Origin of the sequence: Microbacterium sp. A84 (assembly GCF_051842815.1) — a bacterium.
Lineage (GTDB): Bacteria > Actinomycetota > Actinomycetes > Actinomycetales > Microbacteriaceae > Microbacterium.
Genome location: NZ_JBPXMS010000001.1, coordinates 1,756,890 through 2,117,773, shown reverse-complemented (window position 1 = coordinate 2,117,773; position 360,884 = coordinate 1,756,890). Strand labels below are relative to the sequence as shown.

345 protein-coding genes, 3 pseudogenes and 1 riboswitch (1 of these 349 only partly in view) are annotated in these 360,884 nt (G+C 64.8%); of the genes and pseudogenes, 203 read left to right on the top strand and 145 right to left on the bottom strand.

Annotation, left to right across the window (positions count from 1 at the left end; translation table 11 throughout):
- Positions 1-93: 93 nt before the first annotated feature.
- Positions 94-948 (bottom strand): hypothetical protein, encoded by an 855-nt coding sequence (locus ACSU04_RS10180; RefSeq protein WP_439289336.1) that lies wholly within the window; start codon positions 946-948, stop codon positions 94-96.
- A 369-nt stretch (positions 949-1,317) separates the two neighbouring features.
- On the opposite strand from ACSU04_RS10180, the gene ACSU04_RS10175 reads away from it, so the two are divergent.
- The 8 genes from ACSU04_RS10175 to ACSU04_RS10140 all read left to right on the top strand — a co-directional run bounded on the left by ACSU04_RS10175 (position 1,318) and on the right by ACSU04_RS10140 (position 10,810).
- Complete coding sequence (locus ACSU04_RS10175; RefSeq protein WP_439289335.1) at positions 1,318-1,923, top strand: TetR/AcrR family transcriptional regulator; 606 nt, start codon at positions 1,318-1,320, stop codon at positions 1,921-1,923.
- A gap of 85 nt (positions 1,924-2,008) precedes the next feature.
- On the top strand, positions 2,009-3,520 hold the full coding sequence (locus tag ACSU04_RS10170) for an MFS transporter (RefSeq protein ID WP_439289334.1): 1,512 nt from the start codon (positions 2,009-2,011) through the stop codon (positions 3,518-3,520).
- A gap of 102 nt (positions 3,521-3,622) precedes the next feature.
- Complete coding sequence (locus tag ACSU04_RS10165) at positions 3,623-4,432, top strand: SDR family NAD(P)-dependent oxidoreductase (RefSeq protein ID WP_439289333.1); 810 nt, start codon at positions 3,623-3,625, stop codon at positions 4,430-4,432.
- A 12-nt stretch (positions 4,433-4,444) separates the two neighbouring features.
- On the top strand, positions 4,445-5,647 hold the full coding sequence (locus tag ACSU04_RS10160) for a serine hydrolase domain-containing protein (protein ID WP_439289332.1): 1,203 nt from the start codon (positions 4,445-4,447) through the stop codon (positions 5,645-5,647).
- 38 nt (positions 5,648-5,685) lie between these two features.
- Positions 5,686-7,935: a cytochrome P450 gene (locus ACSU04_RS10155; protein ID WP_439289331.1), complete on the top strand. Its 2,250-nt coding sequence runs from the start codon at positions 5,686-5,688 to the stop codon at positions 7,933-7,935.
- Positions 7,936-7,943: 8 nt separating this feature from the next.
- On the top strand, positions 7,944-8,366 hold the full coding sequence (locus ACSU04_RS10150) for an HtaA domain-containing protein (RefSeq protein WP_439289330.1): 423 nt from the start codon (positions 7,944-7,946) through the stop codon (positions 8,364-8,366).
- Positions 8,367-8,405: 39 nt separating this feature from the next.
- Positions 8,406-9,398: a PfkB family carbohydrate kinase gene (locus ACSU04_RS10145; protein WP_439289329.1), complete on the top strand. Its 993-nt coding sequence runs from the start codon at positions 8,406-8,408 to the stop codon at positions 9,396-9,398.
- A 206-nt stretch (positions 9,399-9,604) separates the two neighbouring features.
- Positions 9,605-10,810, top strand: coding sequence for an MFS transporter (locus ACSU04_RS10140; RefSeq protein ID WP_439289328.1), 1,206 nt, complete (start codon positions 9,605-9,607; stop codon positions 10,808-10,810).
- A gap of 79 nt (positions 10,811-10,889) precedes the next feature.
- Here the strand turns inward: ACSU04_RS10140 and ACSU04_RS10135 are convergent, their stop codons facing one another.
- Both ACSU04_RS10135 and ACSU04_RS10130 read right to left on the bottom strand, forming a co-directional pair.
- Positions 10,890-12,119 (bottom strand): IS30 family transposase, encoded by a 1,230-nt coding sequence (locus ACSU04_RS10135; protein WP_439289327.1) that lies wholly within the window; start codon positions 12,117-12,119, stop codon positions 10,890-10,892.
- 199 nt (positions 12,120-12,318) lie between these two features.
- A complete protein-coding gene (locus tag ACSU04_RS10130; RefSeq protein ID WP_439289448.1) occupies positions 12,319-12,483 on the bottom strand; it encodes a hypothetical protein in 165 nt (54 codons plus the stop codon).
- On the opposite strand from ACSU04_RS10130, the gene ACSU04_RS10125 reads away from it, so the two are divergent.
- The 3 genes from ACSU04_RS10125 to ACSU04_RS10115 all read left to right on the top strand — a co-directional run bounded on the left by ACSU04_RS10125 (position 12,412) and on the right by ACSU04_RS10115 (position 15,014).
- Positions 12,412-12,627 carry an HNH endonuclease gene (locus ACSU04_RS10125; protein WP_439289444.1) on the top strand — a complete coding sequence of 72 codons (216 nt, stop codon included), beginning with the start codon at positions 12,412-12,414 and terminating at the stop codon, positions 12,625-12,627. The two genes, ACSU04_RS10130 and ACSU04_RS10125, sit on opposite strands and share 72 nt — an antisense overlap.
- A 74-nt stretch (positions 12,628-12,701) precedes the next feature.
- The gene (locus tag ACSU04_RS10120) at positions 12,702-13,286 is read left to right on the top strand and encodes a PadR family transcriptional regulator (protein ID WP_439289326.1); all 585 of its coding nucleotides are present in this window, start codon (positions 12,702-12,704) and stop codon (positions 13,284-13,286) included.
- Positions 13,287-13,325: 39 nt separating this feature from the next.
- Positions 13,326-15,014, top strand: coding sequence for an ABC1 kinase family protein (locus tag ACSU04_RS10115; RefSeq protein ID WP_439289325.1), 1,689 nt, complete (start codon positions 13,326-13,328; stop codon positions 15,012-15,014).
- A 30-nt stretch (positions 15,015-15,044) separates the two neighbouring features.
- Here ACSU04_RS10115 and ACSU04_RS10110 read toward each other — a convergent pair whose 3' ends face one another.
- The gene (locus ACSU04_RS10110) at positions 15,045-15,530 is read right to left on the bottom strand and encodes a single-stranded DNA-binding protein (RefSeq protein ID WP_439289324.1); all 486 of its coding nucleotides are present in this window, start codon (positions 15,528-15,530) and stop codon (positions 15,045-15,047) included.
- A 191-nt stretch (positions 15,531-15,721) separates the two neighbouring features.
- On the opposite strand from ACSU04_RS10110, the gene ACSU04_RS10105 reads away from it, so the two are divergent.
- The 3 genes from ACSU04_RS10105 to ACSU04_RS10095 all read left to right on the top strand — a co-directional run bounded on the left by ACSU04_RS10105 (position 15,722) and on the right by ACSU04_RS10095 (position 17,820).
- A complete protein-coding gene (locus ACSU04_RS10105) occupies positions 15,722-16,375 on the top strand; it encodes a TetR family transcriptional regulator (protein WP_439280029.1) in 654 nt (217 codons plus the stop codon).
- Between the two features lie 67 nt (positions 16,376-16,442).
- Positions 16,443-16,838: an ArsR/SmtB family transcription factor gene (locus ACSU04_RS10100; RefSeq protein WP_439289323.1), complete on the top strand. Its 396-nt coding sequence runs from the start codon at positions 16,443-16,445 to the stop codon at positions 16,836-16,838.
- Position 16,839: 1 nt separating this feature from the next.
- Positions 16,840-17,820 (top strand): SRPBCC family protein, encoded by a 981-nt coding sequence (locus ACSU04_RS10095; RefSeq protein ID WP_439289322.1) that lies wholly within the window; start codon positions 16,840-16,842, stop codon positions 17,818-17,820.
- 18 nt (positions 17,821-17,838) lie between these two features.
- Here ACSU04_RS10095 and ACSU04_RS10090 read toward each other — a convergent pair whose 3' ends face one another.
- Positions 17,839-19,620 carry a bifunctional sugar phosphate isomerase/epimerase/4-hydroxyphenylpyruvate dioxygenase family protein gene (locus ACSU04_RS10090; RefSeq protein ID WP_439280032.1) on the bottom strand — a complete coding sequence of 594 codons (1,782 nt, stop codon included), beginning with the start codon at positions 19,618-19,620 and terminating at the stop codon, positions 17,839-17,841.
- A gap of 109 nt (positions 19,621-19,729) precedes the next feature.
- Between ACSU04_RS10090 and ACSU04_RS10085 the strand changes: the two genes are divergently transcribed.
- Genes ACSU04_RS10085 through ACSU04_RS10055 form a run of 7 tightly spaced genes read left to right on the top strand, consistent with a single transcriptional unit; the run spans position 19,730 to position 25,862 of the window.
- Positions 19,730-20,278 carry a TRAP transporter small permease gene (locus ACSU04_RS10085; protein ID WP_439280033.1) on the top strand — a complete coding sequence of 183 codons (549 nt, stop codon included), beginning with the start codon at positions 19,730-19,732 and terminating at the stop codon, positions 20,276-20,278.
- Positions 20,275-21,549 (top strand): TRAP transporter large permease, encoded by a 1,275-nt coding sequence (locus ACSU04_RS10080; RefSeq protein WP_439280034.1) that lies wholly within the window; start codon positions 20,275-20,277, stop codon positions 21,547-21,549. The genes ACSU04_RS10085 and ACSU04_RS10080 overlap by 4 nt, the downstream gene beginning before the upstream one ends.
- Positions 21,546-22,538, top strand: coding sequence for a shikimate dehydrogenase (locus tag ACSU04_RS10075; RefSeq protein WP_439289321.1), 993 nt, complete (start codon positions 21,546-21,548; stop codon positions 22,536-22,538). The genes ACSU04_RS10080 and ACSU04_RS10075 overlap by 4 nt, the downstream gene beginning before the upstream one ends.
- 2 nt (positions 22,539-22,540) lie before the next feature.
- The gene (locus tag ACSU04_RS10070; protein WP_439289320.1) at positions 22,541-23,587 is read left to right on the top strand and encodes a DctP family TRAP transporter solute-binding subunit; all 1,047 of its coding nucleotides are present in this window, start codon (positions 22,541-22,543) and stop codon (positions 23,585-23,587) included.
- Between the two features lie 10 nt (positions 23,588-23,597).
- Positions 23,598-24,572 carry a phosphotriesterase family protein gene (locus tag ACSU04_RS10065; protein ID WP_439289319.1) on the top strand — a complete coding sequence of 325 codons (975 nt, stop codon included), beginning with the start codon at positions 23,598-23,600 and terminating at the stop codon, positions 24,570-24,572.
- Between the two features lie 46 nt (positions 24,573-24,618).
- On the top strand, positions 24,619-25,269 hold the full coding sequence (locus ACSU04_RS10060) for a TetR/AcrR family transcriptional regulator (protein ID WP_439289318.1): 651 nt from the start codon (positions 24,619-24,621) through the stop codon (positions 25,267-25,269).
- Positions 25,270-25,292: 23 nt separating this feature from the next.
- Positions 25,293-25,862, top strand: coding sequence for a sugar O-acetyltransferase (locus ACSU04_RS10055; RefSeq protein WP_439289317.1), 570 nt, complete (start codon positions 25,293-25,295; stop codon positions 25,860-25,862).
- A 24-nt stretch (positions 25,863-25,886) separates the two neighbouring features.
- Here the strand turns inward: ACSU04_RS10055 and ACSU04_RS10050 are convergent, their stop codons facing one another.
- From ACSU04_RS10050 to ACSU04_RS10040, 3 genes are read right to left on the bottom strand one after another with little or no spacing between them, the layout of a single operon-like run.
- Complete coding sequence (locus ACSU04_RS10050; protein ID WP_439289316.1) at positions 25,887-26,606, bottom strand: ribonuclease H family protein; 720 nt, start codon at positions 26,604-26,606, stop codon at positions 25,887-25,889.
- A 45-nt stretch (positions 26,607-26,651) separates the two neighbouring features.
- Entirely contained in the window at positions 26,652-26,840 is a 189-nt protein-coding gene (locus ACSU04_RS10045) for a hypothetical protein (RefSeq protein ID WP_439289314.1), read from the bottom strand.
- A gap of 7 nt (positions 26,841-26,847) precedes the next feature.
- Entirely contained in the window at positions 26,848-27,750 is a 903-nt protein-coding gene (locus ACSU04_RS10040; protein ID WP_439289313.1) for a VOC family protein, read from the bottom strand.
- A 111-nt stretch (positions 27,751-27,861) separates the two neighbouring features.
- Between ACSU04_RS10040 and ACSU04_RS10035 the strand changes: the two genes are divergently transcribed.
- On the top strand, positions 27,862-28,923 hold the full coding sequence (locus ACSU04_RS10035; protein WP_439289312.1) for a mechanosensitive ion channel family protein: 1,062 nt from the start codon (positions 27,862-27,864) through the stop codon (positions 28,921-28,923).
- Here the strand turns inward: ACSU04_RS10035 and ACSU04_RS10030 are convergent.
- Together ACSU04_RS10030 and ACSU04_RS10025 are read right to left on the bottom strand one after the other, a co-directional pair.
- Positions 28,892-29,236 (bottom strand): protealysin inhibitor emfourin, encoded by a 345-nt coding sequence (locus ACSU04_RS10030; protein WP_439289311.1) that lies wholly within the window; start codon positions 29,234-29,236, stop codon positions 28,892-28,894. The two genes, ACSU04_RS10035 and ACSU04_RS10030, sit on opposite strands and share 32 nt — an antisense overlap.
- Positions 29,211-30,263 carry a M4 family metallopeptidase gene (locus tag ACSU04_RS10025; RefSeq protein ID WP_439289310.1) on the bottom strand — a complete coding sequence of 351 codons (1,053 nt, stop codon included), beginning with the start codon at positions 30,261-30,263 and terminating at the stop codon, positions 29,211-29,213. The genes ACSU04_RS10030 and ACSU04_RS10025 overlap by 26 nt, the downstream gene beginning before the upstream one ends.
- A gap of 155 nt (positions 30,264-30,418) precedes the next feature.
- Between ACSU04_RS10025 and ACSU04_RS10020 the strand changes: the two genes are divergently transcribed.
- The 10 genes from ACSU04_RS10020 (at position 30,419) to ACSU04_RS09975 (ending at position 36,048) form a co-directional block, all read left to right on the top strand.
- Complete coding sequence (locus tag ACSU04_RS10020; RefSeq protein WP_439280046.1) at positions 30,419-30,865, top strand: Asp23/Gls24 family envelope stress response protein; 447 nt, start codon at positions 30,419-30,421, stop codon at positions 30,863-30,865.
- On the top strand, positions 30,862-31,053 hold the full coding sequence (locus tag ACSU04_RS10015) for a hypothetical protein (protein ID WP_439280047.1): 192 nt from the start codon (positions 30,862-30,864) through the stop codon (positions 31,051-31,053). The genes ACSU04_RS10020 and ACSU04_RS10015 overlap by 4 nt, the downstream gene beginning before the upstream one ends.
- Positions 31,050-31,394, top strand: coding sequence for a hypothetical protein (locus ACSU04_RS10010; RefSeq protein WP_439289309.1), 345 nt, complete (start codon positions 31,050-31,052; stop codon positions 31,392-31,394). Before ACSU04_RS10015 ends, ACSU04_RS10010 begins: the two co-directional genes overlap by 4 nt.
- Positions 31,391-31,957, top strand: a complete 567-nt coding sequence (locus ACSU04_RS10005; protein ID WP_439289308.1) for a hypothetical protein — start codon at positions 31,391-31,393, stop codon at positions 31,955-31,957. The genes ACSU04_RS10010 and ACSU04_RS10005 overlap by 4 nt, the downstream gene beginning before the upstream one ends.
- Positions 31,954-32,568, top strand: coding sequence for a hypothetical protein (locus ACSU04_RS10000; protein ID WP_439289307.1), 615 nt, complete (start codon positions 31,954-31,956; stop codon positions 32,566-32,568). The genes ACSU04_RS10005 and ACSU04_RS10000 overlap by 4 nt, the downstream gene beginning before the upstream one ends.
- A 64-nt stretch (positions 32,569-32,632) precedes the next feature.
- A complete protein-coding gene (locus ACSU04_RS09995; RefSeq protein WP_439280051.1) occupies positions 32,633-32,899 on the top strand; it encodes a GlsB/YeaQ/YmgE family stress response membrane protein in 267 nt (88 codons plus the stop codon).
- Between the two features lie 79 nt (positions 32,900-32,978).
- Complete coding sequence (locus ACSU04_RS09990) at positions 32,979-33,548, top strand: RNA polymerase sigma factor (protein ID WP_439280052.1); 570 nt, start codon at positions 32,979-32,981, stop codon at positions 33,546-33,548.
- The gene (locus tag ACSU04_RS09985; RefSeq protein ID WP_439280053.1) at positions 33,545-34,147 is read left to right on the top strand and encodes a hypothetical protein; all 603 of its coding nucleotides are present in this window, start codon (positions 33,545-33,547) and stop codon (positions 34,145-34,147) included. The genes ACSU04_RS09990 and ACSU04_RS09985 overlap by 4 nt, the downstream gene beginning before the upstream one ends.
- On the top strand, positions 34,144-34,479 hold the full coding sequence (locus ACSU04_RS09980) for a hypothetical protein (RefSeq protein ID WP_439289306.1): 336 nt from the start codon (positions 34,144-34,146) through the stop codon (positions 34,477-34,479). The genes ACSU04_RS09985 and ACSU04_RS09980 overlap by 4 nt, the downstream gene beginning before the upstream one ends.
- Positions 34,480-34,530: 51 nt before the next feature.
- Positions 34,531-36,048, top strand: coding sequence for an SDR family NAD(P)-dependent oxidoreductase (locus tag ACSU04_RS09975; protein ID WP_439280055.1), 1,518 nt, complete (start codon positions 34,531-34,533; stop codon positions 36,046-36,048).
- A 154-nt stretch (positions 36,049-36,202) separates the two neighbouring features.
- On the opposite strand, the gene ACSU04_RS09970 is transcribed toward ACSU04_RS09975, so the two are convergent.
- Complete coding sequence (locus ACSU04_RS09970; RefSeq protein ID WP_439280056.1) at positions 36,203-37,369, bottom strand: epoxide hydrolase family protein; 1,167 nt, start codon at positions 37,367-37,369, stop codon at positions 36,203-36,205.
- A gap of 61 nt (positions 37,370-37,430) precedes the next feature.
- Between ACSU04_RS09970 and ACSU04_RS09965 the strand changes: the two genes are divergently transcribed.
- Complete coding sequence (locus tag ACSU04_RS09965) at positions 37,431-38,393, top strand: helix-turn-helix transcriptional regulator (protein WP_439280057.1); 963 nt, start codon at positions 37,431-37,433, stop codon at positions 38,391-38,393.
- Here ACSU04_RS09965 and ACSU04_RS09960 read toward each other — a convergent pair.
- Both ACSU04_RS09960 and ACSU04_RS09955 read right to left on the bottom strand, forming a co-directional pair.
- Positions 38,385-39,461: a sensor histidine kinase gene (locus ACSU04_RS09960; RefSeq protein WP_439289305.1), complete on the bottom strand. Its 1,077-nt coding sequence runs from the start codon at positions 39,459-39,461 to the stop codon at positions 38,385-38,387. The two genes, ACSU04_RS09965 and ACSU04_RS09960, sit on opposite strands and share 9 nt — an antisense overlap.
- 10 nt (positions 39,462-39,471) lie before the next feature.
- The gene (locus tag ACSU04_RS09955; RefSeq protein WP_439289304.1) at positions 39,472-40,146 is read right to left on the bottom strand and encodes a response regulator transcription factor; all 675 of its coding nucleotides are present in this window, start codon (positions 40,144-40,146) and stop codon (positions 39,472-39,474) included.
- 86 nt (positions 40,147-40,232) lie between these two features.
- Between ACSU04_RS09955 and ACSU04_RS09950 the strand changes: the two genes are divergently transcribed.
- Positions 40,233-40,859, top strand: coding sequence for a M15 family metallopeptidase (locus ACSU04_RS09950; RefSeq protein WP_439289303.1), 627 nt, complete (start codon positions 40,233-40,235; stop codon positions 40,857-40,859).
- A 320-nt stretch (positions 40,860-41,179) separates the two neighbouring features.
- Here ACSU04_RS09950 and ACSU04_RS09945 read toward each other — a convergent pair whose 3' ends face one another.
- Both ACSU04_RS09945 and ACSU04_RS09940 read right to left on the bottom strand, forming a co-directional pair.
- Complete coding sequence (locus ACSU04_RS09945) at positions 41,180-41,890, bottom strand: GntR family transcriptional regulator (protein ID WP_439280061.1); 711 nt, start codon at positions 41,888-41,890, stop codon at positions 41,180-41,182.
- 13 nt (positions 41,891-41,903) lie between these two features.
- A complete protein-coding gene (locus tag ACSU04_RS09940) occupies positions 41,904-42,827 on the bottom strand; it encodes a BadF/BadG/BcrA/BcrD ATPase family protein (RefSeq protein WP_439289302.1) in 924 nt (307 codons plus the stop codon).
- A 107-nt stretch (positions 42,828-42,934) separates the two neighbouring features.
- Between ACSU04_RS09940 and ACSU04_RS09935 the strand changes: the two genes are divergently transcribed.
- From ACSU04_RS09935 to ACSU04_RS09905, 7 genes are all read left to right on the top strand, one after another.
- Entirely contained in the window at positions 42,935-44,260 is a 1,326-nt protein-coding gene (locus ACSU04_RS09935) for an ABC transporter substrate-binding protein (RefSeq protein WP_439289301.1), read from the top strand.
- A gap of 4 nt (positions 44,261-44,264) precedes the next feature.
- Entirely contained in the window at positions 44,265-45,200 is a 936-nt protein-coding gene (locus tag ACSU04_RS09930) for a carbohydrate ABC transporter permease (RefSeq protein WP_439289300.1), read from the top strand.
- Positions 45,197-46,018 carry a carbohydrate ABC transporter permease gene (locus tag ACSU04_RS09925; protein ID WP_439280065.1) on the top strand — a complete coding sequence of 274 codons (822 nt, stop codon included), beginning with the start codon at positions 45,197-45,199 and terminating at the stop codon, positions 46,016-46,018. The genes ACSU04_RS09930 and ACSU04_RS09925 overlap by 4 nt, the downstream gene beginning before the upstream one ends.
- 8 nt (positions 46,019-46,026) lie before the next feature.
- Positions 46,027-48,177 (top strand): alpha-N-acetylglucosaminidase, encoded by a 2,151-nt coding sequence (locus tag ACSU04_RS09920; protein ID WP_439289299.1) that lies wholly within the window; start codon positions 46,027-46,029, stop codon positions 48,175-48,177.
- Positions 48,178-48,204: 27 nt separating this feature from the next.
- Complete coding sequence (locus tag ACSU04_RS09915; protein ID WP_439289298.1) at positions 48,205-49,152, top strand: N-acetylglucosamine kinase; 948 nt, start codon at positions 48,205-48,207, stop codon at positions 49,150-49,152.
- A complete protein-coding gene (locus ACSU04_RS09910) occupies positions 49,149-49,823 on the top strand; it encodes an N-acetylmannosamine-6-phosphate 2-epimerase (RefSeq protein ID WP_439280068.1) in 675 nt (224 codons plus the stop codon). The genes ACSU04_RS09915 and ACSU04_RS09910 overlap by 4 nt, the downstream gene beginning before the upstream one ends.
- Positions 49,824-50,107: 284 nt before the next feature.
- On the top strand, positions 50,108-50,977 hold the full coding sequence (locus ACSU04_RS09905; RefSeq protein ID WP_439289297.1) for a metallophosphoesterase: 870 nt from the start codon (positions 50,108-50,110) through the stop codon (positions 50,975-50,977).
- A 59-nt stretch (positions 50,978-51,036) separates the two neighbouring features.
- On the opposite strand, the gene ACSU04_RS09900 is transcribed toward ACSU04_RS09905, so the two are convergent.
- Positions 51,037-51,831 carry a GntR family transcriptional regulator gene (locus ACSU04_RS09900; protein ID WP_439280449.1) on the bottom strand — a complete coding sequence of 265 codons (795 nt, stop codon included), beginning with the start codon at positions 51,829-51,831 and terminating at the stop codon, positions 51,037-51,039.
- A gap of 110 nt (positions 51,832-51,941) precedes the next feature.
- Between ACSU04_RS09900 and ACSU04_RS09895 the strand changes: the two genes are divergently transcribed.
- Genes ACSU04_RS09895 through ACSU04_RS09870 form a run of 6 tightly spaced genes read left to right on the top strand, consistent with a single transcriptional unit; the run spans position 51,942 to position 57,694 of the window.
- Positions 51,942-53,450 carry an ABC transporter substrate-binding protein gene (locus ACSU04_RS09895; RefSeq protein ID WP_439289296.1) on the top strand — a complete coding sequence of 503 codons (1,509 nt, stop codon included), beginning with the start codon at positions 51,942-51,944 and terminating at the stop codon, positions 53,448-53,450.
- 1 nt (position 53,451) lies between these two features.
- Positions 53,452-54,468 (top strand): ABC transporter permease, encoded by a 1,017-nt coding sequence (locus ACSU04_RS09890; RefSeq protein ID WP_439289295.1) that lies wholly within the window; start codon positions 53,452-53,454, stop codon positions 54,466-54,468.
- Positions 54,465-55,370 carry an ABC transporter permease gene (locus ACSU04_RS09885; protein WP_439289294.1) on the top strand — a complete coding sequence of 302 codons (906 nt, stop codon included), beginning with the start codon at positions 54,465-54,467 and terminating at the stop codon, positions 55,368-55,370. Before ACSU04_RS09890 ends, ACSU04_RS09885 begins: the two co-directional genes overlap by 4 nt.
- Positions 55,367-56,176: an ABC transporter ATP-binding protein gene (locus tag ACSU04_RS09880; protein ID WP_438252703.1), complete on the top strand. Its 810-nt coding sequence runs from the start codon at positions 55,367-55,369 to the stop codon at positions 56,174-56,176. The genes ACSU04_RS09885 and ACSU04_RS09880 overlap by 4 nt, the downstream gene beginning before the upstream one ends.
- Positions 56,173-56,979 carry an ABC transporter ATP-binding protein gene (locus ACSU04_RS09875; protein ID WP_439289293.1) on the top strand — a complete coding sequence of 269 codons (807 nt, stop codon included), beginning with the start codon at positions 56,173-56,175 and terminating at the stop codon, positions 56,977-56,979. The genes ACSU04_RS09880 and ACSU04_RS09875 overlap by 4 nt, the downstream gene beginning before the upstream one ends.
- On the top strand, positions 56,963-57,694 hold the full coding sequence (locus tag ACSU04_RS09870) for a tyrosine-protein phosphatase (protein WP_439280074.1): 732 nt from the start codon (positions 56,963-56,965) through the stop codon (positions 57,692-57,694). The genes ACSU04_RS09875 and ACSU04_RS09870 overlap by 17 nt, the downstream gene beginning before the upstream one ends.
- Positions 57,695-57,827: 133 nt before the next feature.
- Here the strand turns inward: ACSU04_RS09870 and ACSU04_RS09865 are convergent, their stop codons facing one another.
- The 8 genes and pseudogenes from ACSU04_RS09865 to ACSU04_RS09830 form a co-directional block, all read right to left on the bottom strand.
- Complete coding sequence (locus tag ACSU04_RS09865) at positions 57,828-60,356, bottom strand: DEAD/DEAH box helicase (protein WP_439289292.1); 2,529 nt, start codon at positions 60,354-60,356, stop codon at positions 57,828-57,830.
- 38 nt (positions 60,357-60,394) lie between these two features.
- Positions 60,395-61,111: a purine-nucleoside phosphorylase gene (gene deoD, locus ACSU04_RS09860; protein ID WP_439289291.1), complete on the bottom strand. Its 717-nt coding sequence runs from the start codon at positions 61,109-61,111 to the stop codon at positions 60,395-60,397.
- Between the two features lie 3 nt (positions 61,112-61,114).
- Entirely contained in the window at positions 61,115-61,474 is a 360-nt protein-coding gene (locus tag ACSU04_RS09855; RefSeq protein WP_439280077.1) for a zinc ribbon domain-containing protein YjdM, read from the bottom strand.
- A 33-nt stretch (positions 61,475-61,507) separates the two neighbouring features.
- Positions 61,508-61,844 (bottom strand): annotated as a pseudogene (locus tag ACSU04_RS09850) (DNA alkylation repair protein); the annotation flags it as partial.
- Between the two features lie 9 nt (positions 61,845-61,853).
- Complete coding sequence (locus tag ACSU04_RS09845; protein WP_439289290.1) at positions 61,854-62,228, bottom strand: type II toxin-antitoxin system VapC family toxin; 375 nt, start codon at positions 62,226-62,228, stop codon at positions 61,854-61,856.
- A gap of 8 nt (positions 62,229-62,236) precedes the next feature.
- Positions 62,237-62,467, bottom strand: coding sequence for a FitA-like ribbon-helix-helix domain-containing protein (locus tag ACSU04_RS09840; RefSeq protein ID WP_439289289.1), 231 nt, complete (start codon positions 62,465-62,467; stop codon positions 62,237-62,239).
- A gap of 41 nt (positions 62,468-62,508) precedes the next feature.
- Entirely contained in the window at positions 62,509-63,705 is a 1,197-nt protein-coding gene (locus ACSU04_RS09835) for a hypothetical protein (protein WP_439289288.1), read from the bottom strand.
- Positions 63,706-63,809: 104 nt separating this feature from the next.
- Entirely contained in the window at positions 63,810-64,841 is a 1,032-nt protein-coding gene (locus ACSU04_RS09830; protein WP_439289287.1) for an FUSC family protein, read from the bottom strand.
- A gap of 123 nt (positions 64,842-64,964) precedes the next feature.
- Between ACSU04_RS09830 and ACSU04_RS09825 the strand changes: the two genes are divergently transcribed.
- The 6 genes from ACSU04_RS09825 to ACSU04_RS09800 all read left to right on the top strand — a co-directional run bounded on the left by ACSU04_RS09825 (position 64,965) and on the right by ACSU04_RS09800 (position 71,092).
- Complete coding sequence (locus ACSU04_RS09825) at positions 64,965-66,068, top strand: iron-siderophore ABC transporter substrate-binding protein (protein WP_439280082.1); 1,104 nt, start codon at positions 64,965-64,967, stop codon at positions 66,066-66,068.
- Positions 66,065-67,111 carry a FecCD family ABC transporter permease gene (locus tag ACSU04_RS09820; protein WP_439289286.1) on the top strand — a complete coding sequence of 349 codons (1,047 nt, stop codon included), beginning with the start codon at positions 66,065-66,067 and terminating at the stop codon, positions 67,109-67,111. The genes ACSU04_RS09825 and ACSU04_RS09820 overlap by 4 nt, the downstream gene beginning before the upstream one ends.
- The gene (locus ACSU04_RS09815; protein ID WP_439289285.1) at positions 67,108-68,151 is read left to right on the top strand and encodes a FecCD family ABC transporter permease; all 1,044 of its coding nucleotides are present in this window, start codon (positions 67,108-67,110) and stop codon (positions 68,149-68,151) included. Before ACSU04_RS09820 ends, ACSU04_RS09815 begins: the two co-directional genes overlap by 4 nt.
- Entirely contained in the window at positions 68,148-68,948 is an 801-nt protein-coding gene (locus ACSU04_RS09810; protein ID WP_439289284.1) for an ABC transporter ATP-binding protein, read from the top strand. Before ACSU04_RS09815 ends, ACSU04_RS09810 begins: the two co-directional genes overlap by 4 nt.
- Positions 68,938-69,897, top strand: coding sequence for a siderophore-interacting protein (locus ACSU04_RS09805; RefSeq protein WP_439289283.1), 960 nt, complete (start codon positions 68,938-68,940; stop codon positions 69,895-69,897). Before ACSU04_RS09810 ends, ACSU04_RS09805 begins: the two co-directional genes overlap by 11 nt.
- Before the next feature lie 139 nt (positions 69,898-70,036).
- Positions 70,037-71,092 (top strand): DUF998 domain-containing protein, encoded by a 1,056-nt coding sequence (locus tag ACSU04_RS09800; RefSeq protein ID WP_439289282.1) that lies wholly within the window; start codon positions 70,037-70,039, stop codon positions 71,090-71,092.
- 150 nt (positions 71,093-71,242) lie between these two features.
- Here ACSU04_RS09800 and ACSU04_RS09795 read toward each other — a convergent pair whose 3' ends face one another.
- Positions 71,243-72,250: a LacI family DNA-binding transcriptional regulator gene (locus tag ACSU04_RS09795; RefSeq protein ID WP_439289281.1), complete on the bottom strand. Its 1,008-nt coding sequence runs from the start codon at positions 72,248-72,250 to the stop codon at positions 71,243-71,245.
- A 214-nt stretch (positions 72,251-72,464) separates the two neighbouring features.
- Between ACSU04_RS09795 and ACSU04_RS09790 the strand changes: the two genes are divergently transcribed.
- The 6 genes from ACSU04_RS09790 (at position 72,465) to putP (ending at position 82,789) form a co-directional block, all read left to right on the top strand.
- Entirely contained in the window at positions 72,465-74,483 is a 2,019-nt protein-coding gene (locus ACSU04_RS09790) for a beta-galactosidase (protein ID WP_439289280.1), read from the top strand.
- Positions 74,484-74,588: 105 nt separating this feature from the next.
- Complete coding sequence (locus ACSU04_RS09785; protein WP_439280090.1) at positions 74,589-75,815, top strand: sugar ABC transporter substrate-binding protein; 1,227 nt, start codon at positions 74,589-74,591, stop codon at positions 75,813-75,815.
- A gap of 53 nt (positions 75,816-75,868) precedes the next feature.
- Entirely contained in the window at positions 75,869-77,488 is a 1,620-nt protein-coding gene (locus ACSU04_RS09780; RefSeq protein WP_439289279.1) for an ABC transporter permease subunit, read from the top strand.
- Positions 77,488-78,402, top strand: coding sequence for a sugar ABC transporter permease (locus ACSU04_RS09775; protein WP_439289278.1), 915 nt, complete (start codon positions 77,488-77,490; stop codon positions 78,400-78,402). The genes ACSU04_RS09780 and ACSU04_RS09775 overlap by 1 nt, the downstream gene beginning before the upstream one ends.
- Before the next feature lie 42 nt (positions 78,403-78,444).
- Positions 78,445-81,189 (top strand): glycosyl hydrolase 53 family protein, encoded by a 2,745-nt coding sequence (locus tag ACSU04_RS09770; protein ID WP_439289277.1) that lies wholly within the window; start codon positions 78,445-78,447, stop codon positions 81,187-81,189.
- Between the two features lie 67 nt (positions 81,190-81,256).
- Positions 81,257-82,789, top strand: a complete 1,533-nt coding sequence (gene putP / locus ACSU04_RS09765; protein WP_439280094.1) for a sodium/proline symporter PutP — start codon at positions 81,257-81,259, stop codon at positions 82,787-82,789.
- Positions 82,790-82,902: 113 nt separating this feature from the next.
- Here putP and ACSU04_RS09760 read toward each other — a convergent pair whose 3' ends face one another.
- Positions 82,903-83,745, bottom strand: coding sequence for an alpha/beta fold hydrolase (locus tag ACSU04_RS09760; protein ID WP_439289276.1), 843 nt, complete (start codon positions 83,743-83,745; stop codon positions 82,903-82,905).
- 95 nt (positions 83,746-83,840) lie between these two features.
- On the opposite strand from ACSU04_RS09760, the gene ACSU04_RS09755 reads away from it, so the two are divergent.
- From ACSU04_RS09755 to ACSU04_RS09740, 4 genes are all read left to right on the top strand, one after another.
- Positions 83,841-84,407 (top strand): TetR/AcrR family transcriptional regulator, encoded by a 567-nt coding sequence (locus ACSU04_RS09755; RefSeq protein WP_439280096.1) that lies wholly within the window; start codon positions 83,841-83,843, stop codon positions 84,405-84,407.
- A gap of 109 nt (positions 84,408-84,516) precedes the next feature.
- A complete protein-coding gene (locus tag ACSU04_RS09750; RefSeq protein WP_439280097.1) occupies positions 84,517-85,047 on the top strand; it encodes a response regulator transcription factor in 531 nt (176 codons plus the stop codon).
- Positions 85,048-85,120: 73 nt separating this feature from the next.
- Positions 85,121-85,927, top strand: coding sequence for a hypothetical protein (locus ACSU04_RS09745; RefSeq protein ID WP_439289275.1), 807 nt, complete (start codon positions 85,121-85,123; stop codon positions 85,925-85,927).
- A 66-nt stretch (positions 85,928-85,993) separates the two neighbouring features.
- A complete protein-coding gene (locus tag ACSU04_RS09740) occupies positions 85,994-86,689 on the top strand; it encodes a GTP pyrophosphokinase (protein ID WP_439289274.1) in 696 nt (231 codons plus the stop codon).
- A gap of 121 nt (positions 86,690-86,810) precedes the next feature.
- On the opposite strand, the gene ACSU04_RS09735 is transcribed toward ACSU04_RS09740, so the two are convergent.
- The 3 genes from ACSU04_RS09735 to ACSU04_RS09725 form a co-directional block, all read right to left on the bottom strand.
- Positions 86,811-87,323, bottom strand: coding sequence for a PaaI family thioesterase (locus ACSU04_RS09735; RefSeq protein WP_439280100.1), 513 nt, complete (start codon positions 87,321-87,323; stop codon positions 86,811-86,813).
- 71 nt (positions 87,324-87,394) lie between these two features.
- Positions 87,395-88,609, bottom strand: coding sequence for an amidohydrolase (locus ACSU04_RS09730; protein WP_439280101.1), 1,215 nt, complete (start codon positions 88,607-88,609; stop codon positions 87,395-87,397).
- A 42-nt stretch (positions 88,610-88,651) separates the two neighbouring features.
- Positions 88,652-89,305: a TetR/AcrR family transcriptional regulator gene (locus ACSU04_RS09725; RefSeq protein WP_439280102.1), complete on the bottom strand. Its 654-nt coding sequence runs from the start codon at positions 89,303-89,305 to the stop codon at positions 88,652-88,654.
- Between the two features lie 138 nt (positions 89,306-89,443).
- Here ACSU04_RS09725 and ACSU04_RS09720 point away from each other — a divergent pair, with 138 nt between their 5' ends.
- The 7 genes from ACSU04_RS09720 to ACSU04_RS09690 all read left to right on the top strand — a co-directional run bounded on the left by ACSU04_RS09720 (position 89,444) and on the right by ACSU04_RS09690 (position 98,728).
- Positions 89,444-91,114 (top strand): ABC transporter substrate-binding protein, encoded by a 1,671-nt coding sequence (locus ACSU04_RS09720; protein WP_439289273.1) that lies wholly within the window; start codon positions 89,444-89,446, stop codon positions 91,112-91,114.
- Between the two features lie 95 nt (positions 91,115-91,209).
- Positions 91,210-92,034, top strand: coding sequence for an ABC transporter ATP-binding protein (locus ACSU04_RS09715; RefSeq protein WP_439289271.1), 825 nt, complete (start codon positions 91,210-91,212; stop codon positions 92,032-92,034).
- Positions 92,031-92,831, top strand: coding sequence for an ABC transporter ATP-binding protein (locus tag ACSU04_RS09710; protein WP_439280105.1), 801 nt, complete (start codon positions 92,031-92,033; stop codon positions 92,829-92,831). Before ACSU04_RS09715 ends, ACSU04_RS09710 begins: the two co-directional genes overlap by 4 nt.
- Positions 92,828-93,919 carry an ABC transporter permease gene (locus tag ACSU04_RS09705; protein ID WP_439289270.1) on the top strand — a complete coding sequence of 364 codons (1,092 nt, stop codon included), beginning with the start codon at positions 92,828-92,830 and terminating at the stop codon, positions 93,917-93,919. The genes ACSU04_RS09710 and ACSU04_RS09705 overlap by 4 nt, the downstream gene beginning before the upstream one ends.
- 3 nt (positions 93,920-93,922) lie before the next feature.
- Positions 93,923-94,894 (top strand): ABC transporter permease, encoded by a 972-nt coding sequence (locus ACSU04_RS09700; RefSeq protein ID WP_439280107.1) that lies wholly within the window; start codon positions 93,923-93,925, stop codon positions 94,892-94,894.
- Entirely contained in the window at positions 94,894-97,164 is a 2,271-nt protein-coding gene (locus tag ACSU04_RS09695; protein ID WP_439289269.1) for a glycoside hydrolase family 3 N-terminal domain-containing protein, read from the top strand. Before ACSU04_RS09700 ends, ACSU04_RS09695 begins: the two co-directional genes overlap by 1 nt.
- 64 nt (positions 97,165-97,228) lie before the next feature.
- Entirely contained in the window at positions 97,229-98,728 is a 1,500-nt protein-coding gene (locus ACSU04_RS09690) for a SulP family inorganic anion transporter (RefSeq protein ID WP_439289268.1), read from the top strand.
- Positions 98,729-98,781: 53 nt separating this feature from the next.
- Here ACSU04_RS09690 and ACSU04_RS09685 read toward each other — a convergent pair whose 3' ends face one another.
- From ACSU04_RS09685 to ACSU04_RS09675, 3 genes are all read right to left on the bottom strand, one after another.
- A complete protein-coding gene (locus tag ACSU04_RS09685) occupies positions 98,782-99,789 on the bottom strand; it encodes a LacI family DNA-binding transcriptional regulator (RefSeq protein WP_439289267.1) in 1,008 nt (335 codons plus the stop codon).
- A gap of 9 nt (positions 99,790-99,798) precedes the next feature.
- On the bottom strand, positions 99,799-101,457 hold the full coding sequence (locus tag ACSU04_RS09680; protein WP_439289266.1) for a glycoside hydrolase family 13 protein: 1,659 nt from the start codon (positions 101,455-101,457) through the stop codon (positions 99,799-99,801).
- Between the two features lie 61 nt (positions 101,458-101,518).
- Positions 101,519-102,445, bottom strand: coding sequence for a 2-hydroxyacid dehydrogenase (locus ACSU04_RS09675; RefSeq protein ID WP_439289265.1), 927 nt, complete (start codon positions 102,443-102,445; stop codon positions 101,519-101,521).
- Positions 102,446-102,551: 106 nt separating this feature from the next.
- On the opposite strand from ACSU04_RS09675, the gene ACSU04_RS09670 reads away from it, so the two are divergent.
- Positions 102,552-102,980: a DUF1761 domain-containing protein gene (locus ACSU04_RS09670; protein WP_439289264.1), complete on the top strand. Its 429-nt coding sequence runs from the start codon at positions 102,552-102,554 to the stop codon at positions 102,978-102,980.
- A 26-nt stretch (positions 102,981-103,006) separates the two neighbouring features.
- On the opposite strand, the gene purQ is transcribed toward ACSU04_RS09670, so the two are convergent.
- The 3 genes from purQ to ACSU04_RS09655 form a co-directional block, all read right to left on the bottom strand.
- Positions 103,007-103,714, bottom strand: a complete 708-nt coding sequence (gene purQ, locus ACSU04_RS09665; RefSeq protein ID WP_439280114.1) for a phosphoribosylformylglycinamidine synthase subunit PurQ — start codon at positions 103,712-103,714, stop codon at positions 103,007-103,009.
- The gene (gene purS / locus ACSU04_RS09660; protein ID WP_439280115.1) at positions 103,711-103,959 is read right to left on the bottom strand and encodes a phosphoribosylformylglycinamidine synthase subunit PurS; all 249 of its coding nucleotides are present in this window, start codon (positions 103,957-103,959) and stop codon (positions 103,711-103,713) included. Before purS ends, purQ begins: the two co-directional genes overlap by 4 nt.
- Before the next feature lie 62 nt (positions 103,960-104,021).
- A complete protein-coding gene (locus tag ACSU04_RS09655) occupies positions 104,022-105,197 on the bottom strand; it encodes a benzoate/H(+) symporter BenE family transporter (RefSeq protein ID WP_439289263.1) in 1,176 nt (391 codons plus the stop codon).
- A 132-nt stretch (positions 105,198-105,329) separates the two neighbouring features.
- Here ACSU04_RS09655 and ACSU04_RS09650 point away from each other — a divergent pair, with 132 nt between their 5' ends.
- Complete coding sequence (locus tag ACSU04_RS09650; protein ID WP_439280117.1) at positions 105,330-105,902, top strand: NADPH-dependent FMN reductase; 573 nt, start codon at positions 105,330-105,332, stop codon at positions 105,900-105,902.
- A gap of 165 nt (positions 105,903-106,067) precedes the next feature.
- Here ACSU04_RS09650 and ACSU04_RS09645 read toward each other — a convergent pair whose 3' ends face one another.
- Positions 106,068-106,745, bottom strand: a complete 678-nt coding sequence (locus ACSU04_RS09645; RefSeq protein WP_439289262.1) for a response regulator — start codon at positions 106,743-106,745, stop codon at positions 106,068-106,070.
- A complete protein-coding gene (locus tag ACSU04_RS09640) occupies positions 106,742-108,001 on the bottom strand; it encodes a sensor histidine kinase (RefSeq protein ID WP_439289261.1) in 1,260 nt (419 codons plus the stop codon). The genes ACSU04_RS09645 and ACSU04_RS09640 overlap by 4 nt, the downstream gene beginning before the upstream one ends.
- Positions 108,002-108,134: 133 nt before the next feature.
- Here ACSU04_RS09640 and ACSU04_RS09635 point away from each other — a divergent pair, with 133 nt between their 5' ends.
- Positions 108,135-108,578 (top strand): VOC family protein, encoded by a 444-nt coding sequence (locus tag ACSU04_RS09635; protein ID WP_439289260.1) that lies wholly within the window; start codon positions 108,135-108,137, stop codon positions 108,576-108,578.
- A gap of 56 nt (positions 108,579-108,634) precedes the next feature.
- On the opposite strand, the gene ACSU04_RS09630 is transcribed toward ACSU04_RS09635, so the two are convergent.
- Genes ACSU04_RS09630 through ACSU04_RS09620 form a run of 3 tightly spaced genes read right to left on the bottom strand, consistent with a single transcriptional unit; the run spans position 108,635 to position 110,869 of the window.
- The gene (locus ACSU04_RS09630) at positions 108,635-109,462 is read right to left on the bottom strand and encodes a Cof-type HAD-IIB family hydrolase (RefSeq protein WP_439289259.1); all 828 of its coding nucleotides are present in this window, start codon (positions 109,460-109,462) and stop codon (positions 108,635-108,637) included.
- Positions 109,459-110,304, bottom strand: coding sequence for an exodeoxyribonuclease III (locus tag ACSU04_RS09625; RefSeq protein ID WP_439289258.1), 846 nt, complete (start codon positions 110,302-110,304; stop codon positions 109,459-109,461). Before ACSU04_RS09625 ends, ACSU04_RS09630 begins: the two co-directional genes overlap by 4 nt.
- 28 nt (positions 110,305-110,332) lie before the next feature.
- Entirely contained in the window at positions 110,333-110,869 is a 537-nt protein-coding gene (locus ACSU04_RS09620; RefSeq protein WP_439289257.1) for a YbhB/YbcL family Raf kinase inhibitor-like protein, read from the bottom strand.
- Between the two features lie 84 nt (positions 110,870-110,953).
- Here ACSU04_RS09620 and pyrE point away from each other — a divergent pair, with 84 nt between their 5' ends.
- The 3 genes from pyrE to ACSU04_RS09605 all read left to right on the top strand — a co-directional run bounded on the left by pyrE (position 110,954) and on the right by ACSU04_RS09605 (position 113,670).
- Positions 110,954-111,511: an orotate phosphoribosyltransferase gene (gene pyrE / locus ACSU04_RS09615; RefSeq protein WP_439289256.1), complete on the top strand. Its 558-nt coding sequence runs from the start codon at positions 110,954-110,956 to the stop codon at positions 111,509-111,511.
- Complete coding sequence (locus ACSU04_RS09610; protein WP_439289254.1) at positions 111,508-112,410, top strand: ROK family protein; 903 nt, start codon at positions 111,508-111,510, stop codon at positions 112,408-112,410. The genes pyrE and ACSU04_RS09610 overlap by 4 nt, the downstream gene beginning before the upstream one ends.
- Before the next feature lie 96 nt (positions 112,411-112,506).
- A complete protein-coding gene (locus ACSU04_RS09605) occupies positions 112,507-113,670 on the top strand; it encodes an anhydro-N-acetylmuramic acid kinase (RefSeq protein WP_439289253.1) in 1,164 nt (387 codons plus the stop codon).
- Between the two features lie 63 nt (positions 113,671-113,733).
- On the opposite strand, the gene ACSU04_RS09600 is transcribed toward ACSU04_RS09605, so the two are convergent.
- The 11 genes from ACSU04_RS09600 to ACSU04_RS09550 all read right to left on the bottom strand — a co-directional run bounded on the left by ACSU04_RS09600 (position 113,734) and on the right by ACSU04_RS09550 (position 124,677).
- The gene (locus ACSU04_RS09600; RefSeq protein ID WP_439289252.1) at positions 113,734-113,877 is read right to left on the bottom strand and encodes a hypothetical protein; all 144 of its coding nucleotides are present in this window, start codon (positions 113,875-113,877) and stop codon (positions 113,734-113,736) included.
- Entirely contained in the window at positions 113,874-113,969 is a 96-nt protein-coding gene (locus ACSU04_RS09595; RefSeq protein ID WP_439280131.1) for a YdeI/OmpD-associated family protein, read from the bottom strand. The genes ACSU04_RS09600 and ACSU04_RS09595 overlap by 4 nt, the downstream gene beginning before the upstream one ends.
- A 1-nt stretch (position 113,970) precedes the next feature.
- Complete coding sequence (locus ACSU04_RS09590; protein WP_439280132.1) at positions 113,971-114,759, bottom strand: HAD-IIA family hydrolase; 789 nt, start codon at positions 114,757-114,759, stop codon at positions 113,971-113,973.
- A gap of 31 nt (positions 114,760-114,790) precedes the next feature.
- Complete coding sequence (locus ACSU04_RS09585; RefSeq protein WP_439289251.1) at positions 114,791-115,507, bottom strand: M48 family metallopeptidase; 717 nt, start codon at positions 115,505-115,507, stop codon at positions 114,791-114,793.
- Entirely contained in the window at positions 115,504-118,782 is a 3,279-nt protein-coding gene (locus ACSU04_RS09580) for a type I restriction endonuclease subunit R (protein ID WP_439289249.1), read from the bottom strand. Before ACSU04_RS09580 ends, ACSU04_RS09585 begins: the two co-directional genes overlap by 4 nt.
- Before the next feature lie 126 nt (positions 118,783-118,908).
- Positions 118,909-119,670, bottom strand: coding sequence for a DUF3800 domain-containing protein (locus tag ACSU04_RS09575; RefSeq protein ID WP_439289248.1), 762 nt, complete (start codon positions 119,668-119,670; stop codon positions 118,909-118,911).
- Complete coding sequence (locus tag ACSU04_RS09570) at positions 119,667-120,854, bottom strand: restriction endonuclease subunit S (protein WP_439289247.1); 1,188 nt, start codon at positions 120,852-120,854, stop codon at positions 119,667-119,669. Before ACSU04_RS09570 ends, ACSU04_RS09575 begins: the two co-directional genes overlap by 4 nt.
- The gene (locus tag ACSU04_RS09565; protein ID WP_439289246.1) at positions 120,851-121,879 is read right to left on the bottom strand and encodes a virulence RhuM family protein; all 1,029 of its coding nucleotides are present in this window, start codon (positions 121,877-121,879) and stop codon (positions 120,851-120,853) included. Before ACSU04_RS09565 ends, ACSU04_RS09570 begins: the two co-directional genes overlap by 4 nt.
- Positions 121,872-123,389 carry a type I restriction-modification system subunit M gene (locus ACSU04_RS09560; protein WP_439289245.1) on the bottom strand — a complete coding sequence of 506 codons (1,518 nt, stop codon included), beginning with the start codon at positions 123,387-123,389 and terminating at the stop codon, positions 121,872-121,874. Before ACSU04_RS09560 ends, ACSU04_RS09565 begins: the two co-directional genes overlap by 8 nt.
- A complete protein-coding gene (locus ACSU04_RS09555) occupies positions 123,382-123,978 on the bottom strand; it encodes a hypothetical protein (RefSeq protein ID WP_439289244.1) in 597 nt (198 codons plus the stop codon). The genes ACSU04_RS09560 and ACSU04_RS09555 overlap by 8 nt, the downstream gene beginning before the upstream one ends.
- 57 nt (positions 123,979-124,035) lie before the next feature.
- Complete coding sequence (locus tag ACSU04_RS09550; RefSeq protein WP_439289243.1) at positions 124,036-124,677, bottom strand: metal-dependent transcriptional regulator; 642 nt, start codon at positions 124,675-124,677, stop codon at positions 124,036-124,038.
- A gap of 22 nt (positions 124,678-124,699) precedes the next feature.
- Here ACSU04_RS09550 and ACSU04_RS09545 point away from each other — a divergent pair, with 22 nt between their 5' ends.
- Positions 124,700-125,317, top strand: a complete 618-nt coding sequence (locus ACSU04_RS09545) for a TrmH family RNA methyltransferase (protein ID WP_439280135.1) — start codon at positions 124,700-124,702, stop codon at positions 125,315-125,317.
- A gap of 2 nt (positions 125,318-125,319) precedes the next feature.
- On the opposite strand, the gene ACSU04_RS09540 is transcribed toward ACSU04_RS09545, so the two are convergent.
- From ACSU04_RS09540 to ACSU04_RS09525, 4 genes are all read right to left on the bottom strand, one after another.
- Entirely contained in the window at positions 125,320-126,210 is an 891-nt protein-coding gene (locus tag ACSU04_RS09540) for a hypothetical protein (protein WP_439289242.1), read from the bottom strand.
- 30 nt (positions 126,211-126,240) lie between these two features.
- A complete protein-coding gene (locus ACSU04_RS09535; protein WP_439289241.1) occupies positions 126,241-126,432 on the bottom strand; it encodes a hypothetical protein in 192 nt (63 codons plus the stop codon).
- Between the two features lie 113 nt (positions 126,433-126,545).
- Positions 126,546-127,871 carry an MATE family efflux transporter gene (locus ACSU04_RS09530; protein WP_439280138.1) on the bottom strand — a complete coding sequence of 442 codons (1,326 nt, stop codon included), beginning with the start codon at positions 127,869-127,871 and terminating at the stop codon, positions 126,546-126,548.
- A gap of 37 nt (positions 127,872-127,908) precedes the next feature.
- Complete coding sequence (locus ACSU04_RS09525) at positions 127,909-128,895, bottom strand: diaminopimelate dehydrogenase (RefSeq protein ID WP_439289240.1); 987 nt, start codon at positions 128,893-128,895, stop codon at positions 127,909-127,911.
- Positions 128,896-129,081: 186 nt separating this feature from the next.
- Here ACSU04_RS09525 and ACSU04_RS09520 point away from each other — a divergent pair, with 186 nt between their 5' ends.
- Together ACSU04_RS09520 and ACSU04_RS09515 are read left to right on the top strand one after the other, a co-directional pair.
- Complete coding sequence (locus ACSU04_RS09520; protein WP_439289239.1) at positions 129,082-131,046, top strand: M13 family metallopeptidase; 1,965 nt, start codon at positions 129,082-129,084, stop codon at positions 131,044-131,046.
- Positions 131,047-131,161: 115 nt separating this feature from the next.
- Positions 131,162-132,070 carry a serine hydrolase gene (locus ACSU04_RS09515; RefSeq protein WP_439289237.1) on the top strand — a complete coding sequence of 303 codons (909 nt, stop codon included), beginning with the start codon at positions 131,162-131,164 and terminating at the stop codon, positions 132,068-132,070.
- Between the two features lie 147 nt (positions 132,071-132,217).
- Here ACSU04_RS09515 and ACSU04_RS09510 read toward each other — a convergent pair whose 3' ends face one another.
- Positions 132,218-132,349: a hypothetical protein gene (locus ACSU04_RS09510; protein WP_439289235.1), complete on the bottom strand. Its 132-nt coding sequence runs from the start codon at positions 132,347-132,349 to the stop codon at positions 132,218-132,220.
- 59 nt (positions 132,350-132,408) lie between these two features.
- Entirely contained in the window at positions 132,409-132,894 is a 486-nt protein-coding gene (locus ACSU04_RS09505; protein ID WP_439289234.1) for a MarR family winged helix-turn-helix transcriptional regulator, read from the bottom strand.
- Positions 132,895-132,991: 97 nt separating this feature from the next.
- Between ACSU04_RS09505 and ACSU04_RS09500 the strand changes: the two genes are divergently transcribed.
- Positions 132,992-133,615 (top strand): NADPH-dependent F420 reductase, encoded by a 624-nt coding sequence (locus tag ACSU04_RS09500; RefSeq protein WP_439280143.1) that lies wholly within the window; start codon positions 132,992-132,994, stop codon positions 133,613-133,615.
- Between the two features lie 124 nt (positions 133,616-133,739).
- A complete protein-coding gene (locus tag ACSU04_RS09495; RefSeq protein WP_439289232.1) occupies positions 133,740-134,129 on the top strand; it encodes a hypothetical protein in 390 nt (129 codons plus the stop codon).
- Between the two features lie 100 nt (positions 134,130-134,229).
- Here ACSU04_RS09495 and ACSU04_RS09490 read toward each other — a convergent pair whose 3' ends face one another.
- Together ACSU04_RS09490 and ACSU04_RS09485 are read right to left on the bottom strand one after the other, a co-directional pair.
- Positions 134,230-135,669 (bottom strand): MFS transporter, encoded by a 1,440-nt coding sequence (locus ACSU04_RS09490; RefSeq protein WP_439289231.1) that lies wholly within the window; start codon positions 135,667-135,669, stop codon positions 134,230-134,232.
- 74 nt (positions 135,670-135,743) lie between these two features.
- Positions 135,744-136,781, bottom strand: a complete 1,038-nt coding sequence (locus tag ACSU04_RS09485; protein ID WP_439289230.1) for a LacI family DNA-binding transcriptional regulator — start codon at positions 136,779-136,781, stop codon at positions 135,744-135,746.
- Between the two features lie 217 nt (positions 136,782-136,998).
- Here ACSU04_RS09485 and ACSU04_RS09480 point away from each other — a divergent pair, with 217 nt between their 5' ends.
- The 3 genes from ACSU04_RS09480 to ACSU04_RS09470 all read left to right on the top strand — a co-directional run bounded on the left by ACSU04_RS09480 (position 136,999) and on the right by ACSU04_RS09470 (position 139,608).
- Complete coding sequence (locus tag ACSU04_RS09480) at positions 136,999-138,804, top strand: glycoside hydrolase family 35 protein (RefSeq protein ID WP_439289229.1); 1,806 nt, start codon at positions 136,999-137,001, stop codon at positions 138,802-138,804.
- 175 nt (positions 138,805-138,979) lie between these two features.
- Positions 138,980-139,162, top strand: coding sequence for a hypothetical protein (locus ACSU04_RS09475; protein ID WP_439289228.1), 183 nt, complete (start codon positions 138,980-138,982; stop codon positions 139,160-139,162).
- Entirely contained in the window at positions 139,129-139,608 is a 480-nt protein-coding gene (locus ACSU04_RS09470; protein WP_439289227.1) for an FAD-binding protein, read from the top strand. Before ACSU04_RS09475 ends, ACSU04_RS09470 begins: the two co-directional genes overlap by 34 nt.
- A 56-nt stretch (positions 139,609-139,664) precedes the next feature.
- Here ACSU04_RS09470 and ACSU04_RS09465 read toward each other — a convergent pair whose 3' ends face one another.
- The 3 genes from ACSU04_RS09465 to ACSU04_RS09455 form a co-directional block, all read right to left on the bottom strand.
- On the bottom strand, positions 139,665-140,588 hold the full coding sequence (locus ACSU04_RS09465) for a carbohydrate ABC transporter permease (RefSeq protein WP_439289226.1): 924 nt from the start codon (positions 140,586-140,588) through the stop codon (positions 139,665-139,667).
- Between the two features lies 1 nt (position 140,589).
- Positions 140,590-141,534: a carbohydrate ABC transporter permease gene (locus ACSU04_RS09460; protein WP_439280150.1), complete on the bottom strand. Its 945-nt coding sequence runs from the start codon at positions 141,532-141,534 to the stop codon at positions 140,590-140,592.
- A 95-nt stretch (positions 141,535-141,629) separates the two neighbouring features.
- Positions 141,630-142,943 carry an ABC transporter substrate-binding protein gene (locus ACSU04_RS09455; RefSeq protein ID WP_439280151.1) on the bottom strand — a complete coding sequence of 438 codons (1,314 nt, stop codon included), beginning with the start codon at positions 142,941-142,943 and terminating at the stop codon, positions 141,630-141,632.
- Positions 142,944-143,172: 229 nt separating this feature from the next.
- On the opposite strand from ACSU04_RS09455, the gene ACSU04_RS09450 reads away from it, so the two are divergent.
- From ACSU04_RS09450 to ACSU04_RS09420, 7 genes are all read left to right on the top strand, one after another.
- On the top strand, positions 143,173-143,862 hold the full coding sequence (locus ACSU04_RS09450) for a GNAT family N-acetyltransferase (RefSeq protein ID WP_439280450.1): 690 nt from the start codon (positions 143,173-143,175) through the stop codon (positions 143,860-143,862).
- Positions 143,863-143,939: 77 nt separating this feature from the next.
- On the top strand, positions 143,940-144,197 hold the full coding sequence (locus ACSU04_RS09445) for a hypothetical protein (protein WP_439289224.1): 258 nt from the start codon (positions 143,940-143,942) through the stop codon (positions 144,195-144,197).
- 2 nt (positions 144,198-144,199) lie between these two features.
- Positions 144,200-144,610 carry a type II toxin-antitoxin system VapC family toxin gene (locus ACSU04_RS09440; RefSeq protein ID WP_439280153.1) on the top strand — a complete coding sequence of 137 codons (411 nt, stop codon included), beginning with the start codon at positions 144,200-144,202 and terminating at the stop codon, positions 144,608-144,610.
- A gap of 153 nt (positions 144,611-144,763) precedes the next feature.
- Complete coding sequence (locus tag ACSU04_RS09435) at positions 144,764-145,429, top strand: YdeI/OmpD-associated family protein (RefSeq protein WP_439289223.1); 666 nt, start codon at positions 144,764-144,766, stop codon at positions 145,427-145,429.
- Positions 145,430-145,518: 89 nt separating this feature from the next.
- A complete protein-coding gene (locus ACSU04_RS09430; RefSeq protein WP_439289222.1) occupies positions 145,519-146,904 on the top strand; it encodes a glycine--tRNA ligase in 1,386 nt (461 codons plus the stop codon).
- 152 nt (positions 146,905-147,056) lie between these two features.
- The gene (locus ACSU04_RS09425; RefSeq protein WP_439289221.1) at positions 147,057-147,884 is read left to right on the top strand and encodes a serine hydrolase domain-containing protein; all 828 of its coding nucleotides are present in this window, start codon (positions 147,057-147,059) and stop codon (positions 147,882-147,884) included.
- Positions 147,881-148,510, top strand: a complete 630-nt coding sequence (locus ACSU04_RS09420; RefSeq protein ID WP_439289220.1) for a hypothetical protein — start codon at positions 147,881-147,883, stop codon at positions 148,508-148,510. The genes ACSU04_RS09425 and ACSU04_RS09420 overlap by 4 nt, the downstream gene beginning before the upstream one ends.
- Position 148,511: 1 nt before the next feature.
- On the opposite strand, the gene ACSU04_RS09415 is transcribed toward ACSU04_RS09420, so the two are convergent.
- The 4 genes and pseudogenes from ACSU04_RS09415 to ACSU04_RS09400 form a co-directional block, all read right to left on the bottom strand.
- On the bottom strand, positions 148,512-148,934 hold the full coding sequence (locus ACSU04_RS09415) for a DUF1801 domain-containing protein (RefSeq protein WP_439289219.1): 423 nt from the start codon (positions 148,932-148,934) through the stop codon (positions 148,512-148,514).
- Positions 148,931-149,503, bottom strand: coding sequence for an HhH-GPD-type base excision DNA repair protein (locus tag ACSU04_RS09410; RefSeq protein ID WP_439289217.1), 573 nt, complete (start codon positions 149,501-149,503; stop codon positions 148,931-148,933). Before ACSU04_RS09410 ends, ACSU04_RS09415 begins: the two co-directional genes overlap by 4 nt.
- A 5-nt stretch (positions 149,504-149,508) precedes the next feature.
- Positions 149,509-150,273: a methyltransferase domain-containing protein gene (locus tag ACSU04_RS09405; protein ID WP_439289215.1), complete on the bottom strand. Its 765-nt coding sequence runs from the start codon at positions 150,271-150,273 to the stop codon at positions 149,509-149,511.
- 90 nt (positions 150,274-150,363) lie between these two features.
- Positions 150,364-150,459 (bottom strand): annotated as a pseudogene (locus ACSU04_RS09400) (HhH-GPD-type base excision DNA repair protein); the annotation flags it as partial.
- Between the two features lie 123 nt (positions 150,460-150,582).
- Here ACSU04_RS09400 and ACSU04_RS09395 point away from each other — a divergent pair.
- Together ACSU04_RS09395 and ACSU04_RS09390 are read left to right on the top strand one after the other, a co-directional pair.
- Positions 150,583-151,026: a helix-turn-helix domain-containing protein gene (locus ACSU04_RS09395; RefSeq protein WP_439289214.1), complete on the top strand. Its 444-nt coding sequence runs from the start codon at positions 150,583-150,585 to the stop codon at positions 151,024-151,026.
- Complete coding sequence (locus ACSU04_RS09390) at positions 151,023-151,373, top strand: HepT-like ribonuclease domain-containing protein (RefSeq protein ID WP_439289213.1); 351 nt, start codon at positions 151,023-151,025, stop codon at positions 151,371-151,373. Before ACSU04_RS09395 ends, ACSU04_RS09390 begins: the two co-directional genes overlap by 4 nt.
- A gap of 29 nt (positions 151,374-151,402) precedes the next feature.
- On the opposite strand, the gene ACSU04_RS09385 is transcribed toward ACSU04_RS09390, so the two are convergent.
- Both ACSU04_RS09385 and ACSU04_RS09380 read right to left on the bottom strand, forming a co-directional pair.
- The gene (locus ACSU04_RS09385) at positions 151,403-152,086 is read right to left on the bottom strand and encodes an LppP/LprE family lipoprotein (RefSeq protein WP_439289212.1); all 684 of its coding nucleotides are present in this window, start codon (positions 152,084-152,086) and stop codon (positions 151,403-151,405) included.
- A gap of 315 nt (positions 152,087-152,401) precedes the next feature.
- A complete protein-coding gene (locus ACSU04_RS09380) occupies positions 152,402-153,697 on the bottom strand; it encodes a glutamyl-tRNA reductase (RefSeq protein ID WP_439280165.1) in 1,296 nt (431 codons plus the stop codon).
- Positions 153,698-153,771: 74 nt separating this feature from the next.
- Between ACSU04_RS09380 and hemE the strand changes: the two genes are divergently transcribed.
- From hemE to ACSU04_RS09325, 11 genes are all read left to right on the top strand, one after another.
- On the top strand, positions 153,772-154,812 hold the full coding sequence (gene hemE / locus ACSU04_RS09375) for a uroporphyrinogen decarboxylase (RefSeq protein WP_439289211.1): 1,041 nt from the start codon (positions 153,772-153,774) through the stop codon (positions 154,810-154,812).
- Positions 154,809-156,320: a protoporphyrinogen/coproporphyrinogen oxidase gene (locus ACSU04_RS09370; protein WP_439280167.1), complete on the top strand. Its 1,512-nt coding sequence runs from the start codon at positions 154,809-154,811 to the stop codon at positions 156,318-156,320. Before hemE ends, ACSU04_RS09370 begins: the two co-directional genes overlap by 4 nt.
- Positions 156,321-156,444: 124 nt before the next feature.
- A complete protein-coding gene (locus ACSU04_RS09365; RefSeq protein WP_439280168.1) occupies positions 156,445-156,858 on the top strand; it encodes a hypothetical protein in 414 nt (137 codons plus the stop codon).
- 1 nt (position 156,859) lies between these two features.
- Complete coding sequence (locus ACSU04_RS09360; protein WP_439280169.1) at positions 156,860-157,267, top strand: phage holin family protein; 408 nt, start codon at positions 156,860-156,862, stop codon at positions 157,265-157,267.
- Positions 157,254-157,529, top strand: coding sequence for a hypothetical protein (locus tag ACSU04_RS09355; RefSeq protein WP_439280170.1), 276 nt, complete (start codon positions 157,254-157,256; stop codon positions 157,527-157,529). Before ACSU04_RS09360 ends, ACSU04_RS09355 begins: the two co-directional genes overlap by 14 nt.
- 56 nt (positions 157,530-157,585) lie before the next feature.
- Complete coding sequence (gene hemQ / locus ACSU04_RS09350) at positions 157,586-158,263, top strand: hydrogen peroxide-dependent heme synthase (protein ID WP_439289210.1); 678 nt, start codon at positions 157,586-157,588, stop codon at positions 158,261-158,263.
- Between the two features lie 5 nt (positions 158,264-158,268).
- Positions 158,269-159,276, top strand: coding sequence for a hydroxymethylbilane synthase (hemC, locus tag ACSU04_RS09345; RefSeq protein WP_439289208.1), 1,008 nt, complete (start codon positions 158,269-158,271; stop codon positions 159,274-159,276).
- The gene (locus ACSU04_RS09340; RefSeq protein ID WP_439280173.1) at positions 159,276-160,076 is read left to right on the top strand and encodes a uroporphyrinogen-III synthase; all 801 of its coding nucleotides are present in this window, start codon (positions 159,276-159,278) and stop codon (positions 160,074-160,076) included. Before hemC ends, ACSU04_RS09340 begins: the two co-directional genes overlap by 1 nt.
- Positions 160,073-161,050: a porphobilinogen synthase gene (hemB, locus tag ACSU04_RS09335; RefSeq protein WP_439289207.1), complete on the top strand. Its 978-nt coding sequence runs from the start codon at positions 160,073-160,075 to the stop codon at positions 161,048-161,050. The genes ACSU04_RS09340 and hemB overlap by 4 nt, the downstream gene beginning before the upstream one ends.
- A 62-nt stretch (positions 161,051-161,112) precedes the next feature.
- Positions 161,113-162,435 (top strand): glutamate-1-semialdehyde 2,1-aminomutase, encoded by a 1,323-nt coding sequence (locus ACSU04_RS09330; RefSeq protein ID WP_439289206.1) that lies wholly within the window; start codon positions 161,113-161,115, stop codon positions 162,433-162,435.
- 87 nt (positions 162,436-162,522) lie between these two features.
- Positions 162,523-162,972, top strand: coding sequence for a hypothetical protein (locus ACSU04_RS09325; protein WP_439280176.1), 450 nt, complete (start codon positions 162,523-162,525; stop codon positions 162,970-162,972).
- Positions 162,973-162,974: 2 nt separating this feature from the next.
- Here ACSU04_RS09325 and ACSU04_RS09320 read toward each other — a convergent pair whose 3' ends face one another.
- Positions 162,975-164,237: an ATP-binding cassette domain-containing protein gene (locus tag ACSU04_RS09320; RefSeq protein WP_439289205.1), complete on the bottom strand. Its 1,263-nt coding sequence runs from the start codon at positions 164,235-164,237 to the stop codon at positions 162,975-162,977.
- A gap of 108 nt (positions 164,238-164,345) precedes the next feature.
- On the opposite strand from ACSU04_RS09320, the gene ACSU04_RS09315 reads away from it, so the two are divergent.
- From ACSU04_RS09315 to ACSU04_RS09305, 3 genes are all read left to right on the top strand, one after another.
- On the top strand, positions 164,346-165,407 hold the full coding sequence (locus ACSU04_RS09315; protein ID WP_439289204.1) for an enoyl-CoA hydratase/isomerase family protein: 1,062 nt from the start codon (positions 164,346-164,348) through the stop codon (positions 165,405-165,407).
- A 159-nt stretch (positions 165,408-165,566) separates the two neighbouring features.
- Positions 165,567-167,294 carry an ABC transporter ATP-binding protein gene (locus ACSU04_RS09310; protein ID WP_439280179.1) on the top strand — a complete coding sequence of 576 codons (1,728 nt, stop codon included), beginning with the start codon at positions 165,567-165,569 and terminating at the stop codon, positions 167,292-167,294.
- Positions 167,291-169,384 (top strand): ABC transporter ATP-binding protein, encoded by a 2,094-nt coding sequence (locus ACSU04_RS09305; RefSeq protein WP_439289203.1) that lies wholly within the window; start codon positions 167,291-167,293, stop codon positions 169,382-169,384. Before ACSU04_RS09310 ends, ACSU04_RS09305 begins: the two co-directional genes overlap by 4 nt.
- A gap of 68 nt (positions 169,385-169,452) precedes the next feature.
- Here ACSU04_RS09305 and ACSU04_RS09300 read toward each other — a convergent pair whose 3' ends face one another.
- A complete protein-coding gene (locus ACSU04_RS09300) occupies positions 169,453-171,117 on the bottom strand; it encodes a D-alanyl-D-alanine carboxypeptidase (RefSeq protein WP_439289202.1) in 1,665 nt (554 codons plus the stop codon).
- A gap of 72 nt (positions 171,118-171,189) precedes the next feature.
- A riboswitch (TPP riboswitch) is annotated at positions 171,190-171,301 on the top strand.
- On the opposite strand from ACSU04_RS09300, the gene ACSU04_RS09295 reads away from it, so the two are divergent.
- From ACSU04_RS09295 to ACSU04_RS09285, 3 genes are all read left to right on the top strand, one after another.
- Complete coding sequence (locus ACSU04_RS09295) at positions 171,292-171,930, top strand: ECF transporter S component (RefSeq protein WP_439280182.1); 639 nt, start codon at positions 171,292-171,294, stop codon at positions 171,928-171,930. (Overlaps the previous riboswitch by 10 nt.)
- A 1-nt stretch (position 171,931) precedes the next feature.
- Entirely contained in the window at positions 171,932-173,389 is a 1,458-nt protein-coding gene (locus ACSU04_RS09290; protein ID WP_439289201.1) for an ABC transporter ATP-binding protein, read from the top strand.
- On the top strand, positions 173,386-174,177 hold the full coding sequence (locus tag ACSU04_RS09285) for an energy-coupling factor transporter transmembrane component T family protein (protein ID WP_439289200.1): 792 nt from the start codon (positions 173,386-173,388) through the stop codon (positions 174,175-174,177). Before ACSU04_RS09290 ends, ACSU04_RS09285 begins: the two co-directional genes overlap by 4 nt.
- A 77-nt stretch (positions 174,178-174,254) precedes the next feature.
- On the opposite strand, the gene ACSU04_RS09280 is transcribed toward ACSU04_RS09285, so the two are convergent.
- From ACSU04_RS09280 to ACSU04_RS09250, 7 genes are all read right to left on the bottom strand, one after another.
- Positions 174,255-175,109: a M23 family metallopeptidase gene (locus tag ACSU04_RS09280; protein ID WP_439289199.1), complete on the bottom strand. Its 855-nt coding sequence runs from the start codon at positions 175,107-175,109 to the stop codon at positions 174,255-174,257.
- The gene (locus tag ACSU04_RS09275) at positions 175,106-175,627 is read right to left on the bottom strand and encodes an ArsR/SmtB family transcription factor (protein ID WP_439280186.1); all 522 of its coding nucleotides are present in this window, start codon (positions 175,625-175,627) and stop codon (positions 175,106-175,108) included. The genes ACSU04_RS09280 and ACSU04_RS09275 overlap by 4 nt, the downstream gene beginning before the upstream one ends.
- Positions 175,628-175,676: 49 nt before the next feature.
- Entirely contained in the window at positions 175,677-176,069 is a 393-nt protein-coding gene (locus ACSU04_RS09270) for an MmcQ/YjbR family DNA-binding protein (protein ID WP_439289198.1), read from the bottom strand.
- 13 nt (positions 176,070-176,082) lie between these two features.
- Positions 176,083-177,156: a hypothetical protein gene (locus ACSU04_RS09265; RefSeq protein ID WP_439289197.1), complete on the bottom strand. Its 1,074-nt coding sequence runs from the start codon at positions 177,154-177,156 to the stop codon at positions 176,083-176,085.
- A 135-nt stretch (positions 177,157-177,291) separates the two neighbouring features.
- Positions 177,292-178,788 carry a cardiolipin synthase gene (gene cls, locus ACSU04_RS09260; RefSeq protein WP_439289196.1) on the bottom strand — a complete coding sequence of 499 codons (1,497 nt, stop codon included), beginning with the start codon at positions 178,786-178,788 and terminating at the stop codon, positions 177,292-177,294.
- A gap of 64 nt (positions 178,789-178,852) precedes the next feature.
- On the bottom strand, positions 178,853-179,578 hold the full coding sequence (locus ACSU04_RS09255) for a phosphotransferase (protein WP_439280190.1): 726 nt from the start codon (positions 179,576-179,578) through the stop codon (positions 178,853-178,855).
- A 29-nt stretch (positions 179,579-179,607) separates the two neighbouring features.
- On the bottom strand, positions 179,608-180,003 hold the full coding sequence (locus ACSU04_RS09250) for a DUF488 domain-containing protein (protein ID WP_439289195.1): 396 nt from the start codon (positions 180,001-180,003) through the stop codon (positions 179,608-179,610).
- 60 nt (positions 180,004-180,063) lie between these two features.
- Here ACSU04_RS09250 and ACSU04_RS09245 point away from each other — a divergent pair, with 60 nt between their 5' ends.
- Both ACSU04_RS09245 and ACSU04_RS09240 read left to right on the top strand, forming a co-directional pair.
- Positions 180,064-180,825 (top strand): SDR family NAD(P)-dependent oxidoreductase, encoded by a 762-nt coding sequence (locus tag ACSU04_RS09245; protein ID WP_439280192.1) that lies wholly within the window; start codon positions 180,064-180,066, stop codon positions 180,823-180,825.
- 23 nt (positions 180,826-180,848) lie between these two features.
- Complete coding sequence (locus ACSU04_RS09240; protein ID WP_439289194.1) at positions 180,849-181,682, top strand: SDR family oxidoreductase; 834 nt, start codon at positions 180,849-180,851, stop codon at positions 181,680-181,682.
- A 129-nt stretch (positions 181,683-181,811) separates the two neighbouring features.
- Here ACSU04_RS09240 and ACSU04_RS09235 read toward each other — a convergent pair whose 3' ends face one another.
- Both ACSU04_RS09235 and ACSU04_RS09230 read right to left on the bottom strand, forming a co-directional pair.
- Positions 181,812-182,576, bottom strand: coding sequence for a sulfite exporter TauE/SafE family protein (locus ACSU04_RS09235; RefSeq protein WP_439289193.1), 765 nt, complete (start codon positions 182,574-182,576; stop codon positions 181,812-181,814).
- A 10-nt stretch (positions 182,577-182,586) separates the two neighbouring features.
- Positions 182,587-183,225, bottom strand: a complete 639-nt coding sequence (locus ACSU04_RS09230; RefSeq protein ID WP_439289192.1) for a bifunctional 4-hydroxy-2-oxoglutarate aldolase/2-dehydro-3-deoxy-phosphogluconate aldolase — start codon at positions 183,223-183,225, stop codon at positions 182,587-182,589.
- A 160-nt stretch (positions 183,226-183,385) separates the two neighbouring features.
- Here ACSU04_RS09230 and rlmN point away from each other — a divergent pair, with 160 nt between their 5' ends.
- The 3 genes from rlmN (at position 183,386) to ACSU04_RS09215 (ending at position 186,245) form a co-directional block, all read left to right on the top strand.
- A complete protein-coding gene (gene rlmN, locus ACSU04_RS09225; RefSeq protein WP_439280196.1) occupies positions 183,386-184,627 on the top strand; it encodes a 23S rRNA (adenine(2503)-C(2))-methyltransferase RlmN in 1,242 nt (413 codons plus the stop codon).
- A 66-nt stretch (positions 184,628-184,693) separates the two neighbouring features.
- On the top strand, positions 184,694-185,188 hold the full coding sequence (locus ACSU04_RS09220) for a hypothetical protein (protein ID WP_439289191.1): 495 nt from the start codon (positions 184,694-184,696) through the stop codon (positions 185,186-185,188).
- A 43-nt stretch (positions 185,189-185,231) separates the two neighbouring features.
- Positions 185,232-186,245 (top strand): aldo/keto reductase family protein, encoded by a 1,014-nt coding sequence (locus tag ACSU04_RS09215; protein ID WP_439289190.1) that lies wholly within the window; start codon positions 185,232-185,234, stop codon positions 186,243-186,245.
- Between the two features lie 12 nt (positions 186,246-186,257).
- Here the strand turns inward: ACSU04_RS09215 and ACSU04_RS09210 are convergent, their stop codons facing one another.
- From ACSU04_RS09210 to ACSU04_RS09185, 6 genes are read right to left on the bottom strand one after another with little or no spacing between them, the layout of a single operon-like run.
- Positions 186,258-186,764: a glycine cleavage system protein R gene (locus ACSU04_RS09210; RefSeq protein ID WP_439289189.1), complete on the bottom strand. Its 507-nt coding sequence runs from the start codon at positions 186,762-186,764 to the stop codon at positions 186,258-186,260.
- A gap of 23 nt (positions 186,765-186,787) precedes the next feature.
- Positions 186,788-187,849 carry a PLP-dependent cysteine synthase family protein gene (locus tag ACSU04_RS09205; RefSeq protein ID WP_439289188.1) on the bottom strand — a complete coding sequence of 354 codons (1,062 nt, stop codon included), beginning with the start codon at positions 187,847-187,849 and terminating at the stop codon, positions 186,788-186,790.
- 22 nt (positions 187,850-187,871) lie between these two features.
- On the bottom strand, positions 187,872-188,198 hold the full coding sequence (locus ACSU04_RS09200) for a hypothetical protein (RefSeq protein WP_439289187.1): 327 nt from the start codon (positions 188,196-188,198) through the stop codon (positions 187,872-187,874).
- Between the two features lie 46 nt (positions 188,199-188,244).
- Positions 188,245-189,069, bottom strand: a complete 825-nt coding sequence (locus tag ACSU04_RS09195; RefSeq protein ID WP_439280202.1) for a GntR family transcriptional regulator — start codon at positions 189,067-189,069, stop codon at positions 188,245-188,247.
- Positions 189,070-189,468, bottom strand: coding sequence for a D-ribose pyranase (gene rbsD / locus ACSU04_RS09190; RefSeq protein WP_439289186.1), 399 nt, complete (start codon positions 189,466-189,468; stop codon positions 189,070-189,072). It abuts the gene before it with no gap.
- 12 nt (positions 189,469-189,480) lie between these two features.
- Positions 189,481-190,455: a ribokinase gene (locus tag ACSU04_RS09185; RefSeq protein ID WP_439289185.1), complete on the bottom strand. Its 975-nt coding sequence runs from the start codon at positions 190,453-190,455 to the stop codon at positions 189,481-189,483.
- Between the two features lie 95 nt (positions 190,456-190,550).
- Between ACSU04_RS09185 and ACSU04_RS09180 the strand changes: the two genes are divergently transcribed.
- Positions 190,551-191,222, top strand: a complete 672-nt coding sequence (locus ACSU04_RS09180; RefSeq protein WP_439280205.1) for a transaldolase family protein — start codon at positions 190,551-190,553, stop codon at positions 191,220-191,222.
- Positions 191,223-191,244: 22 nt separating this feature from the next.
- Here the strand turns inward: ACSU04_RS09180 and ACSU04_RS09175 are convergent, their stop codons facing one another.
- Positions 191,245-191,925 (bottom strand): FadR/GntR family transcriptional regulator, encoded by a 681-nt coding sequence (locus ACSU04_RS09175; RefSeq protein ID WP_439289184.1) that lies wholly within the window; start codon positions 191,923-191,925, stop codon positions 191,245-191,247.
- A gap of 46 nt (positions 191,926-191,971) precedes the next feature.
- On the opposite strand from ACSU04_RS09175, the gene ACSU04_RS09170 reads away from it, so the two are divergent.
- Positions 191,972-192,850: an amidohydrolase family protein gene (locus ACSU04_RS09170; RefSeq protein WP_439289183.1), complete on the top strand. Its 879-nt coding sequence runs from the start codon at positions 191,972-191,974 to the stop codon at positions 192,848-192,850.
- A gap of 56 nt (positions 192,851-192,906) precedes the next feature.
- On the opposite strand, the gene ACSU04_RS09165 is transcribed toward ACSU04_RS09170, so the two are convergent.
- Together ACSU04_RS09165 and ACSU04_RS09160 are read right to left on the bottom strand one after the other, a co-directional pair.
- The gene (locus ACSU04_RS09165; protein ID WP_439289182.1) at positions 192,907-193,677 is read right to left on the bottom strand and encodes an SDR family NAD(P)-dependent oxidoreductase; all 771 of its coding nucleotides are present in this window, start codon (positions 193,675-193,677) and stop codon (positions 192,907-192,909) included.
- Positions 193,674-194,534: a fumarylacetoacetate hydrolase family protein gene (locus ACSU04_RS09160; RefSeq protein ID WP_439289181.1), complete on the bottom strand. Its 861-nt coding sequence runs from the start codon at positions 194,532-194,534 to the stop codon at positions 193,674-193,676. Before ACSU04_RS09160 ends, ACSU04_RS09165 begins: the two co-directional genes overlap by 4 nt.
- Positions 194,535-194,659: 125 nt before the next feature.
- On the opposite strand from ACSU04_RS09160, the gene ACSU04_RS09155 reads away from it, so the two are divergent.
- The 3 genes from ACSU04_RS09155 to ACSU04_RS09145 are packed head-to-tail and all read left to right on the top strand — an operon-like array spanning position 194,660 to position 197,349.
- The gene (locus ACSU04_RS09155; RefSeq protein WP_439289180.1) at positions 194,660-195,955 is read left to right on the top strand and encodes an L-fuconate dehydratase; all 1,296 of its coding nucleotides are present in this window, start codon (positions 194,660-194,662) and stop codon (positions 195,953-195,955) included.
- Positions 195,942-196,904, top strand: coding sequence for an aldo/keto reductase (locus ACSU04_RS09150; RefSeq protein WP_439289179.1), 963 nt, complete (start codon positions 195,942-195,944; stop codon positions 196,902-196,904). Before ACSU04_RS09155 ends, ACSU04_RS09150 begins: the two co-directional genes overlap by 14 nt.
- Positions 196,905-196,929: 25 nt before the next feature.
- A complete protein-coding gene (locus ACSU04_RS09145) occupies positions 196,930-197,349 on the top strand; it encodes an RbsD/FucU family protein (protein ID WP_439280212.1) in 420 nt (139 codons plus the stop codon).
- Positions 197,350-197,379: 30 nt separating this feature from the next.
- Here the strand turns inward: ACSU04_RS09145 and ACSU04_RS09140 are convergent, their stop codons facing one another.
- Positions 197,380-198,258 carry a sugar phosphate isomerase/epimerase family protein gene (locus ACSU04_RS09140; RefSeq protein WP_439280213.1) on the bottom strand — a complete coding sequence of 293 codons (879 nt, stop codon included), beginning with the start codon at positions 198,256-198,258 and terminating at the stop codon, positions 197,380-197,382.
- 199 nt (positions 198,259-198,457) lie between these two features.
- Between ACSU04_RS09140 and ACSU04_RS09135 the strand changes: the two genes are divergently transcribed.
- From ACSU04_RS09135 to ACSU04_RS09125, 3 genes are all read left to right on the top strand, one after another.
- Positions 198,458-199,960, top strand: coding sequence for a sugar ABC transporter ATP-binding protein (locus tag ACSU04_RS09135; protein ID WP_439280214.1), 1,503 nt, complete (start codon positions 198,458-198,460; stop codon positions 199,958-199,960).
- Entirely contained in the window at positions 199,960-200,991 is a 1,032-nt protein-coding gene (locus tag ACSU04_RS09130; RefSeq protein ID WP_439280215.1) for an ABC transporter permease, read from the top strand. The genes ACSU04_RS09135 and ACSU04_RS09130 overlap by 1 nt, the downstream gene beginning before the upstream one ends.
- A 145-nt stretch (positions 200,992-201,136) precedes the next feature.
- Positions 201,137-202,138 carry an ABC transporter substrate-binding protein gene (locus ACSU04_RS09125; protein WP_439280216.1) on the top strand — a complete coding sequence of 334 codons (1,002 nt, stop codon included), beginning with the start codon at positions 201,137-201,139 and terminating at the stop codon, positions 202,136-202,138.
- Between the two features lie 50 nt (positions 202,139-202,188).
- Here ACSU04_RS09125 and ACSU04_RS09120 read toward each other — a convergent pair whose 3' ends face one another.
- Positions 202,189-202,719 carry an adenine phosphoribosyltransferase gene (locus ACSU04_RS09120; RefSeq protein ID WP_439280217.1) on the bottom strand — a complete coding sequence of 177 codons (531 nt, stop codon included), beginning with the start codon at positions 202,717-202,719 and terminating at the stop codon, positions 202,189-202,191.
- Positions 202,720-202,867: 148 nt separating this feature from the next.
- On the opposite strand from ACSU04_RS09120, the gene ACSU04_RS09115 reads away from it, so the two are divergent.
- The 5 genes from ACSU04_RS09115 (at position 202,868) to ACSU04_RS09095 (ending at position 208,662) form a co-directional block, all read left to right on the top strand.
- Positions 202,868-204,181, top strand: coding sequence for an ABC transporter substrate-binding protein (locus tag ACSU04_RS09115; protein WP_439280218.1), 1,314 nt, complete (start codon positions 202,868-202,870; stop codon positions 204,179-204,181).
- Between the two features lie 96 nt (positions 204,182-204,277).
- Positions 204,278-205,321, top strand: a complete 1,044-nt coding sequence (locus ACSU04_RS09110) for a carbohydrate ABC transporter permease (RefSeq protein ID WP_439289178.1) — start codon at positions 204,278-204,280, stop codon at positions 205,319-205,321.
- The gene (locus ACSU04_RS09105) at positions 205,318-206,208 is read left to right on the top strand and encodes a carbohydrate ABC transporter permease (RefSeq protein ID WP_439280220.1); all 891 of its coding nucleotides are present in this window, start codon (positions 205,318-205,320) and stop codon (positions 206,206-206,208) included. Before ACSU04_RS09110 ends, ACSU04_RS09105 begins: the two co-directional genes overlap by 4 nt.
- A gap of 5 nt (positions 206,209-206,213) precedes the next feature.
- Entirely contained in the window at positions 206,214-207,644 is a 1,431-nt protein-coding gene (locus tag ACSU04_RS09100) for a GH1 family beta-glucosidase (RefSeq protein WP_439289177.1), read from the top strand.
- 22 nt (positions 207,645-207,666) lie between these two features.
- Entirely contained in the window at positions 207,667-208,662 is a 996-nt protein-coding gene (locus ACSU04_RS09095) for a LacI family DNA-binding transcriptional regulator (protein ID WP_439280222.1), read from the top strand.
- A 20-nt stretch (positions 208,663-208,682) separates the two neighbouring features.
- Here the strand turns inward: ACSU04_RS09095 and ACSU04_RS09090 are convergent, their stop codons facing one another.
- Together ACSU04_RS09090 and ACSU04_RS09085 are read right to left on the bottom strand one after the other, a co-directional pair.
- On the bottom strand, positions 208,683-209,534 hold the full coding sequence (locus ACSU04_RS09090; RefSeq protein ID WP_439280223.1) for a VOC family protein: 852 nt from the start codon (positions 209,532-209,534) through the stop codon (positions 208,683-208,685).
- Positions 209,535-209,572: 38 nt separating this feature from the next.
- Complete coding sequence (locus tag ACSU04_RS09085) at positions 209,573-210,211, bottom strand: GntR family transcriptional regulator (RefSeq protein WP_439280224.1); 639 nt, start codon at positions 210,209-210,211, stop codon at positions 209,573-209,575.
- A gap of 128 nt (positions 210,212-210,339) precedes the next feature.
- Here ACSU04_RS09085 and ACSU04_RS09080 point away from each other — a divergent pair, with 128 nt between their 5' ends.
- Genes ACSU04_RS09080 through ACSU04_RS09065 form a run of 4 tightly spaced genes read left to right on the top strand, consistent with a single transcriptional unit; the run spans position 210,340 to position 215,672 of the window.
- Positions 210,340-211,599 carry an NRAMP family divalent metal transporter gene (locus tag ACSU04_RS09080; protein WP_439280225.1) on the top strand — a complete coding sequence of 420 codons (1,260 nt, stop codon included), beginning with the start codon at positions 210,340-210,342 and terminating at the stop codon, positions 211,597-211,599.
- 4 nt (positions 211,600-211,603) lie between these two features.
- Entirely contained in the window at positions 211,604-212,362 is a 759-nt protein-coding gene (locus ACSU04_RS09075) for a LamB/YcsF family protein (protein WP_439289176.1), read from the top strand.
- Positions 212,362-213,963: a carboxyltransferase domain-containing protein gene (locus ACSU04_RS09070; RefSeq protein WP_439289175.1), complete on the top strand. Its 1,602-nt coding sequence runs from the start codon at positions 212,362-212,364 to the stop codon at positions 213,961-213,963. Before ACSU04_RS09075 ends, ACSU04_RS09070 begins: the two co-directional genes overlap by 1 nt.
- A complete protein-coding gene (locus ACSU04_RS09065; protein ID WP_439289174.1) occupies positions 213,960-215,672 on the top strand; it encodes an acetyl/propionyl/methylcrotonyl-CoA carboxylase subunit alpha in 1,713 nt (570 codons plus the stop codon). The genes ACSU04_RS09070 and ACSU04_RS09065 overlap by 4 nt, the downstream gene beginning before the upstream one ends.
- 82 nt (positions 215,673-215,754) lie before the next feature.
- On the opposite strand, the gene ACSU04_RS09060 is transcribed toward ACSU04_RS09065, so the two are convergent.
- On the bottom strand, positions 215,755-217,095 hold the full coding sequence (locus tag ACSU04_RS09060) for a uracil-xanthine permease family protein (RefSeq protein ID WP_439289173.1): 1,341 nt from the start codon (positions 217,093-217,095) through the stop codon (positions 215,755-215,757).
- Between the two features lie 163 nt (positions 217,096-217,258).
- On the opposite strand from ACSU04_RS09060, the gene ACSU04_RS09055 reads away from it, so the two are divergent.
- Together ACSU04_RS09055 and ACSU04_RS09050 are read left to right on the top strand one after the other, a co-directional pair.
- The gene (locus ACSU04_RS09055; protein WP_439280230.1) at positions 217,259-217,522 is read left to right on the top strand and encodes a type II toxin-antitoxin system VapB family antitoxin; all 264 of its coding nucleotides are present in this window, start codon (positions 217,259-217,261) and stop codon (positions 217,520-217,522) included.
- Positions 217,519-217,908, top strand: coding sequence for a type II toxin-antitoxin system VapC family toxin (locus tag ACSU04_RS09050; RefSeq protein ID WP_439280231.1), 390 nt, complete (start codon positions 217,519-217,521; stop codon positions 217,906-217,908). Before ACSU04_RS09055 ends, ACSU04_RS09050 begins: the two co-directional genes overlap by 4 nt.
- Here the strand turns inward: ACSU04_RS09050 and ACSU04_RS09045 are convergent, their stop codons facing one another.
- Positions 217,909-218,769, bottom strand: a complete 861-nt coding sequence (locus tag ACSU04_RS09045) for a phosphoribosylaminoimidazolesuccinocarboxamide synthase (protein ID WP_439289172.1) — start codon at positions 218,767-218,769, stop codon at positions 217,909-217,911.
- Between the two features lie 79 nt (positions 218,770-218,848).
- Here ACSU04_RS09045 and ACSU04_RS09040 point away from each other — a divergent pair, with 79 nt between their 5' ends.
- Both ACSU04_RS09040 and ACSU04_RS09035 read left to right on the top strand, forming a co-directional pair.
- A complete protein-coding gene (locus ACSU04_RS09040) occupies positions 218,849-220,357 on the top strand; it encodes an MFS transporter (RefSeq protein ID WP_439289443.1) in 1,509 nt (502 codons plus the stop codon).
- 56 nt (positions 220,358-220,413) lie between these two features.
- Positions 220,414-220,944 carry a GNAT family N-acetyltransferase gene (locus ACSU04_RS09035; RefSeq protein ID WP_439289171.1) on the top strand — a complete coding sequence of 177 codons (531 nt, stop codon included), beginning with the start codon at positions 220,414-220,416 and terminating at the stop codon, positions 220,942-220,944.
- 71 nt (positions 220,945-221,015) lie between these two features.
- Here the strand turns inward: ACSU04_RS09035 and purD are convergent, their stop codons facing one another.
- Complete coding sequence (gene purD, locus ACSU04_RS09030; protein ID WP_439289170.1) at positions 221,016-222,293, bottom strand: phosphoribosylamine--glycine ligase; 1,278 nt, start codon at positions 222,291-222,293, stop codon at positions 221,016-221,018.
- Between the two features lie 31 nt (positions 222,294-222,324).
- Complete coding sequence (locus ACSU04_RS09025; RefSeq protein WP_439289169.1) at positions 222,325-223,008, bottom strand: NUDIX hydrolase; 684 nt, start codon at positions 223,006-223,008, stop codon at positions 222,325-222,327.
- Between the two features lie 50 nt (positions 223,009-223,058).
- Between ACSU04_RS09025 and ACSU04_RS09020 the strand changes: the two genes are divergently transcribed.
- Complete coding sequence (locus tag ACSU04_RS09020) at positions 223,059-223,427, top strand: sterol carrier family protein (protein WP_439280236.1); 369 nt, start codon at positions 223,059-223,061, stop codon at positions 223,425-223,427.
- A gap of 65 nt (positions 223,428-223,492) precedes the next feature.
- Entirely contained in the window at positions 223,493-223,807 is a 315-nt protein-coding gene (locus tag ACSU04_RS09015; protein WP_439280237.1) for a potassium transporter Trk, read from the top strand.
- A gap of 96 nt (positions 223,808-223,903) precedes the next feature.
- On the opposite strand, the gene ACSU04_RS09010 is transcribed toward ACSU04_RS09015, so the two are convergent.
- The gene (locus tag ACSU04_RS09010; protein ID WP_439280238.1) at positions 223,904-224,509 is read right to left on the bottom strand and encodes a zinc-binding alcohol dehydrogenase; all 606 of its coding nucleotides are present in this window, start codon (positions 224,507-224,509) and stop codon (positions 223,904-223,906) included.
- A 158-nt stretch (positions 224,510-224,667) separates the two neighbouring features.
- On the opposite strand from ACSU04_RS09010, the gene ACSU04_RS09005 reads away from it, so the two are divergent.
- From ACSU04_RS09005 to ACSU04_RS08995, 3 genes are all read left to right on the top strand, one after another.
- A complete protein-coding gene (locus tag ACSU04_RS09005) occupies positions 224,668-225,669 on the top strand; it encodes a ThuA domain-containing protein (protein ID WP_439280239.1) in 1,002 nt (333 codons plus the stop codon).
- A gap of 162 nt (positions 225,670-225,831) precedes the next feature.
- On the top strand, positions 225,832-226,533 hold the full coding sequence (locus ACSU04_RS09000) for an IclR family transcriptional regulator (protein ID WP_439280240.1): 702 nt from the start codon (positions 225,832-225,834) through the stop codon (positions 226,531-226,533).
- A gap of 5 nt (positions 226,534-226,538) precedes the next feature.
- Positions 226,539-227,219 carry an IclR family transcriptional regulator gene (locus ACSU04_RS08995; RefSeq protein ID WP_439280241.1) on the top strand — a complete coding sequence of 227 codons (681 nt, stop codon included), beginning with the start codon at positions 226,539-226,541 and terminating at the stop codon, positions 227,217-227,219.
- A 104-nt stretch (positions 227,220-227,323) separates the two neighbouring features.
- Here ACSU04_RS08995 and dctP read toward each other — a convergent pair whose 3' ends face one another.
- From dctP to ACSU04_RS08970, 5 genes are all read right to left on the bottom strand, one after another.
- A complete protein-coding gene (gene dctP, locus ACSU04_RS08990; protein WP_439280242.1) occupies positions 227,324-228,370 on the bottom strand; it encodes a TRAP transporter substrate-binding protein DctP in 1,047 nt (348 codons plus the stop codon).
- Between the two features lie 105 nt (positions 228,371-228,475).
- Positions 228,476-228,913 carry a type II 3-dehydroquinate dehydratase gene (locus tag ACSU04_RS08985; protein ID WP_439289168.1) on the bottom strand — a complete coding sequence of 146 codons (438 nt, stop codon included), beginning with the start codon at positions 228,911-228,913 and terminating at the stop codon, positions 228,476-228,478.
- Positions 228,914-228,938: 25 nt separating this feature from the next.
- On the bottom strand, positions 228,939-230,216 hold the full coding sequence (locus tag ACSU04_RS08980) for a TRAP transporter large permease (protein ID WP_439280244.1): 1,278 nt from the start codon (positions 230,214-230,216) through the stop codon (positions 228,939-228,941).
- 3 nt (positions 230,217-230,219) lie between these two features.
- Positions 230,220-230,807: a TRAP transporter small permease gene (locus tag ACSU04_RS08975; RefSeq protein ID WP_439289167.1), complete on the bottom strand. Its 588-nt coding sequence runs from the start codon at positions 230,805-230,807 to the stop codon at positions 230,220-230,222.
- 160 nt (positions 230,808-230,967) lie between these two features.
- Positions 230,968-233,643, bottom strand: coding sequence for an outer membrane protein assembly factor BamB family protein (locus ACSU04_RS08970; RefSeq protein ID WP_439289166.1), 2,676 nt, complete (start codon positions 233,641-233,643; stop codon positions 230,968-230,970).
- A gap of 134 nt (positions 233,644-233,777) precedes the next feature.
- On the opposite strand from ACSU04_RS08970, the gene purM reads away from it, so the two are divergent.
- From purM to ACSU04_RS08955, 3 genes are read left to right on the top strand one after another with little or no spacing between them, the layout of a single operon-like run.
- Positions 233,778-234,896: a phosphoribosylformylglycinamidine cyclo-ligase gene (gene purM, locus ACSU04_RS08965; protein ID WP_439280247.1), complete on the top strand. Its 1,119-nt coding sequence runs from the start codon at positions 233,778-233,780 to the stop codon at positions 234,894-234,896.
- Between the two features lie 6 nt (positions 234,897-234,902).
- Complete coding sequence (gene purF / locus ACSU04_RS08960) at positions 234,903-236,360, top strand: amidophosphoribosyltransferase (RefSeq protein WP_439280248.1); 1,458 nt, start codon at positions 234,903-234,905, stop codon at positions 236,358-236,360.
- A gap of 16 nt (positions 236,361-236,376) precedes the next feature.
- Positions 236,377-237,681 carry an MFS transporter gene (locus ACSU04_RS08955; RefSeq protein WP_439280249.1) on the top strand — a complete coding sequence of 435 codons (1,305 nt, stop codon included), beginning with the start codon at positions 236,377-236,379 and terminating at the stop codon, positions 237,679-237,681.
- Between the two features lie 55 nt (positions 237,682-237,736).
- Here ACSU04_RS08955 and ACSU04_RS08950 read toward each other — a convergent pair whose 3' ends face one another.
- Complete coding sequence (locus ACSU04_RS08950) at positions 237,737-237,925, bottom strand: DUF3073 domain-containing protein (RefSeq protein ID WP_439280250.1); 189 nt, start codon at positions 237,923-237,925, stop codon at positions 237,737-237,739.
- A gap of 149 nt (positions 237,926-238,074) precedes the next feature.
- Here ACSU04_RS08950 and ACSU04_RS08945 point away from each other — a divergent pair, with 149 nt between their 5' ends.
- Entirely contained in the window at positions 238,075-238,617 is a 543-nt protein-coding gene (locus ACSU04_RS08945; RefSeq protein WP_439289165.1) for a universal stress protein, read from the top strand.
- A 3-nt stretch (positions 238,618-238,620) separates the two neighbouring features.
- Here ACSU04_RS08945 and ACSU04_RS08940 read toward each other — a convergent pair whose 3' ends face one another.
- Positions 238,621-239,253: a PadR family transcriptional regulator gene (locus ACSU04_RS08940; RefSeq protein WP_439280252.1), complete on the bottom strand. Its 633-nt coding sequence runs from the start codon at positions 239,251-239,253 to the stop codon at positions 238,621-238,623.
- Entirely contained in the window at positions 239,250-240,089 is an 840-nt protein-coding gene (locus ACSU04_RS08935) for a DUF4097 family beta strand repeat-containing protein (RefSeq protein ID WP_439289164.1), read from the bottom strand. Before ACSU04_RS08935 ends, ACSU04_RS08940 begins: the two co-directional genes overlap by 4 nt.
- Positions 240,090-240,249: 160 nt before the next feature.
- Between ACSU04_RS08935 and ACSU04_RS08930 the strand changes: the two are divergent.
- The 6 genes and pseudogenes from ACSU04_RS08930 to ACSU04_RS08905 all read left to right on the top strand — a co-directional run bounded on the left by ACSU04_RS08930 (position 240,250) and on the right by ACSU04_RS08905 (position 247,965).
- Positions 240,250-241,027: pseudogene (locus ACSU04_RS08930) on the top strand (MerR family transcriptional regulator).
- Between the two features lie 36 nt (positions 241,028-241,063).
- Entirely contained in the window at positions 241,064-241,429 is a 366-nt protein-coding gene (locus ACSU04_RS08925) for a fluoride efflux transporter FluC (RefSeq protein ID WP_439289163.1), read from the top strand.
- Entirely contained in the window at positions 241,426-241,785 is a 360-nt protein-coding gene (locus ACSU04_RS08920) for a fluoride efflux transporter FluC (protein WP_439280256.1), read from the top strand. The genes ACSU04_RS08925 and ACSU04_RS08920 overlap by 4 nt, the downstream gene beginning before the upstream one ends.
- Before the next feature lie 135 nt (positions 241,786-241,920).
- Entirely contained in the window at positions 241,921-242,547 is a 627-nt protein-coding gene (locus ACSU04_RS08915; RefSeq protein WP_439289162.1) for a TetR/AcrR family transcriptional regulator, read from the top strand.
- Complete coding sequence (locus tag ACSU04_RS08910) at positions 242,540-245,719, top strand: efflux RND transporter permease subunit (RefSeq protein WP_439289161.1); 3,180 nt, start codon at positions 242,540-242,542, stop codon at positions 245,717-245,719. The genes ACSU04_RS08915 and ACSU04_RS08910 overlap by 8 nt, the downstream gene beginning before the upstream one ends.
- Positions 245,720-245,826: 107 nt before the next feature.
- Positions 245,827-247,965, top strand: coding sequence for a HelD family protein (locus ACSU04_RS08905; RefSeq protein WP_439289160.1), 2,139 nt, complete (start codon positions 245,827-245,829; stop codon positions 247,963-247,965).
- On the opposite strand, the gene ACSU04_RS08900 is transcribed toward ACSU04_RS08905, so the two are convergent.
- Positions 247,958-248,854, bottom strand: a complete 897-nt coding sequence (locus tag ACSU04_RS08900; protein ID WP_439289159.1) for an aldose 1-epimerase family protein — start codon at positions 248,852-248,854, stop codon at positions 247,958-247,960. The genes ACSU04_RS08905 and ACSU04_RS08900 overlap by 8 nt on opposite strands.
- A 228-nt stretch (positions 248,855-249,082) precedes the next feature.
- Between ACSU04_RS08900 and ACSU04_RS08895 the strand changes: the two genes are divergently transcribed.
- Positions 249,083-251,539, top strand: coding sequence for a DEAD/DEAH box helicase (locus tag ACSU04_RS08895; protein ID WP_439289158.1), 2,457 nt, complete (start codon positions 249,083-249,085; stop codon positions 251,537-251,539).
- 92 nt (positions 251,540-251,631) lie between these two features.
- Here ACSU04_RS08895 and ACSU04_RS08890 read toward each other — a convergent pair whose 3' ends face one another.
- On the bottom strand, positions 251,632-252,180 hold the full coding sequence (locus ACSU04_RS08890) for a YaeQ family protein (protein ID WP_439280262.1): 549 nt from the start codon (positions 252,178-252,180) through the stop codon (positions 251,632-251,634).
- Positions 252,181-252,226: 46 nt separating this feature from the next.
- On the bottom strand, positions 252,227-253,273 hold the full coding sequence (locus ACSU04_RS08885; RefSeq protein ID WP_439289157.1) for an Rv2578c family radical SAM protein: 1,047 nt from the start codon (positions 253,271-253,273) through the stop codon (positions 252,227-252,229).
- Between the two features lie 85 nt (positions 253,274-253,358).
- On the opposite strand from ACSU04_RS08885, the gene ACSU04_RS08880 reads away from it, so the two are divergent.
- Both ACSU04_RS08880 and ACSU04_RS08875 read left to right on the top strand, forming a co-directional pair.
- A complete protein-coding gene (locus ACSU04_RS08880) occupies positions 253,359-254,285 on the top strand; it encodes a M15 family metallopeptidase (RefSeq protein ID WP_439289156.1) in 927 nt (308 codons plus the stop codon).
- A 141-nt stretch (positions 254,286-254,426) separates the two neighbouring features.
- Positions 254,427-255,590, top strand: coding sequence for an acyl-CoA dehydrogenase family protein (locus ACSU04_RS08875; protein WP_439280265.1), 1,164 nt, complete (start codon positions 254,427-254,429; stop codon positions 255,588-255,590).
- A gap of 94 nt (positions 255,591-255,684) precedes the next feature.
- Here ACSU04_RS08875 and ACSU04_RS08870 read toward each other — a convergent pair whose 3' ends face one another.
- The 3 genes from ACSU04_RS08870 to ACSU04_RS08860 form a co-directional block, all read right to left on the bottom strand.
- Positions 255,685-256,500, bottom strand: coding sequence for an energy-coupling factor transporter transmembrane component T (locus ACSU04_RS08870; protein ID WP_439289155.1), 816 nt, complete (start codon positions 256,498-256,500; stop codon positions 255,685-255,687).
- A complete protein-coding gene (locus tag ACSU04_RS08865; RefSeq protein WP_439289154.1) occupies positions 256,497-258,257 on the bottom strand; it encodes an ABC transporter ATP-binding protein in 1,761 nt (586 codons plus the stop codon). Before ACSU04_RS08865 ends, ACSU04_RS08870 begins: the two co-directional genes overlap by 4 nt.
- Before the next feature lie 74 nt (positions 258,258-258,331).
- Positions 258,332-258,874 (bottom strand): ECF transporter S component, encoded by a 543-nt coding sequence (locus tag ACSU04_RS08860; protein ID WP_439289153.1) that lies wholly within the window; start codon positions 258,872-258,874, stop codon positions 258,332-258,334.
- Positions 258,875-259,054: 180 nt separating this feature from the next.
- Between ACSU04_RS08860 and ACSU04_RS08855 the strand changes: the two genes are divergently transcribed.
- Entirely contained in the window at positions 259,055-262,093 is a 3,039-nt protein-coding gene (locus tag ACSU04_RS08855) for a S8 family peptidase (protein ID WP_439289152.1), read from the top strand.
- A 146-nt stretch (positions 262,094-262,239) separates the two neighbouring features.
- Here the strand turns inward: ACSU04_RS08855 and ACSU04_RS08850 are convergent, their stop codons facing one another.
- The gene (locus tag ACSU04_RS08850) at positions 262,240-263,169 is read right to left on the bottom strand and encodes a pirin family protein (protein WP_439289151.1); all 930 of its coding nucleotides are present in this window, start codon (positions 263,167-263,169) and stop codon (positions 262,240-262,242) included.
- Entirely contained in the window at positions 263,166-263,495 is a 330-nt protein-coding gene (locus tag ACSU04_RS08845; RefSeq protein ID WP_439289150.1) for a GNAT family N-acetyltransferase, read from the bottom strand. The genes ACSU04_RS08850 and ACSU04_RS08845 overlap by 4 nt, the downstream gene beginning before the upstream one ends.
- Before the next feature lie 67 nt (positions 263,496-263,562).
- Between ACSU04_RS08845 and recQ the strand changes: the two genes are divergently transcribed.
- The 6 genes from recQ to ACSU04_RS08815 all read left to right on the top strand — a co-directional run bounded on the left by recQ (position 263,563) and on the right by ACSU04_RS08815 (position 274,784).
- Positions 263,563-265,590: a DNA helicase RecQ gene (gene recQ, locus ACSU04_RS08840; RefSeq protein ID WP_439289149.1), complete on the top strand. Its 2,028-nt coding sequence runs from the start codon at positions 263,563-263,565 to the stop codon at positions 265,588-265,590.
- Between the two features lie 209 nt (positions 265,591-265,799).
- Positions 265,800-270,938 (top strand): choice-of-anchor G family protein, encoded by a 5,139-nt coding sequence (locus ACSU04_RS08835; protein ID WP_439289148.1) that lies wholly within the window; start codon positions 265,800-265,802, stop codon positions 270,936-270,938.
- A gap of 76 nt (positions 270,939-271,014) precedes the next feature.
- Entirely contained in the window at positions 271,015-271,839 is an 825-nt protein-coding gene (locus ACSU04_RS08830) for a DUF5819 family protein (protein WP_439289147.1), read from the top strand.
- Positions 271,836-272,978, top strand: a complete 1,143-nt coding sequence (locus ACSU04_RS08825; protein WP_439289146.1) for an HTTM domain-containing protein — start codon at positions 271,836-271,838, stop codon at positions 272,976-272,978. The genes ACSU04_RS08830 and ACSU04_RS08825 overlap by 4 nt, the downstream gene beginning before the upstream one ends.
- A gap of 59 nt (positions 272,979-273,037) precedes the next feature.
- Complete coding sequence (locus ACSU04_RS08820; protein WP_439280276.1) at positions 273,038-273,805, top strand: DUF5819 family protein; 768 nt, start codon at positions 273,038-273,040, stop codon at positions 273,803-273,805.
- Positions 273,792-274,784, top strand: a complete 993-nt coding sequence (locus ACSU04_RS08815; protein WP_439289145.1) for an HTTM domain-containing protein — start codon at positions 273,792-273,794, stop codon at positions 274,782-274,784. The genes ACSU04_RS08820 and ACSU04_RS08815 overlap by 14 nt, the downstream gene beginning before the upstream one ends.
- Here ACSU04_RS08815 and ACSU04_RS08810 read toward each other — a convergent pair.
- Positions 274,777-275,193 carry an OsmC family protein gene (locus tag ACSU04_RS08810; protein WP_439289144.1) on the bottom strand — a complete coding sequence of 139 codons (417 nt, stop codon included), beginning with the start codon at positions 275,191-275,193 and terminating at the stop codon, positions 274,777-274,779. The two genes, ACSU04_RS08815 and ACSU04_RS08810, sit on opposite strands and share 8 nt — an antisense overlap.
- A 75-nt stretch (positions 275,194-275,268) precedes the next feature.
- Between ACSU04_RS08810 and ACSU04_RS08805 the strand changes: the two genes are divergently transcribed.
- The 22 genes from ACSU04_RS08805 to ACSU04_RS08700 all read left to right on the top strand — a co-directional run bounded on the left by ACSU04_RS08805 (position 275,269) and on the right by ACSU04_RS08700 (position 307,444).
- Positions 275,269-276,042 carry a methionine ABC transporter ATP-binding protein gene (locus ACSU04_RS08805; RefSeq protein WP_439289143.1) on the top strand — a complete coding sequence of 258 codons (774 nt, stop codon included), beginning with the start codon at positions 275,269-275,271 and terminating at the stop codon, positions 276,040-276,042.
- Positions 276,042-276,713 carry a methionine ABC transporter permease gene (locus tag ACSU04_RS08800; RefSeq protein WP_439289142.1) on the top strand — a complete coding sequence of 224 codons (672 nt, stop codon included), beginning with the start codon at positions 276,042-276,044 and terminating at the stop codon, positions 276,711-276,713. The genes ACSU04_RS08805 and ACSU04_RS08800 overlap by 1 nt, the downstream gene beginning before the upstream one ends.
- A gap of 38 nt (positions 276,714-276,751) precedes the next feature.
- Positions 276,752-277,579: a MetQ/NlpA family ABC transporter substrate-binding protein gene (locus ACSU04_RS08795; RefSeq protein WP_439289141.1), complete on the top strand. Its 828-nt coding sequence runs from the start codon at positions 276,752-276,754 to the stop codon at positions 277,577-277,579.
- 162 nt (positions 277,580-277,741) lie between these two features.
- Positions 277,742-279,799, top strand: a complete 2,058-nt coding sequence (locus tag ACSU04_RS08790) for an acyl-CoA dehydrogenase family protein (RefSeq protein ID WP_439289140.1) — start codon at positions 277,742-277,744, stop codon at positions 279,797-279,799.
- Between the two features lie 57 nt (positions 279,800-279,856).
- Entirely contained in the window at positions 279,857-280,426 is a 570-nt protein-coding gene (locus ACSU04_RS08785; RefSeq protein WP_439289139.1) for a DNA-3-methyladenine glycosylase I, read from the top strand.
- 145 nt (positions 280,427-280,571) lie between these two features.
- Positions 280,572-286,691 carry an Ig-like domain-containing protein gene (locus tag ACSU04_RS08780; RefSeq protein ID WP_439289138.1) on the top strand — a complete coding sequence of 2,040 codons (6,120 nt, stop codon included), beginning with the start codon at positions 280,572-280,574 and terminating at the stop codon, positions 286,689-286,691.
- A gap of 40 nt (positions 286,692-286,731) precedes the next feature.
- Positions 286,732-287,703: an AAA family ATPase gene (locus tag ACSU04_RS08775; protein WP_439289137.1), complete on the top strand. Its 972-nt coding sequence runs from the start codon at positions 286,732-286,734 to the stop codon at positions 287,701-287,703.
- Positions 287,703-288,974 (top strand): DUF58 domain-containing protein, encoded by a 1,272-nt coding sequence (locus ACSU04_RS08770; RefSeq protein WP_439289136.1) that lies wholly within the window; start codon positions 287,703-287,705, stop codon positions 288,972-288,974. Before ACSU04_RS08775 ends, ACSU04_RS08770 begins: the two co-directional genes overlap by 1 nt.
- A complete protein-coding gene (locus ACSU04_RS08765; protein WP_439289135.1) occupies positions 288,971-291,361 on the top strand; it encodes a transglutaminase-like domain-containing protein in 2,391 nt (796 codons plus the stop codon). Before ACSU04_RS08770 ends, ACSU04_RS08765 begins: the two co-directional genes overlap by 4 nt.
- Positions 291,358-292,557, top strand: a complete 1,200-nt coding sequence (locus ACSU04_RS08760; RefSeq protein ID WP_439289134.1) for an RDD family protein — start codon at positions 291,358-291,360, stop codon at positions 292,555-292,557. Before ACSU04_RS08765 ends, ACSU04_RS08760 begins: the two co-directional genes overlap by 4 nt.
- On the top strand, positions 292,554-293,369 hold the full coding sequence (locus ACSU04_RS08755) for a PP2C family protein-serine/threonine phosphatase (RefSeq protein WP_439289133.1): 816 nt from the start codon (positions 292,554-292,556) through the stop codon (positions 293,367-293,369). The genes ACSU04_RS08760 and ACSU04_RS08755 overlap by 4 nt, the downstream gene beginning before the upstream one ends.
- On the top strand, positions 293,366-294,523 hold the full coding sequence (locus ACSU04_RS08750) for an FHA domain-containing protein (protein WP_439289132.1): 1,158 nt from the start codon (positions 293,366-293,368) through the stop codon (positions 294,521-294,523). The genes ACSU04_RS08755 and ACSU04_RS08750 overlap by 4 nt, the downstream gene beginning before the upstream one ends.
- Entirely contained in the window at positions 294,520-296,121 is a 1,602-nt protein-coding gene (locus ACSU04_RS08745; RefSeq protein ID WP_439289131.1) for a serine/threonine-protein kinase, read from the top strand. The genes ACSU04_RS08750 and ACSU04_RS08745 overlap by 4 nt, the downstream gene beginning before the upstream one ends.
- Position 296,122: 1 nt before the next feature.
- A complete protein-coding gene (locus ACSU04_RS08740; RefSeq protein WP_439289130.1) occupies positions 296,123-297,436 on the top strand; it encodes an RDD family protein in 1,314 nt (437 codons plus the stop codon).
- 58 nt (positions 297,437-297,494) lie between these two features.
- Positions 297,495-302,009 carry an FtsK/SpoIIIE domain-containing protein gene (locus tag ACSU04_RS08735; RefSeq protein ID WP_439289129.1) on the top strand — a complete coding sequence of 1,505 codons (4,515 nt, stop codon included), beginning with the start codon at positions 297,495-297,497 and terminating at the stop codon, positions 302,007-302,009.
- Positions 302,010-302,112: 103 nt separating this feature from the next.
- Entirely contained in the window at positions 302,113-302,406 is a 294-nt protein-coding gene (locus tag ACSU04_RS08730; RefSeq protein ID WP_439280296.1) for a WXG100 family type VII secretion target, read from the top strand.
- A 98-nt stretch (positions 302,407-302,504) separates the two neighbouring features.
- The gene (locus ACSU04_RS08725; RefSeq protein ID WP_439280297.1) at positions 302,505-302,726 is read left to right on the top strand and encodes a hypothetical protein; all 222 of its coding nucleotides are present in this window, start codon (positions 302,505-302,507) and stop codon (positions 302,724-302,726) included.
- A gap of 10 nt (positions 302,727-302,736) precedes the next feature.
- Positions 302,737-304,437, top strand: coding sequence for an ABC transporter substrate-binding protein (locus ACSU04_RS08720; protein ID WP_439289128.1), 1,701 nt, complete (start codon positions 302,737-302,739; stop codon positions 304,435-304,437).
- Between the two features lie 82 nt (positions 304,438-304,519).
- Complete coding sequence (locus ACSU04_RS08715; protein ID WP_439289127.1) at positions 304,520-305,218, top strand: hypothetical protein; 699 nt, start codon at positions 304,520-304,522, stop codon at positions 305,216-305,218.
- A 2-nt stretch (positions 305,219-305,220) separates the two neighbouring features.
- The gene (locus ACSU04_RS08710; RefSeq protein WP_439289126.1) at positions 305,221-305,907 is read left to right on the top strand and encodes a hypothetical protein; all 687 of its coding nucleotides are present in this window, start codon (positions 305,221-305,223) and stop codon (positions 305,905-305,907) included.
- Positions 305,907-306,587: a hypothetical protein gene (locus ACSU04_RS08705; RefSeq protein WP_439289125.1), complete on the top strand. Its 681-nt coding sequence runs from the start codon at positions 305,907-305,909 to the stop codon at positions 306,585-306,587. Before ACSU04_RS08710 ends, ACSU04_RS08705 begins: the two co-directional genes overlap by 1 nt.
- A 29-nt stretch (positions 306,588-306,616) precedes the next feature.
- Positions 306,617-307,444: a hypothetical protein gene (locus ACSU04_RS08700; protein ID WP_439289442.1), complete on the top strand. Its 828-nt coding sequence runs from the start codon at positions 306,617-306,619 to the stop codon at positions 307,442-307,444.
- A 9-nt stretch (positions 307,445-307,453) separates the two neighbouring features.
- Here the strand turns inward: ACSU04_RS08700 and ACSU04_RS08695 are convergent, their stop codons facing one another.
- Complete coding sequence (locus ACSU04_RS08695) at positions 307,454-308,794, bottom strand: DUF222 domain-containing protein (protein ID WP_439289124.1); 1,341 nt, start codon at positions 308,792-308,794, stop codon at positions 307,454-307,456.
- A gap of 222 nt (positions 308,795-309,016) precedes the next feature.
- Between ACSU04_RS08695 and ACSU04_RS08690 the strand changes: the two genes are divergently transcribed.
- The 6 genes from ACSU04_RS08690 (at position 309,017) to ACSU04_RS08665 (ending at position 313,153) form a co-directional block, all read left to right on the top strand.
- Positions 309,017-309,718: a hypothetical protein gene (locus ACSU04_RS08690; RefSeq protein ID WP_439289441.1), complete on the top strand. Its 702-nt coding sequence runs from the start codon at positions 309,017-309,019 to the stop codon at positions 309,716-309,718.
- Positions 309,719-309,721: 3 nt separating this feature from the next.
- Positions 309,722-310,360, top strand: coding sequence for a hypothetical protein (locus tag ACSU04_RS08685; protein WP_439289123.1), 639 nt, complete (start codon positions 309,722-309,724; stop codon positions 310,358-310,360).
- Positions 310,361-310,452: 92 nt separating this feature from the next.
- Positions 310,453-311,154 carry a hypothetical protein gene (locus ACSU04_RS08680; protein WP_439280454.1) on the top strand — a complete coding sequence of 234 codons (702 nt, stop codon included), beginning with the start codon at positions 310,453-310,455 and terminating at the stop codon, positions 311,152-311,154.
- Positions 311,154-311,807 carry a hypothetical protein gene (locus ACSU04_RS08675; protein WP_439289122.1) on the top strand — a complete coding sequence of 218 codons (654 nt, stop codon included), beginning with the start codon at positions 311,154-311,156 and terminating at the stop codon, positions 311,805-311,807. Before ACSU04_RS08680 ends, ACSU04_RS08675 begins: the two co-directional genes overlap by 1 nt.
- The gene (locus ACSU04_RS08670; protein WP_439280305.1) at positions 311,804-312,271 is read left to right on the top strand and encodes a hypothetical protein; all 468 of its coding nucleotides are present in this window, start codon (positions 311,804-311,806) and stop codon (positions 312,269-312,271) included. The genes ACSU04_RS08675 and ACSU04_RS08670 overlap by 4 nt, the downstream gene beginning before the upstream one ends.
- A 144-nt stretch (positions 312,272-312,415) precedes the next feature.
- Positions 312,416-313,153, top strand: coding sequence for a hypothetical protein (locus ACSU04_RS08665; RefSeq protein WP_439289440.1), 738 nt, complete (start codon positions 312,416-312,418; stop codon positions 313,151-313,153).
- Positions 313,154-313,162: 9 nt separating this feature from the next.
- Here the strand turns inward: ACSU04_RS08665 and ACSU04_RS08660 are convergent, their stop codons facing one another.
- Both ACSU04_RS08660 and ACSU04_RS08655 read right to left on the bottom strand, forming a co-directional pair.
- Positions 313,163-313,630 (bottom strand): recombinase family protein, encoded by a 468-nt coding sequence (locus tag ACSU04_RS08660; RefSeq protein ID WP_439280306.1) that lies wholly within the window; start codon positions 313,628-313,630, stop codon positions 313,163-313,165.
- 73 nt (positions 313,631-313,703) lie between these two features.
- On the bottom strand, positions 313,704-314,693 hold the full coding sequence (locus ACSU04_RS08655; protein WP_439289121.1) for a malate dehydrogenase: 990 nt from the start codon (positions 314,691-314,693) through the stop codon (positions 313,704-313,706).
- A 57-nt stretch (positions 314,694-314,750) separates the two neighbouring features.
- Between ACSU04_RS08655 and ypfJ the strand changes: the two genes are divergently transcribed.
- Positions 314,751-315,623 carry a KPN_02809 family neutral zinc metallopeptidase gene (gene ypfJ, locus ACSU04_RS08650; protein ID WP_439289120.1) on the top strand — a complete coding sequence of 291 codons (873 nt, stop codon included), beginning with the start codon at positions 314,751-314,753 and terminating at the stop codon, positions 315,621-315,623.
- Positions 315,624-315,709: 86 nt separating this feature from the next.
- Positions 315,710-316,675 carry a prolyl aminopeptidase gene (gene pip, locus ACSU04_RS08645; protein WP_439280310.1) on the top strand — a complete coding sequence of 322 codons (966 nt, stop codon included), beginning with the start codon at positions 315,710-315,712 and terminating at the stop codon, positions 316,673-316,675.
- 3 nt (positions 316,676-316,678) lie between these two features.
- On the opposite strand, the gene ACSU04_RS08640 is transcribed toward pip, so the two are convergent.
- The 9 genes from ACSU04_RS08640 to ACSU04_RS08600 all read right to left on the bottom strand — a co-directional run bounded on the left by ACSU04_RS08640 (position 316,679) and on the right by ACSU04_RS08600 (position 325,855).
- Positions 316,679-318,418, bottom strand: coding sequence for an aldehyde dehydrogenase family protein (locus ACSU04_RS08640; RefSeq protein WP_439289119.1), 1,740 nt, complete (start codon positions 318,416-318,418; stop codon positions 316,679-316,681).
- Between the two features lie 30 nt (positions 318,419-318,448).
- A complete protein-coding gene (locus ACSU04_RS08635; RefSeq protein WP_439289117.1) occupies positions 318,449-319,855 on the bottom strand; it encodes an MFS transporter in 1,407 nt (468 codons plus the stop codon).
- A 26-nt stretch (positions 319,856-319,881) separates the two neighbouring features.
- Positions 319,882-320,145 (bottom strand): glutaredoxin family protein, encoded by a 264-nt coding sequence (locus ACSU04_RS08630; RefSeq protein WP_439280313.1) that lies wholly within the window; start codon positions 320,143-320,145, stop codon positions 319,882-319,884.
- 19 nt (positions 320,146-320,164) lie between these two features.
- Entirely contained in the window at positions 320,165-321,067 is a 903-nt protein-coding gene (locus ACSU04_RS08625; protein ID WP_439289116.1) for an ATP-binding cassette domain-containing protein, read from the bottom strand.
- Positions 321,064-321,840 (bottom strand): ABC transporter ATP-binding protein, encoded by a 777-nt coding sequence (locus ACSU04_RS08620; RefSeq protein WP_439289115.1) that lies wholly within the window; start codon positions 321,838-321,840, stop codon positions 321,064-321,066. The genes ACSU04_RS08625 and ACSU04_RS08620 overlap by 4 nt, the downstream gene beginning before the upstream one ends.
- Positions 321,837-322,688: an ABC transporter permease gene (locus ACSU04_RS08615; RefSeq protein WP_439289114.1), complete on the bottom strand. Its 852-nt coding sequence runs from the start codon at positions 322,686-322,688 to the stop codon at positions 321,837-321,839. The genes ACSU04_RS08620 and ACSU04_RS08615 overlap by 4 nt, the downstream gene beginning before the upstream one ends.
- On the bottom strand, positions 322,685-323,647 hold the full coding sequence (locus ACSU04_RS08610) for an ABC transporter permease (protein WP_439289113.1): 963 nt from the start codon (positions 323,645-323,647) through the stop codon (positions 322,685-322,687). The genes ACSU04_RS08615 and ACSU04_RS08610 overlap by 4 nt, the downstream gene beginning before the upstream one ends.
- An 89-nt stretch (positions 323,648-323,736) precedes the next feature.
- Positions 323,737-325,287: an ABC transporter substrate-binding protein gene (locus ACSU04_RS08605; protein WP_439289112.1), complete on the bottom strand. Its 1,551-nt coding sequence runs from the start codon at positions 325,285-325,287 to the stop codon at positions 323,737-323,739.
- Between the two features lie 115 nt (positions 325,288-325,402).
- Positions 325,403-325,855, bottom strand: a complete 453-nt coding sequence (locus ACSU04_RS08600) for an adenylyltransferase/cytidyltransferase family protein (protein ID WP_439280319.1) — start codon at positions 325,853-325,855, stop codon at positions 325,403-325,405.
- A gap of 127 nt (positions 325,856-325,982) precedes the next feature.
- On the opposite strand from ACSU04_RS08600, the gene ACSU04_RS08595 reads away from it, so the two are divergent.
- From ACSU04_RS08595 to ACSU04_RS08585, 3 genes are all read left to right on the top strand, one after another.
- Positions 325,983-327,221 (top strand): glycosyltransferase, encoded by a 1,239-nt coding sequence (locus tag ACSU04_RS08595; RefSeq protein ID WP_439289111.1) that lies wholly within the window; start codon positions 325,983-325,985, stop codon positions 327,219-327,221.
- A gap of 59 nt (positions 327,222-327,280) precedes the next feature.
- A complete protein-coding gene (locus ACSU04_RS08590) occupies positions 327,281-328,600 on the top strand; it encodes a phenylacetate--CoA ligase family protein (RefSeq protein WP_439289110.1) in 1,320 nt (439 codons plus the stop codon).
- Positions 328,601-328,710: 110 nt separating this feature from the next.
- A complete protein-coding gene (locus tag ACSU04_RS08585) occupies positions 328,711-329,628 on the top strand; it encodes a YveK family protein (RefSeq protein WP_439280322.1) in 918 nt (305 codons plus the stop codon).
- Positions 329,629-329,668: 40 nt separating this feature from the next.
- On the opposite strand, the gene ACSU04_RS08580 is transcribed toward ACSU04_RS08585, so the two are convergent.
- The 3 genes from ACSU04_RS08580 to ACSU04_RS08570 form a co-directional block, all read right to left on the bottom strand.
- On the bottom strand, positions 329,669-331,300 hold the full coding sequence (locus tag ACSU04_RS08580; RefSeq protein ID WP_439289109.1) for a glycoside hydrolase family 16 protein: 1,632 nt from the start codon (positions 331,298-331,300) through the stop codon (positions 329,669-329,671).
- A gap of 110 nt (positions 331,301-331,410) precedes the next feature.
- Positions 331,411-332,316: a hypothetical protein gene (locus tag ACSU04_RS08575; protein ID WP_439289108.1), complete on the bottom strand. Its 906-nt coding sequence runs from the start codon at positions 332,314-332,316 to the stop codon at positions 331,411-331,413.
- Positions 332,313-333,434 carry a Gfo/Idh/MocA family protein gene (locus tag ACSU04_RS08570; RefSeq protein ID WP_439289107.1) on the bottom strand — a complete coding sequence of 374 codons (1,122 nt, stop codon included), beginning with the start codon at positions 333,432-333,434 and terminating at the stop codon, positions 332,313-332,315. Before ACSU04_RS08570 ends, ACSU04_RS08575 begins: the two co-directional genes overlap by 4 nt.
- A gap of 212 nt (positions 333,435-333,646) precedes the next feature.
- Between ACSU04_RS08570 and ACSU04_RS08565 the strand changes: the two genes are divergently transcribed.
- From ACSU04_RS08565 to ACSU04_RS08555, 3 genes are read left to right on the top strand one after another with little or no spacing between them, the layout of a single operon-like run.
- Positions 333,647-334,534: a glycosyltransferase family 2 protein gene (locus ACSU04_RS08565; RefSeq protein ID WP_439289106.1), complete on the top strand. Its 888-nt coding sequence runs from the start codon at positions 333,647-333,649 to the stop codon at positions 334,532-334,534.
- Positions 334,535-334,536: 2 nt separating this feature from the next.
- Complete coding sequence (locus ACSU04_RS08560) at positions 334,537-334,986, top strand: UDP-N-acetylglucosamine--LPS N-acetylglucosamine transferase (RefSeq protein ID WP_439280327.1); 450 nt, start codon at positions 334,537-334,539, stop codon at positions 334,984-334,986.
- Entirely contained in the window at positions 334,983-335,555 is a 573-nt protein-coding gene (locus ACSU04_RS08555; RefSeq protein WP_439280328.1) for a glycosyltransferase, read from the top strand. The genes ACSU04_RS08560 and ACSU04_RS08555 overlap by 4 nt, the downstream gene beginning before the upstream one ends.
- Positions 335,556-335,570: 15 nt before the next feature.
- Here ACSU04_RS08555 and ACSU04_RS08550 read toward each other — a convergent pair whose 3' ends face one another.
- The 6 genes from ACSU04_RS08550 to ACSU04_RS08525 are packed head-to-tail and all read right to left on the bottom strand — an operon-like array spanning position 335,571 to position 345,867.
- Positions 335,571-337,082, bottom strand: coding sequence for an oligosaccharide flippase family protein (locus tag ACSU04_RS08550; protein ID WP_439289105.1), 1,512 nt, complete (start codon positions 337,080-337,082; stop codon positions 335,571-335,573).
- Positions 337,072-338,415, bottom strand: coding sequence for an O-antigen ligase family protein (locus tag ACSU04_RS08545; protein ID WP_439280330.1), 1,344 nt, complete (start codon positions 338,413-338,415; stop codon positions 337,072-337,074). The genes ACSU04_RS08550 and ACSU04_RS08545 overlap by 11 nt, the downstream gene beginning before the upstream one ends.
- Positions 338,416-338,422: 7 nt before the next feature.
- Entirely contained in the window at positions 338,423-339,127 is a 705-nt protein-coding gene (locus tag ACSU04_RS08540) for a CDP-alcohol phosphatidyltransferase family protein (RefSeq protein ID WP_439289104.1), read from the bottom strand.
- Positions 339,124-343,623 (bottom strand): fibrinogen-like YCDxxxxGGGW domain-containing protein, encoded by a 4,500-nt coding sequence (locus tag ACSU04_RS08535; protein WP_439289103.1) that lies wholly within the window; start codon positions 343,621-343,623, stop codon positions 339,124-339,126. Before ACSU04_RS08535 ends, ACSU04_RS08540 begins: the two co-directional genes overlap by 4 nt.
- Before the next feature lie 31 nt (positions 343,624-343,654).
- On the bottom strand, positions 343,655-344,332 hold the full coding sequence (locus ACSU04_RS08530) for a hypothetical protein (protein WP_439289101.1): 678 nt from the start codon (positions 344,330-344,332) through the stop codon (positions 343,655-343,657).
- On the bottom strand, positions 344,332-345,867 hold the full coding sequence (locus ACSU04_RS08525) for a sugar transferase (protein ID WP_439289100.1): 1,536 nt from the start codon (positions 345,865-345,867) through the stop codon (positions 344,332-344,334). The genes ACSU04_RS08530 and ACSU04_RS08525 overlap by 1 nt, the downstream gene beginning before the upstream one ends.
- Before the next feature lie 492 nt (positions 345,868-346,359).
- Here ACSU04_RS08525 and ACSU04_RS08520 point away from each other — a divergent pair, with 492 nt between their 5' ends.
- Both ACSU04_RS08520 and ACSU04_RS08515 read left to right on the top strand, forming a co-directional pair.
- A complete protein-coding gene (locus ACSU04_RS08520) occupies positions 346,360-346,626 on the top strand; it encodes a hypothetical protein (RefSeq protein ID WP_439280335.1) in 267 nt (88 codons plus the stop codon).
- 82 nt (positions 346,627-346,708) lie between these two features.
- A complete protein-coding gene (locus tag ACSU04_RS08515) occupies positions 346,709-347,872 on the top strand; it encodes a fatty acid desaturase family protein (protein WP_439280336.1) in 1,164 nt (387 codons plus the stop codon).
- Positions 347,873-347,963: 91 nt separating this feature from the next.
- Here ACSU04_RS08515 and ACSU04_RS08510 read toward each other — a convergent pair whose 3' ends face one another.
- The 4 genes from ACSU04_RS08510 to ACSU04_RS08495 are packed head-to-tail and all read right to left on the bottom strand — an operon-like array spanning position 347,964 to position 351,542.
- Positions 347,964-348,587, bottom strand: coding sequence for a response regulator (locus ACSU04_RS08510; RefSeq protein WP_439289099.1), 624 nt, complete (start codon positions 348,585-348,587; stop codon positions 347,964-347,966).
- Complete coding sequence (locus ACSU04_RS08505; RefSeq protein WP_439289098.1) at positions 348,584-349,780, bottom strand: sensor histidine kinase; 1,197 nt, start codon at positions 349,778-349,780, stop codon at positions 348,584-348,586. Before ACSU04_RS08505 ends, ACSU04_RS08510 begins: the two co-directional genes overlap by 4 nt.
- Before the next feature lie 41 nt (positions 349,781-349,821).
- Positions 349,822-350,664, bottom strand: coding sequence for an ABC transporter permease (locus ACSU04_RS08500; RefSeq protein WP_439280339.1), 843 nt, complete (start codon positions 350,662-350,664; stop codon positions 349,822-349,824).
- Positions 350,661-351,542: an ABC transporter ATP-binding protein gene (locus ACSU04_RS08495; protein ID WP_439289097.1), complete on the bottom strand. Its 882-nt coding sequence runs from the start codon at positions 351,540-351,542 to the stop codon at positions 350,661-350,663. The genes ACSU04_RS08500 and ACSU04_RS08495 overlap by 4 nt, the downstream gene beginning before the upstream one ends.
- 116 nt (positions 351,543-351,658) lie before the next feature.
- Between ACSU04_RS08495 and ACSU04_RS08490 the strand changes: the two genes are divergently transcribed.
- The 3 genes from ACSU04_RS08490 to ACSU04_RS08480 all read left to right on the top strand — a co-directional run bounded on the left by ACSU04_RS08490 (position 351,659) and on the right by ACSU04_RS08480 (position 354,572).
- The gene (locus tag ACSU04_RS08490; protein WP_439280341.1) at positions 351,659-351,895 is read left to right on the top strand and encodes a hypothetical protein; all 237 of its coding nucleotides are present in this window, start codon (positions 351,659-351,661) and stop codon (positions 351,893-351,895) included.
- 48 nt (positions 351,896-351,943) lie between these two features.
- A complete protein-coding gene (locus ACSU04_RS08485; protein WP_439289096.1) occupies positions 351,944-353,353 on the top strand; it encodes an amidase in 1,410 nt (469 codons plus the stop codon).
- A gap of 88 nt (positions 353,354-353,441) precedes the next feature.
- Entirely contained in the window at positions 353,442-354,572 is a 1,131-nt protein-coding gene (locus tag ACSU04_RS08480) for an AI-2E family transporter (RefSeq protein ID WP_439289094.1), read from the top strand.
- A 23-nt stretch (positions 354,573-354,595) separates the two neighbouring features.
- On the opposite strand, the gene ACSU04_RS08475 is transcribed toward ACSU04_RS08480, so the two are convergent.
- On the bottom strand, positions 354,596-355,033 hold the full coding sequence (locus ACSU04_RS08475) for a DUF6630 family protein (RefSeq protein WP_439289093.1): 438 nt from the start codon (positions 355,031-355,033) through the stop codon (positions 354,596-354,598).
- Positions 355,030-356,967 (bottom strand): BCCT family transporter, encoded by a 1,938-nt coding sequence (locus tag ACSU04_RS08470; RefSeq protein WP_439289092.1) that lies wholly within the window; start codon positions 356,965-356,967, stop codon positions 355,030-355,032. Before ACSU04_RS08470 ends, ACSU04_RS08475 begins: the two co-directional genes overlap by 4 nt.
- Before the next feature lie 67 nt (positions 356,968-357,034).
- Here ACSU04_RS08470 and ACSU04_RS08465 point away from each other — a divergent pair, with 67 nt between their 5' ends.
- Positions 357,035-357,742: a spermidine synthase gene (locus tag ACSU04_RS08465; protein WP_439289091.1), complete on the top strand. Its 708-nt coding sequence runs from the start codon at positions 357,035-357,037 to the stop codon at positions 357,740-357,742.
- Positions 357,743-357,775: 33 nt separating this feature from the next.
- On the opposite strand, the gene ACSU04_RS08460 is transcribed toward ACSU04_RS08465, so the two are convergent.
- From ACSU04_RS08460 to ACSU04_RS08445, 4 genes are all read right to left on the bottom strand, one after another.
- Positions 357,776-359,176 carry a threonine/serine ThrE exporter family protein gene (locus tag ACSU04_RS08460; RefSeq protein ID WP_439289090.1) on the bottom strand — a complete coding sequence of 467 codons (1,401 nt, stop codon included), beginning with the start codon at positions 359,174-359,176 and terminating at the stop codon, positions 357,776-357,778.
- Between the two features lie 28 nt (positions 359,177-359,204).
- Positions 359,205-359,510 carry a hypothetical protein gene (locus ACSU04_RS08455; protein WP_439289089.1) on the bottom strand — a complete coding sequence of 102 codons (306 nt, stop codon included), beginning with the start codon at positions 359,508-359,510 and terminating at the stop codon, positions 359,205-359,207.
- A 378-nt stretch (positions 359,511-359,888) separates the two neighbouring features.
- Entirely contained in the window at positions 359,889-360,599 is a 711-nt protein-coding gene (locus tag ACSU04_RS08450; RefSeq protein ID WP_439289088.1) for a DUF3800 domain-containing protein, read from the bottom strand.
- Between the two features lie 122 nt (positions 360,600-360,721).
- Positions 360,722-360,884: the final stretch of a hypothetical protein gene (locus ACSU04_RS08445; protein ID WP_439289087.1), read on the bottom strand. Its footprint extends 557 nt past the window's final position; the window shows 163 of its 720 coding nt (coding positions 558-720); its start codon lies beyond the right edge, outside the window; it ends in the stop codon at positions 360,722-360,724.

Here is a 360,884-nt window from a genome sequence, read left to right as displayed (position 1 = left end):
AAGAAGTGTGGTGTGGTTAAAGGAGGGGCTCCTTGAACAAAAGGAAAGTTGGGGGGGGGCCCCCCCCCCTGCCCCCCCGCCACTCCCCATCCCTTACGGCTTCACAAACACCTCGTCAGCGAGCATCCCCGGGCGAACCCGGATTAGCGCCGTCTCGCCGTCCGGCACGAGGAACGCCTCGGAACCAGTGGCGGATGCGCCGTTATAGAGTTCGTCCATCCCGATGCTGTCGGCCAGCATGACCATCGCGTCGTAGCTGTTCACGACATTGCCAGCACTGGTGACGAAGGCAATGCCGACCTCGGCTGCGAGGCCTGACTCGTCACCGGTGTACGTGACCGTATAGTTCACGATCTCGTAGTGCGACCCCGCAGGCGCCGGGTCGTTGAACATGTTGCCCTCGGCCACCGCAGCCGCACCGTCGGCAGTGTGGCTGTTCACGACGACAGCCCAGTCGTCGGCGCTGATCTGCGAGGCGAGCGGGTACGGGTTGTCGCGCGTGCCCTGCTCGGCAGCATCCGCCGGCTCTTCCTTAGCTGCCACCGCGGCGTCTTCCTCCGCAGGCTGCGTGACGGTGGTGTCGCCGTCGCCGAAGGCCTCGTTAAACGCGTCGTCGGCTGCAGTCGCGACGACTGCGAGGAAGACAACGACGCCGATGATCGTGCCGACAATCGAGAGGATGAGTCCGACGACGCCCATCCACTTGCGATCGCCCTTGATGAAGAACGACACGATGCTGAGAATGAAAGCGATCGGCAGGAGGATCCAGCCGACGATCAATGCGCCGGGAATGCACGCGAAGATGAAGCCCACGGCCGCAACGATGAGCGCGATCAGCGCGACGACATTCGTCTTCTTCGGTGTGGGCGTAGGCGCCTGCGGGTCAGCCGGCGGGGCGGGAGGCATCTGCTGCGGCGACGGAGCCGCAGGAGGGTTGGGTACGGACATGTAATTCTCCTTCAGGAGTGTGCGTGGAGCACCGGCCTGCCTCACGACGGATGCCGTAGGGCGACGGTTCGCACGCACGCCGAATATCGCCCCAAAAGCAGGGCGCGAAATGGGGAACTCGGGTGGAGTTCCAGGGTCCGTGCGGACCTATCGAGGCTCAGTGTATTCGGGGGTATGGACATTGGCCCCGATCCCTTGTGCCGACTGGGATGTCGGGCGATCGCGGTCATGACCCGCATGGTTCCCGCACGTCCTCGTGCTCCCAGCGCAAGGTCCGAAATGCTTGGCCAGCCGTGTCGACGGCTTCGGACCCTGGCATGATGAATACGCCTCGGTCCAGATTCGCCGGGCAGAGCGGAGCGCAAGACCTTGAGCGGTGCACCTGAGCGCGTCTCGCGCGCAGAGCAGAAGCGGCGCACGCGAGACGCCCTGATCTTCGCGGCCCGCGGCCTGTTCGTCGCACAGGGTTATTCCGCGACGACGGCAGACGCGATCGCGAGAGCGGCGAACGTCTCGCGCGCAACCTTCTATCTCCATTTCCGCTCGAAGGCCGAGATCATCATCGAGCAGATGCGCTCGGTTGAGCCCGAGATCCTCGCCGACTTCCGCAAGCTCGCCGAACTCCCTGCTGAGCAGGAGGCTCTGGAAGTCTGGCTCCGCCAGCACGCGGCGACCTGGCGCCGCCACCAGATGGAGTTCAGTGCGATCGTGCAGGCCATGGCTGCCGAGCCCGCGGTCGCCGACGAGTGGTTCGAGGAGTACGGGCGCATCGTCGCCGAACTGCCCGAGCTCGTCAGCCGCCTCGTTGACTCGGGCCTCGACGACAACCGCGCCCAGGCACGGTTGATCGCCGTCGCGATGACGATCGACCGCGCATTTTATTTCGGAATCATCGGTGACCGGCCGGACTTTCTCGACACGATCATCTCCGAAATCGCCTCCACCCTGGCCTTCGGGCTGACGATCCGTGCATGAATTTAGGTAGACACATGTCTACTGAGTGAGTTACTCTCTCGAAGATGCACGGCGCCGACGCCGTGCCAGACAGAGAGTTGAGACGATGACGTCCTCCGACATCGCTCCACCGGTCACGTCCGGCGGAAAGATCCGAGCAACCACCCCCACCGCATACCTCCCCTGGCGTCGTGCCGGCCTGGCGATGGCCCTCACGTTCTCGTTGCTGCAGCTGCTCAACGAGGTCGGCGCCATGATGGCGATCCCGCTCTACGGATCGATGAGCAGCGAACTCGCCCTGAGCCCAGGTCAGGCCACCTGGGCGCTGATGAGCACGACCATCTTCGGCGCGGCGACTATCGCACTGCTGTCGAAGGCGGGCGACCTCTACGGTCACCGCCGACTGATGGTGATCTCGGTGCTCGGTATCGCCCTGGGCTTCGTGATCTCAGCCCTCGCGCCCAATTTCATCGTGCTCGTCATCGGACGCGCCCTCACCGGCACGATGGCCGGGCAGGCGCTGTGCGTCGGCATCCTCAACGCTCGACTGTCGGTCGGTGACCGCACGCGTGCCGTCGCGATAATCGCGGGCGGCCAGGCCATCGGTATCTTCGTCGCATTCGCCTTCGGTGGCATGATCGTCGAGTTCGGCGGAACCTGGCGCGGCGCCTTCTGGATCGGTGGCGTGTTAACCGCCCTGAGCCTCGTCGCCTTCCTCATCTGGGGTAAGGATTCGGATGCACGCAAGGAATCGGATGCACGGCTCCGCAGCGCCGGCACGCGCAAGCGCATCGAGCCCGGAGGCGTGCTGCTGCTGGGCGTCGGACTCACCATGCTCTGCATCGGCATCGCCCAGTCCACGACCTGGGGCCTCACCTCGCCCGCCACACTCCTCACAGTGCTCGGCGGCGCGGCATTGCTCGCGGCATCGTTCTTCGTCGAGTCGAAGGCGAAGAACCCGCTCCTCGACGTACGCTCGCTGCTCGGGCGCAACCTGACCCCCGCCTACCTCGTCTTCCTGACGCTCGGCGTGTGCGGGATGCTGCTCTACAACCTCACGCTCACGCTCCTGCAGGTGCCCGGCGACCCGGTGAGCGTCGGGTTCGGCCTCAGTCCGCTGCAGGCCGCGTTCGTCTTCCTGCCGATGACGCTCGCAGGCCTCCTCGCGGCGAAGACTATCCCGATCCTCGTGCGCCGCACTTCCGCAGGGGCCACCCTCGTGATCGGTGGGCTGCTGCTCATGGCCGCGTTCATCGCGCTACGGTTCGGTCATGCCTCACTGGTGGTGATCGTCGTGGCGATTCTCGTCTTTGGATTCGGCTACACGGCGCTGCTGACGACGGCTCTGTCTGTCATCACGGCAGAGGCTCCGAAGGCGACAGCAGCCGGAACCGCATCGCTGTACGTCTCGATGGCGCTCGCGGCATCCTCGCTGGGTGGAGCGATCTTCGCCGCATTGCAGGCAGCGAACTCCGTGCCGGTCGAGGGCGGCGCGCTACCCACTGTGGGGCTGTTCGACACCGGCTACCTCGTCGCGGCAGGTGCGACGCTCGTCGCGATCGTCTGCGGCCTCGTCATCCGCCCGACCAAGCTCACGGGCAGCAACATCGCACACTGAGAAAAGAACCTGTCTGCCACATTCACTAGACACATGTCTAGCGAATGTGGCAGACTCATGTCACGGTCACGCAGACCGTCACTTTCGCTCAAGGAGGAGCACATGACATTCGAGGGCACCGTCGCACTTGTTACCGGGGCTGGCTCCGGGATGGGACTCGCCACTGTTCGCGCGCTGCACGCAGCGGGCGCCACCGTCTACGGATTGGACATCTCCCCGAGCGTCGCCGACGTTCTCGCCGACCTGGACCGTGCCACCGGTCTTGCCGTCGACATCTCGGACAGCGCCGCAGTTGACGCTGCCTTCGCACGCGTGGAGGTCGAGCAGGGTCGCCTTGACGTCCTCGTCAACGCCGCGGGAGTCAACGCCCCGAACCGTGCAGCACTCGAAGCGCTCAACGACGAGAACCGCAAAATCTTCGATGCGATGAAGGCTGGTCGCAAGCATGACTCCGAACTCTTCGAGTTCATCAGCGACGAAGACTTCGATCGCGTCATGCGCATCAACCTGTACGGCACCTTCTACACGATGCGTGCCGCAGTGCCGCTCATGAAGCGCAACGGCGCAGGCTCCATCATCAACTTCTCGTCGGCTGCCGCACTCATGGGCGTCACGATGCCCGCCTACTACCCGGCATCCAAGGCCGCAGTCCTCGGCCTCACTCGCGAGGGTGCTGCGGAGCTTGCCCCCTTCGGTATCCGCGTCAATGCGCTGGCGCCTGGCGCAATCGACACACCGTTGTTCCGCCAGAGCGACGACGAATTCGCTGAGTTCCTCATCGGGATGCAGCCGATCCGCCGTGCCGCGCAGCCCGAGGAGATCGCCGAGATGGTGCTCTTCCTCGCCGGCCCGTCGGCCTCGTACCTGACCGGTCAGACGATCTCGCCCTCGGGCGGGCTCGTGATGGTCTGAGTGGAGCATCCGATGACAATCCCCGTTTCACAGACCAGCGCCGCCGATGTCATCTCGCGTGACGACGTCGACCCTCGCGCGCTCGAGCGCTTCACCGCCGAGATCACCGCCGATATCGAGCGCGGTGCCTACGATGGCGCGCACGTGATTCTCGCCCGTGGTGGCGAGAAGGTGCTCGACACCACGATCGGCTGGTCCGAGCGTGCGTCCGGACGCGAGATGCGCCCGGATGACGTGTTCCGGGTGCTCTCGCTCACCAAGGCATTCACGAACCTCATGGCGCTGCGCGCCATCGGCGAGGGCAAGCTTGCGCTCTCCACCCGGGTCGTCGACCTGATCCCCGAGTTCCTCGGCACCGATCCCTTCCGGATGCTGCGCAAAGACCGCATCAACCTCATTCACCTGCTCACGCACCGCTCCGGTCTCACTCCCACGCCGAACCCGGGCCTGGGCCCTGACGGCTTCGGCGTGCTCGCCGATGTCATCGGGGCGCTCGGCGGCGTGGACGTGCTGTTCGAGCCGGGGGAGAACCTCAACTACGCACCGGCCATCAACCACGCGCTGATGGGCGAGATGCTCCGCCGCGCCTACGGCGCCGACTCGTTCGGAGAGCTTGCGCAGGAGATGATCTTCCGCCCGCTCGGTATGACCGAGACGTCCTTCGGGCTACCGAATGCGCTGGCCGATCGTGCTGTGCCGTTGAAGGCATACCTCCCGGAGGGCGGGTTCCTGCAGCCCAGCGACATCGAGGTACTCAACGACGTGATTACTGCGGATGCCGAGATGCCCTGGGTAGGCTCGGTCTCGACCGCTGATGATGTGCATGTGTTCGCCGAGTGGCTGCGTCGTCGCGGGGAGCAGGGCGGCGAACAGCTCGTCGCACCCGCAGTCCTCGATCAGGCCACCACGTTGCAGACCGGTGACATGCCCAACGACCTCTACGCCGAGATGGCGAAGGCGCGCGGGTGGGAAATTCCGAAGGGCAACTTCGGCCTCGGCTTCTCGCTGTCGGGCACCGATACGGCGCCGAACTTCTTCGGACCGTTCACCTCGCCGCGCACGCACGGCAACTACGGCGCCGGCTCATCGCTGTTCTGGATCGACCCAGAGCGCGACTTCACCTTCACCTTCCTTTCTGCCGGAGTCATGGAGGAGAGCGAGAACGTCGCCCGCTTCCAGAAGCTGTCGACGATGGCGATCGCCACCGCCCTCTGACCGGCACCCGCAACCACACGAGAACAACGGAGTTCGACATGACCGACATCCTCACGGCACCCGCGGCCCCGCGCCTCGTGGCCGCCACGTTCGACGCCATGAGCGACGACTACTACCGCGACCCGGCCGCGCACTTCGCCGCTGTGCGCGACGAGAATCCGGTGTTCTGGTACAGCTGGTTGAACGCCTGGATCGTCACGCGCCGCGAAGACGTGCTCACCGTGCTCGGCGACTGGACGGAGTTCTCCTCCGCCGGAAACACCGCGACCATCGACGTTCCGGAGCGCTTCCAGCACATCGTGCCGCCAGGGCTGATGGCCCAGCTCATCGTCGGAATGGATCCCGACGAGCACACGCTGCATCGCAACATCGCCCTGCGCGGTTTCACGAAGGCGCGCATGGAAGAGCTGCGTCCGCAGATCGAGGAGCGCGCGCACCGCATCCTCGACAAGATCCAGCAGCAGGGCTCGGCCAACATCATGGCTGAGTACTGCCTCGAGCTGACAACCCAGACGCTACTCGCTCACCTCGGCCTCGGCTGGGAGTATGACGACCTCATGCGACGGTTGCGTGGCGACATGGGGCGGGTGCTCTCCTCTGCGCAGGAAGAAATGCCAGCCGACGTCATCGACGAGGTGTGGGAGGGCTTCTCCGGCGCCTTCGCCGAGATATCCACGGTGGTCGCCGAGCGTCGTAAGGCTCCCGGCACCGACTTCATCAGTGAGATGGCCGTGCAACGCGGCGCCGACGGCGACTACGCGCTGAGTGTGCCGCAGATCGCGATCAAGATCTGCGAGTTCGCGATGGCAGGCACCGACAGCACCGCGCAGGCAATGACCAACGCCATCCTCTTCCTCAGCCAGAAGCCCGAGTACATCGACGAGGCCATCGCTGAGCCTTCGCTGTGGGCTAACGTCTTCGAAGAGACGGTTCGTCGCCGTCCGTCGGCGCCGTTCGCCTCCCGTCAGGCCATGCGCGATCTTGAGCTCTCGGGCGTGCAGATCGCCAAGGGTGACATGATCTGGGTCGCCTTGGCGAGCGCGAACACCGAGGCCGCGCACCACGCCGCGCCCTTCGACTTCGATATCCACCGCGATAACCCCACCGACCACCTCGCCTTCACGATGGGCCGTCACACCTGCCTCGGTCAGGAGCTCGCCCGCGTGCAGGGCGCGACCGGACTGAAGGTGCTCTTCGAGCGTCTTCCGTCGCTGCGGCCGGTGCCGGACTTCCCGCTGGAGTTCATCAAGATGGCGCTCCTCCCGGTGCGCACGAGTCTGCCGGTCGTGTGGGATGTCGCCGATATCGAGAAGGCCAAGAAGAACGTCAAGCGCGACATGAGCCTCACGATCGCGAGCAAGGCGGATGCCGCCGACGGTGTCGCAGCCCTCACGCTGCGGCATCCTGACGGCGACGTGCTTCCAGACTGGCTGCCCGGTGCGCATGTCGATGTGGCGGTTCCCGTCGTGGGTGGCGGCGTGGTTGTGCGCCAGTACTCGCTGTCGTCGTCTCCGAACGCGCGCAGCGAGTGGCGCCTCGGCATCCTGCGCGAGGCGAACGGCCGCGGAGGATCGCTGGCTGTGCACGACGCGCTGCGTTCGGGCGACATCATCCGGGTCGGATGGCCGCGCAACAACTTCCACTTTCTGCCCTCGAAGCGCTACGTGTTCGTCGCCGGCGGCATCGGTATCACTCCCATGCTGCCGATGATCGCCGCGGCACAGGCGGCCGGGGCCGAGTGGGTGCTGCACTACGGCGGACGTTCGCGCCGATCGATGGCCTTCGTCGATGAGCTCACCGCGTACGGTGAGCGGGCGAACCTGGTTCCGCAGGACGAGTTCGGTCACCTCGACCTGGCCGGGATCTTTACCGAGGTCGCCGCAGACACTCTCGTTTACGCGTGCGGGCCGGAGCCGCTGCTCAAGGCGCTCGACGCGGCCCTCGCGCACTGGCCGGAAGACACCCTGCACACCGAGCGCTTCGCGCCCAAGAAGATCGAGCGGCCGAGCCCCGACACCGAGTTCGAGGTCGAGTTCGCGACGTCGGGTCGCATCGTGACCGTTCCGGTCGGGGTCTCGATTCTGGATGCTGCTGAGAAGGCCGGTCTCACCACGATCTCGTCGTGCCGTGAGGGCACCTGCGGCACCTGCGAGACCCCGATTCTCAGTGGAGCGGCCGATCACCGTGACTCCATCCTCACGCCGAAGGAGCAGCAGCGTGGCGAGTCGATGATGATCTGCGTCTCGCGAGCCATGGGCAATTGTCCGCGGCTCGTGCTCGACGCGTGAGTCACTCTATGTACCTCGAGTGGAGCATCAAGCTCAGCCTTCTTCTGTATGTCACGTCATCGCCGGGTGGTGCGGTGCGCGCCGATGGCGTGACGTCGGAGAAGGGGCAATTCCGGTTCCCTCTGGTCGTCTCCTCTGACGGCGAGCATGTGACGACCGGATCGGTCGCGCTGTTCGCCCACTACGGAATGCCGATCACCTCACTGGAATCGCCGCGCGCATATCGCTCTGCAGACGGCTCTTGGCTGCTCGCCATCTCACCCGGCGGGCAAGCTGTAGATGCTTTCGCACTCAGTACGCCCCGCGAAGAGGGCGACAGCGTCGTGTTCGATCAGGTGACTCTCACCTCTGCCGGGGCGGAGCTGTTCGGCGGTTCGTACCCGGTTGGCGAGGCGTTCGATCCGATTGTGTTGCACTGCTCGGTTTCCTGACGGCACACGCGTTCTGACCCTGGTGGATAGGCTGTCCGCATGCGCAGCCGTGCCGAGATCGATGACGAGCAGAACAGGCAGCACCCACCACGAGTGATCCACACCGGGCAAGCGCTGGTCGACCTGGTCATCGAAGTGCCCGACCTTCCCGCGCGCGGACAGAACGTGATGGCCGACTCCGTCGCACAGTACGCGGGCGGCGCGGTCACAGTGCTGCTCGCGGCAGCACGGCTGGGCGCACAGTGCGTGCACGCCGGATCGCTCGGCACCGGTCCGCACGGCGATCTGATCCGCGAGGCACTGGATGCCGACGGCATCACAGCATCCGCCCCGCAGGTCGCCACGCAAGACACAGGCGTGTGCGTCGTGCTGGTCGAACCGACGGCAGAGCGCACCTTCGTCACGACGCTCGGCGCCGAGCGCGACATCACCGTCGACTCCCTCGCGAGTGCCGCCGTCCAGCCTGGCGACCTCGTCTGCGTCACTGGATACTCACTCGCCGTCGCGCAGACCCGCGATCCGCTGCTGGCCTGGCTGGCGACCCTTCCCGAGGCTGCGGTCGTCGTCCTTGACCCTGGGGCGGCGTTCGCCGCGCTGCCCGACGACGCGCGCGACAGGATGCTCGCCCGCACCGACGTGTGGACCAGCAACGCAGAGGAGGCGACCGACCTGCTGGCCGCGCTGTCTGTTCCGATCGAAGCATCCGAACGCGAGATCGTGGAGCAAGCCCGCGCGCTGGCTCCGCTAGTGCGCGCCGGAGCTGTCGCCATTGTGCGCGACGGCGGCGAAGGATGCGCGGTGCACGCACACGGCGAGACCACCTACGTGCCGGGCTTTCCGCAGACCCCCGTCGATACCAATGGCGCCGGTGACACCCACACCGGCGCGCTGCTGGCCGGCATCGCCGACAGCTCGACGTGGGTGGATGCTTGCCGACATGCCAACGCGGCAGCCGCGATCAAAGTCACCCGTCGTGGACCGACGACGGCTCCGACCGCAGCTGAGGTCGAGGAGTTTCTCCGCGACCGGTGAATCCACCTCAAGGTGAATACGGCGAGGTGAACGTCGGGGATCGGCGGGGTCGCGGCCGCCCCGTCGGGTTGGCGCCACCGCAGGCGATGGGGGGATGAAAACCTGGCTGAAACGCGCGATTTAGCCGGGAAATCCTTCCCGCGACAGGTGTGGATCGCGCGGTCAGCGGCGCCATCCGGCATCCGTCCACACCTACGCTGGTCCATATGTCTTCTTTGACCGCCGTCAGCCCGGCCGTGCGCCGCGCCCGCATCGGCGTCGCGCTGCTGTTCCTCACCAACGGCGCGCTGTTCGCGAACATTCTGCCGCGCTACCCCGAGATCAAGGCCTCGCTCGGACTCGACGCCGCCACCTACGGACTCGCGATCGCGGCGTTCCCGGCCGGCGCGATCGTCGCGGGGCTGGGTGCCGCGGTGCTCATTCGCCGATTCGGCTCGGCGAAGGTCGCCGTGGCCGGCACCATTCTCACCAGCCTGGGCCTGCTCGGTGCGGGCCTCGCACCGTCCGTCATTTTCCTCGTACTCGGCCTCTTGATTGGAGGGGCAGCGGATGCCATCACTGACGTCGCCCAGAACGCACACAGTCTGCGCGTGCAGCGTGGCTACGGGCGTTCGATCATCAACTCCTTCCACGCGATCTGGTCGATCGGCGCGGTGCTCGGCGGATCGATGTCGGCGGCTGCGATCGCGCTGGCGCTGCCTCTAGGCATCCATCTGACGATCTCGGCCATCGTGTTCTGCGCTGTCTCGCTCGTCGCCCTGCGGATGTGTCTGCCCGGCCGTGATGATGTCGTCGAAGAGGAGGCGATCGCCGGCGGCTCGGAGATCGGCGGCGCGCTGCGTCTCGGCATCTCCGGAAAGACGGTCGCCGTCATGGGTGCGCTCGTGCTGATCGCGATCGCTGGCGCCGTGGTCGAGGATGCCGGAATGTCATGGGCGACCCTCTACCTCGGTGCCGATCTCGGCGCCCCCGCGGCGATCGCCACCACCGGATATATTGCCCTCGTCGGCGCCCAGTTCATCGGCCGGATAATCGGCGACGGCATGGTCGACCGATTCGGCCAGCGCGCTGTCGCTCGTTTGGGCGGGATTCTCGTCGCCGTCGGCATGGGGTTGGCCTTGGCGTTCCCGAGCGTTCCCGGCACGATCGCAGGCTTCGCGGTGGCGGGCTTCGGCAGCGCGACCCTGATCCCGGCGGCCATGCAGGTCGCCGACTCGCTGCCGGGCCTGCGGCACGGCGCCGGCCTCACGATCGTGTCGTGGTTGCTGCGTCTCGGATTCTTGCTCTCACCGCCGCTCGTCGGCTTCATTGCCGACAACGCCGGGCTGCGTGCCGGGCTGCTCATCGTGCCGATCGCCGGCGTCGTCGCGATCGTGTTCGCGGGGGTGCTGGAGGCGCGCCGCAGGCCGTGACGCGGGTGGCGCGGGTGGCCTGTGCCGCGCCGCGGGCGATATCGCGGGAAGAAAAACCCGGCTTGTGTGCGAGGCGAATTCAAGCGGCTATTGCAACACCGGTGATGTTTTTGAATAGTACCTCGCGTGGTTTGGCCCATTCGAGGGTTTTGCGGGGGCGGCGGTTGAGGAGTCGTTCCATCTCCGCGAGGTCGTGGTCGGTGACCTTGTTGAAGTTCGTGCCTTTGGGATGAAAGTCCCGGATGAGACCGTTGGTGTTCTCGTTCGTGGGGCGTTCCCAGGGTGAGTGCGGGTTGCAGAAAAACACGGGGCATCCCGTCGCGATGGTGAACTTCTTGTGTTGTGCCATCTCCGCGCCCTGGTCCCAGGTGATCGTGGTGAACAGCGTCTCCGGAAGACGCTCGATCATCTGCTGCAGGATCCCGGTCACGGTCTCGCTATCTCGCATTCCAGGGAGCCTGCCGATGAGCGTGAACCGGGAGCGACGCTCGACGAGCGTGATGAGGCCGGATTTCTCCGGCCCGACGACGAGATCACCTTCCCAATGCCCGGGGACAGCCCTGTCCGCGGCTTCCGCTGGCCGGTCCGTGATCATCGCACCTTCCAACCATGGCCGGCTCCCACGGCCGGGGAGCTTGGATTGGGGTTTGCGTGTTGTGCGCCCGGAGCGGAGAGCCTTCTCAACCGTCAACTCGTGCCGTAATGCGCCGCGTCCTTGCACATAGAGGGCCTGATATATCGTCTCGTGAGACACGTGCATCTCCGGCTTGTCGGGGAATTTTGTTCGCAGTTCGGCTGCGACTTGCTCTGGTGAGAGCTTGTCATTCAAGCGTGACACGACCGCCCCACGCAGGACCGGCTCCTCCAGCTTCCCCGGCCGTGACCGCGATCTCTGCTGTCTGGCAACGAGATGCACCGCTTCGGCGTGATACCGGGGCTGCTGGTTATGCCTGACCTGATGAGCGGTGAGCTCTCGAGAGACCGTCGAGGGGGCTACCCCGAGCTCAGCGGCGATCTTCCGCATCGACAGCGGCGTCTCCAGAGCCCTCGCAGCCTGGATGAACGACCGATCAGCGAGCGTGAGCCGACGATACCCGCGGCCTGGATCCGGCGTTGAGATATCCAATGACACAGGAGCAACACCACCATGACGACCCCGCGCAAGCTTCATACCCGAGAGCCTGCCCCACCTTGACACCGTCACTGATCCCAGGCCCAGCGATTCGCTCAGCTCTACAGCCGATACACCGCGCGCCAGCCCAGACAAGGCCTCAGCACGCACTTCCCACGACACAACCCGATCCGCCATAACAACTCCTCAAATAGAGGTGTTGCGCTAGCTCCCTGAATTCGCCCGAGTTTGAGCCGTATTTTCCTTCCCGCCACGGGCGTGGATCGCGATGGCTCGCACAGCAGCGCATCCACTTTCTTGCCTCTAAAGGCTCGACCTTTTTCCCTGGGTACTCGGTGGCGACAGTGAGATCCTCGACTGGGGTCGGGAGAAGCGCCTATTCACTCGAGCACAGCGACTTGCGCTCGTCGAACGTGACGGTGGGTGCGCCATGTGTGCGCTCCCACCCGAAATGGTCAAAGTGCATCACATTCGCTGGTGGAAACGACACCACGGACGAACCGACCTGTCGAACGGCATCCTTCTCTGCGAAACCTGCCATCACCGCATTCATGACAATGGCTGGGGGATACGCGTCGACGGGGCGGGCACTGCTGCGCACGTCTGGTTCATCCCGCCGTCGTATGTCGACCCCGCACAGACGCCACGGCTCGGTGGTCGAGCGCGATTCGACATCGCGGCATGAGTGCCGGGGCTTCCCTAACGATACTGAACGATATATCGTTAACGTCCATCGTTCCCACGATCGAGGAGGTCAACATGAACGGTTCGTTCCCGACAGGCGGATTCAGCGGCGCGGCAGGTTTTGGCGGTCCGGGTGGTTCCGGTGGCCCGGCATCTATGATTTTCGAGGCCATGGACCAGCTCCGCAAATCATTCGAACAGCGCCCCGGTGGTTCTTCGCGCATGGCGCGCGGCGACGTGCGTGTGGCGGTCATCACGCTTCTGACCGAAGAGCCCATGCACGGCTACCAAATCATCAACGAGATCGCCGAGCGCTCCGGCGGTGCCTGGAAGCCGAGTGCCGGTTCCGTTTATCCGACCCTGCAGTTGCTTTCGGACGAGGGCCTCATCACCGCCGAGGAGCAGAACGGTCGCAAGACGTACTCGCTCACCGGAGCCGGACGTGAAGAAGCAGAGATCGCCGCGGAAAAGCCGGCCCCGTGGGAGGCGTTCTCCTCTCGTGACGGCGCACACATCACGGCATTGCCGAAGGCCGGGATGGACCTCGCCGGTGCTGCCGCTCAGGTGGCCCGCACCGGTTCGCCCGAACAGGTGCAGGAAGCGGTGACCGTGCTCGAGGAGGCCCGACGTAGGCTGTACGCGATCCTTGCTCAGGACTGACACCACGCCTGAAACCAGGAGCCGCGAAAGGATGACTCGATGACGGATGCCGCGGGTCAGGGTGCCCATCGCGCCCGTTATCGTCGGATCCTTGGGTTCGCTGCTCGGCAACTCACGCAGCTCTGGTGGTTCGAGCTCTTCCTTCCGCGGATCGGGCTCTCGCGGATCGCGGAGCGCACCCGCGCTGACCGGATGCGACGCCTCGCGCAGCGCTTCCACATCCTCGCCGTCGACCTCGGCGGGCTGATGATCAAGGTCGGCCAGTTCCTCTCTTCCCGCATGGATGTGCTGCCTCCCGAGATCACGGAAGAACTCGCTGGCCTGCAGGACGAAGTCCCCGCGGTGCCCTTCGTCGAGATCCGAACACTCGCCGAGGCGGAGCTGGGTGTGCCACTGGAGCGTGCGTTCGCATGGGTTGACGAGCAGCCGCTGGCCGCGGCATCCCTCGGCCAGGTACATCGCGCGCACCTCTCCGAACTTGACGCAGCCGACGCCGGGCTTCAGAACGTCGTCGTGAAGGTGCAGCGCCCCGGTATCGAAGAGATCGTCGCGACCGATCTCGCGGCCCTCCGCCGTGTCGCGGGCTGGCTGCGTCGCATCCGCCTCGTTTCCGACCGTGTCGATGCGCCCGCCCTCGTTGAGGAGTTCGCGCAGACGAGCCTCGAGGAGATCGACTATCTGCACGAGGCCGCCAACGCCGAACGGTTCGCCGAGAACTTCGCAGACGACCCGCGAATCGATACTCCGGAGATCATTTGGGAGCGCGTGACGCGCCGAGTGCTCACGCTCTCCGATGTCACCGCGATCAAGATCAACGACACGGCCGCACTCCGCGCAGCAGGCATCGACCCGAGCGAGGTCGCGAGCGTCTTCGCCGAGGTCATGTTCGACCAGGTCTTCACGCATCGCTTCGTGCACGCCGACCCGCACCCCGGCAACATCTTCGTCACGCCGATTCCAAAGCGAGCGGATGCCGCCGGCCCCACCTGGCGGCTGACGTTCATCGACTTCGGGATGATGGCCGCGGTGCCCGACAACCTGCGCGACGGACTGCGCACGCTGCTCATTGCCGTCGCGGGCCGCGATAGCAAGGGGCTGGTGGCTGCCGCCCAGGCGATTGGCGTGCTGCTTCCGTCTGCCGATACTGCCGAGCTCGAACGCGCACTGACCGCGCTGTTCGCCCGCTTCGGAGGGATGGGCTTCGCTGAGCTGAGCAAGGTCGATCCGCGCGAGTTCCGCGACTTCGCTAACGAGTTCGGCGACATGGTGCGCTCGCTGCCGGTGCAGCTGCCGGAGAACATGCTGCTGCTCTTCCGTTCGGTCGCGCTGACCTCGGGAATGTGCAGCGGACTGGACCCTGCCTTCAACGTCTGGGATGCCGCGGAACCCTACGCCGCGCGCCTGCTCCGCGACGAGGCAGGCAACATCGTGCAGGAGTTCGCCCGCCGCGCGCTCACGACAGCCGACGTCACGTGGCGGCTGCCGCAACGCATCGACAACGTCATCACCCGCATCGACGACGGAACCGTGACGTTCGACACCTCCCGCCTGGAACGACGCCTCGACTCGCTCATGCGGATCGGTCGCCGTGCAGTCGCTGCCGTGCTGTTCGCGGGACTGCTCGTCGGAGGAGCACTGCTGCTCGCGCCGTTGCCGGCGCTCGGAACCGCGCTCATGGTCGTGTCGGCGGTGCCGCTGCTGTACGCGGCGTTCGCCGGGCGGCGCTGAGTCGGACGGCCCCGAGCCGGACGGTACCGATCAGAACGGCGTCTCGTCCGATACCGACCATTCCGCATTAGGAGTCGACCACGAATCGGTCGCGGCTGCAGCCGGAGCCGTCGACGTTGGTGCCGCTGACACCGGTGCCGCACCGCCGCCAGACCGATCGCCGCGGGCGACCTGTGCGGTCGCGTACTTGAGCGACGGGCCGATCTCGTCGATCTGCAACTCCATGCTCACGCGGCTGTTGCCCTCGCGGTCTTGATAGCTGCGCTGCTGCAGTCGTCCCGATGCGATCACTCGGCTGCCCTTGGTCAGCGATGCGGTGATGTTGGTCGCGAGATCGCGCCACGCGGAGCAGCGCATAAACAGCGCTTCGCCGTCTTTCCACTCGTTCGCCTGACGGTCGAACGAGCGCGGCGTGCTGGCAATTGTGAAGCTCGCGACCGCGACCCCGGACTGCGTCTGGCGCAGCTCGGGCTCGGCGGTGAGGTTTCCCACGATGGTGAGGGCTGTCTCATTCATGTTGTTCACTCCGGTTCCGTATGTTCTTCATCTCGTGTCGAGACCGTCTCATCGGTGAGACGTGATCACTGTAGAGCGAGCATCCGACATTCGCGCCTCGAATCGAGCGCCACCCGCGCACGTGTCGCCGAGTCGCACGGGGCCGACAGGTGCGATGATCGTTGGGAGTTGAGGGTTAGGTCGGGGTGAGAATGAGTGCATCGGATACGCGGCACGCGATTGCTGAGGCAGCGGCGCAGGAGATTCTCGCGCGCGGGTACGCAGGGGCATCTCTGTCGGCGATCGCCGCGAGGCTGAACCTGACCAAGGGTGCGCTGGTGCACCATTTCCCCGCCAAGTCCACTTTCGCGAGTCACCTCGTGGGAGTCGTGCGCGCGGCCACCCAACAGGCGATCGATTTCTCCACGAGCGCGTACCCGGACTCCGGGTCCCGCCGCCTGATCCTCTACTTCATGCTCATGAGTCGATGGCGGGCGCACGAAGCGCAGTACGCCGCGGGGATGAGTCTCTTCTCCGACAAGGCATCGCCAGCATTCGAATCCGGTGACGTCATCGACAGTTGGCTGGCGCTCAGCATCGATGCGCTTGAGGCCTCACGGAAGTGCGGTGAGATCGTCACGGACATCTCCACGCAGGAGGCCGCAGAGCTCTTCCTCGTCACGAACCTGGGCGCGCAGATCTTCAGCCGGTACGTACGTGCGGATCTTCCCGGGGCGGCGCCGTTGCGGTTCGTGCTGTTGTCGCTGCGCGTCGTCGGGGATGCTGACGTGGACGTGCACGCCGAGGAAGTGCTCGCCCGTTTCGAGGGCAAGCTGCCCGATCTCGCAGCCGGCATTCTCGCGTAGCGCACGGGGGTTTCCGGATCGAGGATCCTCTTGACACGACATCCGCCTCGTCGTAATGTACAACCAAATGGTTGCACAACATGAATTGAGCGAAGCGGAGGTCGACCGTGTGTTCCACGCACTGGCGGCATCCACCCGGCGTGACATCCTGCGCCGAACGATCGAGCGGGAGCACTCTGTCTCCACGCTGGCTTCCGAGTACGAGATGTCGTTCGCGGCAGTGCAGAAGCATGTCGCCGTGCTCGAAGCCGCGCACCTCATCATCAAACGTGCTGAGGGACGCGAGCGGCTCGTCCGCGCGAACCCTGAAATGATCGCGCGCGCTCGGGCGCTCCTCGCCCGCTACGAAGAGCTGTGGCGCACCCGCATCTCCCGCCTCGACGACCTGTTGGCGTCCGAAGCGCCGAACTCCTCGAACACCTCTGATCCATCCGACCCAGATTCACCGAAGAGAAAGAAATGAAATGCCTGTCACCGACATCAGCACAGACGCTGAGAACCGCACTATGACTCTCATCGCTGACTTTGCGGCCCCGCTCGAACGCCTCTGGAAGGCCTTCACCGATCCGAGCCAGCTCGAACGATTCTGGGGTCCTCCCGGATGGCCGTCGACTTTCCACCAGTTCGACTTCACCGTCGGCGGCAAGGCGGTCTATTACATGACCAGCCCGCAAGGCGAACGCTCCGGCGGATCGTGGGAGTTCCTGAACATTCTCGAACCTCACGGATTCGAGGTCATCGACGCCTTCGTCGACGCCGAGGGCAATCCGCTCGAAGGCTTCCCGTCCATGCGCATGTCGTTCGCCTTCGAGTCGACCGCCGACGGCAGCCGCATGATCAACACCACCCACTTCGACTCTGCCGAAGCGTTGGAGCAGGTCGTCGCGATGGGCGCCGTCGAGGGTTCGCGCATGGCGATGAACCAGTTGGATGCCGTGCTGCAAGACCTGCGCGAATATGCCCAGGGCAAGGGCACGCGTGTCGAGTTGCTCGACGACACGCACGTGCGCATCACCCGTCTCGTCGACGGTCCGCGCGATCTTGTCTGGCGTGCGCACCACGAACCCGAACTGATGAAGCAGTGGCTGCTCGGGCCCGACGGATGGGAGATGACGGAGTGCGTCATCGCGACCGCGCCCGGCGACGCGCACCGAACTTCGTGGGCTCCAGTCGGCGACACCGAGGGTGAGGCATTCGGGTTCGAGGGCGAGGCTGTGCTCGTTGACGCACCGAGCCGCGAGGTGAGTACCGAGCGGATGCAGGGCATGGAAGGTCCTGGAACGGTGAACGACCTGAACCTCTACGAAGAGGACGGCGCGACGCTCATCACTCTGTTGATCGAATACCCCGACAAGGAGATGCGCGACATGATCCTCGCCACCGGCATGACCGACGGAATGGAAACGTCGTACGCGCGGCTGGAGAGCGCCCTGCTTACGGTGTGAGTTGCGGGGCGAATGCGCCTACCGCCCCATCGCCCGCTGGGCGGCGAGTCGGATCGGCGCATTCGCGCCCCCGTAACCGTCGTACTCTCCACGTCGCTCGACCACCTCGAAGAACACGTCACCAATCGTGCGTGTGTAGAAGTGGATGAATTCCCCCGCGGAATCCCGGTCGTAGAGCAGATCCAGCTCGCGCAGCGAGGAGAGCAGTTCTTCCGAAAGGCCGAACCGCGCTGACAGATCGTCGTAGTAGTTCGCCGGAATCCGCAGATGATCGATGCCCCGCTCGCGCGCACGCCGCGCGACTGTGAAGACGTCATCCGTCCTGACCGCGATGTGTCGCGCGGGCGTCGGCGCCGTGGGAGGCGCCAGGTTGATCGGCAGACGCACGATGCCGTCCGGCGTACGCATCACCTGGCTACGAATCAGCCCGCGCGGGCCGGGCACATCGGCGGGCGGTTCGGCTCGCAGCGACAGCACGCTCGACATGAACAGCACCGCCTCATCGAAGTCCTGCCAGGCGTACGCGAGGTTGATGTGGTCGATGTCGCCGACCAGCGGGTTCACTGCGCCGGTGCCGCCATCGAACTCCTGCAGCCACGACTCCGCGATGGGCAGCGAGCTCCAAAACACCTGCGTTCCATCGGGAGCAGCGACGCCACGCAGCTCTTGCTCGCCTTCATACGTCCGACGGAATATAGCGGTAGAGCCCAGTGCGATCGCGCGTTCGACAGCGGCCTCGGCGTCTGCCACCTGCAGTCCGATTCCCGACAATCGTGGCTCATCATGGCGCACCTGCTCGTTGAGGATCACGCGTGCAGAACCGGCGCTCCACAGACGGACGGGCTTGGTCCGGTGGCGTCCCTCGAAAGCAAACCCGAGCTGGGCGAGCAACTCATCGACCTCGGCGAGATCCGCTCCGGCGACCTCCACGAAATCGAGGCCACTCGCCTCTGACGCGTCGCCCAGGCGCCCGTCGCTCCAGTCGTTCGCGGCTGCCGTGCGGTCGGCCAGCCACACCAGCGACCGCTGCGCATGCGCGGCCGTGCGCACTGTGTCGGTCTGGCGATAGGTGTCATTGAACACCTCGAGCGACCACGGACCGGTGTAACCGGCGCGCACAACATGCGTCATGAACTTCACCAGATCGAAGTCGCCCTCGCCAGGGAACAGCCGGTGGTGGCGGCTCCAACTGAGCACGTCCATGTCGAGAGTCGGAGCATCCGCCAGCTGCAGGAAGAAGATCTTCTCGGCATCGATCTCCTCGATCCCGGCCGGGTCATGCCCGAGCGAGAGAATGTGGAAACTGTCGAGGCAGATCCCGAGGTTGGGCCGATCGGCCTTCTTCACAATCGACCAGGTGCGTCGGTAGTCATCGACGTACTTTCCCCAGGCCAGCGCCTCATATGCAAGCCGAATGCCGTGCACCGCTGCCCTGTCGGCCAGCTCGCCCAACTGCCGCGCTGCCACTTCGTCATCGTCGATCGTGGCCGTGCCGACGTTGCTGCAGACCAACATCAGATCGGTGCCGAGGCGCTTCATGATTTGGAACTTCGCCTCGGCCCGCCTCAGTGTGTCGGCGAAGACGTCATCTGCCACGCCCTCCACGTCGCGGAATGGCTGGAACATGTCGATCCGCAGTCCGAGTCGGTCACAGAGTGCGCGGATCTCCTCTGGTGACTCGGGCGCGGCGATGAGATCGGCATCCATGATCTCGACGCCATCGAAGCCAGCTTCGGCGCAGGCGTGGAGTTTGTCGACGAGTCCGCCGGATAGGCAGACGGAAGCGATTGAGGTGAGCATGGCAGTGAACGTACCAGTTTGTACATTAATTTCCCAGGGGTGTTGCCTAATCAATGTACTAACCGGTACATTCGGTTCTGCATCACTCAACTCGAGGGACAAAGGCGTCGTGACTCAAGAACATCAACCCCAACGCACCGGCACTCTGCGCCGCATCGCGCGTGTCATCACCGGCATAGAACTCACCATCGGCGCTGTCGCCGTCATGGTCATCCTCGTCCTGGTGTTCTACCAGGCACTGCAGCGATATCTGCCGATCGAAAGCATCGCGTGGACAGGTGAGCTCTCCCGCTTCGCCCTGCTCTGGGCGACCTTCTCCGCGATGGGCATACTCGTCACGAGCCACGGCCACATCGCTCTCGAACTCGTCGACTCGATCCGCAACCCCATGGTGGTGCGCATCATCCAGGTGTTCGCACTCCTGGTCGTCGCCGCTGCCGGTTTCGGGCTCAGCCTCGAAGCGTGGGCGCTCGTAGAGACTCAGGGAATCGTGAAGTCACCCGTGCTGCGCATCCCGATGTCGTGGGTCTACGTCCCCGTACTCATCGGCACCATCAGCACCACGATTCGCGCGCTCATATCCGCCGCCGATATTGCAATGCACGGCCCCGTGGCCGCCGTTGTTGAGGAAGACCTTCCGGAGGCTGCAGGACTATGACTCTTCTTTTCCTCGCCCTCGCGATCGCGCTTCTTCTGGCGCTGCGCGTACCGGTGCCCTTCGCTTTCCTCGGCCCATCCCTGGTCTATATGGCCATCGAAGGACAGTCGGTCGGCATGGCGCTACGTACCGTCACGAACGCCGCCAGCAGCTTCCCGCTGCTCGCCGTGCCGCTGTTCATCTTCCTCGGCGCTCTTGCCAATCACGCCGGCATCGCCGACCGCCTCTTCCGCTTCGCACAGGAGGGGCTCGCGAACATCCGCGGCAACCTCGGGTACGTCGCCGTCGGCACCAGCGTCGGCTTCTCCTGGATGAGCGGATCCGCAGTCGCGGATGCTGCAGCCCTTGGCAAGGTGCAGATCCCCGCCATGATCCGCGCCGGCTACGGCCGCCGCTTCGCCACAGGCGTCTCCGCGACGTCCTCCCTCATCGCGCCGGTCATGCCGCCGAGCATCCCCGCGGTGATCTACGCCGGACTCGCCGCCGCGTCGACCGGAGCGCTGTTCGCGGCATCCGTCATCCCCGCCTTACTCATGGCCATCGGCATGTGCATCGTCGTCTGGGTGCTTGTGCGGCGCATGCCGAACGTCAAGAAGGGCACCTTCAATAAGGCGGAGTTCCTCGACTCGACGAAGGGCGTCATCCTGCCGTTGCTCGCGCCGTTCATCATTCTGGGCGGCATCCTCGGTGGCTTCTTCACTCCGACCGAAGCGGCAGCCGTCGGCGTCGTCTACATCATCTTCGTCGGCCTGGTGCAGCGCTCGCTGAGTATGAAGAGCTTCATCAAGGCGCTCACCGAGACCGTCACCATCACGGCATCGATCATGATCATCGTGGCTTCTGCGTCGCTGCTCGGTTACATCCTCGCTCTCGAGCGGCTGCCACAGATGCTCACCGAGTTGGTGTTCGCGATCACTGACAGCCCGACCATCTTCCTCATCCTCGTGGCGGTGATGATGCTGATCCTCGGCACCGTCATCGATGCGACTGCGATCCTGGTGCTCACCGTGCCCATCATCCTGCCGATCGCGAACCAGATCGGCGTCGATCCGATCGTGCTCGGCGTGCTGATGATCCTGTCGCTCATGATCGGCCTACTCACTCCGCCGGTCGGCACAGTGCTGTTCGTCACCGCCGCGGTGTCGAAAACGCGCATCGGCGAGGTGTTCCGTGGCTCGCTACCGTTCATCCTTCCGCTGCTCGTTATCTGTGTGCTGATCATCGCGTTCCCGAATGCTGTGATGTGGCTGCCGGAGGTGCTGGGTCTATGACGCTCGCTCCCTCCGCGACACTCGTCGCCGCTCGTCGGCGGGCCGTGCTCATCGGCCTGATCGGCGAGGGAGTATCCCCATCGCTCACGCCAGCCATGCACGAGTACGAAGGTGCGCGGCACGGAATGCACTACGTGTATCGCACGATTGATCTCGCCCCGAACGAGGGCACGACCGCCTCGCTCAGTGCGCTGCTCGCCGCTGCTCGCCGCCTCGGATACGACGGGCTGAACATCACGCATCCGATCAAGCAGGCGATCGTACCGCTGCTCGACGAGCTGACCGAAAGTGCACGTGCCGTCGGTGCGGTGAACACGGTCGTATTTACGGATGCCGGAACCGTTGGCCACAACACCGACGTGTCGGGTTTCGATGCCGCATTGAAGGATGCCTTTGGCACGGAGCGGCTCGGACGGGTCGTGCTGCTCGGCACCGGTGGTGCAGGCTCCGCCGTCGCGACGGCGCTGGCGCAGCATCCGATTGATGAGCTTGTGCTGATCGATCAGGTGACAGAGCGTGCAGAGGCGCTCGCCGCACAGGTCAGAGCGCTGGGCGGTGTGAACGAGAGCGGTGTGAATGTGAGCCGCCCGAACGTGCGCGCAGCCGGTGTCGACGAGTTGGCGCAGCTGGTGGGCGATGCCGATCTGATCGTGAACGCGACGCCAACTGGCATGGCTGCTCATCCAGGAGCACCGTTCGACGTCGCGTTGCTGCCCGACAGTATTCGCGTCGCCGACATCGTCTACCGTCCCGTCGACACCGCGCTGCTGCAGGCGGCCAGCGCCAGGGGCATCCGCACCATGTCCGGGCTCGGCATGGCCATGCACCAGGCAGCCGACGCCTTCGAGATCTTCACCGGGGAGCGCGCAGACCGCAAGGCCATGCTCGCCGACCTGAATGACTTGGTCGCCGCTGAGGCGACCACGACCCCCGCCACCGTGGCATCGAAAACCGTGGCACCAGAAACAGCACCAGAAAGAGGAGAATAACCATGAATGCATCACGCACTCGGCGAACAATGTGGCTCGCCCTGATCGCGGCACCGGCAATGATGCTGGTCGCCTGCTCCGGCGCAGGAGACAGCACGACCGGATCCGACACTGGCGATGGTGGCGGCGATGCCGCCACCGTACAGAAACTCACACTCGCCCACAGCTACAACGAGGACCAGCCGCAGCACCGCTGTGGCGCACAGATCATTGCCGATGAGGTCGCTGCCGCTGACGTGGGACTCGAGATCGAGATCTTCCCGTCCAGCCAGCTCGGTGGTGACGCCGACCGCATCGCCTCGGTCGCGTCCGGTGACATCGACATCGATATCCAGGGCGCTTCGGCACTCGGTGCCGTCTACGAACCGATCAGCGCGCTCGACGCCGCCTACGCGTTCGACGACCCCGACCACCTCGCCGCTTTCATGGCGAGCGACGCATCCGATACCGTCACCGCGGCCTTCGAAGAGGCAGCCGGCGTGCACACGCTCGGTGCATGGTCGGCGGGTGCCCGCCAGTTCACCGCGAACAAGGCGATCCGCACGCCGGCAGACCTCGAAGGTCTGCGCATGCGCTTCCCCGGTTCACCGCAGTTCCTCATGAACGCCAAGGCGCTCGGCGCTGAGGCCACCGAGGTTGCGTACGAGGAGCTCTACCTCGCCCTGCAGCAGGGCACAGTCGACGGCCAGGAAAACCCGATCACCAACATCGTGGCCTCGAACCTCAAAGAGGTTCAGGACTACGTCAGCATGAGCTCGCACCAGCTGAACACCAACCTGGTGATCATGAGCCCGATCTGGAACGACCTGAGCAGCGAGCAGCAGGATGCCCTGACCGCAGCCACAGAGAAGGCCGTCGCCGAGGTCACCACCTGCGTCGCCGAAGACGAAGAGGCCCTCCTCGAAGAGTGGCGCACCGGTGATGACTGGGAGGTCATCGAGGATGTCGATCGCGACGCATTCAGTGAGAAGGCCGAGGAATACCTCTCCGGCGTTCTGACCGGCGACTCGCTCACGGTGTACGAGGCTATTCGCTCCACCTCGGAGTGACTCTTCCTGCATGACGCGTTCGGTCCCCACGTTCACGGGGTCGGTGAGCGCAGATGAACTCGGGATGACTCTCATCCACGAGCACATCTTCGTCACCGACCCCGAGCTCGACCTCAATATGCCTCATCCGGAATGGGATGAACAGGCGATGATCGAGCGTGCCGTGGAGCTTCTATCGGAGCTGTACGAACAGGGCGTGCGTACCGTCGTCGATCTCACCGTCATCGGGCTGGGCCGCGATGTGCGCCGCGTCGCGAAGGTCGCGGCCCGGGTGCCGGTGCAGATCGTGGCCGCGACCGGATGCTACGCCGCAGAAGTTCTTCCGCCGTTCTTCCGGCTGAACGGGCCGGGGCTCGTCGTCGACGGCCCCGACCCGCTCGTCGACCTCTTCATCGGCGACATCGAACAGGGCATCGCCGGTACCTCGGTGCGGGCAGGCATGATCAAGATCGCCTCGGATGCCGCGGGCCTGACCCCCGACGCCACGCGAGTATTCGCGGCCGCCGCTGCGGCACATCTGCGCACCGGTGTTCCGATCACGACGCATTCGCATGCGGCATCTCGCGGCGGATCGGCGCAGCAGGACGCACTGGAGCGCCTGGGCGTGCCGCTGGACCGAGTGGTGATCGGGCACAGTGGCGACTCGACCGACATCTCCTACCTGCGCGGCCTCGCCGATCGCGGGTCGTTCCTGGGTTTTGACCGGTTCGGGATGGAGCACGTCGCACGCGATGCGGATCGGGTGCGGATGCTGCTGCAACTGCTCGACGCCGGGTACGCCGGCCGCATCGTGCTGTCGCATGACGCCGCTGTCTTCAGTAGAGTGACGCCGCCGTCATGGCGCGCCGCCCACGTGCCGTCCTGGCACATGTCGCATCTGTTCGACACGGTGCTGCCGCAGCTGCGCGCGGCCGGGGTCGATGACGCCACACTGCAGCAGTTGATGGTGCTGAATCCGCGGCGGGTGCTGACGGGTACGACATGATGTGTGCACAGCGAACTGTTCTGGATGCCGAGGGGAAAGAGAAGCGATGACAGGCAGCGTGACCGAACCGGTGGTGCGTAAACGCGACGCCGAGCGCACGCGCGCGGACCTGCTTGCGGTCGCCACAGAGGCCTTCGCGGAGTCAGGTTATGCCGGCACACGGGTCGACGAGATCGCCGAGCGTACCCAGACGACGAAGCGGATGATCTATTACTACTTCGGCGGCAAGGAGCAGCTCTATCTTGCGGTGCTCGAGAACGCGTACCGCGGCATCCGTGAGACCGAGCAGTCGATTCACGCCGGCGATCTGCCGTCGGTCGAAGCATTGCGCCAGATCGCTGAGCTCACCTACGATCATCACCGCAATCACACCGAGTTCATCCGGTTGGTCTCGATTGAGAACATCCACCGAGGCGAGTTCATCAAGCGACTCGACGGACTGCGCACCCTGAACCAGCCAGCGGTCGATGTGCTCGAGGTGGTGCTCGCTCGTGGACGCGAAGAAGGCACTGTGCGCTCGGATGTCGACGCCCTCGACGTGCACCTGCTGATCAGCTCGTACTGCTTCTTCCAGGTCGCCAACCAGCACACCTTCGGGTACCTGTTCGACCGCGACCTGCTCGCCGAGGAGCGCCGCGATCACCTCCGCTCGATGATCGGCGACGTGGTCGTGGCCTGGCTCACCACCGGAGTGTGAACCTTCTCTGGTAGAGAGGGAACATGGAACTCATCGATCTTCTGCGCGAACTGGATGCCGGACGCACCATCACGGGAGCATCGCCGCTGCACGAAGTGATGCATCGGACGAGCCAGGAGGCGCTGCGCATAACCGGCGAGCTGAACGGCGGATATCACGAGCCGCAGCAGGTACGCAGCCTGCTGGCCGAGCTGATCGGCAAGCCCGTCGATGAGACCGTCACACTGTTTCCGCCGTTCTCATCGGACTTTGGCAAGAACATCACCCTCGGCAGGCGAGTGTTCATCAACTCCGGATGCAAGTTCCAGGATCAGGGCGGCATCACCATCGGCGACGACTGCCTCATCGGGCATAACGTCGTCATCGCCACCCTCAACCATGACCTGGCACCTAGTCGCCGCGGCGACCTGCATCCCGCCCCCGTCGTGATCGGGCGCAATGTCTGGATCGGGGCGAACGCGACGATTCTTCCTGGAGTGACGATCGGAGAAGACGCCGTGATCGGTGCGGCGTCGGTGGTCACCAAGGATGTTCCCGCGAGGGCAATCGTCGTCGGCTCGCCCGCCAGGTTCGTGCGCTCAGTCAGCGACTGAGCGGTTCCTGAGCCGTTCGAAAGCTCAGATCAACCGGCGCAGCGCGTCTTCCAGCGAGATCCCCTGGGCGTCGGCGCGGTCTCGCAGCCGCGCGTGCTCATCGGATGTGAGAGCGACGCGCAGGTCGACGGGCGACGTCTCGAGCGGGCCGTCCAGACTGTCGAACAGGCTAGATGCCTCGGCCCATAGCGGGGCGGATGCCGATGGTGCTGCGGTAGCCGGTGCCGGGGCAGTTGCGGGGGCAGTCGCTGCGACGGGCGCTGCGGTACTGGCACGCGAACCCATCGTGAACCCGGGCCCACGCTTCGGCTCCTGCTTGGCTTGGTATGCCTTCGCCGCCGAATTCGCGCGCACATCGGCGGCCTCGTTGAGGTCGTGCCCGGCGTGCCCCTTGACCCACTCGAACTTCACGTTGCGGCCCTGCATCGCCTCGTCCAGCGACTCCATGAGCTCGCGGTTCAGCACAGGAGCGCCATCTGCCTTGCGCCATCCGCGGCGCTTCCAACCAGGCATCCATTTGGTGATGGAGTCGATCACGTACTTGCTGTCGCACATGATCAGCAGCGGCTCATCGGTGCCGGCCGTCGCGATTAGCAGTTCGAGGACCGCTTGCAACTCACCCTGATTGTTGGTGCCGTGCGGGGAGCCACCCGCCGCCCAGTTCGAATCGTCGATGTACCAGGCCCAGCCATTGGGGCCGGGGTTTCCCAGGGCGGAGCCGTCTGCCGCGGCGGTGATCGTCATCCTTCAACCGTAATGGGGATGACCGGTCGTCTACGCCCGCCGGAATCACTCGTCGGCGGGCTCCGGCGGCACGACCGGGAACGAGATCGAAGTGACGCCCGTTCCCAATCCGAGGCCGAGTGGGGAGACGTCTGACTCGGGCAGGGAGTCGACGGATCCCTCGCGCTCCAACGGTTCGCCAGGCAGCGCGGCCCAAGAGCTTTTCTCCGCTGGTTTTTGTGTGAACAGTCCCATGGATTCCTCAGAAGTCGGCGATGATGAGTTTTTTCATCTTCATCATCTTCTCGTATGCACCTGGCCGTGACATGAGTTCGCCCATGTTCTCCGGCACTATCTGCCAGCTGAGGCCGAACTGGTCGGCGAGCCAACCGCAGACTTCGGCTTCGGGCACGGTGGTCAGCGCATCCCAATACCTGTCGATCTCGGCCTGATCGGCGCAGCGCACTTCAAGTGAGACACCGCACGTGAAGGTGAAGTCCTGCTCGACGGCCGAATCCATCATCGAGAACCACTGCCCCGCCAGGCGGAACTCACCGAACATCACACTGTCGGCATCCGCTGGGCCCGTCTTCTCCGGATAGTCGGCGATGAAGCCGACCGCGGCATCCGGGAACAGTGAAGAGTAGAACGTTGCCGCCTCACGTGCTCTGTTCTGCACGGGACCTGCGAACATCAGCTGAGGCACCAGGAACGGGCGCGGCTCGCCCTCGGGGCTCGTGAGCAGTAGCTGCCAGTTGACACCGTAACGGTCCTGCACCCAGCCATAGCGGGGGCTGAACGGATACTCGCCAAGCTCCATGAGTACCGAGCCGCCGTCGGACAGCTTCGCCCAGGTCTGATCGAGTTGCGCCTGGGCTGCATCCCGGTCGTCATCGAACCGAAGCGGATCGAAGTTCAGCATGAACGACACCGAGCCGTTCGGCCGATACTCGTCACCGGCGTTGACCAGCGTCAGCAGATAGCCGTCAATCACGAGATCGACCGTCAGGGTCTTGCCCGCGAAATCTGCCTGCCAGTCGGGCACGTCGTCGGGGTATCGCGCGCCGACGGTGGCCGTGGCGCCGGGGAAAATGTCCATGTAGAACGCACCAGCTTCATCGGCGTTCCGGTCGAACCAGACGTTCGGAATGATCTTCTGTGACATGACAGCTCCCTGCTGCGGATGGTCCCTCTCGTGCGATTAAGCGTGCGCCGTCTGCGTCGCGTATGCAAGGGGGTTGCGGCGCATCTGGGCACACCTGCCTAGGGTGGGGAGATGGCTCCCCTCACTACATTCGACATCGACTGGGCTTCGTGGCTGGGAACGCTCGTCGCCCTGCTCGTGGGAATCGCCGCCGCCGCAGCTCTCGTGATCACCGTGCGCTTCATCGCCAACCGTGTGCGCGGACGCTCCGCCTGGATCGGCGATCTGGAACGTCGCATCCGCGTGCCAGGCATGACGCTCGCGTTCCTCATCGCCGGATGGATCGCGTGTGCGGTGACCGCTCCGTCGACGCTCTCCTGGTGGCCAGTGCTGGAGCGCATTCTGCTGATCTGCGTGGTACTGGTCGGGGCCTGGCTGCTGTCGACCCTCGTCACGTTCGGCGTGGAACGACTCATGCAGTACGACAGCGCGCGGGATGATTCCGGCCCAGAGGCGCGGCGTCGTCAGACTCAGCTCACCGTGCTGAACAGGCTTGTCATTGTGCTGATCTCGATCATCGCGATCGGTGTCGTGCTGTTCTCATTCCCCGAGGTTAGGGCCATCGGTACCAGCATCCTGGCATCCGCGGGTGTCGTCAGTATCGTGGCCGGCCTGGCGGCGCAGTCGACCTTGGGCAACCTCATCGCCGGCGTGCAGATCGCGTTCACCGATGCGATCAGAGTCGGCGATGTCGTCGTTGTCGAAGGCGAATGGGGAACGATCGGCGAGATCAACCTCTCGTATGTCGTCGTCTACATCTGGGACGAGCGTCGACTCATCCTGCCGTGCACGTACTTCACGTCGAATCCCGTGGAGAGTTGGACGCGGAAGTCAGAAAAGATTCTCGGTACCGTCCTCATGGACCTCGACTGGCGAGTGCCAGTGGATGCTGTGCGCGAGAAGTTCATGGAGATCATCGAGGCGTCAGATGCCTGGGATCGGCGTTCCGCGAATGTGCTGGTCACGGGATCCGAGGGCGGGTACGTGACGGTGAGGTTCAAGATCTCGGCCGCGAACTCGGACGATCAGTGGGATCTACGCTGCCTCGTGCGCGAAAAGATCATCACCTGGTTGCAGCAGGAGCATCCAGAGGCTCTGCCCGTCACGCGCGTGACGCTGGAGAGTCCGGAGTAGCCGAAGCCTCACGGACCGCATCGACCAGCCTGCGCCACGGACCGTCGAGCGCGGACTCCGGGAGCTCGCGTTCATGCCGCGCATCGGGGGTATGGGCGCGGATGCTCCAGATATAACGGTCGGCACCGCGCTGCGTCGGACACGGCTCTTCCCACGGGCAGCGATCGATCAGCTCGACCCAGCGCGGCACCTCTTCGCGAGGCGGCTCGACCTGCCAGTGACGCCGGATGCCGGCGATGCCACCGGTGCGGATGACGGCGATGAGGATGCGGGGGCCGTCATCCGGCTCACTCTGCGGGGCTGCGTCGCTCATCTTCCAACACTCCCACGCTCTTCCAGGCAGCGCGCACTGCTGCGGCGACTTCATCATCGACAGCGGCGGCGAGCGTGGCATCCGCGAACTGGCGGAACGTCGCCGTGCTCGGCAGGCTCCCGGTCAGCGTCCGATACCAGGTGAGGCCCGCACGCTCCCAGGCGTTGCCGCCGAGAATCGTCGCCGTGAGCGCGAAGGCACGGTTCGGGATGCCGGAGTTGATGTGTACCCCGCCGTTGTCCTCCGTCGTCTGCACGAAGTCGCGCATGTGTGCGGGTTGGGGGTCCTTGCCGAGCTCGTCGTCGTCGTACGCCGTGCCCGGTTCGAGCATGGAGCGAAGTGCCTTGCCCTGCACCTCGTCGGTGAAGATGCCTGCGCCGATCAGCCAGGTCGCCTGGTCAGCGGTTTGACCCTCGGTGAACTGCTCGGTGAGCGCACCGAACACATCGGCGATCGATTCGTTCAGTGCGCCAGGCTGACCCTGATACTCCAGGTTCGCCGTGTGCTGAATGACGCCGTGCGCGAGCTCGTGGCCGATGACCGAGATCGACCCCGTGAAGCCACGGAACACTTCGCCGTCGCCATCTCCGAAGACCATGCGCTGGCCATCCCAGAAGGCGTTGTCGTAGTCGGTTCCGTAGTGCACTGTCGCATCGAGTGGTGCTCCCGAACCATCGAGGGAGTTGCGACCGAACGCAGCGAGCAGCAGCTCGAACGTCGCGCCGAGACCGTCGAACGCCTCGTTCACCGAGGCGTCGTCGACGGGCGGCTCTTCCTCGCGACGCACCACGAGGCCGGGCAGCTTCTCGGTGTTCTGCGCGTCGCTGATCGTGCGGTTCGGAGCATCCGTCAGCTCGACGACGAGGTCACCGTGCTCATCGATCGAAAGGTTGATGCGGGCGCTGAACGGCGGGCGGCCGGCGAGCAGGGTCTGGCGCGCAGCATCCGCCGCCTTCGGGAATCGACCGGATTCCGCGAGGCGCGAGAGCAGGTATGCCGGGATGATGCCGCGTGCGCTGTGGTCCATACGGCGACGATACGCCGGGTGACGGACGTCTGGGGAAAGTGCGGACGCGGAAACTATTTTGTGACGTTCTGTGCCGCACGTGCGTCCTATCTATGACGCGGCTTCCGCGCACAGGCATCCACATCCGGATGCTGACACCGAACAAAGGACCGGAAATGGCGAACGTGACTGGTGGCACCCAGCCCAAGGCTCAGACTGTCGTGACGAACAACGTCGGCGCAGCATCGGGAAAGACGACCATCGATGACAGCGTGGTTGCGAAGATCGCGGGCATCGCTGCTCGTGATGCGGCCGGCGTGTACGCACTCGGCGGAGGTGCCGCCCGCATGGTCGGAGCGATCCGCGATGCGCTCAACACTACTGATCTCACTCAGGGCATCAGCGTGGAGGTTGGCGAGACACAGGTCGCCGTCGATGTGACCGTCGTCGCCGAGTACCCCGTTTCCTTGCAGAAGGTTGCAGATGACGTCCGCGCATCGATCTACCGCGCGATGGAAGATCTCGTCGGCATGGAGGTCACCGAGGTCAACGTGACGATCAACGACGTGCACATCCCCTCGGAAGATGAGGACGCTGCACCGCAGGAGACACGAGTCCAGTGAATGCCACTGTGAGCGGCGCCTTCGCGGCAGGTGCGCTTGCCATCATCTGGATCGTCCTTGGTTTCTGGGCGTTCGTGCTGGTGACCCTCGCTGCGCTCGTCGGCGCGGCCGTCGGTCGCATCCTGGAGGGACGCATCGACGTGCGCGCCCTCGCCGACGTCTTTCGCGGGCGGCGTTCATCGTCATGAGTGCCACGGACCGTTCCGATATCGCGGGCGAAGTCCTGCGGGGACGGACCACGCTCAGCGCTCGCGCTCTCCAGAATCTGGCCGTCGGGGTGGCGAAGGATGCCGCCAGCGTCGGACCGGGTGAGGTCGCGGTGACGCTGTCCGATGATGGTGGATCCCTCCGGGTATCCGTCGTCGTGCCGGCACTGATCACGACGCCGGCCATGTCGATCCCCGATCAGAGCGCCCGCGTGCGCGCAAGGATCATCGTGGGGATGCAGGAAGGCGCCGGCCGTCGGGTACGAGCAGTCGATGTCCGCTTCGCAGGAGTGCGACGCACAGCAGAAAGGAGAGTCGCATGATGGATCGCACCGCCGTTTATCGGCGACTCGTCCGCCGTGAGACGCACTCGTCACGCTCCGTGGCTGCCGTGTTCGTCGCCGCGGTCATCGCCGTGGCATTGTTCGTACTGCTCGGGCTCAGCGCCTGGGCTGCATTCGATGCCGGCTTCCGGGACGCTGCGACGACATGGATCACGGATACCGTGGCCGGCCTCGACGCCGAATCGACGTTGACTGTCGTCGGCATTGTGGCACTGATTCTCGCCGTCATGCTGTTCCTCATCGCGCTCACTCCCGGCCGTCGGGCTCGCCATGCGCGGGTGACGGATCGGATCGCTCTGGTCGTCGACGACGGCGTACTCGCGGATGCCGCAGCGGATGCCGTGACGCGGCAGTGCGCGCTCGCGCGGAGCCAGGTGTCCACGACGATGACGCGTCGCGCGCTGACTGTTCGGGTCACGCCGACCAGCGGCCTCGGAGTCAACGGCGATCGTGTTAAGGCGGCGGCGCTCGCCGCGGTCTCCGGTGCGGGCTTCGACAAGGAAGCGAACGTCGACATCGCGCAGCGGGGAGTGATCGCATGACTTCCACGAACCGCACCCTCAATCGTGTTGTGCTCGTGTTGTGCGCGCTGCTGCTCACCGTGGCTGGCGCTGCGGCCCTTCTCTGGGCGTTCCGCCCGGGCTGGGCCGAAGAGTTTCTGACAGAGGCCGAACGGCTCATCGCCGATGTTCTCGTCGGTGCCGCGGCATCCACGGTCACGATCTCAGGAGTCGGCGACGTTCCCATTGCCCTCATTGCGGCGCTCCTCGCCGCCCTCATACTGGCTGTCGCGCTCACCATCTTCGTGTTCGCTCGAGGACGTGGGGACGTCCGAGAGGTCTCGCGGATGGCAGCCTCCGACGGTCGAACGGACGTCGACCGCAACGTGGTCGACGTCGTTCTCACCGGCGCGCTGACCGCGCGCCCTGATGTGCTGTCCTCTCGCACCGGGGTCTACCTGGTCAGGGGCACACGAACCGTCCGGCTCGCCGTGACCGTCCGCCAGGGTGCGTCCCTCGGCGACGTGCTCGCCGCAGCCGAACGGGCGATCAAGGATTGGGATTCTCTGCTGGGGGGCGAGATCCCGATTCTGATCCACCTCACCGACCGCGGATGGCTGGACCGTTATCGCTCCGCCATCCGCGTTCGGTGAGTCAACCCTGGACGACATCCTCTTCTGAACACAGACTGAACACACAGCACGAAAGGCAACACTCATGAGTTTTCTCGGATTCCTTCTTCTCGGCCTGATCGCCGGAGCGATCGCCAAGCTCCTCCTCCCCGGTAAGCAGGCAGGCGGCTGGTTCATCACCCTGATCCTCGGCGTCGTCGGCGCGATCCTCGGCGGCTGGATCGGAAGCGCGATCTTCGGCGTCGGCGTCGATGCCTTCTTCTCGTTGAGCAGCTGGTTGCTGGCGATCGGTGGATCAGTGATCGTGCTGCTCATTTACGGTGCAATCGCCGGACGGCGCACGACCAAGTGACACGACCATCTCTTGTCCGCCCCGGCCCCCGCATTCTGCGGACGGCCGGGGCGGTTGTGCGTGGAGGGAAGCGCCGCGAATGACAGACGAAGAACAGCGGAGTGCTCGGCTCGCGGCCGCGGATGATCGTATCGTCGCCGGCCGCGCGATCGACGGTGATATTGCGGCCTTCGAGGTGCTGGTGCGTCGATATTCGCCCATGATGCGGGCATACGCCCGACGGGTGATGAGTTCCAACGCAGACGTCGATGACGTCGTGCAGGAAGCATTCGTCATCGCCTGGCAGCGGCTCTCAGAGCTTGAGGATCCGGCGGCGGTGAAGAGCTGGCTCATGCGGATCGTAGGTCGCAAGGCAATGGACCGCGTGCGATCAAGGCGTCCGCAGATCGACATCGATGAGATCGATCACCCGGCAGCCGTCGATGCGACGCCTGATCGCACGGCGGAGCATCGTGCAGGTGTGGAAGCGCTGAGTAAGGCACTGGGGGAGCTGCCCGATGGGCAGCGGCAGAGCTGGGTTCTGCGCGAAATCGGTGGGCTCACCTATGAGGAGCTGTCTGCTGAGCTGGGGATGCCCGTGACCACCGTGCGCGGGCTGCTCGCTCGCGCTCGAAAGCACATTATTGTGCGGATGGAGGAATGGCGATGACCGAAGAAGGCAGACTGCCGCTCGGGCTCGACCCCGGAGACCTGGGTGGACACACCATCGAGGAACTCACCGACTACCTTGATGCCGGCCGTACCCCGGCCGATCCGTCGATCGACGACTCTTCCGGCTGCGCCCTCGCACTTGAGGCATTGGCGCGACTGCGCGCACTCACGCCGGAACTGATGGCGCGGGATGCGGCGGCCGAGCCAGAGCCAGAGCCCGGCTGGATTCAGTCGATCCTCAGCGGAATCATGCTGGACGCTCGCTCCGGTCGGCGTATCCCGCTCGCGGATGCTGACGAAGCATCCGACCTCGCCATCACCGAGGGTGCGGTGCGCGGACTCATCCGCGCGGCCGAGAACGTCTTCCCCGGCATCCTCATCGGCCGCTGCCGACTCAACGGCGACGTGACCGAGCGGGATGCTCCGATCGGTGTCGAAGTCGACGTGAGCGTGCCGTTCGGCGAGCCGATCGTGCAACTGGCAGACCGGCTGCGATCCGAGATATTTGCCCGCCTGCGCGCACACACACGTTTGGCCGTCACAGGGATCGACATCACGGTGCACGACATCTCGACCTGGACGGAGGGAGACCGATGACCGAGCTCGTTCCGGATATCGAAGTTCTTGTTCTGGCGACGCCAGGCGTCCTTGCGCTCTATCGCACCGGCTCCGTGGTGACGAATCTGATCAGCGCGGCAGTCGAGCAGTGGGGAACGTCTGAGGATGCCGCGTCGCGGGTGGTCGTGACGCGCCGTGGAGATGTCGCGGAGGTGGATATAGCGATCGGGATCGAGTCGGCAGCAGGTGCTGTCGAGACCGCGCAGGCAGTGCATGAGCGGGTGCAAGCGCTGCTTCTGTCTCGAGGTGAGCAGGGGGCATTCGTGCGGATCACGGTTGCGCACGTCGCCGACGGGAGGCCGCTGGCGTAGCGACGGCCCGTCGGGAGCACTCTCCCAGCGCTCTGGCGTAAAATCAGCCCAATGACCGATGTGCCTGCAGCCGACACCTCTGACTTCGGCGACGGGCTTGACCCCGCTGATCTCGAGACCACGTTGCGCGTGCTCGCCTCGATGGATCAGATCGACGAAGAGCATCCCGACTATGTCGCCGTCCGCCGCGCGACTGCCGCGATGTTCAAAGCCGTCAAGCGCGTGCGCCGCAAGGAGATCCGCGACGCGATCGCCGAGGCAGACAAGGCCGTGGTCGCGAACACCGCGACCGGCGCGCCAGACCGCATCGATGACGAGACGCGCGGGAACGATCTGCAGACGTCGACGGATGCTCCGATCGCAGGCGAGCTGCTCAAACCGCGCAACTGCTACATCTGCAAGCAGCCGTACACGCTCGTCGACGCGTTCTATCACCAGTTGTGCCCCGAGTGCGCGCGCTTCAGCCACGGCAAGCGCAACGCGCGCACCGACCTCACCGGCAAGCGTGCGCTGCTCACCGGGGGACGCGCGAAGATCGGCATGCACATCGCGCTGCGGCTGCTCCGTGACGGCGCGCACCTCACGATCACGACGCGCTTCCCGCGCGATGCCGTTCGCCGGTTCTCTTCGCTGCCCGACTCAGCGGACTGGTTGCACCGATTCCGCGTCGTCGGCATCGATCTGCGCGATCCCGCTCAGGTGATCGCGCTCGCAGATTCTGTGGCGGCGCAGGGGCCGCTCGACATCCTCATCAACAATGCCGCGCAGACTGTGCGGCGCTCGCCGGGTGCATACTCGTTGCTGGCGGATGCCGAGATGCAGCCGCTTCCGGATGGTCCGCTGCCCGAGATGGAGACATTCGGGCACACCGCGGATCCGCACCCGCAGGCGCTGCAGGCATCTGTTGCGGCGAACCCGCTGCTGTCGGTGGCAGCCCTCGGCGGCACGGTTGCCGAGCAGGGCGGGCAGGCGCTGACCGCCGAGGATCTCGCTCGCCTCGCGATGGCGCCCGGCTCGTCGTCGCTGGCGAAGCACGCCGACGGCTCGGCGATCGACGCCGGTGGTCTCGTGCCCGACATCGCGCACGTCAACAGCTGGGTGCAGAACGTCGAGCATGTCGATCCGCTCGAGATGCTCGAGGTTCAGCTCGCGAACACCACCGCGCCGTTCCTGCTGATCAGCCGGCTGCGCGCGTCGATGGCTTCTTCTTCTGCGGACCGGAAGTACGTGGTGAACGTCTCAGCGATGGAGGGGCAGTTCTCCCGCCGCTACAAGGGCCCGGGGCATCCGCACACGAACATGGCCAAGGCAGCGCTCAACATGCTCACGCGCACCAGCGCCGGCGAGATGCTCGAGACCGATGGCATTCTGATGACCGCCGTCGATACGGGCTGGATTACCGACGAGCGCCCGCACGCCACGAAGGTGCGTCTCGCCGAGGAGGGTTTCCATGCGCCCCTCGACCTCGTCGACGGTGCGGCGCGGGTGTATGACCCGATCGTGCAGGGTGAGCTCGGCGTCGATGTGCACGGAGTGTTCCTGAAGGATTACAAGCCGAACCCCTGGTGAGTTCGCGGGCGTTGCGCCGGCCGGGTGTTGCGCCGGCTGGGTGTTGCGCCGACTGAGTGTTGCGCCGACCGGAGCCCGTTACACTTGACGGACTTTTCGGCCGGAAAACTCCGACGTCCGTAACAGGCTCCGACTGGCGTCACACCAGCGGTCCTCAGCGCAGCGACCCGAAGAACTCCCGTAGGTCGGTCAGCAGAATCTCGGGCTCCTCGAGGGCAGCGAAGTGCCCGCCCCGGCCGTCGACATCCGTCCAGCGAACGATGTTGTTCGCCTTCTCCTCCGCGAAGCGCAGCCCCACGTCGTGTGCGAACACGATCACGGCGGTGGGCACGCCCGAGCTCTCCGGCACTGCACCCCACCCGGCATCCTGGGCATAGCCGACGTACGCCGCGGTGCCGCCAGTCGCCGTGAACCAGTACAGCGAAGCGTTGTCGAACAGGAACTGCGCGCCCACGATATCGGCGACCGGAGCGTTGGCGGGATGCGTCCATTCCTGCAGCTTGTCGAGGATCCACGCGAACTGGGCGACGGGGCTGTCCGCGGTCATCGCACCGATCAGGGCGGGCCTGGTCGACTGAATCGCGATGTACCCGAACTCCTTCTTCATGAATTCGCCGACCCTGCGCAGGCGATCCTGCTCGAGGGGTGTGAGCGAAGCCGCAGTCTTGTCGTCGATCTGTCCGACGAAAGTGCCGAGTGATCCGTTCGCATGGATGCCGATCACCCGGTCGGGAGCGAGGCGGCCCATCTCCGGCGCGACACCGGCACCCATGTCACCGCCCTGCACGGCGAAGCGTTCGTAGCCGAGCCTAGTCATCAGCTCGAGCATGACGACGGCGATGTCGCTGCGCTTCCAGTCCTTGCCGACCAGCGGCATCGAGAACCCGAATCCCGGATGCGAGGGGACCACCACGTCGAAGGCATCGGATGCTTCGCCACCATGTGCGACGGGGTCGGTGAGAGGTCCGATCAGCGACTCGAATTCGAGGAAGGATCCCGGCCAGCCGTGCATCAGCAACAGTGGGGTCGCATCCGGGTGTGGGGAGCGCACGTGCACCGCGTGAATGTTCTGACCGTCGATGTTCGTGATGATCTGCGGCAGGGCGTTCAGTCGCTCTTCGGTCGCGCGCCAGTCGTGATCGGCCCAGTGCGCGATGAGCTCCTGCAGCTCGGACGAGGGGATGCCGGTGCTGCGGTCATCGACCGGGAGCGGCTGCTCGAACCGCGCGTTCTTCAGTCGTGAGCGGAGGTCGTCGATGGCGGCATCCGCGATCTCGATGCGGAAGGACTGGATGCGAGCGTCGGTCTGGTTCGTGTTCATGTCTTCACTCTCTCGCTCAAAACGGTCACAATACGTCCTGATAAGGAATGAGGATGGGAACATGACTCGGACCACCGGCCGCACCCTCGCTCTTCTCGCTCTGCTGCAGGTGCGCAGGGACTGGAGCGGCGCCGAACTGCGTGAGCGACTTGAGGTGAGCGATCGCACGCTGCGGCGTGACATCGACGATCTGCGCGAGCTCGGTTACGGCGTTGAAGCCACGCGCGGCCGGCACGGCGGGTACCGACTCGGCGCCGGCGCAGAAGTCCCGCCCCTCACTCTCGCCCCCGATGAAGCTGTGGCGATCGCCGTCGGACTGCGGATCGCAGCGGGCAGCGTGGTGACGGGAATCGAGGATGCGTCGGCGCGGGCTCTCGCGAAGCTGGAACAGTCGCTGTCGCCGGCGACCCGTCAGCAGATCAGCGAGGTAGAGCAGGCAATGGTGCCGCTGGCGGGCGGACGGCAGAACGTCGACCTGTCCGTGGTGACGGTCGTCGCGGCGGCGATTGCCGGACGGTTGCCGTTGCGCATCGACTACACGCGTCATGACGGCACCGAGGTGCAGCGGATCATCGAGCCGCATCGGATCGTGCATACCGCCGAGCGCTGGTATCTCGTCGCCTGGGTTCCCGAGCATGAGGCGTGGCGCACGCTGCGGGTGGATCGCATTCGTCGCCCCGTCGCGCTGCGCGAGGAGTTCCCGCGGCGCGACATCCCTGACGCGGCGCTGCAGGAATTCACGACGCGGAGCATCACGACGGCGCCGTATCCTTATCGCGCGAGACTGCGAATGCACGCGTCGGCTGAGGTCGTATCGCAGCACTTCGACGCAACGGTCGCTGAGGTCGTCGAGGAGGGTGACGGGGCCAGCATCCTCACCGCCGGATCCCAGTCGCCGGAGGAATTCGCGCTCTATGTGGGGATGAGCGGAATCGAGTTCGAGGTGCTCGAGGGGGAAGAAGTACGGCGGGCGCTGGGGGAGATCGGGGCGCGGCTGCTGCGGGGCCAGGCGGCGTCACTCTGAGGGTGTCGACGGCAGGCGCACCGTGACGACGAGTCCGCCGCCCCTTCGTGACTCCAACTCCAGCGTTCCGCCGTGGGCGCGGCTGATTCCCTCGGCGATCGCGAGGCCGAGGCCAGTGCCCACAGGGGCCGCGTCCGTGCTGCGAGACCTGGCGGCGCCGCGTTGGAATGGCTCGCGCAGTGTCGCGAGGAAGCCTGCGGGGATGACCTCACCGGTGTTTTCGATGATCACGACGGCTCCCGCGGGGCCCGACTCGGTGTGCACGTCGATCCAGCCGTCGGCCGTGAGGTTGTGCACAATCGCGTTGTGGACCAGATTCACGATGAGCTGCTCAAGGAGCGTCGGCGATCCGCTGGTGACGGCTGTCGTACCGCGGATGCTGAGCGTGACGCCGCGTTGGTCGGCGAGCGGATGCAGCGTCTCCACGGCTTCTTCCGCCAGGAGAGACAGGTCCACACTCCGGCGCTCGAAGGTACCGCCATCGGCGCGTGCCAGCAGAAGAAGCGCGTCTGTCAGCGCGATTGCCCGCGCATTGACATCCTGCAGGCGATCAATAAGGACTTCGACGTCGCGGTCGGGGTCGTCGCGTGCCACCTCGAGCATCGTCTGCGAGATCGCCAGCGGCGTGCGCAGTTCGTGTGAGGCGTTGGCGGCGAAGCGCCGCTGTTCCTCGACGTGCGCTTCGAGCCTGGCCAGCATCGTGTCGAAGACGTCGGCGAGATCGCGGAACTCGTCCTTCGGCCCGGCCATGTCGACGCGATGCGAGAGCGATCCCTCGGCAGCCAGACGCGCAGCGGCGTTGAGGCGGGTCAGTGGCGCCAGCATCCGTCCGGCCAGGAACCATCCGCCGATCAGGCCGAGCGCGAGAAGGAAGAGGAGTGCGGCGGCGGCGGGCGGGGTGAACGCGCGAAGCAGGTCGGTGCGATTGGGGATAAACGGTCCAGGCCCGGTGAATTGCCCATCCGGCACATGGCGCAGCAGGAAGACGCCGACGATAGCCATCAGCAGCACACCCGCGATCATGAGGAAGCCGGCGTAGCTCAACGTGAGCTTCAGCCGAGCGCTCATGCCCGGTCGCCTAGGCAACATCCACGTCCGCATCGATCCGATAGCCCACCCCTGGCACCGTGCGGATCAGCCACGGTTCGCCCAGCCGCTTGCGCAGTGATGACACGGTGATGCGAACGGCGTTCGTGAATGGATCCGCGTTCTCATCCCATGCGCGCTCCAGCAGCTCCTCCGCGCTGACCACCCCGCCGGCCGCGCTGATGAGCACCTCCAGTACGGCGAACTGCTTTCTCGTGAGAGCCACGTATTGGCCGTCGCGATACACCTCCCGGCGGAACGCATCGAGTCTGAGCCCCGCCATCTCCTGCACTGGGGGACGGGCATGGGCGCGGCGACGATCCAAGGCGCGTAGACGCAGTACGAGCTCTCGCAGTTCGAAAGGCTTGGTGAGGTAGTCATCCGCGCCGAGCTCGAAGCCGGAGGCCTTGTCATCGAGACGGTCAGCAGCGGTGAGCATGAGGATCGGGATGCCGCTCCCGGAAGCGACGATCTCGCGCGCGATCTCGTCGCCTGAAGGCCCAGGGACGTCGCGATCGAGCACGGCGATGTCGTAGGAGTTGATGCTCAGCAACTCAAGAGCAGTGTCGCCGTCGCCGGCAATATCGGAGACGATCGCCTCAAGGCGGAGTCCATCGCGGATCGCCTCGGCGAGGTAGGGCTCGTCCTCCACGATCAGCACACGCATGGCTGAATCCTACGCATCGGCGCATATCGGGAGCGTATGAAGAAACGCATACGGCCTCGTAACAGCCGGATGCGTTCACTGGAGACATGAACACCACCCCCATGTCTCCCGCAGCGCGTCGACGACGCCGAATCCTGCTCCCCCTCGTGTTTCTGGCCCTCGCGGTGATCGCCGCTTTCGCGGTGCAGCAGTCGTTGGCGGTAGCATCCGCCCCGTCCTCTGCCTCAATCAGCGGAGCAGGAGCATTGGGTGAGGTCACGGAAGCGGACGGGGCCATTCGCGATGGCGGGCAGCCCTCGGTCTTCGATGACGCATCTCCCGCAGTGGAGGGCCTGCGACCGGACCTGCTCGCCGCGCTGCGCAGCGCAGCGACGGATGCGAGAGCGGACGGTGTCGAGTTCTGGGTGAACAGCGGTTGGCGCTCGCAGGCGTTGCAGGCGCAACTGCTGCGCGAGGCCGTCGTAACCTACGGATCGGAGGAGGAGGCAGCCCGTTGGGTGGCGAAGCCGGAGACGTCCTCCCACGTCACCGGGGAGGCCGTCGATATCGGGCCACTTCGTGCGTTGGACTGGCTGGCGCAGCACGGCGCCAACTACGGTCTCTGCCAGACGTACAGCAACGAGTCGTGGCATTACGAGCTGCGTCCGGAGGCTATCGAAGCCGGATGCCCGCAGTCCTATGCAGACCCGACCGAGGACCCCCGGCTGCAGTAAGGGGCCTACAGCCGATCCATGCCGGTGACGGTGACGACGGCTTCGCCCGCCTCATCGGACGCCGCGAGGTCGATCGTCGCGGCGATGCCCTAGTCGTGATCGCCGGTCGGATGCGTTCGCCGACACCGCGCGCGAGCTGAAGGAGAACGCGGAGGAGTCAGCGCGGGTCTACGGACAGGAACTGGCCACCGCTCGCGGAGATATGGCCTGACCTCCGCCCATGCGCGGCGTGAGCCCCAGCATCCCGCCGTGGGCGAGGTGGCGTGGTTCCGCGATCCTGCCGGAAATGTCCTCGTCGCCATGCGAATCTGAGCAGGTGGTTACTGCTGTGGTGCCTCGCGATGGTGGTCGACGGTGAGCTCGTACAGGTCGCTGCGGTAGAGCGATCTGGTTGATTCTGCGATCGCGCCGTGTTCGTCCTTGGCAGTAGCCTTCACCGCCAGGCACGGCGTGCCGGTTTCGATGTCCAGCATTCCGGCGGTCTCGGCATCGGGCAGCACGGCGCTGATCCGCGAGGTCGCGCGCTCGATGCTCGTGCTGTAGTGGTCGCGCAGCACCGTGTAGAGCGAACCGCTGAGGTCGTGCCCGAGCAGCCCGGGGAACCGGTCGGCAGGCAGCGTCGACACGTCGACGCCGATGGGCGCATCATCTCCGAAACGCAGGCGGCGGATGCTGTAGACGTGGGTTCCTTCGGCAACCTGCAGGCTCGCTGCGGTCTCTTCGTCGGCCGGTTCCATCGACATGCCGAGCACTTGCGAGTGCGGCACCCGGCCATGAGAGCGCATCGCCTCGCTGAAGGACATCAGCGTCATGGTTCTGGTCATCGGACGCTGCGCGACGAACGTGCCCTTGCCGCGGATGCCCACGATGCGCTTGGCGTCGAGGAGGATCGTGAGCGCGCGCCGGGTCGTCATAGGAGAGACGCCGAACTCCTTCGACAGCTCTTCTTCGCTGGGCAACGCATCGCCAGCGCTCATCGTGTCGATGCGCGAGGAGAGTGTGTGCAGAATCTGCTGATACTTGGCAACCATGTTCGATCTGACCCTATCGGTGTGTGATGACGCGCAACAGCTTTGATTCTGCGGACGGATTCTCGATGCGCAGCAGGCGCTCAGCGCCGTCGAGAGGGCTTCCCTCAGCAGGGACGAATTCGAGGGGGAGGTCAAGAGCGCGCGACCTGAGCCCGGGCATGAGCAGATCGAGCGCGGCTGCCGCTCCGCCCGTGAATGTCGTGGTGATCGTCTCGCCATCGGTGGCTGCGGACCTGACTGCCGCGTGCAGGCGGTCAGCGATATGCGCTCCGGCCGCGGTGAAGATCGCCGCGGCGTCGGCGTCGCCCTCGCGGGCATGCAGTGCCAGTGGTGAGCAGAGCGCGGCAAGAGCGCGGGGTCCGGTGCTCAGAATGCGTTCGGACCACAGCGTGATCGGACCGAGTTCGCGGATGCAGAGCTCGAGGATGCTCTGGTGGTCGCTGACGCCTTCGTGGGTGTCGATGGCATCGCGCACCGCGCGCTGGCCGATCCACGCGCCGGAACCGCGGTCATCGAGCAGAAGTCCGTATCCTCCTATGTGCGTGAACGAGCCATCTGCCGTCATGCGCACGGTGACGAGCCCGGTGCCGATCGCCACAACGATGCCCGGGCGGCCTGCCAGGGCGCCCAGATGCGCGGTCAGCCCATCGTCTGCGATGCGCACCTCGTGAGCGCCGAGCGGACGGAGAGCCGCGGTATCGAAGCGCGATGCATCCCCCCAGACTCCGGTCGCGCCGACCGCGACGCGTTCGCAGCGGATGTCGAGCGCGCAAAGCTGTGCGACCAGCTCCCCGAGGGATTTGGAACTAATCATAGAGTTGACCACAGCATGATCGCTTGCGCGCAGCAGTCTGGCGCGGACGCCGGTCCCACCGATATCTATGCAGACATCGACGCTGTTCACGCCCCAGTGCTGAGTATTGACGATTCCGGTCATGGCTGTTAGCTTATCGCGTACACCTAGTGTTTAACCAGATCCCTAGGGTTGTTGTGATCTTGAGCAACGGGAACTCGTTGCAGGAAAATATTCGGACGGAGTAGTCGATGAAATTTCGCAGATTTGCGCAGCTGTCGGTGGCAGCGATCGCTGTTTTCGCCATCGCAGGTTGCGCCCCAGGCGGACAGGCGACGCAGAACAGCGCCGGTGCAGAGGATCGAGAGGTCTCCACGGAGATCGGTCCGGAGGAGGTCACTCTGCGGATGGCGACCACCGCACCTCGCGAGATGGTCGAGGCGTACATCGAAGGGTTCAATGAGCTGTACCCGCAGGTCACCATCGAACCCGAGTACGCGGAGTTTGCGGCGTACAACACCAGCGTCAACCTGACGATGACATCGAACACTCCGCCGGACATCGCCCAGTACGGCGTTGTGATGAAAGAGCTCGTACCAGGCGGTGAGCTGCTGTCGCTCGAGCAGTACCGCGAGGCCTATGGCTGGGATGACGTTCTCCCCGGTGCAGCCCTCGCGTTCTCCGAGTTCAGCGACGACGGCAAGCGCTTCGGCGAGGGAGACCTCTACGGTGTGCCGACGGCTCTTTCCGAGACCGGGATCTTCGTGAACAAGGCCGTTGCCGCAGAGCTGGGCATCGAGCTGCCGATCGCGACTCTCGGCGACCTCGAAGACGCGATGGACAAGGCGCTCGCCGCCGGTTACACGCCGATGGAGGCGGGCGGGCTCGACACCGGAACGCTGCACCTGTGGGCCAACCTGCTGGATGTCCTGATGCCGTCGGATGACTTCCGAGCCTGGGTCAACGGCCAGGAAGGCGGCTCGATCACGGGTCCCGGCGCTCTCGCCGCCACAGAGAAGCTCGCCGACTGGGCTGCTCGCGGATACCTCCCGGCCGACGCGAACGCGAACGGCCAGGCGCAGTCGACAGCGAACTTCGTCGAGGGCGACACGCTGTTCCTGTTCAACGGAACTTGGGCGGTCACGCAGGTCAACGACGTGCTCGGCGACGATGGCGGATTCTTCACCATGCCCGGTGAGACGGCGGATTCTCCCGCCACGATGTCAGGATCTTCGGTCGCGTTCATGGTCTCGAGCCGCACCGAGCACCCGGATGCCGCTGTGGCGTTCCTCGACTACATGGCATCCGCTGAGGGCGGAAAGGTCGCCGTCGATCAGGGCTACATGCCCCCGCACGTCGATACCAAGGTCGAAGCAGAAGGCGCCACCCGCGATCTGCTCGACGCGTTCGCCGCGGTGATGGCTGACGACGGCATGAAGCGCTTCCCGGACTCGGCAGCGCCCGGCATCATCGACCGGATGACACCCGGAATCCAGGCGCTCACGGCGGGCCGCGGCGACCCCGTCGCGTTCCTCGCGGAGCTGCAGGAGTTCCGCGACGAGTACCACTCGGAATGATCGAGTGACCTCTGCAGTTCAAACGCGCGCTCCGCGCGCCGGGGTGACGGCCACGTCGTCGCCCCGGCGCCGGCGCCCGCGTCGTCGCCTTCGAATCGCCGGGTACGGGTTCGTCCTGCCCGCGCTTGTGCTCTACCTCATCTTCGCGATCATCCCCGCCGTGCAGACCCTGCAGTACTCGCTGTACGACTGGAACGGCATCTCGCCGAGCACCTGGGTCGGGTTCGAGAACTACGTCGAGGTATTCGCCGATGAGCGGCTCCGTCGTACGCTGCTCAACGCTCTGATCCTCGTGGCGTTCTTCTCGATCCTGCCGATCGGCATCGGGCTTCTCGTCGCCGGCATCGTGGCCAAGATCAAATCGCGCTGGATGACTGCGGCCCGCGTGCTGCTGTTCCTGCCGCAGATCTTCCCCCTCGTCGTCGTCGGCATCGTGTGGCGATGGATGTACGCCGACAGCGGTCCGCTGAACGAGCTGCTGCGTGCGGTCGGTCTCGAGTCCATCACCCGCGCGTGGCTCGCCGACTTCGGCTTCGCCCTCGTCGCGGTCGGTCTCATCGGCACGTGGGTGATGACCGGTTTGTGCATGCTGCTCTTCTCCAGCGGAGTGCAGAAGATCGATCACTCGCTGTACGAGGCCGCTCGCCTGGACGGCGCCGGGCCAGTGCAGGAGTTCTTCGCCGTGACACTGCCGGGCCTGCGCGGTGAGATCCGCGTGGCGCTCACGATCACGATCGTTGCGGCGCTCGCGAGTTTCGACCTGGTCTTCACCACGACCAACGGCGGACCGGCCGACCGCACGCTGGTGCCGAGCCTGGTCATCTACCGACTCGCCTTCACCGAGCACGACATCGGTCTGGCCTCCGCCGTCGGCGCCTGCCTGAGCGCGATGATCCTTGCCGTCGTTCTCATCGTCAATCGAATCACGAGGGAAGAATGACTCGCCATCTCGGCCGCACTCTCGCCTATGCCATCGTCGCTGTGCTCGTCGTCGTCACGATGGTTCCGCTGGTCGCGCTCGTGTTCTCGGCGCTCTACCCTTCGGGCAGCGCTATTCAGGGGATCGGCTGGCCGGACGAGCCCACCCTGTCGAACTTCGCGGAAGCATGGACTTCGGCCGGGATGGACAAGCTGCTCTGGAACAGCGTCATCCTCGCCGTCATCATCGTTCCGCTCACGCTGATCATCGCGACGCTGGCGGGCTTCGGCCTGGCCTGCCTCAATCTGCGATGGAGCAAGGGCGTACTCGCCTTCTTCGTCGCTGGCCTCACGATCCCGATCGAGCTCGTGATCATCCCGCTGTACTACAACCTGCAGTCGGTGGGGCTGACGGACACCTTCACCGGTCTCGTGCTCGTGCAGGTCGCGCTGTACATGCCGTTCAGCGTCTTCTGGATGTACACGCACTTCGCGTCGCTGCCCAGAGAGCTCATGGAAGCAGCGCAGATCGACGGAGCCCGTTCGACCACGATCCTCCGTATCGTTCTGCTTCCGCTGTCGGGTCCGGCGATGACGACTCTCGCCGTGCTGGTGTTCATGTGGTGCTGGAAGCAGTTCCTGCTGATTCTGATCCTCATCCAGGATTCGTCCAAGCGCACAGCCCCTGCGGGCCTCGGCTTCTTCATCGGGGAGTTCACGATAAACATTCCCCTGCTGTCCGCGGCATCCATCATCGTGGTGCTGCCCATCCTCGTTCTCTACATCGCCCTCCAGCGCTACTTCGTTGAGGGCCTCACACAAGGAGCACTGAAAGGTTGACTGCCAACATGAATACGCAGACTGCATCCGAGAGCCTGCTTCACCGCCTGCTGGGCGACAGAGCATCTGACTTCCGCGTCGAGATCGATCCGCACGCCGGAGGGGATGAAGACTCCTTCGCGGTCTCAGCATCCGACGGAATCGTCACGCTGCGCGGCACGAACGGCGTCGCGATCGCCTCTGCCCTGCGGTTCTATCTGAGCAGCGCGTGCGGCCTGCAGATCGCACGCGATACCGGAGCAGTGGAGCTGCCCGCTCGTCTTCCCGACTTCGAGCTCACCGAGCGCACGTCGCCGTGGGAGCACCGTTACCACATGAACTTCTGCACGTTCTCGTACACGACGGCGTTCTGGGACTGGGAGCGCTGGGAGCGCGAGGTCGATCTGATGGCGCTGCACGGCATCAATCTGCCGCTGAACGTTGTCGGCAACGAGGGCGTCTGGTACCGCGTCTTCCAGGACTTCGGCATGAGCGAGGAAGAAGTGCTCGCATTCATGGGGAGCGCGGCCTTCCTGCCGTTCACCTGGCATGGATCCGTGCGCTACCACGGTGGCCCGATGACTGTGGAATGGATCGACTCGCACGTCGAGCTCGGACAGCGCATCATGGATCGCCAGCGGAGCCTGGGTATGAAGCCGGTGCTGCCGGGATTCGCCGGCTACGTGCCGGAGATCCTCAAGGGCGAGACCTCGTTCGAGGTCGAGTGGATGGACCGGTTCAACTACGTGCTCGGCACCGACGACCCGACGTTCGAGAAGCTCGGCAGTGCGCTGCTGCGCGAGCAGGAGCGACTGTTCGGCAGCGACGGCTATTACGCGATCGACCCCTTCATCGAGGGCCTGCCGCAGCTCCCCGCTGAGGACGGCGTCGAGCCCGGAGCGGCGATGGTCGCCAAGCGCGCCGCGCAGATCACGAAGATGCTGACCGGCCACAACCCTGCAGCGGTCTGGGTACTCATGAGCTGGGCCTTCCAGTACCGCACCGAGTACTGGACGCCGGCACGGATCACCGCCGCGCTGAACGAGATGCCCGTCATGAACACGCTCATCCAGGACACCTGGGGCGAGCACTCGCCGGTGTGGGACAAGACCGAGGAGTTCGAGGGTCGTCCCTGGGTATGGACCATGCTGCACAACTTCGGGGGTCGACCCGGTATGCACGGTGCGCTCGACCTCGTGGCGAACGAGCCGTTCCGAATTCTCAACCAGCCCGCGCGGAGCATGGCCGGCATCGGCCTCTCACCCGAGGCCCTCGACCATGACCCGGTCGCCTACGAACTGATGGCCGATGCCGTGTGGCGCCGTGAGGCGATCGATCTGGATGCGTGGATCGACGACTATGCGCGGATCCGCTACGGACGGCTGGATGATGGTATCCGCGAGGCCTGGCGCATTCTCCTGCGAGAGGTGTACACACACGGTGAGCGCACCGGTCCTGTGCGCTCGGTCATCATGTGCCGCCCGCGCGTGGAGGGTGACCTCGCCGCTGAATGGACGGGCAACACCACGGAAGACTTCGAGCCGAAGGATCTCTCGGCCGACATGATCCGTGCGTGGGAACTGCTCATCGAGGCAGCGCTCGCAGACGGCGCGACACCAGGGCTCGAGCGCGACATCGTCGACCTCGGACTGGAGGTGCTCTCCCGCACGGCGAACGGCATCCAGATGCGTGCGCGCTCGGCCTTCGTCAAGCGCGATCGAGCGGAGTTCGACGAGGCGGCGGGTGCACTGCTCGACAGCATCCGGTCGATGGATGAGCTCGCAGACCGCTACCCGGGCTATCGGTTCCGCACCTGGCTGGACGCGGCACGCGGCTGGGCGACGAGCGAAGCGGAGGAGCAGATCCTCGTGCACGACGCCACGCTGATCAACACCTCGTGGTTCGCGCCGGGTCTTCCTATCCAGGACTATGCGGGCAAACACTGGAGTGGTCTCATCTCGGGCTACTACGGCGAGCGTTGGGCTCGCTGGGTGCACGCGCTGGAGGCGGCCTGGGAATCAGAACTCGACGTCGATGCCTTCAACGAGCAGCTGTCGCAGTTCGAAGCAGCGTGGCAGCATGCGCCGAAGTTTGAGGACCCGGTGTCGGAGCGCGTCCTCGATACCGCGGTCCGGCTGCGGGAGTGGAATCGTGCCGTCGCCGCAGTGGCACAGCCATGACCCGGACGGCCATCACAGGTGGGTGAGATGAGCGATCTGGTCCTCGGAGGCGACCTCGGCGGCTCGACGACGCGCATCGTCATCGCCGATGCCACCGGTGCCGTGCGCGGAGAGGGGACGGCCCCCGGGGGGAATCCCGTGTCGCAGCCTGAGACGGCGCACCTCGCTTTCGCCGCCGCGCTGCGCGCAGCGCTCGGCGACCTGGATCCGGCACGGATCCGCGGAGGCGTGATCGGGATGGCCGGGAGCACTGCGCTGCGAGAGCAGCCCGCGCGACGGGCCGGCTTCGACGCGGCGTGGGCGCAGTGCGGCCTGGCCGGAGTTCCGCGCATCGTCTCGGATCTCGAAGCCGCCTACGCGTCAGCGACCGATCGAGATACCGGTGTCGTGCTCATCGCAGGAACGGGCGCCTCTGCAGCGCTGATCGACGGATGGCAGGTGGTTGAGCGCCGCGGAGGCTATGGATGGCTGCTCGGCGATGAAGGCGCGGGGGTCTGGCTTGGACGCGCTGCGGTGCGTGCGACGCTGGCGGCATTGCAGGAGGGACGGGTCTCGACGCTCGCATCGTTGGTTATCGACCAGTTCGGCCTGACGATGCGACCCGGAGTGCAGCAGAGCGCGGAGGCATGGCCGGGGGAGGCGCAGGCTTCGGCTCTGATCCGGGTCGTGAATGATTCGGGGCCACTGGCTCTCGCGGAGCTCGCTCCTCTCATCACCCTGGCATGCGACGAAGGGTCCTCAGATGCGGCCGAGATCGTCGATGAGGCGGCCCGGCACCTGGTCCGGACGGTGTCCGGGCTGCTCTCGTGGGCCCAGGACGGGCCCGTGGTGCTCGCCGGGAGCATCCTTGAGGAATCGCTGCCGACCGGCAGGGCCGTCCGCGAACTCCTGACGCCCGACTACGGTGATCGGCTGCGCTTCGCGGCGAGCGGCACACAGGGCGCACTGGCGCTCGCAAGACGGGAGCAGCGATGAAGCACGGGGTGTTAGAAGCTCTGGCCGGAGGACTGATCGTGTCCTGCCAGGCATATCCGGGAGAGCCCATGCGTAATCCGGCGACGATGGCTCAGATAGCCCGCGCCGCCGTCATCGGGGGAGCCGCCGGCATCCGCCTGCAGGGCATCGATGACATCAGCGCAGCATCCGACCTCGAGGTGCCGATCATCGGCCTGTGGAAGGACGGCGACGACGCGGTTTTCATCACGCCCACGCTGCAGCACGCGCTCGCGGTCGTGGAAGCGGGGGCCGACGTGGTCGCGATCGACGGCACGCGCCGTCCTCGTCCGGATGGGCTCACTCTCGCGGAGACGATCGCGGGTGTGCGCGCGAGGAGCGACGTGCTGGTCATGGCTGACTGCGGATCGTTGGGTGACGCGCTCGCGGCTGAGGCTGCCGGCGCGGACATCCTCGGGACGACGCTGGCGGGATACACGGGAGAGCGCCCGAAGTCGGCGGGTCCGGATCTGGACCTCATTGCGCAGATCGTCGAACGGTGCCGGAAGCCGGTGATCGTCGAGGGGCGCGTCCGTGTGCCGGCCGATGTCACCGCTGCTCGGGATGCCGGAGCGTGGGCCGTCTGCGTCGGGACGGCGATCACCCACCCGAGCACGATCACGTCGTGGTTCGCGGACGCGATGCGCGCATAGGACGGGCGCCGGAACAGGACGCGCCGAGAACTGCGCCTGCGGCAGCGTCAGCAGCGGCACCTGCCACGCCCACCCGCGATCGGGGTCGGCGTAGAAGTGGAACTCGTCCATCACGACCTGACCGACCTCAGCCGAAGGCCCCTGGTAGCACCGCCCGGTCGGGAGGCCTGCGCCCGATCCGGAGCCAAATTGGGGCATCCGCTCCTCCCATTCGTGCGGAGTGCTCCGTTTCGGATGCCCAGGCTCGCACTTTTTGTTAACCTCCACGAGGTAAACCTCGTGTCATGTCTGCTTTGCGAATCTTGCACCTCACCGACACCCACCTCTTCGGGGATGACACCCTGCACTACGGGGTCGTCGACACTGCCGAACGGCTACGCCTGACGCTCGCGCATATGGCAGATCGCCCCTTCGATCTGGTCGTGTGCTCGGGCGATGTCAGCGAAGACGGGTCTGAGGGTTCGTACCGGCGCGCTCGTGATCTGATTGGCGAACGGGCGCGCGAGCACGGCGCGCGTGCGGTATTTGCGATGGGGAACCATGATCGCCGTGCCCCCTTCCGCGCGGTGCTTGGTGGCGGACAACCGGATGCTGACGAGCAGATCCTCGAAGGTGCAGATGCCCCTATCGCCTCAGTCGCAGAGCACGGCGGCTGGCGAGTGATCGTGCTGGATAGCTCGGTGCCTGGCCGAGGGTACGGCGCCATCGATCAGGCACAGAAGCAATTCTTTGAACAGGCGGTTCACAGCCCGGCCGAACACGGCACCGTCGTGGTCGTGCATCACCCGCCGATTGACGCGCAGACCGATCTCCTGCAGGCTCTCTGCCTCGATGAGCAGGATGCCGCGTGGCTGTTGTCAACGATTCAAGGCACCGATGTTCGGGTCATCCTGAGCGGTCACTACCACTTGCCGGTTGTTGAAACCGTGTGTGGGGTGCCGATCGTCGTCGCCCCAGGGGTAGCAAATATCGCCCGGGCTTTTGATCGCCGCACCGAGGAATCTGCCATCGACGCATACGGCGGAGCGACGGTTGATATCTCGGCTGACCGCGTGCGTGTCGTGCCTTTCGAGCAGCGGATGACGGCGGATGCTGAAGTCTTTCGGTTCACGCAGGATGCCGTAGTTCGCATCATCGCCGCCGCCGGGCGCTAAGCTCGAACCGATTCGTGCGAAGTCCTGAGATTCAGATGCCGCGGGCAGCGCCCAAACCCTCAGAGTGCGTCGTTGTCGTAGCGCAGCACGAACTTCGCTTCGTCGCCGCGTAGCCGGCGGCGCACATAAAACACGGGGGTTCCATCCGCATCGGCGGAGACGCCATCGCGCACCAAAAGCGCGGTTCCCGGGGGCACATCGAGCACATCGGCGTCGTCGAAATCGGCGGCAACAGCACTAAAAGCGCGCCATAAATAGCGCAGGTCAAGGCCGAATCCATCGGCGAATGCGCGCACGACGAGGCCGTGTTCACCGACCCGATCCAGTACCCCCGACCACTGCGCAGAGTGCCAGTACGAGTTGGCGATCCAGCGACGCCCCCCGCGCACCATCACAGTGTCGATCCGGTGCATATCGGCGACCGGAATCCCCAGGTGCCCAGCTGCTTCTTCGGCGAGCGAACCAGATGCAGGCCCGAACGACAAAACCCGCTCATCCACTTGGCGCACGGGGGCTGCGGAGCGCCGGAGTGCTGCCGAATCGAGGGCGTCGGCGGTGGCATCCGACTGTTGACGGGATCGCGGCAGGGTGGCAACAATCTCGACCAGATCGGGAGGGGACACGACGAACGTCCCTACGCCGCGACGGATCTCGACGGCACCCAGGCGCTGCAGTTCGATAATCGCCTGACGCAGGGTAAGTCGAGCCACCCCGAAGCGCTCGGCGAGCGTGGCTTCATTGGGCAACCGTGAACCGGCTGCGAGCGCACCCGACTGAATTTCTTCCCACAGCTCTGTCGCAATCCGACGGTAAACCGGCCCGCTGTTGTCCACGCGGCTACGACCACTTTGCATACCGTTCACCTGAAACTCCTCATCGCGTCATCGACGATCCGTAGACATATAGACGTCTTGATCACAGCACGCAGGGATCCGAAAAATTACCTGCAAGAGAAAGGTACGTCATGCGCAGAATGATCGCCTCGACCGGTATGGTCCTCGGCGGAATCCTCCTGGTCGGTTGTGCGACCGGTGCAGGTTCAACTACACCGGCGAGTGACCCCACCTCGGTCGCATCCGATGCAATCGTCGACATCCGCGTCGGCCTCGAACCCACCAGCCTCGATGTGACCACCACCTCGGGCGCAGGCCTCGTGCAAGTCATGCGGGGCAACGTCTACGAAGGTCTCGTCGGTATTACCGAAGACCTCCAGATCGTTCCGGCGCTCGCCTCGGAGTGGGAGGTCAGCGAAGACGGCCTGACCTACACCTTCACCGTTCGTGACGACGTCACATTCCACGATGGAACGCCCATGACCGTGGATGACGTCGTGGCATCCCTTCAGGCCGCCAGCGCCGAAGGATCGGTCAACCCGGATGCCAAGCGTATGACCCAGGTGGCAAGCGTCGAATCAACCGATGCCTCCACCGTCGTGATCACGCTCGAAGAGCGCGACATTAACTTCTTGGACACCCTCACCACCGCTGCCGGATACGTTGTGTCCAGTGCGTCTGACGCAGACCTTGCGTCCGAAACCAACGGCACGGGCCCGTACACGCTCGACCAGTGGAACCGCGGCGCAACCCTCGCCCTCACGCCGGCCGACGACTACTGGGGTGACGCTCCCGCAAACGGCGGTGTGGTTTTCCACTACATTTCCGATGAGACCACCGCATCTACCGCTCTGCAGAGCGGCGAGATCGACATGATCGCCGGAGCGACAGCGGAAACAGCCGAACTGTTTGGTGCAGACGACGCCTTCCAGGTTGTCGAGGGTGACTCGACCAGCTGGATGACCCTCGGGTTCAACCACACTGTCGAGTCGCTGTCAGATCAGCGCGTACGCCAGGCCCTGCGCCAGGCAATTGACAAGTCAGAACTCGCCGAGATCGTCGGTCAGGCTACTGAAGCCGGAAGCATCACGGTTCCGAGCGACCCGTGGTTCGTAGACATGACTGAGTCGGCGCCGTTCGACCCGGAAGCTGCGAAAGATCTTCTCGCAGAAGCCGGATACAGCGACCTCGACCTGACGCTGACCGTGTCGAATACCTACGACACGATCATCACCGAGTTCATCGCCGCTGAGCTCGCCGACATCGGAGTCAACGTCACGATCGATACCGTCGAGTTCGCCACCTGGCTCGAAGACGCCTATACGAACAAGCAGTTCGAGCTCACGATGGTGCTGCACGTCGACCCGTCGACGGCCACGTACTACGGCAACCCGAACTACTACTGGAGCTACGACAACGCCGAGGCACAGGCTCTTGTTGCCGAAGCGCGCACAGCCACCACCACCGACGTACGCGACGAAAAGATGCGCGAACTCGTCACCCTGGTTGCTGAGGACTCGGCTAGCGACTGGCTCTACACGGCGCAGACCGTCGTTGTCGCGAATGCCGACGTTGCCGGATTCCCTGTGGATCGCATCTCGAACAACTTCCGCGTCAGCGGTATCACCGTCGCGGAGTAACGTGACCATCTCGGCGACCTTGAGCCGGCCACGTGCCGGGCGCGAAGAACTCCTTCGCGCCCGGCACGTCGTGGCCGAAGTACTCGGAGAGATCGGCATCCTGCTGCTCTCCCTGTTTGCCGCGAGCATCGTGATCTTCGGCCTTCTGGCGATCCTTCCAGGAGACCAGGCCGCGATGCTGGGCGGGATGGATGCTACGCCCGAACAGATTCTCGCGTTGCGCGCCCAACTGGGCCTAGACCGACCCATCTGGGAGCGGTACTTCGACTGGATCGGCGGCGTACTTACCGGCAACCTCGGAGTCTCCGGGCTCGACGGTCGCGCGGTCGCCGCAGAACTCGGCGAGAAACTACAGGTCACCGTGCCCTTGGGTATCTTGGCCCTGCTGCTTAGCGTCGTCATCGCTCTCCCCGTCGGCATTCTCGCGGCGGTATATCGCGAGAACGCTTTTGGTCGTGCGATTGCGGGGCTCAGCCAGCTCGCCGCAGCCATTCCCACTTTCGTTTTGGGGCTGTTGCTCGTCGTCGCTGTCGCTCTTCCCACACGCCTCCTGCCGGTGCAGGGCTTCCCCGCTGATCGCTGGGCCGACCCCGCAGAAGCGCTGCGCTCACTCATCCTCCCGGCAACGGCCATCGCCATCGGGCAGGCCGCAGTACTGGTGCGCTTCGTGCGCAGCGCCACCATCGACGTGCTCATGAAGGACTGGGTGCGAACCGGGCTCGCCCAGGGATGGCCGCTCAGCTCAGTGCTGCTGCGACAGGGCCTGCGCAATGCGTCGCTTCCGTTGCTCGGCGTGCTGGGGCTCGAAATTGCTGGCGTTCTCATGGGATCGGTCATTGTTGAGCAGCTCTTCGCGCTTCCTGGTGTCGGAGGAATGCTGCTGGCGGATGTCGGTAACCGAGACATCGTCTCTATTCAAAGCACCCTGTTCGTGCTCACCGCGCTCGTCATGATCAGCACGATGGCACTCACCACTCTTTCCCGTGTTCTTGACCCCCGTATCCGGAGGACCCAGTGATCACTCGTTTCATCCGGCATCCGCTGGGCGCCATCGGCCTCGGGCTCGTGGCGATTCCCACGTTGGCAGCCCTGCTCTCGCTGGTGTGGACGCCCTATGACCCGGCCGCCTTCGACCCGATCAACCGCTGGTTGCCGCCCTCGCCAGAACACCTGTTGGGAACGGATGCCGGAGGGCGTGATCTCTTCAGCATTCTGCTTGCCGGTGCCCAATCGACTATGACTGCCACCGTGCTTGCCACAGCGATCGCCGTGGCGGTGGGCCTGCCGCTGGCTATGGCGACCGCCCTCGCGGGGCGGCGACTGGGGGCAGCCCTCGAGCGAGCAATTGATGTGGCCATTGCCTTCCCCACGCTGGTGCTCGCCATCATCCTGGTTACCTCATATGGAGCAAGCCTCTGGGCCTCGTCCGTCGCGATCGGCCTCGGCGGCGCCGTCGTCATCGCCCGCACGATGGTGCCCGAACTGCGTGGTGCGCTCGCCGCTGACTACGTGACGCTCGCCTCTTCTGGCGGGGTCGGCACCCTGGGTATCCTCTCGCGGCACGTCTTGCCCAACGTCGCACCCACGCTTCTGATTCGCGCCACGCAGCTCCTTGCGGCTGCCGCGCTCGCCGAAGCCGGGCTCTCGTACCTCGGTTTCGGAACCCCTGCACCGACGCCGTCGTGGGGTCGGACTCTTGCCGACCTGCAGTCACAGGTGCTCGTGCGCCCCGAAGTGCTGATTGCCCCGAGCCTTGCGATCACCACTCTCGTGATTGGGTTCGCACTGCTGGGCGATGCGCTGCGGGATGCCCTCGAACCCGGCCAGCGCAGCAGGCCCGTCACGCGTGCGCAACGCCGACATGCTGCATCCGTCCCCGACACTGTTTCCGCCCCCGACACCGAGAAGGTGACCGCATGACTCTCTTGGATATCCGCGACCTCACAATCAGCATCGGCGACCGCCGTCTCGTCGATGGGATATCGCTAAGAGTCGAAAGAGGAGAGCGAGTGGGGCTGATCGGTGAATCCGGATCAGGCAAATCACTCACCTGTATGTCGGTGCTCGGGCTGCTGCCTGCGCGCGGACAGGTCAGTGGCAGTATCACGGTCGAGGGTACGCAGATAATTGGCGCCGACCAGCGCACGCTCCGAGACCTGCGAGGTCGGCGGGTCGGCTGCGTGTTTCAAGAGCCGCAGAGCGCGCTCGACCCGCTGCTTCCCATTCGTCGACACCTCGTTGCACCGCTGCGAGCGCACGGACTGCTGCGCCGTGCGGATGCTAGAGCAACCGCCGTTCGCCTGGCGGAAAGCGTGGGGCTTCCTGAACCAGAATCAATGATTCGTCGGTACCCGCATGAACTTTCCGGCGGACAACGCCAGCGCGTCATGATCGCGATGGCCATGTCGACGAGTCCGTCGCTGTTGTTGGCTGATGAACCAACCACCGCGCTTGATGTCACGGTGCAGGCGAAGGTGCTCGACCTGATGGGCGACCTGGTTCAGCAGAGCGGCGCCGGCAGTTTGCTCGTGACACACGACATGGCCGTTGCCGCGTCGCACTGCGATCGCATTGTCGTGATGCGCGCGGGGCGAATCATCGAGGAGGGTACCGCCGAGCAGCTTATCCAGCGCCCGCGGGAGGGGTACACCGCCGATCTCATTGATGCGGCGTATGCGACAGGATGGCAGCCGCAGGTCAAGACCCGTGTGGCGGTGGCCGCATGAACAGCGAACTCTTCAGGGCCGAAAACGTGCGGATGGTGCACCCCGGCATGCGGCGACCGGCGCTGGATGGTGTGAACCTGACGATTGAATCGGGTCGTAACCTCGGCATCATTGGTGAATCAGGATCGGGTAAAAGCACGCTCGCACGCATCATGCTCGGGCTGCAAAGCCCGACATCTGGAACGGTTTTGTACCGCGGCGAACCGGTTCCAACCGGGCGCGGTCGTCGGGCGCGAGAGTTTCGCCGCAGCGTTCAGGTCGTACTTCAAGATCCGTTCACATCGCTGAATCCCCGGATGCCAGTAGGCAAGATCATCGCTGAACCCGTGCGTGCATTGCGGCCGAAGTGGGATGCTGAGGCGCGAACTTTCGAGTTGCTGGCCGCCGTTGAACTTCCGGCAGAGGTCGGACAGCGGCTTCCCCGAGAACTCTCGGGCGGTCAGCGTCAGCGGGTCGCTATTGCTCGTGCGCTCGCCGTGCGACCCAAAGTTGTTATCGCCGATGAACCCGTGAGCGCGCTCGATGTGTCGGTGCGCGCCCATGTGCTGCGGCTTCTTAGGCGACTAGTCGCCCATGAAGAACTGACCATTGCCGTCATTTCGCACGACCTAGGAATCGTCGACGGATTGTGCGCCGATGCAGCCGTCATGTCGGCGGGAAATATCGTCGAGCACGGACCCGTCTCGCAGGTGCTGGATGCGCCGCAGCATCCGTATACCCGCGAACTCATCGCTAGCGTTCCGGTACTTCCGGTACGAAAGACCGCATTTCGAGAGGAGGGCGAGCATGACGCTCCCCGCTGAAACCACTGCACGCCTACATAATTTGCGCCCCGTGGGCGGATTGCCCACCAGCAGCGGAGAGTGGGTGCGTGACGACCTGATGTGGCGTTCGGCAGCACCATTCGCCGCGCGCGCACATGCGAGCGATCTGATCGCCGGACTCGGCGTCACCTGCGTTATCGACCTGCGCGATAGGGGAGAGCGCGACCGCACCCCCGGGGCCTGGCGGCATGACGACCTCGCCGTGCGAGAGATGCCGGTGTTCGACGACCGGCTGCGGGACATCACCTTCGATGGTTTGCCCGAGCTTTACACGTATATGACCGGCGATTTCGCCCCATCTCTGGTCGCCGCATTCGCGGCGATCGCCGAGCAGGCCGAGCAAGGCGTGCTCATTCACTGCACCGCTGGTAAGGACCGCACCGGCATGCTCAGCGCTTTTGTACTGGATGTGTTGGGGGTCGACCGCGCGCTGATACTCGATGACTTCGCGGCATCCCAGAGCCACCTAGGGCCTGAGTATCTCGCTGATCTCTTTGCAGATGCTGACGTCGAGAACCTACCCGGAATCGTCGCCCACCGCGCCACGGCTTCACCGCCCGAGCTTCTCGCCGACGCACTCGACGCTCTGGAATGTGAGTACGGCAGTATTGCGGCTTTCCTGCTGGCACACGGAGTGAGTCAGGCGCAGCTTGAGAGCCTGCGCGCGGTGTTGGTGGTGCAGGGGCGGGACTAGCCCTTCGCAGGCACGCCCGATTCGTGCCAATCCGGAGGTCTTCGCGCGATCTGGAGGCCACATTGTGGCATCCAGCCCTCCGTATCGGGTGTTTACCCCCGGATCGTGCGACCGAAAATGCCGGATGCCGCGGCTACAGCCGATTAACCCCGCTCACCGTGACCACGGCCTCGCCCGCCTCATCGGACGCGGCGAGGTCGATCGTCGCGGCGATACCCCAGTCGTGATCGCTGGCGGGGTCGTCGATGATCTGACGCACAGTCCAACTGGTCGCGCCCTCGGTGAGCAGCAGCAGCTTCGAGCTACGCGCTTCCGGCCCGGTCAGGATCTCGTCATGGTCAGCGAAGTAGCCGTCGAGGGCGGCATCCCAGGCATCCGCTCCGAAAGCGGGGTCGAGCGCGGCCAGCGCATCGACGTCCTCGCGGGCGGCGAGCTGTACCCGCCGGAACATCTCGTTGCGCACCAAGATCCGGAAGGCGCGCACATTGCTCGTCAGACGCTTCGGCGCCGGCGGCACGATCGGCTCGTCATCATGGCGTGGAAGGTCGACCACGCCGTTATCGATTCCGGCGCGCAACTCTTCCCACTCATCGAGGAGGCTGGAGTCGACCTGGCGGACGAGCTCGCCGAGCCACTCGATCAGGTCGCGCAGGTCTTCGCTCTTGAGGTCCTCCGGGATGGTCTGCGATGCCGCGCGATACGCATCCGAGAGGTATCGAAGCACCACTCCCTCTGACCGCGCGATCTTGTAGTACGCGACATATTCCCCGAACGACATGGCTCGCTCGTACATGTCGCGCACGACGGCTTTCGGATGCAGTTCGAAGTCGCGGATCCACGGCTGAGCGGCGCTGTATGTCTCGAACGTCGCGCTCAGAAGCTCCTCGAGCGGCTTCGGGTACGTGATCTGCTCGAGCCGCTCCATCCGCTCGTCGTACTCGATGCCCTCACGCTTCATCTCGGCAACGGCTTCGCCCCGTGCGAGGAACTCCTGCTGGCTCAGCACCGCCCGCGGGTCATCCAGCGTCGCTTCCACAATCGAGATCATGTCCAGGGCGAAGGTCGCGGCATCCGGATCGAGTAGTTCGAACGCGGCCAACGCGAACGGCGACAGCGGCTGGTTCAGCGCGAAGTTCGGCTGCAGGTCGACAGTGAGGCTGATCGTTCCGTCGGCGGACTGCTCGACGATGCCCGATTCGCGCAGTGTCCGATAGATCCCGAGTGCTCGGATCGCCAGCATCCGCTGCCGCGCACGTGGCTCGTGGTTTTCATATACCAGCGCGCGCATATTGCCGAACACATCTCCACCGCGGCCGATCACGTTGAGCATCATCGCGCTCGTGATCTGCATGTGGGAGGTGAGTGTCTCCGGCTCGGCATCCACGAGCTTGCGGAATGAAGGCTCTCCCCATGACACGAATCCGTCCGGAGCCTTCTTGCGGATGAGCTTCCGCTTCTTCTTCGGGTCGTCTCCGGCTTTCTTGATCGCCGCGGCGTTCTCCGTCTCGTGCTCCGGCGCCTGGGCGACGACAGTTCCCGCGGTGTCGAACCCCGCGCGCCCGGCGCGGCCGGCAATCTGGTGGAACTCGCGGGCGTTCAGCTGCCGCATCCGGGTGCCGTCGAACTTCGTCAACGCAGTGAACAGCACCGTGCGGATCGGCACGTTGATGCCGACGCCGAGAGTGTCGGTGCCACAAATGACGCGCAGCATCCCGCGCTGCGCGAGCTGCTCGACGAGCCGCCGATACTTCGGCAGCATGCCGGCATGGTGCACGCCGATGCCTGCACGCAGGAACTTGGACAGCGTCTTGCCGAACGCCGTCGTGAAGCGGAACTCACCGATGAGCGCGGCGATCGCATCACGTTGTTCGCGCGTCGCGATCTTCGTGCTCGACAGTGCCTGTGCGCGCTCCATGGCCGCGGCCTGCGAGAAGTGCACGACATAGATCGGCGACTGGCTGGTACCCAGCAGATCTTCCACCGTCTCGTGGATCGGCGTCATCTCATAGAAGAAGTGCAGCGGCACCGGCCGCTCGACACCGGTCACCGTCGCGGTCTCACGGCCGGTTCGACGGGTCAGATCTTCGGCCAACGCAGTGACATCGCCGAGCGTCGCCGACATCAACACAAACTGCGCCTGCGGCAGCGTCAGCAGCGGCACCTGCCATGCCCACCCACGATCGGGGTCGGCATAGAAGTGGAACTCGTCCATCACGACCTGGCCGACATCGGCCGCTGGCCCTTGACGCAGCGCGAGGTTCGCGAGGATCTCGGCTGTGCAGCAGATGATCGGCGCGTCCGCGTTCACCGAGGAATCGCCAGTGATCATGCCGACATTCTCGGGCCCGAACGTGTCGACGAGCGAGAAGAACTTCTCGCTCACCAGAGCCTTGATCGGCGCGGTGTAGTAGCTGCGGCGTCCCTCGGCGAGCGCGGAAAAATGCGCACCGATGGCGACAAGCGACTTGCCGGTACCGGTCGGCGTCGACAGGATCAGGTTCTGCCCCGAGACGATCTCGATGACCGCCTCATCCTGCGCCGGGTAGAGCTGGATACCGGTGGACTCGGCCCATTCGACGAACGCCATGTACACGGCATCCGGGTCAATGGCTCCTGCATCGTCGCGCAGGGAAGTCGGATCGAGGCGCACGGAGGAAGTCATGGTTCTTCGATCATCCCCCACTGAGCTGACCGGCGCCGTCAGCCAGCGGCGGTCGCTGCGCGCAGCGCGATCTCGATCATGTCGCCGAAGGTCTGCTCGCGCTCCTTAGCTGTCGTCTCTTCGCCGGTCACGAGGTGGTCCGAGACCGTGCAGATACTGAGAGCCTGACGGCCGTAGTACGCCGCCAGTGTGTACAGCCCGCTCGTCTCCATCTCGACGCCCAGGGCGCCGTGTTTGACGAAGGCCTCGTTCAGCTCGGGGCGGGTGCTGTAGAACTGGTCGCTCGAAAACAGCAACCCGACGTGAACACTCGAGGAAAGTGGCATCTCCTCGCTCGCCTCGACGGCAGCGCGCAGCAGCGCGAAATCGGCGACCGGTGCGTAATCGAGTCCGTTGAACCGTACGCGGTTGATGCCGGAGTCGGTGCAGGCGCCGTTTGCGATGATGATGTCGCGCATCCCGACCTTCTCAGTCAGGCCCCCGCACGAGCCGACGCGCACGATCTTTTGTACGTCGTATTCGTTGAACAGCTCGTTGGCATAGATCGCCATCGACGGCTGACCCATACCCGACCCCTGTACCGAGACGCGGTGGCCGTTCCACGTGCCGGTGAATCCCAGCATCCCGCGGGTCTCGGTGTACAGCACCGCGTCGGAAAGGAACGTTTCAGCGATCCACTTCGCCCGTAGCGGGTCACCGGGGAAGAGGACGATGGGGGCGATCTCGCCAGTGGCGGCGGCGATGTGGGTGCTCATGCCTCACACCTTCTTCACGACGCTCGACTTCAGCAGCATGGCGCCGAAGCCGTCGATCTTGCAGTCGATGTCGTGTCCGTTCACGGGATCGATGAGGCGGATGCCGCGCACCTTCGTTCCCGCCTTGATGCTCAGCGATCCCTTGACCTTGATGCTCGTCGTCACGGTGACCGTGTCGCCATCGGAGAGAACGTTGCCGACAGAATCTTTTACGACCGTCGCGGCGGGCTCGCCGCTTTCGGATGCATCCGATGCGTCGGATGGCGACCATTCGTGGCCGCACATCGGGCAGACGAGCAACGCGCCCATCTCATAGGCATGCTCACTGGAGCACTCGGGGCACAGCGGGAGTGAATCAGACATAGCTCCAGCGTATCCGGGTGGTGCCCGCCCGCCTCATCCTTCCCGCCGCCGCACGATCTCGTTGATCCAGATCGGTGCGAATGGGGACGTGCAACCCGGGGGAGTCGGATAGTTGTGCCAGGTCGAGGCCGTCTGGCGCCTTCGCCACGCGCTCGGATGTCAGAGACCAGGCCGCGGCGGTGACCGTCGGGTCGGCATCACCGAACCAGAGCAGTCGCATCTCCTCGGCGAGCGGGGTCTTCTTGGCGATGTAGTTGACGAACCAGTCGTTGACCTTCGGCGGACGCGTCTCGCGGAGCATCGTGTTGAGCTCGTCGGCGGAGAACTCCCGCGGCTTGCAGATCAGCAGCGCGAGCAACCGTGGCGCGGTCCCGCGGCCTCAGATCACCTGGACGGCGCAGCGGATGCCTGGGGCGTCGGCGATGCGTCGATCCCGGGTCAAGAGCGCGCACTCCAGCAGTTCGGCGAGGGCGACGTACGTCGCGTCGTAGGTGGACAGATTCTCTCGCAGCTGCATCGCGCGCGGGATCAGCATGCTGGATGAGTACCGGGAGGCTTCGAAATGGGCGAGGTCGTCGACCGTCGCGTGCAGTCGCCCGGTGTTGACCTTTCGGCCAAGCCAGAGCCCTCGAAGCGCGGACGCGACTTCCACATCGAGCAGATCGGGCGCGGCCAGGTCTGCACTGTCGATCCGCCCCGACACTGCCGCATCCAGATCGCCAAGAAGATGATCGAGAACAATGGACGCGTCCACGACAAACATCATTCGGCGCGCCCGCGATGGATTGCGTCGAGAATCTCCTCAGCTGTGAGGTGGATCCTGTCGCCGCGGGCGGTGATGGCGGCGGTCAGCTCTGCGTTCGTCTTCGTGCGCGCAATGCGGGTGAGCTCCTGCGTGAGGTACTGCTGCAGCGACTGACCATTGGCCTCGGCGCGCGCGGTCAGCACGGCGTGCACCTCAGGGGGGAGGTCGCGGATCAGCACGTTCGGCATGCTTACAGTATGCATGCGTTGCTTCCCTGCCGGTAGAGGCATCAGAACAGCTGCATCCGGGCAAAGGCACGCACGGGTGGAGTGAGCATTCCATAACTCCCGGGGCCGCCGAGAGGGGCCAGCGTCTCCATCAGCCCTCGGACAGTTTCCCGCGCCTCTTGCTCCGAGCCATCCCCCGCACCCTTGAGCGTTCGCAGCCCCGCCGCGACCTGATCGATGACTCCGTCGACAGCTGCCCCGCTGCCATCGGCGATCGCGAGCAGCGCCAGGGTGCTCGCGTGGTCCGGACCCCAGGTGTAGACGCCCCGCCCCGGGTGGAGTGTTCGCCGTACATCCTCGAGCGCGCGCAGCGGCTTCTCCTTGATCGCTCTCGACTTCACTGTCGGCATGATGCTCCCCTTCAGCCTTCGAGTGAAGTGGGCAGACCGTGCGAGCCCGAGCAGAGCATGCCCTGGCGACGGCGGAGACCCGGATGCGGGAACCCACTCCATTGCCGTTTCCGCCTCGCGGGCCAGCCACTCCGGGAACCCGCCGTGCTCGTCCTGCTCGACGCCCTCTGGCCCGAGCCGGTGGGTCAGCCAGCTCACGCCACTCATCAGTAGTCGAGCGGTCTTCGCGTCCAGTGGCGGCGATTCGAGGAGCCCGGAATCCGTCAGATGGGCGCGAAGGGCAAGGCGCCGCGCCGGCGGCAGGGTGAGTAGCAGCGACGTCAGTGGAGAAGCGCCGAACTCGCGGGACAATTCAGCGGCGCCGGAGGTGTCTACCTCAGGCAACACGACTCCGAACATGCGAGTCAGCTCCTGTTGCACGTGCGCGTTCCGCAACGGCGCGGGTGCGCTCTGCCATGGCCCCGAGGTCCGTGCGGCTGAGTCGTCGTCGACGATTTGTACGCGCGGTTCGCCGACCTTTGAGTTTCGTGAACTCATCACGTCAACCAGGCATCCTTCAGCGACGCCGGGAACGTCGATCGTGCGGTCGGCACCGAACGTGACTGATCGGACTTCTCGTTGGTAGCTGTCGTAGTCATGCGCCTCGCCGAGTTCTGAATGCCCGGTCGCCAGCAGGAATGCATCGATGAGCTGCGATTCGGACGCCCGCTGCGACATGTCGAACGTGCGCGTCGTCGGTGGCACGGTCAGCGCCGTCACTCGCACGCGCATGGACGAGCGCAGCATTGAATAACTGTGGTCGTGGTAGCCGTCGTAGAAGCCATTGTCGTAGTCGTCGTCGTAGGACATGACGCCCAAGCTAGGCGCTGACGCCACCGCCGCAGGGTCCAATTCACACGACCCGTGGAGAACTCCCTGTCGCCGCCGACGGTGCAGGAAGAGTGCGTCCGAGCTCAGTCCTCGACGAGCGCTTCGCGAATCCGGCGCAGGTCCTCCAGCAGCGAGCCGATCAGAATCCAGTGACCGGATGCCGGCGGCTTCACTCGCAGCGGGGCGGTCAGCGCGGGGATCGCCGAAGTCTCAGAAGACGGCTCTGGCGCGACATCGGCGATCTGCACGGCGAGCCGCACATCGTGGCCAGCTCGCCGCAGCTGCTCGGCGATCGCATGGACGGTCGGCTCATCGGCGAGCGCGTCGTCGTAGTGGTCGAAGTACGCGCGCGACATTCCGATCACCTGCGTCACGATCGGCGACAGCTTCTGCAGCAGCGCGCGCATCTCGGCAAGATCGCCTCGCGCCGAGCGGCGCGGGTTGAGCGTCAAAGATTCCTCGCCGGTGGTGACGGATGCTTCGGCCGCAGCCTGCATCGGCCGCAGCAACCTGGCCTGCAGCATCAGCTCCTGTAGCCGTGCCGGTTCCTGCACGCTCGGCAGGGCAACGGCGAGCCGGTCGAGGCTGGCGGCGAGCTCGGCGCCGAGCAGCCCGAGGTCGCGCCGTGCGGGAGCGGTGAGCACGGGTGGCACGATCAGGGCATTCACGATGATGCCGGTCACGACGCCGATGAGCGTCTCGAGGATCCGGTCCGTCGCATATTGCGGGCTTGATGACCCGAGGGCGAGTACGAGCATCGCCGAGATCGCGACCTGGTTCCCCATGCCGGGCGTTGCGCGGAAGACCCATGCCACGAGCATCGCCACCACGATCGCCAGCAGCACCACCCAGCTCTGCGGGCCCAGCAGCAGGCTCAGTCCGGTGGCGATCACGACGCCGACGATTACGCCGATGCTGCGTTCGATCGCCTTGGTGAACGACTGGTTGACGCTGGGCAAGACGATCAGCAGCGCGCCGATCGCAGCGAACACCGGTAGGGGGCCAGGGATCAGCCACCCCGCGATCAGCCACGCGCCGATCGTTGCCACGGCCGACTTCACGACCTGCAGTAGGGGAGCGCGCTTCGTGCTGCGCATCGCCGATGTCATCCGCATCTCCCCACGTTAGCGCCGGATCACAGAAAGATATCGACAACTGAGGCGACCCTAACCACGTGTTAGATTAGGCGAGGCTTACCAAAGTCTCACCCCCACATCACGAACCCGAAAGGGAAGCCTGTGCGCATCTCCCGTCTTCTGGGCATCGGCGCCGCCGCGGTCCTCACCGTTGGCCTTGCCGCCTGCTCGACGCCCGCCCCCGAAGGCGCCGCTCCAGAAAGCTCTGACTCCGCGGCCGGCTCGAACCCGGCATCCGACAGCGCATTCCCCGTCACGGTGAAGCACATCTACGGTGAGACGACCATCACCGAGAAGCCCGAGCGCGTCGCGACCCTCGCATGGGCCAACCACGAAGTTCCCCTCGCACTCGGCATTGTTCCGGTCGGCATGGGCAAGGTCAGCTGGGGCGATGACGACGACAACGGCGTGCTCCCCTGGGTTGAGGAAGAGCTCACCTCGCTCGGCGTCGACGTCTCGTTGTTCGGCGACACGAAGGCTGAAGAAGCCGGCGACATTCCGGTGCTGTTCGATGAGACCGACGGCATCGACTTCGAGGCTGTCTCTGACACGACTCCCGACGTCATCCTCGCCTCATACTCCGGCATCACGCAGGAGGAGTACGACACCCTCTCCAAGATCGCACCGGTGATCGCGTACCCGGACATCCCCTGGGCCACCTCCGTCGAGGACATGATCACGTTGAACTCGACCGCACTCGGCTTGGCCGACGAAGGCGAAGCGCTGATCGAAGAGATCCACATCGAGACGGATGCTGCGCTCGAGGCGCACCCCGCGCTGAGAGACGCGAAGCTGCTCTTCACCTACCTTGACCCGAGCGACCTCAGTCAGATCGGCTTCTACACGCCCGCTGACACCCGCCCCGGCTTCCTGCTCGATCTCGGACTGCCCGAGCCCGAAATCCTCGTCGAGAACGCGGACAGCATCGAGTTCTACCTGTCGCTGAGCGCCGAAGAGGCCGACAAGTTGAACGATGTCGACGTGCTCATCACCTACGGCGACGAGTCAGTAATTGCCACGCTCCAGGCCGACCCGCTGCTGTCGAAGATTCCCGCGGTCGCTGAAGGCAGGATCGCCGTCCTCCCCGATGCGACGCCGATCGCGGCATCCGCGAACCCGTCGCCGCTGTCCATCAAGTGGGGCATCGACGAGTACTTCGCGATGCTCGAGGCCCCATTGCTCGAGGCTCCGCTGCTCGCGGAGTGACCTCAGCCGCCACGACCTTGACACCGGGCGCCGCGAATCTGCGGCGTCCGGCGCTGGCGCGTGTGCTGTGGCCGCTGCTCGGCGTCGGAGTCATCCTCGTCCTCAGCATCCTCTCGGTCTCATTCGGCGTTCGCGCCGTCTCGATCGATGACATCTCGGCGGCGCTCACCGGGCATGACGACACCATCGCGCAGGCCGCGATCATCAAGCGCATCCCGCGGACGGTGCTCGCCATTCTCGTGGGCGCAGCCCTCGCCCTCTCCGGAGCGACCATGCAGGCGGTGACCCGCAACCCCATCGCGGATCCAGGCATCCTGGGCGTCACCAGCGGCGCGTCGCTCGCGGTCGTGTTCGGCATCGCCTTCCTCGGCGTCTCCAGCGCATACAGCTACATGCTCCTCGCGATCATCGGCGCTGCCGTGGCTGCCGTCTTCGTCTACTCCGTCGGCTCGCTCGGACGCGGCGGTGCCACACCGCTCAAACTGGCCCTCGCAGGAGCGGCGACCGCAGCCGCGCTCGGCTCGCTCATCAGTGCCATCATGCTTCCCCGCGTCGACCTGCTGCAGACCTTCCAGTCCTGGCAGATCGGCGGGGTCGGCGGTGCGGAATGGCCGCGCATCGCCATCACCGCGCCCGTGCTCGCGATCGGCGCCTTGATCTGCTTCGCCTGCGCGCGCGGCATGAACTCGCTCGCACTCGGAGACGACATGGCCGCTGGCCTCGGCGAGAATGTCTTCCGCACCCGGCTCATCTCCGCGGGCGGCGCGGTCATCCTCGCCGGCGCCGCCACCGCGATCGCCGGTCCGATCGGATTCGTCGGACTCGTCATCCCGCACATGTGTCGGATGCTCATCGGCACCGACCACCGCTGGCTGCTGCCCTTCTCGGCCATTGCCGGCGCTGCGCTGCTACTCGCCAGCGACATCGTCGGGCGCGTCATCGCCCCCTCGAATGAAGAGATTCAGGTCGGCATCATCACCGCGGTCATCGGCGCCCCCTTCTTCATCTGGATCGTGCGCCGCCAGAAGGTGAGAGAGCTGTGACCCTTCTTCAGACTCAGGGACCGGCCGTGATTGTCGCCGGACGCCGCTCCCGCCACCGCCGCCACGCCGTGGCCAGCATCGTGCTGGGCGTGCTGCTGTTCGCTCTCGCCGCGGTGGCACTCATGGTCGGCAACACCTTCTACACGCCCGGCGAAGTCATCCGCGTCATTCTCGGCGAGACGGTCCCAGGAGCATCCTTCACCGTCGGAGAGTTGCGCCTGCCGCGCACAGCTCTCGCGATTCTTGCCGGAGTCGCCTTCGGCATCGCCGGCGTCTCCTTCCAGACGCTGCTGCGCAACCCGCTCGCCTCACCCGACATCATCGGCATCACCGAGGGTGCGAGCGCGGCGGCGGTCGTCGGCATCATCGTGCTCGGAGTCAGCGGCCCGATGGTGTCGATCCTCGCACTCGCGGGGGCACTCATCACCGCGATCGCGATCTACCTGCTGTCGAAGAAGGGCGGCTTCTCCGGCATCCGTCTGATCCTGATCGGAATCGGCGTCGGGGCCATGCTGCAGAGCGTCGTCTCCTACGTGCTCTCACGCGCCGCACAGTGGGACATCCAGACGGCCATGCGCTGGCTCACCGGAAGTCTGAACAATGCCTCCTGGGAGGATGTCGCCCCGCTTGCGATCGCCAGCGTGGTCATCCTGCCGCTCCTGTTCAGCCAGGCAAAGGCGCTGGGGATGCTCCAGCTCGGCGACGACTCGGCCTCCGGCCTCGGCGTTCGAGTGAACGCCACACGGCTGACGTTCATCATCGGCGCCGTCGCGCTGCTCGGGTTCGCAACGGCCGCCACCGGCCCGATCGCCTTCGTCGCGTTCATGTCCGGCCCGATCGCCGCACGCATCACCGGCCCCGGCGCGAACCTGCTGCTGCCGACGGCTCTCGTCGGCGCGGTACTCGTGCTCGGCGGTGACCTGATTGGCCAGTTCCTGTTCGAGACGCGCTACCCCGTCGGCGTCATCACCGGCGTGCTCGGCGCGCCGTACCTGATCTATCTACTCATCCGCACCAACCGCTCGGGAGGCTCGCTGTGACCGAGGCCCACACTCTGTCGGCGGAGGGGATCACCCTCGGCTATGGCGACCGCACCGTCATCGAAGGTCTCGACCTGGCCATCGCGCCAGGAAAGATCACGTCCGTTGTCGGGGCGAATGGATGCGGGAAGTCCACGCTGCTGCGTTCGCTCGCACGATTGCTCTCACCGTCATCCGGTCAGGTCGTCCTCGATGGCAGATCCGTGCATTCGCGCCCGACCAAAGAGATCGCACGCGTGCTCGGCCTGCTGCCGCAGTCGCCGATCGCTCCGGAGGGGATCGCCGTCGCCGATCTGGTCGGGCGGGGACGGCATCCGCACCAGAAGATGCTGGCGCGCTGGAACGCGCACGACTACGAAGTCGTCGCCGACGCACTCGAGGCGACCGGCATCACCGACCTCGCCGATCGCAGCGTCGACGAGCTCTCCGGCGGGCAGCGTCAGCGCGTCTGGATCGCCATGGCGCTCGCGCAGGAGACCGACATCCTGTTGCTCGATGAGCCGACCACATTCCTCGACGTCGCCCACCAGGTGGAGGTGCTCGACCTGCTCACCGACCTCAGCGTCTCGCGCGGCACCACGATCGTCATGGTGCTGCACGACCTCAACCTCGCTGCCCGCTACTCCGACGAACTCGTCGCGATGAAGAACGGGCAGGTGCATGCGCTGGGAGCGCCCAGCATGATCCTCACCCACACGCTGGTCGAAGAGGTCTTCGGCATGGCGAATCAGATCACCACTGACCCGGTTTCCGGAAAGCCGATGGTCACACCAATCGGGAGGCATCATGTCCGCTGAACTCCGTCAGTCGAAGAGCGCGAGCACTCGTCCCTCCTACGTCCTCGCCCGCGCCGAGGTGCGTGGCGTTGATCGGGTGTCACCGAACTTCGTGCGCGTCACCTTCGGTGGTGCGGAACTTGCCGAATTCGGCACACCCGGCGATGTCTACGACGCGCGGATCAAGCTCGTCTTCCCGCCGGCATCCGGCATCCTGCCTCCTGTCGCGCGTGACACCGACGACTGGTGGGGTGCGTATCTCGCCATTCCGGAGGAGGAGCGCGGCTCGATGCGCACGTACTCGGTGCGCTCACTCAACGTGTCGGATGCCGGCACCGAGGTTGTCGTCGACTTCGTGCTGCATCTGCAGCCCGGACTCACCGGACCGGCGTCACTGTGGGCGAGCACGGCTGCCGTGGGTGACGAGCTGCTGGTCGTCGGTCCACGGCGTGGGCGCGAGGATCGCAGTGGGATCGAGTACGCACCGGGAGCGGCGTCTTCGGTGGTGCTGGTGGGCGACGAGACGGCCGCTCCTGCGATCGCGCGCATTCTTGAGGATGCTCCGCGAGACCTCCGTGGCCTCGCGTTCATCGAGGTGCCGACCGCGGAAGACGCGCTCGCAATCGATGCGCCAACAGGCGTCGAGGTGCACTGGCTGCCGCGCGGGTCTGCCTCGCACGGCCAGCGCGTGATCCCGACGGTACTGGACTACCTCGGCGACAGCGATGCGACCGGCGAGATCAAGATCACCGACCTCGAGGGGGAGGAGCTGGTCTGGGAGACCCCGATCTACTCGGGAAGCGGCGAAGAGGTTGCTCCGACCTCGGCTGGCGTCGAGCGCTACTTCTGGATCGCGGGGGAGAGCGGCGTCGTCACGACGCTGCGCCGTCACCTCGTGAAGGACATCGGCATCGACCGCTCGCGGGTCGCCTTCATGGGGTACTGGCGCCGCGGCGTCGCCATGCGCTGATTTTGCTCGCAGCCGCCCCGCCCGAGATCAGGACAACCGCCCGAGATCAGGACGTTTCGTGCGGAATCGTCCTGATCTCAGGACAACCTCCTGATTTCGGATGCTGTGGCGAAGCCCCGGCGCATGGTTCGATGGATGCATGAACGAGGAGCAGCAGATGGCGCGGGAGACCCGGGCGATTTGGGCGACGCTCGTCTGCTTCCTCGTCGGCGCCGGCGTTGGCACGCACGTGCTGTGGGGAAACCCTCGGCCGATCGCCGGAGACGGGTCCGTGGGACTGCCCGCAGCGTTCGTCGCCGGAGCGATTGCCGCGGCATCCTTCGTCGTCAGTACTTTCCTGCACCGCCGCGGTGAGAATGCCGCGATGCCGCGGTGGCAGGTCATCATTTCGGCATCCTCTGCCGTCGCCCTGACTGTCGCCTTCGCCGGAGTGACCGCGCTCGGGGTGCTGCTGGCGAGTGAGGTGCTCGGCGTCGGTCTGCAGGGCCTGGAGCTTCCCGCGTTCGGCGGCGGCATCATCACCGGCGTTGCCAGCGCCGTCGGCGGACGACTCGCATTCGATGCGGGCATTGGCCTGCGCACCACCGACCTCGCCACACTGCTGTTCAGCTACCTCGTGATCGGCACGCTCTTCGCGATGCTCACGGCCGCGGACCCGCGCTGGTGGGAGACGAACTTCTCGCAGCTCGGCATCGGCATCGGCGCCTGGGCATTCAACGGGACGCTCGTTGTCGCCGGCATCCTCATCTCGACCGTCGGGATGTACATCGGCCGTGACCTGCACCGTCTGCGCGGCGACGACTGGTTCGGGCGCATCGCCACCGTGGCGTTGCTGTGGGTGGGTACCGGAATCTCACTCGCCGGCGTCGGCCTGTTCCCCCTCGAGGAGAACATTGTGATGCACAACATCGCCGCGGTCGCCACGCTCGTGCTGTTCGTCGCCGCCGGAGTCGCGACGACTGCGGCGATGCCTGGGCCGCCGCGTCCGCTGCTGCTCACCACCGTCGGCATTGCGCTGATGCTCGTGGTCGCGTTCGTGCTGGCCGACAGCTTCCACCTGTACTCGGTCACTGTGCTCGAGGCGATCGTGATCGGCCTGGGGCTGCTCTGGCTCACCACGCTCGTGCGTATTCTTGCGGCGCTGGCGCCGGAGGGCAGCAGGCCGTCGGAGCGTGAGTCGCTGCTGCACGCGTGAGCTGCACTCGCCGTGTGAGCACCCAGATCCCACCCTCCCGAAATCAGGAGCTCAGCCCCAGATCAGGATGATCCGTGTTGAATCGTCCTGACTTGGGGACATGATCCTGATTTCGGATGCAGGGATGCAGGGATGCAGGTGCTGCGGCGCTCAGGCGCTCTCGCGCACGACCAGTTCGGTGTCGAGAATCACCGACCGGGGCGGCGCCCCGGCGATCACGTCGAGCAGAACGTGCACCATCTGCGAGCTGATCTGCTCCCAGGGCTGACGCATGGTCGTGATGGCAGGTTCGTGCGTTGCGGCAAGGCCCGAGTCATCGAAGCCGGCGACGGCGACATCCTCTGGCACGCGCAGTCCCGCGCGGCGCACGGCGGCAATCGCGCCGGCAGCCATGCGATCATTCGCGGCGAACACGGCATCCACGCCGCGTTCGAGGAGCCTGGTCATTGCCATCTGGCCGGATTCAAACGAGTAGTCGCCGGTCTCCACGAGTGCGTCATCGAACCGACCGCCGAGCTCCTCACGGAAGCCGACCAGCCGGTACCGGCCACCGGGGGTGTCATCCGGCCCCGCGATCATACCGATCCGCTCATAGCCCTTCTCGCGTAAGTAGGCGACCATCGTCCTCGCCGATGCCACCTCTTCCACCGAGACGGTGGACAGCTCGCTTTCGTGCCCCAGCGGAACGCCACAGCTCACAATCGGGATGCCGTCGTCGAGGAGCTGCTCCAGCAGCGGCTCCGACTCATGAGACGAGATCAGCAGCACACCGTCGACGTGCCCGGCGCTGATGAAGTGTGCCACGCTGTCGCGCTCGGCCGGAGTGCCCGCGACGAGGAGCACGAGCGTCATCGAACGCTGCGCCAGGGCCTCGGCCGCTCCGCGCAGCAGCAGAGCGAAGGTCGGGTCGTCGAACAGCAGTTGCTGCGGCTCGGTGAGCAGAAACGCCATCGAGCCTGCGCGTCCGGTGGCGAGGCTGCGTGCGTGATGATTCGCGGTGTATCCGGTGGCGAGGATCGCCGCATCGACCGCGACGCGCGCATCGGGCGACACCCAGTGCCCGCCGTTGATCACGCGCGAGACCGTGCTGCGGGAAACCCCGGCCTGCACGGCCACATCGCGGATCGTCGGCTTTCGCCTCGCCGTTACTTCGCTCACCGAAATGACTCTACCCACTCCCCGCCCGCGAGGTGCGCGACGCACTGGGACCGGTCTCAGTTGCGTAACGGTTCACATCAGGGATGCCCTAACCCATGCGCTGGTGGGGTAGAACTGAGACCGGTCCCAGTAATCGATTGCCTCATACTGAGACCGGTCCCAGCCGGAACAACCGGCGGGGACGAGCACCACGTACCGAACCAATGGAGTGACGATGACCGCCCCCCACGCCTGGCCCGAACTTCGGGGAATCGCCTACGGCGGCGACTACAACCCCGAGCAGTGGTCACGTGAGACCTGGCGCGAAGACGTCGTGCTCATGCGCGAGGCCGGCGTCAACATGGTCAGTGTTGGCATCTTCTCCTGGGCGCTCATCGAGGTCGCGGAGGGCGAGTTCGACTTCTCCTGGCTCGACGAGCTGCTGGACCTCCTGCACGAGAATGGCGTCGCCGTCGACCTCGGCACTCCGACGGCATCCCCGCCGGCCTGGTTCTTCGCCAAATATCCTGACGCCCGCGTCATCGACCGCGACGGTCGCGTCATGGGCTTCGGCTCGCGCGGCATGGCATCGCACTCCTCGCCCGCCTACCGCGAGGCCATCGTCCGCTACGCCGACACTCTCGCTGCGCGGTATGCGAAGCATCCGGCAGTCGTGCTCTGGCACGTGCACAACGAGTACGGCGTTCCGGTCGGCGAGGACCACTCCGCGCATTCTGCCGCGGCCTTCCAGCTCTGGCTCCAGGAGAAGTACGGCACACTTGACGCGTTCAACAGCGCGTGGGGCACCGCCTTCTGGGGCCAGCACTACACAGCGTGGGAGCACATCAACACCCCCGCCGCAGCACCCAGCGTCGTGAACCCGGCTCAGCGATTGGACTTCGCACGCTTCACCGACCACCAGTTGCGCGCCTGCTACATCGCTGAGCGCGACGCGATTCGCGTGCACGCCGACCAGCCGATCACCACGAACTTCATGGCGAACCAGAGCTGGACCACTGACCTGTGGGCCTGGGGCCGCGAGGTTGATGTCGTCTCCGACGACCACTACCTGTGGGCACCGGATGAGGACGCGCACATCGGCCTTGCCATCGCGGCAGATCTCAGCCGTTCGGTCGGCGGGGGCAAGCCGTGGATTCTCATGGAGCACTCCACCTCTGCCGTGAACTGGCAGCCCCGCAACATCGCCAAGCGCGCGGGGGAGATGGCGCGCAACTCACTCGCGCACCTCGGCCGCGGCGCCGACGGCATCCTGTTCTTCCAATGGCGTGCCGGCCGCTCGGGGGCAGAGAAATTCCACTCCGCGATGCTTCCGCATGCGGGCGTGAACTCGCGCGTCTTCCGTGAGGTCACTGAGCTCGGCGCTGACCTGGGGCGCCTCGCAGAGGTTCAGGGTTCGACGGTCAAGGCCGACGTCGCGATCCTGTGGGACTTCGAATCGTTCTGGGCTCAGGACCTCGAATGGCGACCCACCGATGATCTGTCGCACCAGGAACGCATCCGTGCCTTCTACGAGAGGCTGTGGCGCGATGGCATCACGTGCGACTTCGCGTTGCCGGGGCAGGATCTCTCGGGCTACAAGCTCGTCATCGCACCAGCCCAGTACCTATTGACTGCGCCGGATGCCGACAACCTCACCCGCTACGTCGCTGGCGGCGGCACGCTGCTCGTTTCGTACTTCTCGGCCGTGGTCGATGAGAACGACGCCGTGCACCCCGGTGGATTCCTCGCCCCGCTGCGCGACGTGCTCGGTGTCGACGTCGAAGAGCACCTGCCGCTGCGCGAGGGTCAGACGGCGGCCGTCACGACATCCGCCGGCGAAAGCCTGAAGGCCGATCACTGGCAGGAAGCGCTGCGTCTGCATGGGGCTGCAGTAGTTGCCACCTACGCAGAAGGCCCCGGTGACGGCGAGCCCGCCATCACCCGCAACTCGCATGGGGCTGGCACCGGTTGGTACGTCAGCACCCGTCTGGATGCGGATGGCCTGAACCACATCATGCACTACGTATATGCAGATGCGGGCATATCTCCCAGCGGACTCCCGGAAGACCTCGAAGTGATCACGCGCCACGGCGACGATGCGACCTACCTGGTCGCCGTCAACCATGGTGAAGAGAATGCCGTGCTGCTGGCCGCGGGGCACGAACTGCTCAGTGGTACTGCCGTCCAGGAAAGCTTCACGATCCCCGCGGGCGGCGTCGCCGTCATCCGCTCTTCGAAGACCCGCACCGCCTGACAACTGAATCGCGCGAGGTCACCCGACCCCGCTGCACACCCCCGGTCGTGACGATGCGACTCGCTCTGCGAAACGCATCGTTGGCCACAACAGAATGGAACCAGCATGCGCAAGTACATCGGAGTCGGCGCCTTCGCTCTGGCGGCGGCTGTCGCCCTGACCGGTTGCAGCTCGACCGCGCCCGAGGCAGCCGAGGAGGCCCCCGCCGGCGACGCCGCGGAGCTCGTCATCTGGACGGATGCCGAGCGTGAAGCCGCACTCACTGTCGCCGCCAAGGCGTTCGAAGAGGAGACCGGCGCGAAGGTCACCCTCGTGCAGAAGAACTTCGAAGACCTCCGCAACGACTTCATTGCACAGGTGCCGACCGGCGAAGGCCCCGACATTACGGTCGGCGCGCATGACTGGCTCGGTGCACTCGTCGCGGCCGGCGTCGTTGACACGATCGACCTCGGCGACGCCGCCGGTGAGTTCGAGCAGGTTGCTCTCGACGCCATGACCTACGACGGCCAGCTCTACGCGCTGCCGTACTCGCTCGAAGCGGTCGCGCTTATCCAGAACGTCGACCTTGTGGGAGATGCGGCTCCGGCCACCTGGGACGAGATGATCCAGAAGGGCATCGATTCGGGCGCCGAGCGTCCGTTCGTGATCAACACGGCCGGCGAAACCGGTGACGGCTACACGATGTACGGGTTGCAGACCTCGTTCGGCGCTCCGGTCTTCGTGCAGGATGAGTCCGGCTCGTACACCAACGAGGTCGGCATGGGCGGCGCCGCGGGCGAGGCCTTCGCGACGTGGCTCGGAGCCAACGGCTCCAACGGCACCGGCTACATCTCCACCACGGTCGATTACGACATCAACAACGAGCTGTTCACCTCAGGCAAGGCGCCCTACACGATTCAGGGCCCGTGGGCGATGAGCCTGTTCGAGGACATGAACGTCACGGTCAACGCGATCCCGTCCGCCGGTGGCGAGGCCGCGGCGCCCTTCGTAGGTGTGCAGGGCTTCTACCTCTCCAGTGCGAGCAGCAACGCACTCCTCGCCCAGGAGTTCCTGGTGAACTACCTCGGCACTGAAGACGCGCAGCGCGCTCTCTACGAGGCCGACCCGCGCATTCCTGCATGGACGAGCCTTGCCGAGGAGGTCTCGTCTGACCCGATCACCGCAGGCTTCGTCGCATCCGCTCAGGGTGGCGTGCCGATGCCGTCGATCCCCGAGATGGGTTCGGTCTGGGACCTGTGGAACGCCGCGCAGGTGCAGATCATCAACGGATCCGACGCGGTATCGACGTGGAACACCATGGTCACCGACCTCCAGGCCACACTGGCTGGTTGATCCATCAGGTCGGGAGGCGTGCGCGCCTCCCGACCTTCAAGAAGGAGTGATGGATGTCGACTGAGGCACCGACCGAGACCGCTCAGACCGAGCGGGCACCGCTGCGTGAATCCCACGCCAAACGCTGGCGCGGCCCCGGCTGGGGATTCATGATCAAGCTGGCGCTGATGGCGTTGGTCAACGCTTTCGGCATCCTCACGGCGATTTCCGCGTGGCGCGCCGAGTCATGGGTCGTGCTGAGCGTCGTCGTGCTGCTCGTCGTCGTCGTCGACATCGTCTACTTCGGCAAGCGTGCGCTGCCGATGAAGTACCTGCTGCCTGGATTGATCTTCCTGCTCATATTTCAGGTATTCATCTTCGGGTACACGGCGTACATCGCATTCACCAACTACGGCACCGGTCACATCGGCTCGCAGGAGCAGGCGGTCGAGGCGGCACTCATCCAGGGCGAGCGTCGGGTCGATGACTCGCCCACCTACCCGCTCTCGGTCGTACAGCGCGGAGACGAACTGGGCTTCGCGATCGCCACAGACGACGGTGAAGTACTGGTCGGCTCTGCGATCGAGCCTCTTTCCGAGGCATCCGGTGCCGATCTCGGCAGCACCGGCGCACCCGGCGAGGTGCCGGGCTGGACGGTCATTCCGCGGGCCACGGTGCTGACCGACTCTGCACTGCAGGCGCAGATCAACGACCTTCGAGTCCCCGTCTCGGATGACGCGAACGACGGTTCCGTGCGTACACGTGACGGGTCATCCGGAGCGATCTACGAGTCCACGCTGGTGTGGGATGCCGATGCGCAGGCCATCACCGACACCACCAGCGGCACCGTCTACGCCGCAACCGACGATGGCTCATTCGTGGCGGAGGATGGCACCGCGCTGCCCACTGGCTGGTACGTGAATGTCGGGTTCGCGAACTTCCTCACGCTGTTCACCGACTCCGCGCTCGCGGGCACACTCGGCAGTGTCACGATTTGGACGTTCGCGTTCGCCATCTTGTCGGTCGGGCTGAGCTTCGCCATCGGTCTCGGTCTCGCGATGGTTTACAACGATCCGCGGGTGAAGGGGCGTCGCATACTGCGGGCGCTGTTCATCCTGCCGTACGCCTTCCCTGCATTCATGGCCGCACTTTTGTTCCGCGGCATGTTCAATGCCGAGTTCGGCATCATCAACGACCTGTTCCTCTTCGGCGCCCACATCAACTGGCTCGGTGATCCATGGCTCACCCGAGCCGCGGTCATCTTCGTGAACGTCTGGCTCAGCTATCCCTACTGGTTCCTGGTGTGCACGGGTGCACTGCAGTCGTTGCCAGGCGACACGCTGGAAGCGGCAGAGATCGACGGCGCGAACCGCTGGCAGCGCTTCCGCTCGATCGTGCTGCCACTGCTGCTCGTGTCGACCGCGCCGCTGCTGATCGCCTCGTTCGCGGTGGCGTTCAACAACTTCACGGTCATCTACACCTTCAACAACGGCGGACCGGCGATACCGGGAGCGCCGTACGCACTGGGCTCGACAGACATCTTGGTGTCGGCGATCTACGACGTCTCTGGCGTCTCCGGCGGTGCCTCTGACTACGGTCTCGCGAGCGCACTGTCGATCGTCGCCTTCATCGTGGTCGGCATCATCTCGGCGCTGAGCTTTCGTCAGACCCGCAAACTCGAGGAGTACCAGTGATGTCCACGCAGACCAGAGCAGTGGTGACAGGTTCTTCAGCGGATGCCGCGGCAGTTCGAGCCGGCGCGCGGCGGCGTCGATGGTGGGCCGAGGTCGGCTGGAAGTACATCCTTGCGGCCGTCGTGCTGTTCTTCGCCGCCTTCCCGCTCGTGTACGTGCTCTCGGCTTCGCTCAATCCCAAGGGCAGCCTCGCGGCAAGTAACGACCTGTTCGCCATCGTTGATATCTCGAACTACATCGCACTGGGTGAGTCCCGATACTGGGTGTGGTTCGGCAATACCTTGCTGATCGGCGTGATCACCGCGGTGAGTTCGGTGGTCATGGGGGCCGCCGCGGCGTATGCGTTCTCGAGATTCCGATTCACCGGGCGGCGCGTGAGTCTGACGACGCTGCTGGTTGTGCAGATGTTCCCGCAGGCGCTCGCATTCATCGCCATCTTCCTGATGCTGCTCACGATCGGCGAGGTCGTGCCCGCGCTCGGCATCAACTCGAAGCTCGCGCTGATCTGCGTGTACCTCGGCGGCGCGTTGGGTGCGAACACCTTCCTCATGTACGGGTTCTTCAACACGATTCCGATCGAGATCGACGAGTCCGCGAAGATCGACGGCGCCAGCCACGCGCAGATCTTCTGGAAGCTGATCATGCCGCTGGTCGTGCCGATCCTCGCGGTTGTCGCGCTGCTGTCGTTCCTCGCCTGCTTCGGCGACTTCATCCTGTCGAAGATCATCCTGACCAGCGAGGACAACTGGACGCTCGCGGTCGGTATGTACCAGTGGGTGTCGAACCAGCTCACCTCGCGTTGGGGGCTGTTCGCTGCGGGAGTCGTGATGGCGGCGATCCCGGTGCTCGCACTGTTCTTCTCGTTGCAGAAGTACATCGTCGGCGGGCTCACTCAGGGCTCCGTCAAGGGGTAATCCCCGGCATTCGCTCGTCTCCTTCATCCTCGAAAGGTCGTCATGCACCGTCGCACACGCCGCTTACTTTCGGCAGCTCTCTCCACTGTCACCGCACTCGCCATGATCGGCATTGCGATACCCGCGGCGGGTGTCACCGCTGGTGCTGCCTCCGAGCCGGTCGAGGCCACGATCACCGTGCCACGGGTCGAGAATCTGCCTAGCGACTTCATCGGCGGTGTGGACGTCTCGTCCGTGCTGTCGCTGGAAGCGTCTGGCGTTGTCTTCCGTGACGCCGACGGTGCGCCGGGCGACCTGTTCGAGATCCTCGCCGCTGCGGATATCACCGACGTGCGGGTGCGGGTATGGAACGACCCTTTCGATGCGTCAGGGAACGGTTACGGCGGCGGTGACGTGGACGTCGACCGCGCGATCGAGATCGCCCAGAGAGCGACGGATGCCGGACTCGGCGTGCTCGTCGACTTCCACTACTCCGACTTCTGGGCAGACCCAGCCAAGCAGCAGGTGCCGAAGGCGTGGGAAGGGCTGAACGCCGACGAGGTCGCTGCGCAGGTCGGCGTCTTCACCAGCGACGCCGTGCGCCGGATGGTCGCAGCAGGAGTCGATGTGCAGATGGTGCAGATCGGTAACGAGACGAACAGCGGCGTGGCCGGAGTGCGCGGCTGGGACGACATGTCGAAGGTATTCTCCGCCGGCTCTGCCGCGGTGCGTGCCGAAGCCCCGGATGCCCTGGTCGCCCTTCACTTCACCAACCCAGAGCGGGCGGGCTTCTACGCGAATGTCGCCGCGCAGCTGGATCTGCGCGATGTTGACTACGACGTCTTCGCTTCGTCGTATTACCCGTTCTGGCACGGCACACCTACGAACCTCACCGCAGTACTGAAGGACATCGCCGACACCTATGACAAGAAGGTCATGGTCGCCGAAACCTCGTGGGCGTTCACGCTTGAAGACGGTGATGGCCACGGCAACGTGATCGACCTGCCAGAGGAGGCGACGCAGTACCCGGTGAGCGTGCAGGGCCAGGCGAACGCCGTACGCGCGGTCGTGCAGGCAGTGGCCGACGTCGGAGATGCCGGTATCGGTGTCTTCTACTGGGAGCCAGCATGGCTGCCCGTCGGCACTGCGGAACAGCTCGAACAGAACCGCGTGCTGTGGGAGCGCGACGGATCCGGGTGGGCATCGAGTTTTGCCGGCGAATACGAACCGGATGACGCCGGTCAGTGGTTCGGTGGATCAGCATGGGAGAACCAGGCACTGTTCGGATTCGATGGCACAGCATCCGACGCGCTGAACATCTTCTCCTATGTGCGCACCGGTGCCACAGCTCCCCGACAGGTCGAGTCGGTGCAGCCGGTCGCACTGCAACTCACCGAGGGTGACACCGTGGTGCTGCCCGGTGAGGTCACTGTGCAGTACAGCGATGGAACCTCTGAGCAGCAGGTCGTGACGTGGCCGGAGGCCGTGCAGTACATCGAGGGCGTCGGCAGCTACACGGTCGTCGGGCGAACGGGCGCTGGTCTTGAGGCATCCGCCACGATCATGGTTGCCGCGCACAACTTTCTGTTCAATCCCGGATTCGAGGAGTCAGACACGAGCATGTGGGCGGTGACCGGGGCTGGGCTGACGCTGCGTTCCTGGGATGACCCGCACGGTGGGTCCTACTCGGCGCACTTCTACGCGGCATCCGCATTTTCCTTTGAGCTGTCGCAGACGGTGACGGGACTGCCGGAGGGCGCTTATGTCGCTCGCGCCGTGTTGCAGGGCGACGGCGAGGGTAGCGACGGGAACGTCACACTTTCGCTGGCGACACCGGAGCAGACAGGCACACCGGTCGTCTTCACGCTCGACGGATGGCGTGCGTGGTCGACTCCGACCACCGAGGCAGTGCACGTCGGTGCCGATGGCGTCGCAACGCTGAGTCTGACGGGCGCATTGCCCGCTGGCGCGTGGGGCACGATGGACGACTTCGAGCTCGTGCAGATGCCGGAACCTAGCGCCGACACCACGCAGTTGCGTGCGAGGCGGGATGCCGCCGCTGCGATCGATCCGGCCCAGTATGTTGCTGATTCGACGGCCGGATTACAAGGCGCAATCGAGCGTGCGGACATCGTGCTCGCCGCAGCGAACCCGCATGACGAGGCGGTGGCGGGTGCGCTTCAGGAGCTGAACGCTGCCCTCGACGCTCTCGTACTGTTCGATGACGCGCCGGCCGCGCCGGCCCGCGGGGTGTTGTCGCACGACAACGGACACGACACCGGGCTGCTCGACGGTGACTTCACCATGACGATGAATCTGTGGTGGGGGCAGAACGCCACCAAGCTGCGTCTGTTCGAGAACGGCGAGCAGATCGCGACCGTGCCGCTGACGTACGGCGGCACCGCAGCGCAGACGGCACAGATCGCCGTGAGCGGCAAGGCGAATGGCAGCTACGTCTACACCGGAGAGCTCGTGAACTCGCGCGGCATGACCGCTGTGCAGTCCGTCACCGTCACGGTGAAGGATGCCGCACCCGGGGTGCCGGTCCTCTCGGCCGAAAATCGGGATCGCGACGGGAACTACACGGTCACTGCCAACATGTGGTGGGGAACGAACGCGACCGGCTACCGCCTCTTCGAGGACGGCGAGCTGCTGACCGAAGGGGCGCTTTCCTCGCAGACCCCGGCCGCGCAGCGCGTCTCGGTGCCGGTCACTGGACGGACGGCGGGGACGTACACGTACCGCATGGAATTCGTGAACTCCGCCGGAGTCAGCACGAGCAAGGCGTTGACGGTCACCGTCGGGTAGGGCTGGCCCCCGGCGTCTGGCCCTGCCAGGATCGAGTGACTGCACCGATCAATACGAAGGGACGACGATGTCCGATCAAGTGTTCATCTTCATTGCACTGGGGCTGTATTTCGCGGCCATGCTCATCATCGGCTACATTGCATTTCGCAAGACGGCCGATCACGAGGACTACATGCTCGGCGGCAGGAACCTGCCCCCGTGGGTCGCGGCGCTCAGCGCCGGAGCATCCGACATGTCCGGCTGGCTCGTGATGGGGCTGCCAGGAGCCATCTATCTCTCCGGACTCATCGAGGCGTGGATCGCCGTCGGACTCACTATCGGCGCGTATCTGAACTGGCTGCTCGTGGCGCCGCGCCTGCGCGCCTACACGCAGGTCTCACGCAACTCGATCACGATTCCGAGCTTCTTCGAGAACCGGCTGCGTGACTCATCACGGCTGCTGCGCATCCTCGCCGGCGTCGTGATCCTGGTGTTCTTCACGTTGTACATCTCCAGCGGCATGGTCGCCGGGGGCTTCTTCTTCGAGAGCTCGTTCAACTCTGACTACCTGCTCGGCATGGTCTTGGTAGCTGGCATCACGCTGCTGTACACGCTGTTCGGCGGATTCCTCGGAGCCTCGTTCACCGACGTCGTGCAGGGGCTGATGATGCTGATCGCCCTGATCGTCGTTCCGATTGCTGCGATCATCGCCGTCGGCGGTTTCGGCGAAGTGGCCACCTACGTCGAAGACCTCGCCCCGAACCACATCTCGCTCATTGGCGGAACGGCTCTGACCGGTGGAACGATTCTGGCTATCATCTCGTCGCTCGCGTGGGGCCTTGGCTACTTCGGCCAGCCGCACATCATCGTGCGGTTCATGGCGCTGCGTAACCCCGGTGAGGCGAAGGCGGCACGCCGTATCGGCATGAGCTGGATGATCATCTCTCTGACCGGCGCAGTGTTCTCCGGCTTCGTCGGCATCGCCTATATGGCACACCAGGGCATCGACCTCGCGAACGCTGAGACGGTCGTGCTGGTGATGGCGCAGACGCTGCTGCACCCATTCGTCGCCGGTCTCGTGTTGGCTGCGGTGCTCGCGGCGATTATGAGCACGATCTCGAGCCAGTTGATCGTCGCCTCTTCCGCGCTCGTGGAAGACCTCTTCAAGATCGTCAAGAAGGAGCCCTCGCCCAAGTTGCTGATGACGCTCGGGCGGATGACCGTGCTTGGCGTCGCCATCATCGCCGGGCTGCTGGCGATCGTGCCCAATGACACGATTCTCGGGTTGGTCTCGTTCGCGTGGGCCGGCTTCGGGGCGGCGTTCGGTCCGCTGATCCTGCTCAGCCTGTTCTGGCGCAAACTCACCAACTGGGGTGCGCTGGCCGGCATGTTCGTCGGTGCTGCTGGTGTCTTCATCTGGAAGGCCATGTGGCCGGAGATGTACGAGCTGCTGCCGGCATTCATCTGCGCGATGATCGTTGCGGTGGTGGTGAGCCTGCTTACCCATCGCGAAGGATCCGAGCAGCAGAACGAGATCCTGCAGGAGTTCACCGATACTGGCACCCTGCTGACTGTGAACGGTGTCGGGCGCGGTGCGCGGACGGACCGGATGACGCCGTAGCGGCTGTCAGCTAACCACCCGAAATCAGGAGCAACGCCCGAGATCAGGACGATTCATCCAGAAACGTCCTGATCTCGGGGCATCTTCCTGATTTGGGATGCCGATGTGCGGCCTTACTTGGCCAGGAACGCAGCCAGCGCAGCGTTGACCTCGTCCGCGTGGGTCCACAGCAGTCCGTGCGGGGCGCCCTCGACCTCGACATAGTCAGCTTCGGGGAAAGCCTTGTGGAAACGTCGGGCGGTGGCATCGATCGGCAGGATGTTGTCGCCGGTGCCGTGCAGGATCAGCGAGGGCTTGCCGCTCGCGCGAACAGCCTCGACATCGCCGCGGAAGTCCTCGATCCAGGCAGGCACGACCGCGTATGCGGCAACGGGGGCGCTGCTGGTCGCAACGTTCCAGCTGCCGGTGACCGCCTCCGGGCTGATGCGCGTGCCGAGATTCTCGTCGAGGTTGTAGAAGTTCTGGAAGAACTGTGTGTACCAGGCGTAGCGGTCACCCTTGGCGGCAGTGGCGATGCCGTCGAACACGTCCTGCGGTACGCCCTCTGGGTTGTCGTCGCGCTGCACGAGGAATGGCTCGAGTGAGGCGAGGAAGGCGAGCTTCGCGACGCGCTCGTGTCCGTAGCGGGAAACATAGCGGGCGAGTTCTCCGGTGCCCATCGAGAAGCCGACGAGGATGACGTCGCGAAGGTTCAGGGTCTCGAGCAGTGTGTTCAGATCTGCGGCGAAGGTGTCGTAGTCGTATCCGCTGTCAACCTTGGATGACTGGCCGAAGCCGCGGCGATCGTAGGTGATGACGCGGTAACCGTTTGCGAGCAGCTCGCGGGTTTGGCGCTCCCAGCTGTGTCCGTCGAGCGGGTAGCCGTGGATGAGCACGACCGGCTGGCCGGAGCCCTGATCTTCGTAGTAGAGCTCGATGGCGGTGCTGTTCTCGGTTCCTACGGTGATGTTTCCCATGATCATGCCTTTCGCTTGCGGAAGAGAACGAGCGTTCTCCGGTGATGAGTCCAAACATAGAGAACGATCGTTCTCGTGTCAAGTAGGATGGAGAAATGAATTCGGAAGAAGCTCGCGAGCGCATCCTCGACGCCGCAGAGGGGCTCTACTACGCCAAGGGATACGCGGCTGTCGGCATGGACGAGCTGCGCACCGCCGCGGGCGTCTCGCTGAAGCGCGTCTACACGCTGTTTCCGTCGAAGAACGACATCATCATCGCCGTCCTCGCGCGCAAGCATGAGGAGTGGGAGAGTTTGCTGACCGGCGCCGTGGCGGTCGCTGGCGACGATCCACGCGCGCGCTTGCTGGCCGTGTACGACTTTCTGGAGGGCTGGTTCTGCACCGACGACTTCCGCGGATGCGCGTTCATCAACGCGTTCGGCGAACTCGGCGGCACGACGCCCGAGATCGCTCAGATCGTCCGCGAACACAAAGCGTCGTTCCAGCAGTACATGGCCGGACTCGTCGCCGAGATCGGCGCTCCTGATGCACTTGCCGCGCAGTTGTCGATCCTCGCTGAAGGTGCGCAGAGCACGGCTGCGATCTCCTCGGATCCGAGGGTTGCGGCCCAGGCGCGTGGGGCCGCTGAGGTGCTCATCGCCGCGGCGATGGCCGCGGTCTGAGGCATCCGCCCGCGCGGAAATAGGGCATCTGCCCGATGTCAGGCGGGTGCCTTAGAGCGGAATGTTGACTCAGCGCATCAAAACGAAGCGCCGAGGAGGAGTCAGCACCATGTACGAGCACCCGGCGATACGCCGCCTCTGGTCAGAACTGCCTGACACCGTGCGCTCTGACGACTGGGCGACGATCCTCGACGCGATGCTCGACCCGTCGATCGACGCGCTGCGTGCGGCGATCGACGTCTCCGAGAAGCACGACATCCCGGCGACAATGCGCGGCGTCACCCGTCTCGAACTGGCGCGGATGCTCGTCGCGACGGGTGACAGAAGCGGCGCTCAGGCTGTGCTGGCAGATGCGTCGAAAGCGGCAACGGCAATTGGACACGTGCCACTTCGGGAGAGCGTCGCAGCGTTCGGGCTGGCGAGCGGAATCACTGCCAGCGAGCGTATGACCGACGAGCTCGAACTCACGACCCGTGAGCGCCAGGTGCTCGCACTGGTGGGCGAGGGCCTCAGCAACAGGCAGATCGGAGAGCGGCTCTTCATCAGCGCGAAGACTGCGAGCGTGCACGTGTCTGCGATCCTGCGAAAGCTGGGTGTCGCCACCCGCACCGAGGCGGCGTTGGTGGCGGCCAGGCGCTGACAACCTGGCGCTCGCACCCTCGGCGTGAGCTTCCGGTCGGCGCTCTCGCAGGTTTCCTGTCTAGCGTCGACGCATGGCGCCAACCGAATCGACCTGGGAATACGCACCCCATTCGGCGGTCGCTACCTTGACGCTCATCGGCGGATGGGTCGTCTGCGCCATTCCGCTTCTCATCGTGTTCGGCGCACTGGTGTTCGCTACGCCCTGGGATCCGGACGATCTGACACCGCAGATGTGGCTTGCGCAGGTGGACGGCTACCGCGAGACGCGGACATTCGCGCTGACTCTGCTCGCACCCCTCGCGTGCCTCGCACTGATTACGACGATCGGCGGGATGCTGCGGCGCTGGGTCGCGCCACTCGTGTTCGCCGGTGGGCTGTGGCTGAGCGTCGGCATCCTCGCTCTCGGCGCCACGGTCGGGTTGGGGCAGGAGATCGAGGCAGGTCTCGCGTATGCCGAGGAACCGGTGCCGGGGGATCTCGAGATACTCGCTCCTTCTGCGCCGACTGTCACGACGACCGACATCGAGGCCGCCGTGCGCGATCGGCTCGATCGCAGCCTCGAGGCCGCCACTGGTCCGGTTGTCTTCGCGGACGCCGAGCCGGTCTCCGGGGCGGATGCCATCGTGATCGACTTCGTCGCGTGCGAGACCGGCGGCAGTGCTGCGGCCGTCAGGATCGAGATCCGCACCGGCGACAACGTGGCGAGCGAAGAGGCTATCCTCAGCGCCTGGGTTGAGGACGGGTTCACCCGGGATCGCGCGGCCGGCACGAACCTCCTCTACGGCGATGAGACAAACGCGATCCAGCAGGGAAGCCTGCGTGGCAATTCGGATGGCCTACTGCGGCTGACGATCCAGAGTCGCTGCGCTCTCAGCTGATGCACGGCATCCGCTCGCAGCGAAACGCACAGCGTGTTCTGAACACGGCCGCGTAACGTCGGTCTCATGACGACTCTTCAGGTCAGCGAAGACGACATCCATCAGGCCCGCGAACTCCGAGACGAGTTCCAGCGCTTCCTGCGCGAGTACGAGTTCGGGATGCGCGAGGTCGAGACGAAGATCTCGATCCTGCGAGATGAGTTCCTGCACGATCACGCCTACAACCCGATCGAGCATGTGAAGAGCAGGCTCAAGACGCCCGACAGCATCGTGGAGAAGGTCGCCCGAAAGGGGATCGAAGAGCCGGACTTCGCACGTATCCGCAAGGAGATCACCGACATCGCCGGTGTTCGCGTGACGTGCAGCTTCGTCGCCGACGTCTACCAGTTGTTCGATCTGCTGACCGAGCAGGATGACATCACAGTGCGCGCGGTGAAGGACTACATCAAAGAGCCCAAGGCCAACGGCTACAAGAGCCTGCACGTGATCATCGAAGTGCCGGTGTTCCTGTCGACCGGGCCACTGATGGTTCCCGTCGAGGTGCAGTTCCGCACGATTGCGATGGATTTCTGGGCGAGCCTGGAGCACAAGATCTATTACAAGTTCTCGAACCAGGTGCCTTCGCATCTCGTGGAGAGCCTGGCGGACGCCGCGGATGCGGCGAGCGAGCTCGACAGCCGCATGGAACGCCTGCACCGAGAGGCGCACGGCGTGCCCAGGCGGCAACTGGATCCGCCCCCGCCCCGCGTCGTGAAGGTGTAGCGGCCTTCGTCGATCGAGAACACACAAACCGTCCCTCCGGACTAGCAGGAAGGACGGTTTGTGTGTTCTCGGCATCTCTTTAGCCGACGGCACAGCCCAAGCACTCTCGCACGGCCGTCGCTCAGGTCTGCGGAACGTCGAGGCGCACGATGAGGCAGGTGCTCGACGCGGTGGCCAGGATCAGTCCAGCCGCGTCGCGGAGGTCAGCCTCGGTGAATGCCGCGTTCCGGCCGCCCTTCGTTACCCAGCCGTGCGCGGTGACCGTGCCGGTATCGGCGGTCACTGGCCGCAGAAACGAGACCTTGAGATCGAGGCTCGTGTACCCGACACCAGCCGGCAGCGTCGAGTGGGCGGCGCAACCGCACGCCGCGTCGAGGATGGTGGCGAAGAAACCGCCTTGGACGGAGCCAAGCGGGTTGTAGTGCGACTCGTTAGGCTCGGCGGTCATCACGATGTCGCCGTTTTCGACGCTCACGACGCGCAGGCCGATGTGGCTGCCGATTGGCGGATACGCCACCGCACCAGTGGCCATCGCTCGGAGGTACTCGAGCCCCGACCGTGCGAACACCTTTCTAGCGTCGCTTTCCGCCGGGTGGTACTCGAGCGTCTGCGTACGGATCTCGGGGTCGGTCATCGCATCTCCTTCGAGGCGATCGGTGTGCAGCAGCCAGGCAAGCGGCCCTGGTCTACTCTTTCGACGGTGCCTCAGGCCAAGAACTCCCGCACGGCCGTGGACATCGCTGTCACGCCGATCTCGATGGTCGGGTGGATCTCCGGCGCGAAGAACGGCGAGTGGTTCGTCGGAATGTCGCTGTCGACGGTGCCACCGGCCACTGCGGCGGCGTACGTTGCCGGATCAAGCCCGCCCCAGAACCAGAACACCAGCGGTGCGCCGGCATCCCGAGCGAACCAGGACACGTCTTCACTGCCGGTGAACATGCCCGGATCGATCACGGATCCTTCGCCGAGCACGTGAGTCAGCGCGGTGACCACTCGTGAGGTCGCGTCCTCGTCGTTGATCGTCGCCGGGAGAGTGTGATCGGTGCGGATTTCGGGCTCGCGCTCAGCGCCGGATGCCGCAGCCTCTGCGCGGACGATGCGCTCGACGCTCGCGAGCACCTTCTTGCGCATTTCGTCGTTGGGGTAGCGCAGGCTCAGCTCGAGCGTCGCCTCGGTCGGGATGATGTTGTTCTTGAGCCCGGCGTGGATCGAGCCGACGGTGACGACCGCCACGTCCTTGGGATCGATCTCGCGGGATGCGATCGTCTGCAGCCGCATGACGGTGGCCGCCGCCATCACGATCGGGTCGATGGTGGTGTGCGGACGGGAGCCGTGCCCGCCGCGGCCATGCAGGGTCACGGTGAGGCCATCGGATGCCGCCATCTGCGTGCCGCTGCGCACGCCGATGATTCCGGCCGGGAACGGAGTGACGTGCTGGCCGAGCACAATGTCGGGCTTCGGGTAGCGGTCGAGGATTCCGGCATCCAGCATCGCCCGCGCGCCCGCACCATACTCCTCGGCCGGTTGGATGAGCACGACCAGTGTCCCTGACCATTCGCCGCGCTCGGCGACGAGCTTTTCGACGGCGCCGACCATTGCGGTCACGTGCATGTCGTGGCCGCATGCGTGCATCACGGGCACGGTGTGCCCGGCGGGATCTATGCCGGTCGCGGTGCTCGCGTAGGCCAGCCCGGTCTGCTCCTCGACGGGGAGAGCATCCATGTCTGCGCGTGCCCAGACCACGGGACCATCGCCGTTGCGCAGCAGAGCGACGACCCCGGTGATGCCGACACCTTCTTCGACCTCGAGTCCGAGATCGCGCAGATGCTGGGCGGCGATGCCCGCGGTGCGTGTCTCCTGGAACGACAGTTCCGGATGCTGGTGCAGATCGATGTACAGCGCCTCAAGGTCGATGCTCATGGCCTCGACTCTATCTGCGGGAGGGGCTGTGGTGTCCTCATCTCAGGACGCTGCGCGAACGTAACTTTCCAACTCCGGCCCCGGGCGGAGAACGCCGTTCACGATCGCACGGATCGCGAACTCGCTCGCTTCGCCGAGTTCGACGATGTCAGGATGCAGCAGCCACTGCAGTTGCAGTCCGTCCATCACCGCGAGGATGGCGGCGGATGCCGCGGACACAGTGTCTGGTTCTGCCACGCCCTGCTGGACGCACAGCGCGTGAAACGCAGTCGAGACCTCATGGCGGAGAGTCGTGTAGCGCTCCTCGAAGAAGCTGCGCGCCGCGTGGTCGTCGGTCACCGACTCAGCGGACAGCACCGTGTACGCCTGCACGATGCCAGGCCGCTGGGCGTTGGTGAAAGCTGTGCGAACCAGGTGCAAAAACAGCTCGGCCCCGCCGGGGATGTGCTTTTCGAGCAGTTCGGCGACATCGTCCTGGTCGCGGAAGGCGAGCACCTCGAGCAGCAGGTTCTGTTTCGAACCGAAGTGATGGAGCACGCCGGCGTGCGTCAGCCCGACCTGCTCCGCGACGTCGGAGAGGGTGCCGTTCGTTGAGCCCTTGTTGCCGAAGATGTCGATCGCGGCTTTCAGGATCTCGGTGCGCTTCTCGAGCGTGGCGGGGCGCGTTCGCGTCGTCTCTTTTGGGTCGGTGGCCACGGCATCCTCCTGGGGCGAGTGTAACGGTCTGGTAATGGTGACTTGCAAAGCTTACTGACTTGTAGGTAATCTCACTAAAGTTTACTTTCCCGTGAGTAAGTAAAGCCCCTGCACAAAGACCGTGTCCAAGGAGAAGCAATGAAGCTCAGCAGATCTCTGATCGCCATCGGCGCGATCGCCGCCCTCAGCACTGGCGTCCTCGCCGGCTGCTCCTCGCCGTCGTCCGACGGCTCCAATTCGAACGGCCCCAGCGGTGCGGCGCTCACCATCGCCAAGCCCGATGGCGCGATCACCACCGAATCGCACAACCCCTACCTCGGCGACTCCTCCGCCTCGAAGTACGGCTACGCGAAGGTGATCTTCGAGCCCCTCGCCCTCGTCAACCCGACTGGCGACCTCGCCACCACCCCGTGGCTGGCCGAATCGGTCGAATGGAACGACGACTACACCGAGGTCACCGTCGTGCCCCGCAGCGGCGTCAACTGGAGCGATGGCACGCCCTTTACCGGCGATGACATCGTGTTCACCTTCGACCAGTTCCTCAGCGGCAAGCTCGCCGACTCCCAGGGCCTGCACTACGAGGGCGCGACCGTCGACGGCGATGCCATCACCTTGAAGTTCGCCGACTCGAAGTACACCGCCCAGGCACGCGTGCTGCACACACCGATCGTCCCCAAGCACATCTGGGAGAACATCGAAGACCCCAACACCGACCCGCTCACTGCAGACGGGCTCGCCGTCGGCACCGGGCCCTACGCGCTATCGAGCTGGACTACGGAGTCGGTCACCCTCACCGCGAACGAGGACTACTGGGGTGGCGAGCTCGCGGTCCCCGAACTGCACTACGTCTCCTACGGCGACAACGCTGCACTCACGACCGCGCTCGCATCCGGCGAAGCAGACTGGGCACAGGCCTTCATCCCGCAGATCGAAGCAAGCTATCTGTCCGTCGACGAGGACAACCACTACCTCATCTCATCGACGGCCGGTGCCGGAACGCTGTTCTTCAACCTGCAGACCAAGCCGTTCAACGATCCGGCACTTCGCGAGGCTCTGGCGTGGACGATCGATCGTCAGGCCTACGTCGACATCGCCCGTGAGGGCGCGAGCGAGGTCATCTGGAACGCGACGGGACTCGGATCCCTGCTCGAAGACGAGATCATTCCCGAGTACCAGGGCGCTGACTACTCCGTCGACATCGACAAGGCGAAGCAGATCCTCACGGATGCCGGCTACACCTGGAAGGACGAAGACCTGATCGACCCCGACGGCGAGGCAGTGTCCTTCTCGATCTCGGTCCCTGCCGGGTGGAGCGACTGGAACACCGAGCAGGCACTCATCGCGGAAGAGCTTGACGAAGGGCTTGGCATCGAAGTCAAGATCGACCAGCCCGACTGGGGCGGGTGGGATGCTGCCCGCCAGGAGGGTACGTTCCAGGCGATCATCCACTGGCTTGAGGACACTGGCAATGCCTACGGTCTCTACACCTCAACGATGGACCCCAAGTGGATCGTCGACGGCAAGGCGCAGTTCAACTTCGGTCGCTTTGACGACCCGGAGGTCACCGCGGCACTGAACACATACGCCAACGCCTCCTCCGATGAGGATCGTGCAGCCGCCCTGACGGTGATGGAGACGGCTTTCGCTGAGAACGTACCGGCGATCCCGCTCGGCTCACACCCTCTGCTGGGTCAGTACAACACCCGCAACTACGTCGGATGGCCGACCGAGAGCGATCAGTACGCCTCGGCCGACCCGACTCAGCCGGGCATCGTCCAGATCCTGACGGCACTGACCCCCGCGTCCTAAACCCTCCCGCGAGACTTCGCGTGTGTCACCGTTTCCCTCGGATTCCGTGACACACGTGAAGTCTCGCGGGTGCGGTGAGCATGAAAGTGATACCCATGTCAGACCCACTTCTTTCCGTACGCGACTTCTCGGTCGTGTACGACGTGGACCCGCCCGTGGCGGCGGTGAAGAACGTCAGCCTCGAACTGCAACGCGGCGAGATTCTCGGCCTTGCCGGAGAATCCGGATGCGGCAAGACCACCCTCGCCTACGGCATCCAGCGCCTGCTCAAGGCGCCCGCTGTGATCACGAGCGGCTCCGTTACCTTCCACGACGGAATGGGTGATGACATCGACGTCGGCACCCTCGACGCCGAGCAGATGCGACGGTTCCGCTGGGACAAGATTTCGATGGTGTTCCAGGGTGCGATGAACGCGCTCAACCCCGTGGCCACGATCGGCTCCCAGCTCGAGGACGTCTTCGAGATCCATCGCCCAGGCATGAGCAGGCGGGAGCGCCGTGAGGCGGTCATCGAGCTGCTCGAGATCGTCAAGGTGGGCGCGCAGCGCATCCGCTCCTTCCCGCATGAGCTATCCGGCGGCATGCGCCAGCGCGTGATGATCGCGATGGCGCTGGCTCTGCGACCGCAGCTGATGGTGATGGACGAGCCGACGACCGCGTTGGACGTGCTCGTCCAACGCGAGATTCTGCGTCAGATCTCGCAGCTGCGCGAGGCCTTCGGCTTTTCGGTCATCTTCATCACCCACGACCTCCCGCTGCTGCTGGAGATCAGCGATCGCATCGCGATCATGCGCGAAGGCGAGATCGTCGAGCTCGACACCGCAGAGCGCATCTGGAACGCCCCGCAGGACGAGTACACCCGTACGCTCCTGTCGTCGTTCCCGCGCCTGACCGGAGAGAAGGGGGTGGTCCTCCGATGAGCATTCTCGAGGTCCGAAACATCACGAAGATCTACAACGTCCGAGGTGCCGGTCAGATCACCGCGCTCTCCGACGTCAGCTTCACCCTGGAGTCAGGGCGCACCCTGGGCCTGGTCGGCCAGTCCGGCAGCGGCAAGTCGACGATCGCGAAGATCCTCACTCAGCTGGAGAGGCCCACCAGCGGCGAGGTGCTGCTCGACGGTGCCCCGATCCCGCGTCGCGGCAAGGGGCTGCGCACGTATCGTCAGCAGCTGCGCATGGTCTTCCAAGACCCCTTCGCCTCCCTCAACCCGTACCACTCGATCCGGTATCACCTGGAGCGCCCGCTGCGTCTGGACGCCGTCGTGCCGAAGGACGAGACCGAGGCCGAGGTGCGCCGCCTGCTCGAGCGCGTGCGGCTGGATCCGGATACTGTGATCGATCGCCGTCCACACGAACTCTCCGGCGGGCAGCGTCAGCGCGTCGCAATTGCTCGAGCGTTGGCATCCCATCCTTCGATCCTCGTTGCCGACGAACCGGTGTCGATGCTCGACGTCTCCATCCGGCTCGGAGTGCTGAACCTGCTCGCCGACCTGCAGCGCGAGGAGGGACTCGGCGTGCTGTACATCACGCATGACCTCGCCACCGCTCGCCATTTCAGTGACGAGATCATGGTGCTCAACCAGGGTCGCGTCGTCGAGCACGGCCCGGCCGATGATGTCATCCTGCGGCCGAAGGACCCGTACACGCAGGAGCTGCGCGCCGCATCCCCCGACCCTGAGCGATTCTTCGCCGACACCCTCGGAGGTGCACGATGACCGCCGTCGAACCCCAGGCCCCTCTCGCCGAACAGCATGAGAGCGTAAACGCCGTCGAGATCGGCACCACGGCGACGAAGGTCATCGCCGGTCGCTCGCGCATCCCGTGGCGCTTCCTCGGCGGACGCGCCGCGTTCTACCTCTTCACGCTGTGGGCGGCTCTCACGATCAACTTCTTCCTGCCCCGCATGATGAAGGGCGATGCGGTCACCCAGTACCTCGCGCGCAACCGGGACGTCTCCCCGGAAGCGGCCGACGCGCTGCGTGCCCTGCTCGGCCTCGACACAGACAAGAGCCTCTTCCAGCAGTACCTGGACTACTGGGGATTGCTGCTGCATGGAGACCTCGGCGTCTCGCTGCTGCATGGCCTGCGCCCAGTCACCGAGGTGATCAGTCAGGCGTTGCCGTGGACGATCGGGCTGGTCGGCTTCGCGACGATCGTCTCTTTCGCAATCGGCACGATCGGTGGCGCGATCATCGGATGGCGCCGGGGCAGCCGCCTGGAGGCGTTCATCCCGATCACCACGTTCCTCAGCACCATCCCCTACTTCTGGCTGGGTCTGCTCGCGATCGCCGTCTTCTCGGTGAACCTCGGCTGGTTCCCGATCGGCAAGGCCTATGGCGTCGGGATGGTGCCCGGCTGGAACCTGGAGTTCATCGGCCAGGTCATCCACCACGGCACGCTTCCCGCAGCGACCATCGTCATCGCCTCGCTCGGCGGATGGATGCTCGGGATGCGAAACATGATGCTCACCGTTCTCGATGAGGACTACATCACTGTCGCGCAGGCGAAGGGCATGCCGAACCGGCGTGTGCTGTGGCGGTATGCCGCCCGCAACGCCGTGCTGCCGCAGATTCAGAGCTTCGCGCTGTCGATCGGCTTCATCGTCGGCGGCACGATCGTCATGGAGATGGTCTTCAGCTATCCCGGCGTCGGCAAGCTTCTTCTGGATGCCACGAACGCGAAGGACTACGCGCTCATGCAGGGCGTCTTCCTCGTCCTCACCCTGTCGGTGCTGGTGGCGAACATCCTCGCTGATATCGCCTACGCATTCCTTGACCCGCGTACGCGCCAGACGGAGGCCTGAGCGATGACCATCACTACATTCCTGACGAAGACCGCCAGCGCCTTCGCGATGTTCCGCAATGCGAAATCGATCACTGGCCTGTCGATCCTCGCGTTCTTCGTGCTTGTTGCGATCTTCGCCGATGTGCTCGCACCCTTCTCGCCGACGAAGATTGACAACTCGGCCCGGTTGCAGCCGCCCTCCGCAGCTCACTGGCTGGGGACGACCCATATCGGTGAGGATGTTCTCAGCCAGGTCATCCACGGCACCCGCGGTGTCATCGTCGTCGGCTTCCTCGCAGCTCTCATCGCAACCCTCATCGCGATCACCGTGGGTGTGATCGCGGGCTACCTCTCCGGGTGGAAGAGCGAGGCGCTGTCGGCGCTGACCAACGTGTTCCTGGTGATTCCCGGCCTTCCACTGATCATCATCGTCTCCTCACTGTTCGAAGACCCGCCGTTGGTGCTCATCGCCGGGGTGCTGGGGCTCACCGGATGGGCGTGGGGAGCGCGCGTGCTGCGCGCGCAGACCATGTCGTTGCGCAACCGAGACTTCGTCCAGGCCGCTCGCGCCAACGGAGAGCCGTTGCGCCGCATCATCACCGTCGAGATGCTGCCGAACCTCATGGCACTGATCGCCGCGAGCTTCGTCGGCACGGTGACTGCCGCCATTCTGGCGCTGACGACGCTGTCCTACATCGGGGTGATCCCGATGACCACCTACAACTGGGGCACGATCCTGAACTGGGCCTCGGCGCAGGGCGCCTTCGGTCAGAATCAGTGGTGGTGGTACATGCCTCCGGGGCTCTGCATCGCAGCCATCGGCGTCGCCCTGTCGCTAATCAACTTCGGCATCGACGAATACGTCAATCCGCGGTTGCGCTCCGCCGGCGAACGCGCCCGCGCCATGAAGAAGAAGGGGCTCGACGTCAACGACGCCGTCACCGTCGTGCGCACCGAATCCTCCCTGAAGACCATGACAGAGATCAAGAAGTGATGACACACCCCACACTGAGAACCGTCCCCTACCTGAACGCCGATCTGCCCATCCCGGAGCGGGTCGCCGACCTCCTCGGGCGCATGACGCTTGAGGAGAAGATCGGGCAGATGCTGCAGCTCGACGCGCGCGATGATCTCGACGATCATGTGCTGCGCCGCTCGGTCGGATCGATTCTGCACACCTCTCCGGAGCGTCTCTTGCGCGCGAACGAGCTGACCGCTCAGACGCGGCTGCGCATCCCGCTGATCGTCGGGGAAGACTGCATCCATGGCCACTCCTTCTGGCCGGGTGCGACGATCTATCCGACCCAGCTCGGAATGGCCTCTTCATGGGACGCTTCGCTCATCGAGCGCGTCGCCCGTGCAACCGCGGTCGAGGTGGCAGCCACCGGCATCCACTGGACATTCTCACCAGTGCTCTGCATTGCCCGTGACCTCCGCTGGGGGCGCGTGAACGAGACGTTCGGCGAAGACCCGTTCCTCATCGGCGAACTCGCCTCCGCCATGGTGCGGGGATATCAGGGCAAAGGGCTCGACGACCCGACCGCGATTCTCGCCTCGGCCAAGCACTTCGCCGGATACTCCGAGACCCAGGGCGGACGCGACGCCAGCGAGGCGGACATCTCGCGCCGCAAGCTCCGTTCGTGGTTCCTGCCACCGTTCGAGCGCGTCGCACGGGAGGGATGCCGCACCTTCATGCTCGGGTATCAGAGCACCGACGGCGTCCCGATCACGATCAACGACTGGCTGCTCAGCGACGTGCTGCGTGGTGAGTGGGGCTACACCGGCACGCTCATCACCGACTGGGACAACGTCGGCCGAATGGTGTGGGAACAGCACGTGCAGCCCGACATCGCGCACGCCGCCGCCGCCGCGGTGAAGGCCGGCAATGACATGGTCATGAATACGCCGACCTTCTTCGAAGGTGCGCTGGATGCTGTCGCCCAGGGCTTGCTCGACGAGAACTCCTTCGACGCTGCTGTCGAGCGGATCCTGACGCTGAAGTTCGAGCTCGGCCTTTTCGAGAACCCGCGGCTTCCTGTCGAAGCTGTCGAGCAGCTCGTCGGGACGGCCGCGCACGCGGAGCTGAACCTCGAGGTCGCCCGCCGCTCGCTCGTGCTTTTGGAGAACGACGGTACGTTGCCACTTGCGCCGGCTGCGCCTGGTGGGCCACTTGCGCCAGCGACCGTGAAGCGCGTCGCCGTCGTCGGGCCGCTCGCGGATGATGCGCAGGAGCAGCTCGGCGACTGGGCCGGTGGATCCGGCCAGGCCGGCTGGCTCGACGGGCAGCCACGCGAGATGATCACGACCGTGCTCGACGGTCTGCGCGAGATCGCGCCATGGGAGGTCGTGCACGCACGCGGTGCGGACATCCTCACTCTCGAACCCGACCCACGCGGCGTGACCTGGCCGGATGGCCAGCCTCGGCCTCCGGTCGTGTCGCCCTGCGCACCGGATGCCGATCAGATCGCTGCGGCTGTCGCGGCGGCCGAGTCTGCGGATGCCGTCATCGCTGTCGTCGGCGATGCGTTGGGCCTTTACGGCGAGGGCCGCTCGACCGCGACGCTCGAACTAATCGGCGGGCAAATCGCCCTGCTTGACGCACTGATCGAGACCGGTAAGCCGGTGATCGTCGTGCTGCTCGCGTCGAAGCCGCTCGTGCTGCCGGCATCCGTTTCGCGTGCCGCGGCGGTGCTGTGGGTGGCGAACCCGGGCATGCAGGGCGGACGCGCGATCGCCGAGCTGCTGACGGGTGTGACCGAACCAACCGGCCGTCTGCCGATCTCGTTCGCCAGGCACGCCGGTCAGCAGCCGACCTACTACAACCAGATCCGCGGGCAGCACGGTGACCGCTACGCCGACCTCACGCAGTCGCCGGCATGGGCGTTCGGTGAGGGCCTGTCGTACACGACGGTTGCGTATTCCGATCTCGTGGTCGAAGAGGCGACGCTCGCGGCATCCGACACCGTCGTCGCGCAGGTGACGGTGACGAACACCGGTGAGCGTCCGACGATCGAGACAGTGCAGGTGTACGTACGGGACGCCATCACCAGCGTCAGCTGGGCCGACAAGGAGCTCAAGACCTACCGCCAGGTGGCACTGGCGCCGGGAGAGAGTGCCCGGGTACGGCTCGATCTGCCCGTCGCGGACTGCACGATCGTGGATGCCGCAGGCAACAGGGTCGTGGAACCAGGAGAGTTCGACCTGCTGGTGGGCCCGAGTTCGCGGGATGAGGTGCTGCTACGCACCGGTTTCGTGGTCGCCTGAACGCGGATCGTTCCCCGGCTACAGTGGATCTGCCCCGGTCGGGGCGTTCACCTCTGGAGTCTTCATGACCACTGCCGCTGACGATCGCGCCCGCTATCGCGCGAATCCGTCTGTTCTCACCGCTCTGAAGAACCCGCGGATGCTGACGCGCGAAGTCCTCGCGGGGCTCGTGGTGGGTCTCGCCCTCATCCCCGAGGCCATCGCGTTCTCGGTGATCGCCGGAGTCGACCCCAAGGTCGGCCTGTTCTCGTCATTCATCATGGCGGTGTCGATCGCGTTCCTCGGTGGACGTCCGGCAATGGTCACCGCGGCCACCGGTGCCGTCGCACTGGTCGTCGCTCCGGTAGCGCCGGCCTACGGCCTGGACTACCTCATCGCCACCATCCTGCTCGCCGGGCTGTTCCAGGTGCTGCTCGCTGTGCTCGGAGTCGCGAAGCTCATGCGCTTCATCCCCCGCAGCGTCATGACCGGGTTCGTCAACGCGCTGGCGATCTTCGTGTTCAGCTCGCAGGTGCCGCACCTGCTGAACGTGCCCTGGCTGGTGTATCCGCTGGTGGCGCTTGGCATCGTCGTCATGATCTTCATGCCGAAGATCACCAAGATCATCCCGGCGCCACTGATATCGGTGATCATCGTGACCGCCGTGGTCATGGTTTTCGCGATCAGGGTGCCGACGGTCGGCGATCAGGGCGAGCTGCCGCAGAGTCTCCCCGAGCTGTTCATCCCGAATGTGCCGCTCACCTGGGAGACGTTCACGATCATCGCGCCATCCGCGCTCGCTGTCGCCGTGGTTGGCCTCATGGAGACGCTGATGACGGCCAAGCTCGTCGACGAGATCACTGACACGCACTCTCGCAAGACACGTGAGGCCTGGGCGCAGGGCGTCTCGAATATGCTGTCCGGGTTCTTCGGCGGCATGGGCGGATGCGCCGTGATCGGCCAGACCATGATCAACGTCAAGGAATCCGGCGCGCGCACCCGCATCTCGACGTTTTGCGCCGGGATCTTCCTGTTCCTTCTCGTTGTCGTATTCGGCGACTTCGTCTCGACGATTCCGATGGCCGCGCTCGTCGCCGTCATGGTCATGGTCGCGATCGGGGCATTCGACTGGCACAGCATCCGTCCGTCGACTCTGAAGCGGATGCCGAAGAGCGAGACCGCGGTCATGCTCGTCACAGTGCTCGCGGTTGTCATCACCAACAACCTGGCGATCGGGGTCATCGCCGGGGTGCTCATGGCGTCCGTGCTGTTCGTCAGGCGGGTCGCACACTTCGTGACGGTGGTCCGAACGGTGGCGGGCGACACTGCGCACTACGTCGTCGACGGCCAGCTGTTCTTTGCCAGCAGCAACGACCTGACCACGCAGTTCGAGTATGCCGACGATCCGGGCCGTGTCGTCATCGACCTGTCACGATCGCGAATCTGGGACGCGTCGACCGTCGCCGCACTGGACGCAATTCAGACCAAGTACGCACAGCACGGCAAGTCCGTCGAACTGGTGGGGCTCAACGACGCCAGCGGAATGTTCCACGGGCGGCTGAGCGGCGGCTTCCCGCCCGCCTGATCCGCGGAACCTGCTGATCCGCGGAACCGCCTGATCCGTGGGAACGGTGCGGGTCAGCGTCGCGCGGTCGTCCCGCGAACCCGCAGTTCGAAGGGCAGTGCCTCGTGCTCCTGAGGGGTGGCCGAATCCGCACTCAACCTGGCGAGCACGGCATCTGCTGCCCGCTCGCCCTGCTTGAACGGGAACTGGTCGACAGTGGTGAGGCGGAAGACCCGGCCCAGGTCGTGGCCATCGATACCGATCACCGACAGATCTTCGGGAACGCGGTAGCCGAGGTCACGTGCGGCGAGGATGGCGCCGACCGCCATCTCATCGGATGCCGCGAACACCGCCGTCGGGCGGGCGCCCGGGCGCCCGAGCAGCTGCTTGCAGGCCCGATAGCCGCCCTCGACCGTGAAGTCCGCTGGCTCGAGCAGGGCGGGGTTCAGGGTGATCCCGGCATCCGCCAATGCCTTCTCGAAACCGAGGCGGCGATTGGTGGGGATGTGGAAGTCGATGTCGAACTCTGGGTTCGCACCGATATGCGCGATCTCGGTGTGACCGAGGCCCAGTAGGTGCTCAGTGGCGAGCTGGGCGAGGGCGAAATCGTCGACGGTGAGGGTGTCGAGCTTCGGATTCGGGCCACCGATCGCGATGACAGGCAGTCCGAGAGCGAGCAGCCGCGTGGTTTCGGCCTCGTCGAGCTCGATCGACACGGCGATCACGGCATCCACTCGCTGCCTGCGCAGCGCCGTCTCGAACACGTCCTTGCGGGCATCCGCATCCGCCGTGATGTTGTAGAGCGTGATGTCGTAGCCATGGCGCATCAGGGCGCTGGAGACACCGGAGAGCACGGTGCTGAAGAACCAGCGATCCAGGAACGGCACGACGACGCCGATGTTCCTGGTGCGGCCGGAAGCGAGGCTCGATGCGCGTGACGAGACCACGTAGCCGAGCGATTGCGCGGCTACGTGGACTCGCTCACGGGATACTGCTGACACATAGCCGCGACCGCTGAGCGCGCGCGAAACCGTCGCCGTGGAGACTCCGGCCAGCTTGGCGACCTCATCGATGCTGACCATGTGGCGGGGTCAGGCCTTCAGATACCAGGCGGCGGTGTCCGTCGGCAGTGCGGTGCCATCAAAAGCCTGACTCTGCACGACGAACGTCACGCCTTCGCCCAGCTCGAGCGGAGCATCACTCAGGTTCACTGCCACGTGCAGGTCGCCGCGGCGGAACGCGACAGCATCCGTGCCGAGGTCTTCCCACACCAGCGAACCGGTGCCCAGCGCGCGTTCGCGACGCAGGCGCAGCAGTGCCTTGTAAAGGTTGAGGGTGGAGGTGGCATCCGGCTCCTCGACGTCGCGGGCGAATGCCGCCCACTCGGCCGGCTGCGGCAGCCACGCATCACCGGAGTCGTTGAAACCGTAGGCAGGAGCATCCGCTTCCCAGGGGATGGGCACGCGGCATCCGTCACGCCCGTAGCGCTCACCATTCGTGCGGAACCAGGTCGGATCCTGACGGAACTCGTCGGGGATCTCCATGGCCTCTGGAAGACCGAGCTCTTCACCCTGGTAGAGATACGACGAGCCGGGGAGTGAGAGCATCACCGTGGTCGCTGCGCGTGCGCGGGCCAATCCTGTTGCCTGGTCGGGCTTGCCAGCAGAGAGTGGGCCGATCCCATCGCCCTGCGGGCTGTCGGCGGTGAGTGCGAGGCGCGAAGCGTGACGGATGACGTCATGGTTCGACAGTACCCACGTGCTGGGCGCGCCGACCTCACCGAACTGATCCAGCGACTCGCGGATGACGCTGCCGATGCGCTCGGCATCCCACTCGGTCATCATGTACGGGAAGTTGAATGTCTGGTGCATCTCGCCCGGCCGCACCCAGAGTGCGGTCTGCTCGAGCGTCGGCAGCCAGGCTTCACCACAGAGTGCGCGTTCGCCGTCGTACTCGGCCAGCACGTTGTGCCAGTCACGGTAGATGTCGTGAACGCCGTCCTGTCCCCAGTACGGCACGTCGTCCACGCCGCCCATCGAGCCGGCATCTGCCGGAGGCGTGTAATCGGGCAGGCCGTCGGCCTTGATCATGCCGTGGGCGACATCGACGCGGAAGCCATCGACGCCGCGATCGAGCCAGAAGCGCAGGACGGAGCGGAACTCCTCACGCACCTCTTCGTTGGTCCAATCGAAGTCGGGCTGCGTCGCATCGAAGATGTGGAGATACCACTGGCCGAGGTTTCCATCGGCCTCGGTCACCCGCTCCCACATGCCACCGCCGAAGACGCTCTCCCAGTTGTTCGGGGGCAGCTCGCCGTTCTCGCCCTTGCCGTCGCGGAACATGTAGCGCGCACGCTCGGGGCTTCCGGGCGCGGCCTTCAGCGCCTGCTGGAACCAGACGTGCTGGTCGGAGGAGTGGTTCGGAACGAGGTCGACGATAACGCGGATGCGGCGAGCGTGAGCCTGCTCGAGCATCTCGTCGAAGTCGGCAAGGGTGCCAAAGATCGGGTCGACGTCGCGGTAATCGGTGACGTCGTAGCCGGCATCCTTCTGCGGACTCGTCATGAACGGGCTCAACCAGATCGCGTCCACGCCAAGATCTTGCAGCGCATCGAGACGGCTGGTGATGCCAGGCAGGTCACCGATTCCGTCGCCGGAGGCATCGGCGAATGACCGCGGGTAGATCTGGTAGATCACGGCGCTGCGCCACCACTCGGAACCGGGCGCGGCGGACTGCTCAAGCTCTGTCATGCGATGAGCCTACTGCAAGCGCTTACAGAAACGCTAGGGCGCCGATCGAATCGGTTCGGTGTCAGTCGTTGATCACGACGTTGACGGGCGCGCCACCGCTCAGCATCCGCTCGATCTGCGTGCGGACCAGCCGGGCGATGCGCGGGTTCATCGCGGTGGATGCCCCGCCCACGTGCGGCGAGATGAGTACACCGTCAGTCTTCCAGAGCGGATGCTCCGCCGGAAGCGGTTCCGGATCGACGACGTCCAGGGCTGCGCGGATGCGTCCGTTCTGGCGCACGAGCGCATCGCTGTCGACGAGTGTGCCGCGTCCGACATTGACCAGCAGAGCGCCGGCGGGCATCAGGGCGAGCAGCTCGTCGCCGAACAAATGATGCGTCTCGGCTCCGCCAGGAAGCGCGAGGATGACGATCTCGGCGTCAGGGAGCAGAGCGGGCAGCTCCTCAATCGCATGCACCTGCACCCGGCCGAGGCGTTCGTGCCATACCGGGCGTGCGGTGCGCGCGACCACGGTCAGCTCGATTTCGAACGGTTCGAGCCGCACGGCGATCGCTTCTCCGACACCACCGAAGCCGACCAGCAGCACCTTGCGATCGGCCAGGCTCTCGGCGAAAACCGGCGACCACTCGCCCTGCTGCTGAGCGAGCACGAATCGCGGGAACTGCCGTTGCGCGGCAAGGGTCAGCGCCAGAGCGATCTCGGCGGTGGACGTCTCGTGCACACTGGCGGCGTTCGCGAACGGGACGCCGGCGGGAAGGGCATCCGCCACACCGTCGTATCCGATCGACTGGCTCTGGACGAGTCCGATGTCGAGGCCGGCAAGATTGCCGAGCACCGTCGAGCTTCCCATGTACGGCGTCACCGCGAGGTCGATGCGCTCACGCGGCGCTGGCGACTTCATGTCCCAGACCTCAAGTTCGACGCCCTCGGGGAGGGTGCCGATGTTTTCAGCCAGGCGGGCGGTGGGGACGGTGACGAAGAGGTTCACATCCTGAGCCTATCGACCGCGGAGGGCCTATCGATCGCGGACGGGCAGGGGAGTACTCTCGGCCACAACGGCGACGCTCGGTCGCGCAGATTCTCGAGGAGGAGCAATGATTCCGGAGATCAACTACTGGGCGGTGCTGCTGGCCATGCTTTCGAGCATGATCGTCGGATCGATCTGGTACACCCCGAAGGTGTTTGGCACGAGATGGGCGAGGCTGGCGAACGTCGATATCTCGGGCTCAGCCAAGAGCGCCGTCTGGCCGATCATCACCACGGTTCTCGTCAGCTTCGTCACGGCATGGGTGCTGGCCGGAGCATCCGCCATCGCCTGGCACTTCTACGAGGGATCGTTCTTCAGCGCGGCTGTGGTGACGTCGATCCTGCTGTGGGCAGGGTTCACCGCCGCCCGGTTCATCACGCATGATGCCTTCGAGGGGCGGCCGACCCAGCTCACGACGTTGAACATCGCGCACGAGCTCGTCACCCTCGGGATCATGGCCGTACTTATCGGGGTGTGGCCGCCGGCCGGCATCTAGTTCTGATGCGTTGCGGCTGCGGCAGGCTACGCGGCGACGCGGCTGACCGCGGCGATCGCGCTCGTGAAGAACGCCAATCCGTCGATGCCGCTGCGCATGGCGGTGGCAGTGTCGGGGCCGAATCCAGGCTCGGTGGCGTGCTCGGGGTGCGGCATGAGCCCGACGACGTTCCCTGCCTCATTGCGGACGCCGGCGATATCGCGCAGCGAGCCGTTCGGGTTGACCCCGGCGTAGCGGAAGGCCACCAGGCCCTCACCCTCCAGGCGGTCCAGCGTCTCGTCATCGGCGATGTAGCCGCCCTCGCCGTTCTTCAGCGGGATGATGATTTCTTGGCCCTGGGTGAACTCATTGGTCCAGTCCGAAGTGGTGTTCTCGACGATTAGCTTCTGGTCGCGTCGCACGAAGTTCTGGTGGTCGTTGCGGATCAGGCCGCCGGGCAGCAGGTGCGCCTCGACGAGCATCTGGAACCCATTGCAGATGCCGAGAACGGGCATGCCCTTGGCCGCGGCATCCTTCACCTCGGCCATGATCGGCGAGAGCGCAGCGATTGCACCGGAGCGCAGGTAGTCGCCGTAGCTGAAACCGCCAGGCAGGACGAGCGCGTCCACGCCTTCGAGATCATGGGAGCCATGCCAGAGCGCGACGGGCTCGGCACCTGCGAGGCGCACGGCGCGCTGAGCGTCGCGATCGTCCAGGGAACCCGGCCAGGTGATGACGCCGATGCGGACGGTCACTCGACGACCTCGATGCCGACGACGTCCTCGATCACGGAGTTCGAGAGCACCTCATCGGCGATTCTCTTCACCTCGGCGAGCACAGCTTCGGTCACTTCGCCATCGACTTTGAGTTCAAAGCGCTTGCCGATGCGGACGTCACTGAAGTCGGTCACGCCGAGGCGTGCGAACGCGCCGGAGACGGCCTTCCCCTGCGGGTCGAGCAGTTCAGACTTGGGCATGACGTCGACGACGATGGTGGGCATTGAAGGCTCCAGAAGTCGCGGGAAGGCGGGCATGCCCAGTCTACCGTCCCGCCAGCTCTCGCTCAGCGCCGGAGCGGTGTCAGGATCACGCGCACAAGAAGGCCGGCCAGCAGCGCCCAGAATGCGGCACTGATTCCGACGAACGAGAGCCCGGATGCCGCGATGAGGAAAGTGACGACGGCCGGCATCCGCTCTGCGGGTTCAGCCACGGCCTGGTGCACAGAGGAGCCGAGGGCGGCGAAGAGCGCGAGACCGGCAACGGCCGGAATCACGGCGGCAGGGGCGAGGAGTACGAGCGTCGAGAAGGCCGCGGCGCAGCCGCCGAGAACGATGTAGGAGAAGCCCGTCGATACGCCAGCAACCCAGCGGCGGCTCGGATTGGGGTCTGCTTCTGGGGCTGCGGCGAGAGCGGCGCTGATCGCCGCGAGATTGATTCCATGGCCGCCCGCGGGTGCGCCGAGTGCCGTGCCAATGCCCGTTACGAACATCGCCGGACGCCACGGCACCTCGTAACCGTAGCTGCGCATGATTGCGACGCCTGGCACGTTCTGCGAGGCCATCGTCACGACAAACAGCGGCAGGGCGATGCCGACGAGCGCGCCGACGGTGAAGGTCGGGGCGACGAGTTCAATGCGGGGGATGAGAAGCCCGGCATCCACGGCAGCCCCACTGCGGATCAGCTCCACGCCGACCACGATGGCGGCAGCGACGAATGCCAGGGGGACTGCCCAACGCGGCGCGAGTCTGGCGAAGATCAGCCAGGTGACCACCACCGGAATCACACCCCAGGGATTCTCAGCGATGCCGACGATGGGGGCGAGGCAGAGGGGGAGCAGGACCCCCGCGAGCATCGCCTGGGCGATGGATGCCGGAATCCGCGCGATGAGTTGGCCGAACCCTGGCCATAGTCCTGCGAGCAGAGTGAGCGCTGCCACCGTGAGAAATGCGCCAATGGCGGCGGGCCATCCGCCTTCGACCACTCCGGTTGCGGCGAGAAGTGCGGCACCGGGCGTCGACCACGCGACGGTGATCGGCATCCGGTATCGCCAGGCCAGGATGACGCAGGCCAGCCCCATCGTGAGACTAAGAATCAACAGGCCGCTGGCTGCCTGAGCCGGTGTCGCGCCAACGGCGTCGAGCCCGGTGAGCACGACGGCGAATGAGCTGGTGAAGCCGACGAGTGCGGTGACGATGCCCGCAAGGACCGGTCGAGACAGCGGGGCGGGCGCGTCAGTCATAGGGGTGAGGGTAGCGCGAGATGGCGCTCACAGGGAACTGACTGCATGCGTTGGAATACAATCCTTCATGCGGTCGTTGCCCACTTGAGACCGCAAACGGTTCAGCCTGATCTCAAAACAGAAGGAATACCAGTGACTCGCACCATCGGATACATCGTCGGCAGCATCTCGAGCACGTCTATCAACCGTCGCCTGGCGCGCGTGCTGACGAACCTCGCTCCCGAGGGTGTCGAGCTCGTGGAGATCTCGATCAAGGATCTGCCCTTCTACTCGCCCGACTACGACGGCGACTTCCCTCAGGTTGCGCTCGACTACAAGAAGGCAATCGCCGACGTCGACGGCGTCATCATCGTCACCCCTGAGTACAGCCGCTCCATCCCCGGCGTGCTCAAGAACGCCCTCGACTGGTCAACCCGCCCCTACGGCGAGATGTCCTTCTTCGGCAAGCCGGTCGCCGTGATCGGCACCTCAGGCTCGGGTGTCGCGACCGCTGCTGCTCAGCAGCACCTGCGCGCGATCCTTGGCCACTTCAGCGCGGTCACCATGGGTCAGCCCGAGGGCTTCATCCAGGACCGTCCGGGCCTCTTCACCGAAGACGGCCAGGTCACCGATGACAGCACCGCCGGCTTCCTCGTCGGCTACCTCGAGGCATTCAACGGCCTCATCGCTCGCGTGCAGCACTCCGCCGAGCTCGTGAACGCCTAATCGTTCTCGCTTGATCGGATGCCCTGCAGCCTTGCGCTGCGGGGCATCCGTCGTTTTCGCGCATCCGTCGCCCTCGCTGTCGCGCCCTCCGTGTGCGGAGAACAAAAACCCGGCTTCCCATGCGGATTCAGCCAGGTTTTTCTTCCCGCGCCAGCGGGGCCTGCGCTACGCCAACCCATGCCGCAGCGCCAGCACCACGGCCTGCACCCGATCACGGGCGCCGAGCTTCTGCAGCACGCGTGAGACGTGAGTCTTGACCGTTGCTTCGCCGATGAACAGCGCTGCCGCGATCTCCGCATTGCTCATCGCTTCGGACAGGAGCGCGAGAACTTCTGCCTCACGCTCGGTAAGCGGCTCGATGAGATCGAGTGAACAGGCGGATGCCGTGACCACAGCTCCGTCGCCCGTCGCGGCCGTCGCATACCGCTGCACGACACGCCTGGTGACCTCTGGTGCCAGCATCCCGGAGCCTGCGGCGAGCACGCGCACCGCGGCGACCAGATCCTCCGGGCCACCGTTCTTCAACAGGAAACCGCTCGCGCCAGCATCCAGAGCGCTGAACAGATAGTCATCGCGATCGAAAGTCGTCACGATCGCGATCGCGGCGTGCACGTTCGGATCGGAGATGATCCGTCTGGTCGCCTCGATGCCATCCATATCGGGCATCTGTACATCCATGCAGATGACATCCGGGTCCAGAGCGGATGCCGCAGCCACCGCTTCGGCGCCGGTCGACGCTTCGCCGACCACGGTGATGTCGGGCTGGATGTCGAGGATGGTGCGGAACCCGGCACGCAACATCGCGTGATCGTCGACGAGAAGAACGCGGATCGGGTCGGTCATGCGGAGGCTCCTGCCAGTTCAGCGTGCGCGTCCAGCGGAACCTGCACGCGCACGCGCCAGCCTCCGCGCTCGCGAGGTGCAGATTCAATCGTGCCACCCGAGGCCAGGGTGCGCTCACGCATGCCCAGCTGCCCCATTCCCGGCCGGGGCGCGAGTACCAGGCGGCCCGTGTTCACCACTTCGAGCTCGACGTCCTCTGCTGTGTAGCGCAGACGCACGTCGGCTGTAGCTCCGATGCCCGCATGGCGGCGGGCGTTGGTGAGTGACTCCTGTGCGATGCGATACAGGTTTACCTGCACGACCGACGGCACTGGCCGTTCTTCGCCGACGACCGTGTATTCGGTCGGGAGTCCTGCGCCATTCGACGCCGTGACGAGTCGCGCGATGTCGGCGAGCGAGACGGTGGACGCAGCATCTTCGTAGTCCCCGTTCGACCGCAGGGTCTCCAGTAGGTGTCTCAACTCGCTGATGGCTTCGCGTGCCGATTCTTCGACGCTGGAAAGGATCTGCTTCGACCGAGCGGGATCCTGATCGAGGACCATACGCGCGGCCCCTGCCTGCACGCCCATCACCGATACATGGTGCGCGACGACGTCATGAAGCTCGCGCGCGATGCGGACGCGGTCGAGCGCCACCGCCTGAGCTGCAGTGACCTCGCGTTCGCGCTCCAGGTCTTCTGTGCGCTGCTCGAGGGACTGGCGCTGCATCGCGGCTTTCCAGGCATGCTCTCCGAAGTAGTAGGCGCCGCCGAAGTAGAGCACGTTCACCAACAGTTGCAGCATCATGAAGGCGAGATACGGCGACATTGCCCCCGCGACAATCTCCTCTTCGTTGGCGGTGTCGATCGCGTCGCGGTACATCGTGATCATCAGCCAGATGAACATTCCGACGATGATCGACACCCGCACGATCATCGCCGCACGGCGGTTGGCCATCCACGCGCCTACCGTGTACAGCCCGATGAACATCGCGATGTTGCCGGCATACATCTCCGGCACCCGCAATGTCGCGGCGAAGAAGTACGCGACTGAGACGATGACCGCGACCTGAGCAGGCCAGATGCGGCGCGCGGCGAGCGGAAGCGCGAGCACGAGCAGGTAAACGATCGCCTGCCACAGTGGTGCCTGCTCTTCGCCGTACAGGCCGGAGACCGCCGACAGCGCGGCGCTAATGATGCCGGCGACGAACACGACGCCGGCGAGCAGCAGGTCGGACTGTCGTTGGCGCGCGGTCAGCGCGCGTGATGATGCGGACATGCTTCCACGGTACGGGCAAGCGGATGCCGGGACATCCGCCGTACGACGGACTCGGCGGCCCGACGCAACTTGCTATTGAAAAGCGCGGTTGTTGTTCGCAAGCTTGAAGAATCGATACGACAAAGGAGCCAGCATGCCCACGAAGGTCTTCGTCAATCTCCCCACGTCCGATCTTGAGCGCAGCAAGGCGTTCTACACGGCGCTCGGATGTGACATCAATCCGCTCTTCACGGATGAGAACGCGGGGTGCATCGTCTGGAGTGAGGACGTCTTCTTCATGGTCCTCAAGCGCGAGTTCTTCGCCACCTTCACCGATAAGCCGATTGCCGATCCGCACGAGGTCGCGCAGGTCTCGGTCTCCTTCAGCCAGGATTCCAGGGAGGACGTCGACGCGATCCTCGCAAAGGGCATCGATGCCGGGGGCGCAGAGCCGAAGCCCGCACAGGATTACGGATTCATGTACTCGCGTGACCTGGACGATCCAGACGGCAACTCGCTGGGATTCCTCTACATGAGCGAAGAAGCAGCCGAGCAGGGCCCCGATGCGCACACGGCCGAACAGGGCGGCGCATTGTGACTGGCCGCATCAATCATTGATCTGTTACCAGCGTCATGGGCTCCGACTGACACGGTTCAGACGTGCGCGCCGAGCACCCGTTCGAGCATCAGCGCGACGCCATCTTCGGTGTTGGATGCGAGTGAGATCTCGTCCGCGGTATCCTTCACCACAGCATCCGCGTTGCTCATTGCCACGCCGTGCCCTGCCCACCGCAACATCTCGACATCGTTCGGGGCGTCACCGAAGGCGAGCACTTCGTCTGCGGTGATCCCCAGGTGTGCGCACAGCTGCTCGAGCCCCCACGCCTTGGTGACGCCTGCTGCCATCACCTCGACGAATGGCGCGCCGGATACCGTCGCCTCGAAGCCGCCGAGGCCGAGGCCAGCGATTGCAGCGAGGATCTCAGTAGGAGGAAGCTTCGGATGCCGGATCACGAGCTTCAGACTCGGTGCCGACAGCACTTCCGAGAGCGGCACTTCGGTCATGCCCGCCGGATCGCGCTTGTGATCGGATGCTTCGGCGATCGCCGCGTATCCCTGCTGGGGGAAGAATCCCTCGCCCGCATCCCGCACACTGACGTGCAGCAAACCGGGCACGCGCTCTGCAAGCGCGGCGGCCAGCGCCTGCTGAGCGTCAACGGTCACCGCGCGTTCGAACAGCAGTTCACCTGTAGTCAGATGGATCGCGAAGGCACCGTTGCCGCACAGTGCCCACTCCTCGAAACCCGCACCGTCAGCGATCGCACGGATTCCGATCGGCTGCCGCGCTGTGACCGGCACCACATGGATACCCGCCGCGCGCGCCGCGTCGAGTGCCGCGCGCGTCCGCGGTGAGACTGTGGAGTCTGCGCCGAGGAGGGTGCCGTCGAGGTCGCTGGCGATGAGTCGCGGCAGCACGCTCACGCGAAGATCATTGGCATGTCGTCATCATCATCGGTGCCGCCGAAGTCGAGGTCGACGACCACCGGAACATGGTCGCTGGGCTGGGTGCCCTTGCGCTCGTCCCGGTGGATGGATGCTCCGGTCACGGCATCGGACAGTGCCTTCGAGCCGAGCACGAAGTCGATGCGGACGCCCTCGTTGCGAGGGAACTTCAGGCGCTGGTAGTCCCAGTAAGTGAAACCCTCCGGCAGTAGCGGACGCACGACGTCGATGAGACCGGCATCCTGGAACGCGAAGAACGCCGCGCGCTCCTCGGGAGAGACGTGCGTGGAGACGCCCTCGACGATGTCAGGGTCGCCGTTGTCAGCGTCGAACGGGATGATATTGAAGTCGCCGACCAGAGCCAGCGGCAGGCCGGGGTTCTTCTTCAGCTCGGCGGCAGTGTGCTGGCGCAGCTGCTCGAGCCAGTGCAACTTGTATGCGTAGTGCGGGTCATCAAGGGAACGGCCGTTCGGCACGTACAGGCTCCAGACCTTCACGCCGTCGATGGTCGCGCCCAGCGCACGCGCCTCGAGCGGAGCATCCGGTCCCTCATGCCCCTTCGCGAAACCAGGCATCCCGGTGAATGCCGTGTCGACGTCGGTGACTGGCAGGCGGCTCGCGATCGCGACACCGTTCCACTGATTCAGCCCGTGCACCTCGACGTGGTAGCCGGCTTCCTCGAACGGCGCGTACGGAAACTGCTCAGGCTTGCACTTGATCTCCTGCATCGCGAGCACGTCGATGTCTTCCCGCACGGCGAACTCGACGGTGCGGGTGACACGGGTGCGGATGGAGTTGACGTTCCAGGTGGCCAGGCGCATGCATCCAGCCTACTTGCGGGGTCGGACGTCAGCGCTCCGAAGGGTCGGCGGTGCCAATGAGGATGCCACGGGCGAGCGAATGGAAGTGTCGGTTGAATCCGAGCACCGCCGGCGTCGATCCAGGGGTGATGTCGAGGGTCTCGACATCGAGGGCGTCGACAACGAAGAAATACCGGTGGATGCCGGTGCCCTTCGGCGGTGCGGCGCCGATGAAACGCTCCAGGCGTGCCTCGTTCGGCAACACCGTCGCGCCGTGCGGAAGAGCGGCCAGATCGCCGTCGCCGCTTGCCAACGAGGTGGTCGTCGCGGGCAGGTTGAACGCGGCCCAGTGCCAGAAACCCGAGCCGGTCGGAGCATCCGGGTCAAAACATGAGATCGCGAAGCTCTGGGTGCCAATTGGTGGCGTCGACCATTGCAACGTGGGCGAGCGATCCTCACCGCCGCGGTCGGCCGACCAGGCGAACAGCGGTAACGCACCGCCAGGCTCGAAATCAGGGCTGGTGAGCTCGAGCGGCGCGAAGTCGCGCAGCGTAGCGAGCTGCGCATAGGGGTCGTACGAGAACATGGGGCCTCCGGGAATCTGATCCACCGCCACGATAGGCGAACGGCGCATGCGTGGCCAGCGGCGCCGCGCCCTACACTTAATGCCGTGACTCTCGACGCTGACCGCCAGTCCCTGCTCGCTCTCATCAAGGATGAGGCGGTGTTCCACGGCGACTTCATCCTTTCCAGCGGTAAGCAGGCGACGTACTACGTCGATATGCGCAGGCTCACCCTCGACCACCGCGCAGCCCCGGCCATCGGTCGAATCATGCTCGACCTGGTCGGCAACCTCGACGTCGCCGCTGTCGGCGGCCTGACGCTCGGTGCCGACCCGATCGCGAACTCGGTGCTGCACGCATCCGTTGCCGCCGGGCGCCCAGTGGACGCTTTCGTCGTTCGTAAGGAGCCGAAGGATCACGGGCGTGGTCGGCAGATCGAGGGCGCGGACATCGCGGGCAAGCGCGTCGTCGTGCTGGAAGATACCTCGACCACTGGCCAGTCCGCGCTCAAGGCTGTCGAGGTGTTGCGCCGCGAAGGTGCGGAGGTCGTCGCCGTCGCCGTGATCGTCGACCGCAAGACCGGCGCGCAGGCAGCGATCGAAGCCGAAGGGCTGGAATGGCGCGCGGCGTTCGATCTCGATGATCTCGGGCTTGCCCCGCAGTGACCCGTTACGCACTGGCTGTCGACGTCGGCGGCACCAAGCTCGAGGCGGCGCTCGTTTCTGATGCCGGTGTGCTCGTCGAGGGCAGCCGTAACCGCCAGCCCACCGGTCGCACCGCAACTTTCGAATCGATGGATGCTGCGATCGCCGCGGTCACGGAGCATGCCCTCGCAACTCTGCCAGCTGGTGCTGAGCTCGCCGGGGCCGGCGTCGGCAGTGCTGGTCCTGTTGACCGCACGACCGGCCAGATCTTCCCGGTGAACATGCCCACGGTGCGTGGCTACAAACTGGCGGACGCCGTGCGGTCCGCAGCATCGGCCGTCGTCGGACGCGACGTGCACGCGGTCTTCGGGCACGACGGTGGCGCGCTTGCGCTCGCCGAGTCCTGGTTCGGTGCGACGCGTGAAGCGCGGGCATCCCTGTCGATCGTCGTTTCGACCGGCGTCGGCGGCGGCTTCGTTGTCGGCGGCGCCTACATCGCTGGAGCATCCGGAAATGCAGGACATCTCGGCCAGGTGCGTCGCGAGGGTGGTCTGACACTCGAGGAGATCGCGTCGGGACCCGCCAGTGCAACATGGGCGCAGACCCAGGGATGGACCGGTTCGACCGGCGAGGATCTCGCCAGGGATGCAGCGTCCGGCGATGCCGTCGCCCGCGCTGCGATCGAGCGCTCGGCGCGCGCAGTCGGGGAGGCGCTGGCGGATGCCGCGACCCTCGTCGACCTCGATGTCGTCGCGATCGGTGGCGGATTCTCCCGCGTCTCAGACGACTACATCGATCTCGTGCAGCAGGCACTCACTGCCAGTGCCGCACACGAGTACTCCCGTCGCGCGCGCGTGGTGCGCTCGGGGCTGGGGGATGAGGGTCCACTGATCGGTGCCGCGGCGTTCGTGCTGCGGTAGACGGCTCGAGCCCACGCGTCGGTGGGTTGACCCGAGCTCGTACCACCTGCAGGGTCGAACAGACCTGCAGCTCGGAAGACGACGGAAGGACTGCGGATGCGCGTACTCGGCATGCTCTCGGGCACCTCGCACGACGGGATCGACGTCACGGTCGTCGACTTCACCGAGACCGATGGTGCGCTCCACGCCGCCGTGCTCCACGAGGACAGCGTCCCCTATTCGCCGGGCCTTCGGGCGCGACTCATCGCTGCCCTTCCGCCGGCGCCGACGACGCTGGCCGAGATCTGTGAGCTCGACACTCTGATCGGGCAGGCTTTCGCCGAGGTGGCAGCGGATGCCGCAGCATCCGTCGGCGGGATCGACGCAGTCTGCACCCACGGCCAGACCGTCTACCACTGGGTCGAAGGTGGCCGAGCGCGTGGCACACTCCAGATCGGCCAACCCGCCTGGACTGCGGAGCGCGTTGGCGTGCCGGTCGTTTCGGACGTCCGCATCCGCGACATCGCCGTTGGCGGACACGGCGCCCCGCTGGTGTCATTCCTTGACGAGCTGCTGCTCCGGGGCCGCGCGGGCACGTCGGCTGCGCTCAACCTCGGCGGCATCGCGAACATCACGATCGTCGGGCCCGACGGCATCTCGGCTTACGACGTGGGTCCGGCGAACGCTCTCGTCGACGCGGTTGTGGTCGCCGAACAGCTGAACGATCTCGGTTACGACGAGGATGCCCGTATCGCCCGATCGGGCGCGGTCGATGTCTCACTGTTGGAGTCGCTGCTTGCCGATCCGTACTACGCGGTCGCCGCTCCGAAGAGCACGGGTAAGGAGCACTTCCATCTCGACTACGTGCGCGGGCACCTGGCGGGCCGGGCCGTTCCGCTCGCCGATGTCGTGCGCACCCTCACCGAGCTCACCGTACGCACGGTCGCCCAGGACATCCGCGCCGCTCGCGCCGGTTTTCTTGCCGTCTCAGGCGGCGGATGCCACAACCCGTTGATCATGGACGGGCTGCGGGCCGCGCTCCCCGAGGTGGAGGTCGTGCTCGCTGACGCGCTCGGCGCCTCAGCGGACAATAAGGAGGCGATCCTTTTCGCGCTGATCGGCTGGTGCACGATGCACGGAGTGCCCGCCGTCACCCCCGGTGGAACCGGCGCGCGCGAGCCGCGCATCCTCGGCACGATCACTCCCGGTTCTGGTCCGCTCCTGATGCCGCAACCCGTCGCCGAGTTGCGCACCCTCACCCTTAGTTCGACCGGAAGTTGAGCTGGTCCGTCCGACACGGTGGGTCTGCCCGGCCGCATGAAATCAGCGTTTCCGGTCGTCGTCCTATGGGCCTTCCCACCAGTTGCCGGATCGGGTGTCATCGTCGGGCCCGCGTCGACGCGAACGAACAAACTGCACGATGATGATCGTCAGCGAAGACACCCCGATCAGGATCATCACGAGAAAGAGCAGATCCTGCTGGGTCACGGTCGCTTCCCCTCTGCGGCATCCGCCACGATCTTCGCGATGCGGGATGCCCGGGTCTCGGGTCGTTTCGCCGTCGCGATCAGGGCGCCCATGTCAGCTCGCAGCAGCCTCGGGGAGCAGATCGGCAACCGAGTTGACGATCTCGTCCGGGCGGAACGGGTACTTCTCGATCTCGGCCTGATCGCTGATGCCGGTGAGCACGAGCACGGTGTGCAGACCTGCCTCGATGCCGGCCACGATGTCGGTGTCCATGCGGTCGCCGATCATGCCGGTCTTCTTAGAGTGCGCGCCGATCTTGTTCAAAGCAGAGCGGAACATCATCGGGTTCGGCTTGCCGACGACGTACGGCTCGCGCCCGGTGGCCTTGGTGATGAGTGCTGCGACGGCACCGGTCGCCGGCAGGGCACCCTCGGCGCTGGGGCCGGTGGCGTCCGGGTTGGTGATGATGAAGCGCGCGCCGTTGTTGATCAGGCGGATCGCCCTCGTGATCGCCTCGAAGGAATAGGTGCGAGTCTCACCGACGACGACGAAGTCGGGGTCGGTCTCGGTCATGATGAACCCGGCGTCGTGCAGGGCGGTGAGGATCCCGGCCTCGCCGATGACGAATGCGGATCCGCCCGGCACCTGCTGCTGCAGGAATGCCGCGGTGGCCAGAGCTGACGTCCAGATGCGTTCCTCAGGAACATGCAGGCCGCTGGAGCGCAGACGCGCGGAGAGGTCGCGTGCGGTGAAGATCGAGTTGTTCGTCAGCACCAGATACGGGATGCCGCTGCTCTCCCAGCCGGCGAGCAATTCAGCAGCACCAGGAATGGCGTCGTTCTCATGGACGAGCACGCCGTCCATGTCAGTGAGCCAGCATTCGATTTCAGAGCGATCAACCATGTGCTCAGCCTAGAGGTCGCGGGTTTCGTACTCACGCCAGCGCGCGTTCGAGTCGCGCCTTGCGACGCTCCCAGTCGGGCATAACACGCGTCAAAAGCTCAAAGAACTCTCGCGAGTGATTCGGCACTGCGCGGTGGCAAAGCTCATGCACGATCACATAGTCGATGGCATCCACTGGCGCGCGCACCAGGTCAGGGGTCACGCTCAACCGGCCTGCCGGCGACATCGACCCCCAATGCGTGCGCATCGTGCGTAACTGCACCGAAGTCGGGGTGAACCGCTCGGCAGGATGAAACCGCGTCAGGCATTCATGCAGTCGTCGTCGCAAATGCGCTTCAGCGTGCTGCCGATACCATGCGGTGACCAGGTTCTCGATCGTCGCCGCGTCGTCAAACTCCACACCAGTCACTGTGATGAACCCACGGATCAGCTTTACAACGCGTGGTTCGTGCGTGGCGCCAGGAACGATGCGCAGGCGATACTGCCGCCCCAGGTAGAGATGCGTCTCCCCTGGTGCCCAGCGCCTGGGAGGAGTGCGAGGCAGGAACTGGGCGAAGTACGCCTGCTGCGAGATCACCCACCGACCGCGCTTGCGTACGCGTGCAGCGACTGCCTCGGTGCTTACCTCCAACGGTGCCACCACGCGTACCTGCCCGTCGGGCTGCACGGCGATCTCGAGCGTCGATCGTTTCGTACGCTCAATGGTGAAGGCGATGGTGTGCGCGCCGTACTCAGTGGTGAACGTCACGCGAATCGTGCGCGCGCCAGCGCGAGCACGGACGTCTGCAGCTCATCGGCAAGCTCCGGCGGGATGAGCAGGCCGCGGGTGCGTTCGAGGTCTTCGAGGATGTAGTCGTCGAGAGCGTTGAGCAGATCAGTCTGTGCATCGGAGTTTGACCAGATGCCGACGATGATGTTTGAGGCGACGATGTCGAGCATTCCGATAGCGATCTCGGCGATTTCAACCTCTGAAAGCTGGCCACCAGATCGGACTGCGACATCGCCGAGATCTGCGGCAAGCAGTGTCTCGAAGATCGAGGCGGCGTGCTCGTTGTTGGCCAATACCACCGGCAAGGCGCGCCCTCGATCACGTGCGGCCACACGATCTGCCAGCGACTTCATCGACGCGAGATAGTCGATTTCGGACAAGCGCTTCGCGCGGTACTCGTCGATCGTGTTCTGAAGCATCTGCGAGAATCGCGCATAGAGTGCCGGGTCTTCATCCATGCGTTCGTGGATGGAGCGTCTGGTGGCGTTGGCGATGCGATCCGCTCGAGATGCCGCGCTCACGCCTGAATCGGCGACTACGGCCCCCAGGGCATCCGCATCGTTGATGTCAACGAGGTGGATGATCGTCTCGGCAGGCATCGCTGAGACGTGGTCGTCCAGGAGCTTCTGGATCTTCGGCTCAAAGTCGTGCAGATCGACGATCTCCTGGTAGCGGATTTGCACGGCTCGCCTGAGAGCCACGAAGTGCTTCCAATCACGTCGGTAGCGTTCGATGTTGTCGGCAGAGATCTCTTGCTCCAGCGAGTCGCTCGATAGGGCCATGTGCAGGCAACGGGCGAAGATGGCGAGGCGTTCATAGAACTCGTCACGCTCTGCGTCATCCGCCAGGAACTGTTCCAGGGCCTCCATGTCGGTCTTGTTCGGCACGGCGTTGAAGATATCCCAGACGTGTGACCACCGGCCAGGAAGCAGTCGCACCTGCTTGCGGATGCCGTGCACGGCCCCGGTCAGTTCGCCCTCCTCGAAGCCTTCGAACGCAGAATACGTCGTGAGGGCCTTGTCAAGCTCACCGAGCAAGCCCTCGTAGTCGATGATGTACCCGAACTCCTTTTGGGTGCCGGCATCCGTGCCATCGGCGCCCTCATCGTCACTCTCGTACAGCCTGTTCACGCGCGCGATGGCCTGCAACAGCGTGTGCTCGCGCAAGCTGCGGCACACATAGAGCACTGTGTTGCGTGGTGCATCGAAACCGGTAAGTAGCTTGGAGACCACGATGAGGATCTCCGGACCGCCGCTGCCTTTGAAGGCCTCCACGATGGTGTCGTTGTAGGTAGTCTCTCCGCCGAAGCGTTGCATCGCGCCATCCCAGAACCGCTGCACCAGATCGCGGGAAACGCGATCGACAGTCTCGTGGTCTTCGTCATCCCCCGGGGCAGAGATGACCACCTCGCTCGTCACATGCCCGATCTCGTCGAGGACTTCTTTGAAACGGATCGCGGCGGCCTTGTTCGGCGCGACGAGCTGTGCCTTGAAGCCAGTGCCCTGCCAATGTTTGCGGTAGTGCTCGGAGATGTCGAAGGCCTTGGCGCGAATCACTTGCCCAGCACCGGAAAGCGCGTCCGCACGCGAGAACTTGCGCTTCAGATCGCGTTTCTGCTCGGGGGTAAGGCCCTCGCTGATCTTGTCGAACCAGCGGTCGATCACGTTTTCGCTGATGAGCTGCTCAACCATGCGCCCCTCATACAACAGCGGCACAACGGCACCGTCGGTGACGGCATCCGCAATCGTGTATTTGTGGAAGAGCTCGCCGAAAGTGCCGAACGTACTCTTCTCCCGTTTCAGCAGCGGAGTCCCGGTGAACGCGAGGTAGCTGGCGTGGGGGAGCATCCGGCGCATGGCTTTGTTGTATTGGCTGCTGCCGCCGTGTTTGCCTGTCTGAGTGCGATGGCTTTCATCGACGAGCACGAACAGGTTCGTGTCGTCGTCGACGAGTTCGCTCACACCGTCGGGGGACAGCACCTGGGACGCTGCCTCGAACTTGTTCACGATTGTCGTGATGAGCGGTGCTTTGTCGCTGATCAGTTGGGCGAGTTGCTTACCGCTGGTGGCCCGTCTGGGCTCCAGTTGGCAGGAACGGAACGTATCGCGAATCTGCTTGTCGAGATCGACCCGATCGGTCACGATTACAATGCGAGGGTTTCGGATGCCGCGCTCAAGGGCCAGCGCCTTGCCCAGCATCACCATGGTGAGGCTCTTGCCGGAGCCCTGCGTGTGCCAGATCACGCCGCTTGGACGTGCGGACGCTGAGTCGACGGATGCCACGCGCGCGAGGGTCTGCTTCACCGCGAAGTACTGCTGGTGTCGGGCAACCTTGCGCACGCCTCCATCGAACACGGTGAAGCGCCGCACGATATCGAGGAGGCGTTCGGGGCGGCAGAGCGCGTATAGCAGGCGGTCTTGCGCGCTGATGAGTCTGTCGCCGGACGTCACGTTCGCGTCAAAGTAGGCGCGAGCGCCGTTCATCTCGCTGCTGAACAGTGCATCCTTCTCTGCATCGTTGAGGGGGTGGTTCGCGGCGGCGGCAATGTCGGTGTCGTCGTCTTCTTCATCACGCCAGGTGTGCCAGAAGCGGCGCGGTGTTCCGACGGTGGCGTAGCGCGCTTCTTGCCGATTCATCGAGAACAGGACTTGCGCGTAGTGGAAGAGCTGCGGAATGTTGTCGGTGCCCTGATAGCCGATCAACTGACTGCCGGCCTTTTGCACAGAGACAGCGGGTTGCTTGTTCTCGATGACGATGAACGGGATGCCGTTGACGAAGGCGACGATGTCGCACCGTTTCGTCATTGTGCTGCCGGTGCGCTCCACGCTGTACTCGGCGGTCACGTGGTACGCGTTGTTGGCGGGGTTCGTCCAGTCGACGTAGCCGAATGAATAGCTCTTGCTGTCACTGTCGATGCTCTTCGTCAGAGTGGCACCGAGCAGCAGGGTGTCGTAGACCTCTTGGTTGGTGGCTTGCATCCCCTTCTGCTTCTCGAGCGTGGGGGCAAGTTTGCGCATCGCTTCATGCGCGTCGGCCACATCGAAGTCGTAAGAGCGACCGCGGTAATCGAAGCTGTTGAGCGCGAGCGTGCGTTCGATCAGTACGTCTTCGAGCAGCACGCTGTGGCGGCGCCCGCCGCGCATCGCGAGTGCTTCGGCTGGCGCCAGCGGGGTGAAGCCCAGGCCCACTAGCATCTGCAACGCGGGAACTTGTGACTGGAACTTCTCGCTCGGATCGAAGACCTGCTCAGTCATTGCTGCTCCTGGTAGTCGGCTTGTGCGGTCGAGGTGCGGACGCGTATCCTGAAGGTGGATTGGGAATGCCCGGTCGGCAACTGGACTCGAGAAGGCTCGGGTCCTTTTGTTTTGGGCGCAACCGGATCATGGGAACACCTTGCAATTGATGATCTTCGGGCGGATGATTTCATACGCCCGATTGACCTGATCTGGTCGCAATGCTTGGAGTGCGATCGGACGTGCGGTGAGATCGGCGAGCTGTAGTCCGCTTGAGTTGGCCGCCTTCTTGGTAAAGACGGGGCAGAACTCAATGCGAGTGAAGTCGTCCTTTCGGTAGCCCCAGCGCACTTCATTTGCGCAGATTCGAAGAAATTCGAGCTTGAGTTCGCGGTCTTCATTGGCGCCACGGCTCTCGAAGACGAGGTGCACTCGTCGGCTGTGTTGGCCGCGTGAAATCAAGAAGCGCAGGAGACGTTCCATACAGAAAAGCAGAGCGATCTCATAGGGGCTCATGGGCTTCGTATAGGTGCGCAGTTGCCGTCGCTTATCGATGACCGACGCGATGACACCGAAGGGGGCATTCTCGATCACAGTATTGAGCCTCCCAAAGAATTCCGCACGGATCTCCTCGCCGCCCAGAAGCAAGGAAAAGGGCCCTCGGCTCTTACGGATATCGTTCTCGTGAAGGACGACAGAGTCATGGCCCCAGGTGTCGAACTTGAACTTCTCGAGGCTCGGAACAACGTTGCTGTAGTACTCCACCTTCTGGAAGACGCAGAAGCTGAGCGCAAACATCGGAAACTCGGGGTCGATCGATGTGAGGCTGTGGTCGCCGCTCTCGTCGACGTACACGACATAGTCCGAGTAGTGCATCTTGGTTGGGCTGCTCGTGTTCGGTGACATCATTCCGTCTCCTTGGGTGCCACGCGCACTTCGCCGGTCAGGAGCTTCTGCATGAGGCCACGTTTCTGCGTGCGGAGCAGTTCGAGGTTGCGGTTGAGGAGGTTGATCTCCGCTTTGGCCGTGTCAAGAATGCTCACGATGCGTGCTTGTTCGTCCGGCGGTGGCGTGTGGATAGAAATCGCTGCGAGGTCGTTGTAGTAGGTGCGAGTGCGGACGCTTCCCGCCGCGCCAGCATTTACATAGTGGCGCCACCTGCTCGTGGACAGGACATGATCGAGATAGCTCGGAATCAGCTCCGAGGGGTAGCACTCAAAGAGTACGTAGTCCGGGCTCACGAGAACGTCATAGGTGAATGTCGACATCGCGATCGACCCCACGTTGATACGCATCGGGTTGTACGCGAACGCTCTCGGCGGCAGCACCTGGTAGCGGGAAATGTCACCCGCAATCGTTTGTGCTCGCATAGGGACGAGGCCTCTGCGGTTGGAGACGCCCATCACCTTGTTTCGATCCAACTGACCAACGGCATTCCGAGTGGAGATCTCTGCTGTCATCTCGGAGAGGTGGCGCGACGCTGGAGCTTCGGGCGTCAACAGGTTCCTCGCGATGCTCTCGAACCGCATCGCGAGGTGGTCGCGAAGAACTATGGAGCGGTCGATCGCGTCGTCCCAGGTACGGAGGATCTCGGCAATCTTGCGTTGCTCGGACAGCAGGGGGAGGAGAACTCTGAACCCGCGAATGTCACGCGGACTGATATGTGGTACCGCGGTCTCAGTTTTGGCGGATTTAACATATTCTTCGAACGCATGCCCGCTCACCAGTTGATGCATGAACGCCTGGTCGAGTGAATGCTTTGCGCGCAGGCGGGCAACTCGTTGTACGAGCAAGCACGGAAGATCAGATTCCTTGACGGATGCGACCTTAGCGCCTGCAGCGATCCAGGTACGATCCATCGCGATCACAGTGTCCCCGACATTAAGCGCGTATCGGCTCAAGGCGTCGGAGGAATCAAGACTCCAGCGTTTTACACCTTCCCAACGCAACTTTTGCGGTAGGACGTTGTCTCCGCGGAGGAGCCGCACATCAGAAATGACAGCGGAGTACGCGTTACTGTCGAACGCAAATCCCGTCAGAAGGTCTACATGGGCTCCTAGCGTCCCGCTGGCCCAGCCCTCGGGCGCATTCATTCCGATCCCTCCGCAAGCCGCTCGAGCTCCGCAATGTCGACAGCATCGGCGGCCGCAGAATCCGTCGACTTGCGTCGTGCGTCGAAGTCGTCGTACCGCGTTTCGGCGAGCTTCTTCGCGACGGCGGCGCTGACCACGCCCGCGTGCGTGAGCAGTTCACGATCGTTGAATTGCAGGAAGGCGTCGAGCTTGTCTGACCAATCGGCCATGGTCATTGACTGGCGGCGCTTGGCCTGGTCTTCGGCGTAGTCGAGGTACATCGTGACGATGCGATTGAGCTCGTCGACCTCCTCAGCGGTGAGGTAGTTCTTGCCTGTGACGGCGTCGCCCTTGCGCACGATCGCGCCGGCCCAGCTAGTGAGCCCCATGTTGGGAGCACCCGCGTCGCTGCGCGCTTTGATCAGCTCACCTGCGGTCATTCCTGTGACAGCCCAGAGCATCTTGTTCTGCACCACCTGGAAGAAGGTGCGAGTGGCATCAGACTTCGAGTCGTAGTCGATCGCGGTCATGTAGAGATCGCGAACCTTCTGATAGAACCGCTTCTCACTAGCACGTATGTCTCGGATGCGCTCGAGCCACTCGTCGAAGTAGTCCCACTGGTCTGTGCCCTTGAGTTTGGCGTCGTCCATGGCGAAGCCCTTGACCAGATAGTCGGCCAACACCGTCGTCGCCCAGCGGCGAAACTGCGTGCCGCGGGGCGACCGCACCCGGTAGCCGATGGCGAGGATTACATCGAGGTTGTAGTGCCGAAGTGTGCGCTGCACCTTACGGCCACCCTCGAGGCGAACTTGTAAGTAGTCGTTACAAGTTGCCGATTCGATGAGCTCGCCGTCGGTATAGATCGAAGAGATGTGCTGCGTCACCGCCTGCGGAGTCACCTGGAACAGCTCAGCCAGCTGCGCTTGGGTCAGCCATGCGGTGCCGTCGATCGCGCGCAGCTGCACGGCGGCTCGACCGTCATCGGTCGTGTATAGAATCACCTCTCCGGCAGCATCCGCTGCTGCTGTGGCATCCGACTCAGGCATCAAGACCCAGCTCCCTCAGGTAGCCGGCCATGCGTGCGCGTACGTCGATCAGCTCGGTTTCGACCTGTTCGATCTCACGCTGCACGGCGGCGACGTCGATCTGCTCTTCGGGCTCGAAAGTGTCGACATAGCGCGGAATGTTGAGGTTGAAGTCGTTGCCGGCGATCTCGTCGAAGCTCGCGAGATGCGAGTAGCGCTCGATCTCAGCGCGCTCGATGAACGTCGTCACGATCTTCTCGACATGGCTCGGTTCGAGCACGTTCTGCGACTTGGCCGCCGTGAACTCCCGGCTCGCATCGATGAACAGCACATCCCGCCGGTTTTCATTGGTTCCACCTGCCTCGCGGGAGCGGTCGAAGATGAGGATTGCAACCGGGATGCCGGTCGTCGTGAACAGGTTCGCGGGCAGACCGATCACAGAGTCGAGAAGGTTGTCCTCGATCAGGGCTTTGCGGATACGCCCCTCAGCTGCGCCACGGAACAGCACGCCGTGCGGCACGATCACTGCCACTCGACCGGTCTGTCGCTTCGCGACCTCGATCATGTGGGTGATGAAGGCGTAGTCTCCTTTGCTCTTGGGAGGAACGCCGCGCCAGAACCGCTTGTATTTATCGCCCGCGGCATCTTCTGCGCCCCATTTGTCGAGCGAGAATGGCGGGTTCGCAACCACGACATCGAACCGGCGCAGCTGGTCGTGCTGCAGGATCGTGGGGTTATTGAGGGTGTCGCCCCACTCAATCGTGGCCGCATCGTTCGCATGCATGAACATGTTCATGCGCGCCATCGCCCAGGTGCCGCCGTTGACCTCTTGGCCGAAGAGCGCGTAGTCGTTGGAGCCGACCTGCGCCGCCGCCTGAATTAGCAGCGAACCCGAACCGCAGGCGGGGTCGAAAATCTCATCTCCTGGCTTCGGAGCGGCGAGGGTAGCCAGAAGCGCCGACACTGTACGCGGAGTGTAGAACTCCCCAGCTTTCTTGCCAGCATCCGAAGCGAATCGAGAGATCAGATAGATGTAAGTCTCGCCGATGATGTCGTCGCTGACTCGCGAGGGTCGCAGATCGAGGTCGGGCTTGTGAAAATCTTCCAGCAGGTTCTTCAACCGGCGATTGCGATCTTTCACCTTGCCGAGGTTGGCTTCGCTGTTGAAGTCGATGTTGCGGAAGACTCCATCGAGTTTGGCGCGGTTCTTGTCTTCGATGTCTGCGAGCGCGATGTTGATGAGTTCGCCGATGTTATCGGCATTGCGCCGAGCGTAGAGCTCATCAAAGCTGGCGTCCTTTGGCAGTGGAAAGCGCTCTCGTTTGAGTCGCCGCTCGATGCGACTCGCGTCGCCCGCGAACTGTGCTTCGTACTGCTCGTTGTGGTCCTTCCAGATGTCGGAGATGTACTTGAGGAAGAGCATCACCAGCACGTAGTCCTTGTACTGGGTGGCATCCACGACTCCTCGGAACGTGTCGCAAGCGGCCCACGCAGCCTGGTTGATGCGCTGCTGGGTGACGGTGTCAGTCATCGTGAGTTCCTGTCGTGAGAGCGGCGTTGCTGATGCGCGCGTGGAGTCGAAGGGTGAGGAGCTTGCGACGCAGCGCGATGAGCTGTGTTTCCAGCACGCGCTCGCGCGACGCGAGACGGGCGACGGTCGCTACATCGTGCTGGATCGCGAGCGGAGGCAGGTCGATCGGTAGGGACGTGATCGCGGATTTCTTGATCATCTGAAGGTTGCTGCCTACGGTCTCACGGGCGAAGTGCGCTTGTGCGGCAGGCTGCATGATCAGCCAGGCCAGGTACTCGGCGTCGAGAATGTCGGGGGCTGGCCGCAGAATATACAGCGGCAGGAGTGCGATAGCGGGCTCCTGGAGACTTTCGTCGACGGCCCAAGTGGAGGCGGCGCTGCCGCGCGACCGGAAGAGCACATCCCCGGTGCGGACAAGATGTCGGTGAGAGCCAGTGGCATGGGAAACGCGTGACGCGAGTGACAGGTCAGGTTCGCCCTGTTGCGTTACGCAACCCTGATGCAGTGCGAGGAGCCCAGATGATTCTGGCTCGAGCCGAGAGCGCACGCTGAAGCCTGGGTCGACTGCGCAGGCTTGTTCGAGGAGCATTTCTTTACAGTAGCTGGTCTACTCCACATTCCGCAAGTATTTTGTGCAGTACGACTTCTACTGTGACGCTACGCTGAGCCAGACGATCTCGGCTGCGCCGTCCGGCAGCGCCGTCGGAGCGCCGTCGAGCTCGATGCCACCCGCCGTGACGCGCACTAAGGAAGAGACCGCAAGCCCGAGCGCTTCGAGCGCGCGCAACAGCTCCGCATCGGTGTCGGCGACACGCAGCACGCGACCCTGGTGTCCGAGTGGCGCGTCAGCAAGCAGCACAAATGGTTCGCGAACGACTTCGCCCGCGGCATCCGGAATGGCGTCCCCGTGTGGATCGAATCGAGGCCGGCCCAGACGTGCGTCGATACCCTCCAGCAGCCGGTCGCTGATGGTGTGTTCGAGAACCTCAGCCTCGTCGTGCACTTCATCCCACGCGTAATCGAACTCCCGCACAAGCCAGGTCTCGATGAGTCTGTGCCGACGCACGATTGCGAGGGCACGCTCTGCGCCGGCATCCGTCAATCGCACTGCGCCGTAAGGGACATGCGAGACGAGCCCGGAAGCAGCGAGCTTCTTCACCATCTCGGTCACGCTCGATGGCGCGATGCCGAGTTTCGCAGCGAGCACGGATGGAGTGATCGGAGCGTCCTGCCACTCGGTATGCGCGTATACCGTCTTCAGGTAGTCGTCTGCTGCCGGGGATGCCACGGCTCCAGACTACGCTGACTGAGTGACCGAGACTCCTGAGCGCACCACCCACGGCCTCGGCCCCTGGGAGGGCGAGTGGCCTGAGGGCGACCAGTACGACCCTGAGCTGCTGGAGAACGGCGACACCCGCAACGTCATCGACCGCTACCGCTACTGGCGGATGGACGCGATCGTCGCCGACCTCGACACGCACCGGCATCCGTTCCATGTCGCGATCGAGAACTGGCAGCACGACATGAACATCGGTTCCATCGTGCGCAGCGCCAACGCGTTCCTCGCTGACACCGTGCACATCATCGGTCGTCGCCGCTGGAACAAGCGTGGCGCGATGGTCACCGACCGCTACCAACACGTCGTCCACCATGAGGATGTCGCTACCTTCGCCGCGTGGGCTGCGGCAGCAGGCATCCCGATCATCGCGGTCGACAACGTCGACGGCGCAATCCCCGTCGACCGGGCGGACCTTCCCGAGCGGTGCGTGCTGCTGTTCGGCCAGGAAGGGCCGGGGCTGACGGATGAGGCGATCGCCGCGGCATCCGGCCACATCGAGATCACCCAGTACGGCTCCACGCGATCCATCAACGCCAGCGCCGCAGGCGCCGTGATCATGTACGAATGGTGCCGCCGCTACGCGAATTAGCCTCAGCGGAAACGCGCTGAAACGCTGAGCTGATCGCCGGTCTCGATGCGCACATCGTGGAGGCGTGTCGGCGTGCCGTCTTCGGCGATGATCTCGTTGAGGTCGAACGTCTGCCCGATGACCCCGCGAATGCGCTTGCGCGCGAACAGCAACCCCGCTTTGACAAACAGGTTGCGGCTGCCGACCGTGAGATCACGCACGGTGATGACGGCATCCCGCGTTACCTGGATGCGCGCATCGGCGCGTGCTGACGCCATGAGCAGCTTCCAGCGCAGTCCGGCATACGCCGTGACGCGGATGCCGTCGTCGCCGTCGTCGGTCAGATCGAGTTTCACGCGGCCGAGGTGCGCACCCGCCTCACGCAGCATCGGGCGTGTGACGGAGGTGATGAGGGGGACAAGATCCTTCGTCGCGATGGTCGCGTGGAAGGTGCCGTGCAGCCCGTCGAGGTCACCGTCCGGGACGAGCATATGAATGCTCTCGGGAAAGTCGGGTTCGGTGGGTTCGGCGAAGGTCAGCCAGGCGATCGGGACGTCAAAGGCCTGCACATCGATGCTCAACGGAGTCTGTTCGATCCGCATCGGTCGAGCCGTGAAGCGGAACGTCTTCACGATGCCGGACTCCCGGGTGAGGGGGGCGGGTTCGTCTTGTTCAGCCGCTGCGCTGGAGGGAGCCGGATGCGCGGGCGGGGTGGAATGCCACCCGAGCCGCAGCCTCACACCGGTGGCATCCAGCGTCAGATGCTCGAGGTCGTTGCCGGCGAGACTGGCTGTGACCGTGATGTCATCGAGCCCTTTCAGCTCGACGTCCCCCGAGTCCTTCGCTGCGTGCTGGATGACGGCGCGCACCCAGCGCGCGACGGTCGCGGAGTCGCCGGGCCAGGATGCAGTCATACGACCATCCTGGCTCACCGGCCGCCAGCGTCAATCGCGATCGTTGCCGAATGAATGGCGGTACAGGGCGTTAACATCGCGATCCAGATTGTCGATGCGGCGGTGGATGCTGCCGAACTCCGCCTTCATGACATGGATGAACAGCGTCGACACGATCGTCAACATGCCGAAGATTGCTGCGGCGAATACGCCGATCAGCACCCAGACCTGGGGTTCGTTCATCGTCAGCATCCCTTCATTGTCGTCGCCTGCTCATCAGAATGCCAGAGACATTCGGCCCTACCCACGAACGGTGGACAACTCCGAATTACGTGCGACCGTGCAGAACAGGTGGCCTACGCCGAAGCGCTCAGCCACCTGCCGGTCTTCACGCGCCAGCCCAGCGTCGCGAAGCGCGCGAGCATGTAGACGCCGAAGAAGCAGACGGCGAGCCAGGTGATCCCGGCCGTGCCATCGACTCCGACGAGCGTGAAGATCCACAGTGCGGGCAGGAACGGCACGAGGTTCAGTGCACCGGCGATCGCCAGGTAGCGCACGTCACCTGATCCCATCAGCACGCCGTCGAGTACGAACACAATCCCTGCGATGGGCTGCGCCACCGCGAGCACGAGCAGCGCAGGTTGGATCAGCGCCGCGAGCGCGGGGTCCCCGGTGAACGCGAGTCCGATCACCCCAGACAGCGCCGCGATCACGAGACCGACGATCACGCCGAACCACGCACCCCATGCGACCGTTCGGGCGAGTACGTGCTTCACGGCCGGGATGTCCCCAGCGCCGAGGCCTTTCCCGATCAGCGCCTGGGCTGCAATAGCGAGGGCGTCCAGGGCGAATGCCGCAGCGGAGAAGATCGTGAAGATCACCTGCCACCCGGCGAGCTCAGTGGTACCGATGCCGGTGGCGACGCCCACCGTGATGAGGAGTGCGACACGCAGGCTCACGGTGCGCAGGAACAGCCAGCCACCAGAGCGCGCTGAGCCACGTACGCCGTCGCGCTGCGGACGGAAAGTGGCCGAGTGCTTGCGCGCCATCCTCCCGATGATCACGACATAGGCGGCGACCATGCCCCACTGCGCTGTCACCGTACCGATGGCGGATCCGGCGATGCCCCAGCCGAAGCCGTAGATGAACACGACGTTGAGCAGTGCATTCGCGCCGAACCCCGCTCCGGCGATCCACAGCGGTGTCACGGTGTCCTGCATCCCGCGCAGCAGACCGGTTGCGGCGAACACGATCAGCATCGCCGGAAGTCCCCACATGCTGATCACAAGATAGGTGTCGGCCTGTGCTGCGACCTCTTCGGTGGCGCCGAAGAGGGAGACCAGCCAAGGCGACGACAGGGCTCCGACGACGGAGAGCACCGCTCCGAGCCCGAGCGCGAGCCACATGCCGTCTATGCCGACGGAGACGGCGTCCTTGTGCTCGCCGGCTCCGAACTTCCGTGCGACGGCCGGTGTTGTCGAGTACGCGAGGAAGATCATCAGTCCGACGATCGTCTGCAATACGGCGCTTGCGATGCCGAGTCCCGCGAGCGGCACAGTGCCGAGATGGCCGACGAGCGCAGCATCCACTATCAGGAAGGCAGGCTCGGCGACCAGCGCGCCGAGTGCGGGGACGGCGAGCCGCAGGATCTCCCGGTTGAGGGATGCAGGGCGCGCGGTCATCCCTCGAGCCTATCGACGGGCGCGGGCGCAGTTGCGCTCAGAGCAGTTCAGCGCGCAACTGCTCCGGAGACTTCGGCGAGAGGAGTCCTGGGGCGATGTCGTACACGGTGTACGCGCCCACCTGGCCCGCGATGCTCATGCGGTGCACGGCGCGCGCATAGGCGACCAGGACGCTGGCGGTGAACTCCGGGTTGCTGCCGAGCGTGAGGCTGTACTCGACGGTCTGCGTTGCCCCGTCGCCGGTAACGCCACTGCGGATTACGAAGCCGCCGTGCGGCATGGCGGAGTGGTCGCGCGCAAGTTCCTCGGCGGTGATGAACGTAACGGTCGTGTCGTAGTCCGCGAAGTAGTCGGGCATCGAGACGATCGCCTGGCGAGTGGCATCGGCATCCGCACCGTCATCCAGGACCACGAAGCAGTCGCGGGTGTGCTTCTGTCGCGTCGTGAGCTCGGGACGATCGCCTGCACGCACCGCTGCGATGGCGGTCTCGCTCGGCACGGTGTATTGCACGCCCCCGGCGACGCCGGCGACTCGCCGGATCGCGTCGGAGTGCCCCTGGCTGAGGCCGCGGCCCCAGAAGGTGTAGGTGTCGCCATCGGGCAGCAGCGCTTCGCCGAAGACGCGGTTGAGGGAGAACATTCCCGGGTCCCAGCCTGCCGAGATCAATGCCGTCGTGCCGGCGGTGCGCGCCGGAGCGTCGACCGCGGCGAAATGTTCGGGGATGCGTGCGTGCGTGTCGAAGCTGTCGACGATGTTGAACCGCGTCGCCAGCTCGGGAGACTGCGCCGGTAGATCGTTCTTTGAACCGCCGCAGAGGATCAGCACGTCGATATCGTTCGTGTGCTCGGTGAGAACATCCATCCGGTACACGGCGATCTCAGGGTCGCGGGTCTCGACGGTTGCCGGATCGCGACGTGTATAGACGCCGACCAGCTGCATGTCGGAGCTGCGATCGATGGCAGCTTCGACGCCACGGCCGAGGTTGCCGTAGCCGACGATTCCGATGCGGATCTGAGCGGTCATGCGTGCATGCTCCTTTGAAGGATAAGCGGGACGGAACCCAGCGTATCGGGGTCGGATGAGCCTCTCGCGTGGGAGTCACGGCGTGGTTGTCGCCGAAGACAGTGACGGCCGAACACTCGGCCATCTGCCGGGCTTCTTGTTCCGCCGGGTGTGACGACGTCGGAGGCCGGACATAGGCTGGGACGTATGACTGATGTTCTCCCCGCAGGTCTTGCCACCGAAGAGTTCAGCTCCGAGATTCGCCCGCAAGACGACCTCTATCGGCACGTCAACAACGAGTGGTTCAAGAAGACCGAGATTCCGGCTGACAAAGCCCGCTGGGGCTCGTTCCATCTGCTCGCAGAGCAGGCTGAGAAAGACGTCCGCACGATCATCGATGAGGCGCAGGCTGCCGAAGGCGGCACTCTCGAGCGCAAGATCGGCGATCTGTTCACGAGCTTCATGGATACCGAGCGCATCAATTCCGCGGGCCCCGCACCGCTCGCGCCCACTCTCGCCGAAATCGACGGCATCGACAGCATCCCCGCCTTCTTGCAGACCGCTGGCGCCTACGAGCGCGACGGCCGCGCCCACCTGATCGGGTTCTACGTCGACGGGGATCCCGGCAACCCCGAGCGGTACCTACCTGTCCTCGTGCAGTCCGGTCTTTCGCTGCCCGACGAGAGCTACTACCGCCTCGACAGCTTCGAGGGAACCCGTGCTGTCTACCGTGCGCACCTCGAGCGTCTGCTCGCGCTCGCCGGAATTTCGGATGCTGCTGGTGACGCCGAGCGCTCCTTCGCACTCGAGACCGAGCTCGCCTCCCACCATTGGGACAATGTCGCCAGCCGCGATGCCGTGAAGACCTACAATCTCAAGACCTGGGACGAGTTCCTGACCCTCACCGGCGTCGACCTCGCGCCCTGGCGGGACGCCGCAGGTCCCACGAACGCGGATGCCTTCGCCGAGGTCGTCGTCTCCCAGCCGAGCTTCTTCGAAGGTCTCGGAACACTGTTGACCGTCGACCGTCTCGATGACTGGAAGGCGTGGCTGCGCGCGCAGGTTGTGCACGCCGCCGCCGCCTACCTGACCGACGACTTCGTGCAGGAAAACTTTTCGTTCTACGGCACCGAGATCTCCGGGGTTCCCACGATCCGCGAGCGCTGGAAGCGTGGCGTCTCGGTGACCGAGGGTGCCCTCGGCGAAGCCATTGGCGAGGTCTATGTCGCGCGCCACTACCCGCCGACGGCCAAGGCAGCAATGGATGAGCTCGTCGCGAACCTCATCGAGGCGTACCGTCAGAGCATCACGACGCTGGAGTGGATGAGCCCTGAGACCCGCGAGCGCGCGCTCGCCAAGCTCGATGCCTTCACTCCGAAGATCGGACACCCCGACCAGTGGCGCGACTACTCCTCGTTGGTCAGCGATCCCGCCGATCTGTTCGGCAACGTCCGCCGCGCGAACGTGTTCGAGCACGACCGCAACGTCGACAAGGTGGGCAAGCCTATTGACCGGAACGAGTGGCACATGCCGCCGCAGATGGTCAACGCCTATTACAACCCCTCGATGAACGAGATCGTCTTCCCCGCGGCGATCTTGCAGTACCCGTTCTTCGACGCCGGCCGTGATGCCGCCGCCAACTACGGTGGTATCGGCGCGGTGATCGGTCACGAGATCGGCCACGGCTTCGATGACCAGGGCAGTCGCTACGACGGATCGGGCAAGCTCGATGACTGGTGGACGGATGCTGACCGCGCCGCGTTCGAGGACCGCACGAAGGCACTGATCGCACAGTACGACGCACTCGTCCCTGCCGGGCTCCCGGACGAGAACCACGTGAACGGTGCCCTCACGATCGGTGAGAACATCGGCGACCTCGGAGGCCTGAGCATCGCGCTGAAAGCGTACGAGTTGTCGCTCGGCGGCGTTGAGGCTCCGGTCATCGACGGCCTCACCGGAGTGCAGCGGTTGCTGCTCAGCTGGGCGCAGGTTTGGCAGCAGAAAAGCCGGGATGCCGAGACCATCCGCCTGCTCACGATCGACCCGCACTCGCCGAACGAGTTTCGTTGCAACCAGATTGTCCGCAACATCGACGCCTTCTACGCGGCGTTCGATGTCACCGAAGCGGATGCACTGCACCTGCCCAGCGACCAGCGTGTGACGATCTGGTGACTGTTGCCCATAGCGCGTGACGTGAACCGGGTGCCGGGGCTACGATAGCCATGCCGCTGGGGAGCGCCCTCCCAGTGGCATCCCCCGATAGCTACCTTCCTGGGAAGGAACACGCGTGGGCACTCCCCCCGAGCCTGCGATGTTGCGCCGATCTTTGCGCAGCACTCGACGTCTGCCGCGCCGTGCGGCCATCGGCAGACGGACATTCACCTCGACCACGCGTGCACTTGAGCAGTTGGCGGATGCCGGCGCCCAAGTGTCCGTGTACGTCACTGACCTCGACAATGACACCGAGGTGCTCACCGGTGACGATCATGTGACGATGCCCATCGCGGGGCTCGGCGTGGTGCCACTGCTGATCGAGGTTGCCGCCGGGTTCGAGGCGGGGACGCTAGATCCGTTGGAGATCGTCGAGCGCTCCTCCACCGAAGCCGTAACGACCTCAGGCATGTGGCGCCATTTGTGGGCGCCGGCGCTGCCGCTCGGCGACCTCGCGGTGTTAGCGGCCAGCACAGGGGATCCGATCGCGGTCAACATCCTGCTGCAGCGGGTCGGACACCACCGAGTGCTCCGCAGAATCGAATCGCTGGGTCTTCGCCGCACCGCCGTGCTTGATCGCTTTCGTGACGTACGAGGGCCGGATGACGCGCCGCACGTCGCAGTCGGCACGACACGCGAGCTTGCCGGACTCTTCTCAGCCCTGGTGAATTCGAAGGTTGTGGATGCTGCGGTCAGTTCTCAGGTTTCGGAGTGGCTGAGCTTGAACCATGACCTGACTCTGGTCGCCGCCTCTACGGGGCTGGACCCGTTCGCGCACGACCATGATCCGCACGGGCTGTTGTTCATCAACAAGACGGGGCGTGACCGCGGTGTTCGTGCGGAAGCAGGTGTGCTCGCCGGGCCTCGCGCCGGTGTCGCATACGCGATGATCGTCTGCTTCGACGACCTCTCCATCGCCCACCGGCTGCGCGCACATGATGCGTTCCGGTTGCTCGGGCTCGAGTTGATGGAGTACGCCCACTAGCCAGGCCCGGCCACCTTGCAACCCTGCACACTTGCAGGGCGATCGAACGGATGCAGGGCCATCCGGCGGCGTGTCACCCTGCATTCGTGCATCGGCCCTGCAGGTGTAACCCGGGCGCGCCCGGGAGTGGGGCCATCGAGCCCGGCCTCAGGGCCGGACGCGGCGGGCGCCCTCGCCGAGCTCGGTGAGGGGACGCGCGGCATTCGCCGTGATGAGGGCCGCGATGAGGGCCTCGGTGCGAGGGCGGCTTCCGGCGGTGGTGGTGGCGATCGTGCTCATGATTGCGATGCTATCCAGCGCCGTGCGCGGGGAACTATTCGCGTGACGAAGGGTGACGGTTAGTTGTCGGGCAGTTGCGGTCCGAACCGCTGCAACGGATCGAGGCCGGCGATGACCGGGGCCAGGGCATCGGATAGTGCATTCAACTGTTCTGGGGTGAGGTGGTCGAGCACCAGGCGGTGAACCGTTTCGAAGTGGCCAGGGGTGGCCAGCACGGTCTGTCTGCGTCCCTCTCCGGTGAGGCGGATCTGAACGCTGCGGCGGTCATTGGCGCTGCTCTCGCGCTCGACCAGGCCGCGCTGCTGCAGGCGGCTGACGACCTTGGATGCGCGGGGAAGCGTCGCGTTCGTGGCTGCGGCCAGATCGCTCAGGCGCATCTCGCCGCTGCGGAGGAGCGCGCCGAGGAGCATGTACTCATAGTGCGTGAGCGACGAGTCGCGCTGCAGTTGCGCATCGAGAGCAGCGGGCAGTAGCTCGGCCGTCGTGATGAGCGATATCCACGCTCGTGATTGCTCAGCGGTCATGCGGGTGAGTTTTCCGGCCATGCATCCATTCTGTCGGGAATAGTTGTCACGGCAAGCGTGTTCCAGTTATTAGTTGCCGAAGCAACAATGCTGAGGCTCGCGAACGAGAGGCAAGACAATGACTGCGATCACCGTCATCGGAACAGGGAACATGGGGCAGGGCATCGCCGGCATCGCGGCGAAGAGTGGCGCGAGCGTGCAGATCCTGGCGCGCGACCTCGAGAAGGCCGGCACTGCAGCAGCGGCGATCGGCGCGACCGCCGGAGTCGTCGGCGACGCCATCACCGGCGAGATCGTCGTGCTCGCCGTTCCTTACCCGGCACTCGCCGAGCTCGCGAAGACCTACGCAGGCCAGCTCACGAACAAGGTCGTCGTCGACATCACCAACCCGGTGGACTTCGCCACCTTCGACGGTCTTGTCGTACCGGCCGATTCTTCCGCCGCGGCCGAGCTCGCAGCCCTGGTTCCCGGCGCCAAGGTGGTCAAGGCGTTCAACACGAACTTCGCCGCGACCCTCGCCTCGGGCGAACTCGGCGGCGCACCGACCGTCGTGCAGATCGCCGGTGACGACGAGGCTGCCAAGAAGCTCCTTGCTGAGGTGGTGACCAGTGCCGGCCTCGTGGTGGCGGATGCCGGTGGGCTGAAGCGTGCGCGTGAGCTCGAAGCACTGGGCTTCCTGCAGATGGTGCTCGCGGTGCGCGAGCAGATCGGCTGGACCGGCGGCTTCGCCGTCAAGGCCTGATCTCTGCACCCTTCGCCCGCGACGGCCCCTTTACCGGCTTGCGAGTGGTCGTTTGTGGCTCACTTCTGGCGCGAAATAGAGCCACCAGCGCCCACTCGCAAGGGGGCATGCGTACGATCGACGGATGGATGACTGGACACCGCACCGCCGCGACGACGGCGAACTGCTCGGCTGGATCCACCCCGCGGGAGATAGTTGGGTTGCCGTTGACGTGCTCGGCCGGCCCGTCTCCGACCCGATCGAATGGTTGGATGCCGAGGCTGCCCTCGAGACGCACGGGCTCGGCTGGCTGGCAGACCCGTGGATGCTAGACGGCGAGGCCGCCCGCCCGCTGCGCGTGCGCATGGTCGAAGTCATCCCCGCTCGGGGTGGTGCTCCGGGGCGCATCGTGGTGAAGGTCGACGACTTTGGTGACATGACTCGAGACGCCGCCGAGCAGTTCATTCTGCCGTGGCCCCTGCCTGTGCGCCTGCGCCCGCCACTCCCCACCGACCCCGACCCCTTCGCCCGCTAGCTCCTGCGGTTCACCCCTACCCCTTGCGAGTGGCCACTTGTGGCTCGGTTCTGCGTCAGAAACGAGCCACAACTACCCACTCGCAAGCAGGGAAGAGGTGCTAGCGCAGGGAGGGATGCCGCTCTGCGGCGGGGGCCTTCGGGATGAACAATGACAGCACCAGGGCGATGGCGCCGGCGATGATCGCAAGCCAGAAGCAGACGTCGAAGGCCTCACGAGTCGGTACTGCGACGCCATCGACTTTGACGCTCATCGAGGCGAGCACTCCCCCCATGACGGCTGAGGCACTGGACGTTCCGACCGAACGGAACAGGGCGTTGAGGCCGTTTGAGGCCCCGGTCTCGTTGGCAGGCACTGAGCGCATGATGATCATCGGCATGGCGGCGAACGTGAATCCGATGCCGACGCCGATGATCGCGTTGGCGATGAAGATGTGCATCCACTCGGTCGACCAGATGAGCACAAAGACGTAGGCCAGTACGATCGCGGCGGCACCGGCGGTGAACAGCGGCCGCGGACCGACTGTGCGCTCCAGCCAGCCAGACAGCGGCGAAATCAGCATCATGACGATGCCGGCGGGCATCACGATGAACGCCGCTGTGAGCATGTCGAGCCCGAAGCCGGAGCCGGTTTCGACGGGCAGCTCCAGCATCTGCGGGAACGTCACATTGGACGAGAATAGGGCGAAGCCCATCCCGATCGCAGCGATGTTCGTGAACAGCACGGCGGGTCGCGCCGCGACGCGCAGATCCAGCAGTGGGTCCTTTGTGCGCAACTGATACCAGCCCCACAGCAGCATCACGAGCACGCCGCCGATGCTGAGCGTCAGGCCGATCGGTGAGGTCCACCCCCACTCCGCTCCGCGCGACACATACAGCAGCAGACCGCTGAGGCCGATCGCCAACCCGATCGCGCCGAGTACGTCCAGGCGACCGGGTGAGAGCAGCACGTCTTCCGGTACAAACAGGTACACGAGCACGAGTCCGATGACACCAAGCCCTGCAGCGAGCCAGAACAGAGAGTGCCAGTCGGCGTTGAGTGCCAGGTAGGCCGCAAGTGGCATCCCGAGCGCTCCGCCGACACCCATGGTTGCGCTCATCAGCGCGACCGCCGTTCCCAATCGGTTCGCCGGTAGGACGTCGCGCATGATCGCGATGCCGAGTGGAATGACGCCGGTGACCGTGCCCTGGAAAGCGCGACCGACAATCACGCCGACGATGGAGGTGGAAAGTGCTGCGATCACTGAGCCGACGATCAACAGCATCATCAGCACGACGATGACACGGCGCTTGCCGTACATATCTCCCAGGCGCCCCGATATGGGGGTCGCGATCGCAGCGACCAGCAGCGTGATCGTGACTACCCAGGTCGTGTCTTCGCGCGAGGCGTTCAGGAGTGTCGGCAGCTCAGCCTGGAGCGGGACGACCAGAGTGAACATGAACGATGCGGCCAGGCCGGTGAAGGCGAGCACGGCAACCGTCAGACCCCGGTTCGGAGAACGGGAGAGTCGCTTTCTGGCTCTCTCGTCGTCGTCTCCCATTACGTCAGGCTATCGGCGCCGTGACGAGGTGGGGGCCATCGCCCCTGTTCTTCCCGGCGTACCGCGATCAGGAATCAGTCCTGGTGCAGGCTCGGCGGTGCAGTGGAGGAGCGCAGAATCAAGGTCGGCTCGATTCTCGGCACATCGCCCAGTGGCTCGGTGCCTTCGATCTCTGCGATGACGCGACGTGCAGCGGCCGCGCCGACCTCTTCGAATGGTTGTCGCACCGTCGTCAGTGCGGGCGAGGCATACGCAGCCAACGCAATGTCGTCGACGCTCACGATCGAGACGTCTTCTGGTACGCGGCGACCGGCCTCGTGCAGTGCGCGGATGACACCGAACGCCATCTCGTCGCTGCTGACGAAGACCGCGGTGGCGCCGGGGATCGCCGCGATCGTACGACCGGCGCGATATCCAGATTCTGAAGTCCAGTCGGCGGGAATGACGGGTGGAGGCTCGATGCCGTGCTCTCGCAGCACACGCTCCCAGGTCTCCCGACGCTGGACGCTCTCCGTCCAGTATTCGTCGCCGGAGACATGCCATACGGTCTCGTGACCGAGATCGAGCAGATGCTCGACAGCGAGGCGGGCGACCTCAGTCTGGTCCACAGCGAACGCGGCGTCTTCCTCGGGGGAGACCCGCACGTTGCGTGTCGAAGGAGTGCGTTCTGTTCGCGCCCTCATCCCTGGGTGATCCAGCGACACTGGCACTCCCAGGATGACGCCTTCGGCACCCTGCCGTTCCAGACGGTCGAAGGCCGCCAGGATGTCTTCGATCGTGGCGTGATCTGAGACGGATGCCGTGGTTACGGTGAAGTTGTTATCCGCGGCCACGCGCTCGATGCCGACGCCGAGGGCTGCGGTCGAATAGCGGTTCGTGCTCAGCACGATGACCCCGAGAATGCGGGTGCGACCTGAGGCAAGTGAAGCAGCGGCGGCGTGAACCCGGTAGCCGAGTTCCTCCACCGCGTTGAGCACCTTGCGAGCGGTCTCGGGGCGCACATTGCTCTGCCCCGACATGACGCGGGACACGGTCTGGGCCGAGACGCCGGCGACACGGGCGACGTCGTTCTGATTGGGAGCGCGATCAACGGGAGCCCGGCGGGGAGACATGCGTCCCATGCTAGCGATCACGCGGACTCAGGGCGAGCTTCATTTCCTCCAATGGTGCGATAATGTGAACGCAAACAGTTTTTGTCATGCCGAACCGCGCAGTGACGCCTCTCGGGACGAATGAGCTCTCCAGATGCGTCGTGTGCGGGCGCACGCGGCAGGTATCCATTCACCCTTCGGATCGCTCCGGAGTGAGATAGTCACGCAGGAGTCCCTGATGAATCACGCATTCTCGCCTTCCCCGGGCGTTGACCCGGCGATCACCTGGCGCGATGGCCAACTCATCCGCAATGGCCGTCAGCACCGCATCCTCGCCGGAGCGATGCACTACTTCCGTGTGCACCCCGACCAGTGGGAAGACCGCCTGCGCCGCCTCGCCGCTATGGGCGCAAACACGGTTGACACATACGTGGCCTGGAACTTCCACGAGCGCATCGAAGGTGAGCCCCGTTTCGATGGCTGGCGCGACCTGGAGCAGTTCATCCGGCTGGCCGGCGAGGTGGGCCTGGACGTGTTCCTCCGCCCCAGCCCCTACATCTGCGCCGAGTGGTCGAACGGCGGTTTGCCGCACTGGTTGACTGGACGCGTGAGCGCGCTGCGCACCAGCGACCCTGAGTACCTCGCAGCCGTCGACCGCTGGTACGACGAGCTGATCCCGCGGATGGTCCCACTGCAGGCGGCATACGGTGGCCCCATCGTGGCAGTGCAGATCGAGAACGAGTACGGCTCGTTCGGCAGCGACCACGCATACATCGAGCACCAGCGCGATGCGCTGCTCTCGCGGGGAATCGTGGAACTGCTGACCACAGCTGATGGCATCACCACAGACATGATCACGCACGGCTCGATCGAAGGTGCGCTGCCCACCTTCACTTTCGGCACCGGGGTCGCGACGGCCGACGAGCTGCGCAAGCCCAACGACGCGCTGATGTGCAGCGAACTGTGGGGCGGATGGTTTGACCACTGGGGCGAGCAGCACCACGTGCGTTCGGCCGAGAGTATGGTCGGCACCGTCAACGAACTGCTTGCGGCCGGCGGCTCCGTCAGCATCTACATGGCACACGGTGGCACGAACTTCGGGCTCTGGAACGGCGCCAATTATGACGTCGCACTCCAGCCGACCATCACCAGCTACGACTCGGATGCACCAATCGGAGAGGCAGGTGCACTGAACGACAAGTTCGAGGCGCTGCGCGCCGCGTTCGCTCCGTTCCACGATGGTGAACTGCCGGATCGTCCGGCACCCGCCCCGGTCCAGCCCGCACAGACGGTCGCGTTGAACCCGACGATCTCCCTGCGTGAGCTCGTCGAGACGTTGCCGAGCGTCGGCGAGATGACCGCGATGCCGCAGACTTTCGAACAGCTCGGCGTGGAGGACGGCATCGTCGTCTACCAGGCGCAGATTGACGTCCCCTCGGATGCGACGGTGAACGTCGATGGGCTGCACGACCGCGCGACAGTGTTCATCGACGGTGAGCGTCTCGGCACGCTCGAGCGCGACGGTCAGCTCTCGCTGATACTTCCCGGCGGCGCCCGCAGGGCACAGCTGACGATCGTGGTCGAAAGCCTCGGCCGCATCAACTACGGGCCGTACACCGGTGAGGGCAAGGGAATCATGCGCGGGGTGCGAATCAACAACCGTCGCTACGTGCACGGGTGGTCGCACCGCGCGCTGCCGCTCGACGCCCCGAGCGCTACCGGCGTCCCTGCCCTTTCTGAAACCCCTGCCCTTTCTGAAACCCTCGCCGCCGACGGTGTCGCCCGCGCCTCGATCGTGGTCGAGACTCCGGCGGATGCCTGGCTCGCGTTCCCTGGCGGCACCAAGGGCATGGTCTGGCTGAACGGCTTCCTGCTCGGTCGTTACTGGAAGGTCGGGCCGCAGGAGACGCTGTACGCACCGGCTCCGCTGTGGAAGACCGGCGCCAACGAGATCGTGGTGCTCGACACCGACGGCCTCGGCTCCACAGTCGAGGTGCGCGAACAGCCGAACTTCGGTCCGACCGAGGAGTTCATCGGCTCCTGACGCCGGTCCCACGCTCCTACAGCCCGCGAGACTTCGCCTATGTCATCGTTCTGACGGATTTCGATGACATGAGTGAAGTCTCGCGGGCGTAAATAGGGGAATTGGTCACACTTTGGGGGCGACGAACGTCTCCTTCATGAACCGCCACACGGCGGACATTGAAGGAGAAGACCCCATGCCTGCAACACGCGACGAACAGCTCGAGGATTTCACCGGCACGATCGTCACACCCGATTCGCCGGACTACGCCCAGGCGGCGCGCACGGCGCTCGCGTTCGCGAACCCATCGCTTGTGTTGCGTCCGTCCGATATCGCTGGCAGCAGGTGGCAGACGCACTGGCGCCACACGGGTTGGTGATCTCCTCCGGGGATACCGCAGATGTCGGCGTCGGCGGCCTGACGCTCTCCGGCGGAATCGGATGGCTCGTGCGCCAGCACGGCCTCACTCTCGATCATCTCCGCGCAGCCGAGCTGGTAACCGCGGCGGGTGAGGTGATCGTCGTCGACGAGACACATCACGCCGAGCTGTTCTGGGCCCTGCGCGGTGGTGGTGGCGCGTACGGCATCGGGGCGTCCTTCGAATTCGAAGCGCACCCGGCCCCGACGTTCATGTTCGCCGCTCTCACGTTCCCGGCCGACCGGGCAGAGCAGCTCGTGCCTGCCTGGTCGCGTTTCATGCGCACCGCACCGAAGGAGATCAGCTCGACCATGGTTCTGGCGAACCCTTTCGCCGGCGGTCTCGATGCGCCCGTCGAGGTGACGTTCGCGAGGTGCGATGCCGGTGCCATCGATGACGCATCGTAGGAATCTGACGGCGGTCGCCTATCGGATGCTCGGCTCGCGGGCCGATTCGGACGGGATTAGCCCTTGACTGCACCTGCGGCCAGGCCCGACTGCCAGAAGCGCTGCAGGCTGAAGAACAGGATGATCAGCGGGATCACGCCCAGCAGGGCGCCGAGCATGACCGCACCCTTGTCGGGAGCGAAGTAGCTCATCATGCCGTAGAGGCCGAGGGTCACTGGCTTCAGTTCCGAGCTGGAGATCATCATCAACGGCAACAGGAAGTTGTTCCAGGTGGCCACGAAGACGAACAGGAAGATTGTCACCATCGCCGGAGTTAGCAGACGCAGCACGATGGTGAAGAAGATCCGGCCCTCGCTCGCGCCGTCGATGCGCGCGGCCTCGAGCAGCTCGGTCGGCACGGAGGATTCGGCGTAGACCATTCCGAGGAAGACGCCGAACGGAGACACTGCCGAGGGGATGATAATCGCCCACATGGTGTTCGTCAGCCCGAGGGCGTGGAACTCCATGTACAGCGGCACTGTGAGGAGGGCGACCGGCAACAGCAGGCCCGCCATGATGATGCTGACGGCGATCTTCTTGCCGGGGAAGACGAACTTCGCGATCGCGTATCCGGCCATGATCGCAAAAAGTGTGCCGATGACACCTGCCATGGTCGAGTACAGGATCGAGTTGCCGACCCAGCGCCAGAACATGCCCTGCGTCCAGCTCATGAGGCTGTCGTAGTTGGTGTCCAGGTTCCAGTTCGCGAACCAGAATCCGAAGGTGTTGGTCAGGTCGGCGTTGTTCTTCGTCGACGCCACGATGACCCAGTAGACCGGCATCAGGAAATACAGCAGCGCGACGACGAGCGCGATGATTCCGAAGGTCTTGGCGACCGGACTGGGGGCGACGGAACGCGGCGGCATGTCCGCATTCGCAGGAGACGCCTTGGGCGGCTTGCGCTTTGTCGCGGGCGCGGTGATCAGTTTTGTGGTGCTCATGTCAGTTCGCCTTCTTGCGCTGCGCAAATGAGTAGATGACGGCGAGAGCCCCGGCGATGATCGCCATCAGCAGGGAATAAGCGGATGCCGGACCGCTGCCCGAGGGCGAGATCTCACCCATCATCGAGTTGTAGGTCAGCATCATCGGCGTGTAGTCCAGGCCCATCCAGGAGTTCGCGCCCTCCATGATGACCGGCTCGTTGAAGAGCTGGACCGTGCCGATAATCGACAGCAGAATCGCCAGTAGCGCGGCGCCGCGCACCATCGGGACCTTGATCTTCGTGGCGATCTGGAAGCCGTTGGCGCCATCGAGGCGCGCGGCTTCGTACAGCTCGCGCGGGATGGACTGGAGCGCGGCGAGGAAGATCAGCATGTTGTACCCGGTGTAGGTCCAGGTGGTCATGTTGGCCATCGAAGCGAGGATCGTGGTCGGGGCCATGAAGTTCGTGCCTTCGGGCAGGAACTGCATGAACGGCGAGACCTCGGGCGTATACATGTACAGCCAGATCATTGCCGCGATCACGCCGGGGATCGCGAACGGGAGGAAGAAGGCGAGCCGGAAGACCGCCGGTCGTCGAACGATGAACGAGTCCAGTAGCAGCGCCAGTGCGAGGGCGAGGATGATCATCACCGGGATCTGGAATGCCGCGTAAATGACGACTCGCCCCATGCCGCCCCAGAAGGCGCCGTTGGTTGCTGCCGCGATCAGCTGGTCGAAGCCGACGAAGGTGTCGACCAGCTCGCCGCCACCGAACAGACCGCCACCCGCTGGAACCTGCGCGAAGAACGCTGATCGGACCGAAATGATGATCGGGATCAGGAACACCACGATGAACAGGACGGCGAACGGAGCCATGAAGAGCCAGCCGTTGCGCGCTTCCTGTCGCGTGCGGAATCCCTTTCTCGTGCGCGGCCGTGGGCCGATGGTCTCAGCGGAAGTGGTCACAACGTGATCTCACCTTTCGAAAGAAATAAGTCCGGCGGAGGACACATTATCGTCGTGTCCTCCGCCGGAACTGCGTGCTCAGAGAGCGGGGGAAATTACTTGGCTACCGGCAGGCCGAGGTCTGTCAGCGACTTGACCGCGGTGTTCTGGGCGGTGGTGAAGATGTCCGCGACCTGCGCGTCGCCTGCGACGACAGCCGCTGCAGTCTCGTTCATCGCCGCGAGGGTCGAGAATCCGGGAGCGTAGGGGAAGTCCGGGTTCATGTTTGCGGTAGCAGTAGCGAGCTCTTCGAGCACTTCCTGGCCACCGAACTGACGGAGCATCTTCTCGCTGGTCGCTGGCGTGCCCGCGGCCGCGACGACGAGACCCTGAGATGCGAGGTCATCGATCTGCGTGTTGAACCAGTTGTTGAACTCCATGGCCTCGGCCGGGTACTCGCAACCGTTCAGGACTGCGACACCGGAGCCGCCGTCGGGGCCGGTCTGCTGGCCTGCACCGAAGTCGGGCAGCTGCGCGATGCGCCACTGGCCCTCGGCCGGGGTGCCATCGAGCGAGTCGAGCAGGAAGCCCGCCTCCCACGCGGCGCCGATGTGGCCGATGAGGCTGCTGTCGTTGAGGGCGATCGTGAATGGCTCGCCCCAGCGGTCGGCCTTCAGTGTCTGGTCGGTGTCGAGCAGGTTCTGCCAGAACGCGGCGACGGTCTGTGAGCCTTCACCCTCAGTGTTGACGACCCACTCGTCACCCTCGGTGGAGAACCAGGTGTCGCCGGCTGCAGCGGACTGCGCGGCGAGCCAGTGGGTGGCCTCGTCCGCGGAGAACGCGGTGAGGTACTTGCCTGCGGCTGCTGCCGTGGCCGACTCCGCCGTGAGTTCTTCGATCGTGGCTGGAACCTCAAGGCCCAGGGCCTCGAACTCTGCCTCGTTGTAGAAGTAGACCAATGGGCCGACGTCCTGAGGCAGGCCGACGATGACATCTCCGACGCGCATGCCGGCGAAGGCTCCAGCCGAGAAGTTGTCTGCGTACTTCTCCGCCTCGGTCGTGACGTCTGCGAGGAGACCCTTCACGTAGAGCTGAGGGGCTTCGGAATAGCCGACCTGGGCGAGGCACGGTGCGTTGCCGGCCTTCACGTCGGTCTCAAGCTTGAGGATCATGTCCGTCGCAGCACCGTCGAACTTGGTTGTCTTGACCTGGATGTCGGGGTGCTCTTCGTTCCAGCGCTCGGTGATCTCAGCGACCGTGGTCATGTCGGCGCCGTTGTCGAGACGGTGCATGTACTCGATCGTGATCGATTCGCCTGCGGAGTTGTCGCTGCCGGTGTCGTCGGCCGAGCTGCATGCTGCGAGACCGAACGCCGAGATGGCGCCGACGGTGACGACGGCTGCGGTGCGCGTGATTCGTTTGGTTGCCATGAAGTGTTCTCCCCTTTGAGGGTCATGTGACTGACTGTCAGAGCGGATGCCGTGAGACATCCGCGTCCGTGAACCATTAAACCCCGAAATGTTTGCGCTCACAAGCGCGCCCGGCCTGGCTGTGTCTGAACTGTTATTCATTGGTGTCGTGCGCTGACATTCTGAACGCGGAAGGTAGAGCGACAGAGGTGGTTTCCGGTAGCGGCCGGTGAAGGGGCAGACTGTGACTGTGCGAAGCATCCGTGAACTCGACACCATTGAACTCATCCTCCAAGCGCAGTCGTTGCTGGACGCCATCCGCGGGCCGGAGCGCGTCGTCGACGCCGGCACCCTGCGCGCTCTCGAGCAGTCCGGCAACTACGTCGTCGGACTCTTCGACGATGAATCCGGTGAGGACGAGATGGTCGGTGCGTCGGTCGCCTTCTTCGGCGCCCCCGACCAGCGCTCGATGCACTCGCACATCACCGCCTTGCTGCCCGGCTACCGTGGGCGGGGCTGGGGGCGCGAGCTCAAGGAACATCAGCGGCAGTGGGCGTTCTCGCGCGGTGTCGGACACATCACGTGGACGTTTGATCCGCTCGTTGCCCGTAACGCACACTTCTTCCTCACCGTGCTCGGCGCACGCGTGACCGGCTACGCGGTCAACAACTACGGCATCTTCGGTGGCGGAGACGCGGGAGATGAGAGCGACCGGCTCGATGTCCGCTGGGCGCTCGCCGACATCGCCAAGCCGCCGGCAGACGGAGCTGTCGAGGCCACGCTAGAGATTCCCGCAGACGTCGAGAAGATGCGCGAGACGGATCCGGCCGCGGCCCACGAATGGCGCCTGCGCCTGCGCGGTGAGATGGAGGAGCTGCTCGGCCGCGGTCTGCGCATCGCCGGCTTCGACGTCGCGCGGGGATATCTGTTCACTGCCTGAGTCGAGTGCCGCGGCATCCGCAGGTGGGTGACGCGTGAGGCGGTACCACTTTTTGCGATAAGCGGTACCATTAATTCGTGGCGATGAATTTACGGCTCAGGGATGATGCGGTCGTCGCGTTGCGCGCGGAATCCGAGCGCACGGGCTTGAGTCAGCAGGAGATCCTTCGGCTCGCAGTCGACGAGCACCTGGGCATCTCCGGATCTGTCCGCGCGCCCGCCTACCCGGAGTGGGTGACTCTGCCGGAGCGGGTGTACCGGCCAGTCACGCCTGCTCTGCGGCTGCCGGATGGGTTGTCCACAGCGGATCTGCTTGATCGTGACGACCGGGTCTGAGGATGCTGATCTATCTCGATACCAGCGCCGTACTCAAGCGTGTGTTCCAGGAAGATGAATCCGAGGCACTGCGCGACGCGATCAGCAGGGCGGTGGCTGAGGGGAACGGGCTGATCTCGTCCGCCCTCACCCGAGTGGAACTGGGGCGCAGTATGCGCCGACGCATCGACGCCATGAGCCTTCAATCGTTGAATACAGCGTTCGACCTGGCGATGGGGGACATCGCGTTTGCGCCGATGGTGTCGGCGGTCGTCGAGAGCGCCCGGATCATCGGTCCGCCGATGCTCCGCTCCCTCGATGCGATTCATCTCGCCACTGCGATCGCCGTCGGCGCGCAGGAGATGTGGACCTACGACGAGCGCCTGGCGACAGCCTCCGAGGAGATCGGCATCGCCCCGCGGATGCCGTCGTGACGTCTTCTGGTTTCATAGACGGATGACCTCCGAGGAAATGCCACTTCTCGCGCTGGAATGACGACTCAGCGCACCTTCGCCTGTGGGCCTATGCGCGTGCTGAGTGGATTGTCCGAGGTTCGTTTGTCCGACGTTCGTGGCATCCTGAACCGCATGGATGATGCAATGGGGCAGCCCGGCGGGTCGGTCGAGAAGCCGGCCGTGTTCTTCCGCGACGCGGTGGAGTTCCGCGCGTGGCTGGAGCGTCATCACTCCACCGCGACGGAACTGTGGATGGAGCAGCGCAAGGCCCGCGTCGCCGACCGTGGTCTGAGCTGGGCGGATGCCGTTCCCGAGGGGCTGTGCTTCGGATGGATCGATTCTCTCTCGCAGCCCATCGATGACGATCGCCGACGGCAGCGTTGGACACCTCGAAAGCCGGGCAGCACCTGGTCGAAGATCAACATCGCGCACGTCGAGCGGCTCATCGCCGACGGACGGATGACGCCTGCGGGTCTCGCCGCGTTCGAAGCGCGCAGCGCCGCACGCACCGGAACCTACTCGCACGAGAACGACGAGGCGGAGCTCGAACCCGAGGTGCAGGCGGTGCTCAGCTCGTCGGGCGCAGCGCAGGCCTTCCTCGATGCAGCGACGCCCGGGTACCGCAAGACTGTGCGGCACTGGATCGCGACGGCCAAGCGTCCCGAGACCCGCATCTCGCGTGCCGGGCAGCTGGTCGTAGATAGCGCGGCGGGGCGGCTCGTCTCGTTTGCGCGGGTCGGGAAGGATCCGGCCTGGCTGACGCGCGCTGCCGCTGCGGCGGCATCCGTCGAGGGCTGAACCGATGTGGTGGCGCGGATAAGATGGAGGATGCCGCGGCATGTGCGCGCGCGGAAACAATCCACCCTCTTCCGACCATTGGAGCCACCGTGGCCGAACAGTCCCGCCTTGACAAGGTCATTAGCCTCGCCCGCCACCGCGGGTTCGTGTTCCAAGCAGGTGAGATCTACGGCGGTTCGCGTTCAGCGTGGGACTACGGTCCTCTCGGCACCGAGCTCAAGGAGAACATCCGTCGCCAGTGGTGGCAGAGCTTCGTCCGCGGACGCGGTGACATGGTGGGTCTGGACTCCTCGATCATCCTCCCCAAGCGTGTGTGGGAGGCGTCTGGCCACGTCGCGACGTTCAGCGACCCGCTCGTCGAGTGCCTGAACTGCCACAAGCGCTTCCGCGCCGACAATCTCGTCGATGAGTTCGAGGCCCGCAAGGGACGTAAAGCTGAGAACGGTCTCGCTGATGTTCCCTGCCCGCACTGCGGCAACAAGGGACAGTACACCGAACCTAAGGCCTTCTCTGGCCTGGTGAAGACCTACCTCGGTGTCGTCGATGACGAATCTGGCCTGTACTACCTGCGCCCCGAGACTGCGCAGGGCATCTTCGTGAACTTCGCGAACGTGCTCACCGCGAGCCGCAAGAAGCCGCCGTTCGGTATCGGCCAGGTCGGCAAGGCGTTCCGCAACGAGATCACCCCCGGAAACTTCATCTTCCGCACTCGCGAGTTCGAGCAGATGGAGATCGAGTTCTTCGTTCCGCCGGCCGAGGCTCAGGAGTGGTTCGAGCACTGGGTCGAAGCGTGCTGGGCGTGGTTCGTGGACCTTGGCCTCAACCCCGAGAACATGCGTCAGTTCGACGTTCCCGAGGATGAGCGTGCGCACTACTCGGCCGGCACCATCGACTTCGAGTACCGTTTCAACTTCGCTGGCTCCGAATGGGGCGAGTTGATGGGCGTCGCCAACCGCACGGATTACGACCTCAACAGTCACTCCGAGGCATCCGGTCAGAGCCTGTCGTACTTCGACCAGGCATCCGGCGAGCGCTACACGCCGTACGTGATCGAGCCGTCCTTCGGTCTCACGCGTTCGATGATGGCGTTCCTTGTCGACTCCTATGTCGAGGAAGAGGTGCCCAACGCCAAGGGTGGCACCGACACCCGCACGGTTCTCAAGCTCGACCCGCGTCTGGCTCCGGTCAAGGTTGCCGTGCTCCCGCTGTCGCGCAATGAGCGACTGTCGCCGCTGGCGCGTGAAGTCGCCGACTCGCTGCGTGGCCGCTGGGCGATCGACTTCGACGATGCCGGTGCCATTGGCCGCCGCTACCGTCGTCAGGACGAGATCGGCACGCCGTTCTGTGTCACGGTCGACTTTGATTCGCTCGATGACCACGCGGTCACCGTGCGCGACCGCGACACGATGGCGCAGGAGCGCGTCCCCGTCGACGCGCTGAACGACTACCTTGCGGAGCGTCTGAAAGGCGCCTGAGTCGGTTCGTCACCGCGAGGGCAGTAGCAGGGATGAGCACGCCGATCATGTCGACGGGTCCGTCAGCTTCGTCATCCGCTCCGAAGGTCCAGGCGGCCGGCTGAACGCTGAATCCGAGACCTGCGCATTCGGTGGCATGGGACGATAGAAGCGTGGAGACCACGACTTTCGCCGCGACCGACGGCTTCCCGCATACAGCCCTCGTCGGGGTCACCGGCCCCGACGAGACCATCGCTGTGCAGGGTGATCCGCACGCCGCGCTCGCGCTCGCCTCGGTGAGTAAGCCGCTCAGCGCATGGGGCGTGCTGATCGCCGTCGAACGCGGGCTCGTTGACCTTGATGAGCCCGCTGGGCCCGAGGGATCGACGCTGCTCAACCTGCTCGATCACACCAGCGGGCTGCCCTTCGAGGGTGAGCAGATCCAGGCATCCCCGGATACACGTCGTATCTATTCGAACGCCGGCTTCGACGCGCTCGGTGCGCACGTCGCGGCCGCCGCCGGAATGGAGTTCTCCGATTGGATGGCTCGCGAGGTCGCGCAGCCGCTCGGAATGCGCGATATTGATGTGACCGGGCGCCCATCCGCCGGCTACCGGGCGTCGATCGCTGATCTGCTGATCTTCGGCCGTGAGGTGCTGCGGCCTACGCTGATCCCCACAGCGCTCCGTGACCTCGCCCTCATGGTCTCGCGGCCAGGGCTGCGGGGAGTCGTTCCCGGTTACGGCTCATTCGACGATAACCAGTGGGGTCTGGGGTTCGAACTCAAGGGGACGAAGAGCCCGCACTGGCTGAGCGACTCGTTCGCACCAGAGACGGCGGGACACTTCGGAGGGCAGGGTAGTTTTCTTTTCATCGACCGCTCCCGGAACCTGGCCGCAGCGTTCCTGTCGGGGGTGGCCTTCGGCGAGGAGCATAAGCGCATCTGGCCGCCGCTCACCGATGAAATCGTCGCACGGTACGGGACGCACGCGAGACCATGATCGACGAGCCCATGACCGTCGTCAATGCCGCGGATCGAGACGCGCGCTCTCGCCGACGCACGTGGGTGACCGGCGGAGCACTGCTGCTGCTTACCGCGTTGGTCGGCTTCGTCGCACGCTTCGACCTCGCCCAGTTCCATTACTGGAACGACGTGTTCTGGGCTGTCGGAGTGCTCGTGCTGGTGATCGGGTTCGGCCGCGCCGGAAGCATCACCGGTCGACGGCCGTTGGCGACGATCGTGACGGTGCTGCAGTTGGTGTTCGCGAGTCCTCTCGCAGCCGGTTACCTCAGCAGCCTTGTGCCGAGCGACCCGGGTAATCCATACGCCGAGGAAGACGCGTGGATCGCAGTGATGTTCCCGTATTTTGCCGTTGTGCTGGTACTCACCGTCGCCGCTGTGATTCTGATCGGAATCGCGAATGCACTGCCTCGGCACTGGAGTTGGGCACCCGCCTTGGTGCTGGCGGCATCAGCCGCCTCGAGCGCAGCATTGAGCTTGTTCTCAGCGGGCGACGGAACGCTCGGCATTGTCACCCGGATGCTCTACGAGGTCCCCGGGGTCGGAATCGCATTGCTCGGGGCGCTTGCGATCGTGCTCGGCCTCCGTGCGAAGTGGACTCGCTGACTTAACCGGTGAGGGTGATGGCAGCGTAGCCGTCGCCGCCGGCCTCGGTCCAGGCGAGCGTGCGAACCAGGATGCCGCGGAGCACGTCCAGATCGACCTTCTCGAGGTCCTTGATGTACAGGCATCCCTTGCCGACCGTGTGCGGGCCGAGCTGGGCGAGTGCGTCGCTGTGCCGGTCGGTGCTGTCGAGATAGATCGTCGATGCGCTCTTGCGTGGGGCGAACGCGAGGACGGGCATGTCGCCTTCGCTGCCGGTGGGATAGCGGTAGTGGCAGCTGCCGAACCCGATGATCGTGCCCCAAAGAATCGGCTCGCGACCAGCGATCTCCTGAAGAAGAGACGTCAGCGTCTCGGCATCCCGCCGTCGGCGCTCGGGCGTGACGGCCGCGATGAACGCGCCGACGCTTTCGCCGGTGGGTTTCACTTAGCCGCCTTCACGGCGGCCTTCATCGCCTTCTTGTGCTCGCGCACTTTCGTGAGCGACTCCGGTGAGACGATGTCGGCGACGCTGCGCAGCGACCCCTCCTCGCCGTAGGGAGCGGATGCTTCGCGCCAGCCATCGCCCGTGAAGCCATACTGCTTGCCGAGAAGTGCGAGAAAGATCTTCGCCTTCTGCTCGCCGAAGCCTGGCAGCTTCTTCAAACGGTTCAGCACTTCCGCGCCGTCCGGGTTGCCCTGCGTCCACAGTGCCGCGGCATCCCCGCCCCATTCATCGACGAGTTCGTGGCAGAGCGTCTGCACCCGTGCGGCCATCGATCCGGGGAATCGATGCACAGCCGGCGTCTGTTTGAACGCCTCGAGGAAAGCTTCGGGATCCATGCCGGCGATGGCTGCGGCATCCACTGCACCGGTGCGCTGCTCGATCTTGAGTGGACCGGCGAACGCGGTCTCCATCGGCACCTGCTGATCCAGCAGCATCCCGACCAGCAGCGCCAGCGGGTTGTCGGTGAGCAGCGTATCTGCGGCGGTGTCTCCGGTGATGTGCAGGGCCATGCGTTCTATCCTCTCTCACGACCGGATGTCGGTGCGCCGACGCAGAGTTGGATTGGCGAGTCCGCTGCGAAAGGGGCGCCATCCCAGCCGCCGAAGCGCTCGACCAGCCGGAGTCCGGCGTGTTCGAGAAGTACTGGCAGCTCCTGGGGGAAGATGCTCCGCACCTCGAGCGACACCTTCTGGAAGTCGGGTTCCGAGTCTGTCGAGAAGTACCACGTTCCGCGAGTCACTTGCGCGGCGGCATCGTAGGCGTCGTCGACGTCGACCTGGACGTCGCCGCGGTCGGGATCGGTAAAAGAGGTGCGCGGGCGCCGCATCCCGTCGGCGCCAGCCAGAAGCCGCACGTTCGGATTGAAGACGTCGAATGCGAATCGCCCGCCAGGTGCGAGGTGCCGCCTGACTGCGCGAAAGCACTGCACGATGTCGTCGGCGTCGTGCAGGTGCAGCAGGGCGTTGGCCGCGATGAAGATGAGGTCGAACTCGCCGCCCAGGTCGAAGTCGCGCATGTCGCCTTGCAGCCACTCGACTGACACGCCTCGCTCATCGGCCTTCCGGCGCGCCTCGGCCAGCATGTCCGGCGACAGGTCGAGTCCGACGCTCGGGTGCCCATCGGCCGCGATCGGTATCAGCTTGTGCCCCGTGCCGCATCCGAGTTCGAGCACGCGCCCTCCCTTGCCGTCGGCTTCGGCGCGGTAGAAATTGACTGCCGCTTCGTCCGCCGGAAACAGCAGATCGTACAGTCTCGCGTCCGAGTACAACTCCTGTGTCATTCGGGCCTCCTGGGCGCCCATGCTCTCACGACTGTGTCAGAGTGTGCGCTGACGCGGTTCGGGGGAGTCACGCTCACCGCATGGTTAGCGCACCTGCTGGTCCAGCAGCATCCCGACCAGCAGAGCCAGCGGGTTGTCGGTGAGCAGCGTGTCGGCGGCGGTGTCTCCGGTGAGGTGAAGGGCCATGCCCATAGTCTCTCGCATCGACGCTGGACGAGCCAGCCTCGCGACTGGGCTGGTCTCCGGAGGTGGAGATTGCAGGACATTGGCCCCCTTTCCCGGAATCCATCGGCGCGATATCATCATGATATGAGCGAAATGTTGCGCGAGTTGCGCGAGCGAGCTGGGCTCAGCCAAGCGCAGCTCGCGTCGCGCAGCGGTGTTGCGCAGCCAAACATCGCTGCTTATGAGTCTGGGCGGCGGAATCCGTCGAAGGCAATGGTCGATAGATTGCGGTCGGCCATGCGCCCCTTGCCTCATGAGGCGCTCGAACAGCATCGTGACGCACTAAAGGAGCTCGCTGCGGAGTACGGGCTGAACAACGTGCGAGTGTTCGGCTCAGCCGGGCAGGGCACGGACACCACGCAGAGCGACCTCGATATTCTTGTCACCCGTTCGCCGAACGTCGGATTGCTGACGATCGCTGAGTTCTCCTTCGCCGCCGAACAGTTGCTCGGGGTTCCGGTCGACGTGGTCACAGACGGAGGGCTCCCCGCTGATCATCCGATCCTCCGGTCAGCGGTGGCCGCGTGAGCGATAGGGACGAACGGTCGCTGCGTGAGATCGTGCGGTTGTGCGACAACGGCATGCGGCTCGCCGGTCGAGGCCGCGAGTGGTACGTCTCGGATGATCTCAATACACCGGGGCTTGCGGCCGAATCGATCATCATCAAGGTTGGTGAGAATGTCGCGCGGTTGAGCGATGAAACGATCGTCGCGAACCCGCGGGTGCCCTGGTCGAGCATCAAGCGCATGCGCGATCGGCTCGCGCATCACTACGAGGCGACCGATTACGACGCGGTGTGGGCCACACTCAACGTCGATCTTCCTCGCGTGCGTGCAGCGATCGCATCGATCCTCGCCGAAGTGACCGATGATTGACCACAGCTCTGCATCGCTGGACGAACCCGTCAGAACGAGATCGGCGGCAGGTCCCCTTCGCGGGCGACCTCGCCGTCATCCCAGGTGAATGTCGAGGTGGCGGAATCGAACGGGCCAGCACTTGAGCCACCATCGGGCACCCACTCCCAGGTGACTTCGATTGCATCATCGGCGGTGCGAGTCACCTGAGGCATGCGACCGTAGATCTCTTCTGTGGCGGTGCCGGTGTACTCACCCTCGTGGAACAGCATGATTGCGAACGGGAAGCCGGCGAGGCAGCAGTCGGTCAGCGGAACAACGGCCCACGAAAGGGTTGCGCAGGCGTCATAGGTTTCGGCGGCCCATCCCATGAGGTCGCGGGCATCCCAGGCACCGGATGGCGCGGTGGGCAATCCAGCCGATGCCGCAGCAACAGCCTGGGCGCCGGTGACATCCGCACAGGTATCGGCGGTGATCTCAGGAGCCTCCGCGCGCACGAGCATAACGGCGGTCTGGCCGTTCCAGATGCGGTCGGTGTCGGGCAGATCGGCGCCGGGATAGTACTCGGGGGTGCCGCCCGGGAGCTCGGTACCGGCGGGATAGTAGTCGCCGAACGGGGCGCCGATCATGGAGAACCCGAAGCCGCCGCTTTCGAGCGATGAAGGGGAACCGTGCTCGGCAATGTTCGCGACGGTGCCGTCGTCGTACGTTGCGTTGGGTAGAGCGATTGTCACGCACAGCTCTTCGGTCGGGCTTTCGGCCGTGGGGCACCAGCGACCAGTGGCATCTTCGGCGGACGGCTCTGGTGCCACGGTTGGCGTCGGCGACGCGGACGCAGTCGGGGTCGCGGGCACATTCGCGGCCGAGGTTGTTTCGGGAGTCGCAGGCGCGCAAGCCGTGAGGCCAAGAGATGCGGCACCGATTACAAGAAGTGTAAGGACGCGGGACAGGGCTGCGTTTAACGGCACAGGATCACTCCGAGGTGTTGGCGGACAACCTTGCCACGTTAACACGCGGATCAAGCCGTCTCAGTCTTGGAGGCGGCGTGCTCAGGCGATTTTGGATGCCGTGGCGTCCGCTGCTGCCGGAGCGATGCCGTAGATCGTTTCCAGAGCCGTGGTGAACTCATCGCCGCGTCCTTCGGCGGCCAGCTCGTGAGCGCGCGTGGTCGGTGTGTGGGTCAGAACACCCGCGAGGTGCCGCATGGCCTGCTCAACTCTGCCGTCTTCGTCGCCGCGGGCGCGCGCACGATCGATCTCGGCCTCCATCAGGGCGAAGATGTGCGAGCGGAATGCGACAACCGACCCGGTGACGCTCTGGCGATCGCCGACGACGTTGAATGTGTCGGCGGCTTCGCGAACCACCGAGCGCGCCGCATCCGTCGCCTGTAGCTCTTCGAGTGGCGCGTGCAGACGAATGGTCTCGAGATCCAGTAGCGCGACACCCTCGAGACCGGCGACCGCGGGGTCCACGTTGCGGGGCATGCCGAGGTCGATCACGAGTTGGGAATGCTGTCCCATCGGGCATCCCGCTGGCACGGGGCCGGTCGGTGCCTGCAAATGCTCCGGGCCGAGAACCGGCTCGGTCGCCGTCGTGCAGGTGATCAGCAGACTCGAAAGCGATGCCGTACGGGCGTAGTCCTCTTCGGCGACCGCAGCGATGTCATGTTTCTTCGCGAAGAGTTCGGCGCGGCCAGACGGCGAATAGACGGAGATGTTCGTGGCGCCGCGCTCACGCAGGGTGGCGAGTGTGACGGCGGCATAGGCACCGGTGCCGACCAGCAGTACGCGCTCGGCAGACCAGTCCGCGATGCGGCTGTCGGCCAGCTCGAGCGAGAGTCGCACGAGGGAACGGCCGGCGCGGCCGAGGGCCGTAACATTCTTGACCTTGCGCTGAGCCTGACTTGCGCGCTGGAACAGTCGCTCGAGTTCGGGCGAGGTGGTGCCGTCCTTGCGTGCCGCGTTCAGCGCGCGGCGCACCTGGCCGGCGATCTCGCCCTCGCCGGAGACGACGGACTCCAGTCCGGATGCCACGGCGAACAGGTGTTCGGCGACGCGGCGTCCGGAGTGCACGGTGTAGGCGCCGTCGAGTTCTGAGGCGGGGATACCGGCTGACTGCTCGATCGCCTCGAGCACCGCTTCGACGCCCACAGCTCCGGCAGCGGTCAGTGGCTCATCGACCTCGACGTAGGCCTCGAATCGGTTGCATGTCGACACGACGACAGCACCCTGTACGCATGGAGCGATGCGCAGAAGGTTCGGCGCAACGTCATCAGGGGTGCGGCTCAGTCGTTCGAGCATTTCAAAGGAGGCGGTCTTGTGGCTCGCCGTCACACACAGCAACACGCCACCATCTTACGTCGAGTACCAAAGAGCCAGCTGAAAGGACGGTTCTCGCGACTGAATGGGAGAATGTCGACATGCCTTCCTCTCACGCCCCGTTGTTGCGCGCGCTCGCCGGAGATCGACCCGAGCTGACCCCCGTCTGGTTCATGCGTCAGGCCGGCCGCTCGCTCCCGGAATACCGAGAGCTCCGCGTCGGCACTCGGATGCTGGATGCCTGCCTCACCCCTGACCTCGCGGCAGAGATCACGCTGCAGCCCGTGCGCCGTCACGGCGTCGATGCTGCGGTGTTCTTCAGCGACATCGTCATCCCGTTGAAGCTGGCCGGCGTCGATGTCGTGATCGAGCCTGGCCGAGGCCCGGTGTTCGCAGAGCCGGTGCGCACCCGTGCCGACGTCGACAAGATCACCGCGATCGACCCCGACTCGCTCGACACCACCGCGATCACCGAGGCCGTGCGCATCGTCACGGCCGAGCTGGGTGACACCCCACTGATCGGTTTCGCCGGTGCACCGTTCACCCTGGCCGCCTATCTGGTCGAGGGTGGACCCTCCAAGGAGCACCTGCGTGCCCGCGCCATGATGCACACCGATCCCGAGGCCTGGAACCGTCTGGCCGGCTGGCTCGCGCGCGTCTCTCGACGATTCCTCGAAGCGCAGCGCGATGCGGGAGCTGCGGCCCTGCAGCTGTTCGACTCGTGGGCAGGCTCCCTCAAACCCGCCGACTACCGCACCTTCATCGCGCCACACTCGACAGCCGCGGTCACCGACCTCGGCGTCCCCGTGATCCACTTCGGCGTCGGCACAGGGCCCTTCCTCGATGACATGCGCCTGGGCGGCATCGCATCCGCTGTCGGCGTCGATTGGCGTCAGCCGCTCGACGAAGCGGCCCGTATTCTCGGCCCCGACGTCACGCTGCAGGGCAACATCGACCCGGCTCTGTTGTCCGCGCCGTGGGACGTGCTCGAAGCGCACGTGCTTGACGTGCTGGAGCGCGGTCGTGCCGCTCGCGCTCACATCGTCAACCTCGGCCACGGTGTTCCACCCGAGACCGACCCGGCCCAGCTGACCCGCATCGTTGAGCTGGTGCACGCGCGCTCGGAGGGGGCGCAGGCATGACCGAAGAGGCAGCCGATCTCGCATCCCGTGCAGCTCAGCGCCACGTCGTCGTCATCGGTGGCGGTATCGGCGGGCTTGTTGCAGCGCGTGAGTGCGTCAAGGTCGGGATGAGGGTGACTCTCATCGAGGCATCCTCCGCTCTTGGTGGTGCGATCCGTCGCGCTGAGCTCGACGACGTGGTGGTGGATGCTGGCGCCGAAAGCTACGCGACTCGCGGCGGGCACGTGCGCACGATGCTCACGGAGCTCGGCCTGACTGATCTCATCGTGACCCCGAATCCGGCGGGTGCCTGGCTGGTCGGTGCCCCCGGCGTGGACGCGGCACCGCTGCCCAAGGGTGGTCTTCTCGGCATCCCCGCGAATCCGTTCGCTGACGATGTCCGCCGCATCATCGGCTGGGGTGGCGCGTGGCGTGCGTATGTCGACCGTCTGCGTCCGCCGCTGACCATCGGCAAGGAACACAGTCTCGGAAAGCTCGTAGCGACGCGGATGGGCGACAAGGTGCGTGACCTGCTGGTCGCGCCAGTGACAGCAGGGGTCTACTCGGCGCACCCCGATGACGTCGACGTGGAGATCGCTGTCCCCGGGCTCAATGAGGCCCTCACCCGTGCCGGATCGCTCTCTGGCGGCGTCGCCCAGTTGCTCGCGGATCGCACCGGCGGGGCGAAGAAGGCACCTGGATCCGCAGTCGAGGCGCTGGCCGGCGGCATGAGCACACTCGTGGATGCGCTGGCTGCGGATCTGATCGAGCTCGGCGGCGTGATCCGCACTGGCGTGGAAGTAAATGCGCTCGAGCGCCAGGGCGACGGCTGGACGGTCTCCTGTCCCATGCCGTCCGACGGCGCAGAAGACGCCAAGACCGCTCCCAAGGACGCACCAGAGCCCGCTCCGGAGGCCGTCATCGAGACGCTCTGGGCGGATGCTGTCATCATCGCGACCGCAGAGCCCAGCGCCCGCGCGCTCCTGGCCGGTCAGGTCGGCGGGCTCGGCGACGCCGGTGACGCCCCACAGATCGAGATCGTGAGCCTGCTGCTCGACGCGCCCGCACTGGATGCTGCGCCGCGCGGCACCGGCGTGCTGACCGCTCCGGGCAGTCACACCGCCAAGGCACTCACACACGCCACGGCGAAGTGGGGGTGGCTGCGCGAAGCCGCGGGAAATCGGCACGTCGTGCGGGTCTCTTTCGGATCTCAAGGTGAACCTGCAGCGACAGCTCAACTCGATGATGATGCCGCGGCCCGCCTCGCGCTGAGTGAGGCCTCGGCCCTGCTCGGGGTGCCGCTACCCGCGTCAGCGCTCATCGCCTCACACCGAGCGCAGTTCACGCAGTCGCAGCCGGCATCCCTCATCGGAGCGGTGGACCGTCGACGCGAGGTGCGCGCTGCTGTGCAGAAGGTCGACGGTCTTGCCGTTGTGGGTGCGTGGCTGGCCGGCACTGGCCTCGCACAGGTCATCCCGGATGCGAAGCAAGAGGCTGATCGCCTTCGTCGCGCCTTGCTCTGGAACTGAACGCACGCCGGTTGTCCAGGCCTCCGATGTGTCGATGCCGTTTTCGGCATATGGCGTTACGCTGGTAATCCTGGCCGCCGGTGTCTACGCCAGCGGCTCGACCGGAACAACGTGAGGAGACCCCATGAAGGGGAAGATCGGACTCGTCGTCGGACTCGGCGTCGGATACGTACTCGGCACGCGCGCCGGACGTGAGCGCTACGAACAGATCAAGACGCAGTGGTTGAAGCTCTGGCACCTTGACCCCGTGCAGAATCAGGTCGCCAAGGTCAAGGGCTACGTCGGTGAGAAGGCCGCGGCTGTCCCCGGTGCCGTCTGGACCGGCCTGGTCAAGGTCGCCAAGGCAGCCGGCAACGCAGACACTCCCGGCAAGAAGCTCGACTCCGCCATCGTCGCCGGCAAGAAGGTCGCATCTGACCTCGAGGATGCGGTGGAAGACGCAGTAGACGAGGCCCAAAAGAACGCAACGGCCGCGAAGAAGAAGGCGGCGGCGAAGAAGCCTTCGGCAGGCTCAGCGAGCGGCAAGAGCGGCAACTGACATGGCCCGCGGATATCGTGACCGTGCAGACGACAGCCTTCTGACGCTGCTCGGCGACCTGCCCGACCTCGTCAGCAAGCTCGTCAAAGCCGAGATCGACGCGGCCAAAACGTGGATCTCTCGCACCGCGAAGGATGCCGGAATCGGCAGCGTCTGGTTCCTGGTGGCGCTGTTCTTCCTGTTCTGGCTCATCCCGATGATTCTCGTCTTCGCCGTTGCCGGACTGTCCTCCTGGTGGCCGGTGTGGCTCTCAGCGCTGGCGGTGATCGGCCTGCTGCTGCTCTGCCTGATGGTGTGTGCAGTGCTGGGGCTGCTGAAGTTCCGCAAGGTCCTGCGCCGGGAGAACCCTGGCCAGGCTGTCGCGACCGATATTCGACTTGTGAAGGAGGCCGGCGATGACACTCTCTGACCAGAACCTGCCCCGCACCGCCGTTGCCCCCGGGATCACTGATCCCGTGGCATCCGCTCGTGCAGAGCTCAAGGCGGCGCTTGCCGCGATCGAGGTCAAGGGCAACTTTCCCCGGCGCATCGAGAAAGCGTCCACGCGGGGAGCAGCTAAGGCTCGCGCTTTCGCCGACCGCAACCCGGTCGCTGCTGTCGCTGCTGCCGTCGGCATCGCTGCGGCCGCAGGCGGACTCGTCTGGATGATCGCCCGCACGCTCGCGCGCTGACTGCTCCCGACTGCAACGCATTCGCTCCTGCCTCCAGAAAGAGGCAGACTGGATGCATGTCCGAAGCAGCAGAAGACAACCCGTCCGGCTTCACTCTCTGGGCGGTGTGGCGCCGCAACCCGGATGCGCCCGTGATCGAGACGGATGCCACAGAGCTGGAGACGATCTCCGGTTACATTGAGGACTCCGGCGTCACCATCCGCGGCTTCTACGATGTCTCGGGTCTCAAGGCTGACGCCGACCTCCTGGTCTGGTTGCACGGCGACACCGCAGAAGACCTGCAGAAGGCGCTGCGGCGCCTGCGCCGCACTGAGCTCCTGCGCACGCTTCTGCCCGTCTGGAACGTCATGGGAGTTCACCGTGACGCCGAGTTCAACCGCGCGCACGTACCGGGGTTCCTGCGTGGTGTCGAGCCCAAGGGTTGGCTGTGCCTGTATCCGTTCGTGCGTACGCCGGAGTGGTACCTCGTCCCGGATGAGGAGCGTCGCGCGATGCTCGCCGACCACGGTCGCAAGGGCGCCGCGTTCACGGGCGTCGTCGCGAACACCGTCGCGGCTTTCGCGCTCGGCGATTACGAGTGGCTCCTGCCGCTCGAGGCTGATGACGTCACCGAGCTCGTCGACCTGATGCGCGACCTGCGCTACACCGAGGCTCGCCGCTTCGTGAAGGAGGAGGTCCCGTTCTACACGGGACGCCGCCTCCGTTTTGACGAGATCGCGGACGTTCTCCAGTAGGCATCATGACTACTCCGATCCTTCAGCGCCCGATCCGTCTGGGCACACGCCGAAGCGCCCTCGCTCTGGCCCAGTCCGGTCACGTCGCCACCGCACTCGAGAAGATCTCCGGACGCAAGGTCGAACTCGTCCCGATCGTTTCCGAGGGTGACACCAACAGAGCATCGCTCTCCGAGATCGGCGGGCTCGGCATCTTCGCCACCCGCCTACGAGAAGCGCTGCTGGCCGGTGAGTGCGACATCCTCGTGCACTCGCTCAAAGATCTGCCGACGGATGTGCCGGCCAGGTTGCTCATCGCGGCAACCCCCGTTCGCGAAGACGCCCGTGATGTCGTGATCACCCGCGATGGCACGCCGCTGCACCAGCTGGCAGCCGGCGCGAAGGTCGGCACGGGCTCACCGCGCCGTATCGCGCAGGTGCATCGCCACGCGCCACGCGCCGAGGTCGTCGACATCCGAGGCAATGTCGACTCGCGCCTGGCGCGGGTGGAGTCTGGTGAGTTGGATGCCGTGATTCTCGCCGCTGCCGGGCTCTCCCGCCTCGGTTCGGAAACGTCCCTCGCGCGGGAGTACCTGAGCCTGGCCGAGTGGCCCACAGCTCCGGGACAGGGCTCTCTTGCGGTCGAGACGACAATGGATGCTTCCGCTGAGCTGCTCGCGGCACTTGCACAACTCGACGATGCTGACACGCGGCTCGCCATCACCGCGGAGCGCGGCATCCTCGAAGGTTTGGATGCCGGATGCCAGGCGCCGATGGCCGCCCACGCGGTCGTGACCGGCGACTCCATTCACGTGCGTACAGCCGTCTACGCGCCCGAAGGAGAGCGGCAGATCGGCCTCGACGTCACTGAATCCCTGAGCCGGGGGTATATTCGTCTGAACGGCAGTGGCAATGGAGCGGATACTGCCGATGGTGCGGACCCGAATCACGCAGCACGCGAGATCGGACTTTCTGTCGCCCGTCGGCTGCTCGCACAAGGGGCGGCTGAACTCGTCTCCCGAGAGCAACTCTGATGATCAGCACACCCGAAACGAACCATGAGAAGCCGTTGACCGGCTGGCGCGTCCTCGTTCCGCGAGGAGGCCCCTGGGGCGACGGCGTCGCCGCGAGCCTTCGTGCGCAGGGCGCAGTGCCCGTTGTCGCACCCCTGATCAACTTCGGACCCACGAACGATCAGGTGGCGCTGGACGACGCTCTGGAGAAGCTCGCTGCCGGCGAGTTCGATTGGCTGACGGTTACCAGCGCGACGACCGTGGACGTGCTGTTCGCGCATCGCGCTGCCGTGCCGAAATCGACCAAGATCGCGGCGGTCGGTGAAACCACAGCGGCCGCGCTTCAAGCGGTCGGCTACGAGGTTGCGCTGGTTCCGGAGCGAGACAATTCGGCCGAAGGCATGGCCGAGCAGCTGATCGGCCTCGAGCCGGAGCCGCGCCGCATCCTGACTCTGCGCAGTGAGATCGCAAAGCCGGTGCTCACGCGCTCGCTCATCGATGCCGGCCATGACGTCTCGAGCGTCGTTGCCTACCGCACGGTCGGGGTGCCGGTCACCGATCGCATCCGCCGCGATGTCGACAGCGGACGCATCAACGCCATCCTCATCACCAGCGGCTCGGTCGCACAGCAGGTGCGCGAGCAGTTCCCCGACATTCCTGACGACACCCTGCTGGCAGCCATCGGCCCTCGCACGGCCAATGACGCACGCAAGGCAGGGCTGCCCATCACGGTGGTGGCAGACAAGCAGACCGTGGATGCGCTCATCGATGCCGTCTCGCACTTCACCCTTCCGCACGCGGCCGATGAGTTCGCGCCGTGAGTTTTCCTGAGATCCGCCCGCGCCGGCTTCGCCAGTCGCTGGCCGTGCGGAACCTGGTGCGCGAGACGTCGCTCGAGGCACGTCATCTCGTGCTTCCGATGTTCGTGCGCGAGGGGCTTAATGAAGCCGTGCCGATCAGTTCGATGCCCGGCGTTGTGCAGCACTCGATGGAGTCGCTCCGTCGGGCAGCGGTCGAGGCGGCAGAAACCGGCGTCGGCGGTGTGATGCTGTTCGGTGTTCCCGCCACGCGCGATGCGATCGGCTCTGGTGCCGATGATCCGAACGGCATCCTGAACCTGGCCGCCGCCGCTCTCGTCGAAGAGGTCGGTGATGCACTCGTCGTGCAAACCGACCTGTGCCTCGATGAGTTCACCGACCACGGTCATTGCGGAGTACTGGCCGCCGATGGCTCGGTAGACAACGACGCGACACTTCAGCGGTATGTCTCGATGGCGCTCGCGCAGGCGCGCGCCGGTTCTCGCCTGCTTGGCCTGTCCGGGATGATGGACGGCCAGGTCGCGGCAATCCGCCAGGGACTCGACCGTGAGGGCTTCACCGACACACTCTTGCTCGGCTATGCGGCGAAGTACGCGAGTGCGTTCTACGGACCCTTCCGTGAGGCCGTGGATTCGCAGCTGCAGGGCGACCGCCGCACCTACCAACTCGACCCAGGCAACCGACGCGAGGGGCTGCGTGAGGCGCTCATCGATGAGGCCGAGGGTGCGGACATCGTGATGGTGAAACCGGCCATGGGGTTCCTCGACGTGCTGCGTGAGGTACGCGATGCCGTGCACATTCCGGTGTGGGCGTACCAGATCTCCGGCGAGTACGCGATGATCGAGGCCGCCGCAGCCAACGGCTGGATCGATCGTGAAGCTGCCGTGCTGGAGTCACTGCTTTCCATCCGCCGCGCCGGCGCGGACGCCGTGCTGACGTACTGGGCGACCGAGGCCGCGCAGTGGCTTCGTGACTGATCCGGTTTCCTGACTGATCCGGCTTCCTGACTGATCCGGTTTTCCTGACTGAGGAGCTCCTGATGACTGACCGCAACGACGACCTGTTCACCGCCGCACAAGCCGTAACCCCAGGAGGGGTGAACTCACCGGTGCGGGCGTACGGCTCCGTCGGCGGGACGCCTCGGTTCCTGGCATCCGCCAAGGGTGCAACGGTGACGGATGCTTCAGGCATCGAGTACATCGATCTCGTGGCCTCGTGGGGTCCGGCGCTGCTAGGTCACGCACATCCGGAGGTCGTCGCCGCCGTGCAGGATGCCGCGACCCGCGGACTGTCGTTCGGCGCGCCCACCGAAGGCGAGGTGCAGCTGGCACGGATGATCACCGAACGCGTGCGACTCGGCGACCTCGCACCCATCGAGCGGGTACGCCTGGTCTCCACCGGCACCGAGGCGACGATGACGGCGATCCGTCTCGCGCGCGGCGTGACCGGACGCGACCTGCTGGTGAAGTTCGCCGGTCACTATCACGGCCACTCCGACGGGCTTCTGGCCGAAGCGGGCTCCGGCGTCGCGACGCTCGCTCTGCCCGGCTCTGCCGGTGTGCCAGCGCCGATCGCCGCGCAGACACTGGTGATCGGTTACAACGACCGTGCGGCGCTGGAGACTGTCTTCGCCGAGCATGGCGACCGCATCGCGGCTGTCATCGTCGAAGCAGCTGCGGCCAACATGGGAGTCGTCGCCCCCGAGCCGGGCTTCAACCGCTTCATCGCCGATACCGCGCACGCGCACGGCGCGCTGATGATCCTCGACGAGGTGCTCACCGGATTCCGCGTGCACCACGCCGGGTACTGGGCGCTGCAGGCATCGCTGGGCGAGGAATACCTGCCGGACATCATCACCTTCGGCAAGGTCATCGGCGGGGGCATGCCGCTGGCGGCACTGGGCGGTCGCGCCGAGGTCATGGACCAGCTCGCGCCGGTCGGCCCGGTCTATCAGGCAGGAACCCTGTCGGGTAATCCGCTGTCGGTCGCGGCAGGACTTGCAACGCTGCGCCTTGCGACACCAGCGGTCTATGCCAGGGTGGATGCTGCCGCAGCCCGCGTCGCGAACGCCCTCGATGCTGCGCTCACTGACGCAGGTGTCGTGCACGCGGTGCCCCGCGCGGGCAACCTCTTCGGTGTCGTCTTCGCCGCGGAAGCCCCCCGCAACTATGCGGAGGCGCTGGCGCAGGAGTCGTTCCGCTACCCGCCGTTCTTCCACGCGATGCGCGAGCAGGGTGTCGCCCTGCCGCCGAGCGTGTTCGAGGCCTGGTTCCTCACCGCAGCCCACGATGACGAGGCCTTGACGCGTATTGAGCGTGCGCTGCCTGCGGCAGCCGCTGCGGCGGCATCCGCCCGGTCATAACTCTTGGCGCACTGCCACAACATGATTGTTGTGGCTCTGTGAGCAAGTTGCCGACCGTTTATCGGGTGTCGCTGGCAGACTGGAACAATGGTGACGCTGCTCCTGGATCAGACACAGCTGGAGGTTGTGCTCTCACCGGTCGAGCGCGCGGCGACATTTCACCGTGAGAACCTGCGGATCTCTCGCGACACGATCACCAAGGTGCAGTTGACGGATGACGCCTGGACCTGGCTCCGCGGCGTTCCGGGGCCAGGGACGCGGATCCCGGGCCTGATCGCCGCCGGCACCTGGAAGGCCGCTGCCACCACCGACTTCGTCATGCTCCGGGGTCGTCGACCGAGTGTGATCATCGACCTGGAGGGTGATGAGCACTTCGACCGACTCATCTTCACCACGCGTCACGGACTTTCGCTGACTCAAGCGCTGCGACTCGACGTTTCAGACAAGCCGGTCGATGTCGTAAAGATCGCGAGCACCGCACCGATTCCGGTCGTGAAGGGGCGCCAGCGCCCGGTGATCAGGCCGCGTCCGGCGTGACGTCAGCGCTGGTCGCCTTCAGTCACGTCATCGTCTGTAGCGACGTCATCGGACGCTTCGACGGCTTCGACGGGTTCGACTGTCTCGTCTGATTCAGGCGCGGCGGACGCTGCGCCTTCGGTGCCAGATTGCGGCGCCGGCGAGGAGAACACGCTCGCCATAGCGGCGAGGCCGGCAAGGCCGGGAAGGGGACGATCGGCTTCGGCGGGGTCAGTCTCGGTCTCTTCTGCAGGCTCAGCGATCGGCTCCGGAGCTTCGACGGGTTCGGCGGCCTGCTCGGGTTCGGCGGCCTGCTCGGGTTCAGCGGTCGGTGCATCGATGATCGGCAGAGCGGTCGTCGCATCCGCCACCACGGGCGTAGCGGGCGGCACGTAGCGGTCGTTCACCAGATCGAGGAAGACATCTTCAAGTGTCGGGCCGCGCTGCTGCAGCGTGGTGAGGGCGACTCCGGCGCGAGCGGCGATTGCGCCGATCGTCGCAGCGTCGCTGCCGCGCACCGTGAGCCCTGAACGCAGCACCTCGACCTCGAAGCCCGCTTCGTGCAGCGTGGTGGACAGTGCAGAGCGGTCAGCGGCATCCACCACAACCGGTCCCGTTCTCGGGTCGGCGAGGTTCTCCATGGTGTCGGCAAACTTCAGCTCGCCGCGTGCGATGACGAGGATCTCGTCGACGGTCTGCTCGATCTCCGAGAGCACGTGAGATGAGACCAACACTGTGCGGCCTTCATCAGCGAGACGACGGATGAGAGTGCGCATCCAGCGGATGCCCTCAGGGTCGAGCCCGTTCGCTGGTTCATCGAGCACGAGCACACCCGGGTCGCCCATCAGCGCGGTGGCTGCGCTCAAACGCTGACGCATGCCGAGCGAGAGAGCGGCGATGCGGGTCTCGACGTCTGCGCCGAGCCCGACAAAGGAGATGAGTTCGCCGACGCGGGCGAGCGGGATGCCATTGGCCTTCGCCGCTGCGCTGAGATGACGCTCGACCGTGCGACGGGGGCGGAAACCGGGGTCTTCCAGCATGGCGCCGATGACACGTGCGGGATTGCGGAGGTCCGCGTAGCGAGTACCACCGATCGTGGCACTGCCAGATGTCGGTCGCTCGAGTCCGAGAAGCATCCGCAGTGTGGTGGTCTTTCCTGCGCCGTTCGGGCCGAGGAATCCGGTTACGACACCGGGGCGAACTCGTGCAGAGAAGTCCGAGACGGCAGCGACGGCGCCGAAGCGCTTGGTCACGTGGTCGAACTCGATCAACTGTCCGTCGGGCATCCGGGGCCTTTCCTGCATGGTCTTTCCCCCTATCCTGCCGGAAAACACGCAGAATCTCGCGTTGGGAGTGCGCAGACTGAGCAGAACGGTCGATGTAACGTGGCTTGCGTGACTGACTTCGACGAGGCATCCGCTGTTCTGGTTCGCACCGAGGGAGCGCTCGGACGGCTGACGCTGAACCGGCCGAAGGCGATCAACGCGCTCAATATCGACATGATTCGACAGCTCACGGCCGCGCTTGTCGCCTGGCGGCATGACACCGACATCGACATCGTTGTCATCGAAGGCGCGGGGGATCGCGGGCTATGCGCGGGCGGTGACGTGCGGGTGCTGTACGACGAAATCACTGCGGGCCGCCCGGAGGGAACCGTCGACTTCTTCCGCTCGGAGTATGCGCTTAATCTCATGATCGCCGAGTATCCCAAGCCCGTCGTCGCCTTCGCGGACGGCATCACCATGGGAGGCGGCATCGGTCTCGCAGGCCACGCGGCGATCCGCATCGTCACCGAGCGCAGTCGTCTGGCGATGCCGGAAACGCGAATCGGATTCACACCCGACGTCGGTGGGACGCTCCTGCTCGGTCGCGCGCCGGGTCGGATCGGCGAGTACCTGGGGCTGACCGGCGGCACAATGTCAGGCGCGGATGCCATCTATGCCGGATTCGCCGACCACTATGTGCCGTCGCAGCACCTGCCCGAACTGCGTGAGGCGCTGGGCAAGCGCGCTGATCCGACGAGCCCGGCCGAGCTCGTGCTGCTCTTCGATGAGACACCAGAGCCCTCGGTGCTCGTGGAGCAACGGGAATGGATCGACGAGGTGTTCTCGGCAGACACAATCGGTGAGATCATGCAGCGGCTGTCTGCGCGGCCGGAGCCTGCGGCATCCGCCGTGGCCCAGACGCTCGCCGAGCTGTCGCCGACCGGCCTCGCCGTCACACTCGATGCTGTGCGTGAGGCGCGCGAGGGCGATCTGCGCGAGGCGCTGATCGGCGAGTACCGCCGAGTGCTCTGGTTCGGTGCTGAGCACCCTGACCTCGTGGAGGGGATCAGGGCGCAGTTGGTCGATAAGGATCGCTCGCCGAAATGGCAGCCGGCGACGATTGCCGACCTCGCGCCGGATGCCACGGCTGCCGCCCGCGCGTACGTGCCGGAGGTGGCACTGTTCGACTGACGCGTTGTCGGTTCTTGTTGTACCGGGTGGAGAAAACCGGGTGTCATCTGCGGATCGTTTCGCCCTGAGCGGATAATTCGGCCGAACCGTTCTCAATGTCCGAGGTCCGTGACACGCTATCTTGTGGCCGCTTCGGCCCCTCTCCCACAAGGACGTCTCATGCTCGGAAAACTCCTCGTCCGCTACCTCTCAAAATATCGGTGGCTGCTCGTCGGCGTACTGGTGTTCCAGTTCGCCAGTGCACTCGCCACGCTCTACCTGCCCCGTCTGAACGCCGACATCATCAACAACGGCGTTGCGCAGGCAGACACCGGCTACATCTGGCGTACCGGCGCGTTCATGCTGCTCGTCTCGCTCGGTCAGATCGTGTGCGCGATCATCGCGACCTACTTCGCGGCGAAGGCGGCCATGAGCGTCGGACGTGACATCCGCGCCGACGTGTTCTCCCGCGTCAGCGGCTTCTCCGAGCGAGAGGTCTCGCATTTCGGAGCCGGTTCGCTGATCACCCGCAACACCAATGACGTGCAGCAGGTGCAGATGCTGGCGATGATGGGCGCGACGATGCTCGTCACCGCGCCTCTGCTCGCGATCGGCGGCATCATCATGGCCGTTCAGCAGGATGTCGGACTCAGCTGGCTGATCGCCGTCTCAGTGCCCGCCCTGCTCATCGCCGCCGTGCTCGTCATCGGCCGCATGGTTCCGCTGTTCCGCCGCAACCAGAAGCAGCTCGATGCGATCAACCGGGTCATGCGCGAGCAGCTCACCGGCGTGCGGGTCGTCCGCGCATTCGTGCGCGAAACCATCGAAGAAGAGCGCTTCCGTGACACGAATACCGCTCTCATGATCCTCGGTCGCAAGATCGGTTCGCTCTTCGTTCTGCTCTTCCCCGTGTTCATGCTGATCCTCAACGTCACCGTGGTCGGCGTGATCTGGTTCGGCGGTATCGAGATCAACGCGGGCAATGTCGAGGTCGGCACGCTCTTCGCCTTCATGCAGTACATCGGCCAGATCATGATGGGCGTCATCATGTCGAGTTTCATGGCGATGATGATCCCGCGCGCTGCCGTCTCGGCCGAGCGCGTCGGCGAAGTGCTCGACGCCGATTCGAGCATGGAACGACCGGAGAACGGAGTGATCGAGTTCACTGCGCCCGGCACAGTCGCGCTCGAGGACGTCGAGTTCACCTACCCGGGTGCAGACGCACCTGTGCTGTCGGGCGTCACATTCAGTGCCAATCAGGGCGAGACGGTCGCGATCGTCGGCTCCACCGGCGCCGGAAAGACCACACTCATCTCGCTCCTTCCCCGGCTGTTCGACGTCACGGGCGGCACAGTCAAGGTCAACGGAGCAGACGTGCGCGAGGCCGATGTCGAGGCACTCTGGAAGAGCATCGGGCTGGTGCCGCAGCGACCATTCCTGTTCACCGGAACGGTGGCATCGAACCTTCGGTACGGCCGAGAAGAGGCCACTGACGAAGAACTCTGGCACGCACTCGAGATCGCGCAGGGACGCGACTTCGTCGAGGAGATGCCGGACGGCCTCGAATCGCGTATCGCCCAGGGCGGTACGAACGTCTCAGGTGGGCAGCGGCAGCGACTCGCGATCGCCAGGGCGATCGTGCATCGGCCGCAGATCCTCATCTTCGATGACTCGTTCTCAGCGCTTGACCTGACAACAGATGCCAGGTTGAGACAGGCGCTGTGGCGCGAGTTGCCCGAGGTGACGAAGATCGTCGTCGCACAGCGTGTGTCGACGATCACTGATGCTGATCGGATCGTCGTTCTGGAAGGCGGCACGATGATCGGTGCCGGAACCCACGAGGAGCTTCTCGCTTCGAATGAGACCTACCGAGAGATCGTCGAATCGCAGCTGGGGGTGGACGCATGAGTACGCCGGAACAACTCACCGCAGAAGAACAGTACGAGGCAGAGCTCGCCGATGCGGCGCGCCTGGAGGCGGGTGGCTGGGATGCCCCTGCCCCGGGGAAGGCCGACAACTTCGGCAAGAGCTTCGCCCGGATGATCGGGCTGCTCAAGCCCTCCGCCCTCGCTTTCGTCTTCGTCTCGGTCCTCGGCGCGATCGGCGTCCTGCTCACGGTGGCTGCGCCGAAGGTTCTCGGCGAGGCGACCAACATCATCTACGAGGGCTTCATCTCGAAGACGCTCGGCGACAACGGTGTTCCCGCCGGAACGTCGCAGGAGCAGGTCATCGAGATACTGCGGTCGCAGGGTCAAAATGACTTCGCGAACATGGTCGCTGCCTTCACCGACTTCCAGGTCGGCGCAGGCATCGACTTCGAACGGCTGCGGGGGATCATCATCGCGGTGCTGGCGATCTACGTCGGCGCGGCGCTGCTGACCTGGATCCAGGGCTACGTCATCAACGTGATCATGGTGCGCACCATGTGGCGCCTGCGTGAATCCGTCGAGGCGAAGATCAACCGTCTGCCCCTGTCGTACTTCGACAAGGTGCAGCGCGGTGAGCTGATCTCCCGTGTCACGAACGACATCGACAACATCACGACCGCGATGCAGCAGTCCCTCTCGGGCGCCGTGACATCGGTGCTCACCGTCATCGGCGTGCTCGTGATGATGTTCACGATCTCGTGGCAGTTGGCGCTCGTGGCGCTCGTCGCACTTCCCCTGATGGGCGTCATCTTCGGAGTCATCGGGCCGCGCTCTCAGAAGGCGTTCGGTATGCAGTGGCGCAAGGTCGGTCGACTCAACGCCAGGGTCGAGGAAGCATTCTCCGGCCACGCACTGGTCAAGGTCTTCGGTCGCGAGAAGGACGCCCTCGACCAGTTCCAGGCTGAGAATGAAGAACTGTTCCAGGCGAGCTTCAAGGCGCAGTTCCTGTCGGGCGTCATCATGCCGGCCATGACATTCGTCGGCAGCCTGACCTACGTCGGCATCGCCGTTCTCGGCGGACTGATGGTCGCGAGCGGTCAGCTCCGACTCGGTGACGTGCAGGCGTTCATCCAGTACTCGCAGCAGTTCACACAGCCGCTGTCGGAGCTGGGTGGTATGGCGGCCGTCGTGCAGTCCGGCACGGCGTCGGCCGAGCGGGTGTTCGATTTCCTCGATGCCGAAGAGCAGGAGCCGGATGCGGAAGACGCACCCGCCCTGCGCAAGGGCGACGGCGCAGATGGAGGCGGCGTGATCGAGTTCGAGAACGTGTCCTTCTCCTACACGCCAGAGCGTCCGCTGATCACGGATCTGTCGTTCCGGGTCGAGCCGGGACAGACCGTCGCGATCGTAGGGCCGACCGGCGCGGGTAAGACCACGCTGGTAAACCTCATCATGCGCTTCTACGAGCTCGACTCGGGCCGCATCCTGCTTGACGGACAGGACATCGCCGCGGTCACGCGCGACGATCTGCGTTCGCGCACCGGCATGGTGCTGCAGGATCCGTGGCTGTTCGCCGGATCCATCCTGGAGAACATCCGATACGGTCGCGCCTCTGCGAGCGATGAGGAAGTGCTCGCTGCGGCCAGGGCAACCTACGTCGACCGCTTCGTGCATGCGTTGCCGGATGGGTACGAGACGGTGCTGGAAGAAGACGCAGCCAACGTCTCTGCCGGTGAGCGCCAGCTCATCACGATCGCACGTGCGTTCGTGGCACAGCCGTCGATCCTCATTCTTGATGAGGCGACGAGCGCCGTCGACACCCGCACCGAGCTGCTGGTGCAGCACGCCATGGCGGCGCTGCGACAGGGGCGTACCTCCTTCGTGATCGCGCACCGCCTGTCGACGATCCGCGACGCCGATCTCATCCTCGTGATGGAACACGGCGACATCGTCGAGAAGGGCTCGCACGAGCAGCTCATCACGGCACAGGGTGCGTACTGGCGGCTGTACCAGTCGCAGTTCGAGCAGGCCGCGACCGACATCGACGCGGAGGAAACCCTCACCGGTTCCATCCCGGTCATCGTCACCGGTGAGGCCGGGGTCGAGGCTGAGGCCGAGGCGCAGGTCTGAATCTCTGAGGTCTGAGATGAACGACTGTGGCCGGCTGCAAGTGCAGCCGGCCACAGTCGTTTCATTTGTCAGCCGGCTTCAGTGAGCCCGAGAATCTCCAGCGGATGCATCAGGCGCCACAACGGGCTCGGTCCTTCGAGCTCATCGGCGAGCGAGACGCTGGAGTCCGTGGCATTTACGGGGCCAGTGACCGTGAGCGTACCGATCGCGTCACCGTCGGCGCGCTGGTCGCTCAGGTCGAAGTCCACTTCCGCGCTCGCAGATACACCGTTCCACAGCACGACGTTCGCGTCACCGTCGGTGACCACGTCCACGCTCGTGCCCCACGGGGTACTGACAGTGCCGACAACGGTGCCTTCTGCCACAGCCGGAGCAGTTGCCGCCAATGCAGCCTCCACGCCGGCGAACAGTGACCGCGTCACTTCGAGCCGTTGGTCGTTGTCGTCCTGGTTCAACACCGACGCATACAGGTGCACCGTCGTATCGCCGATCGTGATGTCCTTCGCGGTGAGCAGGCTCCAGCCCACGAGGGTTCCAGTCTTGATGCCGACGACACCCGGGTCTGCGAGCATACCGTTGGTGTTTTCGACCAGGCCGGCGCCGGGGATCTCGACACTTGCGGTGCCGACGATTTCGGCGAACACGGGGTTCTGCATCGCACGCTCTGCGAGCCGCAGCAGTGCCTCCGGCGTGGCGATATTGTCCTCATCAAAGCCGGAGGGGGTCACCACTGTGATCCCGGAAAGGCCGCGGTCGGCGAGCCATCGCTCTGCGGCTTCGGCAAACTGTCGGTCGGAGCCCCAGAGCTCGCGGGCCAGTCGATCGACATAGTTGTTGGCGGAGCCGAGTAACGTGCCCTGCAGCATCTGATACTCCGTCAGCACACCGTCGACCGGAACATCCAGCGCCGACTGATTCGCGCGGCGGTAGTTCCAATAGTCGAGCGTGTCGCCGTAGGTGAACGCGAACTCCGGGCCCGATTCGCCGAGCTGTAGCGGCATCTCATCCAGCACCATCAGGCTGGTCACGACCTTCGTGAGGCTCGCTATCGAGGCCGAATCAAGAGTGGATGCCGCAGAGGAGACCCCGGCGACACTCACACCGGCGCTGCCGCCGGCGGGCCAGCTGAACGTGGCAGCTTCGGAGGCCACGGTCTGGAATTCAACGGCCTGCACCGTCGGAGGCACTTCGTTCAGTGGCCACAGCAGCATCGTCGCGGAGTAGGCGATGGCGAGAACAGCGACGGTGCCTAGCGGTGCCATCCAGGTACGCAGGACGCCGGAGCGCAGAGAAGCATTCGCGAGCAGGTCGGGCCCCGTCTCGCGCATCGTTACCGCATCGAGATCTGCCGGGCGGGTGCCTTCGCTGACATCGTCGACGTCGAGCCAGGTGAGGGCGGTGACTGGGTGCGTGGCACCCGCCCACTCTGCGTCCGGGGCCGTCTCGTCCACCGCGCGCTCGAGCACGTTCAGATCAGCGTCGGCGTCGAAGTCGAAGACTGTGGCGGCAGAGGAGGGCGCATCCGGTGTCTCCGCGGCATCCGGTGTCGGTTCTGGCGTGTCTGAGGCGGTCTCTGCCGTGTCTAACAGTGCCTCCAGGGCATCTGGCACCGTCTCCGGGGAGTCGCTGGGCGGCAGGGCTGGGGAGCTCGCGGCATCGACGGCTCCCGTACGCGCGCGAAGGGCACGCCGGCTGAGCGTGCCAGTATCGGGCGTCGCATCGTCAGGGGTCACCCGCCTACGCTATCGAATCCCGCTCCTCGTGTGCGCAGGGGCACCGGCATCCTGACAGTTGGGTAAGATCGTCAGCACAACCACGGGAGTCCGATGAGTCGGGCTGAGAGGAAGCGAACCACGCTTCGACCGTCGAACCTGATCTGGGTCATGCCAGCGCAGGGAGGAGTTCAAATGAACACGTCTACACGCACGCCCACTGCCGCCCGCACCGGGCTCATGCGTCCAGAGATCTGGCGTTGGCGCATCGTCGACATCGTCGTCGCCAGCGTTCTCGGAGTCGCCTGCGGGTTCCTGTTCCTGGCATGGAATGTGGGTTATCTCGGGCCGAAGGCGCTGCTCGAGCCGCTCCTGCCCGGTGTGCAGGGGCTTCTTGACGGTCCGTGGCTCATCGCCGGCGTTCTCGGCGGCCTCGTCATTCGCAAGGCGGGAGCCGCGATCTACACCGAGGTGATCGCTGCAGTGGTCTCCGCGCTTGCGGGAGCCCAATGGGGCGGTTTCCTCACGATCGAGGCAGGACTCGTGCAGGGCCTTGGCGCCGAGATCATCTTCCTGCTCTTCGCCTACCGCTTCTGGTCACTGCCGGTGGCTCTCCTGGCCGGCGCGGGCGCCGCACTTGCCGGCGGTGTCAACAACCTGATCCTTTGGTACGCAGGCTCGGGGGCGACCTTCACCATCGTCTACCTCATCAGCACGGTCATCTCAGGGGCCGTCCTTGCCGGCGCGCTCGGCTGGGTGCTCGCGCGCGGTCTCGCGGCCACCGGAGCCCTTGATCGGTTCGGCTCCGGCCGCGAGGTGCGGAACCGGGTCTGACATGCCAGCCGGTAACGTCCGGCCCGCAGCGGTCGAGGCACGCGGGTGGGGATGGCGTCACGCGAGCAGGCTCGCGTGGGCGCTGCACGACGTCACGTTCCGCATCGAACCTGGCGAGCGGGTGCTCCTCCTCGGGGCATCCGGCGCCGGAAAGTCGACGCTGCTGCACGGGCTGGCCGGGGTGCTCGGCGGTGACGAAGAGGGCGAGAGCGCCGGCGAGTTGTTGGTTGATTCGGCTCCGGCCGCCGCAACTCGCGGCCGCTCCGGGCTCGTGCTCCAGGATCCAGACTCGCAGGTCATCCTCGCGCGGGTAGGAGACGACGTCGCGTTCGGCTGCGAGAACATCGGCATACCGCGGGAGGAGATCTGGCCGCGGGTGAGTGCAGCCCTCGACGCCGTCGGCCTTGACGTGCCGCTCGACCGGCCCACCAAGGCGCTGTCCGGAGGGCAGAAGCAGCGCCTCGCGCTCGCGGGCATCCTTGCGATGCAGCCGGGCCTGGTGCTGCTCGACGAGCCGACAGCGAATCTCGATCCGGACGGTGTCATTGAAGTGCGCGACGCCGTGCAGCGCATGCTGACAGCGCATCCCGCCACGCTGATCGTCGTCGAGCATCGCCTGGATGTGTGGCTGCCGCTGATCACGCGGGTGATCGTCGTCGGTGAGGGGGGAGTGATCGCGGATGGGGCGCCGGACCAGGTGCTCGGGACCGCCGGTGCGGAACTCGCCGCCGCAGGCGTGTGGGTGCCGGGTCATCCGCCGGCCTTGCCGCAACCGCCACGTGCTGAGCCGGGAGCGATCCTGCTCGCCGCGCACGACCTCTCCGTTGCTCGGGTGAAGGGTGTGACTGTGGCATCCGATGTCGACCTGGTGGTGCGTGCCGGTCAGGCGCTGGCGATCACCGGGCCGAACGGCGCGGGAAAATCCACCTTGGGACTCGCTCTTGCCGGTCTCCTTCCTCCGGCGGGGGGTCACGTGGAAGCATCCGGTGCGTTCGCCGATGGTGCGGGTTCCGCGCCCATCCGCTGGACGTCGAGGCAGTTGCTGACGCGCATCGGGATGGTATTCCAGGAGCCGGAGCATCAGCTGCTGGCGAAGACCGTACGAGACGAGCTCGCGGTTGGTCCGCGCGCGCTCGGGTTGAGTGCGGATGAGATCGCTGCGCGCACTGACGAACTGCTCACGAGGCTGCGGCTGGCGCATCTCGCGCTGGCGAATCCGTACACGCTGTCCGGCGGAGAGAAGCGTCGTCTGACCGTTGCGGCTGCGCTCGCGACCAGACCACGGATGCTCGTGCTCGACGAACCCACGTTCGGCCAGGATGCGCGCACGTGGGCCGAACTCATGGCGATGCTGGCCGTGCTGCGCGATGAGGGTGCGGCGATCGTCACGATCACGCATGACCTCGACGTGGTGCGCGCGCTGCGCGCGGAGCGCTTCGAGCTGAGTGGCATCCGATGACGTTGCTCGAGAATCGTGCGCGTACCGGCGTCGTCGCGCAGATCAATCCGGTGGCGAAGCTGGGCGTCAGCGCGCTGATCGCGATCCCGCTGATTCTCACCCTCGACGTCGTCTCCGCTGCGGTCGCCCTGGTGCTCGAGTGCGTGCTGTTCCTCTTCGCCGGTATTGGTTGGCGGGAGTTTTGGGTGCGCACCTGGCCGGTCTGGCTGGCAGCTCCCCTGACCGGTGTCACGATCGCGCTGTATGGCGAGACGAGCGGGGAGATCTACCTGGAGTGGTTCGTCGTGCGCGTCAGCGAGGGGTCGCTGGCGCTGGCTTTGGCGACGATGTTCCGTGTTCTCGCGATCGCTCTGCCTTCGGTGGTTCTCTTCCTCACGGTCGATCCGACGGACCTCGCCGACGGACTGGCGCAGATCCTGCGGCTGCCTGCCCGGTTCGTGCTCGGCGCGCTCGCTGGCCTGCGCATGGTGGGGCTGTTCCTCGACGACTGGCGTGCGCTGGAGTTGGCCCGCCGGGCGCGCGGCGTCGCCGACCGTGGTCGTATCAAGCGCTTCCTCGGGATGGTGTTCGCGCTGCTGGTGCTTTCGATCCGTCGGGGTGCGAAGCTGGCGACGGCGATGGAGGCGCGCGGCTTCGGCGCGCCGGGGCAGCGCACCTGGGCGCGCGAGTCCACCTTCGGTGCGAGGGAATGGATGCTGCTGCTGATCGGCGCCCTGATCTCCGCGATAGCGGTGACAGCCGCGGTCATAACCGGCTCCTGGAACTTCATCCTAGGCCCGAGTTCTTAACCCCTTCCTCCCCCTTGCGAGTGGGCACTTGTGGCTCATTTTCCACGCGAAATAGAGCCACAACTACCCACTCGCAATCAGGGGCGGGTCGTCAGGTGCTCGTTGTTTTGGGGCAGCGTGTCAGCTAGCTCTGGGGCATCCCCGATGGTGATTCCGGCGAAGGTCATCGGGACTCCGATGGCCGTCCAGAGGGAGGCGCGGTCCATGAGTTGAGCATGCACGTGTGGCTCAGTGCTGTTGCCTGAGTTCCCGCAGAGACCGATCTGTTCGCCCGCTCGGACCGTCTCGCCGACTCGAACCGTGACTGACCCGCGCTGCAAGTGTGCGACGGTCGCGTGCACGCCATCCGCGCCGCGGATCGTGACGTGGTTGCCGACGATGAACCCCGGGCCTCCCGACTCACGGATTGCACCTTCGAACAACAGGTAGATCACGGCGAGCAAATTGGACCGCGCTCGGTGATCGCGTCGCCAGTCGGATGCGCGCACCACCACTCCATCGCACATGGCGAACACCGGCGCTCCGAACGCGGGATACTCCGACGGTGCACGCATCGCTGAGCCGCCGCCGAAGGGCGGACGGACCTTATCGACCGGCTCGTTGACGAGATCGATCGCGTACGTCTGGCCGTATGCACGGACTCCGTGGCTCGGGACCTTCGAAGCAGGGCTGTTCATCGCAAGCCACCGTCCGCGCACCGGAGAGGAGACTTTCACTGTTTCCCGCTTGGGAAGAAAAACAGGCGCGGTGAATGCGAGCACGATACAAATTGCCAGCACGCAAAGTGCGATCGGCGACAGGATGCCACGCGCCTGCCGCGCAGTCTCGCCCAGGGTGAGGAACGTGGACAGGGCGACGGCGATCAAAGTTGCGGTCGCTGCGTAGTAACCAGGGATGCGGAGGCGATAGACGGCAATGAGCGCCCGCCTCATCGCTCGGCTCCGAGCATGCACGCCAGCAGGGGGACGATCCGTGCCGCTGGAACCGCGTAGTTGCCACGCCCGCTCTGACGTACCCATCCGGCGCTGAGTAGTTGTCGCAGGTGGTGGTGTAGCTGACCGGTCGTTCCGAGTGTCTCGATCGCCGCGAGATCGGCAGTTGCGTGCACCCCGGAAAGGATGTGTCGCAGCAGTTCCACCCGAACCGGATGCCCCAATGCTGCGAACACCGATGCCTGCTCTGTCCAGTCCGTCTCCAGCATCCCCGCGGTTCCGACGCTCTGCTGCCACGACACCGGAGCCCCCGTAGGCAGAGTCAGCGATCCCACCAGCATCACAGCGCCATCGACGGTAGAGGGGGTGTCCGCGAGGCGTGACTGCAATCCAGCCAGCGCCCAGAACGCGTCCGCATCGACAGGTGATCCTTCTGTCTGCTCCTGCACGTCGAGGGCATCGACCCGTTCCGTCAGGACACGCACGGCGTCGCGCAGTGCTGCCAGTTCATCATTCATGCATCAATAGTACGTTAATACGTATTAGCAAACAATGAGTTGGTGGTCGCTACAGCCCGTCGAGCTCGCGCACCAGTCGTTTCGGAGCGGTCACCCGATACGAAGCATCGACGAGTTCGGCGATCTCCTGCCAATCCGTCGATTCGTCGAGGTCGATTCCGAGCCATCCGGACGGGCCGAGATATGCGGGCACCCAGAATCGTGTGTCTTGTCGCAGCGCGGGATCGTCGCCGGGATCGGGTCGCACCATGATTGCTGCGTCGTGGGCGATCCACTCATCGTTTATGCGTTGGGAGCCGCCGAAGTAGCAGAACACCTTCTGCGTGAAGAAGGCCGGGCGACCATGGCTGACCTTCTCGTCGGCCTCAGGCAACGCGAGCGCAATGGTGCGCACCCGCGCCAGCAGCGGATCGTCTTCCGTGAACATGAGGGGATGAGACATCAGCTGACCTCCGTCAGTCGCGTTGACCTGCGACGCCGAGGAATCGGATGAAGACCGAGATCCATCCGAAGATGAGCGCGAAGACGACGATCTCGAACGCGGTCAGCCCGAAGAATCCGACGACGAAGAGCAGCGTGGAAACCAGCACTGCGGCAAGGAAGACCCAAGATGCGATGAAGTATGCGCGTGGCATCCCGCGGAGTATCCGGTGTCCGCTTGCGAGCATCCCGATATACATGACGGCCATACCGCCCGCGCAGAGGTTGTGGATCAGCAGGCTCACGTTTACTGGGACGAGGCCGACCCCAGCGAGCATGATGCCCAAGATGATGAACATCCTCGCGATGATCTTGGGACCGTCTTCGCGCGTGAGGATCCGCCGTTCAAGGAGGGCGTTCATATCATTTGTGAGATAAACGGCGAAGGCGGTGACGAGGAGGCCGCCGATGGCCAGGGTGCCGTTGAACACCAGACTCGACACGCTCCAGAAGGTGCCGAGGTGGCTGAAGTGCGTTTCCCACCAGAGGGGATCCGGGGTCATGAGCATCGCCGCGAAAGTGCCGATGCTGACAAAAGCCATCAGCAGTGAAGACATCCGCCGCGTCGTCATGCGCGACACCGACAGATAGGTGAGGTATGCGCTGAGCCCGAGGCTCACCGCCATCAAAACGACCGTCCAGAACAGCTCGACCTTCAACCCGATGAACCCGAGGCTGAGGATGAGGAAGGCCGCAAGCGCCGCCAATACGGCAAGCACGAGGTGTACAAGCACCACTGCGATCGTGTTGACGGTGAAGGTCGCGGCAGACAGCGAGTGTCGCCATTCCTGCCCAGGCATTCCTCGCACGCGCCAGTATCCGATGCCGCCGGCGATCGCCGCGACCGCTCCCGCGGCAATGGCGACGATGCTCCCGAACGACCAGTCGCCGAACAAGCTGAGCGGGGGCAGAGTGACGCCGATGACTATGCCGAGGAGTGCTCCTAAAACGCCAGCGGCGAGGGCGGCGTAGATGGCCTGCGACTCCACACGAAGGGAGTGCGCTGGCTCTGCCACTACGCGTGTTGTGGCTGCATCGGCTGCGGACATGATGGAGGCCTCATTCCAGGCATCAGAGTTTGGAGGTGCGGTCGGTGAGAGCGGTGCCCGCGAGGATTCCGAGCGCGATCGCGACCATTGTAGCGATCGTGGTCACGAGGGTGATTGCTCCAGCGCTGTCGCGAGTCACTGCAATGCGGATGTCAGCCGGGCCAACCCGTCGATCACCTTCTCGCGCAATGGTCGCCTTGCCCATGCCTCTGGGCCCAGCCGGATGCTGTTGCGACGGTAGTTGTCCTCGACGAGCTTCAACTGATCGACGAACTTACGCCCGCGCACCAACACCGAGACCTCCATGTTGAGACTGAATGAGCGGATGTCCATATTGCTCGATCCGATGACGGCAACCTCGTCGTCGATCGAGAAGTGCTTGGAGTGCAGTACGGTCGGCGACCGGTACAGGTAGACGGCGACCCCCGCGTCCAGAAGGGCTGCGTAGTACGAGCGTTGCGCGTGATGGACGAGCACCTGATCTGCGACTTCCGACACGAAGAGCTCGACATCCAGGCCGCGCGCGGCCGCCGTGAGGATGGCCAGCATCGTCGACTCATCCGGAACGAAGTACGGGCTGGTGATGCTCACCCGTGAGCGTGCGTTCTGGATAAGCATGACGAAGAGCTTGAGATTGTTGTCGTTCTCGAAGCTGGGGCCGCTCGGAATCACCTGCGCGTCGATGTTGTCGAGCGGCGTATCGTTGAGCGGTTTTTCGTTTCCCGAATCGGATGCCGCGATCGCGGCGGCCTGCACCGGATAGGTGTGAACGGGGAGGAGCTCGTCTGTTTCGCTGAACCAGTCTGTGATGAACACTGCATCGAGCTCACCGACCACGGGCCCCTCGAGTCGGACCATGAGTTCGATCCAGTGCAACCCGCGGCGAACGTTCTTCGGCTTCAGGTACGTCGAGTCGATGAGGTTCTGCGAGCCGGTGTATCCGACGCGCCCGTCGATGACGACCAGCTTGCGATGATTGCGGAGGTCCGGGCGCTGCCATTGCCCGAGATGAGGGCGCAACGGCAGCATCGGCCTCCACTGCGCACCCATCTGCGCGAGTGCTTCTTGCGTCGCTTTCCGGTGCGGGAACATCAACCCCGAAACGTGGTCGGAGAGCACCCGCACGATGACTCCCCGGGCGACCGCGCGCGCGAGCGCGTCGAAGAACGGCTGCGTGGTGGTGTCTCTCACCAGAATGTAGAACTCGACGTGCACATATTCGCGGGCGGCGTCAATGTCGCCGATCATCGCATCGAACGATCCCTGGTAGTCCTCAATCAACGTCGTTCTGTTGCCCGCGACGATCGGGAGCGCACCGAGTGTCTCGTTGAGTATCACGGCCGTGTCCAGCCAGTCAGGGGTCGATGGCGACGCCCGGTGTGCGGTGACGCCCGAACGGGCGAGCATCAGCGCATTGACCTCCTTTTGCTTCTCGCGCCGCCGCCTGGGAAGTCGACCGAAGCCGATGAGGAAGAAGGCGATTGCCCCGAGAAGGGGGATGAAGATGATCGTCAGGATCCAGGCGATCGCTGTGGCGGGCTTTCGGTGCAGCGAGATCGCCACCGCCGCCACGAACCCCATGATGACGTGAACGCTCAGCAGGATGATCCCCACGATGTCCGAAGTGCTCACGATGCGAGGACTTCCGGAACAGTCATCCGCTGGTCGGTCGTCTTATGCATCCTTGCTCCAGTCATCACGTTGCATTCCACAGCGCCCGGTAATAGTCGAGACGTTCACGGTCAGGGTCGAGGCCGTACGCGTCGATGAGTGCGTCCTCCCAGCCTGGGCCGCAATTCCACTCGGTGCTCATCGAGGCCACGGCGATGTCCGCCCAGCGGTCGGCGGTGCCGAGGACAGCGAGATCGACGTGGGCGAAGGGGCTGCCGTCGGCGTTGAGGAGGGTGTTCGGCATGCAGGCGTCGCCGTGGCACACCACAAGCCGATCGATCGGCGGCGCGTCACGGAGTCCTTCGGGAATGCGGATGCCACGGGCCTGAGCGTTCGCGATCCGGGATGCAACGCTCCACTCCCAGCGACACTCGTCGACCGGGAGTGCGTCGTGCAGCGCCCGCAAGCCCTCGCCGACGGCGCGCACAGCGACGGCTGGTTCTGTGATCCAGCGTCCGTCGACGGCGCTGAGTCCGTCGAGCGCGACGGTCACGAGCCACTCGTGCGTGGCATCCTCGCCCTGCTCGACCACTTCGGGCACGGTGATCCACTCTGACGCCCACCGCATGCGCTCGGCCTCGTCGCGCATGTTCGCCTCGGGGTCGAGCGGGCCCCACTTGATGAAGCGACGGTCGTCCGTGCGGAACGTCAGCCCGCCATTGTTGTTCTGCCACACCGGTTCGAGACTGGCGGCGTGTGCAAGAGCCCGCACGCGCGCAGGGATCTCGATATGTCCCGACGGAATGCTCACCGCCCCATCATCGCGTGTTTCGCGTGGGTTCACAGCAACGGAAGCAGGCACTCCTCCAACACGACGGCGTGGTTGTGCTGCTCGTCGTGTGCGGCGTACACGAGCGTGACGATTGGATGTTGGCGCAGCTCGACCGCCAACGACTCCAGCGCCGACGCAGTCTCGTTCTCCAACTCTGCACGGTATCGCTCGGCGTAGATGCCCCAGTCCGCATCGGATGCCGCGTGCCAGTCTCTCCGCAGCTCAGGGCTGGGCGCGGTGTCCTTGGCCCAGAGATCGATCGCCGCGTGCTCCTTCGAGACTCCGCGGGGCCAGAGTCGATCGACGAGCACACGGAACCCGTCGACGTTCTCGGCGGTATCGTAGGCTCGCTTGCGACGCAGTTCCATGACTACAGCCAACACCTCGGCCGTCACATAAGCCATAGGTGGTACTGAGGATTGCGTATGCTGGGACTGAGTTGCAAAACGTTCGAAGGAGAACACATGCAGATCCAGGGATCTGGGGCACTGATCACCGGAGGGGCTTCGGGGCTCGGCCTTGCAACGGCTCGCGTTCTCGCGGCTGCCGGTGCGCACGTCACGCTGCTCGATCTGCCGTCATCCGCAGGTGCCGATCTCGCCGTAGAACTCGGCGGGACGTTCGCGCCCGCCGACGTCACGAACGTCGAAGACGTGCAGGCAGCCGTGGCTGCGGCGAACGAGCAGGCGCCGCTGCGCATCGTCATCAACTGCGCCGGCATCGCACCGCCCGCCAAAGTGCTCGATCGTGAGGGCAACCCTGCCGTGCTCGCCGACTTCGAGCGTGTCATCCGCATCAACCTCGTCGGCACGTTCAATGTGACTTCGCAGGCATCCGCCGTCATCGCGAAGAACGAGCCACTCGATGGCGGCGCCCGCGGCGTCATCGTCAACACGGCATCCGTCGCGGCATTCGACGGGCAGATCGGCCAGCCCGCGTATTCGGCGTCGAAGGGTGGCGTGCACGCCATGACGCTTCCGATCGCGCGCGAGCTTGCCCGCTACGGCATCCGGGTCTGCACGATTGCTCCGGGCATCATGGAGACCCCGATGCTCGCCGGCCTGCCGGAGGCCGCGCAGGCATCGCTCGGTGCGCAGGTTCCGTATCCCGCACGTTTGGGCCGGCCCGATGAGTATGCCGCGCTGGCCGTGAGTATCGTCACCAACGATTACCTGAATGGCGAGACCATCCGCCTCGACGGCGCCATCCGCATGGCGCCGAAGTGAACGAAGAGCAACGAAGGAGCAGCATGAGCACTCTGGCAGGCAAGACGATCCTGATGTCGGGCGGCAGTCGCGGCATCGGCTTGGCCATCGCGCTGCGCGCAGCGGCGGATGGCGCGAACATCGCGATGCTGGCGAAGACGGACACCCCGCATCCGAAGCTCGAAGGCACGATCCACACCGCTGCCGAGCAGATCCGCGCGGCCGGTGGGAACGCGCTGCCGATCGTCGGCGATGTGCGCGAGGATGACGACATCACTGAGGCCGTCATGAAGACGCAGGGCGAGTTCGGTGGCATCGACATCGTCATCAACAACGCCAGTGTGATCGATCTGTCGCGCTCGCTCGATCTCGGCGCGAAGAAGTACGACCTCATGCAGGACGTCAACGTGCGCGGCACCTTCATGCTGTCGCGCGCGGCGATCCCGCAGCTGCGGGAGTCAGCGAACCCGCACATCCTGTCGTTGTCGCCGCCGCTGAACCCGACCCCGAAGTGGCTCGGAGCGCACACCGGTTACTCGCTGGCGAAGTTCGGCATGACCATGGTCACGCTCGGGCTTGCCGCTGAGTTCGAGAAGGACGGAATCGCCGCGAACACGCTGTGGCCGCGCACGACCATCGCGACGGCCGCCGTGCAGAACCTGCTTGGCGGCGACAAGGTGATGGCTGCGAGCCGCACGCCGAATATCTATGCGGATGCCGCCTACGCCGTGCTGATCAAGACGGCAGCCGGGTACACCGGACAGAGCCTGATCGTGGAAGACGTGCTGGAGGCGGACGGTGTGACCGACTTCTCCGGCTACGCCGCGATTCCCGGTACGCCGGATAACCGCCTTTTCCCCGACATCTTCCTGGACTGACGCCCGCCCCGGGCCGGAAAACGCAGACGCCGCTCGGCGTGTCTCGGCGCGTTGTGCCACGGCACGCCGCCGACACACCAGTTCGTCTGGGTTTCCCGACTCGAGACGGGGCAGGGGACTGGCGCGGGTTCAGAACAGCAGGTACACGGCGCCGACGATCGTGAGGCCGATCACGATCTTGTCGAACACATGTTGCTTCATTCGGCGCGCCAGTCGTATCCCGAGTAGGGCTCCGATCACGACGAGGGGCACGAGTGCGGCATCCATCAGCAGCACGGGGCCGTCGAAGAGCCCGATGCCGGCGAGGAACGGCACCTTGAACAGGTTCACGATCGCGAAGAACCAGGCCGAGGTGCCGAGGAACACCTGCACCGGCGTGCGCATCGCGAGAAAGTACATCGACATGACGGGGCCCGCGGCGTTCGCCACCATCGTCGTGAATCCGGCGAGTGAGCCATAGGCGGATGCGGCGACGATGCCGCCGCCGGAGGCGGGCGTGGCATCCACTCGACCATGCTCTCGAAGACTCTGTCGCCAACGCCGCCACAGCGTCACTGTGATCATCCCGAGAAGGATGACGCCGATCGCGCGGCGTACGACGGCGTCGTCTCCGAGTGCGAGAAACGCGAAGCCAGCCAGCAGCCCCACCACGACCGCCGGCGCCAGCCGCAGCAGCGTCGGCCAGTGCGCGTGCCTTCGGTACGCGATCAGCGCGAACATGTCGCCGACGATCAGCAGGAGCAGCAGTGCGGCCGTCGAGGTACGCGCCGGAAGCACGGTCGCGAACAGAGCGACGGGCAGGATGCCACCACCGGGGATCGCGGTCTTCGCGAGGCCGATCATCAGCGCGGCGACGGCCAGAACGACCCAGGCCCACGGCAGCAACTCAGGCAAAAGGGGCCGCTCAGCCGCTGATAGCGGCGAATGCGGCAGCGAAGCGTTCGGCGCGCTGGGTGAGGTCGGCCCAGTGTGACGCCTTGATCGATGCAGAGTTTGCGAGGTCGCCGCCGGCGCCCACGGCCACCGCGCCCGCGGCAAACCAGTCCGCGAGGTTGTCCGGTGATACGCCGCCAGTGGGCATGAGTGGAGCGTCCGGGAACGGTCCGCGCAACGCCCCGAGGTAGGCCGGCCCGCCGAGGGATGCCGGGAAGATCTTCACGAGGTCAACCCCGAGCGCGAGCGCGCTCATGACCTCGGTCGGCGTCATCGCCCCGGTCATCACGACGCGGCCGGTGTCGAGCATTGCACGCGTGAGGTCGGGCAGCGTGCCGGGGCTGACGAGGAACTCGGCGCCGGCGTCGGCTGCAGCGGTCGCCTGCGCAACTGTGGTCACGGTGCCCGCGCCGATGTAGGCGGCGTTGCCGTGCCGTGCGATCAGCTCGCGGATGACGGCCGGGGCGTCAGGTGTGGAATACGTGACTTCGATCCCGGCGACCCCGCCGCGGATAATCGCGTCGGCGGCTTCGAGTGCGAGCTCGGGGGAAGGAGCGCGCAGGACGGCGAGAACCCCGGTGGTGCGGGCGCGGGCGAGACGGTCAGTCATGGGGGCTCCTTCATTGGCGTACGTGCGTCCCATTCTCGCGGAGTGAAACATGTAATTACAAGCTCGGTCGGACGATCCCCGTGTCGGTGACATCCATCGCGCCAGTCTATGGAAGCCCACCCCAGCCGCTTCCCACCTGCCACCGCGTACCCTTGGATACATGACTGAGTCCTCCGCCATCCGCTCGACGGGTCCCGCCAAACCGCAGGTGCGTCCTCGGACCGAGGGCTGGACCCAGAAGAAGGATGCCGAAGGGCGTCCGCTGCTGCAGTTCGCGAGCCCGAAGCGGGGCAAGCCGCCCGTGCACCTCGCCGATCTCACGCCCGAAGAGCGCGTCGAGAAGGTCAAAGAGCTGGGCCTGCCTGGCTTCCGTGCCAAGCAGTTGTCTGCCCACTACTTCACGCACTACACGTCCGACCCGGCAGAGATGACCGATCTGCCCGCCGCGCAGCGCGAAGAGCTCGTCGCCGGCATGTTGCCTCCGCTGCTCACCGAGGTGCGCCAGCTGAAGACGGACAAGGGCGACACGATCAAGTTCCTCTGGCGTCTGCATGACGGCGCCCTCGTCGAGTCGGTGCTCATGCGCTACCCCGGCCGCATCACGCTGTGCGTGTCGAGCCAGGCCGGCTGCGGCATGAACTGCCCGTTCTGCGCCACCGGCCAGGCAGGGCTGACCCGCAACATGTCGTCGGCGGAGATCATCGAGCAGATCGTCCGCGCGAACCGTCTGATTGCCGAAGGCGGTCTCGGCGGCAAGAAGGCTGATGATCACAGCATGGATCGCGTCTCCAATATCGTCTTCATGGGCATGGGTGAGCCGCTCGCCAACTACAAGCGAGTGATGGATGCTGTGCGCGTCATGGTCGCTGAGCAGCCCAACGGCCTGGGCATGAGTGCCCGCGGCATCACCATCTCGACCGTCGGACTGGTCCCCGCCATCCGCAAGCTCTCGGACGAGGGCATTCCGGTGACGTTCGCGCTGTCGTTGCATGCTCCCGATGACCACCTGCGTGATGAGCTCATTCCGGTGAACTCGAAGTGGAAGGTCGACGAGGCTCTGGATGCTGCCCGCGAGTACTACGAGAAGACCGGGCGTCGCGTCTCGATCGAGTACGCGCTCATCAAGGACATGAATGACCACGCGTGGCGCGCAGACCTGCTCGCCACGAAGCTCAATGAGCGCGGCCGCGGCTGGGTGCACGTGAATCCGATTCCGCTGAATCCGACTCCTGGTTCGGTGTGGACGGCATCCACTCGCGAGGTGACGAACGAGTTTGTGCGTCGACTCAATGACGCCGGCGTCCCGACGACCCTCCGCGACACCCGCGGCAAGGAGATCGACGGGGCCTGCGGCCAGCTTGTGGCGACCACCGAGGACGAGGCCGCCGCAGCGGCCATGTAAGACCACCCCGCCCGCTCGCGGGAACCGCGCGGTGACACGCGGATGCGCGGCGCGTAGGATCGCAGCATGGATCCGACACGACGCTCGACCGGCTGGGTTGCTCTCATCGGCACACTTGCGATCACCGCGTATGCCGTTCTCGCCGCCCTGCAGATCATCGTGTTCACTCCGCTTGCGGCAGTCCCTGGGCACACCCTCAATGAGATTCGCGCCGAGATGGCGGCCGCAGGTGAAGCCCCGGGAGATGCCGGGGTGCTGATCATCCTCGGCATTGGTGTGGCGATCGCCGTCACCGTCGCGGTGCTCGTCATCCGAACCCATGGGCGCCCGGTGCTCGCGGCGCTGCTCTTTCTTGCGGTGCTGACGATGGGTGCGCCGGCATTCTTCATCGCCTCCTTCGGCCCCGGAATGTCGCTGTCTGACACGTTTATGGTCTCCGGAGGCGTCACACTGTACGGCGTCGCCCCGTTCTACATCGTCAGCGCGCTCGCGGGTATGGCGTGCATCGTGCTCGGCATCAGCGCGGCCATTCGTCCGCACCCGGTGGCCGTGACAATCTGACATTCTTCGGCCGCGACCCCCGCGGAGGCTCTAGCGTTGAACCATGGTCAACTATCGCTTCCTCGGAAACAGTGGTCTCAAGGTCTCTGAGATCACCTACGGCAACTGGGTCACGCACGCATCTCAGGTTGGAGATGACGCGGCGGTCAAGACGGTGCATGCGGCGCTGGATGCCGGCATCACCACGTTCGACACTGCGGACACCTACGCGAACACGGCGGCGGAGGTCATCCTCGGCAAGGCGCTGGAGGGCCAGCGCCGCGAGAGCTTGGAGATCTTCACCAAGGTCTATTTCCCCACCGGACCCAAGGGTGCGAACGACACAGGTCTCAGCCGCAAACACATCTTCGAGTCGATCAACGGCTCGCTCACGCGCCTCGGCACCGACTACGTCGACCTCTACCAGGCACACCGCTTCGATTACGAGACGCCGCTGGAGGAGACGTTCCAGGCGTTCGCCGACGTGGTCCGGCAGGGCAAGGCGCTGTACATCGGCGTTTCGGAGTGGACCGCGGAGCAGCTGCGCGAAGGGCATGCGCTCGCGAAGCAGCTCGGTGTGCAGCTCATCTCGAACCAGCCGCAGTATTCGATGCTGCACCGTGTGATCGAGGGCAAGGTCGTGCCGGCATCCGAAGAGCTCGGTATCTCACAGATCGTCTGGTCGCCGATGGCGCAGGGCGTGCTCAGCGGCAAGTACCTGCCCGGTCAGCCGGTGCCGGAAGGATCGCGTGCGACTGATCCGCACAGCGGCGCCGACTTCATCAAGAGCTTCCTGCGCGATGACATCCTCACCGCCGTGCAGAAGCTCAAGCCCATCGCCGAGCAGGCGGGGCTCACGATGCCGCAGCTCGCGATCGCCTGGGTGCTGCAGAACAAGAACGTCGCGGCAGCCCTGCTCGGAGCATCCCGCCCCGAGCAGCTCGCTGACACCGTCAAGGCATCCGGGGTCACTCTCGATGCAGATACACTCGCCGCGATCGATGTCGCGTTGGGCGACGCGGTCAACAGCAACGCCGAGGACACGTACTCGGTCTCGCCGAAGCGCCGCCTGGTCTGAGCCCGGCGCGGATCAGTCGAGTGTGATGTCGACCTGGAGTTCGGCGGTCAGCCGCTCCAGGTCGGCGCGCAGCGACGCAAGATCAGCGGATGCCGGAATCCTTGCCGACACCGTCGCCTCGAACAGGCGGCCGCCAGCCATCGCGGCATCCTTCGTCTCGGTCGTCATGTCCTGGATGCTGAGCTCGTGCGCATGCAGCACCGCCGACACCTCGCGCACGATGCCAGGGCGGTCGTTGCCCAGGATCTGCAGCGTAATCGGCTGATCGGTCGCGGTGCGAGCACCCGCTCCGGTGTGAACCGCAATCGTGAGTAGTCCGTCGAGGGCGCGCAGCGCGGACTCAAGATCGGACTGGCGGTCATCGGCGACGGATACCTGAATCACGCCAGCGAAAACACCCGCGAGTTCGGCGAGCTGGCTGTTCTCCCAGTTGCCGCCATGCCCATCGACAACATCGGCGACGGCTGCGACGAGGCCGGGGCGGTCGGATCCGGCGACGGTGAGGATCAGAGTGGTCATGTCTGAAGCGTAGCCGCGCAGGCTCAGCTGTCCCAGACCCCGGTCTCGAGAAAATCATCCATCTGCGCGCGATGCGGCGCGAGGTCCCAGCCCTGATCAACGACCCACTCGTCCGAGTAGTACGTGCCCGCGTATCGCGCGCCGCCGTCACAGATGAGCGTGACGACACTGCCCTGCTCGCCCGCGGCGCGCATTCGTGCGATCAGTTGGAACGCTCCGACGAGGTTCGTGCCGGTCGAGCCACCGGCCCAGTGCAGCGTGCGATCCTTCAGCAGGCGGATGGCTGCGATGGATGCCGCATCCGGGATCTGCAGCATCTCATCGATGACTCCCGGGACAAACGATGGCTCGACGCGCGGCCGACCAATACCTTCGATGCGGCTCGGGGTGCCGGTGGTGTAGTCGGCGGCTCCGGTGCTCCAGCCGCCGAAGAACGCCGAACCCTCGGGATCGACAACGGCGATGCGCGTCGGATGCTGGCGGTACCGCACGTAGCGTCCGAACGTCGCGCTGGTACCGCCGGTGCCTGCACCGACCACGATCCAGTTCGGGATCGGATGCCGCTCACGCGAGAGCTGGCTGAACACGCTCTCGGCGATGTTGTTGTTACCGCGCCAGTCGGTGGCCCGCTCTGCGTACGAGAACTGGTCGAGGTAGTGGCCGCCGCACTCGGCGGCCAGGCGCTCCGCCTCCGGATACATGTCCGGCGCAAGATCCACGAAGTGGCAGCGACCACCGTAGAACTCGATCAGATCGATCTTCTCCTGGCTCGTCGACCGCGGCACGACGGTGATGAACGGCAGCCCCAGCATCCTCGCGAAGTAAGCCTCGGACACCGCGGTCGATCCACTGGATGCCTCGACGAGCGTGGTCCCCTCGTGGATGCGTCCGTTGACCAGCCCATACAACAGCAGCGATCGGGCAAGTCGATGCTTGAGGGATCCGGTCGGATGCACCGACTCATCCTTCAGATACAGGTCGATTCCCCACTCGGGCGGTAGGGGGAACACGTGCAGATGCGTGTCCGCGCTGCGATTGGCGTCAGCTTCCAGCAGTGCGATGGCGTTGCTCGCCCAGGAGGTCATGGGTTCGAGCGTAGCTGCGCGCTCATAGTGCCACGTACAGGGCGACTGCGCCGCCGGCGAGCGCGACGATGACGAGTGCCAGCACGAGCGGGACGACCCAGCGGGGGCGGCGTGTGAGAGGACGGATAGTCGGTGACGGCTTGGTCAGCGGGCCAGGTGTCAGGGCAGCACGGCCGGTGAGATCGATCAGCGCGGGCGGGGGCCCGCTGGGGGCGGGCTGCTCCTCATCCCGATCGTCGCTCTTGTTCTCATTCATCGGAGTACCCGCCTTCACCGGTGTCGCCGTCGTATCGGAAGACGCGATCGCTGAGCGCGCAGGAGGTGGCGTCGCTTCGTGCTCGTCGACCATCGTCCGCATCCCCTCTGAGCAATCGCCATCATCCTCAGAGACATCCTCAGAGAGAAACTGTACCGGCACGCGATGTGCCGCCATGGCCGTCGACGTGCAGCAGGGAGGCCTGCGATTGCTCCTGGCGCAGCTGGAATTCGAAGCGTGAGCGATCACCGCGGTGCAGCGCGATGAAGTACTCGATCGGAGTACCAGTGGCATCCCGGCTGATGCTGCGCAGTCGCAGTAGCGCCGACCCTGCGCTGACGTCCAGATGTTGGGCCTGGTCATGGGTCGCGACCGTCGCCTCGGCCGAACGCACGCCGTCGGTTGCCTGGATGCCGTGCTCGGCGAGCACGCGGTAGAGGGATGCATCGGAAAGATCCACGCCGAGCGTGACAGCGCCGACAGCATCCGGCATCCACGTCGTCGAATATGACCACGGCTGGCCGTCCACGTGCCGGAGGCGCTCGAGAGCGATGACGGGGGAGCCCACCGGAACCTCGAGGGCCTCCGCGACGTCGGCGTCAGCATCCTCGCGTTCATGGCGCAGGATGTCGCTGCGCACGTGACCGCCACGCTGTTCGACGTCGTCGTAGAGCCCGATCAGCGTGTGCACCAATGATTCGGCCGTGCGGGGGCGCGAGACGAAAGTGCCTTTGCCCTTGACTCGCTCGACAAGTCCTTCATGCTCCAGCTGCGCGAGCGACTGACGCACGACGGTGCGCGAGATTCCGTAACGCTCACAGAGCCGGTGCTCGCCGGGAAGCGGGTCGCCGGGCTTGAGGCCGTCACGGGCAATGCTGTCGATGATCAGCTGGCGCAGTTGGTCGTACATCGGAGCGGCGGAGTGCCGATCGATCGCGTCGTCCGCTGTCGGGTTCGAGGCCATCTAGTACGCCACCCCCGCGTGCAGGATGACGTTGGCGTAGGGGGTGAGCTCGCCAGAGCGTACGAATGCGCGCGCCGTGTGGGTGCGCTTCTTGAACTCCACATGCGGCACGAGTTCGATCTCGATTCCCGGCAGGCGTTCACGAAGAGCCGCGAGCACCTCTGGACTCGTCTCAGCGATCTCCGCGGCCACTGTCGCGCCTTCGACGACCATCTCGGCAAGCACGGTGTCGAGCACGTCGAAGAACGCGGGCGCTCCGGGGCGATAGGCGAGATCGATCCGTTCGGAGCCGGGAGGAATCGGAAGCCCGGCGTCCGTCACGACGATGAGGTCGGTGTGTCCGGTCTCGCTGATGACGCGGGAGAGGGCGGGGTTGATCGTGGTCGAGGTCTTGCGCATGCGAACTCCTGATCAGGCGGGGGTGCGCGATGCCAGGAAAGCATCGACGTCGCGGCGGAGAGGAAGGCTGGGGGATGCGCCCTGCTTGGTGACGGTCAGCGCGCCGGCGGCGGTGGCCAGGCGCACAGCGTCGGTCAGTGAGGCGCCGTTTGCGAGGGCGGCGCCGAGGTAGCCGGCGTATGCGTCACCGGCAGCTGTGGTGTCAACGGCCTCGACCGGCAGCGGCGGCACGATCTCGGCGCCGTCTGCGGTCACGACGCACGACCCCTGTTCGGCGAGTGTGATGACCGCTGCGCCGACGCCCTGGGCGAGGAACCAGCGACCGGCCTGCTCGGCGGTGGCGGCATCCTTCACCTCGATGCCGCTGAGTACGGATGCTTCCGTCTCGTTCGGCGTGACGATGTCGATGTTGCCCCACACCTCTGCGGGCAGGGGTGCGGCAGGAGCCGGGTCGAGAATCACGGTCATGCCGTGCTCGCGTCCGCGCGCGGTGATGTGCAAAGTGAGGGCCGACGGTGTCTCGAGCTGAGTGAGTAGCACCGAGGTCGTCGCAGCCAGCGCGTCGAGTGCGGCGTCGATCTGCGTCGTGCTCAGCTCGGCGTTGGCGAGCGGCACCATGACGATGTCGTTCTGCGCGGAGGCGTCGACACGGATGTGCGCAATGCCGGTGGGGCCGGGGACTGTGCGCAGGTGAGTGAGGTCGACTCCGGCCTCGCTGAGACCGTCGATGACGAGGTCATGGAAGAGGTCGTCGCCGACGCATCCGACGAAGCTCGTCGTTGCTCCGGCGCGCCCAGCGGCGACCGCCTGGTTGGCACCCTTGCCGCCGAGCATCAACGTGAACTGATCACCGAGAATGGTTTCTCCTCGTGCAGGAAGGCGCTGGGAGAAAGTGGTCACATCCGCAGTGACGCTGCCGACGATGACGACGCCGGTGCGTGCGTCAGTGGCCGTCTCGATGCGTGCATCGATGGGGGAGGCGGTCATGGGGCTCCTGATCTTCTTTGACTTCGCTGAGTCCTGTCATTACATTAGCCGAGTCAGTACCTGTAACGACAGGTTGACCACAAGGAGCCGAACCCATGTCTGCTGTCGCCGCCATCGCCCCACGCCTGTACGTCGACAGCGCCGATCTCGAGCGGGTCTCACTGCTGCTGGATGCCGGAGTCGTGCACGGTGTGACCACCAATCCGACGATCCTTGAGCGCGGCGGACGCACCGCTCGGGAGATCCCCGATCTCTATGCCCGTTGGGAGTCGGAGGGGGCGAAGGAGATCTTCTTCCAGACCTGGGGTGCTGACCGTTCCGAGCTGCTGCGCAATGCTGCGATGATTCGCGCGCTCGGTGAGCGGGTGGCGGTGAAGGTCCCGGCGACCGCCGATGGCTTCGCCGTGGCATCCGCTCTCGTCGGCGACGGTGCGACGGTTCTCGTCACGGCCGTGTACTCGGTGGCACAGGCGCTCGCCGCGGCGAGCATCGGGGCGACGTACATCGCGCCCTATCTTGGTCGTCTGCGCGATGCCGGGGTCGACGGCGATGCGCTGATTCCCGAGATGCAGGCGGTGTGTGCGGGCAGCGCGACCAATGTGCTCGCTGCGAGCCTGCGTTCTGCGGATGACATCACCAGGCTCCGGCTGGCAGGCGTGCCGTACTTCACTGCCGCACCGGATGTGCTCGACCAGGTGCTGTTCCACGAGGTCAGCGACAGCTCGGCCGCCGAATTCGAAGCCGCAATGGGGCGGATCGGGGCCTGAGCCCCTCGGCAAGCGCGACGGGTCAGGCGTCGGCCGCGGCCTGACGCAGCCAGCGTTCGACGCCGGCGATATGCGCTGTGGCGAGGGACGTCGCAAGGCTCGGATCATGCTGGGCGATCGCTTCGGCAATGGCTCGGTGCTCCGATAGCGTGCGCTCGACCGCTCCCTGCTCGGTGAGACCGCGCCACACTCGTGCGCGTACCGTCTGACTGCTGAGGTTCTCGATGAGGCTGGCGAGATAGGTGTTGCCGGCCATTCGGACGATGTCGCGGTGGAAGCGGATGTCATGTTCGACCAGTTCGTCGATCGTCACCGCGGCGCCGACACTGTCGAGTTCCTGATGCAATTGGTCGATCGCGTCGCGCGAGCCGAGCGTGGCGGCCAGGCCAGTGGCCTGAGATTCCAACATGCGCCGCACGGCGAAGATCTCGAGCATCGAGTCGTCATCGTGCATGTCGACGACGAATGAGATGGCTTCCAGGAGCAGGTGTGGCTCCAGGCTCGTGACATAGGTGCCGTCGCCACGGCGTACATCGAGAACTCGGATTACTTCGAGCGCCTTGACTGCTTCGCGCATGGAATTACGGGAGAGTCCGAGCCGCTCGGCGAGTTCCTTCTCGGGTGGGAGACGGTCTCCGGGGGAGAGCGCTCCAGACACGATCATCGCTTTGATCTTCTCGATCGCCTCGTCAGTGACAGCCATAGCGTCATTCTAGCCAATCATCGGATGTCTGCGGCAGGATGGGCTCATGCGCGTTCTCGACTCACACCTGCACCTCTGGGATCCGGCCCGTCTTGACTATGACTGGCTCACCGGTCCGCTGCGGGCGCGGTTCGATGCGGACGAGTTGGCTGCCGCTGTGGGCGGCCTCAGTGACGCACGTGGCTTCGTCTTCGTGCAGGCCGGTAGCGCCGAGGACCAGTACCTCGACGAGGTCGCGTGGGTGACCTCGCTGGCATCACGGGTGAATGTGCGGGGAATCGTCGCCGGCGCACGGCTCGATTGTGGCGCAGCGACGCTCGAATACCTGGATGCCGTGGCAGCCAAGCCGCTCGTCGTCGGCGTGCGTCACCTGCTGCAGGGGGAGCCAGCCGGTTTCGCCGGGACGACCGAGTTCCGTGCCGGAGCGGTTGCACTCGTGGAACGGGACCTGACGTTCGACGCGTGCGTTCGAGGGACAGCGCAGTTGCGTGATGTGGCGGCCCTCGCGGCGGAGCTGCCCGAGCTGCGGATCGTGCTCGACCACCTCGGTAAGCCGTCGGTCGGCACGGCTGAGGCACCGGTCGCACCGTCGACGCAGTGGTCGGATGGGATGCATGCGCTCGCCGCGAACTCCCAGGTGTTCTGCAAGCTCTCCGGGCTTCCCGCCGAGGCCGGTGGAGCATGGGATGCCGCGCAGATGGTGCCCTTCCTCGACGTCGCGCTCGCGGCGTTCGGGCCGGACAGACTGATGATCGGAAGCGACTGGCCGGTGTCGGCGGTGCATGCAGCCGGGGATGCAGCGACCATTGATCCTGCTGCCATCCCCGCGTGGACGGATGCCGTGGCATCCTGGGCCGCGTCTCGCGATCTCGACACCGACGCGATTCTCTGGCGGGGCGCGGAGCGGTTCTACGGGATCGGGTAGCGCGGGCGGCGGCCCCGCGCCCCGAGCCCCGCGCCCGCGGTCCCGCGCGTCCGCGCCTACTCCGCGCGCAGGCGCAGCTGCGCCATGCCGCCGTCGACCTCGATGAAGGTGCCGGTCGTCGACCCGGCGGACGGGGAGACCAGGTACGCCACGGCCGCGGCGACCTCATCCGGGCTGACCAGACGGCCATGCGGCTGACGCGCCTCGAGCGCCGCGCGCTCGGCGGTGGGGTCATCCGCCTGGCCGAGCAAGCGTCCGACCCACGGGGTGTCTGCGGTGCCGGGGTTGACGGCGTTGACCCGGATGCCCTCACGCAGGTGATCGGCAGCCATCGCGCGGGTGAGCGCGGAGACCGCTCCCTTGGATGCGGTGTACAGCGCACGCTGCGGCAAGCCGGTAGAGGAAGCGATGGATGCCGTGTTGCACACCGCCGCAGCTGGCGACTGGCGCAGCCAGGGAAGTGCCGCCGAAGTCACGCGGGCGATGCCGGTGACGTTCACCGAGAGCACCCGCGCCCACTCCTCATCGTCGTTCGCGCTGATGTCGCCGGTCGCGCCGATGCCGGCGTTGTTCACGACGATGTCGATGCGTCCGAATTTCTCGGCGACGGCGGTGACCGCAGCATCCACGCTGGCGCGATCCGAGACGTCAGCGGTGAACGCGGCGAAGCGCTCGTCGGCACCGGAAGGGTCACGGTCAAGCACAGCGATCTGCGCTCCGTCGGCGTGCAGTCGCTTCGCGATCGCGTCGCCGATCCCGGATGCACCGCCGGTGACGATCGCAACGAGGCCCTCGAGGGCCGAGCCCTGAGCGAGCGGAGCGGTCATTTCTGCGCCTCCCATGCCACGAAGTTCTGGCGCTGATGACCGAGGCCATCGATCTCGATATCGACCACGTCGCCGGCCTTCAGATAGGGGAACTTGCCCGACAGTGCCACGCCCTGCGGCGTGCCGGTGAGGATGAGGTCGCCAGGCTCGAGCGTCACATACTGCGAAAGGTGGTGCACGATGTGCTCGATCGAGAAGATCATGTCGCGGGTGTTCGAATCCTGGCGGGATTCGCCGTTCACGAAGCTGCGCAGGCCCAGGTTCTGATGATCGACCTCGTCGGGGGTGACCAGCCAGGGGCCGGTGGGATTGAAGCCGGCGGCGATCTTGCCCTTCGACCACTGCCCCCCAGAAACGTCCATCTGGAAGGCGCGCTCGGAGACGTCGTTGGCGACGACGAATCCCGCGACGTGATCGAGTGACTCCTCGGTGCTGTCCAGATACGCGGCGCGCTTGCCGATCACAATGCCGAGCTCGACCTCCCAGTCGGTCTTCTCGCTACCTCGGGGAATCGTCACGTTGTCGTTCGGTCCGACCACTGTGTTCGGTGTCTTCAGGAAGATGATCGGAATCTTCGGTGGCTCGGAACCGGATTCGGCCGCGTGGGCGGCGTAGTTCATGCCGATGCAGATGACGGCGCTGGGCCGTGCGATGGGAGCGCCGATGCGCAGATCTTCGGCACCCTCAAGCTCCTCGAGCTCGCCGGCGGCGAGGGCTGCCGCCACTCGCGAACGGAAATCTCCGGACAGAAAATCCCCGTTCACATCGGATGTCACCGGTCGCAGGTCGAGGTGACGATCACCGTCAACCAGGACGGGAATTTCGGATCCAGGGGCGCCAAGCCGCGCGAACTTCATGGTTCTCCTACCTCGTTGGGGAGCCGCAGTCGGGCGGCATGTCTGATTGACAGTATAGACATCCGATGTTTACACTCCAAGAGATCCGTGCAGAAACTTCGTGCTGCACCAGGAGAGGAACCCCCGTGAGCCGAATCGTCGCACTCGAGACCACTGACATCCGTTTTCCGACTTCGTTGAGCCTGGATGGCTCGGATGCCATGAACCCTGACCCCGACTACTCGGCGGCATACGTGATCATCCGCACCGACGCCGAAGATGACATCGCCGGCCACTCGTTCGTCTTCACGATCGGTCGCGGCAACGATGTGCAGGTCGCTGGCATCGATGCGCTCGCCGGTCATCTCGTCGGACGCGAGATCGAGCCGCTCCTGGATGACATGGGCACGACGTTCCGTGACATCATCGGCGACTCGCAGCTGCGCTGGCTAGGCCCGGAGAAGGGCGTCATGCATATGGCCATCGGCGCGGTGATCAATGCGCTCTGGGACATCAAGGCCAAGCGTGCGGGCCTGCCGCTCTGGCAGTTGCTGGCGCGGATGACGCCCGAGGAGATCGTCTCGCTCGTCGACTTCCGCTACCTCACCAACGCACTCACACCCGAGCAGGCGCTCGAGATCCTGCGTGCCGCCGTCCCCGGACGTGAAGAGCGCGAGGCCGAATTGCTCGCCACCGGTTACCCCGGCTACACCACCAGTCCCGGTTGGCTCGGATACTCCGATGAGAAGCTCGAGCGCTTGGCGCGCGAGGCCCTCGCCGATGGCTTCACACAGATCAAGCTCAAGGTCGGTGCCGACCTCGACGACGACATCCGCCGCTTCCGCAAGGCACGTGAGGTGCTCGGTCCTGACTTCCCGATCGCGATCGACGCGAACCAGCGCTGGGAAGTCTCCGAGGCGATCGAATGGGTCGGCGCTCTCGCCGAGTTCAACCCGGCATGGGTGGAAGAACCCACCAGCCCCGATGACGTTCTCGGCCACGCCGAGATTGCCCGCGGCATCGCTCCGATTCGCGTCGCAACCGGCGAGCACGCTCAGAACCGGGTGATCTTCAAGCAGCTGCTGCAGGCGAACGCCATCGAGGTCATGCAGATCGACGCGGTGCGCGTCGCGGGCGTCAACGAGAACATCGCCAACCTGCTGCTCGCGGCGAAGTTCGGGGTGCCCGTCTGCCCGCACGCCGGCGGCGTCGGCCTGTGCGAAGCAGTGCAGCATCTGTCGATGTTCGACTTCGTTGCCATCACCGGCACACGAGAGGGTCGCCTGATCGAGTACGTCGATCACCTGCATGAGCATTTCGTCGTTCCGACGGACATTCAGGGTGGTTCCTACATGCCGCCCATTGCTGCGGGTGTCAGCATGGAGATGAAGGCGGAGAGCATCGCGAAGTATGCCTGGACGGGTGCGCATGTCACGGACTGAGTGGAACATCCCGGCTCTCGGGTACGGCGCAGCAAACGTCGGCAATCTCTTTCGTGCACTGACGGATGCCGAGGCCTGGGCGGTGCTGGAGGCTGCGTGGGAGAGCGGCATCCGCTACTACGACACCGCACCGCACTACGGGCTCGGACTCTCCGAGCGTCGCCTCGGGGCGTTCTTGCAGACCAAGCCGCGCGACGAGTTCGTGGTCTCGACCAAGGTCGGTCGTCTGCTGCGTGCCAATCCCGATTTCGACGGCGGACTCGACACTGACAACGACTTCTTTGTGCCGAATGATCTGCAGCGAGTGTGGGACTTCTCGGATGCGGGCATCCGCACCTCCCTCGACGAATCGCGGGAGCGCCTGGGGCTCGACCGGATCGACCTCGTCTACCTGCATGATCCAGAGCGGCACGACCTCGACCTCGCGCTGGCTGAAGCGTTCCCCGCCCTCGAGCAATTGCGGGCCGAGGGGGCTGTCAGTGCGATCGGTGTCGGGGCCATGACCAGTGCGGCGCTCGCCCGTTCGGTGCGCGAGGCCGACCTCGACATCGTCATGATCGCCGGCCGCTACACGCTGCTGGAGCAGCCGGCCGTCGCCCAGGTGCTGCCAGCTTGTCGCGAACGCGGCACCGGGGTGGTCGCGGCATCCGTCTTCAACTCCGGCCTGCTCGCGAAGGCTGAGCCCACCCGCGATAGTCGCTACGAGTACGGCGGGGTGCCCGACGACATCTGGGACCGTCTGCAGCGCATCGTCGCCGTCTGCCGCGCGCACGACGTCTTGCTGCCGGCTGCCGCCATGCAATTCCCGCTGAGGGATGCGGTGACCCGCTCGGTTGTTGTTGGCAGCTCTCGCCCGGAACAGGTACGTCAGAACGCGGCGCTCGCCGCCGCCGAAATCCCCGCCGCATTCTGGGATGAGCTCGTCGCCGAAGAGCTCATCCCCGAGTGAATCGACGGGAGTAAAAGGAGAAACCATGCTCGAAGGAATCAACCCGTTGCTGACCGGTGAGCTGCTGCTGCACCTCGACCGGATGGGGCACTCCGATGCCGTCGTGATCGCGGACGCGCACTTCCCGGCCTGGGGACTAGGAGAACGCGCCATCGATCTGCCGGGGACGACGACGCCCGAGGTCCTTGCCGCGATCCGCTCGGTGATCCCGCTGGACGATGCACCGGGACTCGACCTGATGGCCTCGGCCGACGGCGAGATTCTCGACGTCCAGCGCGAGCTCATGGCCGCCGCCGGAACAACGCTCGAGACGACCCAGTTCGTCGAGCGCTTCGCCTATTACGACATCGCCGAGGCCGCGTACCTCATCGTGCGCACCGGCGAGACGCGCAAGTACGGCAACGCGCTGCTGCGCAAGGGTGTCGTCGGGCATCCCTCCGCGTGAAGGGTGCCCGACCGGATGCCCGCGTGGGGATCAGTGCAGATCGATCGTGCCCACGGCGTGCAGTGCGTCGCGAATGTAGCGGTTCGCGTGCGCGGCGAGGTCGTCGGAGTCCTGCCAGAGGTTGCGCCAGATGCCGAGGGTGTTGCTGAGTTCGGCGCTGACCACGGCCGAGGAGAAAGACTCGAACACGACGGGTCCGTCGTAGGCGACGTCGTGCAGTGCGCGGAAGAACGTCGCGAAGTCGACGGTGCCGGTGCCGAGGTATCCGCGGTGGCTGTCACCGATGTGTACGTAGCCGAGCTTCCCGGCCTTCGCGACGTCGTGCACGGGTTGGAAGAAGTCGGACTCCTCGATGTTCATGTGGTACGTGTCCAGATGCACGCTGACATCACCGGAGATGCCCTCGATGAACCCCAATGCGCCACGACCAGTGTTGAAGACGTTCGACTCATAGCGGTTCACAACCTCGAGCGACAGGCGGATGCCGCGCTCGGCCGCGATTGCCGCAAGGTCCGAGATTGCGGCCTGGCTGTTCGCGATGCCCTTCGGCGTCGCGGGCGTCATGTACTTGCCCATCGCCGAGTAAATGACGCCGCACAGCACTTCGCCGCCCATCGTGGCGACGTGGTCGAGGCAGCGCTCCAGCGTCGATACACCCGCGGCGACGACGGCGGGGTCTTCGCTGGTGAGGTCAGTTGCCGCTGTCAGGCCGAGGGACGCCGTCACAGCGAGGTCGTTGTCGCGCAGCATCCGCCCGGCGAGTTCCGAGTCGAAGGCTGCGGCATCCATGAGGGGGATCTCGATGAGATCGAAGCCGGCATTCTTGGTCCCCTCGATCGCGCGCCGCAGGCCCGCCTCGTCGAAGGTTCCGGTGAAGACCAGTCCGTGCGCACCAATGAGCATTTTCATTCCCGTCTCTGCGCATCCGCGCGCATCTGTGACCAAGTTGTTATTACAGGTTTAGCATGGGCATGGCATCGTTAGGTACATTCAGATACAACTTGCATCGAAGCGGATGCTGATAGAGAATTGATCCGATGTTTAAGATGGCACGCACAGCGTCCACGCATCATGACAGACAACGACCTTCAAGGGGGCAGGTGAACATATGAGCGATCCCATTCTCCGAGTGGAAGGCATCAGTAAGGGCTTCCCCGGGGTGCAAGCACTCCAAGACGTGCACCTCGAGGTGCGCGCTGGTGAAGTGCTCGTGCTCGTGGGTGAGAACGGCGCCGGTAAATCGACGCTCATGAAGATCCTCTCCGGGATCTACATGCGTGACGAGGGCACGATCACCTTTGAGGGCGAGCAGGTCGAGCTGACCAGCCCGCTTCAGGCGCAGCAGCTCGGCATCACGATCATCCACCAGGAACTGAATATGATGCCCGACCTCACCGTCGCGCAGAACATCTTCATTGGTCGGGAGCCCAAGTTGGGGCTGCTGCTGTCCGAGCGGACGCTCAACCGACAGACTGCCGAACTGCTGAAGGGCCTGGGTATTGCGCTCAACCCGAAGCAGAGTGTGGGAGAGCTCACGGTTGCCGAGCAGCAGATGGTCGAAATCGCCAAGGCGCTCTCCTTCGACGCCAAGGTCCTCATCATGGATGAGCCGACGTCGGCTCTCACCGACAGCGAGGTCGAGACACTTTTCCGCCTGATCGAGCAACTCAAGGCGAACGGCACCGCCATCGTCTACATCTCACACCGTATGGACGAGCTTCGCCGTCTCGCTGATCGTGTCTCCGTGCTTCGCGACGGTCAATACATCGGATCACTTGAGAAGAGCGAGATCAGCATCCCGAAGATCATCGAGATGATGGTCGGTCGTGTCATCGATGAGGGAACGCGGCCGACGGCACGCGATCACGCGAACGACCCCGTCGTTCTCGACGTGGCGAATCTGTCGACCAAGTCGCTCCTGAAGGATGTCAGCTTCCAACTGCGGCGGGGCGAGATCCTCGGGTTCGCCGGCCTCATGGGGGCAGGTCGCACCGAGACAGCCCGCGCCGTGATCGGCGCCGATCCGCGCAGCGCAGGGACCATCTCCATCAATGGTCGAGAGGCCAAGATTCGCCAGCCCGAGGATGCCGTGAAGCGCGGTGTCGGCTACCTCTCCGAGGATCGCAAGAAGCTCGGTCTCATGCTCGAGCAGGACGTCACGTTCAACACCGTCCTGGCATCCCTCGGCCGCTACGCCAACGCGATCGGCTGGATGGGCGACAGCAAAGCGAAGAACCAGACCAAGGAGTACGTGCAGCAACTGCGCGTGAAGACGCCCTCGGTCAACCAGATGGTCAAGCTGCTGTCGGGCGGAAACCAGCAGAAGGTCGTCATCGCCCGTTGGCTGATGCGCGACTGCGACATCCTCATCTTCGATGAGCCGACTCGAGGAATCGACGTCGGCGCGAAGGAAGAGATCTACCGGCTGATGCAGCAGCTCGCTGACGCCGGAAAGTCCATCATCGTCATCTCGTCGGAGCTACCAGAGATTCTGCGCGTCGCCAACCGTATCGCAGTGTTCGCGAACGGTCGGATCGCCGGCACGCTCCGCAACGAAGAAGCCAGCCAGGAGAAGATCATGCAACTTGCAGCCCACGGGGAGGAAGACTGATGAGTACCCCACAGCAGCCCGGATCGACGACGACCGTCATCCAGCAGGCCGTCACAGAAAACACCGACAAACGCGATATCGGCGGCTTCCTCAAGCGTCAGGTGCAGCAGTCACTGGCGTTCGGCACGCTCATCGTGCTGGTGATCTTCTTCTCGATCGCGAGCCCGAGCTTCTTCACGTTCAGCAACATCGCCACGGTGCTGCTGTCGACAGCGGTCATCGGCATCCTCGCCCTTGGCACCACGTTCGTCATCATCACTGGCGGTATCGACCTGTCGCTCGGCACCGGCATGGCGCTGTGCGCGGTGATGACCGGTGTTTTCATCACCAACATGGGTCTGCCGGTCTGGCTCGGTGTGCTCGGCGGCATCGCCACGGGTGTGCTGATGGGGCTCGTCAACGGTGTGAACGTCACCTACCTGAACCTGCCGCCGTTCATCGCGACGCTGGCCATGATGATGATCGCCGGCGGCCTTGCCCTGGTCATCTCCGGGGTCGCACCGATCTACTTCTCCACCTCAGCGCCGGACTTCAAGAAGATCGCACTGGGCACGATCATCCCGGGCATCCCTAACGCCGTGTTGATCACCGCAGCTCTTGCGATCGTCGCGTTCATCGTGCTGTCCAAGACGCTGCTGGGTCGTTACACCTTCGCGATCGGCTCCAACGAGGAAGCGACGCGCCTGTCGGGTGTGAACACTCGCCGCTGGACGATCCTCATTTACATGTTCGCGGGCGCTTTCACCGGCATCGCGGGTGTCATCATCGCCTCACGGCTGGATTCGGCTCAGCCGCAGATCGGAACCGGATACGAACTGCAGGCGATCGCCGCGGTGATCATCGGCGGTACCTCACTGCTGGGCGGACGAGGCTCCATCATCGGCACCGTGATCGGCGCGCTCATCATGAGTGTGCTCGTCAATGGCCTGCGCATCCTGTCGATCCAGACCGAGTGGCAGAACGTCGTCGTCGGCGTCGTCGTGCTGCTGGCAGTGTTCCTCGACTCGCTGCGCAACCGCCAGCGAAATTGATCCTCGGGTGGTGGCGATCCCCGTGCCCGCCACCATCACGATCGGCTTCGGCCGAAAACCGCGGAGTGATCCGCACCGGCACACACCACCGGAATGTCCACATCGTCGGTCGTGAGATCGACACCCACAGAACAATGGAGTTTCCATGCGATTTGGCAAGAAGACCGCATTCGCGGCACTCGTGGCCGCATCCGCGCTTGTGATGGCGGGCTGCGCAGGCAGCGGCGACGTCATCGATGAGGGCGCCGGCACTGACGGCGGCGGCAGCAGCGACGAGATGTACATCGCCCTCGTTTCGAAGGGCTTCCAGCACCAGTTCTGGCAGGCCGTCAAGCAGGGTGCAGAGGAGAAGGCCGAAGAGCTCGGTGTTCGCATTACGTTCGAAGGCCCGGCCGCGGAGACCGAGCTCGCGCAGCAGCTCGAGATGCTCACCACGGCGATCGACAAGAACCCGGATGCCATCGGGTATGCGGCTCTGGACCCCCAGGCCTGTGTCGCCCCGCTCGAGAAGGCGGCAGCGAACGACATCCCGGTCGTCTACTTCGACGCACCCTGCGACGGTGATGTCGGCCTGAGTCTGGCGGCAACCGACAGTGAAGTCGCCGGGGCACTGGCTGCAGATCACATGGCTGAGATCATCGGCGGCGAAGGCGAGGTCGCGATCGTCGGTCACTCGCAGATCAACTCGACCGGTGTCGAGCGCCGCGATGGATTCGTCAACCAGATGGAGGCCGAGTACCCGAACATCGAGATCGTCGACATTCAGTACGGCGACGGTGACCACCTGAAGTCGGCAGACATCGCCAAGGCCATGATCGCCGCGCACCCCGACCTCGCCGGTATCTACGGCACCAACGAAGGCTCCGCCATTGGCGTCGTCAACGCGGTTGGCGAGCTCGGCCTGGAGAAAGGCAAGCTGACAATCATCGGCTTCGACTCCGGAGCTGCGCAGATCAACGCCATCAAGGACGGCACCATGGCCGGTGCCATCACTCAGGACCCGATCGGTATCGGCGCTCAGGTCGTTCAGGCGGCGTACGACGCAGCCAACGGCGAGGCCGTCGACGAGTTCTACGACACCGGCTCGTACTGGTACGACGCCACGAACATCGAGGACCCGAAGATCGCCGCGGTTCTCTACGAGTGATCTGACCAGTCAGATGCGGCCCTCACCTTCGGGTGGGGGCCGCTTTGCTGTCAGGAGTGGAAGACCGTGTGCAGGTCGCCGGCGACCTCACGCCCGCCGAGGCCTTCGATCTCGAAGAGCACCGAGATGCCTGCGACGTGCGACCCGAGTCGCTCGATCAGCTGACGCCCGGCGGCAAGCGTGCCTCCGGTGGCGAGTACGTCGTCGATGAGGAGCACGCGCGAGCCTGCTGGCAGATCGTCGTGCATCTCGATCGTCGCCGTGCCATATTCCAGGGCGTAGTCGATGGATGCCGCGGGGCGAGGAAGCTTGCCCGCTTTGCGGATCGGAATCAGGCCGACGCCTGCGACGATGGCGGCAGCACTGGCGATCAGAAACCCGCGGGCCTCGATGCCGGCGATGACGTCGAACTGTCCGATGAAGGGCGCGATGATCGCCTCGGTCGTGGCGCGGAGCGCGTTAGCATCCGCCAGCAGCGGGGTGATGTCACGGAACAGGATGCCGGGTTCTGGGTAGTCCGGGATGCTGCGGATGAGGGATTCGGCATGGGCCAGAGCAGGGGAGAGTTCGGCGGAGGGCACTGAAAGATCGTACTCCAGCGTCCTGAGACGGCTCTGCGCTTGACAATCGTGGGAGCGCTCCCATATGGTTGCTCAACAACACGTGGGAGCGCTCCCACGTGAAACCCAAATGCCCAACCACTGCACCATCTCTCACAAAGGAGTGACCGTGAATACACGTGCCCGCCGACGCATACTGACCACAGCAGCCTTCGCATCCATCTCTGCCCTCGCCCTCGCCGGGTGCTCGTCTGGCGCCAGCGACGCAGACGCAGGCGCCGACACCGACGAGCAGATCACCCTGTCCGTCACAACGTTCGGCGTCTTCGGCTACGACGACCTCTACAAGGAATACGAGGCCGCCAACCCGAACATCAAGATCGAAGCATCCAACATCGACACCGGCGGCAACGCGCGCACCGACACCTTCACGAAGATCGGTGCTGGCGGCGGACTCAGCGACGTCGTCGCGATCGAAGAAGGCTGGCTCGGCGCCATTATGGATGTCTCTGACATCTTCGTCGACCTGCGTGACTACGGCATCGAAGATCGCAAGGGCGACTGGCTGGAGTGGAAGTACGACCAGGGAACTGACGCCGAAGGGCGCGTGATCGGCTACGGCACTGATATCGGTCCGAGTGGCATCTGCTACAACGGCCCTGCCTTCGAAGCCGCAGGGCTCGCCAGCGACCGCGAATCCGTCGCAGAGCTGCTCACCGGCGACTGGGAGAACTACTTCGCCGTCGGCGCCGACTACACCGAGAAGACCGGCAAGGCGTGGTATGACCACTCCGGATTCGTCTGGAACGCGATGGTCAACCAGATGGAGGAGGGCTACTACACCGCCGACGGTGAGCTGAACATCGAAGGCAACGCTGAGATGAAGGAACGTTTCGAGCTGCTGGGGGCAGCGACCGAGGGTGGACAGTCCGCGGCGGAGGCCGCATGGGACTGGAACGGCGGCAAGTCGTTCGTCGACAGCAGCTTCGCGACGTTCGTCTGCCCCGGATGGATGCTGGGAAACATCGCCGGCAAGCTGGAATCAGGTGGCGGTGACGCGTCGACGGGCTGGGACTTCGCCGACGTGTTCCCTGGGGGTGCGACCAACTGGGGTGGCGCATTCCTCACTGTTCCGGAGAGTTCGGAGCACAAGGAAGCAGCCGCGGCCCTCGCCGACTGGCTGACGCAGCCGGCGCAGCAGGTGAAGCAGTCCACGGCTGCTGGTAACTTCCCGTCGACGATCGCGGCGCAGGAAGAGATCGCAGCTGCCGCGACGCCGAACGAACTCTTCAACGGTGCACCGACCGGCGCGATCCTTGCGGAGCGCGCGAAGGGCATCGTCGCGCAGTTCAAGGGTGCCGATGACTCCGTCATTCAGGAGAACGTGTTCGGTCCGCCTCTGAGTGGTCTCGACCGTGGGGAGTCGAACACTCAGCAGGCATGGGATGAGGCCATCTCGCTCCTGAACGAGCTCGTCGGCTGATCCTTCGACAGGCTCGGTGACCGGTCAGCCGGCCACCGAGCCTGTCACAGCACTGCTCATGCATTGCGCACCAAGACGGCACACAAGGAAGAAACAATGACACTTACCGCTCCGCCCGAGCAGCGTCAGGACACGGCATCTCGTCGACGTCCGACAGTCACGGCGAAACCCTCCTGGCGTCATCGCGCATCCCGGTTCGATCAGAAGGCCTCGCCCTACTTCTATATCTCGCCGTTCTTCCTGGTGTTCGGCATCGTCGGGCTGTTCCCCCTCATCTACACGGTTTACGTTGCCGTGCACGACTGGGATCTGCTCAAGGGCGAGGGAGATTTCGTCGGATTCGGCAACTTCGTCGAGATCCTCGGCGACAGCATGTTCTGGAACTCGATCTCCAATACCCTGAGCATCTTCTTGCTCTCCGCGATCCCGCAGCTTGCGGTCGCTCTGATCGTTGCCTACCTGCTGGACCGCGGACTCCGCGCGCCGACGTTCTGGCGTATGAGCATCCTCATTCCCTTCGTCGTCACGCCCGTCGCTGTCGCGATCATCTTCTCCAGCATCTTCAGCGAGGCTGACGGACTCGCCAACAACCTGCTGAACCTGATCGGCATCGTCGATCAGGAGTGGAAGCACGACACTTTCCTCTCGCACGTCGCGATCGCCACGATGGTCAACTTCCGCTGGACCGGGTACAACGCCCTCATTCTTCTCGCCGCGATGCAGGCGGTGCCGCGTGACCTTTACGAGTCCGCTGCCATTGACGGCGCAGGCCCCATCCGGCGCTTCGTTTCGATCACGATCCCGACGATCCGACCGACCCTCATCTTCGTGATCATCACAGCCACCATCGGTGGTCTGCAGATCTTCGCCGAACCGCGCCTGTTCGACGTCTCCACTGCCGGCGGCATCGGCGGCAGCGACCGCCAGTTCCAGACCACGGTGCTGTTCCTCTGGGAGATGGCGTTCTTCCGCCGGAATCTGGGCGAAGCATCCGCCGTCGCGATCTTGCTGTTCCTTCTGATCATCGGAATCGGCGTGATCAACTTCCTCATCTCGAGGAGCATTTCGACGGGTGACGCACCCAAGAACAGGGCTGCGCGACGTCGCGCCCGCCGTAACGCGAAGGAGTTGACTCGATGAGCGCCACCCAGGCACTGAGTGTGCCCGAGAAGATCAGGCGTCGTCGAGGCATAACGGGCGGCAATGCTGGCATCGGCAGTCGTCCCGGATTCCTCACCTACGGACTGCTGGCCGCGTTCATCATCGGCAGCGTGTACCCGCTGTGGTGGTCGGTCGTCGTCGCCAGTGGCACGAACTCCACCCGCGGCGAAACGCTGCCGATGATCCCCGGTGGCAACTTCTTCGCCAACGCCGCCAAGGTGTTCGACGCCATCCCGTTCTGGCTGGCACTGGGCAACTCGTTCGTCATCTCGAGCGTGATCACACTTTCGGTCGTGACCTTCTCCACGCTTGCCGGCTACGCGTTCGCGAAGCTGCGGTTCAAGGGCCGCGACGGCCTGATGATCTTTGTCATCGTGACCATGGCGATCCCGACCCAACTCGGGATCATCCCGCTGTTCATGGTGATGCGCGAGCTGGGCTGGACCGGATCGATCGGTGCCGTCATCGTGCCGACGCTGGTCACCGCGTTTGGTGTGTTCTTCATGCGCCAGTACCTCGTCGATGTCATCCCGGACGAGCTCATCGAAGCCGCACGCATGGATGGTGCAAATCAGTTCCGCACCTTCCTCACCGTCGGTCTTCCCGCCGCACGGCCCGCGATGGCCATTCTGGGACTGTTCACCTTCATGACGGCGTGGACGGACTACCTCTGGCCGCTCATCGTGCTCTCGCCGCAGAATCCGACACTGCAGACGGCGCTGAGCCAGCTGCAGTCCGGCTATTACGTTGACTACTCGATCGTGCTCACCGGTGCGGTGCTCGCAACCCTGCCCCTGCTGATCCTCTTCGTGGTCGCAGGCAAGCAGCTGGTCAGTGGCATCATGGCGGGCGCGGTGAAAGGATGAGCCCTATGACCCGGTCCTTCCCCAAGAACTTCCTCTTCGGTGCGGCCACCGCGGCGTACCAGATCGAGGGCGCCGCCCACGAGGACGGCCGCACGGACTCGATCTGGGATGCCTTCGCGCGCGTGCCGGGTGCCGTCATCGGCGGTGACAACGGGGATGTGGCATGCGATCACTATCACCGGTACCCCGAGGACGTCGCGCTCATGAAGGAGCTCGGGCTGCAGACCTACCGCTTCTCCACGTCGTGGTCGCGGGTGCGCCCGGACGGCGGCGCGGTGAACCAGGCCGGAGTCGACTTCTACAGTCGTTTGGTCGACGAGCTGCTCGGCGCCGACATCTTGCCGTGGCTGACGCTCTATCACTGGGACATGCCGCAGGCGCTGCAGGAGAACGGCGGCTGGACGAACCGCGACAGCGTCGATCGCTTCCTCGAGTACGCGGGCACCATGCACGACGTGATCGGCGATCGCGTGAACGTGTGGACCACGCTGAACGAGCCGTGGTGCTCGTCGTTTCTCTCCTACACCGGCGGCGAGCATGCGCCGGGGCACACGAGCGTCGCCGAAGGGCTGCTCGCCGCGCACCACCAGCTGCTCGCGCATGGTGCGACGATCCGCGAGTTACGCGGCCGCGACGCGTCGCTCGATCTCGGCATCACGCTCAATCACACGGTGACCGACCCGGCAGATCCGCAGAACCCGGCCGACGTCGACGCTGCGCGTCGCGTGGACGGTCAGTTCAACCGCTGGTTCCTCGACCCGATCTACCGTGGCGAGTACCCGGCTGACATCATCGAAGACATCCGCGCGGTCGATGCGGGTGCGGTGGCGCAGTTCGAGGCGGCGATCCACGACGGCGACCTCGAGACGATCTCGCAGAAGATCGACACGCAGGGAGTGAACTACTACCACGGGGATTTCTTGGCAGGCGCCGCTCCGGCGGTCCCACCGGTCTCGGGTGGGCCCTCAACCGAGCGGAAGGGGCGCAGCCCGTATCCGTCGAGCGAAGGCATCCATTCTGTGGAACGCGGGCTCGCACGCACCGCCCAGAACTGGGAGGTGCAGCCGGAAGGTCTCACCCGCCTGCTTGAGCGCATCTGGACGGAGTACGCCCAGCCTGCTGGCACCGTGCTCTACATGACCGAGAACGGCGCGGCCTACGACGACGTCATGGTCCGGGAAGAGGGCGAAGCGCGCGTTCACGACGCCGATCGCACCGAGTTCCTGCGTCTGCACCTGGGCGCAGTGTTGGATGCGGCGGAAGCCGGCGTCGACGTGCGCGGGTACTTCTACTGGTCAATGTTCGACAACTTCGAGTGGGCCTGGGGTTATGACAAGCGTTTCGGTATCGTGCGCGTCGACTACGACACCCAGGAACGCAGCATCAAGGACAGTGGTCGGGAGTACGCTCGGATCATCGCCGCTCGTTCTCTCTGAACGCACGGAGAAAGGGAGAGCTGTGCCGCCACGCGCGACCATCGAAGAGGTGGCGGTTGCCGCCGGAGTGTCACGATCGACGGTGTCACGTGTCGTCAACGGCTCGACAGCGGTGAGCCCTGAGGCGCTCGAAGCCGTGCGGACGGCGATCGCGACGCTCAACTATGTGCCCAATCGGGCGGCCCGTTCGCTCGCCTCCCGGCAGACGCATGCGATCGCGCTGATTGTTCCGGAAGACACGACGCGCTTCTTCGGCGAGCCCTTCTTCGCGTCGATCGTTGCGGGTATCACCAGTGCTCTCGGCGGATCCGACTACCTGTTGAATTTACTCATCGCCAGTGACGACCCCGGCGCGAAGATGGCCAGTTTCGTGCGCAATGGGGGCGTTGATGGTGCGCTGATCGTCTCGCACCACACCAGCGATGCATTCATCGAGCAGATCGCGGATGCTGTGCCGGTGGTGTTCGGCGGCCGCTCGGCGCATCCTCGCCCCAGCGATTACGTCGTCGATGTCGACAACGTTGCGGCGGCGCGCGCAGCCACCCAGCACCTCATCGACATCGGGAGAAAGCGCGTCGCGACGATCTCCGGTTCATTGACGATGATCGCTTCGCTCGATCGCGTGCAGGGATTTCGCGATGTGCTCTCGGAAGCGGGGCTCACACCGTTCGCCGAAGCCGAGGGTGACTTCAGTGAGGAGAGCGGCGGCGAGGCCGTCAGGCGCATCCTCGAAGTGGGGGTGCCGGATGCGATCTTCATCGCCAGCGACCTCATGGCGCGCGGTGCGCTGACCGTGCTGCGAGCCAAGGGGATCCGCGTGCCGGAGGACATCGCCATTGTGGGCTTCGATGACTCAGCGGTCGCGCTCAGCAGCGTTCCACAGTTGACCACGGTGCGCCAGCCGATGTACGCGATGGGCGAGACGATGGCAGCAGTGCTGATGTCGCGCCTGAACGGCGGAGAGCCGCCGCAGACCACGATTCTGCCGACCGAGTTGGTGGTGCGCGCTTCGGCGTGAGGCCCGTCGTTCGTCCGAGATTAGGCCAGCTGCGCCTTCAGCGTGTTGTGCCACGGGTCGAGGAAACTCAGCGACTGCCCATCGTCCTGCACCTGGGTGCCGAAGTGTGTGAGCCGTTCGTTCAGCTCGCCGAGTGCATCCGCGTTCGGCAAGGCGAGATCCACCTGACCGAGTCCGAGTGCCGGCATCCGCGGGCCTGCACCACGCGAGTTCCAGACGTTCATCGCCATGTGATGGTGATACCCGCCCGCGCTCACGAACAGCGCCTGGTTGCCGAGGGATGCGGTGGCGTCGAAGCCGAGACGGTCCACATAGAATTCGCGGGCGGTGGCGACGTCGCCGACCGAGAGGTGCACGTGTCCGATCTGCGCGGGGTCCGAGTCGGTGGGCGTCTCCTCGGTGAAATGCTCCTTCAGGAACGTGTTCGGGTCGAGGTAGAGGGTGGCCATCTCAACTTCGCCGTGCGTCCATGACCACTCCGAGCGGTCGCGGTCCCAGTACAGCTCGATGCCGTTGCCTTCGGGGTCGGTGAGATAGAACGCCTGGCTGACCAGGTGGTCGGCGCTGCCGGTGAAGGTCTGCGGCGCGCGCTGAGCGACCGAGAGGAGAGCGGATGCGAGCGCTGCCTGCGATTCGAACACGATGGCTGTGTGGAACAGGCCTGCGGAGCCGGTCGCCGCGTGGGCGAGTGTCGGCTCGTGCTGGAGGATCACGATCGGCGTCCCCGCGCGGCCGAGCACTACCGAGTCGCGCGCGGCGCTCTGCACCTGAAGCGTGATGACGTCGCGGTAGAACGCGGTCATTGCGTCGAGGTCACCGACGAGCAGAGTGACGGCTCCCATTGTGGTTGCCGCGGCAAGTTTTTCGTTCATGTGAGATGGAACGGTCGGCATCCCAGATCTATTCCCGCCTAGGCGTGGCCCATTCGGGCGAACGCTCCCAGTACGAGGCGTTCGGACTGGATGAGGTATCGCTCCAGTGCGTCGGCCGCAGCATCCGGTCCTTCGTCGAGCAGTGCAGCCAGCACCACGCGGTTCTTGCGAACGAACGGCTCGTGCAGCGCGCGCGGATCATCGATCTCGAGGAACACCAGTCGCAGTTCCGCGGCCAGATTCCGGTAGGTGCGGGCAAGCCGGGGGCTGTCGGCGAGCGCCACGATCGCATCGTGGAAGGCCATGTTCGCGCTGCCCACGCGGCGCCATTCCTCACGGGGCAGGTGGAGTTCGGCTTCAGCGAGGGCATCCTTCATCAGTTGCACCGACGGATGCTCCGGTTCTGACTGGCGAAGTGCCGTGCCCTCGATGATGCGGCGTGCGCGATAGATGTCGATGACGTCAGCGATCGTGGGAGCCGCGACCGAGACGCCGCGATTCGGGATGTGCTCGATGAGCCCTTGCTCTGCCAGTACTCGGAACGCCTCGCGCAGCGTGTTGCGCGACACCTCGAATCGTTCGGCCAATGCCGATTCGGACAGGCGGGAGCCTGGGGCGAAATCACCATCGATGATGCTCTGTCGCAGCACATCGGCTAATACTCCCTGTTGGATCACGCCTTCATATTATGCGCCTGGCGCGGCGCGCGTAGCATGCCGGAAACATAGTTGTAGAACAATCAGCTTGAACTTGTTCTACACTCGGTGTCATCCGACACCCAACAATGACGATGGGAATCCCCTCCATGTCCGAGCAATCTCAGACTGAATCGCAGCTCGCCGCCGTAAAGAAGCGCGTCGGCCGCAGCGCCGTCATCGGCGCGATCTTCCTGATGGCGACATCCGCCATCGGCCCCGGTTTCATCACGCAGACCGCGACCTTCACCGCCCAGATGGGATCCGCGTTCGCATTCGCCATTCTCGTCTCGGTGCTGATCGACATCGCCGTGCAGTTGAACGTCTGGCGGATGATCACGTCGTCCGGTAAGCGCGCCGGCGAGCTCGCGAACGCAGCGATTCCCTACTCTGGGCACCTGATCGCGATCCTCGTCCTGATCGGTGGCCTTGCTTTCAACATCGGAAACATCGCCGGTGGTGGCCTCGGTTTGAACGCACTGCTGGGCATTGACCCGAAGATCGGCGGGATGCTGACCGCTGCGCTGGCAATCATCATCTTCCTGGTCAAGAAGGCCGGCAAAGTGATGGACATCGTGCTGGTCGTCCTGGGTGTCGGCATGATCGTGATGACAGTCATTGTCGCGATCCTTGCGCAGCCTCCGATCGGTGACGCGCTGCGACAGACGATCCTTCCGGACGAGCTGAACTTCGCCACCATCACCACGATCGTGGGTGGCACCGTCGGCGGATACATCACCTACTCGGGTGCGCACCGCTACCTCGATTCCGGCCAGACCGGACCTCAGCACGCCGGCCGTGTCATGCGCGCTGCTGCGAACGGCATCATCATCACCGGCATCATGCGCTACGTGCTGTTCCTGGCGATCCTGGGTGTCGTCGCCTCCGGTGTTGCGCTTGACCTTTCCAGCCAGGCGGCAAACCCCGCCGGCCAAGCTTTCGGGGCTGTGCTGGGAGACGCCGGCCTGCGCATCTTCGGCGCGATCTTCTGGGCCGCAGCCCTCAGCTCGGTCATCGGCGCGGCCTACACATCGGCGACGTTCCTCTCGGCGTTCAACCGCCGACTCGCAGCTGGTTGGCCGCTGCAGCTCGCGACCGTGGCGTTCATCGTCGTCTCGCTGATCGTGTACCTGTCGATCGGAACTGCCCCCGCAGCGATCCTGGTGTTCGTCGGTGGCTTCAACGGGCTCATCCTGCCGATCGGTCTCACCGTGTTCATGTACATCGGCTGGTTCCGACGAGACCTGCTTGGAACACGCAAGTACCCGCTGGTGCTACTGATCGCAGGTACGCTGGTCACCCTGCTGACCTGGTACATGGGTATCGTCTCGGTCGGCCCCATCTTCGCCTTCCTCGGAATCGGAGCGTGATCCTGTGGTGAGCATCGACCTGAACTCGGACCTCGGCGAGAACGTCCCCAGCCGAATCGTCAGCGATGACGTGAGCATGCTGCGCATCGTCACGAGCGCGAACGTGTCGTGCGGCTTCCATGCCGGGAGCCCCGAAGGGATTCGCGAGACCTTGGATGCAGCCGTGCGGGGTGGCGTCGTGATCGGCGCCCACCCCGGCTACCGCGACTACGAGAACTTCGGTCGCACGAACGTCGAGATCGATTCGGCGACGCTACAGGCGCACGTCGAGTATCAACTCGGCGCGATCATGGGCCTTGCCTCATCGGTCGGCGGCAAGGTCTCGTATGTGAAGCCGCATGGTGCGCTGTACAACGCCATCGCTCGCGATGAGCGGCAGTCTGCCGATGTGGTCGCGGCTATCAAGGCGATCGATCCGAGCCTCGTGCTGCTCGGCCTCGCCGGCGGTGTCGTGCTGGATGTCGCTTCCCGCGCCGGACTCGCAGTTGCCGCGGAGGCCTTCGCCGACCGGGCGTACCTGCCCGACGGGCAGCTCGTCTCGCGCACCCAGGACGGGGCCGTGCTGCACGATGCCGCCGCGGTCGCCGCGCGCATGGTGCGACTCGCATCCGAAGGCGTCATCCGGGCGATCGACGGCACCGATGTGCGCGTCGATGCGCAGTCGATCTGCGTCCACGGTGACAGCCCCGGATCGATCGAGATGGCCGCAGAGACGAAGCGGATGCTGCAGGACGCCGGCATCACGATCGCCCCGTTCGCCTGATGCGCATCCTTACGGCATCCGATCGCACGCTTCTCGTCGAGGCCGCCGACCTCGACGAGGCGATGCGCCTGAACCTCGCCTGGGATGGTGTGCCCGGCATCGTCGAGCGAATTCCGGGTGCGCGAACGGTGCTCGTACGATTCGATCCGGTGCGGACCTCTGCCGCCGCTCTGGCCGCAGTGCTGGAAGCGACAGAGGTGGATGCCGAGCACACCACGCATGCACGCGAGGTCACGGTTCCAGTGCACTACGACGGGGAGGATCTCGCCGAGGTCGCAGGGCTCCTGGGTGTCTCGGCCGAGGAACTCGTGAACCGGCACTTGGCCGCCGATTGGCAGGTCGCGTTCTCGGGCTTCGCGCCGGGATTCGGCTACGTCGTGAGCGGCGACCCGCTGTTCGATGTGCCGCGGCGGTCGTCGCCGCGCACGCGCGTGCCGGCTGGCTCGGTGGCGCTGGCCGGGCAGTTCACCGGGGTGTACCCGCGTGAGAGTCCCGGCGGCTGGCAGTTGATCGGACGCACGGATGCCGTGATGTGGGACATCGACCGAGAGCCGCCCGCACTCCTCGCCCCTGGTGTGTCGGTGCGGTTCGAGCGGGCTGGGCGGGACGCCGTCGTCGGGCAGACCTCGGAAAACAGAGACGACCTGGCGAGTCGTCGGGGTGTCGCCGCTCGCCACGCCGGCGCCACGCCAAGTCGTCTGGGTTTTCCCACGGGAGCCGCCGTCGAAATCGTCCGCCCGTCGCTGCAACTGCTGGTGCAGGATGCCGGTCGGCCAGGGCATGCGGCCCTCGGCGTCTCTGCATCCGGCGCCGCTGACCGCACGGCGCTGCGCGATGCGAACCGTGCGGTGGGCAACGATCCCGCCGCCGCGGTGCTCGAGAGTGTCGGCGGTGCGGTGCTGCGCTTCCACGGTGACGGTGTCGCCGCGGTCACGGGTGCCATCGGCACACTCACGCTGACGGATGCTGACGGCATCGTCCGCACGATCGGCCACGGCGAGCCCTTCGCCACAGCTGACGGCGACCTCCTCGCCCTTGGTCACCCGAGCCACGGACTTCGCTACGTCATTGGCGTCCGTGGCGGATTCGCCGCGGCATCCGCTCTGGGTAGCCGCGCCAGCGACACCCTTGCCGGACTCGGGCCCGCTGCGCTCGCATCCGGCGATGTCATCGCCATCGGCGATGCCGGCGTGCATACGGTCGCCCCCCGTCCGGTGGCACGAGAGCTGCCAGCATCCGGCGACCTCGTTGAGCTGACGATCACGCTCGGCCCGCGTGATGACTGGTTCACCGCGGCGGCGCTGGAAGTCCTGACCGGACAGGAATGGCTCGTCACTCCTCGCTCCGATCGGGTCGGCATCCGCCTGCAGGGCGACGTGCCGCTGGAGCGTGCCGAGCAGGGCGAACTGCCCAGCGAGGGCGCGGTGACCGGTGCCATCCAGGTGCCACCCGATGGGCAGCCGGTGCTGTTCCTGCCCGACCATCCGCTCACCGGCGGCTACCCGATCATCGGCGCGCTCACCGACCACTGTCTGGATACTGCGGCACAACTGCCCCCCGGCGCGCGCATCCGTTTTCGCATTGAAGAAGGTCTGTCATGAAGAAGGTACTGATCGCCAACCGTGGCGAAATCGCGGTGCGCGTGATCCGCGCGTGCGCCGAAGCCGGATACGCCTCGGTCGCCGTGTACGCCGACCAGGATGCCGATGCGATGCACGTCCGCCTGGCCGATGAAGCCGTCGGCCTGGGCGGTGCGACCGCAGCCGAGACGTACCTCTCGATCGAGGCGGTGCTGCGTGCGGCAGTGACGTCCGGGGCGGATGCCGTGCATCCCGGTTACGGGTTCTTGTCCGAGAGCGCGGAGTTTGCTCGTGCAGTCGAGGATGCTGGTCTCACCTGGATCGGTCCGGCACCGGACAGCATCGATGCGCTCGGTGACAAGATGACCGCGCGTCGGATCGCGCAGAGAGTGAACGCGCCGCTCGCCGCCGGCACCGATGAGCCTCTCGCCGGCCCTGCCGACGCCGTGGCTTTTGCTGAACAGCACGGGTTGCCCATCGCGATCAAGGCGGCATTCGGCGGTGGCGGCCGAGGACTCAAGGTCGTGCGCGACCTTTCCGACGTCGCCGAGGCGTTCGACGCTGCAACCCGCGAGGCCGTCGTGGCCTTCGGCCGGGGCGAGTGCTTCGTTGAGCGCTTTCTGGAGAGCCCTCGCCACATCGAGGTGCAGGTCCTCGGCGACGGACGCGGTGCGATCACGGTCGTCGGCGACCGTGATTGCTCGATGCAGCGCCGTAACCAGAAGCTGATCGAAGAGGCACCGGCTCCAGGATTGACGGTCGAGCAGCGCACGCAAATCCATGATGCCGCCCGTCGGATCTGTGCCGAGGTGTCATACCGCAGCGCGGGCACGGTCGAGTTCCTGCTCGCAGCTGACGGGACGATCTCCTTCCTCGAGGTCAACACGCGACTGCAGGTCGAGCATCCGGTGACCGAGGAGGTCACCGGGGTCGACCTGGTTGCCGAGCAGTTCCGGATTGCCGAGGGCCACGGCCCGTCGTTCACCGAGACCCCGGTGCCTCAGGGGCACGCATTCGAGTTCCGGATCAACGCGGAGGATCCGGGGCGCGGCTTCCTGCCGAGTCCTGGACTCGTCGAATCTCTGCGAATCCCCGGTGGTCCCGGCGTCCGCTGGGACAGCGGAATCGAGGCGGGTGACATCGTCCAGCCCGCGTTCGATTCGATGATTGCGAAGCTGATCGTGCACGCCAGTGACCGGGATGCGGCGCTCGTGCGCGCCCGGCGGGCCCTGCGCGAACTGTCGGTCGAGGGGCCGGCGACGGTGATCCCGTTCGATCGGCTGGCTGTCGATCAGCCCGAGTTCGCGACCGCGACCTTCGCGGTGCACACGCAGTGGATCGAGAGCACGCTGCTTCCTCGTCTGGAGCCGCAGGTGCGCCCGGCCCCGATCGAGGATGCCTCGCTGCAGCGCTTCGCCATCGAGATCGACGGACGTCGCGTGATGCTGGGCCTGCCCTCGGCCCTGCTGCGCGGATTCGCGGCCGGATCGGCCGAAGCGGATGCCGTCGCTACGGTCGATCCTGCCGCGCTGCGGGCATCCGTTCCGGGCAGTCTCGTGCGCTGGCTCGTCGAGGACGGCGCGGCTGTCGCCGAGGGCGATGCCGTCGCCGTGCTCGACGCGATGAAGATGGAGACTCAGGTCGCCGCGCACCGGGCGGGGACGCTGGTGCAGGGCGCCGCGGTCGGCGCGATGGTTGCCGCCGACGCGGAGATCGGCCGCATCGGCTGAGCAGGACGCTCCGCCTGGTGCCGAGGCATCCGCACACGGCGAAGGCCGGGCGCCCCGAAAGGATGCCCGGCCTTCGTGATCGCTACTCTGGGTCGCCGCCCAGAGGGCCGACGGCGGGGATCGGGCCGCCGTCGTCTGCGCCGGTCTTGCGCGCACGGGCGATCGCGTTGCCCAGGTGGTAGACCAGCAGGGCCGCGAACGTGCCGATGACGATGGCGCCGAGCTCGAAGCCTTCCCACTTCATCGCGAAGCCGCCGACGGCGATCACGAACGAAACCGCGACGGTGTACTGGTTCACCGGACGTGAGAAGTCCACGCGGTTATCGACCCAGATCTTGATGCCGATGACACCGATTAGGCCGTACAGCGCGGTGGTGACACCGCCGAGCACACCAGCGGGAACCGTGTTGAAGATCATCCCGATCTTGGGGGAGAACGCCAGCAGGATCGCAGCGAAGCCGGCGACCCAGTATGCGGCGGTGGAATACACGCGCGTCGCGGCCATTACGCCAATGTTCTCGCCGTAGGTGGTGGTCGCGGATCCACCGAATCCGCCGGCGAGGGTGGTGGCGAGGCCGTCGGCGATGAGCGCGCGACCGGTGTGCTTGTTGATCGAGGGGTCGTTCGCCATGGTGGCGACACCTCGCACGTGTCCGATGTTCTCCGCGATCAGCACGAGCACGATCGGCAAGAACATGGGGACGAACTTCCACGCCTCCGGGTCGGTGACCGCAGCGAGGTGGAATTCGGGCAGGCCCACCCATGCGGCATCCGCGATCGGCTGGAAGTCGACCTTTCCGGTGAACACGCCGACCAGGTACCCGACGATCACGCCAAGGAAGATCGAGATGCGCCCGAGGAAGCCGCGGAACAGCACGCTGCACAGGATGGTCGCCGACAGCGTGATGGTCGCGAGCACCGGGTCGAGGTTGAAGTTGTTCCAGGCGGCAGGGGCGAGGTTGAAGCCGATGAGCGCGACGATGGATCCGGCGACAACGGGCGGCATGAGCTTGTCGATCCAGCCGCTGCCGACGGCCTGAACCAGGAAGCCGATACCAGCGAGCAACAGGCCGACGACGAGCACACCGACGAGTGCCTGGGCGATCTGCTGCCCAGTCTCGAGTGACTGGCCAGCGTTGATCGCGGTGATCGGTGCGAGGAAGGCGAACGACGAGCCCAGGTAGCTGGGGAGCCGGTTGCGCGTGATCACCAGGAACAGCAGGGTGCCGAGTCCAGAGAAGAGCAGAGTCGTCGATACCGGGAAGCCGGTGATGATCGGCACCAGGAAGGTGGCGCCGAACATGGCGACGATGTGCTGTGCGCCGATCGCGAAGGTGGCAGGCCAATTCAGGCGCTCTTCTGGCTTGACGACTTCGCCGGGGGCGACGGTGTGGCCGTCGCCATGAATCTTCCACACGGGCATGCGGGTGCTCCTCAAGTTTCGGGTAGTGGGAGTGCTGGAGCAACACTATCGATTCCTGAGTGTTCCCTGGGATGCTGGCGCGGTTCTGCACTGGGCGCGTCCGTGTCGGATGTCGAGGGTAGAACAGTGGCAACAATGGTAGAAGGGTGCGAAAATGGATGCTATGAGCCTGAACATCAAGAACGAGCGGGTGCATGAGATGGTGCGCCAGCTTGCCGAGCTCACCGGGCAGAGTCAGACGAGCGCGGTTGAGGATGCGGTGCGGCGGAGGCTCGAGGAGATGGGCGGCGCGAAAGAAGCGGAAGTCGCGCGACGGCTAGCAGCAATTCGTGGGGCAGTTGTGGAGTTCAATAAAGATCTGCCGCCCAGACCCACGTATGAGGAGATCATCGAAGACATGTATGACGACATGGGTCTTCCGCGATGATCGTCGATACGTCCGCGTTGATGGCAATCCTGCAGGCGGAGCCGGAGGCCGAGCGCTATAGTCAACTGCTCGCGCGAGAGGACAGCGTCATCTCCGCTGGAACGCTGCTGGAGGCGCGAATTGTTGTGCAGGCCAGGGGTGCTGACAAGATCGCGGCGCTGGAGACCACGATTCGAGGAAGCGACACTCGTGTGGTCGCAGCAGATGAGGAGCAGGCTCGAATCGGATCGGATGCCTACCGTCGCTACGGTCGCGGATCAAAGCACCCCGCCAAGCTCAACTTCGGGGACTGCTTCAGCTACGCGCTTGCGATCGCGCTCGACGAGCCGCTCCTCTTCAAGGGCGACGACTTCATCCACACCGACGTGCGGGTAGCCGCGCCCTGATTACGCGGTCAACCGGGTGATGAGCTCGCGGTAGCGGTCAGCGGTGCGCACGACAATCTCCTCGGGCAGCACGGGCGGGGTGCCCTGCTTGTCCCAGTTCGACGCCAGCCAGTCGCGGACGATCTGCTTGTCGAAGCTCGCCATCCGCTCGGCCGGTATCGTGCCGGACTCCCACGTTGCGGCATCCCAATAGCGCGATGAGTCGCTCGTGAGCACTTCGTCGCCCAGCCGCAGGGTGCCGTCGGCATCCGTGCCGAACTCGAACTTGGTGTCGGCGAGGATCAGGCCGTGCTCTTCGGCGATCGCCGCGGCACGAGCGTAGATCGCGATCGATGCGTCACGCAGTTCGGCAGCGCGCTCCGCGCCGACCAGTTCTACGGTCTTCTCGAACGTGATGTTTTCGTCGTGCTCGCCCATCGGCGCCTTGTATGCCGGGGTGAACAGCGGCTCGGGTAGGCGGTCGCCGTTCTCCAGGCCAGCGGGCAACGGGATGCCGCAGACGGTTCCACTCTCGACGTACTCGGCCCAGCCCGACCCGGTGATGTACCCGCGGACGACGCACTCGATCGGCAGCATTTCCAGCGACTGCGCGAGCATCGCACGGTCGGCGACAGCATCCGGCATCTCACCCTCGGCGAGGTGATTCGGGAAGTCGAGCTGCGCGAACCACCACAGGCTGAGCTGAGTCAGCAGTGCACCCTTCTCGGGGATGCCGGGGGAGAGCACGAAGTCGAAGGCGCTGACGCGGTCGCTCGCGACGACGAGGATGCGGGTGTCGTCGGCATCCTCCGAGGCATAGAGGTCGCGGACCTTGCCGGAGTAGAGGTGTCGCCAGCCGGGGATGCTCAGAGGAGTGCTCATCCGCCCATTATCCCGTGTCCGCCCCATTGTTGTGGGCCAGGTGTAGCGTTGCCGCGTGACTCAATCCGCAGCATCCTCCATGGCGTCCTCGGCGGCACCGGAACGCAGCCCGTGGCCAGCGCTGTGGGCGCTGGTCATCGGCTTCTTCATGATCCTCGTCGACACCACGATCGTCTCGGTTGCGAACCCGGCGATCAAAGCAGCGCTCGACCCGGAGTCGAACAACCTCGACCGGGTCGTGTGGGTCACCAGCGCCTACCTGCTCGCGTATGCCGTGCCACTGCTGATCACCGGCCGGCTCGGTGACCGATTCGGTCCCAAGAACATCTACCTCATCGGCCTCGCGGTGTTCACTCTGGCGTCCCTGTGGTGCGGGCTGTCAACGACACTGGACGGACTCATTTGGGCGCGTGCCGCGCAGGGGATCGGCGCAGCGCTGCTGACCCCGCAGACGATGGCGGTCATCACTCGGACCTTCCCGCCGGAGCGGCGAGGCGCGGCGATGGGGCTCTGGGGCGCAGCATCCGGCGTCGCGATGCTCGTCGGCCCGCTGGCCGGCGGATTCCTCGTGGATGGTCTCGGGTGGGAATGGATCTTCTTCATCAACCTGCCGGTCGGCGTCGTCGGATTCATCCTGGCGTGCATTCTCGTGCCGAAGCTTGAGACGCATTCCCACCGCTTCGACATTCCCGGAGTTTTCCTCAGTGCGATCGCGCTGTTCCTCATCGTCTTTGGCCTGCAGGAAGGCGAGGCCCACGACTGGGGCATGATCTGGGGGCCGATTTCGGTCTGGGGTCTGATCGTCGTCGGTGTTGTCGTGCTCGGGCTGTTCCTCTGGTACCAGGTGCGCACCAAGAACGAACCGCTCGTGCCCATGGAGTTGTTCCGCAACCGCAACTTCGCGTGGTCGAACGTCGCGATCGCCACGGTCGGATTCACGGTGACGGCGCAGGCACTGCCGCTGATGTTCTTCCTGCAGACGGCACGTGGGCTCACTCCCACCGAATCCGCGCTGTTGCTGATTCCGATGGCGCTCGCCGCAGGTGTGGTGTCGCCATTCGCCGGTGCGCTGCTCGACCGCATCGACCCGCGGACCATGCTCATTCCAGGACTGCTGCTCGTATCAATTTCGCTGTTCACGTTCGCCATGATGATGAACACCCAGATTCCGATCGGCTGGCTGCTGGTTCCATCAGCGCTTCTCGGCTTCGGCAACGCCGGCATGTGGGGCCCGCTTGCCACCACAGCAACTCGCGACCTGCCGCTGCACCAAGCTGGTGCCGGATCGGGCATCTACAACACCATGCGTACGTTCGGTTCGGTGCTGGGCTCCGCCGCGATCGCCGCATTCATGCAGAGCCGACTTGAGGAAAACCTGCCCGGCGTGAAGGATGCGACGGGCGGCTTCGGTGAGGGCCAAATGCCAGATGCGATCGCGGCCTCCTTTGCGGATGCCATGGCGCAGACGATGCTGCTTCCGGCGGCGTTCATTCTGCTCGGCGTCGCGGCGGTGCTGTTCCTGCGTCGCCCGAAGCACCTGACTCGCACCGCATCAGAGGATCTGGTGGACGAGCCGGTGGTCGAATAACCGATCCGTTCGCGCGTCCGTTTGCGCTCGGGGTTCTGATCTGGTGTCCTGTTGCGATGACGATTGAGCTCACCCGCCCTACGACCGACCTCTTCGACTCCTGGGCGGCGGCCGTCACCGAGTTCGACGGCGCGCACATCGACGGTGGTGGGTATGACGCAGGCATGGTGCCAGATCGTGCTGCATGCGAAGGCTTCATCGCGAAGGCAGCACTGTATGCCGATGCTGCGGCAGAGCTTCCCGACGGTCACGTCTCGTGCGACTTCTTCTGGATCACCGCCGCTGGTGAGGTCGTCGGCTTCATCGCGTTCCGCCGCGAGCTCAACGACCATCTGCGCCAGTTCGGTGGCCACATCGGCTACGCGGTGCGGCCGTCACGCCGGCGAGAGGGCATCGCCAAGGATGCGCTGAGCCTCGTGCTCGACACGGCCAGGGCGCATGGCCTGGACCGCGTGATGCTCACCTGCGACGACGACAACCCCGGGTCATTCCGCACGATCGAGGGAGCCGGTGGCGTACTGCAGGACACGATCGATGCCACCGAACAGGACCACCCACAGCTGCGCCGCTACTGGATCACGCTGTAACGGCGAGGCACACGTCTCACCGTGGGTTCGCGTGATTGAAGCCTGCTCGCGCTGCTGAGCCCTAGTCCGAATTACTCCGAGACGCGGGCGGCGATGTCGCTACGGAAATGCGCGCCGTCCAGTCCGATACGGCCCATCGACTCGTAGGCCTGAGCGCGCGCGGCGGTGAAGTCTGATCCGACGGCAACGACGTTGAGCACACGGCCGCCGGTGGCGACCAGGTCTCCGCCCGGAGCATCCGGGCCGGCGGTCGCCGCATGGATAATTCGCACGCCCTCGACGCTGGCGGCATCCGCAAGGCCCGAGATCTGCCGACCAGTCTGCGGCGCCTCCGGGTAGCCTTCGCTGGCGAGCACCACGGTGATCGCGACGTCGTCGGAGAATTTGGGCTGCGGCTGATCTTCAAGATTTCCGGATGCTGCGGCCAGCAGCAGCTCCGACAGGGGAGTGATCAGACGTGGCAGGACGACCTGAGTCTCGGGGTCACCGAAGCGTGCGTTGAACTCGATGACCTTCACGCCGGAGGCAGTGAGGATGAGGCCGGCATAGAGGAGGCCGATGAACGGGGTGCCCTCGGCATCCATCTGACGGATGACCGGCAGTGCGACCTGTTCGGTGACGAGTTCGACGAACTCCTGCTCGCTGCCGAACTGCTCATTCAGCCACGGCAACGGCGAGTACGCGCCCATGCCGCCCGTGTTAGGGCCTTCGTCGCCGTCGTAGGCACGCTTGAAGTCTTGGGCGGGGCTGAGCGCACGCACCGTGTCTCCGTCGCTGAGGAAGAAGAGCGACACCTCAGGGCCAGCGAGGAACTCCTCGATAAGTATCGGGCCTGCGGGCAGGTAGTGTGCGGCGTGCGCGAGGGCCTCGGCACGGTCAGAGGTCACGATGACGCCCTTGCCTGCGGCCAAACCGTCGGCCTTCACCACGTAGGGGGCACCGAGGTCGTCGAATGCGGCCGCAACGTTGGCGATGGATGTGGCGCGCACAGCGCGTCCGGTCGGCACTGATGCGGCATCCATGATCCGTTTGGCGAAGGCCTTCGATCCCTCCAGCTGGGCCGCGGCCTTGCCGGGGCCGAACACCGGAATGCCGCGTTCACGCAACGCATCTGCAACACCGGCGACGAGCGGAGCTTCGGGGCCGATGACGACGAGGTCGACAGCGTGCTCGTTCGCGAAGGTGGTGACCGCACCGCCGTCGAGCTGGTCGACGACGACGAGTGTCGCATCCTGAGCCATGCCGGCGTTGCCGGGTGAGCAGAGGATCTCATGCTCGGCCGCTTCTGCTCGAAGGGCGAGGATGATCGCGTGCTCACGGGCACCGGAACCGAGGACGAGGATCTTCACAGTCCCAGACTACCGAGCCGGGCGGCGACCGTCAGTTCGTCACCGATCGCTCGTCTGTCTCATCCCACGGCACAGTCCACCCGCACGCGTCGAACAGACGATCAAGCACCATCGCCGTGAAGCCCCAGATGATCGTGCCGTCGACATCGAATGCAGGCCCTTTGAAGCTCAGCGGGCCGCGGCTGGTCACAGAGCGGAAGCGCGTCGCCGGGTCCAGAAGCTGAGCGACCGGCACTCGGAACACTTCGACGGTTTCCGCGTGATCGACAGCCGCCACCTTCGATGGCGTGGTCCACCAGCCGAGCACGGGTGTGACTCGGTGGTTGCTGACCGCAAGAGGAATCTCGGGGAGGGTCGCGAGCACCTCGACCCCGGTCGGATCCAGTCCGGTCTCTTCTTCAGCCTCGCGCAGCGCCGTGTCGACGACGTCACGATCGCCTGCATCACGCCCGCCGCCAGGGAACGACACCTGTCCTGGGTGCGACGAGAGGGTAGACGCGCGCCGCTGCAGCAGTACGTCGAGATCTCGCGCGACCGCGGCGTCGACCGTGCGGGCGGGGATGCTGTCGAGCACCCCGAACAGGATGAGCACCGCCGATTCGCGGGCAGCGCTCCAGTCGGCCAGCTGGGGGAGCACTCGAGCGGCCCAATCGCCGGTCTGTGCCGCGTTCAGCAACTGGGCACGGGCGCCGTCTGGATGCTGAATGTCACTCACACTTTGACCCTACGCGGTGCGTGGGACGGAGGATCCGGGAAGATGGACACATGGCCAAGAAGATCGACATTGCCGACGGGCGGGCGGCGCTGGATGCGGTGCGCACCGCGAACGCGGCAGGAGAGAAGCCCGCGCGCATGGCATCGGCGACGGCCGTGCGATACCTGCTGCAGTTGCTGGATGAGAAGGCCCCTGGCAACAGCGTCGAGGTTCGGGTGCCGCCATTCGGTGCGGTGCAGGTTGTGCAAGGGCCTCGGCACACACGCGGCACCCCGCCGAACGTGATCGAGATGGATGCCGCGAGCTGGATCGCCGTCGCGACCGGTTCGGAATCCTGGGTCGAGGTCGTCGCGGCAGGCAGGGTGCAGGCATCCGGCACTCGTGCCGATCTGTCAGATCTGCTGCCGCTGCGGCCCTAGTGGCCCCGTCTCCGCAGACACCATCCGCTGGCGCATCCATAGATGAACAGTGGGACAATGGAAGCATGTCTGTCCCCGAGCCCCACGAGATCGTCAAAGCAACCGTTCGGCGTGTGCCGCGGTACGGCGTGTTCATGGCCATCGGCGTCGTGCTCGGCATCGGCGCCGCTGGCATCCTGACCATGATGGGCAGCTACGAGCCATCGGCGGCGATTGGCGTGGTCTACCCGCCGAGTCAGGTCTTCGGGTTCGCCCTGCTCTGGACGGCCCCGATCGGGCTTGCCCTCGGCGCCCTCTTCGCGATGCTGCTCGAGCGCATCGCGCGCCGCCACGACCGCGTCGTTCAGGTCGACCGCTCAACGATCATCGAAGCGGACTGATCCCCCACCCCTCGCACCCCTTGCGAATGGTCGTTTGTGGCTCAATTCTGCGTGATTTTCGAGCCACAACCGGCCACTCGAAAGCCTGGCCCGGCGCTAGGCCAATTCGGCGATGACCGGGCGGATGGCGGCGTCGAACGCCACCACGTCTCGTCGCAGTCCATCGGTGACGGCGACTGAGAGAGCGCCGATCCACCAGATCCCGCGCTGCGAGAACGGCAGTACCTGCACGTTAAGTTCAAACGAATGCGCACGCCTGCCGATCTCGCGTTCGAACTCGGCAATCGCGCTCGCATACGCACGATAAGAACCGCCACCGGTGGCAGTGTTCATCGAATCGACGTAACGGTTGTGCGCAGTCTGGGCGTACTGCTGGGCGGCTACCGCGAGCGGAGTGATCGCCTCGCGCAGCTGCCCGGCGCCGGTGGCGGGCAGCGCGACGATCGTGTCGAATCCGTCGACGAGTTCCAGCGGTACATCAGAGTGATGCGCGCGCGGCTCGACGGTCATGTTCCAGTACTCGCGCCACTGGGCTTCCAGCTCTGGGGTGGCATCCGTCGCGTCCGGCGCTCGCACCTGAAGATCACGCAGGCTCGGCAGGTCTTCTGGCTCACGGATGCCGAGCATTTGGCGCAGCGCGAGCGCGACGAGCACCGGAACTCCGGCGTCTTCGCGGATCAACCACTGCGGCTTGTCGGCCATGGCCCCATCCTAGGGAGATCGCGTGGCGTCTGCGGGTCCCGGGGTGGCTTACTGGATGGGACAGCTGTTGCCGGTAGTGCGCCCGAACCCTAAGTTCAGGATTCAGCTGGCATGTTCAACGTCGCTGGCATCCGATACGAAAGATCAAGGGAGATCACGTGAATTCCTTTTTGCGTTCAGGGATCGCGCTGGTGGCAGCCGCGGTGCTCGGCGCCGGTCTATTTGCTGCGAGCTCAGCAACCGTCGCTGCCGGCAATGGCAACGGCAATGGAAACGGCAATGGAAACGGAAACGGCAACAAGCCGGTCACCGCTTCGGACATCTATCTCGACGGGGTGGCAGATTACGGCGTGTGCCGCGGTACCAATGCTGACTGCTACCACAACTGGGGCAACGGCTGGGTGGAGGGTGAGGAGAAGAAGATCCTCATCTGGAGCCGCACCGGTGGTCCGCGCCATGCGCACCTCGGCACGCCGCTCGCACCGGGACTGAACCCGGCTCTGAACGCCGACAATGTCGCACAGGCTGGTCTGAAGAGCTGGGCAGAGGAGCGTGGAATCGCGGTGGACTACACCGAAGACCTCGCAGCATTCTCCCGACTCGGCAACTATCAGGCGATCGTGTTCCTCAGCCCCACCCGTGACAGCCTGGACGACGCAGCCCAGACCTCTCTCCAGAAATACATCCGCGGTGGCGGTGGGTTCGTGGGCATCCACAATGCGCTCGGCACCGAGTACAACTGGCCGTGGTACGAAGGCCTGCTCGGCGGCACGAACTTCTTTGACCACGCCCCTAACCGTGCGGGGACTGTGGAGGTCATGAACACGAAGGACGTGACGACGAGCTTCATGCCCAAGACATGGGCGTTCACAGACGAGTGGTACAACCTCTACCCGTACCCCAGCTACGTCAACGTGCTGCTTGAGGTCGACGCGGCGACCAGCCTCAACGGCCGCACAAGCGGCCACCCAGGGCACGGTGAGAACCACCCGGTCAGCTGGTGCCAGTACTACGACGGCGGTCGGTCATTCGTCACCAGCCTCGGCCACGCGGCAGAGAACTGGACGGATGCTGAAACAGAGAACGACGAACTCTTCAAGAGCCACGTCATGGAAGGTCTCGAGAGCGTGATGGGGATCCAGCCTTTCTGCAAGTCCTGATCCGCGAGGTGGGCCCGAATGAGCGACACGCTGTTCGGGCCCACATTGCGTTCCCTCACACCACGCATTAGCTTCAGTCTCGGGCAGGTCGAAGAAGCTGCCCGACGAAGGGTCCCGATGTTGCGTCTCTCCAGCTCCCCAGCTTCCAGCGGTCCAGCGTCTGTGCTTACGCGCATTCTTTCGATACTCGATGCGGTCAAGCGTGCAAACGGCACGGTCTCCGTGACCGTCATCGCCACAGCGACCGGCATCCCGAAGTCGACCGCCGCGCGTCTGGTGAGTGAGCTGGTCTCGCAGCGCTATCTCGCGCGTGACAGCGAGGGTGTCACGTTAGGCCTGAGGCTGTTCGAACTAGGCGCATTGGCCACCATGCCGCGGCGACTGGTCGCTGCGGCCGCACCGATCATGAGCCAGCTGGCACAGCACACCGGCGAACGTGTCGGACTGTGGGTGCAGCAGGGCGTCGATATGGTCTCCCTCGCGGCCGCTCCCGGGCGGCTTCCGATGCTGCCCACCTGGGCGGGGATGCGCTCGCCGGCGTTGACAACTGCGAGCGGCAAGGCGTTCCTCGCCTTCTGCGACGACCAGCACGTCATCGATCGCGTCAGCGCGCCGCTGTTCGCGGAAGAGGCCAAGCATTTCCAAGAGGAACTTCTGGCCGTTCGGACATCGATGCTTGCCACCGATGCCGGCGCGTCTTATCAGGGCGTTTTGGCCGTTGCGAGCCCGATCATCAGTTCAGACAACAGCGTCATCGGTGCGATCTCTGTCGCGGGTCCTGCAGGTGGAATGCGCCCAGACAACATCGCTCCGCTGGTGCGTGCCGCTGGCGTCTCGCTGGCCAGACGCCTCGCTGCGGCCTGAGCGCCATGCGCACCGCACCCTGGACGGAGACCGTCAGCGTTCTCGATCGGATGACCGCCATCCTCGACGCCTTCAGTGAGATCGGCGAAGCAGGAGAAGGATTGGGCGTGACCGAGCTTGCTCGGCGCGCGAACCTTCCGAAGTCGACCGTCTCTCGCATCGCGGCCGATCTCGTCGCGGAAGGATATCTCGACCGCGTCGGTGGTCGACTGTATCTGGGCCTGCGACTTTTCGAGCTCGGCCAGAGTGTGGAGCGACCGCGGCGGCTTCGTCGGCTCGCCATCAGCGCCATGGCCGGCCTGCGCGATACCACCGGGCACAATGTGCAGCTGGCGATCGCCGATGGTGAGGACGTCGTCGTGATCGCCAATGCGCGAGGAAGGGATGCCGGGTTCCCCGCCGCGCGCATCGGCGAGCGGTTGCCCCGTGCCACGACAGCGCTCGGTGCCGTCTTCACCGCATTCGAGCAGCGAAGAGAGCAGACGGCCGGTGCTCACGACGCGGTGACGACCTATGAGGCCTTCCATGGCAGCCACCTGTGCGTGGCGAGCCCGGTGCAGGAACGCGGGCATACGGTCGCTGCGCTGGCATTGAGCGGCACGATCGGTGCGCTCGATCCCGTCGACGCCGCACCGATCGTGCGGCGCGCGGCAACGACGATCAGTCGCCTCATCGCCGCCTCCTAGAACTCAGCCGAGACAACGCCGGGCGCCATGCGCGCGCCCGCCACACACAACGAAGCGGGGCGAGCGCTTTCGCGTCCGCCCCGCCCCGCCTTCAAACGTTCAGATCATTTCGAGGAGTCGCGAATGCTCTGGTAAGCCTCGAGCGTCTCACCGGAGTAGTAATCCTTGAAGAACGACTCCGCCTTCTTAATGAACGCGTCGATGTCGATCTCGTCCTTTTCGATGACGGTGAAGTCGGGGTTGTCGCGGTAGCCCTGAATGATCTCTTCGGTCTCCTCGTCGACACAGGTGCGGTTCTCGCCCCGGATCTCGTGGATCGTCTTCTCCAGCAGTTCGGTCTGCTCTTCGTTCAGCTTCTCGTACGTCTTGTCGCCGACGACGACGAACTGGATGCCGACGTTGTGGTCGTTCAGTATCGCGACGTTGAGCACGTCGTCGTAGCTCGACGAGTGGGTTGCAACAATCGGGTTCTCCTGACCGACGGCGATGCCCTGCTGCAGGGCCGTGTAGACCTCTTCCACGGCGACCGAGACCGGGCTGTCGACTCCCAGCGCTTCGGCGTTCGCGAGGAAGCCGGGCGAGTTCGGGAAGCGAATCGGCACGCCGGCGAGGTCGTCAGGACTGCGGACCTCGACGTCCTTGGTCGTGAAGGTGCGGTTACCGAACAGCCAGCCGTCGACAATCTTCACACCGGTCGCGTCGTGGAAAGCGGTGAAGAGGTCTTCTGATCCTTCATCCATCCAGGAGAACGCATGGTCGGTGTCGTCAAAGGCGTACGCCGCGTCGACCGCTTCGATCGGAGCGAAAGTGGTGGCGAGCTCTGATCCGCCGAGCAGATCGATGTCGATGTCGCCGGCCTGCACCATCGGGAAGCGGTCGGCGTGCGGGCCGAGCTGGCTCGAGGGATACAGGTCAACGGTGAAGCCCAGCCCCGAGGACTCCAGGCGATCCTTGAGCAGTTCAACACCGCAGTAATAGTTGGGGGTCTGCTCGTTCTGGGTGAGCGAGACGGCGAGTGTGACCTCGTTGGTGCCCGATTCGCCCGCCGGCTCAGGTGAAGTAGCGGCACTGCACCCAACCACCATGAGCGCGGTTGCCGCGAATGCCGATGTGGCGACGATGCTTCGACGCATCGTGATCTTGCTGACCATGTGATTCTCCTCTGTTCGGGCGCTTCATTGCGCTGGTCTGCTGTGTGTGATGACTCTTACTCGTGGGTGTCCGATTGCCAACTGCGCTCTCGGCGAATGGAACGGTTACGCGGCGATCGCGTCCGCGGCGCGGACGGCGAGCTCGTAGCCGTAGGCCCCGGCCCCGGCGATGACCGTGGTCGCGACCGATGACATCAGGGAATGCCGATGCGCTTCATCTCGGGCATGGATGTTCGAGATGTGAATCTCGACGATGGGAATGTTGAGGATGCGAAGTGCATCGAGAACGGGGACAGACTGAAAGCTCAGCCCCGCGGGATTGATCACGACGGCAGCACCGTCACGGTACGCATCATGCAGCCAGCCGATGATCTCGTGCTCGGCATTGGACTGCGCGAACATCAACTCGAATCCGACCTCGGCGGCGACTCGAGTGCACTCGGACTCGATGTCCTTGAGAGTTGTTGTCCCGTAGATCTCGGGTTCGCGATGGCCCAGCATGTCGAGGTTGGGGCCGTTGAGTACGTAGAGCTTCCTGGTCACGGTCGAGTCCTTTCGGTGACTCACGTCAGAGGTTGAGGAGGGTGGGCACGATCGTGACGATCGCGGGGAAGAGCGTCAGCAGCAGGAGCACCAGACCAAGCGGAATTAGGAAGGGAAGGACGCCGCGGAACAGCTCGCCCATAGGCCTTCGGGTGACCGATCCGACCACGAACAGCACCGCGCCGACCGGCGGCGTCAGAGAGCCGATCATCAGGTTGATGATCATGATCACGCCGAGGTGCACCGGGTCGATTCCGTAGGTCGCGCTGATCGGCATCAGGATCGGCACGAGAACGAGGATCACCGGCGCCGCCTCCAGGAAGATGCCCAGCAGGATCAGCAGCACGTTGAGCAGCAGCAGGAAGACGATGGGGTTGTCAGTGAGAGTGGTGAGGGCTTCGCCGAGATTCCGGGAGACCTGCTCGCGGGTGAGCACTTGGCCCAGCAGGTTCGAGGCGCCGAGGATGAGCAGGATGCCACCGGACATCAAGACGGTCTCCTTCATGGCCATCCAGAGCTTGCGCCACGTGAGCGTTCGATAGACAGCACCGAGGGCGAGCACGACGGCTGCCGCGATCCCGGCGCTTTCGGTGGGGGTGAACCATCCGCTGAAGATGCCGCCGAGGATGATCACCGGGATCGTCATCGGGCCGATCACGCGGACCGTTGCGCGTCGCAGCATCGCGCCGCTGAACGAGCGACTTCCTGCGATCTCCGGATGCATGCGCACCCAGATGAAAATATAGATGGCCAGGCCGATCGCCATGAGGAGCGCCGGAAGTACGGACCCCGCAAACAGGGCGCCCGTCGAGATGGATGCCGTCGCTGCGAACAGGACGGCGGGGATGCTCGGAGGCATCACGGTGCTGAGCAGCGAGGCGGCCGAGGTGAGGCCTGCGGAGAAGCCGTAGGGGTAGTTCGCCTTGAGCATCTGCGGAATCTGCACCTTGCTCGTGGAGGCGGCGTCGGCCAACGCCGACCCACTGATCCAGGAGAACCCGACCGCGGTGGTGAGGTTGACATAGGCGAGGTTGCCGGGCAGTCGCGGCAGTAGCGCCTTTGCGAAGTCGTACAGCCGCGTGGCGATGCCGAGGTGGTTCGCGATCGTGCCGACGAAGATGAACAGCGGGACCGCGAGCAGCGGGAAGCTGTTGATCCCGTTGACCATGGAGGTGGTCGCGTACCCCGCGGAGAGGTTGTGGCTGTAGAAGTAGAGCATGCTCGGAGCGATCATCGCGAAGGCGACGGGTACGCGCAGCAGCATCAGCACGACCATGAGCAGGACAAAGAGCCAGAGATCCATGGATCAGCCCTCCATTTCGGAGATCTCGAGCTGACGCTCTGGTCGGTTCGCGTGGGGAATCTTCCATATCGAGTGGATGCCGGTGGAAAGGCCGCCGATGAAGGCGAAGATGTAGAGGATCCCCAGCGGTATGCCCATTGCCGCGCTGACACGGGTCCATTCGAGCCCGATCTTCACGGAGGCGTCGTAGACGAGAGCGATGCTTGTGACCACCATGATCACCGCTGCAATCACGCGCAGCACCACGAAGAGCTTCTTGCCACGCAGCACGCCGTCGAATACCTCGATGACGATGTGGCCGTTGCGTCCGGTCAGGTAGCCCATCATCATGAACGTCATCGCGATCATCGACAGCAGCGCGAGCTCACCGGAGCCGACCCAGCTCAGGGCGGGAAAATATCGACCGATCACCTGATGCATGACGCCAAAGAAAATTCCTGCGAAAAGCGCGACGGAGATGATCATTTCGGCGTTCGAGAGTGCGCGGATGAACCGTGACTCCTGCGGAACGCCCAGGTTCACATCGGGTGTGGTGAAGACGGTCTCGGTGGGACCGTAGATCGACTCTTCCGGGTCCTTTTTCGGTCCCATGATCTGTCCTCTCTGTCGTGGCGATTCGCTGACCGCCGTGGCCACTCTGTCTGTGGTGGTTGTACTCACCAAGCCATGTCCCAGCGAATGGGACGAGCCCAGAGCGCACGGGTGCCGCGCCGCCATTGAGGCGACGCGGCACCGGATCGTGCGCGTTGGGCTACTTGGCCACGGTAACGCTCACCGTCGATCTGACCTCTTTCTGCACGCCGTCTTGCACCGCATTTGTGACGACAGTCAGCTCAGTCACTCCGATCGGCACGTTGTTGTCGAGATCGGCCTTGTCGAACTTGATGACCAGGTGGTTCTTGCTGCCCGTCACCTTCGACGCGGTGATCGGCTGCAGTCCCAGCGCGGTCTCCAGGAACACGTCGCCCTCCTGCGTGTATCCCTTCGGGAGATCGAGATGTGCAGTGATGGTGCCCTTCGCCGTGGTGAAGAGACCGTCCTGCACGCGGAGGTTCACCTTTCCTGAGGGAATCGAGAACGCACCGGGAATGTCCTCGGATGCGGCGTACACCTCGATCTTGCCGGTGGGACGCGGGTCGGTGCAGTCGTTGAAGAAATAATCGCCCGCCTTGTCGAAGGTGTGCTGGTAACTCTCTCCCGGCTGCAGACGTGCATTGAACTCACCCTCGAAGAACTGGGTGGCGCAGTGCTCGAGCTTGTTCGGATACTGCGCGAAGGTGTCCGCTCCAGGATTCAGGAACGTCACCGCGGTGCCGACCGGGACGCGCAGGTGCGTGGGCTGCATGGCCGCCTGGTTGGTGCTGTCCGCAGCCTTGAGCGTGTCGGAGGTGCGATCAGCGCGAGCCAGCAGCACCGTGTTGTCGACGGTGCTGCCTTCGACGGCGTTCCCGCTGACGGGTCGGCGGATCGACAGCGGTGCCGTCAACGGGCCTTCCTGGCTGCCGGAGGCCGTGACGTAGTCGCCGCCGAGCTTGAACGCCCACAACGAGTCGCCCTTGGTCACCGAACCGCCGTACGGGTTCGTTGTACCCGCCGCGAGAACGGCGACGTACTGTTCGCCGTCGATCTCATAGGTGACGGGTGCGGAACCGATGCCGTTGCCGGTCTGGAAATCCCAGAGCACGTCACCCTTGTTGGCATCCATCGCGAGCAGGCGCCCGTCGATCTGGCCGACGAAGACCAGGTCGGATGCTGTCGCCAGAGGGCCCTGACCGTGTGACATGTCCGTGCCGAGGTGCTGGGTCCATTCGACCGCGCCGGTGGAGGCGTCGTAGGCGACGATGCCACCGGTCTGGTACTGGCCGATCGCGCGCTGACCGTTGGCGGATGCGCCGTTCCAGTGCGCCACGTTGTTCGTGCCGTACGGGAAGTACACGAGGTTCGTGCTGTGGCTGTAGGCGTTGTTCGACCAGTCGCCGCCGCCGTTCTGGCTGGTGGTGGAGAGGATCGGGAGATCCCACTGCGGGTCGTACATGCAGCCTTCGCGGTTTCCTGCGCTCCCTTCCGGATACGTCAGGTGATCCTGGTCAGCGGCGACATAGCTGTCGGGGTTGAAGACGAGCTCGCCGTCTTCGTTCGGCTGGTACCCGTTGTAGTTGGGCACACCACGCCACGGGTCACCAGGAACCGTATCCGCGCCGAGTGACTGCCAGACGACGCACTCTGGGAGCAGTCGCTGAGCGGGGAAAGGCTGCGTGGCGGAGTTCGCCTGGCGATCATCGGTGATCACGGGCCTTTCGGTTACCGGCAGAACCGGCTCGCCGTTCGTGCGGTCCAACACGAACTGGTGTCCAGACTTACTGCCGTAGAAGATCACCTGTCGCTCTTCGCCGTTCACCTCGATGTCGGCCAGGTTCGGGGCGTGCACGTTGTCCATGTCCCAGATGTCATGGCGGATCGACTGGTAGTGCCATTTGTACTCGCCCGTCGCGGCATCGACTGCCACGAGAGTGTCGGAGAAGACATTGTCACCGGGCCGACCGGAGCCATCCTGCGAGGTGTTGCAGCTGCGCGGGTTGCCGAATGTCATGTAGTACATGTCAAGTTCGGGGTCGACAGCGCCATGCATCCAAGAAGTCGCGCCGCCCTCGACCGCACAGTCGGTGCCGTCCTCATGCACGGGGCCCCACGTCGCCGAGGCGTCGAAGGTGTTGCCATTCACATCGGTGAACTCTTCACCGCGGTTGGGGCCGCCGAAGAAGTGCCAGACGTAGCTGCCGTCGTCGGCGTTGAGGGCGACCACCGCGCCTCGATCGCCGTCGGCGGCGTGCGCATATACGAGGCCTTCCGAATAGACGGTCGCGACCTTGGCGACGCGTCCGAGGTTCTCACCGTTTGGGCCTGTCGGTTGAACAGCCCAGATTTCTTCGCCGGTCGTCTGATCGAGGGCAACGACGCGGTTATCGCCGGCAAGCGTGTAGATGCGTCCTTCGCCGGCAGACACCCCGCGGCGTGTGCTCGACATGCCGTAGTCATTGTTCTCCCACTTCCAGGAGGTCTCGCCGGTGGCGCCGTCTACTGCGGCAACGCCGCCGCTGGGTGTGTCGAGATAGATCACGCCGTCGACGACGATCGGCGTCGTCTGCTGGCCCATGTCGTCAGATGCTGGCGCCGCTGCAGAGAGGTGGGTCTGCCATGTGGGAGCCAGTTGGTCGAGATTGCTCTTCGTGATCTGAGCGAGGGCAGAGTAGTGCTGGTTGCCGAGGTTTCCCCCGACGGTGGGCATGTCTTCCTGCGTCGGCGCGGTGGCGGTCAGGCCACCGCCGACGGGATCATCGGTGGCGAATACGGGGCTGACGGCGAGTGAGAGCGTCACTGCCGCCGCGATCCCCGCCACCCCCAATCGTGTCGCGAGATGTGTGGACATCGTGAGCTCCTTGGTCGTCATCGGTCCCAGAACTCTTCGGAAGCTATCGATCTTGCGCAGCCCAGCCAACCCTCGGCCCATCGGGTGGGACGGACGCGGAATATCGACCGCTCCGGCGGCGGTAGTCTTGTCACGTGGCTGCCTCCCCCACTAACCCCTATTCCGAAGCCGGCGTCGACACCGCAGCAGGTGATCGTGCGGTCGCGCTGATGAAATCTTCTGTGCGCGCAACGCACGGACCCGAAGTGCTCGGGGGGTTCGGCGGCTTCGCCGGTCTCTTCGACGCCAGCGCCCTGCTTGGGTACACCAAGCCGCTGTTGGCGACCAGCACCGACGGCGTCGGCACGAAGGTCGCCATCGCGCAGGCGATCGACAAGCACGACACGATCGGGCAAGACCTGGTCGGCATGGTCGTCGATGACATCGTCGTGGTCGGTGCCAAGCCGCTGTTCATGACCGATTACATCGCCTGCGGCAAGGTCGTTCCCGAGCGCATCGCCGACATCGTGCGTGGCATCGCGGATGCCTGCACCGCGACCGGCACGGCACTCGTCGGCGGCGAAACGGCAGAGCACCCGGGCCTGTTGGGTGTGAACGATTACGACGTCGCAGGCGCTGCCACCGGCATAGTCGAGGCTGATGCCGTACTCGGAGCCGAGAAAGTGCAAAGCGGCGATGTCGTGCTGGCACTGGCATCCAGCGGACTGCACTCGAACGGCTATTCGCTTGTGCGTCACATCATCACCGGTGCAGGCATCGGCTACGGCGACACCGCCGCCGACTTCGGTGCAACCTGGGGTGAGACACTCCTCGAGCCGACACGCCTCTACACACTTCCGTTGCTGCGTCTGCTCGACACACTCGCCGACGGTGCAGTGCACTCGCTCAGCCATGTCACCGGTGGCGGTATCGGCGCGAACCTCGCACGCGTGCTGCCACAGGGCAGCTGGGCAGAGGTCGACCGCTCCACGTGGTCGCCGAGCCCGATCTTCCGCGTGCTCAGCGACATCGCCGGATCCACCCTGGAGTCCGCCGAAGGCACCTGGAACCTTGGCATCGGCTTCCTTGCCGTGATCGACGCCGGCCAGAAGGATGCTGCCATCACCGCGCTCGCCGCAGAGGGCATCCATGCCTGGCAGGTCGCCACAGTCGGAACCGGTGCACGCCCGGCCGGAGAATTCGAAGAGGGCGCCAAGGGCGTCGATGGCGGTGCGGTGCGTCTGGTTGGCGCATACGCGGATGGAGCGAAGTAATACCCCATGTGTGGAATCGTCGGAGTGGTCGCAGGCGGACCGGTCAACCAGGATATCTACGACGCGCTCCTGCTTCTGCAGCACCGCGGGCAGGATGCCACGGGTATGGCCACAGCGGAGCCCAATGGTGTCATGCACATCACGAAGGCCGAAGGCATGGTGCGCGAGGCCTTCCGCACCCGCGACATGCGCACGCTCCTCGGCAACGTCGGCCTCGGCCACGTGCGCTACGCCACCAAGGGCACGGCCTCGAGCGAAGAGGAAGCCCAGCCGTTCTACGTGAACTCGCCGTATGGCATCATCCTCATCCACAACGGCAATCTCACCAACACTCGTGAGCTCACCGCGACCATGGCCAAGCGTGATCGGCGCCACCTGAACTCGTCCAGCGATACCGAACTGCTGCTGAACGTTCTCGCCGGTGAACTGCAGGCCACGACTTCGGACGTCGACCTCGACCCCGAGCGCATCTTCGAAGCGGTCAGTCGCACGCACCAGCGCATCGAAGGCGCTTACGCCGTGATCGCCGTGATCGCCGGTTATGGTCTGCTCGCGTTCCGCGATCCCTTCGGTATCCGCCCACTGATTCTGGGACGCCGCGACGGCGTAGAGCACGACGAATGGGTCGTCGCCAGCGAATCGCTTGTGCTGGAGAACGGTGACTACGAGGTTGTCCGCGAGGTCGCACCGGGCGAGGCCATCTTCATCAACGATCAGGGTGAGCTGTTCAGCCGGCAGTGCGCCCAGAACCCCATACTCACTCCCTGTGCCTTTGAGTACGTGTACCTCGCTCGTCCAGACTCGACGATGAACGGCATCGCCGTGTATGAGTCGCGTCTGCGGATGGGTGACCGTCTCGCCGACACGATCGCCAAGCACGTGCCGATGGACAAGATCGACGTCGTCATGCCGATTCCAGACTCTGCACGGCCCTCGGCGATGGAAGTCGCCCGCAAGCTCGGCATCGAGTACCGCGAAGGTTTCTACAAGAATCGCTACGTCGGCCGCACGTTCATCATGCCGGGCCAGGCGGTGCGCAAGAAGAGTGTGCGACAGAAGCTCAACGCGATGTCGACGGAGTTCCGCGGCAAGAATGTGCTGCTGATCGACGACTCGATCGTGCGCGGAACGACGAGCAAAGAGATCATTCAGATGGCTCGGGATGCCGGTGCCCTCTCGGTCACGTTCGCCTCAGCTGCCCCACCGGTGAGGCACCCGCATGTGTATGGCATCAACATGCCGTCCAAGCACGAGCTGATCGCTTACGGCCGTACGATCCCGGAGATCGCCGAAGTGCTCGGCGCCGATCATCTCGTCTACCAAGAGGTCGAAGACCTGAAGGCCGCGATCATCGAGGGCTCTGACGTCACAGACCTCGACATGAGCTGCTTCGACGGTCGCTATGTCACGGGAACAATCACTGAGGAGTACCTCGCCTGGGTGGAGAGCTCCCAGACTTCGTGACGAATACGCGTCCGCTGTGACCACTGCGCGTCCGCTATGGCGAGGGCGTGTTCTTGCCGTTCTCGGCATCCTGCTGTGTGCGTTCTCGCTGCGATCAGCGGTAGCGTCGCTGTCGCCGGTGATCGACTACATCGCGGCTGACTTCCCACTGCCCGCGGCGGTTGTCGGTCTGATCGGCACGGCGCCACCGGTGTGCTTTGCTATCTTCGGGCTCTGCACGCCGTTGCTTGTGCGCCGGCTGGGCCTGGAGCGGGTCACGATCATCGCGCTCTCCGCGATCGCCGCGGGCCTGGTGCTGCGCGGGTTCTCGATCGACTCGGTGTCGCTTCTGCTCACCACCGCCCTGATCTTCGCTGGCGTCGGCATGGGCAACATCCTTGTGCCGCCGCTGGTAAAAAAGTACTTCCCTGATCGCATCGGCACGATGCTGACGCTGTACACGACGGCGATGGCGTTCTCGACGTTCCTGCCGCCGCTTGTCGCGGTTCCGGTGGCGGATGCTGCGGGCTGGCGCGTGTCGTTGGGGCTGTGGGGCGTGTTCGCGATCGCCGGTGTCCTGCCATGGATCGCCATGCTCGTGACCGGGCGCGCGGTGGCGCAGCCCGCTGCGAACGCTCCGCTACGCGTACCAGAGACTGCCTCGGTCGCAGCATCCGATCCGGCGGAACTGTCGACAGGACCGATCGCCGTGGCACCCGCGAATTCGGGGGCATTCTCTCGCCTAATCCGGCTGCCTCTTGCCTGGGCGATCGCCGTCGTCTTCAGCACCTCGTCGATCATCGCCTATGTATCGTTCGCATGGTTGCCGACGATTCTCTCCGACGTCGCGGGTGTCTCGGCGAGTACCGCGGGTCTGCTGCTGTCGGTGTTCGCTCTCATGGGGCTACCCGCATCGTTGCTCGTGCCTGTGCTGGTGGTGCGCTTCCAAGCCACTCGTCAGGCGTACGCGGTTGCTTCGGTGTGCGGGCTACTCGGCGTTGCCGGGCTTCTGTTCTGGGCGAACCCGATCACAGTATGGCTGTGGGTCACGCTCTTCGGCATTGTCGGCGTGATGTTTCCGCTGGCGCTCGTCCTCATCAGCATCCGCTCGCGCACGCCGGAGAGCGCGGTGGCACTGAGCAGCTTCGTGCAGAGCGTCGGCTACATCATCGCCGCAGGTTTCCCTCTGTTGATCGGCGTGCTGCACGAGGTCACTGAGACCTGGACGATTCCGTTGCTGGTCATCGGCGGCGTGCTCATCGCCTCGATCCCGTTCGGGTTCATCGCGGGTCGACGTCGTACGGTCGAGGAAGAGTGGGAGCTGCGCCACGGGCGCTGGTAGCAGCGCACGACGAAGGCCCCGCTACCGAAGTTGCGGGGCCGAGCGCGAAAAAAGGTCAGGCCTTCTCGAGCTTGTCTTCGTCTTCCTCTGCGTACTCGTCAGCCCATTTGTCGACGTAGGCGTTCTCGTCGTCGGAGGGATGCGCAAGCTCACGCTCCAGCGCTGAGGTGTTCAAGGACGGACTGTACGCCTTGAGTTCTCGGGCGATTTTAGTGTGTTTCGCCTTTTGACGGCCACGGCCCATGCGCGAGACCCCCTTACGAGTTAGGATGCGGGCGTTTAGAGTGCCCGATGCAGTTCACGACACCGGCGAAGGCCGGTAAGAGTAACATTAAGAATAGCACGAGGGTCAGGTCCTCTGGCCTTCGCCGGCAGGTGAAGGGAACGATTCTCATGGCAGACGCAGCCTCCTCCACGTCCGACGAAGTGGCCCAGAATGCCGCACTGCAAAGAGCAGTCATCGTCGGCATGCAGCCCGGTCAGGCCACGCACGTCCTGCAGGAAGCAGCGCGCTATGCGAAGTTGCTGAGCGCCCCGCTCGTGGTTGTGCACGTGGATGTCACGCGCTTTGTCACTTACGAAGATCCGGACGGCTACGTGCACTCTGCACCGATCGATCTGAATCTCGAAGCCGGCGTCGCCGAGTTCCAAGAAGTCCAGGCTGAAGCTGATGCAGCCCTTGGCAACACCGGGCTGACCTGGACGGCACGTCAACTTGTCGGTGACCCCGCCCTGGCGATCAAGCAACTCGCAGACAAGCTCGATGCGCAGCTCATCGTCATCGGAACACGTAAGCGTGGCATCGGCGAATCGATCCGCGAGTTCTTCACCGGATCAGTTGCCGCGCGTCTCGCTCACCGCCAGCACCGCTCGGTGCTGGTCGTGCCATTGGAGGAGTCGGTACCAGACGACCAGCCGGAGATCTGGACCGAGTAGCGCTCAGTGACCGGATGAGCCGAGCGCTTGCACGACGCGGCGAGCCGCCGCATCCAAGGCATTCTCCAGATCGGTGACGACCGTCGAGGCCAGGGTTCCACCACGGGCGACGTGCGTGCGCAGATCGGTGCGAGTTCGCGCGCGAAAGGCGTTGATTGCCGCGTCAGCGCGATGCAACTCCTCGCGGCTGGTGACACGCTCATCGGACATCGGGGAGGACGTCGACGGCCGACTCTTCGCGGCAGCCCGCTCATCATGCGCCGCAGAGGCGAGGTCGGCGCGAAGGCTCTTCATGGCATCCTGAACGCTCTGACGCACCTCATTGGCGATCAGTCGCACTGAATCGGTGAGACCAGATTCGATTCCGGCAAGATCGCCCTCACGCCCGGCGAGCTCTGCCCGCCCAGCATCCGTGATGGCATAAATCGTGGTGCGGCCGTCGATGGTCTTGGTGACCAGGCCCTCTTCCTCGAGCTTTGCGAGCCGCGGATAGATGGTGCCGGCGCTCGGCGTGTACGTGCCGCCGGTGCGATCGGTCAGCGCCTGGATGATGCCGTAACCGTGTTGTGGCGACTCGGCCAGCAGCGACAGCAGGTACAGGCGCAGGTCGCCGTGCGAGAAGACGGCGGGGCTCATGAGTCCCACTCCTCATCGTCGGCCACAGTGATCATGGGCTGGCGCAGGACGGTGATGTCGCCGGAGACCGAGTTCGTGCGGATGTCGACGAAGTTACCCGCAAGCTCGCCGGTCGATCCGGTGTAGTTGGTCGGCCCGGTATTCCCGCGGTCGATACCGTCGATCATCACGCCGCCGCTCATCGAGCGCACCACGTAGTTGGCGGGGAGCGTCTCTTCGAGGCGGATCGTGCTGCTTCCGGCAACCGTGTTCAGGCTGATGGTGTTGACGGCGCCGGTGGCATCCACCCAGATGGCGCCCGAGACCGTGTCGATCGTCGTCTTGCGCACTGAGCCGGTGATGGCGACGTCGCCGGAGACGCTGTTCGCATTCACGGCACCGGTGAGTCCGTGCACCTGCACATCGCCCGAAATCGAGTTCAACGTGAGGTCGCCCGTGTGTGTGTCGACGATGAGGTCGCCGGAGACTGTGTTCAGCCGCGCGTCATTTGTGAGGCCAGAGACCAGGGCGCCAGCGCTGACTACGCCGAGGTTGAGCGCGATGTTACGGGGGACTGCGACGCTGACCTCCGCACGCGGGCCGCCCGAGCCGAAGTTGCGGAACACGTCGAGGAAGTTGTCCCAACCCAGCTGTGGGTGGTCGATCTCGATCTGCGTGCCGTCGGATTCGATGCGGAGGTCTTTGATCGTGACGCCGTGGACCTCGATGCGGATGCCTGGTTCGTCGTGGGCGATGACGTCAACCTGTCCGCCGACCAGTCCGATCTTGAGTCGGGTCGCCTGCGCGATGTCGATGACGCGTTCCTCGCCGGGGGCGATGAGCCACTTCTCGGTCATGTTCACTCTCCTGGGTTGCGGCGATATCAAGCTATATCGCGTGTGAAGAGAGTAACACGATATATCTCGAGTTCGTCAAAAAACTCTGGGGGAAGCCTTGACATTGACGTTGCGTCAACTTCTAACGTGGAGGAATGGCAACGACGGAAGGGCAGATGCTATGGACAGGCAGGACTGGTCGATCCAGGAGATCGCGCGGCTGGCCGGCACGACCAGCCGGACGCTGCGGCACTACGGCGACATCGGGCTGCTGAAGCCGACGCGGGTGGCACACAACGGCTACCGGCACTACGACCAGGCAGCGCTCGTGCGCTTGCAGCGGATTCTGCTGCTGCGCGAGCTCGGACTCGGGCTGCCGCAGATCGCGGAGGTGCTCTCTTCGAGCGACGCGGGGGCCACCAGTGGAGGCATCCGCTCTTCGTCGCCACCTCGCGTACTTACGCGCGGAGCAAGACCGACTGGCGCGACAGATCGCGTCGGTCGAATCGACTGTAAACGCATTGAAAGCAGGTGAATCTCTCATGGCAGAGAACATGTTCGACGGTTTCGACCACACCCAGTACAAGGATGAGGTCGAGCAGAGATGGGGCAAGAAGGCCTACTCCGACAGTGACCGTTGGTGGCGCGGGAGAACGGATGCCGAGCGTGCCGAGTGGCAGCAGCTCGTCGCCGACCTGGGTCGCGACTGGATCGCGGCCGCCGAGAACGGCGCGGATGCGGCATCCGATCAGGCTCAGGCCCTCGCGAAGCGTCACGTGGAATGGCTCGTGAGTGTGCCTGGTACACCGGGAGCCTCCAAGGAATACATCATCGGCCTCGGTGAGATGTATGTCGCGGACCCGAGGTTCGGGGCCAACTACGCCACGAGCGCGGGTGGCTCGCAGGGTGCCGAGTTCGTGCGCGACGCGCTGCGCATCTACGCAGAGGCGAATCTGTAGCGGGGTGTGGAGGGCTGTGAGGATTAGAGTGACCTCGTGACCCTCCGCCGACTGCTCCTCGTCGTGCTCGGTGGAATGCTCGGCACGGCAGCGCGTCTTGCGCTCGGGCTCATGATTCCGGATGCTGCCGGACTGCCCCTCGCGACTCTCGCGGCGAACGTGCTCGGTGCCTTGCTTATCGGGGTGCTCGCCGCGCGACTTCCGCGCTCGTCAGAGCGACGGGTGTTCCTCGCTACGGGCATCCTCGGCGGGTTCACCACCTACAGCGCCTTCGCGGTCGGCTCGATCCAAGCGTTGGCGAGTGCACCGATGCTCGCCGTGCTGTACGCGCTCCTCACGCTGGTGCTCGGCATCGCGGCTGTTGTGCTGGGGATGCGACTGGGCAGGAGGCGCGCACAGTGACTCCGCTCCTCTTCGTTCTGGCATCCGTCGCTGGCGGCCTCGGCGCCGGCGCGCGCTACCTCGTCGACATCGCCGTGATGCGCCTGACCGCGGGGCGATTCCCCTGGGGGATCGTCATCGTGAACATCACCGGATCGTTCGCGCTGGGGCTGGTCACCGCATCCATCCCCGAGGCGGCCTTCGTCATCGGCGCGGGGTTCCTCGGTGGTTACACCACCTTCAGTACGGCCATGCTCGACACGCTTGCGCTGTGGAAGGACGGCGAACGGCCGGCATCCGTCTTTCATCTGTTCGGAACGTTCGGGGCATCCGTGCTCGCGGCGCTCGCCGGCCTCGCGCTCGGCGCTCTGATGTGACTGTGCTCTGATGTGACTGCGCTCTGATGTGACTGCGCTCTGATGTGACTGTGCGCGGGCGGTCGTCTCCCAGGTAGCCTGGATATTGAAGATGTACATATGTACATGTACTGATGTCTGCGACCGGGGAGGGTCATGACGGTGACACTGCGCCGCAAGCGTGACCCCGAGGGCAGGCGGCTCGCGATCATCGAGGCGGCCGCTGAGCTCATTGTCGAGATCGGCGGCGACGCCATCACGCATCGCAAGGTCGCGGCCAGAGCCGGCGTACCGCTCGGAGCGACGACTCAGTACTTCGACACGCTCGATGACCTGCGCGACGCCGCCGTGCGTCACTTGTCTGTCGAGGTGGATGCTCGGATCGAGATGATTCGCCGCACGGTCGAGCGCGATGGCGCCTCGGCGCGGGTCCTCGCTGAAATCCTGCACCGCGGACTCATCGATGCGCATACTGTGCGTCTCGATCGCGCGGTCGCGACTGCGGCCATCCATGATCCGCAGCTGCATGGGCTCGCCCGGCGCTGGTCAGCCCAGCTCGTCTCCTTCCTCGCTCCCGTCCATGGTGAGGAGCGGGCGACCGCCGTCGCCATCTTCATCGACGGCGTCATGTGGCACGCGCTGCTGAACGACGCCCCACTCCCGCAGGAGCTCATCGAGTCGGCCCTCACCGGTCTGCTCGGTACCCCTGCGGTCACGCCTGCCGAAGCATCCGTCTCGCACGACGCATCCGTCCGTACTGATCGAGAGAAACCCCGTGTATAAACTCGCCGTTCTCAGTCTGCGCAACCGCGCACTGATCGCCCTCATCACGATCGTCGCCGCCGTGTTCGGTGGACTCGCGATGACGAACCTCAAGCAGGAGCTCATCCCCTCGCTTGAGCTGCCGGCGCTCATCGTCATGACGACCTACCCCGGCGCCTCGCCTGAGGTCGTTGAGAACGATGTCTCGACGCCGATCGAGACGGCGATTCAGGGTGTGCCGGGGCTCGAGGCAACGAGTGCGACCAGTACGACGAATGCCTCGATCATCCAGGCGACGTTCACCTATGGTGAGAACCTCGCGACCGCCGAGCAGAAAATGCAGCAGGCGATCAACCGCATCTCCGCACAGCTGCCGGACGATGTCGAGCCGCAGGTGCTGTCGGTGTCGATCGATGACTTCCCGGTGGTTCAGATCGCCGTGACCGGTTTCGATGACGCCGAGACAGCTCAATCAGATCTCGAGAACGTAGCGATCCCTGCGCTCGAAGACGTCAACGGTGTCAATGCCGCCCAGATCGTCGGAGGCATCGGGCAGCGAATCACCATCACGCCTGACAATGCGAAGCTCGCCGAAGCGGGTCTCACAACACAGGCGATCAGCTCGGCGCTGCAGCAGAACGGCACACTGTTCCCCGGCGGCAACATCACCGAGGACGGTCAGACGCTGACCGTCCAGACAGGCGCGAAGATCACCTCCGTCGAGGAGATCGCCGCCCTCCCGCTCGTCGGTGCGCAGGCCACGATCGCCGATGTCGCGACGGTTGAGCTGGCATCAGAGTCGACCTCGTCGATCTCGCGCGTGAACGGCGAGGACGCGCTGTCGATCTCGATCACCAAGTTGCCTGCGGCAAACACCGTCGAGGTGTCCAACGGCGTGATCGCCGCGATCGACGAACTGAAGAAGGCATTCCCGGATGCCGAGTTCACCGTCGTGTTCGATCAGGCTCCGTTCATCGTGCAGTCGATCGAGACGTTGGCCACCGAGGGTCTGCTCGGGCTCGTGTTTGCGGTGATCGTCATCCTGGTGTTCCTGATGTCGATCCGTTCGACGCTTGTCACCGCGATCTCGATTCCGACGAGCGTGCTCATCACCTTCGTTGGTCTGCAGGCGTTCGGATACTCGCTGAACATCCTCACCCTTGGCGCGCTGACCATTGCGATCGGTCGTGTGGTCGATGACTCCATCGTCGTCATCGAGAACATCAAGCGGCACTACGTCGGCGACGCGAACAAGGGCGATGCGATCCGGCTGGGCGTGCGCGAGGTGGCTTCGGCCATCACCGCATCCACCATCACGACCGTCGCGGTGTTCCTGCCCATCGTGTTCGTCGGCGACATGGTCGGTGAGCTGTTCCGACCATTTGCGATGACCGTAACGATCGCCATGGCCGCGTCGCTTCTGGTGTCGCTGACCATCGTGCCGGTCCTGGCGTACTGGTTCCTCAAGCCGGGCAAGGAACTGCTCGACGACAGTGGCAAGGTCATCGATCCGGAGCATCCGGATGCTCCGCCGACCAAACTGCAGAAGGCGTATCGACCGATCCTGAGCTGGACTCTTAAGCACTCCGGCCTCACCGTGATTCTCGCCGTCGTCGTGCTGGGCGGTACGCTCGCGGCGGCTCCGCTGATGAAGATCAACTTCCTCAGCGACACGGGTCAGAACACGATGACGGTCACACAGGATCTCGGTCCGACCGCGAGCCTCGAGACGAAGGATGCCGCGGCAGCAATCGTTGAGGGTGCCCTGTCGGGCCTCGACGGAATCGAGAACGTGCAGGTGTCGATCGGCTCGAGTGGATCCTCCCTCATGGATGCCTTCTCCGGGGGAGCCGGGGTGACCTACTCGATCATGACGTCGGCGGATGTCGATCAAGAGCAGCTCAGGGCTGACGTGCTGGATGCTGTCGACGGACTCGACGGCGTCGGCGAGATCAGCGTCAACGCTGCTGCCGGCTTCGGATCCAGCGATATCGCGGTGAACATTACAGCGCCGAACAGTGAAGCGCTCACCGCAGCCACCGAAGCGGTGACCGCTGAACTTGAGGGACGCGACGGCATCGGCCAGGTGACCGACAACCTCGCCGCTTCGCTGCCGTACATCGCTGTCGTCGTCGACCGCCAGGCGGCGGCAGACGTCGGACTGTCCGAGGTCGCCGTCGGTCAGATCGTGTCGAGCACCATGCGTCCGCAGCAGATCGGCTCTGTCGAGCTGAACGATACCGCGCTGACCGTTTACCTCGCAGCGACCGAGCCGCCGACCACAGTCGAGGCCCTGCGCACGCTGACGATTCCGAGCGCGCTCGGAATCGTGCAGCTGCAGGACATCGCCGCCGTGGAACAGCGCGAGGGACCGACCTCAATCACCACTGAGCAGGGTCGCCGCACCTCGACGGTCACCGTGCCGCCGGCATCAGACAACCTCGCGGTGGCGACTGCTTCGGTCACCGCAGCGCTTGAGGCAGTGGATCTGCCCGACGGCGTCAGCGCCGAAGTCGGTGGAGTCGCATCCCAGCAGGCCGACTCGTTCTCGCAGCTCGGACTCGCGATGCTCGCCGCGATCCTGATCGTCTACGTGGTGATGGTGGCAACCTTCAAGTCGCTGCGCCAGCCGCTACTGCTGCTCATCTCGGTGCCGTTCGCGGCAACCGGTGCGATCCTGCTGCAGATCGTCACGGGCGTGCCGCTGGGCGTCGCATCCCTCATCGGTGTGCTGATGCTGATCGGCATCGTGGTCACGAATGCGATCGTGCTCGTCGACCTCGTCAACCAGTATCGGGAGAAGGGCCTGGCCGCGCATGACGCGGTCATGGCCGGTGGCGAGAAGCGTCTGCGCCCGATCCTGATGACAGCGCTCGCGACGATCTTCGCCCTCACGCCGATGGCGTTGGGGATCACCGGTCACGGCGGGTTCATCTCGCAGCCGTTGGCGATCGTCGTGATCGGCGGTCTGGTCTCATCGACCGTGATGACGCTGATCGTGTTGCCGACTTTGTACAACCTCGTCGAGGGTGCGAAGGAACGCCGCCGGGCGCGTAAGGCCGGGCCGGATGCGTCGGCTGCCGACTCGAACGACGAGCCCACGCCGGATTCGCCTGAGGATGCCGGTCGCGTGCTCACACGTCGCGAGATGCGCGAGCAGCAGGGGTTGTCGGCGGCGAACCCCGTCGACTGACGCCCAGCAAAAATACATCACCGGCTCGCGGAATATTCCACGAGCCGGTGACGTTAAGCGACCAGTGCGCTGATTTCAACCCAGTGCCCAGAAAGAGCGTCAGTGTCTTGAACGATGTCACCACCCTTCCCAACCAGGACACGATCGCGAACGAGACCGCCGCGTCTCAGGAGCAGTCCATCCTCGACGAGGCCTTCGCTCGCAGGGATGATCTCCTCAGCGAACTCGACGCCGAGCTGGACAAGCCGGCGACGGATGCCGTTCACCACGCGCGGATGCGCATGATGACGCAGCGGCGTTCCGAACTGCGGTACGCCGAGCAGGGCCTGATCTTCGGCCGGCTCGACTCGCTCGACCAGAGCGTGCGCCACCTCGGCCGGGTCGGAATCCCCGGTGCAGACGGCGATGACGATGAGCCCCTCGTGATCGATTGGCGGGCGCCGGCCGCTCGTGCCTTCTACACCGCGACAGCGGTCGATCCCCAGGGGCAGGCGCGTCGCCGGCACATCCGTACAGATGGCCGTACGGTGCTGAGCATCGATGACGAGCCGCTCGACGGCTCGACCGCGAGTGATCTTGTCGGCGAAGGGGCACTGCTCGCCGCACTCGACGAACGCCGCACCGGACGCATGAACTCGGCCGCGGCGACGCTGCAGGTCGAGCAGGACGACGTGATCCGCGCGAGCCCGCAGGGACCGATCGTCGTGCAGGGCGGACCGGGCACGGGAAAGACCGTCGTGGCGCTGCACCGCGTCGCCTACCTGCTCTTCACCCACGCGCAGCTCGCCGCACAGGGCGTGCTCGTGCTCGGCCCGTCGATGCGATTCCTGGATTACATCGCCCAGGTGCTGCCGGCTCTCGGCGAAACGGCTATCGTCTCTGCGACCTGCGACACCCTGGTGCCCGGGATCGCGGTCGAGCGTGACGAACCGCGTCACGTCGCCGAGATCAAGGGCCGTGCGCTCTGGCAGAAGGCGCTGACCGACTACGCCGCGTCGCTGACACCGCGGCCCGCTGCCCTCGAGCTGGTCTGGGAGGGCGAGAAGTACGCGCTCGACGAGCGCCGGATCGCGAACGCACTGGCATCCGCTACATCCGGACGCTCGTACCACGCCGCACGCGCCGCCTTCAGTGCGCACGTGCACGATCTCCTCACCGACGCGGTCGTGGAGCGCAGCGAGGAAACGCTCGCGCAGATGGAGGAGGGTCTGGAAGATCTGCTCGGTTCCTTCGACGCGAAGCTCGAGCGGGCGGATGACCGCGGCGTGGCCGACGGTGTCTCCGGCGCCGAGGCCGACGGTGTGCTGTCAGAGGAAGACATCGAGCGGCTGCGCGATCGCATCGCGGACGACCGTGGACTGGACGATCTGCTCGCCCAGTGGTGGCCGATTCTGGATGCCACGGACGAGCTCGTGCGTCTGCTCGGCGACGACGAACTGCTGCAGGAATGGGCACCGGACCTCACCGAGGCGGAGCGCGAGGCGATCACCCAGGAGTCGAGCGGATGGGTGAGCAGCGACATTCCGCTCGTCGACGCGCTGTCGGATCTGCTGGGCAACCCGCTCTCCGACAGTGAGCAGGGCGAGTTCCTCGCCGATCGGGCCGCATCGCAGCGCGACTGGGTCTACGGTCACGTCGTGATCGACGAGGCGCAGGAACTGTCAGAGATGCAGTGGCAGATGGTGCTGCGCCGGTGCCCTTCGCGCTCGATCACTGCGGTCGGTGACATCGATCAGGCGGAAGCCCCGCACCGGCACGTGACCTGGGCGCAGGCAGTTGACGCCGCATTCGGCGAGCGCTGGACTGAGACGAAGCTGACGATCTGCTATCGCACGCCGCTTGAGGTGATGCAGCTCACCGCTCCCGTGCTCCGCAACGCAGGAAGCGTGAATGAGCCGCCACGTGCGGTGCGCTCCTCCGGCATCGAGCCGTGGTCGCGCGACGTCGCGGAGAGCGACATCGCCGCGGAAGCCGCGCGCCTTGTCGATGACCTGGCACAGCGCTGGACCGGCGGAACGGTCGGCGTGATCGCGCCCATCGGTCGTCTGGCCGCGCTGCGCGCCGCGCTTCCCGGTGTCACGGTGATGTCTGCGACCGACTCGAAGGGCCTTGAGTGGGATGCCACGCTGCTCGTGGATGCCGACGGCATCGCCGCCGAGCCACGTGGCTGGAACGGACTCTACGTCGCGCTCACCCGCTGCACTCAGGAGTTGGGACAGCTGCATGTGATGGAGCGAATCAGCTGAGCTCGATGCCCCAGGTCAGCGTGCAGGTTTCGCCGGGGGCGAGGCGGCGGATGCCGAGGCCGCTGTTGAACGCGTCAGCGGGAGCCGACATGGGCTCGATGGCGACCGCGAGAGCCTGACCCGGATAGTTCGTCGTCGTGTACACCTGCACGAAATCGAAGCCCTCGCCCTGCCACAGCGTCACCTCGCGACCGTCCTGGGCGGTGAGCGAGTGGCGCACCTTGCCGTCTTCGTCGCGGGCGAGGTCAGTGAAGCCGGTGTCGAGCGTGATGTCGCCGAGGCGCACCCCGACACGCAGCGACTCAGGTGCAGGCGAGGTTCCGGTCGGCAGCATCCGCTCGTCGGTGTCGAACTGCGTCGCGGCAGGAACTGTGAGCACCAGATCATGCGCATCGACGTCGCCGATCGTGGCGAAGGGGTGCGTGCCGATGGCGACGGGTGCTGTGGCGTCCGACCGGTTCGTCAGCGTGTGCGTGACCTGGATGCCAGCATCCGTCAATGCGTACGCGACCGTCGTCGCGATCTCGTAGGGGTACCCGGTTTGGGGGTGGATCGTCGCATGGAGGATGGCTGTCGCATCCGATTGTGTGATGTCGTAAGCGGTGAAACGCAGCAGCCCGTGACTCGCGTTGTTGAGCTTCGGCTCGGTGATCGCGAGATTCTGTACCGTGCCCTCGTCATTCCAGACCCCATCACGCACGCGGTTCGGCCACGGCGCGAGCACGACACCCGAGCAGGACGGGGTCGGAACGTTTTCCGGGTAGCGCGCGACGACGTCGACACCGCCGACCGTGAGGCCGCGAAGGGATGCTCCGACCTGGGCGATCTGCGCCGTCACGGCGCCGCGCTGGAGGTGGATCTGGGTGCCAGTGGGGGAGAGAGAAGTCACCTCGCAATCGTACGGGGGTCTTTCTCAGGCGTGTCGGCTAAACTGGTGAAGTCGGCTTCGGACAGCCGCGCGATAGCGCGAGCGTTTTTGTGGTCCAGGGGCCGATGGTGAGCGTCGATCGACGCACATTACCATCACATGAATGGCCCCCGGCCGACGGATGTCCGGGTTATCCCTGCGCGCGTACGTAGGTGCTGTTCTCGTGCAGAGAACCAGAAGGATTTCCCCTTGCCTAACAACAAGAAGCCCCAGGGCGGCCGAACCGGCCGCAACTTCGAGCCGCGCTACGGCGAGAAGAAGACCTCGTTCCACGACCGCCACGCTGGCCGCCCCGAGGGCGACCGCGGCGGACGCTCGGACGCTGGTCCGAAGCGTTCTGCGGGAGGCCCCAGCCGCAGTTTCGACCGTAGTCCCGGTAGCAAGAGCTCGACCCACCGCGGTTACCGCCCGGCCGAGGCCGACACCGGAGCACCCAAGCGTCGCTGGACTGACCAGGAACGTGCCGGTCGCGATGATGCTCGTGGCTTCGCCGGTCGTAGCGATTCGGGTCGCCGCGATGCACCGCAACGCGACGAGCGTCCGCGCACCGGCAGCGACCGTGGCAACGACCGTCCCCGGTTCAACAATGACCGTGGTGGCGAGCGTCCTCGTTACAACAACGACCGCGGCAATGACCGTCCTCGTTTCAACAGCGACCGTGGCGCTGAGCGTCCGAGCTACAACGCTGATCGTGGTGCTGGGCGTCCGAGTTACAACAACGACCGTGGCAATGACCGCCCTCGTTTCAACAACGACCGTTCCGCTGGGCGTCCGAGCTACAACAATGATCGTGGCGCTGAGCGTCCCCGTTTCAACGACGACCGTTCCGCTGGGCGTCCGAGCTACAACGCTGACCGTGGTGCTGGGCGTCCGAGCTACAACAACGACCGCGGCAATGACCGCCCTCGTTTCAACAACGACCGTTCCGCTGGGCGTCCGAGCTACAACAATGATCGTGGCGCTGGGCGTCCGAGCTACAACAACGACCGTGGTAACGACCGCCCTCGTTTCAACGACGACCGTTCCGCTGGGCGTCCGAGCTACAACAATGATCGTGGCGCTGAGCGTCCCCGCTACAACGCTGACCGTGGCAACGACCGTCCGCGTTTTAACAGCGACCGCGGTGCTGAGCGTCCTAGCTACAACGACCGCCCCCGCACTAACAGCGATGACCGTCGTACCGAGCGCCCCCGGGTCAACGCGGAGCGCTCCAACGATCGCCCGCGTACCAATGACCGTGAGCGCTCCAACGATCGCCCGCGTACCAATGACCGTGAGCGCTCCAACGACCGTCCGCGCAGCAACGACCGTGACCGTCGCAGTGAGCAGCGCCCCGGCCGTGACAACTGGAACGCTTCGACAAGCTCCGGCTCCAGCGGAGCGAAGTTCACTCCGGGCGCCGACGTCGTCCACGAGCGTCTCGCGGCGAAGACTGTCGCGGCCCCCGAGGTCGATGGCACCACGTTTGCGGACCTCGGTCTGGGCTCCAACATCGTCGAGGCGCTGAAGGAGCTCGGTGCATCCGCACCGTTCGCCATCCAGGCAGCGACCATCCCGTCGATCCTCGAAGGCCGCGATGTGCTCGGCCGCGGCCGCACCGGCTCCGGCAAGACCATCGCGTTCGGTGCGCCACTGGTCGAGCGTGTGCTGAAGTCGCAGGCCGGCAAGCGTCGCGAGTTCGGCCGCTCCCCGCGCGCGATCATCCTTGCTCCGACGCGTGAGCTCGCACTGCAGCTCGACCGCACGATCCAGCCGATCGCGCGCAGCGTCGGGCTGTTCACCACGCAGATCTACGGTGGCGTCCCTCAGGGTCGTCAGGTCGGCGCATTGAAGAAGGGCGTCGACATCGTGATCGGCACACCCGGTCGCGTCGAGGACCTGATCAACCAGGGCAAGCTCGACCTGTCGGACTGCCTCGTCGCAGTTCTCGACGAGGCAGACCACATGTGCGAACTCGGCTTCGTCGAGCCGGTGCAGCGCATTCTGCGCCACACAGCAGACGGCAGCCAGAAGCTGTTGTTCTCGGCGACGCTTGACCGCGAGGTCGCTGCTCTCGTCGACGAGTTCCTCGTGGATCCCGCCGTATACGAGGTCGCTGGTGAAGACCAGGACTCCGGCACGATCGAGCACCGCGTCCTCGTGATCGAGCACCGCGAAAAGGCTGACATCCTGACTTCGATGGTCGACCGTGCGGGTAAGACGCTGGTCTTCGCTCGCACTCGGGCCTACGCCGAGACGCTCGCTGAGCAGTTCGATGACGCCGGTATCTCGGCGGTGTCGCTGCACGGTGACCTGAACCAGGCCAAGCGCACCCGCAACCTCGAGCGCATGAGCTCGGGTCGCGTGCAGGTTCTCGTGGCCACCGACGTCGCAGCTCGCGGCATCCACGTCGATGACATCGACCTGGTGATCCAGGCAGATGCGCCGGACGAGTACAAGACCTACATGCACCGCTCGGGTCGTACCGGGCGCGCAGGTCGCGCAGGCCGCGTCGTTACGCTCATCACGCGTCAGCGCGAGCGTCGGATGACGGACCTGCTGGGTCGCGCCGAGATCGACGCACCGTTCGAGTCCGCTCGCCTCGGCGACGACGTGATCGAGGAGATCACTGGGCGTATGCCCACCAACGCCGAGATCACCGCGTAACAGCGTTCATAACTCCTCAGATTCCTGAGGAAAAGGGCTCCGGAAGTAGCTTCCGGAGCCCTTTCGCGTCTGAGTGAGGAGTTGTGACCGACTCAGGTGCGGGGAGTAGCGCCCTGCACGTGAAGGGCTGAGCTGAGGTTCGTCCCGTTCAGGTCGAGGTAGAGCTGGCGTTCGGTGACGGTGAGGGTCACCGTGTTACGACGCTCAATCACCCGGACGGCGTCGTCGATGAAGCCAGGGTCGAAACTGAAGACTTCGATCTTGTCGATGTCATGGATACGCTTGCCCGCCCACGGGGCGATCACCTTCGTCGGGTCACGGTGCGTGTAGACGACGGTGCGCTCGGCGAGGCGGCTGCCATAGTGCATCCGCTCGGCGTCGGGTGCCCCCACTTCGATCCATGCGGTGATTTTGCCGGTGAGGTCGCGGGCGAGCACAGCCGGCTCTTCCGTCGACGAGAGGCCCTCGCTGAATGCGATCCCCTCGCCGTACTCGAGGCAGTAGGCGAGCAGGCGGGTGACCATGTAAGCATCGGTCTCGGACGGATGCCGGGCGACGCGGAGTGTGAAGTCGTCGTAGGCGCCCCGATCCATATCGGCCAGTTGCACTGTGAACGTGTGGATCATTGCGCCGATTGCCATAACTGTTGAGCCTACGCGCCGCGGCTGCGGGGGCCTGACCGAGTCATCAGAACAGCATCGGTGCCGGAGCTGAGGTCGCGGGTGCGCTTACGGATGTCGGCCGCATCAGCTGTCGTGTCGGATGCACGTCATCGGAATGCCGTGCTTCGAGTCCGTGCATGCGGATGAGTGGGCGTGTCCGCTTTGCCAGCCATTGCCGGTACGGCTTCGGTGCTTCGGAAGCTGCCCCGGGGTAAAGGCCGCGGTACGACGACATGAGCTCCGGATGCTCGCGCTCCAGCCACTGCATGAACCACGGCTTGACTCCCGCGCGAAGGTGCAGTGCGCCGTAGATGACGTGGTCAGCTCCGGACTGCTTGATGCGCTTCAGTGCATGACCGATCGCCTCGATCGAGTCGGTCAGGTGCGGAAGGACGGGCATGAGGAAGACACCGACACGGAAGCCGGCATCCGTCAGTGCCCGCACGGTATCGAGGCGCGCCTGCGTCGACGGGGTTCCTGGCTCGATCGAATGCTGCAGTTCGTCGTCGTACATCGCGATCGACATCTGGATATCGATCGACACACTCTTCGCAGCCTCAACGAGCAGCGGAATGTCGCGGCGGATCAGCGTCCCCTTGGTGAGGATTGACATCGGCGTGCCCGATTCCGCGAGCGCGCGGATGATGTCGGGCATGAGCTTGTAGCGGCCCTCGGCGCGCTGATAGGGATCGGTGTTCGTGCCGAGTGCCACCCGCTCGTGCTGCCAACTGCCACGGCGCAGCTCTTTCTGCAGCACCTCGGCGACGTTCGTCTTCACGACGATCTGCGAATCGAAGTCGCCACCGCCGTCGAGGTTGAGATACTCGTGCGTTCCGCGAGCAAAACAATAAACGCAGGCATGACTGCATCCACGGTAGGGATTGATCGTCCAGCTGAACGGCATCCGCGAACCGGCGGGAACCTTGTTCAGGGCCGAGCGTGCCAGCACCTCGTGGAAGGTCATGTCGGCGAACTCCGGTGTAGTCACTGATCGCACGATGCCAGTGCGATTCTCCATGCCGGGCAGCGCCGAAGCATCCTCTTCGTCGATCGTTTGTCCCTGCCATCGCATACACTCATTCGAACAAATCCTCGATGTTAAGTCAAGCAGAAATGAGAGTTATGTTCGATCAGCGTTTAAGGGGACAATGGAACCCATGAGTGACGCACTGCAACCCCGGCATGCGTCGCGCCGCCCCCGTGCGTTGAGGATTGCCTTGCCCGTCGGTCTGGCGGTGACGGCGCTCGGTGCGCTGTGGGCGATCGCTGAGATGCCGGGGGTTGCCGGAGCAGAACTCCCGCCCATGCCTGTCGTGGCTGCCCAACTCCCGGTGATCGATGTCGCAGGCGTCACCGCCGCCGATCCCTGCTCCGAGCCCACGGTGATCGATGCGCTCGCCGCAGGCGATGATGAAGCGGCCATTGCGGCTTTCGGTGGTGGCGCCGCATTCCGCGACGCAATGGTCATCGGCAACGCTCCCTGCATCTCGCTCACTGACCCCGCGCGCCGATGGGTCATCGTGAACAAGACCCTCTCGCTGAATCCGGTCGACTACGCACCGGCCCCACTCAGTGGCACGTCAGTCGAAACGACCACGCGGTCGAATCAGCTCCGAGGCGACGCAGCATCCGCTCTCAACGAGATGGCCGCCGCTCTCCATGAGTCTGGCGCGGGCGTGCTGGGAATGAACAACGGCTACCGTTCGTATCGTCTGCAGGTTGCAACGCATGCCGGACACGTGAGTTCCCTCGGGCAGACGGCTGCCGATCGGGTTTCCGCACGCCCTGGCTTCAGCGAGCATCAGACCGGACTCTCGATGGATCTCGTCGCGTGCAGCAATGGCTGTGGCGAGATCGGCGCCTTTGGTGGCACACGTGAGTCGGAATGGGTTGCCGAGCATGCCTGGGAGCATGGCTTCATCGTCCGCTACGAAGAGGGCGTGACCGACACCACCGGGTATGTGCAGGAGCCCTGGCACATGCGCTACATCGGTCCGGCGCTTGCGGCCGCCTATCACGACAGCGGATGCCGATCGCTGGAAGAGTTCTTCGGGCTCCCTGCTGCGCCGGACTACGCGCACTGACCCTCCTTCTGTGGCTTCCCACAAACGCGGTACGCAGTCTCACGTAGCGTGGGATGCATTCTCACAAGGCTCTGGCTCGGCATCCGTTCTCCGGCATAGACTCGCGGGAGCAATGACGCCACACACGTTCGGGAGGACGGCATGGAACGCGATATCTACGATGAAGACCACGAGGCATTCCGCGACCTGGTGAAGGACTTCGTCAAGCGCCACGTCAACAACGAGAGCATCGAGAAGTGGGATGCTGACGGCGAAATCGACCGGGCGACCATGCTCGCAGCCGGAGAAGCAGGAATCATCGGACTCTCCGTTCCTGAGGAGTTCGGCGGCGCCGGCATGCTTCAGGACTACCGATTCCGCACCATTGTGAATGAAGAGGTCATCGGCGCCGGTGCCGGCTCCCTCGCTGGTGCCTTCGGCATCCAGGACGACCTCGCTGTTCCCTACCTTGTGCACATGGGCACGCAGGAGCAGAAGGACAAGTGGCTGCCTCGGATGGCCACCGGAGAAATCCTCGGCGCTCTTGCGATGAGCGAGCCCGGAGCGGGCAGCGACCTGCGCGGTATCAAGACCACGGCGAAGAAGACCGACGGCGGCTACATCGTCAACGGAGCGAAGACCTTCATCTCCTCGGGCAAGACCGCCGACATCGTCGTCACGTTCGTGAAGACCGGTGAGGGCAACCGTCCGGACGCGTTCAGCCTACTCATCCTCGAGAACGGCATGGAGGGCTTCGAACACGGCAAGAAGCTCAACAAGATGGGCTCGCACGGACACGACACCGCAGAGCTGTCGTTCAGTGACGTCTTCGTCCCCGAGGCGAACCTCATCAGCGGTAAGGAAGGTCAGGGCTTCCTGCAGCTGATGATGAACCTGCCGCTTGAGCGTCTTTCGATCGGCATCGCTGCGGCATCCGCTTCGCAGGCGGCGTTCAAGTGGACCGTCGAGTACACGAAGGACCGCGAAGCCTTCGGTGAGCGGATCATCGACTTCCAGAACACTCGCTTCAAGCTGGCGGATGTTGCGACAACCGTCGACGTCATGTGGGCGTATCTTGACCGTGCGCTGCTTGCCTACAAGGACAAGAAGCTCACCGGAGAAGAAGCAGCGAAGATCAAGTTCTGGACCACCGAGCGCGAGTGGGAGATCCTCGACACCTGCGTGCAGCTGCACGGCGGCTACGGGTACATCACCGAGTATCCGATCACCCGTGCCTTCCTCGACGCGCGCGTGCACCGCATCTATGGCGGCACGAACGAGATCATGCGCGACATCGTCTCGCGTCAGATCGCCGGCAAGCGCTGAGTCGAGCCTCGGCACGTGCGCGACCGTTGAAAGAATGAAAACCCGCCTCCCGAGCCCTTGAATCCAAGGCATCGGGAAGGCGGGTTTTTCTTGGTTATAAGAAGACGAAGAGCAGGGCGGATGCTGCGAGGAACAGCACGATGAAGACCACGTCGCGCCGGCGGAAGGGCACCAGATACCGCTCCGTGCGAGTGGCGTGGGCGCCGAAGGCTCGGGCATCCATTGCCAACGCGACGCGTTCGGCATGCCGGATCGCGCCGGCCAGCAACGGCACGATGTAGCCCCAGCCGCGGGCGATCCGCGCGAACGGTCCGCGTCCGCCGTGGTGTCCGCGCACACGATGCGCGGCGCGGATAACAGCAAGCTCATGGCCGAATCGCGGCACGAAGCGGTACGCGGCCAGGGCGGTATAGCCGATCCGATACGGCACGCGCAGTTGCTGAATGCTCGCCCGCACGAGGTCGGGCCCGGTCGTCGTGAGCCCGCCGATCAAAGCGAGGGAGAAGATCGCAGCCACGCGAAGAGCTGTGGCGAAGCCGACCTGCAGCGCGCCGGAGAACAAGGTCCAGCCGCCGATCTGCAGGAACGGTGCGGTCTCGGCGACGCCAACGGCATCCACCCACAGCGAGAAGCCAAACCCGATTGCGACGATGCCGAGTGGCACGGCGACGAAGAGAAAGACGGCAGATCGCGACGTGATCCGAGCGCCGAGCAGAATCACGAGGTACGCGAACGCGATGAACGATATCGGTGTGACAAGGTCGCGCACGAATATGAGCAGCAGCATCGCGGGTGCGACGGCCGCAACCTTCGATAGCGGATTGAGATGGTAAAGAAAGTGCCTGGCGGATGCCGGGGTCCCGGGCGTGAACGGATCGATGGTCTTCGTCGGCGAGGTGATGGCGGTCATCGCATGCCCTCGGCCAGAGTGCGGCGAATGCGGGGCGTGAGTGCGCGGTGCAGCATCGGCAGCCGTAGGCCGGCCGACTCGAACAGGCCCTCGGTGGCGAACAGCTCGGCGGTGAGGCCCGCGGCGTGCACGAGGCCCTCGGCGAGAATGACCGTGTGCGTGGTCTGGTCGGCGACCAGCTGAAGATCGTGCGTCACGATGATGATCGTGGTGCCTTCGGCCTGCAGCTCGGTGAGCAGGTGCAGCAGTTCGGCGGCGCGGGCGCGATCCTGCCCGAATGTCGGCTCGTCGAGTGCGAGCACCCGCGGGTGCGTGATCAGTGCTGTTCCGACCGAGAGGCGACGCTTCTCGCCACCGGAGAGCAGGAACGGATGCACGTCAGCCTTGGCTTCGAGGCCGAATCTGGCGAGCATCTCGCCGACCCGCTCGCGAATCTCGTGCTCGGGTGTGTGCAGCAGCGTGAGCCCGTGCGCGAGTTCGTCGAATACGGTGTGCGCGATGAACTGGTGCTCCGGGTTCTGGAAGACGAAGCCGATGCGGGCGGCGAGGTCACGCGGAGACGCTGTGCCAGGGTCGAGGCCGTCGATCGTGACCTGGCGTTTCGGCGGGGCAATGACTCCTGCCAGCGACTGGATGAGTGTGGTTTTCCCCGCACCGTTCGCCCCGATGATCGCCGTGAGCGAGCCGGCGGGGATGTCGAGGTCGATGCCGTGCAGGATCTCCTGCCGCCCGCGCTTCACTGTCAGGCCGCGGGCCCGCACGATCGAGTGTTCCGCGCCCGACGGCTGATACAGATGCAGGGCGGATGCACGGATGTCGGATGATTCCTCGGCGTTTCGCCCTGCAGGCGTGCTTCGACCCTGCAAGTGTGCCCCGGTGTCCGCCTTGTTGTCGTCGGCCTCGGCCATCGCCGCGGCGAGCTCCTCTGGGGTCAGGGGCAGCGGCACGTCCTCCGGCAGGATGCCGCGCGCGCGCAGCATCCGTCCCGCCAATGTGGCAGCCGGCAGCCATACCCCCATCGCCACGAGTTCTTCGGTGTGCCCGCGCAGCACCTCAGCGACCGGGCCGTCAAAGGCGAGGCGACCCTGCTGATCGAGCACGAGGGCACGAGTGGCGAAGCGCATCGCGGCATCCAGATTGTGCTCGACCAGCACGATGGCATGATCTCCCGCGGCGACCAGATCGCTGAGGGCGTCATACACGTCGTCGATACCCTGAGGATCGAGGTTTGCCGTGGGTTCGTCGAGCACGATCAGCGGCGAGCCCACCGCGAGTGCGCAGGCGATTGCAAGTCGTTGGCGTCCGCCGCCGGACAACCGATCGGGGTTCCAGCTGCGACGATCCCACAGGCTCACTCGGCGGAGTGCCTGCTCGGCGCGTTCCACGACCTCGGCGACAGGAAACAGCAGGTTTTCCAACGCGAAGGCGACCTCGTCGAAGACGGTGCCGGTGACCAGTTGTGCGTCCGGATCCTGGAACACCATCGCCACCGTCGTGCTGAGTTCCGCGACCGGTGTGGTGATCGTGCTGCGCCCGCCCACTTCCACGGTGCCCTGAACAACCGCCGGAACAGACTGCGGCAACAAGCCGTTGAGCGCGAGGGTGAGTGTTGATTTCCCAGAGCCGCTCGGACCCAGCACGAGCACGACTTCGCCAGGATGCACGTCGAAGCTGACACTGCTCGGTGACGGGCGCGTAGCACCGGCGTGAGTGAGAGAGAGGTCACGCACGCGAAGTAGGGGCGCGGATGTGCGCACGGCGAAACCCCGAGTCTGTGGAAAGAGTACGGTACTAGGTTAGCTGAGCCTAACCTGACGCGCACGCAGGGGGTTCACCCGCGGATGACTCCTGCACGTCGCAGCGATGACCCCACACCGAGGCCGATCACTGTCCACGCGACGGGGCCGAGCACGAACAGTGCGACGAAGCCGATTCCGCCCCACAGTGGCAGCGCGCCGACGTCAAAGGCGAACCACAGCGGCACTGCGATCACGATTCCGGTGATCGCAGCGGAGAGCAGGAAACGCCACGCCTCCCAGTGTCGATATCGCAGAAGCGCGGAGACACCTTCTTGGACGCCGCCGAACACGATCGCAGCGAGCAGATAGCGACCCGCCATGGCAGGCACGAAAGCAGTGGAGATGAGCGCCGCGATCGCATGGGTGATCAGTGCCACCCATGGCGCCCGCAGTACCTGTTGTGCGATCACGCCGGGAAGTACGTGGAAGCCGAGGACGAGACCGTACAGCGGCACGGCTCCGACGGCAACGATCACGTGCAGGCCCGCCCACAGTGCCGAGACGAGCCCGGTCGCGACGCCGATAGCAGCGCAGATCAGCAGCACGCGGGTCGACATCACGCGTTTCGTTGGCACTGTCCCAGCCTATCGCTGGGTTCACCGGGCCGGCCCACTGTCGCCTCTGGTGCTCTGGGGTAAGGGACGTTATACCGCGTCGGGCGATCGGAATCTACCTCTGGTGCGCGGCAGCGGCCGGGTCTATGTTAAGCGGCGGATGCGGCAACGAAGCCGCAGCCGCAACCATCGGAGAGACACATGGGTCGATCACCCTTCCGGTTGGCGATGGCCGTCACATTGGCCGCAGTCGTCATCGGTTCCTCGGCAACCGCCAGCTTCGCAAGTGCCGAGGGGGTGACACATCCCACACCTGTGGACGGCACACCGGGGCACTACATCGTCTTGATGAAAGCCGATCCCCTGGCCACGTACGAAGGCGACACGAACGGCCTGCGACGAACCATGCCAAAACCTGGCACGCAGCTCGACGCCCATTCCTCGGACTCGCAGAAGTACATCGCGCACCTCGCGAACGAGCAACGCAAGCTCGCGAAGGCCGAGGGCGTCACCACAGACGCGACCTACCAGGTGACGGTCAACGGCTTCAGCGCCGACCTCACCGGTGAGCAGGTCGATGCGCTGCGCGCCTCGAAGGACGTGATCGGGGTGTTCCCGGATGAGATCCGGCATCCGGATGCGCAGTCCTCCACCGGCTTCCTCGGACTCGGCGATGACGCGAACGGTGCGGGCGGCGTCTGGGACGCCACCGGCGGGGTCGAGCACGCGGGTGAAGGGGTCGTCGTCGGTGTCATCGATACCGGCATCGCCCCGGAGCATCCGTCGTTCGCGGGCGACAAGCTGAAGAAGCAGAAGCAGAGTGGCGCCGAGGCGTACAGCGACGGTTCGTACGTCTACTTCGACAAGTCCGACGGTGCACAGTTCCGCAGCACCATCGTGCAGGGTCAGGACTGGAACAAGCACGACTACTCCACCAAGCTGATCGGTGGACAGTACTTTGCGACCGGTGCCACGGCGGCCGGATTCGACTTCCAATACGACTACCTCTCCCCGCGCGATGGCGACGGACACGGCTCGCACACCGCGAGCACGGCTGCCGGCGCCTTCGGCGTCGAAGCCACCGTGGAAGGTGTCGGCCTCGGCACGATTTCCGGTGTCGCCCCGGCCGGCAAGGTCGCGGCCTACAAGGCCTGCTACGTCGGCCCGGATCCGCTGGTCACAGAGGACGACATCTGCGCCCTCAGCGACCTCATCTCCGCGATCGATCAGGCAGTTGCCGACGGCGTCGACGTGATCAACTACTCGATCGGCGGCGGAGCCGCCACGACCGTGCTGGCGCCCGATGACATCGCGTTCCTGAACGCCGCTGCCGCCGGAGTGTTCGTCTCCGTCAGTGCCGGCAACGCCGGACCGGATGCGGCCACCGCAGACCACGCGTCGCCCTGGTACACCACGGTCGCCGCATCCACGATCCCGACCTGGGAGGGCACGGTCGTCTTCGACGGGTTCGCCCAGGCCGGAACATCCGTTTCTGTCCCGTTCGGTGAGACGGTCACCGGCCCCTCGATCTACGCAGGCGATGCTGCTGCGGCAGGAGCGGTGGATGCGCAGCTCTGCCTGCCAGGCACCCTCGACCCGGCAAAAGTCACTGGCCACATCGTTGTCTGCGATCGCGGCAGTAATGCGCGTGCGGAGAAGTCACAGGTCGGGAAGGATGCCGGCGGCATCGGCATGGTCCTGGTCAACGTGCCCGGCGGTGCCGACTCGCTAGACAACGACTTCCATGTGATCCCCACGGTGCACCTCGCCGCCGCACATCGCGAGGCGGTTCTCGCGTATGTGCAGGATGGTGTCGACCGGCCGATCTCACTGATCGGCGAGAACACGACGGGCGAGGTTACTCCGGTGCCGCAGATCGCCGGATTCTCCAGCCGCGGCCCGATGCATGCCGACGGCAGCGACGTCATGAAGCCCGACATCGCAGCCCCCGGTGTGGCGATCCTCGCCGCGACGAACAACGGCAGCAAGGATGCACCGACCTTCGGCATCCTCTCTGGGACATCGATGGCGTCGCCGCACATCGCCGGTCTTGGCGCGCTGTATCTCGGTGAGCGTCCGAACGCGTCGCCGGCGGAGGTGAAATCGGCGATGATGACGACCGCCTATGACACTGTGAACGCCGACGGATCGGCGAACAACGACCCGTTCGAGCAGGGGGCCGGTCAGGTCGACCCGACCCGCTTCTTCGACCCGGGGATGCTGTATCTGAACGACGTTGCGGATTGGGTGGCGTTCCTCGAGGGCAAGGGGCTGGCGCAGTTCGACGGCGTCGAGCCGATCGATGGCAGCGACCTCAACCTCGCCTCGATCTCGATCGGCACCCTCGCCAGTGCGCAGACGATCACCCGCACGGTCACGTCGACTGAGGCGGGCACGTTCACCGCGAGCGTCGACGTGCCGGGCGTGAACGTGAGCGTCGAGCCGTCCACGCTCAGCTTCGGCGCGGCCGGCGAGAGCGCGACGTTCACTGTCACCTTCGATAACGAGAGCGCTCCGGTCGAGCAGTGGGCGACCGGATCGCTCACCTGGTCGAGCGAGGCGAACACCGTGCGCACGCCGATCGCGGTGTTCCCGGTGACAGCGGACGCACCGGCCGAGGTGACCGGAACGGGCGTCGACGGCAGCACGGTCGTGGAGATCACGCCCGGCATCAACGGCGACCTGCCGCTCAACCTCGCGGGGCTCACGCCGTTCCAGCTGCTCACCGACCCGAGTCATCCGGTCGACGGGCACTCGGGCGACGAGAACTCGGGCGATGCCAACAAGGACGTCGCGTGGATCGTCGACGTGCCGGAGGGCACGACGCTGTCGCGCTTCGATCTCGATTCGTCGGATGACGAGGGCAGCGACCTCGATCTGCTGGTGTACCGCGTGGTCGCCCCCGACGATCTGCGCTACTACGAGGTGTGGCAGTCGGCGACGGCCTCGGCCGACGAGCAGGTGACGCTGCCGACGCCGACGGCCGGCACGTACCTGATCGTGGCGAACGTGTACTCGACGACCGCGCCGATGACGTGGGACATGACCTACGCCAACGTGGCGCCGGGCGGAGAGGGCGCGTTCACGGCGACGCCGAACCCGATCGCTGCGACGCAGGGCGAGGCGACGAGCTACGAGGTCAGTTGGGCCGGTCTCACAGTCGGCACCCGCTACCTCGGGGTCGTGCAGTACGCCGATTCCGACGTCCGCACGATCGTCTCGGTAGACACGGCGCCGTAACGGGTCTGAGGCGCCCTGTGCTCTTCGGAGCGCGGGGCGCCTCTGTGCGCGGCACACTTGCAGGGCCGAGGCACGGATGTCGGGCGAAACACCGGCGTGTCGCCTTGCATCCGTTCGATCGCCCTGCATCTGTGCCGGGCAGGCGATCAGATCCGGCGGTGGCGCGGCTTCAACGTCACATGCGGGAGCTCAGGCGCGGGGATCCGCTCGTCGCCGTGGGTCACGACATGACCGAAGCGAGCGGATGCCGCATCCGGCGTCTCCCAGTCGTGCCGCGCCTGCGCGATCTCATCGTGTGTGCGGGCGGCGAAGTTCCACCACATCACAAGGTCTTCTTCGAAGGGCTCCCCGCCGAGCACGAAGAGCAGCGCTCCTTCTGCGCTCGACACTGAAACGTGCGCGCGGGAATCACCGAGGTAGAGCATCTCGTTCTGGGAAGAAGAACGGTCATCGATGGTGACGTCGCCGTTCACGAGCACGATCGCGTGTTCCCAGGCAGGGTTCAGCGGCAGATCGACAATGCTGCCAGCGGCGAGCGTGATCTCCGCGCCGACGATCGGTGTATGCACTGTTGCAGGGGAGCGCACGCCGGCGAACTCACCGAGCACCACCGTGGCAGTGGCATCCTCACCAGTGTCAGCGGAAAGCGTGAGCTGGGGCAGTGAGGTGTGCTGTTCAAAATCGCCGGCGCCGTGACGTGCCGATTCGGGCAGCACCACCCAGAACTGCAGGGCGTCGAGGGGGAGTGCCTCTTCACCGAGCGAATACTCGGAGTGCGCGATGCCGTTGCCCGCCGTCATCAGATTCAATTGGCCGCGCGTCAAGGTCACGTCCCTGCCGATCGAGTCGCGGTGCCGCTGCTCGCCGATCAACGGCCAGGTGACGGTCTGCAATCCGATGTGCGGGTGCGGCTCCACACGCATGCGCACAACCTCGGGCCCGAAACGGTCGAGGAAGCACCACGCGCCGACCGTCGGCAGGTCGCGGTTCGGCAGAGTGCGCAGCACGTTCATCCCGCGCAGGCCACCGAGTGGAACCTCCCTCGGTTCGAGCGAGATGCTGTGCTGGCCGATCATCCCGCGCTCGCCGCGTCGGCGGGGTCGGTAGGAAGCTGCGGCCAGCGGATCTTCGCGCCAGCGACGTCGTGCTTCTTCAGATAATGGGCGATGTACGGGCAGTACGGCACGATCGTGTCGCCGGATGCCGCGGCATCCGCCAGAGCCTCCGCAGCGAGAATGCCGGCCAGCCCCTTGCCCTGGAAGGCGGGGTCGACCTCGGTGTGTGTGAAGAGGATCTCTCCTGGGCGCCGTTCGAAATCGGCGAAGCCAGCCAGAGTCTCCCCGAAGAAGATCTCGTAGCGCGATGCGTCGTCATTGCGGGTGACTGTGGTCTCGTCGGTCATGGATGCTCCTTCGTGTTGCACCCACCTTAGGGTGCTCAGCGTCTGCGGGGGTGGTTACGCTGGAGGGATGCCGCAGACTCCTGGTGACCCGTACGAGGACCTGCCGTGGAATGACACTCCGCCGCCAGAAGAGATGGATTGGGAACCGCAGGACTCGGATTACGAGCCGCCTCTTGACTGGGGACCGGGGCCCGCGACGTCGGTCGCCACGGCATCCTCAGCATCCGCTCCGCGCTCCGCGACGCCTTCTCGCTACGCGACCGCGCGCGAGGCGCTGCACACGGTCTTCGGTTATGACGTGTTTCGCGGCGACCAGGAGGCGGTCGTCGATCAGGTGATCGGCGGTGGGGATGCTGTCGTCCTCATGCCAACCGGTGCGGGAAAGAGCATCACCTATCAGGTCCCCGCGCTCGTCCGCGAGGGGACCGGACTCGTGATCAGTCCGCTCATCGCCCTGATGCATGACCAGGTCGATGCGCTGCGCGCCAACGGTGTGAACGCGGCGTACCTGAACTCGACCCAGTCGGTATCCGAGCGCGCAGAAGTCGAGCGGGCGTACGTCGCCGGCGAGCTCGATCTCATTTACGTTGCCCCCGAGCGGCTGTCGAATCGGCAGACCACCGCGCTGCTGCAGCGCGGCACGCTCAGTGTGATCGCGATCGATGAGGCGCACTGTGTGTCGCAGTGGGGTCACGATTTCCGCCCCGACTATCTCGCACTTGGTGATCTGGGGGAGCGCTTCCCGGGGGTGCCGCGGATGGCGCTCACCGCGACGGCGACCCGCGCCACACACAAGGAGCTCACCGAGCGCCTGCAGTTGGATACCGCCAAGCACTTCGTGGCGAGCTTCGATCGCCCGAACATCCAGTACCGGATCGTGCCGAAGGTCGACCCGCGCAAGCAGTTGGTGGCGTTCATTCGTTCACTTCCGGATGCGCCGGCAGGCTCGGTGTCCGGCGGCTCGGGCGCGTCCGCCGGAATCGTCTATGCGCTGAGCCGCAAGTCGGTGGAGCAGACCGCCACTTATCTCGCCGCTCAGGGCTTCGATGCGCTGCCGTACCACGCGGGCCTTCATGCCGATGTGCGGGCGGCGAACCAGTCGCGGTTCCTCCGCGAAGACGGCGTGGTGATGGTCGCGACCATTGCGTTCGGCATGGGCATTGATAAGCCGGACGTGCGCTTCGTCGCGCACGTCGACCTGCCGAAGTCAGTTGAGGGGTACTACCAGGAGACCGGTCGCGCTGGTCGTGACGGTGAACCAGCGGTGGCCTGGATGGCGTATGGACTCGGCGACGTCGTGCAGCAACGGCGGATGATCGACCAGAGCCCCGGCGACCGCACGTTCAAGATGCGGATGGGTCAGCATCTCGACGCCATGCTCGCGCTGAGCGAGACGGTCGAGTGTCGGCGCCAGAACCTGCTGAACTACTTCGGTCAGGATTCCGCAGCGTGCGGTAACTGCGACACGTGTCTCGAGAAACCCGAGACCTTCGACGGGCAGGTCCCCGCGCAGAAGCTGCTCTCGACTATCGTGCGGCTCAAGCGCGAGCGGCGTCAGGCATTCGGTGCAGGCCACCTCATCGACATTCTCCGCGGATCGTCGAACGACCGCATACGCCAGCAGAAGCACGACGGTCTCGCGACATACGGCATCGGTGCGGATCTCTCAGATCAGGACTGGCGCAGCGTTGTGCGGCAGTTACTGGCCCGCGGCATCCTGGTCGCGCAGGGCGATTACGGCACGCTCGCGCCGGGTGAAGCTGCCGTCGGAGTGCTGAGTGGTGAGACTCCGGTGCCGCTGCGTAAAGACACCATCGGGCGGGTCAGTGCGAGTCGCACGCGTAAGGCGTCGGCGGCTTCAGATGCCGTGGCCGAGGGTGATCGCTCGCTCTTCGAGGCGCTGCGCGTCTGGCGGGCCGAGACCGCTAAGGAGATCGGCAAGCCCGCGTACATCGTCTTCGGTGATGCGACGCTGCGTGCGCTCGCCGAGTTGCGACCGGCATCCGTCGGCGATCTCGACGGCATCACCGGAATCGGTGAGAAGAAGCGCGAAGCGTACGGCGATGCGGTGCTCGCTGTGGTCGCTGCGAACTGAGTAACCCCTCCCGTGTGGGTCGAGGGCGATGGAATCTGTAACATCTCCACTTCTTTGTGGTGAGGTTTCACCTTTTACTGTGAGTTGGCTGGACACGCACTTGCGGCGAACGTCATACTGGTTAGACATGAGCTCTGTCGGCATTCGCTGACGCCTGGGGAGGGTCTTGTGGCGCGAACTTAGTCCGCATCACGGGAGGGGCAATACAAATGAGAACCACGGGGAGAACTCTGCGGAGACGCAGATGGACCGCGATTGCGACGGCTACGGCCCTCGTCGCGGGAAGCGCCTTCGGCGCTAATGCAGCATTCGCGCTTCCAGATGCAGACGCGGGAGACCCGTCTGCAGCGGAGGCCCAGATCCTGGGCATTGACGCTGGTTTGCTCAATGGGCTAAGTGTTGCCGCTCTCGGCCACACCTCCACGAGCAACCCGAGCGCTGTGGGGCCGGAGCCTGGAGCGCTCGACGTAGCCGTTCTCGGCGGACTGTTGAACCTGAACCTGGGCACACTGAACCTGCCGCTGCTGTCAAACGGGACTAACAATGGTCTGCTTGACCTCGGCGATCTCGGTGCGGCTGCAAGCTACAGCAGCTCGCCCAGCCTGACGCAGTCGACGGCCGCATCCGGCCTCATCACCGCAGACGGCGCGATTGACACTGGCGCCATTGACGGCAGTACTGACCCCGCATACCTGGAGCTCACCGACCTGCTCTCGCAGCTCGGCGTGGCAGGTCTCACGGATCAGATCATCGACCAGGCCGGCATCCAGATCGGCGCTCTTTCCGCACGGGCGGAGAACACAACGGGCACTGGCCCAGTTGACGACTCCTACGCGATCGCGGATCTTAAGCTGAACCTGAGCAGCCCGCTCGTGGACACGCTCTCCACGACGCTCGGTGGAGCGATCCAGGGAACTGTCGCTCCGGTGAGCGACCTGCTCGGAACCGATGGCGCGCTGACTGGTCTTGTGACGACCATCGTCAACACGGTCAATGCCATCCCCGATGTGCCGCTAGTTGCGTCGTTCGACGCGACTGGTGGAACAGCCACGATCACCGGACTTGACACGATCGGCGACACCGTCGTCACTGAGCTGCTCACGCAGCCGGTCGAGAACGCGACGGGCTCAGTTCTGATCGATCTCGACGGGGGGACGATCACCGTCGACCTGGCGAAGATCCTCGTTGAGAGCGGGGCAGGCGCCGACCTCAACTCGCTCCCCGCGAACACCCCGGTGCTGTCGGCGACGACGATCGCCGCGATTCAGCAGGGCATCACGTCGGCTCTGACTGGCACGCACGAGAACAGCCTCGTCGGCAAGACGTCCACGCTCCTTGCCACGGCGCTCGACGCGCTCACTGTCGACATCGAAGTTGGTGTCACGTTGTCGAATCCGCTAACTGGAATCGAGCTCCTCTCGGGCGACGTTTCAGTGATCGGATCTCTGGCGCAGTTCGCTGGAACGGACACGACCGCACCGACGGTCACTACCGATCTCACGCTGGCCGGTCTGGACATCGGCTTCCTGCTCGATCCTGTGATTGCTGCAGTTGTCGGCGGTATCGCCGGAACAACCGGTCCGCTGGTGGCTACGGCCGTTGACAGCGTGATTCCGCTCGTGCAGCCCGCGCTGGCAGTTCTCACGACGCCGCTTCTCGCGACGTTGGATCCGGTGTTGACGGGTGTGCTCGACCAGATCGTGGACCTCACGATCAATGAGCAGCCTGCCGTGGGTGACCTCGGTGCCGGAAGCTTCACGGTTCGCGCACTGAGCTTGAGCCTGCTTCCTGCTCTGGATGCTGTCAACGTCGATCTGGCTTCGGCCACGGTAAAGGCCGCTGCTGCTGCCCCCGTGCTCGTCGCGAGCAGCCCCGTCGTTGCTGGTGCTAATACGACGGTGACTTCATCCGGATGGGGACCGAGCTCGGTGGTCACGGTCCAGTTGAAGGACTCCACTGGTGCTAACGTCGGCGGACCGGTTACGGTCACCACTACTGCCGCGGGTGCGTTCCCGGCGGGCACGGTTCTGATTGTTCCGGCTGGTACCGCTGCTGGTGACTACACGGTGGTCGGTACGGATGCGGCGGGAAACACTGCGTCTGACACGATCACGGTGACGGCCGCTCCTGTCTTCACTCCGGTTTTGGATGCGTCGAGCCCGGTTGTTGCGGGTTCGGACACGACGGTGACGTCGACGGGTTGGCCGGCAGACACGGTTGTGACCGTGCAGATCGAGGATGCGGACGGCAACATTGTCGCTGGTCCGATCACGGTCACGACTGACGCTGATGGCGCGTTCCCGGCGGACACGGTCTTGACCGTTCCTGCGGGCGCGACGCCTGGTGACTACACGGTTGTCGGTACGGACGCGGATGGAAACACCGCTGAGGACACCATCACGGTCGAGGCAGTTGTCTTCACTCCTGTTCTGGATGCGTCGAGCCCGGTTGTTGCGGGTTCGGACACGACGGTGACGTCGACGGGTTGGCCGGCGGACACGGCTGTGTCTGTGCAGATCGAGGATGCGGACGGCAACATTGTCGCTGGCCCGATCACGGTCACGACTGACGCTGATGGCGCGTTCCCGGCGGACACGGTCTTGACCGTTCCTGCGGGCACGACGCCTGGTGACTACACGGTTGTTGGTGATGACGGTGCGGGTAACACTGCGTCTGACACGATCACGGTGACTGCGGTTGTCTTTACTCCGGTTCTGGATGCGTCTAGCCCGGTAGTTGCGGGTTCCGACACGACGGTGACGTCGACGGGTTGGCCGGCGGACACGGTTGTGACTGTGCAGATCGAGGATGCGGACGGCAACGTTGTCGCTGGTCCGATCACGGTGACCACGGATGCTGGTGGTGCGTTCCCGGCGGACACGGTTCTGACCGTTCCTGCGGGCGCGACGCCTGGTGACTACACGGTTGTCGGTACGGACGCTGACGGTAACACTGCGTCTGACACGATCACGGTTGAGGCCGCTCCGGTCGTTTACACCCCGGTTCTGGATGCATCGAGCCCGGTTGTTGCGGGTTCGGACACGACGGTGACGTCGACGGGTTGGCCGGCGGACACGGTTGTGACTGTGCAGATCGAGGATGCGGACGGCAACGTTGTCGCTGGTCCGATCACGGTGACCACGGATGCTGGTGGTGCGTTCCCGGCGGACACGGTTCTGACCGTTCCTGCGGGCGCGACGCCTGGTGACTACACGGTTGTCGGTACGGACGCTGACGGTAACACTGCGTCTGACACGATCACGGTTGAGGCCGCTCCGGTCGTTTACACCCCGGTTCTGGATGCATCGAGCCCGGTTGTTGCGGGTTCGGACACGACGGTGACGTCGACGGGTTGGCCGGCAGACACGGTTGTGACTGTGCAGATCGAGGATGCGGACGGCAACGTTGTCGCTGGTCCGATCACGGTGACCACGGATGCTGATGGTGCGTTCCCGGCGGACACGGTTCTGACCGTTCCTGCGGATGCTGCTGCTGGTGACTACACGGTTGTCGGTACGGACGCTGCGGGTAACACGGCGTCTGACACGATCACGGTTGAGGCTGCTGCGACAGCTGACGCCGCGGCGACTGCTGATGCTGATGTGAACACGAACGCGGCGGCTTCGGCTTCTGCTTCGGCGAACGCGGATGACGACAGCAATGCTTCGGCTCAGGTTGCGGCTCAGGCTGCTGCTCAGGCGGATGCGTCGACGACGGCTTCGGCTGCGGCGGATGCAACGGCTTCGGCTGCGGCTGATGTTGCGGCGACGGCGACGTCGTCGGCTGATGCTTCGGCTGATGTCACGACCGACGCGAACGCTTCGGCTGCGGTTGCTGCTCAGGCAGCTGCTCAGGCGGATGCGTCGTCGACGACGACTGCTGATGCGACTGCTGCGGCAGATGCGGACGCGGGTTCTGCGGCAAGCGTTGCCTCTACGGCAACGTCGTCTGCTGATGCCTCTACGGCTGCGGCTGCGGATGCGGATGCTGACCCGGATGCTTCGGCAACGACGGACGCTACTGCGACGGCTGATGTGAACACGAACGCGGCGGCTTCGGCTTCTGCTTCGGCGAACGCGGATGACGACAGCAATGCTTCGGCTCAGGTTGCGGCTCAGGCTGCTGCTCAGGCGGATGCGTCGACGACGGCTTCGGCTGCGGCGGATGCAACGGCTTCGGCTGCGGCTGATGTTGCGGCGACGGCGACGTCGTCGGCTGATGCTTCGGCTGATGTCACGACCGACGCGAACGCTTCGGCTGCGGTTGCTGCTCAGGCAGCTGCTCAGGCGGATGCGTCGTCGAACACGAACGCTGCCTCGACGGCCGCTGCGGACGCGAACGCTGCTGCTGCAGCTGACGCTGCTTCGACGGCTACCTCGTCGGCTTCTGCATCGGCCACGGCCGCTGCGGACTCGTCGGCTTCGGCCGCTGCTGACCCGGCAGCTGCAGCGTCGACCACGGCAACTGCCACAGCTGACGCCGACTCGTCTGCCACAACTGATGTGAACGCGAATGCTTCGGCATCCGCGTCTGCGTCAACGAACGCGGATGACGACAGCAACGCTTCGGCTCAGGTTGCGGCGCAGGCTGCCGCTCAGGCGGATGCATCGACCACGGCTTCGGCTGCGGCGGATGCCTCGGCTCAGGCTGCGGCGCAGGCTGCTGCTACCGCAACGGCTTCGGCGGATGCGTCCACGGATGCAACGGTGGACGCGAACGCGTCGGCTGCGGTTGCTGCTCAGGCTTCGGCTCAGGCAGACAACTCGTCGAACTCGAACGCTGCTTCCACCGCAACGGCGAACGCGAATGCTTCGGCATCTGCGAGCGCAGCGTCCACGGCGACGGCATCTGCGGACGCTTCGTCTGACGCGGCGGCGTCGGCTTCGGCCAGTGCTTCGTCGAACGCGAGTGGTAGTAGCTCGGCCTCTGGTTCAAGCGATGCGGACGCTAACGCGAACGAACTCGGGATCACCGTCAAGGTGCCTGTGCTCGAGCGTGGCGACAAGCAGACTGCAATCGGTACCGGCTTCAAGGCAGGCGAGGTCGTCACCGGTGTGATGAACTCCGCCCCGCTGGCACTCGGCACCCAGGTGGCGAATGCGGAAGGTACCGTGACGTTCACTTGGACGATCCCGGCAGGCACCGATCTCGGCAACCACTCGGTGACTCTCACCGGTGCGGAATCCGGTTCGGTTTCTGGCACGTTCAAGGTCGTCGCAGATGGACTGGCGGCAACCGGTGGCGAGCCCGCGATGGGATGGGTTGCGCTCGGTGCGCTGCTCGTCATGCTGGGGATCGGCACCGCGCTGATCGCTCGCAACCGTCGCACCCGGATGCACGCAGAGTAAAGCAATGACACTGTAGAGGTCGGGGCCGCCTTGGTGGTGGTCCCGACCTCTCGGTGATGATAGGGAACGGTCGCGCATGACGACGAAACGAAATGAAGACCCTGTCGATATGACGGAGGACGCCACACCATCTGCATCCGCCGCCGTGCGACCGTACCCGAAACCGACGTGGGTGGTGCGCCTGATCGCGCTCATCGCCTGTTTGTTCTGTCTATGGCACGTGGCAGCGTCGTTCCTGTGGATCGCACCCCCGTCAGCACTGCGCGAGATCCCTACGCAGAAGGTGCTGTCTGCCTACATGCTTCCGATGTTCGGCCAATCATGGAGCGTCTTCGCGCCCGAGCCGATCAACGGCGACTACCACTTCAACGTACGTGCCGTCATCGACGTAGACGGTGAAGACGTCACCACCGGATGGGTGAGCGCCACAGATGTGGAGCTCTCAATGATCCGGTACAACCTGTTTCCTCCCCGCGCCGGAATCCAATCGACCGAGGTAGCGAGCGGACTGGCAGGCGCCTACAACAAGCTCAACGCAGAGCAGCAGGCTGTCGTCGCACTCGATTTCGCCAAGGACGGCTGGGAAGACTGGATGGTGGGATCCTTCGACAAGCTCGAAGACGGCCCCTCCACCGTGACGTATATGGAGCAGGAACACCTGTCCACGGCATATGCCACACAGGTCGCCTATGCGATCTGGGGAAGTGACGTGCTCCAGGTGCAGTACCGTGTCAGCCGGCAGAATGTCGTACCGTTCGCCGAGCGCAACGACGCTGCAGCGCAACGCCCAGAACCGAGTATGTCGACCACGGGTTGGCGAGCTCCGGTGGAAGAGCCCGGCCAGAGTCGTGACAATTTTGGTGACGTGTTCCGCGCGCAGTTCGAGAGGACCCAGGGATGAGCCAGACGAAGGCGGATCGCCCCAAGACGGTCGAGAACAAGCCCGAGACACCTGCCGCAGAACCTGATCCACCTGCGGAACAGGTCGTCCCCGTGAGCACACGGGTGCTCACCTTTGCCGGCAGTATGATCGCGGGCCTCTGGGCAATGGTGGTCTCAGCGATCGCGCAGATCAGCGGATTCATCGAACGATTCCTCTACGACGGAAAGAAAGCGCTCTACGGACTCGCGGTGACCCGCATCCTGTTCGGCGTCACGGCGCTCGGCCTACTGGCCGCGAACTTTGGCACCCGGCTGTACACGTTCGGCTCCGGCTCGGCATGGAACGGCGAACTCGCCGAGCCCGTCAGCGACTTCCCGAAGATCTGGATCTTCAGTACGTTCCATGCGGCGATGGGCAACGACGTCCTTTACACGATGCTCTATCTGCTGCTCGGCGTGCTCGCGGTGCTCTTTGTCGTCGGCTGGCGCTTCCGCATCGTGCATCCGATCTTCTTCTGTATGTGGGTCGGTTTCATCGAGGCCAACGACATGGTCGGCGACCAGGGTGACAACATGTTCCGGATCGCACTCCTATTGCTGTTCTTCGCCGATCCCGCCGCCCGCTGGTCTCTGGACGCGCGCCGTCGCGCCAAAAAGGGGGAGTGGTTCCCTCCCGGAAGCCAGCCTGCGCAGATCGGGACGGTGTTTCACAACCTCGCCCTGGTGGCGCTCACCGCGCAGGTCTGCTTCGTGTATGCATCCGGTGCGCTGTTCAAGGCCGGTGGAACGCCGTGGTCGGAGGGGTACGCGGTTTACAACCCGCTGCACACTGCTCGCTTCGGCACCTGGCCGGTGCTCAGTGATCTGGTGACCGCGTGGGGGCCGATGGTCGTCGCGTTCAGCTGGGGGTCGATCCTCCTGCAGGTCGCGTTCCCGCTGATGCTGCTCACCCGACCGACACGGCTCATCGGGCTGATCGGGATCCTGTCGTTCCACATTGGCATCGGCGTTCTCATGGGACTGCCGTGGTTCTCGCTCACGATGATCGCTATTGACTCGATCTTCATCCGCGATCGCAGTTGGGAGCGGCTCAGCGCCGGCACCGTGGCCCGGTGGAAGAATTCGAATCGATTGCCGGCATCCACGCTCGTGACGTGACCGTACAGCCACGTCGGCGCAGGGGGAACCAGAGCGACCCCGCTCGCTAGAGTGGGGGGATGAATATGGCGCAACGCGTGACGGGAATCGTCGCCACGATCGTTGTACTCATCGTCGCGATCGGGACGATCCTTATCGTCTCGCCCCCAGGCACCCCACTGCGTAGCGAGGTCCGCGCCGTTGCGCTGCCGTACTTCGGCCAGACGTGGAAGATTTTCGCACCGAGCGTCATGAAAGCGAACCGTTCCCTCGAGTTTCGAGCCAGCTGGCGAGACGACGACGGGGATCTGGTCAAATCCGGATGGGTGAGCATCACTCAGATCGAGCAGCGCACAGTAGAAGGAAATCCATTCCCTTCACGTATCCAGAAGCCCGCGTGGAACGCTGCGGGGACCTTTCTTGAGCGTTACAACAAGCTGGATGCCGATCAGCGGACGCGCGTGCGTGACACCTTTATTGAGGTGGATGGCGACGACTTCCGACCGATCCCCACCGAAACTCTGGTCGAAGAGCTCGGGAAGGATGACGGCGATGTCATCCGCTACCTTCGCATGGACTACATGATGATGCGGATGGCGACTCTGTTTGGGACCGCAGGATTCAACGAGAAGATCGAGCGAGTCCAGTGGCGCATAGTCAGCGAGCGTCCCAATGACTTCACACATCGCTTTGATGAAGAAGCGCAGTTCACGCCGTCTATCACTACGTTCGGATGGCGTGAGTCCAACGTCGTGACTGCCCCTGATGTTGTGGCTGACTACCGTGCGCTCATCGAGCGCACCGGCGCGACATTCGAGTTCAAGGAGGCCATCCGTGAAGCTGAGTGAGCGCTTCGACAGCTGGCTTGGGTGGCTTACCTCCGCATCGCACAACCTGCGCAGCTTTGCAGTACTGCGCATCCTCTACGGGTTGGGGCTGCTGATCACGCTCGTCCCCAGCATTCCCGAGCGCTCCCTGCTGTGGGGCGCCGCATCTTTTTGGGTTGACCCTGAAGCGAAGCGTCGGGGCTTTTTCACCTTTGACACGTTGTTCCCTAAGGACAACCCGCTGGTGTTCGACATCGTATTTTTCCTGTTGATCGTGCTCGTGGTCCTGTTTACGATCGGCTACCGCACGCGACTAGTCACCGTGTTGGTCCTGGTGCTCGTATTTGCTCTGCAAGCAAATAACCCGTACGTCCTCAACGGCGGCGACACCATTTACCGCATCACCTTGTTGTTCCTTATCTTCGCGAACCTCGGCGCGCACTACTCGGTTGATTCGTGGCTGGCCAAGCGTCGTGCATCACGCCGTGGAATTCGCAGGTGGCTTGTACCCGCGTATCTCGCAAATGCAGCTCACAACGCGGCTCTGGTCCTGTGCTGTTTCCAGATCATCATCATCTACGTCGTTTCGGGTATCTGGAAGCTTTCCGGCGATGAATGGTTGGGCGGGACGGCGCTCTTTTACTCGCTGCGCATCGACGCCTTCATGCTCTACCCCGCATTCAACGAACTGCTGTGGCAGTCGTCCCTGGTCATCTACATTGCGACCTTCGTGGCGCTGTGGGTGCAGACGCTGTTCCCGATCGCGCTGCTCTGGCGTCCTAGCCGAATCTTGGTGCTTGTCTCGCTCGTGCTCATGCACGCGGGGATCGGCATTCTGCTCGGCCTCTGGCCGTTCTCACTCGTGATGATCGCTCTTGACATGCTCTTCGTCCGCGACTCCACCTGGGTGAGCGTCACGGGGTGGCTCCGCTCGACGAAACTGGGCGCACTCATCGAAGAGAAGGTCGCAGAACGTGCACCCGCCCCGGCGGTCAACTGACCGAGTAAGCCTCCGTGTGCACGCGCACGTCCGCTGACTCAGCCAACAACTTGGACACCGGGCACCGGGCGTGCGCGGCGGCGAGAACATCCTCAGCCTCCGAGGCTGACGCGCCTTCCACGGACAGATAGCCGTCAACGTGAAACTCGAGGCCGGGGCCTGGATCGGCGTCATGAAGCTCGACCTCGACGCGCACGGTGCTCCGAGTACCCCGAGCGACGATGACCTGCGCTGTCGCGTTCAGGCACGTGGCCCAAGCGAGTGCCAGCAACTGCTCTGGATTCGTGCCGTCCGCATCACGATGAGGGTTCAGCGGCGAGGCCACCTTCACCGACAACCCATCGGGAACCTGCGCGATCCCATCGCCGCCATCGCGGTTGATCGCTTCAGTCCGGTACCTCATGCTCATACCTCAACTATAGTTGGACGCAGTACATGAACTTCGGGCGATGGCGGCCGTGGGCGAGGGAAACGGCACGCATCGATGGAAACCACTGGCACGACGATCGTCGAGTTCGACGACGTCACCAAGCGGTATGACGACCGCCCTGGTCAGCCACCGGCGCTCGATGCCATCAGCCTGACTATCGAACGCGGCGAGATCTTCGGCGTCATTGGCGAGAGTGGCGCGGGCAAATCCACGCTGCTTGCGCTGATCAACGGCCTGGCCTCACCCGAGTCTGGCGTGGTGACCGTCGACGGCGAGCCGGTCGCCGGACGAAGCCGAAAGGCCCTGCGGATGCTGCGCCGAAACATCGGCGTCGTGTTCCAGGGGACCCACCTGCTCAGCAGTCGCACCGTGCGTCAGAACGTCGCGCTTCCGCTGCAGATCGCTCGACGGGGCGCAGCCGGGCGATCCCGCACCGAAGAGCGCGCCACTGTCGACGAGATGCTCGACTTTGTGGGCCTCACTCATCGCGCTGACCATCATCCTGCTGAGCTCAGCGGGGGAGAACAGCAGCGAGTGGGTCTCGCGCGCGCCCTGATCGCACGTCCGCCCGTGCTGCTGTGTGATGAGCCGACATCCTCTCTGGATGCCAGCACCACGGCAGAAATCCTGCGAGTGCTGCTGAACGCACGTAAGACCTTCGGCACCACGATCATCGTGATCTCGCACGACCTCGACGTCGTCAAGGCGATCTGTGATCGCGCGGCTCTGCTCGAGAAGGGGCGGCTGCGCGAGCTGTTCCACGTGGCGAAAGCTGACCTCAACGCGATGCCCAGCTACTACGAGCAGGTCAGGCGGGAGCTGATGTGATGACCTGGCTCACCGAACTTCTCGACGAGTATGGCGAAGACATCGTCGAAGCGCTCGCAGAGACCGGATACATGATGGTGGTCTCGCTGGCCGCGGCCGTGCTGATCGGGCTCCCGCTGGGAATGATCGTGTTCCTCACGCAGCGCGGAGGCGTCGCCGAGAACCGGCCGATCTGGTCGACCTCGAACCTGTACATCAACATTGTCCGCTCGTTCCCGTTCCTCTTGCTTGTGGTGTTCCTGATCCCGTTCACCAGATCGGTGGTCGGCACGAGCTTCGGCACGCAGGCCTCAACCCTGCCGCTGAGCTTCGTCGCGGTGGCCATTTACGCGCGCCTGGTTGAGCAGATCCTCCGCGAGATACCGCCCGGCATCTCGCGCGTCGCCGTCGCGATGGGTACGACGTTGCCGCAGGCGGTGTTCCGAGTGCTGTTACCTGAAGCGCGTTCCGGGCTCGTCTATGCGCTTACCTCGGCAGCGATCAGCCTGCTGTCGTACTCGACCGTCCTCGGCGTCGTAGGTGGCGGCGGCATCGGCGACTTCGCGATGCGATACGGCTACCAGGAGTACAACGACGCACTGATGTACATCACCATCGCGATCATCGTCGTCTGCGTGCTCCTGATTCAGACCGTCGGACACCGCACCTCCGAGCGACTCGACCACCGATAGACCCCCAAACCACAGCTGAACACAGAAAGAAGGACCCCATGAGCTTCCCTCGCCTCGGCATCCTCGCCGCCACTATCGGAGCAGCCCTGGTGCTGGCCGGATGCGCAGCATCCGCAGACCCGGCCGCCGAATCGGATGCCGGAGCATCCACTGAACCCGTGGTGATCAAGATCGCTGCTGTCACTGCGCCGATGACGGACGTCGTCGAGGCCGCAGGCGACGCGATCGAGGATGGCTACGAGATTGAGCTCGTCGAGGTCTCTGACTATGTCACCGCCAACACCATCGTGAACGATGGCGACGTCTACGCGAACTTCTCCCAGCACGTGCCCTACATGGAACAGTTCAATGCCGGGAACGACGGCACCCTCGTCGCCGTGCAGCCGGTGTACAACTTCGTGATCGCGTTCTACTCGAAGACGCTCGACGACATCGCAGATCTGCCGGACGGCGCCACCGTTGCCGTTCCGAACGACGCATCGAATCTCGGTCGCGCGCTCAAGCTGCTTGACGCAGAGGGCGTCATCACGCTCGCGCCAGAAGTCGACCCCTACGCCGCGACGGTGGACGACATTGCCGAGAACCCGAAGAACATCGAGTTCCTCGAGGTGCCGATCGCATCGCTGAATGCCGCATATGAAGAGGCCGACCTCGTCTTCCAGTGGCCGTCGCACATCGCAGCTCTCGGCCTCAACCCCGACGACGATGGGCTCATCACCGAACTCGACGACCGCTTCTCGCTGTACGTCGCCGTCCGTGAAGAGGATGCTGACAGTGCTGCGACCGAGGCGCTCAAGGTCGCCTTCTCCAGCAACGAGGTGCGCGAGGTCATCGAGTCGAACGGCACGATCGACGTCGCCTTCTGAGCGACAGCCGAACGGCACTGGATGACAGAGACTGTGGCCTCGTGACAACTGCACGGGGCCACAGCCGCCCACGTGTTTAGAGGAACCGCACACTTCGCTTTGTGGGGCGTTGGAGGAGTCCTACGGTTGAAGCATCCTTACTTCTCTCTGAGAGGAACACTCATGGTCGACGCCGCAGTCCACACCTCGACGCCATCCACAGCTAGCGACGCTCCCCGCATCGATGTCGCGCGCGTCAATGATCTTCTGCTTGGCACCTGGGCTGACACCCGCCGCGCGTCGCGTGAGTTGATCAAGGACTCCGCCTTCTGGCGCAAGGACGATCTCGGCAAGGACGAGCACCGCGAGCGCGTGCTCAGCCAGATGCACCTGCTCGTCGAGAACAAGACCGTGCACCGCGCGTTCCCGAAGGAATTCGGCGGTGAAGAGAACAACGGCGCGAACATCTCCGGATTCGAGGAGCTCATCGTCGCCGACCCGAGTCTGCAGATCAAGGCCGGCGTGCAATGGGGGTTGTTCGGCTCGGCCATCCACCAGCTCGGCACCGCGGAGCACCACAAGAAGTGGCTCCCCGGAGTCATGGATCTTTCGATCCTTGGCGCGTTCGCGATGACCGAGATCGGTCACGGGTCTGATGTCGCCGCCGCAGGCACGACGGCCACCTACGACCCGCAGGCCGAAGAATTCGTCATTCACACTCCGTTCCGGGCGGCGACGAAGGAGTTCCTCGGCAACGCCGCACTGCACGGGATCGCGGCCACCGTGTTCGCGCAGCTGATCACCAACGGCGTGAGCCACGGCGTGCACTGTTTCTATGTGCCGCTGCGTGGTGAGGATGGCGTGGACCTTCCCGGCATCACCCGCGAGGACGACGGGCTCAAGGGTGGTCTCAACGGCATCGACAACGGACGCCTCTCGTTCGATCACGTGCGCATCCCGCGCACGAACCTGCTGAACAAGTACGGCGATGTCGCCGTAGACGGCACCTACACGAGCACGATCGACAGCCCCGGACGCCGTTTCTTCACGATGCTCGGCACGCTGGTGCAGGGGCGTGTGTCGCTCGATGGGGCAGCGTCCTGGGCATCCGCTCTCGCTTTGCACATCGCGATCACCTACGCGACCCAGCGTCGTCAATTCGACGGTGCGGACGGGCAAGAGGTCGTACTGCTCGACTACGGCAAGCACCAGCGCAGGCTGCTTCCGCGACTGGCGACCACCTACGCGCAGATCTTCGCGCACGACGAGTTCCTGCAGAAGTTCGATGGTGTCTTCTCCGGTCGCACCGATACTCCCGACGATCGTGAAGATCTTGAGACTCTGGCTGCGGCGCTCAAGCCGCTGTCGACGTGGCACGCACTCGACACGCTGCAGGAGGCCCGCGAGGCATGCGGCGGCGCCGGGTACATGTTCGAGAATCGCCTGGTCGGACTCCGTCAGGATCTCGACATCTACGTCACCTTCGAGGGCGACAACAACATCCTGCTCCAGTTGGCCGGCAAGCGTCTGCTCACCGATTTCGCCAGGCAATTCAAGGACAAGGATGCTGCGGCCCTGGCCAAATACGCGGTCGGACAGACCGCCGGCAAGGTGTTCCACGGCGCAGGGCTACGCCGCTTCGGCCAGACCGTGGCCGACTTCGGCTCGACCGCGCGGTCGGTGGAGAACGGCCTGCGTGCCGATCAACAGCACGAGCTGCTCGCTGACCGCGTACAGCAGATGGTCGCCGACATCGCCGGAAACCTGCGCCCCGCGGGCAAGGACAAGGTGCTCGGCGAGAAGCTCTTCAACGAAAACCAGGCCAATCTCATCGAGGCCGCCCGCGCTCATGGCGAACTGCTGCAGTGGGAGGCGTTCACCGATGCCGTGAACAGTATCCCGGATGAGGGCACCAAGCAGGTGCTCACGTGGCTGCGTGACCTGTTCGGTCTGCAACTTGTCGAGAAGCACCTGGCATGGCACATCATCAACGGTCGCCTGTCGACGCAGCGCGCAGCGGCGGTGTCGAGTTACATCGACCGTCTGTGCCTGCGGTTGCGTCCGCACGCACTCGACCTGGTCGGGGCCTTCGGCTACGAGCCGGAGCACGTGCGCGCACCCATCGCCAGCGGAATCGAGCAGCAGCGTCAGGACGAGGCCCGCGCGTACTACGCAGACCTCGCCGCTTCCGGCAAGGCACCGAAATCGGAGAAGGCGATGAAGAAGGCAGCCAAGAAGTAGCCCGAGACGCCACTCCTTGCGCTTCGCGACGTCGGCACCCCTGTCTACGCTGAACCTATGACTTCCCTCATCACCGGTTCGGATGGCCTCGAGCGTTGTGCGTGGGTCGGAGCGGATGCCGAGTACCAGCGCTACCACGACGAGGAGTGGGGCGTGCCGCTGCACGGTGATCGCGCGCTCTTCGAGAAGATGGCGCTGGAGGGGTTTCAGGCAGGCCTCAGCTGGATCACGATCCTGCGCAAGCGCCCACGATTCCGCGAGGTGTTCGTGGGTTTCGAGCCCGAGACCGTCGCAGATTTCGATGACGACGACGTCGAGCGCCTGATGGCGGATGCCGGGATCATCCGCAACCGTGCCAAAATTCTCGCGACGATCGGCAATGCACGACTCGTCGTGGGTATGGCGGAGGGCGAGCTGGACGAGCTGATGTGGTCGTTCGCGCCGGTGCCGGGCATCCGACCACGTTCATTCGATGATGTGCCGGCGGTGACGGACGAGTCGACCGCGATGAGTAAGTCGCTGCGTAAGCGGGGGTTCCGTTTCGTGGGGCCGACCACGATGTATGCGCTCATGCAGTCCTCCGGCATGGTCGATGATCACGTTGAGGGGTGTTGGCGGGTCGGATGACGCGCACCGCTCACGATGGGTGGGTATCTCTCCCCATAGATGCACAGCTTCGTGGCGGTTACGATTGTCCGGTGTGTCGCTTCGCTGTGCGAAGCGGATCGGAGTGTGAAGCGGTCTCTCTGAGGCCGCCCAGGGGGAATCGGGTATGAAGGCACTTTCGTGGATGCGCGCGAAGCCGAAGACCATCGCATCTGCGGCAGGTGTCACGGCGGCGGTCATGGCCATCGCAACGATGGCGTTCGTGTACGAGGGCAACCCCACCACGAAGGTCGATCTCAATGACGGCGGCGTCTGGATCACCAAGTCCTCGGCGCTCATGGTCGGCCACTTCAACAACGAGTCCGCTCTCCTCGATGGCGGCCTGCGCACGGCCGGCGAGAGCTACGACATCCTGCAGGACGCATCGACGATCCTGGTCACAGACCGCACCAACGCGACGCTGACTGCGGTAGACCCAGCGCGCGTCTCCCTTGAAGACAGCACCGAGATCCCAGGGTCATCGAAAGTCGCGCTCGGGATGCGGACGGCGGCGATCCTCAACACCGACTCTGGCGACCTGTGGGTCGTGCCAGTCGGCGCTCTCTCAGGCTTTGAATTCCAGGGCACCGACCCCATAGTCAACCTGGGCAAGAAGGCCGATGTCGCCGTTGGCCAGGACGGCACCGTGTACGGGCTGTCCGGTGATGACGCGCTGGTCGTGACGATTCCGGTCGATCCCGACGGCCAGGCGCTCGAGCCGACGACGGCGCCCCTGGAAAACCTCGACGCATCGATCGCCCCGACCATCACAGTGGTTGGCGCGACCCCCGTCGTGTTGTCGCCTGCCGACAGCGCCCTGCTGACCACCGACGGGCTGCGCACCGAGATCACAGAGGCAGACACGGCCGTGCTGCAGCAGGCATCTGCGAGTGCAGATGCCGTTACCGTGGCCACCACATCGCAACTGATCGATATCCCCTTCGATGGCGGCGACCCGCAGATCATTCCGACCGGTGGGCAGGGCACTCCTGCTGCTCCGGTATCGCTACTCGGCTGCACATACGGCGCATGGGCGGGTTCTGACCGCTTCGTGCGCGAGTGCCCCGGCGACCCTAACGACGTTGCCGCAGACATTCCCGGCGTCGAGGGCAAGGCCAGCCTGACGTTCCGGGTGAACCGCGATGTCATCATCATTAACGACACCATTGCCGGAACCGCGTGGTTGGCCGATGAGAGTCTGCAGCAGGTCGACAACTGGAACGACCTGACCCCGCCCGAGGGCAAGGACGAAGACCAGGAAGAGACCACCGAGCAGACGGAAGAGACCACGCTGCCGGTGCGTACCAATGTGAACACCAAGCCGGTTGCAGAGAACGACGAGTACGGTGTGCGCCCTGGGCAGACCACCATGCTGTCGGTGCTCGACAACGACAACGATCCAGACGGCGACGTCTTGGTCGCGGCGGTGAAGGGCGAGCAGCCTTCGATCGGGACTGTGCAGCCGATCTACGATGGCGGATCGCTGCAGATCGCCGTCGACAAGGACGCCACGGGGTCAGCTTCCTTCACATACGAGGTCGACGACGGCCGCGAGGGTAAAGACACGGCTGACGTCTCCCTTGTCGTCAAGGACTGGGACACCAACACGGCGCCTAAGCCGCAGCGCAACACGACACTTGAGATCGAGACCGGCGGCACTGTGTCGTACAACGTCCTGCCGGACTGGATCGACCCGGAGGGCGACGACTTCTATCTGCAAGACGTCTCGGCCGCGCCGGGCGACGAGGTCGAGTTCACCACCGACGGGCAGATCACCTACCGTGCCGTGGCCAGCATGCAAGGCCGAAAGGAGATCACCGTTACGGTGGCCGACGCCCTCGGCGAGGCAGCCAGCGGCACGATCATCCTTGATGTGCGCCCGTCTGGTTCCACGCTGCCGAAGACCAACGCTGATCACGTGATGACCAGGGTCAACGAGCAGGTCACCGTCGCCCCGCTGACGAACGACTCCAGCTCTGGCCGTGAGCAGTTGCGCCTGACCAGAGTCAACGGCGACGAGACTCCCGGCGCGACGATTGAGCCGGACTACGCGAACAAGACCTTCACCTTCAGCGCTCCGAGCGTCGGCGTCTACTACGTGCTCTACGAGGTCGCGGCCGGGCCCAATGGCGTGCAGGGCATCGTGCGCATCGATGTGTCGGATGAGACCAACGAAGACCTGCCGCCCATTGCGGTCCGTGATGTCGCGCTGCTTCCCTCGGGTGGTGAGGTGCTGCTCGGTGTGCTCAACAACGACACCGATCCAGCCGGCGGTATTCTCGTCGTCCAGTCGGTCTCAGTGGAGCAGAACAGCGGTATTTCGGTATCCGTCCTCAACCATGAGACGCTCCGCATCGGCGACCAGGGGTCGCTCGATGAGCCAGTGCGAGTGACCTATCAAATCTCCAACGGCGCGAAGACCGCCCAGGGTGAGGTCGTCGTCATCCCGATCCCGGCGCCGGAGACGATTCTGAGGCCGGTTGCAGCACCTGACGTGGCTGTCGTGCGCGTCGGCGATGTGGTCACCATCCCGGTGCTCGATAACGACACCAGCCCGATCGGCGACGACCTCACACTTGCCCCCGACCTGATCAAGCCCTTCGTCGACCCGACCGACGGCGAGATCTTCGTCTCCGAGGACACCGTCCGTTTCAAAGCCGGAGACGTCGCCAAGACGGTCTACGCCACCTACGACGTCTCAGACACCCGCGGGAACAACGTCGGAGGGTTCATCACCATCCAGATTCTGCCGGTGGGCGAGGAGAATGCCGCTCCACGACCGCAGGATCTCACGGCACGTGCTCTCAGCGGTGGCGTCGCGAACATTGCGGTCCCGCTGGATGGGATCGATACCGACGGGGACTCCATTGAGCTGGTCGGCCTTGCCTCGAACCCCGCCAAGGGTCGCATCACGGAAGTCGCGCAGAACTACTTCGTCTACGAGGCTTATGCAGACTCCACTGGCGTCGACACGTTCAGCTATCGGGTGCGCGATCGCCTCGGCAAGGAAGGCACCGCGACGATTCGTGTCGGCATCGCTGCGGCCGAAGACGTCAACCAGGCTCCATATGCGGTGAAGGACTCCGTGGTGGTGCGCCCAGGCCGTGAAGTAGCCGTACCGGTTCTGGTCAACGACTCCGATCCTGAGGGTGACGAGATCTCGCTCGTGAAGAAGGGCCTTGACGCACCCGAGGAGCTTGAGGCGCGAGTCTCGGGCGACCGCGTGCTTGTGCAGGCGCCGGAAGAGGCGACCGAGACGTCACTGCGGTACACGATCTCCGACGCGAAGGGTGCGACGGCGAATGCCGTGGTACAGATCACCGTCGATGAAGATGTGCCCCTGCTGGCGCCGGTTGCCAGAGACGACCGGGTGCGTACCAGCGATCTCGTCGAGGGCGAGCTCACCGTCGACGTCGACATCCTGGCCAACGATGAGGACCCCGACGGCACCACCGAGGCACTCGACGTTGAGGTCGACGGGGGCGCGCTGCCGGTCACTGATGGCAAGGTGCAAGTGACCGTCGGCAAGCAGATGCAGCTCATCCGCTACTCCGTCACAGACATTGACGGGCTATCGACTTCGGCCTTCCTCTTCGTCCCCGCGCTGGAAGAGTTGCGCCCGTACGAGATCTGGGTAGAACCGGTCGTTGTGAACAGCGGCGAGACCAGGGAACTGCCTCTCGACGAGTACGTGGGTGTTGTCGGCGGCGGAAGCGTCGTGATCACCGAGCATGGCAAGGTCAGCGCTTCGCACGCGAATGGCGCGGACCTGGTGAAAGATGGCAGCACGCTCGTCTACACATCGGCAGACCGCTACTTCGGCTCAGACGCCATCACGTTCGAAGTCACCGACGGCTCTGCTCCGGACGACCCCGCGGGTCGCAAGTCGACGCTGTCAATCCCCATCCAAGTCCTGCCGCCGATCAACCAGCCGCCGAGCTTCACACGCAGCTCGATGGATGTTGCACCCGGTGAGGCTGCGACCACTATTGACCTGGCAGCACTGACCACGGACCCTGACCCCGAGGATGCGGGCAAGCACACGTTCAGGCTCGTCGGGGATGCCGGCAAAGGACTGACTGCGCAGATCATCGATAACACGACGCTGTCGGTTGAGGCTTCGCAGAACGCGGTCAAGGGCAGCACCGCTACTCTGACGATTGCAGTTTCTGACGGCGAAACCGAGCCCGTCGAAGGGTCCGTCACTGTGAACGTGACGGCATCCATCCGCCCGCTGGCCACAGCGAACACCGACACGATCGAAGAGGCTGATCAGGGCGAAGAGATCAGGATCCCGGTTCTGGACAACGACGTCAATCCGTTCCCGGACACCCCGTTGAAGGTCGTCTCCGCTGAGTCTGAGACGGGCGTGGCTGATGTCTCCCTGGACGGCGACGAAGTGATCCTGACCCCCGGATCGAAGTTCGTCGGGACGGCGGTGGTGCGCTACACGATCCAGGATGCGACGGAGGACCTCGACCGTCGGGTCGACGGACGTATCGTCGTGACCGTACAGGGCGTGCCAGACGCACCGGGTCGTCCGCAGGTGACGAGCGTGCAGGATCGCACGGTGGTGGTGACGTTCTCGGCGCCATCGAACAACGGTGCGAAGATCGAGAAGTATACGATCTCCAGCGTCAAGGGCAGCAAGTACACCCGGGAATGTGAAACGACGACGTGCACTCTGGATGGGCTGACGAACAACGTCGAGTATGCCTTCGAAGTCGTCGCCACCAACCGGGTGGGGAACTCAGAACCCTCCGCGACTTCCGAGGTGGCACGGCCGGACGCCCGACCTGACACGCCGATCGCCCCCAAGCTGGCCTTCGGGGACAAGTCGCTTGACGTCACCTGGGCGACGCCGACAACGCCAGGGTCACCGGTCGAGTCTTACACGCTTCAGATATCGCCGGCACCGCCTTCCGGTGTCACACAGAAGACCGGTGTGACGGGCAACTCGTTGACCTGGGATGGCCTGGAAAATGGCACGTCGTACCAGGTGCAGGTCCGCGCTCATAACAAGGCTCCCGAGCCGTCTTCATGGAGTGAGTGGTCGCTCGGACAGATCCCCGCCGGACCTCCCGCGACGCCGGATGCCCCGGTCACCGCCGAATTGTCGCCGGTAGGCGCTCAGGCGCAGATGCAGGTGTCGTGGAACGCGCCGTACAACAACGGTGACTCGATCTCGCGCTACCAGCTGCAGGTGCTGCGCGGGGGGACGACGATCAAGACGATCGACGTCCCGACAGGTCAGACGACCCAGGCCGTCGTGGTCGATACCTCCGAGTCCGGATACTCGTACATTGTGCACGCCGAGAACAAAGCTGGCTGGGGCGGCTGGAGTAATCCGTCCGCCGAGCGCCGTGGAGCCACCCGACCGGATGCTCCTGCGACGCCGACGATCGTCGATGGTGATCACCTGATCACCATCAGCTCCGCGTATGTCCTCAGCGCCGAGCAGCGCAACGGTGCCAAGGAATCCGAGATCACCTATCAGTACCGGCTCAACAGCAGCGGTGAGTGGCAGAATCTGACGTCAACGACAATCGGCGGCCTCACGAACGGCTCGTCGTACACGTTGCAGTTGCGCGCACTGTCGAACACCGGTGATGGGACATACACCGGTGCGGAATCCGGTGTCTCGAACGCCGCGATCCCGCACGGCACACCACACACTCCGGTCGGTGCGGCCGCAAGTCACACCACATCGGTCGACCTCTCTTGGGACGCATCTGGCTCGCCGAACGGACGATCGATCCAGGTCGTCAAGATCAGGATCAACGGCGGAGCGTGGGAAAACGTCGGACTCAGCGGCACGCGAACCGTAGGAAATGACTACGAGCAGACGTTCACAATCGAAGTGCAGGCATTCGACACCGAGGGCACAGCGTCCGCCATCAGCGCCCTGGCGCAGGGCGGGACGGCATCGCGGCCGCCGCCCCCCGTCCAAGTGGCGCGAGCGTATCAGGGCGGCGATTCCGGCAGATGCTCGCCAGATACCTGTTACTTCATCGGTCTCTATGTAGAGAACTTCCCCAACCCGGGCACGTACGACGTGAACTGCCTGGAGAACGGTGAGAACTTCAACACCAACAACCGACCAATCAAGATGGTGATTCCTGCTAACGGTAACGCGACGGCAGCGCCGGGGTGGGGTCTTTGCTACCACGGCGGTTTTGATAGTCAGTACGAACTCACACTCGAGATTGTCGGTTGGGGAACGTCCACGGGTGTGCGCTGGGACTGAACCCAGGCAACGTAACAGCAGTGAGAAGGAACGACACGAAATGACAATGACACCCGAGCAGGCGGCCTGGTTCCAGGGCACCTTCCAGCGACTCGTCGACAACGTCGACAAGGCGCTGCAGGGAAAGCGTGAGATCGTCAGCCTCGTCCTGGCATCCATGCTCGCCGAGGGGCACGTGCTCCTCGAGGATGCCCCGGGAACTGGCAAGACGAGTCTCGCGAAGGCGCTGGCCGCGACCGTGCAGGGCACGAGTTCACGCATCCAGTTCACCCCGGATCTGCTGCCCTCCGACGTCACCGGCGTGACCATCTACGACCAGCAGAACCACAAGTTCGAGTTCCACAAGGGCCCGATCTTCGCGTCGATCGTGCTGGCAGATGAGATCAACCGTGCCTCTCCCAAGACGCAATCGGCACTCTTGGAAGTCATGGAGGAATCGCGCGTCACGGTCGACGGCGTCACACACGAGGCCGGTCGGCCGTTCCTCGTCATCGCGACGCAGAACCCCGTCGAGCAGGCCGGTACCTACAAGCTCCCCGAGGCGCAGCTGGACCGTTTCCTCATCAAGACCGCAATCGGCTACCCGGATCTTGCGGTGACCGAGAACATCCTTGCCGGCGCGTCCGACCGCAACCCCTCCGCGCGACTCTCCGCGATCATCACCACCAGTGCGGTCGCAGACATGGCTGACCTCGGCGCAAGCGCGCACGTCGACTCCGCGGTGCTGCGCTACGTGGCGCAGCTCACCGAGGCCACCCGCGAAGACAAGGGCGTGCGTCTTGGCGTATCTGTTCGCGGCGCAATCTCGATGATTCGTCTGGCCAAAGTTTGGGCCGCAGCCCACGGCCGGCACTACGTGCTCCCGGACGACATCAAGACCCTCGCGGCCCCGGTATGGCAGCACCGACTGCTGCTGGACGCCGAGGCAGAATTTGCCGGCACGACGGCCGACACGGTCATCGCGCGCGTGCTCGAGGGCGTCGCAGCTCCCCAGGCGCGAACGGCGGCTTGATGACCGCAGAGACGCTGCAGGCGGCGCCCGACACGGTGCCGGACACCGCGCGCGACGCCGGATGGCGTGACATCGTCGCGCTCGTTGGCGCGCGCATTTGGGTGCGTCTGCAGAAGATCGTGAGCGTCATCCGCCCCCTGGCGTGGGTGCTGATGGTGCTCGCCGTCGCGTGCTGGATCGTTGGCGGGAGCGTGGGCTGGATCGAACTGACGATTGCGGCAACCGTTGTGACCGTCGTGATCGCACTGTGCGCACTGTTTCTCATCGGGCGCACCGAGTACGATGTCTCCCTCGACCTTGCCCGCACCCGGGTTGTCGTTGGTGAACGCGCGGTCGGCGCGCTCACACTCACCAATCCGACCAGCCGGGCCATTTTGCCCTCCCGCGTCGTGCTGCCGGTGGGCGGCGGGCGTGGCGAGTTCGGCATCCATCGCCTTGCACCCGGCGACAAGGCGGAAGAGCTCTTCGCCATCCCGACGCTCCGTCGCGGGGTCGTCAAGGTCGGCCCTGTCAGCGTGGTCCGCGGCGATCCGCTCGGAATGTTCGAGCGTGCGCACCGCGGCGATGACCCCGTCGATCTGTATGTGCATCCAAAGACGGTGCTCTTCGACGGTCAGTCGCTGGGATTCTTGCGCGACCTCGAGGGCCTGCCAGCGGCAGATCTCTCCCGTGACGATGTTTCGTTCCATGCGCTGAACGAATACCAGCCAGGCGATGACTTGCGCCACGTGCACTGGCGTTCCACCGCACGTACCGGTGTGATGATGGTCCGCCAGTATGAGGAGACCCGCCGCTCACACTTCGTGATCGGTCTGTCCCGCTCCGCAGGTGACTACGCCGTGGATGCGGATTTTGAACTCGGCATCTCGGTGGCAGGGTCCGTCGGCCTGCGTGCCCTGCGTGACTCGCAGCGCGTCGACGCGCGCGTGCAGGGGCGAGAGCTGCGCTGCGGAACAGGCAAGCAGTTGCTCGACTCGCTCGCCGCGCTCGAGGAGTCCAAGCCGCGTGACGGCGGTATCGCCGAGCTCAGTGGTGTGATCGCCGCAACCATGCCGCTCGCAAGCGTGGTCGTGCTGGTGTGCGGCTCGCGCGTCTCGAATGAGAATCTGCGCCTGGCCTGCGCGCGCCTCCCGTACGGCGCACGCGTGATCGCAATCGTCGCCGATACCTCTGTCGAGGTTCCTGCGCTGCGCGCCATCGGCGAAGCAGCAGTCGTGAGCGTCGGCGCCCTCGAACAAATTCCACTTGCACTTCAGAAGGTGCTCGCATGAGCGCCGTCGCCGAGACCCAGACTCTCCCGCTGCGCCGTTGGGCGCTGGACCTGGGCGCAGTCTTTGTTCTCCTCGTCGTCAGCATTGTTGGCTTTTGGCCGAGTTTCGGCGGCGCCGAATACCTTGCCGCGGCTATCGGTGGAGTGATCCTTGGCCTTGCGATTGCTTCTGTCGCCGCCTGGCGGCGCTGGGGCATCCTGACCATCGCCGGCCTCACAGCGCTGGCCTATTTCGTTTTCGGTGGGGCGCTCGCGCTGCCGCACACGGCCATCGCGGGATTCATCCCGACCCTCGACACCCTGCAGCAGCTCGCACTGGGCACGGTGACGTCGTGGAAGAAGATGCTGACCACTGCGGCACCCGTAGCCGCCGCGGACGGGCACCTGATAGTTCCGTTCCTGCTGCTTCTGGTCGCAGCGGTTCTGACGGCATCCATGGCCTTGCGCCTGGCGAACCCGGCGTGGGCGCTGATCCCGGCGGGCATCGCCCTCGCGGTCACCATCTCTTTCGGCACGCCAGAGCCTGCGGCACCGCTCTTGCAAGGGGTCTTGTTTGCCGCCGTGAGCATCGCGTGGCTGGCCGCCCGTCAGATTTGGGCGCCGCAGAACGCCGCCATCTCGGTCAGTGAGATCGACCCGGCCCGGGCGAATCGCATGCGGATGCGCCGGCTCATATCCGGTGCGGTCGTCGTCATCGTCGCGGCCGGCGCCGGAGCAGCAGTCAGCGGAATTACCGCACCGACTGAAGTTCGCCACGTGCTGCGTGACGTCATCATCCCGCCATTCAACGTGCGCGACTATCCGAGTGCCCTGCAGTCGTTCCGTGGCCATGTCCGCGACGACGCCGACGAGAAACTGTTCACAGTGGAGGGGCTGCCAGCCGGCGCCCGTATTCGCCTCGCGGCAATGGACGAGTTCGATGGTCAGGTCATCAACGTCGTCGACGGCGGTCCGGGAACATCCAGCGCCTTCACGCCGATCCGCGCGAACATGTCACCGGACGCTCAGGGTGTGCCGGTGACGCTGAAGATCGACATCGGCAAGTATTCCGGTGTCTGGGTGCCAAGTGCCGGCTCTGTCGCCGAGTTCGAGTTCAGCGGGGCCGACGCTGATGTGCTGCGTCGCAGCACGTACTACAGCACCGGTTCTGGCACGGCAGTGTCCACCGGCGGGCTCTCCTCCGGTGACAGCTACACCGTGCAGGCGATTATTCCGGCCGAGATCAGCGACGAACAGCTCGCTAAGGTGCCGTTCGGTACCGTGCGCATGCCTAAATCGCAGAAGGTCCCAGACGAGCTGTCCTCTCTCGCCGCAGACATCATCGCCGACGCGGAGACGCCGGTCGAGCAGGTGCGGGCGCTCGCCACTTACCTGTCGAAGGACGGGTTCTTCAGCCATGGTCTGGAGGGCGAGGTCATCTCGCGCGCCGGACACACGTCCGAGCGCATCTCTACGCTCATCGGCGGCGATCAGATGATCGGCGATGACGAGCAGTACGCCGTTGCGATGGCACTCCTCGCCGGCGAGATCGGGATCCCCGCTCGTGTCGTTATGGGCTTCTACCCGGATGAGGCGCAGGCCGGGCAGTCGAAGTTCGCGGCGACGGGCGCAGATATCCACGCCTGGGTCGAGGTGAACTTCGACGGCTTCGGCTGGGTGCCGTTCGATGCGACGCCGCCCGAGGATCAGGTTCCGAACGAACAGAACACCAAGCCGCGCGCAGACCCGAAACCGCAGGTGCTGCAGCCGCCTCCGCCGCCGCAGGAGCCTGCTGACCTGCCGCCCACGCTTCCTGATGACCGTGAGTCAGAGGAAGAGGTGCCTGACTTCTCCGGCCTCATCGCTCTGGTCCTCACGATCGGTGGCATTACCCTCGGGACCCTGCTGATCCTCGCGTCACCGTTCATCATCATCGGTGCCTGGAAAGCAGGCCGCCGCAGGTCGCGCCGGTTGTCGGAGCGCACCGCCGATCGGATCTCCGGCGGCTGGGACGAGCTCACCGACCGCGCGGTCGACTACGGCGCTCGCTTCACCGTGGGTGCGACCCGTGGAGAGGAAGCCGCGCACGTCGCCGAGAAGCTGGCAATTCCTGGCGCGACATTGCTCGCGCAGCGCGCAGATGCCGAAGTTTTCGGCCCGAGCGACCCGTCGGCTGAGGAGGTCGAGGCCTTCTGGAAGGAGGTCGACGACGTCGTGGTCGGTCTCGGTGTCGAAGCGGGCTTCTGGAAGCGGATCAAGGCACGTCTCAATATGCGCTCGCTGCTGGGAGGATCACATCTCTCCGCAGGCGTGCAGAGTCTGAAGGATGCCGCGAACGCGCGCGTTCGACGAGAACCTGGCACGATCAAGAACAGCACTTCCGATGTATTCGAGAGCGAGACACCATGACACAACCGGCGTTCGGCACGGTCGCCCAGACGTCGCGGCGCGCCGTGGCATACATCATTGACGCAGCAATCGCGGCCGGGATCGGCATCGTCCTCGGCATCATTCTTGCGGTGGTCGCCGTCTCGGCAGGCCTTGAGGGGATGCTCGGGGTGCTGGCCATCGGTGGCCCGCTGATTTCGGTGATTCTGCTGGGCTGGTTCATCGTTTACACGCTGATGCAGAGCGGCCGCGGGTCGATCGGTATGCGCGCGCAGGGCATCCGCCTCGTGCGCGAGGTCGACGGCGCGCCGCTCGGATTCGGCATGACGCTGGTGCGGAACATCATCTTCGGTCTCGCAGCATCCATCGTCGTCGGTTACTTCACGCCGTTGTTCGACGGCTCTGGGCGATTCCAAGGCTGGCACGACAAGGTCGCGAAGTCCCTCATGCTGGACGCGCACACGGCGCCGGCCGCGGCCGTGGCTCCTCCAACCCAGGCGATGCAGGTGCCGCCGCGCCCGCCGCTTCCTTCAGCGCAGCCCGGAGCGCCCACACTCGCAACGGCCCCGCGCCCGACTGTTCCGCAGATGCCGATTGTCCCGCAGATGCCGATTGTTCCTCGGATGCCTGCCGTCCCGGCGATGCCGAGCGTTGCGCCGGCTGCGCCGGCACCCGCCGTGGCCGCCCCTCAGCCGCACGCACCGGTTGCCGAAGACGCACTGATCGCGTTCGTGCCCGGTGTGACGCAGGACACCCCGCCGCAACGGTCCGAGCAGATTTCCGACGTGACTGTTTCGCTGCCCGATCCCGAGCTCACTACCGTGCCCGATGTCGCTACCGACTCATACGACGTCGAATCGGACGACATCGAGGACACCCGGATCAGTATCCCCGGCCACCGGCTGGTGTTCACCTGGGATGACGGAACCCGCGTTCCGGTATCTGGGCGCACGCTTTTCGGGCGCAATCCCCTTCCTGAACAGGGTGCCACCGTCGTGCCAGTGCGTGACGAGACCCTGTCGCTTTCGAAGACTCATTTTGAAGCCGGTGCCGACGTCAGCGGCGGATGGGTGAAGGATCGTCATTCCACCAACGGAATGACGATCGTGCGCGACGGGGAGCGGATCAGATGCGCCCCCGGTGAGCAGGTGAGCGTCCGCCTGGGGGACGCTCTCGAGATCGGCGATCGCATCGTCACGATTGGCGGCTACGTATGAGTGCATCCCTGATCGTGACGTCCGGCTCGGCCACGCATGTGGGCAGCCGCCGCACTCTGAATGAAGACTCGCTGCTGGCGAGCGCTCCCGTTTTCCTCGTCGCGGACGGCATGGGTGGTCATGAGGCGGGGGAGCGCGCGAGTGCCGCGGCGCTCGCCGAGTTCGAGCGGTATTCCGGTCGTGAGTCACTCGTCCTTGATGACGTGCGTGCCGCCGTGAGCAGCGCACGTCTCGCCGTCGACGACATCTCCGTTTCCACCACCGGGCGCGCAGGAACGACCCTGAGTGGCGTGGTGTTGGCCTCGGTCGACGGCACCGGATACTGGCTCGTCCTGAACATCGGCGACTCCCGCACCTATCGGCTGGCGGACGGTGAGCTGGAGCAGATCAGTGTGGATCACTCGGTCGTTCAGGAGTTGGTGGAGTCGGGTGAGCTGACAGCGGCCGAGGCTGCCACAGACCATCGCCGCAACATCATTACCCGTGCGATTGGCGGTGGAAGCACTGGTGAGGCCGACTACTGGATGTTCCCCGCCGACCTGGGTGACCGAATCCTGATCTGCTCGGACGGTCTCTGCTCCGAACTGACCGACGACTATATCCGCGACGTCCTTTCCCTCGAGACCGATCCGCAGAGCGCCGCCAACGTCCTTGTCGCCGACGCTGTGAGTGCCGGTGGCCGCGACAATGTGACTGCTGTGATCGTCGACGCAATCTCCGTCGCGTCCCATCCTGGGCGCCCCGTGGAGACAGATGTTCCCGACATCGCGGATACGCGTCCGCGCGAAGCCGCAGGAGGAATGCGCCCGTGAATGTCACCTATCGCCCTGGACAGTGGAACGCGCTCATCAACGTGGACACCGTCATCGTTTTGCCTCCGCGGGCCGACGCGGCATTCGTCGCCGAAATTTGGGACGGCATGCGTGACGCGCATGAACTCAGCGCGCTGGTGGATCTGCTCACCCTCGGCTCCGGCGGGACGCTCGCCGGGCTCCCCGACTTCGTGGCGATCGCTACGGACGGTGCCGATGTTCGCGTCGCTGTACGGGGTGTGCCCGAGGTGACGGCCTTCTCCACAGAGGGCGAGACGCGCGTCAGCGGACACGACATCGCCACCTGGAGTGAGCGTGTGATCCGCTCGGCCACGCGAATTCACATTGCGATCGCAGACGATGCGGATGCTTCGTTCCCGATCATCGGCGGCGTCGTGCGCGCTGGTGCGCTGACCGTGGAACTGGTGGCGTCGGAGCAGCCGATAGTTCCCGTGGCTCCGCCCGTTTTGATCGCCCCGTCCGTTCCGATTGCCCCTCCGATTCCCGAAGAGACCCCTGCCGCAGAGGAGGCTCCCGTCACAGAGGAGATCCCTGTCGCAGACGAGGATCCTGACACGGGCGACACGGACGACACACTGATGCCGGAGCAAGCAGACTCCACCGCAGAAGTTGATGACTTCGATCTGTTGTTTGGAGACACTGTCCACGTGATCCCCGCAGGAAGTCCCATACCCGATGACGCGGCAGGCGACCACGACGGTGCAACCATTTCCCTCGCGCAGGCACGTGCGCTCCGAGACCCCGCCGCAGCATCATCGTCGGAGGCTCCGACTGTTGCGATTCCGGTGGCATCCGTCGGCAGCATCCGGCTCTCCACGGGGCAGAGCGCATCTCTTGACCGCCCGGTGATCATCGGCCGGCGGCCACGATCGACCAGGGCCAGTGGAGCAAATCTGCCGCACCTCATCGCGGTGGACAGCCCCCAGCAGGACATCTCCCGCAACCACCTCGAGGTGCGCCCCGAGGGCGACACCGTGGTCGTGATTGACCTGCACACCACAAACGGGTCAACGCTGCTGCGGCCGGGTGCAGAACCCGTGCGGCTGCACCCGGGCGAGCAGATTCTGGTACTCACCGGAGATTCGGTCGACCTCGGTGACGGCGTCGTCGTCACGTTCGAGGACCTTCCGTGAGTAGGCCGCCCTCTCCGCCTCCCGCACTCCCCGGCTTCACATACGTGGAACCACTGGGCACTGGTGGTTTTGCCGATGTCTTCCTATACGAGCAGCAGATGCCGAAGCGGCGGGTCGCCGTCAAGGTGCTGCTAGCTGATCGCATCTCGAGCGGATCCGCGCAGGAGTTCGCCGACGAGGCGAATGTCATGGCGATGCTGTCGACGCATCCGGCGATCGTCACGATTTACCAGGCCGCGGTCGCCGGCGACGGACGCCCGTACATCGTGATGGAGTACTGCCCTCGCCCGAACCTGCAGCTGCGCGCCCGCAAGGAGCCGTTCTCGGTTGCGGAGACGCTGCGCGTCGGCATCCAGGTCGCCGGCGCAGTGGAAACCGCGCATCGTGCCGGCATCCTGCACCGTGACATCAAGCCGGCAAATATCCTCGTCACCGAGTACAACCGACCGGCGCTGACCGACTTCGGCATCGCTTCGACGACCTCGGCGATCTCCGAGGCGACAGGTATGTCGATTCCGTGGTCGCCACCGGAGTCATTCGGCGACCCGCCGCAGAGCGGCACATGGTCCGATATCTGGGCACTCGGGGCCACGCTGTTCACGCTGCTTGCCGGGCGCTCGCCGTTTGAACGTCCAGGTGAGCGAAATTCCAGCGCAGACCTGATCGAGCGCATCGAACGCGCCGCGCTATTGCCGCTTGGTCGTCCAGATTCACCAGCGAGCCTGCAGCGCGTTCTTGAGCGGGCAATGGCGAAGAATCCTGCTGACCGGTACCCCAGCGCGGTCGCCTTCGCGCGGGCGCTGCAGAAGGTGCAGATCGAGCTGTCGCACTCCGTCACGCCGATCGACATCGTCGATGATCATCCCTTTGAACAGATCGATGATGATGACGATGGACTGACCAGGGTGCGTCAGGTCGTCAGCATTGCCCCGGATGCCGGGGAGACGCGGCCGTCCGCGATGACGCAGCCGTTCGCCCCGAGCGACTTGAGCGCCCCGGGTTCGGGATCGTCCGCGCCAGCGGCCGACGACACCGTGATGCGTCCACCTACGGTCGTCGCGGAGGAGCCGGTGCGGCAGGTCGACGATGACCACACGCTCCTGCGTCCGCCTCGGGTTCTGGCGCCAAATGCCCCCCTGGCGCCCGTCCCTGCGCCCGCTGCGCTCGAGATTCCGCCGCGTCGTGGTCGTGCGGGCTGGATCATCGGCGTGGTCGCGGCGGTCATCGTCATCGGGGGAATCTTCGTCGGTGCGAACCTCCTCATGACGGCCCTGAATGCACAGCAGCCGGATCCTGAACAGAGCGAGCAGGTGGTGGAGCCGCAAGACATCGTCTCCACTGTCGTTCCCCAGGCGACGGATATCGTCGGAACCCGTGACGGTGACAAGGTCACCTTCACCTGGACCAATCCAGATGAGCAAGACGGCGATTTCTATCTCTGGGAGCAGATCGTCCTTTCTGGCGAGACCAGCACTAAGCGGGTGACGACGCCAACGGTGACGCTCACTACTCAAGGCTCTGGTGAAGTGTGCATCGACGTCTCCCTGATCCGCGCTGATGGGCGCGCATCGGACGCGGCCAGGGGATGCGTGGACTGACATGATTTGGGAGATCGACGAGAAGAAGCAGACGATCGAAGGACTCGACGCCTCCGGGCGCCCGGATCCGGCGTATGCCGCCGCACTCGGCCTGTTGCGCGCGCCGTTCGGTCGCCGTGCCTTGGCCTTGACATTGGATGTCGCGCTCTGGCTGTTGTTGCAGCTGCCGCTCTGGCTTGGTGCGATGCCGTTACTCTTCAAGCTCGCGACCGGATCGATCTCCTCCTACGGGTTCCTCAATCATCCGGGCTTCGTGCTCGGTATCGTGATGGCGGGCGTCACGGTACTCCTCACCCTGGTTTTCAGCGTCGTGCAACTGGTCCTCCACGGAACCAAGGGGCTGACGATCGGCAAGGCCATCGTCGGCATCCGAAGCGTGAATGTGCGCACGCTCGGACGTCCTGGCGTCGGCGCAGTGCTGTCGCGCTTCCTCCTCGTCGCCGTCGTGAGCCTCGTGCCGCTTTTCGGCCTCGTACTGTTCCTGATTTCCCCGACGCTTGACCCGCAGCGTCGCGGACGCGGATGGCATGACAAGGCGACGAATGTCTGGCTGGTGGACGTGCGCAAGGGGCTGCAGCCCTACGACGAGAAGCGGATGCGTGTCGCACGCAAGATGGTGAAGGCCGAGCCGGCTCCTGAGCGATCGGCATTACCTTCCCTTGCGACACCGATGGATCCGGCGGCACAGCCCGAGTATCGGCCCGGCAACCGTGTCAGCGCCGGCGTGATTGGTATTGCGCGTCCGTACGAGGCGCGTGAGCGTCCGGTGATCGGTCTGCCGCAGCCCGTCCAGCCTGCGGAGGTCGGCCCGGGTGAGGCTGGTAAGCCGGTGCTCGGCGGATACCGGCTCGCCAGTGCTCCTGAGCCCGTGCAGGCTCCCGTGCCGCCGCCCGTGTCTGCCCCAGAACCTGCGCCAGAGCCGATGTCCGATCCAGCCCCGATACCGCAGCCCGCGCCCGCGCCAGAACCTGCGCCGCAGACCACCCCAGCCGCACGCTTCGCGCTGCGGCTCGACACGGGCGAGAGCATCCTGGTATCCGAACCCGTGCTCCTCGGGCGTAACCCGGACGCGGCGCAGTATTTTGGCGCACGACCGATCCCGCTGGCCGATGATAGCCGGTCGCTTTCGAAGACACACCTGCTGGTGCGTCCTGTCGACGGGGGACTCGAGATCGTCGACTGCGGTTCCACAAACGGGTCGGGGCTGATCCGAGACGGTGTGGAGTACGTTGTCGCTGCGGGCACGCCGGTCATGACGACGGACAGCGACCTGATTCGGATCGGCGATCGTACGGCAGCCGTGATTCGGATATGAGCGAGGGCGAGCACAAGATGATGGTCGCTGGCGAGCTAAGCGGGACTGAGGGACACGAATGCGACTGAAACTGACCTTGCACCGGCAGTCGGGCGACCCCGTCGACATCGTGATCACGACGGATTCGACGGCTACCACCGGCGACGTGGCTCGCCATGTCGCCGAGGCCGATCCGACACGGTCGACGCCGGTCGCCGAGGGCGACGTGGTCACACTCGCCGTCGCGCCTCCCGCCGGTGAACGACTGGTCCCGCTGCAGCCGGATGTACCGATCGGCGAAGCGCCGATCGGCTCCGGTTTCGCAGCATCCATCGTCAATTACGGCCCCAACTATGCAGCCAGTGGCCAGGGCGAGATCGTCGGCGTGCTGCGCGCGACGGCGGGAGCGTTGGAGGGCCAAGAGTTCCCCATCGCCGCCGGGCACGTGTTCCTGGGCAGGGACGCGGACAACGACGTTGTCCTCGTCGATCCTTTGGTTTCGAAGCGTCACGCGCGCCTCGAGGTCGGGGCGCACATCGAGGTCGTCGACCTGAACTCCGCAAATGGCGTGCTCGTAGACGGTGTCGCGGTACAGCGGGTCAGGGTCGAAGAGGGTGAGCCGTTCGTGATCGGCGGCACCACGCTCATCCTGCGCCTCGCTCGTTCCTTCGATGGCTCGGCCTCAGAGGAGCCGATCATCGAACGAGGTGGGGGCCTGCTGTTCAACCGAAGCCCCCGTGTCGAGGTGCGCTACCCGGGCACACGGTTCAAGGCTCCGCGTCTGCCCACCGAGAAGATCGGCAAGATGTTCCCGTGGCCGATCCTGGTCACGCCGATCCTGATGGGTATGGCGCTCTACGCGCTGAATGAGAATCCGCGATCGCTCCTCATGATCGTGATGACGCCGCTGATGGCGCTTGGCAACATTATCAATCAGGCCGTACAGAGCAAGAAGAGCTCCAACCACGAGTACCTCCTCTTCGAGCGACAGTATGAGCAGCTGGAAGAGGACTTCTTCCGAGGTAAGCCCGAGGAAGAGCGCGCCCGCAGTGCGGAGGCTCCGCCCGTCGCGGAAATCTTCGATCACGCCATGCGGCTCGGCCCGATGCTGTGGACGAGGCGGCCAGAGCACTGGAACTTCCTCGGTCTGCGGTTGGGCAGCTGCCAGCTCCCCGCACGCAACATGATCGACGATGCCGACGAGCCGGACGGCCTTCCCGAGTTCATCGAACGCATCGACCGACTGCGCGAACGCTACGAACTCGTCGACGACGTGCCGGTGTTCGACACGCTGGCCGACGCCGGGTCGATCGGAATCGCGGGTCCACAGGGGCCGGTGGCCGACACGATGCGCGGCCTTGCCGTCCAGCTGTTCGGTCTGCACGCCCCCAACGATGTCGTCACCGTTGCCTTCGCCGACTCCGCGTGGACGCCAGAGTTGGACTGGCTCAAGTGGATGCCGCACACATCCAGCGAGAAGAGCCCGTTCCGGAACATGGCGCTCGCCGATTCCGCACCGACCGGTGCCGCGCTGCTGAGCATGCTCGAGGAGTACGTGCTACGCGCCGGGGCAGAAGGCGTCGGCGGAGAGCCGCGCGGTCCGTTCAAGGAAGACTGGAACCCGCTGCTGTACGGCACGGATGTCGCTCGCGCGGCGACGGATCACAAGAGCACTCCACCGCTGTCAGTGATCGTCTTCGTGACCAGTGACGCACCGGTCGACCGCGGTCGACTCACGGATGTGTTGGAGCGCGGCGCGGATCGCGGCGTGCACGCGGTGTTCATCTCGCCCACGGTCGAGTCTCTTCCGGCCGTGTGCCGCAGCTACATCGATGTCACAACGGGTCTCGAAGACGCCCAGGTCGGCCTGGTCCGCACCGGCGAGCACTTCGAGCATGTGCGAGTGGAAGGCGTCTCCAACGCGTACCTGCACATGCTCGCTCGACGTCTCGCACCGGTGGTGGATGCGAGCACAGTGGTGCACGACGCGTCTGACATTCCTAATTCGGTGATGTTCTTGCAGCTCGTCGACCCGGCGATCGCGGAGGATCCGCAGGTCGTGATCGAGCGCTGGCGGCAGAACAACACCATCGTGGACCGGTCGCCGGGGCCTCGGCCTCGGTTGAAGAAGTCTGGCACGCTGCGTGCGATCATCGGCCAGGGGGCGAGCGACGCGATGGCACTCGATCTGCGCACGCAGGGTCCGCACGCCCTCGTCGGCGGTACGACCGGCGCGGGAAAATCCGAGTTCCTGCAGGCGTGGGTTCTGGGTATGGCTGCGGCGCACAGCCCGGATCGCGTCACGTTCCTGTTCGTCGACTACAAGGGCGGATCCGCCTTCGCCGATTGTGTGGAGCTGCCGCACTGCGTGGGGCTCGTGACCGATCTGAGTCCACACCTGGTACGCCGAGCGCTGACCAGCCTTCGTGCTGAGTTGCAGCATCGGGAGCATCTGCTCAATCGCAAGAAGGCGAAGGATCTTCTCGAGCTTGAGAAGCGCCAGGATCCGGAGTGCCCTCCGGCCCTCGTCCTTGTGATCGATGAGTTCGCCGCACTCGCGTCGGAGATGCCGGAGTTCGTCGATGGCGTGGTGGATATCGCGCAGCGCGGACGCTCGCTCGGCATCCACCTGATCATGGCGACCCAGCGACCAGCGGGCGTCATCAAGGACAACCTGCGCGCGAACACCAACCTGCGCATCGCCCTGCGCATGGCAGACGAGGCCGACTCGCGCGACGTCGTCGACGACGGCATTGCGTCGACCTTCTCCGCAGCGATCCCCGGCCGGGCGATCGCGAAGACCGGCCCCGGCAGGCTTGTGCCGTTCCAGTCGGCGTACGCGGGCGGATGGACCACCGACGATGATGCGGCCGTGGCGGAGGTGCGCGTGGCCGAGCTGCGCTTCGGCTCCAGCGCCGAGTGGGAATCCGACCGTCCCGCCGAGTCGGACTCGCATGAGGAGGATCTCGGCCCGAACGATCAGAAGCGCATCGTGTCGACCTTGATTCGCGCCAGCGAGGTCGGAGGGCTCATCCGGCCCCGCCGTCCCTGGCTCGATGACCTGTCGCCACTCGTGGATCTGCATGATCTGCCCAACGAGGGCGACACACGCATCCCGCTCGCGCTGGTGGATGTGCCAGAGAATCAGCTGCAGCAGCCAGCGGTGTTCTCACCCGACCGTGATGGTTCGCTGGTGATCTACGGCACATCTGGTTCAGGTAAATCGACCCTGCTCAAGACGATCGCCACAGCCGCCGGCATGAGGCCAGATCGTGGTCGCGTGCAGGTCTACTGCCTCGATTTCGCCTCGGGTGCGCTGGGCGCGCTTGCCGCACTTCCCCATGTCGGCTCGGTCGTCGACAGTGCGGATGTCGAGCGCATCCAACGTCTGCTGCGGACGCTCGATCGGGAGATGGATCGTCGTTCGGCGTCGTTCTCGGCCGCCAGCGCGGCATCCGTGCAGGAATACCGAGAACTCGTCGACCCGAAATTGCCGCGCATTCTGCTGCTGATCGACAACTTCCCCGAGTTCAAGAAAGACTGGGAGTTCGCGCCGGGCCGTGCGCCGTTCTACCGTACCTTCATGCGCATCCTCGGCGAAGGACGCACACTGGGCGTGCACACCGTGATCACCGCCGACCGTGGCAACGCCGTGCCGAGCGCGGTGGCGGCGAACATCTCACGTCGCGTCGTGCTGCGGATGGGAGATCCCAGCCAGTACATGCTGTTGAACGCGCCACGGGACATCCTCGACGAGCAATCCGCGCCGGGGCGTGCGGTCATTGACGGGCATGAAGCGCAGATCGCAGTACTGGGTGGCACCATGAACGTGGTCGAGCAGACCAAAGCGCTCGGCGTGCTCGGTGATCGCCTCCGCGAAGAGGGCGTGCTCGATCTACCCGAGATCGGTGCGCTTCCCACCATGGTTCCCGTGTCCGAGATGCCAGCACAGGTGGGTGGGATGCCGGTGTTCGGCGTTGCCGACGACACACTCGCACCTCACGGCTTCGAGCCGATCGGCTCGTTCGTAATCTCGGGTCCTCCGGCATCGGGCAGGACGAACACGTTGAAGGCGCTCATCATCGCCATGGAACGCTTCAACCCGAACGTGCGCATGTATCACTTCGGCAGTCGCCGATCGGAGCTCAAAGACTTCCGTCCGTGGGTGCGCAGCGCTACGCGCGCCGAGGACGAGAAGGACCTCGCCACAGAGCTCGCAGAACTGGTCGTGAGCGATTCGCCCGATGGCCGCATCATGATCGTCATCGAGGACATGCCTCACCTTGCCGACGGTGCGGCTGATCGCCCGATGCGGGCGCTGCTGCAGGCGATGAACAACAGCGACCATTTGCTGATCGGTGAGGCCGAGATCAGTCGTGCCAGCGGCAGCATCGGCGTGATGGGTGAGTGGAAGACCGGAAGACAGGGCATTGTGCTCAAACCCGATACCTACGACGGAGAATCGATCTTCAAGTCTCCGTTCGGCCGCGTCAAACGCTCGGACTTCCCGGTCGGCCGCGGCATCTTCGTACAGGCAGGTAAGGCGGTCACGATGCAGATCCCGTTCGTGCCCGATGCGCCGGCTCATGGGTAGAGGTACATGGGTACCGCTCCCCGTATGCCAGATCGAGATCGTTGGCTAACCTCGTTGTAAGAGGCCGAGCGGCCTGACGAAGACAAACTTGGAGGCGGCTCTCATGGCAGCAGATTTTGGTGCAACATACAGCGAGATGGAAAGCGCGGCACAGCGCCTTCGTGACGGACGTACCACCGTCACCGACACGCTGAAGGAGCTCCAGGGCGTCATCGAGGACCTCGTCCAGGACGGCTTCAAGACCGAGAACGCTTCGGTGGCGTACAACACGTCGTACGGTGAGCTCACGAGCTCCCTGGACGATGCAGCGGAGGCCGTGAACGACATGGCGCAGGCACTCGACCAGATGGCGGACCAGATCCGTGACACTGACGCGAGCATGGCCGGCGGCGCCTGAACCATCGCACTTTTAGAGGTCGTGGCGTCGGGGGAACTGACGCCACGACCTCTGTCTTTGCCTGAGATGCACAGCGCGCGGCGAATAGAATTGGAAACATGAGCGGAACGCAGAGCTACTGGTACAACCTGTCGACCCAGTCGGTCCAGCGTGCGGATGAGCGCCCTTCCGAGGACACGATCGGACCGTTCGCCACTGCTGAAGAGGCGCAGGATTCGCCGGCGGTGCTATTGGAGCACGCACGTGCGTGGCTGGAGAGCGAAGAGAGCGAGCGTTTTCGCGAGATGGCCGAAGGCGACGACAGCGCCGACTTCGTGTGACGCGGCTCCCATGAGGGCTCGTCGCCTTGCTGCACCACTTGCTGTCCTCCTCGCGGTAGGCCTGACAGCATGCACACCGGCGATGCCGGAATCGGTCGTGCCGGGCTCTGCCATCACCGTCGGGTGGACGGGTGAGTTCACATCGACCAACGCAGCCGCATCCCCCACGTCAGGCAACGTCGACATTGCCGCGACGATCCGAGGCGACTTCGGAGACGTGATCGACGGTGAGTTCGTCGCCGACGAAGGCTTCGGAGCGGTCACGATCGTCAGTGACGACCCTTTCACGGTGCGGTACGACCTTACCGAGCCGTCCTGGTCGGACGGTATCCCGCTTGACGCCGCGGATCTGCTGTTGGGCTGGGCGGGAGCGTCCGGATACTTTGACGTCGGTCACGAAAGCGAGACAGCGGATGCCGAGCCGGATGCCGAGCTCGCGGTCCCTGTCCTCGATGAGTTCGCGCGCGCGATTCAGGTGACGTTTCCGCAGCCGGTGATTGATTGGCAGCAGGCGGTCACGGTGCCGGTGCCTGCGCACATCGTCGGTCGTCTGGCCTTCGCCATGGACGACGACATGGAGGCGAAGCAGGCGGTCATCCGGGCGATCCAAGAGCACGATTCGGCCGCGCTCGAGGCGCTCGCCACGGTCTGGAACGAAGGCTTCGAGCTCTCCGACCAGGCAGAGCTTCCCGCGGATCTGGCGCTTTCCAGCGGGCCATTCCTGGTCGACGGGGTCGATCGTAGCGATGCGGGGCAGAGCGTGACGCTGGTGCCGAACCCGTCGTACAGCGGGCTCGTGACTCCCCAGGTCGCCCGCATCAACCTGGTGCCGCCCGGTGTCGACCCGATCACCACGATCGGCGACCAGTTGGATGCCGCGCAAGTGGCTCCGATCGCGGCCAATCGGGCGCCGATCATCGAGCTTGAGCGCAAGGACTTCACGGTCGACACAACGCATGACGGAACTGTCTGGGCGATGCTGTTGAATCCTGCAGGCGTCTTCACCCAGCAGCAGGCGCGTACCGCGTTTATCCACGCGGTACCGGCGCGTTCGATGGTGGAGCGCGGTGCGGGCGACTGGGCAACTGCGTACGCCGGCACCACATCGATGGTGTCGGCGCCGGGGTCTCGCGCCTACGACATCGTGAACGCCGACTCCGGTTTCGCCGAGATGCTCGGCGAGGCGGGAGATGACCCGGCGCTGGAGCGGGAAGCTGCCGGCCTGGCTACAAGAACACACGTCTGCGTGCTGTACGACCGGCGGAGCGAGTTCGCGGTCGGTGCGTTCGCTGCACTTCGGGACGCGGCGGGTGAATTCGGCTGGAGCGTGGTCGACTGCGGCAGCGATGACTTCGACACCGCGCTCGTGCAGCGCGGTTGGGATGCGGTGATCGCCCGCGTGCCGATCCCGCAGACGCCCGGGCAGATCGCTGCGCAGTGGGGCAGTCAGGGTGACGCATCCATCACTCGCCATGCGGATCCGGAGCGTGACGCTCTGATCGCGCAGCTTGCCCAGACCACGGATATCTACGAGGCGCGAGATATTCGTGCGCAGATTGAGGCGACGATCGTCCGTGCCGCCGTGGCACTTCCGATCGCCGCGAACCCGCGGGTGACAATCAGCGATCGTGACGTGACCGGCGTCGCATCACGCAACGGCGCGACGGCTCCGTTGACGTCTGGCGCCGTGCAGTGGGCGGCCCTGCCGTGAGCCCGGTGCTGTGGGTTGTTCTCCCCATCGCGAGGCAGCGTTCGCGACCCGTAGAGTCTCCTCTGGAGGTTGTGCTGTGGGAATGATGTTGCCGAATGAGCTGATCTGGGTAATGGAGAAGCTGGGGTTTGAGTGGCCGGATATTGACGAGGACGAGTTGCGCCGGGGCGGCGATATGGTTCGCGTGTTCCACGGTGAGCTGGAGTCGAAGATTCAGGTGATGGATCGCAAGGTCAACGGGGATCTTGCGATGGCAATGCGTGGGCAGGCGGGGCCTGCATATGTGAGCGCGTGGAATACGAACCGTTCACAGAATCTGCAGAAACTGTTGGATGTGCTCGGTCCTGTGCCGACGGGTGTCGACATCGCGGCTGATGTGGTCTTCGGTTTGAAGATGAAGGTCATCCTTGACGTGACGACGACGATGATCACCTTGGTAGCGATGCTGACGAACCCGGTTACGGCGTTGGGCGCGGGGCCGATGATGCTGATCAAGAAGAAGCTGTTGAATGCGGCGGTCGATATCGCGGTGGAGCAGGCGATGAATCAGGTGCTCCCGATGGTGATCGAGCCGTTGGCCGAGCACCTGCCTGCGGCGATTATGGCGGCGTTGGATTCGCCGATCGTTGAGGCTGTCGCGGGGGATTCTGAGGAGTTCTACGCGGATCTGCAGGCGTTGGAACACGCGGAGGGTGAGATGGAAATGCATGCGTCTGACGTCGAGACTTTGACGGAGCGGTTGATGGCAGATCTCGCCACGCTCAACATCGGGGGAGACTGATTATGGGTAAGGGACCAGGCTCCGAGATCGCCGACGCCATCAAGCATTCGCTTGATGGCGTGCCTATCCATGTGCGCCAGCTCGCGGATATGTTCCGCAAGCACGGCCGCAAGCAAGACCGCAACACGAGTGACGTTCAAAATCTCGACTCCGCGGACGTCACGCACCCGCTGCAGAACGCGTGGAGGCCGGACAGCAAGTGGGAGCCGAACGACGTCGTCGACGTCGGTCATGGGAACCGGCCGCATCCTTCGGAGTATCTGGATCAGTCCTACATCGATCAGCATCTCGACCGGTTCCAGGATGGTGCGAGCCGGATCTATATTTCCAGCAATCTGGCTGAGTATGGTCCAGGAAACAATGGCACCACATTCGTCTTCCCCACATCCGAGCTGAAGACGATCATCGACGAGACTGGCGGTGACGCACGCCAGCTGGCCATCCGTCTCGGCATGGACCCGGACTACTATCTCGGCGCCGATGGCCTTCCCGTCGCCGTGGAGATCCGCAACTTCGCTCCTTCGGAGCTCAGTAACCTTGATATCCCCCGCGGCAATGAAGGTGGAGCCAACCCGCAGTGGATCCCTGGAGGATACCTTCCGACAGGCGATCCGGAAGCAGTGATCAGCATTCCAAAGAGTGAACCAGGCCATTGGCCGGGCACGACCCAAGATTTGACGCTGCATTGATGGCCATCCACGCTGAGCCGTCAGATGCTCTGACGCCTTTCGGCCCTGTGTCGCTCCGTTTCGGCGCAGTCATCACGTTCAGTGGAGAGCAGCTCGTGGTCACCGCCGACCGGATCGTCGATGCCATCGAGTCCACGTTGGTGGGTGCCTCGTCGGCGGGTGATGGTCGCGATCAGTGGCTGCTGTCCGACGTTCCCGCCCTGTCGCGGGATGTCGCCTGGATCATCCCACTCTCATGGGAGCCGCCGTCATCCGACGGAGATCCGATGCGGGACCGCGCGACCCAGCTGTGGAGCGAGATTCGAGGGGCGTGCGAGCACCGACACGGCCTCCAGATCGGCATCGACCTCTCGCCCGATCGTGAGTTTGGGGGTTCCTACGCCGCAGAGCTCGCGCGGACCGGTGCGCGACGCGCAGACTGGTGGGCCTTCGGCGATCGGGCGGTAGTACTTGTGGTTTACGGTCCCCCTCTTCCCGGGCTTAAGACACTGATGGCGCTGCACGTCGTGCCCCGGAACTGGGTCTGGGATGATTCAACGCGTGACAAGGCGACTGCGATGAACCTCCGAACCGGCGACCTGAGCTGGTCATGGGCGGATGTCGTCAGGCTTGGAAGCCAGAAGGCGCAGGGGCTGGCAGATAACCTGACAGAGGCAGACGAAGAGGGGCAGGACTCATGACAGGTGCATTTGGGAACGTGGACGTGAAGATGGTTCCACGCATCTACGGTGCGAGTGAACTTGGAGTTCTGTCCATCACTGCTCCGGGGGACGCTCATCCGCGGGTGGAGTATGTCGGCGGCGAGCTCTTCGTTGGGCTGGACGCAGTCGGCAGCGGTGCCGCGATCACGCAGGGCCAGGCGGAGGGGTGGTCCCGCCCGTTCACGGACGCGGTGACCTCGGCGGCTTCGACCGCACAGGTACCCGAGCCTGTCGAGGGCGTGATCGTCGTTGATGATGAGGTGCTGGCGGCATCCGTGCTCGTCGACTCGGCGCGGCTGGCGGTGGTTTCACTCGCGGGTGCTCCGGTGGTGTTCGCGCTGTCACGGGACCGGCTGGTGATCGTTGGTGCGGATGATGAAGCCGGCATCGCACGCGTCTTGGACTTGGCTGAGGAACTGTATGACGCGGGCGGATCGCTCGTCAGCGCACACCCGATCGTTCTGGCTGACGGGGCGTGGGCTCCGTTCCCCTGGCGCGAGCGCTTCCCCTCGCTGGAGATGCGGTTTGAGCGGGTGCTGCGCCTGTTCAGCGTGCGTGCATACGAGGCTCAGACCGTAGCGCTGCAGCGTCCGGATGTTCACCTCGCCGATCCCAAGATCCAGGTACTCGATACCGGCGTCACGACCACGTTCGCGACCTGGCCGAAGGGCACTGCGACTCTGCTGCCGGTGGTTGACAATGTGGTCCTTGCGGATCCGTCTGGTTCGATCAGCGTGGCGACGATGAACGAGTTCCTCGATGCGGCAGGCGATGCCGTCACCCGCACCGGGCTGTCGCCGTTGCGCTACTTTGTGCCAGGAGCACCGCCGCGCTGACCGGGGAAGTCAGGCGGCGATGCCGAAGCGTGCGCGCCCGCCGAGACGCGGTGTGCGTGCGGGGTCGACGTAGGCGGGTGGGATGAACCAGACCCGTGCGGTGATGCCCGAACCGTCGATCCGGATTTCCCAGCCGTTGTCGTGGATGCGGTGGTGGCAGGTTTCGCACAGGAGGATCCCGTTGGAGAGGTCCGTCCGTCCGTGATCGCGTTTCCACCATCGCAGGTGGTGGGCTTTGGTCATCTCCGGCGGGAGGTTGCACATGGCGCATCCATCGTCGCGTTCGACGAGGGCGAGGCGTTGTGCCCGGGTGAAAAGTCGTTTCTTGCGGCCCCAGTCGAGGATTTCGCTGTCACCACCAAGGACACAGGGGATCACCTCGGCGCCTGCGGCCATCCGCCGAGCGGCGCCTGCACTGACGGGCTGGTCGATGCCATCGATCGTTGCTGTCCCGGTCCCGCCTACGAGGTCTTTGTAGTCGATGCGAACGATGACTGTCGCCCCGGCAACCGGGGTGCGTTCCTTGCAGCCGAGCACGTGAGAGCAGAACAGGGCGAGCGCATCGGCCTGCAACATGGCGACGGTGCGGTGGTCAGCATCCGGAGCATCCGGATCGGGGGCGTTTTTGCGTGCCGCGAACGCAGCGGACACATAACCGCGGAGCGCGGCGACGATCGGCGCACCGGTCTCGACGTCGAAGTCCCCGTCGAAGTGCAACCGCCCGCCACGCTCGTGGAACGTCAGCGAGCGCCTGCCACGCTGCTCATCCTCACGCGGTTCCACACCGTCTGGATCTAGCCAGGCTTCCACGCGGACTACGAGTCGGCGCACCTCATCGAGTGCGAGCCCGGGTGCGGTGTCGACCAGCATCCGTTCGCCCTCGGCGATCCGCTCCAGCCCGGCCGCGATCCGGCACCGCTCTAGTACTGCGATGATCAACGCCGCCGCCTGGGCGCTGAGCGTACCCGCCGTCATCGCCTCGCGGACGAGCGGGTACTTCGCTGGCAGGCGCGAACCCAGCAGGTCGGTGCGGATCGCGGTTGCCTCGCCCACCTTGATCAGACGCGACGCGTCCCCCGTCGACACACCAGTCGCCGCCGCGATCAGCTTCGCAGCCGAACGAAATCCCTGCTGCTTCGCCAGCGAGTCGGCGCCGAGCTCCGGCCGTGACTCACTCGCGATCCCCGCCGCCACATCGACATGCACAGCATCCAACCGACGCTGCAACAGACCGACCGCGTTTGTGGCCGCAATGAGCTGTTCCCTCGAAAGGCCATTTGCATCGCTGGCGTCCGCCCACACTTCATCAAGGCGAGTGAGCGCCTCGTGCAGAACGGTCAGCTGTGACATACCTTCAGCATACCGCAAGATCGATGCTTTGTCGAAGATTTGTTCTAAGCAAGGCAAGTAAGCTCACGACATAATGGGGTCTTACTGGAACGTGAGAAAGTATCACATTCGAATATTGAAACGAATGTAAGGGGGGATGAGTGAATGCGGTGGGCTGATCTCCCCATCGCGCACATCCCGTGACGCTCGGTAGCGTCATAGCCGGAGGTGGTTGCCGTGGGAATGATGTTGCCGAATGAGCTCATCTGGGTGATGGACAAGATGGGGCTCGAGTGGCCTGACATCGACGAGGATGAGGTGTGGACGGCCGCTGGCCTCGTGCGCGCATATCGCGATGACATGGAGACGCTGGTGCAGGCGGCCGATCGGCGCATCAACGGCGACCTCGCTGTCGCAATGGTCGGACAGACCGGCACCGCGCATGTGACCGGGTGGAATCGGAACCGATCCGAGAATGTCCAGCAGCTGCTTGATATTCTCGGGCCCGCAGCCACCGGCATCGACCTCGCCGCGGATATCGTGCTCGCGTTGAAGATCAAGGTGATCATCGACGTCACGATCACTCTCGCTCAGTTGATCCCGTTGCTGGCAGCCGGTCCGTTCGGGCTGGGTGGCGCCGCTGTGCTGATCCTGGCACGCAAGAAGCTTTTCTCGATGGCGATGGAGGCGACTCTCGAGCAGGTCATCAACCAGGTGCTGCCGCTGGCGATCGAACCCCTCGCGGAGCAGGTGCCGGTGCTGGCGATGGCGATGCTGGACGCTCCCGTCGTGGAGGGCGCAATTGGTGATGTGGACGAGTTCTACGCGGATCTCGTCGCTCTCGACCAGGCAGCCGAGGACATGGATGCGCACGCCGTCGATGTCGAGGATCTGACGGATCGACTGCTTGCAGACCTCGCTAACCTACAGATCTCAGGGGAGTGAACGATGTCGTCGATGAAGAAGCTGATGCGGGACCTCGTGGATGCCGTGGATGGCGCAGGGCGCGAGTTCAAACAGGGTTTCGCGGGTGCGTTCCGCAAGCGCGGTGGAAAACATCGAGCGGATGCCGACCTCATCCGCGGCGTGGACCGGAGCAAGCGGGACTATGAGCCACGGCACCGGGGAGACGGCAAGAGCCCCGCATCGCACGCGAAAGATTACGACATCCGCGAGGATGTCCGGCTTGGTGTCGAATCCATTGGGAACACACCGCGACACCGTGACCCGGACTACAACTCCTCTCGCGACCTCGGTCTGTCGCTGGGCAAGGACGTTCGCGCGCTCCCAGGCGACGTCATCGACGAGATCAAGGACGTTCCGAAGACCGTGCCGAAGCAACTCGTCGAAGAGCTGTACGAGGATGCGATCGGGCAGGACAACCCCGATGAATACGGTGTGGGCCCGGGTGACATGAGGTTCCTTGCGCCCGCCAGTGAGGCAGGTGATCTGAGTGCCCTGAGCGCCGCCGAGCTCGAGGTCCGTTTCGGTTTGGAGCCGGGTTCGCTCCGCGGCGCGACGGTCAAGTTCGAGACGATCCCCGGCTCACGGTTCGTCAGCGTCAAGATCGATGCTCCTGACGACTGAAACGGATTGCTGGGACGTCACGTGGGAAGTGCTACCCATGGTCAGCGCCGGGCCGGAAACGTACAGTCGAGCCTGGAGGTGCTGACGTGGGAATGATGTTGCCGAATGAGCTTGTCTGGGTGTTGGAGAAGCTGGGTTTTGAGTGGCCGGATATTGATGAGGATGAGGTGCGTCAGGGCGCGGTTTTGGTGCGCACCTTTGGCTCGGATTTGGAGACGGTGATTCAGTCTGTGGATCGCAAGGTCAATGGTGATCTTGGTGGTGCGATGAAGGGTCAGACGGGTCCCGCGACGATGAGCGCGTGGAATGCGAATCGTTCGCAGAATCTGCAGAAGCTGATCGACATTATGCCGCCTGCGGCGACGGCGATGGATATCGGTGCGGATGCGATTTTCGCGTTGAAGATGAAGGTCATTGTTGATGTGACGACGACGTTGGTCACGTTGGTGGCGATGTTGACGAATCCGATTACCGCGTTGGGTGCGGGTCCGATGTTGTTGATCAAGAAGAAGCTTCTGAATGCGGCGGTGGATATCGCGGTGGAGCAGTTGTTGAATCAGCTTTTGCCGATGGCGATTGAGCCGATGGCGGAGCAGTTGCCTGCGGTGCTTGACGCAATTTTGGATGCGCCGATGGTGGAGGGGTCTGTGGGGGATTCGGATGAGTTTTATGCGGATCTGCAGGCGTTGGAGGATGCGCAGTCGGAGATGAAGGTGCATGGTGCGGATATTCAGACGTTGACGTCGACGTTCTTTGCGGAATTCTCCGCACTTGATTTCGGAGGGGACGCCTGATGAGTGCGGCAGCGAAGTCGGCTTTCCGGGAGCTGCGGCAGGCGGTTCTCAACGGGTTCGGTCATGCGAAGGACAAGCTGCCTCAGCTTGCGGACAACATGAATGACCACCTCGACACCGTCATCAAGCGGGTGCGCGACAAGGACAACTACGACGGCAAACCGGACACCCCAAACAGCACCAATCCGCACCGCCCCGGCGACGGAAATAACGGCGGTGGAAACAACGGCAATGGAAACCCCGGCGGCGGGAACAACGTCGATGGAAACAACGGCGGCGGAAACCCCGGCAGCGGACGCAACGACGGCCGCGACGAACGCGGTCGCTTCGTAGGGGACGGCAACAGACCCTGGGTCGACCGTGAAAAAATCGGGCTGGACAACGTCGCCGACGACCTGGGGGTCGATATCATCCGCGACCAGGTGGCGTCGAGACACCCCAGCACGGGCGAACAGGTTCGTTTCTTCGATGGCCTGTTCGAGAACCCCGACGGGACGTACACCGGTGTCGAGATCAAGAGTGGTTCGGCTGGTCGCAGCCCGGCACAGAATCTGTTTGACGGAGCCGTTAGTGTAGAGACGCCCGCTATCGCGCATCTGCCGAATGTCGGGCAGATCGACATCATCAAAGTCATTCTGAGGAACGTGCCATGACCCGAGATACCCATGTGGTGGAGTCCAACGGATTCAGTCGGGGTCCGCTCGTAGACATCATCCGACCGTACCCAGATCAGCTCCGTTTCGCACTGAACCGGATGAACGGCACTTCTTTATGGGCCTACAGCCTGTGGCGTGCCCCTGAGGATGCGAATCTGCTCGAGGACATCCCTCTCTCCGACGAGTATCTGCAGAGCGCCGGCACGGCAGAGGCGATGACGATTGAGATGCGCGCCTTTGACGCCGACGGCGTTGCCCATCAGTACACCGTCGGCAAGGCCGGCGACGAACCGGCGGCGGCACCGACCGAAGTGATCAGGTGGGACGAGGGCCGTCACAGCACGACCGTGTACCCGAACGAAGTGTTCACCGCTGACGAGGCCGCGGACGTCTTCTACGCGTACTTCCTGACTAACACGGTTGCCGAGCCGTATATTCTCCGCGAACTCGACCTGTCCTGACATGACCTCGCCACCGCCCGGCGCGGCCGACTGACAGCGCCCCGATCCCGCGGAGCGGTCTCCCACGTGGCAGGATGTTTCCGAGGGGGGCATTACGTGACTGATCTGAATCCTGCTTCGGAGCCTGACGAGGTCGCCAAGGTGATGGATGCGAAGCATGTCGCGCCACTTCGCCTCGAGTTCGCCGGCGAATGGCACGACCTGCCCATCGAGAAACCGTTCATCATCGGCCGCGAGGGTGACCTCGAGATCGACGACAATCCATATCTGCACCGACACTTCCTGGAGTTGCAGCACCGTGACGGCCTATGGTGGCTGGCCAACATCGGTGTGCGTATCGCGGCCACGATCTCCAGTGCCGGCGGGGCGGTTCAATCGTGGCTGTCACCGGGGGCGCGGATGCCGCTCGTCTTCGAGCGCAGCGTGATCGTGTTCACCGCTGGCCCCGTCACCTATGAGCTGAGCCTGCACACCGAGCAGGCCCCTTACGAGGTGTCGCGACAGGTCGAGGCGTCGATGAGCGGCGAAGAGACGGTCATGCCCGCCAGTTTCACACCGTTGCAGAAACAGCTCATGGTCGCCCTCGCCGAGCCGATGCTGCGCCGTGAGGGCGTGAGCATTAACGAGCTGCCGTCATCGAGCGTCGCTGCCGAGCGGCTCGGATGGACGATGAGCAAGTTCAACCGCAAACTCGACAACGTCTGCGACAAGCTTGACCGCATGGGAGTGCAAGGCCTTCGCGGTGGCCCGGGCAAGCTGGCGACTAACCGTCGTGCGCGCCTGGTCGAGTACGCGGTGACCACACAGGTGGTCACCCGCGCGGACCTTCCTCTCCTCGATGACGAGGCACTGCGCAATCAGAGCGATTCCGACGTTGGCTGAGCAGCCTGCTCAGCGCATCGCGTCGGCGAGGTGGCGTGAGTCGGTGCTGAGCACCTTCACCATGATCCCGCGCTGACGCAGATCCGTGATCGTACGGGTCTCTTCATCGCGGTCGCGGCCCAGCGCGTGCACGTTCGTGACGACGAGCACGTCACCCTTCTTCATCGTCGGGATGAATCGCGCGAGCCGGTCGCTCCAGCTCTCCATGATCTCGGGCGCCGGATGCCGGAACCCCTCGATCGGAACCCCGAAGCGGGTCAGATCGTCGCGCTGTTGCACGACCGACGGCATCCCCTCGCGAGAAACCACCAGCCCGACCAGGCGCGAATCTGCGGGCCGTGCGTGCCACCAGTCATGGTCGTGCTGAAGCTCCGTGAAGCATTTCGAGCACTGAGTTGCCGCGTGCGGCAGATGCAGCGGGCTTGTCAACGGCTCGTCGTGCACGGACCCGGTCGTCACATCAGTTGAATCACTCATCGTCGCACCTCCTGCACCCATTCTGCCTTGAAAGGGGGCGACGGGATGGTCGGATTCGATGATCGGTGCAGAACTAGAGAACCCCGAGCGCCCGCACCGCCTCGCGCTCTTCCACGAGTTCGGCGACAGAGGCATCCACTCGCGCTCGCGCCCATGCATTCAATTCGAGGCCTTCGATGATCTGCCACTCGCCGTCGATCGAGCGCACGGGGAACGAGGACATCAGCCCCTCGGGCACGCCGTACTCGCCGTGCGAGACGACTCCGGCACTGGTCCAGTCGTCCGTCCCCTGCACCCAGTCGCGGGTGTGCTCGATTGCCGCGTTCGCGGCCGACGCCACAGACGACGAACCACGCACCTCGATAATTTCGGCGCCGCGCTTCGCGACCCGCGGGATGAAGGTCTTCTCCAGCCACGTCGAGACATCGCCGACACGCTCCGCAAGTGCCTCGAGAACCGGCCGCCCGTCGACTGTCGCGTGCGAGACATCCGGGAACTGCGTCGCCGAATGATTTCCCCAGATGGGCAGGCGGCGGATGCTCGAGACCGGTGCATCCAGCGCCAGGGCGAGCTGCGCGCGGGCGCGGTTCTCGTCAAGTCTGGTCAGCGCAGTGAAGCGCTCGGCGGGTAGTCCGTCAGCGGATGCCGCGGCGATCAGCGCGTTCGTATTCGCGGGGTTGCCGACCACAGTGACACGCACATCGGCTGCAGCATTCTCGGCGATCGCCTTGCCCTGCGGCCCGAAGATTCCGGCGTTGGCCGCCAGCAGATCGGCGCGCTCCATGCCGGGACCGCGCGGCCGGGCGCCGACCAGTAGTGCGATGTTGCATCCGTCGAAGCCTGCGGCAGCGTCATCGGTCACCTCGACGTGTTCGAGCAGGTCGAACGCGCCGTCCTGCAACTCCAAGGCCGCACCTGCTGCGGCCTTGAGCCCCTGGGGGATCTCGAGCAGCCGCAGCCGCACCTTCTCGTCGGGACCGAGCAACGCTCCTGCGGCGATGCGAAACAGCAGCGCGTACCCGATCTGCCCGCCCGCACCTGTGATTGTGATTGTGGTCGACATGGCTCGAGCCTACGACTGGTGCTCACGTACACACAGCGCGCGCGGTAATCTCGTCGCATGACGTTCAATCCTGATGCCGACATCTCGGGCCACAAGACCCGGCGCCCCGGGCGTACGGTCGCGGTCGCCGGCGGCGGCATCGGCCTGATCGGCATCATCGCTCTGATCGCGGGTCCGCTGCTCGGCATCGACCTGTCCGCTTTCGTCGGCGGTGGCACGCAGGGCGGGGAATCGAGCTCAGAGGAGAGCACTTTGCTCGCCTGCGAGAGCGGCGAGGATGCCAACACTCAGGATGACTGCCGCATGGCGGGCGCCCAGCTGATGCTCGACGAGTACTGGACGAAGCATGTCGAGGGCTACACGCCGCCGCAGCTCTACGTCTTCCATGGTCAGACCTCGACGCAGTGCGGCACGGCATCCAACTCGGTCGGTCCGTTCTACTGCCCGCCGGAGCACGGTGTGTACATCGACCCTGACTTCTTCCAGATCATGCGCCAGCAATTCGAGGCATCCGCTGGCAACTTCGCACAGCTCTACATCGTGGGCCACGAGTGGGGCCACCACATCCAGAACATCACCGGCACGATGGACGCCTACCCGAACAACGGCAGCGGCCCCGATAGTAACAGCGTGCGCACCGAGCTGCAGGCCGACTGCTACGCCGGCGCCTGGCTGGCGGATGCCACCACACTGACCGACCCCGAAGGGCGCCCGTACATCGAGACGCCGACCGAGGCCGAGATTACCGACGCGCTGAACGCGGCGTTTACCGTCGGCGACGACCACATCCAGGAGCAGTCCGGCTTCAACAACCCCGAGTCCTGGACGCACGGCTCGAGCGACCAGCGTCAGCGCTGGTTCGCGAGTGGCTACGCGAACGGGCTCGACAGCTGCGACACGTTCGCAGTGAGCGCTGATCAGCTCGGATAGCGGCTCTCCTCCCGCAGTCGGCGGGCACTGCGCGGTACGGTGAAGAGGCTGCCAAAAGGCGGGGTTTCATTCATCGGGGGTTGAATATGAATCTTGACGCGCTGTATCCAGCGATCGAGCCGTACGACAGCGGGATGCTGCTCGTCGGCGACGGACAGCGCATCGCGTGGGAAGTCAGCGGCAACCCGGAGGGGAAGCCGGTCGTATTCCTGCACGGCGGCCCTGGTGGAGGAACCGCACCGTGGCATCGGCAGTTCTTCGATCCGCAGAAGTACCGGATCGTGCTGTTCGACCAGCGCGGTTGCGGCAAGAGCCAGCCTCATGCGAGCGATCCGGGCGCCGATCTGCGCTTCAACACCACGGCGCACTTGATCGCCGATCTCGAACTGCTGCGTAAGAACCTCGGCGTCGAAAAGTGGCAGGTCTTCGGCGGCTCGTGGGGGAGTGCGCTCGCGCTCGCCTATGCGCAGGCGCATCCGGATTCCGTGACCGAGCTGATCCTGCGCGGCATCTTCACTCTCCGCCGTATGGAGCTGGAATGGTTCTACGAGGGCGGAGCGGGGGCGCTCTTCCCCGACCTGTGGGAAGACTTCATCGCGCCGATTCCGATTCTCGAGCGCAATCACATGATCGAGGCCTATCACCGCCTCCTGTTCGATCCGAATCCCGCCGTGCACGTACCTGCCGCGAAGGCGTGGTCGACGTGGGAAGGGTCCACGATCACGCTGCGACCGGATACGGACAAGGTCACGGAGATGACTGAGGATGCCACGGCGGTCGCGTTCGCCCGCATCGAGAGCCACTTCTTCGTGAACCGTGGCTGGTGGACCGAGGGTCAGCTACTGGCCGGGATGGACGCGATCCGGCACATTCCCGCCGTGATCGTGCAGGGCCGATACGACGTCTGCACGCCGATGATGACCGCGTGGGACCTGCACCGCGCCTGGCCGGAGGCGGAGTTCGTCGTCGTCGATGACGCAGGTCACGCGGCATCCGAACCCGGCATCCAGAGCGCGCTGCGCGACGCGACCGATCTCTTCGCCGACGACTGACGCTCAGGCGCGAAGCGCCTGGAACAGCGTCTTCGCCAAGCCCAGGATCCCGCCCGTTGCGCGGAAGCGGGTCAGCCCCTCGCTCACGACCGCGCCGGTGCGCGCGGTGACAAACCACGGGGGCTTCGGCAAGATCGTAAAGCGTCCGCCGCCGTTCGCCATAGGCAGCGATCGCGGGAATGGGCGGAACGGGCCGCGAACCACCGACCGCTCGACGTTGTCCAGCAGCAGGGCGTTGTGCACCACGCTGAGCCCGCTGCCAACCTCGTCGATCGTGTTTCCGGGGAATGCGCCCCACGTCAGTGTCGGCGTGATGAAGCCGAAGGCGGTCCAGGCGTTGATCGCGATCGACCCGTAGTGCAGCTCAGCGATCGCTCGCCCGAACCCCGTGCCGAGCGATTCCTGCGTTGCCGGATCGATCAGAAGGTTCGCCCCGAGCGTGCCCTGAAGCTCGTCGTTCGCGTAGGCGATAGCGGCATCCAAGAACGTCTGGCCGGCGCCGGCGACCTCGACAACCCCGAGCACCGGAGCGAAGTACTCGGTGCTCTGCAGCGCGCTCGCGTCGTCGCCATCGCCGATCTCGACGAGCAGCCGGTCGCCCAGCACGAGGGCGTCGGGGTAGTCGTCGCTTGCCTGCTGCATGCGGTCGCCTGACCCTGGGTACCAGATCGGACGCTCCGGAGCCTTCGCATAGGCGCGGCGCAACGCCACACGGAACGCATCGCGCTGAGCCCAATCGGACGACATGATCACGACTTGGCCCGCGATGCAGTTGTGTCCGCAGTTCTGCAGTCGCATCGTCGCGATGTGCTCTGCGTGGAAAGTGAGATCGGCATCCGTCCACTCGCCGGGAACCACGATGATGGGCGAAACGCCGCCGAGCTCGGCCGTGATCGGCTTCTTCAACTGCGGCCGGTTCTCCCGGCGACGGCGCTTGCCTGCGGCGCCTGTGCCCCACACGATCGTGTCGAAGGTCGCCGCCGATCCCGTGATGTGCACGTGGACCAGCTTCTTGTGGGCCGTGAGGAAGGCGCCGGTTTCACCGCTGCCACGCACGATTCGCAGAAAGCCTGGCTCGATCAGTGCCGCCAGGGCGTGTTCGAAGATCGGCACCAGAGCATCCTGCGTCGGGTTCACTTTGAGTAATGCGACGCGGTTGTGCGCGAGCAGTTCGTACAGCACATCGAGCACGGGGATCGAGGTGACGTTGCCCGCGCCGAGTACCAGGCCGACTCCGCCGGATTCTGTAGGAGTGCGCTGGGCCAGGCCCGCGCCCGCACGGGCCGACCGCGGCGTCGTGCCCGGTGTGAGCCACACCTCGCCGGTGAAGCCGGAGAGCAGCACCTTGTCGATGCCGGTCAGCGGGAATGCGTGCACGGTTGTGCGGCCGCCCGGCGCGCGTCCGAGCTGGAGTCCCTCCAGGGGATTGCGGCCCTCAGCCAGGCGCGACAGCGTCTCGATGTACGCATCGAGTGCACCCAGGACGCTGTATGGCCCTGCAAGCCACTCCTCGCCGCGCAGCGGGTGGCTGCCGTTCAGTCCCTTGGACATCGCGGCCGTGTGCGCCCACTCCTCTGCAGAGGCGGCGACCGCCGTGCGCACGGCACGCAACAGTGTCGCGCGCTGGCCGACGCCGAGAGCAGACCAGGTGCGCGAGCCCGTCTCGAGCTCGTCGATCGCGGTGTCGAGACTCGCGCGTTCAGCGTCAGTCAGACCAGGCGTGGCAGCGGTCGCTGACGTCATCGGGATCTCCTTCGGGCCGGTTGTTCCAGCTTATGCGGGCTGAGCGGTTGAGGCCTCGACATCGCTTCGGCGCAGGGGGTATCGCCGGAGGGGGATGAGGCTCAGCAGCATCAGGACGGCTGGCAGGATGCTGAAGCTGAGCACGATGCCGGTGACCGCGGCATCCGGCTGCACAGTATCGACACTGGCGACGCGGGAGACGTAACCCGTTGCGGCGAGCATGAGTGCGACGGCGGTGGCACCCAGCGCGAAACCGACGGTCTCGCCGGCGGTCCAGATGCCGGTGAACGTGCCGGCTTGGCCCGGGCCGCTTGTGCGCTCGTCATGCGAAATCACATCCGGCAGCATGGCCATGGGCAAGGACTGCAGGCCGGCATAGGCGACCCCGGCGACGGCCACTGAGGCGTAGATCCACGGACCCGGTGCCCACACCGCGATGGTGATGGTCGCGGAGGCGACCAGGAAAAGGATGCTGGCACCGAAGAATGCCCGCTCCTTGCCGATCCGATTCGCGACTGCCGTCCAGCCTGGCGTCGCGAGTAGCGCAGGACCGACAAGCGCGACGAAAAGCAGCTCGACTGCAGCCTCATCGCGAAGTACCCAGGTCGCGACGTACTGCGCACCGGCGAGCATGGTGCCGGTGGCGAGGGCCTGCAGCAGAAAGGTGCCGAGCAGTGCTCGGAACGCGATACTGCGGCGCAGCGCCCGGAACCCGGAGAGATACTGATCTCGAAGGCTGGATGCTTCCGCAGGCTCCAGGGGTGAAGCGGCAGTCGGCGGAGCAGCCGTCGCCGCAGCATCCGTCGCGGTGCGACTGGCGACAAGCATCCCGATCCCGATCGCGACACCGGCGACGATGCCCATCAGCAGGTAGCCGGTGACCGGATCGCCGGTGGCGCGGCGGAGCATGGGGCCGCCCGCGCCGAACAGCAGAATCGCGGCGGTGAGCACGACTACGCGCCAGCCGAGCAGTCGGGTGCGTTCGTCATAGCTGCGGGTGAGCTCGGCCGGCAGCGCGACGTATGGCACCTGGAACAGGCTGAACGCCGTCGCGGTACCAAGGAACGCCAGCAGCACGCAGGTCGCGCTCGCGACCGGTCCCCAAGACGGCGGTACGGCGAACGTCAGCGCGAAGAAGACCGGCAGCGTGAGCGCGCCGATCACCATGAATCCGCGTCGAGATCCCGTGCGGGCGAGCTGGCGATCGGATGCCGCGCCGATCAGGGGATCGATGATGACGTCCCACACCTTCGCGGAGGTGACGATGAGCCCAGCGGCGAGGGCGGCGACACCGAGGTTGTCGGTGAGGAAATAGGTCAGCACGAGCCCGGGCAGGGTCGCGTAACCGCCGGTGCCGAGCGATCCGATCGCATAGTTCACGATCGTGCGCGGGGACAGGCGGGCGGAAGCTCGTTCGGGTCGAGCGCCAGTGCTCATCGCGCCAGTGTAGCGCCGGAGCTGTGTCAGATCAGGGAGAGCTCGCGAAGCTTTGACTCGACATCGTCGTTCGAGGGCTCGACGTGGTGCGAAGCATCCGGGTACACGACGACCGGGATGTTCATGCGCCCGGATATTTCCTTGGCGACGTCAGCGGCGGCAGGCTCAGCGACGAGGTCTACGTAGGTGTACTCGACACCGAGCCCATCGAGCTGCTTCTTGGTGCGGATGCAATCGCGGCACCAGTCGGCGCCGAACACGGTGATGGTGTCAGAAGCAGGAGAAGTCATACCCCAAGGATAAAGGGCTTTAGAGGGGTGAGGACGCGACGAAGTGCCCCGGCGTGACTTCAACAAGCGGGCCGTCGGCAGCGGATGCTTCGGCAGCTGGCCGACTCGCCACATGAGCGAGTCGCTCGCGCGCACGCTCCGGATCGGGAACCAGCACCGCTTCGAGCAGGCGTCGGGTGTACGGATGCTGCGGAGCATCGAACAGCTCTGCCGTCGGTGCGAGCTCGACGATGCGTCCGCGGCGCATGACGGCGGTGCGCGTTGCGATCTCTCGCACGACGGAGAGATCGTGCGAGATGAACAGGTACGTGAGGTCGAACTCGCGCTGCAGCTTCTGCAGGAGGTCGGTCACCTGCGCCTGGATCGACATGTCCAGCGCCGAAACCGGTTCATCGCACACGATGAAGGCCGGTCGTGGTGCGATCGCCCGTGCGATGGCGATGCGCTGACGCTGTCCGCCGCTGAACGCGCGCGGTCGCTTGTGCACGGCATCCTGGTCGATCCCGACCGCCGCCAGCGCTTCACGCGCGATGGTGGCTGCGGCATCTGCCGGGGTGCCCCTGGCCGTCAACGGCTCCATCACGCTGGCGAGCGCTGAGCGATGCGGGTTCAACGCCGAGTAGGGGTCCTGGTGGATGACCTGCATCTCACCGCGCCGGGCGTAGCGCTCGCGCCGCGACATCGTCGACAGATCGCGTCCGTCGTAGACGACTGAACCGGCCGTCGGCTGCTCCATCTGCAGGATCAACCGCCCCAGCGTCGACTTCCCGCTTCCGGACTCGCCGACGACGCCCAGGGTTTCACCGGCGCTGATCGTCAGGCCGACCCCGTCCACGGCATCCAGAGTGCCGGTCCGCCGACCCCAGGCATTGCGCACCTGGTAGGTCTTGCGCAGGCTCTCGACGCGGATGAGCTCGCTCATAGGTCGCTCCCGTCACCGATCGCCGACAGCAGTGACTGCGTGTACGGATGCTGCGGAGCGCGGAACAGATCGTCGACGCCGGCGCGTTCGACGATCTCACCGGCCTTCATCACCGCGACCGTGTCGCACAGGGCCGCGACGACGCCGAGATCGTGCGTGACGATCACGACCGTGAGGTCGCGCTCCGCCTGCAGTTGCCGGATCAGCGCGAGAATCTCGGCCTGCACGGTGGCATCCAGAGCAGTGGTCGGTTCGTCGAGCAGCAGCAACCGGGGGCGGGCGAGCAGCGCCATCGCGATCATGGCTCTCTGGCGCAGCCCACCGGACAGCTCGTGCGGAAAGCGTGCGAATACGCGCTCCGGATCGGGAATGCGAGCGGCGCCGAGCGCCTCGATCGACAGCTGTCGTGCGTCTCGTCGTGACACTCCCCGGCGCCGGCGAGCCACTTCGACCAGGTGCGCGCCGATGCGTACCAGCGGATTGAACGAGGTCAGCGGGTCTTGGAAGACCATGGAGATCGGCAGCCGGGAGTGGTCGTAGCGATCGGTGACATCTGCACCGTCGAACTCGATGCACGACCAGGTGCGCTGGGCACCCTCGGGCAGGATGTCCATGATCGCTCGCAGCAGCATGGTCTTGCCGGATCCGGATTCTCCGACGATGCCGAGAATGCCGCCGGCGGGCACGTCGAGCGTCTGCTCTTCGATGACACGGAACGGGCCGCTGCCGGTGGGCAGGTCGATCGTGAGGCCGGCAATATGCAGCAGATTCATCGGGGGCCCTCCTCGCTGACTCTGCGGCGCAGCGCGTCACCGAGCACGTTGAACGACAACACCGTCAGCATGATCAGGAGCCCCGGCACGATCGCGAGCAGCGGGCTGCGCGCGAGGCTGCCCTGAGCCGATTCGAGCAGGCTTCCCCAAGACGCCATCGGCGGTTGGATGCCGAGACCGAGGAAGCTCAGCGCGGCCTCGGTGAGCATGGCGGCGGAGATCGTCGCGGTTGCGGCAACGATGATCGTGGGAGTGGCATCGGGCAGCACATGACGCCACACGACCGTGGGCGGACGGACGCCGGTGAAGCGGGCATAGCCGACGAAGGTGCGCTCGCGCAGAGACAGCGTCTCCGCCCGGACGAGCCGTGCCGTCGGCATCCAACTGAATGCGCCGATCACGACGATGATCGTCCACAGGCCTGGACGCAGGAAGACGCTCGCGACGATCACAAGCACCATCCACGGGATCGACGAGAGGAAGTCGACGAAGCGCATCAGCACCTCGTCGACCCAGCCGCGCGCGTACCCGGCCGTGAGGCCGACGATGACGCCGATTGCTGTCGAGGCGAGCATGGCCAGCACGCCCACCATGAGCGAGATGCGTCCGCCGTAGATCACGCGGGAGAGATAGTCGCGGCCGACGTCGTCGGTGCCCAACCAGTGCGCAGCGCTCGGACCCTGCGAGCGGATCGCAAGGTTCGTGCTGTCGGGGTCGAGGGGGAGCAGCGGCGTGATCAGGCTCACGACGACCAGAAGAACGAGGAACACCGCCGCGGCGATCTCGGAGGCCGAGCGCAGCGGACGCCTGCGGCGCATCGGGTGCGGGATGATGACGGGAGTGGTCATGCGCCTGCACCTCCGAGTCGGATGCGCGGATCGATCAGGACGTAGAGGATGTCGGCGATGAGATTGCCTACGATCACCAGCAGGGCGGACAGCAGCAGGATCGCGAGGATCACCGGATAGTCGAGGCTCTTCGTCGCGGCGAGGAAGTACGGCCCGATTCCCGGCCAGGCGAACACGGACTCGGTGATGATCGCGCCGGTGATGAGCATCGGCAGCGCGAGCCCCAACTGGGTGACGATCGGCAGCAGCACGTTGCGGCTGACGTGCACGCCGAGGATGCGCCGAGGCGGCGAACCATATGCACGCTGGACGAGCACGTAGTCCTCAGAGAGCTGGCTGATGGTCGCAGATCGCACGTACCGCGACAGCTCAGGGAAGAATGCGAACACCAGCACGGTGAAGGGCAGCACGTAGTGCGCGAGGAAGTCGAGCGGATCGCCCTGTTTGCCCACCGTGTGCATGCCGATGATCGGGAACCAGCGCAGCAGGTATCCGAAGACGTAGATCATCAGCAGCGCGAACCAGAACGACGGTGTCGCGATACCGATACCAGCGACCGAGTCGATGATCCGATCCGCCCAGCGGCCTTTGCGGGAACCAGCAATGAGCCCCAGCACGATCGCGATGACCAGGGCGGCCACGTACGCCGGGGCGATGAGCAGGATCGTGTTCGGGATGCGGGCCGCCAGCTCAGAGCTGATCGACTGACGGCTGGTGAGCGAGTAACCGAAGTCGCCTTGGAGCACGTTGCCGAGCCAGAGCAGATACTGCGTGATCACGGGCTGGTCGAGTCCGAACTTCGCTCGCATCGCGGCGACTGTCTCGTCGGACATGTTGGGGGTGGTGATCGAGTCGACGACGTCATACGGCGCGAGTTGGATCAGCAAGAAGACCACGAAGGAGAGCAGGAGCAGCATCGGGACGACCTGTATGAGTCGCCGGATGATGAACCTGGTCACGGGGATGCTCCTTCTGTCGGATTACTGCTCCGACGGGCAGACGGATGCCGTGAGTCGGCGCTGTGCGCGACCCACGGCATCCGGAGGGATTACTTCTCGGTCAGCAGACCGAAGTTCTCCAGCGTGTAGATCGGAACGAGACCAGCCTCTTCCACCCCGCCGATGCGGGGGTTCACGGCGAGGATCTTGAGGTTGTCGGTGATCGGGTAGATCACGGCATCCTCGGCGATCTGTGCCTGAAGATCATCGTAGATCGCGCCGCGTGCGTCGGCATCCAGTTCTGCCACACCGGCATCGAACAACGCGTCCGTCTCGGGGTTGGCGTAGTGGAAGAAGTTCGACGAAGCGCCTGAACGGAACAGCGCGCTGTACGCGTCCGGGTCAGCGCCCATGATGTAGCCGCCGAGGAAGGCGTCGTACTTGGCGTCTGCGCCCTTCTCGATCTCGGTGTAGATCGATGCGGCCTCGACACCGGCGAGCTCGACCGTGACGCCGGCCTGCTTCAGCTGCTGCTGGATGAGTGTCGCCTGGGTGGTCTGCGCCGGGTCGGAACCGGAGTACGCGAGCGTGATGGTGAGGCCGTCAGCAGCGGCGGCAGCATCCAGATTCTGCTCGTACTTCTCGACATCTTCCGTGGCGAACGCGTTGCTCGGCGGGAGGATCGTGTACGCGTTCTCGTAGTACTCGTCAGACAGGTAGGCCGCGTCGTTGAGCTCGTTGCGGTCCAGCGCGAACATGAGCGCCTGGCGTACATCCTGGTCGGTGAGCTTCGCGAGGTTCAGGCCGAGGTAGGCAACGCGACCCTCCGAGTAGGGGTAGATGTCCAGACCCGCGGCGGAGAGTTCGTCGATCTGGTCGGGGGTAGCGAACGAGGCATCCGCTTCACCGGTCTGCAGAGCGGTCTTGACCGTGTCGGCGTTCGGGACGATCTGCAACGTGAGGTTCTTGATGTTCGGCGCCTCGCCGTAGTAGTTCTCGTTCGGTTCGAACGTCAGGTACTGCCCGCGCTCGTAGGCGGTGAGCACGTACGGACCGGAGCCGACGGCGATCGGATCGAGCTCGGCACCGGAGAAGTCAGTGACCTCGCCGTAGATGTGCTCGGGGATGATGTAGGTCTCGGTGGCGATGTTGCTGAGAGCTGCGGCACTCACCGAGGGGAGGTGGAAGACGACGGTGTGCTCGTCGGTGGCCTCGGCGGTGACGGGCTGGTCGCCGACCCAGAGCAGGTCAGCGGCGCCGTTTTCACGGATCGCCTTGTTCGTGTACGTGAACACGACATCGTCCGCGGTGAGCGGCTCGCCGTCGGACCAGAGCAGGCCCTCCTTGAGGGTGACCGTGACGGAGCGGCCGTCGGCTGCGGGCTCGATGGTCTCGGCGAGTTCGTTGACCACGGTGCCATCGCCCTCGACGCGTGCCAGCGGCGAGTAGACGAGATTCGTGGTGGTCAGACCCCACCGGTCGCCGACGTTGATCGGGTTCAGTGACGTGGGATCGCCGCCGATCACATAGGTCAGAGAGCCGGTGGCGGCAGAAGAATCGCTGCCGGTGTCGGAGTCGGTGCCCGTCCCGGCCGCGCAGGCCGTGAGGGCAAGGGCTGCGGCTGCGATGAGCGCGGTGAGACCGATACGTGTCTTCGTCATGGATGTCCTCAGCTGTGTATACGCGCGAATGCGCACTACAAGGCTAAGCGCGTGCGGGCGTGGGATATTCCATGGTGTCGCTCTGTGACGCGGTGGGGCTTCGACGGGTGCGTTCTCAGCGGGCGGACGCCATGGCCGGCTGGTAGCCGGCGGAGATGGCATCCAGCGCTCGCCGGAGTGACGTACTCGAGGTGTGCGCGGTGTAGGGGAAGTACACGACCTCGACGCCGACCTCGGCGAACTCGCGTTCGAGGCGCAAGCCTTTATCGGTGCCGCGCCAGTCATCGCCCTTGAAGAAGTGCGTGAAATGCACGTCGCGCCAGGCATCCATCTTCTGCGGTGCTGTCTCGACGTAGACGTCGTCGACGAACGAGATGTGGCGCACGATCTCGGCGCGCTCAGCGGTCGGAATGACAGCTTCGATGCCCTTCACCTGCCGCAGCATCTCGTCGCTCACGACGCCAGCGATCAGCACATCGCACTGCTGCTTTGCGTGGCGTAGAAGATTCAGATGCCCGACGTGGAACAAGTCGAAAGCTCCCGCGGCATAGCCAATACGCGTCCCCATGATCTCCCCAGACCATTCATTCCCCAGAAAGTGGCCCCCACGGCCACGCACGACCCCCAGAGTCGTACTCGGTTAGCTTAGCGCTTGCGGCGGCTGCTGTCACCGTCGGATCGCAAGCCGTGAAACGATGGATGCTGGTAATGCGAGCGCCGGGGAGGAGGGGCACGTGAGAACTTCAGTCACAGTCATCGTGCCGACCTTCAACGAGCGCGATAACGTCGCCGAACTCGTCGCGCGCATCGGTGCGGCGTTGAGTGGTCGCGAAGCGGAGATCCTCTTCGTCGATGACAGCTCGGATGGCACGGCCGCAGAAGTCACGCGGGTTGCTGCTTCAGCTGACCTGCCGGTGCGGGTCATTCATCGTGAGGTGAACACCGGGGGGCTGGGCGGCGCGGTCGTACTCGGTCTTTCAGAGGCCGCCGGCGACATCTGCATGGTGATGGATGGTGACCTGCAGCATCCGCCCGAGTTGCTGCCGATCATGCTGGAGCGGTTCGAGCAGGGTGACGCTGATGTGGTCGCGGCATCCCGCTATGTCGGCGGAGGCGATTCTCGCGGACTGGGCACCGCGTTGCGATTCGGTGTCTCGAGGGCGGCGACTTGGCTGGCAAAGGCGATGTTCCCGCGGCGGTTGATGCGCAGCACCGACCCGATGACTGGCTTTTTCCTCGTCGATCGGCGCCGCCTCGATGTATCGAATCTGCGCCCGCAGGGCTTCAAGATCCTGCTCGAGATCCTCGCGCGGTCTGACGTGCGCATCGCAGAGGTTCCAATGGAGTTCGCCGAGCGTCGCAATGGCACGTCGAAAGCGACGCTGCGCCAGGGCGCTACTTTCGCCCTGCACCTGACCCGGTTGCGGTTCGGCAAGATGTCGCTGTTCGCGATGATCGGTGTCATCGGCGCAGTCGCGAACCTCGGCATCATGTGGATTCTCACGACGATGGGCATGCCCTACATCTGGGCGGCGATCATCGGAGCCGGCGCGACGATCATCGGCAACTTCCTGTTGCAGGAGCGGTTCGTCTTCGCTGATATGCGTCAGGATGCCCGCGGCGCCTGGGCACGCTTCGGCGCTTCGTTCAGCTTCAACGCCATCGAAGCGGCGTTGCGCATTCCGATCATGGCGCTGATGGTCGAGACCTGGCATATTTCCAGCGTGCTGGCCACCGCGCTCTCGCTGATCGTCGCGTTCTTCGCGAGGTTCCTGTTCCATTCGCTCGTCGTGTACGCGCCGCGACGCGGGCGCGCGTCGCGAGCGGATGCTGCGGTGGATGCCACGGCGGTTTCCGAGGCGCAGCCGGACACCGCGGCGCAGCGGATCATTCGGGCTATTGATGCTGAGGCGATGCGACCCGGAGAGCTCTAGGCGAGAAGCTCGCCCTACGATGGAGGGGATCGGCATCGCGCCGGAGCTTGTGGGGAGCTGTGAAGAGAGCGGTATTCCGGGCGAAGGTCCACCTGCTGATGCGTCAAGATCTGCGGGCGTTCCAAGACATGCGCCGACATGAGGCCATGTCGGAGACGGAGCTTTCCCGCCTCATCGACGAATCGAGTGTGCGAATCGCGCTGCACGCGTTCGACAACTCGCCGTTCTATCGGGAGCTGTACTCCGAGGCAGGCTTCTCACGCGCTGACATCGCCGTCGCCGACAACTTCACCCGACTTCCGGTCGTGACCAAAGAGCGACTGCGAGCAGCCGGGGATACGATCCTTGCGCAGAACATCGCGCCACACCGTGCGCTGCTCTCCCAAACCGGCGGCAGCACGGGCTCGCCTCTGCGAGTGCGCAACGATGCCGCAGCACCGACGGCACCGATGTGGTGGCGCATCTACCGCTGGTGGGGCATTGATCCTGCAGATGACACCGCGTTCGTCTATCGGCGACTCCGCCAGGGCAAGGACGCCTGGTTGTACGCAGCGCAGTGGTGGCCGAGTCGTCACCTGCTGCTTGACGCCCGTGCGATTACCGAGCCTTCGGTCGAAGAGTTCATCGAGCAGTGGATCCGCGTGAAACCACGGCTTCTCGTGGCGTACGTCGAGGGTGCGACCGCCGTGGCCGCCCACCTAGAGCGCACGGGGAGAAAGCTGTCGACCTCCGCTGTTTCCGTTACGGCGGCGATGCTGCAATCGGGGCAGCGCGAACTCCTGGAGCGAGCCTTCGGTGCACCGGTGTTCGACACCTACCGGTCGGCCGAGATCCCCTGGATCGCCGCCGAATGCGCTGCACATGACGGACTGCACGTCGCAGCAGACCAGCGACGCATCGACATCATCGATGCGGATGGGAATCCGGTCGATGCCGGCGTCGATGGATCCATCGTCGCGACGGACTTCAGCAATGAAGTATTTCCACTGGTGCGCTACGAGATGGGGGATCGGTCCAGAATGCTGCCTGGGCGATGCGCCTGCGGACGTGCATTCCCGCGAATCGCCCCAGTCCAAGGGCGGATCGCCGATGCCATCTGCACGCCCTCTGGGAAACGGGTCACCGGCGGTCTCAGCGGACTCTTTCTGAGTTCCCCCGGCGCGATCAGGCAGATGCAGATCGTGCAGCACGCCGATTTTTCGATCACTCTGCGTTACGTCGCGGCCGCTCCAGACCTTGCTGACGAAGCGGTGATGCTCGCAGTTCGCACGTTGGAGGACCTGCTCGACGGTGAAGTTCGCGTCACGCCACTCGCGGTCGACGCCATCGAGAGCACGGCCGGAAAAGCGCGACTGGTCGTCTCCGAGGTTGAGGGCTGATCCGGCCGCAGACAGGGGACTCCCTGCGGGCTGTCGAGCGCGGATTGTAAGATGACGGAGATCCGCGTCCGACACTGATGTTCGGGGGCGGTAGCGACTGGGGGAGACGCGTGGAATCACATTGGACACTGGAAGATCTCTATCGCGGGATCATGCAGTCCTGGCTTGTGCTGGTCGGCACCATCGTGGTGTTCGCGCTCGCCGGGGTGGGAATCTTCGCGATCTACCCGCAGAAGTACACCGCCGTGGCACAGCACACGGTGGAGCCGATCAGCGTGCTCTCGTCAGGATCGAGCTTCAACACCGTCAATATGGAGACGGAGCGGGTCGTCGCGACGTCCACCGCCGTGCTCACTCGAGCGACCGACGGACTGGATGACACCTCGGTGGAAGCGCTCCGCGCGAACACGACGATCGAAGTACCACGTAACTCGCAGGTGCTGATCTTTCAGGTGACCGCGAACAGCCCGCAGCTCGCCGCCGACCGTGCGAACGCTGTCGCCACTGCTTATGGCGAGGAGCGCACCGACAACGCGCGCGAGGTCGTCGAGAGGACGACCGAAGAGCTTGGCAACTCCATCGCCCAGCTGCAGACCCTTCTGGATTCTCAGGCTGAGGGCAGCAACCAGCGTGCGGCGACACAGCTTCAGGTTCAGGCGCTCCTCGATCAGCAGGCGCGCATCACGGCGACACCGTTCTACTCCGGAACGCTCGTCACCCCCGCCGATCCTCCGCAAAAGTCCAACCGGCCTTCAATCCTCGTCTTCGTCGCCGCGGGTATGTTCCTTGGAATTCTCTTCGGTGCGATAGCAGCGCTGGTCGTCTCACGCGTTCGTAATGGTCCTGGCAGCTCTTACAAGCGCGCCAAAGCCGCAGAGCACGACGATGACGATCTCGTTTTGGACTCGGATGTTGAGGATCCAGATGACGTCGACCTTGATGAGGACGACAGTCTGATCGAACCATCGCGTGACGATGCCCTGACGCCACGACCGTTGCACGCCGCATACAGCAAGAAGCGCCGCTGACCCGAAAGTCTGCGGCGCTTCCTGCGAGGAGCGCGTTGGATCAGTCCCCGTTGTACTTCCACATGCGCACGTAGTCGACCTGATAGTCGAGGTTCTGCGTCGCCGAGCGGTTGTTCGGGTCAGGCAAGCCCCAGTACGCTTCAGACGGGCCGACATGCAGATTCAGGCGCATGTGCAGCGGGGAGCCGAAGTAGGCCGGATCCCATAGATCCGGATAGCTAGCCGGTGTGACGCGCATTACCTCGATGCCGTCGACGAAAGTCGCAGCATACGTCGGGGTCAGCTCGAACGCGTAGGTGTGGAATCCGTCCCATGGGACGGTCTTCGCTCCCTGCTCATTGTGGCGCCAGATGGCTTTGCGGCCGGTCCCATCGGTCTTGGTGTGGATGGTGGTCGCCGCGGTGTCCTTCACCCACTTGTCGTACTCAGCGGGCATGGCGCCACCATGACCCCACGCCTCCATGATGTCGATCTCGCCGGACTGCGAGTTGCGCAGCCAGAACGCAGCCAACGCGCCTCGGGTGTTGTCACCAGTCGGAGTCTTCGCTCGGATCTCCCAGCGCCCGTACTGCTGGCTCATCGACACGTCATCCGACTCGAGCTTGCGCTGATCGAGGTAGCCGGTCGTGTGCCACAGGTTAGTCGGACCGCTCTGGGTCGATGGCCGTTTCGCCGCCTGATCGAGCCAGTCTGCGCGGATGTGCAGCACACCGGCGTCGTCCACGCTCACCTGCTCGCGCTCGACCACAGCCGCATCGAAGAGCAGCCCGAGGTCGTCGCGTCCGCGGACGTTCCACTTGGCCGGATCCACGTTGGGCTTGCCTGTCGACGCATCGACGTAAGTAAATTCGTCGCGCCAGGTCGGTGCACCCCAGCCGGCGATGTCGCCGCCTGTCGGCGGGGTCACTTCGGGAACGACCGGGGTCGTCGGCGGTGCAGGCTCAACCGGAGTGACAGGAGCCGTCGGGGTGGTGGGCTTCGCCGGAGTGGTGGGCTTCGTCGGAGTGGTGGGCTTCGCCGGAGTCGTGGGGGCGCTGATGCGATCCTCCCGGACGAGGTGCGCGTCAAAGCTGATGTTCGGTGTGCGGCGCCAGCTGAAGAGCACCTGCACGGCGATCGTGTTCTCGCCGGGTTTGAGGAGGGATGCGGGCACTGAGAATGTCACCGGATCGCGTCGAGCCGCGGCGGATGACGGTGCGATCGTCGAGTAGCTGTTGGCCTTGATCGCACCTTTCGGTGCGTTCTTGCGACCGACCTCGACGCCGTTGACCCAGACGACGATTCCGTCGTCAGCCCAGGTGTTGAGCCAGGCCCACTCCGGAAGATCCGATGTGAGAGTGAAGGTCTTATGGAAGTAGGCCGAAAGTGGCCGTGCGTCCTGCGGGGTCGGGATCGTCGTGTTGACTCTGCCGAGGTCCCGGCCCTTGCCGAACGGCGCATTGCCGCTCGACCAGGTCGATGCGGCGGTCTGCCAGCCTGACCTCGGAGCAGCAGTGCCGTGATAGTACGACCACGGAGACTGCCGGGGAATGATCGAGGTGACCGACGAGGTGGAAGGCGTTGCCGCGTGTGCCGGCTGGGCAGCGACGAACGATGTGGCGAGCACGGCGATGGTCGCGAATGCGGCAATCAGGAATCGGATAGGAACGTGGGTACGGGCTGTCTTCTTCATATCGAGGGGGAGAAGAGGGCGTACTGCTTTCGCAGCGGACTCTCTCCAGGTCTCCTGGGGAGTTGCGGATGCCTGCCGAGCCCCCTCGATGCATCCTGATTGGTCGGGTTTCAGGCCCTAGTGTAGATGTCCCTTCCCCAAAGTTCCCTGACAATGCCTGTGGTGCTTGTTATAGATGCGCGTGACGAAGCGCCGAACACGATCGCCTCGACGTTCGCGTGATCGTGGATCCACTGCAACGCCGGCTGTGGCGCGATCGCCCCTGATGCGAAGACGGACATCGCTACAGGCCGGAACGAACGCTCCTGCAACGCCTTCTCGTACCCCTCGATGCCCCCGGACATCCGGAAGCCCAATTCGTTGATGTTCGCGCACACGATCGGATTGACGACACCCACTCTGTCGAGAGCGTCGAGCAGCATCGGCAGATTCATCGTGATGAACCCAGGCTCGGCGCCGTAGCGCTCCCTGACGTGCCGGTCGAAGATCGCGAACGCCTCATCGAAGCCGAGTCCGAGCATCAGATCAACGACGACGTTCTGCAGGAAGATGACCGGAGTCTTCAGGCCCTGGAACATCTTCATCTCAGCATCCACCAGGAGTGTGATGATGCCCTCAATGTCCTTCTTCACGAACGATTTGCCACCCCGCAGGGCCGCATTGAGGAGTCCTTCCTCAGGGAGAAACTGCCGAATCGCTCCCAGCATGCCGTTGTCGGTGATCGCGTTCGCGTATTTGTGCGCGTAGGGCATGCAGGGGTAGAACCGGTAGTCGGCATAGCGTTCCGGGTGTGCCCGTACGTGATCGCAGACCTCAGCGATACGGTCGTGCGTCGTGCACATCAGGGTGCGGATGCCGTTGTCCAGGGCGATGTCGATGACATCGATGATCGCCTGCGTGTCCTGGAAGCGGATCGCCTGCGCACGCGCCTTCTCCTCTGACATGTGATTGATGCCAAAGAATTGGTTGTCGCCTAGGAGGAGCAGATCCATCGCGGTGGTGGTCGTCGTACTCATGCGCTCTTCCTCCGGCCGAACAGACTGCGTTTCTGTGGAGCGGTAGGCAACGCTGTCAGCGTGCCGGTCTCGGACCTGTCGGCGGAGTCCTCAAGGATCCACTCGATCACCCGGTCGGTCTGCGCGGCGCTGGCGAAGCTGTTCTGTCGTGCCTCGATTTCACCCGCGAGCACTGCGGCGATGAACGTCTCTAGTTGTGCGCTGTATTCTTCGCCGCGGAGATAGAACGAGACCTGCTCGGTGAGTTCGGTCGTGTACTTGATGTTCCATCCGGCCTGGTAACCATCGGGGATATCCGCGCTCTCGCGTAGGTACACGCGGATCTCCTGCCGGTCGGCGATGATGCGGCCCTGCGAGCCAGACATCGTCACGGAGGTAGACATCTTTCGGTACGACTCGTCCGACCAGTTGACCGAGAGTTGCACGCTCAGTCCGTCCGCGTAGTCGAGCGTGGAGTAGACCTCGTCGTCGGTATCGGCGGAGAAGATGCTGTTCAGCACCGACCCGCGCACACGATCCGGTGCGCCGAGGTACCAGTGCATCAGGTCAAGAGGATGTGCGGCGTAGTCGTACAGGCATCCGCCCCCGCTGGTGCGCTTGCTGCGCCACGTCGATCCCTTCGCCTTGAGGACAACAGGACCGTAAGCCTCAGCCAGTACGTGCGTGACACGACCGATTGCGTTCTGATCCAGCAGGCGCTTGACCTCCTGGAAGGTCGCGATGAAGCGGTTGTGATACCCGACCTGCGCGACGAGTTCCTTCTCAGCGGCGAGTGCCACGAGCTCAGCAGACTCCGTCGCGGAGAGCGTGAGCGGCTTCTCGCAGAAGACATGCACACCACGCTCGAGCGCGCTGCGTACAAGCGCTGCGTGCGAACCAGTTGGTGTGGCGATGATGATCGCCTCAGGCTGAGCCTCTGTGAGCATCTTCTCCAGGGTGGAGAACGTGCTGGCTCCCGTGTACTTGTTCAGGACATCGAGTAGATAGTCGGTGGAGTCCACGACTCCGACCAGCTCGACATCATGCAATGCGCGGACGATCGCAAGATGAGAGAGCCCCATCTTTCCGACTCCGACGACTCCGACGCGAACGCGTCTCTTAACAGCTCCGTCTGGCACGACGAATCCCCTCCCCAGAAAGTTCCCCAGTTGAGTGCCCCTTCCCAAGGGAGCACTGTTCGATATACTAGCGCCCAAGCTGGCTTTCGTGTCAGCGATTTTCTGCTGGGGTGGGACTCGCAGAGAATCTGGGGATTCCGAACGCGCGGGGGCGCGGATATCGGATGCGTATCTAAGGGGAAGTGCGCGTGCTGTGTGAAGTGTCTGTCGTCGTGCCGACGCATAAACGTCCGGAGCTGATGAAGCTCGCCGTCGAGAGCATCCTGAATCAAGGAGCCGCTCGCACGGGGGAGGTCATCATCGTCTTCGATGCCTGTCCGATTGAGGTGCCAGATGTCGAGGTACCCGACGGCTGGTCTGTGAGAGGAATCGCGAACACTCGCGTGCGGGGCCTTGCCGGCGCCCGTAACTCAGGCATCCTCGACTCCAAGGGTGACCTCGTCGCCTTCCTTGATGACGACGATGAGTGGCTGCCCGGAAAGCTCGAAGCGCAGCTAAAGCGGATGGACGAGCGTCCTGACGCCATCGCCATTGCGACGGCAATGGTGCTGGATGACGGGGTGAACAATATTGTCCGATTGGTCGAAAAGGACGACTTGACACACCAGGATTTCCTCCGTGATCGCCACCCCGGCATCCCCTCGGGCGGACTACTTTTTCGCCGGGATGTGCTTCTCGGGCCGGTGGGCCTGATCGACGAGGACCTTCCTCGAGCCTACGGCGAGGACTACGACCTGTTGCTGCGCGCCTCCGAACATGGCATCGTCACCGTGGTGAACGAGCCTCTAGTGAAGGTCAGGTGGCAGGGCCAGTCCTATTACTTCGGCCAGTGGGCCGTCTACGCTGAGGCATTGCAGTATCTGCTGCGCAAGCACTCGGACATCGCGACGATTCCTTCCGCACTGGGCCGCATTGAAGCGCAGATCGCGTTCGCTCTCGTCGCGAACGATCAGCGCAGCGAAGGTCGAAAGTGGGCGTGGCGTGCACTTCGCCACAACCCGAAGCAGGTCAAGGCAGCGCTCGCTATCGCCATCTCCTGGCGGCTGGTCAGCGCTGACGCGGTGATCCGTTTCGTACGGAGTCGCGGTCGAGGCATCTGACGATGAAGATCCTCATCGCCTGCTCGTCGGGAGGACACCTCACCCAGGCGCTTGCCCTGCGCGATTGGTGGGGCGAGCACGAGCGCTCTTGGGCGACGTTCCCTGTCGAGGACGCGCGATCTCGGCTCGCGTCAGAGAAGGTCCACGAGATCCATTATCCGACGGTGCGTAACGTCCCGAACCTGCTGCGCAATTTCGGTCTCGCACGACGAGTTCTCGCCGAGGAGCGTCCCGACATCGTCTTCTCTACTGGCGCGGCCATCGCCCTTCCGTTCTTCACACAGGCGAGGTTCTTCGGAGCACGCACCGTGTATCTTGAGCCGGTTGACCGCATTTCGTCGCCGGGACTGAGTGGACGGCTCGTGTATCCGTTCGCCGACGAGTTCCTCGTGCAGTGGGAGCGTATGCGGGAGTTCTATCCGGGCTCTCGAAATGTGGGTGTGGTGCTGTGAGCGCGCCACTCGTCGTGGTTTCGGCTGGCACCTACCACCTCCCGTTCGACCGCCTGTCTGAGTGGGTGCAGAGTTGGTTGCAGCGCACGGAGGGCGTGCGACTGGTCATGCAGCATGGGCCTTCGGTCGCTGTCGTCGGCGCGGAGAACATCGAGATCCTCCCGTACACGGAACTGCTCGACCTTTGCGGTCAGGCGACCGCCGTCGTTCTGCAGGGAGGGGCGGGTGGCGTGATGGACATGCGGGCGCTCGGGATCATCCCCATTGTCGTTCCGCGAGTGCCGGGCGACGGTGAGGTCGTCGATGACCATCAGCTCGTCTTCTCGGCGGAGATGGAGTCGCTGGGCATTATCCGACGTGCACTCACATCGGAGGATCTGGCCGCGCTTCTCGATCGCGCACTTGCATCTGCCGACACGGACGAGAAGCCTTCTGAGATCTCGACGCCGGGCGCCGACGTTGTTCGCGCATTGCTCGAGCAGCCCATCCGGCCCGCACGCTGGTACGCCTTCGTCCCGCGCCTCGTTCGCAGCGGGTCGGCGATCGTGGCGTCCAAGCTACGGCGTTGAGCATCCCTCAGCGAGTCATGCGAATCGGCCGATGACGGGAATCTTCCGCCACAGCGAGTCGATGTGCAACCGGCGACGAAACACCCAGAGCACGGCGGCATAGATCAGGCAGAGCACGATTCCGCCAAGGATCAGGATGCCAAAACTCGTGCCGCCCCACCAGCCGAAGAACGCGCCGCCACCGCCGAACACGATGACCGGCGCGATCATCGCAGGGATCAGTTTCGCCGGTTGCAGATTCACGTGCATGCCGCGGTGCACCTGGACCGCCGCGATCAGATTGTCGACCACGACAACGATGACCCAGGTCACCGCAGCGCCCCAGATGCCCCACAGGGGCACGAGTGCGAGGTTGCCGCCGATACTGAGCGTGAGCGCAACCGACTTGTTGTACATCTGCCACGTGCTCTTGCCGCCCTGCAACAGGATGCTCTGCAGCATGCCGCAGGCGGTCTGGAACATCATGGCGGCAGCGAGCAGCGTCATCGGTCCCCACCCGACGATGAACTCCTCGCCGAAGATCGCCAGCACGGCCGAGCCCATCGAGATCAGGAGTAGGTAGAACGGCCAGTTCATGAGGATCATCGCGCGCACGACCTTGGTGTGGAGCCTGGTCGAGTCCTCGAAGCGGTCACGTGCGAGAAGAGCGGAGATCGTAGGAGACACCGCGACGCGCATGGCCTTGTCGACGACGCCGCCGGCTCGAGTGGCGCGTGTGACCACCGCATAGACGCCCGCGACGGCGGGCGAGGCGACAGCGGCGATGATGAGGACGTCAGCCCACTCCAGCGCCGTCTCCAATCCGGAGCTGACGGAACGAGGCGCGTTGAAGCGCCAGAACGAACCGAAACTGGGGCGGGTTTCCGGACTGCTCTCCGATCGACGCCGGATATCGCGCATCAGAGGACCAGCGACGACCGCTGCGGTGATGAGTACCCACACTGGCAGCGGCCACAGCCACGCTTCGAATGCGCCCCAGGCGGCGACACCCGCGATGGATACCGCGAACAGGACGGTGAGGAGCCTGCTCGCTGGGAGTAGCACGCTCTGCAGTAGGGTGAACGAGGTGACACCGCGGAGCATCCGTGCGGAGATCTGCAGCACACCGATCAATGCTCCGAGGATGACGAACGGTGCCATCGCTCGGAGGAGGTTCGCGAGGCCCTCCGCATCGGCTGGAGCAGCCAACCACGCAGCCAGGGCGTCGGCGAGGAACCACACCGCGACGGAAGCTGCGCCGGAGACGATGGCGACCGGAACCACCGCGTATCCGATGATGCGCCATTCCGCGCCCGCGCGTTCGAATGCGCGCTGTTCGGCGATGAAACGCACGACGCCGCTGTTCGTGCCCAACCGCAGCACCTGCGTGAGGATTGTGAAGATGCCCATCGCCTGGAAGAAGAGCCCGGTGCCGCTCGCGCCGAGAGTATTTCCGACGATCGCCGTGAGCACGAGCGCGGCGACGGCTGCGAACGCCGAGCCAAACAGACTGATCAGTCCGCTGCGTGCGAGACCCTCACTCTTCATTCTTGGCTCGGGCGAAGGGGACCGGATGTGTGATCCAGTACGACGATCTGCCAAGATATTTCTCCCGCAGCAGCACGGCGAGGGCGATGCCAACGAAGACGAGCTGACGGTCCAGCCCGTAGAAGACGGATAGAAAAACCGTGACGACCACGCTGGCGTGGATCCACACGGCGGAGAGGTTGGGAGCGTCGAAGGTGCGCACGGCGCCCAGAACGATCATGCCGAGGAAAAGAACGAGCCCGACGAGCCCGAAGCAGAACATCGCGTTCCAGATGGCGCCCTGTGTCCCCACGTGGATCTCGCTCATCAGGCTGGGGCGAGGTGCACCGAAGCCGATGATCGGCGATTCCAAGGTCCGCTCCCAGGTCTCCAGATAGAGATCACCTCGACCCTCCGTGGTATCGACGGTCTCCTGGCGGGCGATGATCCCATCCAGGAATCCGGACAGCAGCAGGATGATCGTTCCAGCGATGCCCAGCATGGTGACCCAGAAGAATGCGAGGAGCCGTCCCCGAATCAACAGGCAGAACAGCACGTAGATCACGGCGCCGGCGAGGCCGAGGAAGAGACCCCGGTTTGTCGTGGCGACGGCAGGCGGAATCGCGGCGACCAGAGCGATGACAAGCATCCACATCGCGCGCGCGGTGCGATGCCCGATGGCGGTGCCGATTGCGATCGGCGTCAGGACCGCCATCGCGGCACCCCAGCCGTTCGTGTACGAGAATGGCGCGGACGGACGGACGAACGGCTCTTCCGCGCCCCACGGTGTCTGAATCTCCGCCAGCGTGGGAAATACGAGCTCGGCGACGTAGTCGTTGCTCGTGAGCGCATCGGGCAGCAGCCGTCCGATCGTCATCGTCAGCTGCACTTCGGGGAACAGCATCCCCAGATAACCACCGACAATGATGAAGATCCAAATGAATGTCAGCCCGTTGAAAACACGCTTCGGCGAAAGCGATGTGCGCGCATTGACGATGTAGATCATGATGATCGCGAGCGCCAGGAACTGACTGAACCGCACGCCGAGGCCGACCCCCCGACCCAGCTGGTCGATCATCAGTGCGGATGGGATCATCCACAGGACGAAGCCGATCCAGGGCATGATGCCGGGTACGAAGAGGATACGGCGCCGCATGACCAGCAACGCCACCATCGGGACCGCCATGATCACTGATACGAAGGGCAGCAGCCCGAGCAGCCAGAAGATCGGGTATCCCCACAACACGGTGAGCACGGGCCAGGCCGGGAGCACGCGCGGTTCGACCTCACGGCTCGCGTCCTGGCCGGTCGCGGCGATGAGCGATCGGCTTGGCGAGGAGATGAGTGTGGCCATGTTGATTTCAGAGAGCTGCGAGTTGAACGTATTTGCGACGCATCGATGCTGCGGACATCAGCACGTGCCACGCGAAGAGGGCTGTGTAGATCACGGCGAATGCGATGGGAAGCCCAAGAAATAGCAACGTCAGGTAGGTCGTTGAGGTGTCGTGCGGCTGCTTGACGAACGAGTTCATCACTCCTGCGGACGAATCGTCGGCAGCGCGAGGAACCTTCGGCAATAGTTTTTCGGCGAGTAGCTGCGACAGGAACCATGCCGAAACCAGCGCCGAGAACAGCCCGGCGATCAGTACCAGCCAGAACGGGGAGTCCGTCCGTAGGAGGTGAATGGCGATGGCAATATGCACCAGCGGTGCGCGTACACCGTCGACGACATGATCCAACCATTCGCCTGCGGGACCGCCACGCCCCTGGATACGCGCGAGTTGGCCGTCGGCGGAGTCCAAGATGTATCCGAGGAGCAGGAGCACCGCGGCGATTGGCCCTGCCCGCCAGGTGGGGACACCTGCGAGGACGCCGATGCCGACCGCTCCCAGCGCGGCGCTGAGCGCGGTGACGCCGTTCGGGCTCCAGCCCCACGTCGCGGCGATGACCGCGGCCTGCCCGCCCAATGGTCGGTTCACCCAGCGCAGGTACGCAGGAACGCCCGCCCCTGACTTTTGTGCAGAAGCGAGCGCTCGCCGGGCCTGGACCGTTGTAAGCCTGCTCATCCGCGAAGCATACTCAATGAGAGCTCGAAGGTGAGATCGGGTGTTGCTCGCCAGCTCGCGTGCGTCGACGCCGCGATCACGTTCTCACCTTCCTGAAGGAGGGCAGCCGGCACGGAGAATGTGACCGGCGCGGCTGCTGCCGTCGAATGCCGCGGCGCGACGGTGGTGTAGGTATTCTGCGTCAATGGGCCTTCGGGCAGGTTTGCTCTGCCCAGTTCGACGCCATTGAGATAGAGCACAACACCATCGTTTGCGATCGCAGTGACCGTGCCGTCAGCAACTGTGCCGGCATCGAGCACCGTGAACGTGTGGCGGAACTGGGCGCTTAGCGGGTTGCTCGGAATGTCGACAGGCTCGATGTCGGTCGTGACTTCGGCGACACCGCGGCCGAACAGTCCGGTTCCGGTCGCCCAGGCGGAGTCGTCGAAGACGAGTGCGTTCCAGTCCGCTGGCAGAGCATCATTTGAATACCGCCAGCTCCACACCGAAGCGCCGTCGACGCTGACCGGCAACTCGTTCTCAGTCGGTGGGGCCGTGGTGCTCACCTCCACCGTGGCGGGCGGAGAGATCAGGCTTCCCAGACCCGTCGCAGTGACCGCGTATGTGTACGCAGTGCTGGCAGCCAGTCCGTCTTCGGAGAAGGTCGTCGTAGCAGCGTCCACCGAGCCGACGTTCTCGCCCCCTCGAGTGATCACGTAGCCCGTCGGCGCTGATCCCTCGGTCGGGGCGGCCCAGGTGAGTGTCACGGAGGTCTCGGTGCTTGTGGCACTGAGTCCTGTTACCGCGTTCGGCGCAGTGGCCATCTCGCCGCGTTCAGCCGTATACGAAAGCTGGAAGCTCAGGTCGGTGGTCGCCCGCCAACCGGCATGCGTTGACGCTGCGATGACGTTCTCTCCGTTGACCAGGAGGTTCGCGGGGACGGCGAAGGTCACCGGGTTGGCGATCGCTGTCGAGTGCCGTGGGGCGGACTGTGCGTAGGAGTTCTGCGACAGTGCGCCTTCGGGCAGGTTCGAGCGGCCGAGTTCGGTCCCGTTGAGGTAGACCACAACACCGTCGTCGGCGATCACGGTAACGGTGCCGTCGGTCAGGCTGGCTGCCTGAATCACGTCGAACGTGTGCCGGAACTGAGCGCTCAGCGGGTTGCTGGGAATGTCGACGGGTTCGATGTCTGTCGATGCTCCGTTGACACCCCGCGCGAACAGACCGGTTCCGATCTCCCATGCCGCGTCATCGAATGCGACCGTGCTCCAGTCCGACGGGAGTGCGTCGTTGGAGTAGCGCCATGCCCAGACCGATTCGGCATCGACGGTGACGGGCAGCTCATTGGCATCCGGTGGCGGCGTGGTGGTGACCACAGCTGTTGCCGCGGGCGAGACCAGGCTACCCAGCCCGTTCGCAACAACGTCATAGGAGTACTCCGTCTCGGACGACAGACCGGTATCCGTGAAGGTCATCGTCTCAGCATCAGTGGTGCCGATGTTCTCGCCATCACGGCTGATCGTGTATCCGGTGGGTGCGGTGCCTTCTGCCGGTGCGGTCCACGTGAGTGTGACCGCGTCCGCCGTGCTCGTGCCGACAAGTGCGGTCACGGCATCCGGTGCTGCGGGCATTTCACCACGATCCGCGGTGAACGAGAGCTGGAAGCTGAGATCGAGACTCGCCCGCCAACCCGCGTGTGTCGATGCGGCTATGACGTTGTCACCGTTTACCAGCGCCCCTGCGGGCACCACGAATGTGATCGGGTTGGCGACCGCAGTCGAGTACCTCGGTGCACTGGTTGCATAGGAGTTCTGCGTCAGCGTGCCTTCCGGCAGATTCGCTCGGCCAAGCTCAACCCCATTGAGATACACCACCACGCCGTCGTCGGCAATCACGGTGACCGTGCCATCGACGATGCTCGCAGCTTCTGTCGCCTCGAACACGCGGCGGAACTGCGCGCTCAGCGGATTGCTGGGGATGTCGACCGGTTCGATGTCAGTGGTCGCTGAGCTGACGCCCCGGCCGAACAGGCCGTTGCCCGTCGCCCACGCCGAGTCATCGAATCCGACGATGTTCCAGTCAGCCGGCAACGCATCGTTCGAATAGCGCCAGGTCCATTCGGACTCAGCATCGGCGAATGTCAGTGCGGATTCCGGCAACGGCGCGACCACGAACGCCGGCGTGGATGCAGACCGGTTACCGGCCGCATCGCGCGCACGAACGAAGTAGTTCGTTGGCTCTTCGGATACCGGCACGGTGTATGTCGCGGTCGTGGTCGAGGCGATGACATGGTTCTCGCGGAGCACCTCATATGTCACACCGCCTGGATCGGAGGACCCACCCCAGGTCAAACTCATCTCCGCGGTACTTGCGGGCACCGCGGAGATCTCTCCTGGGGTGGTCGGCGCGGCCGTATCCATCGGGGCGAAGCGGATGTACCCGCCAGACCACTGGTTGACCTCGCCGGCACGCACCGAGCGGCTGAAGTCACCACCGACCCAGAGCACGCCTGTTGAGTCGTAGAACGTGCCCCATGCGCCGTAGCCGGCACGCGCCTGCAGAGTGGGCGACCAGGCATGGATGTAGTCGCCGGTGGCCGCATCCCACGCACCGACGAGGTTCATCTTGTCGGCTTGCTCCCATGCGGTGCCAGGATCCCTCCACGTATAGGCGTCCTGGTAGACCCAGTTGCCGCAGTGGCAGCCCGCGATAACGAGGGCGCCGTTCGTCTCCACCGTCTGGAAATCGCCACCGTCGTTGGTAATCGATCCGCGCAACAGCTCGAAGGTGTCGCGACTATAGGCGAACAGGGAATGCTCCGAGCCGCCGAGCCACACCTTGTCGCCTGCTTCTTGGACGCCCAGCTGCCAGACGTTTCCGGTGATATTGCCGGATCCGTCGGTGCCGGACTTCGAGAACCGCGGAACCCAGAGCGGGCTGACCAGCGGCGCCCCAGATGCGGTCTGGATCGCAGCCGCACTCGGAGTCGAGGTGCTCTGCTTCATCTTGAAGTATCCGGAGAAGTACGTCCGATCGCCTTGATCTGAGGCATCGACGGAGACGGAGGTGCCGTTCAGGAAAGCGTTCCAGTTGATGTCTGGTGCCCCGGTGGCGAGGTCGATACGACCGCCGTTCCACGTGCTGGCGCTCGTTGTAGAGCCGACCGCTGTGAGGTGGGTGAAGGACCCTGCGACATAGAGGTGGCCGTCCTGAACGTCCAAGCCTCGGATGTACGGAACGCCACCGGTCGCGCGATTCTCGGCCGCCACCTGCCAACCGGAGAGTTCCCCTGTGTTTGGGTCGAGGAATGCGAGTCCGGCTTGGGCGACGCCATTGACCATCGAGAACTGTCCGCCGATCGCGAGACGCCCGTCAGGGAGAGTCGCGATGGCCTTCACTTGGCCGTTCAGCGTCGGTCGGAACGTGGAGTTCCACTGTCCAGTGCTGACGTCGAAGGCAGCGAGGTTCGACTGCTGAACCTGGTCGCCGCCAGCCTGCGTGCGTTGCACGAACTTGAAGTTGCCGCCGACGAAGACGTTGCCCGCGGCCTCGCCGAAGACCGCGACCTCTGTGTTGAGCTCGCCACTACTGCCGTTGGCGAATCCGGAGACGCCCCAGGAGGTCGTGATCGCATCGCTCTCGGGGATGGCAGCCACCGTGCTCGCGGGAGTTCCCTCTGCCGGAACGGTGCCGAAGTCGAGCGCTGCGAGCGTCAATTTCGGTCGCAGGAACATCTGAGTGAACGGTCGGGCATAGCCTTGCCCGCTCGGGCTCCACACGTAGGAGTCGGCTGCAGTACTTCCGCCGATGTTGGAGCCGAATGCCCAGCCATTGACGTAGCCGTGCGAGGACTGTTCGCTGAACACCACGCGGTTCGTCTGGTTGTTGCTGCCGAAGTTGTTCGTCTGTCCGCCGGAGCCGGTGCTGCCATTGAACGAGTAGCTCGCAACGCGGTGCGTCGCACCAAACGTCCACACCCAGCGATCGCGTTGCGTGAGCTTGAATCGCACCTCTTGCCACTGCGTTCCGCCCGTGTTCGTCGCACGACGCAGACGGATGCCGTCGGCCAGGGTATCCACGCGCTCGCCGTTGAGCAACGCGTCTACTGTGGCCGACGGCAGTTGTGCAGGCAGGAACGCACCCGTGCCCGTGACTGTGTTGCGCAGCTGAGCCGGCGTGCGCAGACCGTTGTAGCCTTCCTTCCAGGCTTGGCGGCCGCGGCCGATAAGCACCCAACCGCCACCATCGGTGGTCTGGTCGCAGTAGAACTGCTCGGGCGCCACCAACTCGGGCGTTACCAGCCAGTAGATGCCGTCGGTGGATGCTGGGTCGCTTTGCTTGATCTCCCAGCACGAGGCCGCGGCGGACGCCTCCGTCAAGCCGTCCGGGAGAAGTGCTTCGGCAGCTGGTGCTGCCGTCGGCATCAGCAGGGTGCCGATCATTGCTGCGATGGCGACGGCTGCGCCGGTCGCGATGCGCGCGGTCTTTGACTGGCGCGGGATAGAGATGGTGTTCATCATCGTCTTCCGTAAACGGTTGTGGGGGCGGTCAGGCTGCGGGGCAGTCCTGCACGTCCGGAATTTCGTGAGTGGAGATCTTCCAGGTGTCGTCCTCGAAGATTGCGCCATAGACATGAGCCACTGGGTGGCCCGGGTTGTATAGCGCAGCCTTGAGTGAATTGCCGGCGGCGTCAGTCACATCGATGTCAGACACATCGATGCAGACCTTCAGCGCCATCGTCGCCGGATCGGCGGCCAGATCCACAGCGGTCGTGGTGATGCTGGTCACAACTGCTTCACCGGTCTGCTGATAGCCAAGGTCGTACTGTTCCCTGGCCTTGGACTGCAGCTCTCCGAGAACCCAGCCTGTGGCAACCGATTCGATGCCGACCGCAGAGCCATCGCCGCGCTGGGCGATTTCGTCTGTGGCCGCCACGATCAGATCGACGGCGACGTTGACTCGTTCGATCTCGACTTGCTCGTCCGAGGTCAGCGGTGCTGTTGTTGGCACTGCCACGGTCGCGAGAGGATCCTCGGAAATATCTTCGTCATCGCCAGTGTCGCCTTCTTCGAGAATCACGTCCGGTTCTGACGCTGACGGTGGTGCTGTCAACGTCGGTACCAGTACGGCGATTCCGATGCCGACTGCGGCCACGGCGACAAGGCCTGCGATCGCCTGTGGCAGCCAGCGCCGTGGCTTCGAATCCGGTTCTATTTGAGTGTTCATCAGTACGCCCCCTTCGGCTGTACCATCGCCCGTCCGGTCCGCCACATGATCTGCAGATCGTTCATCACGGACCAGTTCTCGACGTAGCGCAGGTCCAGGCGCACGCTCTCGTCCCATGAGAGATCGCTGCGTCCGGAGACCTGCCAGAGTCCGGTGATGCCGGGCTTGATGTAGAGGCGGCGAAGCACCGTCCCGTCGTACGCGGTGACCTCGCTGGGTAGCGGCGGCCGTGGGCCGACGACACTCATGTCACCGATCAGCACATTCCAGAACTGCGGCAGCTCATCGAGCGACAGTTTGCGCAGCAGCTTGCCGACGCGCGTGACCCGCGGGTCGTCTTTCATCTTGAACAGCAGGCCAGCACCCTGGTTCTGCTCCTTGAGCGCGGCGAGCTGCTGTTCGGCATCCGTCTTCATCGAGCGGAACTTCACGATCCGGAACGTGCGGCCATCGCGGCCGACGCGCTCCTGGAGGAAGAAGACCGGTCCTGGCGAATCCAACTTGATCAGCAGTGCGAGCACAGGCGTGACCAGGCCGATCGGGATGAGCGCGAGCCCAGAGACCGCGACGTCGAGGGCACGCTTGAGTAGGTGCAGCCCGCCCTCGTACGTCGGGATCTTCACCTGGATCAATGGCAACCCATCGACCTGACGCAGAGAGATGCGCGGACCTGCGACATCCGTCAGACGACTGGAGAGCACGAGCTCGGCGGCAGTTCCCTCGAGCTGCCAGCTCAGGTGCTTCACGAAATCGGTGTCCCCATCGGGCCGGCTGGCCACGATGATCGTATCTGCACCGATCCGCGCGGCTGCCGCTGCCACAGTTGTCACGTTGCCCACCACCGGGTACCGACTTTCGCCGACCGTGACTTCGCTCGCATTGCGATCCAGCAACGTCGTCCCCACGACGTGGTAGCCGTTCTCGCCGCTGGTCTGCAGCGAGCTGATCACATACTCGACATCCGTGGTGGCGCCGACGACGAGCGTGCGCGAAACATACGCACCGCCCCGTCGCCGACGCTGCAGCCAACGCCGCCAGCTCCACCGCGCGACCAGGAGCCCCAGCATCCCGGTCGGCAGAGCAATGACGAGCAGTGGCCGCAGACCATCCCACTCCAGGAGGATGCCGACGATCGCGACGATCCCGAACGCGAGCCCACCAGCGTGCGCAACCCGACGGTACTCGGTGGCACCCGAGCCGAAGATCGCAGCCGAGCGCGTGTTCAACGCGGCCAGCATCACGTAGAGGGTCGCGATCGACAGGATCGCACCGCGAAGTACGACGGTGAGCGGTGTACCAAGAAGGAACACCTGAATCGCTGCGGTGAACGTGGCGACTGCCACGATGACCGCGGCGTCAGACAGGCGCAGCCGCATGCGATAACGGCGCTCCCACTGCTGGCGTCGCTCGAGCGTTGCCGACATGCGTGGCGCTGCCACGTGGTTCGGCAGCGTCCTGGCGGCGCGCGGCGCCCCGGCAGGCATGAACTTCGACCCGGTACGCGTGAGACTCAGCGCGTCCTCGACGGACGTCATGCTGACGCTCCCCGAACTGCGAATGAACGCAGCATTCCCCAATGCGACATGTGTTCCCCAGTGTTCCCCAGCCCGCGAACAACCGCTCGCGGTGAACGTCCGCATTCCCGACCCCTCGGGTCCTGTTGCTTCACTGTGATCCCATATCACAGGAGGTAAACGCCATTCCCACATGGAGTTCGTCGCAACAGGTACTGCAGACGCTGGTCACTCTATCGGAAGTCGGGCGCAAGCGGAAGATATGTCCTGTGAATGGATGAAATACGCACTGTCGTCGGCGAAAAGGACGAAAATGTGAACGCGCCGGCGGTTCTGCGGTAGAGTAATAGCGCAACGTGAAGGTTTCGCCGTGATTCGGCGCATCACGTAGCCACTGATCAGGGCCGTAAAGGACCGCTCGCACCGACGCGCGCGGCATCCGCTTCTGATCTCAAGATCCTGAGATGCGCCTGCGCGCGCGTCCGCACCAAGCAATGAGTATTGAGCATCACCATGAGTAGTACATCCACCCATTCACCCCTGCCCCTGAACTGGAAACAGGCAGACGACAACGTCTATGTTGCGACTCGCGAAGGCGAGTTCGCCGGTTTCGTCGAACGCGAAGGTGCCACACACCTCGTTCACGACAACCACGGAACCGACCTTGGGTCGTTCTCCACCCTCGCCGACGCCCGGTCGGCCCTCGAGTGCCCACCACGTCGCCGCACGCGTTCGATCCGGCAGACGCTGCGCCGTCACCTGACCAGGGCTCGTTCCTGAAGATTGCTTCCGAAGGTCGAACGTATACGCGGCGGCGTATACGGGGCACGTTAGCCTGGAGTGAAGCGAACGGCGTCCGCCCTTGGCTTCACAGCTCAAGGGCTCCGATCGACAGGAGAACATTATCTCCACCTCTACGGTCGCCGAAACGACCAGTAACATCCTCGGACCAGTACGCCAGACGTACGCAGGCAATGCCGACTTCCCCCCGATGGCGAAGGCGTATCGAAGCGTGTCGCAGGTCGTCCGTGAGACCGGACTTCTGAATCGCACCATCTGGTTCTACAGCCTCGTCGCGGCGGGCATCGCACTCGCACTCGGCGGAGCCATCACCGGGTTCATCCTGCTCGGCGACAGCTGGTTCCAGCTGCTCATCGCCGGAGCTCTCGGCATCATCTTCACGCAGATCGGCTTTCTTGGCCACGAGGCGGCACACCGGCAGATCCTTGCTTCTGGCCCGGCGAACTTCCGCCTCGCCCGCATTCTTATCGGTCTCGTCGGGATGAGCTACTCCTGGTGGGACAACAAACACACCAAGCACCACGGCAACCCCAACCAGGTCGGTAAAGACCCCGACATCGAGATCGACACGATTTCATTCCTCGAGGAGGATGCGGCGAAGTCGCGGGGGCTGATCCGACTGATCACCCGCAAGCAGGGGTGGCTGTTCTTCCCGCTGCTCACGCTGTTGGGCCTGAACTTGCACTTGCAGGGGCTCAAGTACCTTTTCACGAAGAAGAAGGTTAAGGGCCGGTGGCTCGAGATCGGCCTCATCGTGGGGCGTCTTGCGGCCGTGTTGGTGCCGGTGTTCATCATGCTCCCGCTGGGGATGGCATTCGCATTCGCAGGCATCCAGTTTGCCGTCTTCGGCGTCTACATGGGCATTGCGTTCGCCCCGAACCACAAGGGCATGCCGATCATCGAGCCTGGCGCTCGACTCGATTTCTTCACCAAGCAGGTGCGCACTTCGCGCAATATTTCCGGCGGCTGGTGGGTCACCGCGTTCATGGGCGGCCTCAACTACCAAGTTGAGCACCACCTGTTCCCGAGCATGTCGCGCCCGCACTTGGCCAAGGCGCGTGCGATCGTGCGCGACTACTGCCTGGCCAATGATGTGCCTTACACCGAGACCACCATCCTCCGCTCGTATGCGATTGTCATCGAATACTTGAACCGGGTGGGACTCGCTGCGAGCGATCCGTTCGATTGCCCTGCGGCGTCGCAGTTCAGCAAGGCATCCGCTTAGCCCACTGCAACTCAGCGGAACATCGCAACTTCTGCGGCCACATCCTTCGGGAGTGGCCGCAGAAGTTCGTTATGGCCGCAAAACCTGACGGCTACAGCAGCCCGAGTTCCAGCGCGAGCGTGACCGCGCGGGTACGGTCGGAGACGCCGAGCTTCTCGAACACGTGCAGCAGATGTGTCTTGACCGTCGCTTCGCCGATGAACAGCGCCTTCGCGATTGCGGGGTTGCTGCCTCCGGCCGCAACGAGCCGCAAAACGTCGAGTTCGCGCGGGCTCAACTGCGGACGCTCCTCGCGGGCCGCACGCATGCGAGCGACCAGGGTTGCCGCGATCGATGGCGCGAGCACCGTGTGTCCATCAGCGACCGAGCGGATGCCGGCCACGATCTCCTCCTGCGGGGCAGCCTTCAGAAGGTAGCCGCTCGCGCCCGCCTCGATCGCGCCGAGGATGTCGTCGTCGCTCTCGTAAGTGGTCAGTACGAGCACTCGGATGTTGGGCAGTTCTGCGGCGAGGCGGGCGGTGGCCTCCGCGCCGGTGAGTCGCGGCATCCGCAAATCCATCAATATGACGTCTGGGTGCAGCGCGTGCGCGAGCTCGATGGCCTCGACACCATCGGATGCTTCTCCGACGACTTCGAGCCCGTCATCCAGCGAGAGTAGGCCGACGATGCCGGAGCGCACGATGGGGTGATCATCGGCGACGATGACGCGGATCATTCGGGAACCTCCGCTGCGGTCAGCTCCGCCTCAGTTGTCAGGGGGATGCGCACGGACAAAGCGGTGCCGCTCGGCGCGGCATCCGTCACGTCCAACGTGCCGCCGACGAGGGCGATGCGATCACGCATACCCGCCAGCCCGAAGCCGTGCCCGGCGTCGATGGTGGCGTCCCGAAGCCCGCGGCCGTCGTCGCGCACCGTGAGGCTGGCGTCCGCGCCAACCTTCAGCGCGATGGATGCGGCACTCGCCGCGGCATGTTTGCGGACGTTCGCGAGTCCCTCCTGTGCGCAGCGCAGCAGGACGACCTGGATGTCACGGGGCACGGTGCATTCGGATGCGTGGACGTGCACGCTGACCCCGGTCTCGCGCTCGAACCGTTCGCCGAGTCGGTGCAATGCCTGCGCGAGAGATCCGGACGGCGTGGACGCCGGCGATTCCAAGACCACGAGCGTGCGCGCTTCTCGCAGGGCATCGCGCGCGGACTCCTCGATCAGGGCGATGGTGTCGGCCGACCCGTCGCGTCGAGCGCGTTCGGCGAGCATGACGATGCTGGTCAGCGTCTGCGCGATCGTGTCATGCACTTCTCGGGCGAGACGCGAGCGCTCGGCGGTGGCGCCGGCCTCGCGGCTTGCCGACTCCAGGCTCGTCTGCGCCTCAGTCAGTTCTGCGAGCAGTCGCTGTCGTTCGGTGCCCCATTCGGCGATGCGGCTGATCCACAGTCCGAGGGCAATGCTGAACGCCGCTGAGAGGAACGAGGTGAGGAAGCCCGCGATCACCGTCGCCTGTTCGAATCCGCCCCACACGGAGTAGGCGAGTCCCAGCACGACCGCGTTCGCGAGAGTGACGAGTATGGACTGGCGGACGGAGCGCGACGTCATCCAGATCAGCGGCAGCACGATCGTCTGCAGCAGGAGCATGTTCGGGGCGAGCGAGGTTCCGACCGCGAGGAGCGCGATCAGTGCGATCTGGATGACGGCCGACGCCAGTGCTGACGGCAGCGGGGCTTCGCGGATGCTGACGTACCGCCGCGCCCCGAACACGTAGACGGCCAGGATGCCAGCCGCGATCGCGACCAGCATCCACGATGTTCCGGCGAAGCGCGGCGCGTCCGCGAACGCGATGACCGTGATCACGATGAACAGCGCCCCACTGGCGACGTCCCAGCCCAGCTGCTCACCGCGGATCGTACTCATGCGTCCCACTCTTCCACTTCGATGCGGACCCTGCGCACCACTCATCCGTTCCGATGGATCCAGCGAAACGTCAGCCTGCTGATGATGAGTCCGACCACGAGCCAACCGACGAGCACGAGCGCGATGAGCCCGAGATCCCATGATCCGCTGACCTCGGCGACCTGGAACGAGTCGGGCAGGAACACTGAGCGCATGCCCTGTGCGATCCACTTCACCGGCAGCACGCCGGCGGCGTTCTGCAGCCACTCCGGCAGCATCGAGAAGGCAATGTAGACGCCGGAGATGAACTGGATGAGCAGCACGATCGGGATGACAACCGCTGCCGCCGACTTGCCCGTGCGTGGCACGGCAGAAAGTGCGATGCCGAGCAGGGTGCAGGTGATGAGCCCCAGCACGAAGACCCAGGCGAAGCGGCCCCATGCAGCGGCATCCGTTGGCAGTTCCACTCCGTAGAGCACCACGGCGACGACGATCAGTAGCGCGATCTGCAGGATCGCGGTCACGAAGACCTGGCCGAGTTTTCCAATGAAATACGTCACGGGAGAGATCGGGGTACCGCCGAGGCGCTTGAGCGTGCCGTCGTCCTTCTCCATCGCGATCTCGAGTGCGGGGCCCTGCACGCCGGAGAGCAGGATGCCACCGGCGATGAGTCCTGGCAGATAGTAGGTCGCCATGCTGATGGCGTCGGGACCCTCACCGATGTCGCCGGTGAAGATCGTGGCGAAGATGAGGTACATCAGCGTCGGGAAGAGGAAGGTGAAGAACACCTGGTCTCCGGCGCGGAAATACTGGCGCAGCTCGAACCCGATGCGGCGGAGGCCGAGGCGGAAAGTGCGGACGAGGCCGAAGTTCGTGGTCGTCGCGGGCAGTGTGGTGGCGTTCATGCGAGTTCCTTCACCGTTTCCATGGTCTCGGCGGCCGCATGCTCGCGGATCAGGCCGAGATAGATGTCTTCGAGCGTGGGGCGGACGACTTCGAGTCCGCGCGGCTCGCCGCCGTCGCGGAACAGCCCAGCAACGACCGCGCCAGGCTGATCAGTGTGCTCCTCGCGGGTCGTACCGTCCGCGTCGGTCCAGCGAACACGTGGGGTGCGGGCATCCGCCCCGCCGATCTCATCGATGCGGCCGATCGCGCTGATCTGGCCGCCCGTGATGACGGCAGCCCGATCTCCGAGCTTGGCGGCTTCGTCGAGATAGTGAGTGGTGAGCAGGATGCTCGTGCCCTCTGCCTTCAGGGAGTTGATCAGATCCCAGAACTGGAGCCGTGCCTCGGGATCGAAGCCGGTGGTCGGCTCATCCAGGAAGAGCATCTCGGGTCGACCGATGATCCCGAGAGCGACGTCCATGCGCCGCTGCTGTCCGCCGGACAGCTTGCCGACGCGCGTCTTCTGCTTCTGCTCGAGTCCGACGGCGGCGATCACCTCGTCGATGTCTCGCGGGCGAGGGTAGTAGCCGGCGAACTCGGTGAGCAGCTCTCGTACGGTGACGTTGCCGGCCTCGCCGGTGGACTGCAGCACGATGCCGAGTCGCGCCTTCCACTCGAGTCCGCCGCGCTGCGGATCGACGCCAAGCACCCGCACGTCACCGGAGGTGCGGTGGCGGTAGCCCTCGAGGATCTCAATGGTCGTGGACTTACCGGCACCGTTCGGCCCCAGCAGTGCGAAGGTCTCGCCACGGTGGATGTCGAAGCTGATGCCATCGACGGCGGTGAAGGCTCCGTACGACTTGCGGAGGTCGCGAACCTCGATCACATTTTCGGTCATGGTTCCATCGTGGCCTGTTCCGGGGGCCTGTCGGTAGCGGCCGGGCGGCTGATTGTGGGGTCCACCGATCGGTGGATGCCCTTTCGGAGGTCGCGGCAATTCGCTAGCTTGTGGGCATGAACAACGACTACTCAGGACTGGCAGCAGGACTCGGAATAGGCGCAATTATTTTCGGGCTGGTGATCTATCTCGGCACGCTCGCGCTCACACTGTGGATCGGCTATCTCATCATGCGTACTGCCGTTAAGAACGGCATTCTGCGCGCCGATGCGGAGCGGGTGGGGCAGCGGCCAGGTGGCCCGTACCCCATGCCGCCGACCACGCAGCATCCCGGTATGCCGCCGCGTCAGTGAAATGACGCGGTGGCCGCACGCAGTCAACGTCGCCCGTAGGCTCGAGCCATGGCTGAGCTGCACGACCTGACCGCGATCGAACAGCTGGCGGCGCTCCGAGCGCGTGAGATCAGCCCCGTCGACCTCGTCGCGCACTACCTCGACCGCATCGACCGGCTCGATGGCGGACTCGGCGCTTTCGTCGAAGTGACGGCGGATGCTGCGCGCTCCCGGGCTGCGATGCTCGGTGAGCCTGAGGGTGCGCTCTGGGGTCTCCCGTTTGGGGACAAAGACCTCGTCCCGCGCGCCGGGGTGCCGACGCGGTTCGGCTCCAGACTGCACAAGGATTTCGTACCGGATGCCACGGCAGATCAGGCCGCGGTGCTCGATGAAGCGGGCGGCATCAGTCTTGGCAAGACGAACACTCCGGAGTTCGGGCTCACCGGATACACCGAGACGCAGATCGCTCCACCTGCCCGCGATCCATGGAATCCGGCGAACGGTGCAGGTGGCTCAAGCGGAGGCGCGGCGACCGCCGTCGCCGCCGGGCTGTTGCCGCTGGCCCCGGCATCCGATGGCGGCGGATCAATCCGAATCCCGGCGGCAACCGTCGGTGTGGTGGGGATTAAGCCTTCCCGAGGTCGTATCCCATTCGCTTCCGGTCTCGACAGTCCTGGCGGACTGCCTGTGGCGGGTCCCATCGCTCGCACGGTCGCGGATGCCGCACTGCTGCTCGACGTGCAGGTCGCGGGACGAGCGTATTCGTACGCCACGGCGGCTCCCGGCGGAGGGCCGTTCCTCGACGCAGCGACGGAGAGTCTGGCATCCGCTCGCGTCGGCGTGACGACAGTCTCGCCGTGGGACGATGACGACGACATTCGCCTCGACCCGGATGCTGCGCGGGCGGTGTTGGTGGCGGCAAAGCTGCTGACGGATGCCCGACACGGTGTCGACGAGTTCGACTGGCGTCCGCGAGGCTATGCCGAGATGTTCACGACGATCTGGCGCACGAGCGCAGCGCGCATGAATCTCTCTGATGCCGAGCTCGAATTGGTCGAGCCGATCACCGCGTGGCTGGTGCGCGAGGGACGCGGTCTCACCGGCGCCGAGGTTCTGGAGGCGCTCGCCGCGGCAACGGCGTTCGAGCGCGCCACGATCTCGTCGTTCGCGCCGTTCGATGCGGTGCTGACTCCGGCGCTCGCGCTGACACCGCAGCCGGTCGGATGGTTTCACCCGACCGACGCCGCGGAGAACTTCTCACAGCAGGTGCGCTACGCGCCGTACTCGAGTTTCGTGAACGTCGCGGGTCTTCCGGCCGTGGTGGTTCCGGTAACACTGGATGCGTCGGGGCATCCGGTGAGCGTGCAACTGATTGGACGCCCGGGTGGAGAGGCTACGATCATCGCGCTCGCCGCGGAGCTGGAGCGTCGCGTTGGCGGGATGCCGCGGCCTGCCGTGTGGAGTTCGCTTCGCACGTGAATCACGACTCACCACCCATTGCACGCCCCTTGACCTGCGACGTTGCGAGTGCTCAAATATCACACGGAATCGAACTAGAGGGGGCAGCATGTGGAGTCGTATCAGAGCGAGCAGTGACGGTGGAACGCTCGGCAACAGCAGTCATCTGAACCGGATCGAACCGTTCACATTCGGGCTCGTCGGGGCGCTGGGAGTGCTCGTCGCACTGCTGATCGGCGCGATCGTCGGGCAGCTCGCGACAGTGTTGATCTACGTAGGTGTCGCGCTGTTCCTCGCCCTCGGGCTCGACCCCGTCGTGGTGTTCCTGGAGAAGCGGATGCCGCGGGCTGCTGCAGTGAGCGTAGTGGTCGCCGGAGTGCTGGTGATCTTCGCCGGCATCCTGCTCGCGATCGTCCCCATACTTGTGCGCCAGATCGCCAATCTCATCGAAGACGCCCCGAAGATGATCGAGGACGTGATGAGCAGCGACTGGTTCACGCAGGTGACCGGCCAATATGGTGCGGAGATTGAGAACGCTGCCAACGGTGCGCTGGAATTCTTCCAGGACCCCGACAATCTCGGCCAGATCGGCGGCGGGCTGATCGCTGTCGGGTCGGGGATCGCGAGCGGAGTCACCGGGGTGATCATCGTGCTCATCCTGACCCTGTACTTCATGGCGTCCCTGCGGAGTATGAAGCGGACCGCGGCGCGGTTCGTCCCTGCATATCGGCGGCCGGGCTTCAGTGAGCTGCTCGAAGACGTGTCAACGGCGGTGGGGCGCTACGTGATCGGTCAGGTCAGCCTGGCGTCGATCAACGCGGTGCTGACGATCATCTTGATGAGCATCATCGGGGCGCCTGTGCCGGCGCTGCTCGCGCTGCTCGCATTCATCGGTTCGCTCATCCCGCTCGTCGGAACACTCAGCGCATCGATCATCATTTCGTTGATCTGTCTGTTCGACGCACCGATCACCGCGCTGATCGCGGCCGTCTACTACCTCATCTACATGCAGATCGAGGCCTACGTGCTGAGTCCGCGCATCATGAGTCGCGCGGTTTCAGTGCCCGGTGCGATCGTCGTGATCGCTGCGGTCGGTGGCGGCGCACTCGGAGGAATCCTCGGCGCCCTGGTGGCGATCCCGGTGACGGCAAGCATCATCATCATCGTGCAGAAGGTGCTGTTTCCCGCACAGGATCGAAAAATGACTCCGCCCGATGCAGAGGTGGGCGTCATCGCGTAGTGAGGCGAAGGTGACTGTCCGCCTCAGCCGAAGGCACGCGCGGTGTGCCCCAGCCTCTCCGACAGGGCGATGATTTCATCGACGTTGGCCGTCGGGACAGCGACCAGCGGGTAGGCATCAGTGTCCTCATCGAGGTAGACGAGGCGCAAGCCGTGCGGGTTGAGAAGTTCGTCGGCGCGGACCACAGCCGCGGACAGTTCACCGTCGACGTCACCGACCTCATCGACGTCAACCCCGGTGCGGAAGATTCGGGGGAGCGCGGGCAGAGCATCAGCAAGTTCGATGCCGGTGTCTTTCCCATCGAGGTACGCAAGCGCGCCCGCCTCATCGAGCCCGTCGATCAGCACCTGCCAAGCGTCGGTCTCGTCGGCAACCGCCTGGCGCACGGCCGGTTCCAGCTCGGGGTCGTCGTCCAGTAAAGCGCAGAGACGGGCCCAATCTTCGATGGTCGTGTCGCTCATTTTGCGTCTCCGTTCGCCTGCTCCGTGCTGCCGCCGGCGTCAAGGTCGAGGGGCTGTTCATCCGAAGCATCCGCCACGATGATCGGCAGCGACGAGGTCTCGAAAATTTCGGTGAACGCCTCGTCCGCCGGCTCATCGATCCATGGGTGGTCGTCCTGGGAATGGTCGTACTCGCTCGGAACGAGCGCGAAGTCATCTCCGTACTCTTCCAGCCCTGTGCGCACACTGTGCCGGAGCGCCTGTCGTGCGTACTTGTCACGCAGGATCAATGGGTCGCGACCGAGGTCCTTCATCAGCGCGACCATCATGAACACCAGGATGACGGCGAATGGCAACGCCGCAATGATCGTCACGTTCTGCAGTGCGCGCAGACCGCTCCCTTCGACTCCCGTAACGAGCAGCACCGCAGCGATCACGCCGATGAGCGTGCCCCACGTGATCGTGACCCAGCGCTTGGGCGTCGGGTCTCCCTGCTGTGACATCGTGCCCATGACGAGCGACGCAGAGTCAGCTCCGGTGATGAAGAAGATCGCGATGAGGAGCATCAGCAAGATGTTCGTGATGCCGGTGAGTGGAAGGTTCTCGAGCACGCCGAAGAGCACATTTTCCGGCGGTGTCGTCGCTAGCTCTGCTCCGTTCAGCTGCTGATCGATCGCGGTTGTCCCGAAGATCGCGAACCAGACCATAGAGATCAGTGACGGTACGGCGATCACGACCAGCACGAACTGCCGGATGGTGCGGCCGCGCGAGATCTTGGCGATGAACATACCGACGAACGGCGACCACGAGATCCACCACGCCCAGTAGAAGATCGTCCAGGAGGCGAGGAATTGCTGTGTCGCCTCGCCCTGTGCGCTGGAGCGTCCCATCATCTGGGGGAGATCATTGATGAACTCGAACGCGATCGCCGGGATGATATTCAGGATCAGCAGGCTGGGGCCGACGAAGAAGACGAACAACGACAGAACGATGGCTGCGACCGAGTTGATGTTCGACAGTGCCTGGATGCCCTTGGATACACCGGATGCCGCTGAAGCGATGAAGCAGGCAGTGAGCACGGCGATCACCGCGATGAGCACGCCGTTGCCGATCTCACCGATTCCGGAGACGAGTTCGACGCCGTGGCCGATCTGCAGGGCGCCGAGACCCAGAGACGCCGCCGTGCCGAAGAGAGTCACGAGGATGGAGAAGATGTCGATCGTCTTTCCCAGCGGACCCGTCGTCTTGTGCTCTCCCAACAGGGGCGCGAAGACCGATGAAATGAGCGGCGTGCGTCCTCGGCGGAATGATCCGTATGCGATCGCGACACCCACCAGTGCGTAGAAGGCCCAGGCCTGTGGGCCCCAGTGGTACAGCACCTGTGCCTGTGCCGTCTGCATCGCCTCGAGTGTTCCGCCCTCGACGGTTCCTGGGGGCGGCGTCTCGAAGAAGGTCAGCGGCTCCGCGGCTCCCCAGAACACCAGGCCGATGCCCATACCCGCGGCGAAAAGCATCGAGATCCAGGAGAACATCGAGAACTCTGGCGCTTCGTCGTCACGCCCGAGTCGGATGCGACCGTACTTGCTGACTCCGAGGAAGATCATGAAGAGCAGGATCGCTGTCGCCACCGAGGTGAAGAAGACTCCGGTGTACTCGATGACCCAGTTCAGCGTGGATTGTGCGGTGGTGGAGAGGCTGTCGCCGCCGAAGACTCCCCACCCGATGAACGCGACGACGAAGGCCGCGGCGACACCGAACACCAGCCAGTCGGTGCGATACACCCGGCCGGTCTGTTCCACTCCGACTCCGGGGATCAGCGCCGGGTGCACACCTTTCGGTGGCAGATTCGTCAGACTGCGCGCGATGTTCCGTGCCACTTCTGCGGCGCGTGTGGCCGAACGCGTCGCAGACGATGCATCTTTGGTGTTCTTGCCCGTTCCGTCATCACTGTTCACGAGACCCATACTTGCAGTGACTGGGCTATACGGCCGGTAGTGTGAGTAGAAATGGAGGGATGCCGCAGTGATCACTCGGTTCGAAGAACTTGACTGGCAGCCCACACCGATCGGTGACCTGATGTTGCGGCGGCGCACTGAGCCGTCGGTGGGTCAGGAGATCTACGAGGTCAAACTCGGCGACGAGTACCTCATGTCGAGCCTGTTCACGGTGGCAGAAGAAGAGCTTGCGAATCTCGGTCTCGCCGCTGTCGAGGGTGACGACCTTACGGTCCTCGTCGGAGGCCTCGGGCTCGGGTACACGGCTGTCGCCGCATTGCGTGATGAGCGGGTGCGCGCCCTTACTGTGATCGATCGGCTTGGTGCCGTTATCGGCTGGCATGAGCGGATGCTGCTGCCGGTGTCGACCGAGCTCGTCAGCGATACACGAACGACCCTGGTCGAAGACGACTTCTTCGCCGTTATCCGCGCGGAACCTGTCGAAGGCGTTGGCGGTTACTCGGTGATCCTGCTCGACGTGGATCACTCGCCGCGTCACCAGCTCGACCCGACGCATGCCGATCTTTACGACGCGGCCGGTCTGCGTGCGCTTGACCGACACCTCGCTCCGCGCGGAGTCTTCGCGCTGTGGTCGGATGACCCGCCCGACGATGTCTTCATGGTCGAACTGAACGCAGTGTTCGACGACGCCGTCGCGCACATCGTCGACTTCGACAACCCCGTCACCGGGGGAGTGTCATCCAACACCGTGTACGTCGCGCGCAGCCGCGGCTGACATCACGCCCGACCGGCATCACGCAGGCGGCGCTCAGCGTCTGACGCGGGCACGCGATTTCGCGACGCTGGCGAGGGTTTCGCGTATCGGCGTGCCCAGGTAGAGCCCCAATGACGCGCCGGCGGCGAGGCCGACGCCAATTGTTCCGGCGAGTACGAGCGGGCTGATACCGACGAGCATCCCCTCTGCAGTGCCGTCGGAGTCGACGATTCCGAGCAACCCCCGAAAGACTGTCAGGCCCGGTACCAGCGGAACGATCGCTGCGGTCGTGACGGCGACCGACGGGACATGCAGATTGCGGGCGATCAGGATGCCGACGAAGCTGGCCAGAAGTGCGCCGACGGCGCTTGCTGCGCCCACGTGGATGTCGAGCAGGAGCGTGAAGGTGTAACCGAGGATCGCGATCACGCTCAGCATTGCGCTGACGAGAATGATTCGCATCCCCGCGCCGTTGAACAACGCAACCGCCACTGCGATGATCGCAGCGCCTGCGATCTGAGAGGGGAGCGACCCGAATGGCAGTGCATCATTGGGCAGTGCCACGCTGAATCCGAACAGGCGGGCGACTTCGAGGCCGATGAGGATGCCCAGCACGACGCCGACGGTCTGCATGGTGAGATCAAGGATGCGTCCGACGGCGGTGAGCGCAAACCCGTCGATGGCATCTTGTGCGGCGCTGACGACGGTGAGACCGGACAGCATCAGGACGATGCCCGAGGCCACGATGATCGAGGGCTGCACATCGGTGAAGGGTTCGATGCCGGCGGCGCCGAGAGCCGAGACGACGGTCGCGAAGGCGGTGATGACGAATGCGCCCGCAATCTGGCTGAAGAATGATGGAACCTGCAGGCGAGCGAGCCCGGCCTGGGTGAACGCCGCGCAGAGAGCTGAGATGAACGTCAGCAGGATGATGAGAGGCGATGCGCCGAACAGGATCGCGGCGCCGACGGTGAGCAGCGCGCGGGCGACGATCACGACGATGGGGCGATACAGGAATGGCGTGCGTCGGATGATTCGGAAGGCTATCCGCGCTTGACTGAGCTCCATTCCGTCGGTGATGTCGACGACCAAGGCCTGCAGTCGCTGCAGCTTCGCGTGATCCGGTGACGCGGCGCGCACCACACGGAGCAGTGTGGTCGGCCAGTCCTCTTCGCCACGATGATACGAGACGCTGATGGCGTTGAACGTGACCTCGACCTGCACTCCGGTGAGGCCGTACACCTGGGAGATGCGAGTGATGGCGAAGGTGGCATCGTGCGCGGATGCACCGACGGCGAACATCGACTCGCCCACGCGCAGCGCGAGGTCGAGGATCTTCACGACGACGGTCTCATTGAGGACGGGATACGCCTCGGTGAGCGCGACCTGTGAGGGGTCGGTTCGGATGGCACGGCGTACCGAAGTCAGCAACCGCCACTCGCGTTCGGGAGACATACTCCTATTGTGTCTCCGAACGAGGGTCTTAGTCGGTATCGATCCCGAGTCTGCCGCGGAGGAAAGGCAACATCGGCGCCCGGTACTTGATCGCCGGCGCATGATGGGGATCAAGCGCGAACTCCGCCTGGCCGAAACGCCATAACCGGTTGAAGAGAAACACACCCAGCTTCACGGTTTGGTCGGATGGAACCTGCCAGGTGCCGAGACCCCACTGGACCGGTTGGCCTCGGCCCTCGATGACGAGTGTCGGCCTGACTCCGGCGTATAGAGCGAACCAGGGCTTGTGCAGTGTCAGTTCGATGCGGCGGGTGGGCTTGTCGTGAGCGTTCATCGGTGCGTCGGCTCCCGGACGTCGGCCGCGGATGTGTCGTCGGGCAAGTGGGTTTCCTTCGGTCGGCGGGACTGATGGGATGTCCCGCCCATGGCTTACGGGACTTCCGTTTCGGGACGTCGAGGGTTGGGATTGCTTGAAGTAGGAACTCGTCGAAGTGTGGCACAGCAGACGCTGCATAGTTGTGCTCGGTCAGGGCGAACGCGGAAGAAGGACTCATCGACGAGTAGAAGCCCCGTGAGGGTCAGCGGCTCAGCCGGGCGTCGATCCCGTGAGCTCACGGACAGATGTCAGAGTGCTCATGTATCCTAAGCTTGCAGGACGCTGAAAGGCCTCCCGCACCTGCCAACGCCCCGTTCACGCGGGGCGTTGTGTTTTTTACGGACTCCAGACGTACTCGTGGACCGTGATCGATCGGATGTTGGCCACAATCTTGGCGATGGCACGCTCGCTGCGCTCATCGCGGGTCTCCACAGTCCTATCGCGGTTTAGGAAGTACGTTGCAAGATCCGCGGCCTGCAGCATCCTGCTCTCGTGTGATGGACCGAAGTAGATTGTGTCCGCAATCCGAGTCACCGGACGAGTGGTGTAGCCAGGAACGCTCTCAAGCTTAAAGTTGCGGAAGCTTCGTCGTGCACCCGGGGCGGTGTGATGTTCGTCCGCAAGCACGAGGCCGAGCTGTTCAGCTGGGTCTAACAGTCTGAGCTGTTGGTCGATGTCCTGGAGTGTGTGGGCGAGCGTGAGAAGATGCGGCGGAAATGGACTTCGGTACTTAGCTCGTAGCGCTTGTGTGTTGATACCCCGGAAAACGAACTTGGCTGAGGAGCGCGCGATTACCTTGGCTGTGAGATCGCAGGCCTTTACTCGCCATCCAGTGGGGACGCTGTTCCAGATGCCCTTGCCATGGAACATGTCTACCGCGTGGAACTCAGACGATTGGTCGAAGCTCGGGACATGGCGTGCGATGAGCGTGGCCACCTCGTCGATGCCCTTCTCTATCTCCCGGATGGCTGTGGCGTCCACGATTAGTGCGCCGAAGAAGTAGAAGCGATCATCACGGGCGGACTCGTCTAGGTAGATCAGGCGCATAGACCGAGGCTAGCCGGACGCACCGCAGCGCGGCGGTCCTGTCAGCGCAGCCGGCCGCTAGGCCGGCCTTGAACGAGTAAAGAAAATTCTCACAGATCCTCGCGTTGTGTGCGGCAACGGTGTCAGGTCTGCTGCACCAGCGTCTCGAACGCGCGTCTCGCGAGCTCGCGGTCGTACTCAACGAGGACTAGCCAGGCAGGGTGGCCAAGATCGGCGAGGTGATCTACGGCTGGCCGCAGGTGTCGACGTTGCGGCGCGGGGATGCTCGAGTACTCCACTGGATCG

What these genes read in the sequence shown, in the direction of transcription:
- ACSU04_RS10180 (WP_439289336.1), bottom strand. Translation starts at nt 948, where the DNA reads ATGTCCGTACCCAACCCTCCTGCGGCTCCGTCGCCGCAGCAGATGCCT.
- ACSU04_RS10170 (WP_439289334.1), top strand. Translation starts at nt 2,009, where the DNA reads ATGACGTCCTCCGACATCGCTCCACCGGTCACGTCCGGCGGAAAGATC.
- ACSU04_RS10165 (WP_439289333.1), top strand. Translation starts at nt 3,623, where the DNA reads ATGACATTCGAGGGCACCGTCGCACTTGTTACCGGGGCTGGCTCCGGG.
- ACSU04_RS10160 (WP_439289332.1), top strand. Translation starts at nt 4,445, where the DNA reads ATGACAATCCCCGTTTCACAGACCAGCGCCGCCGATGTCATCTCGCGT.
- ACSU04_RS10155 (WP_439289331.1), top strand. Translation starts at nt 5,686, where the DNA reads ATGACCGACATCCTCACGGCACCCGCGGCCCCGCGCCTCGTGGCCGCC.
- ACSU04_RS10150 (WP_439289330.1), top strand. Translation starts at nt 7,944, where the DNA reads ATGTACCTCGAGTGGAGCATCAAGCTCAGCCTTCTTCTGTATGTCACG.
- ACSU04_RS10145 (WP_439289329.1), top strand. Translation starts at nt 8,406, where the DNA reads ATGCGCAGCCGTGCCGAGATCGATGACGAGCAGAACAGGCAGCACCCA.
- ACSU04_RS10140 (WP_439289328.1), top strand. Translation starts at nt 9,605, where the DNA reads ATGTCTTCTTTGACCGCCGTCAGCCCGGCCGTGCGCCGCGCCCGCATC.
- ACSU04_RS10135 (WP_439289327.1), bottom strand. Translation starts at nt 12,119, where the DNA reads ATGGCGGATCGGGTTGTGTCGTGGGAAGTGCGTGCTGAGGCCTTGTCT.
- ACSU04_RS10130 (WP_439289448.1), bottom strand. Translation starts at nt 12,483, where the DNA reads ATGGCAGGTTTCGCAGAGAAGGATGCCGTTCGACAGGTCGGTTCGTCC.
- ACSU04_RS10120 (WP_439289326.1), top strand. Translation starts at nt 12,702, where the DNA reads ATGAACGGTTCGTTCCCGACAGGCGGATTCAGCGGCGCGGCAGGTTTT.
- ACSU04_RS10115 (WP_439289325.1), top strand. Translation starts at nt 13,326, where the DNA reads ATGACGGATGCCGCGGGTCAGGGTGCCCATCGCGCCCGTTATCGTCGG.
- ACSU04_RS10110 (WP_439289324.1), bottom strand. Translation starts at nt 15,530, where the DNA reads ATGAATGAGACAGCCCTCACCATCGTGGGAAACCTCACCGCCGAGCCC.
- ACSU04_RS10105 (WP_439280029.1), top strand. Translation starts at nt 15,722, where the DNA reads ATGAGTGCATCGGATACGCGGCACGCGATTGCTGAGGCAGCGGCGCAG.
- ACSU04_RS10100 (WP_439289323.1), top strand. Translation starts at nt 16,443, where the DNA reads ATGGTTGCACAACATGAATTGAGCGAAGCGGAGGTCGACCGTGTGTTC.
- ACSU04_RS10095 (WP_439289322.1), top strand. Translation starts at nt 16,840, where the DNA reads ATGCCTGTCACCGACATCAGCACAGACGCTGAGAACCGCACTATGACT.
- ACSU04_RS10090 (WP_439280032.1), bottom strand. Translation starts at nt 19,620, where the DNA reads ATGCTCACCTCAATCGCTTCCGTCTGCCTATCCGGCGGACTCGTCGAC.
- ACSU04_RS10080 (WP_439280034.1), top strand. Translation starts at nt 20,275, where the DNA reads ATGACTCTTCTTTTCCTCGCCCTCGCGATCGCGCTTCTTCTGGCGCTG.
- ACSU04_RS10075 (WP_439289321.1), top strand. Translation starts at nt 21,546, where the DNA reads ATGACGCTCGCTCCCTCCGCGACACTCGTCGCCGCTCGTCGGCGGGCC.
- ACSU04_RS10070 (WP_439289320.1), top strand. Translation starts at nt 22,541, where the DNA reads ATGAATGCATCACGCACTCGGCGAACAATGTGGCTCGCCCTGATCGCG.
- ACSU04_RS10065 (WP_439289319.1), top strand. Translation starts at nt 23,598, where the DNA reads ATGACGCGTTCGGTCCCCACGTTCACGGGGTCGGTGAGCGCAGATGAA.
- ACSU04_RS10060 (WP_439289318.1), top strand. Translation starts at nt 24,619, where the DNA reads ATGACAGGCAGCGTGACCGAACCGGTGGTGCGTAAACGCGACGCCGAG.
- ACSU04_RS10055 (WP_439289317.1), top strand. Translation starts at nt 25,293, where the DNA reads ATGGAACTCATCGATCTTCTGCGCGAACTGGATGCCGGACGCACCATC.
- ACSU04_RS10050 (WP_439289316.1), bottom strand. Translation starts at nt 26,606, where the DNA reads ATGACGATCACCGCCGCGGCAGACGGCTCCGCCCTGGGAAACCCCGGC.
- ACSU04_RS10045 (WP_439289314.1), bottom strand. Translation starts at nt 26,840, where the DNA reads ATGGGACTGTTCACACAAAAACCAGCGGAGAAAAGCTCTTGGGCCGCG.
- ACSU04_RS10040 (WP_439289313.1), bottom strand. Translation starts at nt 27,750, where the DNA reads ATGTCACAGAAGATCATTCCGAACGTCTGGTTCGACCGGAACGCCGAT.
- ACSU04_RS10035 (WP_439289312.1), top strand. Translation starts at nt 27,862, where the DNA reads ATGGCTCCCCTCACTACATTCGACATCGACTGGGCTTCGTGGCTGGGA.
- ACSU04_RS10030 (WP_439289311.1), bottom strand. Translation starts at nt 29,236, where the DNA reads ATGAGCGACGCAGCCCCGCAGAGTGAGCCGGATGACGGCCCCCGCATC.
- ACSU04_RS10025 (WP_439289310.1), bottom strand. Translation starts at nt 30,263, where the DNA reads ATGGACCACAGCGCACGCGGCATCATCCCGGCATACCTGCTCTCGCGC.
- ACSU04_RS10020 (WP_439280046.1), top strand. Translation starts at nt 30,419, where the DNA reads ATGGCGAACGTGACTGGTGGCACCCAGCCCAAGGCTCAGACTGTCGTG.
- ACSU04_RS10010 (WP_439289309.1), top strand. Translation starts at nt 31,050, where the DNA reads ATGAGTGCCACGGACCGTTCCGATATCGCGGGCGAAGTCCTGCGGGGA.
- ACSU04_RS10005 (WP_439289308.1), top strand. Translation starts at nt 31,391, where the DNA reads ATGATGGATCGCACCGCCGTTTATCGGCGACTCGTCCGCCGTGAGACG.
- ACSU04_RS10000 (WP_439289307.1), top strand. Translation starts at nt 31,954, where the DNA reads ATGACTTCCACGAACCGCACCCTCAATCGTGTTGTGCTCGTGTTGTGC.
- ACSU04_RS09995 (WP_439280051.1), top strand. Translation starts at nt 32,633, where the DNA reads ATGAGTTTTCTCGGATTCCTTCTTCTCGGCCTGATCGCCGGAGCGATC.
- ACSU04_RS09990 (WP_439280052.1), top strand. Translation starts at nt 32,979, where the DNA reads ATGACAGACGAAGAACAGCGGAGTGCTCGGCTCGCGGCCGCGGATGAT.
- ACSU04_RS09985 (WP_439280053.1), top strand. Translation starts at nt 33,545, where the DNA reads ATGACCGAAGAAGGCAGACTGCCGCTCGGGCTCGACCCCGGAGACCTG.
- ACSU04_RS09980 (WP_439289306.1), top strand. Translation starts at nt 34,144, where the DNA reads ATGACCGAGCTCGTTCCGGATATCGAAGTTCTTGTTCTGGCGACGCCA.
- ACSU04_RS09975 (WP_439280055.1), top strand. Translation starts at nt 34,531, where the DNA reads ATGACCGATGTGCCTGCAGCCGACACCTCTGACTTCGGCGACGGGCTT.
- ACSU04_RS09970 (WP_439280056.1), bottom strand. Translation starts at nt 37,369, where the DNA reads ATGAACACGAACCAGACCGACGCTCGCATCCAGTCCTTCCGCATCGAG.
- ACSU04_RS09965 (WP_439280057.1), top strand. Translation starts at nt 37,431, where the DNA reads ATGACTCGGACCACCGGCCGCACCCTCGCTCTTCTCGCTCTGCTGCAG.
- ACSU04_RS09960 (WP_439289305.1), bottom strand. Translation starts at nt 39,461, where the DNA reads ATGAGCGCTCGGCTGAAGCTCACGTTGAGCTACGCCGGCTTCCTCATG.
- ACSU04_RS09955 (WP_439289304.1), bottom strand. Translation starts at nt 40,146, where the DNA reads ATGCGTGTGCTGATCGTGGAGGACGAGCCCTACCTCGCCGAGGCGATC.
- ACSU04_RS09950 (WP_439289303.1), top strand. Translation starts at nt 40,233, where the DNA reads ATGAACACCACCCCCATGTCTCCCGCAGCGCGTCGACGACGCCGAATC.
- ACSU04_RS09945 (WP_439280061.1), bottom strand. Translation starts at nt 41,890, where the DNA reads ATGGTTGCCAAGTATCAGCAGATTCTGCACACACTCTCCTCGCGCATC.
- ACSU04_RS09940 (WP_439289302.1), bottom strand. Translation starts at nt 42,827, where the DNA reads ATGACCGGAATCGTCAATACTCAGCACTGGGGCGTGAACAGCGTCGAT.
- ACSU04_RS09935 (WP_439289301.1), top strand. Translation starts at nt 42,935, where the DNA reads ATGAAATTTCGCAGATTTGCGCAGCTGTCGGTGGCAGCGATCGCTGTT.
- ACSU04_RS09925 (WP_439280065.1), top strand. Translation starts at nt 45,197, where the DNA reads ATGACTCGCCATCTCGGCCGCACTCTCGCCTATGCCATCGTCGCTGTG.
- ACSU04_RS09920 (WP_439289299.1), top strand. Translation starts at nt 46,027, where the DNA reads ATGAATACGCAGACTGCATCCGAGAGCCTGCTTCACCGCCTGCTGGGC.
- ACSU04_RS09915 (WP_439289298.1), top strand. Translation starts at nt 48,205, where the DNA reads ATGAGCGATCTGGTCCTCGGAGGCGACCTCGGCGGCTCGACGACGCGC.
- ACSU04_RS09910 (WP_439280068.1), top strand. Translation starts at nt 49,149, where the DNA reads ATGAAGCACGGGGTGTTAGAAGCTCTGGCCGGAGGACTGATCGTGTCC.
- ACSU04_RS09905 (WP_439289297.1), top strand. Translation starts at nt 50,108, where the DNA reads ATGTCTGCTTTGCGAATCTTGCACCTCACCGACACCCACCTCTTCGGG.
- ACSU04_RS09900 (WP_439280449.1), bottom strand. Translation starts at nt 51,831, where the DNA reads ATGCAAAGTGGTCGTAGCCGCGTGGACAACAGCGGGCCGGTTTACCGT.
- ACSU04_RS09895 (WP_439289296.1), top strand. Translation starts at nt 51,942, where the DNA reads ATGCGCAGAATGATCGCCTCGACCGGTATGGTCCTCGGCGGAATCCTC.
- ACSU04_RS09880 (WP_438252703.1), top strand. Translation starts at nt 55,367, where the DNA reads ATGACTCTCTTGGATATCCGCGACCTCACAATCAGCATCGGCGACCGC.
- ACSU04_RS09875 (WP_439289293.1), top strand. Translation starts at nt 56,173, where the DNA reads ATGAACAGCGAACTCTTCAGGGCCGAAAACGTGCGGATGGTGCACCCC.
- ACSU04_RS09870 (WP_439280074.1), top strand. Translation starts at nt 56,963, where the DNA reads ATGACGCTCCCCGCTGAAACCACTGCACGCCTACATAATTTGCGCCCC.
- ACSU04_RS09865 (WP_439289292.1), bottom strand. Translation starts at nt 60,356, where the DNA reads ATGACTTCCTCCGTGCGCCTCGATCCGACTTCCCTGCGCGACGATGCA.
- deoD (WP_439289291.1), bottom strand. Translation starts at nt 61,111, where the DNA reads ATGAGCACCCACATCGCCGCCGCCACTGGCGAGATCGCCCCCATCGTC.
- ACSU04_RS09855 (WP_439280077.1), bottom strand. Translation starts at nt 61,474, where the DNA reads ATGTCTGATTCACTCCCGCTGTGCCCCGAGTGCTCCAGTGAGCATGCC.
- ACSU04_RS09840 (WP_439289289.1), bottom strand. Translation starts at nt 62,467, where the DNA reads ATGCCGAACGTGCTGATCCGCGACCTCCCCCCTGAGGTGCACGCCGTG.
- ACSU04_RS09835 (WP_439289288.1), bottom strand. Translation starts at nt 63,705, where the DNA reads ATGTCCTACGACGACGACTACGACAATGGCTTCTACGACGGCTACCAC.
- ACSU04_RS09830 (WP_439289287.1), bottom strand. Translation starts at nt 64,841, where the DNA reads ATGCGGATGACATCGGCGATGCGCAGCACGAAGCGCGCTCCCCTACTG.
- ACSU04_RS09805 (WP_439289283.1), top strand. Translation starts at nt 68,938, where the DNA reads ATGTCCGCTGAACTCCGTCAGTCGAAGAGCGCGAGCACTCGTCCCTCC.
- ACSU04_RS09800 (WP_439289282.1), top strand. Translation starts at nt 70,037, where the DNA reads ATGAACGAGGAGCAGCAGATGGCGCGGGAGACCCGGGCGATTTGGGCG.
- ACSU04_RS09790 (WP_439289280.1), top strand. Translation starts at nt 72,465, where the DNA reads ATGACCGCCCCCCACGCCTGGCCCGAACTTCGGGGAATCGCCTACGGC.
- ACSU04_RS09785 (WP_439280090.1), top strand. Translation starts at nt 74,589, where the DNA reads ATGCGCAAGTACATCGGAGTCGGCGCCTTCGCTCTGGCGGCGGCTGTC.
- ACSU04_RS09780 (WP_439289279.1), top strand. Translation starts at nt 75,869, where the DNA reads ATGTCGACTGAGGCACCGACCGAGACCGCTCAGACCGAGCGGGCACCG.
- ACSU04_RS09775 (WP_439289278.1), top strand. Translation starts at nt 77,488, where the DNA reads ATGTCCACGCAGACCAGAGCAGTGGTGACAGGTTCTTCAGCGGATGCC.
- ACSU04_RS09770 (WP_439289277.1), top strand. Translation starts at nt 78,445, where the DNA reads ATGCACCGTCGCACACGCCGCTTACTTTCGGCAGCTCTCTCCACTGTC.
- putP (WP_439280094.1), top strand. Translation starts at nt 81,257, where the DNA reads ATGTCCGATCAAGTGTTCATCTTCATTGCACTGGGGCTGTATTTCGCG.
- ACSU04_RS09760 (WP_439289276.1), bottom strand. Translation starts at nt 83,745, where the DNA reads ATGGGAAACATCACCGTAGGAACCGAGAACAGCACCGCCATCGAGCTC.
- ACSU04_RS09755 (WP_439280096.1), top strand. Translation starts at nt 83,841, where the DNA reads ATGAATTCGGAAGAAGCTCGCGAGCGCATCCTCGACGCCGCAGAGGGG.
- ACSU04_RS09750 (WP_439280097.1), top strand. Translation starts at nt 84,517, where the DNA reads ATGTACGAGCACCCGGCGATACGCCGCCTCTGGTCAGAACTGCCTGAC.
- ACSU04_RS09745 (WP_439289275.1), top strand. Translation starts at nt 85,121, where the DNA reads ATGGCGCCAACCGAATCGACCTGGGAATACGCACCCCATTCGGCGGTC.
- ACSU04_RS09740 (WP_439289274.1), top strand. Translation starts at nt 85,994, where the DNA reads ATGACGACTCTTCAGGTCAGCGAAGACGACATCCATCAGGCCCGCGAA.
- ACSU04_RS09735 (WP_439280100.1), bottom strand. Translation starts at nt 87,323, where the DNA reads ATGACCGACCCCGAGATCCGTACGCAGACGCTCGAGTACCACCCGGCG.
- ACSU04_RS09730 (WP_439280101.1), bottom strand. Translation starts at nt 88,609, where the DNA reads ATGAGCATCGACCTTGAGGCGCTGTACATCGATCTGCACCAGCATCCG.
- ACSU04_RS09720 (WP_439289273.1), top strand. Translation starts at nt 89,444, where the DNA reads ATGAAGCTCAGCAGATCTCTGATCGCCATCGGCGCGATCGCCGCCCTC.
- ACSU04_RS09715 (WP_439289271.1), top strand. Translation starts at nt 91,210, where the DNA reads ATGTCAGACCCACTTCTTTCCGTACGCGACTTCTCGGTCGTGTACGAC.
- ACSU04_RS09710 (WP_439280105.1), top strand. Translation starts at nt 92,031, where the DNA reads ATGAGCATTCTCGAGGTCCGAAACATCACGAAGATCTACAACGTCCGA.
- ACSU04_RS09705 (WP_439289270.1), top strand. Translation starts at nt 92,828, where the DNA reads ATGACCGCCGTCGAACCCCAGGCCCCTCTCGCCGAACAGCATGAGAGC.
- ACSU04_RS09700 (WP_439280107.1), top strand. Translation starts at nt 93,923, where the DNA reads ATGACCATCACTACATTCCTGACGAAGACCGCCAGCGCCTTCGCGATG.
- ACSU04_RS09695 (WP_439289269.1), top strand. Translation starts at nt 94,894, where the DNA reads ATGACACACCCCACACTGAGAACCGTCCCCTACCTGAACGCCGATCTG.
- ACSU04_RS09690 (WP_439289268.1), top strand. Translation starts at nt 97,229, where the DNA reads ATGACCACTGCCGCTGACGATCGCGCCCGCTATCGCGCGAATCCGTCT.
- ACSU04_RS09685 (WP_439289267.1), bottom strand. Translation starts at nt 99,789, where the DNA reads ATGGTCAGCATCGATGAGGTCGCCAAGCTGGCCGGAGTCTCCACGGCG.
- ACSU04_RS09680 (WP_439289266.1), bottom strand. Translation starts at nt 101,457, where the DNA reads ATGACAGAGCTTGAGCAGTCCGCCGCGCCCGGTTCCGAGTGGTGGCGC.
- ACSU04_RS09670 (WP_439289264.1), top strand. Translation starts at nt 102,552, where the DNA reads ATGATTCCGGAGATCAACTACTGGGCGGTGCTGCTGGCCATGCTTTCG.
- purS (WP_439280115.1), bottom strand. Translation starts at nt 103,959, where the DNA reads ATGCCCACCATCGTCGTCGACGTCATGCCCAAGTCTGAACTGCTCGAC.
- ACSU04_RS09655 (WP_439289263.1), bottom strand. Translation starts at nt 105,197, where the DNA reads ATGACTGACGCGCCCGCCCCGCTGTCTCGACCGGTCCTTGCGGGCATC.
- ACSU04_RS09645 (WP_439289262.1), bottom strand. Translation starts at nt 106,745, where the DNA reads ATGACCGACCCGATCCGCGTTCTTCTCGTCGACGATCACGCGATGTTG.
- ACSU04_RS09640 (WP_439289261.1), bottom strand. Translation starts at nt 108,001, where the DNA reads ATGTCCGCATCATCACGCGCGCTGACCGCGCGCCAACGACAGTCCGAC.
- ACSU04_RS09635 (WP_439289260.1), top strand. Translation starts at nt 108,135, where the DNA reads ATGCCCACGAAGGTCTTCGTCAATCTCCCCACGTCCGATCTTGAGCGC.
- ACSU04_RS09625 (WP_439289258.1), bottom strand. Translation starts at nt 110,304, where the DNA reads ATGCGCCTGGCCACCTGGAACGTCAACTCCATCCGCACCCGTGTCACC.
- ACSU04_RS09620 (WP_439289257.1), bottom strand. Translation starts at nt 110,869, where the DNA reads ATGTTCTCGTACGACCCCTATGCGCAGCTCGCTACGCTGCGCGACTTC.
- ACSU04_RS09605 (WP_439289253.1), top strand. Translation starts at nt 112,507, where the DNA reads ATGCGCGTACTCGGCATGCTCTCGGGCACCTCGCACGACGGGATCGAC.
- ACSU04_RS09595 (WP_439280131.1), bottom strand. Translation starts at nt 113,969, where the DNA reads ATGGGCGCCCTGATCGCGACGGCGAAACGACCCGAGACCCGGGCATCC.
- ACSU04_RS09590 (WP_439280132.1), bottom strand. Translation starts at nt 114,759, where the DNA reads ATGGTTGATCGCTCTGAAATCGAATGCTGGCTCACTGACATGGACGGC.
- ACSU04_RS09580 (WP_439289249.1), bottom strand. Translation starts at nt 118,782, where the DNA reads ATGACTGAGCAGGTCTTCGATCCGAGCGAGAAGTTCCAGTCACAAGTT.
- ACSU04_RS09575 (WP_439289248.1), bottom strand. Translation starts at nt 119,670, where the DNA reads ATGATGTCACCGAACACGAGCAGCCCAACCAAGATGCACTACTCGGAC.
- ACSU04_RS09570 (WP_439289247.1), bottom strand. Translation starts at nt 120,854, where the DNA reads ATGAATGCGCCCGAGGGCTGGGCCAGCGGGACGCTAGGAGCCCATGTA.
- ACSU04_RS09565 (WP_439289246.1), bottom strand. Translation starts at nt 121,879, where the DNA reads ATGCCTGAGTCGGATGCCACAGCAGCAGCGGATGCTGCCGGAGAGGTG.
- ACSU04_RS09560 (WP_439289245.1), bottom strand. Translation starts at nt 123,389, where the DNA reads ATGACTGACACCGTCACCCAGCAGCGCATCAACCAGGCTGCGTGGGCC.
- ACSU04_RS09555 (WP_439289244.1), bottom strand. Translation starts at nt 123,978, where the DNA reads ATGCTCCTCGAACAAGCCTGCGCAGTCGACCCAGGCTTCAGCGTGCGC.
- ACSU04_RS09540 (WP_439289242.1), bottom strand. Translation starts at nt 126,210, where the DNA reads ATGACTGCATCCTGGCCCGGCGACTCCGCGACCGTCGCGCGCTGGGTG.
- ACSU04_RS09535 (WP_439289241.1), bottom strand. Translation starts at nt 126,432, where the DNA reads ATGAACGAACCCCAGGTCTGGGTGCTGATCGGCGTATTCGCCGCAGCA.
- ACSU04_RS09530 (WP_439280138.1), bottom strand. Translation starts at nt 127,871, where the DNA reads ATGACCGCGCGCCCTGCATCCCTCAACCGGGAGATCCTGCGGCTCGCC.
- ACSU04_RS09525 (WP_439289240.1), bottom strand. Translation starts at nt 128,895, where the DNA reads ATGACCGCTCAGATCCGCATCGGAATCGTCGGCTACGGCAACCTCGGC.
- ACSU04_RS09520 (WP_439289239.1), top strand. Translation starts at nt 129,082, where the DNA reads ATGACTGATGTTCTCCCCGCAGGTCTTGCCACCGAAGAGTTCAGCTCC.
- ACSU04_RS09510 (WP_439289235.1), bottom strand. Translation starts at nt 132,349, where the DNA reads ATGAGCACGATCGCCACCACCACCGCCGGAAGCCGCCCTCGCACCGAG.
- ACSU04_RS09505 (WP_439289234.1), bottom strand. Translation starts at nt 132,894, where the DNA reads ATGGCCGGAAAACTCACCCGCATGACCGCTGAGCAATCACGAGCGTGG.
- ACSU04_RS09500 (WP_439280143.1), top strand. Translation starts at nt 132,992, where the DNA reads ATGACTGCGATCACCGTCATCGGAACAGGGAACATGGGGCAGGGCATC.
- ACSU04_RS09495 (WP_439289232.1), top strand. Translation starts at nt 133,740, where the DNA reads ATGGATGACTGGACACCGCACCGCCGCGACGACGGCGAACTGCTCGGC.
- ACSU04_RS09490 (WP_439289231.1), bottom strand. Translation starts at nt 135,669, where the DNA reads ATGGGAGACGACGACGAGAGAGCCAGAAAGCGACTCTCCCGTTCTCCG.
- ACSU04_RS09485 (WP_439289230.1), bottom strand. Translation starts at nt 136,781, where the DNA reads ATGTCTCCCCGCCGGGCTCCCGTTGATCGCGCTCCCAATCAGAACGAC.
- ACSU04_RS09480 (WP_439289229.1), top strand. Translation starts at nt 136,999, where the DNA reads ATGAATCACGCATTCTCGCCTTCCCCGGGCGTTGACCCGGCGATCACC.
- ACSU04_RS09475 (WP_439289228.1), top strand. Translation starts at nt 138,980, where the DNA reads ATGCCTGCAACACGCGACGAACAGCTCGAGGATTTCACCGGCACGATC.
- ACSU04_RS09465 (WP_439289226.1), bottom strand. Translation starts at nt 140,588, where the DNA reads ATGAGCACCACAAAACTGATCACCGCGCCCGCGACAAAGCGCAAGCCG.
- ACSU04_RS09455 (WP_439280151.1), bottom strand. Translation starts at nt 142,943, where the DNA reads ATGGCAACCAAACGAATCACGCGCACCGCAGCCGTCGTCACCGTCGGC.
- ACSU04_RS09440 (WP_439280153.1), top strand. Translation starts at nt 144,200, where the DNA reads ATGCTGATCTATCTCGATACCAGCGCCGTACTCAAGCGTGTGTTCCAG.
- ACSU04_RS09435 (WP_439289223.1), top strand. Translation starts at nt 144,764, where the DNA reads ATGGATGATGCAATGGGGCAGCCCGGCGGGTCGGTCGAGAAGCCGGCC.
- ACSU04_RS09420 (WP_439289220.1), top strand. Translation starts at nt 147,881, where the DNA reads ATGATCGACGAGCCCATGACCGTCGTCAATGCCGCGGATCGAGACGCG.
- ACSU04_RS09410 (WP_439289217.1), bottom strand. Translation starts at nt 149,503, where the DNA reads ATGGCCCTGCACATCACCGGAGACACCGCCGCAGATACGCTGCTCACC.
- ACSU04_RS09405 (WP_439289215.1), bottom strand. Translation starts at nt 150,273, where the DNA reads ATGACACAGGAGTTGTACTCGGACGCGAGACTGTACGATCTGCTGTTT.
- ACSU04_RS09395 (WP_439289214.1), top strand. Translation starts at nt 150,583, where the DNA reads ATGAGCGAAATGTTGCGCGAGTTGCGCGAGCGAGCTGGGCTCAGCCAA.
- hemE (WP_439289211.1), top strand. Translation starts at nt 153,772, where the DNA reads ATGCCTTCCTCTCACGCCCCGTTGTTGCGCGCGCTCGCCGGAGATCGA.
- ACSU04_RS09370 (WP_439280167.1), top strand. Translation starts at nt 154,809, where the DNA reads ATGACCGAAGAGGCAGCCGATCTCGCATCCCGTGCAGCTCAGCGCCAC.
- ACSU04_RS09365 (WP_439280168.1), top strand. Translation starts at nt 156,445, where the DNA reads ATGAAGGGGAAGATCGGACTCGTCGTCGGACTCGGCGTCGGATACGTA.
- ACSU04_RS09360 (WP_439280169.1), top strand. Translation starts at nt 156,860, where the DNA reads ATGGCCCGCGGATATCGTGACCGTGCAGACGACAGCCTTCTGACGCTG.
- ACSU04_RS09355 (WP_439280170.1), top strand. Translation starts at nt 157,254, where the DNA reads ATGACACTCTCTGACCAGAACCTGCCCCGCACCGCCGTTGCCCCCGGG.
- hemQ (WP_439289210.1), top strand. Translation starts at nt 157,586, where the DNA reads ATGTCCGAAGCAGCAGAAGACAACCCGTCCGGCTTCACTCTCTGGGCG.
- hemC (WP_439289208.1), top strand. Translation starts at nt 158,269, where the DNA reads ATGACTACTCCGATCCTTCAGCGCCCGATCCGTCTGGGCACACGCCGA.
- ACSU04_RS09340 (WP_439280173.1), top strand. Translation starts at nt 159,276, where the DNA reads ATGATCAGCACACCCGAAACGAACCATGAGAAGCCGTTGACCGGCTGG.
- ACSU04_RS09330 (WP_439289206.1), top strand. Translation starts at nt 161,113, where the DNA reads ATGACTGACCGCAACGACGACCTGTTCACCGCCGCACAAGCCGTAACC.
- ACSU04_RS09325 (WP_439280176.1), top strand. Translation starts at nt 162,523, where the DNA reads ATGGTGACGCTGCTCCTGGATCAGACACAGCTGGAGGTTGTGCTCTCA.
- ACSU04_RS09320 (WP_439289205.1), bottom strand. Translation starts at nt 164,237, where the DNA reads ATGCCCGACGGACAGTTGATCGAGTTCGACCACGTGACCAAGCGCTTC.
- ACSU04_RS09310 (WP_439280179.1), top strand. Translation starts at nt 165,567, where the DNA reads ATGCTCGGAAAACTCCTCGTCCGCTACCTCTCAAAATATCGGTGGCTG.
- ACSU04_RS09305 (WP_439289203.1), top strand. Translation starts at nt 167,291, where the DNA reads ATGAGTACGCCGGAACAACTCACCGCAGAAGAACAGTACGAGGCAGAG.
- ACSU04_RS09295 (WP_439280182.1), top strand. Translation starts at nt 171,292, where the DNA reads ATGAACACGTCTACACGCACGCCCACTGCCGCCCGCACCGGGCTCATG.
- ACSU04_RS09290 (WP_439289201.1), top strand. Translation starts at nt 171,932, where the DNA reads ATGCCAGCCGGTAACGTCCGGCCCGCAGCGGTCGAGGCACGCGGGTGG.
- ACSU04_RS09285 (WP_439289200.1), top strand. Translation starts at nt 173,386, where the DNA reads ATGACGTTGCTCGAGAATCGTGCGCGTACCGGCGTCGTCGCGCAGATC.
- ACSU04_RS09280 (WP_439289199.1), bottom strand. Translation starts at nt 175,109, where the DNA reads ATGAGGCGGGCGCTCATTGCCGTCTATCGCCTCCGCATCCCTGGTTAC.
- ACSU04_RS09275 (WP_439280186.1), bottom strand. Translation starts at nt 175,627, where the DNA reads ATGAATGATGAACTGGCAGCACTGCGCGACGCCGTGCGTGTCCTGACG.
- ACSU04_RS09270 (WP_439289198.1), bottom strand. Translation starts at nt 176,069, where the DNA reads ATGTCTCATCCCCTCATGTTCACGGAAGACGATCCGCTGCTGGCGCGG.
- ACSU04_RS09265 (WP_439289197.1), bottom strand. Translation starts at nt 177,156, where the DNA reads ATGTCCGCAGCCGATGCAGCCACAACACGCGTAGTGGCAGAGCCAGCG.
- ACSU04_RS09250 (WP_439289195.1), bottom strand. Translation starts at nt 180,003, where the DNA reads ATGGCTTATGTGACGGCCGAGGTGTTGGCTGTAGTCATGGAACTGCGT.
- ACSU04_RS09245 (WP_439280192.1), top strand. Translation starts at nt 180,064, where the DNA reads ATGCAGATCCAGGGATCTGGGGCACTGATCACCGGAGGGGCTTCGGGG.
- ACSU04_RS09240 (WP_439289194.1), top strand. Translation starts at nt 180,849, where the DNA reads ATGAGCACTCTGGCAGGCAAGACGATCCTGATGTCGGGCGGCAGTCGC.
- ACSU04_RS09230 (WP_439289192.1), bottom strand. Translation starts at nt 183,225, where the DNA reads ATGACTGACCGTCTCGCCCGCGCCCGCACCACCGGGGTTCTCGCCGTC.
- rlmN (WP_439280196.1), top strand. Translation starts at nt 183,386, where the DNA reads ATGACTGAGTCCTCCGCCATCCGCTCGACGGGTCCCGCCAAACCGCAG.
- ACSU04_RS09220 (WP_439289191.1), top strand. Translation starts at nt 184,694, where the DNA reads ATGGATCCGACACGACGCTCGACCGGCTGGGTTGCTCTCATCGGCACA.
- ACSU04_RS09215 (WP_439289190.1), top strand. Translation starts at nt 185,232, where the DNA reads ATGGTCAACTATCGCTTCCTCGGAAACAGTGGTCTCAAGGTCTCTGAG.
- ACSU04_RS09210 (WP_439289189.1), bottom strand. Translation starts at nt 186,764, where the DNA reads ATGACCACTCTGATCCTCACCGTCGCCGGATCCGACCGCCCCGGCCTC.
- ACSU04_RS09205 (WP_439289188.1), bottom strand. Translation starts at nt 187,849, where the DNA reads ATGACCTCCTGGGCGAGCAACGCCATCGCACTGCTGGAAGCTGACGCC.
- ACSU04_RS09200 (WP_439289187.1), bottom strand. Translation starts at nt 188,198, where the DNA reads ATGGTCGACGAGCACGAAGCGACGCCACCTCCTGCGCGCTCAGCGATC.
- ACSU04_RS09195 (WP_439280202.1), bottom strand. Translation starts at nt 189,069, where the DNA reads ATGGCCTCGAACCCGACAGCGGACGACGCGATCGATCGGCACTCCGCC.
- rbsD (WP_439289186.1), bottom strand. Translation starts at nt 189,468, where the DNA reads ATGCGCAAGACCTCGACCACGATCAACCCCGCCCTCTCCCGCGTCATC.
- ACSU04_RS09185 (WP_439289185.1), bottom strand. Translation starts at nt 190,455, where the DNA reads ATGACCGCCTCCCCCATCGATGCACGCATCGAGACGGCCACTGACGCA.
- ACSU04_RS09180 (WP_439280205.1), top strand. Translation starts at nt 190,551, where the DNA reads ATGTCTGCTGTCGCCGCCATCGCCCCACGCCTGTACGTCGACAGCGCC.
- ACSU04_RS09175 (WP_439289184.1), bottom strand. Translation starts at nt 191,925, where the DNA reads ATGGCTGTCACTGACGAGGCGATCGAGAAGATCAAAGCGATGATCGTG.
- ACSU04_RS09170 (WP_439289183.1), top strand. Translation starts at nt 191,972, where the DNA reads ATGCGCGTTCTCGACTCACACCTGCACCTCTGGGATCCGGCCCGTCTT.
- ACSU04_RS09165 (WP_439289182.1), bottom strand. Translation starts at nt 193,677, where the DNA reads ATGACCGCTCCGCTCGCTCAGGGCTCGGCCCTCGAGGGCCTCGTTGCG.
- ACSU04_RS09160 (WP_439289181.1), bottom strand. Translation starts at nt 194,534, where the DNA reads ATGAAGTTCGCGCGGCTTGGCGCCCCTGGATCCGAAATTCCCGTCCTG.
- ACSU04_RS09150 (WP_439289179.1), top strand. Translation starts at nt 195,942, where the DNA reads ATGTCACGGACTGAGTGGAACATCCCGGCTCTCGGGTACGGCGCAGCA.
- ACSU04_RS09145 (WP_439280212.1), top strand. Translation starts at nt 196,930, where the DNA reads ATGCTCGAAGGAATCAACCCGTTGCTGACCGGTGAGCTGCTGCTGCAC.
- ACSU04_RS09140 (WP_439280213.1), bottom strand. Translation starts at nt 198,258, where the DNA reads ATGAAAATGCTCATTGGTGCGCACGGACTGGTCTTCACCGGAACCTTC.
- ACSU04_RS09135 (WP_439280214.1), top strand. Translation starts at nt 198,458, where the DNA reads ATGAGCGATCCCATTCTCCGAGTGGAAGGCATCAGTAAGGGCTTCCCC.
- ACSU04_RS09130 (WP_439280215.1), top strand. Translation starts at nt 199,960, where the DNA reads ATGAGTACCCCACAGCAGCCCGGATCGACGACGACCGTCATCCAGCAG.
- ACSU04_RS09125 (WP_439280216.1), top strand. Translation starts at nt 201,137, where the DNA reads ATGCGATTTGGCAAGAAGACCGCATTCGCGGCACTCGTGGCCGCATCC.
- ACSU04_RS09110 (WP_439289178.1), top strand. Translation starts at nt 204,278, where the DNA reads ATGACACTTACCGCTCCGCCCGAGCAGCGTCAGGACACGGCATCTCGT.
- ACSU04_RS09105 (WP_439280220.1), top strand. Translation starts at nt 205,318, where the DNA reads ATGAGCGCCACCCAGGCACTGAGTGTGCCCGAGAAGATCAGGCGTCGT.
- ACSU04_RS09100 (WP_439289177.1), top strand. Translation starts at nt 206,214, where the DNA reads ATGACCCGGTCCTTCCCCAAGAACTTCCTCTTCGGTGCGGCCACCGCG.
- ACSU04_RS09090 (WP_439280223.1), bottom strand. Translation starts at nt 209,534, where the DNA reads ATGAACGAAAAACTTGCCGCGGCAACCACAATGGGAGCCGTCACTCTG.
- ACSU04_RS09080 (WP_439280225.1), top strand. Translation starts at nt 210,340, where the DNA reads ATGTCCGAGCAATCTCAGACTGAATCGCAGCTCGCCGCCGTAAAGAAG.
- ACSU04_RS09070 (WP_439289175.1), top strand. Translation starts at nt 212,362, where the DNA reads ATGCGCATCCTTACGGCATCCGATCGCACGCTTCTCGTCGAGGCCGCC.
- ACSU04_RS09065 (WP_439289174.1), top strand. Translation starts at nt 213,960, where the DNA reads ATGAAGAAGGTACTGATCGCCAACCGTGGCGAAATCGCGGTGCGCGTG.
- ACSU04_RS09060 (WP_439289173.1), bottom strand. Translation starts at nt 217,095, where the DNA reads ATGCCCGTGTGGAAGATTCATGGCGACGGCCACACCGTCGCCCCCGGC.
- ACSU04_RS09055 (WP_439280230.1), top strand. Translation starts at nt 217,259, where the DNA reads ATGAGCCTGAACATCAAGAACGAGCGGGTGCATGAGATGGTGCGCCAG.
- ACSU04_RS09050 (WP_439280231.1), top strand. Translation starts at nt 217,519, where the DNA reads ATGATCGTCGATACGTCCGCGTTGATGGCAATCCTGCAGGCGGAGCCG.
- ACSU04_RS09045 (WP_439289172.1), bottom strand. Translation starts at nt 218,769, where the DNA reads ATGAGCACTCCTCTGAGCATCCCCGGCTGGCGACACCTCTACTCCGGC.
- ACSU04_RS09040 (WP_439289443.1), top strand. Translation starts at nt 218,849, where the DNA reads ATGGCGTCCTCGGCGGCACCGGAACGCAGCCCGTGGCCAGCGCTGTGG.
- ACSU04_RS09035 (WP_439289171.1), top strand. Translation starts at nt 220,414, where the DNA reads ATGACGATTGAGCTCACCCGCCCTACGACCGACCTCTTCGACTCCTGG.
- ACSU04_RS09020 (WP_439280236.1), top strand. Translation starts at nt 223,059, where the DNA reads ATGGCCAAGAAGATCGACATTGCCGACGGGCGGGCGGCGCTGGATGCG.
- ACSU04_RS09015 (WP_439280237.1), top strand. Translation starts at nt 223,493, where the DNA reads ATGTCTGTCCCCGAGCCCCACGAGATCGTCAAAGCAACCGTTCGGCGT.
- ACSU04_RS09010 (WP_439280238.1), bottom strand. Translation starts at nt 224,509, where the DNA reads ATGGCCGACAAGCCGCAGTGGTTGATCCGCGAAGACGCCGGAGTTCCG.
- ACSU04_RS08995 (WP_439280241.1), top strand. Translation starts at nt 226,539, where the DNA reads ATGCGCACCGCACCCTGGACGGAGACCGTCAGCGTTCTCGATCGGATG.
- dctP (WP_439280242.1), bottom strand. Translation starts at nt 228,370, where the DNA reads ATGGTCAGCAAGATCACGATGCGTCGAAGCATCGTCGCCACATCGGCA.
- ACSU04_RS08980 (WP_439280244.1), bottom strand. Translation starts at nt 230,216, where the DNA reads ATGGATCTCTGGCTCTTTGTCCTGCTCATGGTCGTGCTGATGCTGCTG.
- ACSU04_RS08975 (WP_439289167.1), bottom strand. Translation starts at nt 230,807, where the DNA reads ATGGGACCGAAAAAGGACCCGGAAGAGTCGATCTACGGTCCCACCGAG.
- ACSU04_RS08970 (WP_439289166.1), bottom strand. Translation starts at nt 233,643, where the DNA reads ATGTCCACACATCTCGCGACACGATTGGGGGTGGCGGGGATCGCGGCG.
- purF (WP_439280248.1), top strand. Translation starts at nt 234,903, where the DNA reads ATGTGTGGAATCGTCGGAGTGGTCGCAGGCGGACCGGTCAACCAGGAT.
- ACSU04_RS08950 (WP_439280250.1), bottom strand. Translation starts at nt 237,925, where the DNA reads ATGGGCCGTGGCCGTCAAAAGGCGAAACACACTAAAATCGCCCGAGAA.
- ACSU04_RS08945 (WP_439289165.1), top strand. Translation starts at nt 238,075, where the DNA reads ATGGCAGACGCAGCCTCCTCCACGTCCGACGAAGTGGCCCAGAATGCC.
- ACSU04_RS08940 (WP_439280252.1), bottom strand. Translation starts at nt 239,253, where the DNA reads ATGAGCCCCGCCGTCTTCTCGCACGGCGACCTGCGCCTGTACCTGCTG.
- ACSU04_RS08935 (WP_439289164.1), bottom strand. Translation starts at nt 240,089, where the DNA reads ATGACCGAGAAGTGGCTCATCGCCCCCGGCGAGGAACGCGTCATCGAC.
- ACSU04_RS08915 (WP_439289162.1), top strand. Translation starts at nt 241,921, where the DNA reads ATGACGGTGACACTGCGCCGCAAGCGTGACCCCGAGGGCAGGCGGCTC.
- ACSU04_RS08890 (WP_439280262.1), bottom strand. Translation starts at nt 252,180, where the DNA reads ATGGCAATCGGCGCAATGATCCACACGTTCACAGTGCAACTGGCCGAT.
- ACSU04_RS08885 (WP_439289157.1), bottom strand. Translation starts at nt 253,273, where the DNA reads ATGCGATGGCAGGGACAAACGATCGACGAAGAGGATGCTTCGGCGCTG.
- ACSU04_RS08880 (WP_439289156.1), top strand. Translation starts at nt 253,359, where the DNA reads ATGAGTGACGCACTGCAACCCCGGCATGCGTCGCGCCGCCCCCGTGCG.
- ACSU04_RS08875 (WP_439280265.1), top strand. Translation starts at nt 254,427, where the DNA reads ATGGAACGCGATATCTACGATGAAGACCACGAGGCATTCCGCGACCTG.
- ACSU04_RS08870 (WP_439289155.1), bottom strand. Translation starts at nt 256,500, where the DNA reads ATGACCGCCATCACCTCGCCGACGAAGACCATCGATCCGTTCACGCCC.
- ACSU04_RS08855 (WP_439289152.1), top strand. Translation starts at nt 259,055, where the DNA reads ATGGGTCGATCACCCTTCCGGTTGGCGATGGCCGTCACATTGGCCGCA.
- ACSU04_RS08850 (WP_439289151.1), bottom strand. Translation starts at nt 263,169, where the DNA reads ATGATCGGCCAGCACAGCATCTCGCTCGAACCGAGGGAGGTTCCACTC.
- ACSU04_RS08845 (WP_439289150.1), bottom strand. Translation starts at nt 263,495, where the DNA reads ATGACCGACGAGACCACAGTCACCCGCAATGACGACGCATCGCGCTAC.
- recQ (WP_439289149.1), top strand. Translation starts at nt 263,563, where the DNA reads ATGCCGCAGACTCCTGGTGACCCGTACGAGGACCTGCCGTGGAATGAC.
- ACSU04_RS08835 (WP_439289148.1), top strand. Translation starts at nt 265,800, where the DNA reads ATGAGAACCACGGGGAGAACTCTGCGGAGACGCAGATGGACCGCGATT.
- ACSU04_RS08830 (WP_439289147.1), top strand. Translation starts at nt 271,015, where the DNA reads ATGACGACGAAACGAAATGAAGACCCTGTCGATATGACGGAGGACGCC.
- ACSU04_RS08825 (WP_439289146.1), top strand. Translation starts at nt 271,836, where the DNA reads ATGAGCCAGACGAAGGCGGATCGCCCCAAGACGGTCGAGAACAAGCCC.
- ACSU04_RS08820 (WP_439280276.1), top strand. Translation starts at nt 273,038, where the DNA reads ATGAATATGGCGCAACGCGTGACGGGAATCGTCGCCACGATCGTTGTA.
- ACSU04_RS08810 (WP_439289144.1), bottom strand. Translation starts at nt 275,193, where the DNA reads ATGAGCATGAGGTACCGGACTGAAGCGATCAACCGCGATGGCGGCGAT.
- ACSU04_RS08805 (WP_439289143.1), top strand. Translation starts at nt 275,269, where the DNA reads ATGGAAACCACTGGCACGACGATCGTCGAGTTCGACGACGTCACCAAG.
- ACSU04_RS08800 (WP_439289142.1), top strand. Translation starts at nt 276,042, where the DNA reads ATGACCTGGCTCACCGAACTTCTCGACGAGTATGGCGAAGACATCGTC.
- ACSU04_RS08795 (WP_439289141.1), top strand. Translation starts at nt 276,752, where the DNA reads ATGAGCTTCCCTCGCCTCGGCATCCTCGCCGCCACTATCGGAGCAGCC.
- ACSU04_RS08790 (WP_439289140.1), top strand. Translation starts at nt 277,742, where the DNA reads ATGGTCGACGCCGCAGTCCACACCTCGACGCCATCCACAGCTAGCGAC.
- ACSU04_RS08785 (WP_439289139.1), top strand. Translation starts at nt 279,857, where the DNA reads ATGACTTCCCTCATCACCGGTTCGGATGGCCTCGAGCGTTGTGCGTGG.
- ACSU04_RS08780 (WP_439289138.1), top strand. Translation starts at nt 280,572, where the DNA reads ATGAAGGCACTTTCGTGGATGCGCGCGAAGCCGAAGACCATCGCATCT.
- ACSU04_RS08775 (WP_439289137.1), top strand. Translation starts at nt 286,732, where the DNA reads ATGACAATGACACCCGAGCAGGCGGCCTGGTTCCAGGGCACCTTCCAG.
- ACSU04_RS08770 (WP_439289136.1), top strand. Translation starts at nt 287,703, where the DNA reads ATGACCGCAGAGACGCTGCAGGCGGCGCCCGACACGGTGCCGGACACC.
- ACSU04_RS08765 (WP_439289135.1), top strand. Translation starts at nt 288,971, where the DNA reads ATGAGCGCCGTCGCCGAGACCCAGACTCTCCCGCTGCGCCGTTGGGCG.
- ACSU04_RS08760 (WP_439289134.1), top strand. Translation starts at nt 291,358, where the DNA reads ATGACACAACCGGCGTTCGGCACGGTCGCCCAGACGTCGCGGCGCGCC.
- ACSU04_RS08755 (WP_439289133.1), top strand. Translation starts at nt 292,554, where the DNA reads ATGAGTGCATCCCTGATCGTGACGTCCGGCTCGGCCACGCATGTGGGC.
- ACSU04_RS08740 (WP_439289130.1), top strand. Translation starts at nt 296,123, where the DNA reads ATGATTTGGGAGATCGACGAGAAGAAGCAGACGATCGAAGGACTCGAC.
- ACSU04_RS08735 (WP_439289129.1), top strand. Translation starts at nt 297,495, where the DNA reads ATGCGACTGAAACTGACCTTGCACCGGCAGTCGGGCGACCCCGTCGAC.
- ACSU04_RS08730 (WP_439280296.1), top strand. Translation starts at nt 302,113, where the DNA reads ATGGCAGCAGATTTTGGTGCAACATACAGCGAGATGGAAAGCGCGGCA.
- ACSU04_RS08725 (WP_439280297.1), top strand. Translation starts at nt 302,505, where the DNA reads ATGAGCGGAACGCAGAGCTACTGGTACAACCTGTCGACCCAGTCGGTC.
- ACSU04_RS08720 (WP_439289128.1), top strand. Translation starts at nt 302,737, where the DNA reads ATGAGGGCTCGTCGCCTTGCTGCACCACTTGCTGTCCTCCTCGCGGTA.
- ACSU04_RS08715 (WP_439289127.1), top strand. Translation starts at nt 304,520, where the DNA reads ATGATGTTGCCGAATGAGCTGATCTGGGTAATGGAGAAGCTGGGGTTT.
- ACSU04_RS08710 (WP_439289126.1), top strand. Translation starts at nt 305,221, where the DNA reads ATGGGTAAGGGACCAGGCTCCGAGATCGCCGACGCCATCAAGCATTCG.
- ACSU04_RS08705 (WP_439289125.1), top strand. Translation starts at nt 305,907, where the DNA reads ATGGCCATCCACGCTGAGCCGTCAGATGCTCTGACGCCTTTCGGCCCT.
- ACSU04_RS08700 (WP_439289442.1), top strand. Translation starts at nt 306,617, where the DNA reads ATGGTTCCACGCATCTACGGTGCGAGTGAACTTGGAGTTCTGTCCATC.
- ACSU04_RS08695 (WP_439289124.1), bottom strand. Translation starts at nt 308,794, where the DNA reads ATGTCACAGCTGACCGTTCTGCACGAGGCGCTCACTCGCCTTGATGAA.
- ACSU04_RS08690 (WP_439289441.1), top strand. Translation starts at nt 309,017, where the DNA reads ATGATGTTGCCGAATGAGCTCATCTGGGTGATGGACAAGATGGGGCTC.
- ACSU04_RS08685 (WP_439289123.1), top strand. Translation starts at nt 309,722, where the DNA reads ATGTCGTCGATGAAGAAGCTGATGCGGGACCTCGTGGATGCCGTGGAT.
- ACSU04_RS08680 (WP_439280454.1), top strand. Translation starts at nt 310,453, where the DNA reads ATGATGTTGCCGAATGAGCTTGTCTGGGTGTTGGAGAAGCTGGGTTTT.
- ACSU04_RS08675 (WP_439289122.1), top strand. Translation starts at nt 311,154, where the DNA reads ATGAGTGCGGCAGCGAAGTCGGCTTTCCGGGAGCTGCGGCAGGCGGTT.
- ACSU04_RS08670 (WP_439280305.1), top strand. Translation starts at nt 311,804, where the DNA reads ATGACCCGAGATACCCATGTGGTGGAGTCCAACGGATTCAGTCGGGGT.
- ACSU04_RS08665 (WP_439289440.1), top strand. Translation starts at nt 312,416, where the DNA reads ATGGATGCGAAGCATGTCGCGCCACTTCGCCTCGAGTTCGCCGGCGAA.
- ACSU04_RS08660 (WP_439280306.1), bottom strand. Translation starts at nt 313,630, where the DNA reads ATGAGTGATTCAACTGATGTGACGACCGGGTCCGTGCACGACGAGCCG.
- ACSU04_RS08655 (WP_439289121.1), bottom strand. Translation starts at nt 314,693, where the DNA reads ATGTCGACCACAATCACAATCACAGGTGCGGGCGGGCAGATCGGGTAC.
- ypfJ (WP_439289120.1), top strand. Translation starts at nt 314,751, where the DNA reads ATGACGTTCAATCCTGATGCCGACATCTCGGGCCACAAGACCCGGCGC.
- pip (WP_439280310.1), top strand. Translation starts at nt 315,710, where the DNA reads ATGAATCTTGACGCGCTGTATCCAGCGATCGAGCCGTACGACAGCGGG.
- ACSU04_RS08640 (WP_439289119.1), bottom strand. Translation starts at nt 318,418, where the DNA reads ATGACGTCAGCGACCGCTGCCACGCCTGGTCTGACTGACGCTGAACGC.
- ACSU04_RS08635 (WP_439289117.1), bottom strand. Translation starts at nt 319,855, where the DNA reads ATGAGCACTGGCGCTCGACCCGAACGAGCTTCCGCCCGCCTGTCCCCG.
- ACSU04_RS08630 (WP_439280313.1), bottom strand. Translation starts at nt 320,145, where the DNA reads ATGACTTCTCCTGCTTCTGACACCATCACCGTGTTCGGCGCCGACTGG.
- ACSU04_RS08625 (WP_439289116.1), bottom strand. Translation starts at nt 321,067, where the DNA reads ATGAGCGAGCTCATCCGCGTCGAGAGCCTGCGCAAGACCTACCAGGTG.
- ACSU04_RS08620 (WP_439289115.1), bottom strand. Translation starts at nt 321,840, where the DNA reads ATGAATCTGCTGCATATTGCCGGCCTCACGATCGACCTGCCCACCGGC.
- ACSU04_RS08615 (WP_439289114.1), bottom strand. Translation starts at nt 322,688, where the DNA reads ATGACCACTCCCGTCATCATCCCGCACCCGATGCGCCGCAGGCGTCCG.
- ACSU04_RS08605 (WP_439289112.1), bottom strand. Translation starts at nt 325,287, where the DNA reads ATGACGAAGACACGTATCGGTCTCACCGCGCTCATCGCAGCCGCAGCC.
- ACSU04_RS08600 (WP_439280319.1), bottom strand. Translation starts at nt 325,855, where the DNA reads ATGGGGACGCGTATTGGCTATGCCGCGGGAGCTTTCGACTTGTTCCAC.
- ACSU04_RS08595 (WP_439289111.1), top strand. Translation starts at nt 325,983, where the DNA reads ATGGATGCTGGTAATGCGAGCGCCGGGGAGGAGGGGCACGTGAGAACT.
- ACSU04_RS08580 (WP_439289109.1), bottom strand. Translation starts at nt 331,300, where the DNA reads ATGAAGAAGACAGCCCGTACCCACGTTCCTATCCGATTCCTGATTGCC.
- ACSU04_RS08575 (WP_439289108.1), bottom strand. Translation starts at nt 332,316, where the DNA reads ATGAGTACGACGACCACCACCGCGATGGATCTGCTCCTCCTAGGCGAC.
- ACSU04_RS08560 (WP_439280327.1), top strand. Translation starts at nt 334,537, where the DNA reads ATGAAGATCCTCATCGCCTGCTCGTCGGGAGGACACCTCACCCAGGCG.
- ACSU04_RS08550 (WP_439289105.1), bottom strand. Translation starts at nt 337,082, where the DNA reads ATGAAGAGTGAGGGTCTCGCACGCAGCGGACTGATCAGTCTGTTTGGC.
- ACSU04_RS08545 (WP_439280330.1), bottom strand. Translation starts at nt 338,415, where the DNA reads ATGGCCACACTCATCTCCTCGCCAAGCCGATCGCTCATCGCCGCGACC.
- ACSU04_RS08540 (WP_439289104.1), bottom strand. Translation starts at nt 339,127, where the DNA reads ATGAGCAGGCTTACAACGGTCCAGGCCCGGCGAGCGCTCGCTTCTGCA.
- ACSU04_RS08535 (WP_439289103.1), bottom strand. Translation starts at nt 343,623, where the DNA reads ATGAACACCATCTCTATCCCGCGCCAGTCAAAGACCGCGCGCATCGCG.
- ACSU04_RS08530 (WP_439289101.1), bottom strand. Translation starts at nt 344,332, where the DNA reads ATGAACACTCAAATAGAACCGGATTCGAAGCCACGGCGCTGGCTGCCA.
- ACSU04_RS08525 (WP_439289100.1), bottom strand. Translation starts at nt 345,867, where the DNA reads ATGACGTCCGTCGAGGACGCGCTGAGTCTCACGCGTACCGGGTCGAAG.
- ACSU04_RS08520 (WP_439280335.1), top strand. Translation starts at nt 346,360, where the DNA reads ATGAGTAGTACATCCACCCATTCACCCCTGCCCCTGAACTGGAAACAG.
- ACSU04_RS08510 (WP_439289099.1), bottom strand. Translation starts at nt 348,587, where the DNA reads ATGATCCGCGTCATCGTCGCCGATGATCACCCCATCGTGCGCTCCGGC.
- ACSU04_RS08505 (WP_439289098.1), bottom strand. Translation starts at nt 349,780, where the DNA reads ATGAGTACGATCCGCGGTGAGCAGCTGGGCTGGGACGTCGCCAGTGGG.
- ACSU04_RS08500 (WP_439280339.1), bottom strand. Translation starts at nt 350,664, where the DNA reads ATGAACGCCACCACACTGCCCGCGACGACCACGAACTTCGGCCTCGTC.
- ACSU04_RS08495 (WP_439289097.1), bottom strand. Translation starts at nt 351,542, where the DNA reads ATGACCGAAAATGTGATCGAGGTTCGCGACCTCCGCAAGTCGTACGGA.
- ACSU04_RS08490 (WP_439280341.1), top strand. Translation starts at nt 351,659, where the DNA reads ATGAACAACGACTACTCAGGACTGGCAGCAGGACTCGGAATAGGCGCA.
- ACSU04_RS08485 (WP_439289096.1), top strand. Translation starts at nt 351,944, where the DNA reads ATGGCTGAGCTGCACGACCTGACCGCGATCGAACAGCTGGCGGCGCTC.
- ACSU04_RS08480 (WP_439289094.1), top strand. Translation starts at nt 353,442, where the DNA reads ATGTGGAGTCGTATCAGAGCGAGCAGTGACGGTGGAACGCTCGGCAAC.
- ACSU04_RS08475 (WP_439289093.1), bottom strand. Translation starts at nt 355,033, where the DNA reads ATGAGCGACACGACCATCGAAGATTGGGCCCGTCTCTGCGCTTTACTG.
- ACSU04_RS08460 (WP_439289090.1), bottom strand. Translation starts at nt 359,176, where the DNA reads ATGTCTCCCGAACGCGAGTGGCGGTTGCTGACTTCGGTACGCCGTGCC.
- ACSU04_RS08455 (WP_439289089.1), bottom strand. Translation starts at nt 359,510, where the DNA reads ATGAACGCTCACGACAAGCCCACCCGCCGCATCGAACTGACACTGCAC.
- ACSU04_RS08450 (WP_439289088.1), bottom strand. Translation starts at nt 360,599, where the DNA reads ATGCGCCTGATCTACCTAGACGAGTCCGCCCGTGATGATCGCTTCTAC.